A 453,488-nucleotide genomic window follows, 5' to 3' on the forward strand; every position below is an offset into this window, starting at 1 on the left:
TGGCGTCGATCTCCAGCGCGATGGCGCGGCCGTCGGCCAGGCGCAGCGCGGTCTCAAACGATTCCGCCAGGCGTTGCTTGATGTCCGGGCGCACCTTGACGCGATCCACCACCACGTCGATGGAATGCTTCTCGGTCTTTTTCAGCTTGGGCAGCGCGTCCACCTCGTAGACCACCGCCGGCGCCTCATGCGTGGTGCCGCCGCCGGAGCGGATGCGAAAGCGCACGAAACCCTGTGCCTGCATGGTGTCGAACAGGTCGGAGTGCTCGCCCTTGCGGTTGGCCACCACCGGCGCCAGGATCATCAGCTTGGTGTCTTCCGGCAGCGCCAGCGCGGCGTCGACCATCTGCGAGACGCTTTGCGCCTGCAGCGCCAGGTTGTGGTCGGGGCAGTAAGGCGTGCCGGCGCGCGCGAACAGCAGCCGCAGGTAGTCGTGGATCTCGGTGACCGTGCCCACGGTTGAGCGCGGGTTGTGGCTGGTTGCCTTCTGTTCGATGGCGATCGCGGGCGATAGTCCCTCGATCAGGTCGACGTCCGGCTTCTCCATCAGCTGCAGGAACTGGCGCGCGTAGGCCGACAGCGACTCCACGTAGCGGCGCTGGCCCTCCGCGTACAGGGTGTCGAAGGCGAGCGAGGACTTGCCCGATCCGGACAGCCCGGTAATCACGATCAGCTTGTTGCGCGGCAGATCGAGATTGATGTTCTTCAGGTTGTGGGTACGGGCACCACGGATTCTAATTTCTTCCATATACCGATTGTCTTCGCCAGGCGGGGCCGCCGGTCGGGACGACAGGCCGGGTCTCACGGAATTTCAAGAAAAAAGCATGCCAGCATGGCTGCAGCCGGCGTCAGGCCAGCCTCAGGCCGGGCTTTGCCAGCCCGCGCCGGGGCTTGCGGTGTCCGGTCCGGACCCGAAAGCGCAGCGGAGCAAACCTGTTAATATACCGAACTTCGGTTTCCGGGGGTTGCTTGGGCCATTAGACTGCGCCCTGCAGCAACGGTGGCAGAAGCGCCGCAACTTCCGCTCCGGCCATGGATCGAAGTTGTCGCCGCCCCGTCAGCATTGGGGTGATGCGGTGCGTGCGCGGTGCACGACCCGGCAATCCGTCATAGAAATTCCCCACGATCGCAATGTCGTCGATCCATAGCTCCTCCCAAGACGCGGCCAAGGCCGACGTTTCCAAGGTTCAGCCCGCTGCCGGGCGCGACCGCATGACCGGCATGGAAGTGCGGGCCAGCATTTCGCTCGCCAGTATTTTTGCCCTGCGCATGCTGGGCTTGTTCCTGATCCTGCCTGTGTTCGCCGAATATGCGCATGGCCTGCCCGACGGGCACGACGCCCAGCGCGTGGGCCTGGCCATGGGCATCTACGGCCTGATGCAAGCCTTCCTGCACATTCCTCTCGGCTGGCTGTCCGACCGCGTCGGCCGCAAGCCGGTGATGGTGGCGGGCCTGCTGCTGTTTGTCGCCGGCGGGCTGGTGGCGGCCAACTCCGACACGTTGTCCGGCATCATCATCGGCCGCTCGCTGCAAGGCATGGGCGCGATCTCCGCGGCCATCACCGCCTGCATCGCCGACCTGACCCGCGAGCAGCATCGCACCAAGGCCATGGCCATGGTGGGCGGAAGCATCGGCCTGACCTTCGCGCTGTCGCTGGTGATTGCCTCGCCGCTGCTGCACAGCATCGGCATGCCCGGGATCTTCACGCTGATGTCGGTGCTGGGCGTGGTCGCCATCCTGGTGACCCTGTTCCTGGTGCCCACGCCGCCGCCGCCGCATCCCGTGCGGCTGCCGTTTCGCAGCGTGCTGCTCAACCCCGACCTGATCCGCCTGAACGTGGGCGTGCTGGCACTGCACGCGTCGCAGGTGGCCATGTTCATGGTGGTGCCGGCCATGCTCAGCGATACCGGCATGCCGCTGGACCAGCACTGGAAGGTCTACCTGCCGGTGGTGCTGGTGTCCTTCGTGCTGATGCTCGGGCCGATGATGGCCGCCGAGCGCTATGGCAAGGTACGCCCCGTGCTGCTCGGCGCGGTCGGCCTGATGACCGCGGTGCAGCTGCTGTTTGCCGCTGTGCACGGCCTGTGGGGCATCGTGGGCGTGCTGCTGCTGTTCTTCGTGGCCTTCAACGTGCTGGAAGCCATGCAGCCCTCGCTGGTGTCGCGCTACGCCGCCGCCGCGCGCGGGGCGGCGCTTGGCGTCTACAACACGACGCAGGCGATGGGCCTGTTCCTGGGCGGTGCCGTGGGTGGCTGGCTGCTCAAGCACGAAGGCCGCAGCGCGGTCTTCATCGGCTGCGCCGTGGTGCTCCTCCTCTGGCTTATAATCGCCTGGAACATGAAGTCGCCGCCGGCCCGGAAAAGCAGTGCCCAGGCCGTCGCTGCCTGAAGTTGGCAGCCCGCGGTCATTGGTCCGCAAGGGCTGCCCGCATCACTTCGTATAGCTTTTTGCCGTAATTAGGCACTAGCATGACCGCGCGCCCGACTTCTTGGCCGGGGGCGCGTTATTCGTTTACGCATCAGTCAACAGTCAAGGCATCGCCACGCCGCTTGCAGCAGAGGGCGTGGCCCTGGGAGAACATTCACATGGCATCGATCAACAAAGTCATCCTCGTCGGCAACCTGGGCGCGGATCCGGAAACCCGCTACCTGCCCAGCGGCGACGCCGTGAGCAACATCCGCCTGGCGACCACCGATCGTTACAAGGACAAGACCAGCGGCGAGATGAAGGAAGCCACCGAGTGGCACCGCATCGCCTTCTTCGGCAAGCTGGCGGAGATCGCCGGCCAGTACCTGCGCAAGGGCTCGCAGGTCTACATCGAAGGGCGCATCCGCACCCGCAAGTGGACCGACCAGTCCGGCGCGGAAAAGTACAGCACCGAAATCGTGGCTGAGCAAATGCAGATGCTGGGCTCGCGCCAGGGCATGGGCGGCGGCGGTGGCGGTGGCGGTGGCGACGACATGGGCGGTGGCGGCGGTGGCTACGGTGGTGGCCGCGAATCGTCGGGCGGCGGCGGTGGTGGTTACGGCGGCGGTGCGCGCAGCGGTGGCGGCCAGGCTGCCGGTGGCCAGCAAGGTGCTGGCGGCGCGCGTCGCCAGCAGCAGGCTCCGTCGAATGGCTTTGAAGACATGGACGACGATATTCCGTTCTGAGGTTTCGTAGCCAAAAGGTGTAAAGATCAGCCCCGCCAAAAGCGGGGCTTTTTCGTTGTAATCAATGCCTTGGTAGGCATTGAGCGGCGCAAACTCTGCTGTGGATGATTCGCCGCTTCGGGAAATGCTCTGTTCGTTGGCTTATGGATCGGGGTGTGAGGGCCCGTTGGCCCCGTGCAAATCGCAAGCCCTATGTCTTCGTCAATCGGTTTGGCGACGCCATGGAGGGCCGTGGCTATCGATAGATTATCGAGACAAGTTACCAGCTTAGGCGCCGACAAGAGAAACCAATCGGCAAAGGAAGGTCGTATCCGCGCGCAGGGCGGAGCCTATATCAAAGACCGGAGTACCGGTGCATTGGCCCCTGTCCAAGAGATATCAAAAGTTGAGAGGATCGAATGATGGAAGTTGATTATGAAATCTGGAACATAGATGAACTGCTGAACGCATATGTAGACACCCCGGATATAGCGGAGAGCGTCAAAGTTGGTATGGAGCAACTATTTCTGTTTCTAGAAAATAACGGATTGTTGACCTGCTCTGTGAGCGATGGGCATGGACTGGTCGTCAAGCGAGTGCTCAGGAAGAACGACTTGACCGCCGAAGGAAAGCGTCTTGGCAGCGGGCCTAAGAATGCAGTACATCGCTGGCTTGGTTCCAAAGGAGGGCAAAAGAATCCACCGGACATGAGGATGCTGGAGAAGGCGTTGGCAGAAATTCGGGCAGAAGAGGGATGACTAGCCATGTTTGATGGAATCGTTGCCGTCGGCGACCTTAACCGTTCTGACCATTCGGAGCATCCCCGCCATCCCAGGCCGCGACTGTCGGTACGGCCTGCACTGGCAAACGAAAAACCCCGGGAGTCGTTGATTCCCGGGGTTTTTTGTTTCTTGGCCTTTCGACGGCCCCGTGTGTGCCGGGCGCGAGGAGGCGCCCATTCTTTATCGCGGCGCCGGTGACGGCGCCGTGCGTGCTCAGTGCGGCATGGCGGTGAAGTCCAGCGCGTTGGTCAGGTCGCCCATGGCCTTGCCCTTGTTGGCGAGCAGGGCGGCATCGCGTTGCTGCAGGCCCGGCAGGGTCGGCAGGACAAAGCGGCGGGTGATGAAGCGCAGCGCCGAGGCTGTGTCGTATTGCGTGTGGTCGACAAAGCCCTTCTTCACATACGGCGACACCAGGATCGCCGGGATGCGCGTGCCCGGGCCCCAGCGGTCGCCGGTGGGCACTTGCGCGTGGTCGTAGAAGCCGCCGTTTTCGTCGTAGGTGACGAGGATCAGCATGTTCTTCCACTGCGGGCTCTTCTGCAGCTGCGCGATCACGCTGGCGATATGGGTGTCGCCGTCGGTCACGCTTGCATAGCCGGGGTGCTGGTTCAGGTTGCCCTGCGGCTTGTAGAACGCGACCGCGGGCAGGTTGCCGGCGGCGGCATCTTGCAGGAACTGGCTGTCGAAGTCCTTCAGGTGCGCGCTGCGGTTGGCGGCCTGGGTGACCGGGTCGAAGCTGGCGTAGTAGTTGAACGGCTGGTGGTGCGGCTGGAAGTTGGGCACCGTGTTGTTGTAGATGGCGGTCGGGTCCTGCGTGGCCTTGGCCCAGGCACCGGCATACCAGGCCCAGCTTACGCCGCGCGCGTTGAGCAGGTCGCCGATGTTGGTCTGGGTCTGCGGCGGCAGCGTGCTCGCCTTGGTGGGGTCGGCGTAGAGGCCCGTGGCATCGGTGGTGGCGGGCTTGTTGCCGCTCGGCTGGTAGTCCGGCTGCATGGTGTTGACGGCGTAGAACATGCCGCTCTTATCCGCGGGCGTCAGCGTGCTGTCGTTCTGGTACACCGCCTTGCCAGAGAGGACCGAGGTGGGGTTGCCGGTGCCGGGGGTCAGGCGCACGAAGTTGCCGTTGGCGTCGAGATCGATGGCCGAGATCGAGTTCTTGGCCGGCGAAGTGGCCGCGTCGGCGTTCGGGTACTGCGGCGCGCAGGCGCAGATCAGGTACTGGTGGTTCAGGAACGAGCCACCAAAGGCACCCATGTAGAAGTTGTCGGCCAGCACGTACTGCTTGGCGAGTTGCCACATCTGCATCTGGCTGCCGTCGTAATAGCCCATCGACAGGCCGCCCGCATCCGAGAACGCGGCGTACTTGTCGTTCTTGCCGCCGTTGATCTGCATCTGGTTGTTATAGAAGCGGTGCACCAGGTCGCGTGTGGTGACGGATTGCGAGACCACGGTGCCGGTGCCGTTGACGCCGGCAGGATTGTCGATCTGGAACGGCTTGTTCGCCCAGTTGGCGGTGCTGGCCTGCGTCAACTCCGGTTTTTGCCCTGCCGCGTTGAACCCGCCCCAGGTCGGCGGCAGCACCGGCAGCACGGAGCCATCGAAGTCCTTCTGTTGCTCGACGGTGCCGCTCGAGGCGGGGTTCACGCCGGGGATGCCGTTGGCGCCCGGGAACAGGCCGTAGAGATTATCGAAGCCGCGGTTCTCTGCATAGATCACCACCACGGTCTTGATGTTGTCGAGGGCGACCCGCTTGCCGACGCCGTCGCGCAGCGCCTGGGCGATGTCGCCGCCGCCCGCGACCGAGTCGGCGATCAGGTCGATGGTCTGATCGATTTCCGCCTGCAGGGTCGCCTTGACGGTCTTGTCGGTTTCCTTGTTGTGGTCGGCCAGCAGCTTGTCCGCGGTCACGCCGATGCGGGCGGCCAGACGTGCCTTGGCCGCGGTGAGGTCGCCGCCGTTGGACTCCATGAGCGCGACCAGTTCGGTCGTGATGGCGCTGATCACGCCGTTGGCGCTGGCTGGTGCGCGGAACACCAGCGGGCGGGTCACGGCTGCGTGGCCGCCGGTGTCATCGTTGCGGAAGGCGTCGCTGCCGATCTCGGCGGCGATCGCGCCCTGGCCGGTGAGCGTAAAGGCGCCGTTCTTGTCGGTGTAGGTGCTGGTCTCCGTGCTTTCGCACTTGCCATTGTTGTTGGCATCGATGCAGACCTTGGCGTGCTCGAAATAGCTGCCGGTCACCACGCCCGAGGTGGTGAGGGCAGTACTGGAGTCGCTGCCGCCGCAGGCGGCCATGGCAGCGGCGGCCGCCGCTGCAAGGGGATAAAGTCGTAAGGCTCGGCGCATGGAATATCCTGTTTTCGTTTTTCGTTATGTGTAAGGCGGTTTTTTTTGGGACAGCCGCGCGATTCTCGCGCCGCTCCATGTCAGGTTGATGATGGTGCCGGGACGAGAAAAAGACATCCGGCCACGCATGACACGCCGCTGTCATGCGCGCGTGCTAGCGTGGCGGCGCATTCCTGAATCTCCTGTGCCTGGGCTGCCGCACCCATCCCGCCCTGGCCATTCCACTTCGCCGCACAGATGCCACCGCGCTTCGTTTTGCCGCCAGTTCCTTCCCCAAGCCGCCGCCTTGCCACCGGGGCCTTGCTGCTGGCTTTCGCCCTGACTCTGGCGGGCTGTGGCAAGTCCGCACAGGAGGGCGCGGCCGTGGCCGCGGCCACGGCCCCGGCATCCGCGCCGGCGGCCAGCCAGGCTGCCGCGCCTTCGCGACCCGCCTACGCCGATGCGTTCTACACCCTGATGGCAACGCGCCGGCCGCCGGTGCCGGCCATGGCCGCGCTTGGCAAGGCGCTGTTTTTTGATCCCGCGTTGTCGGCGTCCGGCCGGCTCGCGTGCGCAAGTTGCCATAGCCCGGAACACGCCTATGGGCCGGCCAATGACTTGTCGGTGCAACTGGGCGGCCCCGACATGCTGCGCACCGGCGCGCGCGCGGCGCCGTCGCTGCGCTACGTGCAGAACGTGCCGCCGTTCTCCGAGCATTTCCACGAGAACGACGGCAACGACAGCGAAGACCAGGGCCCCACGGGCGGCCACAACTGGGACGGGCGGGCGTCTTCCACGCACGAGCAGGCTGGCATTCCCCTGCTGTCCCCGCATGAGATGGCGAACGCGGACGCAGCGGCGGTGGCCGCCAGGCTGCGCGCCGGCAAGCATGCGCAGACCTTGCGCGAGGTGTTCGGCGCCGACATCCTGGAGCGCGACGAAGTCGCTTTCCAGGCCGCGCTGATGGCGCTCGAGGTGTTCCAGGAAACGCCGTCCGAGTTCTATCCCTACAGCAGCAAGTACGATGCGTTCCTGCGGCGGCAGGTCAAGCTGAGCGAGCAGGAAGCGCGCGGCCTGCGTCTGTTCAACGATCCCGCCAAGGGCAACTGCGCGGCCTGCCACCCCAGCGCGATCAGCGCCGATGGCGTCTTTCCCGCCTTCAGCGATTTTGGCTTCATCGCGCTGGGCGTGCCGCGCAACCGCAAACTGGCGGTCAATGCCGATCCGGCCTTCTTCGACATGGGCTTGTGCGGGCCGGATCGCACCGACCTGAAGGCGCGCGCAGAGTATTGTGGCCTGTTCCGCACGCCCGGCCTGCGCAACGTGGCGCAACGCAAGACCTTCTTCCACAACGGCGCCTTTCATTCGCTGGAAGACGTGTTGCGCTTCTACGTGCAACGGGACAGCAATCCCGGCAAGTGGTACCCGCGCAAGGCCGACGGCAGCATCGACAAGTTCGACGACCTGCCGGCGCGGTATCGTGACAACGTCAATATGGAGCCCCCGTTCGGCGGCGCGCCTGGCAGCAAGCCCGCCCTGTCGGAGGCGGAGATCCGCGACGTCGTCGCGTTCCTGAAGACCCTCAACGACGGCTACCGCTTGCCTGCAACCCATTGACGAGTCCCGGCGGCAGTGGCTGATTGCCGGTACTTACGGGCCAAATGCAGTGCATAGCACGCATTGATGGGTGGGCGCGGTGCCCTGTGTTACCCGGCCGCTGAGGGCGACCTCCTGAGCGGCACGCGCCCAGGCAACGTGCCGGGCGCCTCGCAGGCCTTCCCTTTTTTAAATCCGTCCCCATTTCCTCCTGACACCGTGCTGTCAGGAGATGTCAGCGCCACACTTCAGCGCGCGGCACGCTGCCGTCCTTCGGGATAGGATAGCGGCCTGACCGTACCAACACCGCGATTCGCGATGGCTTTCGCCGCGCTCCCGGGGCCCTATGCCCTGCCAGGCCTGTCTTCGCCAATCGCACGCCGCACGCAAGCCATCAGCTAGCCACTCGCAAGCCACGCCATAAAGGACGCATCCCATGTCATCCGGTGTCATCCGTATCCGCGGAGCCCGTCAGCACAATCTCAAGAATCTCGACCTCGATCTGCACACCGGCGAAATGACCGTGGTGACGGGGCCGTCGGGCTCGGGCAAATCGAGCCTGGTGTTCGATACGCTCTACGCCGAAGGGCAGCGGCGCTATGTCGAAACCTTCAGCGCCTATGCGCGCCAGTTCCTGGACCGCATGGACCGGCCGCAGGTAGACCGGGTGGACGGCGTGCCGCCGGCCATCGCCATCGACCAGACCAACCCGGTGCGCAGCTCGCGCTCCACGGTCGGCACGATGACGGAGCTCAACGATCACCTGAAGCTGCTGTACGCGCGCGCCGCCGAGCTGTTCGACCGCCAGACCGCGCAGCCCGTGCGGCATGACTCGCCGGAGACCATCTACGCGGAGCTGCAAGCACGTGCCGCCCAGGGCGATCCGCGCCTGGTCGTCACCTTCCCGGTGGAACTGCCGGAAACCACCACCGATGCCGAGATCGAGCAGTGGCTCTCCGTCAGCGGCTACACGCGCGTGCAGGCGCAGCGCGTGGTGGCGTCGCCCACCGGCCCGCGCAAGGTGCTGGACGTGGTGGCCGACCGCTTCCGCCTGGGCAATACCGAAAAGGTGCGGGTGCTGGAAGCCATCGAGGCCTCGCTCAAGCGCGGCAGCGGCCGGGTCAATGTTTATGTGATCGACGCAGCCGACGAGGGCGCGCAGGCACCCGTGTGGCGTTTCTCCACCGGCCTGCACAGCCCGGAAAGCGATATCCGCTATGCCGATCCGCAGCCCGCGCTGTTCTCCTTCAACTCCGCCTACGGCGCCTGCGAGACCTGCCGCGGCTTCGGCCGCGTGATCGGCGTCGACCTCGGCCTGGTGATCCCGGACGAGCGCAAGACACTGCGCGGCGGCGCCATCAAGCCAATGCAGACGCCGGCCTGGAAGGAGTGCCAGGACGACCTGATGCGCTACGCCGCCAAGGCGGGCATCCCGCGCGACGTGGCGTGGTCCAGCCTCACCCCGGCCGAGCGCGCCTGGGTCATCGACGGCTCGCCGGACTGGAACGGCAAGTGGAATACGCACTGGTATGGCGTCAAACGCTTCTTCGACTACCTGGAGTCGAAGGCGTACAAGATGCACATCCGTGTGCTGCTATCGAAGTACCGCAGCTATACGCCGTGCGAGACCTGCGGCGGCGCGCGGCTGAAGACCGAGGCGCTGTTGTGGCGCCTGGGCAGCAAGCCGGGGGCGGACGCCGTATGCGCGCCGGACAAGCGCTTCCTGCCGCGCGGCGTGGACTGGGACCGCACGCAGCTCGAAGCGCTGCCGGGCCTTACCGTGCACGACCTGATGCTGATGCCGATCGAGCGCATCCGCAAGTTTTTCGACGAGCTCACGCTGCCGAGCCTGATGCTCGACGACGCGCTCAAGCTGCTGCTGGCCGAAGTGCGCACGCGCCTGAAATACCTGTGCGACGTGGGCCTGGGCTACCTCACGCTGGACCGCCAGAGCCGCACGCTGTCCGGCGGCGAGGTGCAGCGGATCAACCTCACCACCGCACTCGGCACCTCGCTGGTCAAGACGCTGTTCGTGCTGGACGAGCCCAGCATCGGCCTGCACCCGCGCGACCTGAACCGCATCGTCGAGGCCATGCATCGCCTGCGTGACGCCGGCAATACGCTGGTGGTGGTGGAGCACGATCCTTCGGTGATGCTCGCGGCTGACCGGCTCATCGACATGGGCCCCGGCCCGGGCGAGCGCGGTGGCAACATCATCTTTGACGGCACGCCTGCCGATATCCGCGGCTCGGGCACGCTCACCGGCGAATATCTTGCCGGCCATCGCCAGGTGACCGATCTTTCCCGCTGGCAACCTCGCGCGGTTGACGCCGCGACGCCGCGCATCGTGCTGGAAGGTGCCTCCGAGCACAACCTGCGTGACGTCACCGTGGAGATCCCGCTGCAGCGCCTGGTGTGCGTGACCGGCGTTTCCGGCTCGGGCAAGTCCACCTTGCTGCAGGACGTGCTGTATCCCGCCATGGCGCGCCAGTTCGGCAAGTCCACGGATGCGCCGGGCGCTTTTCGCAGCCTCGCCGGCGCGGAACAGGTGGCCGATGTGGTGTTTGTCGACCAGTCGCCCATCGGCAAGACCGCGCGCTCCAACCCGGCCAGTTATGTGGGGGCCTTCGACGAGATCCGCAAGCTGTTCGCCAAGGCGCCCATGGCGCTGCAGCGCAGCTATACCGCCGGCATGTTCAGTTTCAACTCGGGCGACGGGCGCTGCCCCACCTGCGGCGGCTCTGGCTTCGAGCACGTCGAGATGCAGTTCCTCTCCGACGTCTACCTGCGCTGCCCGGATTGCGATGGACGGCGCTACCGCGCGGAAATCCTCGAAGTGAAGATCGAGCGCGCGCTGCCCGGCCAGCCGCCGCGCGCGCTCAGCGTGGCCGATGTGCTCGAGCTGACCGTGAGCGAGGCCGTGGCGTACTTTGCCGGCGACGCGGCGGTGCTGCGCGTGCTGCAGCCGATCGTCGACGTGGGCCTGGAATATGTGAAGCTGGGCCAGCCGGTGCCGACATTGTCGGGGGGCGAGGCCCAGCGGCTGAAGCTGGCCGGCTACCTGGCCGAGACCGCGCAGGCGAGCAATACGCGCGTCAAGCCGATGCCGTACGAGTGCAAGCTGTTCATGTTCGACGAGCCCACCACCGGGCTGCACTTCGACGACATCGCCAAGCTGATGCGCGCGTTCGGCAAGCTGCTGGATGGCGGCCACTCGCTGATCGTGATCGAGCACAACCTCGACGTGGTGCGCGCCGCCGACTGGATCATCGACCTCGGCCCCGAGGGCGGCGACGCCGGCGGTGAAGTGCTGTGCGTGGGCACGCCGGAAGACGTCAAGCGCTGCGCGCACTCGCATACCGGCAAGGCGCTGCTGCAATACGACCGCGCCGTCGGCCATGCCTTTGTCGCGGAGGACGCGGGCGTGCCCTTGCAGGCCGCCTTGCGCGCGGCGCGCGCGCGCCGCGCCATCGAGGGCGAGGACGTGGTGCGCATCGTCAACGCGCACGAGCACAACCTGAAGGCGCTCAACGTCGATATCCCGCACGGCAAGTTCAACGTCATCACCGGTGTGTCGGGATCGGGCAAATCCACGCTGGCTTTCGACATCCTGTTCCATGAAGGGCAGCGCCGCTATCTCGAATCCCTCAATGCCTACGCGCGCTCCATCGTGCAGCCCGCCGGGCGCCCGGAGGTGGATGCGGTGTACGGCATTCCGCCCACCGTGGCCATCGAGCAGCGCCTGTCGCGGGGCGGGCGCAAGAGCACGGTCGCGACCACTTCCGAGGTCTGGCACTTCCTGCGGCTGATGTATGTGAAGCTGGGCATCCAGCACTGCATCCACGACGGCACGCCGGTCACCTCGCAAAGCCCCGAGTCCATCGCCGCGCAGTTGCTGCGCGACTACAAGGGCCAGCACGTGGGCCTGCTGGCGCCGCTGGTGGTCAACCGCAAGGGGGTCTATACCGACCTGGCCAAATGGGCCAAGGCGCGCGGCAACACGCACCTGCGTGTCGACGGCGAATTCCTGCCGGTGGACCCGTGGCCACGCCTGGACCGTTTCCGCGAGCACACCATCGAGCTGCCGGTGGGTGACATCAACGTGTCGGCGGACAACGAAGCCGAGCTGCGCGCGCTGCTCGGGCAGGCGCTGGAAGCCGGCAAGGGCGTGATGCACCTGCTGGCGCCGCTCGATGGCCTGCAGCATGCCATGGGCAACGGCGGCACCGCCCGCGTCGGCACCACCACCGTGTTTTCGACCAAGCGCGCCTGCCCGGTGTGCAGCACCAGTTATCCGGAACTGGACCCGCGCCTGTTCTCCTACAACAGCAAGCACGGCTGGTGCACCAGTTGCGTGGGTACCGGCCTGACCCTCACGCGCGAGCAGCGCGCGGCCTACGACGATACCGTGATGGCCGACGACAACCGTGGGCGCGAGCAGACGTTGCCCTCGGAGCAGCAGGAGCCCGATGACGTGGCCGATACGCCGTGCGCGGACTGTGGCGGCACGCGGCTGAACCCGGTGGCGCGCGCGGTCACCTTCGACGCGCACCCCATCGTGGACGTGGCGCAGTGGACGGTGTCCGACACGCACCGCTGGGTGCAGGGCCTGGAGCTGGCCGGCCGCGAAGGCGAGATCGCGCGCGACGTGGTGAGCGAGATCCGCAGCCGCCTGCAGTTTCTGGAAGAGGTCGGCCTGGGCTACCTGAGCCTGGACCGCGCCGCGCCCAGCCTGTCCGGCGGCGAGGCGCAGCGCATCCGGCTGGCGGCGCAGCTTGGCAGCAACCTGCAGGGCGTGTGCTACGTGCTCGACGAGCCTACCATCGGCCTGCATCCGCGCGACAACCAGATCCTGCTCGACGCCCTGCGCAAGCTCGGCGAGAAGGGCAACACGCTGGTGGTGGTCGAGCACGACGAGGACACCATCCGTCGCGCCGACCATATCATCGACATCGGCCCCGGCGCCGGCAAGCGCGGCGGCACGCTGGTGGCGCAAGGCGGCGTGGCCGCGCTGTCGGCCAGTGCGGATTCGCTTACCGGGCAGTTCCTCGCCCATCCGATCCTGCATCCGTTGCAGCCGCGCCGTGTGGTCAAGCCGGCGGGCAAGAACAACGAGGCCGTACCCGAGCGCTGGTTGACCGTGCATAACGCCACGAAGCACAACCTGCGCAACGTGACCGCCAGCATTCCGCTGGCGCGGCTGGTCGCCATCACGGGCGTCAGCGGCTCCGGCAAGTCCACGCTGGCGCGCGATGTGCTGATGGCCAACCTGCTCGACGCGGTGGGCCGCTCGGTGATGTCGTCGCCGGCCACGCGGCGCGCGCGCAAGGCGGCTGGCAGCGAGGCGCCCGCGCGCTCGCAAGCCACGGCGCGCACCGAGCCGCGCCGCAAGCTGGAGGTCACGCACAACTGGCAGGGCTGCGAGTCGATCACCGGGTATGAGAGCATCGACCGCGTGCTGGAGGTCGACCAGACCCCGATCGGCAAGACGCCGCGCTCCTGCCCGGCCACGTATATCGGCGTGTGGGACACCATCCGCAAGCTGTTCGCGCAGACGCTGGAGGCCAAGGCGCGCGGCTATTCCGCCTCGCGCTTTTCCTTCAACACCGGCGACGGGCGCTGCCCGGCCTGCGAGGGGCAGGGCGTGCGCACCATCGGCATGAGCTTCCTGCCGGATGTGAAGGTGCATTGCGATGTCTGCCACGGCCAGCGCTTCAACCCGGAGACGCTGGCGGTCACCTGGCGCGGCAAGAATATCGGCGACGTGCTGACGATGGAGATCGACGAGGCGGTGGAGTTCTTCTCCGCCATGTCCAATATCGCGCACCCGCTGCAGCTGATGAAGGACGTGGGCCTGGGCTACCTGACGCTGGGCCAGCCGTCGCCCACGCTGTCCGGCGGCGAGGCGCAGCGCATCAAGCTGGTGACCGAGCTGTCCAAGGTGCGGGACGACATCACCCGCCGTGGGCAGCAGGCGCCGCACACCCTGTACGTGCTGGATGAGCCTACCGTGGGCCTGCACATGGCCGACGTGGCCAAGCTGATCCGCGTGCTGCACCGGCTGGCCGATGGCGGGCACAGCGTGGTGGTGATCGAGCATGATCTCGACGTGATCGCCGAGGCCGACTGGATCCTCGACCTGGGCCCGGAAGGCGGCGTGGCGGGCGGCGGCATTGTCGCCGCGACCGACCCCGAGGGGCTGGTGCGGGCCCGGGCCAGCCACACCGGCGCGGCGCTGGCACCGGTGCTGGCCCGCGGCAAGGCGGCCGGCAAGGAAGCGCCGGAGAGCGGCAACGACGCCAGGCGCCGCCTTGCGGCGGCGCAGTAAAGCCAGCGCGGCGGCCTCGCCCCTCCCCGGAGGGCGAGGCTGCAGGCCGATTTCACCTGGCGGCCCCGGTAGCTGACACAATGCTGGATTCAGCAACTGGCGGCCGCCGCTGGTCCAGCCGTGCGCCGCCGAGGTGGCGGCCGGGCAGGCCATGCGTAGCCGCCGCATGACAGCGTGATAGCAAAACCCCTTTTCTCCTTCCTCTGCCTGCCCTCCATCGTGACGGCGCTATGGCTCGCCCTGGCCAGCACGTCCGCGCTGGCGGCACCCGCCGCCGCATCGGACGCCAGCGGCGCACGCGCGCCTGCCAAGGCGGGCAAGCGCGCGGCCTCGGCGCCGACGCCAACCTCCCGGGCCGTTCAGCAAGCCACCACCGCGCCGCAGGTCAACCACGACCAATACGCGCTGCGCCCCGAGCGCGACGTGCAGCCGCGCAGCAGCTTTGGCCTGCGGATGAAACCCGGCTGGCCGCAGCAGGACGACTCCGCCGGGCCGGGGCGTTAGCCAGCCAGCCCGGCATGCTGCCGGGCACACCGGCGGCAGTGCCTTTGCGGTACGCTCTGTGGGTTCCGTCATCCGACCAGCAGTCCGACCCTTACACCGCAAGGAGCTCAGATGTCCACCAGCCCGTCCGGCTTTGCGTGCGCCCCGGCCGCAGCCCGCGCCACCGTTCATCACCTGCGCGCCTCGCGCATCCGCGAGGTGGCCAATGCCGGCATCGGCCTGCCCGACGTGCTGCCCTTCTGGTTCGGCGAGTCCGACCAGGTCACGCCCGCCTTTATCCGCGACGCCGCCAGCCGGGCACTGGCCGGCGGGGCGACGTTCTACACGCATAACCTGGGCATTGCCCCGCTGCGCAGCGCGCTGGCTGACTACGTCAGCGCGCTGCATGGCGCCACCGCCCTGGACAACGTGGTGGTGACCAGCGCCGGCGTCAATGCGCTGATGCTGGCTGCCCAGCTGGTGGCCGGGCCCGGCGACCGCGCGGTTGCCGTTACGCCGCTGTGGCCCAACCTGGTGGAAATTCCCAAGATCCTTGGCGCCGAGGTGGAAACCGTCTCGCTCGATTACGGCGCGCGCGGCTGGACCCTGGATCTCGACAAGCTGCTGGCCGCGCTGACGCCTGATACGCGCTTGCTCATGATCAACTCGCCGAACAACCCGACCGGCTGGGTGATGTCGCGCACGGACCAGCAAGCGGTGCTCGCGCACTGCCGGCGCCATGGCATCTGGATCATTGCCGATGAAGTGTACGAGCGGTTGTATTACGGCGAAGGCGATGCCGCCATCGCGCCGTCGTTCCTGGATATCGCCAGCCGCGACGAGCGGGTGATCTGCGTCAACTCGTTCTCCAAGGCCTGGCTGATGACCGGCTGGCGGCTGGGCTGGATGGTGCTGCCCGCGGCGCTCACCGACGACCTGGGCAAGCTGGTTGAGTACAACACGTCGTGCGCGCCGTCCTTCGTGCAGGAAGCCGGCATCGTGGCGGTGCGGGAAGGCGAGGCCTTTACCCGTGAACTGGTCGGCAGGCTGCGCGCGGCGCGCGACCACCTGGTGGGTGCGTTGGCTGTGGTGCCGGGCGTGGATGTGCATGCGCCCGAGGGGGCCATGTATGTGTTCTTCCGGCTGGCGGGCGCAAGCGACAGCCTGGCGCTGTGCAAGCAGCTGGTGCGCGAGGCACGGCTCGGGCTGGCGCCGGGGAGCGCGTTCGGGGACGAGGGGGAGGGCTTTGTGCGGTGGTGCTACGCGTGTGATCCGGCGAGGCTGGATGAAGGTGTGCGGCGGTTGCGCGGGTTTCTGGGGCGTTGAGCGCCGCGCCGTTCGCGGTGCGTCATCCGGCGCCTGGCGTTCACGGCGCAGCGGCCGCCTCTGCCTGCCACCAGCCGCCCCCCAGCGCCTGCAGCAGCGCCACGGAATCGGTAAAGCGGCTGGCGCTAGCCTGCGACAGCGAGAGCGCGGCCTGCCGGTACTGCCGCTCGGCATCGAGCACCGCAAGCTGGCTGACGCCGCCGAGACGATACTGGCCGGTCACGATCGACAGCGTCTCGGCGGCCTGCTTCGCACTCTCGGCGCGCGCCTGCAAGGTGTTGGCATCGGCCTCCAGCGCGCGCAGCGAATCCGCGACTTCACGCAGGCCCTGCAGCACCGTTTGCTGGTAGGCCGCGAGCGATTGCGCGTAGGCCGCTTGCGCCGCGCGCTTGCGCGCCACCAGCTCGCCGCCCCGGAACACCGGCTGCACCAGCCCCGCGGCCAGCGACCACACGTTGAGGCTGCCAAACAGATCGCGCGCGGAGAGCGCCTGCGTGCCGGCGTTGCCGGACAGCGTGAGCTGCGGATAGAGCTGCGCGGTGGCCACGCCGATATTGGCCGACGCCTGGTGCAGCAGCGCCTCGGCCGCACGGATATCCGGGCGCTGCCTTGCCATGGTGGAGGGCAGGCTCACCGGGAGCGTGGCGGGCAAGGTGAGATCTTCCAGCCGGAACTCGGGCAGCTCGGCGCTCGCGGGCGCCTGTCCCAGATACACGGCAAGCTGATGCCGCGTGGCCGCAAGCTGCTGCACCAGGCCCGGCAGCAAGGCCTGGCTCTGCGCCAGTTCATTGCGCTGGCGCAGCGCGTCCACCTGCGCCACGCCGCCGGCGCGCAAGCGTTGCTCGGTGATGGCGAGCTGGCGCTGCTGCGCCGCCACGATGGCCTCGGTGTCGGCAATCTGCGCGCGCAAGCCAGCCTCGCGGATGGCGGCCGTGGCCACGTTGCCAGCCAGCGTCAGGCGCGCGGCTTCCAGCTCGAAGCGTTGGTAGTCCACCGCCGCGCGCAGGCCTTCCAGTTCGCGGCGCTGGCCGCCGAACAGGTCGAGCGTGTAGGAGATTTCCACGCTGGCGCCATACAGCGTGAACGGCCCGGGGCTTGGGAAGGCGGTGATGCCGAGCGAGCTGAAGTCGACCTGCTGGCGCGTGGCGTTCAGCTTGGCGTCCACGCGCGGCAGCAGGCGCGCGCCGGTGGTGGCCACCAGTTCCTGGCGCGCCTGTTCGATGCGGGCCTGTGCCTGCGCCAGCGTCGGGCTGGCATCCAGCGCCGCGCGGATGGTGCGGTCCAGCGCGGGGCTGCGCAATAGCGCCCACCATTGGGCCGGCACGTCGGCGCCGCTCTCCAGCGTTTGCGCCTGGCCATGCGGTGCGTCGGCGGCGCTGGTGCGCGTTGGCTGCGTGCCGGCGGTATAGGACGGCGTGGCGGGCGCGGCTGGCGCGGTGAAGTCCGGGCCCACTGCGCAGCCCGAAAGCATGGCTGCCGCCAGTATGGCGAGGACCGTGCGGGATGTGGATATACCGTGTGGCGAGGCTTGCATGGCAGGCTCCTCAATCCAGCGTGCGGCGATAGAAGCGCACTGCAATGGTCATGACGACGACCGTGAACAGGGCCATCGGCCACACGTTCGGCCATAGCTCGGTCCAGCTGTTGCCCTTGAGCAGGATGCCGCGGATCAGGCGGTTGAAGTAGGTCATCGGCAGCAGGTTGCCAATGGCCTGCGCCCAGCGCGGCATCCCCTGGAAGGGAAACATGAAGCCGGACAGCAGGAGGTTCGGCAGGAAGTAGAAGAACGTCAGCTGCACCGCCTGCAACTGGTTTTGCGCAAGCGACGACAGCGTGATGCCCACGGTCAGGTTGGCGCCGATAAACAGCAGCGCCGCCAGGTAGACCGCAACCACCGAGCCGACAAAGGGCACGCCGAAGACCCAGCGCGCGGCCAGCAGGATGATGGTGGCCTGGATCAGGCCGATGAAGATGTAGGGGACGATCTTGCCGCTGATCACCTCCAGCGGCCTGACCGGCGTGGCGAGCAGGTTTTCCATGGTGCCGCGCTCGCGTTCGCGCGTCATCGCCAGGCCCGTCATCATGACCATGGTCATGGTCAGGATCACGCCCATCAGCCCGGGAATGATGTTGTACTGCGTGAGTCCCTCTGGGTTGTAAAGGCGCTGCACCTGCACGTCGAACGGCGGCTTGCCGCCCGCCAGGTGCGCCAGCGCGCCCTGCAGGTCCTTGTCCGCGACCGAGAACGGCAGCTGCGACAGCGCGGCGATGGCCGAGCCGGTGGCGGACGGGTCGGTGGCATCGGCCTCCACCAGCAGCGCCGGGCGTTCGCCACGCAGCAGCCGGCTGGTGAAGTCGGGCGGGATGCTGAGCACGAACTGCACCTCGCCCTTCATCAGCGCCTCGCGCCCGGCGGCTTCGTCGGGCAGGGTGCCGACCACGTTGAAGTAGGTGGTCGCCTGCATGCCGGCCACAAAGGAGCGGGTGAACTCGCTCTGGTCCGCGGCGATGACCGCGGTGGTGAGGTGGCGCGGATCGGTGTTGATGGCGAAGCCGAACAGCATCAGCTGCACGATGGGCAGGCCGACGATCATGCCGAAGGTGACGCGGTCCCGGCGCAGCTGCAGGAACTCCTTGAGCACGATGCTCCACCAGCGCTGCAAGGAGAGCGGGAAGCGTGCGCCGTTGGTGGCCTTGGCCGGTTCGCCTGCGTCGCGCGTCATGCCTGGGCCTCCTTGCCGTCCTGCCTGGTTTTTTGCTTTTGCTTTTGCTTGTCCGCGCGCATATTGTCATCGGCGCCGCTCATCATGTGGATGAAGACGTCTTCCAGGCTGGTCTCGATCGGCTCGATCCGGTGCTGCGGGCCGGCAACGCGGCGCAGCGTGGCTTCCAGCGCGGGCGCGTCGTGCCCGGTGACGTGCAGCGCGCTGCCGAACACCACGGTCTGTTCCACGCCCGGCGCGCCCTTGAGCTGATCCGACAGCGCGGAGAGCTGCTCGCCCTGCACGCTCCAGGTGACGAGCTTCTGGCTGGCCACCACTTCGCTTGCCGTGCCCTGCGCCAGCAGCTTGCCGTAGGCGATATAGGCGAGCTTGTGGCAACGCTCGGCTTCATCCATATAGTGCGTGCTGACCAGTACCGAGATGCCGCGCGCGGCTAGCTGGTGCAGTTGTTCCCAGAAATCGCGGCGCGCCTTCGGGTCGACCCCGGCGGTGGGCTCGTCCAGCAGCAACAGTTCTGGCTCATGCAGCAGGCAGGCGGCCAGCGCCAGGCGTTGCTTCCAGCCGCCCGAGAGCGCGCCGGCCAGTTGCTGCGCGCGGCTGGCCAGGCCGAGCTCCTCGAGCGCCTGGTCCACCGCCTCGCGCCGGCGCGGCATGCCGTACACGCGCGCCACGAAATCCAGGTTCTCGCGGATGGAGAGATCGTCCCAGTAGGAGAACTTCTGCGTCATGTACCCCACGCGCCGCTTGATCTCGGCGGTTTCGCGCAGGATGTCGTAGCCCAGGCAGGTGCCGGTGCCCGAGTCCGGTGTCAGCAGCCCGCACATCATGCGGATGGACGTGGTTTTGCCGCTGCCGTTCGGGCCGAGGAAGCCGAAGATCTCGCCGCGCGCGACTTGCATCGTCAGGTTGTTGACGACGTGCTTGTCACCGTAGTGCTTGTTGATGCCGTGCACGTCAATGGCCAGGGCGCTGGCTTTGCCGGGCCCGCCGTCCAGGGGCGCAACGGTCGCGGTCATGGCCTTGCCACCTCGACCGGCTGGCCCGGATGGAGCTTCGGCGCGTCGGCCGGTGCGGGCCGCGCTTCAATCAGGAACACCAGCTTGTTGCGCGTTTCATTGCTGTAGATCACCGGCGGCGTGTACTCGGCCTGGCTGGAGATGTAGGTGACCGTGGCCGCAATGGGCGCGGCGCAGCCATCGCAGCGCACGCGCACGGCCTCGCCATTCTTGAACGCGCCGAGCACGGCCTGCGGCACGTAGAAACGCACCTTGACGTTGCCCGGCGGCAGCAGCCGCACCACCGGGCTGCCGGCCGGCACCCAGTCGCCAAGACGGAAGGGCGTGTCGTAGACCAGGCCGGCCTGCGTGGCGGCCACGGTCTTGCGCGACAGCTTCCACTCGGCCTGCGCCAGCGCCGCGCGCGCGGCGGCTACCTGGGCTTGCTGGGCCGCCTGCTGCGCGGTGCGCCCCGGCAGCCGGGCCACGTCGATATCGCGCTGCAGCTCGCGCACGCGGGCGGCGTCGGAGGCGGCGGTGGCGCGGCTCTCTTCCAGCTGGGCCAGCGCGATCCCGCCGATGGCGTACTGGGCTTCGTCGCGCTTGCGTTGCGCGGCGCTGCGCACCGCGGCGGCTTGCGCCTGCGCCAGCTGGGCTCGGCTCACGTCGACTTCCGGCACGCGCTTGCCGGTCTGCAGGTCGGCAAGCTGAGACTCGGCCACGCGCACTTGTTCCGCTGCTTGCTGCCGGGCCGCGCGCTCGTCGTCGGCCTCCAGCGCGAACAGCGGCGCGCCGCTTGCCACCTGCTGCCCGCGCTGGACGGAGATCTGGTCCAGCCGGCCGGCAAAGGGGGAGGCCACGCTGACGAATTCACCCTCCACATAGCCTTGCCAGGAGGGTGGCGCAGGCTCGCCACAGGCAGACAGCAGCGCCGCGCCGATCAGGGCGGCCGATGGCCAGCCCGCACGCCGGTTCGGGACGGGGCGGGATGGATGAGGCTGAGCGTGGCGAGGCATGCGGGCTCCGTGGCGGGCAGGCTGGGTTCAGGCGGACGGCGGCGTGGCCGGCCCGGGCTGCGCTATCGGCGGTATCGGCGGTATCGGCGCGATCGGCGCGATCGGCGCGATCGGCGCGATCGGCGGTACTCCCAGGCCGTGCGCCAGCAGCGCGCTCACGTGGCGCACCAGCGCCTCGCTGTCGATGGTGCCGGCGCCGGGCAGGCGGCGCCAGATATGGGTGGTGGCCAGCGGCAGCAGCGTCAGGCCGATCAGCGACACCATCAGCAGCGCCGGCTCCAGGCTGGCGTTGATCTCGCCGCGCTCGCGCGCTGCCGCCAGCGGGCCGATCACCAGGCCGGCGCGCCGCAGCGCGATCGTCTGCAGCACGCGCTGATGCAGCTGGCCGTCCGCGCTAACGATCTCGCGGATCCACAGCCCGGGAAACCATGGCGTGGCGGCGGCGGTGCGGATCAGCCGCCCGGCAATGCCCACCAGCATGGCTGCGGCGTCCGCGCTGTCGGCCGAGGCCGGCGCGAACACCTGTTCCACCAGCGGCTGCAGGCGCTCGTCGACCACCGCGTCAAGCAACTGCTCGCGATCGCGGAAGTAGTAGTGCACGAGCGCCGGGGTGACGCCAGCATGGATGGCGATGGTCTTGATCGCCGTGGCGGCAACGCCGCGCTGGGCGAACAACTCGGTGGCGGCGTCCAGCAATTGCTCGCGCTGGCCCGCGCTACCCCCAAGCCCGGCGGCAGGGCGGCCCGGACGGCGGCCCGGGGGCGGGGTGGCAGTAGCAGGCGGCATGGCGGCTCCTGAGTCTGCAGATAATATTAATTTGTGAATTAATTAATTCAAGGTCGATTACAACGTGATCTTGCAGCCACTTGTCTTCCTGTTATGTTGCGTCGCAGCAATGCAAGGTAGACATGTCATAAACGCTTGGCTATGCTTCGTCCGCCCATCAGCCAGGCTTGCCCCTGAATCTGCCAGCTGCTGTTCCCCGGATTTTTCATGCTGCTTTGTCGCTTCCCCGCCGCCCCAGCGCGGCCACGCCTGTTTTTTGCCACTCGCCTGGCGGGCGTGGCCTTGTCGCTGGCCGGCCTTGCCGGCATGGCGGCCATGCCCGCCCAGGCGCAGGAAAAAGCCGAGGCAAGCAGCGGCGCGCCCGTGCAGGCCGATGCCCCCGAGGACTACGCCTTCCACGGCCAGACCACCTATATCTGGCAGCGCAAGCCATCCTTTGGCGCGGCCTATTCCGGCGCCAACAGCCTGACGGCGGACCGCGCCAAGAGCTACTCGTTCAGCACCACGCTCGATCTTGGCGTGCGCCTGTGGCGCGGCGCGGAGTTCCACTTCAATCCGGAGGTGACCCAGGGCGTGCCGTTCTCCGAGCTGCACGGCCTCGGCGGCCCGACTAACGGCGAGCTGGCCAAGGTATCGAGCACAAGTCCGGTGTTCTACCGGGCGCGCGCGTTTGTCCGCCAGACCTGGGGGCTGGGCGGTGGCAGCGAACAGGTGGACGCTGATTTCAACCAGCTGGCCGGCAGCGTCGACAAGCGCCGCGTGGTGCTGACCGCCGGCAACTTCGGCGTGCTGGACGTGTTCGACCAGAACGAGTACGGCTCCGACCCGCGCACCCAGTTCATGAACTGGTCGTTCATGGCGCACGGCTCCTTCGACTACCCGGCCGATGCGCGCGGCTACAACTGGGGCGTGGCGCTCGAGTACATTGGCGACATGTGGTCGGTGCGGCTTGGCCGCTTCCTGCAGCCGCTGGAGTCCAACGGGCTCGAACTCGATACGCGGATGTTCCAGCACTATGGCGACATCCTCGAGTTCGAGAAGCGCTACAACCTGGCCGGCCAGCCCGGCGTGGCGCGCCTGCTGCTCTGGCGCAACAAGGCGCGCATGGGCGCGTTCAGCGACGCGCTGCAACTCGGCGCCGCCACCGGCGCTGCGCCGGACGTGGCCAATGTGCGCGAGGAGCACGCCAAGATCGGCGCGGGACTGTCGCTGATGCAGCGGGTCAACGAATCGCTCGGCGTGTTCGCGCGCGCCAATATGTCGGACGACAAGACCGAGACCTATGCCTTTACGGAAATCGGCCGGCAGGTTGCCGCCGGCGGCGTGCTCAACGGCAATGCGTGGGGCCGGCCGCGCGATGTGGTTGGGTTGGCGATGTCGGTGAATATGCTGGGATCGCGGCACCAGGCTTACCTGGCTGCCGGCGGGCAGGGCGCTTTTCTTGGCGATGGCGCGCTGCGCTATGGTCCCGAGCAGATCGTTGAGCTGTTCTATAGCTTCCAGCCGGTCAAGTACCTGAGCATCAGCCCGGATTTCCAGTACATCCGCAATCCTGGCTACAACCGCGACCGCGGCCCGGCAAAGTTCTACGGCGTGCGCCTGCACGCGGAGTTCTGAGTCCCGGGGGCTGCGGCTTGCCGGTGGTTCAGTCGCCCAGCGCGCTCAACAATGCCCTGAGCTGTTTCGCCTTGGCGGGTCCAAGGCTGCGCACGATGCCGTCCTCATGCTGCTGCACCAGGCGATTGAGCCGCTTGGACAGCGCCAGTCCATCGTCGGTGGCGTAAAGCAGCACGCGGCGGTTGTCGTGCAGGTCGGGGCCGCGCATGGCCAGGCCATGGCCGATCATGCGGTCAACCAGCTTGGTCAGGGTGGGCGGATGCATCGCCAGTGCCTGGGCCACCTCGCCCATGGCGTGCCCTTGCTCGTCCGCCAGCACCCGCAGCACTTTCCAATGTTCGACCTGTACGCCTTCCGCCGCCAGCGCCTGTTCCAGCCGGGCGTGGACGGCGAGGTGGGCGCGTGACAGGAGTTGGGCTAGGTAGCTGTCGAAATCGCTCATGGGCAGGCCTGCGTGAAACACTGCGTTAGTATACGGGAAAACTTTCCCAGGAAAGCTTTCTGGCCTTGTCCTCGCTTGCTATTCTTGCGGACCGAGGCGCGCTGACAAGACGCGGCGTTACCGCCCTGCCCGGCAAGGAGACGAAGCCATGCAATGGAAACCACGGCAGCCCAGTTGCGCCCCGGCGCCGGACGACCCGGCTTTGACCTGCCTGGTCGATGCACAGCCGGCTGGCTACGGCGCGCGCCGCGCCGATTGCCTGAACGTCGGCTTGCTAGTGCCGGTGCGGGGCGCCGCGGGGATCTGGGGCCCGTCGGCACGCGCCTGCGCGCAGCTCGCGGCGGAAGAACTGAACCGGCAGGGTGGCATACGCGGGCGGGAGATCCGCCTCCAGGTGTTCAACGCCGTCGACGAGTGCCGCGATATCCCCGACTTGCTCGGCGGCCTGGTGTGCGAGGGCGAACTCGACGCCGTGGTCGGCATGCATACCAGCGCGGTGCGCTCACGCGTGCGCGCCGCCACGGGGGGACGGATTCCGTTTGTCTATACGCCGCTCTACGAAGGCGGCGAGTGCGCGCCCGGTGTCTACGCGATCGGTGAAACACCGGATCAGCAACTCTTGCCCGCGCTGGCGGCGATGTATCGCCAGTACCGCGCGCGCCGCTGGGTGTTCGTCGGCAATGACTGCGTCTGGCCGCGTGCCTCGCACGGGCTGGCCAGCGGCGCACTGAGGGCGCTGGGCGGGGAAGTGCTGGCCGATCGTTATGTGGAACACGGTTGCGCGTCCTATCGCAAGGTCCTGCAGGAGATCGAGAGGCTGCGGCCCGATGCGGTCCTGCTTTCGCTGATCGGGCAGGATGCCGTGCGTTTTAACCGCGAGTTCGGCGCATCGGGCCTGCAGCGGCGTGTGCGCCGGCTGTCGTGCGCCATCGAGGAAAACGGCTTGCTTGCCATCGGGGCCGCCAACACCGAGGGGCTGTTCGCGGCCGCTGGCTATTTCGCCGCCCTGCCCAGCGAGGCCAACATGGCCTTCAAGGAACGCTATCACGGCCGCTTTGGCGAACGGGCACCGGTGTTGAATGCGCTGGGGCAGTCCGTCTACGATGGCGTGCACTTCCTGGCGGCGCTGGCGGCTGCGCCGCAGCGCGCGCGGCGCACCGCGCCGCTGGTGTTCCGCAGCGTGCGCGGACTGTCCTGGCGCGGCAATGCACGGGTGCAGCAACCGGTCTTCCTGGCCGAGGCCAACGGCCACTTTTTCAACGTCGTCAGGCAACTCTGAGCCCACGGCCGTGTCGCCATGGTTTTCCCTAGCCGCTTAATATTTTCCTTGGAAATTATTTCTTTGGAAAATAATATGACGGCTGCCCCAGGATAGCGGGCCAGTCTTCTCATGCCTTCCCCACCTTCCCAGCCTTTCCCACCTTTCCCACCTTTTCCACCTTGCACAGGAGTACGCCATGACCGTGAAGCGCCCCACCCAGGCCCAGATGCGCGAGCTGATCGCCAGTCTGCACATGACGATGAGCGAGGCCGAATGCGCCGAGTACCTCGCCTTGATGGAGGGGAGCATCCAGGCCTACGACCGCGTCGACGAACTGCCTGACTTCCTGCCCGAGCCGAAGTACCCGCGCAGCGCGGGCTATCAGCCGCCGCCCCAGGAAAACCGCCTCAATGCCTGGTACGTCAAGACCGAAGTGAAGGGGGCCGCCGGTGGCGCGCTGGCAGGGCGCTCGGTCGTGCTCAAGGACAATATCTGCCTGGCCGGGGTGCCGATGATGAACGGCTCATCGACGCTGCAAGGCTACGTCCCCGATCTCGACGCCACCGTGGTGACGCGCATCCTCGATGCCGGCGGCACCATTGTCGGCAAGGCGCATTGCGAATGCTTCTGTCTGTCCGGCGGCAGCCATACCAACGCCACCGGCCCCGTGCACAACCCCTATCGGATGGGCTATATCGCGGGTGGGTCGTCCTCCGGCTGCGGCGCGCTGGTCGGGGCGGGCGAGGTGGAGATGGCGATCGGCGGCGACCAGGGCGGCTCGATCCGCATTCCGGCTGCGTTTTCCGGCTGCTATGGCATGAAGCCCACGCATGGGCTGGTTCCCTATACCGGCATCATGCCGATCGAATCCACCATCGACCACACCGGCCCGATGACCCGCACCGTGGCCGATAACGCCTTGCTGCTGGAAGTGATCGCCGGGGCGGATGGCCTGGACCCGCGCCAGTACGCGCCGAGGGTCGAGCGCTATACCGAGGCGCTCGGCAGGGGCGTGGCCGGCTTGCGCGTCGGCGTGGTGCGCGAAGGCTTTGGCCTGGCCAACAGTGAGGCCGATGTCGATGCCAAGGTACGCGAGGGTGCCCAGCGCCTGGCGCGGCTTGGCGCGGTGGTGGAGGAAGTCAGCATACCCATGCATCTGGACGGCGCCGCCATCTGGACGCCCATCGCGCTGGAAGGCTTGCAGGCGCAGATGATGCATGGCAACGGCATGGGCTTCAACTGGAAGGGCCTGTACACCACGAGCCTGCTGGAGCGCCATGCGGGCTGGCGCGAGCAGGCGGACCAGCTTTCGCCCTCGCTCAAGCTGTCGATGTTCATCGGCGAGTTCTTCATGCAGCAGTATGGCGGGCGCTTCTACGCCAAGGCGCAGAACCTCGCGCGTCAGCTGCGCCAGGCCTATGACGACACCTTGCAGCGCTATGACCTGCTGCTGATGCCGACCTTGCCGTTGAAGGCGCAGCCGATTCCCGCGCCCGGCGCGCCGCTGGCCGAAGTGATTCAGCGCGCCTTCGAGATGGTGGCCAATACGGCGCCGTTCGACGCCACCGGCCATCCGGCCATGAGCGTGCCCTGCGGGCTGGGCAACGGGCTGCCGATCGGCTTGATGCTGGTGGGCAAGCATTGGGATGAGGCGACCATCTACCGTGCCGCGCATGCCTTCGAGCAATCGGGAGACTGGCACAAGTTCTGATGGCGCAAAAAAAAGCCCGGCGCACGCGCCGGGCCTTCTCCCATCCCTTACGGCATCACTGCCGGGCGTTGCGCCGGTTGTCCGGCCACGGCGTGTTGAAGTTGGTGCGGAACGGATTGATATCCAGCCCGCCGCGCCGCGTATAGCGCGCATAAACCGCCAGCTTCACCGGCTTGCACTGCCGCATCACGTCGGTGAAGATCCGCTCCACGCATTGCTCATGGAACTCGTTGTGGTTGCGGAACGAGATCAGGTACTTGAGCAGTCCTTCCTGATTGATTGGCGCGCCCACGTAGCGGATCTGCACGCTGCCCCAGTCCGGCTGGCCGGTCACCAGGCAGTTGGACTTGAGCAGGTGCGAGACCAGCGTTTCTTCCACCGGCGGCTCGTCCTGGCTGGCATGCAGCAAGTGGGGTGCCGGCTCGTAGATGTCGGTCTCGATGTCGAGCCGGTCCAGCTGCACGCCGTCCAGCTCGGCCATCTTCTGCGTGCCGAGATCGGCCTCGGTCACCAGGCGCACCTGCACCGTGCCGCCGGTGGCCTCGGACAGGTCGTGGTGCAGCAGCTGCTGCAACGCTTCGGGCGAGGCGATCTTGCTCTGGTTGAATGAATTCAGGTAGAGCTTGAACGACTTGGACTCGACGATGTTGGGCGTGTCGGCCGGAATGATGAAGCTGGCCAGCGCCACCTGCGGCTTGCCCTTCATGTTCAGCCACGACAGCTCGTACGCGTTCCAGATGTCCACGCCGAAGAACGGCAGCGCGCGGCCTTGCGCCAGGCCGATCTCCGTGCGCTTGGGCTGGCGCGGGATCGGAAACAGCAACGTCGGGTCGTACTCGGTCTTGTAGGCCGAGGGTTTGCCTAGCGGCGATTGTTCGGGAAGGCTCATGGTTGCCTCGGATGATCAGGACAGGAACAGCTTGTACACGGGATTCTCGGTCTCTTCCCAGTGTACATAGCCCAGCGTGGCGAGGAAGGCGCGGAAGGCGCGCTTCTCGTTCTTGGGCACCTGGATGCCGACCAGGATGTTGGAGGTGTCGCCGCCCTGGTTGCGGTAGTGGAACAGGCTGATATTCCAGTTCGGGCTCATGCTCGACAGGAAGCGCATCAGCGCGCCCGGCCGCTCGGGGAACTCGAATCGGTACAGCAGTTCGTCATGCGCCAGCGGCGAGTGCCCGCCCACCATGTAGCGGATGTGCTGCTTGGCCAACTCATCGTTGGACAGGTCCAGCGTATCGAAGCCGTGGCGGCGGAATCCGGCGGCGATCTTCTCGTTCTCCGCGCGGCTCGCAATCTGCACGCCGACGAAGATATGCGCCATGCTGTTGTCGGCGATGCGGTAGTTGAACTCGGTCACATTGCGTGTGCCGAGCTGCTCGCAGAAGCGCTTGAAGCTGCCGCGTTCCTCGGGGATGCTGACCGCGAAGATTGCCTCGCGCGCCTCGCCCACCTCGGCACGCTCCGCCACGAAGCGCAGGCGGTCGAAGTTCATGTTCGCGCCGCAGGCAATGGCCACCAGATGCTGGCCCTTGAGCTTCTCGCGCTCGGCGTAGAGCTTCAGGCCGGCCACGGCCATGGCGCCGGCCGGCTCCAGGATGCTGCGGGTGTCCTGGAACACGTCCTTGAGCCCGGCGCAGATGGCGTCGGTGTCCACCAGGATGATCTCGTCGACCAGCTCGCGTGTGATGCGGAAGGTTTCCTTGCCGACCAGCTTCACGGCGGTGCCGTCCGAGAACAGGCCCACTTCCTTGAGTTCCACGCGCTTGCCTGCGTCCACCGAGCGCTTCATCGCGTCGGAGTCCACGGTCTGCACGCCGATCACCTTGATCTCCGGGCGCACGGCCTTGATGTACGACGCGATGCCGGAGATCAGGCCGCCACCGCCGATCGCCACGAACACCGCATGCAGCGGGCCCGGGTGCTGGCGCAGGATCTCCATGGCGATGGTGCCTTGGCCGGCGATGACTTCGGGATCGTCGAAGGGGTGGATGAAGGTCAGCTTGTGCTTTTTCTCCAGCACCGCGGCGTGGTTGTAGGCGTCGCTGTACGAATCGCCGTGCAGCACGATTTCCACCCACTCGCCGCCGCGCTCGCGTACCGCGTCGATCTTCACCTGCGGGGTGGTGACCGGCATCGCGATCAGCGCCTTGCACTTCAGGCGCGCGGCCGACAGCGCCACGCCCTGCGCATGATTGCCGGCCGAGGCTGCGATCACGCCGCGCTTGAGCTCTTCCGGCGACAGCGAGGCCATCTTGTTGTACGCGCCGCGCAGCTTGAACGAGAACACCGGCTGGGTGTCCTCGCGCTTGAACCACACCTTGTTGCCGGTGCGCGCGGAGAGCAGGTTTGCGTAGGTGAGATCGGTCTCCTGGGCCACGTCGTACACCTTGGCGGTCAGGATCTTTCTCAGGTAATCGGGTTTGCGGGTCATCGTGGACAGCCGGGGCGGGGATTGGCGGAAACCGGTAATGATAATGGATGGCGGGGGGCGGCGATGGCTGCACCTCCGCGCAGGCGGCCGCGAAGGGCAGGCAAGCTCACCTTCGTGCGCCGGGCGTGTTGTGCGCTGCAGCGGTGCCTGCACCGCCGTGGCGCGCCCAAGGGGCGCTTGCGCACCTTGTAGGACGAAGCCCGGTGGACGCTGCCGGAACACTCGTGATACGGTGTAACGCAATGCCTTCCCTACCTCTAATCGAACCGAACACCGCACTGTTCCTGGATTTCGACGGTACGCTGGCCGACCTTGCGCCGCGTCCTGACCTCGTGCAGGTCGAACCGGAACTGGTGGGGACGCTGCGCGCCCTGCATCTGCATCTGGGCGGCGCGGTAGCCCTGGTTTCCGGCAGGCCGATCGCCGAGCTGGATCATTTCCTGCAGCCGCTGAAACTGCCATGCGCCGGCGTGCACGGTGCGGAGCTGCGCGACGCGGGCGGCCACCGCCTGCGCCAGCCCGACCCCGGCGTGCCACTGCTGCTCCCGTCGCTGGAAGTCCTGGTCGGCGCGCATCCCGGCTTGCAGCTCGAGCGCAAGTCGGTCGCGGTGGCGGTGCACTACCGCGCTGCTCCCCATCTCGAAGGCATGGTGCGCAACTTCGCGGCCGAACTCGCCAGCGGCGTGCCCGGCATCGAAGTCCTGCACGGCAAGATGGTGGTGGAGCTCAAGCCGGCGGGCATCGACAAGGGTGGCGCCATCGATGCCTTTATGCGCAGCCCGCCATTTGCGCGGCGCACGCCGCTGTTTGCCGGCGACGATATTACCGACGAGGCCGGCTTTGCCGTGGTGCGCCGCCTCGGCGGCATCGGCCTGCTGGTTGGCGAGCGGCCCAGCGCCGCCACCGCCAGCGTGACCGGCCCGGCCGCGCTGCGCTGCTGGCTGCATCGCTCCGCCAAGGCGCTCGAAGCCATGGCCGCCGCGCAGGGCACACAGGTTTCCGGAGCTACATCCACAACGACGTCTTGAGGGGGATTCGCTGTGAGCAACCCATCCACCGAGGATAATCCGGCGCGCGCCGGAGGTGCCGGCCGCTACGCCGACCCTTCGCTATCGCTGGGCATGATCGGCAACTGCGCGATCTCCGCGCTGGTCGACGGGCGCGGGCGCATTGTTTGGTGCTGCCTGCCGCGCTTTGACGGCGACCCGGTCTTCAATGCCTTGCTCGATCCGGGCGAGAACGCAGGCCACTTCGCCATCGAAATCGAGGACTTCCAGGAAGCACACCAGTGGTACGAGCCCAATACCGCCGTGCTGCGGACCCGGCTGACCGACCGGCATGGCAACAGCCTTGAGATCACCGATTTCGCGCCGCGCTTTTTCCGCATCGGGCGTTACTTCCGTCCCACCTCGCTGATCCGCCGCATCCGGCCGGTTCAGGGCGCACCGCGTGTGCGCGTGACGTTAGCGCCGCGTTTCGACTGGGGGCGCATCAAGCCCGAGATCACGCGCGGCAGCAGCCACGTGCGCTATATCGGCGACGGCACCACGCTGCGCATGACCACCGACGCGCCGCTGACCTATGTGCTGTCGCAGACGCCTTTCCTGCTCACGCGCGACCTCAACTTCATCCTCGGTCCCGATGAAACCCTGCAGGGTGGCGTGGAGGAAATCGCACGCGACTTCGAGCAGGAAACCACGGCTTACTGGCGGATGTGGAGCCGCCGCCTCGCGGTGCCGCGCGAGTGGCAGGACGCGGTGATCCGCGCCGCCATCACGCTCAAGCTGTCGCTGTATGAAGAGACGGGCGCCATCGTCGCGGCCATGACCACCAGCATTCCCGAGGCGCCCGGCAGCGGGCGCAACTGGGATTACCGCTTCTGCTGGCTGCGCGATGCGTTTTTCGTGATCCGCGCGCTCAACAGCTTGTCCGAGGTCGGCACCATGGAGGACTACCTGCGCTGGTTGTCCAACGTGGTGATGCAATCCAAGAATGGCCATATCCAGCCGCTGTACGGCATCGGGCTGGAGCTCGAATTGCCGGAGAGCATGCTCGATCATTTGTCCGGCTACCGCGGCATGGGTCCGGTGCGCGTGGGCAACCAGGCACAGGAGCACTTCCAGCATGATGTCTACGGCAACGTGGTGCTGGGCGCGGCCCAGGCTTTCCACGACCATCGCCTGCTGCACCGCGGCGGGGCGGGCGAGTACCACGTGCTGGAAACCGTGGGCGAGCAGGCGGTACGCGTGTTCGGCACGCCCGATGCCGGCATGTGGGAGCTGCGCACGCGCGCGCGGGTGCATACCTCATCCGCGCTGATGAGCTGGGCCGCCTGCGACCGCCTCGCCAAGATCGGCGATGCGCTGCATTTGCCCGATCGCGCGGCTTATTGGCGCCAGCATGCCGACGGCATGAAGGTGCGCATCGTGCGCGAGTCCTGGAGCGAGGAACGCCAGGCGTTCGCCGAAAGCTTCGGCGGACGCGAGCTCGATGCCAGCGTGTTGCTGATGGCCGAAGTCGGCTTTATCGAGCCCAGGGATGAACGTTTCATGTCCACGCTCAAGGCGATGGAAGCGTCGCTGTGCGACGGGCCATACATGCGCCGCTACGAGGCGCCGGACGACTTCGGCAAGCCCGAGACCGCCTTCAATATCTGCACCTTCTGGCGTATCGATGCGCTCGCGCGCGTGGGTCGCCGCGAGGAAGCGCGCGAGATCTTCGAGGCCATGCTGGCGGCGCGCAATCCGCTTGGCCTGCTGTCCGAGGATACGCACCCCGTGACCGGCGAGATGTGGGGCAATTTTCCGCAGACCTACTCGATGGTGGGCCTGATCAACGGCGCCATGCGCCTGTCCGCGCCATGGGATTCCGTGATCTGAAGGCGCGCGCGGCAAGGCCAGCGCAAAGGAACGTATGGGCAGACTAGTAGCGGTATCCAACCGCGTGGCCGATCCGCGCAACATTGCCGCGGGCGGTCTCGCCGTGGCACTGGGCGAAGCGCTCAAGGCTACCGGCGGCATGTGGTTCGGCTGGAGCGGCAAGATCGTGGAAGCCGCGCAGGGCGGCACGCCGGGCGAGGGCGAGTTGCACATCCAGCAAGCCGGCAATGTCACGCTGGCGACGGTCGACCTGTGCCGCGAGGACCACGACGCGTACTACCAGGGCTACAGCAATGGCGTGCTGTGGCCGGTGTTCCACTATCGCATCGACCTGGCGGATTTCGACTCCGGTTATCTCAACATCTATCGCCGCGTCAACCAACTCTTTGCGCGCAAGCTCGCGCCGCTGCTGCGCCCGGACGATGTGATCTGGATCCACGACTATCACCTGATCCCGCTTGCGTCTGAGCTGCGCGCCATGGGCTGTGGCCAGCGCATGGGTTTTTTCCTGCATATCCCGCTGCCCCCGCCGCTGATCCTTGCCGCCATCCCGCAACACGAATGGCTGATGCGGGCGCTGTTCGCCTATGACCTGGTCGGCTTCCAGAGCCAGCTCGATCTCGAGCATTTCTCGCGCTACGTGCAAAGCGAAGCGCAGGCCGAGCCCATGGGCGAGTATCGCTTCCGGGCCTTCCACCGCACCGTGCGCGCGCAGGCGTTCCCGATCGGCATCGACGTCGACGAATTCATCGCGCTGGGCCATTGCGAGGAATCGCGCGAGACATACGAGATGATGCGCGGCCAGTATTCGACCCGCCGTCTGCTGCTAGGCATCGATCGCCTGGATTACTCCAAGGGGCTGCCGCAGCGGCTCAAGGCGGTCAGGACGCTGATGGCGCAGTATCCCGAGAACCGCCGCAGCGCCACGCTGATCCAGATCGCCGCGCCATCGCGGGAAACGGTAGATGCCTACGCGGATCTGCGGCGCGAGCTCGAAGGGTTGTCCGGGGCCATCAATGGCGAGTATGGCGAGCTGGACTGGATGCCGGTGCGCTATATCCATCGCACCACGGCACGGCGCCGTTTGCCGGGCCTTTGCCGCGCTTGCCGCGTGGCGCTGGTGACGCCGTTGCGCGATGGGATGAACCTGGTTGCGAAAGAGTTCGTTGCCGCGCAGGATCCGGACGATCCCGGAGTCCTGGTGCTATCGCGGTTTGCTGGTGCTGCCGAGCAGTTGCGCGAGGCGTTGCTGGTGAATCCCTACGATATCAATGCTACCGCGCAGGCGATTCAGCAGGCCTTGCATATGCCGCTGGCTGAGCGGCAGTCTCGGCATCAGAAGTTGCTGGAGCGGATTCGGGCACAGGATGTGCATTGGTGGAGGAGGGAGTATTTGAGGACTTTGGCGGAGACGGATGGGGGGTAAAGGGGGAGGGGGGTACGGGGGGTGTTTGCTGGCGGTGTTGGCTTTTGGACCCAAGGTGCCATACGACATCGTTCTGCGGGGTTGGTCGCTGTTTATTTCGTCGGCGATGGTTTTTGGACCCAAGAGCCATACGACATCCCCCTGCGGGGGCTGCCGGTCACTCTTCTTTGCGTCGGCAAAGAAGACTAACGAGAAGAAAGCCGAGGTACGACTCACTCACATAGGTGACACTTGAGTTCAAGCACATAGGTGACAGTTTTCTACCCTGCATGGGCGAGCCTGGAAGGAGACGCCCATGCCCTGGAGCGAGCTGAGACCCATGGACCAACGAATTCTGTTCATCGCCGATCATCTGCGGCAGCTCGAGAGCGTCAGCGCCCTGTGCGAGCGTTATGGCATTAGCCGGAAGACCGGCTATAAGTGGATAGAACGGTACGACAGCGAAGGGCTGGAAGGCCTCGCCGAGCGCGGGCGCAATCGGCATTGCCAGGAGCGGTTGCCGGATGGGATTCGCCAGGCGATTCTGGAGCTGCGCACGCAGGGCGGCCTGGAGCAGGGCCCGAAGAAGATCCAGAAGCTGCTGGAAGGGCGTTTTGGCGCCGAGGCCGTGCCGTCGCGCACGACCATCTACAACGTGCTGAAGCAGGCTGGACGAATTGTCTCGCGGCGCGTGCGCCGCCGGGTGATGCCGCACGGCGGGGTGCTGAGGTCGGCGCACGAGCCCAACGGGCTGTGGAGCGCGGACTTCAAGGGGCAGTTTCTGACCGGGGATGGGCAGTGGTGCTATCCGCTGACGGTGATGGATCATGCGAGCCGTTATCTGCTGAGCTGCCAGGGCCTGCGCGGTACGCAGCTGGTGCCGACGCAGGCGGTGTTCGAGCGGTTGTTTCGCCGCTATGGGTTACCGGACCGGCTGCGCACGGACAACGGCGTGCCCTTTGCGAGCATCGGCTGTGGCGGGCTGTCGCGGCTGTCGATCTGGTGGCTGAAGCTGGGGATCATGCCGGAGCGCATAGCCCGCGGGCATCCGGAGCAGAATGGGCGGCACGAGCGGATGCATGGCACGCTCAAGCGCGCCACGGCCCAACCGCCTGCCACTACGTTGCGGGCACAGCAGCGGCGGATGGACGAGTTCCAACGTTTCTACAACGAGCAAAGGCCGCATGAAGCGCTGAACCAGAGCACACCGCAGAGCCGCTATGTGGAGTCAGGCCGAGCGTATCCAAAGCGGCTGATGCCAATGGAGTATGCGAGCTACGTCGAGCCCCACAAGGTGACGAGTGGTGGTTTGATCTACAAGGCTGGCAAGATCATTTATGTGGGGCATTTGCTCTATGGCGAAACGGTCGGACTGGAAGCAATAGGCGAAGGATTGTGGCGTGTCTACTTCGGCCCAATGGCATTGGGCCAAGTCGATGAACGCCAGGCCAGAAAAGGCTATCTAACCCTCAAAGTGTTACCTATGTGAGTGAACTCGTTTGTTACCCATGTGGTTGACTCGTACACCGACCCTGCCGGGCGCAGAGCAATAAGGCTCTCGAATATCGGTGGTTGCGTCGTACGGCCCGGAGTGTTGGCTGGCGAATCCTACCGGCCCAGAGGGCATCGTTTCTGCATGACCCATGGGTTACGTCGTGAGGCCCCTGACCTCGTGTGCGGTGACCATTCCCACATCTGCCGTTCGCGGCGCGAGGGGCTGCGCCGTTTCGGGTGTGGCTGGTTTCGTGGTTTTGTCTCGGAGGACGAGCGCGGTGAGGTGCGAGCGCGGCCCTCGCGGACGGGCCACGGTGCCCACCACGAAACCAGAAGGGGTGACAGCAAGGTGCCGCTCGCGCCGGTACGGCAGGGCCGCAAATGGCCGGGCGGCCACCGTCAGAGACAAAACCACGAAACCACCAAGGCAGGTAGGGTCGTGGCGCTCCGCACCGCGAACGGCAGATGCCCGAACGCTCACCGAGCAAAGCGATGAGGGGCACCACCACGTGACCATTGGGTCATGCAGTAGCGATGTCCTTTGGGTCGGTAGAATCCGCCAGCCAACACTCCGGGCCGTACGACGCAACCACCGAGGCCCAAACAGCCTTATTGCTCTGCTCCCGGCAGGGCGGCTTTCTTTTCGTTAGTTTTCTTTGCCGGTCAAAGAAAAGTGACCGGCAGCCCCCGCAGGGGGATGTCGTATGGCACTTGGGTGCAAAAGCCATCGCCGACGAAATAAACAGCGACCAACCCAGCAGAGCGATGTCGTATGGCACCTTGGGTGCAAAAACCAACACCGCCAGCAAACACCCCAATATCCCCCCCTACACCCCCCCTTTCCCCCTACACCCCCCCTCCCCCTATATCCCCCTCAACATCCACATCCCGAAACGCCCCCTCATCCTCAGTAAGAATCCTCATCACCGGCTGCGTCTTCAACAACTCCCGTGCGCCTTCATCCCCATCAAGCTTCAGCAGGGCATCCCGCCACGCGGACCCGAATCCAACCGGATGCCCACGCCGTCCGTCGCGCCACGGCGCGGCAATCGCGTCACGCGTCGTGATCGTCAACGCCACCGCGCGCACCAGCTCGGCCGGCAGCCATGGCATGTCGGCCAGCGCCACTACCCAGCCACTGGCGCCGGGCGTGGCGGCCACCGCCGCGGCCAGCGCGGCGCCCATGCCGGCCTCGGCTGCTGCGGTCTCGAGTACCCGGCAGCCGGCAGCTTGCAATTCGGCGGCTAGCGCGGCATTGCCCGGGCGGATCACGGCTAGCGTGCCGGGCAGCACGGAGACTAGCGTGCGGGCGCTGCGGGCGGCTACGGTGTGGCCGTCGGGCAGCGTGGCCAGGAGCTTGTTGCGCTGGCCGGCGGGGTCGAAGCGGCGGCCGTAGCCGGCTGCCAGCAAGATGCCGGTGGGGGGCTCGGCGGTGTGGATGGCGCCGTTGATGGGGCCCGTCAGCGGGCTGGTCACGGGGCGGGGCTGCAGGTGCTGCCTTCGTTGGCGGCCAGTTCGCGCGCGGCCTTGGCGCCTTCTACCTGGAGGATGTCGGGCAGCGAGACGTGGTTCTTGGCGGCGACGACTTCGGCCAGGATCGAGATGGCGATCTCGGGAGGCGTGCGGCTGCCGATGTAGATGCCGACCGGGCCGTGCAGCCGCGCGAGCTGCAGGTCGTTGAGGTCGAACTCCTTGAGCCGCTCGCGGCGCGCCTGGTTGTTGCGGCGCGAGCCGAGGGCGCCGACATAGAAGGCGCGCGTGCGCAGGGCTTCCATCAGGGCCAGGTCGTCGAGCTTGGGGTCGTGCGTGACGGCGATCACCGCGCAGCGCTCGTCGAGCTTCATCTCGGTCACGGTGTCGTCCGGCATGGTGCGCACCATGGTGACGCCAGGGATGTCCCAGGTTTCGGTGTATTCCTCGCGCGGGTCGCACACGGTGACCTGGAAGCCCAGGCCAACCGCGATCTGGCTCAGGTACTTCGACAGCTGTCCCGCGCCAATCACCAGCATGCGGTAGCGCGGCCCGTGGATGGTGAGCAGCGTGGCGCCGTCGAAGGCAAGGCCGTCGGTGGCCTGGGCCGGGCCCAGGGTGGCGCGGCCACTAGCCATGTCGAGCGTGCGGGCTACCAGCTTGCCGTTTTCCACGGCGGCCAGCAGTTCGTCGAGGTGGCTGTCGGCGCTGAGCGGCTCGGTCACCAGTTCGATGGTGCCGCCGCAGGGCAGGCCGAAGCGGTGCGCTTCCTCGGCGCTGATGCCGTACTTGACGGCCTCGGGGTGCGCGCCGGCAATGCCTTCGCGCCGTACCCGGTCGATGATGTCATCTTCGATGCAGCCGCCCGAGACCGAGCCGACCACCAGGCCGTCGTCGCGCACGGCCAGCATGGCGCCTTCCGGCCGGGGCGAGGAGCCCCAGGTTCTGACTACCGTCACCAATAGCGTGCGATGGCCTTCGGCCTGCCACTTCACACTGCTTTTCAGGACTTCGAGATCCACGCTGTCCATGATCGTTTCCGCTTCGTTTCACCGTTTTGTTCATCGGGCGCGCTGCCTTCGGCGGCTGCCGCTCCGTCCTTGGCGACATTGTCATCCGTGCCTGGCTCGTCACCCTGCGCGCCGGACCCGCTCACTGCCGCCGTGAAGCGGTCGAAGAAGGTATCGGCCATCTTGCGCGCGGCGGCGTCGACCAGGCGCGAGCCGATCTGCGCGATCTTGCCGCCAACCTGGGCGTTGACCGTGTAGGTCAGCACTGTCGCATCGCCTTCGGGGGCCAGCGTGACGGCTGCGGTGCCTTTGCCGAAACCGGCGACCCCGCCTTGTCCGTCGAACTGGATGGTGTAGCTGTCGGGCGCCTGGATGTCCTGCAGGGCCATGCGCCCCTTGAAGCGCGCCTTGACCGGGCCTACCGCGGCGGTCAGCGCCACCAGGTAGGCGTTGTCGCCGTCAGGCTCGATGCTCTCACATCCTGGGATGCATTGCTTGAGCAGCGCCGTGTCGTTCAGGGCTTCCCAGGCGGTTTGCTGCGCTACCGGCAGTTGCCGCGTCTGTGTCATTTCCATGGTTGGGGCGTCTCCTTGGTGTCCTTCATGTTTTTCATGTCTCCCGGCCTCGGCGCCGCAGGGAACACGGGCATGGCCAGCGTCTCGCGCGCGGCCAGCAGGGATTCGAGCGCGAACAGGCTGTCCAGGTTGTGCGCCGAGCGCAGGGCGTCCACATGCGGCAGGATGGCTTGCACGCCACGCGCCTGCGGCACGAAGCCGGCATAGCGCAGCAGCGGGTTGAGCCAGACGATGCGATGAGCGAAGCGGCGCAAGCGCGCCATTTCGGCGCCTAGCAGGTCGATGTCTTCATGGTCGAGCCCGTCGGTGACCAGCAGCACCGTGGCGCGTCCGGACAGCGTGCGGCGCGCCCACTGGCGGTTGAAGGTGGCCAGCGCGGCGCCGATGCGGGTGCCGCCGGCCCAGTCGCGCACCTGGCCCGTGATGGCGCCAACCGCCTCGTCCGGGTCGCGCTCGCGCAGCCAGCGGGTGATGTTGGTCAGCCGGGTGCCGAACAGGAACACGGAGAGCCGCTCGCGCGATTGCATCAGCGCATGGCAGAAGTACAGCACCGCGCGCGAGTACTGGCTCATCGAGCCGGAGATGTCGAGCAGCAGCACCAGCGGTGGGCGGCGCTCGGCGCGGCGGCGGTATTTCCAGCGCAGCCATTCGCCTTGCTGGCGCACTGCAAGCCGGGCGCTGGCGCGCAGGTCGGCGTGCGGTCCGCTGGCGGCGGCGCGCAGGCGGCGCGTGCGCTCTGTGGCCAGGCGCGCGTGGCGGGCGCGGATCATATGCTGCAGCGCGCGCCATTCTTCGGCGCCGAGGGTTTCAAAGTCGCGTTGCGCCAGGCGCTCCTGCGCGGAGAAGGTGAGCGGCGCGGTGAAGCGCTCGACGTGGTCCTCGCCACGTCGGCCGGACTCGGGCGGGCGCTGGGCGGCGAGCGCGTCGGCCAGCCGGTTGTTGCGCGGCGGCGGCGGCGCGCCGGCATCCACGCGCGGCAGCAGCAGGGCGCGCAGCTTGCCCTCCCAGTCCGGGTCGCGCCAGAACAGGTCGAACGCGGCGTCGAACAACAGGCGCTGGTCGGGCCCGCTCACCATCAGGGCTGCCATGGCCGCGCGCACCTCGTCGCGCCTGCCGATGTCCACGTATTGCAGCGCCAGCAGCGTATCCACAGCCTGCGCGGGCGACAGCGCAAAGCCGGCATCGCGCAGCAGCCGCACGAAATGCGTGACGTTGCGCGCCAGCATGGGCAGCGTGCCAGCGGGTGGCACGGCGGCCAGCGGAGCGTCCGGATGGAGCCGGGGCATGGCTCAGGCTCCCGGCGCCCGGCTGGCGAGCAGCTCGGCCACGGTGGGGCCATCGACCCGGGCCAGGTCGTCCTGGTACTTGAGCAGCACGCCCAGCGTGTCGCGCACCGATTGCGGATCGAGCTCGCACACGCCCAGCGCGGCCAGCGCGCGGCACCAGTCGATGGCCTCGGCGATGCCGGGCGATTTGAACAGGTCGATGCCGCGCAGCCGGTGGATGAAGTCGATGGCCTGGTGCTGCAGCGCGGCGGCGGCCTCGGGGGCGCGCGCGGCCACGATCTGCAGTTCGCGCTCGCGCTGGGGATAGCCCATCCATTGGTACAGGCAGCGGCGCTTGAGCGCGTCATGCACCTCGCGGGTCCGGTTGGAGGTGACGATGATGAGCGGCGGCTGCTCGGCCCGGATCACGCCGATCTCGGGGATCGACACCTGGAACTCGGACAGCACCTCCAGCAGGAAGGCTTCGAAGGGTTCGTCGGCGCGGTCGATCTCGTCGATCAGCAGCACGCGCGGGATGCCGGGCGCGGCCGGGTCGGGCAGCAGGGATTCCAGCAAGGGGCGCTTGAGCAGGAAATCGTCGTGATACAGCGATTGCGTGTCGGGCCGCTCGCCGCGCGCTTCCGCCAGGCGCAGCGCCATGATCTGGCGCGGGTAATCCCATTCGTACAGCGCGCTGGAGGCATCGAGCCCCTCGTAGCATTGCAGGCGCAGCAAGCGCGTGCCGAGCGCGCCGGCCATGGCCCGCGCCAGCGCGGTCTTGCCCACCCCGGGCTCGCCTTCGAGGAAGAGCGGGCGCTGCATGCGCAGCGCCAGGTATAGCACGGTGGCGGTTTCGCGATCGGCGAAGTACTGCTGTGCCTCCAGCAGGGCGGCGGTCTGGTCGATGGACTGGGGAAGCATGGGCGCTAGCCGGTTGGCTCCCCTCTCCCGCGTAGTGGGAGAGGGGCTGGGGGAGAGGGCGGGCGTGAGCGCGAAGCGAACACGCCCGGCTTGGCGAGTGCGGGCGCTTCGCTCCGGCTTCCTCCCTTAGCTCTTCAACGCCTGCTCCACCGCGCGCGCCGCCAGCACCGGGATCAGGTGCGCGCGGTACTCGGCGGAGGCATGCAGGTCGGTGTTCAGCTTGCTTGCATCCACCACCACCGCGCGCGCTGCCGCTGGCGTGAAGCTGGCTGCCAGCGCCTGCTCCAGCGGTGCGCTGCGGAACACGCTGTCGGCCGCGCCGGTGACCGCGACCCGCACGACCTTGCCGAACTGCGCGACCATCACGCCCACCAGCGCGAAGCGCGATGCCGGGTTGCGAAACTTGATGTAGGCGGCTTTGTCCGGCGTGGGAAAGCGCACGGCGGTGATCAGCTCGTCGGGTTCCAGTGCGGTTTCGTAGAGGCTCTTGAAGAAGCTGTCGGCGGCGATATTGCGGCGGTCGGTGACCACCGTGGCGTTGAGCGCGAGCACGGCCGCTGGGTAGCAGGCGGCGGGATCGTCGTTGGCGAGCGAGCCGCCCAGCGTGCCCATCGCGCGCACCTGGCGGTCGCCGATGCCGTCGGCCAGCGCGGCCAGCGCGGGAATGCGCTTGCGCACGTCGGCGTTGGCCGCCACGTCGGCATGGCGTGCCGCCGCGCCGATCACCAGCTCATCGTTCTCGACACGGATATCCGCCATGCCGGGAATGCGGGCTACGTCGATCAGCGCGGATGGCGCGGCCAGGCGCAGCTTCATCGCGGCCAGCAGGCTCTGGCCGCCACCGAGGTACTTGGCGTCGGGGTCCGCCTTGAGTTTTTCCACGGCCGCCTTGGTATCGGCGGCGCGTTCGAAATGGAATGCGTACATGGTGTGCCTCCGATCTCAGTTAGGGGCCTGCGCGTGGCGGATGGCCTGCCACACGCGGTGCGGCGTGGCGGGCATCTGGATGTCGCGCACGCCAAGCGGCGAGAGCGCATCCACCAGCGCGTTGATGAAGGCCGGCGGCGAGCCGATCGCGCCGGCCTCGCCGCAGCCTTTCACGCCCAGCGGGTTATGCGTGCAGGGCGTGCCCTTGGCGGTTTCCACCGTGAAATCCGGCAGGTCGCCGGCGCGCGCCATGGCGTAGTCCATGTAGGAGCCGGTCAGCAACTGGCCGCTGTCGTCGTCGTACACGCACTGTTCCAGCATGGCCTGGCCGAGGCCCTGGCCGATGCCGCCGTGCACCTGGCCTTCGACGATCATCGGGTTGATGATGTTGCCGAAATCGTCCACCGCGGTGAACTTGATCACCTTGCTCTCGCCGGTGTCCGGATCGACTTCCACCTCGCAGATGTAGGCGCCCGACGGATAGGTGAAGTTGGTCGGGTCGTAGAAGGCGTTTTCGTTCAGGCCCGGCTCCAGCTTGTCGAGCGGGTAGTTGTGCGGCACGTAGGCGGTGAGCGCAACCTCGCCAAAGGTCTTGCTGCGGTCGGTGCCGGCCACGCTGAACGTGCCGTTCTTGAACTCGATGTCGGCGTCCGAGGCCTCCAGCAAGTGGGCTGCGATCTTCTTGGCCTTGGCTTCGATCTTGTCGAGCGCCTTCATGATGGCCGAGCCGCCTACCGACAGCGAGCGCGAGCCATAGGTGCCCATGCCGAACGGCACGCGGCCGGTGTCGCCGTGCACCACTTCCACGGCATCGAGCGCAATGCCGAGCCGGTCCGCCACGATCTGCGCGAAGGTGGTTTCATGCCCCTGGCCGTGGCTGTGCGAGCCGGTGAAGACGGTCACGGTGCCGGTCGGGTGGACACGGATCTCGCCGACTTCGAACAGGCCCGCGCGCGCGCCCAGCGCGCCGGCGATATTCGACGGCGCCAGCCCGCATGCCTCGATGTAGCAGGAATAGCCCAGGCCGCGCAGCTTGCCGCGCTGCTTCGCTTCTTCACGACGCGCGGGAAAGCCTTTGACGTCGGCGAGTTCCTGCGCGCGTGCCAGGCACGGCTCGTAGTCGCCGGTGTCGTAGGTCAGGCCGACCGGGGTGGCGTAGGGGAAGTCGTGGATGAAGTTCTTGCGGCGGATTTCCGCCGGGTCCATCTTCATTTCGCGCGCTGCGGCTTCCACCAGCCGCTCCACCACATAGGTGGCTTCCGGGCGGCCCGCGCCGCGGTAAGCGTCCACCGGCGCGGTGTTGGTGAACACGGCGCGCACTTCGGCATAGATCGCCGGCGTGCTGTACTGCCCGGCCAGCAGCGTGGCGTACAGGATGGTCGGCACGCTGGACGCGAAGGTCGACAGGTAGGCGCCCATATTGGCGGTGGTGTGCACCCGCATGGCCAGGAACTTGCCGTCGGCGTCCATCGCCAGCTCGGCCTTGGTGACGTGGTCGCGGCCGTGCGCATCGGTCAGGAAGGACTCCGAGCGCTCGGCGGTCCACTTGATCGGGCGCTTGATTTTCTTCGAGGCCCAGGTCAGCGCCACGTCTTCCGCGTACAGGAAGATCTTGGAGCCGAAGCCGCCACCCACATCCGGCGCGATGATGCGCAGGCGCGACTCGGGCAGGCCGAGCACGAAGGCGCCCATCAGCAGGCGCTCCACGTGGGGATTCTGGTTCGATACGTAGACCGTGTAGCTGTCGTCCTGCCGGGTGTAGCTGGCATTGACGGCGCGCGGCTCGATGGCGTTGGGGATCAGCCGGTTGTTGATGATTTCCAGCGTGGTCACGTGGGCGGCCTTGGCAAAGGCGGCGTCGGTGGCAGCGCGGTCGCCATGGCCCCAGACATAGCTGGTGTTCTCGGGCACGTCGTCATGTACCAGCGAGGCGGCCGAGGCAGCGTGGGCGGTGTTCACCACGGCGGGCAGTTCGTCGTATTGCACGTCGATCTTCTCGGCGGCGTCCTTGGCTTGCTGCAGCGTTTCGGCTATCACCAGCGCGACCTGGTCGCCCACGTGGCGGGCCTTGCCCTGCGCCAGCACGGGGTGCGGCGGCTCCTTCATCGGGCTGCCGTCGATGCTGTGGATCAGCCAGCCGCAGGGCAGGCCGCCGACCTTGTCGGCCGCCACGTCCTCGCCGGTGAAGATGGCGACCACGCCGGGCGAGGCGAGTGCCTCGGTCTTGTCGATGGAGACGATGCGGGCGTGCGCGTGCGGCGAGCGCAGGAAGTAGCCGTAGCTTTGCTGCGGCAGCACAATGTCGTCGGTGTACTGGCCGTTGCCGGTGAGAAAACGGTAGTCTTCCTTGCGCTTGACCGAGGCGCCGATCAGGTGCTGGTTGTCAGGTGCGTTCATGGCGGTCCCCTTATTCAGCGCTGACGCCATGCATCGCGGACTGGCCTTCCTGCACCGCGCGCACGATGTTGTGGTAGCCGGTACAGCGGCACAGGTTGCCTTCGAGCTGCTCGCGGATGGCGGTGGCGTCGGCATTGGGCTGCTGCCTGACCAGCGCGATGGCGCTCATCACCATGCCGGGCGTGCAGAAGCCGCACTGCAAGCCGTGGCAGTTGCGGAAGGCTTCCTGCATGGGGTGGAGCTGGCCCTCCGGGGCGAGTCCTTCGATGGTGGTGATGCTGGCGCCATCCGCCTGCAGCGCCAGCATGTTGCACGACTTGACCGCGCGGCCGTCCATGTGCACGGTGCAGGCGCCGCATTGGGCGGTGTCGCAGCCGACATGGGTGCCGGTCAGGCGGAGTTGTTCGCGCAGGAACTGGACGAGAAGGGTGTGGGGTTCTACCTGCGCGTCGACGGCGCGGCCGTTGACGGTCAGGCGGATAGGAATCGCCATGCTTGTCTCCATGTGGGTGGACACGTGCACGACCAATCCCTGAATCCCGAAAAAACTGCGCGGGACTGGCCACGACGCGTTGCTGCCGTTTGCTGGGTACGGCTATTTCGTGATGTTGGTACTGCGGTGCTGTCGGGCAATGCCTGACAATGGCCTAGCAATGCCGCGCCGCGAACGTTTGGCTGCGGCATGCTCTAACAGTTAATCACAAATCTCAGGCGCATGCCATGCGGGTTGCCCCTTCGCCACCTGGCGCTGCCAGAGGGCGCGCACGGCGTCGGTCGCGGGCGCGCAGGATAGCGCTGCTAGAATGGCCCGCCGCTCGGCCGCCACACCGCATTCACCTCGCTCCGGCACCAAATCTCTCTATATGGAAGGCTTCATCGACTGGCTGTTCGAAACCGTTGCCCTGCCCAAGGTGGGCTTGCCGGCTATCTTCGTGGTCAGCCTGGTGTCCGCCACCTTGCTGCCCCTGGGCTCGGAGCCGGCGGTCTTCGCGTATATCAAGCTCAATCCGCATCTGTTCTGGCCGGCCATCGTCGTTGCCACGCTCGGCAATACCGTGGGCGGCGCCATCGACTGGTGGCTTGGCTACGCGGCCAAGCTGGCCGTGGTGCGCTTGCGCAAGCGGCGCCAGCAGCGCGTGCACGAGGAGGAGCACGCCGAACACCGCCGCCATCCCCGCCAGCCGCGCAAGCCGCCGCTGGATGCGCGCTACTTCCGGTGGATGCGCCGGCTGGGGCCGCCGACCCTGCTGGTATCGTGGCTGCCCGGAATTGGTGATCCTTTGTGCACTTTGGCGGGCTGGCTCCGGCTGTCGTTCTGGCCCAGCCTGGTTTACATGGCGATTGGCAAGTTTCTGCGCTACCTTGCCATGACGATTGTCCTGCTCTGGATCCCGAATAGTTTCTGGCATGGCATCGCGGCCAGCCTCAAAAGCCTGTTCTAGCCAGCGCCTTTCGCGCCACGGCAAGGGTAAAGCAACCCTTGCCCAAGCAAGGTTCTGCCATGTTGCGGTGCGGCGAAAGCAGGCCTTGAAGTACAATTGCCCTTTAAAGACGATCCGGCGCACCGTCTCCGTGCGCTACAGGAAGCGGTCCCCTCCCCATGAACGCCCCACTCGTGCTCGATGCCAAACTCGCCGCGCAGGATGCGCCTGCGCGCCTGCGAGAGATCCCTTATAACTACACGTCATTCTCGGATCGCGAGATTGTCATCAGGCTGCTAGGCGAAGAAGCCTGGCGCATCCTGGCCGAGCTGCGCGGCGAACGCCGCACCGGCCGCTCCGCCCGCATGCTGTATGAAGTGCTGGGCGATATCTGGGTGGTGCGCCGCAATCCCTACCTGCAGGACGACCTGCTGGAGAACCCCAAGCGCCGCCAGATGCTGGTTACGGCACTGCACCACCGGCTCTCCGAGGTGGAAAAGCGCCGTGCCGCCGACCGTGCCGAGCACGCCGAGCCGGCCGCCGAGGACCGCTCCCACCGGGTCGAGCAGCTGGTCAGCTTTGCCAAGCAGGCGATCGAGGACTTCAAGCAGGAGTTCGCGGATGCCTATGACCTGCGCAAGCGCACCCAGCGCGTGCTAGGCCGCATCACGCAGAAGGACAACATCAAGTTCGACGGCCTGTCCCGCGTCTCGCATGTGACCGACGCGACCGACTGGCGCGTGGAATATCCCTTCGTGGTCCTCACCCCGGACACCGAGGAAGAGATCGCCGGCATGGTCAAGGGCTGCTTCGAGCTGGGCCTGACCATCATCCCGCGCGGAGGCGGCACCGGCTATACCGGCGGCGCCGTGCCGCTGACGCCGATGAGCGCGGTCATCAACACCGAGAAGCTGGAACAACTCGGGCCGGTCGAGCAGACCGACCTGCCGGGCGTGGCGCACAAAGTCGGCACCATCTTCTCCGGCGCTGGCGTGGTGACGCGCCGCGTGGCGGATGCGGCGGACAAGGCCGGGCTGGTGTTCGCAGTCGACCCGACCTCGATCGATGCCTCCTGCATCGGCGGCAACGTGGCCATGAACGCCGGCGGCAAGAAGGCCGTGCTGTGGGGCACCGCGCTGGACAACCTGGCCTGGTGGCGCATGGTGGACCCGGAAGGCAACTGGCTGGAAGTCACGCGCCTGGACCACAACCTGGGCAAGATCCATGACGTGGCGGTCGCCACCTTCGAGCTCAAGTGGTCGGACGGCAACCGCGCGCCCGGCGAAAAGCCGCTGCGCACGGAAACCCTGGCCATCGAAGGGCGCAAGTTCCGCAAGGAAGGCCTGGGCAAGGACGTCACCGACAAGTTCCTGGCGGGCCTGCCCGGCATCCAGAAGGAAGGCTGCGACGGCATCGTCACCAGCGCGCGCTGGATCCTGCACCGCATGCCGGCGCATGTGCGCACGGTCTGCCTGGAGTTCTTCGGCCAGGCGCGCGACGCCATTCCCAGCATCGTGGAAATCAAGGATTACCTCGACGCCGAATCGCGTACCCCCGGCGGCGCCATCCTGGCCGGCCTGGAGCACCTGGACGAGCGCTACCTGCGCGCGGTGGGATACGCCACCAAGAGCAAGCGCAACGCCTTCCCGAAGATGGTGCTGATCGGCGACATCGTCGGCGACGACCAGGACGCGGTCGCCCGCGCCACCTCGGAAGTCATCCGCATGGCCAACGGCAAGAGCGGCGAAGGCTTCGTCGCGGTCAGCCCGGAGGCCCGCAAGAAGTTCTGGCTGGACCGCTCCCGCACCGCTGCCATCGCCAAGCACACCAACGCCTTCAAGATCAATGAAGACGTGGTGATCCCGCTGCCGCGCATGGGCGAGTACACCGACGGCATCGAGCGCATCAATATCGAGCTGTCGATCAAGAACAAGCTCCAGCTGACCGATGCGCTGGAAGCCTTCTTCGCGCGCGGCAACCTGCCGCTGGGCCGCAGCGACGACGCCAACGAGATCCCCAGCGCCGAGCTGCTGGAAGACCGCGTGCAGCACGCGCTGCAGCTGCTGCGCGAGATCCGCTCGCGCTGGACCTACCTGCAGGACCACCTGGATACGCCGCTGGCCACCGCGCGCGCGTCGCTGATCGGCCACGGCCTGGGCCTGCTCGGCCAGGCTTTCGAGGCGCGCCTCGCGCTGCAGCCGGACGCCACCGTGTTCCACCTGCTGCAGGACCGTACCATCCGCGTGTCCTGGAAGAGCGAAGTGCGCGCCGAACTGCGCAATATCTTCAACGGCGGCGAGTTCAAGCCCATCCTCGACGAAGCGCAGAAGATCCACAAGCAGGTGCTGCGCAGCCGCGTCTTCGTGGCGCTGCACATGCACGCCGGCGACGGCAACGTGCACACCAATATCCCGGTCAACTCGGACGACTACGACATGCTGCAGGACGCCCACCGCGCGGTGGCCCGCATCATGGCGCTGGCGCGCTCGCTGGACGGCGTGATTTCCGGCGAGCACGGCATCGGCATCACCAAGCTGGAGTTCCTGACCGAGGACGAGATCGGCGAATTCCGCGAGTACAAGCAGCGGGTGGATCCGCAGGGCCGCTTCAACAAGGGCAAGCTGTTGCCCGGCGCTGACCTGCGCAATGCCTATACGCCATCGTTCGGGCTGATGGGGCATGAGTCCATCATCATGCAGCAGAGCGATATCGGCGCCATTGCCGACAGCGTCAAGGACTGCCTGCGCTGCGGCAAGTGCAAGCCGGTGTGCGCCACCCACGTGCCGCGCGCCAACCTGCTGTACAGCCCGCGCAACAAGATCCTGGCGACCTCGCTGCTGGTGGAGGCCTTCCTGTACGAGGAGCAGACCCGCCGCGGCATCTCGATCAAGCACTGGGACGAGTTCTCCGACGTGGCCGACCATTGCACGGTCTGCCACAAGTGCGTGACGCCGTGCCCGGTCAAGATCGACTTCGGCGACGTGTCGATGAACATGCGCAACCTGCTGCGCAAGATGGGGCAGAAGAAGTTCAATCCCGGCACCGCCGCGTCGATGTTCTTCCTCAACGCCACCAGCCCGCAGACCATCAACATGACCCGCAAGGTCATGATCGACTGGGGCTACAAGGCGCAGCGCCTGGGCAACGACGTACTCAAGAAGTTCGCCAGGAAGCAGACCGCGCATCCGCCCGCCACGGTGGGCCGCGCGCCGGTGCAAGAGCAGGTGATCCACTTCATCAACAAGAAGATGCCGGGCAACCTGCCCAAGAAGACCGCGCGCGCGCTGCTAGATATCGAGGACAACGAGATCGTGCCGATCATCCGCGACCCGAAGCGGACTTCGCCCGAGACCGAGGCGGTGTTCTACTTCCCGGGCTGCGGCTCGGAGCGGCTGTTCTCGCAGGTGGGCCTCGCCACGCAAGCCATGCTGTGGCATGTGGGCGTACAGACCGTGCTGCCGCCGGGCTATCTGTGCTGCGGCTATCCGCAACGCGGCAACGGCCAGTTCGACAAGGCCGAGAAGATGGTCACCGACAACCGGGTGTTGTTCCACCGGGTCGCCAACACGCTCAACTACCTCGATATCAAGACCGTGGTGGTGAGCTGCGGGACGTGCTACGACCAGCTTGCCGGGTATGAGTTCGACAAGATCTTCCCGGGCTGCCGCATCATCGACATCCACGAATACCTGCTGGAAAAGGGCGTCAAGCTGGAGGGCGTGACCGGTACGCGCTATATGTACCACGACCCCTGCCACACCCCGATCAAGACCATGGACCCGACCAAGCTCGTCAACGAGCTGATGGGCGGCAACGAAGGCGGCAGCAAGATCGAGAAGAACGAGCGTTGCTGCGGCGAGTCCGGCACGCTGGCGGTGTCGCGCCCCGACATCTCCACCCAGATCCGCTTCCGCAAGGAAGAGGAAATGACCAAGGGCGCGGACAAGCTGCGCACCGACGGCTTCGTGGGCGACGTCAAGATCCTGACCAGCTGCCCGTCCTGCCTGCAGGGTTTGTCGCGCTACAAGGAAGATGCCACGGTCACGGCGGACTACATCGTGGTGGAGATGGCCAAGCACCTGCTGGGCGAGAACTGGATGCCGGACTACGTGGCCAAGGCCAACTCGGGCGGCATCGAGCGGGTGCTGGTGTGATGGGGGAGGCGAGGGCGGTAAGCACGATGCGCTTCGACAAGCCTCTGGCTTGCTCCCCTCTCCCGCTTGCGGGAGAGGGGCCGGGGGAGAGGGCGGACGGTCGCCAGCCCGCAGGCTCTCACTTCGAGCTAGCTCCCGCCCTCTCCCCCAACCCCTCTCCCGCGAGGCGGGAGAGGGGAGCTGACTTTGGACGGCGGGTTGATGTCGCGGGAGCGATTGCATGAACCGTGTCCCCAACTGCCCCCTGTGCGAGACCGACGGCGGCGAACTGGCCTGGCGCGGCGAGCGCGCCCGCGTCATCCTGGTCGAGCACGAGCGCTTTCCCGGCTTCTGCCGGGTGGTGTGGAATGGCCACGTGGCCGAGCAGACCGACCTGCCCGAGGACGACCAGGCCTGGCTGATGCGGCTGGTGGCGCGGGTGGAGCGCACGGTGCGCGATGTCATGGCGCCCGACAAGGTCAACCTGGCCGCCTTCGGCAATATGGTGCCGCACCTGCACTGGCATATCATTCCACGCTACCGCTGGGATACCCATTTTCCGGAAGCCGTCTGGGCGGCCGCGCAGCGCGAGCCCGATGCCGCGCGCCTGGCCGGCCTTGCGCAGCGCCTGCCGGCCTTGCGCGCGGCCCTGGCGAAACTGGACGAAGCAGGCTGACACCTGGCGTAGCCGCAGCCGCACCCGTGCCGTGCTGGCATGGCTATCGGTTTTTTTGAATTTCCGGAACCAGCCGGGCAGCGCCGTCTTCTAACACCCGTTGTCTTCATTCCCACAAGAGCGGGGCCGGTGGATCAGCCCTGGCCCGCTTGCGCGAAAGGTGCCATGTCCACACCGACTTCCGTTACCGTTCCAGGCCCGGCCGTGCCGGCCCGTGCCCTCAAGATCCAGAGCCGCCTGCGCATGGGCGAGACCTGGAGCCTGATCAAGCCTTACTGGATATCCGAAGACCGCAAGGCCGGTCTCGGGCTGCTGGCCTTCGTGGTCGCGCTTAATCTTGGCATCGTCTATATCAATGTGCTGCTCAATGACTGGACCCGCGTGTTCTACAACGCGCTGGAGCAGCACGACTACGCCTCCTTCAAGACCCTGCTGATCCGCTTTTCCTGGATTGCCGGTTTCTTCATCGTGGCGGCCATCTCGCGCCAGTACTACACCATGATGCTGCAGATGCGCTGGCGTACGTGGATGACCGGGCGCTTCATGGACCACTGGCTCAGTCATCAAGCGTACTACCGCATCGAGCAGACCCGTACCACCGACAACCCCGACCAGCGGCTGGCCGACGACCTGCGCTCGTTTACCGACGGCGCCCTGACGCTGTCGCTCGGGCTGCTCAATTCGGTGGTAACGCTGCTGTCCTTCGTCGGCATCCTGTGGGCGGTGTCCGGGCCGATCAGCTTCATGCTCGGCGGCAATGAGATCGTTATTCCTGGCTATATGGTGTGGTTCGCCATCGCTTACGCGGTGATCGGGTCGCTGATCGCCCACCTGGTGGGCCGGCCGCTGATCGGGCTTAGCTACCAGCAGGAGCAGTACGAGGCGGATTTCCGCTTCACGCTGGTGCGCCTGCGCGAGAACAGCGAGCCGGTGGCGCTGTACCGGGGGGAGCCGACCGAGCAGGCCGGCCTGCGCTCGCGCTTCGACCGCATTCGCGCCAACTGGAACCAGTTGATGCGTTATACGCGGCGCCTGACCTTCGTCAATTCCGGCTATAGCCAGTTCGCCATCATCTTCCCGCTGATCGTGGCCGCTCCGCGGTACTTCGCCGGCAAGATGACGCTGGGCGGGTTGATGCAGGTGAGTTCGGCGTTCGGCCAGGTGCAGGGCGCCCTGTCCTGGTTCGTCGATAACTACGCGACGCTGGTTGGCTGGAAGGCCGCGGCCAACCGGCTGATCGACTTTCGCGACGCCATCCGCGTGGCCGAGCGCCAGGACCAGGAGCACACCGGTGTGCGCGATATCGAGGTGGTCAAGGCCGATGCCGGTGCCGATGCGGATAACGACGGCATCCGCATCGACACCCTCGCGCTCGCGCTGCCGGTGCGCACCGGCAACGGCGGCGAGATCCAGCAGCGGCCGCTGGTGGCGCCGTTCTCGCTGCAGATCGCGCCCGGCGAACGCTGGCTGGTCAGCGGCCCCTCGGGTTGCGGCAAGAGCGTGCTGTTCCGCGCGCTGGCCGGGATCTGGCCCTACGGCAGCGGCACGGTAGCCATGCCCGGCGCGGCTCGCATGCTGTTCCTGCCGCAGCGCAGCTACCTGCCGATCGGCTCGCTGGCCGATGCGCTGGCCTATCCCGACGCCGGCACCGCGCATAGCCGCGAAACCTTGCAGAAGGTGCTGCGCGAAGCCCGGCTCGGCGCCCTGGCCGAGCAGCTCGACGTGTTCGACAACTGGTCGCTGCGGCTGTCGCCGGGCGAGCAGCAACGCCTGGCCTTTGCGCGCGCGCTGCTGCAAAAGCCCGACTACCTGTTCCTGGACGAGGCCACCAGCGCGCTCGACGAGGAAACCGAAAGCGCGATGTACAGCCTGATGGTGGACGCCCTGCCCGGCGCGGCGATCATCAGCATTGCCCACCGCAGCACGGTTGCCGCCTTCCATGGCAAGCGCCTGCGCTATGTCGCGGCCGACGGAGCGCACTGGGAGGCGGAGCACGATGGGCAAGGCGAGGCGGCTGCGGTAAGCTATCGGGTCGTACACGAAGCGTAAAGGCCGGTGTGGCCGCAACTTGCGGCTCGCCCACAGCCGCGCGCCACCCATCATGGCAGGCCTTGAAAAAGATACTCCCCATCCCACCGCCCTTACCGTGCACACCCAGTCGCGCGTGCTGGAGGTGGGTTTTGACAACGGTTCCAGCTTCCGGCTGCCGTTCGAATACCTGAGGGTGAACTCACCCTCGGCCGAAGTGCAGGGCCACGGCCCGGGCCAGGAAGTGCTGCAGACCGGCAAGCGCGACGTCACCATCGCCGCGGTGGAGCCGGTCGGCAACTACGCCATCCTGATCCGTTTTTCCGACGGCCACGATACCGGCATCTATTCCTGGGAACTGCTTTACCGCCTGGGCGCCCAGCAGGACGCCATCTGGCAGTCCTACCTGGAGCGGCTGCAAGCGGCCGGTGTCGATCGCGACACCCCCATGGTGGCCCCCGGCGGCCATGCCTGCGGCAGCCATTGAGATTGCGTGCCCCCGCGGGCCATTACTGAGTTCTGGAGCGAGTTATGAGCGAGACCCACTTCGGGTTCGAGAAGGTCAAGGAAGAAGAGAAGGCCGGCAAGGTAGCCGAAGTCTTCCATTCGGTGGCCAACAAGTACGACGTCATGAACGACCTGATGTCCGGCGGCATGCACCGGCTGTGGAAGATGTTCACCATCGCCCAGGCCGGCGTGCGGCCTGGCTTCAAGGTGCTCGACATTGCCGGCGGCACCGGCGACCTGGCCAAGGCCTTCGCGCGCCAGGCCGGGCCCACCGGCGAGGTCTGGCTGACCGACATCAATGAGTCGATGCTCCGGGTTGGACGCGATCGCTTGTTGAATAAAGGCATCGTCATCCCCACCTGTCTCTGTGACGCCGAGCGGATTCCGTTCCCGGACAACCACTTCGACCTGGTCACCGTGTCCTTCGGGCTGCGCAACATGACGCACAAGGAGGTGGCACTGTCCGAGATGCGCCGGGTGATCAAGCCGGGCGGCAAAGTCATGGTGCTGGAGTTCTCCAAGGTGTGGAAGCCGCTGGAAAAGGCCTACGACATGTATTCCCTGAAGTTCTTGCCGTGGCTGGGACAGCGCGTGGTACAGGATTCCGATAGCTATCGCTATCTGGCTGAATCGATCAGAATGCATCCAGACCAGGCTTCACTTGTACGGCTGATGGAACATGCGGGCCTGGAGAATGTCGAATACTTCAACCTGACAGCGGGAGTGGTGGCACTCCACGTCGGGCGAAAGTACTAGACTGATATAGGCTCAAAGAAAAATGAGCGAACTTAACAGGGGAAGCACTGATATGTCGCTATTTCGCGCAAAATTCATGGTGGGTGTGCTGATTGGCACGCTCGCCCTCGGCATGGCGCTCGACGCCAATGCCAAACGCCTCGGCGGGTCGCGCAGCATTGGCAAGCAATCGTCCGGCGTGACGCAACGCCAGCAGGCACCGGCACAGCAATCGCCGAACCAGACGCCCGCGCAGCAGGCACCGGCCCAGCAAGCCGCGCCCGCCGCCGCCGGCGCGGGGGCAGCCGCTGCTGCCGCGCCCAAGCGTAACTGGGGTGGCATGCTTGGCGGCATCGCCGCCGGCCTGGGCATTGGCTGGCTGCTGTCGCACTTTGGCCTGGGCGGCGCCGCCATGGGCTTCCTGTCCAACCTGATCCTGATCGCCCTGGTGGCATTCGCCGCAATCTGGCTGATCCGCAAGTTCCGCGGTGGCGCCAAGGCGCCGCAACAACCGGCCTATGCAGGTGCGGCAGCCGGCAGCGGCTCGGGTAACGGGTTTGGCGGCAGCAACGAACCGGTTCTGCGCCAACAAGTGCCGGCTGGTGCACCCAATCCGGTGATGCCTGCGCCCGGTTCCGTCGCATCGATGCAGTCCGCCGCACCGGTGATGGCTGGCGCGGCAGCGGCAGCAGGCGCGGCCCAGCCCTGGGGCGTGCCGGCCGACTTCGACACCCAAGCCTTCCTGCGCAACGCCAAGGTCTACTACGTACGCCTGCAGGCAGCCTGGGACGCCGGCAATCTCGAGGACATCCGCGAGTTCACCACGCCGGAAATGTTCGCCGAGATCAAGATGGACCTGTCCGAGCGCGGCACCGAAGTCAACAAGACCGACGTGGTCACGCTGGAAGCCGAACTGCTCGGCATCGAAGACAGCCCGGCCCAGCATCTGGCCAGCGTGCGCTTCTCCGGCATGATCCGCGAAAAGGCCGGCGACCCCGCCCAGCCCTTCGCCGAAGTCTGGAACCTGGCCAAGCCGGTAAGCGGCCCCGGCGGCTGGCTGCTGGCAGGGATCCAACAAACTTCCTGAGTGCAGGGAGTGCCTCGCCGGCAGGTTCAAGGCCGGCAGGTGGCATAGAATGGAGGCCCACGTGAAAACGTGGGCTTTTTTTGTTTGCGGGGTGAGGGGGTCTGTTGCTTGGCTTGAAGATCAAAGTCAAAGGCAGTTTCACCCCCCCTGCGGGGGGCGACCTACTTTCTTGTCTCGCCAAGAAAGTAGGCAAAGAAGGCGACCCGGATGGGGCGAAAGCCTCCTCGTCGTCAGACAAAAAGAGCGGCCGGGGGCCAAACTCGCATCGCCTTAAGGCGATACTCAAACATGGCCCCCTCTGTTCCGCTCTTTTCGCCTGCCGACGAGGCGCCCCATAACGGGAGATGAAACCCTTGACGGCTCGCTTCGCATCGCGGGATTGTGTTTGCCACCCGACGGGCGGAAAACACGGCTGCAACCTGAAGGTTCGAGTCGACCAGTGGTTTGCTCCCCTCTCCCGCTTGCGGGAGAGGGGCCGGGGGAGAGGGCGTTTGCAAGAGCGGGTCCGCCAAGTAACGATTGGTAGCCGTTTGGCGCGCCCGAAGGGCGGACCACACCAGCCCGCGATGCGAAGCGAGCCGTCAAGGTGTACCAGGCCGTATGGGGCGCCTCGGGCTTCGGCGAAAAGAGCGGAAAAGAGGGACCCATGTCTGAGTATCGCCTTAAGGCGATGCGAGTTTGGGTCCCGGCCGCTCTTTTCGCCGAAGCCCGAGGAGGTAGTCGCCCCATCCGGCGCGCCTTCTTTGCCTACTTTCTTGGCAAGACAAGAAAGTAGGTCGCCGCCCCGCAGGGGTGGTGAAACTGCAGTTGCCTTTGAATTCAAGCAGTTGAAGTTGATTTTGACTTTAGAACCGATCAACCACTAACCAACCACTAACACCTCCTGAAAGGCCCGCCCCCAGCCCCACCCAATCCAATCATGACCACCCTCCCCACCCCCCTGGCCACCCCCCCGATCACCGCCCTGAACCACCTGCTGGAACAGGAGCCCTGGGCAACCACCATGCTCCAGCCCTTCGCTGGCCGCATCATCCGCTTTGACGCGGCCGCGTTCACGCTCGCATTGAAGGTGACGGGGCAGGGCCTGACGGAGCTGGCCCCGGTGGATGAAACCCCGGCGGTCACGCTGACCGTGCCGCTGCAGCAGTGGCCGCTGGTGGCTTCGGACGTGGCGGGCGGCGGCCAGGCGGCGGCGATGAAGCATGTGCGCATCGAGGGAGATGCCGAGCTGGCCAACACGGTCTCCACGCTGGCCCGCAGCCTGCGCTGGGATGCGGCCGAGGATCTGTCGCGCGCATTGCGCGGCATCCTGGGCGGCCCGGTGAGCGATAGCGTGGCGCAACGGGTGGTGGACGGCGTGCAGCAGGTGCATGCCCAGGCCACGCGGGTGGGTCGCGCGCTGGTCGATAACGTGACCGAATACCTGCTCGACGAGCAGCCGACCCTGGTGCGCCACGCGGCGCTCGACGAGTTCGGCGCCGGTGTGAGCGCGCTGCGCGACGACCTCGCCCGGCTGGAAAAGCGGTTGGAAAAGCTGGAGCAGCGCACCCGCTCCGAGCGTGGCGCCGGCACGTTGCCGTCCGCCCATCGCTGATCGCTCGCGGCCTGCCGCCGCCAGACCCCTGCTCAATTGCGCATCCACGGCTTTATCCATTGCCAGACCGGCCAAGCAGCACGGCCCCAACACTGAAGAACCTGCATGACCCGCTTCCTGCGCCTTTGCAAGATCGTTTTCGTCATCCTCTACTACGGCCTGGACGAGCTCGTGCTGTCTGGTTTCAAGAGCCGCCGCATCCGTTTCCTGGTGCGTGTCATTACCATTGGCCGCAAGCTCGACATGCCCCGGGGCGAACGCCTGCGCCTGGCGCTGACGCGCCTGGGGCCGATCTTCGTCAAGTTTGGCCAGGTGCTCTCCACCCGGCGCGACCTGATGCCCGAGGACATCGCCGACGAGCTCGCCAAGCTGCAGGACCAGGTGCCGCCGTTCGATTCGGTCGTGGCGGTCAAGATCATCGAGCGCTCGCTGGGCCGGAAGCTGGCGACGCTGTTCGAGAGCTTCGACCACAAGCCGGTGGCCAGCGCGTCCATCGCCCAGGTTCACTTCGCCATCCTGAAGGGCGGCCCCAACCACGGCCGCGAAGTCGCCGTGAAGGTCCTGCGCCCGGGCATGCTGCCGGTCATCGACAGCGACCTGGCGCTGATGCGGGATCTGGCCGCCTGGCTTGAGCGTTTCTGGGCTGACGGCAAGCGCCTGAAGCCGCGCGAGGTCGTCGCCGAGTTCGACAAATACCTGCACGACGAACTCGACCTGATGATCGAGGCCGCCAACGCCAGCCAGCTGCGTCGCAACTTTGCCGACACCAAGCTGCTGCTGGTGCCCGAGGTGTTCTGGGACTGGTGCAGCAGCGAGGTCTTCGTGATGGAGCGCATGCATGGGATCCCCATCTCGCGCACCGAGTCGCTCAGGGCGGCTGGCGTCGACATGCACCTGCTGGCGGAGGAGGGCGTGGAGATCTTCTTCACGCAGGTGTTCCGCGATGGGTTCTTCCACGCCGACATGCACCCGGGCAATATCCTGGTGTCGGTGGCGCCGCAGAGTTTTGGGCGTTACATCGCGCTGGACTTCGGCATCGTCGGCGCGCTGTCCGAGTTCGACAAGAACTACCTGGCGCAGAACTTCATCGCCTTCTTCCGCCGCGACTACCATCGCGTGGCGTTGCTGCACGTGGAGTCGGGCTGGGTGCCGGCCCATACGCGGGTGGAGGAATTGGAGAGCGCGGTACGGGCGTGCTGCGAACCCTATTTCGACAAGCCGCTCAAGGAGATCTCGCTGGGCATGGTGCTGATGCGCCTGTTCCAGACTTCGCGCCGCTTCAATGTCGAGATCCAGCCGCAACTGGTCCTCCTGCAGAAGACCTTGCTCAATATCGAAGGGCTGGGGCGCCAGCTCGATCCGGACCTGGACCTGTGGAAGACCGCCAAGCCCTTCCTCGAGAAATGGATGCACGAGCAGGTTGGCTGGAAGGGTGCCTGGGAGCGCATCCAGGTGGAGGCCCCCCAATGGGCCAAGATGCTGCCCGACTTCCCGCGCCTGGCGCACCAGTTTCTCGAGCGCCGCGCACTGGTCGACAATGGCCAGCAGGAGAAGCTGCTGGCCGCTCTGGTCGCCGAGCAGCGCCGCACCAATCGCCTGGTCGGCACGGCCTTGTTGCTGGTTGGCGGATTCATCGCCGGGGTGGTGCTGACCGAGTTGCTGGCCTGGGTTGGCTACTGGTAGCGCGCGGGATAGTGCCCAGGATAGTGCCCAGATTCGCCCAGGCGACGAATGCAAAGTTGATGGAATGCAACGCAGTGGAGGCTAGCTTGACCAAATCCGATAAGGCGCCGAACAAGGCCGCAGCCCCGCCAGCCTTTGCCACGCGCGACGCGGGGGATCCGGCTTTCTGGGATGAGCGCTTCGAGAAGGGCTTCATGCCCTGGGACCTGGGCGGCGTGCCGGCCGATTTCGAGGCCTTCGCCAGCGCGATGGCGCCGTGCCCAACGCTAATTCCTGGCTGTGGCAACGGCTGGGAAGCGGGGTGGCTCCATGCGCGCGGCTGGCCGGTGACCGCCATTGATTTCTCGCCCGAGGCCGTGGCCAGCGCGCGCCGCGCGCTGGGGCCGGCCGGGGCCGTCGTGCACGAGGCGGATTTCTTTGCCTTTGCGCCCGAGCCTGCCTGCCAGTGGATTTACGAACGGGCCTTCCTGTGCGCCTTGCCGCCAGCCATGCGGGCCGGCTACGCCACCCGCGTGGCGCAACTGCTGCCGCCGGGCGGCCTGCTGGCCGGCTACTTCTTCCTGGACGAGACGCGCGGCGGGCCGCCTTTCGCCATCCCCGAGGCCGAACTGCGCGCGCTGCTCGAGCCGGCCTTCGAACTGGTGGAGGCGCGGGCCGCCACTGGCTCGCTGCCGGTATTTGCCGGCCGCGAGCAGTGGCAGGTCTGGCGCCGCAGGGCTTAGGTTTCAGGCTTCAAGTCTTAGGCTTCAAGTCTTAGGGTTCAGCCGCAGGCGCCAGCCTTTGCCTCAGCCCCTCAGCCGCGCACGCGGGCGTTGTGCTTGTCGTGGTAGATCGCCCGGCTGTCGCGGTTTTCGGCGCGCTGGATGCCACGCTGCGCGCCCGCGCCGACATGGCCGTTGGCGCCGGCGCGCGCTTCGCGCCGATCCACGTGAGCCTGGCCGCGTTCGAGGCTGCCGGCCTCGCGGTTGGTGAGCGAGCCGTTGGCCACGCCGTTCTTGATGCGCTGCTCTTGGTTGATATTGCGCTGCACGTCGGCCTGCATGCGCTGCGACGAGGCACTGGCGGGGTTGCCGGTGATGCCGTTATGCGTGTCATGCGCGATGTCGCGGCTCACGTGGTTCTCGGCACGCTGGATCGACGCCTGCTCGCGCGGCGAGACCGAGCCGTTGGCCAGGGCGTGTGCTTCCATGTGGTCCACGCGTGCGGTCTGCTTTTCCAGGCTGGCCGCTTCGCGCGTGCTCAGGCTGCCGGATTTCAGGCCGTTCTCGATGCGCTGTTCCTGGTTGACGTTGCGCTGCACATCCTGCGAAACCGCCGCGGTCTGGGCGCTGGCCAGGCCGGCGCCGAGCAGGCCTGCGGCAATCATCAGGGTCTTGAGCATCTTGGTTTGGCGGTTCGACATGGTGTTCTCCTTTTCCTCGTTGGGTCGTGTGCGGCAGCGTGGCTCGCGGGCGCGGCGCCCGATGTTGCTGCCTTGGCTTCCTTAATGCGCGGCGGACATGGCGCGCTGACCCAGGGTTTGTAAGCTGTGTAACCGCGCGTAAGCCGCAAGGCTTGCGCACCATGGCGGGGCGCCGCGGCCGCGGCGGGCCTCCACGGCGCAGTCCACGTCACCTGTGGCGCCAGGGCTGCACCGTGCCGGCCAATTTCCGCGTGGCGGCGGGTTTTTTTCTCGCCGCGCGGCAGGCGTCGTTATAATCCGCGTTTTGGTGCGACACGCACTCTCGTGTCCGGGAAAAGAAGTAGCGCCCTAACGTAAGGGGCATCGACCTTGTTGGGACAGGGTAAGGGCTTGGGCCTGAGCCTTGAAACCCAACCTATCTCTTGCTTTGACGAACCTGGCCGGTAAAGCCAGGGGAGTCCAATGTGTTGAACGCTTGGCTCGCTAACGCCTGTCGAGTGTGTAGTACTTGCTATTGCTGGATAGCCTCCAGCCATATCGCCCAAAGGCGGGGACGCTCGCCTTTGGGCGAGTTCTCTGTAAACAGCCACTCGAAAGAGGGGGCTGGGTGTTCCATCGACTCATGTCGGGGAGCGCCACATAGCTTTTGTACCGGTCAGATTGAGACCGGCGCTACGTTCTTTGGGACGGATGGGGACGCCTTTGGGAGTTCACGTCGGTCAAGTATGCCCCTACGGGGGTCATATTGAGTTGAGAGGTCCCGGATGTAGAGCGAAAGCTCTGCACGTTATGGTTCGGTCGGACTCATCCGCAAGGGTGTTCCGATATAGAACCTGCTATGCGACTAGCAGTAGCCTAGGGAGACATGCGTCACTGGTAACGGTGGGGTGTGAAGCTCTCCTGACAATGTAGCCCCCGCAAGGGTGCCAGTTCGCCGTGAGGCGGACCGGTAGAGATTCCGAGTAGCAACGGGTCGAGGAGCTAGGCTGGCTGGTATGGGTAATGTAAGTGAACTGCTGATAAACGTCGTAAGGATTGCGGTGCCAAAGCTGCTGATAGGCACTAACCAAAATGGTATGTGGTCGGTTGTCCCGCTCAAAACTCGGGACACGTCGCTTCTGGACCACCGGCGAATAGGCAGACCCTAACCCGGTCTTGTAACGTGCAGGGAACGTGGTAAGCCCGTATGGCTGCCCGAGCGCAGTAAGGCTCAGGCAGGCGAACCGCAAGGAACGCTGTCGGCTGTGCGGGTATGGGAGGTTGGAAAAAGCGAATGCCGGGCTGTAATGGCTCGGATAGGGGTTGAAATATCATCCCACGCGAAAGCGGGCAGACTTCCAACTGGTCAATCGTCGCAGGACGGCTGACAGATCTCGCTTGATGTTCAATTTTCTTCCCTTGAGGGGCAATATGTCCCTCAAGGGGCATGTTGTCGCTCGATTTTGGGGAAGAGTCTCAAGATTCGGAGGACAGCATGGAAGCATTGATCCGTGAGGATGAATCTGCGCCCTCCGGCGTACCGCAAAGCTGGGGTGCCATCGATTGGCGCCGGGTGGAACGGAACGTCCGGGAAATGCAGATTCGAATTGCGAAGGCAACGCAGGAAGGGGACTGGCGCCGGGTGAAAGCCCTGCAACGATCCCTGACCCGCTCGTGGTCCGCCAAAGCATCGGCGGTAAAACGAGTGACGGAAAACCGTGGCAGGAAAACGGCAGGCGTGGATCGCGTGCTGTGGGACAAGCCTGAGACCCGGTGGGCAGCCATCGGGCAGTTGAAGCGTCGGGGGTATCGACCGCTGCCGTTAAGGCGGGTCTTTATTCCAAAGGCCAACGGGAAGGAACGCCCTCTGGGCATACCGACCATGTTGGACAGAGCCATGCAGGCGTTATACCTGCTGGCGCTGGAACCGGTGTCCGAAGGAATGAGCGATCCGAACTCTTACGGGTTCCGGATCAATCGTTCTACCGCGGATGCCATGTCTCAGCTATTCGTCTCACTATCCCAGAGAGCCTCGGCTCCATGGGTGCTGGAAGCGGATATCAAGGGCTGCTTTGACCATATCAGCCATGACTGGTTGGTGCGCCATGTCCCTATGGACAAGGCAATCCTGCGGAAGTGGTTGAAGGCTGGCGTGGTATTTCAAGGCCAGTTTCAGGCGACCGAAGCTGGAACGCCACAGGGAGGCATCATTTCCCCCACGTTGGCAAACGTGGCGCTGAACGGATTGGAACGACAACTAACTCAGCATCTCACCGCAAAGTTGGGGGTTACCCGATTCAAGAAGCTGAAGGTCAATGTAGTGCGGTATGCGGACGACTTCGTGATCACCGGCAGCACGCCGGAGATGCTAGAGAGCGAGGTGAAGCCGTGGGTCGAACAGTTCCTAGCAGTACGGGGGCTGGCACTGTCCATGGAGAAAACGCGGATCAGCAACATAGCCGAAGGCTTCGACTTTCTAGGGTGGAATTTCCGGAAGTATTCGGGAAAGCTGCTTATCAAGCCAAGCAAGAAGAATGTGCAAACGTTCTATCGCGCGGTGAAGGAGGTCATCGGCCGTCACAAGGGCGTTAAGCAGGAGGTGTTGATCCGAATGCTGAACCCCATGCTACGGGGCTGGGCGCAGTATCACAGCCCGGTGGTGGCAAAGGCGACGTTCACCAGATTGGAGCACGATTTATTTCGGGCTATATGGCGGTGGGCAAAACGGCGACATCCGAAGAAGAACACTGACTGGGTGCGGAAGAAGTATTTCGCGACGGTCGGCGGTCGAAATTGGGTGTTCGGAACCACGGTAACAAACGCGGAGGGTGAAACGGACTGGATGGCGCTTTATTCGCTTGAAGGTACGCCCATCCGACGCCACAAGAAAGTTCGAGGGGACTACCATCCTTTCGATCCGGCGCAGGAGAGGTACGGCGAGAGCTTGCGGCAGGTACGCATGTTGCATAACATGTCGCACCGAAAGCAGTGGGTCAAGTTGTACATGTCCCAGCGGGGCTTGTGTGCGGTGTGTCAGTGCAAGATTACCAAGGAGACCGGGTGGGAAGACCATCACATCGAGTACCGTGTACACGGAGGCTCTGATGCTCTAGGGAATCGAGTGCTGCTGCACCCAAACTGTCATATTCAAGTTCATCATCACGGTCGGCCCGTTGCGAAACCGGTACAAATTAACGTACTTTGAGCGGCTTGAGCCGTATGCGGGGAAACTCGCACGTACGGTTCTTAGGGGGGGACGGGGTCAGTAATGACCTTGTCCCTACCCTACATTCGGCTACGACCGCAGGCTAGCTCAGCCACCCATGCGGCCCCGACCGATGAATTGGACTCCGGGCAAGGCTGGCCGCAAATCCCGCCTCACCGGCAACCGGTTTCTCGCCGCAAGGGCACTTTGGGATAGGGCAGCAGCATGCTGATCTGGTTCGTCATCATCTATTGGGTAATCTCGGTCGGCATTGGCCTGTGGGCCGCGCTGCGCGTGCGCAACGCCACCGACTTCGCGGTCGCCGGCCGCAGCCTGCCGTTCTACATCGTCACCGCCACCGTGTTCGCGACATGGTTCGGCTCGGAGACGGTGCTGGGCATCCCCGCGGTCTTCCTCAAGGAGGGCCTGTCTGGGGTAGTGTCCGATCCCTTTGGTTCCTCGCTTTGCCTGATCCTGGTCGGCCTGTTCTTCGCGCGCCCGCTGTACCGGATGAACCTGCTCACCATCGGCGATTACTATCACAATCGCTACGGGCGGCTGGCCGAGGTGCTGACCACGCTGTGCATCGTGATGTCCTACCTGGGCTGGGTTGCGGCGCAGATCAAGGCGCTCGGGCTGGTGTTCTTCACCGTCTCGGACGGCGCGCTGTCACAGGAAGCCGGCATGATGATCGGGGCCGCCAGCGTGCTGGTGTACACCCTGTTCGGCGGCATGTGGGCCGTGGCGGTGACCGACTTCATCCAGATGATCATCATCGTGATCGGGATGCTGTATATCGGCTATGAAGTCAGCGGCCAGGCCGGCGGTGTGGCCGCGGTGGTGTCGCATGCGGCGGCGGCCGGCAAGTTCGAATTCCTGCCCTCGCTGGACCTGATCCAGATCATCGGCTTCGCGGCCGCGCTGTTCACCATGATGCTGGGGTCGATCCCGCAGCAGGATGTGTTCCAGCGCGTGACCTCGTCGCGCACCGAGAAGATTGCCGGGCGCGCTTCGGTGCTGGGCGGCGTGCTCTACTTCTGCTTTGCCTTCATCCCGATGTTCCTGGCCTATTCGGCCACCATGATCGACCCGGAGATGGTGCAGAAGTACATCAATACCGATTCGCAGCTGATCCTGCCCAAGCTGATCCTGACGCACGCGCCCATGTTCGCCCAGGTGATGTTCTTCGGCGCGCTGCTGTCCGCCATCAAGAGCTGCGCCTCGGCGACGCTGCTGGCCCCGTCGGTCACCTTTGCCGAGAACATCCTGCGGCCCTATTTCCGCCATCTCGACGATCGCCGCTTCCTGCGCGTGATGCAGGCCGTGGTGCTGGTGTTCGCCGTGCTGGTGTCGCTGTTCGCGCTGAACTCGCATCTGTCCATTTTCCATATGGTGGAAAATGCTTATAAGGTCACTCTGGTGTCGTCGTTCGTTCCGCTGGCCTTTGGCATGTTCTGGAAGCCGGCCACGCGCCAGGGTGGCCTTGCCGCGATCATCCTCGGGCTGGTTTCCTGGTTGTGCTGCGAGATCGCTTTCGCCGATGCGGCGGTGCCGCCGCAGATGGTCGGCCTGCTGTTCTCCATCGGCGGCATGGTGTTCGGCTCGCTGCTGCCGCAGTGGATCAACGACCATCCGCGTGTCAAGGAAGTCCATCTGGCCTGAGCGTTGCGGGCATCCGGCGGGCCACGCGTGGCTTCGAAGGCATTTCCAGCCCTTTTTCCGCCGGCCCGGCGTTCTCAGAACGGTTTATAATTCAAGGCTTTGCACCGCAAGGTGCGCGCACGGGAGTGGCAACTTCCCGCCCGGCGCGGCCATGCGGTTCCATCCAATTTCCGTTCCAGACTCCTTGCGGAGAGCCACTATGCCGATCTATGCCTATCGTTGCGACGCCTGCGGCCACGGGCGCGATGTGCTGCAGAAAATGAGCGATGCCCCGCTCACCGACTGCACATCCTGCGGCGCGAAGGGCACGTTCAAGAAACAACTGACCGCCGCGGGCTTCCAGCTCAAGGGGTCGGGCTGGTACGTCACCGATTTCCGCGGTGGCAACGGTGGCACGTCCGCTGCGCCCGCCACGGCGGCCGCAGGCAGCGCCACCGAGGGCAAGAGCGAAGCAGCGGCACCGGCCTCGTCCGGCGCAGCCACTGATTCCTCCAGCACCAGCACCGTCAGCACGGCGTCGACCAGCACTGCCGGCGGTTCCGGCAGCGCCGTCGCCAGCCATTGAAGGCAGAACGCATCGTGCCGGCGAAGAAGACTTCCGCCCTCAAGACCTGGTTCCTCACCGGGCTATTGGTGCTGGTGCCGCTGGGCATCACGCTGTGGGTGTTGAACCTGGTCATCAGCACCATGGACCAGAGCCTGGCGCTGCTGCCTGAAGCCTGGCAGCCGGTCCAGCTGTTCAAGGTGCGCATCCCGGGCCTGGGCGCCATCCTGACGGTGGTGTTCATCCTGCTGGTCGGCCTGCTGGCCCACAACTTCATCGGCCAGCGCCTGGTGCGCTGGTGGGAAGCGCTGCTGCGCCATATCCCGGTGGTCGGGCCGATCTACACCAGCGTCAAGCAGGTTTCGGATACGCTGCTTTCCTCGTCCGGCAATGCCTTTCGCAAGGCGCTGCTGGTGCAGTACCCGCGCGAGGGCTCGTGGACCATCGCATTCCTCACCGGCCGTCCCGGCGGCGATGTGCAGAATCATCTGCAGGGCGAGTATGTCAGCGTCTACGTGCCGACCACGCCTAATCCGACCTCGGGCTTCTTCCTGATGATGCCCAAGGCCGATACCATCGAACTCGACATGACCGTCGACGCCGCGCTGAAGTACATCGTCTCGATGGGCGTGGTGGCGCCGACCGAGCTGCCGCGCAAGAGCGGCTCGGTGCGCGCCGGCGAGGCGGAGGCAGAAGCCCTCGCCGAGTCCGCCGGCTCATCGCATTCAAATTGATCGCCGGCCGCATCGGCGGCCGCGTTATTCCGGGAATTCTCTTATGTCCTCCATGCGTACTCACTATTGCGGTCTCGTGACCGAACAACTCTCGGGCCAGGAAGTGGCTCTCACCGGCTGGGTGCAGCGTCGCCGCGATCACGGTGGCGTGATCTTCATCGACCTGCGCGACCGCGAAGGCCTGGTGCAGGTGGTGTGCGATCCCGATCGCCCCGAGATGTTCAAGGCAGCCGAAGAGATCCGCAACGAGTTCTGCGTGCGCATCACCGGCAAGGTGCGGCCGCGTCCGGCCGGCACCGAGAACGCCAACCTGACCTCGGGCAAGATCGAGGTGCTGTGCCATGAGCTGACCGTGCTCAACCCGTCGGTCACGCCCCCGTTCCAGCTCGATGACGACAACCTGTCCGAGACCACCCGCCTGACGCACCGCGTGCTGGACCTGCGCCGCCCGCAGATGCAGTACAACCTGCGCCTGCGCTACAAGGTGGCCATGGAAGTGCGCAAGTACCTGGACGCGCAAGGCTTCATCGACATCGAGACCCCGATGCTGGGCAAGAGCACGCCCGAGGGCGCGCGCGACTACCTGGTGCCGTCGCGGACCAACCCGGGCCACTTCTTCGCGCTGCCGCAGTCGCCGCAGATCTTCAAGCAGATGCTGATGGTGTCGGGCTTCGACCGCTACTACCAGATCACCAAGTGCTTCCGCGACGAGGACCTGCGTGCCGACCGCCAGCCCGAGTTCACGCAGATCGACTGCGAGACCTCGTTCCTGAACGAGCAGGAGATCCGCGACCTGTTCGAGGACATGATGCGCACGGTGTTCAAGAACGCCATCGACGTCGACCTGGACGCCAGCTTCCCCGTGATGGAATTCCGCGAAGCCATGGCTCGCTTTGGTTCGGACAAGCCTGACCTGCGCGTCAAGCTCGAGTTCACCGAGCTGACCGACGCCATGAAGGACGTCGACTTCAAGGTGTTCTCCGGCCCCGCCAATAGCGAGAACGGCCGCGTGGTAGGCCTGTGCGTGCCGGGCGGCGCCGCCATCTCGCGCAGCGAGATCGATGCCTACACCCAGTTTGTCGCCATCTACGGCGCCAAGGGCCTGGCCTGGATCAAGGTCAACGAAGTGGCCAAGGGCCGCGACGGCCTGCAATCGCCGATCGTCAAGAACCTGCACGACGCGGCCATCGCGGAGATCCTGAAGCGCACCGGCGCCAAGGACGGCGACATCATCTTCTTCGGCGCGGACAAGGCCAAGGTCGTCAACGACGCCATCGGCGGCCTGCGCCTGAAGATCGGCCACTCCGAGTTCGGCAAGACCCACGGCCTGTTCGAGGACGTGTGGAAACCGCTGTGGGTGATCGACTTCCCGATGTTCGAGTACGACGAGGACGATGCTCGCTGGGTCGCCATGCACCACCCGTTCACCAGCCCCAAGGACGAGCACATGCAATACCTGGAAACCGATCCGGGCAAGTGCATCGCCAAGGCCTACGACATGGTCCTGAACGGCTGGGAAATGGGCGGCGGCTCGGTGCGGATCTTCCGTGAGGACGTGCAGAGCAAGGTGTTCCGCGCCCTGAAGATCGGCGAGGAAGAAGCCCGTGCCAAGTTCGGCTACCTGCTGGACGCGCTGCAATATGGCGCGCCCCCGCACGGCGGCCTGGCCTTCGGCCTGGATCGCATCGTCACCATGATGGCCGGCGCCGATTCGATCCGCGACGTGATCGCCTTCCCCAAGACCCAGCGCGCGCAAGACTTGCTCACGCAAGCACCGAGCTCGGTCGACGAGAAGCAACTGCGCGAGCTGCATATCCGCCTGCGCGCCGCGGAGCCGAAGACGGCCTGAGCCGGGGTTCGGACTGCTTGAAAAGGCCGCGCGACAGCGCGGCCTTTTTGCATTGGTGGCCGCGATTCATGCCACGTGCCACAGCCAGCACCCAGTTGCTGGTTTCCAATTGTTACATCGCGGAACGAAGCCCCCTCCCGCCCAGTCTTCTCCCTTTATAGCGCCAAGCCGCAAGCCCAATTCGAAGGCACGACGGCCGCGCGGGAGGATTTTGCCGTGCACCTGGATGTAGAACTGATTCGCCAGTTTTTACTGGCCCATGCCGAGACCATCCTCACCTGGCTGGCGGCCGGGCTGGCGATGATGATGCTGGCGCGTTTCGAGCTGCGGCGCGCGGTGCGCCGCTCGGCGGTGGCCATGTCGGAGTCCGTGGCGACCACGGTGGCGGCTTGTGTGCCGGATATCGCGCATGCCGCGAAGACCGGCGGCGGCGGGGGCGTGCCGATGCTGGAGCCGGTGGAGACGCAGCGCGCCGAAGCCCTGCGCCGGGTGGCGCTGGATACGGTGGGCACCGTCATGGCGCGTGGGCGCTGGCTGGAGGACCTCGGCAACCTGAGGCTGCCCGATGACGCTTTGCTGCAGGGCAGCCGCGCGGGCGGCGCGGATCCGTTGCTGGTGGTGGCACCGCAGCCGGTGGTGCAGGCTTACCTGACGGCCCAGCGCAGCTTCGATGAGTACGTCGTGAAGCTGCGCGACGAGCGTCGCGAAGCGCTGCGGCTGCAGGACAGCTTGCAGGCGCTGGTCGCGGAGGCCGCGCATATCGAGCAGGAGACCGGCAGCATCGTGATGCGCTTCGAGCAGGCCAATGCACAGGCCGCCCAAGGTGTGGAAGCCGGTGACTACCAGCGCTTCCTGATCCAGAAGTACAACACGCTGGGCCTGCGTGAAAAAGAGATCGCGCACGAGCGCGCGCAGTTGCAGGCGCAGGTCCAGCAATGCGCGGACCGCCTGGCCGCGCATGCGCAGGTGGCTTCGCGCGAGTACACGCGCGCGTTGACCCCGTTGATGCAGCAACTGCGCGCCGCGTGGGGCCACGGCGACTCGCCAGGCGTATTCGAGACCTGGTTGCGCGAGACGCCGGTTCAGTCCAGCGTCCATGCTGCATGACTGGTCCTGAGCAGCAAGATCGCCATGTTCGTGATGCCCGCCATGTTTCCCACGGTGCCCGGGCGCATCTGCGGTAAGCTTGGGGACGCCGTTTGCCCTATCCCCATGTCCTACAAAATTCCTGAATCCGTCCTGGTTGTGATCCACACGCCAGACCTGCAAGTGCTGTTGATCGAGCGCGCCGACCGGCCGGGCTACTGGCAGTCGGTCACCGGCAGCCTGGACACGCCCGACGAGCCGCTCGGGCTGACGGCCGCGCGCGAGGTGGCCGAGGAAACCGGCCTGATCGCCGCCGAGCACCGGCTGGACGACTGGAACCACACCATCGAGTACGAAATCTACCCGCAGTGGCGCCACCGCTACGCGCCGGGTGTGACACGCAACACCGAGCACTGGTTTGGCTTGCGTGTCGCGCAGCCGGTGCCGGTGACGCTGGCGCCGCGCGAGCACCTGCAGTATCAGTGGTTGCCGTGGCGGGAGGCCGCCGCGCTCTGCTTCTCGACCAGCAATGCCGAGGCGGTGCTGCAGTTGGGCTGGCGGGTGCAGGGGCAGCGTGCGGCTTGCGGAGCGGACCTATGAGGCTGCGCGTCGTCACCTACAACATTCACAAGGGCGTGACCGGCATCAAGGGCAAGTCGCGTATCCATAACGTGCGCGATGGCCTGCATGTGGTGAATGCCGACATCGTCTTCCTGCAGGAGGTGCAGGATCGCAATGACCGCCTGGTGGCGGCAGCCTTGTTCGACCCGGATTACACCCAGCTCAACTATCTGGCGACCGACGCGTATCCGCATTCGGTCTACGGCCGCAATGCGGTGTACGACCACGGGCACCACGGCAATGCCATCCTGTCGCGCCATCCGATCCTGATGTCGGAAAACCTCGACATCTCCGACCATCGCTTCGAGCAGCGCGGCTTGCTGCACGCGGTAGCGGATATGAACGGGGTCGAGGCCCACCTGATCTGCGTGCATTTCGGCTTGTTCGCGCGCAGCCGCGCGCGCCAGGCGGAGGCGCTGGTCAAGCGCGTGCAGGACGTGGTGCCAGCCGAGGCGCCGCTGTTGATCGCGGGGGATTTCAATGACTGGAACCACCGGCTCGACAACCTGATCTGCACCACGCTTGGGGCGACGGAGGTGTCCTCCGCGGGTGGCGCGCGGCTGCACACCTTTCCCAGCCACATGCCCTGGTGGCAACTCGACCGCATCTATGTGCGCGGCTTCGAGATCGAGCACGCCAGCGCGCTGACCGGCCGCGACTGGGCCCAGCGCTCGGACCACGTGCCATTGATGGCGGAGCTTGCACGCATTGCCGTGCCGGAGCGGCCGGTTGTCCACAAGGCCAAGGCAGGCACGATTTCCTGAGGGCTATCCCCAGGCCCTCCTCAGGCCCTCCTTAGGCCCCCATTTTCTCCAGCATGACGTCAACAAAGCAGGCCTGCTTGGGCAGCGGCCGGGGGTCGCGCGGATAGAGCAGGTGGACCGGCCTTGGCGCTGGCATGGCGTCTTCCAGCAACGGGACCAGCAGCCCGGCGGCTATGTCCGCCGCCAGCAGCACTTCCGGCTGCATCACCACCCCACAGCCAGCCAGTGCCGCGCGCCGCAGCGCCTGGCCGTTGTTGGCCGCCAGCGGCACCGATGACTTGGGCGCCGCGCCATCCTCGGGGGCCGGCCACCCCATGCCTTGCGGCCACAACAGATGATTCAGGCAGCGGTGCCCTGCCAGGTCCGCCAGCGTGCGCGGATGGCCCGCTTGCGCGAGGTAGGCCGGCGCCGCGCAGATCGCCATGCGATACGGCCGCAACGGCCGTGCCACCAGATGGTCGGAGCTGGCCAGTGCGCCGATGCGCACCGCGGCGTCGAAACCATCGGCAATCAGGTCGGTGAAGGCGTCGTCGAGCACCAGTTCCACCGTGACCTCCGGGTAGCGCAGCAGGTAGGCCGAGACCGCCTCGGCTACCGCGGTCTCCCCCAACGTCACCGGCGCGGTCACGCGCAGGCGGCCGCGTGGCTGGCTGTGCAGGCGCTCGGCCACGGTCTCCGCTTTGCGCACGCGCTCCAGGATCTGACGGCATTCCTCCAGGAACAGGTGGCCGGCTTCGGTCAGGCTCTGGCGGCGCGTGCTGCGTTGCAGCAGACGCACGCCCAGATGCCGCTCCAGCTGGCCGACATGCTTGCCTACCATCACCGCCGACAGGCCCAGCGCATCGGCGCAGGCGCTGAAGCTGCCGGCTTCGGCGGCGGCGGCAAACACTTCCATGCTGCGCAGCTTGTCCATGGATTGCTAATCAAAAATTAGGGATGCGCGAAATCCTAGCCCATTTATCCCTCCTGAATCCACTTTCACAATGCATTCCTGATGGCGGCAGAAAGAATGCCGTCTTCCTGGACAACCAGAACCATGGGGAATGCAATGAAAATTGTTGTGATCGGAGCCAGCGGAACGCTCGGGCAGGCGGTAGTACAGAACTTGTCGGCTCGCCACGACGTGGTGCGGGTCGGCAAGTCGCGCGGCGATCATCAGGTCGACCTGACCCGGCCGGAATCCGTGCAGGCCTTGTTCGAAGCGACCGGCCGGGTGGACGCCATCGTCGCCACGACCGGAAGCCTGTTTTTCGGGCCGCTGGCGCAGATGCGGGCCGAAGACTTCGAAATCGGGCTGCAGGACAAGTTGCTCGGGCAGGTGCGGCTGGCACTGGTTGGCCAGCATTTCCTGAACGATGGCGGCTCGATCACACTCACCAGCGGCATCGTCGGCAGCGAGCCGATCCGCATGGGCGCCAATGCCGGCAGCGTCAATGCGGCGCTGGAGGGGTTCGTGCGTAGCGCAGCGCCCGAACTGGAGCGCGGCCTGCGCATCAATGTGGTCAGCCCGACGGTAGTGCAGGAGTCATGGCCCGCGTATGGCGATTTCTTCCCCGGCTTTGAGCCGGTGCCGGCGGCGCGCGTCGCGCTGGCCTTCCAGCGCAGCGTGGAAGGGCCGCGCAACGGGCATGTCTATCGGGTCTGGTGAGGCTGCGCCAAGGCGGCGGCCAGGGCGGGCGTGAGTTCGAGCGCGCTGTTGCCGATGATCTGGCAGATCGCGTCAAGGTCCGCCAGGTCCAGCACGGGCAGGGCGGTGAGCGCTGCCACCGCCTGCGGCTGGTCGCTGGCGACGGCCATGATGCTCGGCACTTCCGGCCAGAGCGGCGGCCTGCCCAGGTCGGGGCGGAACACTTCCAGCTTGGGGAAATCGCTGCGCTTGTAACCCTCCACCAGCACCAGGTCCGTGTTGGCGGGCAGCACGGCCAGCGCATCGGCCAGCTCAGGCGAGGCCTCGGCTTCGGGATAGTGGCGCATCAGCGTGAGGTGCCGCGCGCCCACCAGCACGACATTGGCGCAGCCGGCCTGGCGCATGCGCCAGGAGTCCTTGCCCGGGGTGTCCGGGTCAAAGCCATGGTGGGTGTGCTTGACGCCCGCCACGCGCAGGCCGGCGGCGGCGAACCGCGGGATCACTTGATCCAGCAACGTGGTCTTGCCGCTGCCGGACGCACCGGAGATGCCGAAAACCTTCACGATGTCGGGGGTTGCGAGGGATGAAGCGGCGACGATAGCAGAGAACGGCCGCCGCGGCGCGCATGGCCCCACACGCTGTGTGCGCCGCGCGCGCCGCCGGGCGCACGCACAGGACATCGGCGTGCCTGATAATGTGGCTCATGTCATCGATTCCGCCCCCACGCCCGTCCCGCGCGCCGCCTCCCGCGCTTGCCGCAAGCCGCGACGATGCCCCCGCACGCGCGCCGCGGCATGCCGGCCCACTGCGCTCCGAATGGCGCCGCGGCAGGCCTCTGGGCGGCAACGCGGTCCGTTTGCTGCGCGGCGGCAATGAGTTCTTCCCGGCCTTGGTTGCCGCGATCGATCAAGCTGTATTCTCGGTTTCGCTCGAGACCTACATTTATGCCGACGATGCGGTCGGCGCGGCGGTGAGCGACGCGCTGATCCGTGCCGCCGGGCGCGGCGTGGCCGTGCACCTGGTGGTGGACGGTTTCGGCGCTGGCGACATGCCGGCCGGGCTCGCCGAGCGCCTGCGCGAGGGCGGGGCGAGCCTCAAGATCTTCCGTCCGCTGCGCCGCTTTAGCCTGGCACGGCGCAACCTGCGCCGGCTGCACCGCAAGCTGGCCGTGATCGACCAGCAGATCGGCTTTGTTGGCGGCATCAACATCATCGACGACCACAACCATGGGCCCTTCGAGAGCGCCGGGCTCGGTCCCCGCTACGATTTCGCGGTGGAGGTGCGCGGCCCGCTGGTCAACCAGATCGCGCTGACCGCCGAGCGCCTGTGGTGGCAGCTATCGCTGCGCGGCGAAATGCGCAGCGTTGGCCTGGCGGGGGTGGCGGCGGAGTTTCCGCTGATCACCGACCTGCCGCTGCCGCGCCAGGACCAGGCCGGCGGCATGCGCGCCGTGCTGCTGCTGCGCGACAACCTGCGCAACCGCCGCGCCATCGAGCGCCAGTACCTGCAGGCGTTGGGCGGCGCGCGGCGGGAAGTGATCATTGCCAACGCCTACTTCCTGCCTGGGCACAAGATGCGCCGCGCCCTGCTGGCGTGCCGCAAGCGCGGCGTGCGCGTGCGGCTGCTGCTCCAGGGCAGGGTCGAGTACCGTTTGCAGCACTATGCAACCCATTCGCTCTATGCAACCTTGCTCGGCGCCGGCGTGGAGATCTACGAATACGCCGATAGTTTCCTGCACGCCAAGGTGGCCGTCGTCGACGATGCCTGGGCCACGGTGGGCTCCAGCAACATGGACCCGTTCAGCCTGCTGCTGGCCCGCGAGGCCAATGTCGCGGTCTATGACGGCGCGTTCTGCGCCGAGCTGCGCCAGGAGCTGGAGCACGCCATTGCCTCGCGCAGCATCGAGGTCAAGGCCGCCACGCATGCGCGCCGTTCGGCGGTGCGCCGGATGGCGAACTGGGCCGCCTATATGGTGCTGCGTGTCGGCGTGATCATCGCCGGCGTGACAGGGCGCTACTGATCGCGGGACAATACCCGGTGGGGCGATGCTGCTGTGCATCATTCGCGGCAACAAGGATCGCTATCTCGCTGCGTCGCGGCATGTTGCGGCGCAGGAGCGCGGCCGCTGCGTTTAGAAACCCCGATCTAATTAAAAGCTTGCTGCCAGCGGGCGCGATCACAATAATCTGAACGGTCGTTCTTTTTTGCCTTAGACTGCGTGCATTCGGGTCTGCCAGGCGGTGAAGCAGCCAGCCGGGCAGCGAAAAAAATGCATTACGTCAGGGTCATACGCGGCGCGATCCGTTTCGCGCCGCGAAGAACGGAGAAAAAATCATGCGACACCAGTCAGCTCGTCTCGAATCCGCCACTTCCGCGTCCCCCGCGCCCATGCGCAAGGGGGAAATGACGCGCGTGGCTATTCTGGATGCCGCGCTGGAATTGTCGTCCCGCGACGGGCTCGAAGGCTTGACCATCGGGCTGCTCGCGGAACGCATGCAGATGAGCAAAAGCGGCGTGTTCGCGCATTTCGGTTCGCGCGAGGACTTGCAGGTGGAGGTGGTGCGCGAGTATCACCGCCGGTTCGAGCAGGAGGTTTTCTATCCCTCGCTGCACGAGCCGCGCGGGCTGCCGCGCCTGCAGTCCATGGTGCGCCGCTGGATGGAAAAGCGCATCCAGGAAGTGACCACGGGATGCATCTACATCAGCGGGGCGGTGGAGTACGACGACCGCGCGGAAAGCCCGGTGCGTGACGAACTCGTCAAGAGCGTCACCATCTGGCGCGCCGCGCTGACGCGTGCCATCGACCAGGCACGGGAAGAGGGGCACCTGCGCGCGGATTGCGATCCGCGCCTGATGCTGTTTGAAATGTACAGCCTTGAACTAGGCTTGCATCATGACGCCCGCTTCCTGCGCTTGCCCGCGAGTGCCGAGCTTGCCATGGTCGCGCTCAATAAATTGATTCAGTCCTACCGTACCTGACGCCGCCGCGGCGTCCCGTGCCGGATCGTGCACGGGCGGCGTAGCGGCTTTGCAAACCTCCAAGGAGTCTTTGATGGGCCAGTACACCGCACCGTTGCGCGACATGCAGTTCGTGCTCCATGAATTGCTCGGCGTGGAAGCCGAACTCAAGGCGCTGCCGAAGCACGCCGACGTTGACGCGGACACCATCAACCAGGTGCTTGAGGAAGCCGGCAAGTTCTGCTCCGAGGTCGTGTTCCCGCTCAACCAGAGCGGCGACCGCGAAGGCTGTACCTACGTCGGCGACGGCGTGGTGACGGCGCCCAAGGGCTTCAAGGAAGCGTACAAGCAGTACGTGGAAGCCGGCTGGCCGGCACTGGGCTGCGACCCCGAATACGGCGGCCAGGGCCTGCCTATCCTGGTCAACAATGCCTTGTACGAGATGCTGAACTCGGCCAACCAGGCGTGGACCATGTACCCCGGCCTGTCGCACGGCGCGTACGAAGCGCTGCATGCGCACGGCACGCCCGAGCTGCAGAAGGTCTACCTGCCCAAGCTGGTCTCCGGCGAGTGGACCGGCACCATGTGCCTGACCGAGCCGCATTGCGGCACCGACCTGGGCATCCTGCGCAGCAAGGCCGAGCCGCAGGCCGATGGCTCCTACACCATTACCGGCACCAAGATCTTCATCTCGGCCGGCGAGCACGATCTCTCCGCCAACATCATTCACCTGGTGCTGGCACGGCTGCCGGATGCCCCGCAGGGCACCAAGGGCATCTCGCTGTTCGTGGTGCCTAAGTTCGTCCCCGATGCGAGCGGCAACCCGGGCGAGCGCAACGGCATCAAGTGCGGCTCGATCGAGCACAAGATGGGCATCCACGGCAACGCCACCTGCGTGATGAACCTGGACGGCGCGCGCGGCTGGCTGGTGGGCGAGCCCAACAAGGGCCTGAACGCCATGTTCGTGATGATGAACGCCGCCCGCCTGGGCGTGGGCATGCAGGGCCTCGGGCTGACCGAAGTGGCCTACCAGAACTCGCTGGCGTACGCCAAGGACCGCCTGCAGATGCGCGCGCTGACCGGTCCCAAGGCCCCGGACAAGCCGGCCGACCCGATCATCGTGCACCCGGACGTGCGCCGCATGCTGCTGACGCAGAAGGCCTTTGCCGAAGGCGGCCGCGCGTTCAGCTACTGGACCGCGCTGCAGATCGACCGCGAACTGTCGCACCCGGACGAGTCGGTGCGCAAGGAAGCGGGCGACCTGGTTGCGTTGCTCACGCCCGTGATCAAGGCCTTCCTGACCGACAACGCGTTCACCGCCACCAACGAAGGCATGCAGGTGTTCGGCGGCCACGGCTACATCGCCGAGTGGGGCATGGAGCAGTATGTGCGCGACGCGCGTATCAACATGATCTACGAAGGCACCAACACCATCCAGGCGCTGGACCTGCTGGGGCGCAAGATCCTGGGCGACATGGGCGCCAAGATGAAGGCCTTCGGCAAGATCGTGCAAGCGTTCGTCGAGGAAGAAGGCACCAACGAAGCCATGCAGGAGTTCGTCAACCCGCTGGCCGACCTGGGCGACAAGGTGCAGAAGCTCACCATGGAAATCGGCATGAAGGCCATGGGCAACCCCGACGAAGTCGGCGCGGCCGCCGTGCCTTACCTGCGCGTGGTGGGCCACCTGGTGTTCTCGTACTTCTGGGCCCGCATGGCCAAGATCGCGCTGGAGAAGGAAGCCAGCGGCGACAAGTTCTACACCACCAAGCTGGCGACCGCACGCTTCTACTTTGCCAAGCTGCTGCCGGAGACGGCATCGCAGATCCGCATGGCACGCGCTGGTTCGGCCACGCTGATGGCGCTGGACGCGGATCTGTTCTGACGGACTGTTTGTCCTGAATTAATGCGGTTGTCTTAGCGCGGGCGCAAGCTGTTTGCCACGGCGCTGCGGATGCCGATGGTGTGCTCCCCTCTCCCACGAAATGGGAGAGGGGGAGCACACCGGCAGCAGCAGGAACTGAAGCAACCCCAGCGCCACGCGCAGCCAGCCCACCTCATCTCAACGCTCACTTTCCTAGGAGCGCGCATGTCCAATTTCATCGTCAAGAAGGTCGCCGTGCTGGGTGCCGGCGTCATGGGGGCGCAGATCGCCGCCCATCTCGTCAACGCCCGCGTGCCCGTGGTGCTGTTCGACCTTCCGGCCAAGGAAGGCCCCAAGAACGCCATCTCGCTGCGCGCCATCGAGAACCTGAAGAAGCTCTCGCCGGCACCGCTGGGCATCAAGGACGAAGCCGGCCTGATCCAGGCTGCCAACTACGAGGACGACCTCGCGCTGCTCAAGGAGTGCGACGTGGTGATCGAGGCCATCGCCGAGCGCATGGACTGGAAGCATGACCTGTACAAGAAGGTCGCACCGCACCTGGCATCGCACACGATCTTCGCCACCAATACCTCGGGCCTGTCGATCACCGCGTTGTCCGACGGCTTCGGCGCGGACCTGAAGTCGCGCTTCTGCGGCGTGCACTTCTTCAACCCGCCGCGCTACATGCACCTGGTGGAGCTGATCCCGACCGCCACCACGCAGCCGGCGATCCTGGACCGCCTGGAAACCTTCCTGACTTCCACGCTCGGCAAGGGCGTGGTGCGCGCCAAGGACACGCCGAACTTCATCGCCAACCGCGTTGGCATCTTCTCGATCCTGGCGGTGTTCGCCGAGGCTGAGAAGTACGGCATCCCCTTCGACGTGGTCGACGACCTGACCGGCTCGAAGCTGGGCCGCGCCAAGTCCGCCACCTTCCGCACCGCCGACGTGGTGGGCCTGGACACCATGGCCCACGTGATCAAGACCATGCAGGACACCCTGCTGGACGATCCGTTCGCGCCGGTATACAAGACGCCCGCCGTGCTCAAGGGGCTGGTGGATGCGGGCGCATTGGGCCAGAAGACCGGCGCCGGCTTCTACAAGAAGGAAGGCAAGGCCATCAAGGTGCTGGATCCCAAGACGGGCCAATACGTCGACTCGGGCAAGAAGGCCGACGAGATCGTGGTGCGCATGCTGAAGAAGGAACCGGCCGAGCGCATCAAGCTGCTGCGCGAATCCACCAACCCGCAGGCGCAGTTCCTGTGGGCGGTGTTCCGCGATGTGTTCCACTACATCGGCGTCTACCTCGAGCAGATCGCCGGCTCCGCCGCCGATATCGACCTGGCGATCCGCTGGGGCTTCGGCTGGAACTCCGGTCCTTTCGAGGACTGGCAGTCGGCTGGCTGGAAGCAGGTGGCCCAGTGGGTGAAGGAAGACATCGAAGCCGGCAAGGGCCTGGCCAACGTGGCGCTGCCCGCATGGGTCTTCGAAGGGCCGGTGGCCGAGAACCAGGGCGTGCATGGCGCGCAGGGTTCGTGGTCGCCCGCCGCGCAAGCCTTCGTGCTGCGCAATGCGTTGCCGGTGTACGAGCGCCAAGTGTTCCGTGCCACGGTCAAGGGCACTGCCGCAACGGATCCGCGCAAGGCCGGCCGCACCGTGGAAGAAAACGATGCCGTGCGCATCTGGGTGAGCGAGGGCCAGGACGATGTGCTGGTGGTCTCGTTCAAGAGCAAGATGAACACCATCGGCCCCGACGTGATCGACGGCCTGACGCGCGCCATCGACCTGGCCGAAGCCGAGTACAAGGGCCTGGTGGTGTGGCAGCCCACGTCGCTGCAACTGGGCGCGCCGGGCGGCCCGTTCTCCGCGGGCGCCAACCTGGAAGCCGCGATGCCGGCCTTCATGATGGGCGGCGCCAAGGGCATCGAGCCCTTCGTCAAGAAGTTCCAGGACGGCATGATGCGGGTGAAGTATTCCGCCGTGCCGGTGGTGTCGGCGGCGTCCGGCATCGCGTTGGGCGGCGGCTGCGAGCTGATGCTGCATTCGGCCAAGCGCGTGGCCGCGCTGGAAACCTATATCGGCCTGGTGGAAGTCGGCGTGGGCCTGGTGCCGGCCGGTGGCGGCCTGAAGGAGGCCGCGCTGGCTGCCGCACGTGCTGCGCAAGCCGCCGGCAGCACCAACTACCTGCAGTTCCTCACCAACCGCTTCCAGGCAGCGGCCATGGCCAAGGTCTCCTCCTCGGCGCTGGACGCGCAGAAGCTGGGCTACCTGCAGCCATCGGACACCATCGTGTTCAACGTGCATGAGCTGCTCTACGTGGCGCAGAACGAAGTGCGCGCGCTGTCCAACGCCGGCTACCGCGCCCCGGTGCCGGGCACGCTGGTGCCGGTGGCAGGCCGCTCCGGCATTGCCACCATCAAGGCATCGCTGGCCAATATGCGCGACGGCGGCTTCATCTCCGCGCACGACTTCCTGATTGCCAGCCGCATCGCCGAGGCAGTGTGCGGCGGCGACGTGGAAGCCGGCTCGCTGGTCAGCGAGGAATGGCTGCTGGCGCTGGAACGCAAGGCCTTTGTCGACCTGCTCGGCACGGGCAAGACCCAGGAACGCATCATGGGCATGCTGCAGACCGGCAAGCCGGTGCGCAACTAAGGCAAGCGAGGAACCGACATCATGAAACAACTGCAAGACGCATACATCGTTGCCGCAACCCGCACGCCGATCGGCAAGGCTCCCAAGGGCGCGTTCAAGAACACCCGTCCGGACGACCTGCTGGCCACCATCCTGCGCGCGGCCGTGGCGCAGGTGCCTGACCTCGATCCCAGGCTGATCGAAGACGCCATCGTTGGCTGCGCCATCCCCGAGGCGCAGCAGGGCCTGAACGTCGCGCGCATCGGCGCGCTGCTGTCGGGCCTGCCGAACACCGTGGGCGGCATCACCGTCAACCGCTTCTGCGCCTCCGGCCTGTCGGCCGTGGCCATGGCCGCTGACCGCATCCGCGTGGGCGAGTCCGACGTGATGATCGCCGCTGGCGTGGAATCGATGAGCATGGTGCCGATGATGGGCAATTCGCCGTCGATGTCGCCGGCGATTTTCGAGCGCGACGAGAACATCGGCATCGCCTACGGCATGGGCCTGACCGCCGAGAAGGTCGCACAGCAATGGCAGGTCAGCCGCGAAGACCAGGATGCTTTCTCGCTCGCTTCGCACCAGAAGGCGATCCGCGCCCAGCAGGCCGGCGCGTTCAAGGACGAAATCACCCCGATCGAGATCGTCGAGAAATTCCCCAACCTGGCCAGCGGCCAGGTCGATGTGAAGACACGCACCATCTCGCTCGACGAAGGCCCGCGTCCGGAGACCTCGATCGAAGGCCTGGGCAAGCTGCGCCCGGTGTTTGCCAACAAGGGCAGCGTCACCGCCGGCAACAGCTCGCAGACTTCGGATGGCGCCGGCGCGCTGATCCTGGTTTCGGAGAAGATCCTCAAGCAGTTCAACCTGGTGCCGCTGGCGCGCTTTGTGTCGTTCGCGGTGCGCGGCGTGCCGCCCGAAATCATGGGCATCGGCCCCAAAGAAGCGATTCCCGCGGCGCTCAAGGCAGCCGGCCTCACGCAGGACCAGATGGACTGGATCGAGCTGAACGAGGCCTTCGCCGCGCAGTCGCTGGCGGTGATGCGCGACCTGCAGCTGGATCCGGCCAGGGTCAACCAGATGGGCGGCGCGATTGCACTGGGCCACCCGCTGGGCGCCACCGGTGCGATCCGTTCGGCCACCGTGGTGCATGCGCTGCGCCGTAACAACCTGAAGTACGGCATGGTCACCATGTGCGTCGGCACCGGCATGGGCGCGGCAGGTATCTTCGAGCGCGTCTAAACGCGCCGTGGGGCAGGCAGCCTGGGCGCCAGGTGCGTTCGTGCTGCCCGCCCCGACTCTCTATCAGGTGAAGAAAGCAGTGCCATAACAAGGAGACAGCTGCCGCCTCGATGCGGCCCACCTGACAGGGAGGAAACAACAAGATGCAGGAGACACTCATCCTTGCCGACGCCGCGTGCGACATGCCGCGCGCGCTGATGGCCGAGCTTGGCGTGCGCACGGTGCCGTTCCGCATTCGCGCGGGCGACCGCTTTGTGGCCGACGTGCGCGACGAGCCGGCCTTGCCGTCGCTTTACGCGCAGTATCTGGTCGGCAAGCAGGACCACTACGCCGAATCCGTCCCCTTGCTGGAACGCGAGATCGAAGACCACCTGCTCAAGCATGTGGTGACCTCATGCGACCGCGCGCTGCTGCTCACCATCGCCAGCAGCCGCAGCAAACTGTATGCGCATGCCTCGGGCGCCGTGGTTGGCACCGTGGCCAGGAGCTTCAAGGCACGCAAGGACGCGGGGCGCACGGGGTTGTTCGAGCTGAAGGTGATCGACACCGGCGCGATCGGCCCGGGCCAGGCGCTGATCGTGCGCGAGGCGGCGCGCTTGCTGGGCGGCGGCGCCAGCACGCAAACGGTGGTGGAGGCCGTGGAGACACGCCTGCGCTACGCCGCGCATATGTTCCTGGTGCCCGACGAGTTGCTCTACATGTACACGCGGGCCAAGCACAAGGGCGAGAACAGCATCACCTGGGGCCGCTACATGCTCGGCAGCGCGTTCAATATCCGCCCCGTCGTGCATATGCATCGCGGCCAGACCGAGCCGGTGGCCAAGGCGCGCGGCGCGGACGAAGGCATGCGCCGCGTGATGGCGCATGCGCAGCAGTGCATCCGCAGCGGCCGCTTGCTCAGCCCGGCGGTATCGCTGAGCTATGCCGGGCCACCCGGGGCGATTGAAGCGTTGCCTGCCTATCAGTCGCTCGCGCGCACCGCGCAGCAGCATGGCGTGGAGCTGATGCTGGCGCCGATGAGCCTGACGGTGGCGCTCAACGTCGGCGCAAAGGCGTTCGGGATGAGCTATCTTTGCGAGGATCCGCCGGCGTTCGAGTGAACGGGTTCCAGCATGGCGGGCAAGTCAACCAAGCAGTAAGGAGAAGACGATTTCATGAGCATCCTGACCACTATCGAGCAAGGCATCCTGACCCTTGAGTTCGATCGCCTCGACAAGAAGAACGCCATCACGGCGGCGATGTACCAGGCCATGGCCGATGCGCTGCGCGCCGCCGATGCCGACCCTGCCGTGCGCGTGATCGTGATCCGCGGCAAGCCGGAAGTGTTCACCGCCGGCAACGACCTGGAAGACTTCATGCAGCGCCCGCCCACCTCGGACGAGGGCGGCCAGCCGGCGCCGGTATTCCAGTTCCTGCAGCAGATCAGCCAGGCCAGCAAGCCGCTGGTGGCGGCGGTGAGCGGCCCGGCGGTGGGCGTGGGCACCACCATGCTGCTGCATTGCGACCTGGTCTATGTCTCCGAGACGGCCAAGCTGTCGCTGCCGTTCGTGCAGCTGGGCCTGTGTCCGGAGGCGGCATCGAGCATGCTGCTGCCGCGCCTGCTGGGTCACCAGCGCGCTGCCGAGAAACTGATGCTGGGTGAGGCGTTCAGCGCGCAGGAAGCGCTACAGATCGGCCTGGCCACGCGCGTGCTGCCGGTGGCGGAGCTCAACGAGTTCGTGCAGCAGCAGGCGCTCAAGCTGGCCGCGCTGCCGGCTTCTTCGCTGCGGGAAACCAAGCGGCTGATGAAGGGCAGCGACAAGGCTGCCGTGCAGGCCAGGATGGCGGAGGAGGGCGAGGTGTTCCGGCGCATGCTGCAGGCACCGGAAGCCAAGGAGGCGTTCAAGGCGTTCTTCGAGAAGCGCCGCCCGGATTTCTCGCAGTTTAGCTAAGGCGCATGGAAACCGCCGCTGCGCACTCAGGCCGGCGGCGTGTCCTTTGCCTTCGGCAGCACGCGCGGCTGGCGTGTATCGTCGGTGGCAACGTAGGTCAGGGTGGCTTCGGTCACTTTGACGATCTCGTTGCTGTGGCGCATGCGTTGCGCATAGACCTCCACCGATACGGTGATCGAGGTGCGGCCCGTCTTCTCGATATCGGCGTAGAAGCTCACCAGGTCGCCGACAAAGACTGGATGCTTGAACAGGAAGGAGTTCACCGCCACGGTGGCCACGCGGCCTTGGGCGCGTTCCACCGCCGGGATCGAGCCGGCGATGTCCACCTGGGCCATGATCCAGCCTCCGAAGACGTCGCCATGCACATTGGCATCCGCCGGCATGGGGACCACGCGCAGTGCGGGATTCTTGCCAGGGGGCAGGCAGGGGAGGACGTTGGCTTGATTCATGATGGCTGCTTGATGAGGCTGGATAGGGTTGGGGCGGGGTAGGGCGGACTGCGGCGGAGTGACCTTGCCGCCGCGCGGCCCGGGCGTCGCGGCGCTGCCGTGACGCGCGCTTGCGGCGTGGCGCCGGCTAATTATGTCGATCTCTGCCACAATCGCATATTCGCCCGAATTCTAACGTATGCGACGCTACTCTACGTCGGCCGAGCCGTCCCCCGCCCAGCCTTCTTCCCTCTTCGGCAAATCCAACGTTCCCCGCAGCGATTGGCAGACCGTGCGCAACCTGTTGCCCTATGTCTGGCACTACAAGTGGCGAGTGATCCTGGCGCTGGTGTGCCTGGTCGCGGCCAAGGTGGCCAACCTGGGCGTGCCGATCCTGATGAAGAAGCTGGTGGACAACATGAATGTTCCCGCCGGCAGCGCGAGCGCGCTGCTGGTGGTGCCGGTGGGGCTGATCGTCGCCTACGGGATACTGCGCTTGTCCGGCACGCTGTTTACCGAGTTGCGCGAGATCCTGTTCTCCAAGGTCACGCAGAGCGCGGTGCGCGAGATCGCGCTGCAGGTGTTTCGCCACCTGCACGCGCTGTCGCTGCGTTTTCACCTGGACCGCCAGACCGGCGGCATGAGCCGCGACATCGAGCGCGGCACGCGCGGCATCCAGTCGCTGATCTCCTACTCGCTCTACAGCATCCTGCCGACCCTGGTCGAGATGGGGCTGGTGATGGGCTTCTTCATCCTGCACTACGACATCTGGTTCGCTGCCATCACGGGCTGCGCGCTGGTGAGCTATATCGTGTTCACCATCGTGGTGACCGAGTGGCGCACGCACTTCCGGCGCAAGATGAACGAGCTGGATTCGCGCGCCAACCAGAAGGCGATCGATTCCCTGCTCAACTTCGAGACCGTCAAGTACTTCGGCAACGAGGAGTACGAGGCCGGCCGCTATGACGAGAACCTGCGCAAGTACCGCACCGCGGCGATCCGCTCGCAAAACTCGCTGTCGTTCCTCAACTTCGGCCAGCAGGCCATCATCGCCACCGGCCTGATCATGATCCTGTGGCGCGCCACCGTGGGCGTGGCGGCGGGCAAGCTCACGCTGGGCGATCTGGTGCTGGTCAATACGCTGATGATCCAGCTGTACATTCCGCTGAACTTCCTCGGCGTGATCTACCGCGAGATCAAGCAGGCCACCACCGACATGGACCGCATGTTCGTGCTGCTGGGCACCAACCGCGAAGTCGCCGATGCGCCGGACGCCGCGGCCTTGCGCGTGCAGGGCGCGGCGGTGCGTTTCAACCGTGTCGGCTTTGGCTACGAGAGCAACCGCGTGATCCTGGACGAGGTGGACTTCGCCATCGCCGCCGGCACCACTACCGCGGTGGTGGGCCACAGCGGCTCGGGCAAGTCCACGCTGGCGCGGCTGTTGTTCCGCTTCTATGACGTGAGCAGCGGCGGCATCGAGATCGACGGCCAGGATATCCGCGCGATCACGCAGGACAGCCTGCGCCGCGCCATCGGCATCGTGCCGCAGGACACCGTGCTGTTCAACGACAGCATCTACTACAACATCGCCTACGGCCGCCCCGACGCCAGCCGCGACGAAGTCATCGAGGCCGCGCGCGCGGCCCAGATCGACGGCTTTATCCGCGAGCTGCCGCAAGGCTACGACACGCCGGTGGGCGAGCGCGGCCTCAAGCTGTCGGGCGGGGAGAAGCAGCGTGTCGCCATTGCCCGCACGCTGCTGAAGAACCCGCCGATCCTGGTCTTCGATGAAGCCACCTCGGCGCTGGATTCCCGTACCGAGCAAGCCATCCAGGCCGAGCTGATGCGGCTGGCGCAGAACCGCACCACGCTGCTGATCGCGCACCGGCTCTCTACGGTGGTGCACGCCGACCAGATCCTGGTGATGGACCACGGCCGCATCGTCGAGCGCGGCACCCATGCCGAACTGATGCGGCTCGACGGCCGCTACGCCGAGATGTGGCACATCCAGGCGCGCAGCGCGGCAGAGAACGAGGCTCCCGTGGAGGATGTCGCGCTGGCGATCGAAGCCGGCGACGCAACCCAGGACGCCTGACACGGCAATCGCCAGGGCCACAATGAATTGTTGACAATCCATTGTGGCAAACCGGACCGAAACATCCGGTTGCACGAATTTGGTTCGACAATAGGTGGCGTATCAGCCCCATCGTGGTGCGTGTCCGCATGGCACGCGCCTTGCGGACGAACTCTCCAGGAAGACGACTAACTGGAGAGAATTCAATGCCGCTATTCCGTGCCGCCACCCCGTTCGAGGCCACTGCCGCTCATGCCGGCGCCCAGCCCGCCCATGCCGCGCCCGGCGCTGCCGTATCCACCGCGCGCCGCCGCTGGCTGCAGCTTGGCATGGCGCTGGGCACTGCCCTGGTGCTGTCGACACAATTTGCCGGCGAGGCGCACGCCCAGACCAAGGTCCGCTTCCAGCTCGACTGGCGCTTCGAAGGCCCGTCCGCGCTGTTCCTGCTGGGCGAGCAGAAGGGCTACTACAAGGCCGAGAAGCTCGATGTGTCGATCGACGCCGGCAACGGATCGGGCAACGTGGTCAACCGCGTGGCTTCCGGCACCTACGACATGGGCTTTGCCGACCTGGCCTCGGTGATGGAGTTCTACGGCAACAACCCGGATGCCAGGAACAAGCCGGTGGCCGTGATGATGGTCTACAACAACACGCCCGCCGCCGTGCTCGCGCTGAAGAAGTCCGGCATCAAGACCCCGCACGACCTGGCCGGCAAGAAGCTCGGCGCACCGGTATTCGACGCCGGCCGCCGCGCCTTCCCGATCTTCGCCAAGGCCAACGGCCTGCAGGCATCGAGCTTCAACTGGCAGGCGATGGACCCGACCCTGCGCGAGACCATGCTCACGCGCGGCGACCTCGACGCCATCACGGGCTTCTCCTTCACCTCCATCCTCAACCTGAATGCGCGTGGCGTGAAGGACGAGGACATCGTGGTGCTGCCTTACCCGCAATACGGCGTGAAGCTGTACGGCAACGCCGTGATCGCCTCGGAAGACTTCCTCAAGAAGAACCCGGAGGCGGTCAAGGCCTTCCTGCGCGCCTTCGCCAAATCGGCCAAGGACGTCATCGCCAAGCCGGAAGAGGGCATCAAGGCGGTCAAGGCGCGTGACGGCATCATCGACGAGAAGCTCGAGACCAAGCGCCTGAAGATGGCGCTGGACAGCGTGGTCAAGTCGCCCGACGCGCGCGCCGAGGGCTTTGGCCGCGTCAACAAGCCGCGCCTGTCGCTGATGGCTTCGCAAGTGGCCGACGCCTTCGGCACCAAGGGCCGCATCAACCCCGACAACCTGTGGACCGATGCCTACCTGCCGTCCGCTGCCGAACTGGATGTGCTGCGATGACGCTTGGCACCACTTCCCTGCGCACCGGGGCCGCGCTTGCTCCCGAACTGCCGGACGAGCCGGCGGCGCAACCCTTCGTCGAGTTCAACCGGGTCTGGCTCGCCTATAACGACGAGCTTGCCCGCCAGGGTGAGTTCGCCATCGAGGACATCTCGCTGCAGGTCGAGCCGGGCGAGTTCATCGCCATCGTCGGGCCTTCCGGCTGCGGCAAGTCCACCTTCATGAAGCTGGCGACCGGGCTCAAGCCGGCCACGCGCGGCGTGGTCAGGATCGCCGGCGAGAAGGTCACCGGCCCGCTCAAGATGGTTGGCATGGCCTTCCAGGCGCCGACGCTGCTGCCTTGGCGCACCACGTTGCAGAATGTCATGCTGCCGCTGGAAATCGTCGAGCCCTACCGCTCCACACTGCGCCAGCAGCGCGAGGAGTACACGGCGCGCGCACGCGAGCTGCTGCGCACCGTGGGCCTGGCCGGCTACGAGGACAAGTACCCGTGGCAGCTCTCCGGCGGCATGCAGCAGCGTGCCTCGATCTGCCGCGCGCTGATTCATGAGCCGCGCATGCTGCTGCTCGACGAGCCCTTCGGCGCGCTCGACGCTTTTACCCGCGAGGAGCTGTGGTGCGTGCTGCGCGACCTGTGGCAGGCCCAGCGCTTCAACGTGATCCTGGTCACCCACGACCTGCGCGAGGCTGTGTTCCTGGCCGACACCGTCTACGTGATGAGCCAGCGCCCTGGGCGCATCCTCACGCGCAAGGAGATCGACCTGCCGCGTCCGCGCGATCTCGACCTGACCTATACCGAACCCTTTGCCGACCTCGTGCATGCGCTGCGCGAGAAGATCGGCCACGTACGGCAGCACTGACCATGAGCACTTTCTCTTCCTCGATGAGCGCGGCTCAGCAACGCCGCGTGCAGCGCGTGGCGCCGTGGCTGCTGCTGGGCACCTTCCTGCTGCTGTGGCAGGGCGCGTGCCTTGTGTTCAATGTGTCGGACTTCATCCTGCCCAGCCCCAGCGCGATCGTCACGTCGCTGCTCGACTACTGGGATGTGATTGCCGGCCACGCCTGGCGTACCTTCTGGACCACCATGGTCGGCTTTGGCCTTGCCATCATCGTGGGCGTGGTGCTGGGTTTGCTGATGGGCTCGTCCAAGCTGGCGTACGCCGCCGGGTATCCGCTGATGACGGCGTTCAATGCGTTGCCGAAGGCGGCCTTCGTGCCGATCCTGGTGGTGTGGTTCGGGCTTGGCGCCGGCCCGGCGATCCTGACCGCCTTCCTGATCTCGTTCTTCCCGATCATGGTCAATATCGCTACAGGGCTGGCTACGCTGGAGCCGGAGCTGGAGGATGTGCTGCGCGTACTTGGTGCAAAGCGCACCGATGTGTTGCTCAAGGTCGGGCTGCCGCGGTCGATGCCTTACTTCTTTGCGTCGCTCAAGGTGGCGATCACGCTGGCTTTCGTCGGCACTACCGTGTCGGAGATGAGTGCTGCCAATGAGGGTATCGGCTATCTGCTGGTGTCCGCCGGATCGGCGATGAAGATGCCGCTGGCGTTTGCAGGGCTGGTGGTGATCGCCGTGATGGCGATGGTGATGTATGAGCTTTTTGCGGTGGTGGAGAGGCGGATGACGGGGTGGGCGCATCGGGGGTGAATTGAGGGCTAGAGGGGGTCGTTTGGGCGGCGTTGGTTTTTGTACCCAAGGTGCCATATGACATCGCTCTGCGGGGTTGGTCGCTGTTTCTCTTTGAGCGGTGTTGGTTTTTGGACCCAAGGGCCATACGACATCCCCCTGCGGGGGCTGCCGGTCACTCTTCTTTGCGTCGGCAAAGAAGACTAACGAGAAGAAAGCCGACCCTGCCGGGGGTACGACTCACTCACATAGGTGACACTTGAGTTCAAGCACATAGGTGACAGTTTTCTACCCTGCATGGGCGAGCCTGGAAGGAGACGCCCATGCCCTGGAGCGAGCTGAGACCCATGGACCAACGAATTCTGTTCATCGCCGATCATCTGCGGCAGCTCGAGAGCGTCAGCGCCCTGTGCGAGCGTTATGGCATTAGCCGGAAGACCGGCTATAAGTGGATAGAACGGTACGACAGCGAAGGGCTGGAAGGCCTCGCCGAGCGCGGGCGCAATCGGCATTGCCAGGAGCGGTTGCCGGATGGGATTCGCCAGGCGATTCTGGAGCTGCGCACGCAGGGCGGCCTGGAGCAGGGCCCGAAGAAGATCCAGAAGCTGCTGGAAGGGCGTTTTGGCGCCGAGGCCGTGCCGTCGCGCACGACCATCTACAACGTGCTGAAGCAGGCTGGACGAATTGTCTCGCGGCGCGTGCGCCGCCGGGTGATGCCGCACGGCGGGGTGCTGAGGTCGGCGCACGAGCCCAACGGGCTGTGGAGCGCGGACTTCAAGGGGCAGTTTCTGACCGGGGATGGGCAGTGGTGCTATCCGCTGACGGTGATGGATCATGCGAGCCGTTATCTGCTGAGCTGCCAGGGCCTGCGCGGTACGCAGCTGGTGCCGACGCAGGCGGTGTTCGAGCGGTTGTTTCGCCGCTATGGGTTACCGGACCGGCTGCGCACGGACAACGGCGTGCCCTTTGCGAGCATCGGCTGTGGCGGGCTGTCGCGGCTGTCGATCTGGTGGCTGAAGCTGGGGATCATGCCGGAGCGCATAGCCCGCGGGCATCCGGAGCAGAATGGGCGGCACGAGCGGATGCATGGCACGCTCAAGCGCGCCACGGCCCAACCGCCTGCCACTACGTTGCGGGCACAGCAGCGGCGGATGGACGAGTTCCAACGTTTCTACAACGAGCAAAGGCCGCATGAAGCGCTGAACCAGAGCACACCGCAGAGCCGCTATGTGGAGTCAGGCCGAGCGTATCCAAAGCGGCTGATGCCAATGGAGTATGCGAGCTACGTCGAGCCCCACAAGGTGACGAGTGGTGGTTTGATCTACAAGGCTGGCAAGATCATTTATGTGGGGCATTTGCTCTATGGCGAAACGGTCGGACTGGAAGCAATAGGCGAAGGATTGTGGCGTGTCTACTTCGGCCCAATGGCATTGGGCCAAGTCGATGAACGCCAGGCCAGAAAAGGCTATCTAACCCTCAAAGTGTTACCTATGTGAGTGAACTCGTTTGTTACCCATGTGGTTGACTCGTACAGGGCGCAGAGCAATCGGGCTTGTGGGCCTCGGTGGTTGCGTCGTATGGCCCGGAGTGTTGGCTGGCGAATCCTACCGGCCCAGAGGGCATCGTTTCTGCATGACCCATGGGTTACGTCGTGAGGCCCCTGACCTCGTGTGCGGTGACCATTCCCACATCTGCCGTTCGCGGCGCGAGGGGCTGCGCCGTTTCGGGTGTGGCTGGTTTCGTGGTTTTGTCTCGGAGGACGAGCGCGGTGAGGTGCGAGCGCGGCCCTCGCGAACCGGGCCACGGTGCCCACCACGAAACCAGAGGGGGGGGGATAGCAGGTGCCGCTCGCGCCGGTACGGCAGGGCATCAAATGGCCGGGCGGCCACCGTCAGAGACAAAACCACGAAACCACCAAGGCAGACAGGATCGTGGTGCCCCGTACCGCGAACGGCAGATGGCCGAACGCTCACCGAGCAAAGCGATCAGGGGCACCACCACGTGACCATAGGGTCATGCAGTAGCGATGTCCTCTGGGTCGGTAGGATTCGCCAGCCAACACTCCGGGCCGTACGACGAAATCACTGATATTCGAAGGCCTTATTGCTCTGCGCCCGGCAGGGTCGGCTTTCTTCTCGTTAGTCTTCTTTGCCGACGCAAAGAAGAGTGACCGGCAGCCCCCGCAGGGGGATGTCGTATGGCTCTTGGGTCCAAAAACCAACGCCGATGAAATAAACAGGACCAACCCCAATCACGCATAATCCAAAGGCAATGCCGTCGTATACTTGATCTGCTCCATAGCAAAACTAGAACTAACATCAGCCAGTTCAGCCCCCTGAATCAGCTTCTTGTAGACCCGGTCATAGGCCGCGATATCCGGGACCACAACGCGCAGCAGGTAATCGGTATCCCCAGCCATGCGGTAGAACTCGGTCACCTCGGGGATCGAGGCGACCAGGTCATGAAAGGTCGTGAGCCATTTGACGCTGTGCTGGCTGGTGCGGACCGAGACGAATACCGTCACGCCCACATTCAGCAGCGTGGGGTCCAGCAGCGCCACGCGCTTGCGGATTACGCCGCTCTCTTCCAGCTTCTGCACGCGCCGCCAGCACGGCGTGGAGGTGAGGCCCACCCGCTCGCCCAGCTCGGCCACCGGCACGGTGGCGTCTTCCTGGAGAGCGGCAAGTATCTGGCGGTCGTATCGGTCCATGGCAAATCCTGTTGGCGCGCAGCGTCGTTCGGGTGCCTGGCCGCTCGCCGGCCGCAAGACTCAGGCCGCGTCCACCAGCAGGTTCACACCGCTGCAGATGTGTTCCTGGTCCACCCCATAGATATGCAGGGACACGGCCACCGCGTCGCTGTCGTTGCCGAGCGCATGGATATGGCGCAGCCCAGCCGGCACGCTGAAGGTATCGCCCACCGTGCGCGTGATCTCGCCGCACGGATGCGCCTGCCGCTTTTGTGCGTCCCAGCGGTAGTGGCGCTCGTGCAGCGTGCCGCGCAGCACCCGGTAGGCGCACCAGGTCTGGTGTCCGTGCACCGGGCTGTGCTGCCCCGGCCGCCAGACAATCAGCATGGCGGAGAAGCGCGCCAGCGGATCGGCGTGCACCAGGTGGCGCACATAGCCCTCGGCCGAGCCTTCGCGCAGCGATTCCGGCAGCAGCGCCAGCAGCGTGGCGGCATCCGGCAGGCAGGCTTCGATGCCTTGCGCCACCATGCGCGCGCTGGCGGCAAAGGCGGACGACATGCCGTCGGACAGCGGGGCAAAGAGATCCGGCTGGCCGCTGGCCGCGTCGAGGGTGCCAAGGACGCCGGCGCTACGTGCGTGGCGGGCAATATCGGTAACGGCGGCTTGCTGGGTGGCCATGAAGGGCTCCTTGTTGGTTTGAGACCATCATAGCGTCCGTCCCGTAGCAAGCACGTGCGTCTTGTCGTGCAAATCTGGATGTAAGTGTAGTTACATTCTAATAAAAATAAAATGAATAGAATATTATTCCTGGTGGTGGCGAAACCGCAGGAAGCCGGTGGATAATGCCGCCTCATGGAAATCAAGTGGCTTGAAGACTTCGTCAGCCTGGCCGAGACGCACAGCTTCTCGCGCTCGGCCGAGCAGCGTCATGTGACGCAGCCCGCGTTCTCGCGCCGGATCCAGTCGCTGGAGTCCTGGGTGGGCACGGAGCTGATCGACCGCTCCAGCTATCCCACCAGCCTGACGCCGGCGGGCAAGGTGTTCTACGAGCAGGCCCTGGCCATGCTGGCGCAGGTCAGCGAGACCCGCGCGCTGATGCGGGGGCAGCGTTCGGCCAACGCCCAGGTGCTGGAATTCGCGGTGCCGCACACGCTGTCGCTGACGTTCTTCCCCGAATGGCTCAAGGCGGTGGAGCGCGAGATCGGCACGCTGCCGTGCCGGCTGCGTGCGCTCAACGTGCACGACGCCGTGCTGGCGCTGGTCGATGGCGGCTGCGACCTGGTGATGGTCTACCACCATGCGCGCCAGGCCATCCAGCTCGATCCCGCGCACTACGACATGATGGTGCTGGGCACCGAGCGGCTGTCGCCATACAGCGTGCCGGACGCCACCGGCAAGCCTCTGTACCGGCTGCCGGGCACGGACAAGAAGCCGGTGCCCTTCCTCAGCTACACGCCCAACGCCTTCCTTGGCCGCATGGTCGACATGCTGCTGTCGGAAACCACCGACGCGCTCAAGCTCGACAAATGCTACGAGACCGATATGGCCGAGGCGCTCAAGGTGATGGCGCTGTCCGGGCATGGCATGGCCTTCCTGCCGGAGAGCGCGGTGCGCGAGGAACTGGTCCAGCACCGGCTGGTGCGCGCGGAGGCCGCGCGCGGCGCGCCGTTGTCGATCGACATGGAAATCCGGCTTTACCGGGAGAAGCCGGGCGAACACGTCAACGAGCGGCGCAGCGCGCAGGTTCGCAACAAGCGCCAGCTGGTGGAACGCGTGTGGTCTTCGCTGGCGGCGCAGGCCTTGCCCGCACTGCCGAAACCCTGAAGGCGCGCAGCTGGTGCGCCGGGCACGCCGCCACATAGCGGGCAAGGCCGGCACAGGGCAGCACGGGGCCTTGGTCAAAGGTTATGCAAAGCATGCATAACGGGATAATCAAACGGCATTGGCTTCGGCGGGGCCGCCTCCCCTAAGCTGGCGGCACTTTCACACCGGAACCAAACGATGTCTTCCGCAGCGCCGTCCAATCCTGCCGTCAAGAACCACTCCTTGCCTTCCTACCTGAACGCCGATGCGCTCGGGCCCTGGGGCATCTACCTGCAGCAGGTCGATCGTGTCACGCCTTACCTGGGCTCGCTGGCCCGCTGGGTCGAGACCCTGAAGCGCCCCAAGCGCGCGCTGGTGGTGGACGTGCCGATCGAGATGGATAACGGCACCATTGCCCACTTCGAAGGCTATCGCGTGCAGCACAACATGTCGCGCGGCCCGGGCAAGGGCGGCGTGCGCTTCCACCAGGACGTGACCTTGTCGGAAGTGATGGCCCTGTCGGCCTGGATGTCGGTCAAGAACGCCGCGGTCAACGTGCCGTACGGCGGCGCCAAGGGCGGTATCCGCGTCGATCCGCGCACGCTCTCGCGCTCGGAGCTGGAGCGCGTCACGCGCCGCTATACCAGCGAAATCAACTTCATCATCGGACCCAACAAGGACATTCCGGCGCCCGACGTCAACACCAATGAACAGGTGATGGCATGGATGATGGACACCTATTCGATGAATTCCGGCAGCACCGCCACCGGCGTGGTGACCGGCAAGCCGATCTCGCTGGGCGGCTCGCTGGGCCGCCGCGAGGCAACCGGCCGCGGCGTGTTCGTGGTGGGTTCCGAGGCGGCGCGCAACCTTGGCCTTGAGATCAAGGGCGCACGCGTTGCCGTGCAGGGCTTCGGCAACGTCGGCGCCGTGGCCGCCAAGCTGTTCCATGAGGCAGGCGCCAAGGTGGTGGCGGTGCAGGACCACCGCACCGCGCTGTACAACCCGGCTGGCCTGGACGTGCCCGCCATGATGGAATATGCCTCGCACAGCGGCACCATCGAAGGTTTCCAGGGCGAGACCATCTCCGCCGAGCAATTCTGGCATGTGGATTGCGAAATCCTGATCCCGGCCGCGCTGGAAGGCCAGATCACAGCCCAGAACGCGCCCCACATCAAGGCACGCATGGTCATCGAAGGTGCGAACGGCCCGACCACGCCCGAGGCCGACGACATCCTGCGCGAGCGCAATATCCTGGTGGCGCCCGACGTCATCGCCAATGCTGGCGGCGTTACGGTCTCCTATTTCGAATGGGTACAGGATTTTTCCAGCTTCTTCTGGACCGAAGAGGAAATCAACCAGCGCCTGGTACGAATCATGCAAGAGGCATTCCGGGCGATCTGGCAGGTCGCTCAGGACAATAAGGTTACCTTGCGCACGGCCGCCTTCATCGTGGCGTGCACGCGGATTCTTCAGGCGCGCGAAATGCGTGGTCTCTATCCCTGATACCTGACGCGGCTTGGCGCCGCGGCGTTGCTACCTGGCGATGCTGCGGCGCAACAAGCCCATCCAGGATTGGTAACGCGGCTGCCGGGCTTCCCGGCAGCCGCGTTGTCGTATGCGCTCGCTGCCCCCACGCACGAGGGGGGCGTCCGTGCTGGCGAGGCCTTGCGGCAAGGCCGGCCCGACGCGTTGGCGCAACGGCTTCACGGCAGTGGAGGCATGCCTCATTTGCCTTGCAAACCATGCTTTAAATGGCGCTGTTAGGGGAAAAACCCGTTGTCTTGAGTGCTTGCCTGCGCAATACTATTTCGTCGGCGGGTGGTTTTTTGTTAGAGTCCCGCCTTTCTCTTCATGGTCAAGGAGATGTTATGAATGTTGCCAAGTTGGCTTCCCTGATGATTGCTGCTGGCGTGCTGTGCGGTACCGCGCAAGCTGCCGAGCAACTGACGGGCACGCTGCAGAAGATCAAAGACACCGGTGTGATTACGCTTGGCGTTCGTGAATCGTCGATTCCGTTCAACTACAACCTGGGCGGCGTGCGCCAGGTCGGTTATTCCTACGATGTCAATGTCAAGATCGTGGAAGCGATCAAGGACCAGCTGAAGCTGCCGAACCTGCAGGTCAAGGAAATCCCGATCACCTCGCAGAACCGCATCACGCTGCTGCAGAACGGCACCATCGACATCGAGTGCGGCTCCACCACCAACAACCTCGAGCGCCAGAAGCAAGCCTCGTTTACCACCAGCATCTTCATCATCGGCACCCGCATCATGGTGAAGAAGGATGGCGGCATCAAGGACTGGGCCGACCTCAAGGGCAAGAACGTGGTGACGACCGCCGGCACCACCTCGGAACGCCTGCTGCGCAAGATGAACGATGACCAGAAACTGGGCATGAACATCATCAGCACCAAGGACCATGGCCAGTCGTTCCTGACGCTGGAATCGGGCCGCGCCGTCGCCTTCATGATGGACGACGCACTGCTGTACGGTGAGCGCGCCAAGGCCAAGAACCCGGCCGACTGGATCGTGGTTGGCAAGGCGCAATCGCGCGAGTCGTATGGCTGCATGATCCGCAAGGACGATGCGCCGTTCAAGAAGCTGGCCGACCACGTCATCACCGGCATGATGAAGGATGGCTCGATCAATACGCTGTACACCAAGTGGTTCCAGCAGCCGGTCCCGCCCAAGGGCCTGAACCTGGACTTCCCGCTGTCGGAAGACATGAAGGCACTGTTCAAGACGCCGAACGACAAGGCACTCGACTGATACTGGGATTCCGGTTGTGTGAAACGGAAGGCATGTCCTTCCGTTTCTTTTTGAGGACACATCATGAACTACAGCTGGCATTGGGGTGTATTCCTCGAACAAGCGGCCCAGAACGAGACCTACCTGGACTGGATGATTTCCGGCCTGAAGGTCACCATTGCACTCGGGCTCTCGTCGTGGATCATCGCCCTCATCATCGGTTCCGTGCTCGGCGTACTGCGCACGGTGCCCAACAAGTGGCTGTCCGGCCTGGCTGCCACCTACGTCGAGATCTTCCGTAATATTCCGCTGCTGGTGCAGTTGTTCATCTGGTATTTCGTCATGCCCGAGCTGTTGCCCGGCGGCGAGACCATCAAGCAGATGAACCCCTTCGCCCAGCAGTTCCTGGCGGCCATGTTCTGCCTGGGCACCTTTACCGCGGCCCGGGTTTGCGAGCAGGTGCGCTCGGGGATCAACTCGCTGCCGCCCGGCCAGAGGAATGCCGGCCTGGCGATGGGCTTCACGCTCGCGCAGACTTACCGCTACGTGCTGTTGCCGATGTCGTTCCGCGTCATCGTGCCGCCGCTGACCTCCGAGTTCCTGAACATCTTCAAGAACTCCGCGGTGGCGTCGACCATCGGCTTGCTGGAACTGGCGGCGCAGGGGCGCCAGCTGGTGGACTACACGGCCCGCCCGTATGAGTCCTTCATCGCGGTGACGCTGATGTACGCGCTGATCAATATCGTCGTGATGCTGCTCATGCGCTGGGTTGAAGGACGCACCCGCGTGCCCGGCTTCATCGGCAGCAAGTAAGAGGACCCGTCATGGCATATACATTCGATTTCAGCTCGATCAACGCGACCACGCTGGACGTGCTGGGCGAGGGGATGCTGGTCTCGCTCAAGATCACCGTCACCGCGGTGGTGGTCGGCATCGTCTGGGGCACCATCCTGGCGATGATGCGGCTGTCCTCCGTCAAGCCGCTGAACTGGTTCGCGCAGGGCTACGTCACCATCTTCCGGTCGATTCCGCTGGTGATGGTGCTGTTGTGGTTCTTCCTGATCATCCCGCAGCTGCTGCAAAAGGCGTTCAACCTGTCGCAGGCATCCGACCTGCGCATGACCTCGGCGCTGATTGCCTTTGCCTTGTTCGAGGCGGCGTACTATTCCGAGATCATCCGCGCGGGTATCCAGAGCGTGTCGCGCGGGCAGATGTTCGCCGCGCAGGCCATGGGCATGACCTACGGGCAGTCGATGCGGCTGGTGATCCTGCCGCAGGCCTTCCGCAACATGGTGCCGCTGCTGCTCACCCAAGGCATCATCCTGTTCCAGGACACGTCGCTGGTCTACGTGAGCGCGCTGGCGGACTTCTTTGGCCAGGCCTACGGCATTGGCGAGCGTGACGGCCGCATCGTGGAGATGCTGCTGTTCGCCGGGCTGGTGTATTTCATTATCTGTTTCTCCGCATCGCTGCTGGTCAAGCGTTACCAGAAAAAGGTGGCCGTATGATTGAAATCAATAACGTCTCCAAGTGGTATGGCGCCTTCCAGGTGCTGACCGATTGCACCACCAAGGTCGCCAAGGGCGAAGTTGTGGTGGTGTGCGGCCCCTCGGGCTCGGGCAAGTCGACGCTGATCAAGACCGTCAACGCGCTGGAACCCTTCCAGAAGGGCGACATCACGGTGGACGGCACCTCGGTGGGCTCGCCCAAGACCAACCTGCCCAAGCTGCGTTCGCGCGTGGGCATGGTGTTCCAGAACTTCGAGCTGTTCCCCCACCTGTCGATCACCGAGAACCTGACCATCGCCCAGATGAAGGTGCTCGGCCGCTCGAAGGACGAGGCAACGGCGAAGGGCCTGAAGTACCTGGATCGCGTGGGCCTCAAAGCCCAGGCGGCCAAGTTCCCGGGCCAGCTGTCGGGCGGCCAGCAGCAGCGCGTGGCAATTGCCCGCGCGCTGTCGATGGACCCGATCTGCATGCTGTTCGACGAGCCGACCTCGGCGCTGGACCCGGAGATGGTCAACGAAGTGCTGGACGTGATGGTGCAGCTGGCGCAGGAAGGCATGACCATGATGTGCGTGACCCACGAAATGGGCTTCGCGCGCAAGGTCGCCAACCGCGTGATCTTCATGGACCAGGGCAAGATCGTCGAGGACTGCGCCAAGGAAGAGTTCTTCGGCAATATCGAAGCGCGCTCCGAGCGGGCCAGGCAGTTCCTGTCGAAGATCCTGCATCACTGATGCGGGCCGCCGCCCCGCCGCGCTGATGGGTGGCAGGCAGGATGCAAAAAGGGACGCCGAGGCGTCCCTTTTTGTTTGGCGCGTGGCGCTGCCGCAGGCTTGGAGGCCGCTTCAAAATGAAGCGAAGCGGTTCTGGCTAGGCGCGCGGCCGCAGACAGTACAAGTGGATCGGCCAAGGCCGCGCAACGACGCCAGCATCTTTTGGAAATGGCCTCTTAGGTGCAGGCGCTGTTGGCTGCGTTCTTGGCCTGGACTTCCGGCGGGATGGGCACCGTCAGCGTCATCACCGAGCGGCCTTCCTCGAACATCATCAGCTCGCCGGGCGCGAAGGCGGTCCAGGTTTCGTTGTCGGTCAGTGGCGCGGTGGCGATCACCGCCACGCGGTCGTCGGGCGTGGTGACCTGGGCGAAGTCGATCGACAGATCGGCATCGATCAGGTGGGCGGTGGAGAACGGCCACTGGCGCACGATGTAGTACAGGCGCGTGGAGCAGTGGGAGAACAACGCCTGTCCATTGGACAGCAGGTAGTTGAACACGCCGTGCTGCGTGATCTCGCGCGTGATGTCCGCCAGCGCGTGGCACAGCTCGTTGAGCGGCGGCTGCGAGCCGGGGAAGCGCTTGCGCAGCCCCTGCATCAGCGTGCAGAAGGCGAGCTCACTATCGGTGTCGCCGACCGGCTGGTAGACCCCCGAGAGGAACGGCGAGAAGTCCTTCAGGTCGCCGTTGTGGGCGAAGATCCAGTGCCGCCCCCACAGCTCGCGCATGAAGGGATGGCAGTTTTCCAGCCGCACCGTGCCCTGGGTCGCCTTGCGGATATGGGAAATGACGTTCTTGGACTTGATCGGGTAGCGCTTGACCAGCTCAGCCACGGGCGAGGTGCCGGCGGACTGGTTGTCGATGAACAGGCGGCAGGCCTTGTCCTCGAAGAACGCCACGCCAAAGCCATCGGCATGGTGATCCGTGACACCGCCGCGGGCGGCGAAGCCGGTAAAGGAGAACGTCACGTCGGTCGGCGTGGCGCAGTTCATGCCGAGCAGCTGGCACATGGCGGGCACCGGACCGGCAGCAGGCTGCCGGATTGCAATAGAATGTTCCATTATCCGGCCTGCCCGGGTTATCTGCCAAGCGCAGCGCGTTTTCCCCCGATTCCGATACCATTCAGCGGGCCCTCGAGACATGAGCAAATACAAGATCGCAGTCATCCCCGGCGATGGCATTGGCACCGAAGTGATGCCTGAGGGCCTGCGCGTGATGGACGCCGCGGCGCGCCGGTTCGGCATCGACATGCAGTTCGATCACTTCGACTTCTCCAGTTGCGACTACTACGCCCGCCACGGCAAGATGCTGCCGGACGACTGGTTCGACACCCTGGTCAAGTACGACGCCATCTACTTCGGCGCGGTGGGCTGGCCGGACGCCGTGCCCGACCACGTCTCGCTATGGGGCTCGCTGCTGCAGTTCCGGCGCTCCTTCGACCAATACGTCAACCTGCGCCCGGTGCGGCTGATGCCCGGTATCCGCAGCCCGCTGGTGGACCGCGACGGCAATGCGCGCAAGCCGGGCGACATCGATTTCTACGTAGTGCGCGAGAACACCGAGGGCGAGTACTCCAGCATCGGCGGGCGCATGTTCCCCGGCACCGACCGCGAGGTGGTGATCCAGGAAACGGTGATGACGCGCACGGGCGTGGACCGCATCCTCAAGTTCGCCTTCGAGTTGGCGCAAAAGCGTCCGGCCAGGCATCTGACCTCGGCCACCAAGTCCAACGGCATCTCCATCACCATGCCGTACTGGGACGAGCGGGTGGAGGCCATGGCTACCAACTACCCCGGCGTGAAGGTTGGCAAGTACCACATCGACATCCTCACCGCGCACTTCGTCCAGCATCCGGACTGGTTCGACGTGGTGGTCGCCAGCAACCTGTTCGGCGACATCCTGTCCGACCTGGGCCCGGCCTGCACCGGCACCATCGGCATCGCGCCCTCGGGCAATATCAATCCGGACCGCACCTTCCCCAGCCTGTTCGAGCCCGTGCACGGCTCCGCGCCGGACATCGCCGGGCGCGGCGTGGCCAACCCGATCGGCCAGATCTGGTGCGGTGCCATGATGCTGGAGCACCTGGGCCAGCCGGAAGCCGGCGCGGCCGTGCTGGGTGCCATCGAGAAGGTGCTGTCGGCCGGGCCGGAACATGCCCCGCTGACCCGCGACATTGGCGGCAAGGCCGGCACGGCGGACCTGGGCCAAGCCATCGCGCACGCGCTGTGAGCAAGGCCGCCCAACCTTTGCCGGCCACCGCGGCCGACGCGCGCGCCTTGCTGCTGGATAGCTTTCATGCCGCGGTGGCGGCAGCGGACCCACTGCGCATCGTGGCGGACCACCTGCCGCCGCCCCAGGCTGGCGGGCGTACCCTGGTGGTAGGCGCTGGCAAGGCTGCGGCCTCGATGGCGCTGGCCGTGGAGCGGGCGTATGCCAGCCGGAGCAGCACGGTGCAGCTCGACGGCCTGGTGGTGACGCGCTACGCCCACGGCCTGCCGACCGAACACGTGCGCGTGATAGAGGCCGGCCACCCGGTGCCGGACGAGGCTGGCGAGCGTGCCGCGGCCGAGATCCTGGCGCGGGCGGGCGAGCTCGGGCCGGATGACAGGCTGATCGTGCTGGTGTCCGGCGGCGGCTCCAGCCTGCTGTCGCTGCCGGCCGACGGCATCGCCATGGCGGACCTCAAGGCCACCACGCAGGCGCTGCTGCGCTGCGGCGCTCCCATCACGGACATGAATATCGTGCGCAAGCACTTGTCGCGCATCCAGGGCGGGCACCTCGCCCAGGCTTGCCGCGCACCGGTGACCACGCTGATCGTGTCGGACGTGGCCGGGGATGACCCCAGCGCCATCGCCTCCGGTCCCACCGTGCCCGACGCCAGTACCTACGCCGATGCCCTGGCGGTCCTGCACCGCTACGGTGCGGTGGTCCCGCCGGTGGTGCAGGCTTACCTGGAGCGCGGTGCGCGCGGCGAAGTGGCGGAAACGCCCAAGCCCGGCGATCCGCTGTTCGCGCGGGTTGAGAATCGTGTGATCGCTACCGCGCACGGCAGCCTGGTGGCAGCAGCGGATCACTTCCGCGCGCGCGGCATCCAGCCGGTGGTGCTGGGCGACACGGTGACTGGCGAGGCGCAGGAAGTTGCCCGGGTCTACGCGGCGCTGGTGCGCGAGATACGCGCGTACAATGCGCCATTCGCGGTGCCCGTGGTGCTGATTTCCGGTGGTGAATGCACCGTCACGTTGCCGCAGGGCGGTGGCGGGGCGGCTGGAAAGCCCCGTGGCGGACGGTGCTCGGAGTTCCTGCTGTCGCTCGCCCTGGAGCTGGATGGCGTTGATAATGTGTACGCCATCGCGGCGGACACCGACGGCATCGACGGCTCGGAGGACAATGCCGGCGCGTTGCTGGACCCGTCCACGCTCGCGCGTGCGCAGGCTGCCGGTGCGCCGGCGCGCGCCCGGCTCGACGCGCATGATGCCTGGGGCTTCTTCGATGCCGCCGGCGACCTCGTGGTGACGGGCCCCACGCGGACCAATGTGAATGACTACCGCGCCATCCTGATTCTGTAATCCCTGATAAGCGCCAGCCGTGACTGCCGGCCGGCCCACGAAAGCCATGACCCAGACTCTCACCATTACCCGCCCGGACGACTGGCACCTGCACCTGCGCGACGGCATCGCCCTCGCCGCCGTCCTGCCTGATACCGCCCGCCAGTTCGCCCGCGCCATCATCATGCCCAACCTGAAGCCGCCCGTGACCACGGTGGCGCAGGCCGCGGCCTACCGCGACCGCATCCTGGCCGCACTGCCGGCCGGCATGGCGTTCGAGCCGCTGATGACGCTGTACCTGACCGACAAGACCACCGCCGAGGAGATCGTTGCGGCCAAGGCCAGCGGCTTCGTGCACGGGGTCAAGCTGTATCCGGCCGGCGCCACTACCAACAGCGATGCCGGCGTGACCGACCTGCGTCACTGCGCGGCAGCCCTGGAAGCCATGCAGCGCGTGGGCCTGCCGCTGCTGGTGCACGGCGAAGTGACCGATCCGGCGATCGACATCTTCGACCGCGAAGCCGTCTTCATCGACAAGGTCATGACGCCGCTGCGCCGCGATTTCCCGGCGCTCAAGGTGGTGTTCGAGCACATCACCACGAAGGATGCGGCCGAGTACGTGCGCGACGCCGAAGGCCCGGTCGCCGCCACCATCACTGCGCATCACCTGCTGTACAACCGCAACGCCATCTTCACCGGCGGCATCCGCCCGCACTATTACTGCCTGCCGGTGCTCAAACGCGAGACCCACCGCGAAGCCCTGGTGGCCGCGGCCGTGTCTGGCAGCGAGCGCTTCTTCCTTGGCACTGACAGCGCGCCGCACGCGCGCGGGCTGAAGGAGCATGCCTGCGGTTGCGCCGGCTGCTATACCGGGCTGCACGCCATGGAGCTCTACGCCGAGGCTTTCGAAGCCGCCGGTGCGCTGGACAAGCTGGAAGCCTTCGCCAGCTTCAACGGCCCGGCGTTCTACAGCCTGCCGCGTAATAGCGGCACGCTCACCCTGGTCCGCGAGGCGTGGGAGCTGCCGGCCGAGCTGCCGTATGGCGATACCACGCTGGTGCCGCTGCGCGGCGGCGAGACGCTGCATTGGAAGGCCCGCTAAGCCGCGCTGGCGAAGCGGAGGCGGAAGCGGCAGTGCAAGCAGAAAGCCAGGTCCGGCCGGCTGCGGCGTCACGGGATGCCGACGCCGCAGCCGGGCTGGCGCTGGTCGCCGCGGTGGCGCAGATCGACTGGGCGCAGCCGTGGTTCCGGCCGTTTGCCACCATCGGCTCGGCGCTGGTCAGCGCGTTGCAAGCTGGCGCCGACCTGCGCGCCGTCCTCAGCGAAGTGGCCGCGCAGCGCGCGCTGCGCAATGCTCGCGGCGTGCCGCTGCGTTTCGTTGCGCAAGCCGAATTGCCCGCCGGCACGGCCTACGAGGCACATATTTATGCCACCGGCGCCGTGCCGACGCGCGACAACCTGCACGATTTCTTCAATGCGCTCATCTGGCTGCATTTTCCCCGTGCCAAACGCGTGCTGAACCGGCTGCAGGCCCACACCATCGCGGTGGCAGGCGTGCAGGGCCGCCGTGGCAGCCTGCGCGATGCCGCGACCTTGTTCGACGAGAACGCCATCCTGTTCCTGAGTGCCGACAGTGGCCTGGAGTCCGTTTTGCGCGGTTTTGGCTGGGAGCACCTGTTCGTGGCGCGGCGGGATGTCTGGGACGGTAGCGAGCATGCCGGCAGCCGTGACAGCACCGCCCGCTGTAGCGTGGTGCCCTTCGGCCACGCTCTGCTGGAGAAGCTGGTGCGGCCCTATAAGGCCCTGACCGCGCATGCGTGGCCACTGGCCGTCCCGCCGGCTGCAGGCGCTGCGCTGCCCGGCTCGCTCGACGATTCCGTGTGCGCCTCGCTCGAAGCGGCCGAATTGCACAGCGGCCGCTTTGCGCCGTTGCCGGTGCTGGGCATTCCCGGCTGGTGCGAAGCCAATCGCGATCCGGCCTACTACGCGGATACCACGGTGTTTCGTCGCGGGCGCCGCGCGCAGGCCGCATGAGGGTGGCCGGTTCGCGGCCAAACGGTGTTAGACTGCGGGCCGCAAAGCAGGCCAGACAATCGCTGCTTGCACCCTCGTGGTGCAAGGGGAGGAAAGTCCGGACTCCATAGGGCAGGGTGTTGGCTAATAGCCATCCACGGCAACGTGCGGAATAGGGCCACAGAGACGAGTCTTGCCATCGGGTTCGCCCGATGGGAAGGGTGAAACGCGGTAACCTCCACCTGGAGCAATCCCAAATAGGCAGGCATTGAGGCGGCCCGCTGAGCCTGCGGGTAGGGAGCTTGAGCCGGTCGGTAACGACCGGCCTAGAGGAATGATTGTCACGTGCCGGCAACCGCAAGGAAGCCGGCGCGCACAGAATCCGGCTTATCGGCCTGCTTTGCTTCTGATTCTTTCGTGTGGCGCGCACCCATCCCAATGGGGGCGCCACCGCCGGCTCCCCGGGCTGGCCAGGCGCCAGGCGCCAGGCGCCTACACCTCTACAATTTCCATCGTGTGCGTGATTTCCGCCGTCTTGGCCAGCATGATCGAGGCCGAGCAATACTTGTCGTGCGACAGGTGGATGGCACGCTCGACCGCGCCGGGGTTCAGGTTGCGCCCGCTCACCGTGAAATGGAAATTGATCTTGGTGAAGACCTTCGGGTCTTCGCTGGCGCGCTCCGCGTGCAGCTTCACGCTGCAGCCGCGCACATCCTGCCGGCTCTTCTTCAGGATCAGCACCACGTCATAGGCGGTGCAGCCGCCGGTGCCCAGCAGGACCATTTCCATCGGACGCGGGGCCAGGTTGTGGCCGCCGCCCTCGGGTGCACCGTCCATCGCCACGATATGGCCACTGCCCGTCTCGGCCACGAAGCTCATGCCGTCGGTGCCCATCCAAGTTACTTTGCATTCCATTTTGTTCGATCCTGCGTTCTAGTGAGTGCGTATTCGATCAAGAACACGCGATTTCAAAGCTTGCTTTTTGAGTATAGGCCACTTGTCTGGAAGCGCCGTAATTCGACATTTTTTCCGGAAACTGAAGCTTTCTTCTAAGATGACAGTGCCGTGACAGCGCGAGAAATTCTTAAGTTATTGATTTTATTGTATAAAAAATCGTCCTGTGCCTCTTGATGATTTTTTACAATGCGGAATGTCATTTCGCACTGCAAATTTCCTTGCGCTGAGAGGGCGCTCATGTATAATTTGAATCATTGAACGACGGCGCACAACACGGCGCAGAGTGCGAAAGCGAATCGGATGGTTTCAGCCACATTCGCCGGCCCGCACCACGATCCAGCCCCGTCGGTCTCCCAGTGTCTCCTCCACCCTCCTCCTTTGGTGGATTCAAACCCAAGCTCAATAGCTTGGGTTTTTTTTATTCTGCGCCCGCCAGGCCCGAAGCGCATCCCGCTATAAGTGCCTCATGGGTTGCTTCTATGCTGTTCGCTGGCATTCTGGATGGCGAACAGCCCACGGAGAGGCGCCATCTTGGCGTTCTTCCCTAACTTTCCTTGTGCTCGGGTCGCAGTCCGCAGTATACTCGTAGGCTTTTCCGTCATGCCCGCGGGAAGGAATTCAGGGAGAGCCTGCACATACAAGCAGGAAGGTCAGATCCTAAGGGTCGGCCGACGACGTAAAGTCAATGTTTCGGGCAGGTTCTACAAGTCTCAGGAAAAATCATGAAGACCTTTTCCGCAAAGCCTGCAGAGGTTAAGCGCGACTGGTACGTGATTGACGCGACGGACAAAGTCCTCGGCCGTGTTGCCAGCGAAGTGGCACGCCGACTGCGCGGCAAGCACAAGCCGGAATTTACTCCGCACGTCGACACGGGTGATTACATCATCATCGTCAACGCAGGCAAGCTGCGTGTCACGGGTACCAAAGAAACCGACAAGAAGTACTATCGTCACTCGGGTTACCCGGGCGGCATTTACGAAACGACGTTCGGTAAGATGCAGCAACGTTTCCCGGGCCGCGCCCTGGAAAAAGCTGTGAAGGGCATGTTGCCGAAGGGCCCGCTGGGCTATGCGATGATCAAGAAGCTGAAGGTTTACGCCGAAGCCGAGCATCCGCATGAAGCGCAGCAGCCTAAAGCGCTGGAAATCTAAGGGGGCCATCCATGATCGGAAATTGGAATTACGGTACTGGCCGCCGCAAGAGCGCAGTGGCTCGGGTCTTCATCAAGTCGGGCAAGGGCGATATCATCGTCAATGGCAAGCCCATCAATGAGTATTTCGCTCGCGAAACCTCGCTGATGATCGTGCGCCAGCCGCTCGAACTGACTGCCAACGCACAGACCTTCGACATCAAGGTCAACGTCACTGGCGGCGGTGAAACGGGTCAAGCCGGCGCAGTGCGCCACGGCATCACCCGTGCACTGATCGACTACGATGCCACCCTGAAGCCGTCGCTGTCCAAGGCCGGTTTCGTCACGCGCGATGCGCGTGAAGTGGAACGTAAGAAGGTCGGTTTCCACAAGGCGCGTCGTCGGAAGCAATTCTCGAAGCGTTAATGTGTGTTCGGCAGGTCCGGTTCAACCGGATCTGGCCGTTCAGAAAAAACCGCACGGTTCGCCGTGCGGTTTTTTTTTGCCGCGCGCTGGTGAAGGCGGGCGCAATGGCGTGCAACGGCAGGCTATCACCACGTTTTACAAATACTTTGCATCTCCCCGGATACAATCCCTGCTCTTGCCGCCCGGAGAACCCGACCATGATGCATTGGATGCGAAGGCCTGCCGACCCGCACTGCGCCCGCCTGCCGGTGCCGCGAGCCCGCAGCGCATGAAGTATCGTGTGCTGCGCCCGCGCCGGGGCTCGCTATCCGGGAGCCTGGCGGTGCGTTCGCATCTGCCGTGGCCGCTGCGTGTGCTGGGCGCCGCCGCGGCGCTCGTCGTCGTGCTCGTGGTGGTGGTGGTCGCTGCGCGTTGGGCGTACGACGCTGGCCGGCAGCTGGCTGGCGCGCCGGATATGACGGCGGAGAGCAAGGCGCTGCGCGAGCAGTTGGCGGCCGTGACGGCTCAGCACGAACGCTTGCAGGCGGTGGCCAACACCGCCGAGGCGCAGTTGCAGATGGCCCGCAGCGCCCAGGAGGTGCTGACCGGGCAGCTGAAGACGGCGGAAGGCGAGGTCGCCCAACTCAAGGAAGACCTGGCATTTTTTGAGGGCCTGCTCCCGGCCAGCGGTAATACGTCCGGCATCCATGTGCGGAGTTTTCGCGTGGGTCTTGATGAAGCCGACCCACTGAAGATGCACTATCGATTGCTGATAATGCAGGGTGGATCCAAGGCTTTTTCATCCTTGCCCGAGTTCCGCGGTGAGTTACAGTTGGTCGTTTCGCTGATGCGGGATGGCAAGCCGGTCACCTTGAGCCTGCCGGAGGATGGCGCCGGTTCGTTGCCTGGCCTGCGGGTCACGCACTACCAGCGGATCGAAAGTGCCTTTGCGCTGCCTGCCGGCGCCACGGTGCGGGCGGTCACGGTACGAATTTTGCAAAACGGTCAGTTGCGCGCGACCCAGACGGCCATGCCGTAAGGGTGCGCTGGGCCAGCAACGAAAAAAGGGACCTATGTTGTTTTCCAAGAAGAAAGGCTTGTCGATCGATACCCTGATCGGCCAGCACAGCGTGATCCAGGGCGACCTGACGTTTTCGGGTGGCCTGCGCCTGGATGGCCGGGTACGCGGCAACGTGACGGCGGCCGCCGACCAGGCGAGCATGCTGGTCATCAGCGAAAAAGGCGTGGTTGAGGGCGAAGTCCGGGTCGGGCACCTGATTCTCAACGGCACCGTTACCGGGCCAGTGTACGCGACCGAACTGCTGGAGCTGCAACCGCACGCCCGCGTGCAGGGCGAGGTGCACTACGCCGCGCTGGAAATGCACCAGGGGGCCTTGGTGGAAGGCCGCCTCGTGCCGCTCGGCAATGCGCAACCCAAGGCACTGCCCAACCTGGTTCTGGCATCCGGCGTGCAAGAATCCGCCTGATACGGCACCCGCGGCCTGGTTGCATCAACAGAACCCCTTGAATTCACGGGGTTTCGGCACGATCTTCCCGGAGCGCTTAAAATACAGGCGTATCTACATAGGAGAACCCCATGAACGCAGTCGCAGAGGCACCCGTTACCGAGGACATGCCGGCCCCGTTCGTCTTTACTGACAGCGCTGCCGACAAGGTCAAGCAGTTGATCGAGGAAGAGGGCAATGCCGATCTGAAACTGCGCGTGTTCGTGCAGGGCGGCGGCTGTTCCGGCTTCCAGTATGGCTTCACCTTCGACGAAGAGGTGAACGAGGACGACACCACGCTGGACAAGAATGGCGTCACGCTGTTGATCGACTCGATGAGCTACCAGTATCTGGTGGGCGCCGAGATCGATTACAAGGAAGACATCAACGGCGCACAGTTCGTGATCAAGAACCCCAACGCAAGCACCACCTGCGGTTGCGGCTCTTCGTTCTCGGTATAAGGCTCGCAAGAGCGCCGCGGCTTCCGACAGGTTTTCGCGGCAATAAAAAAGCGCACTTCGGTGCGCTTTTTTATTGTTTATGCCTCCCGGCGCCAGACCACCGGGAACCAGTCCTCGCGCATCCGTTCGCCGTTGGCCAGGCTGATTCCGGGGAAGGGCGGCGAGGTGCGGCCAGGCCGCTCCAGATAGCGCACGTCGTCGCCCAGGAAGCGTGCCGAGAAGGCGCGGCGCCGTCCCGTGCCGGTATTGCCTGCGGCACCATGTACCGTGCGGAAGTCGAACACCACGGCATCGCCCGGCTCCAGCTCCGGTATCAGGATTGTGTGGCTGCCGTCGTCCACATCCGGCATTTCCATGAACTGGTCGCTGCCAGCATAGAAATTCTCATTGCTGGCCCAGCGCTTGGGCCTGACCAGTTTGGGCCAGCGGTGCGAGCCGAGCACCACACGCAAGGTATTGGCGGTGGTGACCGGGTCCAGCGGGATCCAGTAGCTCGCGGTCTGCAAGCCATCCACGCAGTAGTAGGGCAGGTCCTGGTGCCACGGTGTGGGCTTTGCCGTGCCCGGTTCCTTGACCAGGATGTGCTCGTGGAACACCTGGACGGCCTCAGCCTGCATGATGTGGCCGGCGATGGCCGCGGCCGGTGAGCGCCGGATGAAGTCGGCGAACGGCTGAATGCGCTCCCAGTTGCAGTAGTCCTCGAAAAAGCGGCCACGCTCACCGCTGCCGACGTTTTCGATGGCAAACGGGCCCGGCTTCGCGAGATTCTGCTCGAATCCTTCGCGCAGCGGTGTCACCCAATCGGTGAAAGCGCCGCGCAATACCAGGGCGCCGTCGCGCTGGTAGGTCTCGATTTCGGCTGCGGTGATGTGCATGAGAGTCCCATGGGTGGCTGGCTTGGGACAAGTATCGGGGCAGGGTGGCAATAGGAAAAGAATATATTTCCTATGCTGTAGTATAGGAAATCATGATTGGATTCTCCTTCCGCCAGCTCGAGTACTTTGTCGCGGCCGCCGAGCACGGCAGCATCAGCGCGGCTGCCCGCGCGCGCCACGTATCGCAGCCTTCCGTGTCGCAGGCCGTGGCGCAGCTCGAGGAAACGCTGGGCGAGACCCTGTTTCGCCGCCAGGTCAGCCGCGGTCTGGAGCTGACGCCGGCTGGCCAGCGCCTGCTGGGCCGCGCCCGCGACATCCTGGCGCTGGCCGCCGGCCTGGCAACCGATGGCGTGGACCAGGCGCAGGCGCGCGGCCTTAGCGGGCAACTGTCGCTGACGTGTTTCCAGGATCTCGGCGCCTACTACGCACCGCGGCTGCTGGCCGGCTTCCGGCGCCTGCATCCGCATGTTGCTGTGACGCTGTTCGAGGCCGACCTGGCCACGGTCCATCGCACGCTCGCTGCCGGCAAGGCGGAGCTGGCGCTGACCTACGACCTCGGCTTCGACCAGCGCATTGCGCGCTGGGTACTTGCCCGGCTTGCACCCTACGCGCTGCTGCACGCCGGTCATGCGCTGGCCGTGCAGCCAAGCGTGAGCCTGCAAGACCTGGCTGGCGAACGGCTGATCCTGGAGGATATTGCGCAAACACGTGAGTACTTCCTCTCGCTGTTCTGGGCGCATGGCTTGCGCCCGCAACTGCACCAGTACACGCAGACCTTCGAGATGCAGCGCGGCCTGGTGGCGCACGGCTATGGCGTGGCGCTGTCATGCACGCGCCCGGCGGGCGATCACAGCTATGACGGGCAGCCCATCGTTTGCTTGCCGCTGCGCGAGGCCGTGACGCCGCAGCGCGTGGTGCTGGCGCGTTCGCCAGCCATGCGGCCTTCGCCCGTTGCGCAAGCGTTTATCCAGTGGGTTTGCGAGGCAGGCCACGCCGAGCCGGCGTGAGGGTGGCCCGGTGTTGCTATCTTGCTATCGGGGGTAGAGCGCGCCCAGGACACGCGGGCCGGCCGCGCCAGTGACGGTAGGCACATTGCCCGGCGCCCTGCGCAGCATCTGCCGCGCCAGCCAGGCAAAAGCGATGCCCTCCACCTGCGATACGGGAACGCCCAGTTCGTCCGAGCTTTGTACCGCGACAGCGGGCAGTGCCTGCGCCAGCAACGCCATCACCAGCCGGTTGCGGGCGCCGCCGCCGCACACGATCAGCCGCGCCGCGTCGGGCGCGTGCTGCTTGACATCGCGGGCGATGGCCCCGGCGGTCAGCGCGGCCAGCGTGGCCTGCACGTCGGCGGGATCGAGTGCCGTGCCGTGCTGGGAAAGATGATTCTCCAGCCAGGCGGGATGGAACAGGTCGCGGCCCGTGCTTTTGGGCGGGGCCACGCTGAAATAAGGCTCGGCCAGCAGGCGCGCCAGCAGCGCCTGGTCGACCTTGCCGCTGGCGCCCCAGGCGCCGTCGGCGTCGTAGGCCAGGCCGTGATGCCGGTCGATCCAGTAGTCGAGCAGCACGTTGCCCGGGCCGCAGTCGAAGCCGGTGACCGGCCGCGCCGCACCGCCTTCGCTGGCGGCGGGCAGCACGCTGATATTGGAGATCCCGCCGATATTGCAGGCCACCCGCGTCTGGGCGGCGTCGCCGAACAGCGCCAGGTGCACTGCCGGTACCAAGGGGGCGCCCTGGCCGCCAGCCGCCACGTCGCGGCTGCGGAAATCCGCCACCACGTCGATGCCCGTCAACTCTGCCAGCAGCGCGGGTTGCTGGCTCTGGCGGGTATAGCCGATGCCGTCGTACAAGCCGGGCCGATGGCGCACGGTCTGGCCGTGCGCACCGATCGCCGCGATGGCGTCCGGCGCCTGCCCGGCATCGCGCAGCAGGGTTGCCACGCAAGCCGCATAGACGCGCGCCAGCCCATTGGCGGCCAGCGCCTCGCGGTGGATTTCATCGTCGCCGGGCTGCTGCAGCGCGCTGAACGCGTCGCGCAGCTCGGCCGGGAAGGGCTGGAAAGCCGCCGCCAGCACCGCGGGCCGTGGCCCCGAGAAATCGACCAGCACGCCGTCCGCGCCGTCCATGCTGGTGCCGGACATGATGCCGATAAAGCAGTCTGGGGACGAGGTTGGCATGCTGGGCTGGCTCGATGGATCAATTGCTGGCCGAAGCCACGTTGTAGGTACGCAGCGCGTTGATGCGGCTGAGCATCTCGCTGGTATAGCTGAGGAACTGCTGGCGCGCCGGGCCGGACAGCGCAGGCGTGTCGAGCGCGGCGATGGCCAGCGGGTTCAGCGGCACATCGTTGACGCGGAACTCGTAGTGCAGGTGCGGGCCGGTGGCCCAGCCGGTCTGGCCGACGTAGCCAATGACCTCGCCTTGCGACACATGCTGCCCGCGCTTCATCGTGGCAAAGCCGGACAGGTGCGCGTAGTAGGTGGAGTAGCCGCTATGGTGCTTGAGGATGACGATGTTGCCGTAGCCGTTCTGCTGGCCGACAAACTCGACTTCGCCATCGCCGGTGGCCATCACCTTGGTGCCCGTAGGTGCGGCAAAGTCCACACCCTTGTGCTGTGCCCAGTGGTGGTGCAGCGGATGGTCACGTCCGCCGAAGCCCGACGACACGCGCGAGAACTCCACCGGCGAGCGCAGGAACGGCCGCTTCATGCTGCGCCCGTCAAAGGTGTAGTACGCGCCCTGCTTGCTGCCTTCCGGTGCGTACCAGAGTGCCTGGTGCAACTGGTTGTGGTTGATCAGCTCGACCGCCATCACGCGCCCGTTGCGCACGAACGCGCCATCGCGGAAGCCCGCTTCGTAGACGATGCGGAAGCGGTCGCCGCTGGTGATGTCATGGTGGAAATCGATCACGCCGGAGAAGATCGAGAGCATCTGCTGGACGATCTCGTCGGGCACATTGGCCGCGTCCATGGCCTTGAAGAAGCCACCCGAGGCAATGGCGCCGGACAGCATCTCATAGTGCAGCTCGTTCTTCACCGATTGCACGCGGGCCTTGTAGACCGGATCGGCAGAGTCGCCCGCGCGTTCGATCACCAGTTCGCGGGAGGCGTTTGCGTCACCGCCAAGGTTGGCTTGCAGCGACACCAGCAGGTTGTTCTCGTCGACCTCGGCCTGCACCGTCTGGCCGGGATTGAGGTCGAACAGGCCGCGCGCGGTGGTGTTGCGCCGGATAAAGTCCTGCGCATCGGGGTCGTCCACGCCAAGCCGCTTGAGCAGGCTGGAAATGGTGTCGCCGCGCTGCATGCGCTCTTCGCGCACAAAGGTGGCGTCGGTTTCGGTAAGCTGTTCGAGTTGCGTGCGCAGATCGGGCAGGCGTATCGCCTCCCGGACACGCGGAGCCTGGGGGTCGTCGAAGGCGCTACGGGGGGCCACGCCCATGGCGGCTGCCATGCCCAGCGTGAACACCGTACCCACCGCCGCTGTCAACTGCTTGCGCCGACGGGCGTGCAGGGCATTGGTAGGATCGACCAGAACCACCAGCTCCCGCGCGAAAACTTCGCGGAGTCTGGACCACATCACGTAAAATTCACTCTTTGTTTCGGGCTGCGTTGCCGCGACGATTTTTTGCCTCGTCTGCCTTCCTCCCCGGAGGTGCGGCGCCTGCCATATTGGTTTGCCGCCTAGAATGGCGGTTGGCCCACGGGAACATTCCCGTTTGCACAAGAAGCGCGGATTATACCAAAAGCGGCCGCAAGCCGTTTTGTGCCGCCGTCTGAATTCTCATGTTTTTCAAAGACTTACGTCATGACTGAAGTTTCCTCCGGCGTTGCCACTTCCTACCCCCTCACGCCCACCGTGATGCACGCCCTGGAGGTGTCCAAGCGCGGTTGCGACGAACTGCTGGTCGAATCCGAATGGCTGGCCAAGCTCGCGCGCAGCGAGGCCACCGGTGTGCCGCTGCGCATCAAGCTGGGGCTGGACCCCACCGCGCCCGATATCCATATCGGCCACACGGTGGTGCTCAACAAGATGCGTCAGTTGCAAGACCTGGGCCACCAGGTCATTTTCCTGATCGGCGATTTCACCTCCACCATCGGCGATCCGTCCGGGCGCAACGCCACCCGTCCCCCGCTCACGCGCGAGCAGATCGAGGCCAACGCCCAGACCTACTACAGCCAGGCGAGCCTGGTGCTGGATCCGGCCAAGACCGAGATCCGCTACAACAGCGAGTGGTGCGATCCGCTGGGCGCGCGCGGCATGATCCAGCTGGCGGCCAAGTACACCGTGGCGCGGATGATGGAGCGCGACGACTTCACCAAACGCTTCCGCACTGGGATTCCGATTTCGGTGCATGAGTTCCTTTACCCGCTCATGCAGGGCTACGACTCCGTCGCGCTCAAGGCCGACCTGGAGCTGGGCGGCACCGACCAGAAGTTCAACCTGCTGGTGGGCCGGGAGCTGCAGAAGGAATACGGCCAGGAGCAGCAGTGCATCCTGACCATGCCGCTGCTGGTGGGCCTGGATGGCGTGGAGAAGATGTCCAAGTCCAAGGGCAACTACATCGGCGTGACCGAAGCCCCGAGCGAGATGTTCGGCAAGCTGATGAGCATCTCGGACGATTTGATGTGGAAGTACTACGAGCTGCTGTCGTTCCGCCCCATGAGCGAGATCGACCTGATGAAGCAGGAGATCTCGCTGGGCCGTAATCCGCGCGACTGCAAGGTGATGCTCGGCCAGGAGATCGTCACGCGCTTCCACAGCGCAGCCGACGCCGACCGCGCGCTCGAGGATTTCAACCACCGCGCGCGCGGTGGCGTGCCCGACGAAATCCCCGAGGTCAGCCTTTCCGGCGCACCGCTGGGCATCGGCCAGTTGCTCAAGCAGGCCAACCTGGTGCCGTCCACGTCCGAAGCCAACCGCAATATCGAGCAGGGTGGCGTCAAGATCGACGGCACCATCGTCAGCGACAAGGGGCTGAAGGTCGAGGCCGGCAGCTACGTCGTGCAGGTGGGCAAGCGCCGCTTCGCACGCGTGACGCTGGCTTGAGGCCGGGCAGGAGCGGCTCATGATTGCGTTGATCCAGCGGGTCGCCCAGGCCCGCGTCACTGTCGACGGCCGCACCGCCGGCGAGATCGGCGCCGGGCTGCTGGCGCTGGTCTGCGCCGAGCGCGGCGACACCGAAGCGCAGGCCGAACGCCTGCTCGCCAAGCTGCTGGCCTACCGCGTGTTCTCCGATGAGGCCGGCAAGATGAACCTGCCCGTGCAGGACATCGATGGCCGCGGCACGCGCGGTGGCCTGCTGGTGGTGTCACAGTTCACGCTGGCCGCCGATACCAACAGCGGCACGCGGCCCAGCTTCACCCCCGCCGCGGCGCCCGCCGATGGCGAGCGCCTGTACAACCATTTCGTGGCGCGTGCGCGCGCCGCGCACGGCGAGGTGCAGACCGGCGAGTTCGGCGCCATGATGCAGGTCAGCCTGGTCAATGATGGTCCGGTCACCTTCTGGCTGCGCGTGCCGCCGTCCGCGCCGTCCGTCCACGCTCAGCCAGCCCAGGCCAGCCGCTGATGCGGCGGCGGCCTGACCGGACATGACCCAGACAGTCACCCTCTACATCGCCACCAGCCCCGACGGCATGATCGCTTCGCCGGATGGCGGCGTGGACTGGCAACTGGCGGCGCACCGCGCCTTCGACGACGGCCTGCCGCAGCTCAGCTACCGCCGCCGCACGTCACCGCCGGGACCGGCCTTGGCCTGATCCCGCATGCCGCGCAGTGCGCGGCGCAACCCAGCAAGGAGAGAAACATGAAGCTCTGGAGCAAGGCATTCAGCGACAACGGGCCGATTCCCATCGAGTTCGCTTTCGGTGCGATCGACCCCGCCACCCACGTGACGCTGTCGAGCAACCGCAATCCCGACCTGCACTGGGACGAGGCCCCGGCCGAAACGCGTTCCTTCGTGCTGATCTGCCACGATCCGGACGTGCCCAGCCGTGGCGACGACGTCAACCAGGAAGGCCGCGAAGTGCCCGCTTCGCTGCCGCGCGTGGACTTCTTTCACTGGGTGTTGGTGGATATTCCGATGGGGCTGCGCACCATCTCCGCGGGCACCCACAGCGATGGCGTGATCGCGCGCGGCAAGCCGGGCCCCGAGGCCACCGGCGGCACGGCCGCGGCAGGCGGGCTGCGCCACGGCCTGAACGACTACACCGGCTGGTTCGCCGGCGACCCGGACATGAAGGGCGACTACTACGGTTACGACGGCCCTTGCCCGCCGTGGAACGACAGCCTGGTGCACCACTACGTGTTCACCGTCTACGCGCTCGACCTGGACCGCCTGCCGCTAGAGGGCACCTTCACCGGGGCCCAGGTGCGCGAGGCCATCCAGGGCCACGTGCTGGCGCAGGCTGCCTGCACCGGCACCTATACCCTCAATCCGAAGCTCGCCGGCCAGCCGGCGCAGTAAGCACGGGCCGCGCGGCGCGCAAGCGCTGTGCGCCAGGGGCGCCACGACAGCACAGCGTAGCGCCGCCTAAATCGCCTAAAGGAAACGGCATGTCGCAATTGCCCGGGCCGCATTCGCTGGCCTTCACCCACCTGATCCTGATCCGCCACGGCGAGACCGCATGGAACCGCGAGCGGCGCCTGCAAGGCCAGCTCGACATCCCGCTCAACGCCACTGGCGTGGCGCAAGCGGATGCCCTGGCCCAGGCGCTGGCGGTCGAGCCGATCGATGCGGTCTACGCCAGCGACCTGTCGCGCGCAATGCAGACGGCGGCGCCGCTGGCCGAGGCGCTCGGCCTGGCGGTGCAGCCCGATCCCCGCTTGCGCGAGCGCTGCTACGGGTCGCTCGAAGGCATGACCTACGCGGAAGTGGCCGAGCAGCTGCCCGAGGATTTCGCCAGGTGGCAAGCGCGGGTTCCCGACTACGCGCCCGATGGCGGCGAGTCCTTGCTGGCGTTTCATGAGCGCGCGGTGGAAGCCGCGCTGGCGCTCGGGCGCCGCCATCCCGGCGAGCGCATTGCCCTGGTGGCCCACGGCGGCGTGCTGGACTGCCTGTACCGCGAAGCCAACGACATGACGCTGGAGGCGCCGCGCCGGCATGAGTTGCTCAATGCCAGCATCAACCGGCTGCGCTGCGACAGCGTGCGGCTCACGGTCATGCAATGGGCGGACGTGGGCCACCTGGAAGCGGTGACGCTGGACGAAGTCGACCGCAGGGTGCCCTGAGCCGCGCTGGCTGTGCCGGGCGCGTCTTACACCCGCAGGCGGAAGGGCGTGAAATCGGTATTGCGGTCGTAGTAGTCTTCGCGCTCGGCGCGCTTGAGGAAGTTCACCACCTTGTAGGTGACCGGCGTCATCACCACTTCCCACGTGGTCTTGAGGAAGTACTGGGCAATGGCGACCTGGATCACCTTTTCCAGCGGCCAGATGCCGTAGAAGGCGATCACGTAGAACAGCGAGGAATCGACCAGCTCGCCGGCCAGCGTGGAGCCGATGGTGCGGGTCCACAGCCAGCGGCCGTTGGTCCACAGCTTCATCTTGGCCAGCACATAGCTGTTGGTGAAGCTGCCGCAGCAGAAGGCGATCAGCGACCCCAGCGCGATGCGCCAGGTATTGCCGAAGACGTCTTCCAGGCTCTTCTGGTAATCGCTCATGAAGGGCGCCACCGGCATTCTCAGCACCACCAGGCTCATGAAGGTGGCGAACGCCAGCGCCGCGAATCCGGCCCAGACCACCCGGCGATCACGCCCGTAGCCGTAGACCTCGGTCAGCACGTCCCCAAAAATGTACGAAATCGGGAAGAACAGCACGCCCGCGCCGAAGGTCACCGGGCCGATCACCGGCAGCGTGACCTGGGCCGCCTTGGCCGCGCCGATCAGGTTGGAGCACAGCAGGACCGTGACGAAAGCCACCATCACGAGATCGTAGTAACGATAAACGCGCCCGCTATGGGCGGGCGTGGCGCTTGACATGGTCATCGGGGTGTTCCAGGGGCGATTTTTGGGCGATTATGCCAGCCGCGCCGCCACCTTGCCCCGCCATACTGTAGACGAGCGCGCGCCCTGGCCGGGTCGCCCCGCGCCAGGGCTGCCTGCGCGGGCTGCGGCTAGATGTTCAGCTTGCTGATCTTGGAGCCGTCCAGCGACACATCGAACATCAGCCCGACATTGGTCTGCACGAAGCCGATCACCGGCTGCTGGCCAGTGATCGTATCGAGTTTGCCGTTGGCACCGACCTTGGCGAGCGCCACGCCGGCATCCGCGCCGACGGTCCAGCCGCTGCTGTCGACGAACTTGTTGTAGGCATCGGGCGTCATGAACATCAGCACCACCGACTTGGACTGGCCGCCGGCGGTCGCGCCGACCGAGGCCGAGGTGGTGCGGTAATAGCTCACCGCGGCGCCCTTGGCGCGCAGCACGCCCTCGCCGTATTCGCCGCCGACCACCAGCCCTGCCGACAGCACACGCGGGAACACGAGGATGCCCTGGGCGCGTGAGGCCAGCTCGCGCGAGCTGTCGACCGTCGCGAACAGCCGGTTGAGCGCCCCGTCGGCACCCGCGTCGATCTCTTTCTTCTTGGCCGCAGCGTCGGTTGGCGCATAGGCGCCGGTGGTGGTGCAGCCAGCCGCGAACGCGGTGGCCACGACCAGGCTCGAGCCCGCCAGCCGGGTGACAAAGTGGCGTCGATTCATGTGCTCTCTCCTGTCTGGGATCAGTTAGCCGGCCGTCCGGCATCTGCCGGCAGTTGTCGCCTTGCCTTGGCGGTCGGGGCTAAGTCATTGTGGACAAGGAGGAAGCAGCCAGCAATGCACGACAAAAGAATTGTCTGCGGGCCTCGAAATGACTTAATGCGGGTTTCGATGCCGTTCAGGCTGGGGCCGAATCGCTCTCGCCGGGCGCCGCCAGCCCGAAGTGCCGGTAGGCGGCCGCCGTGGCCATGCGGCCCCGCGGCGTGCGCTGCAGGTAGCCCTGCTGGATCAGGAAGGGTTCGAGCACGTCCTCGATGGTGTCGCGCTCCTCGCCGATGGCGGCTGCCAGGTTATCCACGCCCACCGGGCCGCCGCTGAACTTGAGCAGGATGGCTTCCAGCAGCTTGCGGTCCATCAGGTCGAAGCCGACCGCGTCCACGTCGAGCATGGCGAGGGCGGCGTCCGCGATGGTGCGAGTGATATTTCCGTCTCCTTTGACCTCTGCAAAGTCGCGCACGCGGCGCAGCAGCCGGTTGGCGATCCGCGGCGTGCCGCGCGCGCGGCGTGCGATTTCCAGCGCGCCCAGCGGGTCGATGCGGGCACCCAGCAACTGGGCGGAGCGCGTGACGATGCGTGACAGCTCCTCGGCGGTGTAGAACTCCAGCCTTGCCACGATGCCGAAGCGATCGCGCAGCGGGTTGGTCAGCATGCCCGCGCGGGTGGTGGCGCCGACCAGCGTGAAGGGTTGCAGGTCCAGCTTGACCGAGCGTGCGGCCGGGCCTTCGCCGATCATGATGTCGATCTGGTAGTCCTCGAGCGCCGGGTACAGGATTTCCTCGACGACCGGGGACAGCCGGTGGATTTCGTCGATGAACAGGACGTCGTTGGCTTCCAGGTTGGTCAGCAGCGCCGCCAGGTCGCCCGGGCGCTCCAGCACCGGGCCGGAGGTCTGGCGCAGGTTGACGCCCATCTCGCGGGCGATGATGTGCGCCAGCGTGGTCTTGCCAAGCCCCGGCGGCCCGAACAGCAACACGTGATCGAGCGCTTCGCGCCGGTTGCGCGCGGCGTGCATGAAGATGTCGAGCTGGCCGCGCACTTTTTCCTGGCCAACGTATTCGTCGAGCAGCTTGGGACGCAGCGCCCGCTCGAAGGCCTCCTCGTTAGGGGAGACAGCGGTGGGGGCGATGACGCGATCGGCGCCCCGCTCGGTGGCTAGCTTGTCGGTTTCGATCATGTTACGGAGGCGGGCAAAGTGGTTGGATTGTAGCCCTTCCGGCTTGCTCAGCCCTTGGACAGGGACTTCAGCGCCATCTTGATGCCATCGGACACGCCGGTGCCGGCCGGCACCGGCTTGATCGCCAGCGCTGCCTCTTTCTCCGAGTAGCCGAGCGCAAGCAGCGCGTTGAGGATGTCGACGGCGTTATCGTGCACCGGCGTGCTGCCGGGCGCAGCCCCAAGCTCGGCGCCCAGCTTGCCTTTGAGTTCGAGCAGCAGGCGCTCGGCGGTCTTCTTGCCGATGCCCGGCACGCGCGTCAGCCGTCCGGCTTCCTGCAGCGTGATGGCCTGCGCCAGTTCGCTGACCGACATGCCGGAGAGCACCGCCAGCGCCATGCGCGCGCCGATGCCGGTGATCTTGATCAGCTCGCGGAAGGTGTTGCGCTCGGTGGCGCTGCCAAAGCCGTACAGCAGGTGCGCGTCCTCGCGCACGATCTGCTGGGTCAGCAGGGTGACGGGATGGCCGACGGCAGGCAGGTTGTAGAAGGTACTCATCGGCACGTCGATCTCGTAGCCGACGCCGTGGCAATCGACCAGCAGGTGCGGGGGATTCTTCTCGATGAGGGTGCCGGCGATGCGTCCGATCATGGTGTAGTGTCTGCAGCGAATTACGGCGCGTGCGCCGGGGTGGGAAGGGATTGCGGCGGCGGCCAGCGCGGGGGAAGGCCCGCCATCGCGAAGGCCGCCAGTGTAGCCCAGCGTGCGGCGTACCGGCGCGGCCGGGCCATATTGGCCATCGACTATCGGCTATCGGCTATCGGCTATCGGCTATCGGCTATCGGCCCAGCGTGTCCACCGCCTCGCGTCCCAGCGCGGGATCGTCGGTGAAAAAGCCGTCGATGCCGGCGGCGAGGAAGGCTTGCACTTCGCGCACCATGCCGCCTGGGCTGCGCGTGGCATCGTCGCCGCCGGTGCGCAGGTTGCGCGGCAGGAAGGTGTTCTCAGGACGGAAGGTATAGGGATGGACCAGCAAGCCTTGCGCGTGCGCGTTGCGCACCAGCGCGGTCGGCGTGCCGAGGTTGCCATTGGCGTCGCGGGGCACCACGCTGGACTTCTCCGGGCCGATGCCGTTGGCATAGCTGGCCACTTCGCGCAAGCCGATCGGCGTCATCATGTCGGCGTAGGTGCGGGTGTCTCCGGCCAGGCGCCAGTCGGCAGGCCGGTTCTTCGCGCCGCCCATCAATTGGATCAGCTTCACATTTGGCATGCCCTGGGCCAGGCGCTGGCGCATCTCGCGCAAGTTGCCGGTCTCGAAGGACTGCACGAACACCGGCGCGCTGCGCGTGTACGCATGGGCTTGCAGCGTGGCCACCAGCTTCTCCTCCAGCGGCAGGCCGATGCCGCGGAAATAGCTCGGGTGCTTGGTTTCCGGGTACAGGCCGATCACGCGCCCGCTGTGTTGCGATGCCTTGGCCACCAGCTCGATGATTTCGTCGAAGGTGGGGATCTCGAACTTGTCGTTGTACTGGGTATTGGCCTTGCGCACCTGCGCGATACGCTCGCGCGCGCGCAGCGTCTTGAGCTCGGCCAGCGTGAAGTCTTCAGTAAACCAGCCATTCAGGCGTTCGCCGTCGATCACCTTGATGCGCTTGCGGCTGGCGAACTGGGGCAGCTCCGCCACGTTGGTCGTGGTGCCGATTTCGTTCTCGTGCCGGGCCACCAGTACGCCGTCGCGCGTCATCACGAGATCGGGCTCCACCACGTCGGCACCGTCGTCGATGGCGCGTTGATAGGACGCCAGCGTGTGCTCAGGGCGCAGCGCACTCGCGCCGCGATGCCCGATCACCAGTGCCTTGGGCACGGCCGGGGCCGGGCCAGGGGCAGGGGCTGCCGGGACAGTGGCCACGGGCGGCAGCGCGGCGCAGCCGGCGAGAACCGCGGCGGCCAGCGCGGACAACAGCGCCGGCAGGCGAGCAGAGCGGGGCGGATTCAAGGCGCGGAACGCGCGAGGCGAGCGGAGCATGCGGCATCCTTTGACGGGCAATCGCTCGATTGTAAGAGACTTGACGGTGCAAGCGGCTGGCGGCTGCCTGGCCGCCTGGGCTCGCTCAGCCGATCAGGCGCCCACGCCGTACCCGCATGCCCTTGCGCACCAGGTCCGGGGCCAGCCCGGTCAGGGCGGTGAGCGTGTTGCTGCCATTGGCATGGCAGATTGCCATGCCCAGGGCATCCGCCGCGTCGGAACTGGGGCGTCCCGTCAGGCTCAGCAGGCGCATCACCATTTCCTGCACCTGCTCCTTGTTGGCGCGGCCGTAGCCGACCACCGCCACCTTCAACTGAAGCGCCGTGTACTCGAACACCGGCAGGCCATGCGTGACCAGCCCGCAGATCGCCGCGCCGCGGGCCTGGCCCAGCAACAGCGTGGATTGCGGGTTGACGTTGACGAATACCTTCTCGATCGCGGCGCAATCGGGCGCGTAGGTGCGGGTGACTTCGCTGATGCCGTCGAAGAGGGTTTTCAGCCTCGCAGGCAGGCCGCTGTCGCCGTCGCTCTTGATAGTGCCGGAGGCGATGTAGGTTAGCTTGTTGCCGTGCTTTTCCAGCACGCCGAAGCCGGTGGTACGGAGGCCGGGGTCGATGCCGAGGATACGCATGAGGGTCGGGCTCGGCTTTTAATGGGTGATGGGGGATTGTAACGTTGGGAGGGGAGGGGTGACTGCAACTGCTACTTCGACTGTAGCGGCCTGATGTCAAAAGCAACTTCAACTACAGTTTCACCTCCCCTGCGGGGCGGCGACCTACTTTTTTGTCTTGCCAAAAAAGTAGGCAAAAAAGGCGCGCCGGATGGGGCGACACCCCCCTCGGGCTTCGGCGAAAAGAGCGGCCGGGACCCAAACTCGCATCGCCTTAAGGCGATACTCAGACATGGGTCCCTCTTTTCCGCTCTTTTCGCCGAATCCCGAGGCGCCCCATACGGCCTTGGCACACCTTGACGGCTCGCTTCGCATCGCGTTGGGGTGTGGCCCGCCCTTCGGGCGCTTCACACGGCTACACCGATCGGTTGATCTTGCCGCTAGTTTGCTCCCCTCTCCCGCTTGCGGGAGAGGGGCCGGGGGAGAGGGCGGGCGCTCGCGATGCCGCGATGCGCTCAAATGCCCAGCCCGGACCTCAATGCCTGAAGTGACGCACGCCGGTCAACACCATTGCGATATTGCGCTCGTCGGCCGCGGCGATCACTTCGTCGTCGCGCATCGAGCCGCCCGGCTGGATGACGCAGGTGGCACCTGCGTCCACCACTACGTCCAGGCCGTCGCGGAACGGGAAGAAGGCGTCCGATGCCACGGCCGAGCCCGCCAGCGTGAGGCCGGCGTTCTGCGCCTTGATGCTGGCGATGCGGGCCGAGTCCACGCGGCTCATCTGGCCGGCGCCGACGCCCAGCGTCATGCCGCCGCCACAGAACACGATGGCGTTCGACTTGACGAACTTGGCCACGCGCCAGGCGAACATCAGGTCGTCCATTTCCTTGGGCGTGGGCTGGCGCTTGGTCACAACGCGCAGTTCGTCCCGCTGGACGTTCCTGGCGTCGGGGCCTTGCACCAGCAGGCCGCCGCCGACGCGCTTGAAGTCATACGGGTTGAGGCCGTTGCCCAGCGGAATTTCCAGCAGGCGCACGTTCTGCTTGGCAGCAAACACGGCGCGCGCGCCGGCGCTGAACGACGGGGCGATCAGCACTTCGACGAACTGCTTGGCCACGGCTTGGGCGGCGGCTTCGTCCAGCTCGACGTTGAAGGCGATGATGCCGCCGAAGGCCGAGGTCGAGTCGGTCTTGAGGGCTTTTTCGTAGGCTTCCAGCGCGTTGGCGCCAACTGCCACGCCGCACGGATTGGCGTGCTTGATGATCACGCAGGCCGCGCCGGTGGCGGCGCCGAAGGTCTTGACGCATTCCCATGCCGCATCGGCGTCGGCGATGTTGTTGTACGACAGTTCCTTGCCCTGCAGCTGCGTGTAGTTGGCCAGCGCGCCATCGGAGGCTTTCAGGTCGCGATAGAAGGCGGCCGACTGGTGCGGGTTCTCGCCATAGCGCATTTCCTGCACCTTCTCGAAGGCCAGGTTCAGCGTCTGCGGGTAGGCGCTGCGGGTCTGGTGCGACTTGTCCGCGCCGAGGCTGGTCAGGTAGTTGGTGATGGCGCCGTCGTACTGCGCGGTGTGGGCGAACACCTTGGTGGCCAGGCGGAAGTTGGTGTCGTAGCCGACGCTGTTGGCGTTGGCGCGCATTTCCTCCAGCACCGGCGCGTAGTCGGCCGGGTCCACGATGACGGTGACGTCGCGGTGGTTCTTGGCGGCCGAGCGCAGCATGGTGGGGCCGCCGATGTCGATGTTCTCGATGGCGTCCGGCAGCGAGCACTCATCCTTGGCCACGGTTTGCTGGAACGGGTACAGGTTCACGACCAGCAGGTCGATGGTGGGGATGTTGTGCTCTGCGAGAGCCGCCATGTGCTCGGGCAGGTCGCGGCGGGCCAGGATGCCGCCGTGCACCTTCGGGTGCAGGGTCTTGACGCGGCCATCGAGCATTTCGGGGAAACCGGTGTAGTCGGCCACCTCCGTGACGGGCAGGCCGGCATCGGCCAGCAGCTTGGCGGTGCCGCCGGTGGAGAGCAGCGCGACGCCGAGCGAGTTGAGCTCGCGGGCAAATTCGACGATGCCGGTCTTGTCGGATACGGAGAGGAGGGCTTGCTTGATCATGGCTATGGGGAGACGCTTCAAAGTAAACCGTGCTGCTGCAACTTCTTGCGCAGCGTATTGCGATTGATGCCCAGGTAGGCGGCCGCGAGCGACTGGTTGCGCTCGGCGCGCGCCATCACTGCTTCCAGCAGCGGCCGTTCCACGGCTTCGAGCACCATGTTGTACATATTCGACGGCTCTTCACCGTCCAGGTCGCGAAAGTAGGCACCCAGGCTGTCCCGGATGCACTGGTCGATAGCGTTGCGGCTCATGCGGCAAGCAACTCCCCGTTATTGTTGTTGTTCGACTTGTTGCGTTTCTCGTCGTCGGCATCATCCGTGCCGTCCGCGCCGTCTTCCACATAAACCAGGCGCTCGGACAGCAGCGCCTGCTCATCGAAGAATTCGTTGACCGCGGCGAGCTGGGCCGTGGTGCTGTCCAGCGTGTTCATGCGGTGGCGGAACAGGTTGGCGCCGGCCAGGCCGCGCGTGTACCAGGCAATGTGCTTGCGCGCGGTGCGCACGCCGGTGAACTCGCCGTAGAAGTCGTAGTGGTCTTCCAGGTGCGCGTTCATGATGGCGCGGATCTCGGCCACTTCCGGCGGCGGCAGCAGCTCGCCGGTGGCCAGGTAGTGCTCGATCTCGCGGAACAGCCAGGGCCGGCCCTGCGCCGCACGGCCGATCATGATGGCATCGGCGCCGGTCACGGCCAGCACATGCTTGGCTTTTTGCGGCGTGGTGACGTCGCCATTGGCGACCACGGGGATGGAGAGCGCGGCCTTGACCGCGGCAATGGTCTCGTACTCGGCTTCGCCCTTGTACAGGTCGGCGCGCGTGCGCCCGTGCACGGTGAGCATGCTGATGCCGGCGTCCTCCACCATGCGCGCGATGCGAAGCGCATTGCGGTTCTGGCGGTCCCAGCCGGTACGGATCTTGAGCGTGACGGGCACGCGCGGATCGACCTCGGCCACGGCGGCGACCACCGCCTGGACGATGCGCACCACCAGCGGCTCGTTTTGCAGCAGCGCCGAGCCGGCGGCCACATTGCACACCTTCTTGGCCGGGCAGCCCATATTGATGTCGATGATCTGCGCGCCGCGCTCCACGTTGTGGCGCGCGGCCTCCGCCATCATGGCCGGCTCGGCGCCGGCGATCTGCACCGCGATGGGCTCGACTTCGCCTGTGTGGTTGGCGCGCCGCATGGTCTTCTCGCTCTTCCACAGCTGTGCGTTGGAGGCGACCATTTCGGACACCGCATAGCCCGCCCCCAGCCGCTTGCACAGCTGGCGGAATGGCCGGTCCGTCACACCGGCCATGGGCGCGACGAACAGGTTGTTGCGGAGTTGGTGCGGTCCGATTTGCACGATAGCGACTGTAGCGACTGACGAGGGGCCGCAAGGCGGCCCGCAACTAGACAAAAATGAAAATGGCATGCCCTGCCGAAGCATTGCTCGGCGTCATTCAGTGGGCATGTGCGAGGGCAGGATTTTACCGCCAAACGGCCCGGGTTGCTCAAGATTTGAGCAAATATTGCACCGGGCCAGATTGCAAACAATGTTGACGACAGGGCCGCCGGCGGCCCTTGGCGGCCCTTGGCAGCCTTTAGCGGCGCATGCCGTACATCATCTGACGCGCCAGCGTGTCCTTGAGCGGCCCCAGGCAAGCAAGCGCCGCCAGGGTCGCCCCACGCGCGTGGGCAGCGAGCGGGTAGGAAACGCCGAACACGCGCGGCAGCAGGTCGGTCACGCCGATGGTGACGGCCCGATCCAGCTTTTGTTGCGCCGCAAACGCCTGCAAGGCCTGCGGGCTGCAGTCGGCGCGCAGCGCGAGCGCCAGGGCAAAGGCGTCGCGCAGGCCGAGGTTGAGCCCCTGGCCGGCCACCGGATGTAGCGTCTGCGCCGCATTGCCGACCGCCACCACGCGGCCCTGCACGGTGACGGGCGCCGCGTTCAGCCCAAGCGGGAAGGCATGGCGCTTGCCAATGCCGGTGAAGCGGCCCATGCGCGGGCCGAAGGCTTGTTCCAGTTCAGCCAGGAACTCCCCTTCGGACAGCACGAGCCGGCGCGCCGCTTGTTCCGGCGGGCAGCACCAGACCAGGGCGTAGCCGGGCGTGCCGTGCTCTTCATGCGGCAGCAGCGCCAGCGGCCCTTCCTCGGTAAAACGCTCCCAGGCCCAGCCGGGCTGCGGGCGCGAGCAGGCCACGTGGGCCACGATGGCGGTCTGCCCATAGTCGCGCCGGTATTTCTGTCCCTGCGCGCTACGCTCCGCGCGGGTGGACTGCTGGTGGAACAGGCCGCCTTCGGCCTGCACCACCAGGCGCGCGCCGAAGGCGGCCGGCTGCTGGTCATGGTCATGGCCGGAGAGCCGCACCGGGCTGGCAGCAGCCATATCGGGACCAGATTGCTCCAGATGATCGATGCGCGTCTCGTAGATCCGCCGCAGGCGTTCGCCAGCGGGGGCGGGCCTGGCCTGGACGGCCTGGGCCAGCGCCCGCTCGAGTGCCTCGCACAGCTCGCCGTAGCGCACCACATAGCCCAGCGCGGGTACGTCGTAGTCGTGGCTGTGGAGCTTGACGTGGCCGAACCGCCCGCGTTGCGACACATGGATATGCTCGATCGGGGTGACAGCGCGGGGCCACGCGCCGATCTGCTCGAGCAGCTGGCGGCTGCCGTACGACAGCGCGATGGCGCGCGGATCGCGGGACGCGCGCGCCGGCGTGGCGGCATCGATCAAGGTCAGGCGCCATGGGCTCTTGCGCAGCAGCAGGCAGGCTAGCGCGAGGCCTACCGGCCCTGCGCCGACGATGGCGATATCCCTGTCCGCAGAGGCTTCAGTGCTTGCCGTGCTCATGCTCGCTGCCTGGCTGGGCGACGGGGTTGCTGTCGTTGCTCGCATTGCCCATGGCGCCGGACTCCGCCGGCTGCGCGCCGCGCTTCCAGCAATTGGCATCGGTGCGGTGCTTGCCCGCCGCCGCGTCGCTCAGGGCGTTGTCCAGCTTCTGCTGGTTGAAGCCGGGAAACGCCTGCAGGCGTTCCACCAGCGCCGCATGATTGGCCGCGTCGAGCGGTACCACGCAGCCCCGGGGCGTGCCGTCGGCCTTGGGGTCTCCCACCAGGATCAGCCAGGCCTTCCCGGCCCATGGCTCGCGGTTCGAAACCCGCACCACCACGCGTTCGATCACGTCCCATTCGAGTTCTTCGCGCTGGCCATCGGGGCGATGCACGACCAGGCGGTCATCATAGAGGTTGATCACGAACGGTTGCGCGGGATCAACAGCGCGCGCGCGGCTGGCCTGCGTGCGCTCGCCGCTCGGAAGTAACTTGCGTAGCCAGCTGATCATCGTGCACCTCCCGCGTCGCGCATCAGCGCCTCGATTTCGTCCGCCTTGACCGGCACGCCGCGCGTCATCAGTTCGCAGCCGCCCTCGGTGACAACCGCATCGTCCTCGATGCGGATGCCGATATGCCAGAAGCGCTCCGGCACTTCCGGTGCCGGGCGCACGTAGATGCCGGGTTCCACCGTCAGCACCATGCCGGGCGCGAGCGGACGCCAGGCGCGTTCGCCCTCGGCCGGCGCCGCGCCGGGCACGCGGTACTCGCCCACGTCATGCACGTCCATGCCCAGCCAGTGGCCGGTGCGGTGCATGTAGAACTGGCGGTAGCTGCCGCTGGCGAGCACTTCGTCCAGGCCGCCGCAACGGTTCGCATCGAGCAGGCCGGTATCCAGCATGCCCTGCGCCAGCACCCGCGTGGCGGCGTCGTGCGGCACGTTGTAGGGCACGCCGGGGCGGGTCTCGGCGATGGCGGCTTCCTGCGCGGCCACCACCAGGTCGTACAGCTCGCGCTGGGCTGGCGAAAAGCGGCCAGAGACGGGGAAGGTGCGGGTGATGTCGGACGCGTAGCCATCGAGCTCGCAGCCGGCGTCGATCAGGCACAGGTCGCCGTCGCGCAGCTCGGCGGGGCCGGCGCGGTAGTGCAGCACGCAGGCATTGGGGCCGGTGGCGACGATCGAGTTGTAAGCGACGCTCTGCGCACCGTGGCGGCGGAATTCGTAGAGCAGCTCGGCTTCCAGGTGGTATTCGCGCAGGCCTTCGCGCGAAGCGCGCATGGCGCGCACATGGGCCTGGGCCGAGATCTCGGCGGCGCGGCGCATGGTGGCGATCTCGCCGGCGTCCTTGAACAAGCGCATCTCGTCGAGGATGGTGCGGATGTCGAGCGCCGTCGATGGCGGGGTCACGCCGGCACGGCCTTGCATGCGCACCGTTTCGAGCCAGCGCCGCACCTGCATGTCGGTGCGGGTGTTGGCGGCCAGCGGGTAGGCCACCACGGCGTGGTTGGCCAGCAGCGAGGGCAGCAGGGCGTCGATGTCCTCGACCGAATGTGCCTCGTCGAAGCCGAAGGCCGCCTGCGCGCCTTCCGGGCCATAGCGGAAGCCATCCCAGATCTCGCGTTCCTCGTGCTTGGGGCGGCAGAACAGGATGCTGCGCTCGGCGCCGCACGCCTGCGCCACCAGGACCAGCACCGCCTCCGGCTCGGTGAAGCCGGTCAGGTAATAGAAATAGCTGTCGTGGCGATAGGGATAGTCGCTATCGCGGTTGCGCATGGCTTCCGGCGCGGTGGGCAGGATCGCCACGCCGCCGCCGGCGGCGCGCAATTGCTGCAGCACGCGGGCGCGCCGGTCGCGACAGGCGAGAAGGAGGGCGGAGTCGGGTGCGGACATGTGTTGGGCCACGTGGATGGGGAATATGGCGATTCTAACGCCGCCGGATTGCCGGCGCGGGCCTGGACTGGCCGGACCCGCTCAGGGCAGGGGTGCGCAAGCGGTGCCGGCCCGCGCTAGCACCGTGGCATCGAGGGCCGCCAGCTGGGCCGGCGTGCCGACGTTCTCCCAGGTGCCGTCGAAGCGCTCTCCGCTGGCCAGCCCGGCCGTCACGGCGGCGCGGTAGTAGGGCGTCATGGCAACCTTCTGGCCGGGCTCGATGGCGGTGAACAGCCGGGTGTCGTACAGGCCGATATTGCCGAAGGTCAGGCTCGGCGCCGTCGCCGTGGGCGTGGGCAACAACAGGCCGTCGGAGCCGAGCGCAAAATCGCCGCCCGGATGGAACGGCGGATTGGGCACCATCACCAGGTGCATGCGCGGCTCGGGCGCACCGGCCATGGCGCGCGCGCGGGGCAGCAGGGCGCTGAAGTCGTAGTCGGTGAAGATGTCGCCGGACACCGCCAGGAAGATCTCGCCACGCTTGGGCGCGGCCGACAACAGCGGCAGCGCCTGGGCGATGCCGCCGGCGGTTTCCAGCGCGCTGGGCTCGGCCGAGTACGCCAGGCGCACGCCGAAGCGGTCGCCATCACCGAGCGCCTGCTCGATCTGCTCGCCAAGCCAGGCGTGGTTGATCACGATGTCCTTGAAGCCAGCGCGCGCCAGCGCCTCGATCTTCCAGACGATCAGCGGCTTGCCGCCCACCGGCAGCAGCGGCTTGGGATGGGCGTCGGTCAGCGGGCGCATGCGCTCGCCGCGCCCGGCTGCAAAAATCATGGCTTTCAATGCAGGGTCTCCGGCGCTTATTTCAGCGCATGGTTCAGCAGGTATGTCAGCGCGATCAGGGTACCCATGCCGCCGGCGATGGTCCAGCCGATGCTGCGCGTCCTGGCGGCAATGACAATGGCCACCAGCCCGGCTACCAGGCGCGCGTTGCCGGGACCGATGTCGACGTGGCCATCGCGCATCAGCAGGTCGGGCGCGATCAACGCCGACAGCATGGCGGCCGGCACGAACTGCAGCGCGGTGCGGAACCACGACGGCAGCCGCACCCGGCCTTCCACGGCAATGAAGGACAGGCGGATCAGGAAGGTGGCGAGGCCGGCGCCGATAAACACCAGCAGCAGGGTGAGCTGGCTCATGCGGCGGGCTCCGTCGCGGCCGGCTTGCGCTGCCTGCGGTCCTTGCCCAGCAGCAGCATGCCTGCGGCAATCCCGCCCAGCGCCGCGACCATCAGGCCAAGCTTGTGCGGCATGCCATGGCAGGCCACCGCCAGCGCCGTGGCCACCAGCGCCGCCGCGGCGTGCGAGCGGTGCTTGATGCCGGGCACGATGATGGCGATGAAGGTGAGCGGCAGGAAGAAATCGAGCGGCCAGTCGCGCGGGATCTGGGCGCCCACCAGCACACCCGCCAGCGTCGAGACCTGCCAGCTGGCCCACAGCGCGAAGCCGGCGCCAAAGAAGAACCAGTGGCGGTAGCGCTTGTGTTCGCTGTCGTCGCTGAGGCGCCGCGTCATGGCGGCGAAGGCCTCGTCGGTCAGCAGGTAGGAGATGAGTGCCTTCCAGCGGCCCGGCAGGTGCGCCAGCGCCGGGGCCATGGTGGCCGAGTACAGCGCATGGCGCAGGTTGACCATGGCGACCGTCACGGCGATCAGCACCGCCGGCGTGCCCGCCGCCCACAGTTGCGTCAGGATCATCTGCGAGGCGCCGCCGAACACGATTGCGCTCATGGCGCAGGCCAGCCACGCGGGCATGCCGGCGTTGACCGCCAGCACGCCATAGATCAGGCCGAATGGCGCCACGCCGAGCAACATCGGCGCTAGCGCCCGCACGCCAGCCCACCACTCGCCGCCGCGGGTGAGCGTGGCCGTGGGATCGCCGCCGGATGTCATGGCTGTGCGCCCGGTATGGCTTGCGCCGGCATCAGAACGTGTAGCTGACCGGGCGTTCGACGCCGTCGAGGGCGTCGAACAGCCGTACCAGCCTGCGCAGCTCGATGTAGCGGCCCGCCACCTGGCGCGCGTACTTGAGCACCAGCGGCAGGTTGGCCAGGTAGCCATCCTTGCCGTCGCGATGGTACAAGCGGGCAAAGATGCCGAGTACCTTGAGGTGGCGCTGCAGGCCCATCCACTCGAAATCCCGGTAGAAGTCGCCAAAATCGGACGCCACCGGCAGCCCGGCCTTGCGCGCGCGCTCCCAGTAGCGGATCAGCCAGTCGAGCTGCTCCTGCTCGTCCCATTCAATATAGGCATCGCGCCACAGCGACACCGCATCATAGGTAATGGGACCGATCACCGCGTCCTGGAAATCCAGGATGCCGGGATTGGCCTCGCCCTCAAGCACCATCAGGTTGCGCGAGTGATAGTCGCGATGCACATACACCTGCGGCTGGGCCAGGTTGTTGGCCAGGAGCGTCTGCATCACTTCGGCCAGCCCGGATTCCTGGTCGGGTGTGAGCGTCACGCCCAGGTGCCGGGCCACGTACCACTGCGGGAACAGGTCGACTTCGCGCTGCAGCAGCGCGTGGTCGTAGGCGGGCAAGGTGCCGGGGCGGGTCGCGAGCTGGATCTTCACGAGCGCGGCGGCGGCATCGCCATACAGGCCGCGCGCGCTGGCCGCGTCCAGCCGCGACAGATACGTGGTGTTGCCCAGGTCGCTGAGCAGCAGGAAGCCTTGCTCGAGGTTTTGCGCCAGTACCTTGGGCACGTTCACGCCGGCGGCGCTGAACAGTTCCGCGACATGGATGAAGGGGCGGCAGTCCTCCTGCGCGGGAGGCGCATCCATCACGATCACGCTCGGATGGTCGGGGTGGCTGGTGCTGGCCCGGAAGTACCTCCGGAAGCTGGCGTCGGCCGATGCGGGGGTACAGGAGTCGGGGTTAACGGACCAGGCCGGACCGAGTCCGGACACCCAGACTTTGAGCTGGTCGAGACGCGGGTCGAGAGGATGTGCTGCCATGCCGGAAAGGGAGAATAGGATGCCCCGTATAATACCCGACCAGACCCGGGCCCCGGGGCGGCTCCCAGGCGGGCCCCCTACAGCCCGACAGCCTGCTTCGGCGGTGGCTGGCGGTTGCTGGGCCGCCGCCGCCGCTCTGACTCATGACCCGCTCGCATGACCGAACTACGACGATCACCGAACCAGAAGGCTAGCAAGACACCGGCACGACTCCCCGGCAGCGCGTTGCGCCCGCTCGTGTTGGCCATGGCCGGCTGGTCGGTGGGTGCGCACGCGCAGGCCGTGAGCTCCACCATTCCCGACCTGCCGGTGGCCGAGCCGGCCGTCGAGGTGGTGCCCGAGGCCCCGCCGGTATCCGGCGAGCTGGTGCCGCGCCTGGCCGAGCCGGGCACGGCCAAGACCAAGACGGCCGAGCCGGGCGACAACCCGCCCACCTTTGTCTCGGGCGACCGCATGACCGGCTATAACCAGCGTGGCGTGGAGCTCGAGGGCAACGCCGAGCTGCGCCGCGATGGCGGCGTGGTCAAGGGCGACAAGCTTACCTACGACCAGGACAGTGACGAGGCTTTTGTCCACGGCAATGCCCGCATCTCCCGCGACGGCTCGCTCTCGGTTGGGCCGGAAGCCCGGCTGCGGGTCGAGGCCAACGAAGGCTACATGCTGTCGCCGGACTACTATTTCCATGAGACCGGCGGCTCCGGCAAGGCCGAGCGCATCGATTTCATCGACAAGAACCTCAGCACGATCAAGCGCGCCACCTACACGACCTGTTCGCCGGATAACGCGGACTGGTATTTCAGCGCGCGCGAGCTCGATATCGACAGCGACCGCCAGGTAGGCACCGCCTATGGCGGCGTGCTGCGCTTTTTCGACGTGCCGATCATGGCGGCGCCGGTGTTCAGTTTCCCGCTCAACAACGAGCGCCGCAGCGGTGTGCTGCCGCCGCTGTTCGGCTATGGCTCGAAATCGGGCGCGGACCTGACGGTGCCGTACTACTTCAATATCGCGCCGAACCGGGATCTGACCTTGTTTCCGCGCTATATGTCGTCACGTGGCTTTCAGCTCGGCAGCGACTTTCGTTACCTGGGGCAGGGCTATTCGGGGCGCATCGGAGGCACTTTCCTGCCCGACGACCAGAAGACCGGCACCAACCGCTGGTCCTATTCGGTCCAGCACTACCAGAACATCGCCCCCGGCCTGAATGCCTACCTTAATGTCAACAAGGTATCGGACGCGCAGTTTCCCAATGACCTGGGCCGCTCGGTAACGCAAGCGACGGTGCTGCAATTCAACCAAGAAGGCGGCGTCACCTACAACTGGCAGGATTTCACCTTACTGGCGCGGGTACAGAAGTTCCAGACTCTTGCACCAAACCAGCCGTCGTATGAGCGGGTGCCTCAGCTCAATGGCAAGTACATCCGCTACGACCTGGGTGGCTTCGATGTGCAGGTCGAGGCCGATTACTCACGCTTCCGCATTCCTCTGGGCACGACGGGTACGCAATTGCCACAGGGTGAACGTGTCTTCATCCAGCCCTCGATCAGCTATCCGATCATCCGGCCAGGCTGGTTCGTCACGCCCAAGGTGACGTTCAATGCCACGCAGTATCAGATGGAGTCGTCCACCAACACCGCCGGCACGCCCAATACGCTGAACCGAGCCCTGCCGACCATGAGCGTGGATTCGGGCATGACGTTCGAGCGCGAGGCACCGACCGTGAGCCGGCTGTTCGGCGTCAATTACGTGCAGACGCTGGAACCACGCCTTTTTTATGTCTACACACCGTTCCGCGACCAGAGCCAGTTCCCACTGTTCGATACGGTGCAGTCGGACTTCGGCTACGGGCAAATCTTCAGCGAGAACCCGTTCACCGGCTACGACCGTATTGCCGACAACAACAAAGTGACGGCCGGCGTGACCACGCGCCTGATCGAAGCGGCGAGTGGTATCGAGCGCTTCCGCGGCACGATCGCGCAGCGTTTCGACCTCACCGGCCAACGGGTGCAGCTCAATGGTACCGATCCGGCCAAGTCAGGCTATTCCGACCTGCTGGCGGCAACGACCATCCAGATGTTCAAGGGCTACTACCTCGACGCCGGGGTGCAGTACAACCCGGACAGCGATCGGGTGATCTACTCGAATATTGCCTTCTCGTGGCGGCCGGAGCAGCGCAAGACGCTGAATATCGGCTATCGGTACCGGCGCCCTACCTCGGTGACGGACAATACCGCTATCGACCAGTTCGAGATTTCGAGCCAGTGGCCGCTGACACAGCGCACCTACGGCATCGGCCGGGTCGCGTTCGACCTGAGTGCCAGCCAACTGGTGGACGCGCTGGCCGGCTTCGAATACGCAGCGGATTGCTGGGTTGGCCGTGTGGTCTACCAGCGCTTCCGCAATACCACGCAGGGCTACACCGGACGCATCTTCTTCCAGGTGGAGTTCCGCGGGTTGTCCAAGATCGGTTCCAATCCGCTGGATGTGCTGCGGCTGAACGTGCCGGGTTATGAGCCCGTCCTCGCCAGGCCTGTTATCCCATCCCAGCTCGACCACTATGAATGACGGACCATGATGAAACGTCAAGAATTCAACGCGCTCTCCTCGATGTCTTCCCGCCTGACCGGCTGGCAAAGCCTGCTGTTGACCGCACTGCTGGCCGCCTTCGCGCTGCCGGCTGCGGCGCAGCTGAAGGCGCCCGGGCAGAAAGCTACCGGCATCTTCATGCCCCAGGCCGGCGACAGCGCTGCCGCCTCGCCGAGCCAGCCGCGCCTGGGTGTGACGCCGCCGGGCACAAGCGCCCAGCGCTCGCAACTGGTGGACGAGGTGGTGGCGATCGTCAACAACAGCGTGATCACGCGGCGCGAGTTGCTGGACCGCGCCGACGAGATCGAATCGCAGCTGCGCCAGGCCAACCGGCCGGTGCCGGCGCGTGCCGAACTGCTGGGCGAAGTGCTCGAGCGGCTGGTGATGGAGCGGGTGCAGACGCAAGCGGCGCAGGATGCCGGCATCAAGGTGACCGACCAGGAAGTCGATCGCGCCATTGAGTCGGTCGCGCAGCAAAACCACATCAATGCGACCGACCTGCGCAGCCAGGTCGAGCGTAGCGGCATGACCTGGACCAAGTACCGCGACGAGCTGCGCAAGCAGGTCCAGGTGATCCGCCTGCGCGAGCGCGAAGTCGACTCCAAGATCCAGGTCTATGACGGCGAGATCGACAACTATCTCGCCGCCCGTGGCGGCCAGGGTGCCGCCGACAGCGGCCCCACCGAATACAACGTGGCCCAGATACTGGTGCGCGTGCCTGAGGATGCCTCCGAAGCGCAGAAGGCCACCTTGCGCGCCAAGGCCGAGGGCCTGCTCAAGCAGGCGCAGGGCGGCGCGGATTTCTCCCAGCTGGCACAGGGCTCCGACGGCCCCGAGGCTGCCCAGGGCGGCTCGCTCGGTTTCCGCGAAATCGGCCGGCTGCCGGCACTGTTTGCCAACGCCGTGCTTGACCTGCAGCCTGGTGGCGTGGCGCCCCAGGTCATCGAGAGCGCCAACGGTTTCCATGTGCTCAAGCTGGTGGCCAAGCGCACCGCGCCGCCGGCAGCGTCGAACCCGGCGGCCAGCAATCACATCACGCAGACCCAGGTGCGCCATATCCTGATCCGCACCGGCCCCAACATGCCGGAGGCCGAGGCACGCCGCCAGCTGGCCACGCTGCGCGACCGGATCACCCACGGCGGCGATTTCGCCGAGGCGGCCAAGCGCTTCTCCCAGGATGGGTCGGCGCAGAACGGCGGCGATCTCGGCTGGGTATCGCCGGGCGAGCTGGTGCCGGAGTTCGAGCAGGCCATGAGCCGCCTGCGCCCGGGCGAGGTGTCCGAGCCCATTGTCACGCAGTTCGGCGTGCATCTGATCCAGGTGCTCAATCGCCGCGAGACCGAGATCACGCCGGAGAAGCAGCGCGACTTTGCCCGCGCGGAGCTTCGCGAGCAGAAGGTGCGCGCGGCGTATGAAGACTGGCAGCGCCAGTTGCGCCAGGCCGCCTACGTGGAATACCGCGTCAACCGCCAGCGCTAACCAGAACGCGTCGCCACCATGTCCAAGCCGCTCACGCTAGCCATCACCACCGGGGAACCCGCCGGCATCGGGCCCGACATAACCGTTGGCGCCTTGCTGCAACTTGCCGGCGAGCATCCGCAGGTGCGTTTTCACGTGCTTGGCGACGCGGGACTGCTGGCGGCGCGCGCCGCCGCGCTGGGCGTCGCGCAAGCCTGGGCGCACCGGCTTGCGGATGGCAGCGTGGTGTGCGACGACATCCCTCTGGCCGTGCCTTGCGATGCTGGCCGGCTGGATGCGCGCAACGGCGGCTACGTGCTCGCCTTGCTCGATGCCGCCATCGATGGCTGCATGGGCGGGACCGACGGCACGCGGCGTTTTGCCGGCATGGTGACCGCGCCCGTGCAGAAGAGCACCATCAACGATGCCGGCGTGCCCTTTACCGGGCACACCGAATACCTGGCCGAGCGCGCTGGCGTGCCGCGCGTAGTGATGATGCTGGCCGGCCCGCAGCCCGCGCATGGCAATGCCATGCTGCGCGTGGCGCTGGCCACTACCCACCTGCCATTGCGCGCGGTGCCCGACGCGCTGACCGTGTCCATGCTGGAAGAAACGCTGGCCATCGTCGACCACGACCTGCGCCGGCATTTCGGCATCGCCCGGCCGCGTATCCTGGTCACCGGCCTGAACCCGCATGCCGGCGAAAGCGGCCATATGGGCCATGAGGAGATCGATGTGATCATTCCCGCGCTGGCCCATGCCGTGGACGCGGGCATCGATGCCCGCGGCCCGTACCCGGCCGACACGTTGTTCCAGCCCCGTCATCTCGATGGGGCCGACTGCGTGCTGGCGATGTACCACGACCAGGGCCTGGCCCCGCTCAAGTACGGCACATTTGGCCACGGCGTGAACATCACGCTGGGGCTGCCTTTTATCCGCACCTCGGTCGACCATGGCACCGCGCTCGACCTGGCCGCAAGTGGCCAGGCCGAGCACGGCAGCATGATCGAGGCGATCCGCAACGCCATCGCCATGGCCGGCCACGCCAACGGCCGGCCCCGCGCCGCGCCGCTGGTGGCAACACGCTGACGCCCGAGCGAGACCTAACTATGCGTTCCAACGTACACCAGGGCCATGTGGCCCGCAAACGATTCGGACAGAACTTCCTGGTCGATGACGGCATCATCCACGGCATCGTCAGTGCCATCGACCCGCAGCACGGCGACACCCTGGTCGAGATCGGCCCCGGCCTCGGCGCGCTGACCCAGCCTCTGCTGGAGCGCCTGCCGCAGATGCAGGTGGTCGAGCTTGACCGCGACCTGGTGGAGCGCTTGCGCCGCCGCTACGGTGAACGGCTGGTGATCCACGCCGGCGACGCGCTGGCCTTCGATTTCGGCAAGCTGTGCGAAGCCGGCAAGCCGCTGCGCATCGTCGGCAACCTGCCCTACAACATCTCCAGCCCGCTGTTGTTCCACCTGGCCGAGTTTGCCGACCAGGTGCGCGACCAGCACTTCATGCTGCAAAAGGAAGTGGTCGAGCGCATGGTGGCCGAGCCAGGCAGCAAGGCCTTCGGGCGGCTGTCGATCATGCTGCAGGTGCGCTATCACATGGAGCATGTGCTCGACGTGCCGCCGGCCTCGTTCAACCCGCCGCCCAAGGTCGACTCCGCCGTGGTGCGCATGATCCCCTGGCCGCGCCAGGCCGATGGCCAGTTGCGCTCTCCGTATCCCGCGTGCAACTTGACGGTGCTGGGCGACGTGGTGGCTGCGGCGTTCTCGCAGCGGCGCAAGGTTCTGCGCAATACACTATCGATGCTGCGCGACCAGGTTGATTTTGAGGCGCTTGGCTTCGACCTGGCGCGGCGCGCCGAGGAAGTCCCCGTGGCCGAGTACGTCGGCCTGGCGCGCCAGCTTGAAACCCCGGCTACATGATGCGCGCGACCGGCTCTCGTTCCCATTGGTGGCGCTGCTGAGCGCAGCGGCACGTCGTCATCCCCTGATTCCGACTCCAGCCGCCGCAGCCCGGTTGGCAGCACTCTGCCTGCGCTGACCGGCACCGCGGCGCTTCTCTTACCCAAGGAAATGCCATGACTAGCGAAACGCAGGCGCCCCAGCGCAAGGTCATCCTCACCGGCGACCGCCCCACCGGCCAGCTTCACCTGGGCCATTACGTTGGCTCGCTCAAGAGCCGCGTGGCGCTGCAGGATACCCACAAGCAGTATCTGTTGCTGGCCGACACCCAGGCCATGACCGACAACGCGCACGATCCGGACAAGGTGCGGCGCAACGTGCTGGAGGTGGCGCTCGACTACCTCGCGGTTGGCATCGACCCGGCCAAGACCACCATCACGGTGCAGTCGCACCTGCCCGCGCTGGCAGAGCTGACCCTGATGTACCTGAACTTCGTCACGGTCGCCCGGCTCGAGCGCAACCCGACCATCAAGGATGAGATCCAGGCGCGCGGCTTCGGCCGCGATATCCCGGCGGGCTTCCTGTGCTACCCGGCTTCGCAAGCAGCCGACATCACCGGCTTCAAGGCCACCGTGGTGCCGGTCGGCGAGGACCAGGCGCCCCTGATCGAGCAGACCAACGAGATCGCGCGCCGAATCAACCACCAGGTTGGCCGCGAAGTGCTGCCGGAAGCCGCCGCGCTGATCCCGCGCTTTGGCCGGCTGCCCGGCGTCGACGGCAAGGCCAAGATGAGCAAGTCGCAAGGCAACGCGATCTCGCTGGCGGCCTCGCCCGAGCAGGTCAAGGAAGCGGTCATGCGCATGTACACCGACGCCAACCACCTCAAGGTGTCCGATCCGGGCCAGGTGGAGGGCAATGTGGTGTTCACCTACCTCGACGCGTTCGACGAGGCGGTCGATGAAGTGGCCGAGTTGAAGGAACATTATCGGCGCGGCGGCTTAGGCGATATGGTGCTCAAGCGCAGGCTGGATGGGGTGCTGCAGGCGCTGCTGGCGCCGATTCGCGAGCGGCGGGAGGAGCTGGCGAAGGATCCGGCCTCTGTGTTTGATATCTTGAAGCAGGGGACGGAGCGGGCTCGCTTGGTGACGCAGGCTACGTTGGATGAAGTGCGTGAGGCGTTGGGAACGTTCCGGTTCTGAGTTTTTTTGAGGGGCGTGGGGTTGCAACTGCTTAGCTGCAACTGCTTAAGTTCGACTTCAAGGGCAAAAGCTTAAAGTCAAAGGCAGTTTCACCACCCCTGCGGGGCGGCGACCTACTTTCTTGTCTCGCCAAGAAAGTAGGCAAAGAAGCGACCCGGATGGGGCGAAAGCCTCCTCGTCGGAAGACAAAAAGAGCGGCCGGGGGCCAAACTCACATCGCCTTAAGGCGATGCTCAAACATGGCCCCCTCGTTTCCGCTCCTTTTGCCTTCCGACGAGGCGCCCCATAACGGGAGATGAAAACCCAGACGGCTCGCTGCGCATCGCGGGCGGGTGATTGCCGCCTGGGGGCGGAAATCACGGCTACACCAAATCGTGTTTTGACCCCCACTGGTTCGGCCGTGTTTCCCGCCTGTGGGCGGGAAACACCCGTGCGCGATGCGTAGCGAGCCGTGAAGGTGTGCCAAGGCCGTATGGGGCGCCTCGGGATTTCACGAAAAGAGCGGAAAAGAGGGACCCATGTCTGAGTATCGCCTTAAGGCGATGCGAGTTTGGGTCCCGGCCGCTCTTTTCGTGAAATCCCGAGGGGTTGTCGCCCCATCCGGCGCGCCTTTTTTGCCTACTTTTTTGGCAAGACAAAAAAGTAGGTCGCCGCCCCGCAGGGGAGGTGAAACTGCAGTTGAATTTGCAGTTAAGCCCTTGAATCTGAATCTGATTTTGCAGTTGCAGTTGCAGTTGCAGCTACATCCCAGCATTTACTCCCGCCGATTCACCAACACAATCCCCCCCAACACCAGCACCGCGGCAATCGCAAACCGCATGCCCACGGTGTCGTGCATCAGCACTACGCCAAACGCCACCCCGAACAGCGGTGTCAAAAACGAAAACACCGACAAGCGCGAAGCCAGGTACTGCCGCAGTAGCCAGAACCACGTCAGGTAGCTGGCGAACGCAATCAGCACGGACTGGTAGAACAGGCTGGCGATCACCATGCCGTCGACGCGCGCATGCAGATGCTGCCCGGCAGCAAGCGCCATGGTCAGCAGCATCACCGCGGACACCGCAAGTTGATAGAGCAGCGTCTTGCTGGGCGCTGCCGAAGCCAGCCGGCTGGCGCGCACCACCACCGTGGTAGCGGCCCAGAGGAAGCCGGCCAGGATCCCGAGCGCATCGCCCAGCAACGTGCTGCCCCCATGCGCGGCCGGCTTGGCGATGCCATCGGCGAAGGCCAGCGCCATGCCGCAGAAGGCCAGCCCGACGCCCAGCCATTGCCCGCGCCGCAGGCGTTCGCCGGCCACGCTCAGATGCAGGCCGAGCGCGGTGAAGATGGGTGCGGTGTAGAGGAACACGGCCATGCGCGAAGCCGTGGTGTGGCCAAGGCCGACAAAAATACAGAAGAATTCGGCGCCGAATAGCAAACCAGCCAGCAAGCCCGCGCCCAGCGTGCCATCGTGCTGCCACAGCGGCGTGCGGCGCCAGGCGGCAAAGCCGAACACCAGTACGGCTGCCACTGCCGAGCGCACGCCGGCCTGCAGCACCGCGCCCATCAGCGGCGCCGTCGCCTTGATGGCCACTTGCTGCAGTCCCCAGGCCAGGCACAGCATCACCATCAGCGTGACGGCCGTGCCGTCGAGCGGGCGCCGGCTTGGCAGTGGCGTGCTCACCTCAAGGACGGCTGGCGTCGCGCGTGGAATGGCGCTCGATCAGTTCGATCTTGTAGCCGTCCGGGTCTTCGACGAAAGCGATCACCGTGGTGCCGCCCTTGACCGGGCCGGCCTCGCGCACGACGTTGCCACCGGCGGCGCGGATGCGCTCGCAGGTGGCCGCCGCGTTATCGGTTTCCAGTGCGATATGGCCGTAGGCGGTGCCCATCTCGTACTTTTCCACGCCATAGTTGTAGGTCAGCTCGAGCACGGCGGTTTCGGATTCCGGGCCGTAGCCGACGAAGGCGAGGCGGTATTTGTATTCGGTGTTGTCGCTCTCGCGCAGCAGCTGCATGCCGAGGATGCGGGTGTAGAAGTCGATCGAGCGTTGCAGGTCGCCGACGCGGAGCATGGTGTGGAGGAGTCGCATTTTGGGAGAGGCCTGATATTGTTTTGGGATAGGTCGATTATTCTAAACGGGATGGAAGCAATCGGTTTGCCTTGGCACAGGTGTGCCATTTCCCCGTTTTAAATCAAAGGCCCAGCCTAGAACGTCGGCAGCAACTCGGGCGGGTGGGCCCGCAATTGCGCGCGGGCATCTCGGAACTCAGGAAAGATCGATGCCACCGTATCCCAGAACCGCGGGCTGTGGTTCATCTCTTTGAGATGCGCCAGCTCATGGGCGGCCACGTAGTCGATCATCGACAGCGGAAAATGCATCAAACGCCAGTTCAGGCGGATCTTGCCGTCGGCGGTGCAACTGCCCCAGCGCGTGGCGGCGGAGGTCAGCGCAAACGCGCTATGCCGCACGCCGAGCTTTTCCGCGTAGATATCGAGCCGCTGTGCCAGCAGGCGTCGTGCCTGGTGTTGCAGCCAGCCTTGCACGCGATCCTTGATCTGCTGCTCGTCGGCATGCACGGGCAGCGCGAGATGAAGAATGCGGGTCTCCGCATCGAACAGCAGCACGCCGGCGGGAGACTCCAGCTGCAGCTTGATGGGCTTGCCCAGGAAGGGCAGGCTGGCGCCGTCGCGCCATTGCACGGTGGGCAGCACGCGGCGGGCTTCGCGGTGCTGCCATTCGCCCAGCTTGTTGAAGATCCAGCGCTGTTTTTCCAGAATGGCCGACTCGATGTCGGCCAGCGTGACCCAGCGCGGCGCCGTGATGGACAGGCCGCGGTCGTCCACGGTGAAGCCGATGGTACGGCGCGACGAGCGTTTGAGCGTGTAGTGCACGGCGCGCTCGCCCACCAGCAGCCGTCGTGCATTGGGCTGCGGCTGGGGCCAGGGCTGCGCCGTCGGGGAGTCGGGCTGCGCCGGCGCCAACCCGCCTGGCACCATGCCGGGCGCCCTGTCTTCGCCTGCAAGGGCGTCGGACAGCGGCAGCTCCATCTGGGAACCGGGGGAGTCGGGGGTCGGGCGCAGCAATTTCATGCGGGCGTTCTGCTCCGGTAGCTCTCGGCGTCGATTCTACGCATATCTTGTTCGATCCACGCCTCAACCTCTTGATTGACCTGGTCGGCCGTCTTGTTGGCCGACGAAATCGGCGCGCCGACGGAGACCGTGATCAGGCCCGGGTACTTGAGGAACGAGTTGCGCGGCCACAGGCGGCCGGAGTTGACCGCCATCGGGATCACCCATGCGCCGGTCTCCACGGCAAGGCGGGCGCCGCCGCTCTTGTAGCGCGTTTTCTCCAGGCCCGACGGTGTGCGCGTGCCTTCCGGGAACATGATGATCCAGGCGCCTTCGGTCAGGCGCTCGCGGCCCTGGCGCACCGCCGAGGCGAAGGCACGGGTGCCTTCCTTGCGGTTGATGTGCACCATCTTGAGCATGCCCAGCGCCCAGCCGAAGAAGGGCACCATCAGCAGTTCGCGCTTGAACACGAAGCACATCGGCTTGGGCATGGTGGCCAGGTAGGCCACGGTTTCCCATGCCGACTGGTGCTTGGACAGCACCACCACCGGCTTGTCGAGCATGGCATCGAAATGCTCACGGCCCTCATAGCGGTAGCGGATGCCGCAGATCAGCGCGGCCGCACCGGTCACCAGCCGCGGCCAGCCGCGCACGAAGCGGTAGCGGCGGTCGGCGTTCATGAACGGAAAGACGATGAAGCACGCGCAGGCATAGGGCGGCGTCAGTACCAGGAGGAACAACGCGAACAGCAAGGAGCGGAGAAAAATCATCGGTACGGGAGTTGGGTTCAGGAGCCGGCCTGGCGCGGGGCGCCATCGCCGGTGAGCAGCCAGCGCGCAAAGGCGCGCAGGTCGTCGTGGATCAGCGTGCCGGGCGGCAGGCCGCCCTTTTTCTCGGTCTTGGGGCCTTTGCCGGTCAGCACCAGGTGCGGGGCGCAGCCTACCGCCAGCCCGGCTTCGAGGTCGCGCAGGGAGTCGCCCACCAGCGGCACGCCCTTGAGCTCGACGCCGAAGCGCTCCGCCAGTTGCTCAAGCATGCCGGGCTTGGGTTTGCGGCAATCGCAGCCGTCCGCCGCCGTATGCGGGCAGAAGAAGACCGCGTCGACGCGCCCGCCCAGGTTGGCCAGCGCCTTGTGCATCTTCTCGTGCATGGCGTTGAGCGCGCTCATCTCGAACAGGCCGCGGCCGATGCCGGACTGGTTGCTGACGATCACCACGCGATAGCCGGCCTGGTTGAGCGCTGCGATCGCTTCCAGGCTGCCATCGATGGGGATCCATTCGTCCGGTGTCTTGATGAACTGGTCGCTGTCGAGGTTGACGACCCCGTCGCGATCGAGCACGACAAGCTTGGGCGGTGTCTGCGGCATGATGGCTTCCCGTTGTGGTGCCGGGCCGCTTACGCGGCCAGCTTGGAGATGTCGGCCACGCGATTGGCCAGCACGTGCAGCGAGGCCAGCAGCGCGAGCCGGTTGGCGCGCAGCTGCGGGTCTTCGGCCATCACCATGACATCGTTGAAGAACTGGTCGACCGCTTCGCGCAGTTGCGCCAGGTCGCGCAGCGCGGTGGCGAAGTCGCCATTGGCGAAGGCGGCATCCACTTGCGGACGCACGCTTTCCACCGCCTTGTGCAGCGCGCTTTCGGCAGCTTCCTGGAGCAGGGCCGGCTGCACCGTGCCTACGGGCTCGGTGTTCTTGCGCAGGATGTTGGTGATGCGCTTGTTGGCCGCGGCCAGCGCCTCGGCCTGGGGCAGGGCGGCAAAGGTGCGCACCGCTTCCAGGCGGGCCAGGATGTCGTCCAGGCGCTGCGGGCGCAGGCTCACCACGGCTTCGACCTCATGGGCGGTGTAGCCCTTGTCCTTCAGGTAGCCGCGCAGGCGGTCGTAGAGGAAATCTGCAATCGCGGCTTGTGCGGGCTTGACCGCGGCAACACCGGCAAAGGCTTGCTGGGTGAGTTCCAGCAGCGCGTCGATCGACAGCGGCAGCGGGGTTTCGACCAGCATGCGCAGGATGCCCAGCGCGTGGCGGCGCAGCGCGAACGGGTCCTTCTCGCCGGTGGGCGACAGGCCGATGCCCCAGATGCCGACCAGCGTTTCCAGCTTGTCGGCCAGCGCCACGGCCAGGCTCACGGGGTTGCCCGGCAGTGCGTCGCCGGCAAAGCGCGGGCGGTAGTGCTCCGAGCAGGCCAGCGCCACGCTCTGCGCCTCGTCGTCGTGGCGCGCGTAGTACGTGCCCATGGTGCCTTGCAGTTCCGGGAATTCGCCCACCATGTCGGTCAGCAGGTCGGCCTTGGCGAGTTCGGCGCCACGCATGGCGGCTGCCTTTTCCACGGCAATGCCGGCTGCGGCCAGCGCGTCGGCGATGTGGCCGGCGATCTGCTGCAGGCGCTGCACGCGGTCGAGCTGCGTGCCGATCTTGTTGTGATAGACCACGTTGGCCAGTTGCGGCACGCGCGAGGCGAGGGTCTTCTTGCGGTCCTGGTCGAAGAAGAATTTGGCGTCCGCCAGGCGCGGGCGCACCACGCGCTCGTTGCCGCTGATGATGGACTCCGGCGTATCGGTGGCCAGGTTGGAAACCACCAGGAAGCGGTTGCGCAGGTGGCCGGCGGCATCGGTCAGCGCGAAGTATTTCTGGTTGGTCTGCATGGTCAGGATCAGGCATTCCTGCGGCACCTCGAGGAAGACCTCCTCGAAGTGGCAAGGATAGACCACCGGCCATTCCACCAGCGAGTTGACTTCGTCGAGCAGCGCATCGGGCATCACGACCTGGTCGGCGCCCGCCTGCTCCAGCAGCGCGGTGCGGATGCGCTCGCGGCGATCCGCGTAGCTGGCCAGCACGTGGCCTTGCGACGCCAGCACGGTGGCGTATTCGCCCGCATGCGCGATCTCGATCTCGCCGCTGGAGAGGAAGCGGTGGCCGCGCGTGGTCCGGCCCGCTTGCAGCCCCAGCACGCTGAGCGGCACCACCTCGGTGCCAAGCAGTGCGATCAAACCGTGCGCGGGGCGCACGAAATGCACCGTGCTGCCGTCCGGGCGCTGGTAGCTCATCACCTTGGGGATGGGCAGCTTGGCGATGGTGTCGTCCAGCGCCGCCTGCAGTCCGGCGCCCAGTTCGGCGCCGCGCGCGGTGTAGCAGTAGAAGAAGGCGTCGGCCTTGCCGTCGGAGGCGCGCTCCAGGGTTTGCCAGTCGATCGCCTCGACGCCCACCGATTTAGCCAGGGCGGCCAGTTTCTTGGCCAGCGGGGCGGTGGGCTGGCCGCTGGCGTCCAGCGCCACGGTCAGCGGCAGCACTTTTTCGCGCTGCTCGCGGTCGGGCGCGTTACGGCGCACTTTGGTGACCAGCGCTGCCAGCCGGCGCGGCGTGGCGAACGCGGTCACGGCGGCGCCGTCACCTACCAGGCCACGCTCGGAGAGGCCGGCGAAGAGGCCCTGCGCGAAGGCGTCGCCCAAGCGTGCCAGCGCCTTGGGCGGCAGCTCTTCGGTGAGCAGTTCGATCAGCAGCGTATCGTTCGAATCGGTCAGGAGTTGCGACATGAATCGTTTCCAACAAGTTGTGGCACGCGCTGCGTTTTAGCAGCGCGGTGCAATAGTAGGTTCTACGCCGGACAACAGCCACAGGCCGTTTTGCTGGCGGAATTGCAGCGTGGTTGCTACGCACTGCGTGTCTGCGCTGGTGCCATTGGTGCCGTTGCCCGCGCTGCTGCCACGGCCGCCGGGGGCGGGACGGGGCGCGAAGAAGCGGGCATCGAGGCGGCGCAGCCGCTTGTCGTAGCGGATCTCGTCGATGCGGCCGCTCACCCAGAAGTCGATCCTGGGCGGCAGCTGCGCGGCCGAGTAGTACGTTTTGATCTGCCTGCGCACCCGCCCGTTGACCGTCTCGGTCTCAATCCACGAGAGCGGGTAGCGGATCGCGCTTTCATAGGCGCGCAGCGGCACGCGGTGCCAGCCCAGGTCCTTGGAGCCCGAGAGATCGCACGAGAACGTGCGCACCAGCTGGGTCCATTGGTCCAGCGAGTTGTTCGGGCCGAAAGCGCCATGCCAGTGCCGGTCGATTGCCTGCTGCAGGGCCTGCGGATTGGCCTCGCACACATTGGACAGGTCGGCCGGCAGGTACAGCACCTGCGGGCTCGGCATCGGCGCGGTGGCCCGGGCGGCGCCATGCGCCCCCAAGGCCAGCAGCGCCAGGGCAGCGCCTCGGCATAGCGCGCTGCGCGCTGTGCGGGTCATGCGGTGGCCTCGCGGTCGCACATCGGGAAGCCGAGCGACTCGCGCGAGTCGTAGTAGGCCTGGGCCACCAGCCGCGACAGGTTGCGGATGCGGCCGATGTAGGCCGCGCGCTCGGTGACCGAGATCGCGCCGCGCGCATCCAGCAGGTTGAATGTGTGAGCGGCCTTGAGCAGTTGCTCGTAGGCCGGCAGCGCCAGGCGCTTGGCGACTTCGGCCGGTGCGTCCTGCTGCGTGGCTTCGACGGCACCCATCAGGCGCTTGGCCTCGGACTCGTACTCGGCGAAGTGGCGGAACAGGATCTCGGTGTTGCTCTGTTCGAAGTTGTAGGTGGATTGCTCCACTTCGTTCTGGTGATAGACGTCGCCGTAGGTCAGGCGGCGCGTCTTGCCGTTTTCTTCCCACTCGGTCCACACCAGGTCATAGATGTTCTCGACCTTCTGCAGGTACATCGCCAGGCGCTCGATGCCGTAGGTGATCTCGCCGGTGATGGGCTTGCAGTCGATGCCGCCAACCTGCTGGAAGTAGGTGAATTGCGTGACTTCCATGCCGTTGAGCCAGACTTCCCAGCCCAGGCCCCAGGCGCCGAGGGTGGGGTTCTCCCAGTCGTCCTCGACGAAGCGGATGTCGTTTTGCTTAAGGTCCAGGCCCAGCGCTTCCAGCGAGCCGAGGTACAGCTCCAGGATGTTCTCGGGGGCTGGCTTGAGCACCACCTGGTACTGGTAGTAGTGCTGCAGGCGGTTGGGGTTCTCGCCATAGCGCCCGTCCTTGGGGCGGCGCGACGGCTGCACATAGGCGGCTCGCCACGGTTCCGGGCCGATCGCGCGCAGGAAGGTGTGCACGTGCGAGGTGCCAGCGCCGACCTCCAGATCGATAGGTTGCAAGAGTGCACAACCCTGCCGGTCCCAGTAGGCCTGCAGGGTGAGGATCATTTGTTGGAAGGTCAGCATAGGCGAAGACTAGTAAGGGCCTGCACGCAGGCCAGCAAGCAAGGGTGGACCGCGCGGCGGCAAAGTTGCCGCGGCGCTTCACGAAGATCGTGCCAAACCCTGAATTCTATCGGTTTTTTTGCCGCCGCCAGCCATCGGCACGGCCCTTGCATAGGTCAGGGCGTCCAATCCCGCCCGCGGGGCTGGCATGTGGTGTCGGCGTTTTGCAACGAATCGGGTAAACACCGAAGGGTGCTAAAGGCCTGCCGGATACTGGCCGTTAGTGTTTTTGTATACAGTATTAGGCAGAGCTGTGCATAACAGCCGCAACCGTTTGAATCAATCCAGTTACGGGGACACCGGTCATGTCGCTACTTTCTCGCAAGCCTTATCTCGTCGCCATCGCAGTGATGATTGCCGCCGCCTTGGTCTCGGCCGTAGCGGCGTCGGCCTGACGACAGGCCTGGCAATGGGGCCGGCGCAAGCCGGCCCGGACTGCCGTCAGCCTTGCCGGCGGCGGCGCCAGGCCGCCAGTGCCAGCACCAGCAGGCATGCCGCCAGCGCCGGCACATTGCCCCAACGCACGTAGGGGGTGAAACCCTGCGTGCCCTGCACATTGGCGGTGAGCGTGCCGACGGTGAAGGTCGGCAGTTGTCCTGCCACCACGCCGTCCGGCGTTACCACGGCCGTCATGCCGGTATTGGTCGAGCGCAGCATCGGCCGGCGCGTTTCCAGCGCGCGCATGCGTGAGATCTGCAGATGCTGGTCCAGCGCGATGGTGTCGCCGAACCACGCCAGGTTGGTCACGTTGGCCAGGATATTGGCCGGCACCTTCTGGCTGCGCAGGGTCTCGGCGATTTCCTCGCCGAACAGATCCTCGTAGCAGATATTGGGTGCCACCAGGATGCCGCGCACGGGCAGCGGCGTCTGGTCCAGCCCGCCGCGGCGGAAATCCCCCAGCGGCATCTTCATCATGTCCACGAACCAATGGAAGCCGAAGGGAATGAACTCGCCGAACGGCACCAGGTGGTGCTTGTTGTAGCGGTACAGCCGTTCGGTCAGCGGGCCCAGGCCAAAGACGCTGTTGGTGAAATCGACCGGTGAATCCGCGCCGGCGGCGCCGAACAGCACGGTGGTGCCGCTAGCCACGGTGAAGTCGCGCACCGCGATGGCGATGTCCACCGGCAGGTCCTGCAAGATCACCGGGAACGCCGTCTCCGGCGTCACCACCAGATCCGCCGGGGCGGCGGTGATCAGGTCACGATAAAGCTCGAGCGAACGCTGCACGCCGACCGGCTCGAACTTGATGTCCTGCGCCACGTTGCCCTGCAGCAGCCGCACCGAAATGGGCTTGCCGGCAGGCGTGGTCCAGGCGATCGGCACCAGCGCGGCGCCGGCCAGCGGCAGCGCCACGGCGGCCGCCAGGGCGATCGCGCCGGCACGCATGCCGCGCGGGTTGGCGTGCTCATCCTGGCGACGGGCAAAGCCGCGCACGGCGGCCACCAGCAAGGCGGCCACGGTCGCTGCCAACGCGCCGATGCCATAGACGCCCACCAGCGGCGCGAAGCCGGCCAGCGGGCCATCGGTATGGGCGTAGCCGCTCGAGAGCCACGGAAAGCCGGTGAAGATCACGCCGCGCACCCATTCCGACAGTCCCCAGGCCGCCCCAAAGGCGAGTGGCGTGAGCAGTGCCAACGAGGTTGTCCGCGTACGGCGGGCAGTCAGCCAGTGCCACGTGGCTGCGGCCAGTGCCGGATAGAGCGAGAGGAAGGCGCCGAACAGCAGCACGGCAAGCATCGCCATCCACGCCGGCATCTCACCATAGACGTGCATGCTGATATAGAGCCACCAGATGCCGGAGAGGAACCAGCCGAGGCCGAAGGCGTAGCCGGTGGCGGCCGCGCCGCGAGTGCGCGGCGCGTCGGCGACCAGTGCCACCAGCCCCGCCAGCGACAGCAGTTGCAGCCACCACCAGGTGTGCGGCGCGTAGGCCTGGGTATGGGCCACGCCCAGCACGGCAGCCAGCAGCAGGCGCGGCAGGCTCACGCGGCGCGCGTCGTCGCGTCCGGCGCTTGCGGCGCCGGACCATGCCTGGACAACGCGCTTCATACGCCGTCCACGTCGGGCGGGGTGAGCGGGGCCTCGCGGCGCACCAGCATCAGGTGCGCCTGGCGGGCGTCGGCGCGCAAGACTTCGAAGCGCATCGGCGGCAACACCACCACTTCGCCACGATGCGGCACGTGACCCAGGTGGTTGCTCAGCAAGCCACCCACGGTATCGACGTCGTGATCCGAGAATTGCGTGCCGAAGGTTTCGTTGAACTGCTCGATTTCGGTCAGTCCATGCACGCGCCAGCTGCCATCGGGCAGCGGCACGATGTTGTCATGGTCTTCGTCGAGGTCGAATTCATCCTCGATGTCGCCCACGATCTGCTCCAGCACGTCCTCGATGGTGACCAGGCCGGCGACGCCGCCGTACTCGTCCACCACCATGGCGATGTGGTTGCGGTTGATGCGGAAGTCGCGCAACAGGATATTGAGGCGCTTGGACTCGGGAATGAACACAGCCGGGCGCAAGGTCTCGCGCAGGTCGAACTCTTCATCGGTGTAATACCGCAAGAGGTCCTTGGCGAGCAGGATGCCGATGATGTTGTCGCGGCTGCCTTCATAGACCGGAAAGCGCGAGTGCGCTGTCTGCCGCATGAAGGGGATGAAGCTCTCCGGCGCATCGGCGATATTGACGGTGTCCATCTGGCCACGGGGGACCATGATGTCGCGCGCGGTGAGTTCGGATACCTGGAACACGCCTTCGATCATGGAAAGCGAGTCGGCGTCGATCAGGTTGCGCGCATGCGCATCCTGGAGCACCTCGAGCAATTCGGCACGGGAGTCGGGCTCCGGAGAGATGAAATCCGAGAGCCGTTCGAGCAGGGATCGGGGACGGTCGGCTGACTTCGAACTGGGATAAGGGTCGTTCATGGCGCGACGAGCGCGGGGTGGATATCGGTTGAAGGATACACTAAATGGGTTTGGGGGCTGTGACTTGGGGGTGACGGGGGGAGGTTTGGCGGGGTTTTGGGGAGGTTTGAAACTGCAACTTCAGCTGCTTAACGTCAGGGGCAACTGCAACTGCAACTGCAACTGCAACTGCAACTGCAACTGCAGTTTCACCACCCCTGCGGGGCGGCGACCTACTTTTTTGTCTTGCCAAAAAAGTAGGCAAAAAAGGCGCGCCGGATGGGGCGACACCCCCTCGGGCTTCGGCGAAAAGAGCGGCCGGGACCCGAACTCGCATCGCCTTAAGGCGATACTCAGACATGGGTCCCTCTTTTCCGCTCTTTTCGCCGAAGCCCGAGGCGCCCCATACGGCCTGGGCACACCTTGACGGCTCGCTTCGCATCGCGCTGGGGTGATTCCCGCCTTTGGGCGGGAATCACGGCTACAGCTAGTCTTTGATTTTGGCGTTGCCGTTCGCCAGGTACGGATCCGGGAAGCCTAGGGCTTGCAGCGTTTCCGTCTCGATGGCTTCCATCTCTTCCGCTTCGCCGTCTTCCTCGTGCTCGTAGCCCTGTGCATGCAGGACGCCGTGCACGATCAGGTGGGCGTAGTGCGCTTCAAGCGACTTTTTCTGCTCGCGGGCTTCCTGCTCCACTACCGGGCAGCACAGCACGATGTCGCCGCTGACCGGGTCGGACTCGTGCTCGGCATAGGCGAAGGTCAGCACATTGGTCGCGTAGTCCTTGCCGCGGTAGCTGCGGTTCAGGCTGCGCCCTTCTTCTTCGCCGACAAAGCGGATGGTCAGCGTGGCATCGGCGTACAGCGCGGACTTGGCCCAGGTCTGGACCTTGCGCTGGGTCGGCAGGCCGCGCTGCCCCTTGATGCCTTCGCCATATTGCAGTGCCAGTTCCAGGGATGGCGGCGTGGCGGGTGTGCCGGTGGTGGTGACCGTCGGCGTGGCGGTAACGGCGACCGACAGGGCGTCGTGGTTGTCCGGGCGCACCAGCAGGCCAGCCTGCTGGCGGTCGTCGGTGTGCTCGGCCAGCAGCGCGACTACGCCGTCGGCGGCTTGCGACAGGTCCACGGTGATGCTGCGCCCGTCAGGCAGTTGCACGCGCAGGGCGTGCGCCTGGGTCTTGCGCGCGCGGCCTTCGGCGTCAAACAGGGTCAGGCTGGCGGGGGAGGAGGATTTTGCGTTCACGATTGGGCGTTGGATTAAGCGTCTCGGTGTTGAGCGTGATATTCGTCATAGGCATCGACGATGCGCGCCACCAGCGGGTGCCGCACCACGTCGGTGCTGGTAAAGCGGGTCATGGCCACGCCGCGCACTTCACGCAGCACGTGCTGCGCTTCCACCAGGCCGCTCTTCTGCCCGCGTGGCAGGTCGATCTGGGTGGTGTCGCCGGTGATGACCGCCTTGGAGCCAAAGCCGATCCGGGTCAGGAACATCTTCATCTGCTCGGGCGTGGTGTTTTGCGCCTCGTCCAGGATGATGAAGGCGTGGTTCAGCGTGCGCCCGCGCATGTAGGCCAGCGGCGCGACCTCGATCATCTGGCGCTCGAACATCTTCTGCGTGCGGTCGAAGCCGAGCAGGTCGTAGAGCGCGTCGTACAGCGGGCGCAGGTAGGGATCGATCTTCTGGGCCAGGTCGCCGGGCAGGAAGCCCAGGCGCTCGCCGGCTTCCACCGCCGGTCGCGTCAGCACGATGCGCTTGACCGAATCGCGCTCGAGCGCGTCCACGGCGCACGCCACCGCCAGGTAGGTCTTGCCGGTGCCGGCCGGGCCGATGCCCAGAGTGAGGTCGTGCGCCAGCACGTTGCGCAGGTAGTCGCGCTGCATGGGCGTGCGCCCGTGCAGGCCCGCGCGGCGCGTGTGCAGCACGGGGGATTCGTCATCCTCGCTCGCGGTATCCGCGCTCGCGCCGTCGGGCACATAGCCGCCGTGCGCGGCGACCTGGCGTGCCTCGACCAGGCCGAGCTGCACGTCGTCGATCGACAGGGCGGTGCGGGCGTTGTTATAGAAGCGCTCGAGGGCCGCCGCGGCGTCGCGGGCGTAGGTGCCGCGCACGGTCATGCGATGGCCGCGGCGCTGGATGGTGACGTCGAGCGCTTGCTCGATCTGGCGCAGGTTCTCGTCAAGCGGCCCGCACAGGTTCTGCAGGCGGGTGTTGTCGTCCTTGGGGGCGACGAATTCGGCTGAAGGGATTTTCATCTGGGTACGAGTGGCTGCATCGGGCGAGGGTTACTGGCGCACTACGATTTCCCCGCGCAGCGAATGCGGGAAGGCTTCGGTAATGGCCACGTCCACCATTTCGCCGACCATGCGGTCGCGGCTGGCCTGGGGCACGCCCGGCAGCGCGAAGTTCACCACGCGGTTGTTCTCGGTGCGGCCGTGCAGCTCGGTCGGATCCTTGCGGGCCGGGCCTTCCACCAGGATGCGCTGCACCGAGCCGACCATGCCGGCGCTGATGCGCTGCACGTTCTCCTCGATGGTGGCCTGCAGGCGCTGCAGGCGGCGCAGCTTGACCTCGTGTGGCGTGTCGTCGGCCAGGTTGGCCGCCGGCGTGCCGGGCCGCGGGCTGAAGATGAACGAGAACGACGTGTCGTAGCCGATCTCCTCGATCATCGCCATCAGCTTTTCAAAGTCCGCCTCGGTCTCGCCGGGAAAGCCGATGATGAAGTCGGATGACAGCGACATGTCCGGGCGCAGCGCGCGCAACTTGCGGATGATGCTCTTGTATTCCAGCACGCTGTAGCCGCGCTTCATCGCCATCAGGATGCGGTCTGAAGCGTGCTGCACCGGCAGGTGCAGGTGGTTGACCAGCTTCGGGCAGCGCTCGTACATCTCGATCAGGCGCGGGGTGAATTCCTTCGGGTGGCTGGTGGTGTAGCGGATGCGCTCGATGCCTGGGATCTCGGCCACGTATTCGATCAGCAGCGCGAAGTCGGCGATCTCGCTGGTGCCGCCCATGGCGCCGCGATACGCGTTGACGTTCTGGCCCAGCAACGTGACTTCGCGCACGCCTTGCTCGGCCAGCCCGGCGACTTCCGCCAGCACGTCCTCGAACGGACGTGAGACTTCCTCGCCACGGGTGTAGGGCACCACGCAGTAGCTGCAGTACTTGGAGCAGCCTTCCATGATGGAGACAAAGGCGCTCGGGCCTTCCACGCGCGCCGGCGGCAGGTGGTCGAACTTTTCGATCTCGGGAAAGGAGATGTCCACCTGCGAGTGGCCGGTCTGCTGGCGTCGATTGATCATGTCAGGCAGGCGGTGCAGCGTCTGCGGGCCGAACACCACGTCGACATAGGGCGCGCGCTTGACGATGGCGGCGCCTTCCTGGCTCGCCACGCAGCCGCCCACGCCGATCACCAGGTCCGGCTTGACGGCCTTGAGCGCCTTCAGGCGGCCCAGTTCGGAGAACACCTTCTCTTGCGCTTTCTCGCGCACGGAGCAGGTGTTGAAGAGGATGACGTCCGCTTCTTCCAGCGTGTCTGTCTTCTCCATGCCCTGGGCGGCATGGAGCATATCGACCATCTTGTCCGAGTCGTACTCGTTCATCTGACAGCCGTAGGTTTTGACGAAGACTTTTTTCATGGTGCCGATCTCAGTGGTTGACCTGGGGGCATCAGGGTTTTATGGGGACGAAAGATGTCCGGGCCTCGGCGCGCCGCCGCGCCCCGGACTACGACTATTGCGCTGCTTTTTGTTCCTGCTCGGTCAGCACCCAGGCCGTCAGCAACTGGCCGTAGAGGTCGAGCTTGAACCGCACCGGCAGCTTTTGGCCGGCCACCGCTCCGATGGGCAGCAACTGGTTGTCCGTGCCGAACAGCCGCAGGCCCGGCGCCACGCCAACGGTCTTGCCGTCCAGCGTGGCCGACTGCGGCGCGCTGGGCGACGGCGCGGCGAGCACCAGCTTGGCCTTGGCCGCGTCCGCTGGGATCACGCGCAACGCCTGCTGCGCATACGCCGTTGCCGGCAGCAGCGCAGCGGGCAAAGCAAGCGATGCAGCTAGCAAGGTGGCCCGGGCCAAAACGAAAAGGGCAGGGCGCGTGGCACGGTTGGCTGGCATGGAGGCTCCGGCAGAAACGGTTCGGAAAACGAAAACGAAAGCGAAAGCGGAAAACGAAAGCGATTCGGGTCTTCGCTTCGGCGGCGCGGACCGGGCAACCTAATATTCTACCCGGTCGCCCGCCGGCCGCGTGGGGCTAGAACAGCCCGGATGCTTCCTGCAGCACACGCTGCTTGGAGACCGTGCCCATCAGCTCGCGCCCGGCCGCGTCGCGGATCAGCGGGATCCGGTTGAGCGCGTGATGCGTGAATAGCCGCAGCGCGTCGGGCAGCCGCGACTCCGGCGTCAGGGTGGGGAAATCGCGCTCGCACAGCGCCAGCAGGCCCGCGCGCGGCCGCTCGCGCAGGGCACGTTGCACCGCATGGATCGACAGCGCGCCCAGCAGGCAGCCGTCCGGCCCAACCATATAAAGATAGCGCGTGCCGGTCTCGGCGAACTTGTCGCTGGCCTGCTCGAGCGTGGCCTCGGGGCCGATGACGGTGTCGGTGGTGTCGCATAGCCCGGCCAGCGTCAGCGCCCGCGCGCGCTCCGCGGCGGCGGATGCCTGGGTGCGCTCCGCCACCACGCTGTACAAGGACAAGGTCTGGCAGCGCGATGCGGTGTAGTAGGCCGCCGCCGCGCCGATCATGCCCGGCAGCAGCAGCGCCGGGGCCAGCGTCATCTCGAACACCATCAGCACCGACATCAGCGGCGCCTGGCTGGTGGCGGCCAGGAAGGCGGCCATGCCGACCAGCGGCAACAGCGGCGCGCCGCTGCCCCCCGGCACGGCGGGAGCCAGCAGTTGCCCGAGCGCCGCGCCGACGAACAGCGAAGGCGTGAACACGCCGCCCACCGCGCCCGAGCCCATGCTGAGCACGGTGGCCAGCAGCTTGGCCAGCAATACCGCCGCCAGCGATACGCTCAAGGGGTGCCCCTGCAAGATCGACTGGATGGTGTAGTAGCCGTTGCCGACCACCTCGGGCACCCAGATCGCCAACACGCCCACCATCGCACCGCCCAGCGCCAGGCGCGGCACCAGGCCGCCCGGCACCCGGGCAAAGGTGCCCTTGGCCAGGCTGGAGGCGCGCATGAAGAGGGCGCCGGACACGCCGGCCAGCACGCCGAGCAAGGCCGCCGCCAGCAGCATGGGCGGATGCAGCAGGTCGGCGGGCACGGTCAGGCCGGGATAGAGCGGCTGCAGGCCACCATGTAGCTGGCTGACCACCGTGCCCGCCACGGAAGCCAGGAACAGCGGCATCAGGCGCTGCACCGCCACCGCGCCAAAGACCACCTCGGCCACGAAGACCGCCGCCGACAGCGGCGTGTGGTACACCGAGGCCAGCCCGGCGGCCGCCGCGCAAGCCGTGAGCATGCGCCGCAGGTTGGTGTCGCCGTCCGGCCCGCTGCCGCCGCGCGCGGACGGAAACACCGATCCGCACAGGGCCGCGAGCTGGATCATCGCGCCTTCCTTGCCCACCGAGCTGCCGGTGACGATGGAGCAGAACGAAGACAGCGCGCGCAGCAAGGTGATGCGTACCGGCAGGCGCCCGGTGCCGCTGGCAACCGCTTCCATATAGTCGGAGACGCCTGGCTGCGCGGCGTTGAGCTTGGCTGCCGCCGTCAGCAGCAAGCCCGCGATCACGCCGCCAAGCGTCGGGATCGCCACCCGCCAGATCAGGGCGAGGCCCGCGAATACCGTGACGATATCGGCATGCGTGCCAAACATCACATAGCCGCTAGCGTCCAGCGCCTCCTTGAACAGGGTGGTGACAACGGCTGCGGCAATCCCTACCGGGATGGCGGTAAAGAGGGTGACTTCCTGGTCTTCGATGAACCTGAACCGCATCGTCTCGGCATCCGGGGGCTGGGATGGGCCGGGCCGGGCCGGCGCGAGCCCGCGCGGTGCGTGGGCGCGCCCAGGCAGGGGCCGGGCGGGGAATGGCCGCCATCATAGCGCAGCGGCGCGCGCGTCCCTCGGGGCGCAGCGCGCGCGTGAAAGCGCCAGGCTGGTACACTAGCGGTCTTTCCTCCTAAAGAAGCGGGGGCAGTCGCCTCGCTTCGCCGGTCGGTATTTCCGGTTTTCGGTTTTCTCACTCACGTCGCCCCCGCGATTGGCGCACCACATGCGCAAAGGGCGGCCGAAGCGTCAATTCATGTCTTTTTCCGAACTTGGCTTGTCCGACAAGCTTATGCGTGCCGTGGCCGAACAGGGCTATACCACGCCGACTCCGATTCAAGCGCAGGCGATTCCCGCCATCCTGAAAGGGGGCGACCTGCTTGCCGGCGCGCAGACCGGCACCGGCAAGACGGCCGGCTTCACGCTGCCGCTGCTGCAACTGCTGTCCGAATCCTCGGCCGGCCGCGAACCCGCACGTGGACAGCGCCTGCCGGTGCGCGCACTGGTCCTGACCCCGACCCGCGAACTGGCGGCGCAGGTGGAAGAAAGCGTCCGTAACTACGGCAAGTACCTCAAGCTGCGCTCCATGGTGATGTTCGGCGGCGTGGGCATCAACCCGCAGATCGAACAGCTCAAGCGCGGTGTCGATATCGTGGTGGCCACGCCCGGCCGCCTGCTTGATCACCTGTCCCAGCGCACCATCGACCTGTCGCACGTGGAAATGCTGGTGCTGGACGAAGCCGACCGCATGCTCGACATGGGCTTCATCCACGACATCCGCAAGATCCTCAATGTCTTGCCGCCGAAGCGCCAGAACCTGCTGTTCTCGGCCACCTTCTCCGATGAGATCCGTGGCCTGGCCGACCGCCTGCTGGACAACCCCGCCTCCATCGAAGTGGCGCGCCGCAATACCACGGCCGAAACCGTGGCGCAGCGCGTCTACCCGGTGGACCGCGAGCGCAAGCGCGAACTGCTGGCCCACCTGGTGCGCGAGAACGACTGGCACCAGGTGCTGGTCTTTACCCGCACCAAGCACGGCGCCAACCGCCTGGCCGAGCAGCTCGACAAGGACGGCCTGTCGGCATTGGCGATCCACGGCAACAAGAGCCAGTCGGCCCGCACGCGCGCGCTGACCGAGTTCAAGGCCGGCACGCTGCGCCTGCTGGTGGCTACCGATATCGCCGCGCGCGGCATCGACATCGATCAACTGCCCCACGTGGTCAACTACGACCTCCCCAACGTGCCCGAAGACTACGTGCACCGTATCGGCCGTACCGGCCGCGCCGGCGCCGAGGGCGAGGCGATCTCGCTGGTCTGCGTGGATGAAATCTCGCTGATGCGCGATATCGAACGGCTGATCAAGCGCCAGATCGAGCAAACCATCTTGCCGGGCTTCGAGGTCGATCCGAGCATTCCGGCCGAGCCGATCCAGAAGGGCCGGCAGGCACGCGGCCAGGGCCAGGGCAATGGTGGTGGTGGCCGTGGCCGCGGCCAGGCACCCGCCGGCGGCCAGCCGCGCGGCCGCGCACCGGCAGCGGAAGCTGGCGAGCGCCAGCAACGTCCGGCACGCGCGCCGCAAGGCCGCAGCCAGGCTCCCGCCGCCGCCGATGGGCAAGGCCAGCGCCGCGCGCCGCAGGCACAGGGCCAGCGCCCGGCGCAGGGCAGCGGACGACCGGCTTCGGCCGGGCAAGGCAGCCCGCGTAACGGTCAGGCCAATGGCAACCGCACTGGCGAGGCCAACGGCAACCGTGCCGCCGGCAATGGCAATGGCAACCGCGATCGCAATGGCGACGTCAACGGCAACCGCGCCGGTGCCGACACCCATGTCGCGCAGCCGCGCACCGGACAGGATCCGGCCGCACGCGGTCGCCGTCCGGCGCCGCAAGCCGCGTTGCTGGGCGGCCAGCGCGCCAAGCCCACGCGCTAATTCCACAACGTTCCTCAACGGCTGCCACGCGCAATGTCCAGTTCAGGGTTTGACCTTCAGGTGCCCGGCGACGGCGGCACGCTCACCAATGCCGATGGCGTGCCCTACGCCAGCCTCACGCCGGACCTGATGCTGGATGCGATGGAGGCCGCCGGTTTCGAGCCGGACGGCCGCCTGCTGGCGCTCAATAGTTATGAGAACCGGGTCTGGCAGGTGGGGATCGAAGGCAGCGCGCCGGTGGTGGTCAAGTTCTACCGCCCCGGCCGCTGGAGCGACGCGGCCATTCTGGAAGAGCACGCTTTCGTGCGGCAACTGGCCGACGCCGAGATTCCGGCGGTGCCGGCCATCGCGCGCGACGGCGCCACGCTGCTGGCGCACGCGGGTTTTCGTTTCGCGGTCTTTCCCCGCTGCGGGGGGCGCGAGCCGGAGCTGGATCGTGCGGACACGCTGACCTGGCTTGGCCGTTTCATCGGCCGCATCCATGCGCTCGGCGCCACGCATCCCTACCAGGCACGCCCCACCATCGACGTAGACACCTTCGGGGTGGCCCCGCGCGACTGGCTGCTGGCGCAAGACTGTATTCCCCTGGAACTGCGCCCGGCCTGGCAGGCGGTTGCCGATCTCGCCGTGGATGGCGCTCGCCGTTGCTTCGAGCGCGCGGGTGATGTAGCGCAATTGCGGCTGCACGGCGATTGCCATCGCGGCAATGTGCTGTGGATCGAGGAGTCCCATGTGGGTTCGCGCCCGCCCGGGCCGCACTTTGTCGACTTCGACGATAGCCGCATGGGGCCGGCGGTCCAGGATCTGTGGATGCTGCTGGAAGGCGACCGCGCCGCCCAGCAGGGCCAGATGGCCGACATCCTGGCCGGCTATGAGGATTTCGCGGAATTCCAGCCGCGTGAGCTTTACCTGATCGAGGCGCTGCGCACGCTGCGCCTGCTGCATTACAGCGCCTGGCTGGCCAGCCGCTGGCGCGATCCGGCCTTTCCGGCGGCATTCCCGTGGTTTGGGACTGCCCGCTACTGGCAGGACCGCATCCTCGAACTGCGCGAGCAGGTCGCGCTGATGGACGAGCCGCCGCTCTGGCCGGTCTGACCCGGCACCGGCCAGCCCAGGCCGGCTGCCTTACTTCTTGCCCGGGGCCTTGACCAGGACTACCGGGCACGGGGCGTGCGCCAGCACCCGTCCCGCCACCGAACCAATCACCGCATCGAAGAACGAGCCGCGGCCGTGCGTGCCCATGACGATGCCGCGTGCGTCGACGCTGGCGGCGTAGGCGACGATGCGTTCCGGCGCAAAGCCGTGCAGCGCGTGTTGCTCGAAGGCGATGCCCGCGGCGCCGAGGATGTCGGCCACGGACTGCATGGCCTTACCGCTTTCCTCCTGATGCCAGGCGTCGATGGTTTCCTTGCTGACGAAGGCGCGTACCTGTCCGGTGACATCGGGCGTCACATGGACCACATGCACGGTAAAGCCGCCTTGCAGCAGTTTGCCTTCGGCGATGAAGCGGGCGGCCGCGTCGGAAAAGGGCGAACCGTCGGTGGCGAGCACGATGTTGGTCATGGCGGCTATCTCCTGTAATGGCTGTGATCGTTGTCGGCATGGCGGCCCCCGCCGGGGTGGCTCGGGGGCGGTCACCAGGGTCATCATGGCACCCTGCGGGCAACCTTGCCTGGATCCAGATCAAGTCGGGCGCAATCGCCGGCGCCTTCCACGGGTCTTCCATTTTCCCGTTTTGACAGTTTCTTTGCACCGTGCCGTGGCATCTCAGCGCCTTTTTGATGTGTGGAAATCTACGCTGCAGATAGGACAACTCTGTCGGATGTTCCGGCTTGCCGCCATGTGGATCTACTATCGGTTGGCGATCGGCGCGCTGGCCATGCTCGCGCTGATCCTGCTTTTTGCCATGGAATTCGGGCTGGCCAGTGCCATTGCGCGCCGCGAGGAGGGCTTTTCGCAGTCACCCGACGAGCAGGGCCCCTGAGGGCGCCCGCGCGCTGCCTGGCCCGATGAAGGCGCGCCGCCAGGGGCACCGTGCGTGGACAAGTTGCATGTAGCGGTTCAGACTGCCGGTGCGGGCCGCGCGGCTGTCTTGCGGCCCGCCCGCCGTATCCGTCGCCATGCAATTTCCTATCCAACAAGAGCCATGAGACTACGTTCCCTTGCCCGCGCGCCTGGCGGCGCGCCGCATCGCGCCCCCCTGCATACCCGTTCCCGCATCTTCCGGTCCCCCTTGCACAGCGCCGTCCGCGCGACCGTGTGCGGCACCCTCGGCGCCATGCTGCTGGCAGCGGGCGCGCATGCCGCCACGCTCGACGGCGTGCAGCTGCAGCAGCAGGCCGACCAGGCCGCGGCGCGCAGTTACCGCGAATGGGTCGAATTGCTGGCCCTGCCCAACGACGCCACCGTGCCCGCGGATATCCAGAAGAACGCGGACTGGCTGGTCAAGGCCTTCGCCCGGCGTGGCTTCCAGGCGCGCGAGCTGCCCAATAACGGCAAGCCGATGGTCTACGCCGAATATCCCGCCAGCACGCGGCAAAGCGCTGGCCCGCGCAAGACCGTGCTGTTCTACATGCATTTCGATGGCCAGTCGGTGACGCCGTCGCAATGGGCGCAGCCCAGCCCGTGGGAGGCTACGCTCAAGGCGCGCAGCGCCGATGGCAAGTGGGAAACGCTGCCGCTGGACAAACTCTATGCCGGCCAGGTCGATCCCGAGTGGCGCGTGTTCGGGCGTTCGTCGTCCGACGACAAGGGTCCCATCGTGATGTTCCTGGCCGCCATGGATGCGCTCAAGGCCGCCGGGGTGGACCCTGCGGTCGATATCAAGGTGCTGCTGGATTCCGAAGAGGAGAAGGGATCGCCGTCGCTGGGCAAGGTGATCGCGGACAACCTGGCGCTGCTGCGCAATGACGGCATGGTGATCTTCGATGGCCCCATGCACCAGAGCAACCAGCCCACGCTGATCTTCGGCAACCGCGGCGTGCTGCTGGTGCAGCTCAAGGTGTTCGGCGCCAGCCAGGGCCTGCACAGCGGCCACTATGGCAACTATGCCGCCAACCCCGCGCAGCGGCTGGCGAACCTGCTCGCCACCATGAAGGACGATGACGGCCGCGTCACCATTGCCGGCTACTACAAGCAGGTAAAGATCGATGAACGCGCACGCCGCATCATGGCCGCCGTGCCCGACGACGAGGCCGCGCTGCGCCGCCGCCTGGGCATCGCGCGCGCCGAGCGCGTTGGTGCCAACTACCAGGAGGCCATGCAGTACCCCACGCTGAACGTGCGCGGCATGGCCGCCGGCGACGTGGGCGAGAAGGCCCGCACCGTCATTCCGGAAGTGGCGGTGGCCGATATCGATATCCGCACCGTGCCGGAGACCAGCCCGGAATCCCTGTTCGCCCTCGTCAGGCAGCACGTGGAAAAACAGGGCTACCACCTGGTCAAGGGCGAGCCCACCGACGACGAACGCGCGCGCTATCCCAAGCTTGCCTCGGTCACCGCGGGCGAGGTCTCGGCCTCCAGTTCCGCCGCGCGCACGGACCTGTCGGCGCCGATCAGCCGGTGGCTCACTCAGGCCATGCAGCAGTCCTACGGCAAGGCGCCGGTGCAGATCCGCATGATGGGCGGCACCGTGCCGACCGGCGCAGCGGTGAAGGCGCTGCAGTCGCCGTTCGTGATCGTGCCGCTGGTCAATGCGGACAATAACCAGCACAGCTACGACGAGAACATGCGGCTGGGCAACTACCGCGACGGCATCCGTACCGTGATGGGCATCCTGCAGACACCGTTCAAGTAAGGCGCAACGCCGCAGGCGCCGCGCATCCACCAGGACGCGGCGTGCCTGCCCGATGGCCCATGCAATCAGAGGAGATAGCAAGATGACGCAAGCCCAGCAAGACCCTGCCGCCTACACGCAAACGCCGGCCTTCGAAGCCGGCCGGCAGGTACGTTCGGAAGTCATGGGAGAACAATACGTGCAGCGCGCGTTCGACGCCGCGCAACAGCAGGGCGATGTCGGCCTGCAGCAACTGGTGACGGAGTTCGCCTGGGGCACGGTGTGGACGCGTGACGGCCTGGACCGCAAGCAGCGCAGCCTGGCCACGGTATCGATGCTGATCGCGCTCAACCGGCCGCAGGAACTGGCCGGCCATCTGCGCGGCGCCCTGGCCAATGGCGTGACGCCGCAGGAATTGCGTGAGCTGGTGGTGCACAGCGCAGTGTACTGTGGCTTTCCGGCGGCGCTGGACGCCGGGCGCAAACTGGCCGAAGTGCTGGAGGCTGCCAACGTGAAGGGCTGAGCGGGCGGTAGCAGGCGCGGCAGGCCTGGGGCAGGTGCACGGCCGTTTCGGACATCCGGAATCATGCCAAATGCGCGGTGCTTGCCTTGCCAGCGCTCAACCGCTCAGGCGCGCAAGTGTGTCATCCCTAACGCTGCAGCGCCTGCGCGGCGAAGGTCACGAGGTAGCCGCTGCCCAGGCAGGCGGCGATCCATCCGGCGAGGATCAGGGCGGTGTCTTTGACGGTCATGATGCGTTCCTGCTGTCTGTGCTTCCTGTGCAGCGCTTGCTTGCTCACACGGAGAAACCGAACGGATAGTCGTGCTTGACCGTGCGCGCGCCATCGGTGTAGGCGTCGGCCGAGCGGTGCACGTAGCCGTAGTTGTCGCCGGCGTGGGTGCCGCTGGTGTCCGCGGCAAAGGCGGAGTTCAGGGAGAGCAGGGCCGTGCCGGCAATGGCGGCAGCGAGGAACAGGCGCGCGGTGGTAATTCTCATGATCTATCTGCCTTGTTGAAATTGGGAGAATATGTTCCGTCTCCATGTGACAAAGGATAGATCTGGCACGGGATCGATAAGGGCCCTTGTATCGTATTTGATGTTCAAATTTTCTGATTAAACGTCCTGTGCAAGCCCCGGGGCCCGCCCCGAGGCCTGCCGTGCCGCGAAATCCTGCGCCGCCGCCAGCAGCCAGGTCCGCAGGCGCGACATCGCATCGCTCATCGGCCGCGAGTCCGGTGCCACCAGGTAGTAGGCGCGCTGCGAGCGCATGGCCTGTGCTACCGGCATCACCAGCAGGCCCAGCGCCAGGTACTCCTCCACCAGGAAGCGCGGCACCAGGCCTACGCCCAGCTTGGCGCGGGCGGCGCTGATCACCATGCTGTGGTGGTCATAGCGCGTGCCACGCATGGCGTTGACGTCGCCCACGCCGGCCGCTTCCATCCAGTTCTTCCAGTCCAGCCGGCGCGTCGACAGGTGCAGCAATGGCGCCTGCGCGATCCGCTGAGCGTTGACCGGCCCCTCGCCGGCAAACAGCTCCGGATGGCAGATCGGCACCGATTCTTCGTCGAACAGCGGGTCGGCGCGGCCGCCCGGATAGTTGGCTTCGCCATAGTGGATAGCGGCGTCGTACGGCGTGCCGTCGAACAGGAACACATCCGCTTGCGCGCTGAAGTTGACCACCACCTGCGGATGCTGTGCGTAGAACGCGGGCAAGCGGGGGATCAGCCATTCCACTGCCAGGGTCGGCACACAGGCCAGTTCCACGATGCCGCCCGCGCCCTCGTGCGCCATGATGTCCAGCGTGTCGCGCTGCAGCTTTTGCAGGCTTTCCCGTACCTGGTAGCCGTAGAGCGAGCCGGCCGGCGTCAGGCTGACGCGCTGGTTGGCGCGGTGGAACAGCGCCACGCCGAGCTGGCTTTCCAGCGTGGCGATCTGGCGCGAGACGGCGCTCTCGCTCAGGCAGAGCTCCGCCGCGGCCCGGCGCAGGTTCTGGTGGCGGGCCGCGGCTTCGAAGGCGCGCAGGCTGCTGAGGCTGGGAATGCGGGAGGCGCTCATGGGGCGAGTGGCAAGGGGCGGTTGACTTAGGCATCTCACCGGTACCCCAGCTTGATGCATGAAAGTCATCATCCTATGCGTAAATCTCGCTTGATGTAAAAAAGTTGATGACTAAAAATGCCGAACTCCCGGAATGTTGCCTATCGGCCCTTCCGGCGTTCCCCGCCCCCCAAGAGACAAGAGACGGGACATCACAACCAATAAGGAAACGAGGAGACCGGCATGAATCGACTGCTTCGCATCATCGGCCATTGCGGCATTTCAATGGGTTTGCTGGCCGTGACCGCGGCCACGGCTAGTGCGGATGACTTCCCTAACAAGCCGGTCCGCATCATCGTGCCGTACCCGGCGGGCGGCACCACCGACATGGTGGCGCGCATGATCGGCGACCAGCTCACCGTGATGTGGAAGCAGCCAGTGCTGGTGGACAACCGTCCCGGCGCCGGCGGCATTGTTGGCACCGGCGCGGCGGCCAAGTCGCCGGCGGATGGCTACACGCTGCTGATGGGCTCGGTCGGCGAGTTCGGCATCAATCCCACGCTGTACAAGAAGCTGCCCTATGACGCCGCCGCGGACTTCGTGCCCGTGTCGCTGGTGGCCAAGGTGCCCAACGTGGTGGTGATCTCGCCGGCGTTTGCGGAACGCGCCCGCGTGACCACGCTGGCGGAGTTCATCGCCTACCTCAAGGCCAATCCCGCCAAGGTCAACATGGCCTCGGCCGGCAACGGCACGTCGACCCATCTGGCGGGCGAGCTGTTCCAGCGCATGACCGGCACGCAGATGAGCCATGTCGCCTACAAGGGCAGCAGCCCGGCGCTGGCCGACCTGATGGGCGGCAGCGTCGACGTGATGTTCGACAACCTGCCCGCATCGATCCAGTTCGTCCGTGCCGGCAAGCTCAAGGCGCTGGCGGTCACCTCCGCAGCCCGGTCGGCGGCGCTGCCCAATGTGCCCACCGTGGCAGCGGCAGGGCCGGTCGAAGGCTTCGACGCCAGCCCGTGGTTCGGCCTGTTCGCACCCAAGGGCCTGCCCGCCGCGATCGCGCAGAAGATCAGCCGCGACCTGGCACGCGCCACCAGCGATCCCGCCATCCAGGCCAAGCTGCGCGAGCAGGGCGCCGAGCTGGCACCGAACTCGCCGGAAGCGTTCGCCGAACTGGTGCGCAACGATCGCCGCAAGTGGGGTGAGATCGTCAAGCTCTCCGGCGCCACCGTCGACTGATCGACCGATCGACCGATCGACTGATCCAATACCGAGCCTCTCATGAGCACGCCAGTCCATCCGTACGCGTTCGCGCCGGCCATGCGGGAGCCGCAAGGCTCGCCCATTCGCGAGCTGTTTCCCTACATGAGCCTGCCGGACATGATCTCGTTCGCGGGTGGCTACCCCTCGCCGGCCAGCTTCGATGCCACCGCGCTGCAGGATGCCGCGTCCAAGGCCATGGCCACCGTTCCCGCGCAATGCCTGCAGTACGGGCCGACCGAGGGCATGCCCGCGCTGCGCCAGGCATTGTCCGCGCTGATGGCGGAGCGTGGCGCGCCGTTGCCACCGGAGCAGGTCGTGGTGACGTCGGGCTCGCAGCAAGGCTTCGACCTGCTGGTGCAGGCCTTTGTCGCGCCGGGCACGCCGGTGTGGGTGGAAACGCCGACCTATCCCGCCGCCGTGCAGGCGCTGCGGCTGGCCGGCGCCGCCGTGCGCGCCATCCCTTCCGACCAGGACGGGCTGTGCGTGCAGGCCCTTGCCGCCATGCTGGCGGATTGCCCCGACGCCGAGCGGCCGCGCCTGCTCTACCTGGTGCCCACCTTCGCCAACCCGAGCGGGCGCACGCTGGCGCTGGCGCGCCGCCGCGCCGTGCTCGCGCTCGCCGCGCAGCACCGCATCGTGGTGGTGGAAGACGATCCCTACGGCAGCCTGCGCTTTGACGGCGAGCCGCTGCCCTCGCTGCTGTCGCTTGCCGCGCAGGATCCCGCGCTGACACCGTGGGTGATCTACCTTGGCAGCTTTTCCAAGACCATGGCGCCCGGGCTGCGCCTGGGCTGGATGGCCGGGCCCGCCGAAATCCTGCGGCGCGCGGTGATCGCCAAGCAAGTCTGCGATCTGTGCACCTCGCCGTGGCTGCAGCTTGCCATGGCAAGCTGCCTGGAGGATGGCCTGCTGCCCCGCCAGACCGCGCGCATCATCGACCTTTACCGCCACAAGCGCGACCTGATGGTGCAGGCCCTGGCCGATGCCTTCGGCCCTGCGCTGCGCTGCGAAACCCCGCAAGGCGGCATGTTCCTGTGGTGCGAAATCGACGGCGTTGCCGACGCGGCCAGCCTGTTGCCGCACGCCATCGCGGCGCGCGTGATGTATGTGCCGGGCGCCAGCTTTGGCGTGGACGGGCAGCGCTCGGCCGCGCTGCGGCTATCGTTCGCCACCGCGTCCGATGCGCAGATCGTGGAAGGCGTGGCGCGTTTGCGGCAGGCGGTAGCGGCTAGCCAGGGTGGCGCGGCGCAGGCGGCCCCAGCCGGCTGAAGCGGGCAACGGTATGGTTGCGCGGTTTTTGCCGTACCACTTGCACTGTCTGCGGCCGCACGCCTGGCCAGAACCGCTTCGCTTCATGTTGAAACGGCCTCTTAGCGGGATATTGCCACCTGCCGGTTCCTGGCATCCAGTTTGCGCAAGATGTGTTGAACCTGGGTCTTTACCGTCCACTCGCTCTTGTTGAGGATGCGTGCGATTTCCCAATTGGTCTTGCCCTGGCGGAGCCAATGGAAGACCGCTTGCTCCGCCTTGGTGAGGGATCGTACGGCCGCGCCCGCAGGATTGCCGCTCCCTCTGAGGTGATGGATCCCGGCGAGAGCCTCGTGGACCCTGAGGGCAACCGCCTCGGCATGGTGCTCGTGGTGAGCGCGGCGCGCCGTATCCACGCCGAACAGCGCGAAATAGGATGCCAGCCCGCGGTCTGCATCGACGTGTCCGTGGAGAAAAAGGTTGCCAAGCGCGTATTGCTTGAATAGCGACGCCAGTGCTACGTTCTCGCCAGCCACGTCCGGGCAGAAAAACTGAGGGGTGCGTGCCAGGATCCAGTGTGAAAAAACCGGGCAGCCTATGCCGGGGCTACGCGCAACCTGCTGCAGGTATGCCTCCGGCACACGAAAGGTGAACGTTTCGAGCGGCCTGACCCCCAAGGTATGTTTGGTGGTCAGGCCGAATGCGGACATCCGGTGCGGGATCAGTTCATTGAGCCCGGTTCGTGACCAGTGCAGGAAGCTATCCCGATCCGTAATCGCGGCGGACCACATGGACCGCTGAGTCTCCCGGCCGCGGCGGGAAGGTGCTTCCACATGAAGCGCAGACGCACGCATGTCCATCGTTGTCGCTCCTTAAGCACCTGCACCTGCGCACTGGATGCGCATGGTGGGTCGGATGGGTAGGGGCGGAGCGCGCGCCGGGTGAGCGATGTGTCGTGTCCGCCGATCGTCGTGGCGGCGCATGCCACCAACCGCTGGTGCCGGCGCCGAAGTACCCGGGAATCTTCTTCCGGGCATGTCCTCGGGTCAAGCAGACATTTCTCAATCTTGACCCCGCTCAGTCAGCGCGTGCCGTAGATGAACCGGGTGGCAACCTGGGCGACTTGCTTGCCCAATGCCTGAGCCGTATCGCGATCGCTTTGCGGCGGAGCGACATCGGGCGATTCGTCCGCATTGGCCTGGGCCATGGCGCCCAGGAAGCCGCCGACCCGGTTCAGGTCCCGCGCGGTTCCCTGGCTGGTGTGATAGCCGGGCATCGTACCCAGCGGCACCCAGATCATGGCGTGTTGCGCGGCAAAGATCGTCATCTGCATCAGGGTGTTCAACTTGTCCCCGCTCCAGCATGCCGAGCAGGTGAATCCGGCCGCAAGCTTGTTGCGCCAGCCCTGCGACGCCCAGACTACGGCGGAGTCATCCATGAATCGCTTGAAGTCGGCAGGGACGTTCCCCATGAACGTCGGGGCGCCAAAGATGATGGCGTCGGCCTGGTCGAGTTCGCTCCAGCGGTCCTTTGCCTCAGCGACAGGAATGAGGCTCGTGGTTGTGTTGGCGATCGACTGTGCGCCCACCTGGACAGCATGGGCGAGCACCGCGGTGTGGCCTGCGTTGCTTTGATAGACGATGGCAATCTTGGGCATTGGGAACTCCTTTTTGCGTTGTTGGAGGTGCGTTGTTGGCGGTGCAATGTTGGAAGGCAGAAGACTCGGCCCTCTAGGTGTTGTGAGCGCTTTACAAGGTGCTCAATCCGCGCGCCAGGCGATGGCGCCAGTCCATGCCTTCCCGGAACGACAGATGGCGGGCGTTGCTCTCCTGTTCGATGCGCGCCGCGTTGGCGCGGGCCATGGCGATGGCGTCGGGGATGCTGCATACGTGCGGCCATCCATAGAGCGCTGTAATTTGCGTGAGCCTCTGTTCGATCGATCCGCCCACTACGCGGCAGGGAATGCCGAGCGCCTGCAACCTTTCCAACAACATGCGCTCCGTCATGCGGCGAAACGCTTCCGAGACGGGGCGATGCCCGTCGTCGGTCATCGGGAACTCGATCGGCAGGTGGATCACCTCCTCATACGAGGCGCGAGCGTGCGCCTCCACCGCGTGCATGAGTCGCTCAAAGATGTGCTCATGCGTGGGGCGATAGCGCAAGCCCATCAGCTTGCGCAGGCTACGGGTGATTGGCCCATTGGCGGGATTGATCCCCGCGATCAGGCGGCCTCGGGCGTATATCCACTCGTGCAGGCAGGAGCCGTCCGAGATGTAGGTGTCTCCACACAGGTGTTCGGACACGACTCGTTCCTTGAATCGCCACAGGCAGAGTTCCATCAGTTCGGGAACGCTGCACTGCTCGAGCACCTTGCCCGGCAGCGCTTCCGGCATGATTTCGCGCATGGTGCGGGCATTGGTGCGAGGAATGCCGGTCAGGTAACCCAGGGCATCGGTCGTGGTTGACTTGCCGGTGGAGTAAGTACCGGAGATCACGATGCGCATGTCAGTCCCGACTCCTTGGCAGGGCATCGTCATCGGTCGCGGGAAGGTGGTGGGCGAACGTGAAGGTGGCGGTCATCGCGCCAAGCTGGCATAGGAACCGGAAGACGGACCAATTGCATCCATCCGCGCGCCTGCGCTTGTGGCTCAACGTGTATAGCTCGATCAGTTGCTGGCGGCGGACCTTGCAGGGCACAGCGGTGCTGATAATGAAATCCCGCATCCAGAGCGTATTGCTCCGGGTTCGTGAAATCCTGTCCTTCTGGTAGATGACGGCTTGCGCCATCTGCGCGCAGGCCAATACGAACTCCACATTGGAAAGCGTTCGGTAGACGGATGTGGGGGCACTGAAGATCGTCTCGGCGATGGCATGGCCGTCGGCGGGACTCAGCATGAGATGGTGCAAATCGATCCCATAAACGCCGCCGATGGCCAGCCTGCCGGCTACCGATTGCGGCGCATCCTGCTCGAGCATTCCGGTGTTGTCGATGTGTGCCGCATTGTTGCGCGGCTGCCCATTGTGGGTCAGGCTCACCGCCAACGCCATGCTGCCAAGCTGCAGTTCAATCTGCGTGGAAAACCGGTAGAGCGAGCGGCGGTTCTTGATAGGCTCGGTGACAATGCGATGAATGGCAAAGGGCAGGGAGTCGAGGTGTTCATCGGGTGCATTTCCACTGCGAATCTCACAGCGATTGATCAGCACTTCAGGCTCGGTCGGATTCGCCGTGAATCGCTGGGCTACCGCCCACTCGGAGAGCACCGCGCCCAGATGGGTTGCGTCCACTGTCGAGAGATGAGGCGGCAACGTGGTTCCGGTGGCCTTCCTGGACCAGTCCTGGGGATAGATGACCGCAAGTCTGCCTTGGGCTGGCAGCGCCGCGATGTCGGTGCAGGGCGCTATCACCCGATACTGGACGCGCTTGAATCCGGATCCGAAGTAGCGTTGCTCTCGCGGGCCCAGCAACTGGTCAATGTCGGCAAAGTGGCGTGATTGCCCGCGCTGGGGCGGGTGTTGCCGTGCGCGAGTGTCGTCAACCCTGGCGCTGAAGTGCATGGTTCGGACCCGTGAATTGTGCAAGAGGGAAAGTATCTCCGCGGGCGGTTTGCAGCGTACATACTCTGGGCGGAGTATTGCCCTCGGCAATCAAGTGCGGGCTGTGCGGGTTCTCCCAAGCGAGCGGCACAATGGCCGCGCGCCGGGACGTTGGATCCCTCCTGCCCAGGCGCAAGGGGTGTGCTGCGGCAGCCTGTGGGATACTGAGGTTCCCCTTGTTTGCTAGTCAACCATGGTTGAATCCACCCCCGCCCGTTGGCCCCATTCCGGCTTCGACCCTGCCGCGCGCGACAGCGACGGCCGGTTGCTGGCCAGCGACCACCTGCTGCGCACGTGGTGGTGGCGCCCCGAGGTAGCGCCGGTGGACGAATCTTGCGACGCCGAGCGAGCGCTGCATGCGGCGTTGATCGCCGAGCCACGGCGGCTTGTGCCGGCCAGCGAGCTCGCCGCCTTGCAAGACCCTGATGCCCGTGACAACTACGCCGTGGTGCTGGCCATGCGCGAGCGCCTGCTTGCCGCGCCGACCATCGAGGCGGCCTATCTGGATATCTTCCGCGAGGGCAATGTCAGGGTGCCGCCGGTCTTTATCGACCAGCTTGCGCACCTGATCGTGCACGGCATCCTGCATGACAGTGACAAGCCGGATCCGATGGAGTGGCGCGCCGCGGAGTTGTTCTCCCGCGCGCAGAAAGTGTCGCTGCAGGAAGGCGGGGTGATGCTGGCCGATGCCGACACCGTCGAGCTGCACGCGTCGGGCAGTGTCTACGGCGAGCTAGGCCGCATGCTGGCCGAAGCGCAGGTCCCGGCGCGCAAGGTGGAACTGGATGTGCTGGATCGCGATAACGCGCAGGCTTACTGGGGGCGCAGCGAACGCCACGACACGGTGATCCGCTTCGCCAGCGGCAGCGCGGCGCTGGCTGCGTTCAGCCGCGTGCTCGCGCGCTGGGTGCGGCATTTCTTCGGGGTGGAGGTGACGGTGATGCCGCTTTCCGCGATCGAGGACCGGCAGTGGGCCTGGCATATCGGGCTGGACGCGCAGGCCACGCTGTTGCTCAATGACCTGTATCGCGGCGTGGAACTGGAGCCGGAGCGGCAGCGGCGGATCTTGTCGCTGTTCCGGCTGGATTTTGCCGATCCATCCGTGGTGCGCCCGGATGTGGCTGGCCGGCCCGTCTACCTGGCGGCGGCGATAAACGAGGCAGGGATCCTCAAGGTGAAGCCGCAGAATCTGCTGCTGAACCTGCCTCTGGCCTCGATCTCGTAGCCGCTGGCCGCAGGAGCACCACGACCAGCAGGAAGAGCCACGTCCGTGCCATCAACGGCGCCATTCGCGGTCGCGGTCATGATCGTGTTCGTGCCAATCACGGTCGCGCCGATCGCGTTCACGCCACTGCCGCTCGCGCCATTCGCGTTCGCGCCAGGCGCGCTCGCGCATACCGGGGCCGTAGTAGCCGGGGCCATAGTAACCAGGGCCCGCCACTACCACCGGCTGGGGCTGCACATACACCGGGGCCGGTTCATAGATCGGCGCGGCCCGGTACACGGGGGCCGGCTGGTAGACGGGAGCCGGCGCGACAAACACCGGACCGGGCATGCCGATGCCGATGTCCACATCCACGCGCGCGAATGCGGCGCTGGAAGCAAGGCCTGCAACAGCAGCAATGGCGCAAAGGGTGGCGAATTTCCGCACGGGTGGCTCCGGTTAGTGATTGGCTCCACTGTAAGCCGGCGCGCCCATGTCAGGTATTAGCGGGGTAATACAACTGTGTCTTCTTGTAACGTTTGATGCTTAATTGCCAAAGCATCCTTGCGTGTGGCACGGCAAAAAGCATCAGGCGCCGCGCCACTGCAGCCGCCGTCCCAGCCACGGCGCCAGCGCCGACGTTGCCACACCCAGGGCGATCAGCGCCAGCCCGGCCGACAGATCCGCCGAGATCCGCTCCTGGAACGCCACCGCCGAGACCACCAGCCCGATCAGCGGCACGCACAGCATGGCGATCGAGGTGGCCGCTGGCGGCAAGGCCTGCGTCATGTTCAGCACCACGATAAAGGTCAGCGCGGTGGCCAGCGGCCCGGTGTAGAACAGCAGCGGCCAGATCTCCGGCACCGAGAGGAAGTGGGGCGCGCCGTCGCGCAGCAGTGCCAGCACCACCAGCGGCACCGAGGCCACGGCGGTTTCCCACGGGATCATGTCCGCGCCCAGGCGCACCGTGCGGTTGGCGCGCAGCTGGATGATGCTGAGCGACCAGGCCAGCGACGCGCCGAGCAGCATCACCAGGCCCACGGCGGTATGCAACTGCCAGTCCCGCACGGCCGGCGCGATCATCAGCGCGATGCCGGCATAGCTCAGCCCGGTGGCGATCCACTGCGGGCGCGACAGCCGCTCCTTGAGCACCAGCGACGACAGCGGAATCACCCACACCGAGGTCGCGTAGGCGATCACCGAGGCCCGCCCCGGCGGCACGTACTGCAGCGCCCACAGCGCCAGCGCGGTGAAGGCCGCCATTTGCAGCAGGCCCACACCGATCACCAACGGCCATTCCTGCCGCGTGGGCAGGCGCAGCCGGCGAAACGCACCCAGCACCAGGAAGCTGATGGCGGCCGCGGAGGTGAAGCGCGCGGCGGCAAACCAGAGCGGGCTGACGTGGGTCAGGCCCAGCTTCATGACCGGCCAGTTGCCGCCCCAGATCGCCACGGCGCAGGCGAGGGGAATAAACCGGCGCCATCCTTGTTGTGCTTGCATGCTTCGACTCGACTCTTTGACCAGGTTGTCCCGCCGCCACGAGATGGGAGGGGGATGCTGGGAAGTCTACGGTTTATTGCGCCGCAGCAAAGACCGAAGGTCGCTGCAAATGCGTTCCGTTACGGCATAGAATGCTGCCATATGAAAAAACAGGAGCGCAATGTGCTGGACATCGACCTGGACGCCACGGATATCCGGATTCTCAACGAGCTGCAGCGAGACGCCAGCCTGACCAACGTGGAACTGGCCAGCCGCGTCAGCCTGTCGCCCTCGCCCTGCCTGGCGCGGGTCAAGCAGCTGGAAAAACAAGGCGTGATCTCGCGCCGCGTCACGCTGCTGGATGCGCGCCGGCTTGGGCTGAAGGTGGTGGTGTTTATCCAGATCTCGCTGGACAAGCAGCGCCGCGAAACCTTGGATGCCTTCGAGCGGCGCATCACCACCCTGCCGCAAGTGATGGAGTGCTACCTGATGTCGGGCGATGCCGACTACCTGCTGCGCGTGGTGGTGGCCGACGTGGAAGCGCTGGAGCGGCTGATCATCGACCAGATCACGCGCATTCCGGGCGTGTCCAGCATCCGCTCCAGTTTTGCGCTCAAGCAGGTCCTGTACAGCACGGCGTTGCCGCTGGGGTAATGCCCTGGTTCAGGACGACGCCCGCAGCGCTTCGCGCACCGTGAGCGCGACCACGCTGTCGACGCGCGTGTCGGCGCAGGCCACGGCGATGCCGTCTGGCAGCAGCGGTGCGGCCAGCCGCGTCAGCACATTGCCGGGCGGCATTTCCACCGCCAGGCGCACGCCGCATTCGCGCGCCAGCAGCATGGCCTCATGCCAGCGCACCGGCACGGCAAGGTTGCGCGCCAGGTCGGCGGCGATGCGTGCCGGATCGCGCAGCTCGCGTGCCGCGCTAGCGCTGAAGTAGCGCAGGCGCGGCCGGTCGATGCGCACCCCCTCGAACGCGCGAGCGAGCTCGCTTGCCGCGCTGTCGAGCAAAGCGCAGTGCGAGGGCACGCTGATGGCAATGGGTTTGGCCGCGTGCGCGCCGCTGTCCAGCGCCAGTTCCGCAACGCGTGCCAAGGCCGTCGCGGCGCCCGCAATCACGAACTGGGCGGGCGCATTGAGATTGGCCAGGTAGACCGGCGACGCCGGTCCGTGCACCTGCGCGATGAGGCGCTCCAGCGGGCCCAGCTCCATGCCGAGGATCGCCGTCATCCCATAGCCGCTCGGATACGCCTGCTCCATCAGCTTTGCGCGCTGCGCCACCAGCCTGACCGCATCGGCATGGTCCAGCACGCTTGCGCAGACCGCCGCCGGGAAGGCGCCGATCGACAAGCCGGCCACGGCGTCGGGCTTGGCGCCTTCGGCAAGCAGGCAGCGCGCCATCGCGACGCCAGCGGTCAACAGGCACAACTGCACGGCCACGGTGGACGCGAGTTCGGCCTCGCTGTCCAGTGCCAGCACATCGCGCCCCAACACTTCGCTGGTCTCGCTCACGGTGGCGCGCACGGCAGGGTGGTCGGGCAGTGCGCGGAGCATGCCGGGACGCTGGGCGCCTTGGCCGGGGAAGGTGAAGAGCGTACTCACGATGGCGGCTGCCAAGGATCCTGGCACATGACCGGGCCGTTCGCTGTCTTGAGCAACACGCGGCCGCCGGTGCGCACGCGCTCGCGCAGCGCGAACGCGCCAAACGGCGTGGCCACCTGGATGTCGATGGGCGCTTGCGCATCGTCGAGCAAGGCGGCGAGGGTGCGGGCCAGGCTGGCCGCCAGCGGCGTGGCCGCCGTGACCAGCAGGTCCAGGTCGCTACCCGCATGCAGCACGTCGATGCCGCTGGCCAGCGTAAAGCCGACACCGCCCGTCACGCCCCAGTCCACCTGCGCAGCATCCAGCCGTGGCGCGATGCGCGCCAGCGCGGCAAGCGCGGGCAATGCGGCGCGGCGCGGATGATCCCGCCAGCGTGCCTGCCGCGCGAGCATGCCCGGCGTGACCACGCGCGCCACCTGCGCGGCGGGCAGCCATGCCGCGTGGCGCTGCGCGCGCGTGGTGCCGCGCAGCCCGACCGGGATGCGGCCTTCGATGGCGCCATCGCGCCGCACCACCAGCGGGGCCTGCGCGAGCCAGTCGGCACTTGCCCACGCGGGCAGCGCATTGGCACGGGCGAAGCCGGGTGCGTCCGCGATCCACAGCAGGTCATGCGGCAGGAGCGTGCTTGTGGTCATCTCATGCGCCGGTCGTGCCATGGCAATGGCTCAGTCCTGCCACTGCTGCGCGAGCACTTCGCGCACACGGCTGGAGGCCTGGCGGTTTTCTCCACCCAGGCGGCTGCGCAGATCCCGTTGCGGATCTGCCTGGATATCGGCCAGCGCGGCTTGCAGCGCGCCATGCACGGTATCGAGATCGGCCTCGTCGGGCAGCGCCGCATGGTTGACGCCGACCAGCTTCCATAGCAGGCCCAGCGTGGCGTAGTTGCTAATGTCATACGCCATCGGCGGCACGGTGGCGGCAAAGCTCTCCAGGTCCTCCACGCTGCGCATGGTGATGCGCGCGGCGGCCTGCTTGCCCATGGCGTGTACCTGCACGCCGGCATCACGCAGCGCGATCAGGCGGTTGGCCTGGTATCCGTGCGCGAGGAAGGCGCCCGACATGGCACGCCCGACCAGCAGTGCGATCACCGGATGCCCTTGCAGCCGCGCCGTGGCATACGCGCCGGCCGCGCCGGCCAGCGACTGATGAATGCCGAAGGCTTCCTCGCGCCGTCCGTAGGCCTGGCTGGGCGTATCGACGATGGCCACGATGGGCCGCTTGATGGCGGCGTCGCGGTCGGCCAGCACGATCTCGTGCACGGCTCGCGCCAGCGACCAGCCTTCGAGCAGGCCGACTTCGCCGTCGCGCACGCGCGGATAGGCGTTGCCGGCGTCGGGCACCACGGCGATAAAGCGCGCGGGCTGGCCGGCCAGCTCGGCGTCGGCCACCTGCACGGTGGCGGGATAGCCGGGGCGGCGCGGGGCGTTGCGCGTCAGTGCCGCGAGCCAGGCCTCGCCGCGGCCCTGCGTGTTAGCTGAACTCATGGCTTTGCTCCGTGTGCGTAGATGGTGCGGACGGTTTGCGGCTCGGGCTGGCATGCCGGATCGTATTCGGCCAGGCGTTGCAGGTAATGCGCGTAGCGCTCGCTGCGGTGCACGGCCGGCACGCCCTGCGCCAAGGCCTCGCGCACCGTGGCGCGGATGGCTTCGGTGTCGTCCTCCACGTACCGGTCGGCCAGGCCGGTGGCAAGGCGTTGCTCGCCGCCGGTAAAGCTCCAGATAAAGGGCCGGTCACGCGAATCGTATTCGGCAACGCCCGCCTCCTGCTCGATCACTGCTGGCCCGTTCAGGCCGAGGCGAGCTTCGCGCGTCACCACCAGGCAGCTGCACAGCCCCGCCGCGATGGACATGCCGCCGAAGCAGCCCACTGTCCCGGCGATCACGCCCACCACCGGCTGGTAGCGGCGCAGGTCGACAATGCCCGCGTGGATGTCTGCGATGGCCGCCAGTCCCAGGTTGGCCTCCTGCAGCCGCACGCCGCCGGTCTCGAACAGGATCACCGCGCGCGTGGGTACGCCGCGCCGGTTGTCCTGCGCCGCCAGCTCCAGCGCGCCGGCGATCTTGGCGCCGCCCACTTCGCCCAGGCTGCCGCCCTGGAACGCGCCTTCGATGGCGAGGACCACGGCAGGATGGCCGTCGATGCGGCCCTTGGCCACCACCACGCCGTCATCCGCCTGCGGCACCACGCCCTGGCGTTCCAGCCACGGCGAGACCAGCTGGTCGAAGGGGCCGGCGAGTTCGCGCAAGGTGCCGGGATCGAGCAGCGCATGCACGCGGGCGCGCGCGCCGAGCTCGACAAAGCTCTCTCGGTTCAGCAGCGATGCGTGGTTCATGCTTGCTCCTTGCCGTCGCCATTGCCATTGCCGCCGAGCGCCTCGAACGCTTCCGCCAGCCGCATGCCCACCACGCCCGGCGTGGCGCCGAAATCATGGATGCGGATGCGCATGGCCGCGCGCGGCTCGGCGCTGAACACGCGCGAGAGCTGCGCGTCCCAGACCTTGCCGTAGCCATCCACCGACGTGGTGACATGAACCAGCGTGGTGCCTGGCGTGCCGGGCTCCACCATGACTTCGAGATCGCCGGAGCCGACCACGCCAACCAGCACGCGCTGGCTTGCCGGCGCGCCGGCGGGATATTCGAACTGGAGCTGTTCCATTATTTGTCTCCTTGCACGGGGGCTTTGGCCGGCTGCGCCGCAGGCGGCAGCCGGTCCAGGAAAAACGTGGCGGCGAGCAGGTCCGCAGCGCCGCCGGGAGAGGCATTGCAGGCCAGCATGCCGCCTTCGAGCTGGCGCAGCAGGCGGCGGCCGGCCAGCGTGCCGATGCCGCCGGCGGCCAGCACCCGGCTCGCGCCTTGCTGCATCAGCGCCAGCCCTTCGCGGCCGGCGCGGGCCAGCACGCAGGTGTCGTCGAGCCGCTGCATGATGGCCAGCAAGGCGTTGACGCGCGCGCTGGGCTCGGCGTCGCCGCGTGCCCGGCTGCGAATCAGCTCTGGCAGGCCAGCGCGCAGCACATGCGGGAAGCCCGCCTGCGCCTGGCCGCGCGCGCCGGCGACGCCGTAGTCGATGCAGGCGCGTTCGCCCTTGTTGCCCGTGCGCGCAGGACGGTGCCGGTCGGGCAAGCGTGCGATGGCGCCGGCGGTGCGGGCTATGCCATGCGCGCCATGTCCATGCCGGTGCAAGCCCGCCGCGCCAACCAGCAGCCCCAGGCTCCAGATCGCGCCGCGATGCGTGTTGATGCCGCCGGTGGCGCGCATCATCGCGGCCTCCGCTTCGCGGCCCAGCGCGCCCAGCCGCTCGCGCAGCGCCACGCTGGGCTGCGCCGCGCGCATGCCCGCCGCCGCCATCTCGGCAAAGGCGGGATGCAGCGCGCGCGCGGAGACGCGCATCAGGTCCAGGTTGAGGTCGGCGTGGGCGCCATTGCCGCGGCCATCCACCAGCCCGGGCTTGGGCGACAACGCGGCCTCGTCGATCAGCGCGCCGACGGCGAGGTCGGCCAGCGCGATGGCAGCGGGGTTGCAGGCATCGGCATGGTGCCCGGCGGGTAACGCGAGTAACGCGGGTAAGGCGGGTAACGCGAGGCTTGCCATCACCAGCTCCGGAAGCGTGCCGGCGGCTCGTACAGCCCGCCGGACCAGTCGACCAGGTCGGCCATGCTCTTGGCCGCCAGCAGCGAGCGCGTAGCCTGGCTGCGTTGCACGCCAAGGTCTTCGGGCAGCGCGATCAGGCCGTCGCTGCGCATGCGGCGCGTGGTGCTGGTGTCGTGGCGCAGGCCGATCGGCGTCACCCCGGCCACGGCCGCCAGCATGGCGCGGCGCTCCTCCAGCGAGCGTGCCTTGTAGAGATAGGCGATGCCTTCCTCGGTCAGCACGTGCGTGACGTCGTCGCCGTAGATCATCACCGGCGCCAGCGGCATGCCGCTGTCCTTGGCCACCTGCACCGCATCGAGCGATTCGACAAAGGTTGGCTTGCCGCCGGCCTGGAAGGTCTCCACCATCTGCACCACCAGCTTGCGGCCACGCGCGAGCGGGTCGTCGGTCTCGATCAGGTCGAGCCACGCCGGTGTGGGATGGCGCCGGCCGCCCGGGTTGTGGCCCATGTTGGGCGCGCCGCCAAAGCCGGACAAGCGCCCGCGCGTGACCGTGGAGGAGTGGCCGTCGCCGTCGATCTGCAGCGTGGAGCCGATGAACAGGTCCACCGCGTACTGGCCGGCAAGCTGGCAGAAGGCGCGGTTGGAGCGCATCGATCCATCCGCGCCGGTGAAAAACACATCCGGGCGCGCGGCCACATAGTTCTCCATGCCGAGCTCGCTGCCAAAGCTGTGCACGCTCTCCACCCAGCCCGACTCGATGGCCGGGATCAGCGTGGGGTGGGGGTTCAGCGTCCAATACTTGCAGATCTTGCCCTTGAGGCCGAGCGACTCGCCATAGGTCGGCAGGATCAGTTCGATGGCGGCGGTGTTGAAGCCGATGCCATGGTTGAGCGACTGCACCTGGTGGCGCTCGTACACGCCGCGGATTGCCATCATGGCCATCAGCACATGCACCGACTTGATCAGGCGCGGGTCGCGCGTGAACAGCGGCTCGCAGAAGAAGGGCTTGTCGGCCTGCACCACGTAGTCGATCCAGGAGCCGGGGATATCCACGCGCGGCAGCCCGGCGGGGTCGTCCACGATCTCGTTGACCTGGGCCACCACGATGCCGTCGCGGAAGGTGGCGGCTTCCACCAGCGCGGGCGTGTCCTCGGTGCTGGCGCCGGTGTAGAGGTTGCCGTCGCGGTCGGCCTTGTAGCCGGCGATCAGCACGATGTTGGGCGTCAGGTCCACATAGAGCCGCGCGTACAGCTCGATGTAGGTGTGGATGGCGCCAACCTCAAGCTGGCCGTCTTCCAGGAACTGCGAGATGCGCAGGCTCTGTGCGCCGGCATAGGCAAAGTCCAGTTTCCTGGCGATGCCGCGCTCGAACAGGTCGAGATGTTCCACCCGGCTCACGCTCGGGATGATCATGTGCAGGCCATGCACCTTGGCCGGGTCCACCTCGGCCAGCGAGCGCGAGAGGAAGTCGGCCTGCTTCTGGTTGTTGCCCTCCAGCACCACGCGGTCGCCCGGCGCGGTGATGGCTTCGAGGAATGGGACGATGTCGGCGGTGGGCACGACCCGGCCGCTGGCAAAGGCGGCGCCGCGTGCCATGCGGCGGCGCTTTTCGCTGCGGCGGGTGTCCCACTGTCGGTCCGTGGCTGGGTTCGGCATCGCGTCTCCGGTGTGCTTGATGCAAGGAATGGCACCAAGATACGCAGCGCGCGCGGCGCAAGCAATGACGCCCGGCGCGGCATCGTTACTCTAGGTGTAAGTGTTGGCGGCCCAGATGCGCAGGGCGTGTCGTCCCGGTTTGGGGCGCACTGGGGCGCACAGTAAGCCGCCACACCCGCCGCGTGGGAGCCGGCCAGGTCACTAATGCGCCGAATGGCGGCTTCCCGCCGTTAATCCCACGCTAACGATTCTCCCGCCGGGTTGATTGATGCAGCGCGATGGCTCGCCTAGATTGCATCCATCAAACCTAGAACCAGCCCACGCGCAACCTTGCCGATGGGCCAACAGGAGACGGCACCATGATCATCTACGGAACCGCCTTGCTGGCGCTTTGCCACCTCATCGGCCTGTTCCTTGGCGAACTGCTGGGCATTGCGATCGGCGTCAAGGCCAATGTGGGCGGGGTCGGCATCGCCATGCTGCTGCTGATCTCGATACGGCTCTTCCTGCACGGGCGCGGCCTCCTGCCCAAGGAGACCGAGGCCGGCGTTGGCTTCTGGGGCGCGATGTACATCCCGGTGGTGGTGGCAATGGCGGCGCAGCAGAACGTGGTCGCCGCGTTGCGCGGCGGGCCGGTAGCCCTGATCGCGGCAGTCGGCGCGGTGCTGGTCTCGGCTTGCTGCATCGCGGTGCTCAGCCGCACCGGCGACCACGCGCCCTTGCCGCCGCTGCCCTCGCCGGAAGCCACCCCCAGCCACGCCTCGCGCTAAGGACGCCGCCATGCCGCATTCCATCTCGCACATTATCGAGAACATCCTGCTGCAGAATGCCCTGGTCACCGCGTTTGCCGCGGTTGGCATCACGATGTGGCTGTCGTCAAGGCTGTCGCGCTGGCTGACCTTCGGACGCGTCCACGCCTCCGCCATCGCCATCGTGATCGGCCTGCTGCTGGCCTACTATGGCGGCGTTGTCACCGGCAAGGAAAAAGGCCTGGCCGATCTCTCGCTGTTCTCCGGTATCGGCCTGATGGGCGGCGCCATGCTGCGCGACTTCGCCATCGTCGCCACCGCCTTCGAGGTGCAGGTGACCGAGGCGCGCAAGGCCGGGCTGGTCGGCGCGGTGTCGCTGCTGCTCGGCACCATCCTGCCCTTTATCGTGGGTGCTGCCGTGGCGCGCGCCTTCGGCTACAGCGATGCGGTCAGCATGACCACCATCGGCGCCGGGGCGGTGACCTATATCGTGGGGCCGGTGACCGGCGCGGCGCTGGGCGCCAGCTCCGACGTGATCGCGCTGAGCATCGCCACCGGGCTGATCAAGGCCATCATCGTGATGGTCGGCACGCCCATGGCGGCAGGCTTCCTCGGCCTGAACAACCCGCGTGCCGCGATGGTGTTCGGCGGGTTGGCGGGTACCGTCAGCGGGGTATCGGCGGGGCTGGCGGCGACGGACCGCCGGCTGGTGCCGTATGGTGCGCTGGTGGCGACGTTCCACACGGGGTTGGGGTGCCTGCTGGGGCCGTCGTTGTTGTTTCTGGCGACCAAGGCGGTGGTGGGTTAGTCAACACCGTCCAGAGATGAGAGGCGCTCGCTGCAGCGGTTGGCAAGCTCGTTTGCGGGATTTCCGATTTGCTCGCTGCAGCGATTGCGTCGATGTGCCCCCAAATTCGGATCTCGTCGCGCTGCGCAATTGGGAGGGTTCACGGATGGTTGTCCCCTTGCATGATGGTGATGAGATTCCTCGCGTCTTCCGCACTTAGCCATCCCATCCCTGCGCGGCACTGAATCTCGATCCGCCTCGGTGGGAGGCTCTCTTGGCGCCCAATCGCGCACCGCTCCCACCTCGGCGCACGGAACAGCGTTGGTAAGTCGTCAGCCTCGGAACTGGCAAGCACGGATACTTCCTTCTTCAGGATCACCAACGTAGGGAAATCGCTGCTGCGCTGCACTTCGCGGATGCTGTGCAGGTATTCGTTCTCGACCTGGAGCTTGCGGACATAGCTTGTCGCTGATGCACCGCCAACGAGCAGCGCAAGTACGAAGAACCGGAGGAGCCAGTTGGTCCAATGGGAAGCAGGGCTCCGAAACCAGAAAATACTGGCAAGCAGGAAGAGGACTGCAGCGCCAATCGACCAGGACGCAGTTTGCGCAAGTCGCTGCCCTGAACAATCTTCTCCGCAAATCGGGATAAATCGAGCGAGCGGTAAAGCCGCCAGGAACCCAATCACGGCCCCGATGGTACTCAACAAGACAACGGAAGCCACGCGTCTCACTTGATCTCCCAAAATAGAATCTCGCTTGCGTTGCCCAGATCGGAGTAGAAGGGCGTGGAATTGACGCCTACCGCAAAGCGCAGGAAGTTGGTTACTGCACCCTGAGCACTGCTTGACGTCATCCTGGAGCCATTCCAGAGGTCAATATGACCGCCAGTTGCGTTGGACTGGCCTGAGCGCCTCCAGTAGTCTCTGAATGCAACGATGCCAGTACGGCCCTTGATTTTCCTCTGCCATTCAGCACCGGTGATATTTTCCGGTACACCAATGCCGGCGAACGGCTTTAGCCGAAGCCAGTCCGACATCTCTGAAGCAAGGACTGCTGTCCGCCTGCCTTCCAGGCGAATCTGGCCTTTGCCGCGGAAGGACTTCATTTCGATGCCCATCTTATGAAGGGTCACGCTTAGGCGTATCGCGCATTGATTCTCGAAACCCGGAGGTACATCCCCCGTTTTGGCATCAACATACGGCGTTCCATCCGGAAAGGCTGCCCACAACTCAGCAAAGGTAACAACTTTCACCTGCGCCTTCAACTCGGAGTCTCTTGTCGTATTGGTTGTAACTCTCGTTTTCTTGTTAGGCATCTACGTCTCCGATGTGCATCGCAAGAGCCTCGTCTCCCCAATAAACGATGTAACTATTGCCTGCTGGCGTAGTAACACGTGGCAGGTGTCCAGATTCATTCGTGTATCCAAACAGACTACGTCCGTCAGTCGTCTCGATAAAGTACGGATAGCCGGCCACCGCCTTGTCCTGATTTTGCGCGACCACCATCTCGTCGAGTTGCTCGCTTTGACCGGCGGATCCCACGCTCCCCCAAGCTGCGCTCGCCGGCGACCTGCCTAGTCCGGATGCCGCCTGCGCGGTGAAACGCATTGAGTGTGACCTGGTCGACGCGATGAGCCGCGGTGGCGTCGGGCATTTGCAAATGCATAAGTCACCGTCCAGGTTGGCTTGCCGTCCGTCCGGGCCCGTCCATGGTCGATATGGCGGTATGCACTTGGTATGGCCCATCGAGTTGCAAACCGGGCACCAGACGGGATCACCCTCGAAGGTGACGGGTAGAGGCGGGCTCCCCATGCGTATTGTGGGTGTGCCACCCTCCACCCTTCCTCCAGTCGTGGTCACATCGCCGTGTCGAACAAAGTACCGCATCAGGATGATCACTTTCTCAGCCTCCCGGTGCGTTTTTCAAGGAATGGCTTGTTCGCTCCCATGACTTCCCCATTGTGGATCCACCCAATTGGTGTCGCCGTGGCAGCGTAACGTAGTAGGCGAGTGGAAAGGTCTGCATTTGCATGCGGAAAATTCTGCTTTCAGGGGTAGGGAATGCTTATATGCAACTGCGTCGACGTTGGTCGTGGCGTGGCCAAACTGGTGGCTCTTCGACGGCTAAAGTACGAAACGCTGTGAGCTTACGCGGTCCGTTCTGCATCCGTAGACATGCAACCGGGTGATTGCCGCAAGGATCGGGCTTGGCCGAGGATTCGGTGCAACTGCAGTTCTTCGCCAGGTGTGCGCGGCAAAGTACAGAGAGGCTATTGCATAGACCTGCTCACAGGTTCGCACTGAGTGCGAGTGCAGAACCCGTTCGAATGGATGCCAGGTGGACGCGCCTGTGTGGCGTCCTAGGGGACGCCAGAGGCGTCACCAATAGCGCGTACCCCACAAGCGTCGGCGCAGATTCCGTTGTCGGGAATTACTTAGCTCGGCACCCGCATCGCCAACCGGCAAACCGCCGCCAGCGCCAGCAAGTTCGGATCGCGCTCACGCCGGCGCAGAAAGCTCAGCCCAATGGTCTGGCGCAGCCGGTACTGCGAGGACAGCGGAACCAGCGCCACCTTGTGCGCAAACACGTCGCGCACGCGGCCGGGCAGCAGCGCGTAGCCCACGCCACCGCTGACCAGGTTCATCAATGAGAAGATGTCGCCGACTTTCATCACCACATTGGGCGTGAAGTCGGCGATGCGAAAGGCGTCCATGAAGCCCTGGTAGGTGATGAAGCCTTCGCTGAGCGTGACGAAGGGCTCGTCCCGGCATTGCCGCAGGTCGATGGAGGCTTGCCGCGCATAAGGCGAATCCGCCGGCGCCGCGAAGTAGATTTCGTCTTCGAACAGCGCAATGGATTCGATCTCGGGGTCCGGCTCGGGCATGGCCATCAGCGCTGCGTCGATGGCGCCTTGCTTAAGCTTGAAGAGCAGGTCGGCGTTGGAGCCGAGCACCAGTTCCGCCTGCAGTTCCGGCCGCCTGACCTTGATGCCGATCACCACGTCGGGCACCGTGCGGATGGTCAGCGAATAGAGCGAGCCGATCTTCATGTGATCGGCCGAATACCCGGCGGCCTGGCGCGTGGCGCGGATGCCGTCGGCCATGGCCTTGAGGACATCGGTGGCCACATCCGCCAGCACGTGCGCGGCTTCGGTCGGCAGCAGGTTGCGCCCTTCGTGGCGGAACAACGCGCAGCGCATGCCTTCTTCCAGCGAGTGCAGTGCGCGGTGCACGCTGACCGTGCTCACGTCCAGCGCCTCGGCAGCCTTGGCGAGGTTGCCGGTCTCCATATAGGCGAGCAGGACTTCGAGCTTGCGCAAGGTGATTTCTTCGTTGATCCGGTTTCGCATAGGAGGCGCGTCGCGCAGGCTGGCGGTGATGGTGACCGGAGCATGATAACCAGATTTGATAGCCAGATTCGAAACCGGATGGCCCGGGGAGAACCCCCGGGGCCTTGCGCGAGCGGCGCCAGCTCAGCGCGGCGCCATGCGGATCGCGCCATCGAGCCGGATGGTCTCCCCGTTGAGCATGGCGTTCTCCAGGATATGCAGCGCCGTCGAGGCGAATTCATCCGGCGTGCCGAGCCTCGCCGGATGCGGCACCGAGGCGCCCAGCGAGGCGCGCACATTCTCCGGCAGGCGTGCCAGCAGCGGCGTATCGAACAGCCCGGGCGCAATGGTGCACACGCGGATCATGCGCTGGGCCAGGTCGCGCGCCGCCACCAGCGTCATGCCGACGATGCCGGCCTTGGCCGACGCATAGGGGATCTGCCCGATCTGTCCTTCATAGGCCGCCACCGACGCCGTCAGCACGCACGCGCCGCGCTCGCCGTCGACCAGCTCGTTGCGGGCCATGCGCGCGGCGGCCAGGCGCAGCGTGTTGAAGGTGCCGACGAGATTGATGCGCACGATCGATTCGTATTTTTCCAGCGAGCCGGGCTGGCCGTCCTTCTCCACCAGGCGCACCGGGCCGCCCACGCCGGCGCAATGGATCAGCGCGCGCATGGTGCCGAGCGTGTCGGCGGTGTCGAACACGCGGGTCATCTGCGCGGTGTCGCAGACATCGGCCTGGACAAAGCGGGCGAGCGCGCCGAGCGCTTGCACGGCGGCTGCACCGTTCTCTTCGGACAGGTCGGCGATCACCACGGCAACGCCGCGTTCAGTGAGGCGGCGGGCACAGGCGAGGCCCAGCCCGGAGGCGCCCCCGGTGACGACGGCGGACATGTTGGCAAGCTTCATCTGGTATCTCCTCGTTCTGGATATAGGTACGTGCCGGCTCAGAGCCGTTCGATGATGGTGGCGTTGGCCATGCCACCGGCTTCGCACATCGATTGCAGGCCGTAGCGCTCGCCGCTGTCTTCCAGCGCGTGCAGCATGGTGGTCATCAGCCGCGCGCCCGACGCGCCCAGCGGGTGGCCAAGCGCGATCGCGCCGCCACGCGGGTTCAGGCGGGCCGGGTCGGCGCCCAGCGCGCGCTGCCACGCCAGCGGCACGCAGGCAAAGGCTTCGTTGATCTCGTAGTGTGCAATCGCATCGAGTGCAAGGCCGCTTTTTTCCAGCGCGCGCTTGCTCGACGGGATCGGCGCGGTCAGCATGGTCAGGGGGCTGTCGCCGCACGCATCGAACGCCACGAAGCGTGCGCGGGCGTTCAGGCCCAGGCGGGAGGCGGCGCGCTCGCTCATCAGCAAGATGGCGGCGGCGCCGTCGCTGATCTGCGAGGCATTGCCGGCGGTCACATGCCAGCCGATCTGCGGGAAGCGCTGGCCGAGCGCCTCGTCGCGGAACGACGGCGCCAGCGTGGCCAGGCGCTCGGCGGTGGTGGCGGGGCGGATGGTTTCATCGTGCGCGACGAGGCCCGCGGCGGTGCGGATCGGCAGGATCTCGCGGCGGAAGGCGCCGGCCTCGCGCGCCTGGTGCGCACGCTGGTGCGATTGCGCGGCGTACTGGTCGAGATCGCCGCGCGACAATTCCCACTGCGCCGCGACCAGCTCCGCCGCGACGCCTTGCGACACCAGCCCGGGCGCGTAGCGCGCCTCGAACGACGGACCGTACGGATTCTGCCCGAGGCGCCCCGAGCCCATTGGCACGCGGCTCATGGATTCGATGCCGCAGGCAATCACGATGTCGTAGGCGCCCGCCATGATGCCTTGCGCGGCAAAGTGCACGGCCTGCTGGCTGGAGCCGCATTTGCGGTCGATGGTGGTGGAGGGCACATGCTCGGGGAATCCCGCCGCCAGCCAGGCCACGCGGCCGGGCGTGGCGGATTGCTCGCCCACCTGGCTCACGCATCCGGTGATGACGTCTTCCACCAGCCCGGGGTCCAGCTTGTTGCGCTCGACCAGCCCGGCCAGCACCTGTGCCAGCAGCTCCGTGGGATGGAGTTCGGTGAAGGCCGAGCCGGGCTTGGAGCGGCCCATGGGCGAACGGATGGCGTCGACGATGACGGCTTGCTGCATGGCGGGTCTCCGATGTGTCTTGATGGAAATGGAAATGGGAATGACGCTGGATCAGCCGCCGGTGAACTCGGGCTTGCGCTTGTCCAGGAAGGCCGACACCGCCTCACGGTGATCCGAGGTCTGGTGCGACAGTGCCTGGAAGCCGGCCGACAATTCCAGCAGCGTATCCAGCCGGGTATGCATGGCCTCGCGCAGCAGGCGCTTGGCCAGCCGCACCGCATGCGGCGGATTGGCGGCAATGCGTTCGGCCAGCTCATTGGCCGTGGGCAGCAGCTGATCCGGCGGCACTACGCGGGAGACCAGGTTCCACTCCAGCGCCTGGCGCGCATCGATGACCTGCCCGGTGAAGGTCAGCTCGGCAGCGCGCGCAAGGCCGATCACGCGCGGCAGCAGCCATGCGCCGCCATCGCCCGGAATGATCCCCAGCTTGACGAAGCTCTCGGCAAACTGCGCCTGCTCGGACGCAATGCGCATGTCGCACATGCAGGCCAGGTCCAGGCCCGCACCCATGGCGGCGCCATTGACGGCGGCGATCACCGGCACCTCCAGGTTGAACAGCGCCAGCGGCAGCCGCTGGATGCCCAGGCGATAGTCCTGGCGAATCTCCATGCCGGGCACCAGGCCCGAAGCCTGGCGTTCCATGTCGCGGATATTTCCACCTGAGGAAAACGCGGTGCCGGCGCCGGTGATGATCACCGCGCGCACGCTGGTGTCGCGGTGGATGCGGTCGATGGCCTCCAGGAAGTCGGCCACAGCGGTGTTGCCGGTGAGGGGGTTGCGCCGCTCCGGCTCGTTCATGGTCAGGGTCACGATGTGGCCCTGCTGCGCATAGCGCAGGAAGCTTGTCATGCTGGTCTCCGGTCGTTCTTCGTTCTGGTCGTTGTAGCCGTCGCCCTGGCTCGGGACGGCCGGCGCGGCGCGGCGCCGACGGCATTGGCCTATCCCAAAAGGCTAAGGGACCGTGCCCTCGGGTGTCCAATATTCATTTCGGCGATGCCGATATCCCGCGGATATCGGCGCCGGCGCCGTTTGGCATCGGCGCGAGCGCTGGATGCGCAAGGCAGGTTCAACAGGCGATGCGATTTTCATGTGCTTCCTACGTCTCTCTACATCGTTCTGTACTCTCTATTAACCGAGATTGCTTTGTAGTGTGATAATTTGCATCCTAACTATATGGCTGCTATCATTCCGTCCATGCCTTCCATCGACGCCCTCCGTTTCGCCTTTACCGGCCAGCTCATGCTGGCCGGGCGCCAATGGCGCCACATTTCGCAGGGCGCCGTTACCGCCTACGGGATTTCCGCGGCGGCGGCGGGGCCCCTGCTGTTTATCCGCCGCCTTGGCGGCGGCGTGCGCCAGGTCACCCTGGCCGACTACGTCGGGCTGGAAGGCGCATCGCTGGTGCGTCTGGTTGACCAGCTCTCCGCCGCCGGCCTGGTGCGCCGGGAAGTGGACGCGAACGATCGCCGGGCCAATGCGCTCTGGCTCACCGATGCCGGCGAGGCGCTCGCCGAAAAAATCGAGGTCGAGCTCAAGCAACTCCGCGCCAGCGTCTTCGCTGGTGTCAGCGAACAGGACTTCGAGGGCGCCATGCGCGTGCTCGACGCGCTCGCCCAAGCCGCCGAGTCCGCGACCACCACTGCTTTCGGGTCGTAAGAACATGGTCAGCTGGCCTACCGGACGGGACTGGATCTTCTCCCTCAAAGCCTTTGCCGCGGCCATGCTGGCGCTGTTCATCGCGCTGTACCTCGGCCTGCCGCGCCCGTACTGGGCCATGGCCTCCGTGTATATCGTGGCGCATCCGCTCACCGGCGCGACGCGCTCCAAGGCGCTGTATCGCGTGCTTGGCACGCTGCTTGGCGCGGCCGCATCCGTCGCCATCGTGCCGCCGCTGGTCAATGCGCCGGCGCTGCTGATGGCAGCGGTGGCGCTATGGACCGGCATCCTGCTCTATGTCGCGCTGCTGCACCGCACGCCGCGCAGCTATGTGTTCATGCTGGCGGCCTATACGCTGCCGATGGTGGCCTTGCCCTCGGTGAGCGATCCTTCAGGCGTGTTCGACATCGCCGTGGCGCGGGCCGAGGAAATCTGCCTGGGCATCCTGTGCGCGAGCATCGTCGGCTCGACCATCTTCCCCGCCAAGGTGGCCACGGTGCTCGGCCAGAAATCCGCCCAGTGGCTGGCGGATGCCGCGCTGTGGGCCACCGATATGCTCTCGGCGCATCCGGCCGCTAAGGTGTCGCGCCATCACAGCCGCCATCGCCTGGCCGCCGACATCCTCGCGCTCGACCAGTTGATCAGCCATCTCTCCTACGACGCCGAAAGCGCCGCGCGCGTGAAGCACGCGCAGGAGTTGCGTGGCCGCATGACCATGCTGCTGCCCGTGCTGTCGTCGCTGGCTTCCGTGGTGGACGCCTTGCACCAGCACGCCGCGGGCATTCCGCAACGCCTGTCGCACAACATGGCGCTGGTGTCGGCATGGATCAGCGCGGGCGCGCAGGCGCCGCTGCCGGCGTTGCAGCTATCCCAGGACGCGCCGATCGACGACGCCGGCCTGGAGCCGGGCAGTGCCGGGCCTGACTGGCACGCGGCGCTGGCCGCCACGGCCGAGGGCCGTCTGCGCGAGCTGATGGAGTTGTGGCAGGACTGCGTGTCGCTGCAGCGCCGTATCGGCGAGGCGGCACCGCAGGGCGACTGGGCGCCGGTGTTCCGGCGCTGGGGCGTGGGCGCCGCCCGCCATTACGATCACGGCATGCTGCTGTTCTCCACCGCGACGACCGCGCTGGCGATCTTCAGCATGGGCATGGTGTGGATCTGGACGGGCTGGGCGGATGGCGCCGGCGCGGTCGCGCTGGGCGCGGTGTCGTGCTGCTTCTTTGCCGCGATGGACGAGCCGGCGCCCATGATCCGCTCGTTCTTCCGCTGGAACGTGGTCTGCCTGGTGCTCGCCACCATCTACCTGTTCGTGGTCCTGCCGAACGCGCACGATTTCGAGATGCTGGTGCTGATGTTCGCGGTGCCCTACCTGATCATCGGCGTGATGATGGCGCAGCCCCGGCTCGCGCTGATCGCCATGCCGCTGGCCGTGGTCACGGCCAACGATATCGGCATCCAGGGCGCCTACAACGCCGACTTCAACGCCTTCTTCAACGGCAACGTGGCCGGCATCGCGGGCATCCTGTTCGCGCTGGTGTGGACCCTGGTGGCCCGCCCCTTCGGCACCAAGGCCGCGGTACGCAGGCTGGTGCGCGCCAGCTGGGGCGATATCGCCCGCAACGCCACCGGGCGCGAGCCGGGCGAGCACGCGCACCTGCGTGCCCGCATGCTGGACCGCCTGGCGCAACTGGTGCCGCGGCTGGCGGCCAGCGAGGATGAAACCACCGGCGACGGCTTTACCGAAGTACGCGTGGAGCTCAGCACGCTGGCGCTGCAGCGCGAGCTGTCCGCGCTGGCGCCGGAGCACCAGCACTCGGTACGGCGCGTGCTGCAGGGCGTTGCCAGCTACTACCAGGCACGCCTGGACGCCCGTGCCGACACGCCGCCGCAAGTGCTGCGCGACCGGCTGGCCAAGGCGATCCGCAAGGTTGCCTCGCGCGCCGACCAGGCTTCGCGCGAGGCCTTTGCCGCGCTGGTGGAGATGCACGTCGCGCTGTTTTCGGCGGCACCCGTGGCAATGAGCGCGGCTGGTGCGTTGCCCGATGGCCAGGCGGCAGACCCAATGAGCAAGCAAGCGAGCAACAAGCAATGAGCGGTGAAGTCGACGTCTATGGTGTGTTTGTCCCGAGCCTGCTGGCGTGGATGCTGGTGGCGTTCCTGATCACCGCGTGCGCGCGTGCCGTGCTGGCGCGCGTGGGTTTTTATCGGCTGGTCTGGCACCGGTCCCTGTTCAATCTGGCGTTATATGTGATCGTCCTGGGTGGCATCGTCTACCTGGCCTATCGGCTGCAGTCATGAAACTGAATCTTCGTACGCTTGGACCCATCGTCCTTACCCTCGTCGTCACCGCGGTCGCGGTCGTCGTCGTCAAGCACCTGTGGGATTACTACACGGTGGCGCCATGGACCCGCGACGGCCATATCCGCGCAGACGTGGTGCAGATCGCGCCGGACGTGTCCGGGCTGGTGACCAAGGTTCTCGTCAAGGACAACCAGCGCGTGCAGCGCGGACAGCCGTTGTTCGAGATCGACCGCGATCGCTTTGCGCTGGCCTTGCAGCAGGCGCAGGCCACGGCGGCGGCGCAAAGCGCCATGCTCGCGCAGGCGCGCCGTGAAGCCCGGCGCAGCCAGACCTTGTCCGAGGTCGTCTCCAAGGAAGTGGTGGAAGAAGGCCTGGCCAAGGTCCAGCAAGGCGAAGCGGCGCTGGCGCAGGCGCAGGCCGCGATCAACCTCGCCAAGCTCAACCTGGAGCGCACCAGCGTGCTCAGCCCGGTCGATGGCTATCTGAACGACCGGCTGCCGCGCCTGGGCGACTACGTCAACACCGGCCGCCCGGTGCTGTCGATGGTGGATGCGAATTCCTTCCATGTGGAAGGCTACTTCGAAGAAACCAAGCTGCAAGGCATCCATATCGGCAATCCGGTGGACATCCGCATCATGGGCGAATCCCGCGTGCTGCATGGCCACGTGCAGAGCATTGCCGCCGGCATCGAGGACCGGGACCGCAGCAACGGCTCCAACCTGCTGCCGAACGTGAACCCGACGTTTAACTGGGTCCGCCTCGCGCAACGCATCCCGGTGCGCATCGCACTGGACGAGCCGCCCGCCGACTTGCGCATGGTCGCAGGCCGTACCGCGACCGTGTCGGTGCGTGAGCCCTCGGCCCGGGACAAGGCGCAGGCCGTGCCGGAAGGCCAGAAGGACAAGCTCGCGCTGGCCGCCAAGGGAGCCGCCAGCCAGGGAGGCGCGCGGTGAACACGTTGCGCAGAGCCCTGCTGCCGGCACTGGTGCCGCTGCTGTTTGCCGCCTGCACCACGGTCGGGCCCGACTACCATGTGCCGGACAACGCCGCTGTGAAGGCGCAAGCGGCCAACGGCCCGCTGCTCGGCACGAACAATCCCGCCGTATCGATTGCCGAGGTGCCCGATGGCTGGTGGCGCCTGTATGACGATCCGAGGCTCGACCAGCTGGTGCAGCAGGCGCTTGTTGCCAATACCGATTTGCGCGTGGCCGCGGCCAACCTGAAGCGCGCCATCGCGGTCTACCACGAGGTGGAGGCAGAGAACCTGCCGGGAGCCGGGCTCTCCGCCAGCGCGGAACGCGGGCAGATCGCCGGCGAGCCGCTGCTCAAGGAAGAGAAGATCCCGGTGATGAACTTTGGCGATGTCGGCTTCAGGGTTTCCTACCTGATCGACTTCTTCGGCAAGCTGGCGCGCGCGGATGAAGCGGCGCTGGCCGGCGCGCAAGCCAGCCAGGCGGCACTCGACCAGGCCCGTGTTGGCGTGGTGGCCGAGACCGTGCGTGCCTATGTGCAGGGCTGCGCCGCCACGCATGAACTGACCGTGGCCGAGCATCAGCTGGAGTTGCAGCGCCGCGGCGTCGAGCTGGCCCGCAAGATGGTCGATGCCGGGCGCGGGCAGCCGGTGGACCTGCTGCGCTCACAGGCGCAGGCCGACGTGCTGCGCGCGGCTTTGCCGCGCTTCAAGGCCGAGCAGGAGGGCGCGGCGTACCGGCTGGCGGTGATGCTGGGCAAGCCGCCTAGTGCCACTTCGCAGGCGGAGTACGCCTGCCACGAAGAACCCAGGCTGCGCCAGGCGCTGCCCGTGGGCGACGGCGCCGCGCTGCTCAAGCGCCGGCCCGACGTGCGCCAGGCCGAGCGCGAACTCGCTTCGGCCACGGCCAAGATCGGCGTTGCCACGGCCGATCTGTACCCGTCCATCAGCATTGGCGCCTCCGCTGGCTTTACCGGCATCCTCGACCACCTTGGCCAGGCGCCGACCGCGCACTGGGGCTATGGCCCGCTGATCACCTGGAACATCCCGACCAGCGGCACGCGCGCCCGCATCCACGGCACCGAAGCCGGCGCCGAAGCGGCGCTTGCCCACTTCGACGGCGTGGTGCTCAAGGCGCTGCGCGAAACGCAGTCGGCGCTGAGCAGCTATACGCGGGAGCTGGAGCGCACCCAGGCGCTGCGCGATGCCCGCGACAAGGCCAGCGAAGTCGCGCGGCAGAACCGCCAGCTCTACCAGGCCGGCCGTTCGCCGTACCTGTCGAGCCTGGATGCCGACCGTACGCTGGCCAGCACCGAAGCGTCCCTGGCGGCGTCGGAAAGCCAGGTTGCGCTGGACCAGATCAATCTCTTCCTTGCGCTGGGCGGCGGATGGCAAAATGCGCCCAAGGTCGAGTCGCGCACGATGAGCGAGCACGCGCACTGAACGTGCATCGAACGCGCGCTGGGCTGTCATCATGGTTAGAGCCATGCAAGCTGGCTTGCATGGCGGAAAGGAACACAAGCAACATGTCCAACTTCTCTGGTTTTTCGAGTTTTTCTAGTTTTTCTGGTTTCTCTTATCCCTCCCTGCGTCGAGCGCTGTCCGTCGCGGTCGCTGCGCTCGGCATCGTGGCCTCGGGCGCTGCGATGGCGCAGGAGCAGACCCTGCGCGTGGGCACCGTCAGCGGCCCGGACGCGCAGGTCTGGCAGGTAGTGCAGAAGGTCGCCAAGCGCGAAGGGCTCAATATCAAGGTCGTCGAGTTCAACGACTACGTGCAGCCCAACGCCGCGCTCGACGCTGGCGACCTCGATGCCAATAGCTTCCAGCATCAGCCTTACCTGGACAGCCAGGTGAAGCAGCGCGGCTACAAGATGGTCAGCGCGGGCTACACGTATATCTCTCCGCTGGGCATCTACTCGCAGAAGCTGAAGTCCCCCAAGGACCTGCCGCAAGGCGCCAAGGTCGCCGTGCCCAACGACCCCTCCAACGAGAACCGCGCGCTGCTCCTGCTGGCCGCGCAGGGCGTGATCAAGCTCAAGAGCGGTGTCGGTGCCAACGGCGTCAACGCCACGCCGCTGGATGTGAGCGACAACCCGAAGAAGCTGAAGCTCGTCGAGCTCGACGCCGCGCAACTGGCGCGCTCGCTGCCCGACGTGGCCGCGGCGGTGATCAACACCAACTACGCCCTCGCCGCCGGCCTGCAGCCGACCCGCAACGCCATCGCGCTGGAAGACATCCACAGCCCGTACGCCAACATCATCGCCGTGCGCACGCAGGACAAGGACAAGCCGTGGGTGAAGAAACTGGTCGCCGCTTACCAGTCGGAAGAGGTACGGCAGTTCATGAAGAACGAGTTCAAGGGTGCAATGGTGCCGTCGTTCTGATCGGGCAGGTGGCCGTGGACATTTAGCCGTCCCGGTTGCGCAGGCCTGACAGTCAAGCCCTTTCGGATTGCAAGGTCCGAAGGGGCTTCTTGTTTGTGGCCGGCGGCTACTCCCTGGGCATGAACGTGATGTTGACGCCGGGGGGCGCCACGCCGTTCTCGTCGCGCGGCAGCGGGTCGGATCGCTCCACCGCGCGCAGCACGGCGTTGTCCCAGCCGGCATTGCCGCTGGACTTGGTGAGCCGCACCGACAGCAGCGAGCCATCCGGCGCCATGCGCACCGCGACCACCGCGGCCGGGTTGCCGGCGATCTCTTCGCTAAAGATGATGTTCGGCTTCACGCGGCGCCGCACGCGGTCCGCGTAGCCGGGCGAGGCGTTGCCGCCAGCACCGGCGCCGGTGCCCGCGCGGTTGCCTACGCCACCTGTAGTGGGAGCGCCGTTGGCCATGGCCTGCAGGCGCGCTAGTTCGCTCTGGCGCTGCTGCTTCAAGGCCGCCTGGCGCTCCGCCTCCCGCGCTTTGCGCTCGCGCTGGTCGGCCTGCCTGGCTTCCTCGGCCGCGGCCGCCTGCTTGCGCTTCTGAACCTGCAAGGCGATGTCGGCGTTCTCATCCGGCTCCGGCTTCAACACGGGTTGCGGCTGCACGGGCGTCGGCTGGACCACCGGCTGGGGCTGCGCAATCTCGGGCACGGTGTCCCACAGCTCCGCCTCCACGCCGGCCGGGGTCCGGCTCTGCCAATGCACCCCGTAGTAAAGCATGATGCCCAGCAGCAGATGCATGAACAGAGCCAGCAGGAAACACTTCAGCGTTCCTCGCTCCTGCACCAGTTGATACGGATGGGCGGTGGTCATCATGACGCGCGGCAGGCCACGGGCGGGCGATGCATAGTCAATGCTGTGTCACTCTAGAATCACTCTCGCATCCCTGCGAAAGGAGACGGTGTCATGCTTTGTGCGCGAACCCGCGCACGGCATCCACTCTATGCAGCTTAGGTCGGCATCGTTGCGGTAGGCAAGCGGGATTCTCTGCGGCGGGATGCTCTGAAGGTGGAGCGGTCGAGCGCAGATCCGGCGAGGGGTGCGAAAGTGCATGTACCAAGCCCGTACCAAATCGCAGGAGAGCGATCATGGCCAAAGAGGCTGTTCTCACGATGCCGCTTGAGCCTGAATTGCGTGCAGCGGCCCGCGGTGCTTGCTGATTGTCTGTGATCGGGTGCGATAGAAATCGATCGCGAGAACAGCGAGAAAACAGAATCCCCAAAAGCAAAACCCCTCCCGATCTTGCGATCGGGAGGGGTTTTTGTTGTAGCCCGTTTCCAGGCCTCAACGAATATGGTGGCGAATCAGGGACTCGAACCCCGGACCTGCGGATTATGATTCCGTCGCTCTAACCAACTGAGCTAATTCGCCGAACAAGACCGAGATTATACATGGCATTTTGAGGCTGTCAACACCACTTCTTCAAAAAGTTTTGAGGGCGTCGACTGGCACGGCATGCGGCCTGCCGCCTGCAAAAAAACGGCGGACCTTGCGGCCCGCCGGTGGAGCGACTGACTACCGGATCAGTCGTGCATGAGTCTGGTGCCCTGGACGACGGGCCGGCTCACGCGCCTTCAGTCGTTGGCGTAGATATCCACGTCCTTGGTTTCGCGGATGAACAGCGAGCCGATGACCAGGGTGACGCCCGCGATGATGATCGGGTACCAGAGGCCGTAGTAGATGTTGCCGTTCTGCGCCACCAGCGCGAAGGAGATGGTGGGCAGCAGGCCGCCGAACCAGCCATTGCCGATGTGATATGGCAGCGACATGGACGTGTAGCGGATCCGGGTCGGGAACATCTCCACCAGCATGGCCGCGATCGGGCCGTACACCATGGTCACGTAGATCACCAGGATGACGAGGACCACCAGCACCATGATGGTGTTCATCTGCGCGGGGTCCGCCTTGGTCGGGTAGCCGGCCGAGGCCATCGACTCGCCCACCTGCTTCTTGAACGCAGCGATCTGCTTCTTGCTCGCATCGTCGAAGCTGTGGCCTGCCGGTACCAGCGAGGCGTTGAAGGAAGCAATCTCCTTGTCGCCGATCTTCACCGAGGCCACCGTGCCGGCCGGGGCTTCCACGACTTCATAGCTGGCCGAAGCTTGTGCCAGGGTCCGCTTGACGATGTCGCAGGAGCTGCGGAAATCGATCTCGCGGGCAATCGGGCTGCCCTGGAAGGAGCATTGCTTCGGGTCCGCGGTCACCACGATCTGGGCGCTTTGCTGCGCGCGTTCCAGGGCCGGGTTGGCGTAGTGGGTCATGGCCTTGAAGAGCGGGAAGTAGGTCAGCATCGCCAGCGCGCAGCCGGCCATGATGATCCACTTGCGGCCGATCTTGTCCGACAGCGAGCCAAAGAAGATAAAGAACGGCGTGCCGATCACCAGGGCGCCCGCGATCAGCAGGTTGGCGGTGGTGGCGTCGACCTTGAGCACCTGGGTCAGGAAGAACAGCGAGTAGAACTGGCCGGTGTACCAGACCACGGCCTGGCCGGCAGTCAGGCCTACCAGCGCCAGGATCACGATCTTCAGGTTGCGCCATTGGCCGAATGACTCGGTCAGCGGGGCCTTGGAGGTCTTGCCTTCGGCCTTCATTTTCTGGAAGGCGGGCGATTCGCTCATCGACAGGCGGATGTAGACCGACACGCCGAGCAGCAGGATCGAGACCAGGAACGGAATGCGCCAGCCCCAGACGTCGAAGTTCGGACCGGTCAGGTTGCGGCACAGCAGGATCACGATCAGCGACAGGAACAGGCCGAGCGTGGCAGTGGTCTGGATCCACGCGGTATAGGCGCCGCGCTTGCCGTGCGGCGCGTGCTCGGCCACATAGGTGGCGGCACCGCCGTACTCGCCGCCGAGGGCCAGGCCCTGCAGCATGCGCAGTGCGATCAGGATGATCGGGGCGGCCCAGCCGATGCTGGCATATCCCGGCAGCAGGCCCACGATGAAGGTCGACGCCCCCATGATCAGGATGGTCACCAGGAAGGTGTACTTGCGCCCGATCATGTCGCCCAGGCGGCCGAACACCAGCGCGCCGAACGGCCGCACGATAAAGCCCGCGGCGAAGGCCAGCAGCGCGAAGATGAAGGCGGCGGTTGGATCGAGCCCGGAAAAGAACTGCTTGGCGATGATGGCCGCCAGCGAACCGTAAAGATAAAAGTCGTACCACTCGAACACCGTCCCGAGCGAGGAGGCAAAGATCACCTTTCTCTCTTCGGGCGTCATCGCCGAGCCCTGCGCTGTGCCTCCGGGCATTGCCACGTTCTGTGCGTTAGCCATTGTCTCCTCCGTTTGTGATCGGAATCTTTCGGGTTGGCAGGCGGCGCGCACGCGTACTCTGGCGCACGCACGACAACCTCCGAAGTTGCAATGGATTGTGGGAGGCGAAACTTACTGCGTTCTGACAATTTCGGCCGAATTCGCCACTAAACGCTCGGGGTATACGCTAGGCAAAACGCTGGCTTGGTGGTGCTGCGCTGCGGTGCGAAGGGCCTCCGGAGAGCCTTGTGACAATCAGCTTCGAGCGGCAGGGCCGGGCTTCTTGCTATGCAGCATCGTCATGCCGGCGGGCGGGCACGGGCAGCTCGCCGGCGTCATCGTCTTCATCGCGGTTCATGCGCCAGGCATAGATTGCCGCCATCAGGACGTAGACGATCAGCGCGCCCTGCGCGCCGACCCAGAACGAGAAGGGCCAGCCGAAGAAATCGAAGCGCAGCTCGCGCGCATACCAGGCGACCACGAAGGTGACGACGAACCAGATCGACAGCAGCACGGCAATCCAGCGCAGGTTGCGATGCCACGCGCGGCGCTCGGACTGATCGGCCTGGTCGCGCCCGCCGCGCGCGTGGTCGGGATTGGTCATGCAGGCTCCAGGGGAGATGGCCGGCGCAGCGTGATGCGAAAGCATGCGCCGGCCAGGCGCGGCTCCGTCTGGTAGACATGGTCGAGGATGCTGACATCGCCGCCGTGCTGCTGCACGATCTCGCGCACGATGGCCAGGCCCAGGCCGCTGCCCTGGGTCTGGGTGCCGAGCACGCGGTAGAACCGTTCCATCACGCGCTCGCGCTCTGCCACCGGGATGCCGGGGCCGGTGTCTTCCACTTCGAGGTACGCGAAGGGCTCGAACGCATCCGCGCTGACGCGCACGGTGGCGTGGCCATCGGACGGCGTGTAGCGGATGGCGTTGTCGATCAGGTTGTTGAGCATCTCGGTCAGCATCAGGCGATTGCCTTGCACCATCACCGGGTGATCGTCGGCATCCACGCCGAGGTCGATGCGGCGCGCCCACGCCTGCGGCAGCCAGTCCTTGACCACCTCGCGCGCGAGCGCGGCCAGGTCCAGCGGTGCCATGCTGCCGGCGCCGGCCAGGTTCTCCATGCGCGCCAGCGACAGCAGCTGCGTCACCAGGTGAGCCGCGCGCTCCGAGCTGCCGGCGATCTGCGCCAGCGACTTGCGCAGCTCCTCGGGCGATTGCTCGCGCTGCGCCAGTTCCGCCTGCATGCGCAGCCCGGCCAGCGGTGTCTTCATCTGGTGGGCGGCATCTGCGATAAAGCGCTTCTGCGTCTGCACGGACATGTCGAGCCGCGCGAGCAGGTCGTTGAACGAGGCCACCAGCGGTGTGATTTCCTGCGGCGCGGCGCGCTCGTCGATGGGGCTGGTGTCGCCAGGGTTGCGCGCGCGGATGCGCTGCTGGATCGAGGTCAGCGGGGCCAGCCCGCGTGTGAGGCCAAACCACACCAGCACCACCGCCAGCGGCAGGATCACGAACTGCGGCAGGATCACGCCCTTGATGATTTCATTGGCCAGCCGCGCGCGCTTGTCGAGCGTCTCGCCAACCTGCACCAGCACCGGCTGCGCGTCGCCCGCCTGCTTCAGGTCGACATAGGTGTAGGCCACGCGCACGTCGTTGCCCGCGATGCGGTCGTCGCGCAGCGAGACCAGCCCGGCGTGGCCGCGATCGTCCTCGCCGGGCAGCGGCATGTCGTTGTCCCCGGCGACGAACTCGCCGTGCGTGCCCACCACCTGGTAGTAAATGTTGTCGGTTTCATCGGCCCGCAGGATTTCGCGCGCGGACAGTGGCAACTGCAGCGTGACGCGCCCGTTGACCTCGCGCACCTGCTGCGACAGCACGATGGCGCTGGCCTCCAGCGAGCGGTCGAAGGGCCCGTTGGCGATGGACTTCGCCACCAGGTAGGTCACGGCAATGCTCATCGGCCACAACAGCAGCAGCGGCGCCAGCATCCAGTCCAGTATTTCGCCGAACAGCGAGCGCGGCGACGGATGGCCCGCGCTGTCTTCAAGGTGCGGCAGGGCGCCGGCCAGCGTTTCGTCGCTGACGATCTCATCGGGCGGGGAGGGCGCGCGCGCGGGCCGTGCGGCCCGTGCGCGCCGCCGGGGCAGTCGCAGCAGGCTCATGGGGAGGGGGTGTCGGGCAGGTCTTGGCGGTGTCGCCGGCATGCCGTCAAAGGGAAAGGGAAACGGTGCCCAAGCCGATTCTGATTCTGATGATTCTAATGGCGCATTCTAGTCGTGCGCCACGGCGGCCTGGAATTTCTCCAGGCAGTAGCCCAGCCCGCGTACCGTGGCAATGCGGATCCCGCCCACCTCGATCTTCTTGCGCAGCCGGTGCACATAGACTTCGATGGCATTGTTGCTGACCTCTTCGCCCCATTCGCACAGGTGGTCGACCAGCTGCTCCTTGGATACCAGCCGCCCGGTGCGGGTGAGCAGGATCTCCAGCAGTCCGACTTCGCGCGCGGAGAGATCCAGCATCTGCTCGTTCAGGTAGGCGATGCGGCCAACCTGGTCGAAGGCCAGCGGGCCGTGGCGCGTGAGCGTGGCGCCGCCGCCGGCGCCGCGCCGCACCAGCGCGCGCACGCGGGCTTCCAGCTCGGACAGGGCGAAGGGCTTGGCCATGTAGTCGTCGGCGCCCAGGTCCAGGCCCTTGACGCGCTCATCGACGCCGTCGGCCGCGGTCAGGATCAGCACCGGCAGCATGGCGCCGCGCGTGCGCAGGCGCTTGAGCACTTCCAGCCCGGGCATGCGGGGCAGGCCGAGATCGAGGATCAGGAGGTCGAAGGTCTGGGTCGAGAGCGCCGAGTCGGCTTCAACCCCACTGGCGACATGGTCGACGGCATAGCCGGAGTGACGTAATGAGCGTGTCAGGCCATCTGCCAGCACATCGTCATCTTCGGCGATCAGAATACGCATGGTTGTCTCCACCCTGGCCGGCTTAGTCGTCGCTTTACATCAAATGACGCGTGCGGGACTTGCCAAGCATACTGTTTTTTTATACAGTACTCGCTTGATCCGGTCGCGCAGTGAGCGGGCCGGATCGTACTGAATTTAGCAACGAACGAATTACCGACGTTTGCCCAATGTTTGCCCCTGCTGCCAGGTACATTGTCATCAGGAGTTCGCGGCGCGGCGCGGGTCGGGCGGTTACCCGCAAAAGCAGGCGGCGCGCCACATGCGGCCTATTTATACACCATTGACGGAAGGACGACCATGGATGACGGCAAGAAGGCGGGTGCTGGCGTAAGCGCCGAAAAGCAGAAGGCGCTGGCGGCCGCGCTGGCCCAGATCGAGAAGCAGTTCGGCAAGGGCTCGATCATGAAACTGGGCGAGGCCGACATCGACCAGGATATCCAGGTCGTGTCCACCGGCTCGCTGGGCCTGGACATCGCGCTGGGCGTCGGCGGCCTGCCGCGCGGCCGCGTGGTGGAAATCTACGGTCCGGAATCCTCGGGCAAGACCACGCTGACGCTGCAGGTCGTGGCCGAAATGCAAAAGCTGGGCGGCACCTGCGCCTTTATCGATGCCGAGCACGCGCTCGACGTCAACTATGCCGGCAAGCTCGGCGTGTCCGTGGGCGACCTGCTGATCTCCCAGCCCGACACCGGCGAGCAGGCACTGGAAATCACCGACGCGCTGGTGCGCTCGGGCTCGGTCGACCTGATCGTGATCGACTCGGTGGCGGCCCTGGTGCCCAAGGCCGAAATCGAAGGCGAGATGGGCGATTCGCTGCCGGGCCTGCAGGCCCGCCTGATGAGCCAGGCGCTGCGCAAGCTGACCGGCACCATCAAGCGCACCAACTGCCTGGTGATCTTCATCAACCAGATCCGCATGAAGATCGGCGTGATGTTCGGCTCGCCCGAAACCACCACCGGCGGCAATGCGCTGAAGTTCTACGCCTCGGTGCGCCTGGACATCCGCCGCATCGGCTCGATCAAGAAGGGCGATGAGGTGATCGGCAACGAAACCAAGGTCAAGGTGGTCAAGAACAAGGTATCGCCGCCGTTCCGCGAAGCCTTCTTCGACATCCTCTATGGCCAGGGCATCTCGCGCCAGGGCGAAATCATCGACCTCGGCGTGGACGCCAAGGTCGTCGAGAAGTCGGGCGCGTGGTACAGCTACAAGGGCGAGAAGATCGGCCAGGGCAAGGACAACGCGCGTGAATACCTGCGCGAAAATCCGGACATCGCCGACGAGATCGAGAACAAGGTGCGCGAGTCGCTGGGCGTGGTCCTGATGAACGGCACGCCGGCCACCGCCGGCGCCGTGGTCACCGCCGAAGACTGAGCTTCGCTGGCCGGGGCATTTCCGGCCGCGATCCCCACCCCGGGGCGGCACGCGCAGCGACGCGCGCCGCCCCGGTTTGCATTTTTAAAGCGCATCTATAAAACGCATTGATAAAGCGCATTGACAATGCGCGGTGTTCAAGCGCGCCTTCCCCCATGGCTACCCGTCCTCCTCTCTCCCTGAAAGCCCGCGCCGTCGGCTACCTGTCGCGGCGCGAGCACAGCCGGGCGGAGCTGGCGCGCAAGCTGGCCCCGCACGCCGAGTCTCCCGAGGCCCTCGAGCAACTGCTGGATGCGCTGGAGCGCGAGAACTGGCTGTCCAACGCGCGCTTTGTCGACAGCCTGGTGCATCGGCGCGCGGCCCGCTATGGCGCCGCCCGCGTGATGCAGGAAGCCCGCACCCATCAGCTCGGCGGCGATCAGCTTGCCGACCTGCAGGATCGCCTGCGCGGGTCGGAGCTGGAGCGCGGCCGCGCGGTCTGGCAAAAGCGTTTTGGCACGCCGCCCGCCACGCCGGAAGACAAGGCCAAGCAGATCCGCTTTATGGTCGCCCGCGGTTTTTCCCGCTCGGTGGTGAGCCAGGTGATCAAAGGGGCGGATGAATGGCTGGACGGCAGTGACTGACGTCCGCCGGCGCGGCAGCCACAAGTTCAAGTGATGCCGCGGTGATGTCACGGTCCTGTCCTGCACCGGTTTCGGGCACATACCTGCTTTGCCAGTAGGCGTATTCCGAATCTTCACGCCTTGTTCACGGCTTGATGCCTTAGGCCGTTTCCCCCGCAATGCCGCGATTTTTCCGTATGCGCGGGGCTTGGCCGTCGCTCGACAATCCCGGACAACAGCGCCGCGCGCAGTTTGTTCCCGGCCAAGGTTGTCCGGCATGTTAAAATCCTGCGGTTTTCCGGCCCAGCCGTCCATTTCTCCCGCTCCTGCCTGGTGTTATGCCGCTTTCCCCGCCCGTCAATCGCGCCCTGCGTCACCGTCGTGCCATCACGGCGGAGGCTTATCTTAGGGACGACGGCCTATGGGACATCGAAGCGCGCCTGACTGACACCAAGCCGCGCGAGATTCCGCTGGCCGGCGGCGGCGTGCGCCCGGTGGGCGAGCCGCTGCACGATTTGTGGCTGCGCGTCACCATTGACCTGCGCATGAACGTCGTGGACGCCGATGCCTGTTCCGACTGGGTGCCTTATCCCGGCCAGTGCGACACCATCGGCCCGGCCTACCGCAAGCTGATCGGCCTGAACCTGATGAAGGGTTTCCGCAAGTCGGTGAAAGAGCGCCTGTCGGGTGTGGCCGGATGCACGCATTTGACCGAGCTGGCCGGCATACTGCCGACCACCGCGATCCAGGCATTCGCCGGCGATGTGTTCAACATTCGCGACGGCGGTGCCGAAGACACCAGTACCGAACCGCCTTACCAGTTGCATGGCTGCCATGCCCTGCATTTCGAAGGCGAAGTCGTACGCCAGTTTTACCCCCGCTGGTATGGTCACCAGCCAAAACCGAGGACCAAGACCGAAGGGTCTTCGACCCCGGCGGCGCAGCCAGCGGAGGCGCTCGCCGCCCCCGCCGACGGCGCCATGTCGCGCAGGTCAACCGGTACTTCTGGCTAAGCCAGGCCGGCCTGCAGTCCGCCGAGATTTCATCTCCACACTTTTACGCCTACCCGAAAGGAAACACGCATGAATATCCATGAGTACCAAGGCAAGGAAATCCTGCGCAAATACAATGTGCCGGTTCCGCGCGGCATCCCCGCGTTCTCGGTCGAAGAGGCCCTGAAGGCTGCTGAACAACTGGGCGGCCCGGTATGGGTCGTCAAGGCGCAGATCCACGCGGGCGGCCGCGGCAAGGGCGGCGGCGTGAAGGTGGCCAAGAGCATCGACGAGGTCAAGACCTACGCCACCAACATCCTCGGCATGACCCTGGTCACGCACCAGACCGGCCCGGAAGGCAAGAAGGTCAACCGCCTGCTGATCGAAGAAGGCGCTGACATCAAGAAGGAACTGTACGTCAGCCTGGTGGTTGACCGTGTTTCGCAAAAGGTCGCCCTGATGGCCTCCAGCGAAGGCGGCATGGACATCGAAGAAGTCGCTGCCCACAGCCCGGAAAAGATCCACACGCTGATCATCGATCCGTCGGCCGGCCTGCTCGACGCGGACGCTGACGACATCGCCCGCAAGATCGGCGTGCCCGACGCAAGCGTGGCGCAAGCCCGCCAGGCCCTGCAAGGCCTGTACAAGGCATTCTGGGACACCGATGCTTCGCTGGCTGAAATCAACCCGCTGATCCTGACCGGCGACGGCAAGGTGATCGCACTGGACGCCAAGTTCAACTTCGACTCCAACGCCCTGTTCCGTCACCCGGAAATCGTCGCTTACCGCGACCTGGACGAAGAAGATCCGGCTGAAATCGAAGCGTCGAAGTTCGACCTGGCCTACATCTCGCTGGACGGCAACATCGGCTGCCTGGTGAACGGCGCTGGCCTGGCCATGGCCACCATGGACACCATCAAGCTGTTCGGCGGCGAGCCGGCCAACTTCCTCGACGTGGGCGGCGGTGCCACCACCGAGAAGGTGACTGAAGCCTTCAAGCTGATGCTGAAGAACCCGAACCTGAAGGCCATCCTGGTCAACATCTTCGGCGGCATCATGCGTTGCGACGTGATCGCCGAAGGCGTGATCGCTGCATCCAAGGCCGTGTCGCTGTCCGTGCCGCTGGTCGTGCGCATGAAGGGTACCAACGAAGAGATCGGCAAGAAGATGCTGGCCGACTCGGGCCTGCCCATCATCGCCGCCGATACCATGGAAGAAGCTGCCCAGAAGGTCGTGGCTGCTGCCGCGGGCAAGTAAGCCAGACGCGAACACGAACGCCAGCAGCGCGCCGGGGCCAGGCCTTCGCGCGCTGCTTTGAGCCAAGCAAAGGATTACAGCATGTCGATTCTGATTAATAAAGACACCAAGGTCATCACCCAGGGCATCACCGGCAAGACCGGCCAGTTCCACACCCGTGGCTGCCGCGACTATGCCAACGGCAAGAACTGCTTCGTTGCCGGCGTGAACCCGAAGAAAGCGGGCGAAGACTTCGAAGGCATTCCCATCTACGCAAGCGTCAAGGATGCCAAGGCATCGACCGGCGCCACCGTGTCCGTGATCTACGTGCCGCCCGCAGGCGCCGCTGCCGCCATCTGGGAAGCCGTTGACGCCGACCTGGACCTGGTGGTCTGCATCACCGAAGGCATCCCCGTGCGCGACATGATGGAGCTCAAGGACAAGATGGCCAAAGGCAACAAGAAGACCCTATTGCTGGGACCGAACTGCCCGGGCCTGATCACGCCTGACGAAATCAAGATCGGCATCATGCCGGGCCACATCCACCGCAAGGGCCGCATCGGCGTGGTGTCGCGCTCGGGCACGCTGACCTATGAAGCAGTCGGTCAGCTGACCGCGCTGGGCATGGGCCAGTCGTCGGCAGTGGGCATTGGTGGCGACCCCATCAACGGCCTGAAGCACATCGACATCATGAAGATGTTCAACGACGATCCCGAAACGGACGCCGTGGTCATGATCGGCGAAATCGGTGGTCCGGACGAAGCCAACGCGGCTTACTGGATCAAGGAAAACATGAAGAAGCCGGTGGTTGGCTTCATCGCTGGCGTGACCGCGCCTCCGGGCAAGCGCATGGGCCACGCCGGCGCGCTGATCTCGGGCGGTGCCGACACGGCGCAAGCCAAGCTGGAAATCATGGAAGCCTGCGGTATCAAGGTCACCAAGAACCCGTCGGAAATGGCTCGCCTGCTCAAGTCGATCCTGTAAATACCGATCTGCAGCCTCCCGCCTCCGGGCGGGAAAGCTTGCCGGAGCCAGAGCGCTCGCATGACTGCGGCCGCACACCGGCTCTCCATGCCCCCGCCTTCGTGCGGGGGCATGTCATTCTGGAGTACCGTTACCTAGGGTATCTCCCAAGGTGCGCGACATGCCGATTGAAACCGAATCGAAAGCTTGATACGGTAAATCTTCATGTCTGAAGACTCAGACATCCGAAATTCCGCAGGCGCCGCAGTTTTTGGCGGTGCCATGTGGCGTTAGAATCATAATTTAAGAAACTCGAGGAGCTTTACCGTGGAACTGCTGTCCTCCACCGCTTTCTGGATCGCGTTGGGATCCATTATCCTGACCAACATCGTGCTATCCGGCGACAACGCCGTGGTGATCGCGCTGGCCTCCCGCAACCTCCCGCCCGCCCAGCAGAAGAAGGCCATCTTCTGGGGCAGCGCCGCCGCCATCATCATGCGGGTGGTGCTGACGGTAGCCGCGGTCAAGCTGCTGAGCCTGCCGTACCTGAAGATCGTCGGCGCCATCCTGCTGGTCTACATCGGCGTGCAGCTGCTCACCGGCGATGACGACGAAGAAGGCCACTCGGCCAAGGACAACATCTGGGCCGCGATCCGCACCATCCTGATCGCTGACCTGGTGATGTCGCTCGACAACGTGGTGGCCGTGGCCGCCGCGGCGCAGAAGGGACCGGAAGGCAGCCAGCTGATGCTGCTGATCCTGGGCCTGGGCCTGTCGATTCCCCTGATCGTGTTCGGCAGCACCATTCTGCTCAAGGTCATGGACCGCTTTCCCATCATCATCGTGCTGGGCGCCGCGCTGCTGGGCTACCTGGCCGGTGAAATGCTGGTCAGCGACCCGGTGGACGCCGCATGGTTCGAGATGCACGTGCCGCATGCCCACCTGGTGTTCGGCGTGATCGGCGCCGCGCTGGTGGTGGTGGTTGGCAAGCTGCTGAATAAGCGAGCGCCACAGACGGCCTGATGGGCTGATAGGCTTTGGCCCGTCTTGGGACGGGCTTGTAGATTGGGTGGTGCCCCGCTGGGGCACTGCCGGACAGACGGGTGGCCCGGGAGCCGCCCGTTTTGTTTTTGGGCCGTAGCGCAGGCCACTCGGCGGATTCGGCGGTGATTTCAGTGCGGTTTCAGACTGACTTGAGCCAAAACGTAGGCTTACTGACCCGCCGCGTCATACTTAGTGACAAAATTTGCGCGGGATCAACACCCGGAAGAGCCTGAAGTGGCGAAAATTGTCACTCGCCGACGAGACATCAAGACTTGGCGGCGCTGGCACGCTAAGTGCTAAGAACTGACGGCATCACATGAAACAGAATGTTTCGATTTGTATCTAAAATTCCTTCGAGGGGTCAATCATGCAACAACGGGTGCAACAAATGAAAAAACTGGGCCGCCGAGCCCAGAAGGGCTTCACGCTGATCGAACTGATGATCGTGGTTGCGATTATCGGTATCTTGGCGGCAATCGCAATTCCGCAGTATGGCGACTACACTTCCCGGACTCGCGCAGCCGGAGCGGCGTCCGAACTAGCAGCGTTCAAGACCGGCGTCGCCATGTGTGCTCAAGAGACTGGCGCGCTGGCGAACTGTACTACCGGCAACGCCAATGGTTATATCCCGGCCTTCGTCGCTACTCAAAATCTGACGGCGGTTGCAGTCGCTGCTGGCGTTATCACCGCAACAACAGGAGCTACCGACGGCGCCACGCCTCCGGTTAAATTGACTATCGTCGACACGCCGACCATCACGCCGGGCAATGCAAATATGACATGGTTGAACAATGGTACGAGCTGTGACGCCAAGCGCGGCTTCAAACCGGGTCAAGGCGATTGCTAATTAGCTAGCATTGTCCAATGAGCGCCTTCGGGCGCTTTTTCTTTACCCACTCCCCAAGCTATCATCCGCCTTCTGCCCGCAAGGGATAACAAGGCGCCCCACATGCTGCCCTCCCGGTCAGCCATTCCTCTCAGCTTCCTGGCCGTAGCCGTCACGCTACCGCTGCTGGTCTCCCGGCACACGCTCCCCCTCGCCACCTTCTACGGCGAATGGACCTCGGCATTGCTGTTTGCGCTCGCCGTCATCGTGCTGGCGGCCTCGGCACAGCGGCAAGCCAGGGACACGGCCTATCAGGCCGCTCCCGCCCAATTCCCCTGGATCGTCCTCTTCCCGCTCTGGCTGATCGCCACCGGCATCACGCAAACGCTGACCGGCATGGCCGATGTGTCGGGCAGCCGGTTGCTGACTGAGCTCTCGCTGGCACTGGGCGCGGCGGTGATGTGGGCAGCCTGGCGCCAGGGCCGTGCTGCGTCGTCCGTGGAGCGGCAAGCGATGGTGGATGCGCTGGCCATCGCCTGGCTGGTGGCGGGGTTGCTGGGCACGCTGGCGCAATGGGTGCAGGTGTTTGGCCTGGAGCCGGACACGCTGGGGATGGTGTCCACTTATTTTTACGATGACAACCGCCGCTTGTGGGGCAATCTGAACCAGCCTAACCATCAGGCGACTGTTGCGGGCATTGCGCTGGCGGCGGCGGTCTGGCTGGCGGCGCGCGGGTGGTTGCGGGTGCCGGCCTGGCTGGCGGCGGCGGCGGTGCTGGTGAGCGGCATCGTGCTGTCCGGCTCGCGCACGGGTGTGCTGCACTTGGGGCTGGCCGCGGTTTATGCGCTGGTGGCTGCCTGGATGGCGCGGGGCGGGGCGGCGTTTGGCAGCACCGGTGAGCTTGGCGGATTCGCAGGCGCCATGCAGCGCGCCGGCCACGCCGGGCGCAACCCCATGCGGCGTCCCGCTGGGCTGGCGTTTGCCGCGGTGGCCATGGTGGTTTTGCTGCTGGTCTTGCAGCCGGCGATCAAGAGCGCCGGGCAGGCAATGGGCTGGCGCCTCTTCGATACCGTGGCGCAGATGCAGGGGGGCGACCAGCTTTCGTGGCGCGCCGCGATGTGGACGCACGCGTGGGCGATGTTCCGCGCCCATCCGTGGCTTGGGGTGGGCTGGGGTGAGTATGGCTGGGCGCAGTTCCAGCAGCTCGCGCAGGTGGGCGTGAAAGTCGAGATGTCGCTGCATGCGCACAATGCCGTGCTGGATATGCTGGCCAAGATGGGCGTGATTGGCGCGGCGGGTGTGTTCCTGAGCCTGCTGGCGTGGCTATGGCGCGTGGCGCGCCAGCGCTTGTGGCGCGGGGATGCGCGCGAGCGCGCGCAGACGGGGCTGGTGCTGACCTGGCTGGCGATGCTGTGCGCGCATTCGATGCTGGAGTACCCGCTGCACTACCTGTATTTTGTGCTGCCGTTCTGCTTCATGCTGGGCTGGCTGGAGCCATCGGGGTTCGGCCGCCTGCGCACGCCGCGCGGGTTTGCCGTGCTGGCAGGCCTGGCATTCGCCGGCGTGGCGGCGGCGATCCTGACGACAATGTGGCAGGACTACCGCCGTGCGGAGGCGCGCGAGTACGCCCGCGCCGAGCGCCGGGTCGCATTGCCGATGCCGAACTTCTGGTTCCGGCAGGCTGCCGCGTCGGACGCGATCGAGGAGGCTAAGATCACGCCGGAGAATGCCGCGCAGTTGCTTGGGGCCCATATCGCCGCCGTGCACCTGCTGCCGACCCCGACGCTGATCTCGCGCACCGCCTGGCTGATGGCGCTGACCGGCGACCCGGTACAGGCCCGGGCGTGGCTGGAGCGGCTGCGCTTCTACTTTGCGGGGGATGAGGCTAACCAGTTCGCGGCGCTCGCCCGCGCCTGCGCCGAAGTCGACGCGGCGGCGCAGCCGCGGGATTTCTGCGACTGGGTGCAGCTGCGCGCCAAACGCAAACCGGCGTGAGCCTTCCTAAGCTGCGCCGCGCCGGGTTATTGCGGGGCGTAGCCCGGGGGCGGCGGAGGCGGATAGTAATACGTTGGCGCAGCAACCGGACGCGGGACCGAGGCCATGCGCCCGTAGACCGGCACCCGGTTGCCGCTTGCATACATGCATTGCACGTACGCCGCGTCGTACTGGCGCTGGCTGCCATAGCCGGCATACTGGGCATTGCCTGCCCCTACCGCCGCGCCGGTGAGCAGGCCGACACCCGCGCCCACCGCCGCGCCCGTGCCGCCATTGAAGGCCGCGCCGGCCGCCGCGCCCAACGCGGTGCCCACCACGGCGCTGCCTACCGCGCTATTGGTGGCCGCCTGGTTGGCGGTGACGCCACCCACCTGCCCAAAGGCGAACTGGCGGCAGTTGTTGTCGTCGGCCCGGAACTGGTCGAAGTTCTTGCCGGTGCCCGGCAGCACCATCACGCTTGGCCCGCTGGGCATCACTGCGCATCCGGCCAGCACCATCGCCGCGAGCGGCAGGCTCAGCAGGATTGGCAGGCTGGGGCGGTTGAAGTGGTTTAGGACTTTCATCTCGGCACCTCGGTACCTCGGTCATCGATCATGGTCCGCGCGCGCCGGCGCAGCGCGCCGTGAGCGCTTCGGGCATTCAGCTTGCCCGTCTGTCAGGCGCAGGTGGAGATCAGGCGGGCATCAGTCACACAGCAGGCGCTAGGCGGGTGGCTGTGCCGGCACCTTCTGCCAGCCGCCGGGGCAGGCCTTGATATACGGGTAGTAGCCGTCAGGCCGCGCGCAGTGATACCAGTACGCCTGCTGTTGGGGCGCGGGTGCCGCGACACCGCCGCTGTCCATTTCCATCGTGCCGTCCTGGTCCTGCTCGATGTACTGCGCCGGCGCCGCAGGTACCCCGACGACCGCGGGCCCATAGGCGTAGCCGGGCGGGTAGTAGTACGGGTAGGGGTAGCCCCACCCGTAGCCGTAGCCGAATCCAGGGCCGATATAGACGCCTACGCTGCCGTGCCAGCCGCCATGCCAGCCACCGCCGCCGTGCCATCCACCACCACCGTGCCAGCCACCGCCGCCTCTTCCCGCCAGCGCGGTACCGCTCGCGCCCAGCGCCGCCAACACCAGCAAAAGCTGGCCAACCCTACGCCCGTTCATGTTGTCCACCTTGGATCGACGCGGAACGTGGTTCCGCCGGCAGCGCAGCTTGCGCCCCCTAAACTGCATTGAATACCAATTTGCCGCAAGCCGCGATGCGCCGCGCTCTGGCGAAATGCGGCGTTACGCTTGTTACAGCGGAAGCGGCCCTGGCGCTGGACTGTGTCAGGATTGGTAAGAAAGGTGGCGCGTATTGGCGATGCGGATCAGGCACATGTGGCGGGTGCTGGGCATCCTGCTCAGGTGCCCGCCACCCAATCCCCCGACTTCCCGCCATGCTTCTCCAGCAGCTTCACGTCGCCCATCACCATGCCGCGGTCGACCGCCTTGCACATGTCGTAGATGGTCAGCAGCGCCGCCTGCACGCCGGTCAGCGCTTCCATTTCCACGCCGGTCTGGCCGCGGGTCTCGGTGCGCACGGTGCAGCGGATGGTGGCGCTGGCCTCGTCCATTGCGTAGTCCACCGCCACCTTGGTGAGCGAGATCGGGTGGCATAGCGGGATCAGGTCAGAGGTGCGCTTGGTGGCCATGATGGCGGCCACGCGCGCAATGCCTGGCACGTCGCCTTCGGAAGCGATGCCGCGAACTGCATCGCTGATCGCCGTGGATTCTTCCACTTTCCGCTTGGCCCGCAACATTCGCTTGGGCAGGCCGGAAGCAGGGAGATTTCGACACGCCTCCCGTTGCTCACATCGCCCGGCCTGTACACACCAAAGTGTTCTTGCACAGGCACCTGATTGAAATTCGTCTCTTTCAAGGTACGCGCGACCGCGCGGAGACGTTCCGCCGCCAGAGATTTGGGGCTGCTCTCGCCTTCCTCGGCATAGCCCCCGACCGTGATGGCCTTTTGCCTCGGGTACTTGATGCGCTGATCGACCATCCAGTTTGCCAGGCGGAGCATTTCGGATGCGGTCACGACACTTGAGTTGGACGCGAAGTAAACGTCGATATTCTTGCCCGGCATGCACGCATGCGCGCACTGCATCGACAAAAATGCTGACAGCGCAAGAACGATGTTAGCCGCGCTCATAGATCACATACCCCGCAATGCTGTCAGCGTTCTGAAGTGTCAGTTCGGGCCGAGTTTTAGCGAACTTCAAACACTCGCTCATGAAATACTCAATATCTCGCGCACCAAAGGTATCGGCAAAGTGCGAGACTTCGTGAATCAGCGTTGAAACCTGAGAATCCGCTGTATAGGAATAATCCCGCAACTCACAGAATTCCAGATGGATCGCGATGGTGTGGGTTCGCGTGTCCGGCGCGCAAACTTCGGCTACGACTCCGACTTTCTTCTTGGAATTTGAGGTGCAGCCGACATGCGCCATCGCGCTTTCGGAATATCGAACGAAATTGTCGGGCGTTAGCATAGCTAGAACACCGCGTAGGCGACCAAGTCCTGCCGTCAAGCTTGTTCGGGTAGGCGCATCATCAGACCCGAACCATTCCGAGACGCGGAATTTGTCGGCTGACGACCATCTCTTTAGTTCGGTTAGTCGCTTATCGACTAGGGATACGGCTTTGTTGCGCCGCTCCATCACGAGCCGAGCAAATTCCTCGTTCGTCATGTTCGGGCAAATCCGGTCCGAATCGTCAGCAAGCTTACTGCCTTGCATGTTTTCCACAAGCTTATTCCGTGCCTCAGATGACAGCGTGCTGGTGGTATCGGCGGGCATGCGAATACCGTTGCCGCGGGTCACCTCGATGGTGAAGTCGTTCTGTGAGGCGATGACGATTGGTTTCACCGGGCATTTGCAATTGACGCGGGCACCTTCCACAAGAATTTGCTGCCCCATAAGGTCGAACGACGGATAGCAATCATTGGTCACTATGCCGCCACTTTTGCACGCCGGGCAGGTTGCGAAGTCGCCTTCGATTGCCACGTTGACGCCGTGATGGGACATCGTGCCGGTGCCCACTAACACGCCGTTTGTGCTAGTCCGGTCACCGTTGCGCAGTGCGTTTCGCATATCGTTCATCGTTCAATCTCCCTATTCATCGCCTGGCTCGGTGTGCGGGACATGCCCACACGCACGCGAGGATAAAGATGGTCTGTCCAATCCATCTCCCTCTGTTGTTGCACGGCAATCTGTGCCGTTAGCCAGATATACAGAAAAGACTAGTTCTATGAAATCAGACGAATCCGAAAAAATGTGAATCTCTGTCAACAACCATCAATCGGCCGCTGGCTTATTGTTCCCAGACAAGTTGCGGGGTGCCCAGAAAAACCAATGGGTTACAGGTTTCCACTGCGAGCGTGATAGCTGGGGATGGCTGGGGATAGCCAAGGATTGTGCCGACCTACTGGCTGGGCCGCTTCGAGCAATGCCTGTTCCTCAAGGGTGCTGAGAACTCGGGTTCTCGCCGAGGCGGGGAAGGCCTTGGTAGCGGGGAGACCTACTCAATGTATTGCCCAATGACCTCCGCCAAGGTGGTCCTCTCGGCCTCCTGTCGGCTAACGTGCACACCTCGGTCCGTTTCGGACTCTACGGCACGTGCCCAGCGCTCAGCCTCGGCTTTGCTGTCAAAGGTTCGGACTTCCGCTGGGAATCCCTTCTGCGAAACACGGGCTTGCCACGTGTTCCCCCTACGTCTTACTGATGCCATCGCTTGCCTCACTTGGACAAACGTTGGCCAAACCGAAGGATTTGCGACTGTTGGTGCACCCAAACGGCTAGAGTGAACCTATCGGGAGCCCGCATGGAAAGCAGTGGGGGGCGTAAGGGCGGGCTGAAGATGGCCTAATGAAATCAAATACTTAGGTCTTTTCCGCCACCCAGTCCCCCGACTTCCCGCCATGCTTCTCCAGCAACTTCACATCGCCAATCACCATGCCGCGGTCGACCGCCTTGCACATGTCGTAGATGGTCAGCAGCGCCACCTGCACGCCGGTCAGCGCTTCCATTTCCACGCCGGTCTGGCCGTGGGTCTCGGTGCGCACGGTGCAGCGGATGGTGGCGCTGGCCTCGTCCATCGCGTAGTCCACCGCCACCTTGGTGAGCGAGATCGGGTGGCATAGCGGGATCAGGTCAGAGGTGCGCTTGGTGGCCATGATGGCGGCCACGCGCGCAATGCCTAGCACGTCGCCCTTCTTGGCGGTGCCGTCGCGCACCAGTGCAAAGGTGGCGGGCAGCATGGTGATGGTGCCGGTGGCGACGGCCACGCGGTGGCTGTGCGCCTTGGCGCCGACGTCGACCATATGGGCTTGTCCGGCGGAATCGAAATGGGTGAGCTGGCTCATGGCGTGGACCTGGCGGATGCGGGGGAATGAATGCGTGACGGATGCGCTTGCCGCGCATGCCGGGGCAGGGCGTGGCAAGACCGGGCGACGCCCGATGGGAATGGCTTCCGGAGGCCGCTATCATAGCAACATGCGCAAGAACCAAATGCTCGCCGGAGCGCTCTCCTCGCCCGCCCGACAGGCGTGCCTCATGCCTTCCAGGATTCCCGTGGGCCTTGCCCGCCGCTCGCTGGCGGCGCTGGTGGCGCTGACGATCGCGCTGCCCGCCTGGCCCCAGCAGCGCCCGCTGCTGAACGATCCCACGCGTACCGCAGCCGCCGCAGCAGCAGCGGGGAGCGATAGCCGCGACGGCAGCGACCAAGTCTATGACAACCTGAACCGCAGTGTGAAAGCAGGGCAGAAATCCGATTTTGGCCTGCGCAGCAACAACACCGTGGTGGAGACCTCCGGCGTGCAGCTGCCCGACCTGGGCGATCCGTCCACCGCGTCGCTCACGCCCGACATGGAGCGGCGCCTGGGCGACCGCATCATGCGCGACATCCGGCGCGACCCGGACTACGTGTCCGATCCGCTGCTGTCCGATTACCTGAACGCGCTTGGCTATCGCCTGGTGCAGGCGGCGCGGCGGCAGAACATCTCGGGCTCCACCGGCGCCGGTACCTTTGCCACGGGGTTCGAGCTGTTCGCGGTGCGCGACCGCAGCATCAATGCCTTTGCGCTGCCCGGCGGGTATATCGGTGTGCACACCGGCCTGCTGGTGCAGTCCGACACCGAGTCCGAGCTGGCCTCGGTGCTGGGCCACGAAATCGGCCACGTGATGCAGCGGCATATCGCGCGCGGCATCACCACGCAGGACCAGTCGATGTGGATCGCGCTGGCCTCGATGGTGCTGGCCGGGCTGGCCGCCACCAAGAGCGGCGACGCGGCCGCGGCGCTGGCCATGGGCGGACAGGCGGCGGCGGTGTCCAACCAGCTGTCCTTCTCGCGCGGCGCCGAGCGCGAGGCCGACCGGGTCGGCTTCCAGATCATGACGGCTGCCGGGTTTGACCCGCAGGGCATGCCTGACTTCTTCAAGCGGCTGCAGCGCGTAGTGGGGATTTCGGAAAGCTCGGTGCCGTCGTACGTACGCACCCACCCGCTTACCTCCGAGCGGATCGCCGACATGCAGGACCGCGTGAGCCATGTGGCGGTGCGCCGCGTGGCAAGCACGCCCGAGTACGAGTTCGCGCGGATGCGCGCCCGCATCCTGCAGGAAATCTCGCCCAGCGATCTGCAGAACGCGCGCGCAGCGCTGCAAACGCAACTGGCGTCAGCCTCGCCGGCGCGCCTGCCTGCGCTCCACTACGGCATCGCGTTCGCCGAGCAGCGGCTGGGCCGCAACGCCGCGGCCGAGCAGTCGCTGGCCGAAGCCCGCCGCTTGTATGGCACGATCCCGGGCGCTACCTCCGGCAGCCCCATGCTGGATGTGATGGCGGTCGAGCTGGCGCGCGCCCAGGGCCGGCAGCAGGACGCGCTGAACCAGGTGGTGGCGTCGATGAAAGCGTTCCCGTTGTCGCACGCGGTGGCGCTGAGCTATGCCGCGACCTTGCTTGGCGCAGGCCGCACCGACCAGGCGGTGACCTTCCTGCGCGAGCGCACGCGCGAGGAAATCGCCCGCTCCGAGTGGTGGGACATGCTGGCGCGGGCCTATGCCGCGCAGGGCCGGCGCGTGCAGCAGCACCAGGCGCTGGCGGAGAAATACGCCGTGGATGGCGCCTACCAGGCCGCCATCGAGCAGTTGCAGATCGCACGCAAGGCGGGCGACGGCGATTTCTACACGCTGTCGGAAGTCGATGCGCGGCTGCACCAGCTGGAGCGCCAGTACCGCGAGGAAAAGCAGGACAACAAGGGCATGCCTAACTGACGCTCATGCTCAGGCCGCCTGTTCTCCCGCAGGCGGCCGGGGCTGGCGCACAAAGGCGTAGCGCGCCGGCACTTCGTCCTCGGCGATCGGCTCGATCTGCACGTCGGCGCCGCTGAAATGAAACACGCCGAGATTGCCGCCGCAGGCCTCGCCGTGCCAGGTGCAGGCGCTGCTAAAGCCATCCAGGTCATGGTCGTGCAGCAGCGCGGCTTGCGGGCCGCCGCCGCTTTCACCCGCCACCGTGCCCACCAGCACCACGTTGCCGTGCTCGTCCGCATGGCAGCCGTGCAGCGTGAAGGCGCGCTGCGAGGTGGTGTGCAGCTTGCCCTGGTGCAGCCGCACGATCCAAGGCGCATAGGCCAGCGATACGAACACGCGCTGCGGGCCGTTCTGAAAATACCAGCCACCGCGTTCGTCGCGCTGGTAGTTGCGCTCGATAAAGGCGATCAGCGCCTCGTGGCGGATCGGGTCGCCGGACAGGCCATGCTGCTGGGCGTACTCGTTGCGCATGCGCCATTGCCCGCGCCGGTCCAGCGCCAGCCACCCGTAGCAGTTGGGGACGTTGGGCCAGCGGGCCATGGCTTGCTTGACGGTCTCATCCATCTTCAGTGCCTCCTTGCGGGACCGCCCGTGTCCGGGCATCCCGCTCGCATTCGTTCTGGTGACGCTGGGCCGCGGGTGCGGCCCGTAATCAACACCACTGCGCAACGCCACTGCGCAACGCCACTGCGCAACGCCGCGGCGCTAAGCCACGGCGCTAAGCCACGGCGTCGAAAAACCGCAGGATGCGCGCTGGCAGCCACTCGATATGCCCCGCAAAGGGCAGCACCGGCAGCGCGCGCAGCCAATCTTCGCGCGGTGTCATGAAACCGACGTGACCGCCGTGCTCGGGCTGCTCCAGCCAGACCTGCGGGCTGACATCAGCGGGGCCCGGCAGGTGGCGCGCCGGCAGGAAGGGATCGTTGCGCGCGTTGAGCACCAGCGTGGGCACCTTGATCTCGCCAAGCACCGGCTTGCTGGACGCGCGCGCCCAGTAGTCATCGGTATCGCGAAAGCCATGCAGCGGCGCTGTCACGATATTGTCGAAGGCGTGCAGGTCACGGCTGGCGAGCATGGCCTCGCGGTCGAACAGCCGGGGGTATTGGCTCAGCTTGGCCAGCGACTTGCGTTTCAGGGTTTGCAGGAACATGCGCGTGTACAGCATGTTGAAGCCTTGCGACAGCGCCGCGCCGCCGCCGGCCAGGTCCAGCGGCGCCGAGACCGATGCCGCCGCGCTGATATGGCCCGCGGCGCTGCCTTGTTCGCCCAGCAAGCGCAGCAGGGCATTGCCGCCGAGCGAAATGCCTACCACCAGTAGCTTGCGCCCGTGGCCGCAATACTGCCGGTGCAGCCGCGCCAGGATCCACTGGAGCTCCTCGGCATCGCCCGAGTGATAGAAGCGCGGCGCCAGGTTCAGCTCGCCCGAGCAGCCACGAAAGTGCGGGATCACGCCCTGCCAGCCGCGCGCCGCCAGCGCATGCATCATGGCCTGCGCGTAATGGCTGCCGGAGTCGCCTTCCAGGCCATGGAACATCACCAGCAGCGGGGTATCGGGCGTGACCGGGTGCGTGGTCCAGTCCAGGTCGACGAAGTCGTCGTCCGGGGCGGTCCAGCGCTCGCGCTTGAAAGCCACGCGCGGCGGGCGCGGCGTGAAGCGCGCCGGAATGATGGTCTGCGCGTGGCCGCCGGCGAGCCACCAGGGCATGCGGCGGCCGCCGCCGAACGAGTCGGTGGCGCGGAAGTCGCCCGGAGCGGGGCGGTGGTGCGAAGGCGGAAGCTGGCTCATGCCTGCAAGGCGATAGGCGGTCAAGCGACGCGCGTGACGGGCTGGCCGGCCCGCCGCGCCGCGTCCAATCCTAGTGGAGTGCCTGGCCTGGCGCCGTGCTCACGGTCGCGACCTGAGCGGCGTTGGCCGGGCTGCAATGGATGTGCGCCAGGCGCCAGCCCTCGTGGTTCTGCATCAGCACATAGGTGGTGTGCACATAGAGGTCGGCTTCGACGCGGTCGTCGCCAAAGCGCAGGGCTTCGGTCACGTCGAAGATGGCGACGCCCATCGAGGTATGGCTGCTGGTCTCGATCACGTCGATCAGCACCGGCTGTACGTCCAGCAACTGCGCAAAGGCCTGGCGCAGGTGCTCGTGGCCGATCAGGCGCTGGCCGTCCGGCATCACGCAGGTAACCGAGTCCTCATCCAGCCACAGGCGCAGCGCGCCGTCGGCATCGCGTAGCTTCATGGCCTCGCGAAAGGCTTCTACGATGTCTTCGGCGGAATCGAACAGGCGGGCAAAACGAGGCATGGTGGACTGGGCTCAGGGATTCGTTGGCCGGATAAACACGAACGGCGGGTCAGCGCTTCAGGCCCGGTGCAGGAGCTTGCGCAGCTCCACAAACACCATTTCGGGCTCGATGTCCTTCAGGCAGCGCAGGTGTCCAAGCGGGCACTCGCGCTTGAAGCACGGACTGCATTCGAGCTGCAGCCACATGATACTCGCAGCCTGCGACAGCGGGGGTGTATGGCGCGGGTCACTGGAGCCGAACACCGCCACCTGTGGCCGGTTCAGCGCCGCGGTGACGTGCATCAGGCCGGAGTCGTTGCACACGGCGGCCTCAGACATCGCCAGCAGGTCGACGGCATCGTCCAGCGAGGTCTGGCCGCACAGGTTGCGCACGAAGGGCGCGGCCTTGACGATCTCGTCGGCGATCTCGGCGTCCTTGGGCGAGCCCAGTGTGACCATTTGCGCATACGGGAACGAGCGCTTGAGCATCTGCGCCAGCTCGGCGAAATGCGCGGCCGGCCAGCGCTTGGCCGGGCCGAACTCCGCGCCCGGGCAGAACGCGATCAGGCGCGTCTGCGGCGCGATGCCAAAACGCTCCGCAGTCTTGGCCATGCGCACCGGGTCGGTTCGCAGGCGCGGCTCGGGCAGGTTCTCCGGCAGGCGGGCGCCGGGCTTGAGCGCCAGCCGCGCGTAGTGCTCCACCATGGGCGGGCGCTGGTCGCGGGGCGGATTGCCATGGCGGATATTGAGCAGGCCGAAGCGGGCTTCGCCGCGATAGCCGACACGCAGCGGGATAGCAGCCAGCCAGGGGATCAGCGCGGACTTGAGCGAATTCGGCAGCACATAGGCCGCGTCGTAGCCTTCGTTCTTGAGCTGCTGGGCGAACATCAGGCGGGCCGAGAGCTGCAGCTTGCCGTGCGCCAGTTCGCTGGGGAAGACCTGGTGGATCTCGGGCATGCGGGCCAGCACCGGCGCCACCCATTTAGGGGCGAGGGCGTCGATCTGCAGGCGCGGATGGCGCGCTTTCATGAGGGTGAAGAGCGGCTGCGCCATCAGGGCGTCGCCGATCCAGTTGGGGGCGATGACGAGGGCTTTTTTCATGAATGGGGCGCTGCCGGAAGGGTGGGCGTGGCGCAAGCTGCGCGCGCCACGCACGCCGACGCTCCGGCGCGCCGCAGGGCGGGCCGGAGCATCGGGGTGGTGCGGTCAGGCGTGGGCCGTGTCAGTGGTGACCCTTGATCACGGTGCCAGGCTTGAGCTTGTAGACGGTACCGCAGTACGGGCACTTCACTTCGCCGGTGTCGGTCACGTCGAGGAAGACGCGCGGATGGTAGTTCCAGGTCGGCGTGTTGCCGGTGGGGCAGTGCAGCGGAAGGTCTTCCGCGCCGATTTCGATCAGGGAGGCGGTTTGCGTCATGGTGTTGCGGGGATGGTTTTAGTCTTTAGTCTTTGGTATGGACTGAAGTATGACTGGTTAAACGGTTCGTGATTGCCTAGTGCGCTTTCGGGTCCCGGGGTGGTGTCAGACCACGGTCAGCCAGTGCTTGTATTGTTCATTGGTGCCGCCGACCGCGGCGAAGAAGGCGTCCTGCACGCGCTTGGTCACCGGGCCGCGGCGGCCTTCGCCGATCACGCGGTCGTCGAGCTCGCGGATCGGCGTGACTTCGGCCGCGGTGCCGGTGAAGAAGGCTTCGTCCGAGCAGTACACCTCGTCGCGCGTGATGCGCTTCTCGCGCACCTCGATGCCCAGGTCGCGGGCGATGGTGAGGATGGCGTCGCGGGTGATGCCGTCCAGGCACGAGGCCAGGTCAGGCGTATAGATCACGCCGTCGCGCACCACGAACACGTTTTCGCCCGAGCCTTCGCTGACGTAGCCTTCGGTATCCAGCAGCAGGGCTTCGTCGTAGCCCATGCTGGTGGCTTCCTGGTTGGCGAGGATCGAGTTGATGTAATAGCCGCTGGCCTTGGCCCGCACCAGCGATACATTGACATGGTGGCGGGTGAAGGACGATGTCTTGACGCGGATGCCGCGCTCCAGGCCTTCCTCGCCCAGGTAGGCGCCCCACGGCCACGCGGCAATCGCCACGTGGATGGTGTTGCCCCTGGCCGAGACCCCCATTTTTTCCGAGCCGATCCAGACCAGCGGGCGGATGTAGCAGGACGCGAGCTGGTTGGCTTTCACCACCTCGCGTTGCGCGGCCTCCAGCGTGGCCGCGTCGAACGGCATCTGCATCTGGAAGATCTTGGCCGAGTTGAACAGGCGGCGGGTGTGCTCCTTGAGACGGAAGATCGCGGTACCGGCCGGCGTCTTGTAGGCACGTACGCCTTCAAACACCCCCATGCCGTAATGCAGGGTATGGGTCAGCACATGGATCTTGGCGTCGCGCCATTCGATCAGCTTGCCGTCCATCCAGATTTTACCGTCGCGATCCGCCATCGACATGGTTCTCTCCCAGAGCGCCATCAGTCACGCAAAAGCGACATTGTAAACCCCGGGACCCCCTGTGCCAACGCGGGCGCGGGCGCGCCGGGGTCTAAAATCGTCACATTGTGTATGCCGCCACTGCCACCCGTGACCCTGCCGCCGCCGTCTGGACCCTCCGCCTCCCATCGTGAATCGCCGGGCCGCATGCACGTCAGGCGGCTGCGCGAGATGTTGTTCTCTGGAGCCTCGGAGGCGGCCATCGGCGAAATGCTGGCGCCATGGGGGGACGGAGCCGACCGCGCCGAAATGCTGGTGGAAGCGGCGTTGGCCAGCGGCGACGCCGCGCTGCTGGACCGGGTGGTGCCACCCTGGCGCTGGCGCATCTTGCTGGCGATCCTGGACTGTCTCTATTTCGACTGGGATCCCCGCTTGCAGCCCTACCTGGATTACGGACTGGCCTGCCACGCCGACGATCCGCAGGCGCTGCCGGTCCCCATTCGCACCGCGCTGGCCGAGGGCCAGCTGTACGCCGGCGAGCGCCCGGCGGCCCTTGCCTTGCTATCCACGATGGGCGACGCCGGCGGCGGCGATGGCGACGCCCTGCGCGCTTTTGCCCGCATGCAGGAAGGCGACTGGCCAGCCGCCCAGGCGGGCTTCGAGGCGGCGCTCAAGCGGCTACGGACCGAAAGCCGCCAGCGAACCGGCTTGTTGCCGCCCTCACTGGCGCCTTGCTATCCGCTGTCCTTGCTGGCCCAGCGCACGCCGGCCCATCTCGAACAAGCCCGCAAGTTCTGCCAGGCGGAAGCGGGCACGCGCAGCCCGGCGCTGACCGAGCGCTGGGGGCTGTGGTGCCACGTGCTGGCTGTGCACAAGGGTGATGCGCGGCTGGACGAGGCCGCGTTCGCATTGCGCCCCGAGGTGCCACCGCTCGCGCAGTTCTGGCGCGTGCTGCTGCGCGCCTGGCTCGGCGACGTGAAGCAAGCCAGCGGACGGCGCCAGCCGGCGGCTGCCCGCGCCGAGGCCGTTGCGGCCCTGCGTGCGCGCCTGCAAGGCTGCGGCCTGCACTGGTTCGCGCAGCAACTGGACGCCGCGCTGGCGCTGGATGCGGGCGAGCCGGTGCCGCCAGCTTTCTTTGCCGGCCAGCGCCAGGAAAGCTGGCGGCTCGCGCTCGAAGCGTTGCAGGCCCTGGCGGGCGAGACGCGCGCGCCCGACGGCGCCAGCGCCAGCCGCCTGTTGTGGGCGTTGACCATCGACGCCGACGGCGCGGTCGGCACCATCGAGCCGCTGGAGCAGCAGCGCGGCCCGCGCGGCTGGAACAAGCCGCGTCCCGTGCCGCTGGCCCGCCTTGCCGAAGACGACCGGCTGGAGCCGTGGGACGCCCGCGTCGCCCGCGCGGTCCGCCGCGACCAGTCCTATCACCGCCGCTACGTGCTCGATCGCGCCGCCGCCATGCTGGCGCTGGTCGGGCATCCGGGCGTGGTGCTGGCGCAGGCGCCCGAGCAGACGCTGGAAGTGCTGGAGGGCGCCCCCACGCTGGAAGTGGTGCGCCAGGGTGGCCGCTACACCTTGCGGGTCTCACCCCCGGTGCGTGAGGCCCCGGCGATGGACAGCTTCCTGCCTGCCGGCAGCCGCGCGGACGCCGAGGCCTTGCGCCAGATCACCGTGCTGCGCGAAGGCTCGCAGCGCCTGCGCGTGATCCGCCTGACACCCGCACAGCAGGGCGCGGCGCAACTGATCGCCGACGGGCTGGCGGTGCCGGCCGAAGCCCATGCGCAGCTTGACGCCACGCTGCGCGCGCTGTCCGGTCACTTCCAGGTGCACTCCGACCACGACGGCAGCGCCCGCGAGCTCGAGACCGAGAGCCGGCTGCGCGCCGAGCTGTCGCCGCTGGGCGAAGGCCTTTCGCTGCGCCTGGTGGTGACGCCGCTGGGCCCGCTTGGGCCACGGCTGGCCCCGGGCAGCGGGCGCGAGCGGCTGATGGCGGCGGTCAAAGGGGAGAGCCTGGCCACGGTGCGCGACCTCAAGGCCGAATTGGCAAGCGTGGCCGAAGTGTTCGACGCGCTGCCCTTCCTGGTGCCGCGCTCGCCCGAAAGCGGTGAATACGACTGGACCCTGGCCGACCCGGAGGAGGCGTTGTCGGTGGTCGAGCAATTGCCCGGGCTGCCCGCCGTGCTGGCGGTGGAGTGGCCCCGGGGCAAGGAAATCCGCGTGGTGGGCGCCGATATCCCGCAACTGGCGGTGCATATCGAGACCGAGAGCGAATGGTTCAAGCTGGTTGGCGAGCTGGGCGTGGCCGAGGGGCTGGTGCTGCAGCTTGGCCAGTTGCTGGCCTGGGCCGGCAGCCATGCCGGGCGCTTCATGCCGATGGGGCAGGGCGTGTATGTGGCGCTCACGCGCAGCCTGCGCGCCAGGCTGCGCGACCTGGCCAGCGTGGCGCACAACGTGCCCGACGGTATCAAGGTGCCGCTGATGGCGGCGCCCTGGCTGGACGACGTGCTGGCCGGCGCCGGCATCGACCCCGACCAGCATTTCCGCCAGCGCGTGGCGCGGCTGCGCCGGGCGCGCGACAGCGACGCCGCGCTGCCGGCCAACCTGGCCGCGCAACTGCGGCCCTACCAGGAAGACGGCTACCGCTGGGCCATGTCGCTCGCCGAGGCCGGCTTCGGCGCCTGCCTGGCCGACGACATGGGGCTGGGCAAGACGCTGCAGGCGCTCGCCGTGATGCTGGCGCGCGCCGGCGGCGGCGCTGCGCTGGTGATCGCGCCAACCTCCGTGTGCGGCAACTGGGCCGAAGAGGCAAGGCGCTTCGCGCCGACGCTGCGCGTGCACATCTATGCCGAGGGCGAGCGCACGGCCTTGCTGGAACAAGCCGGCCCGCATGACGTGGTGATTGTTTCGTACACGCTGCTGCTGCAGGCGCGCGACGCCTTCTGCCAGCGCGAGTGGCACACGGTGGTGGCCGACGAAGCGCAGGCGTTCAAGAACGCCGCCACCAAGCGCTCGCAGGCGGTGTTCGAGCTGCGGGCCGATTTTCGCATGGCGCTGTCGGGCACGCCGGTGGAAAACCGGCTGGCCGAGCTGTGGTCGATCATGCGCTTTTGCAACCCCGGCCTGCTCGGCTCGCTGGTCCGCTTCAACGAGCACTTCGCCGTGCCGATCGAGCGCAATGGCGTGCGCGAGGCGGCCCAGCGGCTGCGCCGCATGATCGCGCCGTTCGTGCTGCGCCGGACCAAGGCCCAGGTGCTGGACGAATTGCCGCCGCGCACCGAACTGGTGTTGCGCATCGAGCAGGACCCGATCGAGGCGGCCCACTACGAAGCGCTGCGCCGCCAGGCGCTCGCCGAAGCCGAGGCCGTGGTCAAAGGCCCGAAGTCCCGCAAGACCGCCGCCGGCCAGCCCGCCGCCGAGGCGCGCATCCATGTGCTGGCGCAGCTCATGCGGATGCGGCGCGCCGCCTGCGACGCGCGCCTGGTCACGCCCGAGCTGCAACTGGAACTCGGGCAGGCGGGCGCCAAGGTGCGCGCCTTCGTGCAACTGGCGGGCGAGCTGGCCGCCAACGGGCACAAGACGCTGGTCTTCAGCCAGTTCGTCGACTTCCTGCAACTGCTGCGCCAGGGGCTGGACGAGGCCGGCCTGGCCTGGCAGTACCTCGACGGCGCCACGCCAGCGGCCGAGCGCACGCGGCGCGTGGCGGCGTTCCAGGCCGGCGAGGGCGATGTCTTCCTGATCAGCCTGAAGGCCGGCGGCTTCGGCCTCAACCTGACGGCCGCCGACTACGTGATCATCGCCGACCCCTGGTGGAACCCGGCGGCGGAGGACCAGGCCATGGGCCGCGCCCATCGCATCGGACAGCAACGCCCGGTGACCGTCTACCGGCTGATCAGCGCGGGCACCATCGAGGAGCGCATCCTCACGCTGCATCACGGCAAGCGCGCGCTGGCCGATGGCATCCTGGAGGCGGGCGAGGACGGCGGTGCCGGCTTTGTCGGCACGGCGGCGGCGCTGCCGGACATCGACGAACTGGTGGGGCTGTTGCGCAGCTAGGGGCGAAAGGCGCGCTTTCGCCGGTGCGGGCGGCGGCGGGAATCCAATCCATGTCTGCTTATACCAACATGGCATACCTTCAAGCGAACTCCGTCGTTGGTAATGCGGCGGATCGTTGGTATCTTGCTGTTTTGGCCCGGGGCGGCAGACCCCGGCCGGCAGCCCCGACCCGCATTCCCTTTTTCGACGGTACCCCCATGTTCCGCACTGCTACCCGCCGCATCTCGTCCGCTTTCCATTCGTCCCGCGCTGCCCGCGCTGCCCGCGCTGCCCGCGCTTCCCGTGCCGCCGGCCTTGGCCTGCTGGCCGCGCTGGGCACGCTGGCTGCCCCGGCCCGCGCGCAGGACCCGGCCTGGCCGACCCAGCCAATCACCATCCTGATGGGCTTTACCGCCGGCTCCGGCGTGGACATGGTGGGACGCACGCTGCAGGAATCGCTGCAGAAGTCGCTCAAGGCCACCATCATCTATGACTACCGCCCCGGCGCCGGTGGCAATGTGGCCTCCGAAGTGGTGGCCCATGCCAAGCCCGACGGCTACACGCTGCTGCTCGGCACCGCCGCCACCCACGGCATCAACCCGGCCCTGTACAAGAGCCTGCCGTTCGACGCCGAAGCCGATTTCACGCCTGTCGCGCCGCTGGTGGAAGTCTCCAACGTGCTGACGGTGAACCCCGCCGTGATCGATGTGAAGTCGGTCAAGGAGTTCATCGAGAAGGTCAAGGCCAACCCCGGCAAGTACAACTACGCGTCGACCGGCAACGGCACCGGCACGCACCTGGCCTTCGCCGAATTCAACGCGCGCGCCGGCCTGGATATGGTCCATGTGCCCTACAAGGGCGGCCCCGATGCGCTGCAAGCCGTGCTCAAGGGCGAGGTCTGCTGCATTTTTAATCAGGTGCAGAGCGTGTTGCCGCAGTATCGCGCCGGCAAGGTGCGGCTGCTTGGCGTGACCACCAAAAACCATGTAGCGGTGATTCCCGAAGTGCCGACGATAGCCGAGAGCGGGTTGCCCGGCTTCAACAGCACCATCTGGTTTGGCTTCTTCGGCCCCAAGGGGCTGGATCCCAAGATCAGCAAGAAGATCAACGATGCGGTCAAGGTCGCTCTTGAAACGCCGGCGATCCGGCAGAAGTTGATCGAGGCGGGGAATTCGCCGCGGATTGAGACGGTTGAGCAGTTTCGGACTACGGTGAAGGCGGATCGGCAGAAGTGGGCGGGGGTTGTTAGGAGTGTTGGGGCGTCTATTGATTGATGTTGGGTTGGTTGTTGATTGTTGGTTGTTGGGTGCAAGGGCAGAACCGTTGGTTTTTGCTGTTTGATTTGGTTTTGATTTGGTATGGCGTTGGCATTTGCACCCAAGGGCCATACGACATCCCCCTGCGGGGGCTGCCGGTCACTTTTCTTTGACCGGCAAAGAAAACTAACGAAAAGAAAGCCGCCCTGCCGGGGGCAGAGCAATAAGGCTGTTTTTGCCTCGGTGGTTGCGTCGTACGGCCCTGAGTGTTGGCTGGCGTGTCCAACCGGCCCGAAGGACATCGCTACTGCATGACCCAATGGTCACGTGGTGGTGCCCCTCATCGCTTTGCTCGGTGAGTGTTCGGGCATCTGCCGTTCGCGGTGCGGAGCGCCACGATCCTGCCTGACTTGGTGGTTTCGTGGTTTTGTCTCTGGCGGTGGCCGCCCGGCCATTTGATGCCCTGCCGTACCGGCGCGAGCGGCACCTGGCTACCAACTCCCCCGGTTTCGTGGTGGGCACCGTGGCCCGGTTCGCGAGGGCCGTGCTCGCACCTCACGGCGCTCGTCCTCCGAGACAAAACCACGAAACCAGTCACGCCTGAAATGGCGCAGCCCTCCGCGCCGCGAACGGCAGATGTGGGAACGGTCACCGCGCACGAGGTCAGGGGCCGCACGACGTAACCCATGGGTCATGTAGTTGAGATGTCCTTTGGGTCGGTAGAATCCGCCAGCCAACACTCCGGGCCGTACGACGCAACCACCGATATTCGAGAGCCTTATTGCTCTGCGCCCGGCAGGGTCGGCTTTCTTCTCGTTAGTCTTCTTTGCCGACGCAAAGAAGAGTGACCGGCAGCCCCCGCAGGGGGATGTCGTATGGCCCTTGGGTGCAAAAGCCAACGCCGCAGCAAATCAAACCAAAAACGCCAGCCAACCAGCCCAGCCCCCCCAACAGTTAAGCAACCACTTACCACCCCCTCCCACTCCCCCTATAATGCCCAATTCCCCCTAAGGGCTCGCCGCCCCCCGGCGGCTGCCATCCCCCCAGCTTTCAGCTATGACCTTCCGACCGCCCCAGGCCCTGCTGCGTCCCTGGCATCGTTTTGCCCCGGCCGAGCGGGCTGGCTTTATCGAGGGGGCGCGCTATTTCGCGCCGTCCCTGCCTGCCGTGTTCTCCTGGGGCCTGGTGACGGGCGTGGCCATGAGCAAGTCGGTGATGAACGTGCCCGAGGCGATCGGCATGTCCTTGCTGGTCTATGCGGGCTCGGCACAGTTGTCCGTGCTGCCGCTGTTTGCGGCGGGCCTGCCGTTGTGGACGGTGTGGCTGACCGCCGCCATCGTCAACCTGCGCTTCGTGATCTTCAGCGCGGGGCTGCAGCCGCATTTCAGCTATCTGCCGCTGTGGCGCCGCACGCTGCTGGGGTCGTTCAACGGCGACCTGCATTTCGTCTACTTCATGCAGCGCTATGCCACGCCAGGCCATGAACCGGGCAAGGAAGGGTACTTCTGGGGCATGGCGCTGACCAATTTCGCCATGTGGCAGGTATCGTCAATCATCGGCATCGTGCTGGCCAGCGCGTTCCCGGACAACTGGGGCCTGGGGCTGGCCGGCACGCTGGCGCTGATTCCCGTGATGGTCACGACCATCCGCTCGCGCTCCACGCTGCTGGCGGTGGCTGTGGCTTCCGCGCTGGCGCTGCTGTGCTTCGACCTGCCTTACCGGCTCGGCCTGGTGGCGGCGGTGGTGGGGGCGATCGCGGCTGGCATGGCCAGCGACGAACTGGCCGCCCGCGCGACCTTGCGTGGCATCCGCCGCCGCAAGGCCGGGCATGCGCCCGCGCAGGCAGCGGCTCCGGCGGCTCCGGTGGCAGAGGACCGGGCATGAGCCATCTCGAGATCTGGATCGCGCTGGTCGGCATGGCGCTGGTGACCATCGTCACGCGTGCGCTGTTCCTGATGGCGGGCGAGCGCGTGACGGTGCCAGACCGCATCCAGCGCGCGCTGCGCTACGCGCCGGCGGCGGCGCTGGCGGCCATCATCCTGCCCGACCTGATGACCTGGCAGGGCCATTTCACGCTGGCCCCGAGCAACTACAAGCTGGTGGCCGGCGCGGTGGCGCTGGTGTTCTACCTGGCGACGCGGCGCATGGTGGGCATGATCGTGGCGGGCATGGCGGTCTATACCGCCATGCGGCTGCTTGGCTGAGCCGGGGCCGAGCGAACGCCGGGCCCCGAAGGCATGATCCGCTAGGCCGTGTCGCCAGCGTCGCCCGGCCCCTGCGGCCCGGGGCCGAGCGCCGTGCCCAGCTGGGTCAGCATCCGCGTCAGGCGGGCCTGCGTGCTGGCGCCGGTCTTGAGGAATACCGCTTTGAGCTGGCTGCGCGCGGTTTCGTGGCGCACGTGCAGGCGCTCGCTGGCTTCGGGCAGGCCCATGCCGGTGGCCAGCAGGCTTGCCAGGCGGATCTCGGCGGGCGTCAGTCCATAGACTTCGCGCAGCAGTTGCGGCAGTGCCGCCGGCGCCTGCGCGTCTTCATGGATCACCACCAGCGCGGCGGGTTGCTGCCAGGGCAGCGCAAAGAGGTGGGATGGCGGCAGCGGCAGCACGATCAGCTGCGCGCAGGCGCCGTTGCCGTGGCGGGCGATTGCCGCCTGCGCCGGTACCGTGCTGCGCGGCGCGCAGGCGGCAGTCACCATGTCGGCCAGCGAGCGCGACAATTGCCACTCGCCGGTCTTGCCGGCGGGGTCCAGCCGCCGCACCCAGCGCTCGCCGATGCCATTGCTCAGCAGCACGCGCCGTTCGGGCGAGAAAGCGATCACGCCGAACGACAGGCGCTCCAGTATCCGCCCTGACAGCTGCGCCAGCGTCGACAACCCGATGGTGCGGTCGCGCATGGCGATGGCGCTGCGCATGTGAGGCAGCGCCCAGTCCAGCGCGCTGACATCCGCCGGCGTGAAATTGCCTTGGGAGAACGAGCGCTGCAGCGCGAAATACACTTCGTAGTGGGGCTTTCGCTCGACCAGGCAGGCTGCGTAGGAGCACAGGTCGAAACGGTGAAGGAACTCCCGGTAGAAGGGGTTGCGCCGCATCGCGCCTTCGCCGAAATCGCGCGCGTCGATGTACCACTCCCCGGGGGAGAGCTTGTGGGCAAACAGCTTGCCCGGATCCAGCGTGTGGAATTCCTTCTCGTAGGCGCTGAACAGCTCCTGCACCGGGCGCACGACCTCGTTGACCGTCATCAGGTCGCGATCGGTGTCGCGCACGATCATTGATGCGTGCGCGCTGCCTACGATGTTGCTCAAGGTGTGCAGGCTTTGCTGCCAGGCCTGCGCGTCAAGAATCCCTTCATACAAGCCACGGATTGCCCGGTGCATGTCTTCGTTCATGGTTACCCCTGCCTTCGCGACAACGGCGCTAGCCGCGTGGCGCCGACGCCGCTTCCCGTAAGCGCGTCCGGCACCAGTGCCTTGGGTCCCGTCTGAGGCGGGCCTCTGGCTATGTTTTTGCGTGCTTATCTTGTGCCAACTTATGCATATGTTGCGCGCTTTGGCAGCAGCGTACGAGACGCAATGCAATTGTCGCACCCCACATTCAGGGGGTACGTTGCAAGGATGCGGCACGCTGCTCGCCGCATGTGGCGAATGGGGCACCCGTTGGCGGGTGCATCCGGGGCGCAATCCCGCAAAATGGCCCTTGCGATCAGGTAAAATGCCGATTTTCCCCGATTTTCGCTCTCCAGCCACCGCCATGACCTCTGTCCTGCGTCTTTCCGATCTCATCTCCCAAGGCAAAATTGCCGGCAAGCGGGTTTTTATCCGCGCCGACCTGAACGTGCCGCAGGATGACGCCGGCCAAATCACCGAAGATACCCGCATCCGCGCCTCCGTGCCCGCCATCGAGGCCTGCCTGCAGGCAGGCGCCGCCGTGATGGTGACGTCGCACCTGGGCCGCCCGACCGAAGGCGAGTTCAAGCCCGAGGATTCGCTGGCGCCCGTGGCCACGCGCCTGGCCGAGTTGCTCGGCAAGCCGGTCAAGCTGGTGCAGAACTGGGTCGACGGCAACGGCGAAGTGAGCACGGTCAAGCCCGGCGAAGTGGTGCTGCTGGAAAACTGCCGCGTCAACAAGGGCGAAAAGAAGAACAGCGACGAACTGGCGCAGAAGATGGCCAAGCTGTGCGACGTCTACGTGAACGATGCCTTCGGCACCGCGCACCGCGCCGAAGCCACCACCCACGGCATCGCCAAGTACGCCCCCATCGCCTGCGCCGGCCCGCTGCTGGCCGCCGAGATCGATGCGCTGGGCAAGGCCCTGGGCCAGCCGGCGCGTCCGCTGGTGGCAATCGTTGCCGGCTCCAAGGTGTCCACCAAGCTGACCATCCTCAAGACGCTGGCCGGCAAGGTCGACAACCTGATCGTCGGCGGCGGCATCGCCAATACCTTCATGCTGGCTGCCGGCCTGAAGATCGGCAAGTCGCTGGCCGAGGCTGACCTGGTGGCCGATGCGCGCACCATCATCGATCTCATGGCCGCGCGCGGCGCCTCGGTGCCCATCCCCGTGGACGTGGTGTGCGCCAAGGCATTCAGCGCCACCGCCGTTGCCACCGTCAAGGACGCGAAGGACGTGGCCGACGACGACATGATCCTCGACATCGGCCCCAAGACCGCGCAGATGCTGGCGGACCAGCTCAAGCTGGCCGGCACCATCGTGTGGAACGGCCCGGTCGGCGTGTTCGAGTTCGACCAGTTCAGCAATGGCACCAAGGTGCTGGCGCAAGCCATCGCCGAGTCCAAGGCGTTCTCGATCGCCGGTGGCGGCGACACGCTGGCGGCCATCGCCAAATACGGCATCGCCGACCAGGTGGGCTACATCTCCACCGGCGGCGGCGCCTTCCTGGAATTCCTGGAGGGCAAGACGCTGCCCGCGTTCGAGGTGCTGGAACAGCGCGCCGCGGGCTGAGGGTGACAGGTTTGCGTGGGTTTGGCGCGGGCATGGCCGGCAAGCGTGCGCTGGCGGCGTTGCTGCTGGCCGCCTCGGTGCTGGCCCTGTCCGCGTGCGGCCGCCCGGGCGGCGCGCCCGAGGGACGCCCCATGGCTGCCGCCGCGGCCGGCGGGATGGCCGCTGGCGAACTGGCTCGGGGCGGCCAGAGCGAGCAGCAGGAGGCGGAGCGCCGCTATCTTGCGTTGAAGTACGCGCTGACGGTAGAAAACTCCGCCGACTTGCTGGAGGCTGGCTGGAAGAGCGTGGTGCAACGCTGCCAGGCGCTCGGCTGCGAGTTGCTGGAGGCGGGCTTCACCCGCAGCCGCGACGGCGCGCTGCCGCGCGGCGAGCTGCGCGCGCGCATCGCGCCCAAGGCCTTGCCGGATTTGCTCAAGGCGGCCGAGCAGGGCGGCACGGTGGTGTCCAACGCGGTGTCGAGCGAGGACAAGACCGACCAGGTGATCGATGCCGAAGCCCGCATCAAGAACACCACCGAGCTGCGTGACCGCCTGCGCGCCATGCTGCAGAACGCGCGTGGCCCGCTGCGCGACGTGATCGAGCTGGAGCGCGAGCTGGCGCGCGTGCAGGGTGAGCTGGACACGATTAACGGCGTGCGCAAGATGCTGGCGGCGCAAACCGATCGCAATGAGGTCCGCATCGACTTTGTCGCGCGCGAGACCTTCGTCAGCCAGCGCAAGGTGTCGCCACTGCGCGCTGCCGTCAACGATATCGCCGAGTTGTTCCTCGGCAGCCTGGCCATGCTGATCCGCGTGGCCGCCGGCGCGCTGCCGTGGCTGCTGGTTGGTGTGCCGCTGCTGTGGCTTGCGCTGGCCTGGCGCCGGCGCCGCGTGGCACGCAGGAAGCAAGCCGTGCCGGCGTCGCCGGGCGGCGCTGGCCCTCGATAAGGAAAATCAGTTCATGACCCGTTCCACCAAGATCGTCGCTACCATCGGCCCCGCTTCCAGCACGCTGGAAATCCTGACGCGCATGATCGCGGCCGGGGTCGACGTGGTGCGCCTGAACTTCTCCCACGGCAAGGCCGAAGACCACATCGAGCGCGCCCGCCTGGTGCGCGAGGCGGCCAAGGCGTGCGGCCGCGAAGTCGCCATCATGGCCGACCTGCAAGGCCCGAAGATCCGCGTGGGCAAGTTCGAGCACGGCAAGATCACGCTGAAGGTGGGTGAGCCCTTCATCCTCGACGCCACCTGCACCCTGGGCAACCAGGAGCGCGCCGGCCTCGATTACGAGGACCTGCCGCGCGACGTCGGCCCGGGCGACCTGCTGCTGCTCAACGACGGCTTGATCGTGCTGGTGGTGGAACGCGTGATCGGCCACGAGATCTTCACCAAGGTGAAGATCGGCGGCGAGCTGTCCAACAACAAGGGCATCAACCGCCAGGGCGGCGGGCTGTCGGCGCCGGCGCTGACCGCCAAGGACATGGACGACATCAAGACCGCCATGGCGCTGGGCGCGGACTATGTCGCGGTGAGCTTCCCGAAGAACGCCACCGACATGGAAATGGCCCGCCAGCTTGCCGCGGTGGCCGGCCAGCCGCACCAGCACAAGGCCCGCATGATCGCCAAGATCGAGCGCGCCGAGGCCATCCGCCCGGGCGTGCTCGAGGAAATCCTGCAAGCCTCCGACGGCATCATGGTGGCCCGCGGCGACCTGGCCGTGGAGGTGGGCAACGCGGCCGTGCCGGCGCTGCAAAAGCGCATGATCCGGCTGGCGCGGGAAGCCAACAAGCTGACCATCACCGCCACCCAGATGATGGAGAGCATGATCGTCAACCCGGTGCCCACGCGCGCCGAGGTGTCGGACGTGGCCAACGCCGTGCTGGATGGCACCGACGCCGTGATGCTGTCGGCCGAGACCGCCGCCGGCAGCTACCCGGTGGAGACCGTGGAAACCGTGGCCGTGGTATGCGTGGAGGCCGAGAAATCCGAGGTGGTCCAGCTCGACACCGATTTCCTCAACCAGACCTTTGGCCGCATCGACCAGTCGATCGCCATGGGCGCACTGTTCACCGCCTATCATTTGCAGGTAAAGGCCATTGCCGCGCTGACCGATTCCGGCGCCACCGCGCTGTGGATGAGCCGGCATCGCATCCATGTGCCGATCTACGCGATGACGCCCAACCTGGCCTCGCAGCGCAAGATGCAGCTGTACCGCAATGTGGTGCCGCTGCCGCTGGAAGCCAGCGCCGACCGCGACACCGCGCTGGAACAGGCTGAAGAGCTGCTGCTGTCGCAAGGCGTGGTGCAGCGCGGCGACTTCATCGTGCTGACCATTGGCGAGCCGATGGGCCAGCCGGGTGGCACGAATACGCTGAAGATTGTCCGGGTGGGCGCCTGATAGGCGCCGCGCCGGACAGACAGCCGGCGCTTGAGCGCACAGGATCACCCAGGATGAATCGCGTTGAGACGGTGTCTCACGCGAACAGCAAAGAAAGCAAAGAACGACCAGATCGACCAGATCGACTAGATCAAACAGATCAATCAATCATTAAACGAGACACCCCATTCTTTCTTTAGGAGTTTGACATGCCACTCGTATCGATGCGCCAGCTGCTCGACCACGCAGCCGAAAACGGCTACGCGCTGCCCGCCTTCAACGTGAACAACCTGGAACAGGTTCAGGCCATCATGCAGGCCGCCGACGAAGTCAATGCGCCGGTGATCATGCAAGCCTCCGCAGGCGCACGCAAGTACGCCGGCGAGCACTTCCTGCGCCACCTGATCGAAGCCGCGGTGGAAGCCTATCCGCATATCCCGGTGGTGATGCACCAGGATCACGGCCAGTCGCCGGCGATCTGCCAGGCCGCGATCGACCTGGGCTTCTCCTCGGTGATGATGGACGGCTCGCTGCGTGAAGACGGCAAGACCCCGTCCGACTACGAGTACAACATCGAAGTGACCCGCAAGGTGGTGCAGCTCTCGCACGCCATCGGCGTGACCGTGGAAGGCGAGCTTGGCTGCCTGGGCTCGCTCGAGACCGGCGAAGCCGGCGAGGAAGACGGCATCGGCGCCGAAGGCAAGCTGGACCATTCCATGCTGCTGACCGACCCGGAGCAGGCTGCCGACTTCGTCAAGGCCACCCAGCTGGACGCCCTGGCAATCGCCATCGGCACCTCGCACGGCGCTTACAAGTTCACCCGCAAGCCCACTGGCGATATCCTGGCGATCAACCGCATCAAGGAAATCCACGCCCGCATCCCCAACACCCACCTGGTGATGCACGGCTCGTCGTCGGTCCCGCAGGAACTGCTCGCGGAAATCCGCCAGTTCGGCGGCGACATGAAGGAAACCTACGGCGTGCCGGTCGAGGAAATCCAGGAAGCCATCAAGTACGGCGTGCGCAAGATCAATATCGACACCGATATCCGCCTTGCCATGACCGGCGCGATCCGCCGCTTCTTTGCCGAGAACCCGAGCAAGTTCGACCCGCGCGAATACCTGAAGCCGGCCCGCGAAGCCGCCAAGCTGGTTTGCAAGGCACGCTACGTCGCCTTCGGCTGCGAAGGCCAGGCCGCCAAGATCAAGCCGGTCTCGCTCGACGCCATCGCGCAGAAGTACAAGTCGGGCGAACTCGCCCAGGTCGTGCAATAAGCAGGACCCCGTGCCGTCCCCGCCCCGATCCCGTCAAACGGGCAGGCGCGGGGACGACGCTTTTCAGGCCCCGGCGCCGGGGCGCTGAAAAGCGCTAACAAAATGAAGCGAAGCAGTTGTTCTGGCCCGGCGCCAGAATCATTCTGTTAGTGCCTCCCATCGGAACCACCGAACCACCGAACCGCCATGTCGAACGCTCTCTACCAGTCCTCCATCACTTCGCTGCCGCTGCTCGGCCACGGCAAGGTCCGCGACAACTACGCCGTCGGCGACGACAAGCTGCTGATCGTCACCACCGACCGCCTGTCGGCCTTCGACGTCATCCTGGGCGAGCCGATCCCGGCCAAGGGCCGCGTGCTCAACCAGATGGCCAACTTCTGGTTCAAGAAGCTGGCTCACATCGTGCCGAACCACGAAACCGGCGTTGCCGCCGAGACTGTGGTGAGCCCGGCCGAAGTCGAGCAGGTGCAAGGCCGCGCCGTGGTGGTCAAGCGCCTCAAGCCGATCCTGGTGGAAGCCGTGGTGCGCGGCTACCTGGCCGGCAGCGGCTGGAAGGACTACCAGGCCACCGGCAGCGTGTGCGGCATCGCGTTGCCCGCCGGCCTGCAGAACGCGCAGAAGCTGCCCGAGCCGATCTTCACCCCGGCCGCCAAGGCCGAGATGGGCGAGCACGACGAGAACATCTCCTTCGCGGAAACGGAAGAGCGCATCGGTGCCGACCTGGCCCGCCAGATGCGCGACATCTCGATCCGCCTGTACAAGGAAGCAGCCGACTACGCCGCCACCCGCGGCATCATCATCGCCGACACCAAGTTCGAGTTCGGCCTGGACGAGAACGGCACGCTGACGCTGATGGACGAAGTGCTGACCGCCGATTCCTCGCGCTTCTGGCCCGCGGATTCGTACGAAGTCGGCACCAACCCGCCGTCCTTTGACAAGCAGTTCGTGCGCGACTGGCTGGAAGCCGTGCGCATCGACGGCAAGCCCTGGCCCAAGACCGCTCCGGCGCCCGCGCTGCCCGCCGACGTGATCGAGAAGACCGCCGCCAAGTACCGCGAGGCGCTGACGCGCCTGACCGGCGAGGAACTGCAGTAATTGTCAGGGTGGCGCAGGTGCCGGCCGAAGCCGGCAGGTGCGCCAATGCCGTCTGCAATGACGACGGCTGTCACTCCCTCTCCCCTCAGGGGGAGAGGGGAGCGAACCAACGCAGGACGAAGGTTGGCGCGGTCCCCAAGCGCCAGACAGATTTTTAAGGACTTAACGTGAGCAATACAGCCAAGCCGCTGGTCGGCGTTGTGATGGGCAGCAGTTCCGACTGGGACGTGATGCAGAACGCGGTCGCCATGCTGAAGGATTTCGGCGTGGCCTTCGAGGCGCGCGTGGTCTCCGCCCACCGCATGGCCGACGACATGTTCGAGTACGCCGCCACCGCGCGCGAGCGCGGCCTGCGCGCCATCATCGCCGGTGCCGGCGGTGCCGCGCACCTGCCCGGCATGATCGCCGCCAAGACCATCGTGCCGGTGTTCGGCGTGCCGGTGCCGTCGCGCTACCTGCGTGGCGAGGACTCGCTGCTGTCGATTGTGCAGATGCCCAAGGGCGTGCCGGTCGCCACCTTCGCCATCGGCGAAGCGGGCGCCGCCAATGCCGCGCTGCACGCCATCGCCACGCTCGCCACCACCGACGACGCGCTGGCCGCCGCGCTGGAAGCGTTCCGCGCCAAGCAGACCGAAGCTGCCCGCGCCATGACGCTGCCGGTGTAATACGCACATTCGCACGCACACCGACTAGCCCCAAGCCCCCGAATCCGGAAAGACGCGTAATGCCAACCGATATCCATCCCCACCTGGTCGAAGCCCACACGCCGGAGTCGCGTGCCGAGTTCGGCATCGACAATCCCAGCGCGCCGGTGCTGCCCGGCGCCTGGCTAGGCATGCTGGGCGGCGGCCAGCTCGGCCGCATGTTCACCCATGCCGCGCAGTCGATGGGCTACAAGGTTTGCGTGCTCGATCCGGACCAGGACAGCCCGGCCGGCACGATCGCCGAGAAGCACATCTGCGCGGCCTATACGGATGAAGCCGCGCTGGCCGAAATGGCCAAGCTGTGCCCGGCGGTGACTACCGAGTTCGAGAACGTGCCCTCGCTCTCGCTCGACCGGCTGGAGCAGCTCGGCGCCTTCGTCGCGCCGCGCGGCTATTGCGTGTCGATCGCGCAGAACCGCATCGGCGAGAAGAAGTTCTTCGCTTCCTGCGCCGAGCGCACCGGCGTGCCCACCGCGCCGCACTGGGTGATCCAGCACGACGCGGATGTCGACCAGGTGCCCGAGGACCTGCTGCCCGGCATCCTCAAGACCGCGCGCATGGGGTATGACGGCAAGGGCCAGGCCCGCGTCAGGACCCGCGAAGACGTGCGTGCTGCGTGGCGCGCCATGCAGCACGTGCCGTGTGTGCTGGAAAAGATGTTGCCGCTGGCCTACGAGGTTTCGGTACTGGCCGCGCGCGCTGCCGACGGTACCACCGCCACCTGGCCGCTCGCTGAAAACGTGCACCGCGACGGCATCCTGTTCTCCACCGTGATGCCGTCCACCAGCGTCTCCGACGAGATCGCCGCGCGCGCCCGCGCCGCGGCCGCCACCATCACCACCGAGATGGGCTATGTGGGCGTGCTGTGCATCGAGTTCTTCGTGCTGACCGATGGCTCGCTGGTCGCCAACGAAATGGCGCCGCGCCCGCACAACTCCGGCCACATCACCATGGACGCCTGCGAGACCAGCCAGTTCGAGCAGCAGGTGCGCGCCATGGCGCGCCTGCCGCTGGGCAGCACGCGCCAGCATTCGGCCGGCAAGATGCTCAACCTGCTGGGCGACGTGTGGTTCGAATTCGGCCTGGAGCGCACGCCGGCCTGGGACGAAGTCGTGGCCCAACCCGGCGCCAAGCTGCACTTGTACGGCAAGAACGATGCGCGCCCGTCGCGCAAGATGGGCCACGTGAATTGCGTGGGCGGCGCGGCAACCGATGCCGAGCGCGCCTTCGACGCGGCCCTGACGGCATTGCACATTGCGCCTTGATGGCTTGCCCGGCGCATGCGCCGGGCTTTTCCGTTTTCCTGCTTTCGTCACCCCGTCGTTCCGTCGCTCCGTAGCTTCGTCGTAACGCCACCCCAGAGATTCCCGATGTCGCGCATGCCCACGCCCGCCGAACTTGACCAAGCGGTCCAACTGCTGGAGGCCGGCGAGCTGGTCGCCTTTCCGACCGAGACGGTCTACGGCCTGGGCGCCGACGCGGAAAACCCCGAGGCCATCGCCCGCATCTACGCGGCCAAGGGGCGCCCGTCCAATCACCCGATCATCGTGCACGTGGTGGATGGCGGCGACATCAGCTACTGGGTGGACGATGTGCCACCGGCCGCGCAAGACCTGATCGACGCCTTCTGGCCCGGCCCGCTCACGCTGATCCTCAAGCGCGCCGCGCATATCCCGGCGGCGGTTGCCGGCGGCCAGGACAACATTGGCCTGCGCTGCCCGTCGCATCCGGTTGCGCAGGCGCTGCTGAGCCGCTTCAAGCGTGGGCGCGGCGGCATTGCCGCGCCGTCCGCGAACAAGTTTGGGCAGGTCAGCCCGACCACGGCGCAGCACGTGCGCGACGAGTTTGGCGACGCGGTCTTCGTGCTTGAGGGCGATGACGTTGAGGTTGGCATCGAATCGACCATCGTGGATCTGTCGCGGCTGGAGCAGGGCATTGGCCCGGTGCTGCTGCGCCCGGGCGCCATCACGCCGGCCATGATGGCGCAGGTGCTGGGCGTCACGCCATTGCCGCCGGATGCTGCCGCGCCGCGCGCGTCAGGTACGCTGAAGGCGCACTATGCGCCGCATACGCCGTTGGGTTTGTGCGCTGCTGCGGATTTGCCTGCGCAACTGGTCGAATTGCCCGCCGACGCACGAGTGGCGTGGGTTGGTGTTCAGGCGGCTGCCGATCCGCGCTGTGTGTGGGTGCAAGCGCCTGCCGATGCCGAGGGTTATGCGCGTGCGCTTTATAGCTTGTTGCGTCGGCTGGATGGGGAGGGGTTTGCGCGGCTGGTGTTTGAGGCCTTGCCGGCTGGGCATGAGTGGGATGGGGTTCGGGATCGGTTGCAGCGGGCTGCAGCGGCGTTTGGGGGGTAAAGGGGGGGGGGGGTTGGTGGTTGGCTGTAACTGCAACTGCAACTGCAACATCAGCTTCAACTGCTTAACTTCAAGGTCAAGGGCAACTGCAGTTTCACCACCCCTGCGGGGCGGCGACCTACTTTTTTGTCTTGCCAAAAAAGTAGGCAAAAAAGGCGCGCCGGATGGGGCGACTACCCCCTCGGGCTTCGACGAAAAGAGCGGCCGGGACCCAAACTCGCATCGCCTTAAGGCGATACTCAGACATGGGTCCCTCTTTTCCGCTCTTTTCGCCGAAGCCCGAGGCGCCCCATACGGCCTCGGCACACCTTGACGGCTCGCTTCGCATCGCGTTGGGGTGTGGCCCGCCCTTCGGGCGCTTCACACGGCTACCACAATGGGTTTATCTTGCCGCTGGTTTTCTCCCCTCTCCCACTTGTGGGAGAGGGGCCGGGGGAGAGGGCGGGCGCTCGCTAGGACGCTAGCTCACCTTATTCCGTACCGGCTGCCAGTATCACGCCACTCAGGGTGCGCCCTGATATACCCATTGCAACAGGGCGTCGTGGGCTTCGCGGGCTTGTGCTGCGTTGGCGTGGTTGATGTAGCTGACCACCACATAGCGGTCGCCGTTCAGCGCATCGACATAGCCGGCCAGCGCGCGGACATCGTTCAACGTTCCCGTTTTCATGTAGGCATTGCCGGCCGCGCCGGCGCGCGTCAGGCGGTTGCGCAGCGTGCCGTCCACGCCGAGGATCGGCAGCGAATCGATCAGCACCGGGCCGACTTCACTGGCCAGCGCTTGCTGCAGCAGCCGCGACATATCGTAGGCACTGATGCGTTCTTCGCGCGATAGCCCGGAGCCGTTGTCCAGTACCAGGCCGGGCATGTCCAGCCCTTGGCGCGCCAGCCAGCGCTGCACCACCTTGGCCGAGCGGGTGGTGCTGGCCGGGCCGCTGCGATCCATCTCCGCGCCGATGGTCAGGTAAAGCTGGCGGGCCATCACATTGTTCGAGAACTTGTTGATGTCGCGCACGATCTCCGACAGGGGCTGGCCGTAGTGGCGTGCCAGCAGGAAGGCGTTGCGCGGGGCGCGGCCCATGCGCAGGGCTGGCTGGTGGGTGAAGCGGCCGCCGGCCAGTTGCCATTCGGCGACGAAGCCGCCCCAGGTGAATTCGTTGTGCGAGAGCGTGGCGATGTTGACCACGTGTTCGCCGCAGTCGGCGGCGTAGCTGCCGTCGAAGGAGGCCAGCACGGTGCCGTCGGGCTGGGGCGTGACGGCGGGGCGCGCGCGCGCCGACCAGTCGCCGCACTTGCCGTGGGACAGCGCCAGGCGGTTGTCGAGCTTGAGCTGCGCCAGCGCGGGCGTGACCGATACCGCGACCGACTGGTTGGCCGGGTCGGGCGTGATGGTAAACGACAGCGTCTTGAAGGCGTAGAGCAGCGCGTCGGGGCTGACGTTGTAGGCGCGCTGGGTTTCGCCATCGATGGTGGCGCCCTTGTCGAGGGCGGAATCGAAGTAGCTGCGGTCCAGCACCAGGTCGCCGTTGATGGTGGTGGCGCCCGCGGTGCGGGCGCTGTTGACCAGCTTGGCCATTTCTTCCGGCACCAGCTTGGGGTCGCCATAGCCGCGCAGGTAGACGTTGCCGTTGACGGTGCCGTCGGCGCCTGGCTGGTTGTCGGCGTACAGCGCGGTCTGCCAGCGGTAGCCGGGGCCAAGCAGCTGGAGCCCGGCGAAGGTGGTGACCAGCTTCATGGTGGAAGCCGGGTTCATCGGCGCTTGCGCGTTCCAGCTTGCGCGGGGCGCTGGCGCGCCGACCTTGATCACGTAGAAGCTGGTGGCCGAGGCGGGCACATGCGCGCGCTTGAGCGCGGCCGTTACGCTGCCCGGCAGGCCTGAGCGCGGCTCGGCGGACTCGGTCGCGGCGTGGGTGGCCTTGGTCTTGTGAGCGGGGGTCTTGGCGGCGGCGGTGCTCACGCCGCTGATGCACAACAGCCCGGCGGCGCAAAGCGGCAGCAGGCAGTGAAGAATTGGGGAAGGGCGATTCGGCATGGTGCCCATGTTAACGCATGGGCCTGGGCGCGGATGACGCCGCCATGCGATTTCCGCAGGTTTTTCCGCAGGAACTCCGTCTAGTCTTCCGCGGCGTTTGTGGGATCTTCCAAACGGGCCGCGCCGATCGCCTGCGGCGGCGCGAGCTTTCCGAGCAGCGTGCGCAGCGTATCTTGTTCCTGCGCTGACAATGCGCCCGCGACGCGCGCATCGTGCGCGCATACCGCGGCGGTGGCGGCTTCCAGCGTGCGCCGTCCCGCCGGGGTCAGCACCAGGCTGTAGGCGCGGCGGTCGTGCGGGGCCGGGTGGCGCGCCACCAGCTTCATGTCTTCCAGCGCGTCGACCAGCAGCACCGCGCCCGAGCGCGCGATGCCCAGGATGCTGGCCAGCTCGGTCAGCTTGAGCAGCGGATTGCGCGAGACGATCACGAGCGCGGAGAAACGCGGCGGCGTGATGTGCCACTGCGCCAGCGATTGCACGAAGTCTTCGTAGATACGGATCTGCGCGCGGCGGATGGCGTAGCCGACCAGGCCGTCCAGCACGCCGTAGTCGACGTTGGCGATATGCGGGTCGAATCCGCCGGGCGCATCGGCTGCCTGGCTGGCGCCGGCGGGATCGGGGGCGAGGGCGTCGCGGCTGCGGCGCGCTCGCGCCTTTGCTGTGGTCATGAGGCCTTGGCGTCGGTCGATGGATGTTGGGGAGGGCGTTGGGCTGCCTGAAAAACCGGGCTGCCTATACGACGCGAAAATACCGCATTTCCACCCGGTCCGGATAGCGGGCGCCGGTGGCGACAAACAGGTGCTGCATGAGCCAGTCGTAGCCGGGCGCCGCCGTCTCGAAGCGGGGCGTGGTGCGGAAATAGATCAGGCGCGGGTCGACGATCTCGCCGCCGGCCAGGCGCGCGATCAGCTCGGCGGGGCCGCTGCGCACGCCGGCGTTGACGATGTAGATGCGCGCGCCGTCGTCGGTCTCCAGCACGTAGCGGGCCTCGATGTCGGCCACGACGATGCCGTTGCCGGTATCGTGGCGCACCAGCTGGAAGTCCGCGCCGCCGGGCAGGATGCGCCCTTGCAGGCGGGGCCCGGAAACGACGCCGTCGAGAATGGGGATGACCCGCCGGTTGCCCAGCGCGCTCGCACCCACCTCGGTGACCGGCGCCAGCCGGAAGCGGAAGTCCGCCACGTGCTCCAGCGTGGGCGTGGGCAGGCCAGCGATGGCAAAGGGCGCGGCGGGCGCGGTCATTTCAGCAGCTTCCAGTTGCCATTGTCGATGGTCAGCATCACGCGGCCGCGGGTGTCAAAGCCGAAGTGATCCTGCGCGGTGTAGTTCAGCACGCCGTGCGACACCACGATATTGCGCTCGCTCTCCAGCGCGGTCTTGAGCGCGCGGCGGAATGCCGGCGTGCCCGGCTTGGCCTGCTTGAGCGCCACCGGCACGATGCGCTGCAGCACCAGGCCCGCATCGTAGGGGTGGGCGCCGAACTGGGTGCGGGTGTCGGGCCCGTACTGCTTCTCGTAGCGGCCCACGTAGTCCAGCCCCGGCTTCTTGGTGGCGGCGCTGTCCGGCAGCTGCTCGGCCACGATCACCGGCCCGGCGGGCAGGATGGAGCCGTTGACGGCTTTGCCGCCGATGCGGATCAGGTCCTTGGTGGCCGCCCCGTGCGTGTGGTAGACCGGGCCCGCGTAGCCGCGCTCGCGCAGCGTGGTGTGCGGCAGGGCCGCGCCGGTGCCGGCGCCGGCGATCAGCACCGCGTCGGGGCGGGCGGCGATCAGCTTGAGCGTTTGCGCTGTCACGCTGGTGTCCGAGCGCGCATAGCGTTCGGTGGCCACCAGGCGCATGCCGCGCGCCGTGGCGGCGGCGGTGAACTCCTTGAGCCAGGTCTCGCCGTAGGCGTCGGCAAAGCCGATGAAGGCGATGGTCTTGACGCCTTTGGCGTGCGCCGCATCCGCCACGGCCTCGGCCATCAGCTTGACTGGCTGGGCCAGCCGATACGTCCATTCGCCGCGCCCGGGCTTGAGCTCGATCGGCGAGAAGGCCAGCTGCACGGTCTGGCTCTCGTCGGCGACTTCGGCAATCGCGATCGACGGCGCCACCGCCGACGAGCCGAGGATGATGTCGACCTTGTCCTCGCTGACGAAGCGGCGCGCTACCTTGGTGGCCTGGGTGGGATCGGAGCCGTCGTCCAGCACGATGTAGCGGATTTTCTCGCCGGCGATGGTCTCCGGCAGGAAGGGCATGCTGTTCTTCTGCGGGATGCCGAGCGAGGCCGACGGGCCGGTCGACGCGATGCTGACGCCGACCGTCACTTCGGCAAGCGCGGGCGCGGCGCCGAGCGCGGCGGCAAGGCTGGCGGTGACGGCGAGCGCAAGGCGGCTGGCGGGCGTGGCAAGGCGTCCAACGTGTCTAAGGCGTGTAGGGCGTGTAGGGCTGGGGCGCGGCACGATGTCTCCTATTCTTCGAATGACGCCGGCTTCTCAGGGCCGGTCGGGGGGCATGATACGACGGACTGGCGCAATCACAGCGCGCGACCCGCTTAGCGCGGCGGCACCTGCAGCGATTGCCGGTCGAAGCCGGCGAGCTGCTTGTAGCGCAGCGCGATCGCTTCGAGCTCGGTGCGCGGGATCACGGTTTCGATATCGCTGAAGCCCTGCGGCGCGCGCTGCTCGGCCAGCTGCATGACCTGCTCGGGCCCGTTCATGCGGTTGCGCAGCACGATGGCCGCGGTGCGCGGCAGCCGTTCCGCTTCGTACTCGCGCAGCGCATGGCCGGTGCCGGAGGCGTCGCGCGGCGCGCCGTTGGCCAGGAGGCTGTCCATCAGGTAGCGCGCATCGAGGATGGCCTGCGCGCTGCCGTTGGAGCCGATCGGGTACATCGGGTGGGCGGCGTCGCCCAGCAGCGTCACGCGGTCGAAGGTCCAGCGCGGCAGCGTGTCCTTGTCGACCATGGGGAATTCGTAGATGGCCTGCGCGCCGTCGATCAGCGCGGGGATGTCGATCCAGTCCCAGCGCCAGTCCGCAAAGGCTTCGCGGAACACGGACTTGTCGACCTGCTTGTTCCAGTCGCTGCGCGGCGGGGTATCCGGCGCGCTGTCGGGCACGCGCAGCTCGGCGATCCAGTTGACCAGCGAGCGCCCCTGGCGGCGCAGCGGCTCGGAGATCGGGTAGGCCACGAACTTCTGGTCCTGGTGGCCCGCCATGAACATCGAGCTGCCATCCAGGTACGGCGGCGCCTCGGTGACGGCGCGCCACAGCGTGCGGCGCGAGAAGCGCGGCGCGTCGCCCTGCGGATAGAAGTGGCGGCGCACGGCGGAGTGGATGCCGTCGGCGCCCACCAGCACATCGGCCCGCGCCGTGACTTGCGCGTTGTCGCTGCGCCGGCGCAGCGTGAACTCCACGGGATCGCCCGCGCGCGCGCCGGTGCTCGTGACTGCTTCAAACGTATGGCCGGCATGCACGCGCTCAGCGCCCAGGCGCTCCACCACGGTGCGGTAGAGCAGCATCTGGAATTCGCCGCGATGGATGGAGAACTGCGGCTGGCCGTAGCCCGCCGCGCGCCCGCGCGGCTCGTGCCAGATGCGCTGGCCGAGCTTGTTGTAGTAGGACAGGGACGAGGTCTGCACCGCCAGCTCGGCCAGTGCATCGTGCAATCCCAGCTCGGACAGCTCGCGCACCGCGTGCGGCAGCAGGTTGATGCCCACGCCGAGCGGGCGCAGCGTCTCGCTGGCTTCCCAGACCTCGGCCTCGATGCCGTGCCGGTGGCACAGCAGTGCCAGCGTCAGGCCGCCGATGCCGCCACCGGCGATCGCGATCTTCATGGTGTTGTCTCCTCGGCTTGTTAGAGGCCGTTTCAAAAAGATTCTGGCGTCGTTGCGCGGCCTTGGCCGATCCACTTGTACGGTCTGCGGCCGGCAGCCATATTGTTATGTAGTATAACTAAATGCGCGAAGGCTTCAAGCCGGGCGGCGTGCGGGGAAACCCGCAATCGAGCGGCGCCGACATGGCACGCGCACGGGATTTGTGGGAATCCGCTGACACGATGTTCGGCCATAGCCCCGTCACGCAAAGCGACGCCGCCCGCCATACTGAAAACACCTGCCGCAAATGTGGACCATGCGGTAACACGCAATAGCGCGGCCTGGGTGCATTGCCAGGCGCAAAGCCAATTCCACAAGGAGCCTCATCATGCGTACCGTCACCCTGTCTATCCTGCTTGCCACGCTGCTGAGCGTGGCGGGCTGCGCCGATCTGACGCCCAGGCAGCGCAATACCGCCATCGGTGCGGGTGTTGGCGGTGTGGCCGGTGCGGCACTGATCGGCGGCCCGGCGGCCACTGTCGGTGGCGCGGCGCTGGGCGGTGTGGTTGGCAACGTGATCACGCCCGGACGCCGGTAAGGCACAAGCTAGCCACGCGCAGCAATGCGAAGTGGCCGGCCAAAATGCAAAAAGCGGATGCCGTCGGCATCCGCTTTTTGCTTCCTGATCGCTGGGTCAGCAGGCTGACTTCGCGACCGCCTTTGTGGCATTCCCGCTGTTCCCCGCGGCGCCGGCCACCGGGAACACGGCATCGTAGGTCCAGTTGTAGATGAACGCATAGACCACGTAGAAGGCCGCCAGGGCGATGTCCATGATGAATGCATCGAAGAGACTCATGTCGAGGTACCACGCCACCATCGGCAGGAACACCACCAGCAGGCCCAGTTCGAACAGGATGGCGTGGAGCACCCGCACGGCCACCGGCTTGCGCAACTGCCCGGTGAACCGCAGCATGGCCTTGTCGAACAGCACGTTGTAGGCGTAGTTCCAGCCGGCGGCGATCAACGATGCCACCACGGCGAGGATGCCGATCTGGTGCAGGGCGAAGCCAAAGACCCAGCTGCCCACGGGCGCGACAATCAGCAAACCGATCACTTCAAAGCCGATGGTGTGACGAATTCTGTCCTTGGTGCTGCGCATGATACTTCCTGTCTGGCGTGTGAATAGAGGGCATTCTATCGAGTATTCTGGGATGGTAAAGTTGGGTTCTATCGCTTAAAACGATGGATGGGCAGCCGCCCGTCCCAAGGAATCGACATGAGCCTCTCGCTCGAGCAATTGCAGGCCTTTGCCGCGGCCGCGGAATGTGGCTCTTTCTCCGCTGCCGCGCGCCGGCTGGGCAAGGCCCAGTCGGTTGTCAGCGCGGCCGTGTCCAATCTCGAGATCGACCTGGGCAACCAGCTGTTCGACCGCGGCGGGCGCTATCCCACCCTGACCGCCGCGGGCGAACGGCTGCTGGCCGAGGCGCGCGTGATCCTGGAGCGTTGCGAGCATTTCCGCGGCGTGGCCAAGAGCCTGGGCGAGGGCGTGGAGAGCCGCCTGGTACTGGCGGTGGACGAACTCTATCCGGAGGAAACCCTGGGCGTGATGCTGGAAGAGTTCTCCGAGCGCTTCCCGGCGGTGGAACTGGAGCTGCTGTTTCCGTTGATGGAAGACGTCAGCCGGCTGGTGCTGGAGCGTTGCGCCGATCTGGGCATCATGTGGCGCCAGGAAGTGCTTCCGCCGGAGCTGGGCTTCCGCGCGCTGGGCTGGGTGCCGATGCGGATCATCTGCGCCCCCGACCATCCGCTTGCGGACCAGCGCGTGGGCTGGGAGGAACTGAAGCGCTACCGGCAGCTGATGGTGGCCACCCGCACCGATAGCGAGGAAAAAATGCGGCTGCGCGTGGCCGCCGAAGTCTGGTGGGTGGAAAGCCAGTGGGTCATCGTTGAGCTGGTCAAGCGCCGGCTGGGCTGGGCCTTCGTGCCCTGGCACGTGGCGGCCAACTCGCCGGCGGGCACGCAACTGGTGTCGCCCGCGCTGGAGTTCGACGACCAGGACTGGCCGGTGGCGATGGAGCTGGTGTGGCATAAGCAGCGGCCGCTCGGCAAGGCCGCCACCTGGCTCAAGGAGCGGGTGAGCAAGCAGCCGCTGCCGCGTCCGGAGGCGCCTGCCCGGCCGTAGCCGATGCCGGCAGCTATCGGAGCTATCGGGTCAGCCCGAATTCCTTGGCCAGCGTGCCATAGCGCTGCACCGTTCGCTGCACATAGGTATCCAGGTCGGCGCCGCCCAGGTCGGCCGGGAACAGGCCTTGCTCCGCGCGCAGCCGGGCGAATGCCGGGCTGGCCTGCAGGCGTTCGAAGCGGCTGGCCCAGCGCTGGTAGTCGGCCTGCGCAACCTTGGGGCCCATGTAGAAGCCGCGCAGGATGGGCCAGACGATGTCGAAGCCCTGCTCGCGCGCGGTGGGCACGCCGGCCAGCCTGCCGGGCAGGCGCTGCGCCGCCAGCACGGCCAGGATGCGGATGCCGCCCGCGCCGAGCTGCATGGCGGCCTCCGACGCGTCGCCGGACACCGCCTGGACGTGCCCGCCCTGCAGTGCCGTGAAGGCCTCGCCGCCACCCTCGAAACCCACGAAGCGCATGCGCTTGTAGCCCACGCCGGCCTGCCGCGCCACCAGCGCGGCCTTCATCCAGTCCTGGTTGCCGATGGTGCCGCCGGCCCCGAACAGTACCTGGTCCGGATCCGACCTCAGCGCGGCCACCAGGTCCTTCAGGGTCTTGAAGGGCGAGTCGGCGCGCACCGCTATCACGCCATAATCGGTGCCGAGCGCGCCGACCCAGCGCACATCCGCCGCGCCGTACTTGCCGAACTTGCCTTGGGCCAGCGCCAGAAGGGAGCCGTCTGAAAAGGCGACGATGGTGTCGGGCTCGGCGGGGCGTTGCGCCACGATGCTGTTGTAGGCCACCGCGCCGATGCCGCCCGGCACGTAGGCCAGCCGCATCGGCTGCTCGGTGAACCCGGCTTCGAGCAGCGCGCGCTGCGCCAGCTTGCAGGTCAGGTCAAAGCCGCCGCCGGGCTTGGCGGGCACAATGCATTCCGGCGCGGCCGCCGCCGGCCGCGCGCAGGCAGCGGCGAGGGCGAGCGCCGCGCAGGCAAAGCGCAGGGCGGCCAGAACGTGGCGCATCGATTCTCCTCCGGAGCAAATTGGACGGCAGACAGCTTACAAGGAAATCCCAAACAAATCCGCTGGCTGCCAATGCGAAAATCAGGCATAACTGAGCGCGCCCCGAAGCACTGGACGAAGCCGCCGAACAGGCCAAAGCCGCGCGCCATGACGACGGCTGTCTCCCCCTCTCCCGCCATGCGGGAGAGGGGAGCAAACCATGCGCATGACATAGCGTGACGCCAGCTGGAAACAAGCAGGAGAACACCTTCCCATGAGAGTACTGCTGGTCGAGGACCACGATGAACTGGCCACCTGGGTGATGCAGGCGCTGCGCGCGCTGCATTTCACCGTGGAGCGCGCGGCAGACGCGGCCAGTGCGGAATCCTTGCTGTTCAGCACCCACGCCGGCAGCGCGGGCGGGGCCGGCAGCGACTACGCGCTGGTGTTGCTGGACCTGACCTTGCCCGACCGCGACGGCCTGGACCTGCTCGCGCGCCTGCGCGCTCGCGGCTGCCGCGTGCCGGTGATGATCCTGACCGCGCGCGGCGAAGTGGGCGACCGGGTCAAGGGCCTGGACCTGGGCGCCGACGACTATATGGCCAAGCCCTTCGACCTGGCCGAGTTCGAGGCGCGCGTGAAGGCGCTGCTGCGCCGCGCGCGCCAGACCGAGGCGCCGCTGGTGGTGTGCGGCGGCCTGGGGTTCGATACGGTGTCGCGCCATTTCCAGGTGGGCGGCGTGCCGCTGGCGCTGACGCCGCGCGAGCATGCGGTGCTGGAGATCCTGATGACGCCACCCGGCAAGACCGTCAGCAAGGACCGCATCTACGCCAGCATCTTCACCCTGGCCGACGACACCCAGCCGGATGTGATCGAGGTCTACGTGCATCGCCTGCGCCGCAAGCTCGAAGGCTCGGGCGCCGCCATCGTGACCTTGCGCGGGCTGGGCTACGTGCTGGAGCCCAGCGTTGGCTGAGCCGCGCAAGCGCGCCGCCAGCCTGCGCGCACGCCTGCTGTGGTGGCTGATCCCGCCCATGCTGGCGCTGCAGGCCGCGTACGGCGTGGTGGCTTACTCCAACGCGCTGGAATCCGCCGACCAGGCCTATGACCGCACCTTGCTGGCATCGGCGCGCAATATTTCCGAGCGCATCACGCTGACCCCCGAAGGCGTGCGTGTGGACGTGCCGTATATCTCGCTCGATACCTTCGAGGTGGGGATGAACGCCACCATGTTCTACCGCGTCAGCGGCGTGCATGGCGAGTTCGTCTCGGGCTACGACGACCTGCCGCCATTCGATGCCAGCCAGCCGCGCACCAAGCTGTATCCCGCGCTGGTGAGCTTCTATGACCGTACTTACCGTGGCCAGCCGATCCGCATCGCCGCGCTGCGCCAGCCGGTGATGGACGCCAGCGGCACGCGCGGCGGCATGGCCCTGATCGAGGTGGGCGAGACGCTGGACTCACGCCAGGCGCTGACGCGCAACATCCTGTTCGATGTGCTGTGGGGCCAGCTGATGCTGGTGCTGGCCGCGGTGCTGGTGATCTGGCTATTCACGCGGCGCGCGCTGGCGCCGCTCGATGCGCTGCGCGAAGCGGTGGCGCAACGCCAGCCCGGCGCCACCACGCCGCTGCCGCTCGACAGCGCCCCGCGCGAGACCGCGCCGCTGGTGGAAGCCATGAACGGCTACATGGCACGGCTGGAACAGGTGCTCGCCGCGCAGCGCCGCTTTATCGCCGACGCGGCGCACCAGTTGCGCACGCCGCTGGCCGTGCTGCACACGCAGGCCCAGCTGGCCGCGCGCGAGCGCGATCCCAACGAGCAGCGGCGCATCGCGCAGGGCCTGGCCGACAGTACCGCGCGCATGGCCGCGCTGGCCGACCGCCTGCTGTCGATGGCGCGCGCGGCGCACGGCGGGGCCGAGGCGCCGCGCGCGCTGGACCTCGCGGCGCTGGTGAAAGAGGTTTGCCTCGAGCTCACGCCCGCTGCGCGTGCGCGCCGCATCGACCTGGGCTTCGAAGGCGGGGGCGCGCAGCCAGTGCTCGGCACCGATCTGCTGCACGAGCTGGTGACCAACCTGGTCGACAATGCCCTGCGCTATACGCCGTCGGGCGGCATGGTCACGGCGCGGGTCTTGCGCGCGGGCGAGGCGGTGGTGCTGGAAGTGGAGGACGACGGTCCCGGCATTCCCGCCGCGGAACGCGCGGCGGTGCTAGAGCCGTTCTACCGCGGCAAGGCGGCGGGTTTGAAGGTGCCGGGTGAGGCGGCTCCCGCTGGCTCGGGGCTTGGCCTGACCATCGTGCGCGACATCGCCATGGCGCATGGCGCGTCGCTGGTGCTGCTGGATGGCGCGCAGGGCAGGGGCCTGCTGGTGCGGGTGCGCTTCCCGCCGGCATAGGGCGGCGGGGAGGCTCCCACCGCTATTTGTCATTTGCTATTGCGTTGCCGAGCCGCCGGGCGCTGTGCCGGCCGGCGCCGTATTCGATGCGCTATCCGTCTCGATATGCCAGCCGCCGCCCAGCGCCTTGATCAACACCGCGCTGGTCGTGTACTGGCGGCCCACGATGGTCAAGTAGGTGCGCTCCGCCGTGTAGGCGGTGGTCTGCGCGGTCAGTACGTCCAGCAGGCTGGCGGTGCCAGCGCGGTAACGGTTGTTGACGAGGGCAAGCGCATCGCGCGCCGAGCGCAGCGCGTCGTTCTGCACCACGCCTTCTTGCTCCAGCAGGCGCGCGCCGGCCAGGTTGTCCTCGACTTCCTGGAACGCGGCGAGCACCGTCTGGCGGTAGTTGGCCACGGTCTGGTCGTAGGCCGCCACCGCCTGCGCCTTGGCCGCGCTGCGCAGGCCACCGTCGAACAGCGTGCCGGCCAGCGCCGGGCCGATCGACCACACGCGGTCCGGCAGCGACAGCCAGCGCGCCAGCGTGCTGGCGGAAAGGCCGCCGGTGGCCGATAGCGACAGCGTCGGGTAATACGCCGCCTGGGCCACGCCGATCTGGGCATTGGCCGCGGCCATGCGGCGCTCGGCCGCGCCGATATCGGGCCGGCGTTCCAGCAGCGCCGACGGCACCGCGACAGGCACGCGCGGCACGGCGGCGGCATAGTCCTGCGGCGTGATGGAGAGGTCGGCCGGCGGCTTGCCGGTCAGGATGGCGATGGCGTGCTCGAGTTGCGCGCGCGTGATCTGGATATCGATCTGCTGCGCCTGCGCGGACTTGAGCTGGGTCTCGGATTGCAGCACGTCCGAGCGCTGGGCGGTGCCGGCTGCGTACTGGTTGCGCACCAGCTGCAGGGATTTCTCGTAGTCGACTACCGTGCGGTCAAGCAAGGCCTTCTGCTGGTCGGCGATGCGCAGCAGGAAATAGCTCTGCGCCAGCGTGGACTGGGTCGACAGCAAGGTCGAAGCCAGGTCGGACTGGCTGGCCTGCGCGCTGGCTTCGCTGCTTTCCACCTGCCTGCGCACGCGGCCCCACACATCGATTTCCCAGCTGGCCGACAGCGTGGCGTTCTGGCTGTTGCCGATCAGGCCGCTGCTGCCCCTCGAGCGGTTCAGCCCGGCCGATGCGCCGACCGTGGGGAAGTAGCCGGCGCGCGCCGATTGCAGCGCGGCCAGCGCTTGCCGGTACTGCGCCTCGGCCGCCTTGATGTTCTGGTTGGATACCTGCACCTGCGCCATCAGCGTGTCGAGTGCCGGATCGCTGAACACCGCCCACCAGTTGCTGCGCGCGCTGGCATCCTGCGGCTCGGCCGGCTTCCATTCGCCCCACTGGGAGGTGTCGGCGGGTGCTTCCTTGAAGGCCGGGGTGGTGGGCGCGTCCGGCCGCTTGTAGTCGGGACCCACGGCGCAGCCGCTCAGCAGCAGGGCACAGGCTGCCGTCAGCACGGTCGCGGGGACGCAGAGGGCGGGGAGGCGAAGAAAAGCGTTCATGGATCGCATTCAGGGTTCGAGGCTGGCCGTGGCCGGACGCACGGCGGAGCGGCGCTGGCGCCAGGCTTTCACCTTCAGGCGCCAGCGGTCCAGCGTCAGGTAGACCACGGGCGTCGTGTAGAGCGTCAGCAACTGGCTGACCACCAGCCCGCCGACGATGGAGATGCCCAGCGGCGCGCGCAGCTCGGCGCCGTCGCCGTGGCCGATCGCCAGGGGTATCGCGCCGAGCAGGGCGGCCATGGTGGTCATCAGGATCGGGCGGAAACGCAGCAGGCAGGCGCGGTAGATGGCGTCATGCGGCGACAGGCCCTCGCGCCGCTCGGCGTCGATGGCGAAGTCGATCATCATGATGGCGTTCTTCTTGACGATGCCGATCAGCAGGATCACGCCGATCAGCGCGATGATGCTGAAATCCGTGCCCGAGGCCAGCAGCGCCAGCAGCGCACCCACGCCGGCCGACGGCAGCGTGGACAGGATGGTGAGCGGATGCACATAGCTCTCGTACAGCATGCCGAGCACGATATAGATGGTGATCAGCGCGGCCAGGATCAGCAGCGGCTGGCTCTTGAGCGAATCCTGGAAGGCCTTGGCGCTGCCCTGGAAGTTGGCCTGCAGCGTCTCCGGCACGCCAATGCGCGCCATCGCATCCTTGACCAACTCCGTGGCCTGCGATAGCGAGACGCCCTCGGCCAGGTTGAAGGAGATGGTGGAGGCCGCGAACTGGCCCTGGTGATTGACGCCCAGCGGCGTGCTGGTGGGCGTGAATCGCGCGAAGGCCGACAGCGGCACCCGCCTGCCGCCGCCAGTGACCACATAGATATCCTGGAGCGCATGCGGGCCTTCCAGGTACTCGGGGCTGAGCTCCATCACCACCCGGTACTGGTTGAGCGGATTGTAGATGGTGGACACCAGGCGCTGGCCGAAGGCATCGTTGAGCACCGCATCGATCTGCTGCGCGGAAACACCGAGCTTGGACGCGGTGTCGCGGTCGATGATCACCGAGGTCTGCAAGCCCTTGTCGTTGGTGTCGGTGTCGACGTCTTCCAGCCCCTTGAGGTTGGAGATGGCCGCGCGCACCTTGGGCTCCCACTCGCGCAATACGTCGAGATCGTCCGACTGCAGCGTGAACTGGTAGGCCGAGCTGCTTTGGCGCCCGCCAATGCGGATGTCCTGCACCGAGGTCAGGAACAGGCTGGCGCCGGGCTCCTTGGCCAGCTTGACACGCAGCCGGGCCACGATGGCGTCGGCCGACTCGCGCTCTGAAATCGGCTTGAGCGTGACGAACATCTGGCCGGTATTGCGTTGCGAGCCGCCGGTGAAGCCCGTCACATTGACCACCGCCGGATCGGACTGCACGATCTTGATGAAGTTATCGAGCTTGGGCCGCATGGCCTGGAACGAGGTGGCCTGGTCGGCGCGGATAAAGCCGATCAGGCGCCCCGTGTCCTGCTGCGGGAAGAAGCCCTTGGGCACGATGATGTAGAGCCAGACATTAAGGCCGATGGTGGCCAGCAGCACCAGCCACACCAGCCCGCTGTGGCGCAGCGCCACAGCCAGCGTGCGTGCGTACCCATCGTGCATCCAGGTGAACACCCGCTCGCTGGCGCGGTAGAAGCGGCCCTGGCGCTCGGGGCGCACCGGCTTGAGCAGGCGCGCGCACATCATCGGCGTGGCCGTCAGCGAGACCACCAGCGATACCAGGATCGCCACCGACAAGGTGATGGCGAACTCCTGGAACAGGCGCCCGACGATGCCGCCCATCATCAGCAGCGGGATAAACACCGCGATCAGCGACAAGCTCATCGACAGCACCGTGAAGCCGACTTCGCGCGAGCCCCTGAGCGCGGCTTCGAGCGGTTTCATGCCTTCCTCGATGTGCCGCGAGATGTTCTCCAGCACCACGATGGCGTCATCCACCACGAAGCCGGTGGCGACCGTGAGCGCCATCAGCGACAGGTTGTTGAGCGAGAAACCGGCCAGGTACATCACCGAGAAGGTGCCGATCAGCGACACCGGCACCGCCACGCTAGGGATCAGCGTGGCGCGCACATTGCGCAGGAACAGGAACACCACCATGATCACCAGCGCCACCGAGATCATCAGGGTGTGCTCCACCTCGCGCAGCGAACCGCGGATGGTGGGGGTGCGGTCCATCATCACTTCCATCTTGATGGCGGACGGGATCATCTGCTGCAGCGACGGCAGCATCTCGGTGACGCGGTCCACCGTCTCGATGATGTTGGCGCCGGGCGAGCGGTTGAGCACCAGCAGCACCGAGGGCTGGCCGTTGGCGGAGCCGGCGTTGCGGATGTCCTGCACCGAGTCGGTCACCTTGGCCACATCCGACAGCCGCACCGGCACGGCGAAGGAGTTCGGGCCGCCGCTGCTGGTGTTGCCGCCGGTGGCGCCGGTGCTGATGGTGGTGGTGCCGCTGCTGGTGGTCAGCGTGGTGGTGGTGACGCCGTTGACGGTCTTGGTGCTCACGCCGCCGCCCGCGGTGGCGTTGGCCGTGCTGGCGATCAGCGCACCGGCCGAGGCCGACGAGTAGGTGCCCGGCGTGGCGTAGCGGATGATCAGCGGCATGTAGTCCGCCGCCTTCATGGCCTGGTCGTTGGCGTAGACCTGCCAGTTGGTGGTGGTGTTTTCGAGCGAGCCGAGCGGACGGTTGGCGTTGGTGGCGCTGATGGTGTTGCGCACATCCTCCAGCGAGACACCGTACTTGCTGAGCGCCGTGGGGTTGAGCTCCACCCGCACCGCCGGCAGCGACGAGCCGCCGATGGTGACCTGGCCCACGCCCTCGATCTGCGACAGCTTCTGCGCCAGGATGGTCGAGGCCGCATCGTAGAGCTGGCCGCGCGTCATGGTGGGCGAGGTCAGCGCGATGATCATGATCGGCGCGTCGGCCGGGTTGACCTTGCGGTACGTCGGGTTGCTCGGCAGGCTGGTGGGCAGCGTGGCGCGCGAGGCGTTGATGGCGGCCTGCACGTCGCGCGCGGCGCCGTCGATGTCGCGCGAGAGCTCGAACTGCATCGTGATGCGGGTCGAGCCCAGCGAACTGCTGGAGGTGATCTCGGTGACGCCGGCAATGGCGCCCAGGGCACGTTCCAGCGGCGTGGCCACGGTGGCGGCCATGGTCTCGGGGCTGGCGCCGGGCAGCGAGGCGGATACCGAGATGGTGGGGAAATCCACCTGCGGCAGCGGCGACACCGGCAGCAGCCGCAGCGCCGCCAGCCCCGCCAGCAGGATGCCGATGGTCAGCAGCGCGGTGGCGACCGGGCGATGGATGAAGGTGGCCGACAGGTTCATTACGGCCTCGGCTCCGGAGCGTGCCCGGCTTCGCTGCCACCTGCGCTACCACCGGCGCCGCCACTCGTGTCGTCGCCAAACCGGCGCTGGCGCCAGGCTTTCAGGCGCGTTGCCACGCTGTCGAACGCCAGGTAGATCACCGGCGTGGTGAACAGCGTCAGCACCTGGCTGACCAGCAGGCCGCCCACCATGGTGATACCCAGCGGACGGCGCAGCTCCGAGCCGATGCCGGTGCCCAGCATCAGCGGCAGCGCCGCCAGCAGGGCCGCCATGGTGGTCATCAGGATGGGGCGCAAGCGCAGCAGGCAGGCCTGGAAGATCGCCTCGCGCGGCGCCATGCCGCCCTCGCGCTCGGCCTCGAGCGCGAAGTCGATCATCATGATGGCGTTCTTCTTGACGATACCGATCAGCAGGATGATGCCGATGATCGCGATGATGCCCAGGTCCTGGCCCGAGACCAGCAGCGCCAGCAGCGCGCCCACGCCGGCCGAGGGCAGGGTGGAGAGGATGGTCACGGGATGGATGGTGCTCTCATAGAGCACGCCCAGCACGATGTACATCGTGATCACCGCGGCCAGGATCAGCCACAGCGTGTTGGCCAGCGAAGCGCGGAAGGCCAGCGCGGCGCCCTGGAAGTCGGTCTGCATCGAGATCGGCAGGCCGATTTCCTGCTCCACCTTGGCGATCTTGTCGACCGCGGCGCCGAGCGATTCGCCCGGTGCCAGGTTGAACGAGATGGTGGCCGAAGGGAACTGGCCCTGGTGGTTGATCACCAGCGGCCCGGTGCGCTCGCTGATGCGCGCGAACGCGCCCAGCGGCACCTGCCCGCCGGAGGAGGAGGGCAGGCGCAGCTCCGCCAGCGACTGCGGATCGGTGCGGAACTGCGGCATGGCCTCCAGTACCACGCGGTACTGGCTCGCCTGGGTGAAGATGGTCGACACCAGGCGCTGGCCGAAGGCGCTGTACAGCGCGCTGTCGATCACCGCGGTGGTGATGCCAAAGCGCGCCGCGGCGTCGCGGTCGATATCCACATAGGCGCGCAGGCCGTTGTTCTGCTGGTCGCTGGCCACGTCGCGCAGCTCCGGCTCCTGCTTCAGGCGCTCGACCAGTCTTGGCACCCAGGTGGCCAGTGTGGTGGGGTCCGGGTCCTGCACGGTGAACTGGTACTGCGTGCGTGCCACGCGGTCCTCGATGGTCAGGTCCTGCACCGGCTGGGTGTAGAGCGAAACACCGCCGAGCTTGTCGACCGCGGCCTGCAGGCGGCGCGTCACGTCCTCGATGGAGTCGCTGCGCTGGTCCTTGGGCTTCAGGTTGATCAGGAGGCGCCCGGCGTTGAGCGTGGTGTTGGTGCCGTCCACGCCAATGAAGGAGGACAGGCTTTCCACCGCCGGGTCTTCCAGCACCACCTTGGCCACTGCCTGCTGCTTGAGTGCCATGGCGGGGAACGAGGTGGTCTGGGACGCTTCGGTAATGCCCTGGATCACGCCGGTGTCCTGCACCGGGAAGAAGCCCTTGGGCACCAGCATGTACAGCAGCACGGTCAGCACCATGGTGCCGATGGCGACCAGCAGGGTGAGCTTCTGGCGGTCCAGCACCCATTCCAGCGCGCGGCCGTAGCGGTCGATCACGTTGTCGAAGAAGCGGCCGCTGGCGCGGTGAAAGCGCGAGAGCTTCTCATCGGGCACATGGTGCAGCAGGCGCGCGCACATCATTGGCGTGAGCGTCAGCGAGACCACCGCCGAGATCAGGATCGACACCGCCAGCGTGATGGCGAACTCGCGGAACAGGCGCCCGACCACATCGCCCATGAACAGCAGGGGGATCAGCACGGCCACCAGCGAGAACGTCAGCGAGATGATGGTGAAGCCAATCTGCTTGGACCCCTTGAGCGCCGCCTCCATGGGCGAATCGCCCTTCTCGATGTAGCGCATGATGTTCTCGATCATCACGATCGCATCGTCCACCACGAAGCCGGTGGCAATGGTCAGCGCCATCAGCGTCAGGTTGTTGATCGAGAAGCCCGCCAGGTACATCACGCCGAAGGTGCCCACCAGCGACAGCGGCACCGCCACGCCCGGGATGATGGTGGCGGGCACATTGCGCAGGAAGACGAAGATCACCATCACCACCAGCGCGACCGCCAGCAGCAGCTCGAACTCCACGTCGCGCACCGAGGCGCGGATGGTGGTGGTGCGGTCGGTCAGCAACTGCACCTTGACCGAGGCCGGCAGCGCGTTCTGCAATTGCGGCAGCAGGGCCTTGATGCGGTCCACCACCTCGATCACATTGGCGCCGGGCTGGCGCTGGATGCTCAGCACGATGGCCGGCTTGTCATTGGCCCAGGCCGCCAGGCGGCTGTTCTCGGGGCCGTCGACGATGTTGGCCACATCGGTGATGCGGATCGGCGCGCCGTTCTGGTAGCCGACGATGATCTGGCGGTACTCGTCGGCGGACTTGAGCTGGTCGTTGGCGTCGATGGTGGAGGCGCGCGCGGGGCCGTCGAAGCTGCCCTTGGCGCCGTTGACGTTGGCGCTGCCGATCGCCGTGCGCAGGTCGTCGATCGACATGCCGAGCGCGGCCAGCGCGGTCGGGTTGGCCTGGATGCGCACTGCCGGGCGCTGCCCGCCGCTGATGCTCACCAGCCCCACGCCCTGCAGTTGCGAGATCTTCTGCGCCACGCGGGTGTCCACCATGTCCTGCAGCTTGGGCAGCGGCATGGTGTCGGACGTCATGGCCAGCGTCATGATCGGCGCGTCGGCCGGGTTGACCTTGCTGTAGACCGGCGGCATCGGCAGGTCCGCCGGCAGCAGGTTGCCGCCGGCGTTGATGGCGGCCTGCACCTCTTGCTCGGCCACGTCCAGCGACAGCGTGAGCTCGAACTGCAGCGTGATCACCGAGGCGCCGCCCGAGGATGACGACGACATCTGCTTGAGGCCCGGCATCTGGCCGAACTGGCGCTCCAGTGGCGCCGTGATGGACGAGGTCATCACATCCGGGCTGGCGCCCGGATACAGCGTGGTGACCTGGATGGTCGGGTAATCGACCTCCGGCAGCGCCGACAGCGGCAGCAGCTTGAAGGCCACCAGGCCCGACAGCAGGATGGCGACCATCAGCAGCGCGGTGGCGACCGGCCGCTCGATGAACAGGCGTGAGGGATTCATGCTGGGTCCTTACTGCGGCCGCTGGGGCGCCGCGCCCGCCGGGGCGCCAGCGCTGCCGCCGCCATCCGTTGCTGCCGCGCTCGCGCCGTCGCGGTGACGCCGCCCTTCACCGTGCACACCCGAGGCGCCCGGTACGCCCGGTACGCCCGAGGCGCCGGCCGCGCCGCTGGCGCCACCATCGCGGCGCCGTCCGCGCCCGCGCGGCGCGCTGGCCGGTACCAGCGCGGCGGCGCGCGCCGCCGGGTCCACGGTTTCCACCGTCATGCCTTCCTTGAGCCGGTCGGCGCCGTCGATCACCACGCGCTGGCCGGGCTGCAGGCCCTTGGTCACCACGGTGCGCTCGCCGTCGCTCGGGCCGAGCGCGACGACCTGGACCTTGACCTTGCTGCCGTCGTCGACCACATAGACAAAAGTGCCTTGCTGGCCGCGCTGGATCGCCGCCACCGGTACCACGGTGGCGTCCTCGATCGTGTCCACCTTGGTGCGCATGTTGACGAACTGGTTCGGGAACAGCAGCCCGTCCTGGTTCTGGAAGATCGCCTTGAGCTTGACCGTGCCGGTGGTGGTGTCGATCTGGTTGTCGGTGGTCAGCAGCGTGCCATCGGCCAGGCGGTTGCGGGCCTGGCGGTCCCAGGCCTGGACGGGAATGGTCTCGCCCGCGTGCAGCCGCTTGAGCACCGACGGCAGGTTGTCTTCAGGGATGGTGTAGAGCACCGCGATCGGCTGGATCTGGGTGATCAGGGCGATACCGCTGGTGTCGCTGGTGCTGATGATATTGCCCGGGTCGACCTGGCGCAGGCCGATGCGGCCGGAGGCCGGCGCCATGATGCGGGTGTAGCCCAGTTGCAGGCGGGCGCTGTCCACGTTGGCCTGGTCGGTCTTGACCACGCCTTCATACTGGCGCACCAGCGCGTCCTGGGTGTCTACCTGCTGGCTGGAGATGGAGTCCTGGCCGAGCAGCGTGCGGTAGCGCTTCTGGTCCAGGCGGGCGTTTTCCAGCAAGGCGCGGTCGCGCGCCAGCGTGCCCACGGCCTGGTCCAGCGTGGCCTGGAACGGGCGTGGGTCGATCTCGGCAAGCACGTCGCCGGCCTTGACCATCTGGCCCTCCTTGAACAGGACCTTGAGCAGAGGACCCGACACCTGGGCCCGCACGGTCACATTGGCCACTGGCGTGACATTGCCCAGGCCGTTGAGGATGACGTCCATATTACGCTTGGCCACGGTGCTGACCACCACCGGCGAGCGCTGGCCGCCGGGACCCCCAGGGCCGCCGGGTCCACCGGGTCCACCGGGGCCACCACGGCTGCCGTTAGTGCCGCCGGGCGCGCCCGCGGCGCCGGCGGCGGGCGTACGATGCTTGTACCAATACCAGCCACCGCCGGCCAGCAGCAGGATCAGCGCGGCGGCGATCAGTTTGCGGCGGCGCGAGGCAGCCTTGGGCGGCGGTGGCAGCTTAGCCGGTTGATGTTCTTCGGGGTTGGCCATGACCGGATCCTGGGAGCGACGCGTCAACAAACACGCGTTTGAACGATTTTCGGGGTTTGAGAGGCAGAAGTATGCCGCAACGCCGTCGGCAGGTGCCGCTCGCTGCACGCGGCTTCATGCGCGATGACGCGCTGGCCGGGCGGCGTCGGGCGGGGCCGTCCTGACCGGCGACCGCCGGCAACGGCAACATAAGCGAAGCATAATGCGCCTTGGCGGCACCCATGTTTCAGCGCGGGCGGCCAATCTTACAGATCATTACCAGCAGCCCGGGTGTAATGCCTTGAAACAATTCGCCCGGATTGCCGCGCCCAGCCTAGCTATCATCTGCCTATGCGAGCCAATCAGCCTACCCAAATCCTCGTCGTGGACGACGATCCCGAACTCCGCGACCTGCTGCGCGAATACCTCACCCAGCAGGGCTTTGCCGTGTCCGTGCTGCACGATGGCGAAGGCTTGCAGGGACGCCTGGAGCGCGAGCGCCCCGCCCTGATCGTGCTCGACCTGATGATGCCCAAGGTGGATGGGCTGACCGCATTGCGCAACCTGCGTGCCAAGAACGACGACATTCCCGTGATCCTGCTGACCGCGCGCAGCGACGAGATCGACCGCATCGTGGGGCTGGAGATCGGCGCGGATGATTATCTCGGCAAGCCATTCTCGCCGCGCGAGCTGCTGGCGCGGATCAATGCCGTGCTGCGCCGCAAGCTGGCCCGCCCCGCGGCCGCGCCGGAAGACCGCGAGGGCATGGCCTTCGGGCCGTTCCGCGTCAACTTCCGCCAGCGCTCGCTGGTGCGCAGCGGCGACCCGGTGGCGATCAGCGATACCGAGTTCGCGCTGCTCAAGCTGCTGTTGATGCACCCGCTTGAGGTGCTGTCGCGCGAGCGCATCGTGGAGCTGATGTACGGCACCGCGAGCGGCATCAGCGACCGCGGCATCGATGTCCAGATCTGGCGCCTGCGCCGCTTGCTCGACGAAGACGCCCAGCGTCCCCGCTACATCCAGACGGTACGGGGGCGCGGTTATACCTTCGTGCCCGACGAAGCCGAAGACATCGCCCAATGAAGCTGCGCATCGATACGCTGTTCGGACGCATCGCGCTGCTGATCGCAGCGGTGCTGGTGCTGAGCCATTTCTCCTGGCTTGCGATCCTGCGCATGGATCGCCGCCAGCAGCAGGTGGATTACTCCGTCGAGCAGATGATGTTCCAGTTCGACAGCATCCAGCGCGCGCTTGCCGCCCAGCCGCCCATCAAGCTGCCAAGCCTGGTGGAAGTGGCCAGCGAGGCCAGCGCGGCCGAGCACACCGTGGCGGCCAAGGGCCGGGCGCGACGGCTGGTCGAACAGTTCTCTCAGCGCATGCCGCCTGGGACCCAGGTACGGCTCGAGGAAGACCAGACCACGCGCATCTGGGTCAAGCTGCCACACCGGCAGGACTGGATCGCCATGCCTGCGCTATGGGTGGTCAACCCGCCGCCCGACAACCGCCTGCTGCCTGGCGTGATCCTGGTGGTCGGCGTCGCCATGGCGGTGGCCTTGCTGATTGCCTGGCAGATCCAGCGCCCGGTGCGCGACATGGCCGCCGCGGCCGAGCAGCTGTCGCGCCAGCACACCGTCAAGCCGCTGCGTGAGCGCGGCCCGCACGAGCTGCGCCAGCTGATCGTGCGCTTCAACCGCATGATGGCTGACCTGACCCGCATCGACCAGGAGCGCAACACGATGCTTGCGGGCATCGCCCACGATCTCAAGACGCCGCTGGCGCGGTTGCGGTTGCGCGCCGAGATGCTGGCCGACCCGAAGGCCGCGGCCGGTGTCACGCGCGATGTCGAGTCCATGTCCGCCATCGTCGAGCAGTTCCTGACCTTTGCCCAAAGCGGCGAACCCGCGGCGCGGCCGGTGCCGGTCGATCGCCGCATCGGCGAGCTGGCCGCCTCGCTGGCCGAGCAGGACAAGTCGGTGGAGGTCTCGCTGATGGCAGGCGAGGGCTTCCGCATGATCGCCACCCAGCTCGACCGTATCGTCGGCAACCTGGTCGACAACGCCTATGCCTACGGGGCAGCGCCGGTGCTGCTCAGCACCTCGCGCCAGGCCGATGGCTGGCACATGGTGGTGGAGGACCATGGCGAAGGCATTCCGCCAGATGCCATGGAAAAGGTCACCCTGCCGTTCGTGCGGCTGGACCCGGCGCGCGGCGGCAACGCGCACTCGGGCCTGGGCCTGGCCATCGTCGACCGGCTGGTGCGCCAGGCGGGCGGCCGCCTGGCGCTGGCAAACCGGGACGAGGGCGGCCTGCGGGTGGAAATGGTGTTTCCATTCGCGGCGCTGGCACAAGCGGCCTGAGCGCCGCCCGCCGGACGGCGGCGTCCCGGCTCGTATCAGATCTGGAACACAATCAGGTGGTTTTCCCCTGCGCGGGGGCTGCCTGCTGACGCCATGCCCACGCCGGCCATATGCTGGCTTGCGTGGTACGCAGCTTGCTGCGAGTAGTTGCTCTGTGCGCTTTGGCACCGCGTAGTGCCAATCCAGTTGATCAGGAGATGCATCATGGCAACTTTCGTCACGCTTCTAAACTTCACCGACCAGGGAATCCGTACCGTCAAGGACACAACCAAGCGCGCCGCGGCTGTTCGCGAAATGGCGAAGGCAAGCGGCATCGAAATGAAAGATATCTTCTGGACGCTCGGTCAATATGACCTGGTAGCGACCTTTACCGCGCCTGACGATGCCACCATGACCGCATTCGGCCTGGCCCTGGGCATGGCGGGCAACGTCCGCAGCCAGACGCTGCGTGCCTTCTCCGCTGACGAGATGAGCAGCATCCTCAGCAAGCTGCCGTAGCCACTTGCCAGCCGGCATGAAAAAGCCCGCATCACTGTGCGGGCTTTTTACTGTCTGACTCAGCGTTCAGGCGCCGGGCGCCTTTTTCTTCTCGCCGATGCGGCTTTCCTTGCCGGCCAGCAGCTTTTCGATGTTGGCGCGATGCCGCACCACCAGCAGCACGCTGATCGCGAATACCGCGCCGGCGATCACGTCCACCCCCGACATCAGGACGTAGAAGAAGGGCGCAAAGATCGCCGACACCAGCGCCGCCAGCGACGAGTAGCGGAAGAAGAAGGCCACGATCAGCCAGGTCGCCATCGTGCCCGCGCCCAGCAGCGGGTCGATGGCAAACAGGATGCCCGCCGCGGTGGCCACGCCCTTGCCGCCCGCAAAGCGGAAGAACACTGGGAACAGGTGGCCCAGGAACACCGCTGCCGCCACCAGCGCGATGCCCGTGTCGTCGACGCCGTACGCAGGGCCGAAGCGCTGCGCCAGCCAGACCGCCAGCCAGCCCTTCAAGGCATCGCCGATCAACGTCAGGATGGCGGCCTTCTTGTTGCCGCTGCGCAGCACGTTGGTAGCGCCGGGGTTGCCGGAGCCATAAGTGTGCGGATCGGGCAGGCGCATGGCCTTGCTGACCACGACGGCAAAGGAAATGGAGCCGATCAGGTAGGCGGCTAGTGCGAAGATCAGATTGGCCATGTGGGGATTGGGGGTTTGAGGCTGGCGGGATTGTAGCGTGGAAGGGGGGTAGGGGGGATGGGGGGTTTTGGGGGTGGTCGTGATTTTGTCGGCGGCGTTGGCTTTTGGACCCAAGGGCCATACGACGTCCCCCTGCCGGGTTGGTCGCTGTTTCTTTGATCGGCGTTGGTTTTTGGACCCAAGAGCCATACGACATCCCCCTGCGGGGGCTGCCGGTCACTCTTCTTTGCGTCGGCAAAGAAGACTAACGAGAAGAAAGCCGACCCTGCCGGGCGCAGAGCAATAAGGCTTTCAAGTGTCGGTGATTTCGTCGTACGGCCCGGAGTGTTGGCTAGCGAATCCTACCGGCCCGAAGGACATTGCTTCTGCATGACCTATGGGTTACGTGGTGCAGCCCCTGACCTCGTGTGCGGTGACCATTCCCACATCTGCCGTTCGCGGGGCGAGGGGCTGCGCCGTTTCGGGTGTGGCTGGTTTCGTGGTTTTGTCTCGGAGGACGAGCGCCGTGAGGTGCGAGCGCGGCCCTCGCGGACGGGCCACGGTGCCCACCACGAAACCGGAGGGGGCGATAGCAAGGCGCCGCCCGCGCCGGTACGGCAGGGCATCAATTGGCCGGGCGACCACCGTCAGAGACAAAACCACGAAACCAGCAAGTTAGGCAAGATCGTGGCCCTGCGCACTGCGAACGGCAGATGCCCGAACGCTCACCGAGCAAAGCGATCAGGGGCACCACCACGTGACCATTGGGTCATGCAATTGCGATGCCCTTCAAGCAGGTATGGCAAAGGCCAGCCAACACTCCGGGCCATACGACGCAACCACCGAGGCCCAGATAGCCTGATTGCTCTGCGCCCGGCAGGGTCGGCTTTCTTCTCGTTAGTCTTCTTTGCCGACGCAAAGAAGAGTGACCGGCAGCCCCCGCAGGGGGATGTCGTATGGCTTTTGGGTCCAAAAACCATCGCCGCCTAAAGAAACAGCGACCAACCCCGCAGGGCAACGCCGTATAGCCCTTGGGTTCAAAAACCAACACCGCTCAAAGAAACAGCAACCACCAACAGCGACCACCAACAACGCCCCCCTTACCCCCCTTATCCCCCCTCATTCCCTCAACGCACACTCCACCACCTCCGCCCCCACCAACGTCTTCAAAACCTGCGGATCAATACTAACCAGATACCCCCTGCGGCCCCCATTGATATAGATCCGCTCCAGCGCCAACACACCAGCCTCAACAAAAACCGGCATCCGCTTGCGCGTCCCGAACGGCGACGTTCCCCCCACCAAATATCCACTGTGCCGCTGCGCCACCTCCGGCTTGCACGGCTGCACGCTCTTGTGCCCGGTTTGCCGCGCCAGGTTCTTGGTAGACACCGAACAGTCTCCATGCATCAGCACAATCAGCGGCTGCGCACGCTCGTCTTCCATGACCAGGGTCTTGATGACCGCGTGCTCCTCCACGCCAAGCTGGCGCGCGGATTCCCCCGTGCCGCCATGCTCGACGTAGGCATAGGCATGCTCGCCAAAGGCGACCCCATGCTGCTTGAGGAACTGGGTGGCGGGGGTTTCTGAAACGTGTTTGGTCTTGCTCATGATGGATGACGGATCGCAATGACCGCGCGGGCAACCTAGCCGCGCGGATGGTGGTGCTGGTGCAGCTCGCGCAGGCGCTCGCGCGCCACGTGCGTGTAGATCTGCGTGGTGGAAATATCGGCGTGCCCCAGCAGCAACTGCACCACGCGCAGGTCCGCGCCGTGGTTGAGCAGATGGGTGGCAAAGGCATGCCGCAAGGTGTGTGGTGACAGCGGCGCGTAGATCTCGGCTTCGCGCGCGTGGCGCTTGATCAGGTGCCAGAAGGCCTGGCGCGTCATGCCGTCGCCGCGCTGGGTGACGAACAGCGCTTCGCAGGCACGCTCGCCCAATAGCGCAGGTCGGCCTTCGGCCAGGTAGCGGCGCAGCCAGTCGCCGGCCTCGGTGCCAAACGGCACCAGGCGCTCCTTGTTGCCCTTGCCGCCCACCACGCGCGCCACGCCCTCGTTCAGGCTGATCTCGATGGTCTTCATCTGCGTCAGCTCGGACACACGCAGGCCGCTGGCATACATCAGTTCCAGCATGGTGCGGTCGCGCAGGCCAAGCGGCGTGGCGGTGTCGGGTGTCTCCAGCAGCGCCTCGACCTGGGCTTCGGTCAGCGTCTTGGGAAAGCGCGGGGGTTGCTTGGCCGGGCGCAGCAGCAGGCAGGGATCGGCCGTGATCATGTGCTCGCGCAGCGCCCACTGGAAGAAGCGCTTGAACACCGTCAGACGCCGGTTGGCGGACGAGGCGCGGGTTTCCAGGTGGCGCGAGGCGAAGTAGCCGTTGAGGGCGCTGTCGTCCACCGCCAGCAGCGCGCAGGTGCCCGAGGCATGCAGCCAGCGCGACAGCAGCGCCAGGTCGCGCCGGTAGGCGTCGATGGTGTTCTGCGCGAGGCCGTCTTCGAGCCACAGGGCGTCGCAGAAGCGGTCGACCAGGGCCAGGTCGGCGAGCAGGGCGGGGCTGTCGTCGGTGTCGACGGCGTCGATGGCGGCTTTGCCGCTTTCGATGCCGTCTTCGATGTCGTCTTCGATGCCGTCGATATGGCCGCTGTCGTCGCTGTCGTCCTCGCCGTCAATCTGCGCAATGTCGTTCATGCCAGCATCACCCCTTCATGGCGCAGCAGCCAGCGTTTGATGTCAAGGAAGAAGCCGTCGCCGTCATGGTTGGCAAAGCCGCCGATGCCGCTGGCGCCAACCACGCGATGGCAGGGAATCACCAGCGGGAAGAAATTTGCCCCGCACGCCTGCCCGACCGCGCGCGGCGCGCTGGCGATCTGCCGCGCCACCGCGCCATAGGTAGTGACCTTGCCACGCGGCACGTTCGAGATCGCTTGCCAGACCCGGCGCTGGAACGCGCTGCCGACCGGCGCCAGCGGAATATCGAAGCGTGCATCCGGATCGGCGTAGTAGGCCTCCAGCTGCCGCGCCAGGCGCTGCGTGACCGCGTTGGCCGGCTCGACGAGCCGCATGCTCGCGGGCAGGTAGACGATCTCGCGGACGAATTCGCCGTCGGTGCGCACGCCGATCTTGCCGAAAGGGGCTGGGAGGATGGCGTCGAAGATGGAGTCCATGGCAGGGGTGGGAAGCGCGATCCTGGATTTTAGAGCATGGCGGCGGCGCCGGGATGCGCGGTGGCGTGCGGGGCGCACCGCGGAGGGCCATGCAACCAGTTTGACTGGGGTTTCCCCTTCCTTGAGTTCTGGCCTGGCTTATTATTTAATTCAAACTGAATTAATTAATGCCGCAGCCAGATGCAACGCCGCCGCCAACCAGCGCGTAACGTGATGCAGGCGGCACTCATAACAGGTTTCGGAGACGACATGAACAGTGCCAAGGCCGGCCGCGGCGTGAATTCCGCCAGTTTGCGGCTGTACAACGAGCGCGCGCTGCTGCTGGCGCTGCGGCATGCCGGGGAGGCGTCCAAGGCGGACCTCGCCCGCATCGCGCAGCTCACCAACACGGCGGTGGGCAGCATCGTGCAGACGCTCACCGAGGATGGCCTGATCCATGTGGCCGGCCGCCGCCAGGATGGGCAGCGCGGCCAGCCGGCCAGCCTGATCCGCCTGCAGCCCAAGGGCGCGTTCGGCATCGGGGTCCGGCTGGACCGCGGCAGCATCGAGTGCGTGATGGTGGACTTTGGTGGCGAGATCCTCGCTGGCCGCGCCCACCAGATGGTCCTGCCTCACCCGGAGCAAGCGCTGGCGCTGGTGCGCGACGACGTGGCCGAACTGCGTGCGCTGCTCACGCCGGACGAGCGCAAGCGCCTGCTTGGCATCGGCGTGGCCCAGCCCTATAACCTCGGTGCCTGGCTGCGCGAGCTGGACCTGCAGGACGAGGCGTCGCAGGCCACCTTCCGCGCCTGGGATGCCGTGGACTTCGCCGCAGCGCTGTCGGACGCCACCGGCCTGCCGGTGTTCGGCGAGAACGACGGCACTGCCGCCGCGGTGGCCGAGCTGTTCTACGGCAGCCACCATGCGCAGAGTTTCCTCTATGTCTTCGTCGGCCCGGCGATCGGCGGCGGCGTGGCGCTCAACGGCGACTGCGTGCGCGGCGTGTCGGGCAATGCCGGCGACATCGGCATGATGCCGGTGCAGCCCAGCAGCCTGGCCTCCGCGCCGCGCACCGGCAAGCGGCGCGACATCCTGCTGGCGCGCGCCTCGCTCAATGCGCTGACGCGCCACCTGCGCCACCACGGCGTGGCCATCGACGGCCACGCCGACCTGGAAGCGCAGGTGCGCGGCCAGCACCCGGCGGTGGCGGAGTGGCTGGACGACTGCATCGATGCGCTGGCGCCTGCCATGCAATCCGCGCTGGCGGTGCTCGACGTGCCGCTGATCATCCTTGACGCCGATATCGACGGCGGCCTGGTGCAGGCGCTGATCGAGCGCCTGCAAGGCGAGCTGGACGACGGCGCGCCCGAGGCACGGCGAGCGCCACGCGTGGTGCGTGGCTGCTTTGGTGCCAACGCCGGCGCGGTCGGTGCCGCGTCGCTGCCGATGTTCATGAATTTCTCGCCGCGGGCCGACATGCTCAAAGGCGCATCCGCCATGATTCCGGAGGCCAACCATGCCATCGTCTGATCTGTCCGTTTCGGCTGTTTCGCCTGTTTCGGCTGCTTCATCCGATACGTCCACCAAGGCGCCGCTGCTGGCGCTGCGCAATATCTGCAAGACCTTCCCCGGCGTGCGCGCGCTGCGCAATGTCGAGCTCACGGCCTACGCCGGCGAGGTCCACGCCCTGATGGGCGAGAACGGCGCCGGCAAGTCGACGCTGATGAAGATCCTGTCCGGCGCCTACACCGCGGACCCCGGCGGCGAATGCCATATCGACGGGCAACGGGTGCAGATCGATGGGCCGCAATCCGCGCGCGACCTTGGCGTGGCGGTGATCTACCAGGAGCTCAGCCTGGCGCCTAACCTCAGCGTGGCCGAGAACATCTACCTGGGCCGCGCCCTGCAGCGGCGCGGGCTGGTGGCGCGCGGCGACATGGTGCGCGCCTGCGCGCCCACGCTGGCCAGGCTCGGCGCGGATTTCTCGCCCGCGGCGAACGTGGCGAGCCTGTCGATCGCGCAGCGCCAACTGGTGGAAATCGCGCGGGCCGTGCACTTCGAGGCGCGCATCCTGGTGATGGACGAGCCCACCACGCCGCTGTCCACGCACGAGACGGATCGCCTGTTCGCGCTGATCCGCCAGTTGCGCGGCGAAGGCATGGCGATTCTCTATATCAGCCACCGCATGGCCGAGATCGACGAGCTGGCCGATCGCGTGACCGTGTTGCGAGACGGCTGCTTCGTCGGCACGCTGGACCGCGCGCACCTGTCGCAGGCGGCGCTGGTCAAGATGATGGTGGGGCGCGACCTGTCGGGCTTCTACACCAAGACGCACGGCCAGCCGGTCGCGCGTGAGGTGATGCTGTCCGTGCGCGACGTGGCCGATGGCAGGCGCGTCAAGGGCTGCAGCTTCGACCTGCGCGCCGGCGAGGTGCTGGGGCTGGCTGGCCTGGTCGGCGCGGGCCGCACGGAACTGGCGCGGCTGGTGTTCGGCGCCGACGTGCGCACGCGCGGCGAGGTCCGGATTGCCAGCCCGGCCAGCCCCGGCGGGCTGGTCACGCTGCCGGCCGGCGGCCCGCGCCAGGCCATCGATGCCGGCATTGCCTACCTGACCGAGGACCGCAAGCTGCAGGGCCTGTTCCTGGACCAGAGCGTGCACGAGAACATCAACCTGATCGTGGCCGCGCGCGACGCACTCGGCCTCGGCCGCCTGAACCGGCCGGCCGCGCGCCGCCGCACGACCGAGGCCATCGACACGCTGGGCATCCGTGTGGCGCATGCGCAGGTCAACGTGGGCGCGCTGTCCGGCGGCAACCAGCAGAAGGTGATGCTGTCGCGGCTGCTGGAGATCCAGCCGCGCGTGCTGATCCTGGATGAGCCCACGCGTGGCGTGGACATTGGCGCCAAGTCGGAGATCTACCGGCTGATCAACGCGCTGGCCCAGAGCGGCGTGGCGATCCTGATGATCTCCAGCGAGCTGCCCGAAGTGGTGGGCCTGTGCGACCGCGTGCTGGTCATGCGCGAGGGCGCGCTGGCCGGCGAGGTGCGCCCCGCCAGCAGCGCGGCCGAAACCCAGGAACGCATCATCGCGCTGGCCACCGGCGCGGCCGCGCAGCCGGCGCCCGCATGGGCGGACGTGCCGCTCGCTGCCGCTGGCAGCGCAACCGGCATCACGCTGCATTGAGGCAGGGCGCAGCCTGTGCGCCGCCCACAAGAGACAGAACCATCGACGCCGGCGCAGCAACGCTGCGCAGCCGCCGGCGCAGGAGACAACCATGCATGAATCCATCACACGTCCCGCCGCTTCCGCTGGCGCTTCATTGCCCGCGGCCACCCTCGGCCGCCTCACCACCCAGGAGCGCCTGCGCGCGCTTGGCATGCTGCCCGTGCTGGTGCTGCTGTGCATCGGCTTCTCGGTGCTGACCGAGAACTTCGCGGGCTGGCAGAACCTGTCGATCATCGCGCAGCAAGCCTCGATCAATATGGTGCTGGCCGCAGGCATGACCTTCGTGATCCTGACCGGCGGCATCGATTTGTCGGTGGGCTCTATCCTGTCGATCTCGGCGGTGGTGGCGATGCTGGTGTCGCTGATGCCGCAGCTCGGCATGCTGAGCGTGCCGGCCGCGCTCTTGTGCGGCCTGCTGTTTGGCATCGTCAACGGCGCGTTGGTCGCTTTCATGAAACTGCCGCCGTTCATTGTCACACTGGGCACGCTGACGGCGGTGCGCGGGCTGGCGCGGCTGGTCGGCAACGACAGCACGATCTACAACCCGGATATCGGCTTTGCCTTTATCGGCAACGGCGAAGTGCTGGGCGTGCCCTGGCTGGTGATCATCGCCTTCGCCGTGGTGGCGGTGTCGTGGTTCGTGCTGCGCCGTACCGTGCTGGGACTGCAGATCTACGCGGTGGGTGGCAATGCGGAAGCGGCGCGGCTGTCCGGCATCAAGGTGTGGGTCGTGCTGCTGTTTGTCTATGCAGTCTCGGGTTTGCTGTCCGGCCTCGGCGGCGTGATGTCCGCCTCGCGGCTGTATGCCGCCAACGGGCTGCAACTGGGTCAGTCGTATGAGCTCGACGCGATCGCGGCGGTCATCCTTGGCGGCACCAGCTTCGTCGGTGGCACGGGCTCGATCGTCGGGACGCTGGTGGGGGCGCTGATCATCGCGGTGCTGTCCAACGGGCTGGTGCTGCTGGGGGTGTCCGATATCTGGCAGTACATCATCAAGGGCCTGGTGATCATCGGCGCGGTGGCGCTCGACCGCTACCGCCGCAAGGGCTCGGCACGCACCTGATGCGCTTGCGCTGAACACACCGGCTACTGGAGACACGACATGTCCAAGCATTACCTGGCGGCACTCGCGCTGGCGGCAACGAGCGTACTGTGCACCGGCGCGGCGGCACAGGGCGCGCCGGACCCGGCGCCGGCGCCCGCAGCCGCGCAAAAGCAACTGAAGAAAGTCGGCGTTACCCTCGGCTCGCTTGGCAACCCGTATTTCGTCGCGCTGGCGCACGGCGCCGAAGCCGCGGCCAAAAAGATCAACCCGGACGTCAAGGTCACGGTGCTGTCCGCCGACTACGACCTCAACAAGCAGTTCTCGCATATCGACAGTTTCATCGTGTCGAAGGTGGACCTGATCCTGATCAACGCGGCCGATGCGCGCGCCATCGAGCCCGCGGTGAAGAAGGCCCGCAAGGCCGGCATCGTGGTGGTGGCGGTGGACGTGGCGGCGGCGGGTGCCGACGCCACGGTGCAGACCGACAACACCCAGGCCGGCGAGCTTGCCTGCGGCTTCCTCGCCGAGCGGCTGGGCGGGCGCGGTAACCTCATCATCCAGAATGGCCCGCCGGTGTCTGCCGTGCTGGATCGCGTGAAGGGCTGCAAGACGGTGCTGGGCCAGCACCCCGGCATCCACGTGCTCTCCGATGACCAGGACGGCAAGGGCTCGCGCGAGGGCGGCCTCAACGTCATGCAGCTTTACCTGACCCGCTTCCCCAAGATCGATGCGGTTTTCACCATCAACGACCCGCAGGCTGTCGGCGCCGACCTGGCCGCGCGTCAGCTGAACCGCCGTGGCATCCTGATCGCGTCCGTCGACGGCGCGCCCGATATCGAGGCAGCGCTCAAGGCCAACACGCTGGTGCAGGCCTCGGCCAGCCAGGACCCGTGGGCCATCGCCCGCACCGCGGTGGAGATCGGCGTGGGGCTGATGCATGGCCAGGCGCCCGCAAACCGCACCGTGTTGCTGCCGCCCACATTGGTGACGCGAGCGAATGTGAACGCGTACAAGGGCTGGGCCGCGCCGCGCTAGCTGGGCAGCGCTCCGCGCTCAACCGACAACCGCATCCCCCATAACCGATCAACCGATCAACCAACCCACCGATCAACCGATCAACCGACTGGTGAAACCATGCCAAACAATGCTGTAGGCGCAGTCCCCGAATTCGACTTCGTGCTGTTCGGCGGCACCGGCGACCTGGCCACGCGCAAGCTGCTGCCGGCGCTGTTCGACGCGCATTGCGTGGGCTCGTTGCACGCGCGCGGGCGTATCCTCGCACTCGGCAGCCAGCCGCTCGGCCAGGATGCCTACCTGGCCATGCTGGAGTCCAAGGTGCGTCCGGCGCTGCCCGCTGCCGCCGCGGCCGAAGTCTGGCAGGCCTTTGTCGCGCGCATCCTCTACCTGCAGGTGGACGCCAACGTGCCGGAGGGCTTCGATGCACTCGCCGAACTGGTGCGCGCTCGCGCCGCGCCGGTGGTGGTGTTCTACCTGGCCACCGGCCCGCAGCTGTTCGTGCCGATCTGCGAGCAACTGGCCCGCACCGGCCTTAACCACGCAGGCGTGCGCATCGTGCTGGAAAAGCCGCTGGGCCACGACCTGGCGTCCTCCGATGCGATCAACTCCGCGGTGGCGCAACACTTTGCCGAAGACCAGATCTACCGCATCGACCATTACCTGGGCAAGGAGTCGGTGCAGAACCTGATGGCAATGCGCTTTGGCAACGTACTGTTCGAACCGCTGTGGCGGCGCGAATGGGTGCGCGATGTGCAGATCACCATCGCCGAGGAAATCGGCGTGGAAAAGCGCGGCGCGTTCTACGATGGCATCGGCGCGCTGCGCGACATGGTGCAGAACCACCTGCTGCAACTGTTGTGCATGGTGGCGATGGAGCCGCCGGCCAGCTTGTCGGAGGACGCGATCCGCGACGAGAAGCTGAAGATCCTCAAGGCGCTCAAGCCCATCGAGTTGAACGAGGTCGCCGAGAAGGTGGTGCGCGGGCAATATTGCCGTGGCGCGGCGGCCGGCGACGCCGTGCCGGGCTATGTGAACGAGCCCGCTGTCGCGCCCGGCAGCCAGACCGAGACCTTCGTCGCCATCAAGGCGGAGATCGCCAACTGGCGCTGGGCCGGCGTGCCGTTCTACCTGCGTACCGGCAAGCGCATGCAGTCGCGCCTGGCCGAGATCGTGATCCAGTTCCGCGACGTGCCGTACTCGCTGTTCCCGCGTCCGCTGGACCACGAGCCTGGCAACCGGCTGGTGATCACGCTGCAGCCGGAGGAAAGCATCCGCCTGCATTTCCTGGTCAAGCATCCCGGCGACACGCAGGCGCTGCAGCCTGCCACGCTGGACCTGCAACGCATGCTGCCGCGCGGGCAGGGCAATCGCCACGAGCGCAAGACCGGCGCTTACGAGCGGCTGCTGCTCGACGTGATCCGCGGGCGGCTCGGGCTGTTCGTGCGGCGCGACGAGCAGGCGCAGGCCTGGCGCTGGGTCGCGCCGATCCAGCAGGCCTGGGCGCAGAGCAATCTCGCGCCCAAGCTCTACACCGCCGGCACCTGGGGGCCGGCGGCGTCGAGCGCGCTGCCCTCGCGCGATGGCGCGGTGTGGCACGAGGAGCTGTGAGGCGCTGTGAGACGCGTTGTGAAGCCAGTCTGAAGCATGCCGCCGCGCCGGCGGTTGCCGGCGCGGCGGCGAGTACAGGAGTTGATTCGATGTTCCCGATGCCCCCGATGTCCCCGATGTCCCCGATGTCAGAAAGGTCTCGTTCCCTGCCGACCTGGCAGCGGCTGCAAGCGCATGCGCACACCATCCGCCATGCCCACCTGCGCGACTGGTTCGACGGCCAGCAGGGCGAAGCCCGTGGCGCCGGCTTCGTGGCCGAGGCGGCTGGCCTGACGCTGGACTACGCCAAGAACCGCGTCACCGACACCACCATGGCGCTGCTCTTCGCGCTGGCCGACGAGGCCGGCGTGAGTGCGCGGCGCGATGCCATGTACCGCGGCGAAGCAGTCAACACCACCGAGCGCCGCGCCGCGCTGCATATGGCGCTGCGCGCGTGGCCGGAGGACGGCTTTCACGCGCAGGGCGTGGCGGTGGCCGGCGACGTGGCTGCGGTGCTCTCTCAGATGGAGCGCTTTGCCGACGCGGTGCGCGGCGGCACGTGGCGCGGCTGGAATGGCCGCCGGATCACCGACGTCATCAATATCGGCATCGGCGGCTCGGACCTCGGCCCGCGCATGGTTTGCCGCGCGCTCGCGCACCTGGACACCGAAGGGCCGCGCCTGCATTTCGTCGCCAACGTGGATGGCAGCGATCTTGCCGCGGTGCTCGCGCGGCTGGACGCCGCCAGCACGCTGGTGGTGGTTTGCTCCAAGACCTTCAGCACGCTGGAAACCATGGCCAACGCGCACACCGCGCGCACCTGGTTCCTGCGCCATGGCGTGCCGCAGGCACAGTTGGCCAGCCACTTCGTCGCGGTCTCCACCAACCGGCAAGCGGTGGCTGCGTTCGGCATCGACCCCGCCAATATGTTCCCGTTCTGGGACTGGGTGGGCGGGCGCTTTTCGCTGTGGTCCGCGGTGGGGTTGTCGATTGCGCTGGCCGTTGGCTTTGCGCGCTTTCGCCAGTTGCTCGATGGCGCCCGCGCCATGGACCGGCATTTCGCCGAGGCCGACGCGCCGCAGAACATGCCGATGATCCTCGGCCTGCTCGATGTCTGGTATCGCAGCTTCCTGGGCACCGGCAGCCGCTGCGTGGCGCCGTATTGCGAGCCGCTCGAATTGCTGCCGGCCTTCTTGCAGCAACTCGAGATGGAGAGCAACGGCAAGTCCGTGCAGCTCGACGGCGCGGCCGCCGCGCAAGGCACCGCGCCGGTGGTGTGGGGCACCACGGGCACCAACGGACAACACGCCTACTTCCAGATGGTGCACCAGGGCTCGCACTGGATGCCGGTGGATTTCATCGCCGCGCTGGAGCCGGTGCACCCGATGCCGGGCCACCACGGCAAGCTGCTCGCCAACTGTTTTGCCCAGGGCGAGGCCTTGCTGCGCGGCCGCACCGCCGAGGAGGTCAGGGCGCTGGGCGTGCAGGACGAGGCGCTGGTGCCGCACATGGTGTTCGAAGGCAACCGCCCCAGCAACACGCTGCTGCTGCAGCGGCTCGATCCGTATCACCTGGGCGCATTGATCGCGCTCTCGGAGCACCGCACTTTCGTGCAGGGCGTGCTGTGGAATATCAACTCGTTCGACCAGTGGGGCGTGGAGCTCGGCAAGCAGCTTGCCGCGCCGATCGCCAGCGAGCTCGACGGCGGGCCGGCCCGCCCGCATGATGCTTCCACCGCCGGCCTGATCCGGCGCGCATTGGCTGCTGCATCGGCCTGGCAAGGCTGACGCGCGGCAGTGCGCGCATGCGGAAAACCGAGAAAGAGGATGCAATGACAACGACATCATGGCCAGCCTACGTCGTCTTCGGCGAGGCATTGACCGATATGGTCCACCAGGGCGGGCAGGACTGGCTCGGCCTGCCCGGCGGCTCGTGCTGGAACGTGGCCCGCGTGGGCGCGCGGCTGGGCGTGCCTACCGCCTTCGCCGGCGCGATCAGCGCCGACACGCTGGGCGACCAGCTTGCCGAGGCCAGTGCCGAAGCTGGCCTGGACCTGCGCTTCCTGCAGCGCGTGGAGCGCTCGCCGTTGCTGGCGTTTGTCGGCGCGCAGCACCCGCCGCAGTATTTCTTCGTCGGCGACGACAGCGCCGATCTCTACTTCGATCCCGAGCGCTTGCCGCCGGGCTGGCGCCAGGCCGCGCGCACCGTGCACTTCGGCTCGCTCAGCCTCGCGCGCCAGCCGCTCGCCGCGCGCCTGTGCACGGAAGCCACGCAGGCCAGGGCCGCGGGCAAGCGCATCGCCTTCGATCCCAACTTCCGCACGCCCATGCGCGCGCCGGAGTATCAGGCCGTCTTTGCGCATATGGCTGGCCTGGCGGACTACATCAAGGTATCGGACGAAGACCTGCGCGGCCTGTACCCCGCGCTGGACGAACACACCGCGCTCGCCGCGCTCCGGGCACTGGCTCCGCAGGCGCGCGTGCTGCTGACGCGCGGCGCGGATGGCATGACGCTGCTGCACGGGGATGGCGCTTGCGAGCAGCCGGTCTTCGCCGTCGATGTGGTGGATACCGTTGGCTGCGGCGACGCTGCGATGGGCGGATGGATGGCGGGATTGCTGCTGGACCCCGAGGCGACGCTGGCGCGGCAGGCGCGATGGGCTGCCGCTACCGCGGCGGTGGCGGCCACGCGTGCCGGAGCGTATTCGCCGACCGTGGCCGAGGTGAACGTGCTACTGGGCGAGGCGGCGGTTCTGGCCTGACAAAGCCGGATCTGCGTTGCCGTGCTCCCCTCTCCCCGGCCCTCTCCCCCTGAGGGGAGAGGGAGAGACAGCCGTCGTCATGGCGCGCGGCGTTGGCCTGTTCGACGGCTTCGGCTAGTGCTGCGGGCTTGCCGCCAACATCATTGCTCCAGCTTGATGTTCTGCACCTTCACCAGCGTCTTCATCTTCTCGAACTCCTTCTTGATCTCCGCCGCATGCTCCGCCGGGGTGTTGCCCGAAGGTTCCGCGCCGGCAGTACGCAGGCGCTGCTGGAAGTCCTTGTCCTGCAGTGCCTTGACCGCGGCTTCGTTCAGCTTCTTGATGACTTCGTCAGGCGTGCCGGCCGGGGCCACCAGGCCGTACCAGGCCGGGTCGTTCGGCTCCTTCAGGCCGAGCTCGCCGAAGGTCGGCACGTTCGGCAGGGAGTCGATGCGCTTGTTCCAGGCCACCACGATCGGGCGCAGCTTGCCGGCCTTGATGTAGGGCATCGAGGAGGGCAGGTTGTCGACCATGATCGGCACCTGGCCGGCCAGCACGTCGTTCAGCGCCGGGCCCGCGCCGCGGTAGGGGATATGGACCATGAAAGTCTTGGTCGAGACCTTGAACTGCTCGCCCAGCATGTGGCCGAAGGCGCAGGTGCCGGAGGTCGCGTACGAGTACTTGCCCGGATTGGCCTTGAGCACAGCCAGGAACTCCTTGTAGTCCTTGGCCGGGAAGTTCGGGTTGACCGCGATGACGTTGGCCACGTTGGCCAGGTTGGTGACGGGCTTGAAGTCCTTGATCGGGTCGTACGACAGCTTGGGGTTGCAGGCCGGGTTGACCGCCATGGTGGAGACCGTGGAGATGCCGATGGTGTAGCCGTCGGGCGCGGCCTTGGCGATGGCGTCGGCGCCGATCGAGCCGCCCCCGCCGGCGCGGTTTTCCACTACCACGGGCTGGCCCAGGATACGGCTCATCTGGTCGGCCGCGCCGCGGCCCACGATGTCCGTCGTGCCGCCGGGCGCAAACGGGATGATCAGCCGGATCGGCTTGGTCGGGAAGCTTTGCGCCTGCGCCACGGAGGCCGCTGCTGCCAGGCCAAGGGCCAGGGCGATTTTGCTGGTTTGCATGAGATCGTGTCTCCCGTCAAAGGACCGGGCGGGGATATCCGCCCAAGGTAAAGAACGCCGGCGACGCTGCCGCGGTGGCGGGGCTTTGAAGCCGGCGGCGTGAGTTCTGGCGGGCGGGCCTGGAGGCCGCCCGGGGGCTAACCGCCCAGGAGCCCGCGCTTGAGATCCCGGTCGACCGGATGGTCGCCAAGAAAGATGCGCAGCACGGCCTGGTAGAAATCTTCGCCCGGGATCGGCTTGCCGCGCGGCGTGCCGTTGATGGCGACCACGGTGCCGCCATCGGGCGAAAAATCAAAATTGATCACATCGCCCTTGCGGGCGGTGCCCATCTGCTCCATGGTCTGGCGCAGCTGGAGCAGGCGCTCGGACAGCCTCTGGAACTGGATCTCGCTGTGGTTTTCGCGGATCCCTTCGTTCAGGGCCTTGATAAAGGCATCGGATGGCACCTCGCGCAGCGGCCGGATCTGCAGGCGCTTGGGGCCGTGGGCGCCCAGCACCACGGTCGCGTTGCGCGCCTTCTCCGGCAGGTAAAGGGCGGCCACATAGCCCTTGATGATGAACATCGAGCGCAGGCCGGTGCCGTTGAGCTGCAGTTCCTTGCCGCCGACCCGGGTGGCGTCGTCGATCCGCATGCCCTCGATTTCATTGGCGCGCGCGGGCTCCGGCGCCATAGCCAGGGCGGCGCCCACGCAGAGGGTGAGCGCCAGCAGGCTTGCGCGGCGGACGAGCGGTTCGCACGCGAACAGGGTACGACGGGAAAACATAAAGGCTGGACGGTACGACGGAACGTGCCATAGTCCGCGATTTCTGAAACAATACCAATTGGTATCTGCCCTAGGCTGCACTTGGCGTGCGCGGCGGCCATCACAATAACTAAAACCACCGATGTCTTCTGCTCTCCTGTTGGTGCCGGATTTCAGCCTGATCCTGATCGGCTGGCTGCTGGTGCGCTATTCCCCGTTCGACCGCGCATTCTGGGCTGGGGTGGAGCGCCTGGTGTATTTCGTGCTCTTCCCCGCGCTGCTGTTGCAGTCCACCAACAGCGCCAGGTTCGATTTTTCCTCCACATCGGCCATGCTCGGCCTGGCGCTGTTGACCACCGCCTTTGGCATGGTTGGCGGCTACGCCGTCAAATGGGCAATGCGGCTGGCGCCGCTCGATTTCGCTTCCGGCCTGCAGACCGCATTCCGCTTCAATTCCTATATCGGGCTGGCGTTGGCCGCGCGCCTGGGCGGTAGCGAGGGCCTGGCCATGATGGCGGTGATCGTCGGCTGCACGGTGCCGCTGTGCAATGTGGCCGCGGTATGGGCGCTGGCCCGTCACGGCGAGACCCGCCTTTGGCGCGAGCTGGCACGCAACCCGCTGATCCTGGCCACCGCGGGAGGCTTGCTGACCAACCTGGCGGGCCTGCACCCGCCGGAGGTGGTGGGCATGACGCTGGCCCGGCTGGGCTCCGCGTCCACCGCGCTGGGGCTGATGACGGTCGGCGCGGGCCTGCAGATGAGCGGGGTGACGGGGGCGATCGGGCCGGTGGCGTGGTGGAGCGGCGTCAAGCTGGTGGCCATGCCCTGCTTTGCCTGGGCGGTGGGGCGCCTGCTGCCGCTGACCGAGCTGCAGTCGCAGATCGCGGTGCTGTTCGCCTCGCTGCCGACCGCGTCGAGCGCCTACATCCTGGCCGTGCGCATGGGCGGCAACGGCCCGATGGTAGCGGCGACGATCTCGGTCATGACCGTGGCGGCCATCGTCACCACACCGTTCTGGCTGTCTCTCGTCAGTTAGCCCGTCAGTTAGCTCGTCAGTTAGCGGGCGCTTGGGCCAGCGCCCAGTCGATATGCTCGCGCACCAGCGGGCTGGCCTCGGCCTGGCGCGCGACGAGCGCCGCGCGGATGCGCGCGCACAGCGCCGTGTCGCCGCTGGCGAAGGCCGCGCGCAGGCTGTTGCCCAGCCCCACCGCCAGGTTGCGCAGCCAGCGTTCATGGCCGATGCGGCGGATCGGGCTGCCTTCCAGCCGCTGGTTGAATTCCGCCTCCGTCCACCCGAACAGCTCGGCCATGTCGGGCGCGTCGAAGCCATTGCGCACGTCGAAGTCCGGCAGCGTGGCGCGGTGGGCGAACTTGTTCCACGGGCAAGCCAGCTGGCAGTCGTCGCAGCCATACACGCGGTTGCCCATCGGCGCGCGCAGTGCCTCGGGGATGGCGCCCTTGTGCTCGATGGTCAGGTAGGAGATGCAGCGGCGCGCGTCGATCCGGTAGGGCTCCAGGATGGCCTGGGTCGGGCAGATATCGATGCAGCGGCGGCAATGGCCGCAGTGGCCAGATTCCGGCGCGTCGGCGGGGAAGGGCACATCGACCAGGATTTCGCCAAGGAAGAACATCGAGCCGCCATCGCGGTCGAGCAGCAGCGTGTGCTTGCCGCGCCAGCCCAGCCCGCCCTGGGCGGCCAGCGCCACCTCCATCACCGGCGCCGAGTCGGTGAAGACGCGATAGCCGAACGGGCCGATGGCGGCTTCTATGCGGCTGGCGAGCTGCTGCAGCCGGTTGCGCAGCACTTTGTGATAATCGCGGCCCCGCGCGTAAAGCGAGACCACGGCGGTGGCGGGGTCGTCGAGCCGGGCAAGTTCATGGGCGCGCCAGTCGTGCGGGCTCGCGGCGGGCAGGTACGGCATGCGTGCCACGATGGCGCGCACCGTGCCGGGCACGAGTTCGGCGGGACGGGCGCGCCGCAAGCCGTGGTTCGCCATATAATCCATGTCGCCGTGGTAGCCCTGCGCCAGCCACGCCAACAATCCTGCTTCAGCCCGGCTCAGATCCACGTCGGCAATGCTGATCGCATCGAAGCCGAGCTCCGTGCCCCAGGCCCGGATCGAGCCCACCAGCGCCTCCAGCCCGGCGGCGTCCGTGCCTGCATGCACAACGGACGAAGCCAGGGGCGGCGCAAGGCCAGGCGCTGCCCCGTGGGCGGCGCTGCTGGCAGGAGGGGGCGAGGCGGTTGGCGCCTGGGCTGCTCGGTCGATCATTCCCGAATTGTACGCAATGCCCCTGCTCCAAGAACGCACACTCAATCTGCCCGACGAAGCGGCCACCGCCCGGCTGGGCGCGGCGCTGGCCGAGGCCGTGCGCAAGCTGCCGCCCCAGACCGTGCACCTGCAGCTCTCGGGTGACCTTGGCGCCGGCAAGACCACGCTGTCGCGCGCCATCCTGCGTGCGCTAGGCCACGCGGGCAAGGTGCGCAGCCCCACCTACACATTGTGCGAGCCGTATTCGGTCACGCGCGCCGATGGCTCGCCGCTGACCGCCTACCACTTTGACCTGTACCGCTTCGCCGATCCGGAGGAGTGGGCCGATGCCGGTTTTCGTGATTGTTTTGCCGAACCGGCCGTGAGCCTGGTGGAGTGGCCGGAGAAAGCCGGGCGTTTGCTTGGGGAACCGGACCTTCACTTGTTGCTCCAATCGGACATCAGCGATGCCGACGACGCGGCCGAACGCCGTATCGTCACGCTTCGTGCCTATACTCAGACTGGACTTATCCTGCTTTGCGCATGCTGATCAAGCGACTCGCCACCGACCGACCCGACGATATCCAGCTGGCCCGCCGCAAATGGCTGGCGCAGTGCCTCAAGGCCGGCGCCGGCAGCGTGGTGCTCACGCTGGCCGGGCCGCAGATCGCCTTTGGCGCCGGCATCGTCGCGGTGCGGGTCTGGCCCGCCGAGGAATACACCCGCGTCACCATCGAATCCGATGAGCCGCTAGCCGCCGTCCACCAGATGATCCACGGCCCCGACCGGCTGGTGGTGGACATCGATGGCCTCGATCTCTCGCCCACCCTGCGCGAGCTGGTGGCCAAGATCACCTCCAACGATCCCTATATCCAGACCGTGCGCGTGGGCCAGAACCGGCCGCGCGTGGTGCGGCTGGTGTTCGACCTGAAGGAAAACGTCTCGCCGCAGGTGTTCACGCTGGCGCCGATCGGCAGCTACCGCAACCGCCTGGTGTTTGACCTGTACCCCGTCAACCCGCCGGATCCGTTGTGGACGCTGGTGCGCGACACCGAGGACAAGCAGCGCAGGTTTGCCGCCACGCAGCCCCCGGCCGGCGCGGACGGCGTGTCCGGCGCGCCTGCCTCCGGCGAGGAAGACGCCATTGGCGCACTGGTGCGCAAGTTCGAGGACAAGGGCGCCAACCCGGTGCCAGCCCTGCCGCCGATGGCAGCCGTCAAGCCCAGGCCGCCCGCGCCATCCTCACCATCGGCACCGCCGCTGGCACAGAACAACCCGCCTGCGGCCCTGCCTGCCAACAACCCACCGGCGGACCGTTCCTTCAAGATGCGCCGCCTGCTGACCGTCGCGATCGATCCCGGCCATGGCGGCGAGGATCCCGGCGCCACCGGCGCGTCCGGCTCGCGCGAGAAAGACGTGGTGCTGCAGATCGCGCAGCGGCTGCGCGCCAAGATCGATTCCCAGCCCAATATGCGCGCCATGATGACGCGCGACGCGGACTTCTTCGTGCCGCTCAACGTACGCGTGCAGAAGGCGCGCCGGGTGCAGGCCGACCTGTTCGTGTCCATCCATGCCGATGCCTTCCTCTCGCCGGAAGCCAAGGGCGCCTCGGTGTTCGCCTTGTCGGAGCGCGGCGCGTCCAGCACCGCGGCGCGCTGGATGGCCAACAAGGAGAACGCCTCCGACCTGATCGGCGGCGCCAACATGGGCAACAAGGATGCCCAGGTGGCGCGGGTGCTGCTGGACTTGTCCACTACCGCGCAGATCAACGACAGCTTGCAGGTGGGCAAGGCCGTGCTGGCGGAGATCGGCGGCGTCAACCGGCTGCACAAGGGCAGCGTGGAGCAGGCGGGCTTTGCCGTGCTGAAGGCGCCGGACATCCCGTCGATCCTGGTCGAGACCGCTTTCATCAGCAATCCCGAGGAAGAGCGCAAGCTCAACGACGAGAGCCACCAGGAGCAACTGGCCAACGCCATCCTGCGTGGCATCAAGAACTACTTCGCGCGCAATCCGCCGCTGGCGAAGAATCCGTCGGTGTAAGAGACGGCGCCTGAAAACAAAACGGCCGGCAACATCGTTGCCGGCCGTTTGCCATGCAGCGCGCTGACGCGCTGACACTCAGGCGCGGGCGGTCGCCCCGTCGGGCAGCGCGTCGCGGCTGGCGTAACGCGAGGCAATCACCGAGCACACGATCAGTTGCAACTGGTGGTAGACCATCAGCGGCAGCACCAGCAGGCCCAGCGCCGGGTGGCCGGCAAACAGGATCTTGGCCATCGGGATGCCGTTGGCCAGGCTCTTCTTGGAGCCGCAGAACACCGCGGTGATCTCGTCTTCCACCGAGAAGCCGAGGCGGCGCGCGGTGAAGGTGGTGGTGGCCAGGATCACCACCAGCAGCACGGCGGCGAGCGCCATCACGGCACCGATGGTTTCCCAGCTGTACTTGTGCCACAGGCCGGCGGCGGTGGCGTCGCAGAACGACGAGTACACGATCAGCACGATCACGCCGCGGTCGATCTTGTTGGTGATCTGCTTCTTCTTGGCCAGCCAGCTGCCGATCAGCGGGCGGGCCAGCTGGCCGAGCGCGAACGGCAGCAGCAGTTGCAGCGCCACGCCGGTCAGCGCCTTGCCCAGCGGCATCGAGGCGCCGCTGGCGCTGATCACCAGCCCCATCAGCAGTGGCGTGACGGCCATGCCGATCAGGCCCGAGATGGTGGCATTGAAGATCGCGCCGGGCACGTTGCCGCGCGCCATCGAGGTCATCGCCACGGACGACGACACGGTGGACGGCAACGCGCACAGGTAGAACACGCCCAGCAGCAGCTCGGCGGGCAGCATGTTGCGCAGGCCGAACATCAACGCCAGCCCGACCACCGGGAAGACGATGTAGGTGAAGCTCTGCACGAAGGCATGCAGGCGCCAGTGGCGCGCGCCGGCCACCAGCTTGTCGCGCGACAGCGCGGCGCCGTGCAGGAAGAACACCAGGGCCACGCCCAGGTTTGTGACCATGCCCAGGTGCAGCGGGCCATCGCCGGCGCCGATTTGCGGGGCCAGCAGCGCGATGCCGATGGCGCTCAGCATGATGAGCACGAACCCGTCGATCAGGTCGTAGATTTTCTTGAAGGGTGAGAGGATGGCGGACATGACGGCAAGGTTGGATTAGGGTTTCGCCTAGTATTGGACGTCAGTGACGCCTAGAATGCAAATTCATTTATCGCATCCATTCATCTCATAGACGCATGAATTACACATTGCGCCAGTTGCGGGTCTTCCTCGCTGTGGTCGGGCATGGCAGTTTCAGCCGTGCCGCGGATGCTGTTGGCCTGACGCAGCCCGCGGTCAGCCGGGGCGTTGCCGAGCTGGAAGAGGCACTTGGCGTGCGCTTGCTCGACCGCACCACGCGGGAGGTGGTGGTGACCGACGCGGGGCAGGCCCTGGCGCCTGCAATCGAGCGCCTGCTTGGCCAGCTGGACGATACGCTGGAAGAAACGCGCCAGCTTGGCGAGCGCTATCGTGGCCGCGTTGTGATTGCCAGTGCACCCACGATATCCGCGCGGCTGATGCCGCTGTATGTGTCGACTTGCGCGCGCCAGTATCCGGATATTCGCCTCAGCGTGCGCGACAACGTGCAGGCCGATGGCCTTGAGCAGATCCGCGCGGGGGCCGTGGACTTTGGCGTGTTGATCGATCCTTTGGCGCCTGAAGGCTTGACCATCGCGCCGCTGGCGACCGATCCGTTTTGCTTCGTGTGCCGGCGTGATCACCCGCTGGCCAATGCCGACTCGGTGCCGTGGTCCGCGCTGGACGGCATGCCGCTGGTGCTGCTGGATTTTGCCTCGGGCAGCCGGCCCTTGATCGACCGCATTTTCGCCAGCCATGGCGTGGCGCCCAGCGTGGTGCAGGAACTGGGGCATTCGGCCAGCGTGTTCGGCATGGTCGAGGCCGGCATCGGCGCTTCGGTCCTGCCCTCGTTCTCGCTGCCGTTGCCCGCGGCATCCCCTCTGGTCTGGCGGCCGCTCACGCCGCGCGAGGAGCGGCGCATCGTCATGGTCTGCCGGGAAGACCGCTCCTTATCGCCCTCGGCCGCCGCCGTGTGGCAAATGGTGCAGAGCCTGCCATTGCCGGCCGAGCCGGCCATGCCGCAGTGACGCGCGCTCGCCCAGCTTAGCTGCTTAACTGCTTAACCGCTTAACTGCGCGTTGCCGTGACCATCACCGCTTCCAGCGCAAAGCTGCCGTCGGCCTTGACCAGGTAGTGGTCGCGTACTTCCGCCGGCGCCAGTTGCCACAGGTGCTGGATGGCGGCCACCGCCACGGGCGGCGTGCGCATGCGCTGTACCCAGGTGGCGAACTCCAGCTCGATGTGCCAGGCGGGCGACACGCTGGCCGTGAAGCCCGCAGCCTCCAGCATCGCTTTCCACTCGGTACCGGTGTAGTCGCGGATATGCGACGGGTCGCGCAGCAACTCCACCGATTGCAGCCAGGTGTCGGGCAGCGGGTCGTCCGAGCCGGCGATATCGATCAGCACGACCTTGCCGCCCGGCTTGAGCACCCGGTGCATTTCCGCCAGCGCCGCCGGCACGTTGCGCCAGTGGTGCGCGCTCATGCGCGAGATCACCGCGTCGAAGCTGGCGTCGTCGAAGGGCAGCGATTCCGCGGCGCCCTGGCGGGTGCGGATATTCGCCAGCCCCTTGTCGCGCGCCGCGCCTTCCACTACCGCCAGCATTTCCGCCGACAGATCGTAAGCCGTCACTTGCTCCGCAACCCCCGCTGCGGCAAAGCTGGCGTGGCCCGCGCCGCAACCCAGGTCGAGCACCCGCGCCGCCGGCAGCGCCGCCAGTTCCTGTGCAAGCTGCTGCAAGTCCGCGCCCTGGGCGTGGACCGCGCTGGTGAGGTAGGCGCTGGCGGTGGCGCCGAACTGGGCGGCAACGAGTTCTTGTTGTTGCATGAGGCTCTCCTGGCGGCAATGGCCGCTGGTGGGTTCTGGTGACCGGGGACCGGGGGATGAGTGACGCGGGGACTTGCTCGCGTAGCGGGTTCGACGTACTGTAGCAGCCTGTTTTCCCGGTACAAGTCAGGGTTTTATCCTGGTATAAAACGCACCAGCTTTTGCCTGGCTACCTGCATCGCCTGCTCAGCCCTCCATGACAGAATACGCGCCAACCGATCCCGCCAAGCCACACGAACTCACGCGCGAAGCCGTGCTGGGCCGCTTCCTGCGGGCGCACCGCGAGCGCTTGGCCCCGGCCGAAGTTGGCCTGGCCCCCGGCCGGCGGCGGCGCACGCCGGGCTTGCGGCGCGAGGAGCTGGCGCAGCTCGCGGGCCTGAGCGCTACCTGGGTGACGTGGCTGGAGCAGGGCAGGCCGGTGGCGCTGTCGGCCCGCGCGCTGGCCAGCCTGGCTGGCGCGCTGCGGCTGTCGCGCGCGGAACGGGCCTACCTGTTCGAGCTGGCTGGCCGGCGCGACCCTATGCAGGCGCAGGACGAACACGCGCCCGCAGCCGTCCTCGCCAGCGTGGAAGCCATCAACGGCCCGGCCTATCTGCTGGACCGGCAATGGAGCGCGCTGGCTTGGAATGCCGCCGCCGCCGACCTGTTCGTGGGCTGGCTCGATCCCGCCAGCGAAGACCGCAACCTGCTGCGCAGCATGTTCTTGTCGCCGGGTTTGCAGGCATTGGTGGAGGACTGGCCGCACCGGGCGGCACGGCTGGTGTCGGAGTTTCGCGCGCACAGCATCCGCCATGCCGACGATCCGCCGATGCGCGCGCTGGTGGAGGGGCTGATTGCCCAGAGCCCGGTGTTCCGCGCCGACTGGCTCTCGCAGGATGTCGAAGAGCGGCAGGGCGGGCGGCGCGGCTTTCGGCATCCGTTGCGCGGGCTGCTGCATTTCGAGCAGCTCACGCTGGTGCCGGCCGCCGCGCCGGGCCTGACGCTGGTGATGCTGATGCCGGCGTGAAGGGCGGCCGGCAACGGCCGGGACGGCGTTACTTCGGCTGCATGCGGATGGCGCCGTCGAGCCGGATCACTTCGCCGTTGAGCATGGGGTTGGCAATGATGGATCCCACCAGCTTCGCATACTCGGCCGGGCGGCCCAGGCGCGGCGGGAACGGCACCATTTTGCCCAGCGCGTCCTGCACCTCCTGCGGCATGCCCAGCAGCATCGGCGTCTCGAACAGCCCCGGCGCAATCGTCATGCAGCGCACGCCGTCGCGCGACAGGTCGCGCGCGATGGCCAGCGTCATGGCGACCACGCCACCCTTGGAGGCCGCGTAGGCGGCCTGCCCGATCTGGCCGTCGAAGGCCGCCACCGATGCCGTATTGACGATCACGCCACGCTCGCCTTCCGCGTCGGGTGTGTTCTGCACCATGGCTGCGGCAGCCAGCCGGATCATGTTGAAGGTGCCGATCAGGTTGACGCGGATGGTCTTGTCAAAGGCGTCGAGCGGGTGCGGGCCGTTCTTGCCCACCGTCTTGTTGGCGGTGGCGATGCCGGCGCAATTGACCAGGCCTGCCAGGCGGCCCAGCGCGGTGGCGGCCGCCACGGTGGCCTGCCCGTCGGCTTCGCTGCTGACGTCGCAGCGCACGAACTTCCCGCCCAGCTCGGCGGCCAGCGCGGTGCCGGCGGCTTCGTTGAGGTCGGCGATCACAACCTTGCCGCCTGCGGCGGCGAGCATGCGGGCGCTGCCCTCGCCGAGCCCGGAGGCGCCGCCGGTGACGATAAATACGTTGTCGCGGATTTCCATCGTTGTCTTCCTCGCTTGGATGTGTGGTCTTTTGGTTTTCTGGCGCTGCAGATACGGCATGTTGGCATAACGTTTACGTAAACGTCAATTCAGCGTCAATTCGGCGATGCAATCTCCGCGGATGGCGGCGGCAATAAAAAAGGCGACCCGAGGGTCGCCTTTTTCACCTGCAGCGCCGGATGCGCGCGGCTTACTTCAGTGCTTCGAACACACGCGAAGTGATATCTTCCACGCTGCCAACGCCCGCGATCTTGCGGTACTGCGGCGGTGCCACCTTGGCGGCGGCGTCGCCATTGGCGGCCCACTTGGAGTAGTAATCCACCAGCGGACGGGTCTGTTGGGAGTAGACGTCGAGGCGCTTCTTGACGGTCTCTTCCTTGTCGTCGTCGCGCTGGATCAGCGCCTCGCCGGTGGTGTCGTCCACGCCTTCCACCTTGGGCGGGTTGTACTTGACGTGATAGGTGCGGCCCGATGCCACGTGCACGCGGCGCCCGCTCATGCGCTCGATGATGGCATCGAACGGCACGTCGATTTCCAGCACGTAGTCGATCGCCACGCCTGCTTCCTTCATGGCCTCGGCCTGCGGAATGGTGCGCGGGAAGCCATCGAACAGATAGCCGTCCTTGCAATCGGCCGCCTGCAGGCGGTCCTTGACCAGGCCGATGATGATGTCATCCGACACCAGGCCACCTGCGTCCATCACCTTCTTGGCGGCCACGCCTAGCGGCGTGCCAGCCTTCACCGCGGCGCGCAGCATGTCGCCAGTGGAGATTTGGGGGATGCCGAACTTCTCGCAGATGAACTGGGCTTGCGTGCCTTTGCCGGCGCCAGGCGCGCCCAACAGGATCAAACGCATTACGGGTCCTCAGAGTTTTAAATCTTGTATGGCAGGGGGAATGGAAGGAGGGTAACGCCGAAACTTGACGCGAGGCTTACCAACGCCGTCGGGACGGCGCGCCTCAGGTCGGAGTCTGGTCTGTTGACGGCCGGCACGCTGACGCCTCTGCCGCTGGCGGCGGGCTGGTACCGATCGGGCTCACTTTTCATCTCCCCACCGAGCCTTGGCCGGGCGCCCGGGCGCCCGACGGCTCTGTATCGTCAAGCATTATGCCATGATGCGGCGCGAAATCGGCTTGCCGCTACGGTGACATCTGTCATGACTTATGTCGTAAGTCATGCGACGACCACCGCAGCCGGCGGCCATCGCCAAGTGCGCTCAGGGGCCTTCCTGTGCCATGGCCTGCGCCCACAGCGCACGCACACGATCCAGGTCGGCCTGCGTGTCGACGCCCGGCGCGGGCACTGCTGCTGTTTCCAGCACGCCGATGCGCTCGCCATGCCACATCGCACGCAGCTGCTCCAGGGCTTCCGTCTGCTCCACCGGCGACAGCGCCAGCGTGGGAAAGCGCCGCAGGAATCCGGCGCGGTAAGCATACAGGCCAATGTGGCGCAATACCGGCATGGCTGGCAAGGCCACCTGGGCATTGGCTGCCGCCGCGGCCGGCACGCCGGCCCAGGCGTCGCGGGCCCAGGGGATCGGCGCGCGGGAGAAATACAGCGCGCGGCCGGCGGCATCGCACACGACTTTCACCACATTGGGGTTGAACACCTCGGCAATCTCGCTGATCGGATGCGCGGCGGTGGCGATGGCGCAATCGGCATGGTGCGCCAGGTGCAGCGCCACTTCGTCGATCAGGCTGGGCTCGATCAGCGGCTCATCGCCCTGCACATTGACCACGATGGCGTCGTCCGGCAGGCCCAGCAATGTGGCCACTTCGGCCAGGCGGTCGGTGCCCGAGGGGTGGTCGGCACGCGTGATCACGGCTTCGATGCCATGCGCCGCGCAGGCTGCCGCCACTTCGGGCGCGTCGGTGGCGACCACCGTGCGCTGCGCCGACGAGGCATGGGCGCGCTCGGCCACGCGCACGATCATGGGCTTGCCGCCGATATCGGCCAGCGGCTTGTTGGGCAGCCGGGTGGAGGCCAGGCGCGCCGGAATGACGACGGTAAAAGCGGGCAGCGACATGGTGCGAGCCGCTTATTCCGGCGAGACCAGCCGGCCCGGCACGGTCTGGCGCGCCTCATCGGCCAGCATGATGGGAATGCCATCGCGGATCGGATAGGCCAGTTTGTCGACCTGGCAGATCAGTTCCTGGGCGGCGCGGTCATGTTCCAGCTTGCTCTTGCACAGCGGGCAGACCAGGATTTCAAGCAGCCGGTTGTCCATCTTGCGTTTCCTTGGTGTGGCCGGCGGCGGTCGCGGCGCCCGGCGCTGTGGGAGCGGCCTGGGCATGCGCGGCGACGGCGCGGCGAATTTTTTCGATCAGGCCCGCGTCGATCACGGGCGTGGTGGGGACGACCCAGATCCGCGGGTCCAGCGGGTCACTGAGGCGCTCGCATTTTACGGCATCCTTCTCGGTGATCAGGATCGCATCGGCCGCTTGCGCGGCAGGGTCGCCGGCGAACGGGTTTTCGGCGAAGTCGTAGTGGTCCGGCAGGGGCATGGTCTGCGGCGCGAGGCCGGCTGCGCGCAGGCTGGCGAAGAAGCGCTCGGGGTTGCCGATGCCGGCGGCGGCCAGCACGCGCTGCCCGGCAAACGCCGACAGCGGCTTGGCCATGGTCGGGTCGGCCAGTTGCCAGGCGTCGTCCAGCACCAGGCGCATGCCGTAGACATCCGGCTGGCCCGGGCTGGGGCGGAAGTCCGGGTCGTTGATCAGGGTGGCGTCGCGATGCCGCGAGAGCGATTCGCGCAGCGGGCCCGCCGGCAGCAGCAGGCCGTTGCCGCCCATGCGCGAATCGAACATCACGATCTCGAAGTCGCGTTGCAGCTTGTAGTGCTGCAGGCCATCGTCGAGCAGCAGCACGTTGACGCCGGGATGCGAGACCAGCATGGTCTGCGCGCACAGCGCCCGGTCGGGGAAGACCCAGACCGGCACGTCGGTGGCGCGCGCGATCAAGAGCGGCTCGTCGCCCACGTCCTTGGCCTGCGAGGTGGGCTTGACCCGGCGCGGATGCTTGAGCTTGACGCCGTAACCGCGCGAGACCACGCCCGGGCGCAGGCCGGACTCCGCCAGTGCATGGGCCAGCGCGATCACCGCGGGGGTTTTGCCGGTGCCGCCCACGGTCACGTTGCCGACCACCACCACCGGCATCGGCAAGCGCGTCGAGTGGTACCAGCCGCGCCGGTATGCCAGGCGCCGCCAGCCGCTGACCAGGCCGAACACCCACGACAGCGGCAGCATCAGCCAGGCGAACCAGCCGCGGCGCTGCCACTGGGCGGTCACGAAGTCGGCAAGGGCGTTGCGGGGAGCGGGCATGGGCGTGGTAGGCAGGGCTGGGCGGTAATGCTGCGTTGAAAAGGGCAGGGGTGGGGCCGGGGACGGTAGCACGGCACGCCGGCACGATCGCTTCATTGCGTCATTGCGTCATTGCGTCATCGCGGGGCAGCGCAGGCGAGCCACCCAGTCATTATGGGCACCTTGCGGCGCCCGCCGCAAGGTGCGGCTCGCAAGCGCGGGATTGCGTCCCCGCGCCGGGCCGCTCAGCGCGCCTGCGAGCTCTGCGTGGCGAAGGTCAGGCGGGGCAGCCCGGCCAGGCGGGCGGCTTCCATGACGTTGATCACGGACTGATGCGTGGCTTGCGCATCCGCATTGACGATCAGCACGGGCGGCTGGCCATCGGCCGGGCCGGCTACCTCGCGCAGGCGCTGGGCCAGGCTGGTCACGTCCTGCTGGTCCATGACCTGCTTGTTGATCGAATAGACGCCCTTGGCGGATACGGATACCACGATCTCGCCGGGGCGCTGCTGCGCCTTTTCGGCGTCGGCGGTCGGCAGCTGGATCTGCAGCTCGGTATAGCGCGAGTACGTGGTCGTGATCATCAGGAAGATCAGGATCACGAGCAGGACGTCGATCAACGGGATGAGGTTGATCTCCGGTTCTTCACGCCGCTGGCGGGATCGGAAGTGCATGGCGTATCAGGCGCGGCGCTGCGGCAGGATGGCGTCCAGGAAGGCGGTGGCGCGGAATTCCAGCTCGGCCACGTAGTCGTCCACGCGCCGGCGGAAGTAGCGCCAGAAGATCAGTGCCGGAATCGCGATGATCAGGCCGAAGGCGGTGTTATAGAGCGCCACCGAGATGCCATGTGCCAGCTGCTCGGGGCTGGCGCCGGCGCCACCCTGGCTGCCGAAGATCTCGATCATGCCGATCACGGTGCCCAGGAGGCCCATCAGCGGCGCTACCGAGGCGATCGTGCCCAGTGCATTCAGGTAGCGCTCCAGCTCGTGCGCCACGGCGCGCCCGGCTTCCTCGACCACTTCCTTGGCGGCATCGCGGGATGTATGCGGCTGCAGCACCACATGGCGCAGGCCAGCGGCCAGCACGCGGCCCAGCGGGGAGTTCTGCTCCAGCGTGTTGACCACCTCCGGCGTGGCGCGGCGCTGGTGCGCCACCGACAGGGCTTCGTCGTAGAGCTTGGGCGGCAGCACCTTGCTGCGCTTCAGGCTGAGGAAACGCTCGACGATCAGCGCCAGGGCGATGACCGAGGCGAGCAACAACGGCCAGATCGGCCAGCCGGCAGCTTGAATGATGGAAAACACGTGGAACCCCGAGTCAACGGCTTGTGTGCTCATGCCAGGCGCCGCGGCCGTGCGCGCGCTGGCTATGTTCGAAAATGTTCGAAAAAATCAGGCGCCACTCTAACCCGCAGCACCGGGCGGGGCAAGACGCAGCATCGCGGTGTGTCTGCCGCGCATCGTGCGCGCGAGGCGCTGGAGGCGGCGACTGCCGGGATGTCCACATGGAACAGGGACAGCGCTGTGGATGAATTGTGGACAGAGGGCTGACAAGGCGGTCAAGTCACTGATTGATAAGGAAAAATTGTGAGTCGCCTAAAAAGCGGGCAGGCGGCGAGTGGCGCAGGCATCCTTCGGGCACGCGCGAACCGCGCAAAACCGGGGTCCGCTCTATCCACATTAAAACAGGACAGTGCTGTGGACCGTTTGTGGACAGACGCCTGAAAAGAAGGCTAAGTCATTGATTGGAAAGGTGAGTATACATAGTGCCTAAATAATGTGCAGGGCACGCCAGATGGGCTTCTCGAGGGCCTCCAACGCCCCGTGAAGGAAAAAATCCCGGCATGTCTCTCACTTTCCACATTCCGCCGGGACAGTCTTGTGGACGGGTTGTGGAAAACTATCTGAGAAGCCACTTAAGTCATTGATTGAACAGCGTTTCATACATGCTGATTAAAAAATGGGCAATAGCCATTTGCACGGTGTTTTCCAGTCCCCGTGCTCAGGCTCGGGACATCGCCCTGCCATGCCATGCTAAGGAGGCCTCGCGATCTCTTTTGCCCGCCGGATGAGCACCTCCGGCGGGCAGGAAATAGTTTTCCACAGGCAGCGCGTTCTATCCAAGGTTGTCCAGAGTTCCTGTGGATAACTTTGTGAACAAGCCTGGGGTGCAGCCGGTAAGTGTTTGACGCATAAGGGGTTTGCTTACATTGCCTAAAAAATAAGACAGCTGAAAGCGCATAAGAATCAAAGGCTTGTGTCAAGTCACGCGGCTTTGCGGGGTTATTGCCTCCCCCACTCCAAGAGACTTGACAGACCAGTTATGCTGTGGACATGTCAATTCCACGCCGCTTGCCCGGCCGTGCGCCATGTCAGAACCGTTGAACTTTTCGCGTGAAACCCAGCCGATGGCCCCTCCCGGGGCGCGTGAGGCGATTCCCGTCGGAGAGCTGAACCACGCGATCGCCCAGGTACTGGAACGTAGTTTCCCGCTGACCTGGGTCCGGGGCGAAATCTCAAATTTCACACGCGCCGCCAGCGGCCACTGGTATTTCTCGCTCAAGGACGCGCGCGCCCAGATTCGCTGCGTGATGTTCCGCGGGCGCAACCAGCATGTCGACTTCACGCCGCGCGAGGGCGAGGCGGTCGAGGTACGGGCGCTCGTATCCATGTATGAGGCGCGCGGCGAGTTGCAACTGGGCGTGGAAGGCATGCGCCGCGCCGGCCTTGGCAATCTGTACGAGGCATTCCTGCGCCTGAAGGAAAAGCTCTCGCAGGCCGGGCTGTTCGCGCCGGAGCGCAAGCGGCCGCTGCCGGTTCACGCCCGCACCATCGGCGTGATCACCTCGCTGCAGGCGGCGGCCTTGCGCGACGTGATCAGCACCCTGCGCCGGCGCGCGCCGCATGTGCCCGTCGTGGTTTACCCGGTGCCGGTACAGGGCGCCGGCGCCTCGGCGAAGATCGCCGCCATGATCGACACCGCCAGCGAGCGCAACGAATGCGATGTGCTGATCCTGTGCCGCGGCGGCGGCAGCATCGAGGACCTGTGGTCGTTCAATGAGGAGAGTGTGGCGCAGGCCATTGCGCGCTGCGCCGTGCCGGTGGTTTCCGGCGTGGGCCACGAGACCGATTTCACCATCGCCGACTTCGTCGCCGACGTGCGCGCGCCCACGCCCACCGGCGCCGCCGAGCTGGTCAGCCCGGACCGCAGCCATATGCTGCTGCAAGCCAGCCGCGCGCGCGACGCGCTGGCCCAGTGCATGCAGCGCCAGCTCGACCGGCGCGCCCAGAACCTTGACTGGCTGGCGCGCCGCCTGCGCAGCCCGCAAGCGCAGCTGCAGGAGCGCCGCCTGCAGGTCGACAACCTCATGCGTCACCTGCGCGCCGCGTTGCGCGATACCGTGGCCGGCCAACGGCACCGCCAGCAGGTGCTGGCCATGCGCTGGGCTGCCGGCCGTCCCGACCTGGCCCAGGCCCAGGCCGAGTTGCGCCGCACCGCGCTGCGCCTGCGCGACGCCTCGCAGCGCCAGGTTGAGCGCGCCGGGCAGCGCTGGCAGCGCGCCGCCGGCACGCTCGAGGTGCTGGCGCCGCAGCGCACCCTGGAGCGCGGCTACGCGGTGCTGCTGGACCAGCGCGGACACGCCCTGCGCTCGCCGTTGGAGCTGCGCGCGGGCGCCGTGATCGAAGTCCACCTGGCCGAAGGCGTGGCCGATGCCAGCCTCGCCAGCGTCCAGCCCCGGCTGGCGGAACTCTAAGCCCGGCGCGCGTCGGCGGGCCGCCGACAGCGCTTGCATATCGATCAAACTAATATGGTCGAAGGGGCTTTGTCTGCCGCGTTTGCGCGGGTATGGCAAGTCCCCTACAATCGACAATTCCTGATCTTCAACCCCACAGAAAGAGACAGAACAATGGAACATACTCTCCCCCCGCTGCCTTACACTCATGATGCGCTCGCTCCGCACATCTCCAAGGAGACCCTGGAGTTCCACCACGACAAGCATCACCAGACCTACGTCACTAACCTGAACAACCTGATCAAGGGCACCGAGTTCGAAAACTCGACGCTCGAAGACATCGTCAAGAAGTCCTCCGGCGGGATCTTCAACAACGCTGCCCAGGTGTGGAACCACACCTTCTACTGGGACTCGCTCAAGCCCAACGGCGGCGGCCAACCGACCGGCGCGCTGGCGGATGCCATCAACGCCAAGTTCGGCTCCTTCGACAAGTTCAAGGAAGAATTCACCAAGACCGCGGTCGGCACCTTCGGCTCGGGCTGGGCCTGGCTGGTGAAGAAGGCCGACGGTTCGCTGGACCTGGTCTCGACCTCCAACGCCGCTACCCCGCTGACCACCGATGCCAAGCCGCTGCTGACCTGCGACGTGTGGGAACACGCTTACTACATCGACTACCGCAATGCCCGCCCGAAGTATGTCGAGGCATTCTGGAACGTCGTGAACTGGGACTTCGCCAGCAAGAACTTCGCTGGTTGATTCAGCGGTTGCTTCGGCACAAGACGTTGAAAAATGGCCCCTGGATTCAGGGGCTTTTTTTGTCTCGATGGCGGACCCGCGCCAGCGATGGCGGCGCTACCCACGCCGGCGACCGCGGCAGTCGCTCGAGACAATACGTTCTGGTGTCTCCGAGCTTACTTAAAAATGCATGGGACGATGCGCTCCCCGAACGCTTGGAAGATCACGAATTGTCCTGCGCCCAGCGCTCCACCAGCTCGGCGGGGATTGCCTGGAACACTTCATCGAAGCGCTTGCCAGTCAGCCGCTCGGCTTGCCTGAGCAGTAGCGCTACGGGGCTGCTGGGTTCATGTAGTTCGAACCATTGACGAGCGGTGCGGACGCCGGCCAAGGCGGCATCGCGGTCCCGCGGCATGTCGGCGCCTGCATGCTCGGTGGTCGCTACAGGGGAAAGACCACCTGCGGCACCGTCGCCTGTCGAGGCCGCGATGCTCAAATCGGGCCGCGGTGCGGCGGTGGCCGCGACATTACCCGTCATCGTGCCGAGTAGCTTGAGCAGCGGGCTCAGGTCAGGGCGGTCGTTCTGGAGGTGGGCTTTCGCCCAGCCGTCGATGGCAGCGGCATATCCTGCGGCTTCGTCCACTGCGAGGAGGGCGGGGCTGTGCTGCTGGCGCAAATCCTGCAATTGCAGGCGCACCGATTCCGGCGCCGGGGCGTCCACGGGCCGTGGCACACCGAGCGAACGCTCGACGTCCCGGACCTGCAGCCGAAGCGCGGCATTGCCCGTGATCGTCAACGCCCGCACGTCCCGCATCAGCCCTTCCGGGTCGGCCAGTGCGGCCAGTGCGTTGGCGCGCATGGCAGGATCGGCTTCGCCATCGACCATCAACTGCGGATGGATCGCATCCGGCCATTTCGTCAGCAGTTGCGCCAGCGCATCGAGGCCGTCTCTCAGCCCGGCCGTCTGGGCTAGCCGAATACGGCACCGCAGCAGCAGCACCAAAATGCGGATGTCGCGCGTTCGCAAGAGCAGGCGCCGGCAGTCGCGCTCCAGCTCGGCCCAGTTGCAGGCTTCCGGCTCACTGACGAAGTCGCCGTACTGTGCGTCCGCCCTCGGAGCGGCCTTGGCCAGAAGCATGACGAATTCAGGGTCGTACTCCAGGTCATCGCCGCATGGCCTGTCGGGAGAGACCGGTTCCAGCAGCTCCGGGAAGGGAAATTCAGGTCTTGGCGCCGGTACGGGCTTGGTTTTGGCTTTCATGGTCAATGTGTCGCGTAGTGTTCGGGCTCGAACACCATGCCGGTGATGGCGCGGCTGCGATCCGGTTCGCCCAGCCATGTAGACCAGCCCAGGCGTTCCTGTGAGCCCAGGATGGCAGGTGGCGCAGAGTCAGGGATCACCTGCAGCTCGGCTTCCCAAACGAATTCATAGCCGACGAAGGCGCGCACCCATTCAATGAGCGTCGGAAGGTCCCGGCCGTTGGGCGTAAAGTTCAGGTACTGCTGCAGCCCGAGCGGACCGATTACCAGGCGGAACTTGTGCTGCCGGTCCGGTACCATCTCGCCAAGCATGGCGCCTTGCCCCATGACGCTTGGGGCGCCCGGCCGCCCCAGGCGGCTGTGTTCGGCCGGATCGATGGCGATCCAGTGCAGCACATATTCTTCCAGCCTGACGGACACCCCGAAGAAGTGCGAGAGCGTGGCCGCAATGCCATCGGGATTGCGTGCTTCGCGCACCTGATGCGCACCGGCGGCGAGCCGCGCGTGCGGGGGCAGGGGACTGTGCGCGATCTCTTCGGCTTCGTTGCCCGTCAGCCAACCGATATAGCGGGAGAACACCTCGTCGTCGCGCCGATCGAGGCCCGCTGCGGCTTGCGAGCCTGCCCAGGCACGGTAGAACTGCGTGAAAGCGCGATGGTGGAACAGATCCAGAAAATCGGCGGTGGTGCTGTCCCGGTGTGTTTCACTGCGCTCCCGTACGATCTCCGTCAGGTGGATCGGCAGTGCCCCATTCGGCCCCAGCATGCCCAGACCAAACAACTGCACCTTGAGCCGGCCAGGCAGCGGCTGCACCTGAGCGATCTCGCGGGGCGCGAAGGTGAGCGCGGCCTGCTGGCCAGCCCGGAATGGCTCGTCGCGCGGCCGGCTGGCTTGCCCGATCGGGGGCAAGTCAGGGTGCCGGGCAGACAGATGCCGCAGGAGCCCAAGAAAGCTCAGCTTCCACGGCGCCTGGCCGGCGTAGCTTCCCGGCGGCGCCGCGGCCGTTAGCGCTGGCGGCGCATTGTCGTCGTGTCCTTTGAACATGGCTACACGGCGCTACGGCCGCCCATGCGCACGGGCCAACGATGCACCAGGCCGCGTTGCATCGAGTGCAGTTCGGTCTGCGTGAAGACGTTGACCGACACGTGACGCGCCAGGAAATGCTCCAGCACCACGCCAAACAGGTATGGGCTGATGCCGGAGAAGCCGCCTTCGTCCACGGTAAGCTGGCACTGGATACCACGGCCGTAGATCAAAGGGCCGTTGCCCGGCAGCCGTCGCATGACCGGCTCCACCTTCGAGCCGATCAGGCTCTGGATCTGCGCCTGGTGCGCCAGATCGTCGCTCGCCACGAAAAGCCGCAGCATGTCACGCAGACCCTGGCCGCCTGAGCGATGTTCCAGGTCGGTCAGCGACAGGTAGTTGAAGCCCAATAGCCGAATCAGCCGCCAGGCCATTTCGCCGTCCGCATAAGGTGGCCGAGGTGCCGACGGCGCGCGGATCAGGCCGATCCCGTCCACGGGGATGGATGCCGCCGGGGTCAGGTCGTGCAGGCCATTGCGCGGTACCAGATTGGGCAAGTCGCGATTGGTGACCAGTGACTCCACCGACAGGTAGCGCAAGGTGTCCGGGTAAGGGGCCTCGTGCTGGTCCACCAGCGACACGAACAGTTCGGTACCGACGTATGCGGTGCGAGTGCCGTACTTGCGAGCCTGCTCCGAGATCAGCCGGCGCTCGCGCCGCAGGGAAAAGTAGCGGCCGTGATTGCCCTCGTCACTGTTCAGCGTGGCAAAGAGCGGCTGAAAGGCGATGCTGGCACTGTGCTGGGACTTCTGCCCGGAGAGCTGCTTGACGGCGTAGATTTCGTAGTCGAGCGGATGCTGTCGGTCGGCGACCAAATGGAAGTCGGTGCGGCCGGGTGTGATCTCGATGCGATCGGTGCGTTTCGGGAACAGATTGACCACCGGTGTGCAAAAGAGCGCGAACTGGTCCCGGTCGACCTGGCTGATCAGATTGCCAGGCGGCGTTGACAGCAACACGACGATCTCGGCTTCCTTGCCGTGCATCTGGCCGAACCCTTGTGCCAGCTTGTTGAGACCGAAGAAGTAGAAGCGTTGCGGGCACGCGAAATACTCATGCAACAGGTTGTGCCCAAAGAAGTTGTTCCACGGCAACGGCAGCGCACCCTCGCCCGGACCCATGCCCACATAGCTGACGGCATCCTCTGTCACAGCGTAGGGGCGTTCGCTCATGGCGCCGGGTTGTCCAATCAGCGTGGCGACGCCGGCGCTGTGCAAGAGCTCGAACAGGTGCGAGGCGATTTGGTCGTCCCCGCACAGATAGACTGGCAGCTGGTCCAGGCCGGGCAATTGATCGAAGGTGGCATCGCGCGTGCAGCGCAGGCGTAGGCGCAGCGCTCCCTGTACCGTCAGGTGGGCAGGCACATAGCGCTCCAGCCCGCGAATGTCCGGTGGAATGCCGGTGAGCCGGGCTTCGGTGATTTCGAGCGGCCACAGCGTTAGCGGTTGCGTGGTCCTGAATTGGCAGGCCGTCTTCTCGCCCGGCGCCGGCGCGGCATCGACCTGCGCGCCGCGCGGCACCTCCACGCCACGGGCAAAATCGCCCTCGATCCGGCTGGGGCGGAACTGTGCGACAGCAATCGACGGCGTCGGCGCCACGTAGTTCGGGTAGACCACCTCCAGCAGCCGCTGCGTAAAGCGCGGAAACTCCGCATCGAGCTTGATCTGGGTGCGCGCCGACAGAAAGCAGAACGCCTCGATCAGGCGTTCCACATAGGGGTCGGCCACCTCGGTGCCATGCATGCCCAGGCGCCTCGCCACCTTCGGGTGCTGATTGGCGAATTCCCCGGCCAGCTCGCGCATGTAGACGAGCTCGCGGTTGTAATAGTCGAGCAGTTGCGGATCCATGGCGTCAGGTGGTGTGAATCGATTGGACGCTCATCCGGCTGGTTTCCAGGTCGAGCGAGCTTTGGGCAGTGAATGCCATCGGGTACGGGTCCATATGGATCAGGCCCTTGATCTCGAACACCAGGGTGTTGTAGCGCTGCGGCGCGTCTTCTTTCAAAAGCGGCTTCACGTCCAGCGAGCCGGGAATGAGCCGGGGCTCGAAGTCCAGGATGGCGCGCCTGACGATGTTGACGATGTCGTTCCACTTACGCTCGGACAGGTAACTGCCGGCGACCGGTGGTACCCCGTAGTTGATCGTCGATGCAGCGGCAGCGCGATAGCGCTTGCGATCGATTTCATCCTCGCGGTTGGTGGTATTGAGCAGATAGGTGAGATCGCGCTGGATGATCTCGCGCATCTGGGCGCGCGTGACGGTGTATTCGTTCGCGCTTTCGGTCTGCCGTTGGGGCGCGTCGTCGCGCAGCCGGTCAAAGAGCGTCGGCAGCAGTTGCGTATTCGGGCGGCGTGGTACCCGCGGTGGGCGGTGGTCAGTCATGCCCGGTTACCAGAGTGAGGGTCGCCACATCGAGCATGGCCACATCGCCCGCATCCGTCATCCAGGTCTTCTGGCCGAATCCGATGACACCGGTTTCGCCGACTTCAGCCCAGTTGGTTTCGCGAGCGAGCCGGATGGCGTCGCTACCCTGTGCAGAGTCAGGGTAGCGCACCGGCATGAAGCCACGGCTGACTACACCGTCGGCGAGCGTCACGGTGGCCGGGCGCCACAGCAGATCGAGCAAGCCGGCAGGCTCGGCCAGCTCAAGCTTGTGCATCTGGGAAAAAGGCAGCCAGGCGTAGCGGCCCGCAGCCACGATTTCGCAGGTCGGGCCCAGGCGCGTGTCGGTGTCGGTGATCCACGCGAAGCGCACACCGTCGTGCATGCCGGGCGAGGCCGGGACCTCCGACAGTGCCCGGTTGCGGCTGCTATCGGCGGCGGCGATTTCACCGGCTTGGGTTTGTGCGAGCGCGACGTGCAGCCCGGACATCCAGGCCGGGGCCGGCAGCAGGGAGCCGGGCGCGCGCCGGCCTGCGAAGACCTCGCACCGGAACACCTCCGCGCGGATCAAGTCGCGGTAGACATGCGCGGTTTGCGCAAAGTCGGGTGCGAGCTGCGTGGCCACCTGCAGTTGCCGGAGCGCGCGCGTCCAGTCGCCAACCACGCACAGCCACTGGAATAGCTGCCAACGGAAGTCAAATGAGCCGGGCTGCAGGCGCACCCGGCCTTCCGCTGCGGCGAGCGCGCCGGTGGCCGAACCGGTTTGGCGCAGGACCGACGATAGCCCGGTGTCGAGTGTGCTTTCGGGGGTTTGCGTATCAAGCGCCATGATCGGGCTCCGGCGTTTGTGCTTGTGCTTGTGCTTGTGCAGGGCGGTAGGCGCTATCCATCGAGATGAGGTGGTGTTCGCGGCGGGTAAGGGGAGCGGCGACGTCACGGCGCCTGGTGGGCACGATGTCCCCTGCGAAGAGCCAGAGCACGTCCGGCGCGGGCGGGATCACAAAGAGCGGGTGGTCATCCAGGGGCTGCGGGGAGTCAATCAGGGCGTTGATGTGGCCGGCGGTGGCAAGCATGTCCATCAAGCTGTGGGCATCGTCGGCCTCGCGTGCGAGCGTCTGCAGCGGGTTCCGAGCGATCTCCGCCGGTACACCCGATGCCGCCCCAGTGGTGGCCTCCAGGTGGGCGCTCACGTAGTCGGGATCGCGCAGCGCCGCCTCGGCCTCGCGTTTGAGCTGCTCGATCACGTCAGTCCTATCGGGGGCAGCAGCTTGCGCTGTGCGCTCGCCAGCGGCTGGTCTCAGCACCGAGAACGGATCGGCCGTGCCTGGGTGCATCCCGCCGAGCGCATCCCAAGGCCAGGGCGTATCGCTATCGCGGTCGAATCCGGGGGTGGTGGCGCCGGTCCCTGCCGGGAGGGTCTGCGAGTCGCTCATGACCTTGCCTCGCTAGTGATAGGTTCAGGAATGGACCCGATGATAATCGAAAATCACGGCTAGACAAAATGCAAACGGAAGTCATTAATTTCGGTCTGCGCGACGGCTTTGAATTAGGGATCTTTTGTCCTAATTGTTTTAGGACGTTTCCTATAAAAACGCCGATATGTCCTGCAAAACGCCGAGATTTTTCGCAATTCATATTGGGAAATTTCCGAATTTGTCATGCCTCTGTTGGCGATCGTCGCAAGTGATTGCGCCTCCATGCTGGACGTGATAAACGCGCACGTATTGGTATTTGGCTACCTTTTTGACTACCAAGGATCCACGGCGATCAGGCGTCCTATCCAGGCCAAGGCAGGTCAAGGAAGTCGCTCTGTGATGATTCGCGCAAGGGGTTTACGCATCGAATGCTTTTGCCATATCCTAAAAAAGAGTTAATCAAGAACTCCATCGGGAAAGCGCCGTCGATCATTCAAAAAACAGAGCAAGGCACCAAATGGACATTTCGCGTCAGGCGCTGTTCGGCCGACTCAATCCCACCCTGTTCAAGGCGATCGAAAGCGCGACCGCCTTCTGCAAACTCCGCGGCAACCCGTACGTGGAGCTTGTGCATTGGCTGCACCAGTTGCTGCAGGCCCCCGATGGCGACCTGCAGCGGATCCTGCGCCATGCCGGCGCCGACCTGCCCGCCCTGGAAGCCGACCTGACGTGCGCGCTGGGGTTGCTGCCAGCCGGCGCCACGTCGATCAGCGACTTCTCGTTCCAGATCGAGTCCGCCATGGAGAGGGCGTGGGTCTACGCGACACTTGCCTTCGCCGATGACCGCGTGCGCGGCGCCTATCTGCTGACCGCACTGCTCAAGACGCCGGAATTGCGCCGTACGGTGCTGGGCATCTCGAATCAGTTCGCGAAGGTACGTGCCGATGACTTGGTCGAAGCCGTGTCCGCGTTGGTCGCGCAGTCGCCCGAAAGTCGGGAAGGGGCCTACGACGGTAGTGGCCTCGCACCGGCCACGCCTGGCGAGGCCAGCGGCGCCATGGCGCCCACGGGTTCCGGCAAGTCTGCCCTTGGCCAGTACTGCCGCGACCTGACCGAGGAGGCCCGCGCCGGCCGGCTGGATCCGGTGATTGGCCGCGAGCACGAGATCCGCACCATGACGGACATCCTGCTGCGCCGCCGCCAGAACAATCCGCTCTTGACGGGAGAGGCTGGGGTTGGCAAGACCGCCGTTATCGAGGGGCTCGCCCAGGCCATCGCTGCGGGCACGGTGCCACCGAGCTTGAAGGACATCCGGCTCCTGAGTCTCGACGTCGGGGCGCTGCTGGCCGGCGCCAGCATGAAAGGTGAATTCGAGGCGCGGCTCAAAGGCGTGCTGGAGGAAGCCGCCAGGTCCCAGACGCCGGTGATCCTGTTTGTGGATGAAGTCCACACGCTGGTCGGCGCCGGCGGCCAGGCCGGCACGGGCGACGCTGCCAATCTGCTCAAGCCGGCGCTGGCGCGAGGCGCGCTGCGCACGATTGGTGCTACCACCTGGAGCGAATACAAGCGCCACATCGAGAAAGATCCGGCGCTCACGCGCCGGTTCCAGGTCCTGCAGGTGATGGAGCCAGAAGAAGCCAAGGCTGTCGCCATGGTGCGGGGGCTGGTCGCCACCTTCGAGGCGCACCACCGGGTGTTCATCCGCGACGAAGCGGTGCGTGCCGCCGTCAAGCTCTCCCATCGTTATATCCCCTCCCGGCAGTTGCCGGACAAGGCCATCAGCCTGCTCGACACCGCTTGCGCCCGAGTGGCGCTGTCACTGCACGCCCCACCGGCGGAAGTCGAACACCTGCGCCAGCAACTGGCCGCTGCCGGCGCCGAATGTGCGCTGCTCGCCAAGGAAGCCGGCTTCGGCAAAGCCGATGTCACGCGGATGGCCGACGTACATGCCCGGCGCGAGCAGATCGATGCCGGCCTGGCGCAGGCCGAAGCGCGCTGGGAGCGCGAACGAAGCCTGGCGAGCGACCTGGTTGCACGCCGGCAGGCGCTGGTCCAAAGCCCGGCGATCGAGCCGGCGATCACGGCGCAGGCTCAGCAGTCTCTGGCTGAGCTCGAAGCCGACCTTCGTGCGGCGCAAGGGCATGCGCCGCTTGTGTACACGGAAGTGGACGAAGCCGTGGTCGCAGCCATTGTCGCCGACTGGACGGGCATCCCGGTTGGGCGCATGGTCGCGGACGAGGTGGCCACGGTCATGCGGTTGCCACAGACCCTTGGCACTCGCGTCGTCGGCCAGGACCACGCGCTGGCCCAGCTCGGCGAGCGTGTCCAGACCGCCCGCGCGCAATTGAGCGATCCCGGCAAGCCGGTCGGCGTGTTCCTGCTGGTGGGCCCTTCCGGCGTCGGCAAGACCGAGACCGCCCTGGCGCTGGCCGATGCCCTCTATGGCGGCGAGCAGAACCTCATCACCATCAACCTCTCCGAATTCCAGGAGCCGCACACCATTTCGACCCTCAAGGGCGCACCGCCGGGCTATGTCGGTTACGGCGAAGGCGGCGTGCTGACCGAAGCGGTGCGCCGCAGGCCCTGCAGCGTGGTGCTGCTTGACGAGGTCGAGAAGGCGCATTCCGACGTCCACGAAGTCTTCTATCAGGTGTTCGACAAGGGCTACATGGAAGACGGCGAAGGGCGCCACATCGACTTCAAGAACACCATCCTGCTGCTGACCAGCAACGCTGGCTCGGATCTCCTGGCGAATCTCTGCGAAGACCCGGCGCTGATGCCGGAGCCCGCGGCGCTGCGCGACGCGCTGATGCCGGAGCTGCGCAAAGTCTTTCCGGCGGCGTTCCTCGGCCGCCTGGTGATCGTGCCCTACCTGCCGCTTGCCGCCGAACACCTCGGCCGCATCGTGCGCTTGCACCTGGGCCGCGTCGTGGCACGCATGCACGACCAGCACGGCATTGCGCTCACCTATGGCGACGCCGTGGTCGAGTTCATCGTGGCGCGCTGCCCGGTTGGCGAAACCGGAGCTCGCCGCTTGATCAGCTTTATCGAGCAGGTCGTCCAGCCGCAACTGGCTCGCCTGTGGCTGTCGGCGGTATCGGAGAAGCGCCAGGTGGCTGCGATCGACATCCGGCTGGCGGCAGAGCAGCCAGATGCGCCCGTACTGACCTATCACACCGAATACCGTGCCGGCCACGACGCTGTTGGGCCGGAATATCCCGAAGCCGAAGCGGCCTGACGCCGTGCGGCACGTCCTTGTAACCCCTCTTGTCACCCGTTGAGGAGACCTATGTCTGTTGTGAACAGTTCGCAGAAATTCATCGCGCGCAATCGTGCGCCGCGCGTGCAGATCGAGTACGACGTCGAGGTCTATGGCTCGGAGAAGCGCATCGAGTTGCCCTTCGTGATGGGCGTCCTGGCCGATCTGTCGGGCAAGCCCGCGGAGCCGCTGCCGCCGGTCGCCGACCGCAAGTTTCTCGAGATCGATATCGACAACTTCGACGAGCGCATGAAGGCGATGAAGCCTCGTGTTGCGTTCGCGGTTCCCAATACGCTGGCCGGCGGCGGCCAACTGATGGTCGACATGACGTTCGAGAGCATCGAGGACTTCTCGCCAGCGGCGGTGGCCGGCAAGGTCGATGCGCTGCGGCAATTGCTGGAAGCCCGCACGCAACTCGCGAACCTGCAGACCTACATGGATGGCAAGTCGGGCGCCGAATCGCTGATCAATCAACTGCTGCAAGACCCCGCGCTGCTGCAGTCGCTCGCCAAGGCGCCCAAGCCCCAGGCTACGGATGGCGACGCCCAGGCGCCCCAGTCCTGACCGGAACGGCTTCTTGCCAACCTGAACAACCTCATCAAGCAAGGACTCCATGGCATCCGCCCAACAAAAGCAACAGCAAGCCCTCGCGACCGTAGAGCATTCGGACTTCGCCGCACTGATCGGGCGCGAGTTTTCGCCCAAGACGGACCAGGCCCGCGAAGCCGTCGATCTCGCCGTCAAGACCCTGGCCGAGCAGGCGCTCGCCAGTTCGTTCACCATGAGCGACGATGCGTACAAGAGCATCGAAGCCATCATCGGCGCCATCGACACGAAGCTCTCCGAGCAGATCAACCTGATCCTGCACCACCAGGACTTCCAGAAACTGGAGTCGGCCTGGCGCGGCCTGCATCACCTGGTCTCGAACACCGAGACCGACGACAAGCTGCGCATCCGCGTGATGGATGTGTCCAAGGAGGACCTGCGTCGCACGCTGCGCCGGTACAAGGGTATCGGCTGGGACCAGAGCCCGTTCTTCAAGCGCATCTACGAGGAGGAATACGGCCAGCTCGGCGGCGAACCGTACGGCTGCCTGGTCGCCGACTACTACTTCGACCACACCCCGCCCGACGTGGAACTGCTGGGTTCGCTCGCCAAGATTTCGGCGGCCGCCCATGCGCCGTTCATCGCCGGCGCATCGCCGTCCGTGCTGCAGATGGACTCGTGGCAGGAGCTGGCCAACCCGCGCGACCTGTCCAAGATCTTCCAGAACCTGGAATACGCGCCGTGGAACAGCCTGCGCAACTCGGAAGACGCACGCTACGTGGGGCTGGCCATGCCGCGCTTCCTGTCGCGCTTGCCATACGGCATCAAGACCAACCCGGTTGATGAATTCGACTTCGAGGAAGACACCGACGGCGCCGACCACCGCAAGTATGTGTGGAGCAACGCCGCCTACGCCATGGCGGTGAACATCAACCGCTCGTTCAAGCTGTACGGCTGGTGCACGCTGATTCGCGGCGTGGAGAGCGGTGGTGTGGTGGAGAACCTGCCGTGCCACACCTTCCCGACCGACGATGGCGGCCTCGACATGAAGTGCCCGACCGAAATCGCCATCTCCGATCGCCGTGAAGCCGAGTTATCGAAGAACGGCTTTATCTCGCTGGTCCACCGCAAGAACACCGACTATGCGGCCTTCATCGGCGCGCAGTCGATGCAAAAGCCAGCCGAGTACTACGACGCCGACGCGACGGCCAACGCCAACCTGTCGGCACGGCTGCCGTACCTGTTTGCCTGCTCACGCTTCGCCCACTACCTGAAGTGCATCGTGCGCGACAAGATCGGGGCCTTCAAGGAGCGCGAGGACATGCAGCGCTGGCTCAACGAATGGATCATGAACTACGTTGACGCCGACCCGGCCAACTCCTCGCAGGAGACCAAGGCCCGCCGTCCGCTCGCGGCCGCCGAAGTGGTCGTCGAAGAAATGGAAGGCAACCCCGGCTACTACAGCGCCAAGTTCTTCCTGCGCCCGCACTTCCAGCTCGAAGGCCTGACGGTGTCGCTGCGACTGGTGGCGCGCCTGCCATCGGTCAAGGACGCCGCCTGAGCGTCGTCCGAGGCCTGAAACCTACCGGTAGTCCCACATCAGGCACCCCCGCCCCTGATCCCATTGGGGCGGGGGCCTTGTTGTGGCTCTTGTCTGCAGTACCTGTCTTAACGTGAAGGAGTTTCTCAATGGCACAGGACATTTTCCTGAAGATCAATGGCATCGACGGCGAGTCGCAGGACACCTCGCACAAGAACGAAATCGAAGTGCTGGCCTGGGACTGGAGCATCGAGCAGCAGTCCACCATGCACGCGGGTAGCGGCGGCGGCGCCGGCAAGGCGACCGTGTCGGACCTGTCCTTCGACCACTTCATCGATCGCGCTTCGCCCAACCTGATGAAGTACTGCCTGACCGGCAAGCACATCAACGAAGCGGTGCTGGTCGTGCGCAAGGCCGGCGGCAATCCGCTCGAATACCTGAAGCTCACCATGACGGACGTGGTCGTTACCAAGGTGAGCCCGAAGGGTTCGGTGGATGACGAGTTGCGCATGCGCGAGAAGGTCTCCCTGTCGTTCTCCAAGATCAAGCAGGAGTACGTGGTGCAGAACGCCCAGGGCGGCAGCGGCGGCGCCGTGACCGCGGGCTATGACATCAAGGGCAACAAGGAAGCCTGATTGTCATGACCGTGCCCGCCGGCCACGCTTGACGTAGCCGGCGGGATCGCTGACCCAATCTGACCACCCACGGACATGGCTCTCTCACTGCGCTTCGATGACCTCTGGCATGCCTATCCGAAGCCCGAGCTCGGGGACGAGGCCGCCCCGCGCCGGTCCCGGCTGGCTTTGTTCCGCCAGATTGGCTGGGAAAGCCGCGTTGACGATCCGGCCTGTGAGAACGCCTGCGCGATCCGAATGAGCCTTGCGCTGATTGAGTGCGGCGTCCATGTGGACGGCAGCGATCCGATTCTGTTCGGTCGCTACAAGGGCATGAAGATCGAGACCAGCCGGGCACGCCTGGCCCAGCAGCTTAGCGGCCCGGCCTACCTGGGTGCCCCTCGTCGGCTTGATGTCACGAACCTGCGGGGTCTGATGACATGGGCCGAGCAGGGGATCATTTCCTTTGACGAGACGCCGGGCTACGACGGCGGGCACGTTGACTTGCTGCGAAATGCCTGGCTGGCCTCGGCATTCGAGTCGCGTGACCTGAATCGTGTGGTGGAAGCTTCGACGCGTCGCATGACGTGGCGTGGCAACAAGCTCGGCGACGAGGACATGGGCTACGCCGGCATGGCCGATGCGGATAGCAGCGACGGGTTCCGCTCAACGCTTTACTTCTGGCCAATGGCCTGAGAGATGACTCATGCGCACGCGAAATGACGTGGAGAACCTCATGGCAAGACGGCGCCGGACAGTCAGCGTCTCCAGTGCAGCCATCCCCGATCTGCTCGGGCAGCCGCAGCTGGAATTTGTGCGGCTCTCCGGCCATGAAGGTTTGAGCGAACTGTTTACCTACAAGGTGGATCTGCGGCCGGTCTCGCCAGCGGCCGAGCAGTTCCTCGCCGAGGCGGACCCCGATGACATGATCGGGCGCGAGATGACGGTGACGATCCAGCTCGATGGCATGGGCACGGGCCTGCTGGGCGGCATTGGTGCCGGGCATCGGGAGATCACGGGTGTCATCTCGGAGCTCGAACAGGTTGGCGGCGCTGCGGAGAATCGCCTGTACCGGTTCACGCTGCGCCCCTGGTTGTGGCTCGCCACACAGACTTCGGATTTCAAGCCCTTCCAGAAGAAGACAGTCATCGAGATCCTGGATGAGGTCCTGGCGGACTATCCGTTCTCGGTCGAGAAGCGTCTTGACGTATCGATTTACCCCAAGCTGGTCTGGGAAGTGCAGAGCGGGGAAACCGATGCCCATTTCATCCAGCGCCTGACCGAAGAATATGGCATCACGTACTTCTTCGAGCATGACGGCGGGCACCATCGGCTGATCCTGGCTGCCGAAACGGGAGCGTATCGCACTTTCCCCAGTGAGGCCTATCACACGCTGCCCATCTATCCGCAAGGATTCAAGGTGGATCAGGAACACCTGGTGCGCCTCGATCCGGTCAACCGCTTGCGCACGGGCAAGGTCACGCTGAATGACTATGACTTCCGCAAGCCGCGGGCGGACCTGACCACCGACAACAGCCAGCCACGCGAAACCGGCTTTGCCGACTTTGAGCGGTACGAGTACCCGGGCGACTATGTCGAGCCGGCGGTAGGCGAGATGCGGGCGAGGATTCGCATGGAGGAGCGCCGTGCCCGGGGCCGGCGCGTGCGCGGTGTCGGTGCCTTGCGTGGCGTGGCGCCGGGCTGCACCTACATGGTGAGCAATCACGGCAATCCCGCGTTGAACCGGGAGTTCCTCGTCACCAGCACGACGTTCGACCTGGAGGACGTCGGCGGCGAGTCCGGCAGCCGGCAGCGGTTTGCCTGCCGCGTGGCTTTTGAAGGCCATCCCACCGACGAAGTCTTCCGTCCGCCGCGTACGGTCGGCAAGCCGCGCGTCGCCGGCCTGCAGCGGGCGGTCGTGACCGGGCCGAAGAACCAGGAAATCTGGTGCAATGAGCACGGGAGCGTGAACATTCAGTTTGAATGGGACCGCTATGGGAAGCACGACGAGAACTCTTCACCGTGGATTCGTGTCGTCAACGGCTGGTCTGGCGATCAGTTTGGCGCCATGCATATTCCGCGTATCGGCCAGGAGGTCATTGTTGCCTTCCTCAACGGCGATCCGGATTGCCCGCTGATCGTCGGGCGGGTGCCGAACCAGTTCAATATGTCGCCGTGGGCACTGCCGGGGCAGCACGCGCTGTCGGGGATTCGAAGCAAGGAGTTGTTTGGAGAGCGTCACAATCACCTGTTGATGGACGATACGAAGGACCAGATACAGAGTCAGCTCTCATCGGATCATCGGCTCTCCCAACTCAACCTGGGTTATCTGACGAGCGTACCCGATCACGCCGGTCGCAAGGACCGCCGAGGAGAAGGCGCAGAGCTGCGGACCGACGGCCATATGGCGCTCCGATCAGGCGCGGGGACATTGGTCTCCAGTGAACTGCGCACGCATGGGCAGGGTGCCGCGCTAGACCTGTCCGAGGCAATGGATCGCCTGCGCGGAGCGCTTTCGCTTGCCGAGCAGCTTCAGCAAGCCTCTGTTCAGGCTCAGGCGCAGCACGATGAGCAAAATGGTGTTGCCAAGGCCATTGCGCGCCAGAACGATGCGATCAAAGGAGACGAAAGCCCGTCCGGTATGCTGGCAGAGCCTCACATTGTTGTCGCCAGCGCGGCGGGTATCGTTGCTACAGCCACTACCGATACCCACTTGCACAGCAGCAGGCACGCGACGATCACAACGGGAGAGCATCTGTCTCTGAATACTGGCAAAGGATTCTTCGCGAGTGTTCGCGGCATGTTCTCATTGTGCGCGCATCTGCTAGGCATCCGGCTGTTCGCTGCAAAGGGGCCGATCACCTTGCAAGCGCAGAACGATGTCATGCAGTTCTTCGCGAAGCTTGGCATCGACATCATCAGCACCGACGACAACATCCGCATTCTGGCCAAGAAGGAACTGCTGATTGGCGGCGGTAGCAGTCATACACGCTACAACGACGGCGGAATCACGCACCTCACGCGCGGAACAAATACCGCCCATGCCGCGGGGCATAGCTTCACCGGCCCTTCGACAGAGACCGTGGCGTGGCCAAAGCTGGCCAAGAGCTCAGTCTGTGAGTTCGGGATGCGCGACGCCGCAAGTAGTGGACAGGCCGTTGTGCCTGTGAGCTGAGGCAAATCATGATTCTCGAACACCTGGATAGGCATGACTGTCTGTTGCTCGACCCGCTGAACCTGGATAGCGACAGCGACTTGCATGGCCTGCCTCACAGTTCACTGGTGCTGGAACCGATGGGCGAGCAGAGGCACCTGTTTCCATGGCTGATAGATCTGCGAGGCCTGAGCGATGCGCAACGCAAGGTGCTGGCAGACCGCCATAGCTATGAGGCGTCGTCGGGTGTGGCACCCGCGATATCGGGGCTGATCTCAACCAGCGCGACATTCGGTGAGACCCAGGGCCATCTTGGTCGCAGACTCCTCCTTCATGTCGAAGGAGAACCGAAGGCGCTGTTCCGCTACTACGATCCGAGAGTGTTTCAGCATCTGTTGCGTATTCTCGGCCCTCGCAAACAACGCTCGCTCTACGGACCGATCACGAAATGGACTTACTGCTCCCTCGGCAAGGGATGGGTGACCGAAGCCGCTCCGCAGATCGACGACGAACGAAGTGAGACCTTCTCAAGGGAAGAAGCCTTGGCGTTGGGCCGCATCGTTCTTGTGAATGCCGTTCACGACGAGCTGGCGCGTGCCGGCGGCTTCACGGCATCCATGGACGCTATGCGCAGGATCAATGTCCTGCTGCAGCGTGGACAGGACCGGCACAAGCTTGATGGCGTCGACCTGATTGCGTACGTGCAGCACAGCATGACAATCCATCCCGATCTGGAAGCCTATCCCGAGGTGGACGACCTGATCAAACGAAGTGCTGACGAACGTGGACTGTTTGCCGCGATGGCGAACCAATGGGACTTTGAAAAGCGCGCGCAGATCTCGAGCCATCTCGGCCTGCGCAATCCGGCATCGGAGAGGGGATATCAATGAAGGGCTGTAAGTTCTGCGACAAGAGCGGACTGGCGATCTATCCGGTGCGCTACGGCATTGCGCCGGAGACGAGCAGGGTACCAGAGCCGACCGGGCCGTTTGCACAATGGATCACCGCGGTGCCGGTGGCGCCCGCGAAGTACGTGCTGCGCCGCCTGCGAGCCAGCTATCTGTACTGTTGGAATGAAGCGGACAAGGCGCAGCCATTGAAGGGCTATATGGTGCTTCCTGAGGGGTACCTGTATGAATTTGACCCCAGGAAGCCCGCGCCATCCGCCGAGGAGGCGAAGTTCACTTGTGAGCAGGCGGGGCACGCCGCCATCGCCATGTGTGTCACGGTTCCGCGCGCGGAGCAGGCGACCAAAGTCTGGCTGGGGGTCTCGGACACCGAGTGGACGGCGGCAACCATCGAGCGGCACCGCGATGCCGCATACCGCGACAAGCACATGCGTGTGCTTGACGTGCAGAAATGGTTGGCCACGCAGAATCACCAGCACGCCGAGAGGATCGCGCAACTGGACAAGCAGGTTGCCGACTTCTATCTGACCAACCGTACCAAGCCAGCCTCCTTTGACTTTGCGCCGTGGCCCTGGCACCCGGTCAATGATCAGTACGCGGCGTTGTGCGAAAGGACGGCCGCGCTTGAAGGCGTGAAGCCGGCACAGAGTAAAGCCTTGTTCCTTGCCCTGCCAGACCCGGCTGGCATTGCCCAGGAGCTCTCCTTCCTGATGCAGTACGAACTGCAGCGCTTCAACAGCCGACCCGACTGGGCTCGTGAGGTGACGGTCAATGCCGCCATTCTGGGAATGAAGGATGCAGTCGAGCATAACGCGGAGCTTGCCGAGCTGACCGCTGCGGAGAATCTGAAGGCACAGGCATACGGCAACGAAAGCAGTGCGATGGCGCTGGAAAGTGCCATTGACTACGTCCGCGGGACCCAGCTTGCCCAACGCCATGCCGAGCGAATCGAAAAGGGATACGAGGTCACCGCCGAAGGCCTGAAGAAGGTAAAGGACCAGGCGTGGGGACCCTACCTTGGCAAATACAGCGAGCCGGCGCGCGCCAGTTTTGACAAGCGCTACAAGGAAGAGCTGGGGAAATTCGACCAGCGCATGATCCTGCCGCTGGCCAAGGCACATGCAGCCTGGTTGAAGAGTAGCCGAACGACGCACTACTTCACCTGCAACTTCGATACCGCAGATCTGGCCAGCGGCTTCGACTACGAAAGCGTCCTGACCCGGATGATCATGGGTACAGAGGACAAGCAACCGTGCAGCCTGCTCTATCAGGAATGGCTGGATGGCGACATCTCCGACCCGAAGAATCACCTGTTGCGAGCCCTGGGCATCAATAGCGACGCCCTCATCAACAAGCTGAAGGAGGGGGTTGCCGGCAGCCTGGATCTGGCGGCGCTGCCTTGGGACAGCCTGATGGATAGCTACAAGCGTCTGGTGGAGGGGGCGGAGAAGCTGTTTGGCCAGACGATGGAACAAAAGGCAAGCGCCGACAATCTGGCGCGCCTGGTCATGTACATCGCCGGCTCCGGCGCCGCGTTTCTGGGTCGCGGATTGGACAAGGCTGCAGGCAAGTCATGGATGACCCTGGTTGCAACGGTTGGCGTGCGCATCGGCAAGCCGATCGTGGTGGTCAATGTGGTGGGCACCAAGAAGAAGTTCCGCGAACAGCTTCTGCGGACCATGCTGCGCCTGCAAACCGATGCCGGAGGCAAGCCAGCCTATTCCGAAAACCAGATCAAGAAGGCTGTGGCAGACGAGATGCGCCTGCTGCAGATCAAGGGCGAAGTACAGGAGGGAACCTTCAAGGGCCGGTTCCTGGTGGTGGTGGAGGGGGCGCATCTCGAGCGCATGCCGGCAGGTCTCAAACCGGCGGAGCAGGCGAAGTGGGCGGCAAAGTCCATCCGCACGCTGGAACAGTACGAGAGCAGCCTGGCCGCGCGCTTCCGGTCGGCCGTCACCAGCGGCATACGCCTGGGTGCGGTCATGGCGTTGATACAAGTCGCGGGCTTGTCGAAGGCCATCGGTGACGAAGAGAAGGCGTCTGGATGGGAAAAGTCGGAGAAGGGCTGGCGGATGCGCGCGGCGGGTGCAGCGCTTGCAGCGACGATCGTCGACGTGACGGAGAAGGTTCTGGAAAAGACGCCTTGGGGAAGGACGCCGCTTGGGCGGTTGCTGCTTAAGCAGCCACTGGCGAACATCACTTGGCTCGGCTTGGCTGGGCGTGCTTTTGGCGGGGGCGCGGGGGTGATCGTAGCCGTCTGGGACGGCATAAATGCATCGAATGAGTATCGTCGGGGGAACTTTGGTCTGTTCATTCTCTATTCTGCGTCCGCAACTCTTGGTGGTTTCCTTTCTGCTGCTGCGCTACTCGCTTTGTCGGGACCACTTGTCATCCTCGCACTTCTGGCCTTCTTCGCCTTGCAGATAATTATTGCGCTGCTAGTCGACAACAAGCTGCAGGAGTGGTTAAAGCGCTGCGTTTGGGGAAAGTTCCAAAGCGAGAGCCCAAACGAAGCCTTCAAGACCGGTCCTCAGGAAATGCAGGAACTGCAGCAAGCATTGGGATAAAGACGTATGTCAATGGACTATACCGGGCAGACGCCAAAGTACAAGCTCAATCGACCGTTGACTGAGGAGGAGCGAAACAGCCGGCTGTTCCAGAAGCGGCGAGCGGCCGTAAACAAGGCCGAGGACGTACAGGATTGGGACGCGCTGATCATGCTGAACTCTACCTTCATGGAGGTGGTGGACAAGTTCTATGCGTGGAAAGGATTCATGTTTGCCTTGATGGTCTTTATGGGAAATGGCTGTTTGCTATTTTTGTTGAATATTACATGGATGGGCATTTTTGAAATGCCAAGTAGATTTCCGGAGAAATTGGTTGAGCTAACATTATCGATAATTGCTGTTTGGATGATGGCAATACCGTTGATGATTCTATTTGTTTGGGCGGCTCATTTCGAATCCTTCACATGTAGTCATTGGCCGGTCCGCCTGAACCGGAGAAATCGAATGGTCTATGTATTCCGCCGAAAAAGCGCTGGAGGAACGCTGGCGCTCAAGTGGGATGATATCTATTTCTGTATGGGGCCTGGCCAGCCTTATGCAGGGCGGCCTTCGCTAGTCTGGGATATTCGCGGCCATGTGCTGGCGCCAGACAAGAAGACGGTGCTCGATACCTTCTCGGTGGGGATTCACTGCACCAAGGACCTGCTGCCTGCTCACTGGGAATACTTGCGCCGCTATATGGAAGAGGGACCGCAGAGTATTCCGATGCCGCGCCGGTACCTGCCGATTGCGGAGAAGCGCGAGTCTTTCCTGTTCGCTGCCAAGGTGGCCTTCAGCAACTTCAGCTATGGCTATGCGTTCCTGCTGTTTGGCACGCCATTCGCGCTGGTTACGTTGTTGGGGCGTTTGCTCTGCATGCCGACGAACAAGGTGCCGGTTTGGTCGGGGGAAGTGGAGGAGGCGTGCCGGATCGAGCCTGGCGACCCGTATGAGCAGTGCGTTTCAGGAGAGTGACAAATCAGAAGTGGGTCAATCTCGAGCCGAGGCAGCAAGGGCTGGCAGATGGTCGCGGTTTGAACGGTACTTGTGCGTGGGACGGATTCCAGCAACGCAACACTGGTCTGGCGGCTCCCTATCGCATCGGTGGCTACCTGGCGTTCGCCGCGCTGTTTGTTTGGTCAGGATCAATTGTCGTCCTGGCGCTGGTGGCCCTCTTCGCGCTGCAAGTGATCATTGGGGTGCTGGTCGACAACAAGCTGCAAGAGTGGCTAAAGCGCTGCGTTTAGGGGAAATTCCAAGGGGAGAAACCCGATGAGGCTTTCCGGACCGGTCATCAGGAAATACAGGAATTGCAGAAAGCATTGGGATAAAAAATATGACAATGGACTATACCGGGTACTCGCCAAAGTACAAGGTAAACCGGACTCTGACCGAGCAGGAACGCGAGGACCGGCTATTTCAGAAGCGAAAGACAATGGTGAGCAAGAGCGAGGACGTACAGGATTGGGATGCGCTGATCAGATTGAACTCGACTTTCATCGAAGTGGTGGACAAATTCTATGCCTGGAAGGGACTCTCTTTTGCTTTCGTTTTTGTAATGGGTTGCGGATGGAGCCTAGTGGTCATATGGATGACGTGGTACGGATTGTCCGTGAATTTGAGAAAAAGCCCGGATAAGGTTGGAGAATTAATATCATTCCTTGTTTTTATGTGGATTCTCTCAATTGCACTTCTTACATTCCTGGGCTGGTTTGGTCACTTCGAGGCCTTTACCTTTACGCACTGGCCCGTTCGCTTGAATAGACACAACCGCATGGTTTACGTTTTCCGCCGCAAAAGTGCCGGGGGAATGCTGGCACTCAAATGGGATGATATCTATTTCTGTATGGGGCCTGGCCAGCCTAATGCAGGGCGGCCTCCGCTAGTCTGGGATATTCGCGGCCACGTGCTTGCGCCGGACAAGAAGACGGTGCTCGATACCTTCTCGATGGGGATTCACTGCAGCAAGGACCTGCTGCCCACTCACTGGGAATACTTGCGCCGCTATATGGAAGAGGGCCCGCAGAGTATTCCAATGCCGCGCCGGTACCTGCCGATTGCGGAGAAGCGCGAGTCTTTCCTGTTTGCTGCCAAGGTGGCCTTCAGCAACTTCAGCTATGGCTATGCGTTCCTGCTGTTTGGCACGCCGTTTGCACTGATTACCTTGTTTGGGCGTTTGCTTTGCATGCCGACGAACAAGGTGCCGGTTTGGTCCCGGGAGGTGGAGGAGGCGTGCCGGATCGAGCCTGGCGATCCGTATGAGCAGCGCGTTTCAGGAGATTGAAAAATCAGAAGTGGGTCAATCCCGAGCTGAGGCGGCAAGGGCCGGCAGATAGTCGCGAGTTGAAGTTTGGTCAAAACCAATTGTCATCCTGACGCTGGCGGCCTCTATCGTGCGGCAAGTGGTTATCGCACAGGTGGTCGATAGCCTACTGCAGGAGTAGCTCGGGCGTTGAGTATGGGCGAAATTCCAAGACAAGAAATCTGATAAGGCTTTCAAGATCGGTCATCAGGAAATGCAGAAATTGCAGCAGGCATGAGGTAAGAGACGTATGTCGATAGACTATACCGGGCAGATACCAAAGTACAAGATCAACCGTCCTTTGACAGAGCAGGAACGCACAGACCACCTATCACAGAAGCGGCCAGCGATGGTGAGCAAGGGCGAAGACGTGCAGGATTGGGATGCGCTAATCAGGTTGAACTCGACCTTCATTGAGGTGGTTGATAAGTACTATGCCTGGAAGGGATTCGCATTTGCCATTTTATTTCTTCTGGGATGTGGATCGTTGGTCTTGGTGCTCAGCATAACTTGGTTTGAGCTGTTTGAAGAGCTTGGAAAAGTACAGGAAGAAACAGGGGAAATAATATTATTCCTGGTAGCCTTCTGGTCGATAACCATATTTGCCATCATATCTATTGGGTGGTTTGTTCGATTTGAAGCATTTTCCGTTACTCACTGGCCGGTCCGCCTGAACCGGCGAAACCGAATGGTCTATGTATTTCGCCGAAAAAGTGCTGGGGGAATTCTGGCGCTCAAGTGGGAAGACATCTATTTCTGTATGGGGCCTGGCCAGCCTAATGCAGGGCGGCCTTCGCTAGTCTGGGATATTCGCGGCCATGTGCTGGCGCCGGACAAGAAGACGGTGCTCGATACCTTCTCGATGGGGATTCACTGCACCAAGGACCTGCTGCCCACTCACTGGGAATACTTGCGCCGCTATATGGAAGAGGGCCCACAGAGTATTCCGATGCCGCGCCGGTACCTGCCGATTGCGGAGAAGCGCGAGTCTTTCCTGTTTGCTGCCAAGGTGGCCTTCAGCAACTTCAACTATGGCTATGCGTTCCTGCTGTTTGGCACGCCGTTCGCACTGATTACCTTGTTGGGGCGTTTGCTTTGCATGCCGACGAACAAGGTGCCGGTTTGGCCCGGGGAAGTGGAGGAGGCGTGCCGGATCGAGCCTGGCGACCCGTATGCGCAGCGCGTTTCAGGAGAGTGAAAAATCAGAAGTGGGTCGATTTCGAACTGAGGCAGGAAATGCCGGCAGATACCGCGACCGGCTTAGGTCATTTTGGAGTGAGAACATGAACTTGCCAATTATCACTGTGGGTGACACTACCACGCACGGCGGACGCGTCATTACGGGTTCCGCATCCCATCTCTTGCAAGGCCGGCCTATCGCCAGGCAGGGGGACCTGGTTGATTGCCCGGCGCACTACTCGGATGGGCGTCCACACGGTGTCAACGCCATCACCGAAGGGGACCCAGCCTTTCTCGTGGAAGGGCGGCCAGTTGCGCTGCACGGACATCGCTGCGAATGCGGTTGCGAGCTGATCGGCTCGCAGCTTGCCGCGGTCGGAGGCTGAGCATGCGTCAGTTGTACCGCTATTGGCCGATGGCGATTGCCTTGCTTGCTGGTTGCGCGGCCAGTCCCGTGCAGAATGAACAGATGAAGCTGGTTCTCCGTGCGGAAGCCAAGCCAACTGTCAATCCAGATGCAAGGGGGCGGGCGAGTCCTGTTCTGGTGCGCATGTATGAGCTGAAGTCCGATGGGACATTCGCAAACGCAGACTACTTCACGCTACAAAGCTCAGACAAGACGCTGCTTCTTGAAGACCTCCTCTCTCGTGACGAGTTCATCCTTCGGCCGAACGAAACCCGCGATCTCGAAAGAAAGCTGAATCCGGCAACCACGGCACTGGGCTTTCTTGTTGGTTACAACGATCTTGGGAAGGCTACCTGGCGAACGGTCTACAAGCTGCCGCCAGCACAGGAAGCCGCGTGGTACAGGGCGGTAGTGCCGGCACGCAAGATCAAGCTGCAGGTGTTGCTTGATCAGTTGACCGTCAACATTACAAAAATTGAGTGATTCAATGAGTTGGTATAACAAAGTCGTCTGGAGCGAAGGCCTCTTTTTGCGTCCACAGCTGTTCCAGCAACAAGAACGCTATCTTGAGCACTACGCCCATAAGCGTAGCGCGGCGCTTGGCCCGTTCTTCTGGGGTTTCAACCAGGTTGACATCGATACCGAAGCGCTCGCGGTCGGGAAGCTCGTTGTCTCCGCTGCCGCTGGCATCTTTCCGGACGGCACGCCATTCGATGCGCCGGGGCAGGTTTCATCGCCAGCGCCGTTGGCGCTTCGGCATGAGCATGTCGGCCAGATGGTCTGTCTGGCCGTGCCGATCCGCACGCCGAACGCGCAGGAGACCGACTTTGACGATGCCGCAGATTCGTTGGCGCGATTCCGGACATTTGAGGAGGATCTGCTCGACGCCAACTCGATCTCGCAGGGTCCGAAGCTGATTCAGCTGGCCGACCTGCGCCTGCGCTTGCTCACGGAGAAGGAGTTGACCAGCGCCTGGCTCGGCATGCCGCTGGCACGAGTCAGCGAGGTTCGCGCCGATGGTAGCGCCAGGCTTGACGGGACATTGATTCCGCCGGTCAGCACCTTTGCTGCCAGCCCATTGCTGTACAGCTGGCTCACCGAAATCCACGGCCTGCTGCGCATGCGTGCTACTGCCATGGCCGAGCGCCTTTGCGCCGCGAGTATGCGGGGCGGGGATGCAGCGGAAGTCAGCGAGTATCTGATTCTGCAGCTGCTGAACCGTTATGAGCCAATTTTGACGCATCTGCTGGCCGCCAAGGCTGCCTCGCCGGAACTTCTCTATGTCCATTTGGCAGCGCTGTCTGGTGAGCTATCGACATTCGTGCGCACGCACAGCCGTCGACCTGTGGCGCATGCCGCTTACCGACACGATGCCCCACATAGTTGCCTGAAGCCGTTGTTCGACGACCTGCGCTTCCTGCTCAATGTGGTTCTTGAGCGTGCCGCCCAGAGGATTCAGCTTGAACTTCAGCCGCACGGCATCCGGCTGGCTGTGCTGGACCCTGCGGAGATCCAGCGCTTCACGACATTCGTGCTGGCTGTCGCGGCGCGAATGCCTGTGGATACGCTGCAGCAGCAATTTCCGGCTCAGGCAAAGGCGGGCCCGTCCGAGCGCCTGGTCGACTTGATACGGTCTCATTTGCCGGGGATTCCACTCCAGGCGCTTCCGGTACCGCCGCGGCAGATTCCGTTCAATGCGGGCTATGTCTATTTCGAGCTTGCCCGAGAGAATCCTCTCTGGAAGCAAGTTGAGAAATTTGGTGGGCTGGCGCTACATGTTGCCGGCGATTTTCCCGATCTGCAGGTTGACCTTTGGGGAGTTCGTAGCTGATGACTGCAAGGAACATGCACAATCCGGACGCATCGACGGAGTCAGGGGCCGGGCCTTACCAGGATGCTTCCGGCATCGGCATCGGCATCGGCATCGAAAACGCCAAGTTCGCCCCTGAGAAGGGGGCTGCGCCAGCGGGCGGAAGGTCCGCCTTGCTAGACGCTGCCCGCCCACTTCTGCGAGCACTTGCCGACGTCCCGGAGGGGTTGGACGAGGAGGATGTGCCACGGCTCCAGGCCTTGTTGACACGTGAAGTGCAACGCTTTCAAAGTCTGTGCGAAAGGGCCAATCTGCGCCGCGAGCATATCCTGGCAGCGAGCTATGCCTTGTGCACGGCGCTGGACGAGGCTGCACAGAAGCAGGCATGGGGCATACACAGTTGGCCGCAGCAAGGGTTGCTTGTCAGCTTGCACGGGGACACCGAGGGCGGCACCAAATGCTTTCATCTGCTCGGTCGGCTGGTGAACAGTCCCCACGAACATATGCCGGTCATTGAGGTGTTCTATCACGTTCTATCGCTGGGATTCGAAGGGCACTATGTCGGGCAGACCGATGGTCACCGGCAATTGGACGCGATCCGCCAGCGCCTCTTCCACCTGATCAGTGGCGCACGCGAGAGCGTGCCGCGCGAGCTTTCGCCCAACTGGCGTGGCGTGGACGCAGGACGACTCAGCGTGCTACGCACGGTGCCGGTATGGGTCACGGCGTTGGTGCTGGCCCTTGCGGTCTTTGGCTTGTTCGCCTGGTACAAATACCATCTGTTGCTCCGCACGCACGATCTCGAGCAGCAGATTCTCGCCATCGGCAAGACAATGCCGCCGGAGCCGCCCAAGGCGCTGCGCCTTGCCGAGTTGCTCAAGGACGAGATCGCCCGTGGGGTCGTCAGCGTGCAGGAGGACGCCACGCGCAGCGCTGTCACCTTCCGTGGCGACGACATGTTCGGCGGCGGGCGGGCCGAGGTAAGCGGCAAGATCTTGCCGCTGCTGGACAAGGTCGCGGGGGAGATCAACAAGGTCTCCGGCAAGGTGACCGTAATCGGCCACAGCGACAACGCACCCATCAAGACGGCCAGGTTCCCCTCGAATCAGGCGTTGTCCGAGGAGCGTGCCGCGACCGTGACGGAGTACCTGGCCAGCAAGGGCGTGGCCAAGGGGCGCCTCGAAGCGATTGGCAAGGGCGATACCGAGCCACTTACCGACAACAAGACGCCAGCCGCCCGAGCGAAGAATCGCCGGGTTGAGATCGTCGTCACGCAGTAATCGGGGTCAAGGCATGGATTTTCTGAAACGTATTGGGGCGGTGTTGTGTTCCCGGCAGATGCTCGCACTCATCGGCGTGCTCGTGGTCGCGGCAGCCATCTGGTTTATCGGACCGCTGCTTGGATTCAATGGCACGCATCCGCTGGCGGGCCTTGGCGCGCGCGCCACGGTCATCGTGCTGTTGCTGGCGCTGGCGCTTTTCTGGCTGCTTGGCTGGCCGGTCTCCACCATCGGGGGCGTCGCGCTGTGCCTGCTGATCTGGCACGCGGGGCCGTTGCTTGCCGTTGGGACCAGCCATCCGCTGGCGCCGGGTTCGGTCCGCATCCTGCTGATCTCGGCGATCGTCCTCGTGTTCGTTGCGTATCTGCTGTACCTGCTTTGGCGGCGTGCACGTACGAATGAGACATTGGTCACGAGCCTGCTGAACTTTGGCGGGAAGCGCGAGGAGGTGGTCGCCGGGGATGAAGTGGCGGCGCTGAACACCGCCATCCAGACTGCGCTGCGCCAGCTGAAGGGCATGCGCGCCGGCAGCCGGATCGGTCGACTGTTCGAGGGACGGCGCTACCTCTACGAACTGCCGTGGTACATGATGGTCGGCGTGCCAAGGGCTGGCAAGACAACAGCCTTGTTGAACGCCGGGCTGCAATTTCCTATTGCCGAGCAGATGAGCGCGGCGGCTCGCGCACGGCAAGACACCGAGCAGACGAACTGGTGGCTCACCAACGAGGCGGTCCTGATCGACACGGCAGGCCGCTACACGGCGCAGGTGTCGGGTTCGGCGATCGAGCTGGCCGAATGGAAGGGCTTTCTTGGCCTGCTGCGAAAACACCGTGCCCGCGCCCCGATCAACGGTGCGCTGGTGACGATCAGCGTGGCGGACCTGCTTCGGCATTCCGCTGAGGAGCGGGTTGCCGAAGCGGCCAGGATTCGGGCGCGCCTGGCCGAACTGCGTGAGGAACTGGGCATCCAGTTCCCCATCTACGTGCTGGTGACCAAGCTCGATCAGCTTGCCGGCTTCACTGACTACTTCCAATGCCTGACCAGCGAGGGGCGGGCCCAGCCCTTGGGGTTCACCTTGCCGGTTGCGGGCAAGCGGTGGCTGCGACAGCCGGCTGTTGATGCCGCTGCGCAGTGCCGCAAGGAGATGCAGTCATTGGTGGCGCGGTTGAAGGCGGGGCTGGAGGGCCGACTGTCCGAGGAGTTCGATCTGGGCCGGCGCAAGGCGCTCTACGCCTTGGAGGATGAACTCGGGAGCCTGACGGAACCGCTTGTCGCGATGCTGGAGCAGATGTTCCTGGACTCGCGGTACGACGACACCGAGCGCAATGCCATGCTGCGCGGCGTGTATTTCACCAGTGCCGCGCAAACAGAGGGGGAAGTGGTCGCAGATGCAAGCACCGTCTTCCGGGAACTGCGTGGCATTGGAAAGGCAGGCGCCCAAGCTGCCGGCGCCACCGCAGACAAGGCCACCGGCAACCGCAGCTACTTCCTGCAGGATGTTCTCCAGCGCATCATCGTGCCCGAGGCGAACCTGGTGAAGCCGAACCTGCGCTGGGAATTCCGCTTCCGCCTGCTGCGCGTGCTCGGCCACGCGCTGCTATTGGTGATCTTCCTGTGGATGGTCGGGGCGCTCCATAACAGCTTCGGCCATAACGATAGCTATCACGACGTGGTGCAGGAGAAAGCCAAGGGGCTGGCAGCGACGGTGACGGCGTTCTACAAGAAGCCGCAGCCGGATACGATGCCCGAGGTGCTGGCTACGGCCCGCGACCTGCCCGCCTACACTGGCCTGAATCTGGCCGATCCGTCTGTCGACTGGCGGTATGGCCTCTACAGCGTGCCGCCGCTGCTGGGCGCTGCGACCCAGACCCATACGAGATTGCAGGACAACCTGCTGGTGCCATACCTGGTACGCCGGGTCGAATCCGTGCTGTCCACCGCCGTCAGCCAGCGTGACGCCAAGCAGACCTACGATACGCTGCGGGTCTACCTGATGCTCCACGACAAGGACAAGTTCAACGCGTCCGACGTGCGTAGCTGGCTGCAAAGCGACTGGGCAGTCGGCAACGGGGCGGACGCCTTCGGCGGCCGGGTGGCGGTGATCGGGCACCTGGACAGCCTGCTGGACGGCAGCCGTGCGGTGCAGTCGCCTTATGCCAGGAACGAGGCGCTGATCCGCTCGGCGCGGGAGTTCCTGGATGGAAATACTTCCGTCGAACGCCTCTACGACCGCGCCAAGGCGGCCATGATGGAGGAGGCGCCGCAGGATTTCACGCTGGTGCGCGCGGTCGGGCCGCAGGCTGGCACGGTCTTCACCCGAGCCAGTGGTGAGCCGCTGGAGCGGGGCATCCCTGGGCTCTTCACCTACGCCGGCTATCACGACCTGTTCAATGCGCGCCTGCCGGAATTCGTCGGCAAGGCACAGGCGGTTGACAGCTGGGTCATGGGAAGGGGCACGGGGCTCGGCGCTCAAAAAAAAACGCTTGAGAGCGCCGCGGGCAAGCTGACCGGCACCGATCCCCTGACGCGCGAGATTCGACGCCTGTACCTGAGCGAGTATGCACGGCACTGGGAGGAATTCCTGGGCGATATCCGGACGGTGACCGGCAACAACCTGGCCTTTGACCTGGAGATCCTGCGCAATTTCGCCGCGCCGGACTCCCCGCTGGCCCGGCTGGGCCGGGCAGCGGTGCAGGAAACCACGCTGAGCCGTCCGGTGGATCCCGAGGACAAGTCCCTGGCGGAGAAGGCGCTGTCCGCGCTGGACAAGAAATCCGACAAGGTCAACGCACTGACCGCCCGCGCCGAGGCTCGCCAGGAGCGCGAGGTGGTCGATAACCGCTTCGCCGCGCTGCGCGAAGTGGTGACTGGCCAGGCCGATGCCGCCAACCCGGGCGCGCAGGCTGCCGCCGGGAAGCCGCAACTGGATGCGATAGCCGGCATGGTTAACGCCTATTACACCAGTTTGGTCGTGGCCAACAATGCGCTGAACACCCGGAACCTGCCGCCCCAGTCAGATGCCGGGGCGCAATTGCGCATGGAGGCGGCCAAGCTGCCGGTGCCCTTCAAGGCGGTGCTGGCCGATCTGGTAGTGCAGGGCACCCGCGATGTCAACAAGGGCGTCGGCGACATCCTGATCGCCCAGATGGACGCTGTGATCGGCGAAAGTTGCCGAAGTGCCGTCGACGGCAAGTATCCGTTCACGCCGACGTCGATGCAGGACGTGGATCCCGATGATCTTGCACGCGTCTTTGCTACTGGCGGTGTGCTGGACGACTTCTTCCAGAAGGTACTGGCTCCACACGTGGATACCACCATCTCGCCGTGGCGCTACAAGTTGACCGCCCCCGACGTGCCACCGGTGGCCGGCCCGAGCCTGGTGCCGTTCCAGCGCGCCAAGGAGATCCGGGAGGTGTTCTTCCGTGATCCGGGCGCAAAGAAGATGGCCTGGAAGGTCGACCTGAAGGTCATCGAGCTCGATCCCGAAATCGTCGAGCTGAACATGGATTTCGATGGGCAGAGCCAGCGCTACGTGCACGGCCCGGTGATCCCGCTCAAGGTGACCTGGCCAGGCCCGCGCGGCGGGCAGGGTGCCGAAATCACCGCCAGCCCGCGCATCCGCCCCGACACCTCGACGTTGACCGCCAACGGCCCGTGGGCCCTGATGCGCGTGATTGCCAAGGGTAAGCTGGCCGGCTCGGCGACAGCCAGCCACTTCATGGCCGAGTATGACTTTGACGGCCGCAAGGCGAAGCTCGACATCAACACCGGCAGTCTCGCGAATCCATGGACCACCGCCCTGCTGCAGGGCTTCCAGTGTCCGGGGAGGTCGGGGTGATTACGGCACCGTCGATTTTCGGCAAGCTGCCAGCCCAAGGGGACTTTGTTCGCCACAATGCGCCCCTGGCCCAGGTGGCGATGTGACGGAACTGGTTCGACCCCGGGCAGCCCGAAGCCCCTGTCCGGGCGCCAGTGCTTTCCATCGTCGGCCATGCGCCGCATTGGTTGCATCTGACGCCACCCGGCCTCGTGGGCCAATCCCGATTGCGCGCGGCCGAGCCGTGTCATTTCATCCTGCGCACGCGCGGCCTGAAGTTCCCCAGCGAGGGCAGCTACCTGATTGGTGTCATGGCCGCGTCCCGGGACCGGGTGGGGCGCCGCTACCCGCTGGTGGTATGGCAGAGCGTCAGCGCCCAATGGGCCGAGCAGCTCCTCGGCGCACCGGCGCACTGGCTCACCGATCTGGTGCAGTTGGTGCATGAGCACACCCGCCTGCCGGACCGAACGGGCCTGGCCGCGGCAGTCGATGCCTTGTGGGCCAACCATCGACCCGGCTGGCGGGATCGCATCCAGGTGTCGTTCAAGCGCCTGGCCGGCGCACGGAATCAGGCTGCCTCGGGGAATTTGCTCAGCGACAGCTTCACTGGGCCCGAAGCCATCCGTGACGACTGGCCGCTGCACCTGTTGCGCAGTGGCAGCCTTGGCAGCGTCTGGCAGGCCGGTACTGGCTGCGCCATTGAAATCGACGGCGTCCCGGCCATTCGCGACATTGTGGCCGGGCTTTAATTTCATTCCCCGACCTGGAGCATCAGCAGCGGTATGAAACGGCCCGCAGCGGCGGCACCTTGTTGATATTGCTTATCCTGCTGGCGGCCAGTTCCGGCCACGGCTCACGCAAACAAATCCATGCCCTGCACCAGGCGCTTCGCCAGCCGCGGCTGGCGAAACTGGTCCAGCCACCATTCCAGCGCGCGGCCCTCATGGTCGCCCCGCCACGCCACATACAGCGTATTGGGCTCGCGCGGATCGGCCGTGCGCTTTTCCACCAGTTCCCCTCGCTTGAGCAGCGAAGCCACGCGGTGCCGCGGCAGCCAGCCGACGCCCAGCCCCTCGCGCTGCGCCAGGATCTTCGCGCGCATGCTCGGCACGGCCAGCGAGGCTTGCCCGCCCACCAGGCCGTAGGCCCGCCCTGCGGTACCGCGCGATGAATCGGCCACGGCCACGCCCCGGTGCGCCGAGATGCGCTGGCGCGTGAGCGGCTCGGCTACGCTGGCAAGCGGGTGGCGCGGCGCCACGGCAAAGACCCATTCGACCACGCCGAGCTCGAACCAGCGCAGTCCGGGAATGGCCGGCGGCTCGTTGGTCGCGCCGACGATCACATCGGCGCGGCCGTCGCGCAGCGCTTCCCAGGTGCCGCTGAGGACTTCATGGGTCAGGCGCAGCGCCACGCCGGATTTGAGCGCGTCGAAGCTGCGGATCACCGGCATCAGCAATTCGAACTCGAGCACTTCGTCCGTGACGATCCACAGACGATCCTCCCAGCCGCTCGCCACCTGCCGCACGCGCTGTGTCATGCGCGATACGTCCTGCATCAGCCGTGCGGCCTCTTCGGCCAGCAGGTGGCCGGCAGGGGTGAGTTGCAGGCGGTAGCGGCGGCGGTCGAACAGCAGCGCGTCAAAGCGGCCTTCGAGCTGCCGCGCGGCATGGGAGACAGTCGATGGCGCCTTGCCCAGGCGCGCCGCCGCGCGCGAGAGGCTGCCACTGTCCCGGATGGCTTCCAGCAAGGCCAGTTCGTCTTCTGACAACATGTTCAACTCCGTCGAACGAGTTCATCGGGAAAATCGTACGGCAAAACCCATATGCCGGCGCAATATTCGTCACAGTGCTTCACCCGATTCCCGAAACCCCTTTGTTTGCAAGCGCCGTCGGCCAGGAGAGTGCGTCCAGCCATGGCACAGTCACCGGAGAAAAGTCATGACCCTCATGCATCGCATCGCAAGGCTCGCCGGCGCCGCATTGCTGGCGTTCGGCGCGCTCGCTGCACCGCGCGCCGAAGCCGCTGCCGCCGCCGCCGTTGTCTCTCATACGATCAAGGCGAACGGCGTCGCCTTGCACTACCTGCAAACCGGGCACGGCAGCGCCACGCCGGTCGTGCTGCTGCACGGCTACGCGGAATCCAGCCATATGTGGCTGCCGCTGATGGCCAAGCTTGGTGACAAGCGTACCGTGATCGCGCCGGACCTGCGCGGTGCGGGCGACTCGGCGATGACTGAGTCGGGCTACGAGAAAAAGAACATGGCGCAGGACATTCACGCCATGGTCCAGGCTCTTGGCTATCGCAAGATCCACATCGTCGGCCACGATATCGGCCTGATGGTGGCCTACGCCTACGCCGCGCAGTACCCGGACGAAGTGGAAAGCATTACGCTGATGGACGCGTTCCTGCCCGGCGTGGGCGACTGGCAAAAGGTCTGGCTGCTGCGCGACAAGTGGCACTTCAACTTCTATGGCGACACGCCGGAGAAGCTGGTGAAGGGCCGCGAGCGTACCTACTTTGAACACTTCTGGAACGATTTCGCCGCTGACCCGAAGCACTCCGTGTCGGAGGCAAATCGCCGGATCTATGCTGCCAATTACGCCAGGCCGGGCCGGATGCGCGCGGGATTCGAGTTCTTCCGTGCGTTCCCGCAGGATGCCGAAGACTTCGCGGCGCTGGCAAAGCACCCGCTGCCAATGCCCATGCTGGTGTTGGCGGGCGAGAAGGCATCGGGCAGTTTCCTGATCGACCAGGCGCGCCTCGTCGCCACCCATGTGCAAGGCGTGATCGTCAAGGGCTCGGGGCACTGGCTGATGGAAGAAGCGCCAGGGCAGACCATTTCGGCTATCGTGCAGTTCATCGACGCGCCGTCGCAACCCGTTAGCGCCGACTAAAGACGCCTAACTCACCGCATCAAAAGGAGTATCGACATGGGACTGCTCGTCAACGGCAAATGGCAAGACCGCTGGTACGACACGGCATCCACCGGCGGCCGCTTCGTTCGCAAGGACGCTGCCTTTCGCAACTGGGTGACGCCCGATGGCACCGCCGGCCAGAGCGGCGCCGGTGGCTTCAAGGCCGAGGCCGGGCGCTATCACCTGTACGTGAGCCTGGCCTGCCCGTGGGCGCACCGCACGCTGATCATGCGCACGCTCAAGGGGCTGGAGGGGATGATCAGCGTCTCCACGGTGCACTGGCTGATGCTCGGCGAGGGATGGACGTTCGCCGAGGGGGCGGGCGTGGTGCCGGACACGGTCAACGGCGCGCGGCTCCTGCACCAGGTCTACACTGGCGCCGATCCCGACTACACCGGGCGCGTCACCGTGCCCGTGCTGTGGGACAAGCAGCGGGGAACCATCGTCAGCAACGAGTCGTCGGAGATCATCCGCATGTTCAACACCGCCTTCGATGGCATTGGCGCCAAGGCGGGCGACTACTATCCGGCTGCGCTGCGCACGGAAATCGACGAGGTCAACGCACGGGTGTACGACACGCTCAACAACGGCGTCTACAAATCCGGCTTTGCCACCACGCAAGGCGCGTATGAAGAGGCGGTGACGCCGTTGTTCGATACGCTCGACTGGCTCGAGGCGCGGCTCGCTACGCGCCGCTTCCTGCTAGGCGACCAGCTCACCGAGGCCGACATCCGCCTGTTCACGACGCTGGTACGCTTTGACGCGGTCTATGTGGGGCACTTCAAGTGCAACCTGCGGCGCATCGCGGATTATCCGAACCTGTCTGGCTTCACGCGCGACATCTACCAGCTGCCGGGGATCGCGGCGACGGTCAATTTCGACCATATCAAGCGGCACTATTATGAAAGCCACCGCTCAATCAATCCGAGCGGCGTGGTGCCTGCGGGACCGGTGCTGGACTTTGCCGCGCCGCCGGAGCGCGCGCGGCTGGCGGCGTAAGGCCGTCGTCCGTCTTGTCCGCTTTGTTCGCTCTTTTCTTCGTTAGCCGAGACCACGCTCATGACGTTTCATCGCCAGTTCCTGCTTGCCTTGCTCACATTGGCAGCCGTTGCCACCGCGCCCTTCGGGCTGGCTGCCGCCGACGACGGGCCCGCATATGGCCCTGAGCTGGAAGGCTTCGACTATCCGGCGCCGGTGCAGCAGTTCGCGTTCACCTCGCAAGGCGCGGCGATGCAGATGGCTTACATGGATATCAAGCCGGAGCGCGCCAACGGCCGTACCGCGGTCTTGCTGCATGGAAAGAACTTCTGCGCGGCGACCTGGGGGGACACCATCAAGGTGCTCAGCGCGGCCGGTTATCGCGTCATTGCGCCGGACCAGATCGGCTTTTGCAAATCCAGCAAGCCGGCGCACTATCAGTACAGTTTCCAGCAGCTGGCGCGCAACACCCACGCCTTGCTGGAATCCATTGGGATCCGGCAGGCGACGGTGATCGGGCATTCCACGGGCGGCATGCTGGCGATGCGCTATGCGCTGATGTACCCGCAACAGACGGAGCAACTGGCGCTCGTCAACCCGATCGGCCTGGAAGACTGGAAGGCGTTGGGCGTGCCTTCCCTGTCGGTGGATCAATGGTATGCCCGCGAGCTCGCCACCAACGCTGACAAGATCCGCAGCTACGAACAGGCTACCTACTATGTCGGCACGTGGCGCCCCGAGTACGAACCTTGGGTGCAGATGCTGGCCGGCATGAACCGCGGCCCGGGCAAGCAGCAGGTGGCCTGGAACTCCGCGCTGATCTACGACATGATCTTCACGCAGCCGGTCGTATACGAGCTGGGCGCGCTGAAGACGCCAACCTTGCTGCTGATCGGTGACAAGGACACGACGGCCATCGCCAAGGACGCGGCACCGCCGGAGGTGCGCGCGAAGGTCGGCAACTATCCGGTGCTGGCGCAGCGCACCTTGAAGGCGCTGCCGAACGCCAGGCTGGTGGAGTTTCCCGAGTTGGGCCACGCGCCGCAGATGCAGGATCCCATGGCGTTCCACAAGGCGCTGCTGGATGGTCTGGCGGCGCTGCCGGCAAGCCGCTGATATCCGCGTGCGCAGCGCCAACCGAGGCGACGATTGCGACACGCTTCGCTGGAAGTGAATCGCCGCCTACGCGCCTTGCCGCCAAAGCGCTGACAGGGTGCGCCGTGGTGCTACCATGCGCGCAGCTTGCTAGCCTGGGCATCAGGCCCGGGCGGCAGAGTTCGACTTTTGCAGGGGAATCTGGATGGATCCGACAGTAGTGATCAGCACCTTCGAGCGCATCGCCAACGACGACACGGTGGAGCTATCGGTGGACGATGCCGTGGCCGGCCTGGCCGCGCTGCTTGCCAGTGAGCCGCTTTCCGACGCAGCGCGTGCGCTGCTGGAGACGGTGGGCGCCACGCTCTATCGCGTGGGCCTGGACGGCTACGAAGGCTGAAGGGAGAGTGGGCGGCGCGCGTGCGCCGCTCCAGGCATCTCAGTAGACAGGCGCCTCGCCCTCGGGGCGGTGCTTGAAGCGGCGATGCACCCAGTAGTATTGCTCCGGCATGGCGCGGACCTGCTGCTCCAGGAACGCGTTCATGCGCAGCGCATCGACCTTCTCGTCGCCGGAGGGGTAGCCCGCCAGCGCATCGAATATCTTCAGCTTGTAGCCGCGGTAGCCAGGCAGGACAGAGGTCGTGAAGGGCACGACGCGCGCGCCGCTGAGCGCGGCGAGGCGCGACACCGAGGTGAGCGTGCAAGCGGGGACGTTGAAAAACGGCACGAATACCGAATCGCGCAAGCCAAAATCCATGTCCGCGGCGAGCATCAGCGGCGTGCCCGACTTGAGCGCGCGCAAGGCCTGGCGCACGCTGCCATTGCGCGGGATCATCTCTGTGCCGAACCTGCCGCGCTGCTGCTTGGCGAGCTGCTCCAGCAACGGGTTCGACATCTTCGAGTAGAGCGAGGCCACCGGATGCTTGATCGAGTAGAACATGCAGCCGGCCTCGATCGCCACGAAATGGAATCCCAGGAAGATGGTCGGGCCGGCCCCGGTGTTGCCGAGCTCGATGGCGGACTCCAGCTCGACCAGGTCATTCAGCTTGCCGGCACAGCCATACCATTGCACGCCGCGTTCCAGGTAGCTTCGAATCACGTGGCTGAAATGCGCTTGCCCCAGGGCGTGTCGATGCGCTTCGCTTTGGTCGGGAAAGCAAAGCCGCAGGTTGGTCTGCACGACGCTGCGGCGCCGGCTTGGAATGCGATAGAGCAGGGCGCCCAGGCTCATGCCGACGCGGGCGCACACGCTATAGGGCAAGGCGGCGAGCAAACGCAGCAGGCTGACGGTGAAAAATAGTCCGATACGCTGGATCATCCTGTTCCTGAAAGGTTGCCGCGCGGCGTGAAGCGCGCCGCCGCGGCCAGGTGGCGCGGGCGTGCGGCGCTGTCACGCGTGAAAGACGCGGCAGTGGTGGTGATTGCCAGCTACTGGGCTTGCGGGGCTTGTTAGGCCCGTCTTGGTGGTGTGGTGCTATGGCGCCGCGCCGATGCGGGCGCGTGCCTGGATCATTGAAGGTCCGGGACCGGCGCCTGCGCCTGCTGCGGCGCTAGCTGCCAGCCCTGCGCATCGACGTTCTTGCCGTCGCGGTAGATCCAGCCGGTGCCGCAGGCCTGGCACACAAAGGTACTGACTGTCATCGCAGGGCGGCGTGGCACCTTGATGCGCTGCGTGTCGGTGATCCTGAGCAACGCATGGCCTGGCGAGCCACCACGGTTGGTGTCGATGGCGAGGCAGGCTGGGCAAGGCGACATGCGGAATCCGACGGCGGAAGGTGGGTGACTGTAGCACGTTCATGCTGCAATAAACCGCCGCCGCGAGCTTGTGCCTGTTCACGCACGCGGGCGCGCGGCAGGCGCGGAAAAGAACCTTACCCGCAACCAATGAGGCACTTTTCTCTTCGGTAAGTTGACATGCTTATCCCAGCCCTGTATAAACGTTGGTGCAGGATCTTTCAAGCGGTTACTCAGATGTTATGGATCGTCCCCTCCAAGCGGCGATTCGTTTGCTCCATGTTCCTTCCTTGATCGTCATGCCTGGTGAGCATCAGGCTCATCCAGAACTTTTAAGGTTTAAAGGATATCCAGCATGGAAACCGGTACCGTCAAGTGGTTCAACGACTCCAAGGGCTTCGGCTTCATCACCCCTGACGCAGGCGGCAACGACCTGTTCGCGCATTTCTCGGAAATTCAAGGCGGCGGTTTCAAGTCGCTGCAAGAAGGCCAGAAAGTGCGTTACGTCGCAGGCGTTGGCCAAAAGGGCCCCGCAGCGACCAAGATCGAGCCGATCTAATCGAGCCGATTCGAATCGCCTAGAAAGAAGCCCCGCGTAGCGGGGCTTTTTTTTTACCGACCGGGAATCATCGAGGTGCGCAAGCGCATAAGACATCATGCCTATGGTCGAATCCATCCTTCTAGCCGCCGTCCGGGTCTCGTCCTTCGAGGGCCAGCAGCCGCTGACCAACGCGAGCGGATTCTTCTTCGAGCGCGATGGCCGGCTCTTCGTGGTGACCAGCCGCCATGTGGTGTTCGACGAGCCAAGCAAGCACCACCCGGACCGTATCGAGATCGAGCTGCACAGCCAGCCGGAAAACATGGCCGACTCGATCGGCTTTTCGATTCCGCTGTACCGTGACGGGCTTGCCGTCTGGCGCGAGGGCGAGGATGGTGGCGGCCCGGTCGATGTCGCGGTGGTGGAGATCGAGCGCAAGGCGTTGCCGCCCAAGCTGCTCTACCGGGCCTTCACGCCGGAGCATCTGGCGCAGCCTTCCGATCGCGTCGAGGTGGGCGACTCCCTGTTGATCGTTGGATTTCCCCTGGGTTTTCATGACGCGCTCCATCATCTGCCGGTTGCGCGCCAGGCCGTGGTCGCGTCCGCGTACGGATTGCGTTTCCAGGGCCAGGGTTTTTTCCTGACCGATGCCAGGACTCACCGCGGCACCAGCGGCGCGCTCGTGGTTTCGCGCATGCGCGACGGCCGGGGCGACAAGCTGGACCTGCCGTGGCTGCTGCTCGGCATCCACTCGGCTCGCTTCGACGTCGGCTCGCGCGACCTGGCGGAGGACGAAGTGCTTGGGCTGAACTCTGCCTGGTATGCGGACATGCTGCTGACCCTGACCGAGCCGGTGGCGGCAAAGCCCGCGCGGACCGCGCCTGGCGCTGCCGCTACTCCCGCCGCCGCTGCGCCCCCCGTTGCCGCCGCCGCGGCTGCTGGCAATGCGCAAGCCACGCCGTCGGCTGCCCCGGCGGCTGCTTACGCGCCAGCCGCGCCTGCTCGGCCAAAATAAAGGTCATGGAGCGGCTCCCAATAGGAGTAGAGTGGGGTTCAGTGGAACTGTGGAGTGCATCATGGACGTCAATCCGATTGCCAGCTACAAAGGGTTCGACTTATACCCTCTCGTGTACAAGCACGCCGTGGTGCGCACCTGGCCGGAACGCAGGCCGGACCGGACCTTCGATGCCGCTGTCGTGATCTGCCGCGAAGGTGGCGAGCCCGAGGGAACGCAGGCCCGTACGTTCCGCCTCGACACCGTGCCGTGGGACAACGTCGGCGCTGCGCGCCGTGGTGTCGTTCGTTACGCCGAGGACATCATCAACGGCGCGATTCCCGGGCAATCCGTCGTCTCGCTCTGACGCCTGGAGCGATATGCGGCAATGTCCGTCGTTGCACGAGGATGACGCAGGCGCGCCTGTCATGTCCTCGCCTGTCCATGGCTTGGCCGAGCTGCCAGCCACCGCTGCATCGTCGCCAGTTGACGAGATCCCCGGAGTGTCCTGCTTGTCCGTCGGAACGACGGCGCGCCAATCGTTCGTCGGTGCATCGTCATGCTAGATCTCGTTGCCTTCGTGAAGCCCGTCCTTGACGAGATCACCGGGCAAGACGTCAGGATCTGGTCGGCAGGGCAACGCGCGGTGACGGCAAACTGGCAGATCCCTGATGCCAGGAGCTTTACCTGGTCAGCCAGGGCGCTTGAAATCGAGATGGCGCAGGACGTCGCGGAGCAATTGAGCAACGCGGACCAGGACGCCTTATATCAACTACAACGCAGCCTTGACCGGTATCTGCGCGCACGCCTTGGCGTCCATTGCAAGCAGGACAAGCCAGGGAACGCGATCGTGATTGTCGTCGATCGCCTGTTGGCTCCCTAGCTTGCCCGCGTGCTGGCGCATTGGGCCTCGGCATTGGCCATTGCGAGCGAACCGGCACAAGGCCAGTTGCGGCATCCAGCCGCCTGGAGCACTACATGAACAATACGCCTTCCGCCTGCTACAAAGGTTTCGACCTCTATCCGCTGGTGTACAAGATCCAGCCCGCGCAATCCTGGCCGAGGACCAAGCCGGATCGCAGCTTCAACGCGTCCGTGGTGATCTGCCGCGAAGGCCATCGGCCCGGCAGTGAGCGCACGCGCGTGTTCCGCCTGGAAAGCACCCCTTGGGAGAATATCGGCACGGCGCGCAGGGGTGCCGTGAAGTTCGGTGAAGATATTATCAACGGGCTGATCCCCGGGGAGTCTGTCGCTACGCTGTAACGCGGCGCCGGCAGAATCTGGCCGAGCCGCGCGGCGTCGCCCGTGCCTGCCCTTATGCCGGCGTTGCCAGCTGGTATCGTAGGGCTGGCCCGGCTGCCGCCAGGCAATGGAAAAATGGGAAGCAAGAGGAAACGGGACCGTGCCGTGCAATGCCCGCTCTGCCGGTCCACCTGTCAAAACCTGCCGTGCGCAGTTGCGCCGGCCCGCGAGCGCATACGTCATGAACAAGGTTGCCACACCATCCAACTTCCTTTGCACGCTGCCGGGGCAAGGCAAGGGCATCGCCTACCATGTAGCCGTCAGCTTTCTCGACTCCAGTCATCCGACGGGTGTGCGCTTCACCAGTTTCGTCGGTGAGGGCAGGCGTTCATTCGGGGTTCAGGCCAACGAGGCGGCCTTGCGGGGCGAAATGGTCGACAGCTTCGAGGCATTGTGCCGGCTGGCGATCGGGCAAGCGATTCGTGACAATCTCTATGACAAGGCCGGCGAAGGAGACTACGTGCTGGACCTGGGGGCGCAGCCTTTCGAGGGCGAGTTGCGCCCGGTTGGTTCACGCGTTGGTGTCAGCATGCCGCGCATGCGGTTTCCCGGCTGAGCCAGCGCGTCGCCTGGCGCTGGCACGGGCGCGCAGAGCGCCCGGAAGATCGTGCTGGTCCGGACTGCCCGGCTAGACGCCGAATGCCGGGCTGCCGAAGCGGTTCAGCAGCGATTCAATCAAGGCCATGTCTTCGGTCTGCGGCGTCCTGTCTTCCGTGGCGCGCGACGGGCCGCAATAGGTTGCGGATACATGTCTGCGCACGGTTAGCACTTCATCCGCGGGGCGCTCCACCGTGACTTCCGGTCCCGGCACGTGGCGATAGCTTCCGCCTACCCAGCCACCTGGCGTCAGGTGCATCTCTTCCCATTCTTCGCTGATCGACATGTTTCTTCCTTTCGTTAGAGGGTGGGAGGGGCCGCGGGCCAACAGCTTGACGGCGCGGCAGCGTATCCGGCCAAGCAGTATCAGTACTTGTGGCGGTAGTTGATCCGGCCCTTGGTCAGGTCGTAGGGCGACATTTCCAGCGTGACGCGATCGCCGGCCAGGATACGAATGCGGTTCTTCTTCAGGCGGCCGGACGAATAGGCCCACACCTGGAAACCATTTTCCAGGATGACGCGAAAACGGTTGTCCGGCAGTACTTCCGATACTTGTCCACCAAATTCCACTAGTTCTTCTTTAGCCAAGGATGATCCTTTTGCAGCAAGACCTGCTGCACAGTAGGTTGAGACGCATGCGGGTTGCTTTTCGTGCGACCGGCTCTATTGCAGGCGCATATCGGCAGCGACGCTCTCGGCCGCGCGTCGGGCGGCCTGTTTAGCCTGGGCTTCGGTGCCATGCGTGGCATGGCGCATCGAGACGTTGGCGACGATGCATTCGGAGCCGTTCTTGTATTCGGCGATCAGATAGGTCGCAAACCACACGCCGGGCTCTTGTTGTATCGGGTAGACCGACACGGTGAACGGATTGGCGCGGGTGGTGCGGGTGGTGCTATTGATGCGATTGATGCTTTGATTCAAGGTGTTGCCCTTAAGCGGGCGGACGATCTGAGGCAACGTTGAGCGCATCTCGTGGTGCGCCGCGTGCTCTCTTCTGGCGATCGGTCGCCGTGTTTGCGTTGTCCAGCAACGTCAGGTCTCGCGCATTAGCGCGAGAAAGGCAGCTGGTGATGAGTGGACCGTGCTTGCGCAGGCTGATGCGCCAGGTACATGCGCACAGGTTACGGAGCGGACATGCCGCCGGGTCGGGAGTGTGATGGGCGGTTGTCGCCCTGAACGAATCGGGTGTACGCCCGACAGGCTGCCGTTAATATTTTGATGATGTCTGGCAGCCGGCACGTTTGGGCCGACGAGAAGAGGTCGGCGAACGGCCAAGACTGTGAATCATACCATTTTCCGTCAATCGGCGCTCGCCCGCGGATTTCGCGTACGATAGGCACGGCGCCCCTCGTGGCGCTGGTGTGGCCCGGCGTTACCTGTCGTATCCCCGGGAAGCCGGCGCCCGAAGCCGGGCAGGCCGTAACTGAACGAGGTGATCGATGCCTGAGAGTTTTTTCTATCTGGGCCACTACGTCAACCTGGAGTTGACGCAGCGCACCTTCGGCCAATGGAACTGGGTCTACACGCTGGATACGCACGGCCGTTTTGAAAACCAGGGCGATGCGTTCAGCTCACGCGAGCTTGCCATGGCGGATGCCCTGGAGAACGCCAAGGCCCGGATCGAGCGCCTGGGGCACTAGTTAAGTAGCACCAGGCGCCTGGCCGCTTACTTCCCCTCGTCGGGAATGTTGTATTGCGCCTGCAGCGTGGCCGTGAACGGCCGGATCTTCTCGATGCAGGCCGCGCTGTCGCCGCCTTCCATGGTGGACAGATTCCAGTTGCAGCCGCCCGCGTCCGGCGCATGCCAGCAAACGTCGCCGAAGCAGGCGCCGCTGCATTCCGCGAATTTCTGCTGCTCGGCGCGAATCATGGCGCGCAGTTCCGCCTTGTTCTTGATCTGTCGGTCCATTGTCGTCTCCTGTCGTTTCGTGGGGAAGTCTTGCTGGGCGTAGCTGCGGCCGGGCCGGTCAGGGCGGCCGCGCGATGGACTGCAATTCCGGGCGAATCGAGGGGGCGGGACTACTTGCGCTTGACGAAGGTGGACATGTCGTCGATGACGGTCCTGGCATAGGACACGGCCAGGTCGATGGCATCGTGCGGCGTGTGCGCGACATGCTCGAGCAGAGGTGGCACCAGCCTTAGCGAGCCGCTGTCGCCGCTGACCTGCGTGATGGTCACGGTGGCGAGAAAGCTCGCCCGTGCGAGTTCGGCATTGGCGCTTTCGTCGAACGACCGACGTACATTGGCCGAAACCTTGAACCCCTTGTAGATCGCATGATTTTGAGACATGTTGATCTCCTTTCTTCAACGAGCATACGCTGTTTGCCTGGTGGCGTCCGATTTACTTGGCCGGGCGAGGGCACGCGGCTATGAGCCGGCGGCCGAAGGCGATTCTCCTGCTTGCGTCATGCGCAGGCGCCTCGCGCGCGATATTTCCCTGAACGCTGGAGTAAGCGGGTATGCTGGATCTGCCGCCTGGCACGCAATGCAGCAACCCACTCGTGGAGACACACCATGGCCAAAGGTCAACTACGCGGCAATCGCGAAACCAAGAAGCCCAAGCAACCCAAGAAGCCGGTCGCACCCGCAGCACCGTTCGGTGCCGTCCAGTCGCGCGTCGGCAATGATGGCGCAGCAGGCAAGAAGAAGTAATCAAGGCAAGGCGCGAATAAAGCGCGAACAAAGCGCAAATAATGCGCAACTGAGACGGAACGTCAGGCTGGACCGTGCTATCTTGCGTTGCAGCAAGAAGCCCGGGGCGCCGCCGCTGCCGGCGTGCTCCCGTTCAGCACCTGACGCTCACCCGAGGCGGTGGCGGTGGCAGGCTGCCGCCGGGGCGTTCGAGACACCGGGAGTGCAAGATGAGGCGTGACATGTCCTTCGCGGACCGCGTGCTGACGGCACTGCGCGCTGACAGCCAGGCGATGATGACGGATCTCCAGCTCGCCAAGGCGCTGGGCAATGCCGATGCATCCAAGCTCAGCCACCATTTATTGCTGCTTCAGGATTCGGGCCTGGTCGCCAAGACCGCTACCTCCGGGTGGCGCCTGACCTGGGCCGGCCACGACCGCGCGGAAGCGCGCAGCGTAGCCTAGCCTAGGCTAGCAAACAAACCACACGCCTTAACGAACAAAGCCCGTGGCCATATGGCGGCACGGGCTTTGTCACGCTATTTCTTGTCGGCGGGCTGCACGGCTTGCGGATCGAACTGGCCGGGCTGGGAGGGTTGGCGTTTCTCGCCGGGTTGCTGGAAGTGCGTCTTCCAGGGTGTGGTCGGCGCTCTTTGCTGACCAGGCTGCCTGGGACTGTAATGCATTCAATACCCCCATCGATGTCCTTCCGTGCCGGACCGGCACTCTCCCAGTGTAGGCGGATGCCGGTCCTTTCCCTAAGAGGCCATTTCCAAAAGATGCTGGCGTCGTTGCGCGGCCTTGGCCGTACCACTTGTACTGCCCGCGGCGGCGTCGCCATACCGGCGTCATTCCTCCTGGAATGCTTCCTCGCGCTTGGCCTTGATCGACGGCAGGGCAACGATGCAGACCAGCAGCCCGGCAGCGATCAGCAGGCCGAGCGACAACGGACGGGTCAGGAACACGGTGAACGTCCCCCGCGACAGCAAGAGCGCGCGGCGGAAGTTCTCTTCCATCATCGGCCCCAGCACAAAGCCCAGCAGCAGCGGCGCCGGCTCGCACTTGAGCTTGATGAACAGGTAGCCGATCACACCGAAGCCAGCCGCGGTGAAAACGTCGAAGGTCTGGTTGTTGACCGAGAACACGCCGATGCAGCAGAACACCAGGATGGCCGGGTACAGGTAGCGGTAGGGCACCTGCAGCAGCTTGACCCAGATCCCGATCAGCGGCAGGTTCAGGATGATCAGCATCAGGTTGCCGATCCACATCGAGGCGATCAGGCCCCAGAACAGCGCGGGGTTGCTGGTCATGACCTGTGGGCCCGGCTGGATGTTGTGGATGGTCATCGCGCCCACCATCAGCGCCATCACGGCGTTGGGCGGAATGCCCAGCGTCAGCAGCGGGATGAAGGAGGTCTGCGCCGCGGCGTTGTTGGCCGATTCCGGACCTGCCACGCCTTCGATGGCGCCCTTGCCGAACTCATGCGAATACTTGGAAGTCTTCTTCTCCAGCGAGTAGGCCGCGAAGGAAGCGAGCGCCGCGCCGCCGCCGGGCAGGATCCCGAGGACGGAGCCGAGCGCGGTACCGCGCAGCACCGCTGGCGCCATGCGCTTGAAGTCCGCCTTGGAGGGCCACAGGTTGCTAACGTGATCGGTAAAGGTTTCGCGGTTTTCCTTCTGCTCCAGGTTGGCGATGATTTCGGCAAAGCCGAACATCCCCATGGCCAGCGCGACGAAGTCGACACCGTCGGTCAACTCCGGCACGTCGAACGAGAAGCGTGCGGCGCCCGAGTTCACGTCGGTGCCGACCAGGCCCAGCAGCAGCCCCAGCACGATCATGGCAACCGCCTTGGGCAGCGAGCCCGAAGCCAGCACCACAGCGCCGATCAGGCCCAGGCACATCAGCGAGAAATACTCTGCGGGCCCAAACTTGAATGCCAGTTCCGACAGCGGCGTAGCAAACGCGGCCAGGATCAGCGTCGCCACGCAGCCGGCAAAGAAGGAGCCCAGGCCTGCGGTGGCCAGCGCCACCCCCGCTCGCCCTCGCCTGGCCATCTGGTAGCCGTCGATGGTGGTCACCACCGATGACGATTCACCCGGCAGGTTGACCAGGATCGCGGTGGTGGAACCACCGTACTGGGCGCCGTAGTAAATACCGGCCAGCATGATGAGTGCGGCCACCGGCGGCAGCGTGTAGGTCACCGGCAGCAGCATGGCGATGGTCGCCAGTGGCCCGATGCCGGGCAGCACGCCAATCAGCGTTCCCAGCACGCAGCCGAGAAAGCAGTATCCAACGTTCTGCAGTGTCAGCGCCGTGGAGAATCCAAGGGCCAGGTGTTCGAATAGTTCCATGAGGCTGTCTCCCTCGCCTGCAGTGAAACCCGGGCCGCGCATCTGCGGCAAGGCAGGCACGGCGGACCAGGCTACGCGCGGCATTCTTGCGGAATGGCGCGCGAATCGGAGGAAGCTGGCGCGGCGCGAGGCTACGCTGGTTTCCGCCACAGATCGTCATCGACAGCAAGCGCGCGCGCTCAGGCGCACCCCAATGGCTTACCAGGCACAGTAGGCGCGAGTGCTTTCATCCGCCTTTCAGTGACGGCCGCTGCGGGTATGTCCCGATACGCCGGAGTGACGCCTGAGATTCCTCGCGCCCGAAAAGCAACGCCCCGGACGAAAGCCGGGGCGTTGTCACAAGGTCTGCCGCTCGCCTGGCAGGCAAGCGGGCGCACTGCTTACGCCTTACTGCTTCGGCGCGTCTTTGCCCATGGCATCCTTGCCCATCGAGTCCTTGCTCATGGCGTCTTTGCTCATGCTGTCCTTGCCCATCTTGTCCTTGCTCATCTTGGCGTGGCTCTTGCCCATCTTGTCCTTGCTCATCGAGTCCTTGCCCATGGTGTCCTTGCCCATGGTGTCCTTGGCCATGCTGCTGTCATTGCTCATGGCATCCTTCTTCATGGCGTCCTGGGCAAAGGCATGACCCGCAAACAGCATCGTAGTCGAGAGCAGGGTAGCGGCGAAAAGTTTGTTCATGAAGATCTCCTTGGGTTGGTCAGTGTGCAAGCCGGCATCATGCCGGCCAATTTCAAGCGGATCAGGATCCGCCGAACCAGTTGTATCCCTGGTCTTCCCAGTAACCGCCGGGATACGTGTTGGTGACGTACAGCGCCATGATGTGCTTGGGGTTCTTGTAGCCAAGCTTGGTCGGCATGCGCAGTTTCATGGGGAAGCCATACTTGGGCGGCAGCTTCTCCCCGTCGTAGGTAAAGGTCAGCAGCGTCTGCGGATGCAGCGCGGTGGGCATGTCGATGCTGGTGAAATAGTCGTCGGCGCAGCGAAAGCCCACGTACTTCGCGCTGGTGTCGGCACCCACGCGATGCAGGAATTCCGAGAAGGGCGTGCCCCCCCACTTGCCGATGGCGCTCCAGCCTTCCACGCAGATATGGCGCGTGACCTGCGAGGTCTGCGGCAGCGCATAGAGCTGCTCGAGCGTCCACGGATCCTTGCGCGCCACCATGCCGCCGACTTCCAGCCGGAAGTCGGCACCGTCGACCTCGGGTACTTCGTCCTCGCCGTAGAAGGCATTGAACGGGAACGGCCGCGTGATCATGGACTCCGCATAGGTGGGCGCGAGCCGCTTGGGGTCGAACAGCCAGCCTTGCACGCGATCGTTGAAGCGCGATACCGCGGTGAGAAAGCGCTCCACCGAGGCGTCGTCGCTCAGGCTGCAACCCGTCAGCATCGACAGCCCGCCCAGCGTGATGGCGCGCTTGGCGAACAGGCGGCGCGACGGCATATCGAGTTCGCGCACGGCGTCTCGCAGGATCAGGCGCCGGTCAAGCGTGACGATGGGTTTGGATTTGTTCATGGCGGTTCTCCGCGATGCGGCTCTGTGGATTCGGTGCTGTGGATGCGTTTTGCGCGAACACGGCCGGCGATCAGCGGCCACGCAGCATGATCAGCAGCGTGCGCGGCACCAGCGCCACCATGGCCACATGCACCACGATGAACAGCACGATGGCGCTCATGCATACGAAGTGGACCCAGCGCGCCGCGTCATAGCCGCCCATCAGCTCGCGCAGCAGCGGGAATTGCACCGACTTCCAGATCGCCAGGCCGGACAGCACCGTGACCACGATGACCACCACCACGCCCAGGTACATGGCCTTCTGGGCCGCGTTGTATTCGGCCAGGTCCGGGTGTGCCAGCCGGCCGCGCAGCGCCGCGGCGATATCGCGCAGCGCCGCGGGCACCGACAGCGGCAGGAAGCGGCGGCGGAACCGTCCGGTGAGGGCGTTCATCAGCAAGTAGAACAGCCCGTTGGCGACCAGCAGCCACATGGCGGCGAAGTGCCACTGCAGCGCGCCGCCCAGCCATCCGCCGAGCGTGATGCCATTGGGGAAATGCAGGCCGAACAGTGGCGACGCGTTATAGATGCGCCAGCCGCTCATCACCATGATGATGACGGCGATGGCGTTGATCCAATGGGTGATGCGCACCCACGCCGGCTGGATGGAGGCGGACGTTTGTCCGCGGCGGCCGTGTGCGGGCCGCGATAGCTGGGAGGCTGTGTCCACCGTCTTTCTCCAATGTTCCATGTTCCGTGGCGCTCGCAGGTGCGGCTGCATCGGGTTATGTGCCTTTGTCGACAGTGGCGGCACGAACTTACACGCGGGACGGATTTTTTTTCTGGCACGCGGGCACGTCGGCAACGGGTATCCCCGGAGTCACTCAGCGAGCTCGGCGAAAGAACGTACGGACTGTTGGGCGACGCATGGACGGCTACCCGCACTCTTCACATTAGCACTCCGCCCGCGAGACGCCAAAGGCGATCGATGCCCGCCTCCCACGGCCCGCTACAATGCTGGCGGGCCGCGCGGCCAGCGCTGTCCCACCGCGCGCGCAGCCCGGCCTGCCCGGAGTCGCATGCCGCCGCCCCGACACCATTCACGGACCCCAGGATCTCCGCATGCCTTTGACCGCCGAGCAGCTTATCGAATACATGGACTTCGCCGCAGACCTCGCGCAGGCCGCCGGCAACGCCAGCCTGCCGTACTTCCGCAGCGCCCCGGCGGTAGAGGACAAAGGTGGCCGGCGCTTCGACCCGGTCACCGCGGCCGACAAGGCAGCCGAGCGCGCCATGCGCGACCTGATCCTGGCGACATACCCGGAGCACGGCATCCTGGGCGAGGAAGAAGACCGCGTGGCCGGCAGCTCGCCGCTGACCTGGGTACTCGATCCCATCGACGGCACCCGTGCGTTCATTACCGGGCTGCCGCTCTGGGGCACGCTGATCGCGCTCAACGACGGCCAGCGGCCGGTGATCGGCATCATGGACCAGCCGTTCACGCGCGAGCGGTTCAGCGGCGATGGCAGCCAGGCATGGCTCAACGGCCAGCCCCTGCGTACCCGGCCGTGCGCCGACCTGGCGCAGGCCAAGCTGATGTGCACCACGCCGGAGATGTTCGAGGACGCGGCGCAGTTCGCCGCCTTTCGCCGCGTGGCGGACGCCGCCCGCATGCAGCGCTACGGCGGCGATTGCTACGCCTACTGCATGGTCGCGGCGGGCCATGTGGATGCGGTGGTCGAGGCTGGCCTGAAGGCCTACGACGTGCAGGCGCTGATTCCCATCGTGGAGGGAGCGGGCGGCGTTATCACCAGTTGGACCGGCGGGGATGCGCAGCAGGGCGGCACCGTGGTGGCCTGCGGCGACCCGCGGCTGCACCAGCAGATACTCGCGCTGCTGAATGCGCCTGCTTGAGCACTCGCGTGGCCCGGTGGCATCGGCCGGGCTTGCTATCATGCTGGCCGCAACGTCCGGCGCGGAAAAAAACGGCCCAGCCAGCACGGCCATCCCGGCCCGGACTTAACCATGCAGTAGGGAAGAAACCAGAAACATGATGTCAAACGCTTGCGGCCTAGATTTCGGCACGTCCAATTCCACGGTGGGCTGGTGCCGGCCGGGACAACCCACGCTGTTGCCGCTGGAAGATGGCAAGCTGACGCTACCCTCCGTGATCTTTTTCCATTCCGAGGATCCGCTGGTCAGCTACGGCCGCGCCGCGCTTGGCGACTACCTGGCGGGCTATGAAGGGCGGCTGATGCGCTCGCTCAAGAGCCTGCTCGGCACCTCGATGATGGAGGACAGCACCGAGGTCATGGGGCAGGCCATGCCGTTTCGCAAGCTGCTCTCGCACTTCATCGGCGAACTCAAGCAGCGCGCCGAGACCTCGGCCGGCGCCAGCTTCGACAAGGTCGTGCTGGGCCGCCCGGTGTTCTTCATCGACGAAGACCCCAAGGCCGACCAGCTCGCCGAGCAGACGCTGCGCGAGATCGCGGCCGATGCCGGCTTCAAGGACATCGAGTTCCAGTATGAGCCGATCGCCGCGGCCTTCGATTATGAAGCCACGATCGCGCGCGAGGAACTGGTGCTGGTGGCCGACATCGGCGGCGGCACCTCCGACTTCTCGCTGGTGCGCCTGTCGCCCGAGCGGGCCGGCAAGGTCGACCGGCGCGGCGACATCCTGGCCAACGGCGGCGTGCACATTGGCGGCACGGACTTCGACAAGAGCCTGAGCCTGGCGAGCGTGATGCCGTTCCTGGGCCTGGGCAGCGAGCTGCGCAACGGCAAGGCGATGCCTTCGGGCCAGTACTTCGACCTGGCGAGCTGGCACACCATCAACCTGGTCTACACCCGCAAGGCGTGGTCGCACGTGATGGACAACTATCGCGATGCCGCCGACAAGATAAAGCTGGACCGCCTGATCAGCCTGATCAAGCAGCGCGCCGGCCACTGGCTCGCGATCCAGGTGGAAGCCGCCAAGATCGCCTTGTCGGGCGAGCCGCAGACGCAGCTCGACCTGGGGCGCATCGCCCCGGGCGAGACCATGGCGATCAGCCGCGCTGACTTTGACCAGTCCATTGCGAAGCTGGTTGGCAAGACCGAGGTGACGGTGCAGGCGTTGTTGCGGGATGCGGGCGTACAGGCGGATGCGATCGATACCGTATTGTTTACCGGCGGATCCAGCAGCGTGCCTTTGCTGCGTGAGCGATTGTCCGAGCTGATCCCGGGGGCACAGCGGATCGAGGGCGATCTGTTTGGCGGCATTGGTTCCGGGCTGGCGCTGGATGCCCGGCGCAAGTTCGGGTGAGGGGAATGGGGGGTAGGTTATTGGGTGGGGTAGGTTGACTGCAACTTCAACTGCAACGTCAAAAGCTTAAAGTCAAAAGCAGTTTCACCACCCCTGCGGGGCGGCGACCTACTTTTTTGTCTTGCCAAAAAAGTAGGCAAAAAAGGCGCGCCGGATGGGGCGACTACCCCCTCGGGATTTCACGAAAAGAGCGGCCGGGACCCAAACTCGCATCGCCTTAAGGCGATACTCAGACACGGGTCCCTCTTTTCCGCTCTTTTCGTGAAATCCCGAGGCGCCCCATACGGCCTAGGTAAACCTTGACGGCTCGCTTCGCATCGCGCTTGGGTGTTTCCCGCCCCTTCGGGCGGGAAACACGGCTACCACAATGGGTTGATCTTGCCGCTGGTTGGCTCCCCTCTCCCGCTTGCGGGAGAGGGGCCGGGGGAGAGGGCGGGCGCTGGCAAGAGCGAGATACCCTGAACGACCTTGTGCCCCTGGCCGGGTGCCGTCCGTCATCCCCGCATGCTAATGTCCCATCTCCGCGAATTCGCGTTTTCGAAGAGGCATCACATGCATGCGGCTATCGTCGAAGCCAGCTACGGCTCCGATCCGGTTGGTCTGGTCAGCGGCTTTCGCTTCCTGCCCGGCGAGCCGGGCCAGCCCATCGATTCCGCCGCGGCGGCCGCGTGGCTCGGGCAGCCTGCGTCGGGCGACGAGTTTCTTTGGCTGCACTTCAATCTGTCGCATAGCGCGTGCGAGCGCTGGCTCAAGGGCCAGCTCGACCTGCCCGAGGGTTTCTTCGAGGCGCTGCGCGAGGGTTCGCGCTCCACGCGCATCGAGCGCCTGGATACGGCGCTGCTTGCGGTGGTCAATGACGTGATCTACAACTTCGGCGTGGCCACCACCGATATCTCCACGCTGTGGGCCTGTGCCGACCGCCGCATCCTGGTGACTGCGCGCATGAAGCCGTTGCGCTCGGTTGACCAGCTGCGCGCCTCGGTGCGCCAGGGCGAGTTGTTCCACACGCCGCTGGCGCTGCTGGTGCATTTGCTGCGCGACCAGGCCGATGTGCTGGTGCGCATCGTGCGCGAGACCAGCGTGACCGTGGACCAGGTCGAGGATCGGCTGCTCTCGCATCGTCTGCATGGCAACCGCGCGGAGCTTGGCTCCATGCGCCGCGGCCTGGTGCGCTTGCAGCGGCTGCTCGCGCCCGAGCCTGGCGCGCTGTTTCGCTTGCTCAACCGGCCTCCAGCCTGGCTGCAGGACCAGGACATCCAGGATCTGCGCTCCTCCACCGAGGAGTTTTCGCTGGTGCTGAGCGACCTGGCCGCGCTGGTCGAGCGCATCAAGCTGCTGCAGGAAGAGATCGCGGCCAAGCTCAACGAGCAGACCAACCGCACGCTGTTCACGCTGACGCTGGTCACCGTGCTGGCGTTGCCGATCAACATTGTCGCCGGCTTCTTCGGCATGAATGTGGGCGGGATTCCGCTGGCGGACCATCCGCACGGTTTCTGGGTGCTGGTGGTGCTGGTGGCCAGCTTCACCGTGCTGGCGGGGCGCTGGGCCTTCCGCAAGCAGGGCGGTTACTGAGCGCGCGGGCATTGAGTCACGGGCGCGTCACATCTCGCGGTTAGCCTGCCAGTCACCACGTTGTTGCGAACAGGAGTTAGCGATGAGACCAGACGAGAACGAGCTGATTCGGCGTATCCACCGCGAGGTGGCCGATCACTATGACGAAGAACTCGAGCTGGAGTTGGAAGACCACCACGTCGATACGCTGTTCGGCGAAGCCGGCGGCGGCCTGGACGACGACGAGCGGGCTGCGCGGCGGCTGTACTTCCGCGAGCTGTTCCGCCTGCAGGGCGAGCTGGTCAAGCTCCAAAGCTGGGTGGTGGAGACCGGCCACAAGGTCGTGATCCTGTTTGAAGGGCGCGACGCGGCCGGCAAAGGCGGCGTGATCAAGCGCATCACCCAGCGGCTCAACCCGCGCGTGGCCCGGGTGGCGGCGCTGCCGGCGCCCAACGACCGCGAACGCACCCAGTGGTATTTCCAGCGCTATGTCTCGCACCTGCCGGCGGCGGGCGAGATCGTGCTGTTCGACCGCAGCTGGTACAACCGCGCCGGCGTGGAGCGCGTGATGGGCTTTTGCACCGACGACCAGTACGAAGAGTTTTTCCGCTCGGTGCCGGAGTTCGAGCGCATGCTGGTGCGCTCCGGCATCCAGGTGATCAAGTACTGGTTCTCGATCTCGGACGAAGAGCAGCACCTGCGCTTCCTCTCCCGCATCCACGATCCGCTCAAGCAGTGGAAGCTCAGCCCGATGGATCTCGAATCCCGCCGGCGCTGGGAGGACTACACCCGCGCCAAGGAAATCATGCTGGAGCGCACGCATATCGACGAGGCGCGGTGGTGGGTGGTGCAGGCGGTCGACAAGAAAAAGGCGCGCCTCAATTGCATCCATCACCTGCTGCAGCAGATGCCTTATGAAGAGCGCGCGCAGCCGCCCGTGGTGCTGCCGCAGCGCGAGCGGCACGACGACTACTCGCGCCAGCCGGTGCCCGACAACATGATCGTGCCGGAAGTCTACTGAACCTTCTTGTTCGCGCGCCGCCAGCCCTTGCGCTAGCGCGGCCCTGCCTGGCTCGGGCTATTCTCAGTGAAGGCTCGCTACAGGAGGTGATCCTTGTTCGGCACCTGGGCTTGGGTTATCGGCGCGTTGCTCATCACCATGGGCTTGATCAGTTCGCAGGTGAAGCGGCTGCCGCTGTCGGCGTCGGCACTTTACCTGCTGTTCGGCATCGGGCTCGGGCCATGGGGGCTTGGCCTGATCCGGGGCGATGTGACGGATCGCGATCATGCGGCTGCGCTGGAGATCGTGACGGAGATTGCCCTGCTGGTATCGCTGTTCGCGGTGGGGCTGCGGCTGCGTGTGCATCCGCGCGATCGCCTCTGGCGCATCGCGCTGCGGCTGGCCACGGTGGGCATGCTGCTGACCATCGCCATGCTGTTTGCGATTGGCTTCTGGGTCATGGGCTTGCCCGCGGGCGTGGCCTTGCTGCTCGCGGCCATCCTGGCGCCAACGGATCCGGTGCTGGCCTCCGACGTGCAGGTCGAGGATACGCAGGACCGCGACCGGATGCGCTTTAGCCTGACCGGGGAGGGCGGGCTCAACGACGGCGCCGCGTTTCCCTTCGTCATCCTCGCGCTTGGCCTGATGGGCGCGCAGGATGCCGGCATTGGCTGGCAGCGCTGGCTGTGGGTCGACCTGCTGTGGGCCTCCCTGGCCGGCCTGGCCCTGGGCTGGGGCATGGGCTGGCTGTGCAGCCGCGTGGTGCTGGCCCTGCGCAAGCGCCGGCATGGCGCGGCCGGCATGGAGAGCTTCTTCGCCGTCGGCCTGATCGGGCTGGCTTACGGCGCCGCGCTGGCCGTGCACAGCTATGGCTTCCTGGCGGTGTTTGCCGCGGGCATGGCCATGCGCCACGTCGAGCACCAGGAGAACCAGGACGTCGAGGCCGACGAAGTGCTGAGCGCGACCGTGTTCTCGGAGCAGGAGAGCACGGCCGTGCAGCACGACAAGGCTGCCGCCTACCTGGCGCACACCGTCAGCGAGTTCTCGCTGGACCTCGAGCGGCTAGCCGAGCTGAGCGTGATGGTGGCGGTGGGCGCGCTGCTCTCCGTACGGATGCTGCGCTGGGAGTACCTTGGCCTGGGGCTGGCGCTGATCCTGGTGGTGCGCCCGCTGGCCGTGGCGATCTCCACCATCGGAGCGGCGCTGCAGCCGCCGCAGCGCCGGCTCATTGCCTGGTTTGGTGTGCGCGGCATCGGCTCGGTCTACTACCTGGCCTATGCGCTTGCGCATGGCGCGGATTTCCGCCACGGCGCCATGCTGGCCGACGCCACGCTCTACGTGGTGGTGCTTTCGGTGGTGCTGCATGGCTCATCGGCCACGCCCCTGATGGCGATGTACCGGCGCTGGCGCGGCGCCGCCAAGGCCTGAATCCGCTGGCTTGCGCATCGGCTCGGGCACTCGCCGGCGGCATTTCCCCTCGTTAAAGCTCTTGTCCCGGATGCCGTTATTTGTGTGGCTTAGGCTTCGTGCGCCCAGGCCGGCATCCACATAACAAGAATCGGAGCTTTAGAACATGAGGGGTCCTCTCTTCCGCCAACGCGCAAGCCAGCTCGCTGCCCTGCTGGTCGCCATGTCCGTCGCCGCCTGCGGTGGCGGTGGCGGCGATGCGCCAGCTCCCGCCCAGACAAGCGCGAGTCCTTCCGTGCCGGTCGCCAGCGCGCCGGTGCCACCCACGCTGGCGCCGGCATGCGGCGGCTGCAGTGCCGTGGACGCCAGCAATTACTCGGGTTCCGGCGTCGGCGTCTGGTCGGCCTCCAACACCACCGGCGCGCCGGCCGATGTGCCCGTTGCCATCGGCGGCGTGAACGGCAAGGCCGTGACGCTGCTCTACACCAACGGCGCCACGGCGCAGGCCATGCCGGCCGGCCTGTCGCTGTCGGTGATCCAGTCCGTGCTGGGCAACCTCTCGATTCAGTCGGTCTCCACCGGGCAGGACGAACAAACGCTGCGCGACATTGGCGAGTTCAATCGCACCGGCTGGGCAGCACTGGCCGGCGGCAAGCAGGTGGCCAGCCTTTCCGAGATCGCGCCGCCACCGCCGCTCGCTTCCGTGCTCAACGATACCAAGAGCTGGTATCACACCGACGGCACGCGCCGCGCGGCCACGCTGGTCAAGCAAGTGAGCACGGGCGACGCCACCACCGTCAACATCTGGGTGGAGACCACCGAGTCGGCGCCTGGCAAGGTCACCGGCACCCTCGTCGACACGCTGGCTGCCGCCTTCGCCAGCGGCGGCGGCATCTACGACATGCTGACCTCGGTCGGCGGCCCGTTGTGGGGCGCGCACACCTACAACAACCTCATCGCCGGCAGCGGCCAGCCGGTGGATATCGTCGTGCTCAACTTCGACAACAACGGCAAGCCATTCGGCACCGTGGGCTATTTCTGGGGCCTGCACAACCTGAAGGCCACCTCGGATTCGCGCAGCAACGAGTCGCTGTCGCTCTATCTCGATTCCGAGACCCTGTACCTGGGCGGCGCCGAAGGCCTGAAGTCGATGAAGATGACGATGGCGCACGAAGGGATGCATATGCAGAACTTCTACCGCCGCGGTGTCAAGGCCGGCCAGCAGTACGCATTCGATAGTTGGCTGGAAGAAATGTCCGCGATGATGATGGAGGACTTCGCCAGCCAGACCATCGACCCCACCTACAACGCGATCCGCGACGTGCGCTTCAGGGACTACGTGAGCTACGGCAATGGCAACTTCAACTGCAATATGCTGAATTTCACCGGTTTCGGCACCACCTGCGAGAGCTATTCGGTGTCGGGCAGCTTCGGCGGCTTCCTGGACCGGCAACTCGGCCTGGCCTTTTACAAGGACCTGCTGGGCCGGACTTCCAGCGCGGACTCCAAGACCGTGCTCGACCAGGCCATCAAGGCCGCACGCCCGGACTCCGGCTTTAGCCAGGAACTGTTGCGCTGGAGCGTCACCAGCAATTCGCTGATGCCAGCCGCGACGTCGCCGGCGCGCTACGGCTACCCGGCCCGTGTCGATGGCGGCTTTACGCTCCCGCTGATCGATCCGGACCTGTTCCGCGCCTCGCGCAAGCTGCCGGTGGCCGTGCCCGCCACGTTGCAGCCGTACGGTAGTTTCCCGGTGGTTCGCAGCAATGCGGGCGCCACGTTCAACGAGACCGTGCGCGTGCCTGCGGGCGCTACGCTATCTGTAGTGGTGTACTGAACGCGCTAAGCGCAGGCTCGCCGGAGCTTGCTCCGGCGGCTCCCGGGCGGCGATGTTCGCCGCCCGGACTTGTCGATCCAATCAACCTCATGCGTCGAATCCTGCTCCTGATTGCTGCCCTGTCCGTCGTGCTGGCTGCGTGCGTGCACGCGGTGCCGGCCGGACGGTCCATCGCCTTGACGGGCACGGTGATGGTCAAGGGCAGCGCCCTGTTCCAGCAGCCGGTGCTGGTCACCGCCGATGGCGAGGCATGGGTGCTGGAGAAATTCCCTGTCGGCGAGGCCGAGGCGTTGCGCGGCCAGAAGGTGGGCGTGACCGGCACCGTGCTGCGCGCAAACCAGCCTGGCACGTGGGCGCCGGCCATCCGCGTCGAGCGGATCGAGGCCCTGCCGGACGGCGCGCCTGCGCGCTAGATCCCGCTTGCTCCAGCTGGGTAGCCTGGTCAGTCGCTCGGGCCGGCGCGGTCGGGGAATGCCTCTTCCAGTGTCAATACCGTGCCCGTCAGGCTGCCATCATAGCCGGGCAGGGCATCCACCACCTGCCGGAAGCCGGCGCTCCTGAGTGCCGCCACGGCGCCGGCCAGCGCTGGGCTCTGCAGGCGCTCCCGCTCGATCACGAAGAAATACCGTTCCTTGAGCACCGGCACGAAATCCAGCCCGAAGCGGCGCGCCGCCGTCTCCACGCCGAATCCCGCATCCGCCATGCCGCTGCCGATATAGGCGGCCACCGCGGCGTGGGTGAACTCGCCATTGCTGTAACCCTCGATGCGCCCGCTGTCGATGCCGCGTGCCTTGAGCATCAGGTCCAGCAGGAGCCGCGTGCCGGAACCGGTCTGGCGGTTGACGAAGCGCACGTCGGCGCGGCAGAGATCTTGCAGCGTGGTGACCTGCTTTGGGTTGCCGGGGCGCACGAAGAGGCCTTGCGAGCGAACCGCCAGCTGGATCAGGCAATGGGTCTCGGGGCGAATCCATGTGGCAAAGCTCGCCAGCATGTCCCGCTCGAATTCGCCGATCGGCACATGGAATCCGGCAATGTCGCAGGCACCTTGCGCAAGTGCCGCAACCGCCTCAAGGCTGCCGCAGTACTTCAGGTCGTGGCGCACCCCGTGCGCGTCCAGGAAATCATGCAGCGCCGCCACCGCGAAGCCATGGCTGGCGTGCAGGCGCAGCGTGGGGCCGGGTTGGTCCACCAGCTTCTTCAGTTCGATTTCCAGTTCCGAGGCCAGGCTCTCCAGCGTGGGGGACAGCCGCGCGGCAATGCGCTTGCTGGCCCACACCAGTTGCTGCGCCAGCGGCGACAGCGCGCTGCCGCGCCCGCGGGTCTTGGCGATCAGCGCGCCGCCGAACAGGGTTTGCGCGTCGCGCAGGATGCCCCAGGCATAGCGGTAGGACAGGCCGGTCGCCTGCGCCGACTGGCTGATGCTGCCGGTGCTTTCGATATGCCCGAGCAAGGTGACCAGGCGGGACACGTCAAGCGGGGCGCTGGCGGCGTCGCTGTCGTCGCGGATTTGGAGGTGGGGCAGGATCGAGATGCGAATCATATGAGAAAAATAGCATATTGCTCGAACGTGGCCAACTGCCTATAGTCCGCTCGAAGAGGCATAGCACCCGATAAAAGCCCGCTTAACCGGCCAGGCGAGATGGGGAATGCCCGTTCAGAGCCCCCAATATATGAAAAAAATAGCATATAACGCGGCCGCCGCAACACGGTGTGCCGCGCCCCGCAGCAAATCCTGGCAAGACGCGCAAGCCAATGCGCCACACCGTCTGCCGCTGGCGTTGCGCTTCAGCGCCTGCGCCGGCCCGAGCTGCGTCACCAGGAGACTCGATGTCTGATTCCGCTGCCAAGCCAGCCGATACACCAGCCGCTAAGCCAACCGCTAAGCCAGCCGCCAACGCCGTGCGCGACCCGGTCGCCCGCATCGTGGCCGCGCGCCGCGACATGCCGGGTGCCTTGCTGCCCATCCTCCACGAGATCCAGGACACGGTGGGCTACGTGCCCGCCGACGCCCTGCCCGAGATTGCCCGCGCGCTCAACCTGTCGCGCGCCGAGGTGCATGGCGTGGTCACCTTCTATCACCACTTTCGCGACAGCAAGCCGGGCCGGCACGTGGTCCAGGTCTGCCGCGCGGAAGCGTGCCAGTCGGTTGGCAGCGAGGCCCTTGCCGCGCACGCCGAGCGTGCGCTGGGCTGCGGATTCCATGAAACCACCGCCGATGGCGAGTTCACGCTGGAGCCGGTGTATTGCCTCGGCCAGTGCGCCTGTGGCCCGGCCGTGATGATCGACGGGGAACTGGCCGGCCGCGTCACGCCGCAGCGCTTCGATGCGCTGATCCAAGCCTGCACGGGCGTGGTCGAAGACCAGGAGGTGCCAGCATGAGCATCACCGTTTTCGTACCCCGCGATTCCAGCGCGCTGGCCATGGGCGCCGATGCGGTGGCCCGCGCCATCGCGCGTGAGGCCACGGCGCGTGGCGCCAGCATCGAACTGGTGCGCAACGGCTCGCGCGGCATGTTCTGGCTTGAGCCGCTGGTTGAAGTGCAGACCCCCGCCGGGCGCGTGGCCTATGGGCCGGTTACCCCCGAAGATGTCGCCGCGCTGTTCGATGCCGATTTCCTGGCCGGTGGCGCGCATGCGCTGGCGCTTGGGCTCACCGAGGAAATCCCGTTCCTCAAGGGGCAGGAGCGTTTGACCTTTGCCCGCATGGGCATCACCGATCCGCTCTCGCTCGCTGACTACATCGCGCACGATGGCTATGCCGGCCTGACCCGCGCGCTGGGGCTGGACGGCGCGCGGATCGTGCAGGAAGTGACCGATTCCGGCCTGCGCGGACGCGGGGGCGCGGCGTTTCCCACGGGCATCAAGTGGCAGACGGTGCGCAACGCGCCGTCGCCCACCAAGTACGTGGTCTGCAATGCCGATGAAGGCGACTCCGGCACCTTCTCCGACCGCATGGTGATGGAAGGCGACCCGTTCATGCTGATCGAAGGCATGACCATCGCCGGCCTCGCCGTCGGCGCGGAGCATGGCTACATCTACGTGCGCTCGGAATACCCGCACGCCATCGCCGTGCTGGAATCCGCCGTCGGCATCGCGCAGGCGGCCGGCTGGCTGGGCGACGATATCCGCGGCAGCGGCCGGCGCTTCCGGCTCGAAGTGCGCAAGGGCGCCGGGGCCTATGTCTGCGGCGAGGAAACCGCGCTGCTGGAAAGCCTGGAGGGCAAGCGCGGCGTGGTGCGCGCCAAGCCGCCGCTGCCGGCCATCGAAGGGCTGTTCGGCAAGCCCACCATCATCAACAACGTGATCTCGCTGGCCACCGTGCCGGTGATCCTCGCGCGCGGCGCACAGTTTTATCGCGACTTTGGCATGGGCCGCTCGCGCGGCACGCTGCCGTTCCAGATCGCCGGCAATGTGCGCCAGGGTGGGCTGGTGGAGAAGGCCTTCGGCGTGACCCTGCGCGAACTGCTTGAGGACTACGGCCAGGGCACGCGCAGCGCACGGCCCATCCGCGCGGTGCAGGTGGGCGGCCCGCTGGGTGCGTACCTGCCGGTGTCGCGGCTGGATACGCCGATGGACTACGAAGCCTTCGCCGCGTTCGGCGCGGTGCTGGGGCACGGCGGCATCGTGGTGTTCGACGACACCGTCGACATGGCCAGGCAAGCCCGCTACGCGATGGCATTCTGCGCCATCGAATCCTGCGGCAAGTGCACGCCGTGCCGGATCGGCTCCACGCGCGGCGTCGAGGTGATCGACAAGATCATCGCGGGCGACCAGCCGGTGAAGCACGTCAAGCTGGTGCGCGACCTATGCGACACCATGCTGGGCGGATCGCTGTGCGCCATGGGCGGCATGACGCCGTACCCGGTGCTGTCGGCGCTAGACGCATTCCCGGAAGACTTTGGCGTGGCAGTGCCAGCCAAAGCAGCCTGAGCGCAGCGCCACAGCCTATCGAACCGGCGCTGCCACTGCGCCACTCTGAATCACCAGTACGCGGCCCAGGCCGCAGCGGGAGCCCGCCTTGAACACACGCAACGAAATCGACTTCGGCACGCCGGCCAGCGATTCGCAACAGCAGGTCACCCTTGAGATCGACGGCGTCGACGTGACCGTGCCCGCCGGCACTTCGCTGATGCGCGCCGCCGTGCAAGCCGGCGTGAACGTGCCCAAGCTGTGCGCCACCGATAGCCTCAAGTCCTTCGGCTCCTGCCGCCTGTGCCTGGTCGAGATCGAAGGGCGGCGGGGCTTCCCGGCCTCGTGCACCACGCCGGCCGAAGCCGGCATGAAGGTGAAGACGCAAACCGACAAGCTGGCCGATCTGCGCCGCGGCGTGATGGAGCTGTACATCTCCGACCATCCGCTGGACTGCCTGACCTGCCCCACCAACGGCAACTGCGAGTTGCAGGATATGGCCGGCGTGGTCGGCCTGCGCGAAGTGCGCTATGGGTACGACGGCGCCAACCACCGCGCCGAGGCCAAGGACGAGTCCAATCCGTATTTCACCTACGATCCTTCCAAGTGCATCGTGTGCAACCGCTGCGTGCGTGCGTGCGAGGAAACCCAGGGCACCTTCGCGCTCACCATCAGCGGCCGCGGCTTCGATTCGCGCGTGACGGCGGGGCAGGGCGACAGCTTCATGGATTCCGACTGCGTGTCGTGCGGCGCCTGCGTGCAGGCGTGCCCCACCGCCACGCTGGCCGAGACCTCCATCATCCGCATGGGGCAGCCGGAGCACAGCAAGGTCACCACGTGCGCTTACTGTGGCGTGGGCTGCGCCTTCAAGGCGGAGATGAAGGGCAATGAAGTGGTGCGCATGGTGCCGTACAAGAACGGCCAGGCCAACGAAGGCCACTCGTGCGTGAAGGGCCGCTTCGCCTTTGGCTATGCGACCCACAAGGACCGCATCCTGAACCCGATGATCCGCGCCAGGATCACGGATCCGTGGCGCGAAGTGTCGTGGGAAGAAGCGATCAGCCACGCGGCCTCCGAGTTCAAGCGCATCCAGGCCAAGCATGGCCGCGACGCCATCGGCGGCATCGTGTCCTCGCGCTGCACCAACGAGGAAGGCTACCTGGTGCAGAAGCTGGTGCGCGCCGCCTTCGGCAACAACAACGTCGATACCTGCGCGCGGGTTTGCCACTCGCCCACCGGCTACGGCCTCAAGCAGACGCTGGGCGAATCCGCCGGCACGCAGACCTTCCGCTCGGTGGAGAAGGCGGACGTCATCATGGTGATGGGCGCCAACCCAACCGACGGCCACCCCGTGTTTGCCTCGCGCATGAAAAAGCGCCTGCGCGCCGGCGCCAAGCTGATCGTGATCGATCCGCGCCGCATCGACCTGGTCGATTCGCCGCACGTGCGCGCCGACTTCCACCTGCAATTGCGTCCCGGCACCAATGTGGCGGTGGTGACGTCGATGGCCCACGTGATCGTCAGCGAAGGCCTGATGGCCGAATCGTTTATCGCCGAGCGTTGCGAGGACCGCGCGTTCCAGCAATGGCGCGACTTCGTCATGCTGCCGGAGAACTCGCCGGAAGCCATGGCCGAGATCACCGGCATTCCCGCCGGGCAACTGCGCGGCGCGGCGCGCCTGTATGCCACCGGCGGCAATGCCGCGATCTATTACGGCCTGGGCGTGACCGAACATGCGCAGGGCTCGACCACCGTGATGGGCATCGCCAACCTCGCCATGTGCACGGGCAATATCGGCCGCGAAGGCGTGGGCGTGAACCCGCTGCGCGGACAGAACAACGTGCAGGGCTCGTGCGACATCGGCTCGTTCCCGCATGAACTGCCGGGCTACCGCCATGTGTCGGATTCCACCACGCGCGGGCTGTTCGAATCCGCGTGGAATGTGGAGATCAGCCCGGAGCCGGGCCTGCGCATTCCCAATATGTTCGAGGCCGCGCTGTCCGGCAGCTTCATGGGCCTGTACTGCCAGGGCGAAGACATCGTGCAGTCCGACCCGAACACGCAGCACGTGTCGGCGGCGCTGTCGGCCATGGAGTGCATCGTGGTGCAGGACATCTTCCTCAACGAGACCGCCAAGTACGCGCACGTATTCCTGCCGGGCTCGTCCTTCCTGGAGAAGGACGGCACCTTCACCAATGCCGAGCGCCGTATCTCGCGTGTGCGCAAAGTAATGCCACCCAAGGCCCGCTATGCCGACTGGGAAGCCACCGTGCTGCTGTCCAACGCGCTGGGCTATCCGATGAACTACAAGCATCCTTCCGAGATCATGGACGAGATCGCGCGGCTCACGCCCACCTTCAGCGGTGTCAGCTACCAGCGCCTGGAAGAACTCGGCAGCATCCAGTGGCCGTGCAACGACGCCGCGCCCGAGGGCACGCCGACCATGCACATCGACGCATTCGTGCGCGGCAAGGGCAAGTTCATCATCACCCGCTACGTACCCACCAACGAGCGCGTGAACCGCAAGTTCCCGCTGATCCTCACCACGGGCCGCATCCTGTCGCAGTACAACGTGGGCGCGCAGACACGCCGCACCGAGAACGTGATGTGGCATGACGAGGACCGCCTGGAGATCCATCCGCACGACGCGGAGGAACGCGGCATCAAGGACGGCGACTGGGTTGGCGTGCAAAGCCGCGCGGGCGAAACCGTGCTGCGCGCCATCGTCAGCGAGCGCATGCAGCCGGGCGTGGTGTACACCACCTTCCACTTCCCGGAGTCCGGCGCCAATGTGATCACCACGGACAACTCGGACTGGGCGACCAACTGCCCCGAGTACAAGGTCACCGCGGTGCAGGTCATGCCGGTGGCGCAGCCGTCCGAATGGCAGCGCCAGTACCGCGATTTCCACGATCAGCAGATGCAGTTGCTGCAGGCGGCCAGCGCCGAGGCAGGGTCGGCATGACACTCTGCGAGCTCGCCATGGCCGACGCCGAACCGGTCACCCACAGCACCTTCGCGGTCAGCCGCAGCCGCCTGGGCGAGCTGGCGCTGGAGGACGACGAGATTGCCGAGGAAGTGCCGGTTGCGCTCGAATACAACGGCATCTCGCATGCGGTCATGCTGGCCTCGCCGGCCGATCTCGAAGACTTCGCGTTGGGCTTCAGCCTGAGCGAAGGGCTGGTGGCCAGCCCGCGCGACGTTTATGAGATGGAGACTGAGGTTCGCCCCGAGGGTATCGCGGTGCGGTTGCGCATCGCGGCGCAAGCCTTCTCCGCGCTCAAGGATCGGCGCCGCGCCATGGCGGGCCGTACCGGCTGCGGCCTGTGCGGCACCGAATCGCTGCAGGAAGTCATGCGCGCCCCGGCACCCGTCAGCAGCGGCGCCAGCTTCAGCGACGAGGCGATGTACGCCGCATTCGCGCAGTTGCAGACCCGGCAGGAACTGCTGCGCCACACCGGCGCCACGCACGCCGCCGCCTGGCTGCGCGCCGACGGCCAGGTCGCGCTGGTCCGCGAAGACGTGGGCCGCCACAACGCGCTCGACAAACTGATCGGCGCGCTGGCCCGCACCGGCGAGGACCGCTCGCGCGGCGCCGTGCTGGTGACCAGCCGCGCCAGCTACGAAATGGTGCTGAAGACCGCCAGCGCCGGCGTCGGCGTGCTGGCCGCCGTATCAGGCCCGACCGCGCTCGCGGTACGCCTGGCGGTCGATGCCGGCATCACGCTGGCCGGCTTTGTACGCGCCGGCCGGCACGTGGTTTACTCCCACCCCCAACGTTTGCACAGCAGGACGGAACAGGCATGAACTCCGACAACCTCGTCAAGATGGCGAACCAGATCGGCACCTTCTTCGAAGCCATGCCGGACCGCGAAGAAGCAGTGGCGGATATCGCCAGCCATATCAAGCGCTTTTGGGAACCACGCATGCGGCGTGCTTTGCTGGCGCGGCTGGATGGTAGTGAAGATGCTGGGCTGGATGAGATTGTTCTGTTGGCGGTGACTAGGCATCGGGGGGTGTTGGAGTAAGGGGGTAGGTTGCTGTTGCTTTGAGCGGCGATGGCTTTTGCGCCCAAGGGCCATACGACGTTGCTCTGCGGGGGTGGTCGCTGCTTCTTTGATCGGCGATGGCTTTTGCACCCAAGTGCCATACGACATCCCCCTGCGGGGGCTGCCGGTCACTCTTCTTTGCGTCGGCAAAGAAGACTAACGAGAAGAAAGCCGACCCTGCCGGGCGCAGAGCAATAAGGCTCTCGAATATCGGTGGTTGCGTCGTACGGCCCGGAGTGTTGGCTGGCGGATCCTACCGGCCCAGAGGACATCGCAACTGCATGACCCAATGGTTACGTGGTGCGGCCCCTGACCTCGCTTGCGGTGACCATTCCCACATCTGCCGTTCGCGGGGCGAAGTGCTGCGCCGTTTCGGGTGTGGCTGGTTTCGTGGTTTTGTCTCGGAGGGCAAGCACCGTGAGGTGCGAGCACGGCCCTCGCGAACCGGGCCACGGTGCCCACCACGAAACCAGAGGGGGCGATAGCAAGGTGCCGCTCGCGCCGGTACGGCAGGGCATCAAATACCCCGGTACTAGCCGCCAGAGACAAAACCACGAAACCACCAAGGCAGGCAGGATCGTGGCGCTGAGCACCGCGAACGGCAGATGCCCGAACGCTCACCGAGCAAAGCGATCAGGGGCACCACCACGTGACCATTGGGTCATGCTATAGCGATGCCCTTCGGGCCGGTAGGATTCGCTAGCCAACACTCCGGGCCGTACGACGCAACCACCGAGGCCCAAATAGCCTTATTGCTCTGCGCCCGGCAGGGTCGGCTTTCTTCTCGTTAGTCTTCTTTGCCGACGCAAAGAAGAGTGACCGGCAGCCCCCGCAGGGGGATGTCGTATGGCTCTTGGGTCCAAAAACCATCGCCGCCCAAAGAAACAGCAATCAACCCCGCAGGACGATGTCATACGGCTCTTGGGCGCAAAAACCAACACCGCTCAATCAACCTACTTCAACCTCAACGGCTCCAACAACGCCGCATCATATTCCCCCCTCCCAATCCTCCCCAACTCCAGCATCCGCAGCAAAATGTAAGCCTGCCGCTGCCGGGCGCGCCGGGGATTCACCACCGGGTTATTCGCCGAAGGCGCCTTAGGCAATCCGGCCAGCATCGCGCATTCCGCTAAAGTCAGCTCGCCCACCGGCTTGCCAAAATAAGTCTCGGCGGCCTCCGCGAAGCCATAGGCTCCCTGCCCAAGATAGACCTTGTTCATGTAGATCTCGAGGATCTCGTCCTTGCTCATCGCATGTTCGATCCGGTAAGCCAGCAGCACCTCATACAGCTTGCGGGTATAGGTCTTCTGGCGCGAGAGGAAGAAGTTCCGCGCCACCTGCATGGTGATGGTGGAGGCGCCCTGCGACAGCTCATCGGACAGGTTGGCCACGCCGGCGCGGATCACGCCGACATAGTCGATGCCGTCATGCAGGTAGAAGCGGTCGTCCTCGATGGCTACCACCGCCTGGGTCAGCTTGGGCGGTATCTCGCCGATGGGCACGTAGCCGGGCGACTGGCGGAAAGTGGTGAGCGCATCCAGCGTGGGCAGCTGGCGCTGAGCGACGAGCACGGCGAGCGTGCCGAGCAGGGCCGCGCCTAGGATGAGCAGCAGCACCAGCTTGAGAAAATTCGACCAGAGACGTTCCATGGGCCGTATTGTGCCAGCACTGGCCATGCCCCTGCCCAAGCCGCCCCGCCGGTTCAGCCCGCCGGCAGCGCCACGCCAAGTTCCTTTGCCAGCGTTTCCAGGTTGCGCCAGATCGCCGCGTTTACCTCCAGGTGGGTGGTGCTAAGCGCGCGGTTGGCGGCTTCGAACTCGCCCGGGTATTGCACACTGTCAAAGCCCGGGGCGGGCGGGGTGTCGTGCAGGTAGTTGACAAAGGCTTCCACCTCCGCGCTCTGCCAGCTCAGGCCCTGGTCGAGCTCCGGGTTCATCAGCACCGCGAACATATTGTTGGTGGCGACACCGCCGCGCGGGTTGTCCGGCTGGATGGTGCCGCCGCCGGACAGCACGCCCGCCAGCAGCTCCGCCACCACGCCGAGCGCATAGCCCTTGTGGCCGCCGAAGGGCAGCAGCGCACCCGGGTGTTCGCTGAACATGGCCCCGGCATCGGTGGTGGGGTTGCCGCCGCTGTCGATGATGCTGTTCTCCGGCGCGGGCTCGCCTTTCTCGGCCAGCACGCGGGCCTTGTTGATGGCGATGGCGCTGGTGGCGATATCCACCACCAGCGGCGGCCGGCCGTTAGGCATCGGCCCGGCGAAGCACAGCGGGTTGGTGGTCAGCCGCGCGGTGCGGCCGCCGTAGGGGGCCACCACCGGGGAGCGGTTGATCACATTGGTAAAGCTCAGCAGCACGAAGCGCTCCTTGGCCACCATCTCGCCGTAGTGGCCCATGCGGCCCAGGTGGTGCGAGCGGCGCAGCGTGACGATGCAGTGGCCGTGCTGGCGCACGCGCTCGATGGCGGTTTCGATGACGCGCTTGCCCACGTGCTGGCCGAAGCCGCCGTTGCCGTCGAACACCAGCAGGCTGTCGCGGTCGAGCACGCATTCGGCGCGGCCCGCCGGGTTGACGTTGCCGGTTGCGAGCGAACGCTGGTAGTTAGGCAGGATCGACAGGCCATGGCTGGTGTAGCCGCAGCGATCGGCCTCGACCAGGTGCTCGGCCACGTCGTTGGCGATGTCGGCCGGCACGCCTTGCGCGGCGAGCAGGTCGCGGGCGAGCTGGGTGGCGGATTGCAGTGTGATTTTCATATTTGGTCCTTGTCCCGGTGTGCGCTCAGATCCAGCCCAGCCAGCGCCAGTAGGTGGCGGCAAACAGCAGCATCAGGGCGTAGCCGATCACCGTCACGGGGATGCCGACCTTGGCGAACTGCTTGCCGTTGAACGTGTCCGTGCCCAGGCAAACCATGTTTTGCGGTGCATTGATCGGCAGGATGAAGCCGAAGCTCACGGTGAAGCCGAGCAGCATCGTCAGGCCGATCTGGTTGATATCGCCCGGCAGCGTTTGCAGCACCGAGATCAGGATCGGCAGCAGCGCCGCGGTGAGCGCGGTGGCGCTGGCAAAGCCGAGGTGGATCAGGATCAGGAAGGCGGCCAGGATGGCGAACACCAGGATCGGGCCTTGCGTGGCGAGCCCGGAGTTGGCCACCACGAACTTGCCCAGCCACTGGCCGGCCTGCGTGGTGAGCAGCGCGGTGCCCAGGCTGATGCCCACCCCGAACACGATCAGCGTGCCCCACGGCGTGCGTTGCTGCATGGTCTTCCAGTCCATCACGCCAATGCGCGGCATCATCAGGATCACCAGGCCGACGAAGGTCACGGTGGCGGTGTCGAACTGGTGCAGCTTGCCCTCGGTCGCCCAGAACAGCAGCAGCCCGATGGACACGGCGGCAAGCCGCTTCTGCGGGCCGCTCATCGGGCCCAGCCCGGCGAGTTCCTTTTGCACGGCTTCCTTGCCGCCGGGAATGGCCTCGGTCTCGGCGGGCAACAGGAAGCGCACCAGGAAATACAGCACGACCGACATCACGATGGCCCACGGCGCGCCGGCGATCAGCCATTGCAGCCAGGTGATGCGCTCACCCAGCAGCTTGTCCATGAAGCCCACCGTCAGCAGGTTCTGCGCGGCGGCGGTCTGGATGCCGACGTTCCAGATGCTGGTGGCCATGGCCACGGTGATCATGATGCCGGCGGCGATATTGGATTTCTTGTCGACCCCGAAGGCGGCGATCACACCCATCATGATCGGCACCACGCAGGCGCTGCGCGCGGTGGCGCTCGGCACCACCAGCGATAGTGCGATGGTCACCACGATGCTGCCGATCAGGATGCGCCGCGTGCTGGTGCCGATGGCCGACAGCGTGACCAGCGCGATGCGCCGGTCGAGCCCGGTCACCGTCATCGCCGCCGAGATAAAGAGGGCGGCGGCAACCAGCGCCAGCGCGGTGTTGGAGAACCCTGCCAGCGCCATGCCGAGCGCGCGGGAGGTGCCGTATTGCGTGGCCGGGTCGGCCACCGTGGGCGCAAAGCCGATCAGCGCGGCCATCAGCGACGTGATCATGATGGCGCTGGCCTCGTAGGAGACCGCCTCGGTGATCCACACCACAATGGCAAAGGCGAGGATGGCCAGCATGCGATGTCCCGCCACCGGCAGGTCCGGGGGCAGGGGCAGGGCGAGTATGCCGATCAGTACCAGGACGGCGGCGTAGAGCCCCCATGGCGTGGATTTGCCGGGCGCGGCCTGCGGCACGGCGGCAGCCACACCGATGGAGGCGGGGGCGGCTGCGCGGACGGCTTGGGTTGGAGTGTGCGGGTCTGTCATCGCTTTCCCTTTTCTTGTCTTGTTGATCTTGGTTCGACACGGGAAGGTGGACGTCACGCGCGGGCAAATGGCTAGCCTGTGACTGGCAGGGTGGCGGCGTCGTTCGGCGGTTTTCCGTGAAGACCTGGCGGAGGCGGGAGACCGGCTTGCGGCCGGACTGCCGCGCTCGACATGGGGAAATTATCGTGCCGGCCAACGGTGCGTGTCGAGGGTGGATCCGGGCGCATATGACGCGGATCAAAGAACCGGCTCGCGCAGGGAAATTTCGATGCGCCATGCGGTCAGACTTTCAGATCATTGATGATCATTGCGCGACAAGGCCTTGTGGGCGTTGCGCAGCGAGCGCCACCACCGGTGGCCCCGCACGCTGGCTAGCCGCGCGCATGCGGCGCGCATGTGATCTGAAAACATTGGAGTGCATGATGAAGGTTTTAGTGAGAGGACTACGTGCCGAAGTCGACGCATCCGCGCTGCGCACGGCGCTGGCCGCCTACGTGCGGATCAAGGACATCGAGCTGATCCGCGAGGGCGACTGTGCGCATCCCTGGGCCTGGGTCGACCTGGATCTCGACGATGTGGACCCGATGAGTGTGTGGAAACTGGTGGCAAAGCTCGATCGCCGTTATATTGCTGGCTGCCATACGCGCTGGCATGTGCCGGCCTATCGCGCGCGCTGAGCCGCCACCACGTGCGGTGCGGCGCGCGCGCCACCGAACGACAAAGACAGGGCAGGGACACACGATGCAGGAAAACATGGCCGATGCGCTATCACAAGGTGCCGGCGTGCCGGGCAACGCGGCGCTGGCGCTGGACAATGTGGTCAATCTGCGCGACCTCGGCGGCCTCGCCACGCGCGACGGCCGCCGCGTGCGTGCCGGCAAGCTGTTTCGCAGCGGCAACCCGGGCCTGGCCAGCGCGGCGGATATGGAACGGCTGCGCGCATTGCAGCTGGACATGGTGATCGACTTCCGCTCGGCCGGTGAGAAGACCGCCGCGGAAAGCCCCTTTGGCGAGGCCTTCCGCTGGGTCGCCACGCCGGTGCTCGAAGGCAGCATGTCGATGGCCGCGCTGATGCCGCGTTTGCGCGACGGCAGCGCGGCGCAGATGGAGGCCTTCATGCTGGAGGTCTATGCTGACTTTCCGCGCAAGTACCAGGCCGCTTTCGGCGGCTTCCTGAAGACCGCGGAGCAGGGCGGCAACCTGCTGTACCACTGCACGGCGGGCAAGGACCGCACCGGCTTTGCCTCGCTGCTGCTGCTGGCCGGCCTGGGCGTGGAGCGCGACATCATCATGGCCAACTACCTGGAATCGAATCACTGGAACCAGGGCTTCAACCAGAAGATGAGCGCCGGCGCGGCACAGTTCGGCGTCGATCCCGCGGTGATGTGGCCGTTGCTGGCGGTGAAGGCCTCTTACCTGGAAGCCTCGATGCACGCCATCGAGCAGGACTACGGCGGCATCGATGCCTACCTGGGCGATGTGCTCAAGGTGGATGCCGAGCGCTTGCGCCAGGCCTATCTCGTACGCGCCTAGCGATCCTTGCCGCCAAGGTGCTTTGCGAGCGCGTCATCCCCCAACGGACCGTTAGCGCACCGCCGGCCATCGTAGCCATGCGAGGCACGGCCGGCAGGACTATAGCCCAGCCGTAGCTGCTATTTGGCGCCTCTTTCGCCAATGTCAGGACTTGTCAGCTTTGCCGGCTGGCCGTTGGATAGAGTCGGAGCCTATATCAAAGTCTCCGGTCCCACTCTCCAATGCGTAGTCCAATTCTCTGTTCTTACGGCCGGGTGCCTGCTGCTGGCGTGCGGCAACTGGTGGGTCTGTGGCTGGCCGCCCTGGCGGCAGGTCCGGTCCTTGCACAGACGCCGCCTGACGCCGGCGCGTTGCGCCAGCAGATCGAGCCGGAGCTGCCGCCGGCCTTGCCAAAGCCCGTGGCGCCGGATCGCTCGGCGGCGCCGCCACCCATGCGGCCGCGCGGCGAGGTCACCGTTACGGTCAAGGCCTTCCGCTTTGCCGGCAACAAGCAGATGAGCGAGGCGCAGCTCGCGCCCGTGGTGGCCGGCTTCCTGAACCGGCCGCTGGACTTCAGCGAGCTGCAGGCCGCCGCCGCCGCGGTGGCCGAGGCCTACCGCGCGGCGGGCTGGGTGGTGCGGGCCTACCTGCCCGCGCAGGACGTGCGCGAGGGAGCGGTGACCATCCAGGTGGTGGAAGGCGTGTTCGGCGGCGTGCGCATCGAGGGCGAGGGCCCGCGGCGCGTGAGCCGCGAGCGCATCATCGCCGGCTTTGCCGCACACCAGCCCGTGGGCCAGCCGTTGAATACGGAGACGCTGGACCGCGCGTTGCTGCTGGCGAATGATCTGCCGGGCGTGTCGCTGGTGGGGCGTCTGCAGCCGGGCGCGCAGGAGCAGGAAACCGACCTGGCGCTGAACTTCGTGGAGACGCCGCTGGCGACCGGCAATGTGGCCATGGACAACCAGGGCGCGCGCTCCACCGGCGCGGCGCGGCTGGTGGGCAACGCCAGCGTGAACAGCCTGGCGGGCCTCGGCGACCAGCTGCTGGCCAACGGCTTGCTGAGCGAGGGCTACCGCTACCTGCGGCTAGGCTACACGGTGCCGGTGGGCTATGACGGCTGGCGCGTCGGCGCCAACGCCTCGCGGCTGGACTACCGGCTGGTGGCGGATGACTTCAAGGCGCTGAACGCGCGCGGCAACTCCAACACGGTAGGCCTGGAGGCCAGCTATCCGCTGATCCGCGCGCGCCAGCGCAACCTGTACTTCGTGGCCAATTACGACCACAAGACCTACGACAACGAGGCCAGCCAGGTCACCACCAGCCGCTATTTCGACAACACGCTAAGCCTGGGCCTGAGCGGCAACCTGTTCGACAACCTGGGCCGGGGCGGCGCCAACACCGCCAGCGCGATTTTCACCGGAGGCAGCCTGAACCTGGGCCAGTCGCCCACGCAGGCCGCCGACGCCATGACGGCGCGCACTGCCGGCCAGTTCCTGAAGATGCGCTACGGCATGTCGCGCCAGCAGGTGCTGACCGATGCGCTGTCGGCCACGGCCATGCTGTCCGGGCAGATGGCCAGCAAGAACCTGGATTCGTCGGAGAAGTTCTACCTGGGCGGCCCGGGCGGCGTGCGCGCTTACCCGATCGGCGAGGGCGGCGGCAGCGAGGGGCAACTGGTCAACCTGGAGCTGCGCTGGCGCTTGCCGTACGGGGTGTCGCTGTCGGGGTTCTATGACTGGGGTCACGTCACGGTCAATCGGGACAACAACTTCCCCGGCGCGCCGCTGGTCAACAGCTACCACCTGCAAGGGGCGGGGCTGGCCGTGCAGTGGCAGCCCGGGCGCGGGGTGAACCTGGGCGCGACCTGGGCGCACCGCATCGGCGGCAATCCGAACGCCACGCCGTCCGGCAAGGACCAGGACGGCTCCCTGATCAAAAACCGAGTTTGGCTGACCGCCAGCCTGTCGTTCTAAGTTTCCCGGAAGCCTGTCTATGAACAAGATCTATCGCCTGATCTGGAGCGAACTCGTGCGTGCCTGGGTCGTCGTGGCAGAGACCGCGCGCAGTCAAGGCAAGGCCAGCCGCAGCGTGAGCGGCGTCGCAACGCGCGCGCGCCTTGCCATCAAGCCGCTGGTGGCGGCGCTGGCCGGCATCGGCCTGGCACATGCCGCGCCGCCTGCGCCGAACCAGCTGCCCACCGGCGGGCAGGTGGCGGCGGGGCAGGCCAGCATCAGCACCAGCGGCAATACGACGAATGTCACGCAGACCTCGCAGAACGCGGTGGTCAACTGGCAGAGCTTCAACGTAGGCCGCGCGGCCACGGTCAACTTCCAGCAGCCCTCGGCAGGCGCGGCCATCCTCAACCGCGTGCTGGACGGCAACCCCAGCCAGATCTACGGCAGCATCAACGCGCCGGGGCAGGTGTTCTTCGTCAACCCGGCGGGCATGTACTTCGGGCCGACCGCCAGCGTCAACGTGGGCAGCCTGGTGGCGACCACGCACGGCATCAGCGACGCGAACTTCATGGCGGGCAACTACCGCTTCACGCGCAACGGCGCGACCGGCAGCATCGTCAACGACGGGCAGATCACGGCCGCGCTGGGCGGGTACATCGCACTGCTGGCACCGGAGGTGCGCAACCGCGGCGTCATCGTCGCGCAACTGGGCACCGTGGCACTGGCCGCGGGAGAGGCGTACGAGTTGCAGTTCAGCGGCAACCACACGCTGGCCAACCTGCTGGTGACGCCGGCCACCATCCAGGCGCTGGTGGAGAACGGCAACGCCGTGCGCGCGCCGGGCGGCCTGATCATCCTGTCGGCGCAGGCCGCCGACCGCTTGCAGGGCGGCGTGGTGCGCAACACCGGCACGCTGGAGGCCACCGGCCTGACCCGCGACGGTGGCACGGTGCGCCTGCTGGCCAGCGACACCATCCAGCAAAGCGGCATCATCAATGCGGACGCCGCCGCGCAGAGCGCGGGCAAGGGCGGCAGCGTGATCGCCATCGCTGACTTGAGCAACGCAAACAGCTTGACCACGGTGGATGGCGCCATCAGCGCGCGCGGCGGCAACCTGGGTGGGGATGGCGGCTTCGTGGAGACGTCGGGCTCGCACGTGAAGATCGCGGATAGTGCGACAGTGGATACGCGCGCGCCGCAGGGCCGGACCGGGAACTGGCTGGTCGATCCGAACAACTACACCATTGCCGCGTCGGGCGGCGACATCACCGGCGCGGCGCTGAGCGCGAGGCTGGCTACCAGCAATGTCACGATCAGCTCCACCGATGGCGCCACGGCGGGGACCAGCACCACCGACAACGGCAGCATCCACGTCAACGATGCGGTGACGTGGAACGCCAACACGCTGACGTTGAACGCGCAGAACAATATCAACTTCAATGCCGTGGCCAGCGTGAGCGGGCAGGGCTCGCTGGCGATGAACACCGGGTTGGCACACCAAGGTGGCAATCCGGCGGTGGATGGCACCGTGCGGATGGGAGTCAGCCTGAATGGTGGTGGCTTCACCGGGCGTGTCGATTTCAGTTCGAGCGGCAGCCTGGCCATCAACGGCAACGCCTACACGCAGATCAAGTCGCAGTCGGACTTGCAGAACCTGTCGCTTAACGGATACTACTTCCTGGGCAGCGACGTGGCGCTGAGCGGCGCCTTCACGCCGATTGGCATGGCGGGTGCCAACCTCGGGGCCTTTACCGGGGCATTTGACGGACTGGGGCACCGGATCACCGGGCTGGAGATCAACCTGCCGACGACGGACAAGGTAGGCTTGTTCTCGCAGAACAGCGGAGCCATCCGCAATGTCGGCCTTGTACTCGGCCCTGGTGGCGTGACCGGGAAGGGAGAGGTCGGGGCCTTGGTCGGCTATGAATTCCAAGGCACGGTCGGCAATAGCTACGTCAGCGGTAGCGGGAAAGTCTCGGGCTCGGCCGATGATGTCGGCGGGTTGATCGGGCATATCATGCTGGGCGGCGTGGCGCATAGTTATGCCACGGTTGACGTGACGGCTCCAAACTCGGCCAACGTAGGTGGTCTCGTCGGTTTTGTCGAGAACACCGCGGACGCCCAGATGATCTACGGCAACTACTTGCCTTGGGGGCTGTACTGGGATTACGCAACCGGATCGGTGACCGGCAAGTTCGCGGTCGGCGGGCTGTTCGGGCAATACGTCAATGCCTTCTCAGACTATCTGTCGGCCTCTTTTGCCACGGGAGCGGTCAGTGGGGGCGACGCTGTTGGTGGCCTGATCGGGATCGCTTTGGGGCACATCGAGCAAAGCTATGCCACGGGATCCGTATCGGCCACCGGTGTCAAGTACTCTTCTGTCAGCCTTGCCAGTGCAGGTGGCCTGGTCGGCTATTCAAGCTCAACGCTGATCCTTAACAGCTATGCCACGGGAAACGTCACTGCCACGATTTCCGGCAAGGGCCAGGTCTATGCAGGTGGATTGGTTGGGCAATTGGAGTCTGCCAACCTACCCTTGCAAGAGATCAATACGAGCTACGCGAGCGGGCTGGTAAACAATGGCAGTGGAGGCGGCCTGATCGGCGGGGCGAGCGGCGGCCTTCCTCCCTCCAATACCGTGTGGGGAGTCTGGAACAATCAAAACACGCAAGCCGTTGCACAGGTAGGAGGGATCGCGTTAACTCCAGCGCAGATGAAGGATCCCACCAATGCGGCATGGACAAAGCTCCTCCAGCAGACCCAGACCGTCACCCAAACTTCCACGTCCGCAAGAGATACCACCGCCAAGGCACCGATCTGGGGGGCGGCTGCGTCAGGGACCAGCACGCCTGTCCTTTGCGTTTTCGGCGGGTGTGCCACCAGCTCCAGTTCGGGTTCGTCGAGTGGCTCCGGTTCGTCTAGCGGCTCGGGCTCGTCGAGTGGTTCGGGTTCGTCGAGTGGTTCGGGTTCGTCTAGCGGCTCGGGCTCGTCGAGTAGCTCGGGCTCGTCGAGTAGCTCGGGTTCATCGAGTGGTTCGGGTTCGTCGAGTGGCTCCGGTTCGTCTAGCGGCTCGGGCTCGTCGAGTAGCTCGGGTTCATCGAGCGGTTCGGGTTCGTCGAGTGGCTCGGGCTCCTCCAGCGGATCGGGCTCATCTAGCGGTAGCGGATCATCCGGCAGCTCGTCGGGAGGCCCTGGATCGTCGGGTGGATTCCCGGTGCCGATTCCGCCGCCTCCGGCGCCGGCGCCCGTTCCCGTGCCGATGCCGTCGCCGCCACCACTGGATCCGTCCTCCGGCAGTTCGAGCGGCAGCGGCGGTTCGTCGAGTGGCAGCTCCAGCGGCGGCAAGCCCGATGACGCGGGCTCGTCGAGCGGCAGTGGCTCGTCGGGTAGCGGTTCTTCGTCGGGCAACAGTGGCTCGTCCAGCGGTAGCTCCAGCGGCAACACGACCGATGGCGCGGGCTCATCGAGCGGCAGCGGCTCGTCGGGCAGCGGTTCTTCGTCCGGCAGCAGTGGTTCGTCCGGTGGTAGCTCCGGCGGCAACACGACCGACGGCACGGGCTCATCGAGCGGCAGCGGCTCGTCGGGTAGCGGTTCTTCGTCCGGCAGCAGTGGTTCGTCCAGCGGTAGCTCCAGCGGCAACACGACCGACGGCACTGGTTCATCGAGCGGCAGTGGCTCATCGTCGTCCAGCGGCTCCGGTTCGTCGAGCGGTGGCAGCTCGTTGTCGGGTGGCGGCGGATCGTCTGGTGCCAGCTCATCGAGCGGTGGCTCGTCGTCCGGCGGCAGCTCCAGCGGTAGTGATACATCGAGCGGTGGATCGGGTTCGTCGAGCGGGAGCTCTTCGTCCGGTGGTAGCTCCAGCAGCGGTTCCGGCTCGTCGTCGGGCGGTAGCGGCTCGTCCGGCGGTAGCTCCAGCGGTAGTGATACATCGAGCGGTGGATCGGGTTCGTCGAGCGGTAGCTCTTCGTCCGGTGGTAGCTCCAGCAGCGGTTCCCGCTCGTCGTCGGGTGGCGGCGGCTCGTCTGGCGGTAGCTCCAGCGGAAGCGATACATCGAGCGGTGGATCGAGCTCGTCTAGCGGCTCGTCGTCGGGCGGCAGCGGATCGTCTGGCGCCAGCTCGTCGAGCGGTGGCTCTTCTTCGTCGTCGAGCGGCAGCTCCTCGTCGTCGAGTGGTGGCGGCTCGTCTGGCGCCAGCTCATCGGGCAGTGGCTCATCTTCGGGCGGTAGCGGTTCGTCCGGCGGTAGCTCCAGCGGTAGTGATACGTCGAGCGGTGGATCGGGTTCGTCGAGCGGCAGTGGCTCGTCCGGCGGTAGCTCCGGTGGTAGTGATACGTCGAGCAGTGGTTCGAGCTCGTCGAGCGGTGGATCTTCGTCGTCGAGTGGTAGCGGCTCGTCCGGTGGTAGCTCCAGCGGTAGTGATACATCGAGCGGTGGATCGAGTTCGTCGAGCGGTAGCTCCTCATCTTCGGGCGGCAGCGGATCGTCTGGCGCCAGTTCATCGAGCGGGGGCTCCTCGTCGTCGAGTGGCAGCGGCTCGTCCGGCGGTAGCTCTAGTGGTAGTGATACGTCGAGTGGCAGCTCTTCGTCGTCGAGCGGCAGCGGATCGTCTGGCGCTAGCTCGTCGTCGGGTGGCAGCGGCTCGTCCGGCGGTAGCTCCAGTGGTAGTGATACGTCGAGCAGTGGTTCGAGCTCGTCGAGCGGTGGCTCTTCGCCGTCGAGTGGTAGCGGTTCGTCCGGTGGTAGCTCCAGCGGTAGTGATACATCGAGCGGTGGATCGAGCTCGTCGAGCGGTAGCTCCTCGTCGTCGAGCGGCAGTGGCTCGTCCGGCGGTAGCTCCAGTGGTAGTGATACGTCGAGCAGTGGTTCGAGCTCGTCGAGCGGTGGATCTTCGTCGTCGAGTGGTAGCGGCTCGTCCGGTGGTAGCTCCAGCGGTAGTGATACATCGAGCGGTGGATCGAGTTCGTCGAGCGGGGGCTCCTCGTCGTCGAGTGACAGCGGCTCGTCTGGCGCTAGCTCGTCGTCGGGTGGCAGCGGCTCGTCCGGCGGTAGCTCCAGTGGTAGTGATACGTCGAGCGGGGGATCGAGTTCGTCTGGCGGCTCTTCGTCGTCGAGCGGCAGCTCGTCGTCGTCGAGTGGTAGCGGTTCGTCCGGCGGTAGCTCCAGTGGTAGTGATACGTCGAGCGGTGGCTCCTCGTCGTCGGGTGGCAGCGGTTCGTCCGGTGGTAGTTCCAGCGGCGGCACCTCGTCGTCAGGCAGCAGCGGCTCATCCGGCGGCAATGCCAGCGGTGGTGACGCATCGACTGCCGCCGCAGGTTCGAAGGCGCCTGCCGACGATCCGCATGGCATCACAGTCACGGTGAGCCTGAAGGCATCCGGCAATCCGTCTGACCTCATCGCCGTGTCGGTGCCGAAGGACATGGCCAGGCCGGGCAGTCATTTCCGCTTCGCGTTGCCCGCGCAGGCAGTTCCTGGTGCAGCGAATGGTGCTGAGGTGAAGGTGACGCAAATGGACGGAACGGCCTTGCCGGCATGGCTGCGCTTCGCGTCGCCATCGCGCGCATTCACTGCCACGTCATTGCCGGCTTCGGCTCTGCCGCTGCGGGCGGTCATGACGGTTGGCGAAGTGCGCATCCCGCTCGTCATCACCGAGAGGAATCAGTAAATGACGTCGACGGAGGGGCGGAGCAATGCGGGAGCGCTACGCTAGCGCGTTCTGCTCCATCATGATGCGCGCGGTATTCAGCGCGATCATGCCTTCCTCGTCGGTAGGCAATACCAGGACCGGCACGCGGCTGTTGTCGCGGCTGATGCGCTGGCGGTTCTCGTTGTTGGCGCTGGTGTCCAGGCTGATGCCGAACAGCTCCGCCAGCCGCGCGCAGATCTTCTCGCGCACCGGCGGCGAGTTGGCGCCGATGCCGGCGGTGAACACCAGCGCATCCAGGCCGCCCAGCGTGGCCGCCAGCTTGCCGATTTCCTGCGCCGCGCGGTAGGCGTAGAAATCGATCGCCAGGCGCGCGCGAGGCGCGTCGCTGGCCAGCAGGGCGCGCATGTCGCTGCTGACGCCCGACAGTCCCTTCAACCCTGACTCCTGGTACAGCATCGTTTCGATGTCCTTGGTGCTCATACCTTGCTGCGACAGCCACAGGATGGCGCCGGCATCGATGGCGCCGCAGCGCGTGCCCATCGGCAGGCCGTCGAGCGCGGTCAGGCCCATGGTGGATTCCACGCTGCGCCCCTCGCGCATGGCGCACAGGCTGGCGCCGTTGCCCAGGTGCGCCACGATCACGCGGCCCTGCGCCAGATCGGGCGCGATCTGCTGCAGGCGGCGCGCGATGTACTCGTAGGACAGGCCGTGAAAGCCGTAGCGGCGGATGCCGCGTTCGAAGTATTCGTAGGGCAGCGCCAGCAGCTGTGCCAGCGGGTCGTGCCCGGCGTGAAAGGCGGTGTCGAAGCAGGCGACCTGCAGCAGCGCCGGCGCGGCGGCGCGCACCGCGCGGATCGCCGTGAGGTTGTGCGGCTGGTGCAGCGGTGCCAGCGGGATCAATGCTTCCAGCTTGGCAATGACGTCGTCGTCGATCTTCACGGCCGCGGAGAAATCCGCGCCGCCGTGCACCACGCGATGGCCGATTGCCACCGGCGGCGCATCGCGCAGCCCGATGCTGAGCACCAGCCGGATCAGGCGGAATGCGGCGTCGTGATCGGCCACCTGCGCCACCGGAAAGCGCTCGTCCGCGACCACGCGGCCGTCCGCCATGCTGGCGGTGAGGCGCGGCGATACGCCGATGCCTTCGATCTGCCCGTGCGCGCTGAGCACCGGGTTGATGTCGGCATTGGCGTGCGCGGCCTCGGGCACGGCGTACACCGAGACCTTGACGCTGGAGGAGCCGGCATTGACAACGAGGATGGTGGGATGGGTGGCGCTCACGCTGGCAAGCCTCCTTGTGGCGGTGACGTTGGCTGTGACTGAGACGGTGGCCGAGACGGTGAAAAAAACGCTGGCCGAGGCGGTGGAGCGTTCAGATCTTGCCGGGCGCCTGGCCGGTGCGGCGTGCATGCGCCAGCAGCACGGCAATCGCGCAGCTGCCGATGCGCGCGCGCACGCTGTCCGCGCGGCTGGTGAGGATGATGGGCACGCGCGCGCCCAGCACAATGCCGGCGGCTTCGGCGCCGGCCAGGAAGGTGAGCTGCTTGGCCAGCATGTTGCCGGCCTCCAGGTCGGGCACGAGCAAGATGTCGGGGTCGCCCGCGACCTCGGAGACGATGCCCTTTGTCACCGCGGCCTCATGGCTGATCGCGTTGTCGAACGCGAGCGGGCCGTCGAGGATGCCGCCCTCGATCTGGCCGCGCCGGCTCATCATGCACAGCGCGGCCGCGTCGATGGTGGATGGGATCTTGTCGGTCACGGTTTCCACTGCCGAGAGGATGGCCACCTTGGGGCACTCGATGCCCAGCACGCGCAGCAGATCGATCGCGTTGCGGCAGATATCGGCCTTGTCGTTGAGCGTGGGAAAGATATTGACCGCGGCGTCGGTGATGAACAGCGGCTTGTGGTAGCTCGGCACGTCCATCGCAAACACATGCGAAAGGCGCCGCCCCGTGCGCAAGCCGGTGGCGGGCGCGGTGATTTCGTGCAGCAGCTCATCGGTGTGCAGGCTGCCCTTCATCAGCAGCTCGGCCTCGCCCGCGCGGATTGCCGCGACGGCGCGCGCGGCGGCGGCATGGCTGTGCGGCGCGTCGATCAGCACGCTGTCGCCAAGGTCGAGCGCGTTGGCGTCGGCCACCTGGCGGATGCGCGCCTCGGGCCCGATCAGCAGCGGCACGATCAGGCCGAGGCTGGCCGCCTGCAGCGCGCCGCCGAGCGAGGAAGCATCGCAGGGATGCGCCACCGCGGTGGGAATGGCGGGCAAATCTTGGCAGCGTGCCAGCAGGACGGAGTACTTGTCGAGCGTGTGGGTCATCGGCGTTCCGGTGCGTCGGGGTTGCGGTGCGACCGCGCGGGCATGCTGCGTCGCGCAAAAAAACAAAGGCCAGTATAGGCGATGTTTCCTGCGGCACGATGACATTGGCGCGTACCTTGCGCCAGGTCATGCCTGCCACCGATCCGCCCATGCCGCGGGTTGTCAAGCACGATGCAGGCTGGTAGATTGTGCTGTGCTGCAGGGCAGCAATTCCGTGCGATTGCCTGGAAACGACTGCCTTCGGCGCCACACCGTAGAACGTAGAAGGGGAAGCCGAGTGAACGCACGTGATCCCGTCATCCATGCCGGCAGCGCCGCCGGCGTGCCACCGATTTTGTCCGATGCGTGGTCCTACGCGCATGACGCCTGGCAGCGCGCCGTCCTGTTGCTCGACATCCTGCGCGAGCGCGGCAACCAGACCTTCGAGCACGAGCGCGAGGGCATGCCGCCGGTGCTGGTCTTCGAGCACGAGGTGGTGATCGACGCGCGCACGCTGGCGCAACCCGCCAACTACGCACTGCTGCGCATCCTGCCGCCGCCAGGCATCGTCACCGACGACACCAAGCGGCCCTTCGTGGTGATCGATCCGCGCGCCGGGCATGGCCCGGGCATCGGCGGCTTCAAGATCGACAGCGAGATCGGCATCGCGCTGCGCAGCGGCCATCCCTGCTACTTCGTCACCTTTTTCCCGGTGCCTTGCCCGGGCCAGACCATCGAGTGCGTGGCGCGCGCCGAAGCGCTGTTCCTGCTCACCGTGGCCGAGCGCCATCCGCACGCGCAGGGCAAGCCGTTCGTGATCGGCAACTGCCAGGGCGGCTGGGCGCTGATGATGCTGGCGGCCGCCGCGCCGGAACTGGTCGGCCCCATCCTGCTGGCCGGTTCGCCGCTGGCCTACTGGTCGGGCGTGCGCGGGCGCAACCCGATGCGCTACAGCGGCGGGCTGCTGGGCGGCTCGTGGCTGTCGTCCTTTGCGGCCGATCTCGGCAATGGCCGCTTTGACGGGGCCTGGCTGGTGCAGAATTTCGAGCAGCTCAATCCGTCCAACACGTACTGGAAAAAGCTCTACGACGTCTATGCGCAGGTGGATACGGAGCGCGAGCGCTTCCTCGCGTTCGAGCGCTGGTGGGGCGGGCACTTCCTGCTCAACCGCGCCGAGATCGACTGGATCGTGCAGAACCTCTTCGTTGGCAACCACCTGACCGCCGGCGAGGTGCGCAGCGCGGATGGCAGCGTCGCGGTGGACCTGCGCAATGTGCGCTCGCCGATCGTGGTCTTTGCTTCCTGGGGCGACAACATCACGCCGCCGCAGCAGGCGCTGAACTGGATTCCCGATCTCTACGCCAGCGTCGACGAGATCGTCGCCAACGACCAGGTCATCGTCTACTGCCTGCATGAAAAGGTCGGGCACCTTGGCATCTTCGTCTCGGCCGGCGTGGCCAATCGCGAGCATACCGAGCTGTTCTCGGCGCTGGACCTGATCGACGTGCTGCCGCCCGGGCTGTACGAGGCGCGCATCGAAGACATCGCGCCGGGCACTTCGCACCTGGAGCTGATCGAAGGCCGCTACCTGATGCGCTTCGAGCGCAGAACCATCGACGACATCCTCGCGCTGGACGATGGCCGCGACGACGAGCGCGCGTTTGAGGTGGTGCGCCGCGTGGCCGAAGTCAACCAGCGCCTGTACGACACCTTCGCCTCGCCGGCGGTGCAGGCCGCATCCAACGAACTGGGCGCCTACGCGATGCGGCAGATGCACCCGGCCCGGCTGGAGCGCTCGCTGGCGTCGGACGCGAATCCGTGGATGGCATGGATCGCCGCGCTGGCGCCGTCGGTGCGCGAGGCGCGCCAGCCGGTGGCGCCGGACAATCCGTTCGTCACGCTGGAGGGCGCGGTGTCCGACACCATCGTGCGCACGCTCGACGCGTGGCGCGACCAGCGCGATGCCTTCCAGGAGCAGCTCTTCGAGGCGTTGTACCAGTCGCCATGGCTGTCCGCGCTGATGGGTTTCGCGCCTGGCGCCGAAAAGCGCGGCCCGCCGCCACTGAGCGTTGCGCTGCGCCAGGAGCTGGCCGAGCGGCGCATTCATGAGGCCGAAGCGGGGATCGAGCAGGGCACGCCGCTCGATGCCTTCATGCGCATCCTTTGCTATGTGGCGGACGAGAACACCAGCATCGAGGAGCGGCCCTTCAACCTGATGCGGCAGATGGCGCGCGAGCACCTGGAGCAGCAGCCGGACATCGCCACGGTCAAGGCCGCGGTCAGGCGGCAGAGCATGATCGTGGGGCTGGACGCCGGGCGGGCCGTGGCCGCGCTGCCGCTGCTGGTGCCGGACAGCGCGCAGCGCCATCGCATCATGATGGCGATCCATCGCATCGTGACCGTGGTGGGGCCGCTCGAAGGCGCCCGCCTGGCGCGCTATCGCGAGGTGGCGCGCGTACTGGGCACCGACCACACGGCGCGGCAAACCGCGCAGCCCGCCACCGCGGCGCCCCCGGCGCCTGCACCCGTGGAAACGCCGCGCACGGCGCGCAAAGCCGCTTCACCGGAAGCCAGCGCACGCGTTCGCAAAGCCGGCACGGCCAAGCCGGGCAAGGTGGCCAAGCCGCTCAAGACGGTCAAGCCGTCAGCGCGGCGCAACGTCAAGACAGGCACCTGAACCAGGCGGGCCTGATCGGCTGTTTCAACCTGAAGCGAAGCGGCTCTGGCTGGGCGCGCATTCATTAAGCGAGGGACATCATGGTGCAAGTACCCAATCCCCCATTGCTGGGCGCGCGCGTGCTGGTGGTCGGCGTGGCCAACGCGGAGTCCATCGCGTGGGGTTGCGCGCGGGCCTTCCGCGAGCTTGGCGCCGAACTGGCGATCACCTATCTCAACGACAAGGCCTACCCGCATGTGGCGCCGCTGGCCGAATCGGTGGGCGCGACGATCCTGATGCCGCTCGACGTGGAGGACGCGGGCCAGGAGCAGGCGCTGTTCGAGCGGATCACGCGGCAATGGGGCCAGCTTGACGTGCTGGTGCACTCGGTGGCCTTCGCGCCCAAGGACGACCTGCAGGGCGGGCTGCTCAATGCATCGGCAGCCGGCTTCGCGCGGGCCATGGACGTGTCCTGTCATTCCTTCGTGCGGCTGGCGCGGCGCGCGGTGCCGCTGATGCGCGCGGGCGGCAGCCTGTTCGCCATGAGCTACGAGGGCGCCAGCCGCGTGGTGCCGAACTACAACCTGATGGGCCCGGTCAAGGCGGCGCTGGAGGCGTCATGCCGCTACCTGGCGCACGAACTCGGCCCGAGCGGCATCCGCGTGCACGCCATTTCGCCGGGGCCGCTCAAGACCCGCGCGGCGTCCGGACTCAAGGATTTCGAGCAATTGCTGGCGGATGCCGCGGGCCGCGCCCCGCTGGGCGAGCTGGTCGACATCATGGACGTGGGCTTTGCCACCGCCTACCTGGCGACGCCCTACGCGCGGCGGATTTCCGGCAACACCGTGTACGTGGACGGCGGCGCGCACATCATGGGCTGACTGCCGCCAAGGGCGCGATGCGTGGCCCACGGACCGCGTCGGGCCACCTACAATGAGCTAGGCAACGGAGACACGTGCTGCCCGCCGCGTGCGCGCTGCCTCATATCGGGAGCAAGACATGAAGGTACTCATCCGGGGCCTGCACCGCGATGTGACCGAACAGATGCTGCGCGACAAGCTGGCGACCTACGCCCCGGTGACGTCCGTGGAACTGGTGCGCGAGGGCGATCCGAACCACCCTTGGGCCTGGGTCAACCTGGATATCGATCCTTTCACCGCGTGGCGCCTGCTGCGCCAGCTGGATCGCCAGTACTTCGCCGGCAGCATGATGCGCTGGTATATCCCGGCGCACCAGGGGTGAGGCGTTGGCAGGTTGAGGGAGGCGAGGGAGGTGGAGGGCGGGCGGCTGCCGCGCGCCGCCACGCTTTGGCATTAAGATACGCGGCTTCTGCCACTTTGCTGCGCTGCCACGCGGTAGCGCCATTCCCGCATGCTAGAACTCGACGGCGCGATCTGGTTTCGCTCAGGCTCCCAGGACTGGGGCGGGCGCGAGCGCATCGCCCTGCTGGCCGCGATCGGCGAGCACGGCTCGATCACGGCTGCGGCCAAGGCGGTCGGGCTGAGCTACAAGGGCGCCTGGGATGCCATCGACGCCATGAACAACAGCGCGGGCGAGCCGCTGGTGGTGCGCGCCGCCGGCGGCAAGGGCGGCGGCGGCACCGTGCTGACCGAGCGCGCCGCCAGCCTGATCCGCACCTACCGCGCGCTGGAGCACGAGCACCGGCTCTTTATCGAACACCTCGCCAGCCTGGGCAACGTCAGCGAGACGGCGCAGGACGACCTTCACCTGATGCGGCGTTTCATGATCAAGACCAGTGCGCGCAACAAGCTCTTTGGCAAGGTGGCTGCGATCCGCGGCGGCGCCGTCAACGACGAGGTCACGCTGTCGCTCGCCGGCGGCCAGCACGTGGTCGCCACCATCACCCACGAAAGCGTGGAGACGCTGGGCCTCGCACCCGGCGCCGAAGCCTTCGCGCTGATCAAGGCTTCCTCGGTCCTGCTGGGGCTGCCCGATCCCGGGCTGCGGCTCTCGGCGCGCAACCAGCTGCCTGGCAAGGTCACCCGCGTGCTGCCGGGCGCGGTCAATGCCGAGGTGGCGCTGGAGCTGGATGGCGGCGGCACCGTGGTGGCCATTGTCACCAACGACAGCGTGAGCGCGCTCGGGCTTGCCGAGGGCAGCCGCGCGCTGGCGATCTTCAAGGCGTCGAGCGTGATCCTGGGCACCATGGGCTGAGCCTGGCGCGCGTCAGGCAGGCACCAGCGGCTTGCTCAGCAGTACCGTGGTGAAGCCGCTGTGCCAGCTTTCGTCGGGGTAGAATTCCACCTTGGCATAGCCGTGGCGCTGATAGAAGGCGCGGCTCTTCACGTTGAAGGTGTCGGTTTCGAGCCGGGCCTGCCGATGGCCTGCCGCTGCCATCGCGGCTTCGGCGTGCGCTAGCAGCGCGCTGCCCAGTCCGCGCGCCTGCCAGCATGGCGACACATGCAGCGCCCAGATGAAATCGTTTTCCCAGTCCACCATGCCGGCCACCGTGCCGTCCACGCAGGCCACGTGGAACTGCGCCAGCCGGCTACGGACATAATCGTCGACCTTGTCCTCTTGCTCGAAGCGCAAGGCCGCCTCGGCCGTGAGCTGTGGCTTCCAGGTGGCGAGATAGGTTTCGGTGAGGAGGGTGGCGACGGTCAGGGCATCGGATGGCCCGGCGCGCCGGATCTGCGGGCTTGGGGATGGTGTTTGCATGCGCGCAAGGATAACCGAGCCGCAGACAGAAATCACGGCCAGGCAGCCGGCGCAAGAAAACCAAGAAGACCCAAAAAACCAAAAAAACCAGGAAAATCAAGATCAAACCGACGATGCACAGGAATCTGCACGAAGCCAACCGGTGCCTTGCTCAGGCCGGTGTTCGCCGGGCCATCGGCAGCACCATGTGGGTGATTGCCGCCAAGCTGCTGTCTGCCTGATTCTCTGAATACCCGACGACCATGCCAAGCAATATAGAAATCAAGGCGCGTATCGCCAGCGTGGACGCGCTGTTGCCACGGGTCGCGCCGCTGGCCGACCATGGCCCCGAGCTGATCCTGCAGGACGACACCTTCTTTGCCTGTCCCAACGGGCGGCTCAAGTTACGCGTCTTTCCATCCGGCGAAGGCCAGTTGATCTTCTACGCGCGCGCCGACCAGGCCGGACCCAAGGAGAGCCACTACATCCTCTCGCCCACGGCCGAGCCCGATTCGCTGCGCGCCGCACTGGCGGCGGCCTGGGGCGAGAGCGGGCGCGTGCGCAAGGCGCGCACCTTGTTCCTGGTGGGCCGCACGCGCGTGCATCTGGACCGCGTGGAGGGGCTGGGGGATTTCCTGGAGCTGGAGGTGGTGCTGGCCGAAGGCGAGCCGGGCCAGGTCGGTATTGCCGAGGCGCATGCGCTGCTGGGCAAGCTAGGCATAACGCGAGGGCAACTAATCGAAACCGCTTACGTTGACCTGCTGCGTTCGGCCGGGGCTTGAGTTGGCCTCATTGAGCTGACCTCACTGAACGGGCCTCACCGAACGAGCCTCACTGAGCCGGCCCCACAGAGCCGGCCTCAGACTGCACGCGCCGAGACGGGCGCGTACACCTGTGGATGCCCCTTCACTGGCGCGGCGCCAAAGATGCGGCCTTCGCGCACTTCCAGCACGTGGTCGCCGAGGGCTTCCACGTCGTCGGGGTCGTGCGAGATCACCAGCATGGGCACTTCCAGGCTGGCTTGCAGCGCGCGCAGCTCGGCGCGCATGCGCACGCGCAGCGCCGGGTCCAGCGCGGAGAACGGCTCGTCCAGCAGCACGATATCGGGCCGCGCCGCCAGCGCGCGCGCCAGCGCGGCGCGTTGCTTCTGGCCGCCGGAGATCTCGCCGGGATAGTTGCCGGTGATCGCGCCAAGGCCAAACGCATCGATCCAGCGCTGCGCTTCCGGGTGGTGCGTGTTGCGGCGCGGGTTGCGCCAGCCCCGCTCCAGCCCGAAGGCGATGTTCTGCGCGACCGTCAAATGCGGGAACAGGGCGTAGTCCTGGAACAGGTAGGCCACGCGCCGCTCCTGCGGGCGCACATTGACGTGTGTCTCGCTGTCGAACAGGGTGCGGCCGTTGAGCACGATGCGGCCGCTGTCCGGCGTGAGCAATCCGGCGATGGCGCGCAGCGTCAGGCTCTTGCCCGCGCCGGAGGGGCCAAACAGTGCAATGCGCTTGCTTTCCGAATCGAAGGCGATATCCAGCCCGAAATGGCGGTGGGCGGAACCGAGCTGCTTGCGTATGGTGACGTGCATGGTCATGGCGCGCTACCGGTACATTTTGCGGGTGGGCGGCACCAGCCGCCCGGCGGCCACCAGCAGCACCACGCAGGTGAGGGAGGTGACCAGCACCAGCAGGTTGGCGGTGTTGTCGTCGCCGGCCTGCACGGCTTCGTAGATGGCGACCGACAGCGTTTGCGTGCGCCCGGGCAGGTTGCCCGCCACCATCAGCGTGGCGCCGAACTCGCCCAGCGCGCGGGCAAAGGCCAGCAGCACGCCGGCGATGATGCCGCGCGACGCCAGCGGCAGCGTGACGCGAAAGAAGATGCCGGTGTCGGACGTGCCGAGCACGCGCGCGGCGTCCTCAAGCTGCGAGTCCACGCCTTCGAAGGCGGCGCGGGCCGACTTCAGCACCAGCGGGAAGGCCACGATGGTGGAGGCCAGCACCGCGCCTTGCCAGGTAAAGACCAGTTCGATGCCAAGCTGGCCGAGCCACTCGCCGAACACGCCGCGGCGCCCGACCAGCACCAGCAGGTAGTAGCCGAGCACGGTGGGCGGCAGCACCAGCGGCAGCGTGAGCAGGGCGTCGACCACGTCGCGCGCGGCCGATTGCCAGCGCGACAGTGCAAAGGCCGCGCCCACGCCCAGCACGGCATTGAGCACGGTGGCCCAGCCCGCGACTTTGAGCGACAGCGACAGCGGGACCCAGACAGCTTCCAGGGAGGTCATCAGCATAAACGCCTGCCGGCGGGGAGCCAGGCAGGCGGCAAGGTAGGTGGATTCAGGTTGGCGGCGCGCCCGGGCGCCGGGGCCGCGGGCAAGGACCAGCGATTATGGCCTACGGCTTGCGGCTTACGGTTTGAGAAAACCATACTTGGCCAGCACCGCTTGGCCTTCCGGCGACGTCACATAGCCGAGGAATGCCGCGGCTTGCTCGGGCTGCCTGGAGTGCGAGGTGATGGCGATCGGATACGTGACCGGCTGGCGCGTCGGTACCCGCAGCGCTACCTTGACCTTGTCCGGCATGATCGCCGCATCGGTGGCGAACACGAAGCCGGCATCGACTTCGCCACGCGCCACGTAATCCAGGCTCTGGCGCACGTTTTGCGCCATCACGCCCTTGGCCGAGACCGCATCCCATACGCCCGCCGCTTCCAGCGCGCCCTTGGTGTAGCGGCCCACCGGCACCGACCCCGGGTTGCCGAAGGCCACGCGCTTGAATTCGGGGCGGGTCAGGTCCTGCAGCTTGCCCACTTCCAGCTTGCTGTCAGCCGGCAGGATCAGCGCGAGCTGGTTGGCGGCGAAATCGCGGCGCGACGCAGGCTGCACCACGCGCTCGGCCACGGCCTTGTTCATGGCGTCCTGGTCGGCCGAGGCAAACACGTCGGCCGGCGCGCCGTTGACGATCTGCTGCATCAGCACGTCGGAGGCGCCGAAGTTGAGGATCACCTTGGTCTGGGGGTGCGCGCGTTCGTAGGATTCGGCGAGCGACTTGAAGGCATTGGTCAGGCTGGCCGCGGCGGAGACCACCAGGTCTGCGCCGAAGGCGGCCGGGGCCGACAGTGCCAGCGTGGCGGACAGCAGCAGGCCGGCCGCCAGCGAGGCGGCGCGTCGGGCGCCGCGCGGCTGGCGGGACTGGGCAGGCAACGAAGCGGAGATCGGGAGCATGGGCATGGCGGCGGTGGCCGGAAGCGGGTTGGATAGCAGGCGAGCCAGGCCGGAATGTGCCCGCCAGATATGCCCGCCAAATGCGCAATATATGACGGTATATAACGCGGCGTCAATGGCACATTTGGTCAGGACAGGGCATATCGGCGGGCCGTCCGGGTGTGCCTGCTGCCAGTGGCCCGTCGTCACAGTGGTGTAACGCGAGCGTCACTCTGCTGCCATTTGCGCTCGGGACAATGTCCGGCTCCAGGCACAACAATAAAGAAGGGAGCCACAAATGCACCGCAGTCCGACCGACGTTCTACCCGCGCGCGCCGCGCCCGCTTCGTCCCCCATCCTTGCGGTGCCCACCGTGGCCGCGCTGGGTGCCGCCATCGTGGCCACCGCGCTGCTGGCTGCCTGCGGCTCCGATGACAGCCCCGCCAGCCCCGGCACGGGCACGAGTGTCACGCCGCAGGCCGACAGCGTCTCGGCCGGTACCAAGGCCACGCTGGCCTTGCTGGAAACCACCGACCTGCACACCAACGTGCGCAGCTACGATTACTTCAAGCTGGCCGAGGACAAATCCTTCGGCTTCGAGCGCGTGGCAACCCTGATCAAGCAGGCGCGCGCCGAGTTTCCCAACACGCTGCTGCTGGACAACGGCGACACCATCCAGGGCACGGCGCTGGCCGACTACCAGGCCCAGGTCAACCCGCTCAAGTGCGGCGAGACCCTGGCCATGTACAAGGTGATGAACGCGGCCAAGTTCGACGGTGGCGGCATCGGCAACCACGAGTTCAACTACGGCCTGGGTTATCTGAACCAGGTCACGGGCAACCGCTTCAACGTGGATGGCCTGCCCGACCCGACCGTGCAGACGCCGTGCGCCGGGCCGGCCTTCCCGCAAGTGCTGGCCAACGTGTATAGCGTGCGCACGCGCGCGCCGCTGTTCCAGCCGTACACCATCATCACCCGCCAGATCTCCGCCACGGGACCCGACGGCAAGGCCGTCACGGTGCCGGTCAAGGTCGGCATCATCGGATTCACCCCGCCCGCGATCATGAGCTGGGACAAGCGCTGGCTCGACGGCAAGGTCTACACCGAGGGCGTGAAGGAAACCGCCGAGAAGTTCGTGCCGGAGATGCGCGCCAAGGGCGCCGACCTGGTGGTGGTGATCTCGCACGGCGGGCTCGATGCCTCCGCCTACTCGCCCACCATGGAGAACGGCAGCTGGCACCTGTCCAAGGTGGCCGGCGTGGACGCCATGCTGATCGGCCACTCGCACCAGGTCTTCCCTGATGCCACCAGCACGGTAGCGCAGTTCAACCTGCCAGGCGTGGACAAGGTGCGCGGCACGGTCAACGGCGTGCCTACCGTGATGGCCGACTACTGGGGCCGCCGCCTCGGCGTGATCAAGCTGCAGCTCGCGCATGACGGCAACCGCTGGGTGGTCGACAAGAGCGCAACCACGGTGCAGGCGCGCTCGATCCAGAATGCCGACAAGAGCTATGTGGCGGCCGATGCCAGCGTGGCGGCCGCGGTCGATGCGGAGCACCAGGCCACCATCGCCTACGTGAAGACGCCGATCGGCACCACCGACTACCGCATGAGCACTTACTTCGCCGACGTGGGCGATCCCGGCGCGATCCAGATCGTCAACCAGGCGCAGGCGGCCTACGTGAAGGACTATATCGCCGCCAACCTGCCGGCGCTGGCCGCGCTGCCGGTGCTCTCCGTCTCCGCGCCGTTCAAGAGCGGCTTTGGCGGCGGCAACGACTACACCGACGTGCAGTCCGGCAACCTCGCCATCAACAATGCGGCCGATCTCTACCTCTACCCCAACACCATCTACGCGGTGAAGGTGAGCGGCAGCGACGTCAAGGCCTGGCTGGAGACCGCCGCCAAGCGCTTCAACCTGATCGACCCGGCCAAGACCGCCGACCAGCCGCTCATCAGCAGCTTCCCTGGCTACAACTTCGACATGTTCACTTCACCCGACCTGCAGTACGAGATCGACGTGACGCAGCCGGAGGGCAGCCGCATCAAGAACCTCGCGTACAAGGGCGTGCCGCTCGACGCCAGCCAGCAGTTCATCGTGGCCACCAACAACTACCGCGCCAGCGGCGGCGGCAATTTCCCCGGCCTGGACGGCAGCAAGACGGTCTACGCTTCGCCGGACGCCAGCCGCGATGTGCTGATCGCCTACATCAAGAAGGCCGGCGCCATCACGCGCGCCACCAACGGCGGCGCGCGCAGCTGGCGCTTCACCAAGGTGGCCACGGCCGGCAAGGTGGTGTTTGCTTCCGCGCCAGGCCAGCTGGCGCAGGCACAAGCCGCCGGCCTCGCCAATATCGCGCTGGAGCAGGCAAGCTACGACACCACCAAGAACCTGTCGCTGTACAGCGTCGACCTCAACCAGTAAGGCGGCAATGAGCACGGCAACGAATACGCCAATGAAGGGAACGACGGCACCGGCATGCAGTGCGCCTGTGCGCCGCCAAGGCCGTCAGCGCCGCCTGCATCCGGTCATCGCTGCCGCGCTGGTGGCGGTCGCGGTGGCGGCAGGCTGCGTAGGCGGGGCATCGGCATGGCGCGAGCATGCCAGCGCGCGCCACGCGCAGCTTGCCCAGTGGCAGACGCTGGCCGGCTCGGCCGGCGACGAAGACGCGCTCGCGGCGCTGCGCCAGGCGGCGCGGGCGGGGGAGGGCGCGGCCCAGGCCGCGCTTGGCGAGGCGTTATGGGCAAGCGGGGATGCGGCGGCGCATGCCGAAGGCCGGGACTGGCTGAAGCAGGCCGCCGGGGCGGGCGATGCGCGCGCGCATTTCGTGCTGGGCAAGGCGGCTTTCCTCGGCGATGCGCAGCGCGCGCCCGACGCGGCGGCGGCCTGGCACCACTTCGAGCTGGCCGCCGCCGCTGGCAATACCGGGGCTGCCTACTACCTCGGCTTGCTGCACCGTAGCGGCTATGGGCGCGCGCCGGACCCGGCCGCGGCCGCGCGCTGGTTCGAGCTGGCCGCCGATGCCGGCGTGCCCCAGGCGATGTTCATGCTGGCCAACGCCTATCGCGAAGGGGCAGGCGTGCCGCGCGACGAGGCCCGCGCGGTGGCGTGGTACGAGGCCGCGGCCGAGCGCGAGCATCCGGAGTCGATCCAGGCGCTAGCGATGGCCTATCGGTATGGCGAGCTAGGGTTGAAGCGGGATGAAGGGAGTTTTCGTGCGCATCTGGCGGAGACAGCGCATGCGTTGAAGCATCCGGCTTTGAGTCCTTGAATCAGGGGGACGGGGCGTTGGGGGGGCATGCGTGCGTGTAGCCCGCTGACGCGGGGGTGCCTCTTATGGGTGGGGTTTTACTGCTTCTAGCTGCTGGCGCGGCTGTGCGGCGTTGGCCGTTTTGGAACGTGTGAGATGTCACTTTTCTTTACTCGCGGCGTGTGTCAAGGTAGTTGTCGCCTCAGCCGTTACGCTGCTTGCTTGTAATTCTCTCCGTTCTGCTGCGCTCGCTCTGGATTCAGGTACACAGCATCTGGGAGTTCCCAGTTGCGGATGCCCGCAGTCCAGCGCTGCGGATTCCGGGCGCGCGCGGCTTCATACAGCACAGTTCTCTGCGCCAACAGTGCGGTGGCTGTACCCTGATGCCGCTGGTTTGGCGTCACGTATTTCAGACTGCTGTGTCGGTGCTCGTTGTTGTACCAACGCACGAAGCGCAGCACCCAGTCACGCGCTTGCTCCAGGCTCTCGAACGGGCGCTCCGGCCACATCGGGCAGTACTTCGCCGTACGGAACAACGCTTCGGCATAGGCATTGTCGTTGCTTACCCTAGGCCGGCTATAGGACGGCATCACGCCTAGGTCATACATTGCTGCCAGCATGGTGGCCCCTTTCATGGCCTTGCCGTTGTCCGAATGCAGTACCAGCGGACGACCTGCTGTTTGCTCCCGCAAGCAACCGTGCATCAGCAAGCGGCTGGCGTGCTCAGCCGTCTGGCTCTCGTGCACCTCGTTGGCTACCAGCTTGCGGCTGTAGATGTCCTTCATCATGTACCAGTAGAAGAACTTGCCCTTGACCGTGGTCGGCAACCAGGTAATGTCCCAACACCACACCTGGTTCGGACCCGTGGCCCGGTGCGTTGTCGGTGGGCGCGCGCACGGGGCCTTGCTGCGGCCACGCCGCCGGCTTTGTCCCGCTTCATGCAGCACCCGGTAGATCGTCGATACCGATCCCACGTAGATTCCCTCATCCGCCAGCTTTGGCACGATCTGGTGCGGCGTCAGGCTCGCGTAACCCGGATGGTTCGCCGCCCTCAGCACCGCCCGCCGTTCTGCTTCGCTGAACTTGTTGGCCGGTGCCTCGCGACGCGCTTCAAGCCGCCCGTCGGCGGGGGCATGCCGCCAGCGCTGCAAGGTCCGCTCGGTCACACCGAGCGCCTCGCAGGCCTTCTCCTGCCGGGCCCCCGCGCTTACAGCGTCTTCGATCAACTCTATGGCTTCCAAGCGATCCGGGGTGCTGATCAGTCTTCCTCGTCCCGTCCCCAGATCGCTGCGGCTTTTTTTTGCAAGACCAGCAGTGCCGCCGTCTCCGCCAGCGCTGCATTCTTGCGCTTGAGTTCGCGTTCCAGCTCACGCACTCGCCTGCGCGCCGCTTCGTCTTCCCGCCGCTGCGCCAGCGTTCGCTTGACGGGGGTAGCCGCATTGGCCTGCTCGCACGCCTCACGCCATTGCTGAATCTGCTCCGGCTGGATGCCCTTTGCGCGGCAGTACTCCGACAACTCCGCTTCGCTTAGCGGCGCTGTCTCCAACACAACGCGAAACTTGTCCGCGCTGGACCATTGATCACTCTGCTTTCCGTCACCCGGCACAATTCTTCCTGCTTCTCTCGCCATCCTGCGCCAAGTCCGCAAGGTCACTGTCGTGATCCCTGTGGCCTTGGCCAACTCCACTACCGACCGGTTCAGCGGCGGCATCATCTGCTCCACCACCCATTCCCGATGCTCGGTTGCATATCGTGTCATCACCTATTCGCACACCGCCCTCCATTTTGCTTCACCAAGGAGACGGAGGCGACAAGTATCCTGACATGGAGGGCTCGTAAAGAAAAGTAACCAAAAGAAAGCGATTCTTGCAGGAGGCTGGCTTGTCGGGGTTGCGCAGCCCGGTGGTTTCGTCGTCAGGCCCCGGGTTTTAATGGCCTCGTGCCGTTACCGGTTTGAATGGCCACGATCCTGCGGATGGCGCTGGTTTCGTGGTGAGGCTGCTCGGTAGCGGCATCCCTGCTCATTCATCCATCTGCCGGTACCGGTGCAAAGTGTCACGATATATCACGCCGTGATGGTTTCGTGGTGGGGTGGGCGCGGTGACGAGATTCATCCGGCCAATCAATCCGGTGCCACCGCGCCCACGACGGAAACGGGACGCTTGCAACTTCGTGGCCGGCCACCCCGCGAGCGACAGACGGCTTGAAATTCGTGGTGGCCGCTACCGGGGGGGCCACCACGAATCCCTGGGCATTGGCTGGTTCGTGGTGCTCTGAACCGGTAACGGCACGAGGCCATTAGAACCCGGGGCCGTACGACGAAATCATTGGGGTACCCAATGACGTCACGCCAGCCTCCTGCAAGGATCGCTTTCTTTTGGTTACTTATATGAACGCGCCCCGGTTTGCCAGGTAAATCATCTCATGATGCTCGGCGAGGATTTGGTTGCAGCCTTATATCCGGCCTCATGCAGGTCAAGCCTGCGGGCCCCTATGGAATTCGCCAAGAGCGGCCCTCGTCTTTTCAGCGTGCTCGAAGCACTTGTAACCGATCAGGGTCTCGTTCTTGCGGTCCAACCTGCCTTGCCATCACTTCACGTCTACCCGCGCAACCTGCTAGTCGAATTCAATTAACCTGCTTCATAGCCGCAGCTAGGGCTGCTGTGCCTACGGTTTTGGTAGGCGCAGATGCCCTAGCGCGGAATCCGCCATTTGCCTGGCCCTCGCCGCTTTCTTCAATTCGTGGTCTCTTTCATACGGCTCCTTGCCCCTCAGCACCGCCCAGGCAATTCTCGCCGCCTTGTTCGCCATCGCCACCACCGTCACGTTGGTCGGGCGTCGGCGCGCCAGCTGGTCGCACCAAGTCCCTTTGTCCTTGGCCCGGAACAGGACTGCCCTGGCACCGTGGATCAGCAGCATGCGCAGGTAACGGTCTCCGCGTTTGCTAATCGCCCCCAGTTGCACCTTGCCCCCAGTGCCACGCTGGCGCGGCACCAGCCCCAAGTAGGCCGACAGTTGCCGCCCCGATTCGAAGCCCTGCGCATCGCCAATCGTCGCTAGCATCGCCGTGGCCGTGAGCATGCCAATCCCCGGAATCGCCATCAGTTGCTCGCACGCTGGCTGCGTTTGGGACCAGGCCTTGATCTGTCCTTCCAACTGCTCAATGCCTTTGTCTAGCCGACCGATCAGCTCGAACTGTTCGCGCAACGCCTCGAAGACCCTCGCCGGCACGTCTTCCTCCACTTCGGCCAGTCTCTCGTTCATCTCCGCCAGACCTGCCTGACGCCCCCTCTTGAAGCTCAAGCCAAACTCATAGAGCGCGCCGCGCAAAGCGTTGATCATCATGGTGCGCATCTTGATGTGCTGCTCTCGCATCCGATGCAACACCAGCGTGGCCTGCTGCTCCACTGTCTTCGGCGTCACTGTCGGCATGCCCGGCTGTTGCGCCGCCGTCCAGATTGCGCGCGCATCCGCGGCGTCAGTCTTGTTGGTTTGCACGAACGGGCGGACGTATTTCGCATGCAACAGCTTCACCTCATAGCCCATCTCTAGGAGCTTGCGGGCCCACCAGTGCCCGCTGCCGCACGCCTCCAGCGCCACGCGTCCTTTGTGCTGAGCTAGAAACTCGATCAGCTTTTGACGCTGAAATCGCCGGTTGTGAATCTCGCCAGTCTCAGGGTCAACCCAGTACAGCTGGAACACATGCTTTGCAATATCCAGCCCAAATGTCATAGCATTCATTTCGGGTCCCTCCGTTCCTGTAGTGGTGGTGACATCTTCCACTCTGGCACATTGCGATGCCGTTCGGTCTGGAGGGACCCCCTCTCATCAGACTCTTTTCTGCCTGACCCACACTACCGTCTCGCTACCTCGCGCTCCACTGCGGGGACGGGGCGCGTTCATACCATCTTTTCTTTACGAGTAAAGAAAAGTGACATCTCACACGTTCCAAAACGGCCAACCCCGCACAGCCGCGCCAGCAGCTAGAAGCAGTAAAACCCCGCCCACAAGAGACACCCCCGCGTCAGCGGGCCACTCCGCTACCAGTTCAATCAATCCTGATATCCGCCGCCTTCACCACCCTCGCCCACTTCACGATCTCGCTGCGCTGGAACTCGGCAAACTCCCCGGGCGACATCCCCGATGGCTCCATGCCCAGCTTCTCCAGCCGCGCCTGCATATCCGGCGTCTTGATGATCGCCGAGATCTCCTTGTACAAGCGGTCCACGATCGGCTTGGGCGTATTTGCCGGCGCGAAGATGGCTTGCCAGGATTCCAGCTCGTAGCCGCTGACGCCGGCCTCGGCCATCGTTGGTACATTCGGCATGCTCTTGATGCGCCTGGCGGAAGTTACCGCCAGCGCCCGCAGCTTGCCCGAGTCGATATGCTGGGCCGCCACCACGGTGGTGTCGAACATCATCGGCACCTGCCCCGCCATCACGTCCTGGATCGCCGGGCCGCTGCCCTTGTAGGGAATGTGCGTGATCTTGATGCCGGCCAGGCTCTTGAACAATTCACCGGCCAGGTGCTGCGAGGTGCCGTTGCCGGCAGAGGCGAAGGCGAGCGTATCCGGCTTGGCCTTGGCTTCGGCCACGATGTCCTTCACGGTCTTGAACGGGCTGCCGGCGCTGACTACCAGCACATTGGCATTGGTGCCGATCAGCGTGATGGGGGCGAAGGACTTGACCACGTCATACGGCATCTTCGGGTACAGGCTGGCATTGATCGCGTGCGAGCTGATGGTGCCGCCGAGGATGGTGTAGCCATCGGGCGCGGCCTTGGAGGCGTAGTCGGAGCCGATATTGCCGCCGGCGCCGGGGCGGTTCTCCACCACCACGGTGGTGCCGAGCGCCTGGCCCAGGCGCTGGCCGATCAGGCGCGCCAGGGTGTCGGTGGTGCCGCCGGGGGGGAACGGCACCACGTAGGTGATCGGCTTGCTGGGCCAGCTGGCCTGGGCGGATGCGCTCAGCGGGAGGGCGGCGGCAGCCAGGGTCGCCGCGGCGGCCAGCAGCGCAAGGGCTTGGCGTTTCATGGGGTTGGGTCTCCTCGGTTCTTATTGGGATGGTGGAACGATGGTGCGGCGATGGTGCGGCGATGTTGGGACGCTGGTTAAGCGCTAGTGGATCTCCGGCTCGCCGTCCTCCGGGGCATCGACCGGTTCCAGGAAATCAAAGTCGCAGCCCTTGTCCGCCTGGCTGACATGGCGCAGGTAGAGCTTGCCGTAGCCGCGCTCGAACTTGGGCACGGGCGCGACCCAGGCGGCGCGGCGGCGCGCCATCTCTTCGTCGCTTATCAGCAGGTTGAGCTTGCGGGCCGGCACGTCCAGCTCGATCAGGTCGCCGTCGCGCACGAAGGCGAGCGGCCCGCCCACGTACGATTCCGGCGCCACGTGCAGCACGCACGCGCCGTAGCTGGTGCCGCTCATGCGCGCATCCGAGATGCGCACCATGTCGCGCACGCCTTGCTTGAGCAGCTTCTGCGGAATCGGCAACTGGCCCCATTCCGGCATGCCGGGCGCGCCTTGCGGGCCGGCGTTCTGCAGCACGATCACGCAGCTGGCATCGATATCCAGCTCTGGGTCGTCGATGCGGGCCGCCATGTCGTTGTAGTCGCGGAACACCACGGCGCGGCCGGTGTGGCGCAGCAGGTCCTGCTGCGCGGCCGGGGGCTTGATCACGGCGCCGTCCGGGGCGAGGTTGCCGCGCAGCACGGCCAGCCCGTCGCTGGCCACCAGCGGCTTGTCGCGCGGGCGGATCACGTCGTCATTGAATACGCGGGCGCCCTCCAGGTTCTCGCCGAGCGTGCGGCCATCGACGGTGAGCGTGCCGGTATCGAGCAGGTCGCCCATCTGCGCGAGCATCGCGCGCAGGCCGCCGGCGTAGTAAAAGTCTTCCATGAGGTACTGGCCCGACGGACGGATATTGGCCAGCACCGGCGTGCTGCGCGCCAGTTCGTCGTAGCGATCCAGCGATAGCGCGTGGCCGGCGCGGCGCGCCAGCGCGATCAGGTGGACGATGGCATTGGTGGAGCCGGACAGTGCCAGCGCGGTGCGCACGCCGTTATCGATGGCGGCGGGCGTGACGATCTCCGACGGCTTCAGGTCCTGCCACACCATCTCGACGATGCGCCGGCCCGACAGCGAGGCCATTTGCGCATGGCGCGAATCCGGCGCGGGAATCGACGAGGCGCCGGACAGGCACATGCCGATGGCCTCCACCACGGCCGTCATGGTCGATGCCGTGCCCATCGTCATGCAATGCCCCGGCGAGCGCGCGATGCCGTCTTCGATGCCCTGCCAGTCCTGCTCGGTGATATTGCCGGCGCGCAGCTCGGCCCAGTACTTCCACGTATCCGAGCCGGAGCCCAGCGTCACGCCGTTCCAGTTGCCGCGCAGCATCGGCCCGGCCGGCACGAAGAGGGTGGGCAGGTCCATCGCCAGCGCGCCCATCAGCAAGGCGGGCGTGGTCTTGTCGCAGCCGCCCAGCAGCACGCAGCCGTCCGCTGGGTAGGAGCGCAGCAGTTCCTCCGTCTCCATTGCCAGCAGGTTGCGGTAGAGCATGGTGGTGGGCTTCTGGAACGGCTCGGACAGGCTCATCGCCGGCATCTCCACCGGGAAGCCGCCCGCTTGCCAGATGCCACGCTTGACCTCTTCGGCGCGCTGGCGGAAGTGGCTGTGGCAGGGGTTGATGTCGCTCCAGGTGTTGATGATGGCGACAACCGGCTTGCCGGCGTAGTCGGCGCGGCTGTAGCCCATCTGCGCCGTGCGCGAGCGGTGGCCGAAGGCGCGCAGGTCGTTGGCGCCGTACCAGCGGTGGCTGCGCAGTTCCTCGGGCTGCTTGCGGGGCCGGTCTTGCGGCTTCTTGCCTGCGGGGTTTGTGGGCATGGGCTGTCTCCTCTGATCGGTAGCGTCGTGGCGACGTCTGTTCTTTTTTTGTCTGGCCCCGGCGGGCGGCCGTCCTGCGTCTCCCGCGCCGAAGACAGCAGATGATAGCGCTGTCATTTGTCACCCACAACGCATGCGTGCTCGGGGTTAACCCGTCGCGCGCCCCGGCATCGCAGCCCGTGGCGCGGCGCGGGCGCTATCATGGCGCCCATGCCGGCCCTGCGCGCATCCGGCTTTCTTTGCTTCTTTCACCACATTCATGGCCTCATCCCGCAAGCCGACCGCTCCTCGTTCTGCTCCTAGTTCTGCCCCTTCCACCGCGCCCACGCCAGCCCCTGCCGGCCGCGCCACTGGCAGCGTCACGCTGGCTGACGTGGCCAAGATCGCAGGCGTTTCGCCGATCACCGTGTCGCGCGTGGTCAACCAGCCCGGGCTGGTCTCGGCGGGCACCGTGGCGCGCGTGCAGGAGGCCATCCAGCGCACCGGCTACGTGCCCAACCTGCTGGCCGGCGGCCTGGCCTCGCGGCGCAGCAGGCTGATCGCGGCCATCGTGCCGACCATTGCCAACTCGATCTTTGCGGACACCATCCAGGCGCTGACCGATCGCTTTTCGCAAGCGGGCTACCAGATGATGCTGGGCTTGTCCGGCTATGCCGCCACGCGCGAGCAGGACCTGCTGGCCGCCATCCTTTCGCGCCGCCCGGACGGCATCGTGCTGACCGGCATCGCGCACACCGCCGACACGCGCCGGCGCCTGCTGGCCGCGCGCGTGCCGGTGGTGGAGACCTGGGACATCACGCCCACGCCGATCGACATGCTGGTGGGCTTCTCGCACGAGAAGGTGGGCCAGACGGTGGCCGAGTTCCTGTATGCGCGCGGCTATCGCAGGCCCGCCATCCTGTCGGCCAGCGACCAGCGCGCCGAGTCGCGCCGCCTGGGCTTTCTCGACGCGTTCGGCCGCCACGGCATCACGGAAGTGCCGAGCAGCATCGTGCCCGCGCCGTCCAGCCTGGGACTTGGCCGCGAGGGGCTGGCGCGGCTGCTCGATGGCGGCGCGCAGCCGGACGTGGTGTTCTGCAGCTCGGACACGCTGGCGCAGGGCGCGCTCTCGGAAGCCCGCGCGCGCGGGCTGACGGTGCCGGAGCAGCTCGCGGTGATGGGCTTTGGCGATCTCAACTTTGCCGCGCATACCTATCCGGCGTTGTCGACGGTGCGCATCGACGGCCCGGCCATCGGCCGCACCGCCGCCGAATGCCTGCTGGCCCGCATCGACGGGCGCGAAGTGGGGGAGCGCATCATCGACCTGGGATTCGAGGTCATCCAGCGCGAGAGCGCCTGACGCCTGAGCCTGGGTGCTGCCCTGCGGCGCGGCGCCGGACGCGTTATGATTGCGCTACCATCCAACGCTGTCTTTTTCCCTCGCCTCGCATCCATGTCCCAAGCCACGCTTATCCAGATCGGCCCGCTCGCGCCGCAGATCAATTCCCGCCTGCGCGAGCAGTACCAGGCTGTGCCGCTGTGGGAGCAGCCCGAGCCGCTGGCGTGGCTGCGCGAGCACGCGCAGCAGGCGCGCGTGGTGGTCACATCGGCGCGCCACGGCATCACTGCCGAGGCCATCGCGGCCATACCCAGGCTCGCAGCCATCGTGAGCTTTGGCGTCGGCTATGACGCGATCGCGCTGGACGCGGCCCGCGCGCGCGGCATCCAGGTCAGCAACACGCCCGACGTGCTCAACGATTGCGTGGCCGACCTCGCCTTCGGCCTGCTGCTCGACGCCGCTCGCGGCATTGCCCATGGCGACCGCTTCGTGCGCGCCGGCAAGTGGGGCAAGGACAACTTTCCGCTGACCACCCGCGTCTCCGGCAAGAAGCTCGGCATCCTGGGCCTGGGCCGCATCGGCGAGAAAGTGGCGCAGCGCGCCACTGGCTTCGGCATGGACATCGCGTACCACAACCGCCGGGCGCGCGCCGGCGCGCCGTGGCGCCACGAGCCGGACCTGAAGGCGCTGGCAGGCTGGGCGGATTTCCTGGCCGTGACCTGCGTGGGCGGCCCCGAGACCGAAGGGCTGGTATCGGCCGAAATCATCGAGGCGCTGGGCCCCAAGGGCATCCTGGTCAATGTGTCGCGCGGCAGCGTGGTGGACGAAGACGCGCTGGTGGCGGCCTTGCGCGACGGCCGCTTGGGCGGGGCCGGGCTGGACGTGTTCCGCGCCGAGCCGGAAGTGCCCGAGGCGCTGTTCGCGCTGGACAACGCGGTACTGGCCCCGCACGTGGCCAGCGGCACGCATGAAACCCGCGCGGCCATGGCCGGGCTGGTGTTCGACAACCTCGATGCGTTCCTTGGCACCGGCAAGGTGATCACGCCGGTACTCTGACGCGCTGGCAGGCCTCGCCCGCGCACGGCGCCAGTCCTATACTGGATCAGGCGGTGGATCAGGCGCCCGCCGCCCCGGCGGCGCCATCTCACCCTCGCGCGTGAGGAGGCAATGATGGGACGCAAATATATCGATTGCCGCGAGTTTCCGAGCGAGTCGAAGTGCACGGTGGCATTGAGCGCCGACACCGAAGACGAACTGCTCGAAGTCGCGGTCCAGCATGCGGTGCAGGTGCACCAGCACCAGGATGGCCCCGAACTGCGGCAGATGCTCAAGGGGGCATTCAAGGATGGCTCGCCGCCCGCGTGAGCACGGGAACGCCGGAACGCCGGAACGCAGGCCGCCGCCTGGCGAGGGCGGTGACCTGCCGTCCAGGTTCAGGTTGACGTTCAGGTTGACGTTGGATTTGAAGTGGCCGCTGTAGCCATCACGTCAAACACATGCGCTATCCTCACCAGCGTCAACGTCCGCCACCCAGCCACGCTCAATGAAAACCATCTACCTCGCCGGCTTCGACGTATTCCGCAAAGATGCCATCGCCTACGGCGAGACCCTCAAGGCACGCTGTGCCCATTACGGCTTCCTTGGCCTCTATCCCCTCGACAAAGCCGCCCCGGCCGGCCTTTGCGGCCCTGACACCGCGCGCTGGATCTACGAGGCGAACATCAACCTGCTGCGCCGCGCCGACATGGTGATGGCCAACCTGGACGATTTCCGCGGTCCGGGCGAGCCGGACTCGGGCACGGCATTCGAAGTGGGATTCGCGATTGCACTGCAAAAGCCGGTGTGGGGCTACAGCAGCGACCGCGGCACGTTGCTGGACCGCGTGGCCGTCGCCGCCGATGAAACGCACGGCAAGGGCCAACGGCTCGATGCGCGCGGCTTCGTGGTGGAGGACTTCGGCCTGGGCAAGAACCTGATGCTGGCCTGCTCGGCCAAGCTGGTGGCGGGCGACGCCGAGGCTTGCCTGGCGGCCATGGCCGAGTCGGAGCGGCGGCGCAGTTGCCGGGGCGCGTCGGCGCCGGCGGAGGATTGATTCCGCCGCGCCGCTACTTCGTCGCTATTTCGCCGTGCTTCGGCGCAGTGTCTCCACGCCGGCCGCGATATCGTCCGCGGTGCTTGCCACGATCTGGCGGTAAGCCGCCACGACACCGTCCACCGCGCCCGGCGCGGGCAGCTCGGCCTGCGTGCGGCCGGCCTTGACCTTGCCGTCGGGCAGGCGGCGCACGGTCCAGTTGATGACGGCGCCGGCCCGCTGGCCCACGTCGGCGTCCAGCCGCACCACTTCGGTGGTGATGCGGAACACGGGCGCCACTTCCGACAAGCCTTGCTGGTAGGTGTCGACCGCACCTAGCCTGGCCTGCAGCTGCTGCGACAGCGCGTCGCGCAGCTCGTCCGGCAGCGGCGCGGACCAGCGCGACAGGTCCAGCAGCTTGAGTTCGTTGCCATCCTTGCCGTCACGCACCACCAGCTGTGGCCGGTTGAGGCGTTCAGGCACGCGCACCGGCGCAACCTCGATCCACACCGGCTGCGCCTGCGGCGCCCGCGCTGGCGCGGCGGCCTGTCCTTCGGCGCCGGCGGCGGCAGCGGGACCCTGGGCCAGCGTGTAGTAGCGCGGATCGGGCGAGGCGCAGCCCGCCAGCAGCGCGGCGCCGAGCGCGAGGGGCAGCAACAGGCGGTGGCGGGTCATCTCTATGCGGGTCATCATCATTTCTCCGGCTTGCCGCGCACCAGCGCTTCAGGGTGGCGTTCCAGGTATTCGGTCAGCGTGCGCAGCGACACCGCGGTGCGCGTGAGCTCCTGCATCATGCGGCGCGTGTCTTGCTGCAGCGGGGCATCCGAGGCGAGCGTGCCGTTGGCCGCGCTCAACGTCTTGCGCGCGTCCTGCAGCGCGGCCAGCGCCTGGGGCGCCACGTCGCCGTTGAGCTGGGCGACCAGTTTGTCGGCACTGGTCATCATGGTGTTGAGCGTGGCCATCGACGTGCGCAGGTCCTGGCCGATCTGCTCGAACGGCACCTTGTCGATCTTGTTGACGATATCGCCCAGCTTGGCCTGCAGCTCGTCGAACGCGCCCGGCGTGGTGGCCAGTTCAGGCATGGTGCCATCCAGGTTGACGTTGGCCGGCGGCGCCTTGGGGAAGAAATCCAGCGCGACGTAGAGCTGGCCGGTCAGCAGGTTGCCGGTGCGCAACTGGGCGCGCATGCCGCGCTTGATCAGCGTCTGGACGATATTGCGGGCACGGTTGACGTCCTCCACGTCACGTGCCCGGAAGCCCATGCGCGAGGGGTACAGTTCCACCACCACCGGCAGGCGGAAAGCCTTCTTCTCGACCTGGTACTCGATGCCGATCGAGCGCACCTGACCCACGACCACGCCGCGGAAATCCACCGGCGCGCCGGGCGAGAGCCCGCGCACGGACTGGTCGAAGTTCAGCACGGCGAGAGAAGGCGCAATTTCTTCCGGCTCCTTCATCGCCTCGGTCTGGTCGCTGGCCAGCAGGAACTGGGTGTTCTCGTTGGCGGCATCCGTCGCCTTGGAGTCATCCGGGGCCTGGAAGGCCACGCCGCCGAGCAGCACCGTCACCAGCGATTGGGTGTTGAGCTTGAAGCCACCGGCATCGAGCTTGATGTCCACGCCGCTGGCGTGCCAGAAGCGCGAGTCGGCCGTGACCAGCTTGTCGTAGGGCTTGTTGATGAACACGCGCAGCGACAGGTCGCGCCCGTTGGGCTCCAGCTGGTAAGCCACCACCTGGCCGACCTGCACGCGGCGGTAGTAGACCGGCGAGCCGATGTCGAGCGAGCCGAGATCGGTGGCGCGTAGCAAGAACTGCTTGCCGGAGGCATCGGTGGTGACGGCGGGCGGCACTTCCAGCCCGGTGAAGTCGCGCACGCGCTCCTCCGACTTGCCGGCGTCGACGCCGATATAGGCGCCGGACAGCAGGGTGCTCAGCCCGGAGATGCCGCTGGTGGCAAAGCGCGGTCGCACCACCCAGAAGCGCGTGTCCTTGGTGGAGAAGCTTTCCGCATCCTGGGTCAGGTCGATCTTGGCGATCACGTGCGAGTGGTCGCCGGCCAGCCGCACGGACTTGACCAGGCCGATGTCCACGTCCTTGTAGCGTACCGGCGTCTTGCCCGGGACCAGGCCCTCGGCGGTGCGGAACGTGACCGTGATCTCGGGGCCGCGCTCGGTGAGCGTATGGATCAGCAGCGACAAGCCAACCACCGCCGCCACGATCGGGATCAGCCAGACCAGCGAGGGCAGCCAGCGCGCGCGGCGGCGGCGCTCCGGCGCCGGCGGCTGCGAGGAAGGAGAGGGAGGGGACTGGTCTAGGTCAGGCATCGTTTGTATCCATCGAATCCCACAGCAGGCGCGGGTCGAAACTGAGTGAAGCCAGCATGGTGAGCACCACCACGGAGCCGAACGCCATGGCGCCGGCGCCCGGGATGATGGTGGCCAGCGCCCCGGCCCGCACCAGCGAAGCCAGCAGCGCCACCACGAAAATATCCAGCATCGACCAGCGGCCGATGATTTCCACCAGCCCGTACAGCCTGGTCTGCTGGCGAATCCGCCAGCGCGAGCGGAAGTGCACGGACAGCAGCAGCAGCGCGAGGATGATCATCTTCAACAGCGGCACCACGATGCTGGCGATCAGCACCACGATGGCCAGCATGTTGGAGCCCGACAACCATAGGTAGACCACGCCGGAAAAGATGGTGTCGCGCTGCGTGCCCAGGATGGACTGCGTCACCATGACCGGCAGCAGGTTGGCGGGAATGTAAAGGATGAGGGCGGACAACAGGAACGCCCAGGTGCGCGCGAGGCTGTTCGGCTTGCGGCGATGCAGCGTGGCGCCGCAGCGCGGGCAAGGCTCGTCTTGCATCGCGAGCGGGCTGAGCGCGTCGCAGGCGTGGCAGGACACCAGGCCCATCGACGTGGCGGTAGGCACCTGCGGCAGCGGCTTGGTTTCGTCGTCGTCGGTCAGCTCTGCCACCACGTTGGCGGCCAGGCGGCGCGAGCGCGCCAGCGCGGCGGCGCCTGGCGGGAGCTTGGGGGCCGGGGCGCTCATCGGGGCGCCTCCTCGTCCAGGTGCTGCCACAGGTCGCGCGGATCGAACGACAGCATCGCGGCCAGCACGATCACCAGCACGGCGAACGACCACAGGGCCACGCCCGGCAACACCTGCGCCATGGTCGAGAGCTTGACCAGCGTGACCAGCACGCCAATCATGAAGACTTCGATCATGCCCCACGGCCGGGTTTGCTGGATGCCGCGCACGATGCGCTCGAAGCCCGGCGGCATCCGGTGGCGCGCCATCGGCACCAGCAGGTAAAGCATCATCAGCAGCTCGGACAAGGGAAACAGGATGGTGGTGGCGAACACCAGCACGGCCACCAGCGTCATGTTGTCCGCGTAGAGCGCCTGCACCGCGCCCCATAGCGTGGTTTCGGTGCGCACGCCCTTGAGATCCATCTCGACGATGGGATAGGCGTTGGACACCAGGAACAGGATCAGCGCGGCAATGACCAGCGGCAGCAGCCGCGCATAGGCCCGCGAGCTATCGCGGTAGAGCTGGCCGCCGCAGCGCAGGCACAGCGCGCGCTCGCCTGGCTCCAGCTCGGCGCGCTGGTAGACCGCATCGCAGTACTCACAGGCCACCAGCCGGGCCAGCTCGGCCTGGGTGGGCGGCGGTGCCAATGGCTGGGGTTCGGGACGGCTGGTTTCGCTCATGCCTTGCCGGAACCCGCCACGTCCTCGGCGGTGGTGATGGGCTTGCCTTGCGCCAGCGTGGGCGGCGGGTCGGCCAGGTGCTGCGAGCCGATGGTCCAGTCGCGCAGCAGCGCGTAGGCCACCGCCAGCAGGGTCGGGCCGATAAACACGCCGAGGAAGCCGAAGGCCAGCGCGCCGCCGAACACGCCCAGCATGACCCAGATCAGCGGCATGTCGGTGCCCTTGCTGATGAGCAGCGGCTTGATGACGTTGTCGGCCATGCTGACCACGCCCACGCCCCACACCACCATGAAGATGGCCCAGCCGAGCGAGCCGGTGTGGTAGAGCCAGAGCGCGGCGGGAATCCACACCAGCGGCGGGCCGACCGGGATCACGGACAGGAAGAAGGTGATGAAGCCGAGGATGGCGGCGCCGGGCACGCCGGCGATCCAGAAGCCGATGCCGGCCAGCAAGGCCTGCACGAAGGCGGTGCCCAGCACGCCGTAGACCACGCCCTTGACGGTGTTGCCGGCCAGCGCCAGCAGGTGGTCGGCGCGCTCGCCGGCAATGCGGCGCATGCCAGCGCGCAGCCACGCCACCGCAAACTCGCCGCCGGTATAGAAAAAGAACGCCAGCACGATCGACAGCGCCAGCTGGCCCAGCCCGGCGCCGATAGACAGCCCGGCGCCCAGCACCACATGGCCCACGGGCGCGATCAGCTTGCGCAGGTTGGCGACCATCTCCGAGTCGGCATGGATCACCTTGTCCCAGGAGCTTTGCAGGTAGTCGCCCACATACGGCAGGCCGGTCAGCCACCCGGGCAGCGCGGGCGCGCCGTGATCGAAGAACTGGTCGACCAGGCCGGACAGCTCGTCGATGTGCGCGGAGATGCTGGCGCCGGCATAGACAAAGGGGCCGAGCACGATGACCGCGGCCAGCAGCACGCAGATCAGGGCCGCCAGGCTGCGCCGGTTGCCCAGCCAGCGCGAGAGCACCGTATAGGGGTACCACGAGCTGAAGGCGAGGATGGCGCCCCACAACAGCGCGGTGGTAAAGGGCGCGAGCACCAGCAGCGAGCCGCCGATCAGCACGATCAGTGCAAGGATGGCGGCGAGTTTTTCAATCAGTTGGCCGGAATTCATCGGGTGCTTCTCCTGGACTGCCGGTGTGACGTGAACGGCGACAATATATAGGAAAACCCGTAGCCCGCCGGAGGCAGGCGGCATTGCGGGGGCGGCAATGTTGCATTGCGGGACGCCGGGCGCACTATGTGCTGCGCAGGCCTTCCCCGAACGTCTCACGATGCCATACCTCGGTGACATCTTCCAGCAGCGTGAGAAAGCGGTCCAGCGCGGGCAGGCCGTGGTCGCGCCGCACGGTGGCATAAAGGTCGGCGGCCAGCCCCGGTTCGTCCAGCGTGAGGAAGGCGACATCTTCCCGCGGCGCGCCCGACAGCGAGCGCGGCAGCGCGCTCACCCCCACGCCTGCGCCCACCAGGCTCAGCACCGTCTGCGGATCCACCGACTCGTGCAGCACGCGCGGGTGGAAGCCATTGCGCACGCAGGCGGCCAGCAAGCTGCGGATCACCGGGCTTTGCGTATTCAGCAGCACAAATGGCTCGGCCGCCAGCGCTTTTAGCCGGATCCGGCCGCTGGCCGCCAGCGGATGGCCGGCCGGCAACGCGGCCATCAGCGGCTGCGGATAGACGCGGATCGAGCGCAGTTCCTCCCGCCCGGTAGCGCTGGAGGCAAAGCCGACGTCGATCTGGCCACGCACCAGCGCCTCGCCCTGCTGGTCGGGGAGCATCTCGTGCAGGGTCCACTCCACCGCCGGGTTGCGCTCCTGGAACAGCCGCATGGTGCGGGGCAGGGGGCCGTACATCACCGAATTGATGATGCCGATGCGCAGGTAGCCCTCCAGCCCGTCGGCCACGCGCAGCACCATTTTCCGGGTCGAGTCCAGGTCGGCCACGATGTCGCGCGCCCGCGTCAGCAGCGCCTCGCCCGCCCTGGTCAGGCGCGCGCCCAGGCGGCCGCGCTCGAACAGGATGACCCCAAGAGACGCCTCCAGCGACTTGATCTGCTGGCTCAGCGGCGGCTGGGAAATATGCAGGCGCTCGGCGGCACGGCTGAAGTTGCCCGCCTCGGCGACGGCGATGAAATAGCGGAGTTGGCGGATATCCATATGAATCTCGTATGGAAAAGATTCTCAAATCATATTTCACATATGGATTTGGCGCAGCTAGTCTTTGCTTCAACGCAGCCCGCCAGCCCCCGAAGACCGTGGAGCAAGGAGAAAAAACCATGACCCCCATCAAAGTCAACGGCGCCCTGCGCGCCGTGCAAGCCCCCGGCGACACCCCCTTGCTGTGGGTGCTGCGCGACGAGCTCGATCTCACCGGCACCAAGTACGGCTGCGGCATGGGCCTGTGCGGCGCCTGCACGGTGCATGTGGATGGCGCCCCGGTGCGGGCCTGCCAGACGCCGGTTTCCACCGTGGCCGGCAAGCGGGTCACCACCATCGAGGGCCTGGGCCAGCCCGATGCGCTGCACGCGGTGCAGAAAGCCTGGCAAGCCGAGGACGTGCCGCAATGCGGCTACTGCCAGTCCGGCCAGCTGATGTCGGCCGCCGCGCTGCTGGCCAGCAAGCGCAACCCCACCGATAGCGATATCGACGCCGCCATGGCCGGCAACATCTGCCGCTGCGGCACCTACGACCGCATCCGCCGCGCGATCCACCGCGCCGCCGCCGAACTGCGTGGAGGCAAGCCAGCATGAAGCGCGACCTCAACCCAATCGATGCCACCCCGGCCAATGGCGGGCGCCGCCGCTTCCTGCAAGCCGGCGCGGCGCTCGCCGGCGGCCTGCTGCTGGAGATCGGCAGCGGCGGCCAGCTCATCCGCAACGCGGCCGCCGCGCCCGTCACCGACAGCGCGGCCGGCAATTTCGCCCCCAATGCCTGGGTGCGCGTCACCCCCGACAACCGCGTGCTGCTGGTGGTCCACAAGTACGACAGCGGCACCGGCGTGAAGAACGCGCTGGGCCTGATGCTGGCCGAGGAGCTGGATGCCGACTGGGCCACCGTGCAGGTAATCCAGCCCGACGATCCCCTTGCCAAGGCCTACCTGCATCCGCTGTGGGGCATGCACGCGACCGGCGGCAGCACCAGCGTGCCGCTGGAGTGGAACACGCTGCGCCGCGCGGGCGCCACCGCGCGCGCCATGCTGGTAGCGCAGGCGGCGCAGCGCTGGGCGGTCGAGCCAGCGGCCTGCAAGACGGCCGCTGGCACCGTGATCCACGTGGCCAGCGGCCAGCGCCTCACCTACGGCGAGCTGGCCGAAGGCGCGGCACGCCTGCCGGTGCCGGCCGAGGTCACGCTCAAGCGGCCAGACGAGTTCGTGCTGATCGGCAAGGAGCGCAGCAGCTACCGCGTGGCCGACAAGCTCACCGGCCGCGCGCGCTACGCCATCGACATCAAGCTGCCGGACATGCTGACCGCCATCGTGGTGCACGCGCCGGTGGTCAACGCGCGGGTGGTGTCATTCAACGCCGCCGAGGTCAAGGCGTTGCCCGGCGTGCGCGATGTGTTCGCCACCGAGATCCCGGACGTGATCGCGCATTTCCGTCCCGACGCGCCGGCCGCGCGCCCCATCAACGGCGCCAGCCAGCCCGGCGTGGCCATCGTGGCCGATCATTTCTGGGCCGCGCAGCGCGCGCGCCAGGCGCTCAAGGTGGCGTGGGGCGACAGCGAGATGAAGGACTTCAGCGCCGAGGCCGCCATCCGCGCCATGGCCGCGCGCGTGGACGAGCCTGGCAAGAAATCCAAGGTCAAGGGCGATGCCGATACCGCCTTCCAGGGCGCCGCCAAGGTGGTGGAAGCGGTCTACACCATGCCCTACAAGGCGCATGCGCAGATGGAGCCGCTCAGCATCGTGGCGTGGGTCCGGCCCGACGCGGTGGAGTACTGGGGCGGCGTGCAGGTGCCATCGCGCTGCGCGCAGGCGGCCGAGACCATTGCCGGCATCTCGCGCGACAAGGTGAAGATCCATCTGACCGAAGCCGGCGGCAGCTTCGGCGCCCGCGAAGGGCTGCACATCATCCTGGAAGCGACCTATATCGCCAAGCGCATGGGCCGCCCCGTCAAGCTGCTCTACAGCCGCGAAGACGACATGCACGCGTTCTATTACCAGAGCGCCAGCGTGCACAAGGCGCGCGCCGCGCTGGACGCGGCCGGCAATGTGCAGGCCTTCAGCCTGCGCGCCGTGGTGCCATCGATCAAGGAGCCCGACGATCCCGGCTTCCTGGCCAAGGTGCCGGTCGACCCGAGTTGCACCGAGGGCATGCGCGACGATTTCTATTACCAGGTGCCCGCGCTCGACCTCGCCTGGGTGCGCCACGAGCCGGGCTTCCCGGTGTGGTGGTGGCGCGCGGTGAGCTATGTGCCGAATATCTTCGCCATCGAAAGCCTGATCGACGAAGCCGCGCATGCCAGCGCGCAGGACCCGGTGGCGTTGCGCCGCAAGCTGCTGCAAGGCAAGCCCGAGCATGTGGCGGTGCTCGACCGCGCCGCCGCGCTGGCGGGCTGGAAGGCCGGCGCGAAGCCGGGCAAGGGCGGCGAGGGCCGTGGCCTGGGCGTGGCCACCTACGAAGGCTACAAGAGCTATATCGCCATCGTGGCCGATGTCAGCGTCAGGAACGGCGCCATCACCGTGCACAAGATCACCTGCGTGGTGGACTGCGGCCTTGCCGTCGATCCCAGCTCGGTGCGCCAGCAACTGGCTGGCGGCATCTATTGGGGCGTGTCCACCGCGTTGATGAACGCGGTGCATATCGAGAACGGCGGCGTGAAGCAAAGCAACTTCCACGACTACCCGGTGGTGCGCATGAGCGACGCCCCGGCGCTGGAGATCGTGGTGATGCCGCCCTCCGGCAGGCAGCCCGGTGGCGTCGGCGAACTGTCCAACCCGCCGGTGGTGCCGGCGATCGGCAACGCCATTTTTGCGGCCACCGGCAAGCGCTTGCGCGCCACGCCATTTGCGCTGGCATAGGCCAGCCATCCGAGCGGCACGCAAACACGTAACAACCCGAACCTGACGAGAGGCTTCGCAATGACCACAGTGACCACAATGACGACAGCGACGAAATGGAAATGCCTGGTATGCGGCTTTGAATACGACGAAGCGCTCGGCATGCCCGAACACGGCTTTCCCGCTGGCACCCGCTGGGAGGAAATCCCCGACGAATGGCTGTGCCCGGACTGCGGCGTGAGCAAGGCCGAGTTCGAGATGGAAGTGGTGGCCTGAGCCATGGCGAACGACACCAACGACACCAACGACGGCATCACCGCGAAAACGCAGCAAGCCCTGCCGCTGGTCATCCTCGGCACCGGCCTGGCCGGCTACACGCTGGCGCGCGAGTTCCGCAAGCTCGACAGCGCGACGCCGCTGGTCATCGTCACGCGCGACGGCGGTGAGTCGTACTCCAAGCCGATGCTGTCCAATGCGCTGGCCGGCAACAAGGCGCCCGCCGCACTAGCCATCGCCAGCGCGCAGAAGATGGCCGCGCAGCTCAACGCACGGGTGATGACGCATGCCGATGCATCGGCCATCGATACGGCCGCCGGCACCGTGCTGGTCGCCGGGCAACCGCTGCGCTACGGACAACTGGTGCTGGCGCTGGGCGCGCAAGCGCGCGCGCCGGGCTTGCAAGGCGATGGCGCCGATGCCGTGCAGACCGTCAACGATCTCGCCGACTACACGCGCTTCCACGCCTCGCTGCAAGGCAAGACGCGCGTGGCCATCCTCGGCGCGGGCCTGATCGGCTGCGAGTTCGCCAACGACCTGCACGCGGGTGGCTTCGGCGTCGAGCTGGTCGATCCCGCCGCATGGCCGCTCGGCCGGCTGCTGCCGGGCGAAGCGGGCGAGCTGATGGCCGGCGCGCTGCGCGGCCTCGGCGTGCGGCTGCACCTTGGCGAGATGCCGGTCGCGGTGCATCGCCGCGATGGCGCGCTCGCGGTGCAACTGGCCAGCGGCGCGGAGATCGCCGCCGACGTGGTGCTGTCCGCCACCGGGCTGTTGCCGCGCGTGGCGCTGGCGCAAGACGGCGGCATTGCCACCGCGCGCGGCATCGTGGTGGACCGCCTGCTGCGCACCAGCGCACCGTCGGTCTACGCGCTGGGCGACTGCGCCGAGGTCGATGGCCTGGTGCTGCCTTACGTGATGCCGCTGATGCAGGCTGCGCGCGCACTGGCCCGCACGCTAGCCGGCACGCCTGCGCCGCTGAGCTATCCCGCCATGCCGGTGGTGGTGAAAACGCCTGTGCTGCCGGCCGTGGTGTCGCCCGCGCTGGCCGGTGCGGGCAACTGGGAGATCGAGTCCCAGGCGGCCGGGGAAGCCGGCGCGGGCCTGCGCGCGTTGTTCCGCGATACGCAAGGCGGCCTGGCCGGATTCGCGCTGCTGGGCAAGGCCGTGGCGGAGAAGGGCGCGCTTGCCAAACAGATCAGCGACTGGCTGCCGGTGCCAGCCGCGCCAGCCGCACCCGCCTGAAACAAGAACACGACGCGCTGCATTCCCGCATTCCTGCACGCCTGCACAACCCACACTCGACAATACGAGAGGAGACCTCCCAATGCTTGTCACTCAACAACCGGTCCTGCGGCGCTTCTGGTACGCGGTCATTCCCGAATCCAGGCTCGACCTTGGCCCGCAGCCGTTCACGCTGCTGGGCGAGGACATCGTGATCTGGCGCGGCGCCGATGGCACGCCCGCAGCCGTGCGCGACCGCTGCTGCCATCGCACCGCCAAGCTCTCCAAGGGCTATGTGGATGCGGACGGCCTGCTGTGCTGCGGCTATCACGGCTGGTCCTACGATTGCAGCGGCAAGTGCGTGCGCATCCCGCAGATGCCGCAGAACATGATCCCCGCCAACGCGCGCGTGGCCAACTACCACTGCAAGCTGCGCTACGGCTACGTGTGGGTGGCACTGGACGACCCGCTGACCGATATCCCGGATATCCCGGAAGGCAACGATCCTTCGCTGCGCCGCATCCCGCAGTTCTACGAGCGTTGGGCATGCAGCGGCCTGCGCTTCATGGAAAATTCGTTCGACAACGCGCACTTCAGCTTCGTGCACAAGAACACCTTCGGCAAATTCGCCAGCCCGAAGCCGGCAGACATCGAGATCATCGAGAACGCGTGGGGTTTCGAGTCGCGCCGCTCGGTGCCGATCATGAACCCGCCAGATAGCTGGCTGCTCACCGGCAGCAAGGAACCGGAGACCATCCGCCACCTGCACGACAACTGGTACATGCCGTTTTCGCGCCGCTTCGGCTGCACCTATCCGAATGGCCTGGTGCACACCATCGTCAACTGCGCCACGCCCATCGACGACAAGAACACGATGATGGTCCAGTGGCTATACCGCAACGACACGGAGCAGCAGGCGCCGGCCGAGGAACTGGTCAAGTTCGACCATGCGGTCACGCGCGAGGACAAGGAGATCCTGGAAGCCACGGATTACGACGCGCCCATCGATACCACGCGGCGCATGGAGTTCCACATGCCGTCCGACAAGCCCGGGCTGGTGATGCGCAAGAAGCTGATGGCGCTGCTGCAGGCGCACGGCGAGAAGGAGGTGCACCTGTAATGCTTGCTTGATCTTGCCCCGGCGCCTGCTGGGCGCTAGCCAGGTGCCGGGGTTTTCTTTTTTGGGTTCATCGGACTTGCGTGGGTCGATCAGTGCGATGCGATACGCTGGTTTGCTCCCCTCTCCCATGAAATGGGAGAGGGGCCGGGGGAGAGGGCGGGCGCTCGCTCAACGTGATGCGCCTCGCTCTTGCGCAGGCCCGCCCTCTCCCCCAACCCCTCTCCCGCCATGCGGGAGAGGGGAGCTACGGCAGTGCTGGATTTGGCTCATCGACGAATCGACCCACACGACAGTCGGATGTATTTTTTGCGCGCCCGTATTCCCAGAGATGTCGCGTCATCGCACGTAACGGCACAAGAGGAGACAACCCCATGAACACCCAAGACCTGACCGGCGACAGGCCGGCCGCAGTGGACCAGGTGCCCGCCCCCGGGCCGCTGGTGATGCTGGGCTTCCAGCACGTGCTGGTGATGTATGTTGGCGCCATCGCGGTGCCGATGATCATCGCCAGCGCGCTCAAGCTGCCAAAGGAGGCGGTGGCGGTCCTGATCAATGCCGACCTCTTCACCTGTGGCGTCGCCACCATCCTGCAGGCCGCGGGCTTCTGGCGCTTCGGCGTGCGCATGCCGGTGATGCAGGGCGTGGCCTTCAGCGCCATCCCGCCGATCCTTGTCATCGCCACCAATCCTGCGCTTGGCTTGCCGGCCGTCATCGGTGCGGTGATGGCGGGCGGCGTCATCACCATGCTGCTGGCGCCGGTGTTCGGCAAGCTGCTGCGCTTCTTTCCGCCCATCGTTGGCGGGTCCATCGTGATGGTGGTGGGGCTGTCGCTGTTTCCGGTCGGCGTGAACTGGGTTGGCGGCGGGCGCGGCGCGCCGGATTTCGGCGCGCCGCACAACCTGGCGCTGGCGGGCTTCGTGTTCGCGCTGATCCTGGTCATCAACAAGTGGCTCAAGGGCTTCTGGTCCAACGTCTCCGTGCTGCTGGCGCTGGCGGCCGGCATGCTGGTGGCGATCCCCTTTGGCATGGTGGATTTCCATGGCGTGGCCGAGGCGCCGATGGTCGACGTGATCCACCCCTTCTATTTCGGCTGGCCGGTGTTCGATGTGGTGGCCACGCTGACGATTGTGGTGGTGATGATCATCATCATGATCGAGTCGATGGGCTTGTTCCTGGCGATCGGCGACGTCGTGAACAAGCCGCTGAGCGCGGGCGAGATGACGGATGGCCTGCGGGCCAACGGGCTGGCCAGCGTGATCGGCGGGGCGCTCAATGGCTTCCCCTACACCATCTACAGCCAGAACATCGGCCTGCTGGTGGTGACGGGCGTCAAGAGCCGCTGGGTCGTGGTGGCGGCGGGCGTGATCCTGTGCGCGCTGGGCTTGTTTCCCAAGCTGGCCACGGTCGTGGCTTCCATCCCTCTGCCGGCGCTGGGCGGGGCAGGGCTGTTCATGTTCGGGGTGGTGACCTCGGCGGGCGTGCGCACGCTGGCGCGGGTGGATTTCGAGGGCACGCGGCACAACGTGTATATCGTTGCCGCCACCCTGGCCATCTCGCTGCTGCCGACGTTCTCGGGCACGCTGTTCAACCAGTTGCCGGGCTGGCTGCAGCCCATCATGCACAGCAGCATCCTGCTGGCTTGCGTGATGTCGGTGGCATTGAACCTGTTGTTCAACGGCATGGCGCGTGCCGATGCACACGCCATGCCGGCGGCGGGCGGGTTGCAGGCGAGCCGCTAGCGCCCGCGCGGGTCAGCTTGCCGGCTGCGCGTCCGGTTCCACTTTTGCCGGCGGGCCTTGTTCGAGCAGCGCGGCGATCAGGTCCGATTGCGTGACGATGCCCAGCAGCCGCTGCCGGGCATCCACCACCGGCACCTGATGCAGGCCGCCATCGGAAAACGCCCGCGCCAGCTCCACCATGGGCTGCTCCGCCCGGGCCGTAGCCATGCCGGTGTGCATCAGGTCCTTGGCCGTTCCCGCACGGACCTGCCCCTCGGCGCCACTGCGCGCGGCGAGAAGATCCGCCAACCCAAGCATGCCAAGCAGGCGCCGCTGCGCATCCACCACCGGCAGCGCCTGGATCCCATGCTTGAACAACAGGGCGCGCGCCTCCAGGCCACTCTGCCCGGGCTGCACCGTCACCACGTCCCGCGACATGATGTCCCCACACCGCACATCGCCAAAGTGCCGGCGATACGCCCGTAGCTGCGCGGCCACCAGGATGTCTTCCAGGTCGTCTTCCTCGATGTCCAGGAACTCGCCGCGCGCCTTGAGCACTTCGTCCAGATCGCTGCGGTTGAATCCCACCCGCTCGCTCGGCAGCGGATCGGCGGTGCGGTGCGGGTTGGCGTGTTCGACGGGACGGTGCGGATAGCGCCGGCGCATCAGGTTGTTGAACAACAGCGCCACCAGCAGCAGCAACATCGAGTTGACGGCGACCGGCATCACCACGAAGCCAAAGCCAAGCTGGGTCACAGCGTGGCCGCCGAACACCGCGGTAATCGCCACCGCGCCGCTGGGCGGGTGCACGCAGCGCAACTGGAACATGGCGACGATGGCCAGCGCCACGGCCACCGAGGCGGCCAGCCCGGGCTCGGGGATCCAGCGCGCGCAGGCCACGCCGATCAGCGCCGCCACCAGGTTGCCGCCGATGATGGACCAAGGCTGCGCCAGCGGGCTCGCCGGCACGGCGAACAGCAGCACCGCGGAGGCGCCCATCGGGGCGATGAACCAGGGGTTGAAGCCGCCCAGCAGGTGACGGCTGATCCATTCGGTGAGCAGCAGGCCGACCAGCGCGCCCAAGCAGCTCTTGACGCGCTCGCGGCGGCCGGCGGCGATGGGGGTGGGGGCAAACGCGCGCAGCCACGCACGTGCCCGGCCTGGCGGGAAGTCGGCTAAGGAGGGGGCCTGGGATGGCGGCATGGGGGCTTTTTTCTTTGGGTTGTGCGGGCGAATGCGCGCAATAGCTCACCTGGATCCCCTTGGCATCGTGCTCCGGAAATCCAGCGCGCAAATATATCATGACGTGATACATTTCGCTTTAGCGCAGCGGGATCAGCCCGCCATGCCGCATCCCGTCCTCCGCCTACTTTCCCGATCCTGGCCATGCACTTCGAAAAACGCGACTACGCCGTCGACCGCCGGCTGCTCCTGCTGGCGGCGCTGGCGCCCCTCATCGGGGCCATCAGCACGGCGGCTGCCGTGCTGCTGCTGAACCTGATCCGGTTCTTCACCAATCTCTTCTTCTATCAGACCCTGTCGCTGGCGGATCGCTCGCCGGCGCAGCATGCGCTGGGGGCATGGGTCATCGTGGTGCCGGCAGTCGGCGGCCTGCTGGTGGGCCTGATGGCGCGCTATGGCAGCGACAAGATCCGTGGCCACGGCATCCCGGAAGCCATCGAGGCGGTGCTGTTCGGCAAGAGCAAGATGTCGCCCCGGGTGGCCGTGCTCAAGCCGCTGTCATCCGGCATCGTGATCGGCAGCGGCGGGCCGTTTGGCGCGGAGGGCCCGATCATCATGACCGGCGGCTCGATCGCCTCGCTGCTCGCGCAGTACCTGCATCTCACCGCGGCCGAGCGCAAGACGCTGCTGGTAGCGGGCGCCTGCGCGGGCATGACGGCGATCTTCGGCACGCCGGTGGCGGCGGTGCTGCTGGCCGTGGAGCTGTTGCTGTTCGAGCTGCGCCCGCGCAGCCTGCTGCCGGTGGCGCTGGCTTGCGCGGTAGCCGGCTTCCTGCGCACGATGGTGTTCGAGCCCGGCCCCTTGTTTGCGCTGCAGACTGCGTCGGCAAGCACCATGGCGCTGGGCTCGTGCATCGTTGCCGGGCTGCTTTGCGGCGTGCTGGGCGCCGCGCTGACGCTGGCGCTCTATCGCACCGAGGACCAGTTCTCCAAGCTCAAGCTGCACTGGATGTGGTGGCCGGCAATCGGCGGGCTGGTGGTGGGCATCGGCGGGTACTTCGAGCCGCGCGCGCTGGGCGTGGGCTATGACGTGATCGCGGACCTGTTGCACAACCGCATGGCGATCGGCGTGGTAGTGGCGCTGCTGACGGTCAAGGCCATCATCTGGGTGGCAGCGCTGGGGTCCGGCACGTCGGGTGGCGTGCTGGCCCCGCTGCTGATGCTGGGCGCGGGCCTTGGCGTGGCGCTGGCGCCGTGGCTGCCCGGTGCCTCGCCGCAGTTGTGGGCGCTGGTGTGCATGGCGGGTGTGCTGGGCAGCGTGCTTGGCGCGCCGCTGACCGCCATCGTCTTCGCTTTTGGCCTGACGCACGACAGCAACGCCTTGCTGCCGCTGCTGCTGACCGTGGCGGTGGCGCACGGCTTCACGGTGCTGACCATGAAGCGCTCGATCATGACCGAGAAGATCGCGCGCCGGGGCCTGCATATCTATCGCGAGTATGGCGTGGATCCGCTCGAGCGCCAGCACGTGGCGGATCTGATGACCACGGCCGTGGTCAGCGTGGATGGCGAGCAACCGGTCCACGTCTTGTGGGCCAGCCACTTTGGCGAGCACGCACCGCATCGCGGCTATCCGGTCGTGTGCGCGGCGCGTGTGGTCGGCATGCTGGAGCGCAACGCGCTGCGCGGGCGGGAGGCATCGATCGAGAGCGGCCGCGCGCTGATGGCGCCGCTGCAGCCGCACCAGGTGCTGCTGCCGGCGCAGACCGCGCGCATCGCCGCGGGCCGCATGGCGGAGCTCGGCGTCAGCCGGCTGCCGGTGGTGGCCGACCTGGATTCCATGCGGCTGGTCGGCGTGGTCTCGCTGCGCGACCTGCTGCGCCCTAGCGGCCAGGTGCTGCACGAGGAAACCCGGCGCGAACGGCTGCGCGGCGCCGCCGCGGCCTAAGCGCGCCTCGCGCTGCTCAAAGCTTGTAGCTGGACAGCAGGATGCTGGTCTCCGTGGCGGCAATGCCATCGATCAGCCGGATGCGGTCCAGCGTGCGGTCGAATGCTTCCAGCGAATCCGCGCGCAGCTCGGCAATGATGTCCCAGCGCCCGTTGGTGGTGTGCATGGCCTGCACATTGGGCTCGCCGCGCAGCGCCTGCAGCACCGCGCGCGCCTTGTTGCCTTCGACCGCGATGGTCATCCAGGCACGGATGCGGTGCGCTTCGGCTTCGGGCTTCAGCCGCACCGTGTAGCCCACGATCAGTCCTTCCTTTTCCAGCTTGTCGATGCGGTTCTGCACGGTGGCGCGCGAGACGCGCAGCGCCTTGGCCAGGGCGGTGGCCGGCATGCGCGCGTTGTCGCGCAGCAGGGCCAGCAACTGGCGGTCGGTGTCGTCCATGGTGGTTCCTGTGGGGGGCGAGAGGTGCTTTTTCCTGCATGATCGCTGCGACTGGCGATGTGCCAATTCTAGCTGGCGTTTTGCCATACGGCGCAGGCAAATTGCGCAATTTGCTGGCTTTTAGTTAGCGCGGCAGTGCACCAGAATGCAGGCATTCCAAGGCATTGACTGACCCCCGTCGCCCATCACCCAAAGGAGCCAGCGTGATCCACCAGCCCACCATCTTGCTTGTCGAGCCCACCCACTATGACGTGTCGTACAGCATCAACCCGTGGATGGACCCCGGCCTCTGGGCTAGCGACCCGCGCGGCATGCACCGCAATGCGGTGGCGTCCTTCGAATCCCTGCATGCGGCCCTGCAGGCGGCCGGCTTCACGGTGGAAACCGCGCCCGGCGCGCCCGGCCTGCCCGACATGGTGTTCCCCGCCAATGCCGCCGTGGTGCTGGACGGCCACGCCGTGCTGGCGCGCTTTCGCTATCCGCAACGGGCCGGCGAGGAAGCGCCTTTTGCGCGGATCTTCGAGGGCTTGCGCGCGCGCGGCCTGATCGACTCCGTCAGCCTGCTGCCCGAAGGCTGCTATCAGGAGGGCGCTGGCGATTGCATCTGGGATGCCGTGCGCGGCCATTTCTGGGCCGGCTTCGGCCCGCGCTCCTCGCGCGCCGCGGCCGACGCCATGGCGAGCCATTTCGGCCGCGAGGTCGTCGCGCTGGAGCTCGCCACGGCGCAGAGCTATCACCTCGACGTGTGCTTCTGCCCGCTGTCCGGCGGCGAGATCCTCTACTACCCGCCCGCCTTTACGCAGGACGCCCTGCGCACCTTGCGCGAGCGCGTGCCGGCCAGCCTGCGCATCGAAGCGAGCGAGGACGACCTGCGCCACTTCAGCGTCAATGCGGTCAACCTGCATGACCAGGTGGTGATGACGCGCACCACGCCGCACCTGCGCGCCGAACTGGGCCAGCGCGGCTACCAGTTGCGCGAGGTGGACCTGTCGCCGTACATGCTGTCCGGCGGCGGCGCCTACTGCATGACGCTGCGCCTGGACCGCGCCAGCGGGCCGGCCCGGGCGAGCGCCGCGGCCGGTGGCGCCGCGGTGGCGGCATGAGCGCGAAGCGCGAGCAAAAACCGATACCGAGCCAGCAAGGGAGAACATCATGAAGGAGATCGCCATGACCCGCTTTCTGGACGCCGCCGATGTGGCGGCGCTGGTGCGCGCCACGGGCGTCGTCAACGCCATTGCGCAGATGGCGCATCACATTCGCCAGGATTTTGTGCGCTGGGACGCATTCGATAAATCCGCGCGGCTGGCGACGCACTCCGTCGACGGGGTGATCGAGCTGATGCCGGTGAGCGACGCCGTGCAATACGCGTTCAAGTACGTCAACGGCCATCCGCGCAATGCGCAGAACGCCATGCCGACGGTGATGGCTTTTGGCGTGCTGGCGGAAGTGGCGACCGGCTTCCCGCTGCTGCTGTGCGACCTCACGCTGGCCACCGCGTTGCGCACCGCCGCCACGTCGGCGCTAGCCGCGCAGGCGATGGCGCGGCCCGGCGCCGCCACGCTGGCGCTGATCGGCAACGGCGCGCAGGCGGAGTTCCAGGCGCTGGCCTTCCACGCCATGGTGGGCATCCGGGAGATCCGCGCCTACGACATCGATCCCGCTGCAACGGCGCGGCTCGCGCGCAACCTGCAAGGCGTGCAGGGGCTGAAGGTGGTGGCGGTGGACTCCGTGCGCGCAGCCGTGCAGGGCGCCGACATCATCAGCACCGTCACCGCCGACAAGACGCGGGCCACCATCCTCACGCCTGACCTGGCCGCGCCCGGCGTGCATATCAACGCGGTAGGCGGCGATTGCCCGGGCAAGACCGAACTGCACCCGCAGATCCTGCGCCAGGCGCGCGTTGTGGTCGAGTACGCGCCGCAGACCCGCATCGAAGGCGAGATGCAGCAATTGCCACCGGATACGCCGGTGACGGAGTTGTGGGAGGTTTTATCCGGCCGGGTGGCCGGGCGCACCGAAACGGGGCAGGTGACGGTGTTCGACTCGGTGGGGTTTGCGCTGGAGGATTACTCCGCGCTGCGCTGGCTCCATGCCGCGGCCCACGCGCAGCATCGCGGCAGCCACGTGGAGCTGGTGGCGACGCCGCCGGATCCCCGCAATCTCTATGGCTGGATGATGGACGCCGGGGTGCCGCAGCCCGTGCGCGAGCCACTGGCGGCGCTGGCCTGAAGCGGCGGCTCATGTCACAACGCCGCAGTCGTGCGGGTCACGAGACTGCGGCGTTGTGGTGTGCGGTATATAGCGAGTGCCACGCCCACGGGTAACGGGCAAGGCAAGCCGGGCGGCCGGGTGACGGCCGGGCAGATAGCTGCCGGTGAAACGTCCTGGACAGGGTCTTGGCGATGTGCCTGCCGATCAGCCGGCTGCGCCCCGGGTCATCATCAGTTGCGCGCGCAGGAAGCCTTTGACTTCTTCCAGCGAGGGCGTCTTCAGGAACACCATGATGCCCCATTGCTGTAGCGCATCGGCCACGCCGTCATAGGCCTGGCGGTTGGTGATCACGGCGAAGATGACGTTCTGGCGCGCAAAGAAGTTCTGCAGCTTCTCGATGGTGGCCGACTCGGCGTCAGTGAGTTCTTCCACGTAGTACAGCACCACTCGCGGATGCGAGCTGACCGAAGTAATGATGGTATCCACCACGTCCTCCACCACCACGCTTTTCAGGGGCAAGCCCCATTTGCCCAGTTGCGCGTGGATACGTTGGGCTTCCTGGTGGTTCGGGTGGAACACTACCAGGTCGAGTTCATGCACGGACGGAAGTTCCTGCCCCACGCGCGTGGCCAGCAGACGATGCACGGTCTCCTTATGTATGCGCCGGTGGCCACCGTTGGTTTTCCAGGCCCCGAGTTCGCCACGTTCCACCATCTTCTGCACCGTGCCCAATGACACATTGAGCAGCTTCGCGGCGGTACGCGTACTGTAGTAAGGCTTTTCAGCCAGTTCTGAATCCAGTTTCATCCGTTCACCCGTTAACTAAATACACCGCACTGCGAGAGGATCAGCAGTGACAGCGCGAGCTTTCCGCGCTGGTTTGGGGCTTGGCAATGCAAGGCAACGCGAGCAATGAGGACGGTTGCGTGCTGGCACCATTATTAGGCCTCTTGCGTAACCTGCCCTCGCATCGGGGGCGGCGGGAGCGAAGGTGCTCCCACGGTTGTGCAACGGCATGATCTATGTCACTGGTGCCTGATTCTCCCAACGGAAGAATGCCAGCCTCGAATCATATGCGGTATCGAACATAAGCAACCAGACGGCGTGTCAAATATTTCGAAATCGCATTGAACGCTCCCACTTCTGGGTTTAAACGCATATTGCCGCGTTTTGGCAGACACGGGCGAGCGGGAATTTATCGCAAACATTGCATACATCCGAAGTGCTTCTGCCGGGCGCTCCCAGCGTCGGAACGTATAGCGCACATGGCCGCGTGGCCACTCGCCGCGGGCATGACAAATAGGGCGTGGGCAGCGATGTCGCTTGCCGTCAGGGATTTCGCCCGCCAGCCACCACCGCGGTGTGCCGGGTCGCTGTGACTGGAGTGACTGGAGTGACTGGCCGATTGCTGAATTCACCTTCCCCATCCGCTGCCATACCCGGCATCGGGAGGGACTGGCGCACGGGTGCCGGCGCGCCTTGCGGGCACACGGACTCGGGATCTGGCGCGGGCAGCGCCATGGACCTTTCCAGTTCGCGCGTCTTGAGCACGATGAAGTATTCGTAGATCGACTGCAGCATGGCGTAGGTGAGCCCGGCCCGTCCATCGAGAAAGCCGCGCTTGCCCAGATACAGGATCGCGAACTTGACGAGGGGGCGCATCGGCAGGCGGAAGAACAGTTCCTTCTGGTGCGCGCGGCGCCGGTGGAAATCCTTCGCGAACAGGGCTTCGGCCAGGCTGAACGCCACCTCGCCGCGCCGGTTCTCGATGATCTGCATCGCTTCCAGCCCGCTGTAATTGTTGTGGCGGGTGATCCAGTGGGTCACGCCTTTGCTGAACGGGTAGTGATCGAGGTAGCCCGTCAGCTCGCCGGCCGGGCCGTCGGGAATCGACACCGGGTTTACCAGGCGCTCGTAGCGCATCCGCTCCGGCCGGAACAAACGCAGGTAGAAGGGAGATGTCTGTACATGGCGCAACCACGTGCCGAGGAAAAAGTCGCGCCGTTGCACCCGGAACGCGACCTCGTCGCGCGCCGCGCGCACCGCGGCCCGGGCTTGCGCCACAAGCTCGGGCGTCATGCGCTCGTCGGCGTCGATGTAGAACACCCAGGGATGGCGGAAGCCGATGTGCTGCAGGCCCCAGTTCTGGTGGCTGGCCCAGTTGTCGAAGACGCGCTGCGTGACATGCGCGCCAAAGCGCTGCGCGATCGCCACCGTGGCGTCGGTGCTCATCGAGTCGTACACGTGAATGTCGTCCGACCAGGCCACGCTTTGCAGGCAGCCCGGCAGGTCCTGCTCCTCGTTGCGGGTCAGGATCAGCACGGAGATGCCCGGCGCTTGCAAGGGCTGGTCAGGCTGGGGGCTTGGCATGTCTGACTCTCGTGCTGATGGCGCGGGCCGGGATGCCCCCGTAGACGGTCCACGGCGTGCGCAGGCTCTTGCTCACCACCGCGCGCGGCGCGATCACCGCGCCCTCGGCCAGCGTCACCCCGGGCGAGACAAAGGCTTCGGCGCAGATCCACACGTGCGCCGCAAGCACGATGGGATGGGCTACCAGCTGGAAGTTGGCGCTGTTGTAGTCGTGCGTGCCGGTGCACAGGTGCGCGCCCTGCGAGACCACGCAGAAATCGCCGATGACGATCGGCGCCATGTTGTACAGCGTGACGCCATCGGCCACGCCGACATGGCTGCCCACGCGCAGGTTCCACGGCGCCCAGATCTTCGCGCCCGGATAGATATGCACATGCGCTCCCAGTTGCGCCCCGAACAACCTCAGCAGCGCCGCGCGCCACGCATGCAGCGGGCGCGGGCTTGGCCGGAACAGGCACAACCAGGCCCAGTGCCAGAGCTGGCGCTGAATCCGGTTGCCCAGCGAGAACGAAGCGCCGGTAGTCGGGTCGTTTCCTTGAAGGATCATCGTCGGTCCGCTCCTGCTTGTTGGCGGCTTCGCAATACGCGGCAAAGCCCGGCAGCCAAGGAGGCGACCACGGTGCGGGCCAGCACCGCGATCGCCGAACCCGGCCGAAGCCAGGCTTTGTCCCGCACCGGCCGCGCCAGGCACGGCAAGGTGCAAGGCACGCGGGAAGGGGTGAAACCATAGTGGCGCGGCGTGCGCGCCGCTTCGGTGCGGCACCTCACACAAGGAAAGACGAAAAGACGAAGCGGAAGGAAGCAGGAGGGAGGCGGAAGGAAGCGGGAGGGAAGCGAGAAAGCCGCAACGCAAGCCGTTGCGGTTCAGCCGGTGGCAGCTAGCGCCGCCACCCGGACAATCTCAGCGCCTGGAATCTTAAAGCCGGTATTTCCTGACCTTATCGAACAAGGTCGTCTTGGCAATGCCCAGCGCCTCGCTGGCGCGGCTGAGGTTCCCCTCGTGCCTGCGCATGGCGTCGGCAATCATGGCCCGCTCGAACTGTTCCACGGCCTGCGCCAGCGGCAGCGCCGCCGGCTCGGCGGTGCCTTGTCCCGGATTGCACCCCAGCCCCAGCACATGGCGCTCAGCCAGGTTGCGCAGTTCGCGCACATTGCCCGGCCACGGATAAGCCATCAGCGCAGCGAGCTCCGCCGGCGTGGCAGGCTGCGCCTCGCGCTCGAAGCGCAGCGCCGCCTGCGCGACAAAATGCTCGAACAGCGGCGGCACGTCTTCGCGCCGCTCGCGCAGCGGCGGCAGTTCCAGCGTCACCACGTTGAGCCGGTAGTACAGGTCGGCGCGGAACTGGCCGGCCGCTGAGAGTGCCTTCAGGTCTGCCTTGGTGGCCGCGACCACACGGGTGTTGACCGGCACCGGCGTATTGGAGCCAAGCCGCTCCACCACGCGCTCCTGCAGCACCCGCAGCAGCTTGATCTGCATCTGCATCGGCATGCTCTCGATCTCGTCGAGGAACAGCGTGCCGCCCTCGGCGTGCTCGATCTTGCCGATGCGCCGCCGCGCCGCGCCGGTAAACGAGCCGGCCTCGTGGCCGAAGATCTCGCTTTCGAACAGCTGCTCGGGCAGGCCGCCGCAATTGATCGGCACGAAGTGCCGCGCGCGGCGCGAGCTTGCTTCGTGCAGGCAGCGGGCGACCAGTTCCTTGCCGGTGCCGGTCTCGCCGTGGATGAGCACGTTGGCGGCGGTATCGGCCAGGTCGGCGATCAGCTTGCGCAGCCTTTCGATGGATGGCGAATGGCCAATCAGGCGCGCCTGCAAGGTGTCGCGCCCGGCCAGCTTCCTGCGCAGCTCGGCCACTTCCAGCACCAGCCGGCGCTTTTCCAGCGCGCGCTGCGTGACCTCGACCAGGCGCTCCGGCGAAAACGGTTTTTCCAGGAAGTGGTAGGCGCCGGCCTTCATGGCCTGCACGGCCAGGCTGACGTCGCCGTGGCCCGTGACCATCACCACCGGCAGCGCGTCGTCGCGCGAGCGCAGCTCATGCAGCAGCGCCATGCCGTCGATGCCGGGCAGGCGGATGTCGCTCACCACCACGCCGGGGAAATGGCTGCCGACCTCGCGCAGGGCGGCTTCGGCGCTCGCCACGGCACGCGTGGCGATGCCTTCGAGCCGCAGCGCTTGCTCGCAGCCCAGGCGCACGTCGGGGTCGTCTTCGACGATCAGCACGGTCAGCGGCGCGGGGGCGATCGCGCCGGAGGAATCGGCGTTGTTCAGGTCAGTTGCCATGGCGGCTCTCCGGGTCAAGCCTGGCCAGCGGCAGCACCAGCGTGAAGCACGCGCCGCCGTCGGGGTGATTGCTGGCCTCCAGGCTGCCGCCGACCTCGTCCAGGATGCCGGCCGACAGCGTCAGGCCCAGGCCCAGCCCCTGTCCTGCCGGCTTGGTGGTGAAGAACGGCTCGAACAGCCGCGCGAAGGCTTCCTCGGACAGCCCGGGGCCGTTGTCGCGGATGGTCAGGCGCAGCTTGCTGCCCGCCAGGTGGCTGCGCAGCTCCAGCTGGGGCGCGGGACTGCCGGCCAGCGCGTCGAGCGCATTGCCGATCAGGTTGACCAGCACCTGTTCCAGCCGGTTGGGGTCGCACGTCACCATCAGGTCCGGCTCGATCTGCCGGACCAGCGCCGGGCGTACCGCCTGCAGGCGTGTATCGAGCAGGAACAGGGCGTTGTCCACCGCATCGTCCAGCGGCGCCAGGCGGCCGGCGGTGCCGCCATTGCCAGGCTTGCGCGCGAATGACTTGAGCGCGCCGGTGATGCGCCCCATGCGCTCCACCAAGCCGATGATGGTGCCGAGGTTGGCTTGCGCGGTGGCGTTGTCGCCGCGTTCGAGGAATTTCTGGGTATTGCCCGAGAGCGTGCGCAGGGCCGCCAGGGGCTGGTTGAGCTCGTGCGCGATGCCGGTGGACATCTGGCCGACGGCGGCCAGCTTGCCGGCCTGCAGCAGGCCATCCTGGGCCTGGCGCAAGGTGGTCTCGGTGCGGATGCGTTCGGCGACTTCCGCCTGCAGATGCTGGTTGGCGGCGGACAGGTCCGCGGTGCGCTCCGCCACCTTGCGCTCCAGTTCGCCGTTGGCGGCCTCCAGCGCGGCGCGCGCGGCCATGCGCTCGCTGGCGATGCGCCGGCGCACGTTCCAGGCCGCCGCCAACAGCAACAGGAAGGCGGTCACCACGCCGGCCAGCGCGGCGGTGATGAGCGCGGCCACGCGGGCCTGCGAGGTATTGGTGAGCAGCGTCAGGTGCCAGTCGGTGCCAACCAGTTCGGCGTTCTGCGCCAGCATGGGCGGGCCGCTGCGCAGGCGGACCAGGGTGTCGCTGTCGGACAGCTTGCGCACCGGCGTGAGTTCCAGCTGCGGGAGCGCGGCGCGGTTGTATTGCAGGTTGCGTTGCAGCCGCTCGCGCAGCTCGGGGGCCAGCGGCTTGAGCGCGCCCAGCTTCAGGGACGGGTCGGAGGCCAGGATCACCACGCCGTTCTCGTCCGTCAGCAGCATCTGGGCATCGGCGCCTTGCCAGCGGTTCTCCAGGGGTTCCAGCCCCACCTTGACGACCGCTACGCCGCTTGGCTTGTGGCGATCGCCCAGCGGCGCCGAGAGGTAGTAGCCGGCCTCGCTGCGGGTGGTGCCCACGCCATAGAAGCGGCCCAGCTGGCCGTCCGCGGCGTCGCTGAAGTAGGGGCGGAAGCTCAGGTCTTCGCCCAGGTAGCTGTCGGGGCGCTGCCAGTTGCTGGTGGCGAGCACGTGGCCGCGGGCATCGAGCACGAACACCACGCGGGTGCCGGCGCGGGCATTGACCGCGGCCAGGTACTGGTTGGCGGCCTCGACGCGTGCCGGGTCGTTCGGGTGCGCCAGCAGGGTAGCGATCTTGTCGTCCAGCGAGAGCAGGCTGGGCACATAGTCATAGCGCGCCAGCTCGCTCGACAGGGCCTGTCCGTACAGGCGCAGCTGCACCTGGCCGCGCTCGCCCTGGCGCGCCAGGGCGTTGTCGTAGCTGTACCGGTAGCCCATGGCGCCAGCCAGCCCGATCAGCATCGCCAGCGCCAGCATGGCCATGAGGGGCACCCATGGGCGCAGGCGTCTGGCACGAGCGGAGGTATCGTGCGGGGCGCCTTGCGGGGTAGCGTGTGAAGGGAGCGGGCCGGTCATGGGAGCGGGCGGAATGCGCAGGAAGCGAAGGCGATGGAACTCGGTCGCGGGCAGCGAGCCCGACGGGTTAAGACTGCAGGTGCCAGCAAAAGTGCATCGTGCAAAGGGGTAAGAGTAGGGGTAGGAGCGCCAATGCGCACATTGTGCGATGGCGGCACCGCGGCGACCCCGTCTTTTACCACATCACGGTTTTCCGGCCCCCGGAAACAAAAAAAGGCCCGGCCACCTGATCGGTGGCCGGGCCTTGGCGCGCTGGCAGTGTTACTTGCCGGCCAGGACCTGAACGGGTGTCAGGCCGCGGTTGCCGTCGGCAGCGGGGTCATCCGCTTCTTCGGGCACCGGCGCGCCGATGGCGCCTTCGCTTTTGGCGACGACGGTTGTGGCAATGGCGTTGCCAAGCACATTGGTTACGGTACGGCCCATGTCCAGCACGTGGTCGATGCCCAGCACCAGCAGGATGCCGGCCTCGGGCAGGCCAAACATCGGCAGCACTGCGGCCACCACCACCAGCGAGGCGCGCGGCACGCCGGCAATGCCCTTGCTGGTGACCAGCAGCACCAGCAGCATGGTCACCTGCTGCGTGAGCGACAGGTGGATGCCGTACACCTGCGCCACGAACAGCGCGGCGAAGGACGTGTACATGATCGAGCCGTCCAGGTTGAACGAGTAGCCCAGCGGCAGCACGAAGCCCGTGATGCGCTCCTTGACGCCAAAGCGGCCGAGCTGCTCGATCACCTTGGGGTATGCCGATTCGCTGCTGGCGGTGGCGAAGCCGATCATCAGCGGGGCGCGCACCATCTTGAGCAGGCGGAACACATCGCGGCCGAGGAAGAAGTAGCCACCGGCGATCAGCGCCACCCACAGCAGCGCCAGCGACAGGTAGACAGCGCCCAGCAGCTTGGCGTACACCACCAGCACGCCCAGGCCTTCGGCGGTGATCACCGCGGCGACCGCGCCGAACACGCCGACCGGCGCGAAAGCCATCACATAGTTGGTGATCTTCAGCATCACGTGCGACAGGCCTTCGATGCCGGCCAGCACGGGTTTGCCGATGCCGTCCTTGAGCGTGCCCAGCGCAAAGCCGAAGAACAGCGAGAACACCACGATCTGCAGGATCTCATTGGTGGCCATGGCTTCGACGAAGCTCTTGGGGAACATGTGCGCGATGAAGTCCCGCAGGTTCAGCGCCCCGGTCTTCAGGTTGGAGGCAGCGTCCGCCGCCGGCAGCGCCAGGTTCATGCCTTCGCCCGGGCGCAGCAGGTTGGCCATCACCAGGCCCAGCAGCAGCGAGGTGATGGACGCGGCGATGAACCATGCCATCGCCTTCATGCCGATGCGGCCAACGGCCTTGCCGTCGCCCATGCTGGCGATGCCGCCAACCAGGGTGGCGAACACCAGCGGCCCGATGATCATCTTGATCATGCGCAGGAACACATCGGTCAGGATGGACAGGTGGTCGGCGATGGACTTGGCGGTGGCGGGGTCCGGCGCGTAATGGTGGGCGGCCGTGCCGGCCAGCACGCCAAGCAGCATCGCAATGAAAATCAGGGTGGGCAGTCGGTTCAGTTTCATCAGAAGTCGGGCCGATGCGCCCGGCCAATGGCCGGACGGCTGTTTTGCGGGGGGCTGGCAGCCTTCTGGCATGGCGTTGCCGTCGTCGGGACAGCGCCATGCGGCCTCAGCCGGGAAGATCAGTGCCTGTTCAATTTCGGAATCGTTCCGGAATCAATCCAGATCAATGCCAGATCAATGCCGAACGGGCATGGGCAGCGTGTGTCCGGCGCCCACTGGTGTGGTGGGCAAGGTCAGCAAGGCGGGGTCGATCATTGTTTCCTCCATTGTTTTGGGTCCGGGCCGGCACGGGGGGCCAACCGTCGACCTGTATGGCCGCTTGGGGCCGCGCATACATTGCACGAGGCGTGCCAGGCCAAAGGCCAAGCCGAAGCTACCTAAGCCACTGAAAAACAAGGAGAAATTAATGTGCGCCAGGCGCACGGTTCGGATTTCCGTGCGGGCAGGGCGATAGCGCGTTCGGTTTTCCGAACGGGTGGCGGGGCGGAAAGCGGAACTGTCGCCCGTACGGGCGACAGCGTGTGATGCAAGGGGCATGGCACGGCCGGCGCGCGCCGCCGCCAGCCATGCACGCCAGGTGACTCAGGCGTTGTCCACCGGCAGGGTCGGGCAACTCTCCAGGAACAGTTCCAGCGGCATCGGCCGCCCGATCACATACCCCTGGGCATAGTCCACGCCAAGCGAGCGCAAGGCCTGCAGCGTTTCCTCGTCTTCCACGGATTCGGCCACGGTCAGCATGCCCAGGCGATGGCCGATATCGTTGATCGAGCTGACGATCTCGCGGTCCACCGCGCTGCAGGCCAGGTGGCGGATAAAGCTCCCGTCGATCTTGAGATAGTCCACCGGAAACTGCTTGAGATAGGAGAACGACGACAAGCCCGCCCCAAAATCGTCGAGCGCCACGGTGCAGCCAGCGCTGCGCATTTCGGTCACCAGGCGATTGGCCGCCGCCATGTTGTTGATCAGCGCGGTCTCGGTGATCTCCAGCTGGATGCGGCTGGCGGGCAGCACGGAGTCGTACAGCTCGGCGTGCAGGAACGGCAGCAGGAACGGCTCGCCCAGCGAATTGGCCGACAGGTTGATGGCGACCGTGAGCCTGGGCACCGCGGCCAGCCGCTCGCCGAATTCGTGCAGCACGTGGTGGATCACCCAGCGGTCCACATGGCCCATCAGGTCATAGCGCTCGGCGGCTGGGATGAACGCGCCCGGCATCACCAGCTTGCCTTGCTCGTCGACCATGCGCACCAGGATCTCGATATGGCGGTCGGCCTGGTTGTGCTCCTGCAGCGCGCGGATCTCCTGCGCGAACAGGCGGAAGCGGTTCGCATCCAGCGCCGAGTGGATGCCGGCGGCAACCTGCAGTTCCTGGTGGTGGCGCTGCGCATCGCTTTCGTCGCGCCGGTACACCGAGACGCGGCTGCGCCCGGCCGCCTTGGCGGCGTAGCAGGCTACGTCGGCGCGGCTCATCAGTTCGCCCATCGGCGGTGTTTCGTGGTCGATCGCGGTAATGCCGATGCTCGCGCCCACATCGTAGACCCGCCCTTCCCACGGGAAACGCTGGCTGCGGATGGCATCGATGATCTTCTGGCACACGCGCTCGGCCTGGTCCACCGTGCAGTCCATGAGCAGCAGCGCGAATTCGTCGCCGCCCAGGCGGGCGAGCAGGTCGTCCGGACGCACGTGGTAGCGGATCACGTGGCCGAGCTCGCGCAGCAGTACGTCGCCCGCGGCATGCCCGGCCGTGTCGTTGACGATCTTGAAGCGGTCCAGGTCGATGAAGCACAGCGCGTGATGCTGTTGCTGCATGCGCGCAGCGTCGCAGGCTTCGCGCAGCCGCTTCTCGAACCAGATGCGGTTAGGCAGGCCGGTGAGCGCATCGTGCGAAGCCGAATGGGCCAGCTCGCGCTGCAGCGCGCGGGCGCCGGTGATGTCCTGGAACACCAGCACCGCGCCGATGACCTCGCCGGTAGCCGTGCGCACCGGGGCGGCGGAGTCCTGCACGTCATGGCGGTCGCCGGTCAGGCTTTGCAGCACCGCGCCGTCCTGCAGGTAGACCGGGCGCAAGGTCAGCAGGCACTGTTCCACCGGGCTGGGGATGGGCGCGTTGGTATGCTCGTCGACGATGCGGAAGATGGATTCTAGCGGCTGGCCGGCAGCCGCCTGCATGGTCCAGCCGGTGAGCTGCTCGGCGATCGGGTTCATGAAGGTGACGCCCATGGTGGCGTCGGTGCAGATCACCGCATCGCCGATCGAGCGCAGTGTGATATGCAGGCGTTCCTTCTCTTCGAACAGCGCCTCGGTGAGGCGCCGCTGTTCGGTGATGTCCCAGTTGGTGCCGATCATGGACACCGCGGTGTCATCGTCCTGGCGCAGCACCATGGCCATGGCGCGGATGTGGCGCACCGCGCCGTCGGGGCGCTGGATGCGGTATTCGGTATCGAAGGTGCGCGTGCCGCGCACCGCCTCGCGCATCTCGGTGCTTGCCTGCTCGACATCGTCCGGATGCACCATGGCCGTCCAGCGCTTGATGTCCGGCGCGCCCAGGGCAGGATCGACGCCGTGCAGCGCATGCATGCGCGCGTCCCACTCGATCGCGCCGCTGGCAACGTCCCATTCCCAGATGCCTACGCCGCCGGCTTCCACCGCCAGCTGGGTGCGGCGCGACAGCGCCTCGAGCTTTTCCAGCGCGGCCTTGCGCTCGTCGATGTCTTCCACCTGCGAGATGAAATGCAGCGGCTTGCCGGTGTTCTCGTCGTGCACCAGGGAGACGGCCAGCAAGGTCCAGCGATAGTGGCCGTCCTTGTGGCGGAAGCGCTTTTCTATCCGGTACGACTCGATCTCGCCGGCCAGCAGGCGCTCGACCTGGTGCAGGTCGGGGGCGAGATCGTCCGGGTGGGTGATGGTCGGGAAGGGCAGCTCCGCCAGCTCGGCGGCATCATAGCCAAACAGGTCGCAGATGGCGCGGTTGACCTGCAGCCAGCGGCCGTCCAGCCCTACCAGCGCCATGCCGACGGCCGAATGCTCCATGGCCTGGCGAAAGCGCCGCTCGCTGCCGCGCAGCTCGCTGCGGTCACGCCGGTTCTGCTCCAGCAGGAAGGCGATGCAGATCGGGAACACCATGACCAGCGTGGTCGACAGCTGCACCGACTGCAGCAGGAACGGCTCGTTCGCGCCCACGCCGAGCGATGCGGTGACCAGCCCCAGCGCCACCGTGCCGCAGATGGCCAGCAACGTCAGCAGGGCAGTGGCAAAGGGATTGGTCAGCAGCGCCGCCAGCACCAGCGGCAGCGCCATCACCACGAACGGCTCGTTGCTCTTATATAGCGCCACGCCGCCCACCGTCAGGCTCAGCAGGAGCAGGCCGGCAAAACGGGGCAGCTGCGCGCGGCGGAAGGTGTCGGCGAAACGCTCGCGGGTGATCGATACCATCAGCGGCAGCAGCATGACGATGCCCATCGAGTCTGCCGTCCACCAGGTCCACCAGACCGCGCCAAAGCCGCTGTGGTAGGCGGTGCTGATGGTGGCGGCGCCGATGGTGGCGCCCACCGCCGGGCCCAGCGTGCTGGCCGCGCCCAGCGTCAGCGCGAAACGCGCCAGCGGTCCCGGGCGGGATAGCGTGGCGCCGCTGGTCATGGCGCGCACCAGCCACGCCGAGAAGGCGATCTCGACGACGTTGCCCAGCGCCAGCGCCAGCGCAATGGCAGGGCTATCGCCCATGGCCGCGTTGGCCGCCAAGCCCGCCACCAGCATCCCCGCCAGCTGCCAGGGCACATCGCCGCTGCGCTGGTGCAGCAAGACGCCGAGGCCGAACGCGTTGGCCAGCCAGAGCATGGCCACGTTTCCGGGGTAGCGCGACACGGCCAGCCCGGCCAGGGCCAGCAGGAAGAAGGCGATGGCCGATAGCGACACGCGTTGCCAGCGCGGGTAGGTGGTGGGCAAGGGGCGGACATCCAAATCTGGCGTCATATGGCGTCAGCCTGAAGCTGCGTTCTCGAAATTGAGGCGATGGGCGGGCGTCGGGCAGGTTGCACGCACGGCCCAGCTTAATGGATCAATATAGCGGCGATACGCCGGAATCACGAGGCGATAAGCCCCGGTGTGTTACCGCTGTTCGGACTAGCGCCGGACGCCGTTTTGCGGTAGGAGCCTGGCCCGCGGCGAGCTGGAACCGGCCCCGGCGGCCAGTCTGCTGCCATGGCGGACAGGCGCGCTGCCGTTCCCGTCATACAGGCGTTTCAGGCATTGCCCCGCCGAGGAGGGGTATTGGCGCCTGCGGGTGCGGCAGCCGTGGTGGTCGGCACCGACTTCGCGACGGTGGCGGCGGACGGCCGGCTGCAAAGCATGACGGGCTTTATCGACCGCGCGCCGGAAGGCATGGCCTGAGGGCGCCCGGGTGCAGTGCACGGTACCGAACGCGACTTCCCGTTTTGCACTATCCTCACAAGGTTTTACGGCGTGCGCACCGCGGCTGGGGCACACGCTGCTGACCGGCCGCCGGCGGCGCGGCGTGGCGGATCGAACCGCCGCGACGCGCCGGGGGCGGACCAGGGCAAACAGACCCAAGGAGCTCCCCCCATGACCACGCTAGATATCAACGGCAAGCCGTTGCAGGTAGACGTTGATCCTTCCACGCCCCTGCTGTGGGCGTTACGCGACAGCCTTGGCATGACCGGCACCAAGTTCGGCTGCGGCATGGCCGCATGCGGCGCGTGCACCGTGCACGTGAACGGCCAGGCCACGCGCAGTTGCGTGACGCCGGTCTCGGCGGCGCAAGGCGCGCGCATCACCACCATCGAGGGCGTCACCGGCGACAAGGTTGGCCGCGCGGTGCTCGACGCCTGGATCAAGCACGACGTGGCGCAGTGCGGCTATTGCCAGAACGGCCAGGTGATGAGCGCCGTCGGGCTGTTGCGCAGCAAGAAGCACCCAAGCGATGCCGACATCGACCAGGCCATGGCCGGCAACCTGTGCCGCTGCGGCACCTACCAGCGCATCCGCGCGGCGATCAAGGACGCGGCGCGCGCGCTGGCTTAAGGGGACGACACCATGCGAATCAGATACCTCGAAGCGCTGGCCGGCGGCAATCGCAGGCACGCGGACGCTGGCGGCGTCGCCGCGCTGGACCGCCGCAGTTTTCTCAAGCTGACCGGCTTTGCCGGTGGCGGCCTGGCGCTCGGCATCCTGCCGGTCCAGGCCGCGCTGGCGCAGGAAGGCGCGGCGCCCAAGGCCCCGCCTTCACCGCCGCAGGCGTTCCTGCTGATCGCGCCGGACAACATCGTCACGGTGGCGGTCAACCGGCTCGAATTCGGCCAGGGCGTGCATACGGCGCTGCCCATGGCGCTGGCCGAAGAGCTCGACGTGGACTGGCGCAATGTGCGCGCCACGCTGGCGCCCGCCGGCGATGCGTACAAGGATCCCGCCTTCGGCATGCAGATCACCGGCGGCTCCACCGCGCTCAACCATTCCTTCCAGCAGTACCGCGAGCTGGGCGCGCGCGCCCGCGCCATGCTGGTTTCCGCCGCGGCCACGCAGTGGCAGGTCGATCCGGCGAGCTGCCAGGTGGCGCTGGGCGTGGTCACCTCCGGCAGCCATCGCGCTACCTTTGGCGAGTTGGCGCAGGCTGCCATGGCGCTGCCGGTGCCGCAGCAGGTAACGCTCAAGAACCCGGCGCAGTTCAAGCTCATCGGCAAGCCCACGCGCCGGCTGGACGCGCGCGGCAAGCTGGAGGCCACCACCGCCTTCGGCATCGACGTGCATCTCAAGAACATGGTGGTGGCCGTGGTGGCACGCCCGCCGCGCTTTGGCGGCAAGGTGAAATCCTTCAACGCCGACAAGGCGCGCGCGATCAAGGGCGTGGCCGACGTGATGCTGGTGCCGGTGGATCGCGGCGGCACCGGCGTGGCGGTGGTGGCCAATGGCTACTGGCCGGCCAAGCAGGCGCGCGATGCGCTGGAGATCGTGTGGGAAGACAGCGGCTCCAGTGTTTCCACCAAGGACCTGTTCGCGCAGTACAGGACGCTGGCCGCGCAACCCGGCACGGTGGCGCTGCAGGCCGACCTGGGCGCCATGTCCGGCGCCGCGCGCACCATCTCGGCGGATTACGAGTTTCCCTACCTGGCGCATGCGCCGATGGAGCCGCTGAACTGCACCTTGCAGGCCGAGGTGTCGGGCAAGGCGGTGCAGAGCGTGAAGGTATGGGTGGGCTCGCAGTTCCAGACCGTGGACCAGGCCGCCATCGGGCGCGTGCTCGGGCTGCCGCCGGCCAAGGTCACGCTCAACACCATGATGGCGGGCGGCGGGTTCGGCCGGCGTGCCGTGCCCACCTCCGACTACCTGGTCGAAGCGGCCAATGTGCTGCTGGCCTGGGTCAAGAACGGGCATGACGAACCGCTCAAGGTGATGTGGAGCCGCGAGGACGATATCCGCGGCGGCTACTACCGGCCGCTGCATGTGCACCGCGCGCGCATCGGCACCGATGCGCAGGGGCAGGTGCTCGGCTGGCAGCACACCGTGGTCGGGCAGTCCATCCTCTCCGGCACGCCGTTCGAGGCGTTCATGGTCAAGGGCGGCGTGGACTCGACCATGGTCGAAGGCCTGGTTGAGAACGACTACGGCTTCCCGCTGCAGCTATCGGTGCATCACCCGCAGGTGGCGGTGCCGGTGCTGTGGTGGCGCTCGGTGGGCAACACGCACACCGCCTTCGTCAAGGAAACGCTGGTCGACGAAGTGGCCGTCAATGCCAGGCAGGATCCGGTGGCTTACCGCCTTGCGCGGCTGGACGCGGGCAAGCACGCGCGCCATCGCGCGGCGCTGCAGCTGGCGGTGGACAAGTCCGGCTACGGCAAGCGCAAGCTGCCCAAGGGCCAGGCCTGGGGCGTGGCGGTGCACGAGTCATTCGGCACGGTGGTGGCCTATGTGGTGGAGGTGTCGCTGGTGAAAAACGAGCCACATGTGCATCGCGTGACGGCCGGGGTGCATGCCAACCGCGTGGTCAATCCCATGTCGGCCGAGGCGCAGGTGCAGGGCGCATGCGTGTTCGGGCTGGCGATGACGCGGCCGGGCTTTGCCATCGAGATCGAAAATGGCGCGGTGAAGAACAGCAACTTCCCCGACTATCCGCCGCCGCGCATCTCCGATGCGCCAGTGGTGGACGTGTTCTTCGTGCCCTCCGAGGATCCGCCCACCGGGCTGGGCGAGCCGGGCGTGCCAGCCATTGCGCCAGCGGTGGCCAACGCGCTGTTCACGCTCACCGGCAAGCGCCAGCGGCAGTTGCCGTTCGTGTTGGCCTGAGCTGGCCTGAGCCCAGGCGCCGGGCTCAGGGCGCGCGGTTGTCGCCGGCCGCGCGCCAGGCCTGCGTGAAGCGCAGCAGGTCGTCGGCCGAGGCATCGGTGATGGCCGCGTAGCGCATGCCGCCCGACTCCCAGAGCGCCAGCTGGTAGCCTTGGCGCGACTCGATCTGCGCCGGCGCCTGGCTGCGGCCGGGGTTGAGGGCAGGCTTGCTGCCCGGCTTGTCCGCCGTGCGCGCTGGCAGCACGAACACATCGATGGGGTGCTGGTTGCGGCGGTAGACCAGCACCGCCACCGGCCGCCCGTGCACATAGTCGAGCCGTCCCCCGACCAGCGGGAAACCTTGCGCAGCGAGTTCCCGTACCGACGGCGCGTAGTCGATCCGGCCATTGAACCAGGGCTTGACGGTGTGGCGGTCCGATGAGGCGACATCGATCGTGTGCCCCGAGATCAGTGCGCGCACGTGGCTGCTTACCATCTCGCCTTCCACCGTCGGCCCGGAGCCATCGCTCAGCGCGTACTGGGCCATGCCGATGCCTAGCGTCGCCACCGTCAGCGCGGCCATGGCGGCATTGGCGGCCGGGCCCCATTCGAAATAGCGCCGCATCCGTTGCCACCATGCACCACCGTTGCCGGAGGGCGCCGCCGCATCGCGCGAGCCGGCCGCGGCCTGGGCTGCGTCCAGCGCCGTGCTCAGCCGCGCGCGCAGGGTCGGCCCGGCGCGGTGGTAGGGCGCATGCGCGCGCAATACGGTGCGCAGTTCGCGCAGGTGCGCGAGCTGCGCGGTGCAGGCCGCACATTGCGCCAGGTGCCGCTCAAGGCGCAAGGCATCGCCTGCGCCGAGCTCCCCGTCGGCACTGGCTTGCAGCAGCAGGCGGGCGTCATTGCAGTTCATGGCCTGTCTCCCCTGCAGGTTGCGGCGGTGTGGCGTGGATGGCGGTTGCCGCGGCGGCCCTGCCCGTGGCCGGTGCGCTGGACAGGGTGCCTGCCGCGCTAAGGTCGGCGCCGCTCTGGGTGCCGGTGCCGCGCGTGCCCTCCGCGCGCATGGCGAGCACCGCCGCCGCCAGCAGTTTGCGCGCGCGTGCCAGCCGCGACATCACGGTACCCAGCGGGATGTCCGCGACGGTGGCGATGTCGCGATAAGGCAGGTCCTCCAGCTCACGCAGCACCAGGACTTCCCGAAAGGCCAGCGGCAGTCGCTCCAGCGCCACATGCAGCAGCCGGATATCCTCGGCGCGCAACAGCCATTGCTCAGGGCTGTCGCCGTGGCCATCCTGCCAGCCGGGCAGCGGCTCGCCATCGAAATGCGCATCGTCGTAGTCAGCGCTCTCGGCCTGGCCCGGCGGGTGCCGCTTGCGCCAGGCGGTGAACCACGTGTTGCGCACTATCGCCAGCAGCCACGCGCGTGGCTGGTCGCCCCGGAAGCTGTCAAAAAAGCAGAAAGCCCGCAGGCAGGCTTCCTGCACCACGTCATCGGCCTCCATGGGGCTGCCCGACAGCCAGCGGGCCAGGTTGTAGGCGGCGTCGAGGTGCGGAAGCACCAGATCGTCGAAACGGCGGCGCTGGTCGGCAGCGTTCACGTCACTCCTTTGGCTCGGTGCCCGGGTTGGACGCATCGCGCGCGCTTCCCCGTTCATTCCGTTTCTGCCGCGTATACCGGGAACGCATTGAGTTTATTCCCGATTCTCACCACCACCACGTAAAAAAAATATCGCCGGCAACGGGAATAAACACGCCTGCGCGCCGGTATGACAGGCAGGTCCCCAGCAACCAGATCGATTCGACCGATCCGATCAATCCGGTCGATCCGATCAACCGATGGAGCTCAATATGCAGCGAGCATGGAAACGGCGCGATTTTCTCGGGCTTGCCGCGTGCGCCGGCGGTGCGGTGTTTGTGTCGGCATTGCCCGGATGGGCCGCCGGCCGCGACGAATCGTTCTACTTTGTCCAACTCTCGGACGCGCACTGGGGCTTCCAGGGCCCGCCCAATCCCGACGCGCGCGGGACCTTGCCCAAGGCGGTGGCAGCGGTCAACGCACTGGCGGAGCCGCCGGATTTCCTGATGTTCACCGGCGACCTCACCCACACCACCGATGACCCCGCCGAGCGCCGCCGGCGCATGCGCGAGTTCCAGTCGATCATCGCCGGGCTCAAGGTGCCGGTCGTGCACCTGATGCCGGGTGAGCACGACGCCAGCCTGGACCAGGGCGCTGCCTACCGCGAACTGTTCGGGCCCACGCACTATGTGTTCGACCACAAGGGCGTGCACTTCATCGTGCTGGACAACGTGTCCGATCCTGCCGGGCGGGTGGGCGCGGCGCAGCTCGACTGGCTCGCCGCGGATCTTGCGAAGCAGCCGCAGTCGGCGCGCATCGTGGTGTTCACGCACCGTCCGCTGTTCGACCTGTATCCGCAGTGGGACTGGGCCACCCGGGACGGCGCGCAGGTCATCGAGCGGCTGATGCCGCATCCCAATGTGACGGTGTTCTATGGGCACATCCACCAGGAGCACCACCACATGACCGGGCATATCGCGCACCACGCGGCGCGTTCGCTGATCTACCCGTTGCCGGTGGCGGGGTCGCAGCCGCAGCGCTCGCCGGTGCCGTGGGATCCGGCGCAGCCTTATCGGGGATTGGGCTGGCGGGAAGTGGAGGCGGGCAGGGCTGCGGGGGATTTCGGGGTCGAGGAGAAGCCTGTCAATGCTTGAGCGGATCGTGCCGCGTTGCTTTGATCGGCTTGGAACCGCTTTGAACTCGCTATCAGGAGTTGCTCATGTCAGAAACCGGGCGGGAAGGAATCAGCCGCAGGCGGGCGCTGTGCTGCTTGCTGGCGCTGGCGGGCGGGACGCCACTGTTGCAAAGCGCTGCCGCTGCGCCGCGGGTGATCAAGGTGCATGCGCGCAAGTTTGTCTTCACGCCAAACCGGATTGCGCTGCGGGTCGGCGAGCCGGTGGTGTTCGAGCTGACCGCGCAGGATGTGATCATGGGGTTTAGCGTGCCGGATCTCGGCATTCGGGAGGATTTGCCGCCCGGCAAGGTCGTGCGGGTTTCGGCCTTGCCCAAGGTGGCTGGCAGCTTTGTGTTCCTGTGCGATATTTTTTGTGGATCGGGGCACGAGACGATGAATGGGGTGATTGAGGTTAGTTAGGTTGTTGCGGTTGCGGTTGCGGTTGCGGCTGCGGCTGCGGCTGATTGACGTCAAGGTCAAAGGCAACTTCAACTGCAGTTTCACCTCCCCTGCGGGGCGGCGACCTACTTTTTTGTCTTGCCAAAAAAGTAGGCAAAAAAGGCGCGCCGGATGGGGCGACTACCCCGAGGCGCCCCATACGGCCTTGGTGAACCTTGACGGCTCGCTTCGCATCGCGCTGGGGTGTTTCCCGCCCTTCGGGCGCTTCACACGGCTACACAGTTGGTTGATCTTGCTGATGGTTGGCTCCCCTCTCCCACTTGTGGGAGAGGGGCCGGGGGAGAGGGCGGGTGCTCGCAAGAGCGAGAGATCTCATTGGCCGTGCCTCAATCCCCTTCTCCGGACGTCAGCACGCGCTGGCTCTCGCGTTCGGCTTGCGCGCTGCGCGCGTGCTCACGTGCCTCGCGCCGTGCCTGCCGCCGTTCCTTGCGCTTCATATACCAATAGTGCGCGCGATCCAGGTAGAGATAAACCACGGGCGTAGTAAACAGCGTCAGCGCTTGCGACAGCACCAGTCCCCCCACCATCGCAAAGCCCAGTGGCCGCCGCAGCTCCGAGCCGGCGCCATGCCCGAGCATCAACGGCAGTCCGGACAACAGCGCGCACATGGTGGTCATCATGATCGGCCTGAAGCGCAGCAGGCACGCCTGGTAGATGGCTTCCTCCGGTTTCATGCCGTGGTCGCGCTCGGCGGTGAGCGCGAAGTCGACCATCATGATGCCGTTCTTCTTGACGATGCCGATCAGCAGGATGATGCCGATCAGCGCGATCACGCTGAGGTCATAGCCACCGGCCAGCAGGATCAGCAGCGCGCCCACGCCGGCGGAGGGCAGGGTGGAGAGGATGGTGAGCGGATGGATATAGCTTTCGTACAGCAGCCCCAGCACGATATACACGGCGACCAGCGCGGCGGCGATCAGGTAAGGCTGCGAGGCAAGCGAGGCGCCAAAAGCCTGTGCCGTGCCCTGGAACGAGCCGGAGAGTGTCTGCGGGCGGCCCATGCCGGACAACGTGCTGTTGATCGCCTTGACGGCATCGCCCAGCGCCACGCCCTTGGCCAGGTTGAATGAGATCGTGACGGCGGGGAACTGCCCCTGGTGGCTGATCGACAGGTAGGCGGTGCTGTCGGTGTCGATCTTGACGAACGTGGACAGCGGCACTTGCTCGCCGGTCAGCGGCGAGGTCACGTACAGCTTGCTGAACAAGCGCGGATCGTCCTGCAGCGCGGGCGTGGCTTCCAGGATCACGTGGTAGCTGTTGATCTGGGTGAAGTACTGCGCGACCTGGCGCTGCCCGATCGCGTCATAGAGCGTGGAGTCGATCAGCGCGGGCGTGATGCCAAAGCTCGAGGCGCGCGCGCGGTCGATGGTCAGGCGCGCTGCTGCCGCGGCGTTCTGCTGGTCGGACGCCACGTCGGCGAGCTGGGGCAGGGCGCGCAGGCGCTCCAGGATGCGCGGGGCCCACTGGTTGAGCTCGTCCAGGTTGGAGTCCATCAGCGTGTACTGGTATTGCGTGCGCGACAGCCGCCCGCCCACGTTGATGTCCTGACCGGCCTGCAGGAACAGGTTGGCGCCCTGCACCTGCGCCAGCTTGGGCCGCAGCCGGGCGATCACTTCGTCGGCACTGGCGGTGCGGCCCTGGTCCTTGGGTTTCAGGCTGATGAAGAAGTTGCCGGTGTTGAGCGTATTCTGCCCGCCGGTCATGCCAACCGCGGCGACATCGGGGTCGGCGCGCACGATATCCGCGAGCTGCACCATGCGCGCGTTCATCGACTTGAACGACGCGTCCTGCGCGGACTCCGCGATGCCGAACATGAAGCCGGTGTCCTGCTGCGGGAAGAAGCCCTTGGGTATGTAGATGAACAACGCCACCGTGGTGGCGACCGTGGCGATAAACACGCACAGGGTGAAGAACTGGTGGCGCATCACCACGTCCAGCCAGCGCCTGTAGCCCGACAGCATGGCGTCGAAGCCATGCTCGAACCACCGGTAGATGCGGCCGTGATGATGGCCGCGCGGCGGGGTCAGGTAGCGTGAACACAGCATCGGCGTGAGCGTCAGCGAGACCAGCACCGATACCACGATGGTGAGCGTGACGGTCACGGCGAACTCGCGGAACAGCCGCCCCACGATGCCGCCCATCAGCAGCAGCGGGATGAACACCGCCACCAGCGAGACCGAGATCGACACGATGGTGAAGCTGATTTCGGCGGCGCCCTTGAGCGCGGCTTCCATGGGCTCCATGCCGTCTTCCACGTGGCGGTAGATGTTCTCCAGCATCACGATGGCATCGTCCACCACGAACCCCACCGCAATGGTGAGCGCCATCAGCGACAGGTTGTCGCGGCTGTAGCCCAGCAGGTACATGCCGCCGGCGGTGCCCATCAGCGCCAGCGGCACGGTCACGCTGGGAATCACCGTGGCGGCCACGTTGCGCAGGAACACGAAGATGATCATCACCACCAGCGCGATGGTGAGCACCAGCGTGAACTCCACATCGGCCACCGAGGCGCGGATGGTCTGGGTGCGGTCGGCCAGCGTGTTGACGTTGACGGTGGGCGGGATCGCGGCCTGCAGGCGCGGCAGCGCGGCGCGGATGCGGTCCACGGTCTCGATCACGTTGGCGCCCGGCTGCTTGGTGATGGCCAGGATGATGGCGCGCCCGTTGTGGAAGGTGTTGTCCGCCGGCGCGGCGGCGCCGGCAAAGCCCCAGCCCGCCAGCTTGGCGTTCTCGGGCCCGTCCACGGCCACGCCGACATCGCGCACGCGCACCGGCGCGCCGCTGCGGTAGGCCAGCACCATGTCGTTCCACGCCGCCGCCTTGGTGACCTGGTCATTGGTGTAGACGTTGAAGGCCTTGGTGGCGCCATCGGTGCTGCCGGTGGGCTGGTTGACCGTGGTGGCGGCAATCACGCCGCGCAGGTCTTCCAGGCTCATGCCCATGGCCGAGAGCTTCTGCGGATCCACCTGGATGCGCACCGACGGCTTTTGCTGGCCGCCGATGTTGACCAGCCCGACGCCGGAGATCTGCGAGATCTGCTGCGCCAGCACGTTGTCGGCGAAGTCGTTGACCTCGGTCAGCGGCAGCGTGTCGGACTGCACCGCCAGCACCAGGATCGGCGAGTCGGCCGGGTTGATCTTGCGGAAGGTGGGGGGCGTGGGCAGGTTGCTGGGCAACTGGCCGCTGGCGGCATTGACGGCGGCCTGCACGTCCACGGCGGCGGCATCGATGCTGCGGTTGAGGTCGAACTGCAGCGTGATCTGGGCGTTGCCCTGCGCGCTGGTCGACGTCATCTGCGTGAGCCCGGCGATCAGCGAGAACTGCCGCTCCAGCGGCTGCGCCACGTTCGACGCCATGGTCTCCGGGCTGGCGCCGGGCAAGTTCGCCGACACCTGGATGGTGGGGAAATCCACCTGCGGCAGCGGCGCGATAGGCAGCAGTGGCCACGCGGCCACGCCGACCAGCAGCACGGCCAGCGCCAGCAGCGAGGTGCCGATCGGGCGCTTGATGAAGGTCGCGGAAATGCTCATGGCCGTGCGTTCCCGGCGCGGTTTGCCGGGGCACCGGCGGCCGGCGCGGAGGCAGGCGCTGCGCCGGCATCCGCGATGGTGGTGGCCGCGGTCGTCTCGTTCACGCGGGTGCCGGGCTTGAGCTTGTACTGCCCGTCCACCACGACCCGCTCGTCGACCGCCAGCCCCTTGGCCACGACGGCCTTGGCGTCCTGGGTCTCCGCCACCTCGATGGCGCGGGATGCAACCGTATGGTCCGCCTGCACCACATAGACATAGGTGCCGGTCTGGCCGCGTTGCACGGCGGCGGCCGGGATGGTCAGCGCCTGGTCGCGCTCGCCGAGCACCAGCCGCGCATTGACGTACTGGCCGGGCCACAGCGTGTGCGAGGGATTGGGGAAGCGCCCTTTCAGCTGGATGGTGCCGGAGGTGGTGTCGATGGTGTTGTTGAGCAGGATCAGCTTGCCTTGTCCCAGCAACTGGCCGCTGGCGCGCTCGCTGGCCTCCACCGCGAGCGGTGTGCCGCTGGCCTGCATGGCGCGGTTGATGCGCTGGAATTCGCCGTCGGGCAGCGTGAATACCACGTCGATCGGGTCGATCTGGCGGATCACCACCAGGCCGTTGGCGTCGGCCGCGTGGACGATATTGCCCGGGTCGACCAGGCGCGCGCCAACGCGCCCGGATAGCGGCGCGGTGATGGTGGTGTAGTCGAGCTGCACGCGGGCGACGTTGACCAGTGCTTCGTCGGTCTTCACCGCGGCGGCCAGCTGCGCCACCAGCGCGCGCTGGGTATCCAGCGTCTGCTGCGTGGTGGCGTTTTCCTTGATGAGGCCCTCGTAGCGCTGCAGGTCGAGGCGCGCATTGGCTAGCTGCGCCTCGTCACGCGACTTCTGCGCCATGGCTTGTTGCAGCTGCGCCTGGAACGTGCGCGGGTCGATCTGCGCCAGCAACTGCCCGGCCTTGACGTCCTCGCCCTCGACAAAGCCGACGCGGTCGAGCTGGCCGTCCACGCGCGGCTTGACCGTCACCGTGGCCATGGCCTGCACCGTGCCGACGCCCGCCACGCCAATCGGCACGTTCTCGCGCTTGACCTGTGCGCTGGTCACGGTTACCGCCGGCACCGGCGGCGCTGCCCCGCGTGGCGCCGCCATGCGCTTGAGCGGGCCGGCGGCGAACCACGCCACGGCTGCCAGCACGAGCACGGCCAGGCCGATCAGGACGGGGTTGCGGCGGGAGAACTGGGTCGCCATGGATTGCCTTGGAAGTGGTCTGCCGATGTGGATCAGGGAATCAGGGAATCAGGGAATCAAGAGATCAGGGTTGCGCCAGCGCATCGCTTTGCCAGCCGCCGCCGATCGCCTTGACCAGCGCCACGCTGGCTGCAAGCTCCCGGCCACGCAACTGGATCGCGGTCCGTTCGTTAGACAAGGAAAGGGCCTGTGCCGTTACCACCGAGAGGTAGGACGCCGTGCCAGCGCGGTATTGCGCCAGGCTCACGCGTTCCGCCACGCGGGCAGCATCCACCGCATGGTCCTGCACCACCACCTCCTGGTCGAGCACGCGCAGCGCCGAGAGGTTGTCTTCCACCTCCTGCATGCCGCTGAGCACGGTTTGCCGGTACGCCGCCACCGCCCCGTCGTAGGCCGCCACCGCCTGGTCGTTTTGCGCGTTGCGCAGCCCGCCGTCGAAGATGGTGCCGGCCAGCGCCGCGCCCAGCGACCACACCCGGCCGGGCGGCCCGAACCAGTTGGCCAGGCTGCCGCTGCTGGCGCCGCCCACCGCGGAGAGCACCAGCGACGGGAAGTACGCAGCGCGCGCCACGCCGATATTGGCATTGGCAGCCGCCATGCGGCGCTCAGCCGCCGAGATGTCGGGGCGGCGCTCGAGCAGCGCGGAGGGCAGCCCCGGCGGCACCGCCAGCGGGCGCATCGAAAACGCCTCTGGCGCCAGCGTGAACTCGGCTGGGGCGCGCCCCAGCAGCACGGCGATCGCATGCTCAAGCTGGTTGCGCTGCACGTCGAGGTCGATCGCCTGCGCTTGCGCCGCGTTCAGCGTGACTTGCGCCAGCGCCACGTCGCCCGCGGTGGCCACCCCCGCGCGGAACTGGCTCTGGGTCAGCTTGAGGGAGTCCTCGTAGGCGGCCAGCGTGCGCGCATAGAGCGTCTTGAGCACATCGGTGACGCGCAACTGGATATAGTCCTGCACCAGCTCGCCCTGGATCGTCAAGCGCGCGGCGGCGAGGTCGGCGGCACTGGCCTGCGCGTTGTCGCGGGCCGCTTCGATGCTGCGCCGCACCTGGCCCCACAGGTCGATTTCCCAGCTGGCATCGAGGTTGGCCGAATGCGTGTTGGACACCGTCTGGATGCCCAGCGTGTTGGTGCGCGCGCGCCCCACGCCCACGCTCGCGCCGAGCGTGGGATACAAGCCGGCCCGCGCCGCCTGTGCCAGCGCGCGAGATTGCCGGTATTGGGCCTCGGCCTGGCGCAGGCTCTGGTTGGCTGCGTTGGCTTGCCCCACCAGTTCATTCAGGTGGGCATCGCCGAAGCCCGCCCACCACGCCTGCGTCAGGTCCACCGGACGGGGCTCGGCAACCTTCCATTGGTGATCGTCCGGCACGGCTTCGCGATACGCGGCGGGGGTCTCGACCGGGGGGCGCCGATAGTCCGGCCCGACCGCGCAGCCGCCCACCCAGGCAGACGCCAGGGCGATGCAGAGCAGGCGCGGCGAGAGCAAACGCGCGGCGCTCATGAAGGCGAGAAGCAAGCGATAGTCATGACGGGCTTTCGTGAGGCGATGCCGTTGTTTGTCGTTTCCTGCTCGGGCTGGCGGGTTGGTTTCCGCGCGCGCGCACGCCGCCTGCGCGGCGTCGCGCAGGCGGGTCTTATGGCAAGCATAGTGCGGCGCGGGAATGTGTGAAACGCGCTGCGCATTACTGAATATTTCACTCGCTTACGCCGATGTGCCGGGCTGCGCCACGGCTTGCGCCGCCAAGTGAAGCGCGAAATACACCCACGGATGCGGCACGCGGCGGGCGCGCGTGCCTGTTACGGTATCTTGGTATCTTGCCGCGGGTGGATGCCGGGTGGATGCCGGCTGGTGCAGCGCGGTAAAAGGCGAGCCGGCACCCGCGCCGCGCAGGACGCCCCGGCGCCGCGCAAGCGGCCACGGGCGGGCCGCCGCAGCCTGTTGTAATCTTGTGTAATTGTGCGCCAGCGAGCCCCCGCGGGTTGCATTTGCTGCGCCTGCCGCGTAGAAAGTAGGTGTCAGGCGGGCGCGGCGGAAGGGCTACGGCAATCCACACGGCCGGCCGACGCATATAACTACATGACATCTGGACGACGAGCGGGAAGGCGTGGCCATGGAGACCGATCAAGAAAGCACACTGACGTACGCGCTGCTGACAGTGCCAGCGCGTGCCGCCATCTGCCGCGCGCTGCTGGAGGCGGGCGAAGCTGGCATGCCGGCGTACGAGCTGGCCGGCGTCGCCGGGCTGAGCCTGCCGCGCGCCAGCCACCATTTCAATGAACTGATGCAGGCCGATGTGCTGGGCCTGGTCGTGCGCGACCGGCAGGTGATCTATGTGCTCAAGGCCCGCCGCGCGGTGAGCCTGGCGCTGGAGTATCTCGACAGCAGCGGGTTGTAGCAGGCCGGGGGCCGGCATGGCTGCAGCCCTGGGCTGTTAAACTGCGCGCCTGCGCGCCAAGGGCCTCCTGTTGTCCAGGTGGCCCTTTTTGTTTTGATTCTTGACGTTTCCCCAGCACGAAATCTCCCGCCCATGTCAGCCCTGGAACGTTTGTTTGTTGCCCTGGAAGAGCACGGCTGGGCCGTGTCCGACGACCTCATCGACACCACGCTGGCGGCGCGGCTGCATGCCGAGAGCCGCGCGGCGTGGGAGGCCGGCCTGTTCCATCCGGCCCGCATCGGGCGGGGCGATGCCGCCGCGCGCGACGCGGGCATTCGCGGCGATTCGATCCTGTGGCTCGACGACGCGCCCGCCGGCGTGGCCAGGGCGGATTTCCAGGCCTGGGCTGCGGGTTTGCGCGAGGCCTTGAACGAGCGCTACTTCCTGGGCTTGAAGCGCGAGGAATTCCACTTCTCGCACTATCCGGTCGGCACTGCCTACAAGAAGCACCTGGACCAGCATCGCGCGACCCTGCATCGCAAGATCTCGCTGGTGCTCTACCTCAATCCTGAATGGAGCGAGCGCGATGGCGGCGAACTCGCGCTCTACGGGCAGGACGACGGCGCCACCGAGTTGCACCGCGTGCTGCCGCAGCGCGCGCGGCTGGTCGTGTTTCGCAGCGACCTGGTCCCGCATGAAGTATTGCCTTGCCACAAGACGCGCTGGGCACTTACCGGCTGGTTCCGTACCGATGAGGCCTGAACCGCCTGAATCACCTGAGCGGCATCAGCAGCGTAACCAGCAACCCGGGGCAAAGGCATGAACACACGACCGCAGCCGCACGAAGATGACACCGCCGCCGGACAGTTTTCGGCCGAGCTCGAAGCACTGCTCCGGTCGCATGCCATGCGGCGGCAACTGGTCAAGGGCGAGGTGCTGTTTACCTACGGCTCCAACCCGGACGCGCTCTTCTGCGTCGAGCGCGGCGCCATCAAGGTCAGCAGCACGGCGCAGAACGGGCGCGAGGCCGTGGTCAGCCTGCTGGAGCCCGGGCAGTGGTTCGGGGAGGTCTCGCTCTTCATCGATGCGCACCGCGTGTACGACACGCGCGCTGCGGAGGCTAGCGAGCTGTTGGTGATTCCCGCCGCCACCTTCCATACGCTCATTGCGCGCGAGCCGCGTTGGCTGATGGAGTTCACGCAACTGATCTGCCGGCGCTACCGCAGCGCACTGGAGTGGATTGACGAGGTGATCCTGATGCCGTTTCCGGTACGGCTGGCGCGGCGCCTGCTTGCCGTCGAGCATGCGCACGCGCTGTCCACCCTCGGCACGCCGGGCGTGCGGACATCCGGCGCCCCCGCCGCGCTCAGGCTCTCCCAGGAAGACCTGGGCCATATGCTTGGCGTGTCCCGCCAGAGCGTCAACCGGCAGCTCAAGGACTGGGAGAAGCAGGGCGTGCTGCACCTGGAATACGGACGCCTGACGTTATCCGACAAGGCGGCGCTGCAGGCCATCGCCAGCGAGTCCGGGCCGGGCACGTAGCGTTGGCGGCTGCGCTTCGTCGCAAGAATGAAATAACCGGCAGCTAAGATCATGGCGGGGCCGGTGGATACTTTTCCCTTCGCGGGGATGGCAGGTTTTTTGACGAAATCCGTGTCTGCACGGCCCCGTCCCGATTGACGGCGATGGCTGTTGCCTCCCTTTCCTCCCTTTCCTCCTTTTCCTCCTTTTCTCCCCTTCGCGCCGCTTGCGAAAATAAACGATATATACTGTTTTGATACCACTGCGATCAACACAGGAGGATGCATGGCAACGGTTTCGAATGGGCGCACGCGTGCGCCCGCGCCCGCCGCGGCGCAGAAAAAGGCAGCCACCGCAGTGAAGCGGCCGGTCAAGCGCGCCAGCAAGGCGGAGATGGCAGGCAAGGCTGCCAAGGTTGAAGCGGGTAAGTCCGTGGCTGCCGCACCGAAGGCCGAGAAAGCAGAGAGGGTTGAGAAGGTTGAGAAGGCGCAGAAGCCTGTCAAGGCCAAGGTCGTGCGCGACAGCTTCACCATGCCGGAGTGGGACTATGCCAAGCTGGCGGAGCTCAAGCGGCGCTGTCTGAACGGCGGCGCGCACGTGAAGAAGAGCGAGTTGCTGCGGGCTGGGCTCAAGATGCTGGAGTCGCTGCCGGAGCGGCAATTGCTGGCCGTCGTGGCCCAGGTCGAGACCGTCAAGACGGGCCGGCCCGCCAAGCGCAAGGCGCGCGACGCGGCTTCCGGGCAATAAAGCTGCGGCGCGCATTGCGTGGCACCTGGATGGTTTCCGTCCAGGTGCGCGTCGTATCTTGCGGGTTTCATGAATAGTTGATGACAGCCTCAACCATCTGCCGATTCGGTCGTTAAGATGGGCAGGGCTTACCAATCCTGAAGCCGGACCGGCTGGGCGCTGCCTTGCCGGTCCTTCGCTTTTCAGAGCCTTCACCTTTTCTTGCCGGCGCCATCGTCATCCGCAGAATGAGTCTCTTCAGGCCGTCTTTCTGGTGCCCGTTTTCCGTGTTCGCCGTCGTCACGGTGCCGCTGGCCGAGCCACCGCGGGAGCGGCCTCCGGGCGATGTGTCGGCACAAGCCGGATCGAACCCGGACGCGCGGCGAGACCTCCTCACGGCGCCCGCGCTCCCTGCCCGCTAGCCTGGCAGCAGCGCTCATGCCGAGGCATCGTTTCGTTGCACCGCACGGCGACTCATCGCTCTCTATATATCTGGAAAGGAGTCGCAAAGCGCCTATAATTATGGTGCATTGCACCAATTCGCCCGCTGCGATCCGACTGTACAAGATGGAACCATGCTCCCTAACAACCTGAGGTAAATCCATGTTGCCGTGTGAGCGATGCAAGCGCCAGGCCGGCAGGCCAGGACACCTGCCGCCGCACGAGGACCTCGAGGCCGCGCGCGCCGATGCGCAGGCCCAGGACGGCGCCGCCTATGCCTACCGCTGCCGCCGGTGCGGCTACACGCTGGTGCTGCGCAGTCCCAGCCGGGAGGTGCCTGACTACTGGGCCCTGGAAGGCCGGGCGCCCTCCACCAGAAGCTGACGGGATGCCGGCCCGAGCCCGGCGTGCCCGCCATTGTTCCCGCCACGCCGCCGTGCCATCATCGCGCTGCCGCCCGCGACTTGCCTGGCCGCGCTGAATCCGGCACCTCCCAAACATAACTTCAGTAACGTCAGCAAATACTTCAGCAAATTCCCCGGATGGATTGGAGCGATATCAAGATCTTCCTGGCGATCGCCCGTGCCGGCACCCTGGGCGGCGCCGCGCGCGCGATCGGGCAGACTCAGCCGACCATGGGGCGCAGGCTGAAGGCGCTGGAGGATGCCGTCGGGCATGCCTTGTTCCAGCGCACCAGCGACGGCTACGTGCTGACCGATGAAGGGGCCGCCGTGCTCGCCCACGCGGAGCGTATCGAGGCAGAGGCGATGGCTTTCGAGCGCCAGCTGTCCGGCCAGGCGCGGGAGCTGGACGGCCTGCTGCGGATCTCGTCGTCCGACTGGTTTGGCGTGCATATGCTGACCCCGGTGATCGCGGACTTTATCCGCGCCCATCCGCGCGTCGCGGTGGAACTGGTCACCGATGCGCGCTTGCTCAGCCTGGCACGCCGCGAGGCGGACCTGGTCTTTCGCATCCGCGCCTTCGACGAGGCCGATATCGTGCAGCGCAAGCTGATGCACATGGACTACGCGCTTTACTCGGCGCCCGGCATGGCACCGCCGCGCGCGGGCGATGGCGAGGGGCATGCCCTGCTGACGCTGGATGCGGGCTTCGCGGGCCTGCCCGACGTGGCCTGGATGCGCAAGCAGCTGCCGAACGCCCGGGTAGTATTCGGCAGCAACAGCCGCGAGGCGCAGGCCAAGCTGTGCGCGGCGGGCGCGGGGCTGGCTGTCCTGCCCTGCGAGCTGGCCGAGCGCATCGGCGGCCTGCAGGCCATCGAATTGGGCGAGGCGCCGCCGGGGCGCGACGTCTGGGTGGGCTATCACCGCGACCTGCGCCGCCTGGGGCGGCTGCGCGCCTTCCTGGATGCGACCATCGAGCGCCTGGGCAGTAGCGCAGGCGCTTAGTCCCCGGCAATCTCCACCACCAGCTTGCCCTTGGCCGTGCCGGTCTCGATGGCGCGATGCGCATCGATGGCGCTGTCGAGCGTGAAGTGCCGCGCATCGAGCCGCACGCAGAGCTTGCCCGCATCGGCCAGCCGCGCCGCTTCGCGCAGGATCTCGCCGTGGTGCGCGCGGCCCTTGCCGGTGAGCATCGGCATCAGCGTGAACACGCCTGAATACGTGGCCGCGCGAAACGACAGCGGCGCCAGCGCGTGCGTGCCCCAGCCCAGGCAGCTCACCACATGACCGCCATAGGTTCGCGCCGCCAGAAAAGAATTGTCCAGCACCGCGCCGCCCACGGTGTCGTAGACCACGTCGAAGCCCTCGCCCGCAGTGTATTGCTCGACATACTGCGCGACGGATGTCGCGGCGTGGTCGATCGCGGTGGCGCCATAGCCCTCGATGATCGCCTTCTGCGCGGCCGAGCCCGTGGCGTAGACCTGCGCCCCGAGCGCGCGGGCGATCTGCACCGCGATATGCCCCACGCCGCCGGCGCCGCCATGCACCAGCACCTTCTGGCCGGGCTGCACGCGAGCCCGGTCGACCAGGCCTTCCCACGCGGTGATGAACACCAGCGGCAATGCGGCGGCTTCGCGCATCGACAGCGCGGCGGGCTTGCGCGCGAGCAGGTCGGCATCGACCGCCGCGTACTGCGCGAGCGAGCCTTGCAGGCCGCCCACGCCACCGGTCATGCCATAGACCTCGTCGCCGGGCGCGAAAGCCGTCACGCCCGCGCCCACGGCTTCGGCCACGCCGGCCAGGTCCAGGCCCAGCACGGCGGGCAAGGGCTGGCGGGCGTGCTCCGCCTGGCCGGCGCGGATCTTGGTGTCGAGCGGATTGACGCCGCTGGCCAGGATGCGCACCAGCACCTGGCCGGGGCCGGCCACTGGCTTGGGAAGCTGGACCGCCGTGAACGGCGCGCCGGCGGATTCGACGATGAGGGCCTGCATGGTGGGGTGGGGCATGATGCGCTCCGGGTAGATTGGCGATGAACCAGCGATGGGTTTGAGCCGGGTTGGTGTGACCATTCTTGGCCAGGCCGGCGCGCTCGTAAATCAACGCTTCTGTACTCTTGCCATGCAGTTTTGAATGGGGTGGCTTCTTGTCACATCGTGTCACGTCGCCGTGGAGGTGGGTGACGTTGAGCATTGCGCAGCGGGCGAAAGTGCCGCAGGCAACACCACGGGTGGCATGCGATGATCCGGCCCGGAGACATTGGGCTGGTGATCCATGGATAACTTTTATTTCGACGAAATCCGTCCGGATTCCATCAGGACGCGAATAAAGATTTCGCCGCGCGGCCAGGCCCCGTAACGATTTTCACAATTCCAGGGTAAACACGTATCAAGTCGTCGACTTGAAAACGCTACCCCCCGTCCCTATAATTAGCACTCGTTGGGCATGAGTGCTAACAGACCTCTCCCGACGTACTAATTCTGCTGGCCGTCAGTGCTGGCGGTCATTTTTTGTGAACCAAAAATCACTTTTTGTACCAAGGAGTCCGTATGAATCTGCGTCCTTTGCACGACCGCGTGATCGTGAAGCGTCTGGACAATGAAACCAAGACCGCTTCCGGCATCGTGATTCCCGACAACGCTGCCGAAAAGCCTGATCAAGGTGAAGTGCTCGCCGTGGGCCCCGGCAAGAAGGACGACAAGGGCGCTTCGATCGTCCTCGACGTCAAGGTGGGTGACCGCGTGCTGTTCGGCAAGTATGCCGGCCAGGCCGTGAAGGTGGATGGCCAGGAACTGCTGGTCATGCGCGAAGAAGACATCATGGCTGTGGTGAACAAGTAATCCACGCACCCCATTCGTACAGATTTAGGAGATTCAGAACATGGCAGCTAAAGACGTAGTATTCGGCGACGCCGCCCGTGCCAAGATGGTCGAAGGCGTGAACATTCTCGCCAACGCAGTCAAGGTTACCCTGGGCCCGAAGGGTCGCAACGTGGTGCTGGAGCGCAGCTTCGGCGGCCCGACCGTGACCAAGGACGGCGTGTCCGTGGCCAAGGAAATCGAGCTGAAGGACAAGCTGCAGAACATGGGCGCGCAAATGGTCAAGGAAGTGGCTTCCAAGACCAGCGACAACGCCGGTGACGGTACCACCACCGCAACCGTGCTGGCCCAGTCGATCGTGCGCGAAGGCATGAAGTACGTTGCCGCCGGCATGAACCCGATGGACCTGAAGCGCGGCATCGACAAGGCTGTGGTGAACGCGGTTGAAGAGCTGAAGAAGCTGACCAAGACCACCACCACCAGCAAGGAAATCGCGCAAGTTGGCTCGATCTCCGCCAACAGCGACGAAGTGATCGGCAAGCTGATCGCTGAAGCGATGGACAAGGTCGGCAAGGAAGGCGTGATCACCGTGGAAGACGGCAAGTCGCTGGCCGACGAGCTGGAAGTCGTGGAAGGCATGCAGTTCGACCGCGGCTACCTGTCGCCGTACTTCATCAACAACCCGGAAAAGCAAGTTGTCGCCCTCGACAACCCGTTCGTCCTGCTGTTCGACAAGAAGATCTCGAACATCCGTGACCTGCTGCCGGTGCTGGAACAAGTGGCAAAGTCGGGCCGCCCGCTGCTGATCATCGCTGAAGACGTCGAAGGCGAAGCCCTGGCGACCCTGGTGGTGAACAACATCCGTGGCATCCTGAAGACCGCCGCCGTCAAGGCTCCGGGCTTCGGCGACCGCCGCAAGGCCATGCTGGAAGACATCGCCATCCTGACCGGCGGCGCAGTGATCGCTGAAGAAATCGGCCTGACGCTGGAAAAGGCAACCCTGCAAGAACTGGGTCAAGCCAAGCGCATCGAAATCGGCAAGGAAAACACCATCATCATCGACGGCGCCGGCGACGCAGCCTCGATCGAAGCACGCGTGAAGCAAATCCGTGCCCAGATCGAAGAAGCGACCTCGGACTACGACCGTGAAAAGCTGCAAGAACGCGTGGCCAAGCTGGCCGGCGGCGTTGCAGTGATCAAGGTTGGTGCAGCCACCGAAGTCGAAATGAAGGAAAAGAAGGCACGCGTGGAAGATGCACTGCACGCAACCCGTGCAGCCGTGGAAGAAGGCATTGTCCCCGGCGGCGGTGTGGCCCTGCTGCGCGCTCGCGCTGCCATCGCTAACCTGACCGGCGACAACGCTGACCAGAACGCTGGCATCAAGATCGTGCTGCGCGCCATGGAAGAGCCGCTGCGTCAGATCGTGCTGAACGCTGGCGAAGAAGCTTCGGTCGTCGTGGCCAAGGTCATCGAAGGCAAGGGCAACTACGGCTACAACGCCGCCACCGGCGAGTACGGTGACCTGGTGGAAATGGGCGTGCTGGACCCGACCAAGGTGACCCGCACCGCGCTGCAGAACGCTGCTTCGGTCGCATCGCTGATGCTGACCACCGACTGCGCAGTTGCCGAAACGCCGAAGGATGAATCGGCTCCGGCAATGCCGGGCGGCATGGGCGGCATGGGCGGCATGGACGGCATGATGTAAATCTGCCGGCCTGCCAAACGGCAGCCTGCTGTACCCGCATCACCCGTAGTAGCAAAAACCCCCGCTGGCGCGAGCCGGCGGGGGTTTTTGTTTTTGGGGCGACAGTACCGGCCGAAGGCGCGCCGTCGCGGGAAAGGCTCAGAGCTCCACCGTGTAGCACCAGTCAAAGGCCGGGTTCTCCGGCTCACCGGTTTTGCGGCGGATATAGCCGCGCGGGTTGCACACCACGCGCGCATCTTCCAGGCGGTAATCGAAGCCGGTATGCGTATGGCCGTGCACCCACAGGTCGGCCTGCGCAACCAGGTCCGGCCTGCGCGAAATAAAGCCGGCGGAGACCAGGTCATGGGAGAAGCGCGGGTCGAGGCTGCCGAGATCCGGCGCATGGTGGGTTACCACCACCGTCTTGCCGGCAAAGGGCGCGGCGAGCTGCGCCGCCAGCCAGGCGCTGGCCGCTTCGTGCCGCGCCAGGGCGTCGGCGGTGGTGAAGCGGCGCCGCTGGCCGTCGCCATCCGCCACCTCGATCAGGCGGTGGTCCACCATCACGCCAGCGCAGGCGAGCATCGACTCATCGCGCCGGCCAGCGCCAAACAGCGCGTAGTCGGTCCACCAGGTGGTGCCGATCACGCGCACCGGCTCGCCTGCCAGGTTGTCGAAACAAGCCACCGCGTCATTGAGTACGCGCACATGTGGCGCCGCCCCGGCGGCCTGCGCCATCTCCGCGTCCACTTGCTCGAAGGCGCTCTCGTAGTACTCGTGATTGCCGGGCACATAGACCACCGGCCCCGAAAAGGTGCGCGCGGCCCAGTCGACACCGGCGCGGCCATTGGCGATATCGCCGGCCAGCACCACCAGGTCGGCGGGGCAGTCGGGCACCGCTGCTGGTGTGTCGTGTTCGAGGTGCAGATCGCTGAGGATGCGGATCTTCATGCTGGCTCCATGCGGTCCGTGCGCTGGCCCCAGGCGCGGATATGCATGGATTCTACATCGCGAACGTCAAAAACCCGGTTGGCTCAGAAGATGCCCGGCAGCACGCGAAAGCGTACCTTGTCCCGATATGCCACATACTCGGGATCGTCAGACAGAAGCTTCTCTTCGCGTGCGATACGAACACCCTGTAGTACGAACTGCCCAGCATAGACGAGCACGTTTTGCAGCCCAAAATTCGCGAGCAGGAAGCCGATGTCGGCGATGAGGTAGCCGAGATATATCGGATGCCGCACGACCCGGTATGCGCCGCTCGACACAATCCCGCGATTGGCCGGCAATAGTCCGAACGAGCATCGCAGCGACACCTTCGCGAAGATCTGCCATACAAGCCCCGCAATCTGCAGACCGGCGCCGATCGCCTCGGGCAAGATCCGCACACCGGGTGCGAGCTGAATCGCAAGGAAATAGTAAGTGCCAAAGAGCGAGCAGAGCACGGCGAGGGGGCTCCAATCGCGCCGGGCCGGTACCCGTACTATCAGCGACAGACCAACTGTCAGGCACTCCGTCGCGACAATGAGCAGCAACGTGATGCGCGTTGGGTCAGCGAGCCAGTGCTTGATCGCCGCATAGGCGAAGGCAGCGAACAGAAATGCGGTGGCGCTTCGTAGACATACTTCCATCGCCATTTCGCGAAGACGCGTCATCGTCGGAACCGGTTCCTTTACAAGCTGCGCAGACTGAATGTCAAACATAGGGCCCCCTGATTGTCTTATTAGTGGATTTCTATCCCAAAGCCTCTCGTTCTTCTTAGGTGGTGTGCCCCAATCCCCATGACCCGCCTCGAGGGGAAGCTTGACGGCAGTCGCAGCGTGCGCAGGCTAAGGATTGCGGCAATTAACGGCTATTTGCATTTGCAAACTGGTTTGTCCCAACCGCCTCCGTCGCGGATCGTGTTCAAGTACGACACGAGCCACCGATGGTTGCCTTGTCTTCTAAACTCGTCGATGCTTCGCTGACACGGCTTCGGCCGTCAGGGAGGGGCGCGCACTCTTCCAGCTCTTCCCTTAGCGCCCGAATCTCTCTTGCCAACAAAATGTTCACGAGCTTGAGGCGACGGTTTTCGCCTTCCCGCTTTTTCAGCGCCTTTCGCATCTCCGCCAGCTGCCGATGCAGAACCGAGATTTCGGTATTTTGCTCAGTCATGATGGCTTCGCGACCATCTTTCAGGATTCCGCGGATCTGCGCCGCCACCGCGGGATAGCGCTTGTGGATGGTGGCGTTGGAAACACCCGCTTCTTCGGCAACGGCAGCGATACTTAGTCGCCGCGCACGGCCAATTCGCGTCGGAATGCCTTGAAGAATGCGGGCGATGGCGCTTTCAATCTCCTGCTTTGTGAATTCAGAGCCCACGGTGCGCCTCCACTAGTTCAATAGAGAATGCCGCCTGCCAAGTGTCAAAGAAACATGGCGCTCCCCTGATTATCTTTCTCATGCCTTGCCTCTGCGGGTTTCGGTCGTGGATGGGGTAAATGGAATCCGGTACTCTCTTCCTCCCTCCTCAATCAGTTCTACCCGGCCAGGCGCGGCGGCACGTAAGCGCCGTAGTACGGCCCAACGCCGCCGCCGCTGTTGGGTATCTTGTAGTTGCCAACGAAAGACCCAGAAATATATTTTGGAGTTCCGGTCCTGCTCACTGCCGTGATCTTGAACGCAGCAAAAGCAACGATGGGTTCCGATTGCCCGGGTACGACCTGACTCACCACTGGGATCGCCACGATCTGGCCGATCAGCGGCTGAACAGCCTTATATACGCTGTCAGCAACCCCGTTATTCAGAAAAATAATATTTTGATTAATTGAGAGCGTGCTGGTATTGCCGGTTGATATCAGGCTGGTAACCGTGGACGCGCCAACCTGTCCGGTAGCATTGAAGGCAGTCCATTGTCCGTTATCGCAGGGGCCGTCCGTCGCGGAGCTGTAACTGTCATTGATATTGAATACATAAGGCTGGTTGGTGGTGGGATCGATCTTGGGTTGTCCTTTGGTGGAGTCCCAGTACTTCTGGTACTGGCATAGGCCGATCGCCAGCGGGAGAAGCGTTCCTGGCCCCACGGCACCTGGCGCGGCAATCACCGCCACCGCCGTGGCCCGGGCCGGCTCGGAGGCGATGCCAAAGAACGAACCCAATAGCATGCTGACCGGGCTATTGCTGGTGCCGGTGGTGCGGCTGACGGTAACCTGGATGGCAGCCGCATCGTTCGGCCCAGGCGTGCCCGGGGTGCCGGGCGATTGCAGGCCTTTGGCACGGCTCAGGTCCCAGTAGCCGGATTGCACCTGACCCTGGGCGCTAACCAGCTTGACGCCTTCGGTGGCATTTAACGTGATCGCCTGGGTGCCTTGCGTTATGCCGTTTGCCCAGTTGGGCGAGGTGGGACTGGCTGGGTCGGGCGGATAGAGGCCACCGGCTCCCGCCAAGGCCGCCGCATCCGCCGCATTCTGTAGTTCGTTGCGCACGATCATCAAACGGGCCACATCAATTGCCAATGCGGTAAACGCGAGCATGAAGGTCAGCAGAAAAGGGGTCATCAAGCCGACCGCACCGCGCTGGCGGCGGGTACGATTTCCATGGGGTCTCATTGCGCACCTCGTTGCGTGACTGTTGGAATTGGTTTTATTCGTACTTCATGATGCTTGCTGCGTTGATCTGTAGCGGACCGTTAAGGGGGGCAAGGAGCGGGCCGAGCAGCAAGCCGTTAAACGTATAGGACACGAGCACTTGCAAGCGACTTCCAGTGTTAGTGTTGCCGTCAAGATTGGTGACGGTGACAGTGGGAGTTGTGGCGGTGCCGAAGTTCACGAGGTTGTTTTGGCTATAGTTCAGCGCTACCGTGCGAATTGCACTAGTGGTCATCGGGGTTGTCTGGAGCATTACCCCCGCCCTCGCTGCCTCGCGGCTGGCATTGGTGATGATGGCCCGGTCATAGAGTGCCGTCCCGAACTCGATGGTCCCGAACACGACCAACAGGAGCAGGGGAAACACAAGGGCGAATTCGACCCCAGCGGCGCCGGACATGCTCGACGCGCCACGCCGATGCAGTGGCTTCATAGCTCTTGCGTAAGTGGGCATGGTAGTAATCTCCGTCAAAATACGCGTTACTGATTTGCAACCGACCCCAGCGCTGCGGATATCTGGATGGCGGCAGGACCAAGCAGCACGACGAATAGCGAAGGGAAAATGCAGAAGATCAACGGGAACATCAGCTTGGTTCCGATCTTGGTGGCACGCTCCTCTGCCAGCATCTGGCGCTTGGTACGCAGCATGTCGGCATGCACACGTAACGAGTCGGCCACGCTGGTGCCGAAGCGATCGGCCTGGATCAGCATGCTGACCAGCATGTCGACATCGCTCACCCCCGTGCGCATGGCCAGGTTGCGCAGAGCCCTCTCCCGAGGCAATCCCGCGCGAAGTTCCAGCGTCAGCAGTTCATATTCATCGGCCATCGCGCGGCGGCCGCCGCGCATTTCCTCGACGACGCGCAGGATTGCGGCATCCAGTCCGAGGCCGGCTTCGACGCAGACCATGATCAGGTCCAGGCTATCGGGGAACGCTTCGAAGATGTCACGCTTGCGCCGGTCAATCTTGATCCGAAGGATGAGGTTGGGGAGGTAGAACCCCAGAACTGCCGAACCAAGCAGCAGATACAGGACTGATGTTTGATGGCTGTGGTCAAAGCGCCCGATCAAGAACGCAGACAAGATCAGCGGGAGGCCGAAAGCCAGCAGGGTCTTGGCACCAAAATAGAAAGGGATTGCCTCGGGTGCACGCCAGCCGGCATTCATAAAGCGAGTGCGCAGGGACGAGGATTCCCAGCCCTCTTTGGGGATCGACAGCCGGGCAAGCGGCGTTGTGACCTGCTCGATTTTCTTCAGCCAGCCTGCTTGTTTGTTGTCCAGCCAGGACGGCGGATTTTCCTGGTTGATCTGGCTCACGCGCCGCTGCACCACATTCTGGCGAAGTACAGACATCGCGATCCAGGCGGCGCCGAACACGATCAAAAAGGTTCCCGCCATTAATACGATTTGCGCGATCAGCATGCTTTTCCGGGTTGGTCCCGCCTCCGATGTAAAGGGCTGGTTGTCAGACGTGGATGCGAATGATGCGCCGCATCCATATCACGCCGAAGATCGTCATTGCCGTCGAAACCCAGAGCAGACGAATGCCAGTCGGATCCGTCCACAGCGAGACAATGAGGCTTGGATTGATCGTATACAGGACCCCTCCCACCGCCGGCGGCAACATGGTCAGAATCCAGGCGCCCAGCCGACCTTCCGCGGAAAGCACGCGAACCTTGTCCATCAACTGCAGGCGCTTGCGAATGATGGCGCCGACGTTGTCCAGAATCTCGGTCAGGTTGCCGCCAGACTCACGCTGAATTAGCACCGCGATAACCAGGTAGCGCAAATCCTCGATGGGCACGCGATCGGTCAGGCCGGTCAGGGCATCGTTCATCGGCACGCCGTAATTGATCTCGCTGAAGACGATGCCAAGTTCGGTGCCGATGGGGCCCGGCAGTTCATCTCCGGCCATGCTAAGCGCACTGGGCAACGAGTGTCCGGCGCGCAAGGCACGGCTGATCATGTCGGCCGCCTCGGGCAATTGTTGCTCGAGCTTAAGCAGCCGTTTGCCGCGGCAGCGACGAACGTACAGCAGCGGCAGCGCGGCGATGCCTGCGGCAAGCATGAGCAGGGCCGGCAAAGGCATCAAGAGCAGTTGTCCCAGGCCGGCCATGATCGCTGGCAGCGTGACGGTGAACAAGATAAGGCGCCCCACCGACCAGTCCAGGCCGGACTGCAGCAGCATCCGATCGAGTGCGGCGGAGTGTGGCAACCGCTGCAGCAGCCGTGCCAACTCCGGCGACTCACTCAGCACGCGCTGTTTCAGGATACTGCCATCCTTGCCGTGACCAGCGCTGTTCAGCAGGGCGGCCTGCAGGCGCTGGCTGAGTCGCCGCGCGGTCTGGCTATGGCGACCATGCCACCACTGGTATGTCCCCATCACCAGAAGCACGATGGCGACAAAGAGCGAGAGTGCGAAGCCCAGCATCGTGGTGTCCATGATCCGTCCTCCCTTAGACTTCGTGTTGCACGGTGGGGTCGTACAGTGTTTCCGGCAGCTGAATGCCGAAGGCTTGCAGGCGTTCCGAGAACTTTGGCCGGACGCCTGTGGCACAGAAATGGCCCTTGATGCGGCCATCACGGTCCACGCCCTTGCGCTTGAAGGTAAAGATCTCTTGCATATTGATGATCTCGCCCTCCATGCCTGTGATCTCCTGCACGCTCATCAGCTTGCGGTTGCCATCGGTCAAGCGCGAGACCTGTACCACCACTGTCAGCGCGGAGGTGATCTGCTGACGCATGGTCTTGGTCGGCAGCGACAGTCCCGCCATGCTCACCATGTTCTCGAGCCGAGTCAGGGCATCGCGTGGGGTGTTGGCGTGAATGGTGGCGAGCGACCCTTCATGGCCGGTGTTCATCGCATGCAGCATGTCCAGCGCCTCGCCGGCACGCACTTCGCCAAGGATGATCCGGTCGGGGCGCATGCGTAGCGCGTTCTTGACCAGCGCGCGCTGCGTGATTTCTCCGCGCCCCTCGATATTGGGCGGCCGCGTTTCCAGCCGCAGCACGTGGTTCTGCCGCATCTGCAACTCGGCTGCGTCCTCGATGGTGACAATGCGCTCGTCGGCGGGAATGAAGCCGGACAGGATATTGAGTAGCGTGGTCTTGCCGCTGCCGGTGCCGCCCGAGATCAGGATATTGAGCTTGGCCTTCACCATGGCCTCCAGCAGTTGCGCTACCTGCGGGGTGAAGGTCTGTCGCCCAATCAGGTCTTCGACGGTGAGCGGTTTGACCGCGAAGCGCCGGATAGATAGCAGCGGGCCGTCGATCGCCGAAGGTGGGATGATGGCGTTGACGCGTGAACCGTCCGGCAGGCGGGCGTCTACCATGGGGCTGGATTCGTCGATGCGACGCCCCACGCGCGATACCATTTTCTCGATTACCCGCATAAGATGCGCATTGTCGAGAAAGGTGATATCGGTCAGCTCCAGCTTGCCGCAGCGTTCCACATAGACCTGTTTCGCCGTGTTGACCAGGATGTCGGAGACGGTCGGGTCAGCGAGCAATGGCTCAAGCGGGCCATAGCCCAGCATCTCGTCCTGCACGTCCGACACCAGACTGCGGCGTTCGGCCTCGTTGACGGGATGATTGCCTTCCTCAATGATGCGTTCCACCAGTTGCGCCAGCTCACGCTTGACCTGCTCCGGCGCCAGTTGCTGCAGCTTTCCCAGTTCCACGCGCTCGATGATGGTCTGGTGGATTTCCTTGGCTAGCTGCTGGTAGGCCGCACTGGCGGTGCCATTGGCATGGGCGATACGCTGGGGCAGGGCTTCGCCCGCCTGCTGGTAGAGTTGTTCTCGCAGTGACATGATGCGCTCCGCTCAAAAGATTTGGATCAGGCCTGCCGCTCTAGACGCATGGCGGGTGCCACCCGGTTGCCTTGACCGAACAGCTTGCTCAAAATTCCCTCGCTCCGGGGTGCGCTCTCCGGGCAAATCTGACTTGCCATCTTCACCAGAGCGCGGGCAATCTGGCTGCCTTCAGCCAGTTGCTGCACCGGTACCCCCTGGCTGATGGCGTCGCGCACTGGCACCGGATCGTTCGGCAGCGAGTGGGATGTCGGCATACCGAACGTCTCTTCCAACAGGCGCAGGCTAATTGGCGCATGTTTGTCGTATCGATTGACAATCAGCCGCAGTCGGTCGGCGTGATAGCCAAGCGACTGGCATATATCGAGCAATCGGCGGCCGGCACGCAGGTAGGTCAGATTGAGTTGCAGTACGGGATAAATCAGGTTGCTATGGTCCAGCACCTGAATGGATGCGGGATTGATGTCCTGGCCAACGTCGAAGATCACCACATCGTATTGCGGGACGACCAATGCCAGGATGCGCTCCAGGTGCGCGGCTTTGATCTCGCCCGCCTTGACCGGATCGCCAGCTCCAGGCAATACATCGAAGTCCTTGCCGATATGGGTGACGCAGGCATCCAGCAGGGACGTGTCCAGCCGGTCGATTTGCCTGCAGACGTCGGTCAGCGTGGCTGGTGGGACCTGATCGGTTACCAGGAACGCAGCATCGCCATATTGCTGGCTCAGGTCTACCAGCAGCACGCGCTTGTTGTGCTTTTCCGCCAACACGTGGCCGAGGTTGGCGGCGATGAAGCTGGTGCCGCTGCCCCCCTTGCACGAGAGGAACGACAGTACTTGGCCCTCGCTCCGGCTGCTGCCGATGGCGTGGCTGGTACAGCGCTGCAACTCGTCACGAAACTCCTGCGCATCGGGTGGCCACGGCAGCACGCATTGCACGCCGGCGCGCATGGCCTGCATCAGAAGGTCGGCCGAGGGGCTCTCGGTCACCAGCATGCAGAGCGTGTCTTGCTGATTGGCCAGGCGACGGCGCAACTGGCTGAGGTCGTCGGCTGAAAAGCTGCGCGCCTCCAGGATCAGCAGGTCGCTCCCCTGCGTCAATCCCGGTTGGGAAAGGGCGCGCGTCGGCGTAGTGTGCACCTGTTGCACCACGTGGTTGGCGGCCTGCGCAATCAGCGCGGCGATTTGTTGCCGGCGTGTCTCATCGGCGGAAACCACTGCGATCTTTGCCATTTTCTGTTGCTCCCCGAAGCGGTGTGCTTGCCTGTCGTGCGGTTTTCCTGCCCTACCGGCCCATGGAGCTAAGCGATGATCCGCCGGAACTGCCGACGCCAACCGCGTAGCCATTGGGGTCGGACTGGGGCGCACTAAACGATGTGTTATAGCGGTCCATCGCGGCCGTGGCAGCGCGGCCGTCGATCCCGTCGACGGGGTCGTTGTTGAGCGAAGCCACTGGATTGAGGGTCTGCATGGAACGCACGGTACGCACGGCGT

403 protein-coding genes, 1 tRNA gene, 1 other RNA gene and 3 pseudogenes (2 of these 408 only partly in view) are annotated in these 453,488 nt (G+C 66.1%); 211 read left to right on the forward strand and 197 right to left on the reverse strand.

All coding sequences use genetic code 11. The features are described 5' to 3' along the window. Positions 1–748, reverse strand: partial view of an excinuclease ABC subunit UvrA gene (gene uvrA, locus ACX12D_RS02335; protein ID WP_459372775.1) — the 5' end (the start) only. Its footprint begins 2,117 nt before the window's first position; 748 of the gene's 2,865 nt are visible here — the first part of the coding sequence; it begins with the start codon at positions 746–748; its stop codon lies beyond the left edge, outside the window. Between the two features lie 383 nt (positions 749–1,131). On the opposite strand from uvrA (ACX12D_RS02335), the gene ACX12D_RS02340 reads away from it, so the two are divergent. From ACX12D_RS02340 to ACX12D_RS02350, 3 genes are all read left to right on the forward strand, one after another. Further along, a complete protein-coding gene (locus ACX12D_RS02340; protein WP_459372776.1) occupies positions 1,132–2,388 on the forward strand; it encodes an MFS transporter in 1,257 nt (418 codons plus the stop codon). A 197-nt stretch (positions 2,389–2,585) separates the two neighbouring features. Further along, on the forward strand, positions 2,586–3,152 hold the full coding sequence (gene ssb, locus ACX12D_RS02345; protein WP_459372777.1) for a single-stranded DNA-binding protein: 567 nt from the start codon (positions 2,586–2,588) through the stop codon (positions 3,150–3,152). Positions 3,153–3,550: 398 nt separating this feature from the next. Beyond that, a complete protein-coding gene (locus ACX12D_RS02350; RefSeq protein WP_459372778.1) occupies positions 3,551–3,889 on the forward strand; it encodes a hypothetical protein in 339 nt (112 codons plus the stop codon). A gap of 237 nt (positions 3,890–4,126) precedes the next feature. Here the strand turns inward: ACX12D_RS02350 and acpA are convergent, their stop codons facing one another. Next, positions 4,127–6,256, reverse strand: a complete 2,130-nt coding sequence (gene acpA / locus ACX12D_RS02355) for an acid phosphatase (protein ID WP_459372779.1) — start codon at positions 6,254–6,256, stop codon at positions 4,127–4,129. Between the two features lie 237 nt (positions 6,257–6,493). Here acpA and ACX12D_RS02360 point away from each other — a divergent pair, with 237 nt between their 5' ends. From ACX12D_RS02360 to ACX12D_RS02375, 4 genes are all read left to right on the forward strand, one after another. Then, positions 6,494–7,852, forward strand: a complete 1,359-nt coding sequence (locus ACX12D_RS02360) for a cytochrome-c peroxidase (protein WP_459372780.1) — start codon at positions 6,494–6,496, stop codon at positions 7,850–7,852. Between the two features lie 415 nt (positions 7,853–8,267). Beyond that, entirely contained in the window at positions 8,268–14,159 is a 5,892-nt protein-coding gene (uvrA, locus tag ACX12D_RS02365; protein WP_459372781.1) for an excinuclease ABC subunit UvrA, read from the forward strand. A 174-nt stretch (positions 14,160–14,333) separates the two neighbouring features. Then, a complete protein-coding gene (locus ACX12D_RS02370; RefSeq protein WP_459372782.1) occupies positions 14,334–14,663 on the forward strand; it encodes a hypothetical protein in 330 nt (109 codons plus the stop codon). Between the two features lie 111 nt (positions 14,664–14,774). Further along, positions 14,775–15,968, forward strand: coding sequence for a pyridoxal phosphate-dependent aminotransferase (locus ACX12D_RS02375; protein ID WP_459372783.1), 1,194 nt, complete (start codon positions 14,775–14,777; stop codon positions 15,966–15,968). Positions 15,969–16,008: 40 nt separating this feature from the next. On the opposite strand, the gene ACX12D_RS02380 is transcribed toward ACX12D_RS02375, so the two are convergent. The 5 genes from ACX12D_RS02380 to ACX12D_RS02400 all read right to left on the reverse strand — a co-directional run bounded on the left by ACX12D_RS02380 (position 16,009) and on the right by ACX12D_RS02400 (position 21,488). Then, complete coding sequence (locus ACX12D_RS02380; protein WP_459372784.1) at positions 16,009–17,439, reverse strand: efflux transporter outer membrane subunit; 1,431 nt, start codon at positions 17,437–17,439, stop codon at positions 16,009–16,011. A gap of 73 nt (positions 17,440–17,512) precedes the next feature. Continuing rightward, positions 17,513–18,691 carry an ABC transporter permease gene (locus ACX12D_RS02385; protein WP_459372785.1) on the reverse strand — a complete coding sequence of 393 codons (1,179 nt, stop codon included), beginning with the start codon at positions 18,689–18,691 and terminating at the stop codon, positions 17,513–17,515. After that, positions 18,688–19,707, reverse strand: coding sequence for an ABC transporter ATP-binding protein (locus ACX12D_RS02390; RefSeq protein ID WP_459372786.1), 1,020 nt, complete (start codon positions 19,705–19,707; stop codon positions 18,688–18,690). Before ACX12D_RS02390 ends, ACX12D_RS02385 begins: the two co-directional genes overlap by 4 nt. Continuing rightward, positions 19,704–20,702, reverse strand: a complete 999-nt coding sequence (locus tag ACX12D_RS02395; RefSeq protein ID WP_459372787.1) for an HlyD family secretion protein — start codon at positions 20,700–20,702, stop codon at positions 19,704–19,706. The genes ACX12D_RS02390 and ACX12D_RS02395 overlap by 4 nt, the downstream gene beginning before the upstream one ends. A gap of 27 nt (positions 20,703–20,729) precedes the next feature. Next, positions 20,730–21,488: a TetR/AcrR family transcriptional regulator gene (locus ACX12D_RS02400; RefSeq protein WP_459372788.1), complete on the reverse strand. Its 759-nt coding sequence runs from the start codon at positions 21,486–21,488 to the stop codon at positions 20,730–20,732. 207 nt (positions 21,489–21,695) lie between these two features. Here ACX12D_RS02400 and ACX12D_RS02405 point away from each other — a divergent pair, with 207 nt between their 5' ends. Continuing rightward, complete coding sequence (locus ACX12D_RS02405) at positions 21,696–23,105, forward strand: carbohydrate porin (RefSeq protein ID WP_459372789.1); 1,410 nt, start codon at positions 21,696–21,698, stop codon at positions 23,103–23,105. A 28-nt stretch (positions 23,106–23,133) separates the two neighbouring features. Here the strand turns inward: ACX12D_RS02405 and ACX12D_RS02410 are convergent, their stop codons facing one another. Continuing rightward, entirely contained in the window at positions 23,134–23,547 is a 414-nt protein-coding gene (locus tag ACX12D_RS02410; RefSeq protein WP_459372790.1) for a MarR family winged helix-turn-helix transcriptional regulator, read from the reverse strand. Positions 23,548–23,695: 148 nt separating this feature from the next. On the opposite strand from ACX12D_RS02410, the gene ACX12D_RS02415 reads away from it, so the two are divergent. Next, positions 23,696–24,826 carry a substrate-binding domain-containing protein gene (locus ACX12D_RS02415; protein ID WP_459372791.1) on the forward strand — a complete coding sequence of 377 codons (1,131 nt, stop codon included), beginning with the start codon at positions 23,696–23,698 and terminating at the stop codon, positions 24,824–24,826. A gap of 178 nt (positions 24,827–25,004) precedes the next feature. After that, positions 25,005–26,519, forward strand: coding sequence for an amidase (locus ACX12D_RS02420; protein ID WP_459372792.1), 1,515 nt, complete (start codon positions 25,005–25,007; stop codon positions 26,517–26,519). Positions 26,520–26,574: 55 nt separating this feature from the next. Here ACX12D_RS02420 and queF read toward each other — a convergent pair whose 3' ends face one another. After that, positions 26,575–27,408 carry an NADPH-dependent 7-cyano-7-deazaguanine reductase QueF gene (gene queF, locus ACX12D_RS02425; RefSeq protein WP_441632386.1) on the reverse strand — a complete coding sequence of 278 codons (834 nt, stop codon included), beginning with the start codon at positions 27,406–27,408 and terminating at the stop codon, positions 26,575–26,577. Between the two features lie 15 nt (positions 27,409–27,423). After that, a complete protein-coding gene (gene ilvA, locus ACX12D_RS02430; RefSeq protein ID WP_441632388.1) occupies positions 27,424–28,950 on the reverse strand; it encodes a threonine ammonia-lyase, biosynthetic in 1,527 nt (508 codons plus the stop codon). A 242-nt stretch (positions 28,951–29,192) separates the two neighbouring features. Between ilvA and otsB the strand changes: the two genes are divergently transcribed. The 4 genes from otsB to ACX12D_RS02450 all read left to right on the forward strand — a co-directional run bounded on the left by otsB (position 29,193) and on the right by ACX12D_RS02450 (position 34,723). Continuing rightward, on the forward strand, positions 29,193–29,978 hold the full coding sequence (otsB, locus tag ACX12D_RS02435; RefSeq protein ID WP_459372793.1) for a trehalose-phosphatase: 786 nt from the start codon (positions 29,193–29,195) through the stop codon (positions 29,976–29,978). A gap of 93 nt (positions 29,979–30,071) precedes the next feature. Beyond that, a complete protein-coding gene (locus tag ACX12D_RS02440; protein ID WP_459373906.1) occupies positions 30,072–31,829 on the forward strand; it encodes a glycoside hydrolase family 15 protein in 1,758 nt (585 codons plus the stop codon). Between the two features lie 34 nt (positions 31,830–31,863). Continuing rightward, a complete protein-coding gene (locus ACX12D_RS02445) occupies positions 31,864–33,255 on the forward strand; it encodes an alpha,alpha-trehalose-phosphate synthase (UDP-forming) (RefSeq protein ID WP_459372794.1) in 1,392 nt (463 codons plus the stop codon). Positions 33,256–33,550: 295 nt separating this feature from the next. Beyond that, the gene (locus tag ACX12D_RS02450) at positions 33,551–34,723 is read left to right on the forward strand and encodes an integrase core domain-containing protein (RefSeq protein WP_459372795.1); all 1,173 of its coding nucleotides are present in this window, start codon (positions 33,551–33,553) and stop codon (positions 34,721–34,723) included. Between the two features lie 851 nt (positions 34,724–35,574). On the opposite strand, the gene ACX12D_RS02455 is transcribed toward ACX12D_RS02450, so the two are convergent. From ACX12D_RS02455 to ACX12D_RS02490, 8 genes are all read right to left on the reverse strand, one after another. After that, positions 35,575–36,204, reverse strand: a complete 630-nt coding sequence (locus ACX12D_RS02455) for a nucleotidyltransferase family protein (protein WP_459372796.1) — start codon at positions 36,202–36,204, stop codon at positions 35,575–35,577. Then, entirely contained in the window at positions 36,201–37,229 is a 1,029-nt protein-coding gene (locus ACX12D_RS02460) for an XdhC family protein (protein ID WP_441640200.1), read from the reverse strand. The genes ACX12D_RS02455 and ACX12D_RS02460 overlap by 4 nt, the downstream gene beginning before the upstream one ends. Next, positions 37,202–37,783 (reverse strand): CoxG family protein, encoded by a 582-nt coding sequence (locus ACX12D_RS02465; RefSeq protein WP_441640201.1) that lies wholly within the window; start codon positions 37,781–37,783, stop codon positions 37,202–37,204. The genes ACX12D_RS02460 and ACX12D_RS02465 overlap by 28 nt, the downstream gene beginning before the upstream one ends. Further along, on the reverse strand, positions 37,774–39,069 hold the full coding sequence (locus tag ACX12D_RS02470) for a vWA domain-containing protein (RefSeq protein WP_459372797.1): 1,296 nt from the start codon (positions 39,067–39,069) through the stop codon (positions 37,774–37,776). The genes ACX12D_RS02465 and ACX12D_RS02470 overlap by 10 nt, the downstream gene beginning before the upstream one ends. Positions 39,070–39,072: 3 nt before the next feature. Further along, a complete protein-coding gene (locus tag ACX12D_RS02475; RefSeq protein WP_459372798.1) occupies positions 39,073–39,969 on the reverse strand; it encodes an AAA family ATPase in 897 nt (298 codons plus the stop codon). A 126-nt stretch (positions 39,970–40,095) separates the two neighbouring features. Next, positions 40,096–40,896, reverse strand: coding sequence for an FAD binding domain-containing protein (locus ACX12D_RS02480; protein WP_459372799.1), 801 nt, complete (start codon positions 40,894–40,896; stop codon positions 40,096–40,098). A gap of 15 nt (positions 40,897–40,911) precedes the next feature. Further along, entirely contained in the window at positions 40,912–43,293 is a 2,382-nt protein-coding gene (locus ACX12D_RS02485; RefSeq protein ID WP_459372800.1) for a xanthine dehydrogenase family protein molybdopterin-binding subunit, read from the reverse strand. Positions 43,294–43,303: 10 nt separating this feature from the next. Beyond that, positions 43,304–43,786, reverse strand: a complete 483-nt coding sequence (locus ACX12D_RS02490) for a (2Fe-2S)-binding protein (protein ID WP_459372801.1) — start codon at positions 43,784–43,786, stop codon at positions 43,304–43,306. 370 nt (positions 43,787–44,156) lie between these two features. On the opposite strand from ACX12D_RS02490, the gene ACX12D_RS02495 reads away from it, so the two are divergent. The 10 genes from ACX12D_RS02495 to ACX12D_RS02540 all read left to right on the forward strand — a co-directional run bounded on the left by ACX12D_RS02495 (position 44,157) and on the right by ACX12D_RS02540 (position 57,879). Further along, positions 44,157–44,735: a YqaA family protein gene (locus ACX12D_RS02495; RefSeq protein WP_459373907.1), complete on the forward strand. Its 579-nt coding sequence runs from the start codon at positions 44,157–44,159 to the stop codon at positions 44,733–44,735. A gap of 158 nt (positions 44,736–44,893) precedes the next feature. After that, on the forward strand, positions 44,894–48,868 hold the full coding sequence (locus tag ACX12D_RS02500) for a DUF3683 domain-containing protein (protein ID WP_459372802.1): 3,975 nt from the start codon (positions 44,894–44,896) through the stop codon (positions 48,866–48,868). Positions 48,869–49,088: 220 nt separating this feature from the next. Continuing rightward, positions 49,089–49,523 (forward strand): HIT family protein, encoded by a 435-nt coding sequence (locus ACX12D_RS02505; protein WP_459372803.1) that lies wholly within the window; start codon positions 49,089–49,091, stop codon positions 49,521–49,523. 165 nt (positions 49,524–49,688) lie between these two features. After that, the gene (locus ACX12D_RS02510) at positions 49,689–51,572 is read left to right on the forward strand and encodes an ABC transporter ATP-binding protein/permease (protein ID WP_459372804.1); all 1,884 of its coding nucleotides are present in this window, start codon (positions 49,689–49,691) and stop codon (positions 51,570–51,572) included. A 52-nt stretch (positions 51,573–51,624) separates the two neighbouring features. Next, on the forward strand, positions 51,625–52,038 hold the full coding sequence (locus tag ACX12D_RS02515; protein ID WP_441640210.1) for a gamma-butyrobetaine hydroxylase family protein: 414 nt from the start codon (positions 51,625–51,627) through the stop codon (positions 52,036–52,038). Between the two features lie 44 nt (positions 52,039–52,082). Further along, complete coding sequence (gene ubiE, locus ACX12D_RS02520) at positions 52,083–52,814, forward strand: bifunctional demethylmenaquinone methyltransferase/2-methoxy-6-polyprenyl-1,4-benzoquinol methylase UbiE (RefSeq protein ID WP_150987860.1); 732 nt, start codon at positions 52,083–52,085, stop codon at positions 52,812–52,814. Between the two features lie 52 nt (positions 52,815–52,866). Beyond that, on the forward strand, positions 52,867–53,880 hold the full coding sequence (locus tag ACX12D_RS02525) for a Tim44 domain-containing protein (protein WP_459372805.1): 1,014 nt from the start codon (positions 52,867–52,869) through the stop codon (positions 53,878–53,880). A gap of 919 nt (positions 53,881–54,799) precedes the next feature. Further along, positions 54,800–55,474, forward strand: coding sequence for a ubiquinone biosynthesis accessory factor UbiJ (locus ACX12D_RS02530; RefSeq protein ID WP_441640212.1), 675 nt, complete (start codon positions 54,800–54,802; stop codon positions 55,472–55,474). A gap of 105 nt (positions 55,475–55,579) precedes the next feature. After that, on the forward strand, positions 55,580–57,157 hold the full coding sequence (ubiB, locus tag ACX12D_RS02535; RefSeq protein WP_416047571.1) for a ubiquinone biosynthesis regulatory protein kinase UbiB: 1,578 nt from the start codon (positions 55,580–55,582) through the stop codon (positions 57,155–57,157). Positions 57,158–57,216: 59 nt separating this feature from the next. Beyond that, complete coding sequence (locus ACX12D_RS02540; RefSeq protein ID WP_459372806.1) at positions 57,217–57,879, forward strand: methyltransferase domain-containing protein; 663 nt, start codon at positions 57,217–57,219, stop codon at positions 57,877–57,879. Between the two features lie 71 nt (positions 57,880–57,950). Here the strand turns inward: ACX12D_RS02540 and ACX12D_RS02545 are convergent, their stop codons facing one another. Beyond that, positions 57,951–58,559 carry a hypothetical protein gene (locus ACX12D_RS02545; RefSeq protein WP_441640214.1) on the reverse strand — a complete coding sequence of 203 codons (609 nt, stop codon included), beginning with the start codon at positions 58,557–58,559 and terminating at the stop codon, positions 57,951–57,953. Positions 58,560–60,033: 1,474 nt separating this feature from the next. Between ACX12D_RS02545 and ltrA the strand changes: the two genes are divergently transcribed. The 8 genes from ltrA to ACX12D_RS02585 all read left to right on the forward strand — a co-directional run bounded on the left by ltrA (position 60,034) and on the right by ACX12D_RS02585 (position 69,003). After that, positions 60,034–61,743 carry a group II intron reverse transcriptase/maturase gene (gene ltrA, locus ACX12D_RS02550; protein ID WP_035867110.1) on the forward strand — a complete coding sequence of 570 codons (1,710 nt, stop codon included), beginning with the start codon at positions 60,034–60,036 and terminating at the stop codon, positions 61,741–61,743. Between the two features lie 225 nt (positions 61,744–61,968). Further along, the gene (locus ACX12D_RS02555) at positions 61,969–63,405 is read left to right on the forward strand and encodes a high affinity choline transporter 1 (protein ID WP_459372807.1); all 1,437 of its coding nucleotides are present in this window, start codon (positions 61,969–61,971) and stop codon (positions 63,403–63,405) included. A 199-nt stretch (positions 63,406–63,604) separates the two neighbouring features. After that, complete coding sequence (locus tag ACX12D_RS02560) at positions 63,605–63,970, forward strand: FmdB family zinc ribbon protein (RefSeq protein WP_459372808.1); 366 nt, start codon at positions 63,605–63,607, stop codon at positions 63,968–63,970. 14 nt (positions 63,971–63,984) lie between these two features. Continuing rightward, a complete protein-coding gene (locus ACX12D_RS02565) occupies positions 63,985–64,683 on the forward strand; it encodes a DUF502 domain-containing protein (protein WP_459373908.1) in 699 nt (232 codons plus the stop codon). Between the two features lie 43 nt (positions 64,684–64,726). After that, on the forward strand, positions 64,727–66,532 hold the full coding sequence (gene aspS, locus ACX12D_RS02570) for an aspartate--tRNA ligase (RefSeq protein ID WP_459372809.1): 1,806 nt from the start codon (positions 64,727–64,729) through the stop codon (positions 66,530–66,532). Between the two features lie 216 nt (positions 66,533–66,748). Then, entirely contained in the window at positions 66,749–67,639 is an 891-nt protein-coding gene (locus ACX12D_RS02575; protein WP_459372810.1) for a hypothetical protein, read from the forward strand. Between the two features lie 105 nt (positions 67,640–67,744). Continuing rightward, a complete protein-coding gene (gene nudB, locus ACX12D_RS02580; protein ID WP_459372811.1) occupies positions 67,745–68,218 on the forward strand; it encodes a dihydroneopterin triphosphate diphosphatase in 474 nt (157 codons plus the stop codon). Continuing rightward, a complete protein-coding gene (locus ACX12D_RS02585) occupies positions 68,215–69,003 on the forward strand; it encodes an endonuclease/exonuclease/phosphatase family protein (protein WP_459372812.1) in 789 nt (262 codons plus the stop codon). Before nudB ends, ACX12D_RS02585 begins: the two co-directional genes overlap by 4 nt. A gap of 31 nt (positions 69,004–69,034) precedes the next feature. Here ACX12D_RS02585 and ACX12D_RS02590 read toward each other — a convergent pair whose 3' ends face one another. Continuing rightward, on the reverse strand, positions 69,035–69,916 hold the full coding sequence (locus tag ACX12D_RS02590; RefSeq protein ID WP_459372813.1) for a LysR family transcriptional regulator: 882 nt from the start codon (positions 69,914–69,916) through the stop codon (positions 69,035–69,037). Between the two features lie 135 nt (positions 69,917–70,051). Between ACX12D_RS02590 and ACX12D_RS02595 the strand changes: the two genes are divergently transcribed. Further along, the gene (locus ACX12D_RS02595) at positions 70,052–70,651 is read left to right on the forward strand and encodes a short chain dehydrogenase (protein WP_459372814.1); all 600 of its coding nucleotides are present in this window, start codon (positions 70,052–70,054) and stop codon (positions 70,649–70,651) included. On the opposite strand, the gene mobB is transcribed toward ACX12D_RS02595, so the two are convergent. Further along, on the reverse strand, positions 70,636–71,193 hold the full coding sequence (mobB, locus tag ACX12D_RS02600) for a molybdopterin-guanine dinucleotide biosynthesis protein B (RefSeq protein ID WP_459372815.1): 558 nt from the start codon (positions 71,191–71,193) through the stop codon (positions 70,636–70,638). The genes ACX12D_RS02595 and mobB overlap by 16 nt on opposite strands. Positions 71,194–71,333: 140 nt before the next feature. On the opposite strand from mobB, the gene clsB reads away from it, so the two are divergent. The 7 genes from clsB to ACX12D_RS02635 all read left to right on the forward strand — a co-directional run bounded on the left by clsB (position 71,334) and on the right by ACX12D_RS02635 (position 81,250). After that, positions 71,334–72,650, forward strand: coding sequence for a cardiolipin synthase ClsB (gene clsB / locus ACX12D_RS02605; protein ID WP_459372816.1), 1,317 nt, complete (start codon positions 71,334–71,336; stop codon positions 72,648–72,650). Positions 72,651–73,018: 368 nt separating this feature from the next. After that, complete coding sequence (locus tag ACX12D_RS02610) at positions 73,019–73,609, forward strand: TetR/AcrR family transcriptional regulator (RefSeq protein ID WP_043343612.1); 591 nt, start codon at positions 73,019–73,021, stop codon at positions 73,607–73,609. A gap of 73 nt (positions 73,610–73,682) precedes the next feature. After that, positions 73,683–75,470 (forward strand): acyl-CoA dehydrogenase C-terminal domain-containing protein, encoded by a 1,788-nt coding sequence (locus ACX12D_RS02615; protein WP_183035550.1) that lies wholly within the window; start codon positions 73,683–73,685, stop codon positions 75,468–75,470. 204 nt (positions 75,471–75,674) lie between these two features. Beyond that, positions 75,675–78,101 (forward strand): 3-hydroxyacyl-CoA dehydrogenase/enoyl-CoA hydratase family protein, encoded by a 2,427-nt coding sequence (locus ACX12D_RS02620; RefSeq protein WP_459372817.1) that lies wholly within the window; start codon positions 75,675–75,677, stop codon positions 78,099–78,101. 18 nt (positions 78,102–78,119) lie between these two features. Beyond that, complete coding sequence (locus ACX12D_RS02625) at positions 78,120–79,319, forward strand: acetyl-CoA C-acyltransferase (protein ID WP_459373909.1); 1,200 nt, start codon at positions 78,120–78,122, stop codon at positions 79,317–79,319. A 143-nt stretch (positions 79,320–79,462) separates the two neighbouring features. Beyond that, the gene (locus ACX12D_RS02630) at positions 79,463–80,419 is read left to right on the forward strand and encodes a DegV family protein (RefSeq protein ID WP_459372818.1); all 957 of its coding nucleotides are present in this window, start codon (positions 79,463–79,465) and stop codon (positions 80,417–80,419) included. Between the two features lie 54 nt (positions 80,420–80,473). After that, the gene (locus ACX12D_RS02635; protein WP_459372819.1) at positions 80,474–81,250 is read left to right on the forward strand and encodes an enoyl-CoA hydratase; all 777 of its coding nucleotides are present in this window, start codon (positions 80,474–80,476) and stop codon (positions 81,248–81,250) included. A gap of 26 nt (positions 81,251–81,276) precedes the next feature. Here ACX12D_RS02635 and ACX12D_RS02640 read toward each other — a convergent pair whose 3' ends face one another. Beyond that, the gene (locus ACX12D_RS02640) at positions 81,277–81,699 is read right to left on the reverse strand and encodes an acyl-CoA thioesterase (protein WP_459372820.1); all 423 of its coding nucleotides are present in this window, start codon (positions 81,697–81,699) and stop codon (positions 81,277–81,279) included. A 178-nt stretch (positions 81,700–81,877) separates the two neighbouring features. Here ACX12D_RS02640 and ACX12D_RS02645 point away from each other — a divergent pair, with 178 nt between their 5' ends. From ACX12D_RS02645 to ACX12D_RS02665, 5 genes are all read left to right on the forward strand, one after another. After that, positions 81,878–83,773 carry an ABCB family ABC transporter ATP-binding protein/permease gene (locus tag ACX12D_RS02645; RefSeq protein ID WP_459372821.1) on the forward strand — a complete coding sequence of 632 codons (1,896 nt, stop codon included), beginning with the start codon at positions 81,878–81,880 and terminating at the stop codon, positions 83,771–83,773. A gap of 308 nt (positions 83,774–84,081) precedes the next feature. Beyond that, a complete protein-coding gene (locus tag ACX12D_RS02650; protein ID WP_459373910.1) occupies positions 84,082–85,092 on the forward strand; it encodes an ABC transporter substrate-binding protein in 1,011 nt (336 codons plus the stop codon). Then, positions 85,089–85,952 carry an ABC transporter ATP-binding protein gene (locus ACX12D_RS02655; protein WP_459372822.1) on the forward strand — a complete coding sequence of 288 codons (864 nt, stop codon included), beginning with the start codon at positions 85,089–85,091 and terminating at the stop codon, positions 85,950–85,952. The genes ACX12D_RS02650 and ACX12D_RS02655 overlap by 4 nt, the downstream gene beginning before the upstream one ends. Before the next feature lie 2 nt (positions 85,953–85,954). Further along, complete coding sequence (locus tag ACX12D_RS02660) at positions 85,955–86,740, forward strand: ABC transporter permease (protein ID WP_459372823.1); 786 nt, start codon at positions 85,955–85,957, stop codon at positions 86,738–86,740. Positions 86,741–87,042: 302 nt separating this feature from the next. Next, entirely contained in the window at positions 87,043–88,215 is a 1,173-nt protein-coding gene (locus ACX12D_RS02665; protein WP_459372795.1) for an integrase core domain-containing protein, read from the forward strand. A 755-nt stretch (positions 88,216–88,970) separates the two neighbouring features. Here ACX12D_RS02665 and ACX12D_RS02670 read toward each other — a convergent pair. Together ACX12D_RS02670 and ACX12D_RS02675 are read right to left on the reverse strand one after the other, a co-directional pair. Continuing rightward, a complete protein-coding gene (locus tag ACX12D_RS02670) occupies positions 88,971–89,429 on the reverse strand; it encodes an Lrp/AsnC family transcriptional regulator (RefSeq protein WP_459372824.1) in 459 nt (152 codons plus the stop codon). A 60-nt stretch (positions 89,430–89,489) separates the two neighbouring features. Next, positions 89,490–90,086 carry a cysteine dioxygenase family protein gene (locus tag ACX12D_RS02675; RefSeq protein ID WP_459372825.1) on the reverse strand — a complete coding sequence of 199 codons (597 nt, stop codon included), beginning with the start codon at positions 90,084–90,086 and terminating at the stop codon, positions 89,490–89,492. 174 nt (positions 90,087–90,260) lie between these two features. Between ACX12D_RS02675 and ACX12D_RS02680 the strand changes: the two genes are divergently transcribed. The 6 genes from ACX12D_RS02680 to ACX12D_RS02705 all read left to right on the forward strand — a co-directional run bounded on the left by ACX12D_RS02680 (position 90,261) and on the right by ACX12D_RS02705 (position 96,200). Beyond that, entirely contained in the window at positions 90,261–91,232 is a 972-nt protein-coding gene (locus ACX12D_RS02680; RefSeq protein ID WP_150987952.1) for a LysR family transcriptional regulator, read from the forward strand. A gap of 177 nt (positions 91,233–91,409) precedes the next feature. After that, positions 91,410–92,717: a Glu/Leu/Phe/Val family dehydrogenase gene (locus tag ACX12D_RS02685; RefSeq protein ID WP_459372826.1), complete on the forward strand. Its 1,308-nt coding sequence runs from the start codon at positions 91,410–91,412 to the stop codon at positions 92,715–92,717. Between the two features lie 365 nt (positions 92,718–93,082). Then, a complete protein-coding gene (locus tag ACX12D_RS02690) occupies positions 93,083–93,982 on the forward strand; it encodes a glutamate/aspartate ABC transporter substrate-binding protein (RefSeq protein ID WP_459372827.1) in 900 nt (299 codons plus the stop codon). Between the two features lie 63 nt (positions 93,983–94,045). Continuing rightward, positions 94,046–94,774, forward strand: coding sequence for an amino acid ABC transporter permease (locus ACX12D_RS02695; protein WP_459372828.1), 729 nt, complete (start codon positions 94,046–94,048; stop codon positions 94,772–94,774). 11 nt (positions 94,775–94,785) lie between these two features. Continuing rightward, positions 94,786–95,469: a glutamate/aspartate ABC transporter permease GltK gene (gene gltK / locus ACX12D_RS02700; RefSeq protein ID WP_441640554.1), complete on the forward strand. Its 684-nt coding sequence runs from the start codon at positions 94,786–94,788 to the stop codon at positions 95,467–95,469. Then, positions 95,466–96,200: an amino acid ABC transporter ATP-binding protein gene (locus ACX12D_RS02705; RefSeq protein ID WP_459372829.1), complete on the forward strand. Its 735-nt coding sequence runs from the start codon at positions 95,466–95,468 to the stop codon at positions 96,198–96,200. Before gltK ends, ACX12D_RS02705 begins: the two co-directional genes overlap by 4 nt. A 215-nt stretch (positions 96,201–96,415) precedes the next feature. Here ACX12D_RS02705 and ACX12D_RS02710 read toward each other — a convergent pair whose 3' ends face one another. Further along, on the reverse strand, positions 96,416–97,246 hold the full coding sequence (locus ACX12D_RS02710) for a class II glutamine amidotransferase (protein ID WP_043343649.1): 831 nt from the start codon (positions 97,244–97,246) through the stop codon (positions 96,416–96,418). Positions 97,247–97,376: 130 nt separating this feature from the next. Here ACX12D_RS02710 and ACX12D_RS02715 point away from each other — a divergent pair, with 130 nt between their 5' ends. The 5 genes from ACX12D_RS02715 (at position 97,377) to rnpB (ending at position 102,200) form a co-directional block, all read left to right on the forward strand. Further along, complete coding sequence (locus ACX12D_RS02715) at positions 97,377–98,465, forward strand: tartrate dehydrogenase (RefSeq protein ID WP_459372830.1); 1,089 nt, start codon at positions 97,377–97,379, stop codon at positions 98,463–98,465. Further along, complete coding sequence (locus tag ACX12D_RS02720; protein ID WP_459372831.1) at positions 98,462–99,802, forward strand: glycerate kinase type-2 family protein; 1,341 nt, start codon at positions 98,462–98,464, stop codon at positions 99,800–99,802. The genes ACX12D_RS02715 and ACX12D_RS02720 overlap by 4 nt, the downstream gene beginning before the upstream one ends. A gap of 46 nt (positions 99,803–99,848) precedes the next feature. After that, positions 99,849–100,883: a dihydroorotase gene (gene pyrC, locus ACX12D_RS02725; protein ID WP_441640550.1), complete on the forward strand. Its 1,035-nt coding sequence runs from the start codon at positions 99,849–99,851 to the stop codon at positions 100,881–100,883. Positions 100,884–100,978: 95 nt separating this feature from the next. Further along, positions 100,979–101,815, forward strand: coding sequence for a DUF3025 domain-containing protein (locus ACX12D_RS02730; protein ID WP_459373911.1), 837 nt, complete (start codon positions 100,979–100,981; stop codon positions 101,813–101,815). Between the two features lie 43 nt (positions 101,816–101,858). Next, positions 101,859–102,200: RNase P RNA component class A (rnpB, locus tag ACX12D_RS02735), an RNA gene on the forward strand. Positions 102,201–102,286: 86 nt separating this feature from the next. On the opposite strand, the gene ACX12D_RS02740 is transcribed toward rnpB, so the two are convergent. After that, positions 102,287–102,709, reverse strand: coding sequence for an OsmC family protein (locus ACX12D_RS02740; RefSeq protein WP_441640549.1), 423 nt, complete (start codon positions 102,707–102,709; stop codon positions 102,287–102,289). A gap of 764 nt (positions 102,710–103,473) precedes the next feature. Here ACX12D_RS02740 and rplM point away from each other — a divergent pair. The 5 genes from rplM to erpA all read left to right on the forward strand — a co-directional run bounded on the left by rplM (position 103,474) and on the right by erpA (position 106,251). Continuing rightward, a complete protein-coding gene (rplM, locus tag ACX12D_RS02745) occupies positions 103,474–103,902 on the forward strand; it encodes a 50S ribosomal protein L13 (RefSeq protein ID WP_006156415.1) in 429 nt (142 codons plus the stop codon). A gap of 11 nt (positions 103,903–103,913) precedes the next feature. Continuing rightward, positions 103,914–104,306, forward strand: a complete 393-nt coding sequence (rpsI, locus tag ACX12D_RS02750) for a 30S ribosomal protein S9 (protein ID WP_006156414.1) — start codon at positions 103,914–103,916, stop codon at positions 104,304–104,306. A 268-nt stretch (positions 104,307–104,574) separates the two neighbouring features. After that, positions 104,575–105,324: a DUF6776 family protein gene (locus ACX12D_RS02755; RefSeq protein WP_459372833.1), complete on the forward strand. Its 750-nt coding sequence runs from the start codon at positions 104,575–104,577 to the stop codon at positions 105,322–105,324. Positions 105,325–105,358: 34 nt separating this feature from the next. After that, entirely contained in the window at positions 105,359–105,772 is a 414-nt protein-coding gene (locus tag ACX12D_RS02760; RefSeq protein ID WP_459372834.1) for a bactofilin family protein, read from the forward strand. A 110-nt stretch (positions 105,773–105,882) separates the two neighbouring features. Next, entirely contained in the window at positions 105,883–106,251 is a 369-nt protein-coding gene (gene erpA, locus ACX12D_RS02765) for an iron-sulfur cluster insertion protein ErpA (protein WP_017225530.1), read from the forward strand. A gap of 77 nt (positions 106,252–106,328) precedes the next feature. Here erpA and ACX12D_RS02770 read toward each other — a convergent pair whose 3' ends face one another. Next, a complete protein-coding gene (locus ACX12D_RS02770) occupies positions 106,329–107,126 on the reverse strand; it encodes a phytanoyl-CoA dioxygenase family protein (RefSeq protein ID WP_459372835.1) in 798 nt (265 codons plus the stop codon). Positions 107,127–107,218: 92 nt separating this feature from the next. On the opposite strand from ACX12D_RS02770, the gene ACX12D_RS02775 reads away from it, so the two are divergent. Beyond that, on the forward strand, positions 107,219–108,133 hold the full coding sequence (locus ACX12D_RS02775) for a LysR substrate-binding domain-containing protein (RefSeq protein WP_459372836.1): 915 nt from the start codon (positions 107,219–107,221) through the stop codon (positions 108,131–108,133). A 24-nt stretch (positions 108,134–108,157) separates the two neighbouring features. Here the strand turns inward: ACX12D_RS02775 and ACX12D_RS02780 are convergent, their stop codons facing one another. Beyond that, the gene (locus ACX12D_RS02780; protein ID WP_459372837.1) at positions 108,158–109,300 is read right to left on the reverse strand and encodes an anhydro-N-acetylmuramic acid kinase; all 1,143 of its coding nucleotides are present in this window, start codon (positions 109,298–109,300) and stop codon (positions 108,158–108,160) included. Positions 109,301–109,319: 19 nt separating this feature from the next. Continuing rightward, positions 109,320–110,699, reverse strand: coding sequence for a peptidoglycan DD-metalloendopeptidase family protein (locus tag ACX12D_RS02785; protein WP_459372838.1), 1,380 nt, complete (start codon positions 110,697–110,699; stop codon positions 109,320–109,322). A 228-nt stretch (positions 110,700–110,927) separates the two neighbouring features. Here ACX12D_RS02785 and tyrS point away from each other — a divergent pair, with 228 nt between their 5' ends. The 5 genes from tyrS (at position 110,928) to ACX12D_RS02810 (ending at position 114,350) form a co-directional block, all read left to right on the forward strand. Next, the gene (tyrS, locus tag ACX12D_RS02790) at positions 110,928–112,169 is read left to right on the forward strand and encodes a tyrosine--tRNA ligase (protein ID WP_459372839.1); all 1,242 of its coding nucleotides are present in this window, start codon (positions 110,928–110,930) and stop codon (positions 112,167–112,169) included. A gap of 19 nt (positions 112,170–112,188) precedes the next feature. Beyond that, positions 112,189–112,689 carry a D-aminoacyl-tRNA deacylase gene (gene dtd / locus ACX12D_RS02795; protein WP_459372840.1) on the forward strand — a complete coding sequence of 167 codons (501 nt, stop codon included), beginning with the start codon at positions 112,189–112,191 and terminating at the stop codon, positions 112,687–112,689. Between the two features lie 22 nt (positions 112,690–112,711). Further along, positions 112,712–112,879: a hypothetical protein gene (locus ACX12D_RS02800; RefSeq protein WP_459372841.1), complete on the forward strand. Its 168-nt coding sequence runs from the start codon at positions 112,712–112,714 to the stop codon at positions 112,877–112,879. Positions 112,880–112,926: 47 nt separating this feature from the next. Then, positions 112,927–113,586, forward strand: coding sequence for a YbhB/YbcL family Raf kinase inhibitor-like protein (locus tag ACX12D_RS02805; protein WP_459372842.1), 660 nt, complete (start codon positions 112,927–112,929; stop codon positions 113,584–113,586). Positions 113,587–113,675: 89 nt separating this feature from the next. Further along, complete coding sequence (locus ACX12D_RS02810) at positions 113,676–114,350, forward strand: histidine phosphatase family protein (RefSeq protein ID WP_459372843.1); 675 nt, start codon at positions 113,676–113,678, stop codon at positions 114,348–114,350. A gap of 26 nt (positions 114,351–114,376) precedes the next feature. Here ACX12D_RS02810 and ACX12D_RS02815 read toward each other — a convergent pair whose 3' ends face one another. The 16 genes from ACX12D_RS02815 to ACX12D_RS02890 all read right to left on the reverse strand — a co-directional run bounded on the left by ACX12D_RS02815 (position 114,377) and on the right by ACX12D_RS02890 (position 129,460). Then, positions 114,377–115,102: a queuosine precursor transporter gene (locus ACX12D_RS02815; RefSeq protein ID WP_459372844.1), complete on the reverse strand. Its 726-nt coding sequence runs from the start codon at positions 115,100–115,102 to the stop codon at positions 114,377–114,379. A gap of 128 nt (positions 115,103–115,230) precedes the next feature. Then, complete coding sequence (locus tag ACX12D_RS02820) at positions 115,231–115,815, reverse strand: BPSL1445 family SYLF domain-containing lipoprotein (protein ID WP_459372845.1); 585 nt, start codon at positions 115,813–115,815, stop codon at positions 115,231–115,233. 175 nt (positions 115,816–115,990) lie between these two features. Beyond that, positions 115,991–117,046 (reverse strand): Holliday junction branch migration DNA helicase RuvB, encoded by a 1,056-nt coding sequence (gene ruvB, locus ACX12D_RS02825; RefSeq protein WP_043343714.1) that lies wholly within the window; start codon positions 117,044–117,046, stop codon positions 115,991–115,993. Positions 117,047–117,093: 47 nt separating this feature from the next. Continuing rightward, positions 117,094–117,675, reverse strand: coding sequence for a Holliday junction branch migration protein RuvA (gene ruvA, locus ACX12D_RS02830; RefSeq protein ID WP_006156399.1), 582 nt, complete (start codon positions 117,673–117,675; stop codon positions 117,094–117,096). Between the two features lie 187 nt (positions 117,676–117,862). Beyond that, on the reverse strand, positions 117,863–119,050 hold the full coding sequence (locus ACX12D_RS02835; protein WP_459372846.1) for a glycerophosphodiester phosphodiesterase: 1,188 nt from the start codon (positions 119,048–119,050) through the stop codon (positions 117,863–117,865). A gap of 85 nt (positions 119,051–119,135) precedes the next feature. After that, positions 119,136–119,681 (reverse strand): crossover junction endodeoxyribonuclease RuvC, encoded by a 546-nt coding sequence (ruvC, locus tag ACX12D_RS02840; protein WP_174427462.1) that lies wholly within the window; start codon positions 119,679–119,681, stop codon positions 119,136–119,138. A gap of 514 nt (positions 119,682–120,195) precedes the next feature. Beyond that, positions 120,196–121,770: a bifunctional phosphoribosylaminoimidazolecarboxamide formyltransferase/IMP cyclohydrolase gene (purH, locus tag ACX12D_RS02845; protein ID WP_459372847.1), complete on the reverse strand. Its 1,575-nt coding sequence runs from the start codon at positions 121,768–121,770 to the stop codon at positions 120,196–120,198. A gap of 17 nt (positions 121,771–121,787) precedes the next feature. Further along, a complete protein-coding gene (locus tag ACX12D_RS02850) occupies positions 121,788–122,021 on the reverse strand; it encodes a Fis family transcriptional regulator (protein WP_006156396.1) in 234 nt (77 codons plus the stop codon). After that, the gene (dusB, locus tag ACX12D_RS02855) at positions 122,018–123,112 is read right to left on the reverse strand and encodes a tRNA dihydrouridine synthase DusB (RefSeq protein WP_459372848.1); all 1,095 of its coding nucleotides are present in this window, start codon (positions 123,110–123,112) and stop codon (positions 122,018–122,020) included. Before dusB ends, ACX12D_RS02850 begins: the two co-directional genes overlap by 4 nt. A gap of 238 nt (positions 123,113–123,350) precedes the next feature. Next, positions 123,351–124,598, reverse strand: a complete 1,248-nt coding sequence (locus ACX12D_RS02860) for a UbiH/UbiF/VisC/COQ6 family ubiquinone biosynthesis hydroxylase (protein ID WP_459372849.1) — start codon at positions 124,596–124,598, stop codon at positions 123,351–123,353. Beyond that, positions 124,579–125,088, reverse strand: coding sequence for a hypothetical protein (locus ACX12D_RS02865; protein ID WP_459372850.1), 510 nt, complete (start codon positions 125,086–125,088; stop codon positions 124,579–124,581). The genes ACX12D_RS02860 and ACX12D_RS02865 overlap by 20 nt, the downstream gene beginning before the upstream one ends. Beyond that, positions 125,085–126,467 (reverse strand): aminopeptidase P N-terminal domain-containing protein, encoded by a 1,383-nt coding sequence (locus ACX12D_RS02870; protein WP_459372851.1) that lies wholly within the window; start codon positions 126,465–126,467, stop codon positions 125,085–125,087. Before ACX12D_RS02870 ends, ACX12D_RS02865 begins: the two co-directional genes overlap by 4 nt. A gap of 81 nt (positions 126,468–126,548) precedes the next feature. Beyond that, positions 126,549–127,289 carry an N-acetylmuramate alpha-1-phosphate uridylyltransferase MurU gene (gene murU, locus ACX12D_RS02875; protein WP_459372852.1) on the reverse strand — a complete coding sequence of 247 codons (741 nt, stop codon included), beginning with the start codon at positions 127,287–127,289 and terminating at the stop codon, positions 126,549–126,551. 17 nt (positions 127,290–127,306) lie between these two features. Beyond that, a complete protein-coding gene (locus ACX12D_RS02880) occupies positions 127,307–127,645 on the reverse strand; it encodes an AzlD domain-containing protein (RefSeq protein ID WP_043343742.1) in 339 nt (112 codons plus the stop codon). Continuing rightward, positions 127,642–128,394 (reverse strand): AzlC family ABC transporter permease, encoded by a 753-nt coding sequence (locus tag ACX12D_RS02885; RefSeq protein ID WP_459372853.1) that lies wholly within the window; start codon positions 128,392–128,394, stop codon positions 127,642–127,644. Before ACX12D_RS02885 ends, ACX12D_RS02880 begins: the two co-directional genes overlap by 4 nt. Before the next feature lie 31 nt (positions 128,395–128,425). After that, positions 128,426–129,460: an aminoglycoside phosphotransferase family protein gene (locus ACX12D_RS02890; protein WP_459372854.1), complete on the reverse strand. Its 1,035-nt coding sequence runs from the start codon at positions 129,458–129,460 to the stop codon at positions 128,426–128,428. A gap of 156 nt (positions 129,461–129,616) precedes the next feature. Between ACX12D_RS02890 and ACX12D_RS02895 the strand changes: the two genes are divergently transcribed. The 5 genes from ACX12D_RS02895 to trpS all read left to right on the forward strand — a co-directional run bounded on the left by ACX12D_RS02895 (position 129,617) and on the right by trpS (position 136,610). Next, a complete protein-coding gene (locus ACX12D_RS02895; protein ID WP_459372855.1) occupies positions 129,617–132,022 on the forward strand; it encodes an LPS-assembly protein LptD in 2,406 nt (801 codons plus the stop codon). 9 nt (positions 132,023–132,031) lie between these two features. Then, positions 132,032–133,522, forward strand: a complete 1,491-nt coding sequence (locus ACX12D_RS02900; RefSeq protein WP_459373912.1) for a peptidylprolyl isomerase — start codon at positions 132,032–132,034, stop codon at positions 133,520–133,522. Positions 133,523–133,540: 18 nt separating this feature from the next. Beyond that, positions 133,541–134,590, forward strand: coding sequence for a 4-hydroxythreonine-4-phosphate dehydrogenase PdxA (gene pdxA / locus ACX12D_RS02905; RefSeq protein ID WP_459372856.1), 1,050 nt, complete (start codon positions 133,541–133,543; stop codon positions 134,588–134,590). A gap of 20 nt (positions 134,591–134,610) precedes the next feature. After that, the gene (gene rsmA, locus ACX12D_RS02910; protein WP_441640522.1) at positions 134,611–135,432 is read left to right on the forward strand and encodes a 16S rRNA (adenine(1518)-N(6)/adenine(1519)-N(6))-dimethyltransferase RsmA; all 822 of its coding nucleotides are present in this window, start codon (positions 134,611–134,613) and stop codon (positions 135,430–135,432) included. 155 nt (positions 135,433–135,587) lie between these two features. After that, positions 135,588–136,610, forward strand: a complete 1,023-nt coding sequence (trpS, locus tag ACX12D_RS02915; protein WP_459372857.1) for a tryptophan--tRNA ligase — start codon at positions 135,588–135,590, stop codon at positions 136,608–136,610. 754 nt (positions 136,611–137,364) lie between these two features. On the opposite strand, the gene ACX12D_RS02920 is transcribed toward trpS, so the two are convergent. The 15 genes from ACX12D_RS02920 to ACX12D_RS02990 all read right to left on the reverse strand — a co-directional run bounded on the left by ACX12D_RS02920 (position 137,365) and on the right by ACX12D_RS02990 (position 153,699). Beyond that, entirely contained in the window at positions 137,365–138,219 is an 855-nt protein-coding gene (locus ACX12D_RS02920; protein ID WP_459373913.1) for a DMT family transporter, read from the reverse strand. Between the two features lie 55 nt (positions 138,220–138,274). Next, positions 138,275–138,682, reverse strand: a complete 408-nt coding sequence (gene gloA, locus ACX12D_RS02925) for a lactoylglutathione lyase (protein ID WP_459372858.1) — start codon at positions 138,680–138,682, stop codon at positions 138,275–138,277. A gap of 116 nt (positions 138,683–138,798) precedes the next feature. Beyond that, positions 138,799–139,683 (reverse strand): M48 family metallopeptidase, encoded by an 885-nt coding sequence (locus ACX12D_RS02930; protein WP_459372859.1) that lies wholly within the window; start codon positions 139,681–139,683, stop codon positions 138,799–138,801. After that, entirely contained in the window at positions 139,680–140,432 is a 753-nt protein-coding gene (locus ACX12D_RS02935; RefSeq protein WP_459372860.1) for a lysophospholipid acyltransferase family protein, read from the reverse strand. The genes ACX12D_RS02930 and ACX12D_RS02935 overlap by 4 nt, the downstream gene beginning before the upstream one ends. Positions 140,433–140,449: 17 nt before the next feature. Continuing rightward, positions 140,450–141,028, reverse strand: a complete 579-nt coding sequence (gene gmhB, locus ACX12D_RS02940; RefSeq protein ID WP_043343769.1) for a D-glycero-beta-D-manno-heptose 1,7-bisphosphate 7-phosphatase — start codon at positions 141,026–141,028, stop codon at positions 140,450–140,452. A gap of 29 nt (positions 141,029–141,057) precedes the next feature. Next, positions 141,058–143,190 (reverse strand): glycine--tRNA ligase subunit beta, encoded by a 2,133-nt coding sequence (gene glyS / locus ACX12D_RS02945; protein WP_459372861.1) that lies wholly within the window; start codon positions 143,188–143,190, stop codon positions 141,058–141,060. Between the two features lie 36 nt (positions 143,191–143,226). Beyond that, positions 143,227–143,883: a hypothetical protein gene (locus ACX12D_RS02950; RefSeq protein WP_441637950.1), complete on the reverse strand. Its 657-nt coding sequence runs from the start codon at positions 143,881–143,883 to the stop codon at positions 143,227–143,229. Beyond that, positions 143,880–144,830, reverse strand: a complete 951-nt coding sequence (gene glyQ / locus ACX12D_RS02955) for a glycine--tRNA ligase subunit alpha (RefSeq protein ID WP_441637952.1) — start codon at positions 144,828–144,830, stop codon at positions 143,880–143,882. Before glyQ ends, ACX12D_RS02950 begins: the two co-directional genes overlap by 4 nt. Before the next feature lie 480 nt (positions 144,831–145,310). Then, a complete protein-coding gene (gene lnt, locus ACX12D_RS02960) occupies positions 145,311–146,918 on the reverse strand; it encodes an apolipoprotein N-acyltransferase (protein ID WP_459372863.1) in 1,608 nt (535 codons plus the stop codon). After that, entirely contained in the window at positions 146,915–147,787 is an 873-nt protein-coding gene (locus ACX12D_RS02965; protein ID WP_459372864.1) for an HlyC/CorC family transporter, read from the reverse strand. Before ACX12D_RS02965 ends, lnt begins: the two co-directional genes overlap by 4 nt. A 466-nt stretch (positions 147,788–148,253) precedes the next feature. Next, positions 148,254–149,006, reverse strand: coding sequence for an rRNA maturation RNase YbeY (gene ybeY, locus ACX12D_RS02970; RefSeq protein ID WP_459372865.1), 753 nt, complete (start codon positions 149,004–149,006; stop codon positions 148,254–148,256). A 14-nt stretch (positions 149,007–149,020) separates the two neighbouring features. Further along, positions 149,021–150,016 (reverse strand): PhoH family protein, encoded by a 996-nt coding sequence (locus ACX12D_RS02975; RefSeq protein WP_459372866.1) that lies wholly within the window; start codon positions 150,014–150,016, stop codon positions 149,021–149,023. A 30-nt stretch (positions 150,017–150,046) separates the two neighbouring features. Further along, a complete protein-coding gene (gene miaB, locus ACX12D_RS02980) occupies positions 150,047–151,399 on the reverse strand; it encodes a tRNA (N6-isopentenyl adenosine(37)-C2)-methylthiotransferase MiaB (protein WP_459372867.1) in 1,353 nt (450 codons plus the stop codon). Positions 151,400–151,493: 94 nt separating this feature from the next. Continuing rightward, entirely contained in the window at positions 151,494–151,874 is a 381-nt protein-coding gene (locus ACX12D_RS02985) for a hypothetical protein (protein ID WP_459372869.1), read from the reverse strand. 136 nt (positions 151,875–152,010) lie between these two features. After that, a complete protein-coding gene (locus ACX12D_RS02990) occupies positions 152,011–153,699 on the reverse strand; it encodes a ClcB-like voltage-gated chloride channel protein (protein ID WP_459372870.1) in 1,689 nt (562 codons plus the stop codon). 307 nt (positions 153,700–154,006) lie between these two features. On the opposite strand from ACX12D_RS02990, the gene ACX12D_RS02995 reads away from it, so the two are divergent. Continuing rightward, entirely contained in the window at positions 154,007–155,677 is a 1,671-nt protein-coding gene (locus ACX12D_RS02995) for a DEAD/DEAH box helicase (RefSeq protein ID WP_459372871.1), read from the forward strand. A 33-nt stretch (positions 155,678–155,710) separates the two neighbouring features. Then, positions 155,711–156,772, forward strand: a complete 1,062-nt coding sequence (locus ACX12D_RS03000; RefSeq protein ID WP_459372872.1) for a serine/threonine protein kinase — start codon at positions 155,711–155,713, stop codon at positions 156,770–156,772. A 30-nt stretch (positions 156,773–156,802) separates the two neighbouring features. On the opposite strand, the gene ACX12D_RS03005 is transcribed toward ACX12D_RS03000, so the two are convergent. Further along, positions 156,803–157,240: a universal stress protein gene (locus ACX12D_RS03005; protein ID WP_441637972.1), complete on the reverse strand. Its 438-nt coding sequence runs from the start codon at positions 157,238–157,240 to the stop codon at positions 156,803–156,805. A 259-nt stretch (positions 157,241–157,499) separates the two neighbouring features. Between ACX12D_RS03005 and ACX12D_RS03010 the strand changes: the two genes are divergently transcribed. The 3 genes from ACX12D_RS03010 (at position 157,500) to ACX12D_RS03020 (ending at position 159,975) form a co-directional block, all read left to right on the forward strand. After that, complete coding sequence (locus tag ACX12D_RS03010; RefSeq protein ID WP_183034477.1) at positions 157,500–157,661, forward strand: hypothetical protein; 162 nt, start codon at positions 157,500–157,502, stop codon at positions 157,659–157,661. A gap of 294 nt (positions 157,662–157,955) precedes the next feature. Then, positions 157,956–159,473: a M20/M25/M40 family metallo-hydrolase gene (locus ACX12D_RS03015; protein ID WP_459373914.1), complete on the forward strand. Its 1,518-nt coding sequence runs from the start codon at positions 157,956–157,958 to the stop codon at positions 159,471–159,473. 82 nt (positions 159,474–159,555) lie between these two features. Further along, positions 159,556–159,975, forward strand: a complete 420-nt coding sequence (locus tag ACX12D_RS03020; protein ID WP_459372873.1) for a carboxymuconolactone decarboxylase family protein — start codon at positions 159,556–159,558, stop codon at positions 159,973–159,975. A gap of 273 nt (positions 159,976–160,248) precedes the next feature. Here ACX12D_RS03020 and ACX12D_RS03025 read toward each other — a convergent pair whose 3' ends face one another. Both ACX12D_RS03025 and ACX12D_RS03030 read right to left on the reverse strand, forming a co-directional pair. Further along, positions 160,249–160,449, reverse strand: coding sequence for a hypothetical protein (locus tag ACX12D_RS03025; protein WP_459372874.1), 201 nt, complete (start codon positions 160,447–160,449; stop codon positions 160,249–160,251). A gap of 117 nt (positions 160,450–160,566) precedes the next feature. After that, positions 160,567–161,508 carry a LysR substrate-binding domain-containing protein gene (locus ACX12D_RS03030; RefSeq protein WP_459372875.1) on the reverse strand — a complete coding sequence of 314 codons (942 nt, stop codon included), beginning with the start codon at positions 161,506–161,508 and terminating at the stop codon, positions 160,567–160,569. A gap of 264 nt (positions 161,509–161,772) precedes the next feature. Between ACX12D_RS03030 and ACX12D_RS03035 the strand changes: the two genes are divergently transcribed. Next, on the forward strand, positions 161,773–162,729 hold the full coding sequence (locus ACX12D_RS03035) for a Bug family tripartite tricarboxylate transporter substrate binding protein (RefSeq protein WP_459373915.1): 957 nt from the start codon (positions 161,773–161,775) through the stop codon (positions 162,727–162,729). Between the two features lie 42 nt (positions 162,730–162,771). Further along, positions 162,772–164,022, forward strand: a complete 1,251-nt coding sequence (locus ACX12D_RS03040) for an aminotransferase-like domain-containing protein (RefSeq protein WP_459372876.1) — start codon at positions 162,772–162,774, stop codon at positions 164,020–164,022. 101 nt (positions 164,023–164,123) lie between these two features. On the opposite strand, the gene ACX12D_RS03045 is transcribed toward ACX12D_RS03040, so the two are convergent. From ACX12D_RS03045 to ACX12D_RS03060, 4 genes are all read right to left on the reverse strand, one after another. Beyond that, on the reverse strand, positions 164,124–164,792 hold the full coding sequence (locus ACX12D_RS03045) for a helix-turn-helix transcriptional regulator (protein ID WP_459372877.1): 669 nt from the start codon (positions 164,790–164,792) through the stop codon (positions 164,124–164,126). 290 nt (positions 164,793–165,082) lie between these two features. Then, positions 165,083–165,658, reverse strand: a complete 576-nt coding sequence (locus ACX12D_RS03050) for a flavodoxin family protein (protein WP_459372879.1) — start codon at positions 165,656–165,658, stop codon at positions 165,083–165,085. Between the two features lie 91 nt (positions 165,659–165,749). Further along, positions 165,750–166,505 (reverse strand): ATP/GTP-binding protein, encoded by a 756-nt coding sequence (locus tag ACX12D_RS03055; RefSeq protein WP_459372880.1) that lies wholly within the window; start codon positions 166,503–166,505, stop codon positions 165,750–165,752. Position 166,506: 1 nt separating this feature from the next. Continuing rightward, positions 166,507–167,556: an AvrD family protein gene (locus ACX12D_RS03060; protein ID WP_459372881.1), complete on the reverse strand. Its 1,050-nt coding sequence runs from the start codon at positions 167,554–167,556 to the stop codon at positions 166,507–166,509. Positions 167,557–167,788: 232 nt separating this feature from the next. On the opposite strand from ACX12D_RS03060, the gene ACX12D_RS03065 reads away from it, so the two are divergent. Continuing rightward, a complete protein-coding gene (locus ACX12D_RS03065) occupies positions 167,789–168,820 on the forward strand; it encodes a DUF6352 family protein (protein ID WP_459372882.1) in 1,032 nt (343 codons plus the stop codon). A gap of 51 nt (positions 168,821–168,871) precedes the next feature. Here ACX12D_RS03065 and ACX12D_RS03070 read toward each other — a convergent pair whose 3' ends face one another. Together ACX12D_RS03070 and ACX12D_RS03075 are read right to left on the reverse strand one after the other, a co-directional pair. Continuing rightward, positions 168,872–169,246 carry a hypothetical protein gene (locus ACX12D_RS03070; protein ID WP_459372883.1) on the reverse strand — a complete coding sequence of 125 codons (375 nt, stop codon included), beginning with the start codon at positions 169,244–169,246 and terminating at the stop codon, positions 168,872–168,874. A 141-nt stretch (positions 169,247–169,387) separates the two neighbouring features. Further along, the gene (locus tag ACX12D_RS03075; protein ID WP_459372884.1) at positions 169,388–170,299 is read right to left on the reverse strand and encodes a DMT family transporter; all 912 of its coding nucleotides are present in this window, start codon (positions 170,297–170,299) and stop codon (positions 169,388–169,390) included. A 162-nt stretch (positions 170,300–170,461) separates the two neighbouring features. Here ACX12D_RS03075 and ACX12D_RS03080 point away from each other — a divergent pair, with 162 nt between their 5' ends. Continuing rightward, entirely contained in the window at positions 170,462–170,932 is a 471-nt protein-coding gene (locus ACX12D_RS03080; RefSeq protein WP_006158020.1) for an Lrp/AsnC family transcriptional regulator, read from the forward strand. A gap of 9 nt (positions 170,933–170,941) precedes the next feature. Here ACX12D_RS03080 and mdcH read toward each other — a convergent pair whose 3' ends face one another. From mdcH to mdcA, 7 genes are read right to left on the reverse strand one after another with little or no spacing between them, the layout of a single operon-like run. Beyond that, complete coding sequence (gene mdcH, locus ACX12D_RS03085) at positions 170,942–171,880, reverse strand: malonate decarboxylase subunit epsilon (RefSeq protein ID WP_459372885.1); 939 nt, start codon at positions 171,878–171,880, stop codon at positions 170,942–170,944. Beyond that, a complete protein-coding gene (locus ACX12D_RS03090) occupies positions 171,877–172,515 on the reverse strand; it encodes a malonate decarboxylase holo-ACP synthase (RefSeq protein WP_459372886.1) in 639 nt (212 codons plus the stop codon). The genes mdcH and ACX12D_RS03090 overlap by 4 nt, the downstream gene beginning before the upstream one ends. A gap of 30 nt (positions 172,516–172,545) precedes the next feature. Continuing rightward, a complete protein-coding gene (gene mdcE / locus ACX12D_RS03095) occupies positions 172,546–173,364 on the reverse strand; it encodes a biotin-independent malonate decarboxylase subunit gamma (RefSeq protein WP_459372887.1) in 819 nt (272 codons plus the stop codon). Next, on the reverse strand, positions 173,361–174,212 hold the full coding sequence (locus ACX12D_RS03100) for a biotin-independent malonate decarboxylase subunit beta (protein WP_459372888.1): 852 nt from the start codon (positions 174,210–174,212) through the stop codon (positions 173,361–173,363). The genes mdcE and ACX12D_RS03100 overlap by 4 nt, the downstream gene beginning before the upstream one ends. Continuing rightward, positions 174,209–174,535, reverse strand: a complete 327-nt coding sequence (locus tag ACX12D_RS03105) for a malonate decarboxylase subunit delta (RefSeq protein WP_459372889.1) — start codon at positions 174,533–174,535, stop codon at positions 174,209–174,211. The genes ACX12D_RS03100 and ACX12D_RS03105 overlap by 4 nt, the downstream gene beginning before the upstream one ends. After that, entirely contained in the window at positions 174,535–175,467 is a 933-nt protein-coding gene (locus ACX12D_RS03110) for a triphosphoribosyl-dephospho-CoA synthase (protein ID WP_459372890.1), read from the reverse strand. The genes ACX12D_RS03105 and ACX12D_RS03110 overlap by 1 nt, the downstream gene beginning before the upstream one ends. Continuing rightward, positions 175,467–177,125 carry a malonate decarboxylase subunit alpha gene (gene mdcA, locus ACX12D_RS03115; protein WP_459372891.1) on the reverse strand — a complete coding sequence of 553 codons (1,659 nt, stop codon included), beginning with the start codon at positions 177,123–177,125 and terminating at the stop codon, positions 175,467–175,469. The genes ACX12D_RS03110 and mdcA overlap by 1 nt, the downstream gene beginning before the upstream one ends. A gap of 359 nt (positions 177,126–177,484) precedes the next feature. Here mdcA and madL point away from each other — a divergent pair, with 359 nt between their 5' ends. Further along, the gene (madL, locus tag ACX12D_RS03120; protein WP_174427787.1) at positions 177,485–177,895 is read left to right on the forward strand and encodes a malonate transporter subunit MadL; all 411 of its coding nucleotides are present in this window, start codon (positions 177,485–177,487) and stop codon (positions 177,893–177,895) included. 10 nt (positions 177,896–177,905) lie between these two features. Further along, positions 177,906–178,682 carry a malonate transporter subunit MadM gene (gene madM / locus ACX12D_RS03125; protein ID WP_459372892.1) on the forward strand — a complete coding sequence of 259 codons (777 nt, stop codon included), beginning with the start codon at positions 177,906–177,908 and terminating at the stop codon, positions 178,680–178,682. 139 nt (positions 178,683–178,821) lie between these two features. On the opposite strand, the gene ACX12D_RS03130 is transcribed toward madM, so the two are convergent. The 8 genes and pseudogenes from ACX12D_RS03130 to ACX12D_RS03165 form a co-directional block, all read right to left on the reverse strand. Beyond that, positions 178,822–179,385 (reverse strand): hypothetical protein, encoded by a 564-nt coding sequence (locus ACX12D_RS03130; RefSeq protein ID WP_459372893.1) that lies wholly within the window; start codon positions 179,383–179,385, stop codon positions 178,822–178,824. Between the two features lie 5 nt (positions 179,386–179,390). Next, positions 179,391–179,978 (reverse strand): type VI secretion system amidase effector protein Tae4, encoded by a 588-nt coding sequence (locus tag ACX12D_RS03135; RefSeq protein ID WP_459372894.1) that lies wholly within the window; start codon positions 179,976–179,978, stop codon positions 179,391–179,393. Beyond that, on the reverse strand, positions 179,971–180,270 hold the full coding sequence (locus tag ACX12D_RS03140) for a hypothetical protein (RefSeq protein WP_459374073.1): 300 nt from the start codon (positions 180,268–180,270) through the stop codon (positions 179,971–179,973). Before ACX12D_RS03140 ends, ACX12D_RS03135 begins: the two co-directional genes overlap by 8 nt. A 99-nt stretch (positions 180,271–180,369) precedes the next feature. Beyond that, positions 180,370–180,549, reverse strand: a pseudogene (locus ACX12D_RS03145) (PAAR domain-containing protein); the annotation flags it as partial. A 548-nt stretch (positions 180,550–181,097) separates the two neighbouring features. Further along, a complete protein-coding gene (locus ACX12D_RS03150) occupies positions 181,098–182,012 on the reverse strand; it encodes a LysR family transcriptional regulator (RefSeq protein ID WP_459372895.1) in 915 nt (304 codons plus the stop codon). A gap of 123 nt (positions 182,013–182,135) precedes the next feature. Next, positions 182,136–182,900 (reverse strand): SDR family NAD(P)-dependent oxidoreductase, encoded by a 765-nt coding sequence (locus ACX12D_RS03155; RefSeq protein WP_441638014.1) that lies wholly within the window; start codon positions 182,898–182,900, stop codon positions 182,136–182,138. 38 nt (positions 182,901–182,938) lie between these two features. After that, positions 182,939–184,117: a thiolase family protein gene (locus ACX12D_RS03160; protein ID WP_459372896.1), complete on the reverse strand. Its 1,179-nt coding sequence runs from the start codon at positions 184,115–184,117 to the stop codon at positions 182,939–182,941. A 51-nt stretch (positions 184,118–184,168) separates the two neighbouring features. Continuing rightward, the gene (locus ACX12D_RS03165; RefSeq protein ID WP_459372897.1) at positions 184,169–184,966 is read right to left on the reverse strand and encodes a crotonase/enoyl-CoA hydratase family protein; all 798 of its coding nucleotides are present in this window, start codon (positions 184,964–184,966) and stop codon (positions 184,169–184,171) included. A gap of 345 nt (positions 184,967–185,311) precedes the next feature. Here ACX12D_RS03165 and ACX12D_RS03170 point away from each other — a divergent pair, with 345 nt between their 5' ends. The 6 genes from ACX12D_RS03170 to ACX12D_RS03195 all read left to right on the forward strand — a co-directional run bounded on the left by ACX12D_RS03170 (position 185,312) and on the right by ACX12D_RS03195 (position 191,428). Continuing rightward, positions 185,312–185,773, forward strand: a complete 462-nt coding sequence (locus ACX12D_RS03170; protein ID WP_459372898.1) for a MarR family winged helix-turn-helix transcriptional regulator — start codon at positions 185,312–185,314, stop codon at positions 185,771–185,773. A 4-nt stretch (positions 185,774–185,777) separates the two neighbouring features. Then, the gene (locus ACX12D_RS03175; protein WP_459372899.1) at positions 185,778–187,865 is read left to right on the forward strand and encodes an FUSC family protein; all 2,088 of its coding nucleotides are present in this window, start codon (positions 185,778–185,780) and stop codon (positions 187,863–187,865) included. Beyond that, complete coding sequence (locus ACX12D_RS03180) at positions 187,862–188,071, forward strand: DUF1656 domain-containing protein (protein ID WP_150991902.1); 210 nt, start codon at positions 187,862–187,864, stop codon at positions 188,069–188,071. The genes ACX12D_RS03175 and ACX12D_RS03180 overlap by 4 nt, the downstream gene beginning before the upstream one ends. Continuing rightward, complete coding sequence (locus ACX12D_RS03185; RefSeq protein WP_459372900.1) at positions 188,068–189,027, forward strand: efflux RND transporter periplasmic adaptor subunit; 960 nt, start codon at positions 188,068–188,070, stop codon at positions 189,025–189,027. Before ACX12D_RS03180 ends, ACX12D_RS03185 begins: the two co-directional genes overlap by 4 nt. Then, positions 189,024–190,487 carry an efflux transporter outer membrane subunit gene (locus tag ACX12D_RS03190; protein WP_459372901.1) on the forward strand — a complete coding sequence of 488 codons (1,464 nt, stop codon included), beginning with the start codon at positions 189,024–189,026 and terminating at the stop codon, positions 190,485–190,487. Before ACX12D_RS03185 ends, ACX12D_RS03190 begins: the two co-directional genes overlap by 4 nt. Before the next feature lie 83 nt (positions 190,488–190,570). Then, entirely contained in the window at positions 190,571–191,428 is an 858-nt protein-coding gene (locus ACX12D_RS03195; protein WP_459372902.1) for a MetQ/NlpA family ABC transporter substrate-binding protein, read from the forward strand. 106 nt (positions 191,429–191,534) lie between these two features. Here ACX12D_RS03195 and tolA read toward each other — a convergent pair whose 3' ends face one another. The 6 genes from tolA to ACX12D_RS03225 form a co-directional block, all read right to left on the reverse strand. After that, positions 191,535–192,281 (reverse strand): cell envelope integrity protein TolA, encoded by a 747-nt coding sequence (gene tolA / locus ACX12D_RS03200; protein WP_459372903.1) that lies wholly within the window; start codon positions 192,279–192,281, stop codon positions 191,535–191,537. Positions 192,282–192,759: 478 nt separating this feature from the next. Then, positions 192,760–192,836, reverse strand: a tRNA-Met gene (locus tag ACX12D_RS03205). 203 nt (positions 192,837–193,039) lie between these two features. Beyond that, a complete protein-coding gene (locus ACX12D_RS03210) occupies positions 193,040–194,740 on the reverse strand; it encodes an MFS transporter (RefSeq protein ID WP_459372904.1) in 1,701 nt (566 codons plus the stop codon). 265 nt (positions 194,741–195,005) lie between these two features. Then, a complete protein-coding gene (locus tag ACX12D_RS03215; RefSeq protein ID WP_459372905.1) occupies positions 195,006–195,323 on the reverse strand; it encodes a DUF4212 domain-containing protein in 318 nt (105 codons plus the stop codon). Further along, a complete protein-coding gene (locus ACX12D_RS03220) occupies positions 195,320–196,876 on the reverse strand; it encodes a sensor histidine kinase N-terminal domain-containing protein (protein ID WP_459372906.1) in 1,557 nt (518 codons plus the stop codon). The genes ACX12D_RS03215 and ACX12D_RS03220 overlap by 4 nt, the downstream gene beginning before the upstream one ends. 108 nt (positions 196,877–196,984) lie before the next feature. Continuing rightward, the gene (locus tag ACX12D_RS03225) at positions 196,985–197,671 is read right to left on the reverse strand and encodes a response regulator (RefSeq protein ID WP_459372907.1); all 687 of its coding nucleotides are present in this window, start codon (positions 197,669–197,671) and stop codon (positions 196,985–196,987) included. A 297-nt stretch (positions 197,672–197,968) separates the two neighbouring features. Between ACX12D_RS03225 and recA the strand changes: the two genes are divergently transcribed. From recA to ACX12D_RS03265, 8 genes are all read left to right on the forward strand, one after another. After that, positions 197,969–199,042: a recombinase RecA gene (gene recA, locus ACX12D_RS03230; protein ID WP_174428686.1), complete on the forward strand. Its 1,074-nt coding sequence runs from the start codon at positions 197,969–197,971 to the stop codon at positions 199,040–199,042. A 155-nt stretch (positions 199,043–199,197) separates the two neighbouring features. Further along, entirely contained in the window at positions 199,198–199,665 is a 468-nt protein-coding gene (gene recX / locus ACX12D_RS03235) for a recombination regulator RecX (protein WP_183034509.1), read from the forward strand. Between the two features lie 317 nt (positions 199,666–199,982). Next, positions 199,983–200,657 carry a DUF2889 domain-containing protein gene (locus tag ACX12D_RS03240; RefSeq protein ID WP_459372908.1) on the forward strand — a complete coding sequence of 225 codons (675 nt, stop codon included), beginning with the start codon at positions 199,983–199,985 and terminating at the stop codon, positions 200,655–200,657. A 69-nt stretch (positions 200,658–200,726) separates the two neighbouring features. Continuing rightward, positions 200,727–201,893 (forward strand): ADP-forming succinate--CoA ligase subunit beta, encoded by a 1,167-nt coding sequence (gene sucC, locus ACX12D_RS03245; protein WP_043343899.1) that lies wholly within the window; start codon positions 200,727–200,729, stop codon positions 201,891–201,893. A gap of 81 nt (positions 201,894–201,974) precedes the next feature. Beyond that, positions 201,975–202,856, forward strand: a complete 882-nt coding sequence (gene sucD, locus ACX12D_RS03250; protein WP_043343904.1) for a succinate--CoA ligase subunit alpha — start codon at positions 201,975–201,977, stop codon at positions 202,854–202,856. A 306-nt stretch (positions 202,857–203,162) separates the two neighbouring features. After that, entirely contained in the window at positions 203,163–203,858 is a 696-nt protein-coding gene (locus tag ACX12D_RS03255; protein WP_441638045.1) for a TerC family protein, read from the forward strand. A gap of 388 nt (positions 203,859–204,246) precedes the next feature. Then, positions 204,247–204,726: a pilin gene (locus ACX12D_RS03260; protein ID WP_459372909.1), complete on the forward strand. Its 480-nt coding sequence runs from the start codon at positions 204,247–204,249 to the stop codon at positions 204,724–204,726. 102 nt (positions 204,727–204,828) lie between these two features. After that, positions 204,829–206,700, forward strand: coding sequence for a PglL family O-oligosaccharyltransferase (locus ACX12D_RS03265; RefSeq protein WP_459372910.1), 1,872 nt, complete (start codon positions 204,829–204,831; stop codon positions 206,698–206,700). Positions 206,701–206,726: 26 nt separating this feature from the next. On the opposite strand, the gene ACX12D_RS03270 is transcribed toward ACX12D_RS03265, so the two are convergent. The 5 genes and pseudogenes from ACX12D_RS03270 to moaC (ACX12D_RS03290) all read right to left on the reverse strand — a co-directional run bounded on the left by ACX12D_RS03270 (position 206,727) and on the right by moaC (ACX12D_RS03290) (position 211,092). After that, a complete protein-coding gene (locus tag ACX12D_RS03270; RefSeq protein WP_459373916.1) occupies positions 206,727–207,197 on the reverse strand; it encodes a YMGG-like glycine zipper-containing protein in 471 nt (156 codons plus the stop codon). A 204-nt stretch (positions 207,198–207,401) separates the two neighbouring features. After that, positions 207,402–207,851, reverse strand: coding sequence for a hypothetical protein (locus ACX12D_RS03275; RefSeq protein ID WP_459372911.1), 450 nt, complete (start codon positions 207,849–207,851; stop codon positions 207,402–207,404). A 239-nt stretch (positions 207,852–208,090) separates the two neighbouring features. Further along, positions 208,091–208,432: pseudogene (moaC, locus tag ACX12D_RS03280) on the reverse strand (cyclic pyranopterin monophosphate synthase); the annotation flags it as partial. 435 nt (positions 208,433–208,867) lie between these two features. Beyond that, positions 208,868–209,830, reverse strand: coding sequence for a M35 family metallo-endopeptidase (locus ACX12D_RS03285; RefSeq protein WP_459372912.1), 963 nt, complete (start codon positions 209,828–209,830; stop codon positions 208,868–208,870). 779 nt (positions 209,831–210,609) lie between these two features. Then, a complete protein-coding gene (gene moaC / locus ACX12D_RS03290) occupies positions 210,610–211,092 on the reverse strand; it encodes a cyclic pyranopterin monophosphate synthase MoaC (RefSeq protein ID WP_043343914.1) in 483 nt (160 codons plus the stop codon). 190 nt (positions 211,093–211,282) lie between these two features. Between moaC (ACX12D_RS03290) and ACX12D_RS03295 the strand changes: the two genes are divergently transcribed. Continuing rightward, a complete protein-coding gene (locus ACX12D_RS03295) occupies positions 211,283–212,995 on the forward strand; it encodes a M48 family metallopeptidase (protein WP_459372913.1) in 1,713 nt (570 codons plus the stop codon). Positions 212,996–213,004: 9 nt separating this feature from the next. Here the strand turns inward: ACX12D_RS03295 and ACX12D_RS03300 are convergent, their stop codons facing one another. The 6 genes from ACX12D_RS03300 to ACX12D_RS03325 all read right to left on the reverse strand — a co-directional run bounded on the left by ACX12D_RS03300 (position 213,005) and on the right by ACX12D_RS03325 (position 217,753). Further along, positions 213,005–213,598, reverse strand: a complete 594-nt coding sequence (locus tag ACX12D_RS03300; RefSeq protein ID WP_459372914.1) for a DUF2946 family protein — start codon at positions 213,596–213,598, stop codon at positions 213,005–213,007. 154 nt (positions 213,599–213,752) lie between these two features. Then, on the reverse strand, positions 213,753–214,820 hold the full coding sequence (locus tag ACX12D_RS03305; RefSeq protein ID WP_459373917.1) for a YheT family hydrolase: 1,068 nt from the start codon (positions 214,818–214,820) through the stop codon (positions 213,753–213,755). A 70-nt stretch (positions 214,821–214,890) separates the two neighbouring features. After that, complete coding sequence (locus ACX12D_RS03310) at positions 214,891–215,331, reverse strand: YybH family protein (protein WP_150991864.1); 441 nt, start codon at positions 215,329–215,331, stop codon at positions 214,891–214,893. A 57-nt stretch (positions 215,332–215,388) separates the two neighbouring features. Beyond that, positions 215,389–216,411 (reverse strand): lipopolysaccharide heptosyltransferase II, encoded by a 1,023-nt coding sequence (gene waaF, locus ACX12D_RS03315; RefSeq protein WP_183034520.1) that lies wholly within the window; start codon positions 216,409–216,411, stop codon positions 215,389–215,391. Between the two features lie 121 nt (positions 216,412–216,532). Further along, on the reverse strand, positions 216,533–216,727 hold the full coding sequence (locus tag ACX12D_RS03320; RefSeq protein WP_006158072.1) for a zinc-finger domain-containing protein: 195 nt from the start codon (positions 216,725–216,727) through the stop codon (positions 216,533–216,535). Between the two features lie 105 nt (positions 216,728–216,832). Continuing rightward, positions 216,833–217,753 carry a branched-chain amino acid transaminase gene (locus ACX12D_RS03325; protein ID WP_459372915.1) on the reverse strand — a complete coding sequence of 307 codons (921 nt, stop codon included), beginning with the start codon at positions 217,751–217,753 and terminating at the stop codon, positions 216,833–216,835. A gap of 1,098 nt (positions 217,754–218,851) precedes the next feature. Between ACX12D_RS03325 and ACX12D_RS03330 the strand changes: the two genes are divergently transcribed. The 4 genes from ACX12D_RS03330 to ACX12D_RS03345 all read left to right on the forward strand — a co-directional run bounded on the left by ACX12D_RS03330 (position 218,852) and on the right by ACX12D_RS03345 (position 225,218). Further along, the gene (locus ACX12D_RS03330) at positions 218,852–221,779 is read left to right on the forward strand and encodes a DEAD/DEAH box helicase (RefSeq protein ID WP_459373918.1); all 2,928 of its coding nucleotides are present in this window, start codon (positions 218,852–218,854) and stop codon (positions 221,777–221,779) included. 197 nt (positions 221,780–221,976) lie between these two features. Further along, entirely contained in the window at positions 221,977–223,032 is a 1,056-nt protein-coding gene (locus ACX12D_RS03335; protein WP_459372916.1) for a Bug family tripartite tricarboxylate transporter substrate binding protein, read from the forward strand. A 1,038-nt stretch (positions 223,033–224,070) separates the two neighbouring features. Beyond that, on the forward strand, positions 224,071–224,898 hold the full coding sequence (locus tag ACX12D_RS03340; protein WP_459372917.1) for an AzlC family ABC transporter permease: 828 nt from the start codon (positions 224,071–224,073) through the stop codon (positions 224,896–224,898). Then, positions 224,895–225,218 (forward strand): AzlD domain-containing protein, encoded by a 324-nt coding sequence (locus ACX12D_RS03345; protein ID WP_441641395.1) that lies wholly within the window; start codon positions 224,895–224,897, stop codon positions 225,216–225,218. The genes ACX12D_RS03340 and ACX12D_RS03345 overlap by 4 nt, the downstream gene beginning before the upstream one ends. A gap of 41 nt (positions 225,219–225,259) precedes the next feature. Here the strand turns inward: ACX12D_RS03345 and ACX12D_RS03350 are convergent, their stop codons facing one another. Then, a complete protein-coding gene (locus ACX12D_RS03350) occupies positions 225,260–226,396 on the reverse strand; it encodes a helix-turn-helix transcriptional regulator (RefSeq protein ID WP_459372918.1) in 1,137 nt (378 codons plus the stop codon). 361 nt (positions 226,397–226,757) lie between these two features. Here ACX12D_RS03350 and ACX12D_RS03355 point away from each other — a divergent pair, with 361 nt between their 5' ends. The 8 genes from ACX12D_RS03355 to ACX12D_RS03390 all read left to right on the forward strand — a co-directional run bounded on the left by ACX12D_RS03355 (position 226,758) and on the right by ACX12D_RS03390 (position 235,751). Then, the gene (locus ACX12D_RS03355; RefSeq protein WP_441641393.1) at positions 226,758–227,966 is read left to right on the forward strand and encodes a phosphoglycerate kinase; all 1,209 of its coding nucleotides are present in this window, start codon (positions 226,758–226,760) and stop codon (positions 227,964–227,966) included. Between the two features lie 32 nt (positions 227,967–227,998). Beyond that, positions 227,999–228,892 carry a DUF4349 domain-containing protein gene (locus ACX12D_RS03360; RefSeq protein ID WP_459372919.1) on the forward strand — a complete coding sequence of 298 codons (894 nt, stop codon included), beginning with the start codon at positions 227,999–228,001 and terminating at the stop codon, positions 228,890–228,892. 13 nt (positions 228,893–228,905) lie between these two features. Beyond that, positions 228,906–230,342: a pyruvate kinase gene (gene pyk / locus ACX12D_RS03365; protein ID WP_459372920.1), complete on the forward strand. Its 1,437-nt coding sequence runs from the start codon at positions 228,906–228,908 to the stop codon at positions 230,340–230,342. Positions 230,343–230,530: 188 nt separating this feature from the next. Next, positions 230,531–231,595 carry a class II fructose-bisphosphate aldolase gene (fba, locus tag ACX12D_RS03370; RefSeq protein WP_150992695.1) on the forward strand — a complete coding sequence of 355 codons (1,065 nt, stop codon included), beginning with the start codon at positions 230,531–230,533 and terminating at the stop codon, positions 231,593–231,595. Positions 231,596–231,781: 186 nt separating this feature from the next. After that, positions 231,782–232,690, forward strand: coding sequence for a phosphoribosylaminoimidazolesuccinocarboxamide synthase (locus tag ACX12D_RS03375; RefSeq protein WP_441641391.1), 909 nt, complete (start codon positions 231,782–231,784; stop codon positions 232,688–232,690). A 167-nt stretch (positions 232,691–232,857) separates the two neighbouring features. Continuing rightward, positions 232,858–233,355 (forward strand): 5-(carboxyamino)imidazole ribonucleotide mutase, encoded by a 498-nt coding sequence (gene purE / locus ACX12D_RS03380; protein WP_006158083.1) that lies wholly within the window; start codon positions 232,858–232,860, stop codon positions 233,353–233,355. A 59-nt stretch (positions 233,356–233,414) separates the two neighbouring features. Continuing rightward, positions 233,415–234,659, forward strand: coding sequence for a 5-(carboxyamino)imidazole ribonucleotide synthase (locus tag ACX12D_RS03385; RefSeq protein ID WP_459372921.1), 1,245 nt, complete (start codon positions 233,415–233,417; stop codon positions 234,657–234,659). 105 nt (positions 234,660–234,764) lie between these two features. Beyond that, a complete protein-coding gene (locus ACX12D_RS03390) occupies positions 234,765–235,751 on the forward strand; it encodes an L-threonylcarbamoyladenylate synthase (RefSeq protein ID WP_459372922.1) in 987 nt (328 codons plus the stop codon). 502 nt (positions 235,752–236,253) lie between these two features. Here ACX12D_RS03390 and dacB read toward each other — a convergent pair. The 5 genes from dacB to ACX12D_RS03415 all read right to left on the reverse strand — a co-directional run bounded on the left by dacB (position 236,254) and on the right by ACX12D_RS03415 (position 241,594). Beyond that, positions 236,254–237,789 (reverse strand): D-alanyl-D-alanine carboxypeptidase/D-alanyl-D-alanine endopeptidase, encoded by a 1,536-nt coding sequence (dacB, locus tag ACX12D_RS03395; RefSeq protein ID WP_459372923.1) that lies wholly within the window; start codon positions 237,787–237,789, stop codon positions 236,254–236,256. Between the two features lie 71 nt (positions 237,790–237,860). Further along, a complete protein-coding gene (locus ACX12D_RS03400) occupies positions 237,861–238,448 on the reverse strand; it encodes a MarR family winged helix-turn-helix transcriptional regulator (protein WP_459372924.1) in 588 nt (195 codons plus the stop codon). A 64-nt stretch (positions 238,449–238,512) separates the two neighbouring features. Then, positions 238,513–239,022 carry a DUF3237 domain-containing protein gene (locus tag ACX12D_RS03405; RefSeq protein WP_459372925.1) on the reverse strand — a complete coding sequence of 170 codons (510 nt, stop codon included), beginning with the start codon at positions 239,020–239,022 and terminating at the stop codon, positions 238,513–238,515. Further along, the gene (locus tag ACX12D_RS03410; protein ID WP_459372926.1) at positions 239,019–240,221 is read right to left on the reverse strand and encodes an ABC transporter substrate-binding protein; all 1,203 of its coding nucleotides are present in this window, start codon (positions 240,219–240,221) and stop codon (positions 239,019–239,021) included. The genes ACX12D_RS03405 and ACX12D_RS03410 overlap by 4 nt, the downstream gene beginning before the upstream one ends. A 92-nt stretch (positions 240,222–240,313) precedes the next feature. Further along, the gene (locus tag ACX12D_RS03415; protein WP_459372927.1) at positions 240,314–241,594 is read right to left on the reverse strand and encodes a flavin-dependent oxidoreductase; all 1,281 of its coding nucleotides are present in this window, start codon (positions 241,592–241,594) and stop codon (positions 240,314–240,316) included. A gap of 367 nt (positions 241,595–241,961) precedes the next feature. Here ACX12D_RS03415 and ACX12D_RS03420 point away from each other — a divergent pair, with 367 nt between their 5' ends. Next, the gene (locus ACX12D_RS03420) at positions 241,962–242,171 is read left to right on the forward strand and encodes a hypothetical protein (RefSeq protein WP_459372928.1); all 210 of its coding nucleotides are present in this window, start codon (positions 241,962–241,964) and stop codon (positions 242,169–242,171) included. A gap of 96 nt (positions 242,172–242,267) precedes the next feature. On the opposite strand, the gene ACX12D_RS03425 is transcribed toward ACX12D_RS03420, so the two are convergent. Continuing rightward, on the reverse strand, positions 242,268–242,732 hold the full coding sequence (locus tag ACX12D_RS03425) for a PACE efflux transporter (protein WP_459372929.1): 465 nt from the start codon (positions 242,730–242,732) through the stop codon (positions 242,268–242,270). A gap of 117 nt (positions 242,733–242,849) precedes the next feature. On the opposite strand from ACX12D_RS03425, the gene ACX12D_RS03430 reads away from it, so the two are divergent. Further along, a complete protein-coding gene (locus ACX12D_RS03430) occupies positions 242,850–243,755 on the forward strand; it encodes a LysR family transcriptional regulator (RefSeq protein WP_459372930.1) in 906 nt (301 codons plus the stop codon). Positions 243,756–243,777: 22 nt separating this feature from the next. Here the strand turns inward: ACX12D_RS03430 and ACX12D_RS03435 are convergent, their stop codons facing one another. Further along, complete coding sequence (locus tag ACX12D_RS03435) at positions 243,778–244,755, reverse strand: tripartite tricarboxylate transporter substrate binding protein (protein ID WP_459372931.1); 978 nt, start codon at positions 244,753–244,755, stop codon at positions 243,778–243,780. A gap of 253 nt (positions 244,756–245,008) precedes the next feature. Between ACX12D_RS03435 and ACX12D_RS03440 the strand changes: the two genes are divergently transcribed. Together ACX12D_RS03440 and ACX12D_RS03445 are read left to right on the forward strand one after the other, a co-directional pair. Beyond that, positions 245,009–245,710 carry a response regulator gene (locus ACX12D_RS03440; protein ID WP_183033479.1) on the forward strand — a complete coding sequence of 234 codons (702 nt, stop codon included), beginning with the start codon at positions 245,009–245,011 and terminating at the stop codon, positions 245,708–245,710. After that, positions 245,703–247,130, forward strand: a complete 1,428-nt coding sequence (locus tag ACX12D_RS03445; RefSeq protein ID WP_459372932.1) for a sensor histidine kinase — start codon at positions 245,703–245,705, stop codon at positions 247,128–247,130. The genes ACX12D_RS03440 and ACX12D_RS03445 overlap by 8 nt, the downstream gene beginning before the upstream one ends. Positions 247,131–247,166: 36 nt before the next feature. Here ACX12D_RS03445 and ACX12D_RS03450 read toward each other — a convergent pair whose 3' ends face one another. From ACX12D_RS03450 to ACX12D_RS03465, 4 genes are read right to left on the reverse strand one after another with little or no spacing between them, the layout of a single operon-like run. After that, on the reverse strand, positions 247,167–248,657 hold the full coding sequence (locus ACX12D_RS03450) for an efflux transporter outer membrane subunit (RefSeq protein ID WP_459372933.1): 1,491 nt from the start codon (positions 248,655–248,657) through the stop codon (positions 247,167–247,169). A gap of 9 nt (positions 248,658–248,666) precedes the next feature. Then, a complete protein-coding gene (locus tag ACX12D_RS03455; RefSeq protein WP_459372934.1) occupies positions 248,667–251,963 on the reverse strand; it encodes an efflux RND transporter permease subunit in 3,297 nt (1,098 codons plus the stop codon). Beyond that, positions 251,963–255,124, reverse strand: coding sequence for an MdtB/MuxB family multidrug efflux RND transporter permease subunit (locus tag ACX12D_RS03460; protein WP_459372935.1), 3,162 nt, complete (start codon positions 255,122–255,124; stop codon positions 251,963–251,965). The genes ACX12D_RS03455 and ACX12D_RS03460 overlap by 1 nt, the downstream gene beginning before the upstream one ends. A gap of 9 nt (positions 255,125–255,133) precedes the next feature. Beyond that, entirely contained in the window at positions 255,134–256,609 is a 1,476-nt protein-coding gene (locus tag ACX12D_RS03465) for an MdtA/MuxA family multidrug efflux RND transporter periplasmic adaptor subunit (RefSeq protein WP_459372936.1), read from the reverse strand. A gap of 330 nt (positions 256,610–256,939) precedes the next feature. Between ACX12D_RS03465 and ACX12D_RS03470 the strand changes: the two genes are divergently transcribed. Next, positions 256,940–257,671: a response regulator gene (locus ACX12D_RS03470; protein ID WP_459372937.1), complete on the forward strand. Its 732-nt coding sequence runs from the start codon at positions 256,940–256,942 to the stop codon at positions 257,669–257,671. After that, positions 257,668–258,945, forward strand: coding sequence for an ATP-binding protein (locus ACX12D_RS03475; protein WP_459372938.1), 1,278 nt, complete (start codon positions 257,668–257,670; stop codon positions 258,943–258,945). Before ACX12D_RS03470 ends, ACX12D_RS03475 begins: the two co-directional genes overlap by 4 nt. Before the next feature lie 35 nt (positions 258,946–258,980). Here the strand turns inward: ACX12D_RS03475 and ACX12D_RS03480 are convergent, their stop codons facing one another. Continuing rightward, positions 258,981–259,151, reverse strand: coding sequence for a hypothetical protein (locus ACX12D_RS03480; RefSeq protein WP_459372939.1), 171 nt, complete (start codon positions 259,149–259,151; stop codon positions 258,981–258,983). Here ACX12D_RS03480 and ACX12D_RS03485 point away from each other — a divergent pair. Continuing rightward, entirely contained in the window at positions 259,150–259,443 is a 294-nt protein-coding gene (locus tag ACX12D_RS03485; protein WP_459372940.1) for a GYD domain-containing protein, read from the forward strand. The genes ACX12D_RS03480 and ACX12D_RS03485 overlap by 2 nt on opposite strands. Positions 259,444–259,509: 66 nt before the next feature. Here ACX12D_RS03485 and plsY read toward each other — a convergent pair whose 3' ends face one another. The 4 genes from plsY to ACX12D_RS03505 form a co-directional block, all read right to left on the reverse strand. Continuing rightward, a complete protein-coding gene (gene plsY, locus ACX12D_RS03490; RefSeq protein WP_459372941.1) occupies positions 259,510–260,127 on the reverse strand; it encodes a glycerol-3-phosphate 1-O-acyltransferase PlsY in 618 nt (205 codons plus the stop codon). Positions 260,128–261,225: 1,098 nt separating this feature from the next. Next, positions 261,226–261,717, reverse strand: coding sequence for an aminoacyl-tRNA deacylase (locus ACX12D_RS03495; protein ID WP_441639574.1), 492 nt, complete (start codon positions 261,715–261,717; stop codon positions 261,226–261,228). Positions 261,718–261,752: 35 nt separating this feature from the next. Continuing rightward, positions 261,753–262,790 (reverse strand): site-specific tyrosine recombinase XerD, encoded by a 1,038-nt coding sequence (gene xerD, locus ACX12D_RS03500; protein WP_459372942.1) that lies wholly within the window; start codon positions 262,788–262,790, stop codon positions 261,753–261,755. After that, positions 262,787–263,266: a methylated-DNA--[protein]-cysteine S-methyltransferase gene (locus ACX12D_RS03505; RefSeq protein ID WP_174425989.1), complete on the reverse strand. Its 480-nt coding sequence runs from the start codon at positions 263,264–263,266 to the stop codon at positions 262,787–262,789. The genes xerD and ACX12D_RS03505 overlap by 4 nt, the downstream gene beginning before the upstream one ends. A gap of 249 nt (positions 263,267–263,515) precedes the next feature. Between ACX12D_RS03505 and ACX12D_RS03510 the strand changes: the two genes are divergently transcribed. The 7 genes from ACX12D_RS03510 (at position 263,516) to ACX12D_RS03540 (ending at position 272,881) form a co-directional block, all read left to right on the forward strand. Next, positions 263,516–264,775, forward strand: coding sequence for an ROK family transcriptional regulator (locus tag ACX12D_RS03510; RefSeq protein ID WP_441639577.1), 1,260 nt, complete (start codon positions 263,516–263,518; stop codon positions 264,773–264,775). Further along, positions 264,762–266,429 (forward strand): sugar ABC transporter ATP-binding protein, encoded by a 1,668-nt coding sequence (locus ACX12D_RS03515; RefSeq protein ID WP_459372943.1) that lies wholly within the window; start codon positions 264,762–264,764, stop codon positions 266,427–266,429. The genes ACX12D_RS03510 and ACX12D_RS03515 overlap by 14 nt, the downstream gene beginning before the upstream one ends. A gap of 91 nt (positions 266,430–266,520) precedes the next feature. Continuing rightward, positions 266,521–267,534, forward strand: a complete 1,014-nt coding sequence (locus ACX12D_RS03520) for an ABC transporter permease subunit (RefSeq protein ID WP_459372944.1) — start codon at positions 266,521–266,523, stop codon at positions 267,532–267,534. 39 nt (positions 267,535–267,573) lie between these two features. Next, a complete protein-coding gene (locus tag ACX12D_RS03525; protein WP_459372945.1) occupies positions 267,574–268,551 on the forward strand; it encodes an ABC transporter substrate-binding protein in 978 nt (325 codons plus the stop codon). A gap of 99 nt (positions 268,552–268,650) precedes the next feature. Continuing rightward, positions 268,651–270,141 (forward strand): glucose-6-phosphate dehydrogenase, encoded by a 1,491-nt coding sequence (zwf, locus tag ACX12D_RS03530; protein ID WP_459372946.1) that lies wholly within the window; start codon positions 268,651–268,653, stop codon positions 270,139–270,141. Positions 270,142–270,266: 125 nt separating this feature from the next. Then, positions 270,267–271,907, forward strand: a complete 1,641-nt coding sequence (gene pgi / locus ACX12D_RS03535; RefSeq protein WP_459372947.1) for a glucose-6-phosphate isomerase — start codon at positions 270,267–270,269, stop codon at positions 271,905–271,907. A 44-nt stretch (positions 271,908–271,951) separates the two neighbouring features. Next, positions 271,952–272,881 carry a carbohydrate kinase family protein gene (locus ACX12D_RS03540; RefSeq protein ID WP_459372949.1) on the forward strand — a complete coding sequence of 310 codons (930 nt, stop codon included), beginning with the start codon at positions 271,952–271,954 and terminating at the stop codon, positions 272,879–272,881. 140 nt (positions 272,882–273,021) lie between these two features. Here the strand turns inward: ACX12D_RS03540 and ACX12D_RS03545 are convergent, their stop codons facing one another. Then, complete coding sequence (locus tag ACX12D_RS03545) at positions 273,022–273,990, reverse strand: tripartite tricarboxylate transporter substrate binding protein BugE (RefSeq protein ID WP_253930730.1); 969 nt, start codon at positions 273,988–273,990, stop codon at positions 273,022–273,024. Positions 273,991–274,127: 137 nt separating this feature from the next. After that, positions 274,128–274,754 carry a chalcone isomerase family protein gene (locus ACX12D_RS03550; RefSeq protein WP_459372950.1) on the reverse strand — a complete coding sequence of 209 codons (627 nt, stop codon included), beginning with the start codon at positions 274,752–274,754 and terminating at the stop codon, positions 274,128–274,130. 121 nt (positions 274,755–274,875) lie between these two features. Here ACX12D_RS03550 and ACX12D_RS03555 point away from each other — a divergent pair, with 121 nt between their 5' ends. Further along, on the forward strand, positions 274,876–275,769 hold the full coding sequence (locus ACX12D_RS03555; RefSeq protein WP_459372951.1) for an AEC family transporter: 894 nt from the start codon (positions 274,876–274,878) through the stop codon (positions 275,767–275,769). 16 nt (positions 275,770–275,785) lie between these two features. Here ACX12D_RS03555 and queG read toward each other — a convergent pair whose 3' ends face one another. Further along, positions 275,786–277,006: a tRNA epoxyqueuosine(34) reductase QueG gene (queG, locus tag ACX12D_RS03560; protein WP_459372952.1), complete on the reverse strand. Its 1,221-nt coding sequence runs from the start codon at positions 277,004–277,006 to the stop codon at positions 275,786–275,788. Between the two features lie 16 nt (positions 277,007–277,022). Here queG and tsaE point away from each other — a divergent pair, with 16 nt between their 5' ends. Together tsaE and ACX12D_RS03570 are read left to right on the forward strand one after the other, a co-directional pair. After that, positions 277,023–277,535: a tRNA (adenosine(37)-N6)-threonylcarbamoyltransferase complex ATPase subunit type 1 TsaE gene (gene tsaE, locus ACX12D_RS03565; RefSeq protein WP_441639587.1), complete on the forward strand. Its 513-nt coding sequence runs from the start codon at positions 277,023–277,025 to the stop codon at positions 277,533–277,535. Beyond that, the gene (locus tag ACX12D_RS03570) at positions 277,529–279,025 is read left to right on the forward strand and encodes an N-acetylmuramoyl-L-alanine amidase (protein ID WP_459372953.1); all 1,497 of its coding nucleotides are present in this window, start codon (positions 277,529–277,531) and stop codon (positions 279,023–279,025) included. The genes tsaE and ACX12D_RS03570 overlap by 7 nt, the downstream gene beginning before the upstream one ends. A 78-nt stretch (positions 279,026–279,103) precedes the next feature. Here the strand turns inward: ACX12D_RS03570 and ACX12D_RS03575 are convergent, their stop codons facing one another. Continuing rightward, a complete protein-coding gene (locus tag ACX12D_RS03575) occupies positions 279,104–280,126 on the reverse strand; it encodes a bile acid:sodium symporter family protein (RefSeq protein ID WP_043344030.1) in 1,023 nt (340 codons plus the stop codon). Between the two features lie 95 nt (positions 280,127–280,221). On the opposite strand from ACX12D_RS03575, the gene ACX12D_RS03580 reads away from it, so the two are divergent. Then, positions 280,222–281,130, forward strand: a complete 909-nt coding sequence (locus ACX12D_RS03580; RefSeq protein ID WP_441639590.1) for a LysR family transcriptional regulator — start codon at positions 280,222–280,224, stop codon at positions 281,128–281,130. A 40-nt stretch (positions 281,131–281,170) separates the two neighbouring features. Here ACX12D_RS03580 and ACX12D_RS03585 read toward each other — a convergent pair whose 3' ends face one another. Continuing rightward, a complete protein-coding gene (locus ACX12D_RS03585) occupies positions 281,171–281,929 on the reverse strand; it encodes a class I SAM-dependent methyltransferase (RefSeq protein ID WP_459372955.1) in 759 nt (252 codons plus the stop codon). 196 nt (positions 281,930–282,125) lie between these two features. Here ACX12D_RS03585 and ACX12D_RS03590 point away from each other — a divergent pair, with 196 nt between their 5' ends. Next, the gene (locus tag ACX12D_RS03590) at positions 282,126–282,935 is read left to right on the forward strand and encodes a helix-turn-helix transcriptional regulator (RefSeq protein WP_441639592.1); all 810 of its coding nucleotides are present in this window, start codon (positions 282,126–282,128) and stop codon (positions 282,933–282,935) included. 28 nt (positions 282,936–282,963) lie between these two features. Here the strand turns inward: ACX12D_RS03590 and ACX12D_RS03595 are convergent, their stop codons facing one another. The 7 genes from ACX12D_RS03595 to ACX12D_RS03625 form a co-directional block, all read right to left on the reverse strand. Continuing rightward, positions 282,964–283,722, reverse strand: a complete 759-nt coding sequence (locus ACX12D_RS03595; protein ID WP_459372956.1) for a 3-hydroxyacyl-CoA dehydrogenase — start codon at positions 283,720–283,722, stop codon at positions 282,964–282,966. A 190-nt stretch (positions 283,723–283,912) separates the two neighbouring features. Then, positions 283,913–284,578 (reverse strand): adenylate kinase, encoded by a 666-nt coding sequence (adk, locus tag ACX12D_RS03600; protein WP_043344041.1) that lies wholly within the window; start codon positions 284,576–284,578, stop codon positions 283,913–283,915. A 360-nt stretch (positions 284,579–284,938) separates the two neighbouring features. Continuing rightward, positions 284,939–285,748 (reverse strand): 3-deoxy-manno-octulosonate cytidylyltransferase, encoded by an 810-nt coding sequence (gene kdsB / locus ACX12D_RS03605; protein ID WP_441639595.1) that lies wholly within the window; start codon positions 285,746–285,748, stop codon positions 284,939–284,941. 12 nt (positions 285,749–285,760) lie between these two features. Further along, positions 285,761–285,949: a Trm112 family protein gene (locus tag ACX12D_RS03610; RefSeq protein ID WP_043344047.1), complete on the reverse strand. Its 189-nt coding sequence runs from the start codon at positions 285,947–285,949 to the stop codon at positions 285,761–285,763. Further along, positions 285,930–287,039, reverse strand: coding sequence for a tetraacyldisaccharide 4'-kinase (gene lpxK / locus ACX12D_RS03615; RefSeq protein WP_441639597.1), 1,110 nt, complete (start codon positions 287,037–287,039; stop codon positions 285,930–285,932). The genes ACX12D_RS03610 and lpxK overlap by 20 nt, the downstream gene beginning before the upstream one ends. Positions 287,040–287,263: 224 nt before the next feature. Beyond that, positions 287,264–287,692, reverse strand: coding sequence for an ExbD/TolR family protein (locus ACX12D_RS03620; RefSeq protein ID WP_043344052.1), 429 nt, complete (start codon positions 287,690–287,692; stop codon positions 287,264–287,266). Positions 287,693–287,698: 6 nt separating this feature from the next. Further along, positions 287,699–288,319, reverse strand: a complete 621-nt coding sequence (locus tag ACX12D_RS03625; protein ID WP_006157938.1) for a MotA/TolQ/ExbB proton channel family protein — start codon at positions 288,317–288,319, stop codon at positions 287,699–287,701. Between the two features lie 1,064 nt (positions 288,320–289,383). On the opposite strand from ACX12D_RS03625, the gene xseA reads away from it, so the two are divergent. Together xseA and sodB are read left to right on the forward strand one after the other, a co-directional pair. Further along, positions 289,384–290,769, forward strand: a complete 1,386-nt coding sequence (gene xseA / locus ACX12D_RS03630) for an exodeoxyribonuclease VII large subunit (RefSeq protein ID WP_459372957.1) — start codon at positions 289,384–289,386, stop codon at positions 290,767–290,769. 153 nt (positions 290,770–290,922) lie between these two features. Then, positions 290,923–291,504 (forward strand): superoxide dismutase [Fe], encoded by a 582-nt coding sequence (gene sodB, locus ACX12D_RS03635; RefSeq protein ID WP_459372958.1) that lies wholly within the window; start codon positions 290,923–290,925, stop codon positions 291,502–291,504. A 202-nt stretch (positions 291,505–291,706) separates the two neighbouring features. On the opposite strand, the gene ACX12D_RS03640 is transcribed toward sodB, so the two are convergent. The 6 genes from ACX12D_RS03640 to ACX12D_RS03665 are packed head-to-tail and all read right to left on the reverse strand — an operon-like array spanning position 291,707 to position 297,638. Then, entirely contained in the window at positions 291,707–292,744 is a 1,038-nt protein-coding gene (locus ACX12D_RS03640; protein WP_459372959.1) for a type VI secretion system protein TssA, read from the reverse strand. Positions 292,745–292,746: 2 nt separating this feature from the next. Beyond that, positions 292,747–293,787 (reverse strand): type VI secretion system baseplate subunit TssG, encoded by a 1,041-nt coding sequence (gene tssG / locus ACX12D_RS03645; RefSeq protein ID WP_459372960.1) that lies wholly within the window; start codon positions 293,785–293,787, stop codon positions 292,747–292,749. 2 nt (positions 293,788–293,789) lie between these two features. After that, positions 293,790–295,670, reverse strand: coding sequence for a type VI secretion system baseplate subunit TssF (tssF, locus tag ACX12D_RS03650; protein WP_459372961.1), 1,881 nt, complete (start codon positions 295,668–295,670; stop codon positions 293,790–293,792). A 4-nt stretch (positions 295,671–295,674) separates the two neighbouring features. Continuing rightward, entirely contained in the window at positions 295,675–296,205 is a 531-nt protein-coding gene (tssE, locus tag ACX12D_RS03655) for a type VI secretion system baseplate subunit TssE (RefSeq protein ID WP_459372962.1), read from the reverse strand. Continuing rightward, positions 296,198–297,034 (reverse strand): type VI secretion system accessory protein TagJ, encoded by an 837-nt coding sequence (locus ACX12D_RS03660; protein ID WP_459372963.1) that lies wholly within the window; start codon positions 297,032–297,034, stop codon positions 296,198–296,200. The genes tssE and ACX12D_RS03660 overlap by 8 nt, the downstream gene beginning before the upstream one ends. Beyond that, positions 297,024–297,638: a TagK domain-containing protein gene (locus ACX12D_RS03665; protein ID WP_459372964.1), complete on the reverse strand. Its 615-nt coding sequence runs from the start codon at positions 297,636–297,638 to the stop codon at positions 297,024–297,026. The genes ACX12D_RS03660 and ACX12D_RS03665 overlap by 11 nt, the downstream gene beginning before the upstream one ends. A 499-nt stretch (positions 297,639–298,137) precedes the next feature. On the opposite strand from ACX12D_RS03665, the gene tssH reads away from it, so the two are divergent. The 18 genes from tssH (at position 298,138) to ACX12D_RS03755 (ending at position 321,730) form a co-directional block, all read left to right on the forward strand. Further along, positions 298,138–300,858 (forward strand): type VI secretion system ATPase TssH, encoded by a 2,721-nt coding sequence (gene tssH / locus ACX12D_RS03670; protein ID WP_459372965.1) that lies wholly within the window; start codon positions 298,138–298,140, stop codon positions 300,856–300,858. A gap of 51 nt (positions 300,859–300,909) precedes the next feature. Next, the gene (tssB, locus tag ACX12D_RS03675) at positions 300,910–301,443 is read left to right on the forward strand and encodes a type VI secretion system contractile sheath small subunit (protein WP_441639607.1); all 534 of its coding nucleotides are present in this window, start codon (positions 300,910–300,912) and stop codon (positions 301,441–301,443) included. A gap of 49 nt (positions 301,444–301,492) precedes the next feature. Further along, entirely contained in the window at positions 301,493–302,986 is a 1,494-nt protein-coding gene (gene tssC, locus ACX12D_RS03680; RefSeq protein WP_459372966.1) for a type VI secretion system contractile sheath large subunit, read from the forward strand. Between the two features lie 128 nt (positions 302,987–303,114). After that, entirely contained in the window at positions 303,115–303,600 is a 486-nt protein-coding gene (locus tag ACX12D_RS03685) for an Hcp family type VI secretion system effector (protein WP_043344077.1), read from the forward strand. 75 nt (positions 303,601–303,675) lie between these two features. After that, on the forward strand, positions 303,676–304,275 hold the full coding sequence (locus ACX12D_RS03690; RefSeq protein ID WP_459372967.1) for a T6SS effector amidase Tae4 family protein: 600 nt from the start codon (positions 303,676–303,678) through the stop codon (positions 304,273–304,275). A 10-nt stretch (positions 304,276–304,285) separates the two neighbouring features. Then, positions 304,286–306,754 carry a type VI secretion system Vgr family protein gene (locus tag ACX12D_RS03695; protein ID WP_459372968.1) on the forward strand — a complete coding sequence of 823 codons (2,469 nt, stop codon included), beginning with the start codon at positions 304,286–304,288 and terminating at the stop codon, positions 306,752–306,754. Between the two features lie 8 nt (positions 306,755–306,762). Further along, a complete protein-coding gene (locus tag ACX12D_RS03700) occupies positions 306,763–307,623 on the forward strand; it encodes a DUF4123 domain-containing protein (protein ID WP_459372969.1) in 861 nt (286 codons plus the stop codon). Continuing rightward, on the forward strand, positions 307,620–310,208 hold the full coding sequence (locus tag ACX12D_RS03705; RefSeq protein ID WP_459372970.1) for a T6SS effector BTH_I2691 family protein: 2,589 nt from the start codon (positions 307,620–307,622) through the stop codon (positions 310,206–310,208). The genes ACX12D_RS03700 and ACX12D_RS03705 overlap by 4 nt, the downstream gene beginning before the upstream one ends. 6 nt (positions 310,209–310,214) lie before the next feature. After that, entirely contained in the window at positions 310,215–311,162 is a 948-nt protein-coding gene (locus ACX12D_RS03710; RefSeq protein ID WP_459372971.1) for a DUF6708 domain-containing protein, read from the forward strand. Further along, entirely contained in the window at positions 311,159–311,434 is a 276-nt protein-coding gene (locus ACX12D_RS03715) for a hypothetical protein (RefSeq protein WP_459372972.1), read from the forward strand. Before ACX12D_RS03710 ends, ACX12D_RS03715 begins: the two co-directional genes overlap by 4 nt. An 89-nt stretch (positions 311,435–311,523) precedes the next feature. Continuing rightward, positions 311,524–312,471, forward strand: coding sequence for a DUF6708 domain-containing protein (locus ACX12D_RS03720; protein WP_459372973.1), 948 nt, complete (start codon positions 311,524–311,526; stop codon positions 312,469–312,471). 268 nt (positions 312,472–312,739) lie between these two features. Next, a complete protein-coding gene (locus tag ACX12D_RS03725) occupies positions 312,740–313,687 on the forward strand; it encodes a DUF6708 domain-containing protein (RefSeq protein WP_459372974.1) in 948 nt (315 codons plus the stop codon). An 85-nt stretch (positions 313,688–313,772) separates the two neighbouring features. Next, the gene (locus ACX12D_RS03730) at positions 313,773–314,054 is read left to right on the forward strand and encodes a PAAR domain-containing protein (protein ID WP_459372975.1); all 282 of its coding nucleotides are present in this window, start codon (positions 313,773–313,775) and stop codon (positions 314,052–314,054) included. Between the two features lie 2 nt (positions 314,055–314,056). After that, a complete protein-coding gene (gene tssJ / locus ACX12D_RS03735; protein WP_459372976.1) occupies positions 314,057–314,557 on the forward strand; it encodes a type VI secretion system lipoprotein TssJ in 501 nt (166 codons plus the stop codon). A 4-nt stretch (positions 314,558–314,561) separates the two neighbouring features. Continuing rightward, the gene (gene tssK / locus ACX12D_RS03740; protein WP_441639621.1) at positions 314,562–315,905 is read left to right on the forward strand and encodes a type VI secretion system baseplate subunit TssK; all 1,344 of its coding nucleotides are present in this window, start codon (positions 314,562–314,564) and stop codon (positions 315,903–315,905) included. Between the two features lie 14 nt (positions 315,906–315,919). Beyond that, complete coding sequence (gene tssL / locus ACX12D_RS03745) at positions 315,920–317,164, forward strand: type VI secretion system protein TssL, long form (protein WP_459372977.1); 1,245 nt, start codon at positions 315,920–315,922, stop codon at positions 317,162–317,164. A gap of 13 nt (positions 317,165–317,177) precedes the next feature. Beyond that, positions 317,178–321,002 carry a type VI secretion system membrane subunit TssM gene (tssM, locus tag ACX12D_RS03750; RefSeq protein ID WP_459372978.1) on the forward strand — a complete coding sequence of 1,275 codons (3,825 nt, stop codon included), beginning with the start codon at positions 317,178–317,180 and terminating at the stop codon, positions 321,000–321,002. Positions 321,003–321,136: 134 nt separating this feature from the next. Further along, positions 321,137–321,730 carry a TagF domain-containing protein gene (locus tag ACX12D_RS03755; protein ID WP_459372979.1) on the forward strand — a complete coding sequence of 198 codons (594 nt, stop codon included), beginning with the start codon at positions 321,137–321,139 and terminating at the stop codon, positions 321,728–321,730. A 104-nt stretch (positions 321,731–321,834) separates the two neighbouring features. Here ACX12D_RS03755 and ACX12D_RS03760 read toward each other — a convergent pair whose 3' ends face one another. Beyond that, positions 321,835–322,752: a LysR family transcriptional regulator gene (locus ACX12D_RS03760; protein WP_174427085.1), complete on the reverse strand. Its 918-nt coding sequence runs from the start codon at positions 322,750–322,752 to the stop codon at positions 321,835–321,837. Positions 322,753–322,918: 166 nt separating this feature from the next. On the opposite strand from ACX12D_RS03760, the gene ACX12D_RS03765 reads away from it, so the two are divergent. The 4 genes from ACX12D_RS03765 to ACX12D_RS03780 all read left to right on the forward strand — a co-directional run bounded on the left by ACX12D_RS03765 (position 322,919) and on the right by ACX12D_RS03780 (position 326,369). Further along, positions 322,919–323,875 carry an alpha/beta fold hydrolase gene (locus ACX12D_RS03765; RefSeq protein WP_459372980.1) on the forward strand — a complete coding sequence of 319 codons (957 nt, stop codon included), beginning with the start codon at positions 322,919–322,921 and terminating at the stop codon, positions 323,873–323,875. A gap of 36 nt (positions 323,876–323,911) precedes the next feature. After that, the gene (locus tag ACX12D_RS03770; protein WP_459372981.1) at positions 323,912–324,895 is read left to right on the forward strand and encodes a glutathione S-transferase family protein; all 984 of its coding nucleotides are present in this window, start codon (positions 323,912–323,914) and stop codon (positions 324,893–324,895) included. A 60-nt stretch (positions 324,896–324,955) separates the two neighbouring features. Further along, positions 324,956–325,990: an alpha/beta fold hydrolase gene (locus tag ACX12D_RS03775; protein WP_459372982.1), complete on the forward strand. Its 1,035-nt coding sequence runs from the start codon at positions 324,956–324,958 to the stop codon at positions 325,988–325,990. A 184-nt stretch (positions 325,991–326,174) separates the two neighbouring features. Then, positions 326,175–326,369, forward strand: coding sequence for a hypothetical protein (locus ACX12D_RS03780; protein ID WP_459372983.1), 195 nt, complete (start codon positions 326,175–326,177; stop codon positions 326,367–326,369). Positions 326,370–326,408: 39 nt separating this feature from the next. Here ACX12D_RS03780 and ACX12D_RS03785 read toward each other — a convergent pair whose 3' ends face one another. Both ACX12D_RS03785 and ACX12D_RS03790 read right to left on the reverse strand, forming a co-directional pair. Continuing rightward, positions 326,409–327,287 carry a lipid A biosynthesis lauroyl acyltransferase gene (locus ACX12D_RS03785; RefSeq protein ID WP_459372984.1) on the reverse strand — a complete coding sequence of 293 codons (879 nt, stop codon included), beginning with the start codon at positions 327,285–327,287 and terminating at the stop codon, positions 326,409–326,411. A gap of 191 nt (positions 327,288–327,478) precedes the next feature. Then, positions 327,479–327,724: a hypothetical protein gene (locus ACX12D_RS03790; RefSeq protein WP_459372985.1), complete on the reverse strand. Its 246-nt coding sequence runs from the start codon at positions 327,722–327,724 to the stop codon at positions 327,479–327,481. 334 nt (positions 327,725–328,058) lie between these two features. Between ACX12D_RS03790 and ACX12D_RS03795 the strand changes: the two genes are divergently transcribed. The 6 genes from ACX12D_RS03795 to ACX12D_RS03820 all read left to right on the forward strand — a co-directional run bounded on the left by ACX12D_RS03795 (position 328,059) and on the right by ACX12D_RS03820 (position 331,093). After that, the gene (locus tag ACX12D_RS03795) at positions 328,059–328,262 is read left to right on the forward strand and encodes a cold-shock protein (RefSeq protein ID WP_006157950.1); all 204 of its coding nucleotides are present in this window, start codon (positions 328,059–328,061) and stop codon (positions 328,260–328,262) included. 97 nt (positions 328,263–328,359) lie between these two features. Continuing rightward, entirely contained in the window at positions 328,360–329,256 is an 897-nt protein-coding gene (locus ACX12D_RS03800) for a trypsin-like peptidase domain-containing protein (protein ID WP_459372986.1), read from the forward strand. Between the two features lie 61 nt (positions 329,257–329,317). Continuing rightward, complete coding sequence (locus ACX12D_RS03805) at positions 329,318–329,602, forward strand: hypothetical protein (RefSeq protein ID WP_043344135.1); 285 nt, start codon at positions 329,318–329,320, stop codon at positions 329,600–329,602. Positions 329,603–329,794: 192 nt separating this feature from the next. Next, positions 329,795–330,118, forward strand: a complete 324-nt coding sequence (locus ACX12D_RS03810; RefSeq protein ID WP_441639632.1) for a hypothetical protein — start codon at positions 329,795–329,797, stop codon at positions 330,116–330,118. Positions 330,119–330,213: 95 nt separating this feature from the next. After that, positions 330,214–330,498, forward strand: a complete 285-nt coding sequence (locus ACX12D_RS03815) for a hypothetical protein (RefSeq protein ID WP_150988690.1) — start codon at positions 330,214–330,216, stop codon at positions 330,496–330,498. 220 nt (positions 330,499–330,718) lie between these two features. Continuing rightward, positions 330,719–331,093 carry a hypothetical protein gene (locus ACX12D_RS03820; protein WP_441639633.1) on the forward strand — a complete coding sequence of 125 codons (375 nt, stop codon included), beginning with the start codon at positions 330,719–330,721 and terminating at the stop codon, positions 331,091–331,093. A 72-nt stretch (positions 331,094–331,165) separates the two neighbouring features. On the opposite strand, the gene ACX12D_RS03825 is transcribed toward ACX12D_RS03820, so the two are convergent. The 3 genes from ACX12D_RS03825 to ACX12D_RS03835 all read right to left on the reverse strand — a co-directional run bounded on the left by ACX12D_RS03825 (position 331,166) and on the right by ACX12D_RS03835 (position 332,091). Next, a complete protein-coding gene (locus ACX12D_RS03825) occupies positions 331,166–331,420 on the reverse strand; it encodes a translation initiation factor 1 (RefSeq protein WP_459372987.1) in 255 nt (84 codons plus the stop codon). Between the two features lie 80 nt (positions 331,421–331,500). Then, positions 331,501–331,722 carry a translation initiation factor IF-1 gene (infA, locus tag ACX12D_RS03830; protein WP_006157957.1) on the reverse strand — a complete coding sequence of 74 codons (222 nt, stop codon included), beginning with the start codon at positions 331,720–331,722 and terminating at the stop codon, positions 331,501–331,503. Positions 331,723–331,797: 75 nt separating this feature from the next. Beyond that, the gene (locus tag ACX12D_RS03835; RefSeq protein ID WP_459372988.1) at positions 331,798–332,091 is read right to left on the reverse strand and encodes an isochorismatase; all 294 of its coding nucleotides are present in this window, start codon (positions 332,089–332,091) and stop codon (positions 331,798–331,800) included. Between the two features lie 482 nt (positions 332,092–332,573). On the opposite strand from ACX12D_RS03835, the gene ACX12D_RS03840 reads away from it, so the two are divergent. Continuing rightward, the gene (locus ACX12D_RS03840) at positions 332,574–332,774 is read left to right on the forward strand and encodes a hypothetical protein (RefSeq protein ID WP_441639636.1); all 201 of its coding nucleotides are present in this window, start codon (positions 332,574–332,576) and stop codon (positions 332,772–332,774) included. A gap of 26 nt (positions 332,775–332,800) precedes the next feature. Here the strand turns inward: ACX12D_RS03840 and ACX12D_RS03845 are convergent, their stop codons facing one another. Together ACX12D_RS03845 and ACX12D_RS03850 are read right to left on the reverse strand one after the other, a co-directional pair. Then, entirely contained in the window at positions 332,801–333,043 is a 243-nt protein-coding gene (locus ACX12D_RS03845) for a hypothetical protein (protein ID WP_043344153.1), read from the reverse strand. Between the two features lie 110 nt (positions 333,044–333,153). Continuing rightward, complete coding sequence (locus ACX12D_RS03850; RefSeq protein WP_006157961.1) at positions 333,154–333,423, reverse strand: hypothetical protein; 270 nt, start codon at positions 333,421–333,423, stop codon at positions 333,154–333,156. Positions 333,424–333,648: 225 nt separating this feature from the next. Here ACX12D_RS03850 and ACX12D_RS03855 point away from each other — a divergent pair, with 225 nt between their 5' ends. Both ACX12D_RS03855 and ACX12D_RS03860 read left to right on the forward strand, forming a co-directional pair. Next, positions 333,649–333,786: a hypothetical protein gene (locus ACX12D_RS03855; RefSeq protein ID WP_006157962.1), complete on the forward strand. Its 138-nt coding sequence runs from the start codon at positions 333,649–333,651 to the stop codon at positions 333,784–333,786. 221 nt (positions 333,787–334,007) lie between these two features. Next, positions 334,008–334,229 carry a hypothetical protein gene (locus tag ACX12D_RS03860; protein ID WP_043344159.1) on the forward strand — a complete coding sequence of 74 codons (222 nt, stop codon included), beginning with the start codon at positions 334,008–334,010 and terminating at the stop codon, positions 334,227–334,229. A gap of 383 nt (positions 334,230–334,612) precedes the next feature. Here ACX12D_RS03860 and ACX12D_RS03865 read toward each other — a convergent pair whose 3' ends face one another. From ACX12D_RS03865 to ACX12D_RS03880, 4 genes are all read right to left on the reverse strand, one after another. Continuing rightward, entirely contained in the window at positions 334,613–336,115 is a 1,503-nt protein-coding gene (locus tag ACX12D_RS03865; protein WP_459372989.1) for a tripartite tricarboxylate transporter permease, read from the reverse strand. A 387-nt stretch (positions 336,116–336,502) separates the two neighbouring features. Next, a complete protein-coding gene (locus ACX12D_RS03870; protein ID WP_459372990.1) occupies positions 336,503–336,793 on the reverse strand; it encodes a pentapeptide MXKDX repeat protein in 291 nt (96 codons plus the stop codon). Between the two features lie 61 nt (positions 336,794–336,854). Further along, complete coding sequence (locus ACX12D_RS03875; RefSeq protein ID WP_459372991.1) at positions 336,855–337,628, reverse strand: molybdopterin-dependent oxidoreductase; 774 nt, start codon at positions 337,626–337,628, stop codon at positions 336,855–336,857. Positions 337,629–337,698: 70 nt separating this feature from the next. Next, on the reverse strand, positions 337,699–338,337 hold the full coding sequence (locus ACX12D_RS03880) for a cytochrome b/b6 domain-containing protein (protein WP_459372992.1): 639 nt from the start codon (positions 338,335–338,337) through the stop codon (positions 337,699–337,701). A gap of 392 nt (positions 338,338–338,729) precedes the next feature. On the opposite strand from ACX12D_RS03880, the gene hisN reads away from it, so the two are divergent. The 7 genes from hisN to ACX12D_RS03915 all read left to right on the forward strand — a co-directional run bounded on the left by hisN (position 338,730) and on the right by ACX12D_RS03915 (position 347,119). Further along, a complete protein-coding gene (gene hisN, locus ACX12D_RS03885; RefSeq protein WP_441641318.1) occupies positions 338,730–339,521 on the forward strand; it encodes a histidinol-phosphatase in 792 nt (263 codons plus the stop codon). Between the two features lie 136 nt (positions 339,522–339,657). Further along, positions 339,658–340,911 carry an Hsp70 family protein gene (locus ACX12D_RS03890; RefSeq protein WP_459372993.1) on the forward strand — a complete coding sequence of 418 codons (1,254 nt, stop codon included), beginning with the start codon at positions 339,658–339,660 and terminating at the stop codon, positions 340,909–340,911. Between the two features lie 552 nt (positions 340,912–341,463). Next, positions 341,464–342,483 (forward strand): transporter, encoded by a 1,020-nt coding sequence (locus ACX12D_RS03895; protein ID WP_459372994.1) that lies wholly within the window; start codon positions 341,464–341,466, stop codon positions 342,481–342,483. 82 nt (positions 342,484–342,565) lie between these two features. Beyond that, positions 342,566–343,483 (forward strand): polyphosphate kinase 2, encoded by a 918-nt coding sequence (gene ppk2 / locus ACX12D_RS03900; protein WP_459372995.1) that lies wholly within the window; start codon positions 342,566–342,568, stop codon positions 343,481–343,483. A 93-nt stretch (positions 343,484–343,576) separates the two neighbouring features. Continuing rightward, entirely contained in the window at positions 343,577–344,890 is a 1,314-nt protein-coding gene (locus ACX12D_RS03905) for a cation:proton antiporter (protein WP_459372996.1), read from the forward strand. A gap of 145 nt (positions 344,891–345,035) precedes the next feature. Further along, the gene (locus ACX12D_RS03910) at positions 345,036–346,706 is read left to right on the forward strand and encodes a M30 family zinc metallopeptidase (RefSeq protein WP_459372997.1); all 1,671 of its coding nucleotides are present in this window, start codon (positions 345,036–345,038) and stop codon (positions 346,704–346,706) included. 89 nt (positions 346,707–346,795) lie between these two features. Continuing rightward, positions 346,796–347,119 carry a hypothetical protein gene (locus ACX12D_RS03915; protein ID WP_441641312.1) on the forward strand — a complete coding sequence of 108 codons (324 nt, stop codon included), beginning with the start codon at positions 346,796–346,798 and terminating at the stop codon, positions 347,117–347,119. A gap of 29 nt (positions 347,120–347,148) precedes the next feature. Here ACX12D_RS03915 and ACX12D_RS03920 read toward each other — a convergent pair whose 3' ends face one another. Then, on the reverse strand, positions 347,149–348,246 hold the full coding sequence (locus ACX12D_RS03920; RefSeq protein WP_459372998.1) for a substrate-binding domain-containing protein: 1,098 nt from the start codon (positions 348,244–348,246) through the stop codon (positions 347,149–347,151). A 287-nt stretch (positions 348,247–348,533) separates the two neighbouring features. Here ACX12D_RS03920 and ACX12D_RS03925 point away from each other — a divergent pair, with 287 nt between their 5' ends. The 5 genes from ACX12D_RS03925 to ACX12D_RS03945 all read left to right on the forward strand — a co-directional run bounded on the left by ACX12D_RS03925 (position 348,534) and on the right by ACX12D_RS03945 (position 354,642). Then, entirely contained in the window at positions 348,534–349,085 is a 552-nt protein-coding gene (locus tag ACX12D_RS03925; RefSeq protein WP_459372999.1) for a formate dehydrogenase subunit gamma, read from the forward strand. Then, positions 349,082–350,635, forward strand: a complete 1,554-nt coding sequence (locus ACX12D_RS03930; RefSeq protein ID WP_459373000.1) for a formate dehydrogenase beta subunit — start codon at positions 349,082–349,084, stop codon at positions 350,633–350,635. The genes ACX12D_RS03925 and ACX12D_RS03930 overlap by 4 nt, the downstream gene beginning before the upstream one ends. Before the next feature lie 88 nt (positions 350,636–350,723). Next, a complete protein-coding gene (gene fdhF, locus ACX12D_RS03935; RefSeq protein ID WP_459373001.1) occupies positions 350,724–353,579 on the forward strand; it encodes a formate dehydrogenase subunit alpha in 2,856 nt (951 codons plus the stop codon). Beyond that, positions 353,576–354,421: a formate dehydrogenase accessory sulfurtransferase FdhD gene (gene fdhD, locus ACX12D_RS03940; RefSeq protein WP_459373002.1), complete on the forward strand. Its 846-nt coding sequence runs from the start codon at positions 353,576–353,578 to the stop codon at positions 354,419–354,421. The genes fdhF and fdhD overlap by 4 nt, the downstream gene beginning before the upstream one ends. Next, positions 354,418–354,642, forward strand: coding sequence for a formate dehydrogenase subunit delta (locus ACX12D_RS03945; RefSeq protein ID WP_416047736.1), 225 nt, complete (start codon positions 354,418–354,420; stop codon positions 354,640–354,642). The genes fdhD and ACX12D_RS03945 overlap by 4 nt, the downstream gene beginning before the upstream one ends. Positions 354,643–355,616: 974 nt before the next feature. Here the strand turns inward: ACX12D_RS03945 and ACX12D_RS03950 are convergent. From ACX12D_RS03950 to ACX12D_RS03960, 3 genes are read right to left on the reverse strand one after another with little or no spacing between them, the layout of a single operon-like run. Continuing rightward, a complete protein-coding gene (locus ACX12D_RS03950; RefSeq protein WP_459373003.1) occupies positions 355,617–356,312 on the reverse strand; it encodes a transglycosylase domain-containing protein in 696 nt (231 codons plus the stop codon). 53 nt (positions 356,313–356,365) lie between these two features. Further along, a complete protein-coding gene (locus tag ACX12D_RS03955) occupies positions 356,366–357,415 on the reverse strand; it encodes an Ldh family oxidoreductase (protein ID WP_459373004.1) in 1,050 nt (349 codons plus the stop codon). Positions 357,416–357,440: 25 nt separating this feature from the next. Continuing rightward, positions 357,441–358,982 (reverse strand): DASS family sodium-coupled anion symporter, encoded by a 1,542-nt coding sequence (locus ACX12D_RS03960; RefSeq protein ID WP_441641371.1) that lies wholly within the window; start codon positions 358,980–358,982, stop codon positions 357,441–357,443. Between the two features lie 422 nt (positions 358,983–359,404). On the opposite strand from ACX12D_RS03960, the gene ACX12D_RS03965 reads away from it, so the two are divergent. The 4 genes and pseudogenes from ACX12D_RS03965 to ACX12D_RS03980 form a co-directional block, all read left to right on the forward strand. Further along, entirely contained in the window at positions 359,405–359,659 is a 255-nt protein-coding gene (locus ACX12D_RS03965; protein WP_459373919.1) for an RNA-binding protein, read from the forward strand. A 64-nt stretch (positions 359,660–359,723) separates the two neighbouring features. Then, positions 359,724–360,515 carry a tyrosine-protein phosphatase gene (locus tag ACX12D_RS03970; protein ID WP_459373005.1) on the forward strand — a complete coding sequence of 264 codons (792 nt, stop codon included), beginning with the start codon at positions 359,724–359,726 and terminating at the stop codon, positions 360,513–360,515. 221 nt (positions 360,516–360,736) lie between these two features. Further along, the gene (locus ACX12D_RS03975; RefSeq protein WP_459373006.1) at positions 360,737–362,467 is read left to right on the forward strand and encodes a ShlB/FhaC/HecB family hemolysin secretion/activation protein; all 1,731 of its coding nucleotides are present in this window, start codon (positions 360,737–360,739) and stop codon (positions 362,465–362,467) included. Between the two features lie 19 nt (positions 362,468–362,486). Further along, positions 362,487–362,942: pseudogene (locus tag ACX12D_RS03980) on the forward strand (two-partner secretion domain-containing protein); the annotation flags it as partial. On the opposite strand, the gene ACX12D_RS03985 reads toward ACX12D_RS03980, so the two are convergent. The 4 genes from ACX12D_RS03985 to ACX12D_RS04000 form a co-directional block, all read right to left on the reverse strand. Continuing rightward, on the reverse strand, positions 362,888–363,019 hold the full coding sequence (locus tag ACX12D_RS03985; protein WP_459374074.1) for a hypothetical protein: 132 nt from the start codon (positions 363,017–363,019) through the stop codon (positions 362,888–362,890). The pseudogene ACX12D_RS03980 and the gene ACX12D_RS03985 sit on opposite strands and share 55 nt — an antisense overlap. Positions 363,020–363,028: 9 nt before the next feature. Then, the gene (locus ACX12D_RS03990; RefSeq protein WP_459374075.1) at positions 363,029–363,544 is read right to left on the reverse strand and encodes a hypothetical protein; all 516 of its coding nucleotides are present in this window, start codon (positions 363,542–363,544) and stop codon (positions 363,029–363,031) included. Positions 363,545–363,685: 141 nt separating this feature from the next. Then, the gene (locus ACX12D_RS03995) at positions 363,686–364,015 is read right to left on the reverse strand and encodes a hypothetical protein (protein ID WP_459374076.1); all 330 of its coding nucleotides are present in this window, start codon (positions 364,013–364,015) and stop codon (positions 363,686–363,688) included. A 1,092-nt stretch (positions 364,016–365,107) separates the two neighbouring features. After that, complete coding sequence (locus ACX12D_RS04000; RefSeq protein ID WP_459374077.1) at positions 365,108–367,828, reverse strand: hypothetical protein; 2,721 nt, start codon at positions 367,826–367,828, stop codon at positions 365,108–365,110. Here ACX12D_RS04000 and ACX12D_RS04005 point away from each other — a divergent pair. After that, positions 367,806–368,111, forward strand: coding sequence for a hypothetical protein (locus ACX12D_RS04005; protein ID WP_459374078.1), 306 nt, complete (start codon positions 367,806–367,808; stop codon positions 368,109–368,111). The genes ACX12D_RS04000 and ACX12D_RS04005 overlap by 23 nt on opposite strands. 36 nt (positions 368,112–368,147) lie before the next feature. Here ACX12D_RS04005 and ACX12D_RS04010 read toward each other — a convergent pair whose 3' ends face one another. Next, a complete protein-coding gene (locus ACX12D_RS04010; RefSeq protein WP_459373007.1) occupies positions 368,148–369,374 on the reverse strand; it encodes an acetate/propionate family kinase in 1,227 nt (408 codons plus the stop codon). A gap of 91 nt (positions 369,375–369,465) precedes the next feature. Next, positions 369,466–370,407: a phosphate acetyltransferase gene (locus tag ACX12D_RS04015; protein WP_459373008.1), complete on the reverse strand. Its 942-nt coding sequence runs from the start codon at positions 370,405–370,407 to the stop codon at positions 369,466–369,468. Positions 370,408–370,684: 277 nt separating this feature from the next. Here ACX12D_RS04015 and ACX12D_RS04020 point away from each other — a divergent pair, with 277 nt between their 5' ends. The 4 genes from ACX12D_RS04020 to ACX12D_RS04035 all read left to right on the forward strand — a co-directional run bounded on the left by ACX12D_RS04020 (position 370,685) and on the right by ACX12D_RS04035 (position 375,217). Further along, entirely contained in the window at positions 370,685–373,063 is a 2,379-nt protein-coding gene (locus ACX12D_RS04020; RefSeq protein ID WP_459373009.1) for a DUF3141 domain-containing protein, read from the forward strand. 80 nt (positions 373,064–373,143) lie between these two features. Continuing rightward, positions 373,144–373,923 (forward strand): enoyl-ACP reductase FabI, encoded by a 780-nt coding sequence (fabI, locus tag ACX12D_RS04025; RefSeq protein WP_459373010.1) that lies wholly within the window; start codon positions 373,144–373,146, stop codon positions 373,921–373,923. A 118-nt stretch (positions 373,924–374,041) separates the two neighbouring features. Continuing rightward, positions 374,042–374,284, forward strand: coding sequence for an RNA recognition motif domain-containing protein (locus ACX12D_RS04030; RefSeq protein WP_441641365.1), 243 nt, complete (start codon positions 374,042–374,044; stop codon positions 374,282–374,284). A gap of 129 nt (positions 374,285–374,413) precedes the next feature. Further along, positions 374,414–375,217, forward strand: a complete 804-nt coding sequence (locus ACX12D_RS04035) for a TOBE domain-containing protein (protein WP_441641364.1) — start codon at positions 374,414–374,416, stop codon at positions 375,215–375,217. 12 nt (positions 375,218–375,229) lie between these two features. Here ACX12D_RS04035 and ACX12D_RS04040 read toward each other — a convergent pair whose 3' ends face one another. Then, the gene (locus ACX12D_RS04040; protein ID WP_459373011.1) at positions 375,230–375,721 is read right to left on the reverse strand and encodes a GNAT family N-acetyltransferase; all 492 of its coding nucleotides are present in this window, start codon (positions 375,719–375,721) and stop codon (positions 375,230–375,232) included. 242 nt (positions 375,722–375,963) lie between these two features. Here ACX12D_RS04040 and ACX12D_RS04045 point away from each other — a divergent pair, with 242 nt between their 5' ends. Beyond that, positions 375,964–376,482: a class IV adenylate cyclase gene (locus tag ACX12D_RS04045; RefSeq protein WP_459373012.1), complete on the forward strand. Its 519-nt coding sequence runs from the start codon at positions 375,964–375,966 to the stop codon at positions 376,480–376,482. A gap of 77 nt (positions 376,483–376,559) precedes the next feature. On the opposite strand, the gene ACX12D_RS04050 is transcribed toward ACX12D_RS04045, so the two are convergent. From ACX12D_RS04050 to modA, 3 genes are all read right to left on the reverse strand, one after another. Further along, entirely contained in the window at positions 376,560–377,282 is a 723-nt protein-coding gene (locus ACX12D_RS04050; RefSeq protein WP_459373013.1) for an ATP-binding cassette domain-containing protein, read from the reverse strand. Between the two features lie 6 nt (positions 377,283–377,288). Further along, positions 377,289–377,960: a molybdate ABC transporter permease subunit gene (gene modB, locus ACX12D_RS04055; protein WP_459373920.1), complete on the reverse strand. Its 672-nt coding sequence runs from the start codon at positions 377,958–377,960 to the stop codon at positions 377,289–377,291. Positions 377,961–378,092: 132 nt separating this feature from the next. After that, positions 378,093–378,908 (reverse strand): molybdate ABC transporter substrate-binding protein, encoded by an 816-nt coding sequence (gene modA / locus ACX12D_RS04060; protein WP_459373921.1) that lies wholly within the window; start codon positions 378,906–378,908, stop codon positions 378,093–378,095. A 277-nt stretch (positions 378,909–379,185) separates the two neighbouring features. On the opposite strand from modA, the gene ACX12D_RS04065 reads away from it, so the two are divergent. Both ACX12D_RS04065 and ACX12D_RS04070 read left to right on the forward strand, forming a co-directional pair. Beyond that, positions 379,186–381,312: a bifunctional 2',3'-cyclic-nucleotide 2'-phosphodiesterase/3'-nucleotidase gene (locus ACX12D_RS04065; RefSeq protein WP_459373014.1), complete on the forward strand. Its 2,127-nt coding sequence runs from the start codon at positions 379,186–379,188 to the stop codon at positions 381,310–381,312. A 31-nt stretch (positions 381,313–381,343) separates the two neighbouring features. Continuing rightward, entirely contained in the window at positions 381,344–382,159 is an 816-nt protein-coding gene (locus ACX12D_RS04070; RefSeq protein WP_459373015.1) for a tetratricopeptide repeat protein, read from the forward strand. A 188-nt stretch (positions 382,160–382,347) separates the two neighbouring features. Here ACX12D_RS04070 and ACX12D_RS04075 read toward each other — a convergent pair. The 4 genes from ACX12D_RS04075 to araD all read right to left on the reverse strand — a co-directional run bounded on the left by ACX12D_RS04075 (position 382,348) and on the right by araD (position 389,021). Next, a protein-coding gene (locus tag ACX12D_RS04075) for an IS3 family transposase (RefSeq protein ID WP_459373016.1) occupies positions 382,348–383,897 on the reverse strand; the annotation gives its coding sequence in 2 pieces (ribosomal slippage) (positions 382,348–383,411 and positions 383,411–383,897; 1,551 coding nt in all). Between the two features lie 908 nt (positions 383,898–384,805). Next, positions 384,806–385,879, reverse strand: coding sequence for an IS110 family RNA-guided transposase (locus ACX12D_RS04080; RefSeq protein WP_459373922.1), 1,074 nt, complete (start codon positions 385,877–385,879; stop codon positions 384,806–384,808). Positions 385,880–386,186: 307 nt separating this feature from the next. Then, positions 386,187–387,170 carry a tripartite tricarboxylate transporter substrate binding protein gene (locus ACX12D_RS04085; RefSeq protein ID WP_459373017.1) on the reverse strand — a complete coding sequence of 328 codons (984 nt, stop codon included), beginning with the start codon at positions 387,168–387,170 and terminating at the stop codon, positions 386,187–386,189. Between the two features lie 84 nt (positions 387,171–387,254). Then, positions 387,255–389,021: an L-arabinonate dehydratase gene (araD, locus tag ACX12D_RS04090; protein WP_459373018.1), complete on the reverse strand. Its 1,767-nt coding sequence runs from the start codon at positions 389,019–389,021 to the stop codon at positions 387,255–387,257. Between the two features lie 373 nt (positions 389,022–389,394). On the opposite strand from araD, the gene ACX12D_RS04095 reads away from it, so the two are divergent. The 4 genes from ACX12D_RS04095 to ACX12D_RS04110 all read left to right on the forward strand — a co-directional run bounded on the left by ACX12D_RS04095 (position 389,395) and on the right by ACX12D_RS04110 (position 392,431). Continuing rightward, a complete protein-coding gene (locus tag ACX12D_RS04095; protein ID WP_459373019.1) occupies positions 389,395–390,360 on the forward strand; it encodes a LacI family DNA-binding transcriptional regulator in 966 nt (321 codons plus the stop codon). Positions 390,361–390,453: 93 nt separating this feature from the next. After that, positions 390,454–391,395 (forward strand): 2-hydroxyacid dehydrogenase, encoded by a 942-nt coding sequence (locus ACX12D_RS04100; RefSeq protein WP_459373020.1) that lies wholly within the window; start codon positions 390,454–390,456, stop codon positions 391,393–391,395. 114 nt (positions 391,396–391,509) lie between these two features. Beyond that, complete coding sequence (locus ACX12D_RS04105) at positions 391,510–391,704, forward strand: DUF1059 domain-containing protein (RefSeq protein ID WP_006160277.1); 195 nt, start codon at positions 391,510–391,512, stop codon at positions 391,702–391,704. Between the two features lie 178 nt (positions 391,705–391,882). Then, positions 391,883–392,431 carry a nucleoside 2-deoxyribosyltransferase gene (locus ACX12D_RS04110; RefSeq protein WP_459373021.1) on the forward strand — a complete coding sequence of 183 codons (549 nt, stop codon included), beginning with the start codon at positions 391,883–391,885 and terminating at the stop codon, positions 392,429–392,431. Positions 392,432–392,455: 24 nt separating this feature from the next. Here ACX12D_RS04110 and ACX12D_RS04115 read toward each other — a convergent pair whose 3' ends face one another. From ACX12D_RS04115 to ACX12D_RS04140, 6 genes are all read right to left on the reverse strand, one after another. After that, a complete protein-coding gene (locus ACX12D_RS04115) occupies positions 392,456–393,103 on the reverse strand; it encodes a PqiC family protein (protein WP_459373924.1) in 648 nt (215 codons plus the stop codon). Then, complete coding sequence (locus tag ACX12D_RS04120) at positions 393,103–394,734, reverse strand: PqiB family protein (RefSeq protein WP_459373022.1); 1,632 nt, start codon at positions 394,732–394,734, stop codon at positions 393,103–393,105. Before ACX12D_RS04120 ends, ACX12D_RS04115 begins: the two co-directional genes overlap by 1 nt. Further along, positions 394,727–395,461 (reverse strand): paraquat-inducible protein A, encoded by a 735-nt coding sequence (locus ACX12D_RS04125; RefSeq protein ID WP_459373023.1) that lies wholly within the window; start codon positions 395,459–395,461, stop codon positions 394,727–394,729. The genes ACX12D_RS04120 and ACX12D_RS04125 overlap by 8 nt, the downstream gene beginning before the upstream one ends. Then, a complete protein-coding gene (locus ACX12D_RS04130; RefSeq protein WP_459373024.1) occupies positions 395,458–396,123 on the reverse strand; it encodes a paraquat-inducible protein A in 666 nt (221 codons plus the stop codon). The genes ACX12D_RS04125 and ACX12D_RS04130 overlap by 4 nt, the downstream gene beginning before the upstream one ends. Further along, entirely contained in the window at positions 396,120–397,244 is a 1,125-nt protein-coding gene (locus ACX12D_RS04135) for an AI-2E family transporter (protein ID WP_459373025.1), read from the reverse strand. The genes ACX12D_RS04130 and ACX12D_RS04135 overlap by 4 nt, the downstream gene beginning before the upstream one ends. 124 nt (positions 397,245–397,368) lie before the next feature. Beyond that, entirely contained in the window at positions 397,369–398,286 is a 918-nt protein-coding gene (locus ACX12D_RS04140) for a LysR substrate-binding domain-containing protein (RefSeq protein ID WP_459373026.1), read from the reverse strand. A 119-nt stretch (positions 398,287–398,405) separates the two neighbouring features. Here ACX12D_RS04140 and ACX12D_RS04145 point away from each other — a divergent pair, with 119 nt between their 5' ends. From ACX12D_RS04145 to ACX12D_RS04170, 6 genes are all read left to right on the forward strand, one after another. Next, positions 398,406–398,879 carry a (2Fe-2S)-binding protein gene (locus ACX12D_RS04145; RefSeq protein ID WP_150988391.1) on the forward strand — a complete coding sequence of 158 codons (474 nt, stop codon included), beginning with the start codon at positions 398,406–398,408 and terminating at the stop codon, positions 398,877–398,879. After that, complete coding sequence (locus ACX12D_RS04150; protein WP_459373027.1) at positions 398,876–401,149, forward strand: xanthine dehydrogenase family protein molybdopterin-binding subunit; 2,274 nt, start codon at positions 398,876–398,878, stop codon at positions 401,147–401,149. The genes ACX12D_RS04145 and ACX12D_RS04150 overlap by 4 nt, the downstream gene beginning before the upstream one ends. Positions 401,150–401,209: 60 nt before the next feature. Continuing rightward, positions 401,210–401,404 carry a rubredoxin gene (locus ACX12D_RS04155; protein WP_459373028.1) on the forward strand — a complete coding sequence of 65 codons (195 nt, stop codon included), beginning with the start codon at positions 401,210–401,212 and terminating at the stop codon, positions 401,402–401,404. A gap of 3 nt (positions 401,405–401,407) precedes the next feature. After that, positions 401,408–402,646 (forward strand): NAD(P)/FAD-dependent oxidoreductase, encoded by a 1,239-nt coding sequence (locus tag ACX12D_RS04160; protein WP_459373029.1) that lies wholly within the window; start codon positions 401,408–401,410, stop codon positions 402,644–402,646. An 82-nt stretch (positions 402,647–402,728) separates the two neighbouring features. Beyond that, complete coding sequence (locus tag ACX12D_RS04165; RefSeq protein WP_459373030.1) at positions 402,729–403,745, forward strand: aromatic ring-hydroxylating dioxygenase subunit alpha; 1,017 nt, start codon at positions 402,729–402,731, stop codon at positions 403,743–403,745. Between the two features lie 371 nt (positions 403,746–404,116). Continuing rightward, positions 404,117–405,484 (forward strand): nucleobase:cation symporter-2 family protein, encoded by a 1,368-nt coding sequence (locus ACX12D_RS04170; protein ID WP_459373031.1) that lies wholly within the window; start codon positions 404,117–404,119, stop codon positions 405,482–405,484. 12 nt (positions 405,485–405,496) lie between these two features. On the opposite strand, the gene ACX12D_RS04175 is transcribed toward ACX12D_RS04170, so the two are convergent. Continuing rightward, the gene (locus tag ACX12D_RS04175; RefSeq protein ID WP_459373032.1) at positions 405,497–406,666 is read right to left on the reverse strand and encodes an HPP family protein; all 1,170 of its coding nucleotides are present in this window, start codon (positions 406,664–406,666) and stop codon (positions 405,497–405,499) included. 183 nt (positions 406,667–406,849) lie between these two features. Between ACX12D_RS04175 and ACX12D_RS04180 the strand changes: the two genes are divergently transcribed. Next, positions 406,850–408,589 (forward strand): chloride channel protein, encoded by a 1,740-nt coding sequence (locus ACX12D_RS04180; protein WP_459373034.1) that lies wholly within the window; start codon positions 406,850–406,852, stop codon positions 408,587–408,589. A 16-nt stretch (positions 408,590–408,605) separates the two neighbouring features. On the opposite strand, the gene ACX12D_RS04185 is transcribed toward ACX12D_RS04180, so the two are convergent. Further along, a complete protein-coding gene (locus ACX12D_RS04185) occupies positions 408,606–409,028 on the reverse strand; it encodes an Lrp/AsnC family transcriptional regulator (protein WP_174426231.1) in 423 nt (140 codons plus the stop codon). A gap of 203 nt (positions 409,029–409,231) precedes the next feature. Here ACX12D_RS04185 and ACX12D_RS04190 point away from each other — a divergent pair, with 203 nt between their 5' ends. Both ACX12D_RS04190 and ACX12D_RS04195 read left to right on the forward strand, forming a co-directional pair. Continuing rightward, the gene (locus ACX12D_RS04190) at positions 409,232–410,131 is read left to right on the forward strand and encodes a dimethylarginine dimethylaminohydrolase family protein (RefSeq protein WP_459373035.1); all 900 of its coding nucleotides are present in this window, start codon (positions 409,232–409,234) and stop codon (positions 410,129–410,131) included. A gap of 49 nt (positions 410,132–410,180) precedes the next feature. Continuing rightward, complete coding sequence (locus ACX12D_RS04195) at positions 410,181–411,257, forward strand: ornithine cyclodeaminase (RefSeq protein WP_459373036.1); 1,077 nt, start codon at positions 410,181–410,183, stop codon at positions 411,255–411,257. A 186-nt stretch (positions 411,258–411,443) separates the two neighbouring features. Here ACX12D_RS04195 and ACX12D_RS04200 read toward each other — a convergent pair whose 3' ends face one another. The 7 genes from ACX12D_RS04200 to ACX12D_RS04230 all read right to left on the reverse strand — a co-directional run bounded on the left by ACX12D_RS04200 (position 411,444) and on the right by ACX12D_RS04230 (position 423,331). Further along, a complete protein-coding gene (locus ACX12D_RS04200) occupies positions 411,444–412,046 on the reverse strand; it encodes a helix-turn-helix domain-containing protein (protein ID WP_006160260.1) in 603 nt (200 codons plus the stop codon). Between the two features lie 522 nt (positions 412,047–412,568). Beyond that, entirely contained in the window at positions 412,569–413,609 is a 1,041-nt protein-coding gene (locus ACX12D_RS04205; RefSeq protein WP_459373037.1) for a glycosyltransferase family 2 protein, read from the reverse strand. Further along, positions 413,590–414,156 carry an LbetaH domain-containing protein gene (locus ACX12D_RS04210; RefSeq protein ID WP_459373038.1) on the reverse strand — a complete coding sequence of 189 codons (567 nt, stop codon included), beginning with the start codon at positions 414,154–414,156 and terminating at the stop codon, positions 413,590–413,592. Before ACX12D_RS04210 ends, ACX12D_RS04205 begins: the two co-directional genes overlap by 20 nt. A 369-nt stretch (positions 414,157–414,525) precedes the next feature. Then, positions 414,526–415,887 carry a sigma-54-dependent transcriptional regulator gene (locus ACX12D_RS04215; protein ID WP_459373039.1) on the reverse strand — a complete coding sequence of 454 codons (1,362 nt, stop codon included), beginning with the start codon at positions 415,885–415,887 and terminating at the stop codon, positions 414,526–414,528. Beyond that, on the reverse strand, positions 415,877–417,793 hold the full coding sequence (locus ACX12D_RS04220; protein ID WP_459373040.1) for a sensor histidine kinase: 1,917 nt from the start codon (positions 417,791–417,793) through the stop codon (positions 415,877–415,879). Before ACX12D_RS04220 ends, ACX12D_RS04215 begins: the two co-directional genes overlap by 11 nt. A gap of 261 nt (positions 417,794–418,054) precedes the next feature. Then, complete coding sequence (locus ACX12D_RS04225) at positions 418,055–419,365, reverse strand: dicarboxylate/amino acid:cation symporter (RefSeq protein WP_459373041.1); 1,311 nt, start codon at positions 419,363–419,365, stop codon at positions 418,055–418,057. Between the two features lie 582 nt (positions 419,366–419,947). Beyond that, positions 419,948–423,331, reverse strand: coding sequence for a diguanylate cyclase (locus tag ACX12D_RS04230; protein WP_459373042.1), 3,384 nt, complete (start codon positions 423,329–423,331; stop codon positions 419,948–419,950). 609 nt (positions 423,332–423,940) lie between these two features. Between ACX12D_RS04230 and ACX12D_RS04235 the strand changes: the two genes are divergently transcribed. Both ACX12D_RS04235 and ACX12D_RS04240 read left to right on the forward strand, forming a co-directional pair. Then, on the forward strand, positions 423,941–424,399 hold the full coding sequence (locus ACX12D_RS04235) for a (2Fe-2S)-binding protein (protein WP_150988428.1): 459 nt from the start codon (positions 423,941–423,943) through the stop codon (positions 424,397–424,399). A gap of 12 nt (positions 424,400–424,411) precedes the next feature. Then, positions 424,412–426,655 (forward strand): xanthine dehydrogenase family protein molybdopterin-binding subunit, encoded by a 2,244-nt coding sequence (locus tag ACX12D_RS04240; RefSeq protein ID WP_459373043.1) that lies wholly within the window; start codon positions 424,412–424,414, stop codon positions 426,653–426,655. A 25-nt stretch (positions 426,656–426,680) separates the two neighbouring features. Here ACX12D_RS04240 and ACX12D_RS04245 read toward each other — a convergent pair whose 3' ends face one another. After that, the gene (locus ACX12D_RS04245; protein ID WP_459373044.1) at positions 426,681–427,547 is read right to left on the reverse strand and encodes an anti-sigma factor family protein; all 867 of its coding nucleotides are present in this window, start codon (positions 427,545–427,547) and stop codon (positions 426,681–426,683) included. Further along, positions 427,534–428,232, reverse strand: coding sequence for an RNA polymerase sigma factor (locus ACX12D_RS04250; RefSeq protein ID WP_459373045.1), 699 nt, complete (start codon positions 428,230–428,232; stop codon positions 427,534–427,536). The genes ACX12D_RS04245 and ACX12D_RS04250 overlap by 14 nt, the downstream gene beginning before the upstream one ends. Before the next feature lie 250 nt (positions 428,233–428,482). Here ACX12D_RS04250 and ACX12D_RS04255 point away from each other — a divergent pair, with 250 nt between their 5' ends. Further along, positions 428,483–429,364, forward strand: coding sequence for a metallophosphoesterase family protein (locus tag ACX12D_RS04255; protein WP_459373046.1), 882 nt, complete (start codon positions 428,483–428,485; stop codon positions 429,362–429,364). 65 nt (positions 429,365–429,429) lie between these two features. Next, positions 429,430–429,804 (forward strand): cupredoxin domain-containing protein, encoded by a 375-nt coding sequence (locus ACX12D_RS04260; protein WP_459373047.1) that lies wholly within the window; start codon positions 429,430–429,432, stop codon positions 429,802–429,804. A 365-nt stretch (positions 429,805–430,169) separates the two neighbouring features. On the opposite strand, the gene ACX12D_RS04265 is transcribed toward ACX12D_RS04260, so the two are convergent. The 3 genes from ACX12D_RS04265 to ACX12D_RS04275 all read right to left on the reverse strand — a co-directional run bounded on the left by ACX12D_RS04265 (position 430,170) and on the right by ACX12D_RS04275 (position 436,100). Continuing rightward, positions 430,170–433,373, reverse strand: a complete 3,204-nt coding sequence (locus tag ACX12D_RS04265; RefSeq protein ID WP_459373048.1) for an efflux RND transporter permease subunit — start codon at positions 433,371–433,373, stop codon at positions 430,170–430,172. Beyond that, positions 433,370–434,602 (reverse strand): efflux RND transporter periplasmic adaptor subunit, encoded by a 1,233-nt coding sequence (locus tag ACX12D_RS04270; protein ID WP_459373049.1) that lies wholly within the window; start codon positions 434,600–434,602, stop codon positions 433,370–433,372. The genes ACX12D_RS04265 and ACX12D_RS04270 overlap by 4 nt, the downstream gene beginning before the upstream one ends. 64 nt (positions 434,603–434,666) lie before the next feature. After that, entirely contained in the window at positions 434,667–436,100 is a 1,434-nt protein-coding gene (locus ACX12D_RS04275) for an efflux transporter outer membrane subunit (RefSeq protein WP_459373925.1), read from the reverse strand. 610 nt (positions 436,101–436,710) lie between these two features. Here ACX12D_RS04275 and ACX12D_RS04280 point away from each other — a divergent pair. The 6 genes from ACX12D_RS04280 to ACX12D_RS04305 all read left to right on the forward strand — a co-directional run bounded on the left by ACX12D_RS04280 (position 436,711) and on the right by ACX12D_RS04305 (position 441,068). After that, positions 436,711–436,995: a helix-turn-helix domain-containing protein gene (locus ACX12D_RS04280; RefSeq protein ID WP_459373050.1), complete on the forward strand. Its 285-nt coding sequence runs from the start codon at positions 436,711–436,713 to the stop codon at positions 436,993–436,995. 132 nt (positions 436,996–437,127) lie between these two features. Then, positions 437,128–437,736 carry a 2OG-Fe(II) oxygenase gene (locus ACX12D_RS04285; protein ID WP_459373051.1) on the forward strand — a complete coding sequence of 203 codons (609 nt, stop codon included), beginning with the start codon at positions 437,128–437,130 and terminating at the stop codon, positions 437,734–437,736. A gap of 57 nt (positions 437,737–437,793) precedes the next feature. Next, positions 437,794–438,516: a Crp/Fnr family transcriptional regulator gene (locus ACX12D_RS04290; RefSeq protein WP_459373052.1), complete on the forward strand. Its 723-nt coding sequence runs from the start codon at positions 437,794–437,796 to the stop codon at positions 438,514–438,516. A gap of 264 nt (positions 438,517–438,780) precedes the next feature. Beyond that, the gene (locus ACX12D_RS04295; RefSeq protein WP_459373053.1) at positions 438,781–439,242 is read left to right on the forward strand and encodes a hypothetical protein; all 462 of its coding nucleotides are present in this window, start codon (positions 438,781–438,783) and stop codon (positions 439,240–439,242) included. 582 nt (positions 439,243–439,824) lie between these two features. Further along, positions 439,825–440,046 (forward strand): hypothetical protein, encoded by a 222-nt coding sequence (locus ACX12D_RS04300; protein WP_459373054.1) that lies wholly within the window; start codon positions 439,825–439,827, stop codon positions 440,044–440,046. Between the two features lie 158 nt (positions 440,047–440,204). Next, positions 440,205–441,068 carry a LysR family transcriptional regulator gene (locus ACX12D_RS04305; protein WP_459373055.1) on the forward strand — a complete coding sequence of 288 codons (864 nt, stop codon included), beginning with the start codon at positions 440,205–440,207 and terminating at the stop codon, positions 441,066–441,068. Here ACX12D_RS04305 and ACX12D_RS04310 read toward each other — a convergent pair. Next, positions 441,065–442,069, reverse strand: a complete 1,005-nt coding sequence (locus ACX12D_RS04310) for a zinc-dependent alcohol dehydrogenase family protein (RefSeq protein ID WP_459373056.1) — start codon at positions 442,067–442,069, stop codon at positions 441,065–441,067. The genes ACX12D_RS04305 and ACX12D_RS04310 overlap by 4 nt on opposite strands. A 540-nt stretch (positions 442,070–442,609) precedes the next feature. Here ACX12D_RS04310 and groES point away from each other — a divergent pair. Next, positions 442,610–442,900: a co-chaperone GroES gene (gene groES, locus ACX12D_RS04315; RefSeq protein ID WP_006160236.1), complete on the forward strand. Its 291-nt coding sequence runs from the start codon at positions 442,610–442,612 to the stop codon at positions 442,898–442,900. A 40-nt stretch (positions 442,901–442,940) separates the two neighbouring features. Next, positions 442,941–444,584, forward strand: coding sequence for a chaperonin GroEL (groL, locus tag ACX12D_RS04320; protein ID WP_459373057.1), 1,644 nt, complete (start codon positions 442,941–442,943; stop codon positions 444,582–444,584). 138 nt (positions 444,585–444,722) lie between these two features. Here groL and ACX12D_RS04325 read toward each other — a convergent pair whose 3' ends face one another. The 10 genes from ACX12D_RS04325 to ACX12D_RS04370 all read right to left on the reverse strand — a co-directional run. Then, positions 444,723–445,511: a metallophosphoesterase gene (locus ACX12D_RS04325; RefSeq protein ID WP_441640591.1), complete on the reverse strand. Its 789-nt coding sequence runs from the start codon at positions 445,509–445,511 to the stop codon at positions 444,723–444,725. Between the two features lie 83 nt (positions 445,512–445,594). Further along, positions 445,595–446,263, reverse strand: coding sequence for a methyltransferase family protein (locus ACX12D_RS04330; RefSeq protein WP_459373058.1), 669 nt, complete (start codon positions 446,261–446,263; stop codon positions 445,595–445,597). A gap of 202 nt (positions 446,264–446,465) precedes the next feature. Further along, entirely contained in the window at positions 446,466–446,921 is a 456-nt protein-coding gene (locus ACX12D_RS04335; RefSeq protein WP_459373059.1) for a hypothetical protein, read from the reverse strand. A gap of 158 nt (positions 446,922–447,079) precedes the next feature. Next, positions 447,080–448,147, reverse strand: coding sequence for a pilus assembly protein TadG-related protein (locus tag ACX12D_RS04340; protein WP_459373060.1), 1,068 nt, complete (start codon positions 448,145–448,147; stop codon positions 447,080–447,082). Between the two features lie 34 nt (positions 448,148–448,181). Then, positions 448,182–448,637: a TadE/TadG family type IV pilus assembly protein gene (locus tag ACX12D_RS04345; protein WP_459373061.1), complete on the reverse strand. Its 456-nt coding sequence runs from the start codon at positions 448,635–448,637 to the stop codon at positions 448,182–448,184. 26 nt (positions 448,638–448,663) lie between these two features. Further along, the gene (locus ACX12D_RS04350) at positions 448,664–449,605 is read right to left on the reverse strand and encodes a type II secretion system F family protein (RefSeq protein ID WP_459373062.1); all 942 of its coding nucleotides are present in this window, start codon (positions 449,603–449,605) and stop codon (positions 448,664–448,666) included. 43 nt (positions 449,606–449,648) lie between these two features. Then, entirely contained in the window at positions 449,649–450,626 is a 978-nt protein-coding gene (locus ACX12D_RS04355; RefSeq protein ID WP_459373063.1) for a type II secretion system F family protein, read from the reverse strand. Between the two features lie 13 nt (positions 450,627–450,639). Next, positions 450,640–451,995, reverse strand: coding sequence for a CpaF family protein (locus tag ACX12D_RS04360; protein WP_459373064.1), 1,356 nt, complete (start codon positions 451,993–451,995; stop codon positions 450,640–450,642). Positions 451,996–452,021: 26 nt separating this feature from the next. Then, entirely contained in the window at positions 452,022–453,227 is a 1,206-nt protein-coding gene (locus ACX12D_RS04365; RefSeq protein ID WP_459373065.1) for an AAA family ATPase, read from the reverse strand. A gap of 52 nt (positions 453,228–453,279) precedes the next feature. Next, a protein-coding gene (locus tag ACX12D_RS04370; protein WP_459373066.1) for a hypothetical protein crosses the window boundary here: on the reverse strand, positions 453,280–453,488 show its 3' portion. 106 nt of this gene lie beyond the right edge of the window; 209 of the gene's 315 nt are visible here — the last part of the coding sequence; its start codon lies off the right edge, out of view — the gene reads right to left on this strand; it ends in the stop codon at positions 453,280–453,282.

The sequence above is a fragment of the Cupriavidus sp. PET2-C1 genome (genome assembly GCF_054515855.1).

What these genes read in the sequence shown, in the direction of transcription:
- ACX12D_RS02340 (WP_459372776.1), top strand. Translation starts at nt 1,132, where the DNA reads ATGTCGTCGATCCATAGCTCCTCCCAAGACGCGGCCAAGGCCGACGTT.
- ssb (WP_459372777.1), top strand. Translation starts at nt 2,586, where the DNA reads ATGGCATCGATCAACAAAGTCATCCTCGTCGGCAACCTGGGCGCGGAT.
- ACX12D_RS02350 (WP_459372778.1), top strand. Translation starts at nt 3,551, where the DNA reads ATGATGGAAGTTGATTATGAAATCTGGAACATAGATGAACTGCTGAAC.
- acpA (WP_459372779.1), bottom strand. Translation starts at nt 6,256, where the DNA reads ATGCGCCGAGCCTTACGACTTTATCCCCTTGCAGCGGCGGCCGCCGCT.
- ACX12D_RS02360 (WP_459372780.1), top strand. Translation starts at nt 6,494, where the DNA reads ATGCCACCGCGCTTCGTTTTGCCGCCAGTTCCTTCCCCAAGCCGCCGC.
- uvrA (WP_459372781.1), top strand. Translation starts at nt 8,268, where the DNA reads ATGTCATCCGGTGTCATCCGTATCCGCGGAGCCCGTCAGCACAATCTC.
- ACX12D_RS02375 (WP_459372783.1), top strand. Translation starts at nt 14,775, where the DNA reads ATGTCCACCAGCCCGTCCGGCTTTGCGTGCGCCCCGGCCGCAGCCCGC.
- ACX12D_RS02380 (WP_459372784.1), bottom strand. Translation starts at nt 17,439, where the DNA reads ATGCTTTCGGGCTGCGCAGTGGGCCCGGACTTCACCGCGCCAGCCGCG.
- ACX12D_RS02385 (WP_459372785.1), bottom strand. Translation starts at nt 18,691, where the DNA reads ATGACGCGCGACGCAGGCGAACCGGCCAAGGCCACCAACGGCGCACGC.
- ACX12D_RS02390 (WP_459372786.1), bottom strand. Translation starts at nt 19,707, where the DNA reads ATGACCGCGACCGTTGCGCCCCTGGACGGCGGGCCCGGCAAAGCCAGC.
- ACX12D_RS02395 (WP_459372787.1), bottom strand. Translation starts at nt 20,702, where the DNA reads ATGCCTCGCCACGCTCAGCCTCATCCATCCCGCCCCGTCCCGAACCGG.
- ACX12D_RS02400 (WP_459372788.1), bottom strand. Translation starts at nt 21,488, where the DNA reads ATGCCGCCTGCTACTGCCACCCCGCCCCCGGGCCGCCGTCCGGGCCGC.
- ACX12D_RS02405 (WP_459372789.1), top strand. Translation starts at nt 21,696, where the DNA reads ATGCTGCTTTGTCGCTTCCCCGCCGCCCCAGCGCGGCCACGCCTGTTT.
- ACX12D_RS02410 (WP_459372790.1), bottom strand. Translation starts at nt 23,547, where the DNA reads ATGAGCGATTTCGACAGCTACCTAGCCCAACTCCTGTCACGCGCCCAC.
- ACX12D_RS02415 (WP_459372791.1), top strand. Translation starts at nt 23,696, where the DNA reads ATGCAATGGAAACCACGGCAGCCCAGTTGCGCCCCGGCGCCGGACGAC.
- ACX12D_RS02420 (WP_459372792.1), top strand. Translation starts at nt 25,005, where the DNA reads ATGACCGTGAAGCGCCCCACCCAGGCCCAGATGCGCGAGCTGATCGCC.
- queF (WP_441632386.1), bottom strand. Translation starts at nt 27,408, where the DNA reads ATGAGCCTTCCCGAACAATCGCCGCTAGGCAAACCCTCGGCCTACAAG.
- ilvA (WP_441632388.1), bottom strand. Translation starts at nt 28,950, where the DNA reads ATGACCCGCAAACCCGATTACCTGAGAAAGATCCTGACCGCCAAGGTG.
- otsB (WP_459372793.1), top strand. Translation starts at nt 29,193, where the DNA reads ATGCCTTCCCTACCTCTAATCGAACCGAACACCGCACTGTTCCTGGAT.
- ACX12D_RS02440 (WP_459373906.1), top strand. Translation starts at nt 30,072, where the DNA reads ATGATCGGCAACTGCGCGATCTCCGCGCTGGTCGACGGGCGCGGGCGC.
- ACX12D_RS02445 (WP_459372794.1), top strand. Translation starts at nt 31,864, where the DNA reads ATGGGCAGACTAGTAGCGGTATCCAACCGCGTGGCCGATCCGCGCAAC.
- ACX12D_RS02450 (WP_459372795.1), top strand. Translation starts at nt 33,551, where the DNA reads ATGCCCTGGAGCGAGCTGAGACCCATGGACCAACGAATTCTGTTCATC.
- ACX12D_RS02460 (WP_441640200.1), bottom strand. Translation starts at nt 37,229, where the DNA reads ATGGACAGCGTGGATCTCGAAGTCCTGAAAAGCAGTGTGAAGTGGCAG.
- ACX12D_RS02465 (WP_441640201.1), bottom strand. Translation starts at nt 37,783, where the DNA reads ATGGAAATGACACAGACGCGGCAACTGCCGGTAGCGCAGCAAACCGCC.
- ACX12D_RS02470 (WP_459372797.1), bottom strand. Translation starts at nt 39,069, where the DNA reads ATGCCCCGGCTCCATCCGGACGCTCCGCTGGCCGCCGTGCCACCCGCT.
- ACX12D_RS02475 (WP_459372798.1), bottom strand. Translation starts at nt 39,969, where the DNA reads ATGCTTCCCCAGTCCATCGACCAGACCGCCGCCCTGCTGGAGGCACAG.
- ACX12D_RS02480 (WP_459372799.1), bottom strand. Translation starts at nt 40,896, where the DNA reads ATGTACGCATTCCATTTCGAACGCGCCGCCGATACCAAGGCGGCCGTG.
- ACX12D_RS02485 (WP_459372800.1), bottom strand. Translation starts at nt 43,293, where the DNA reads ATGAACGCACCTGACAACCAGCACCTGATCGGCGCCTCGGTCAAGCGC.
- ACX12D_RS02490 (WP_459372801.1), bottom strand. Translation starts at nt 43,786, where the DNA reads ATGGCGATTCCTATCCGCCTGACCGTCAACGGCCGCGCCGTCGACGCG.
- ACX12D_RS02495 (WP_459373907.1), top strand. Translation starts at nt 44,157, where the DNA reads ATGGAAGGCTTCATCGACTGGCTGTTCGAAACCGTTGCCCTGCCCAAG.
- ACX12D_RS02500 (WP_459372802.1), top strand. Translation starts at nt 44,894, where the DNA reads ATGAACGCCCCACTCGTGCTCGATGCCAAACTCGCCGCGCAGGATGCG.
- ACX12D_RS02505 (WP_459372803.1), top strand. Translation starts at nt 49,089, where the DNA reads ATGAACCGTGTCCCCAACTGCCCCCTGTGCGAGACCGACGGCGGCGAA.
- ACX12D_RS02510 (WP_459372804.1), top strand. Translation starts at nt 49,689, where the DNA reads ATGTCCACACCGACTTCCGTTACCGTTCCAGGCCCGGCCGTGCCGGCC.
- ACX12D_RS02515 (WP_441640210.1), top strand. Translation starts at nt 51,625, where the DNA reads ATGGCAGGCCTTGAAAAAGATACTCCCCATCCCACCGCCCTTACCGTG.
- ubiE (WP_150987860.1), top strand. Translation starts at nt 52,083, where the DNA reads ATGAGCGAGACCCACTTCGGGTTCGAGAAGGTCAAGGAAGAAGAGAAG.
- ACX12D_RS02525 (WP_459372805.1), top strand. Translation starts at nt 52,867, where the DNA reads ATGTCGCTATTTCGCGCAAAATTCATGGTGGGTGTGCTGATTGGCACG.
- ACX12D_RS02530 (WP_441640212.1), top strand. Translation starts at nt 54,800, where the DNA reads ATGACCACCCTCCCCACCCCCCTGGCCACCCCCCCGATCACCGCCCTG.
- ubiB (WP_416047571.1), top strand. Translation starts at nt 55,580, where the DNA reads ATGACCCGCTTCCTGCGCCTTTGCAAGATCGTTTTCGTCATCCTCTAC.
- ACX12D_RS02540 (WP_459372806.1), top strand. Translation starts at nt 57,217, where the DNA reads ATGGAATGCAACGCAGTGGAGGCTAGCTTGACCAAATCCGATAAGGCG.
- ACX12D_RS02545 (WP_441640214.1), bottom strand. Translation starts at nt 58,559, where the DNA reads ATGTCGAACCGCCAAACCAAGATGCTCAAGACCCTGATGATTGCCGCA.
- ltrA (WP_035867110.1), top strand. Translation starts at nt 60,034, where the DNA reads ATGGAAGCATTGATCCGTGAGGATGAATCTGCGCCCTCCGGCGTACCG.
- ACX12D_RS02555 (WP_459372807.1), top strand. Translation starts at nt 61,969, where the DNA reads ATGCTGATCTGGTTCGTCATCATCTATTGGGTAATCTCGGTCGGCATT.
- ACX12D_RS02560 (WP_459372808.1), top strand. Translation starts at nt 63,605, where the DNA reads ATGCCGATCTATGCCTATCGTTGCGACGCCTGCGGCCACGGGCGCGAT.
- aspS (WP_459372809.1), top strand. Translation starts at nt 64,727, where the DNA reads ATGTCCTCCATGCGTACTCACTATTGCGGTCTCGTGACCGAACAACTC.
- nudB (WP_459372811.1), top strand. Translation starts at nt 67,745, where the DNA reads ATGTCCTACAAAATTCCTGAATCCGTCCTGGTTGTGATCCACACGCCA.
- ACX12D_RS02585 (WP_459372812.1), top strand. Translation starts at nt 68,215, where the DNA reads ATGAGGCTGCGCGTCGTCACCTACAACATTCACAAGGGCGTGACCGGC.
- ACX12D_RS02590 (WP_459372813.1), bottom strand. Translation starts at nt 69,916, where the DNA reads ATGGACAAGCTGCGCAGCATGGAAGTGTTTGCCGCCGCCGCCGAAGCC.
- ACX12D_RS02595 (WP_459372814.1), top strand. Translation starts at nt 70,052, where the DNA reads ATGAAAATTGTTGTGATCGGAGCCAGCGGAACGCTCGGGCAGGCGGTA.
- clsB (WP_459372816.1), top strand. Translation starts at nt 71,334, where the DNA reads ATGTCATCGATTCCGCCCCCACGCCCGTCCCGCGCGCCGCCTCCCGCG.
- ACX12D_RS02610 (WP_043343612.1), top strand. Translation starts at nt 73,019, where the DNA reads ATGCGCAAGGGGGAAATGACGCGCGTGGCTATTCTGGATGCCGCGCTG.
- ACX12D_RS02615 (WP_183035550.1), top strand. Translation starts at nt 73,683, where the DNA reads ATGGGCCAGTACACCGCACCGTTGCGCGACATGCAGTTCGTGCTCCAT.
- ACX12D_RS02620 (WP_459372817.1), top strand. Translation starts at nt 75,675, where the DNA reads ATGTCCAATTTCATCGTCAAGAAGGTCGCCGTGCTGGGTGCCGGCGTC.
- ACX12D_RS02630 (WP_459372818.1), top strand. Translation starts at nt 79,463, where the DNA reads ATGCAGGAGACACTCATCCTTGCCGACGCCGCGTGCGACATGCCGCGC.
- ACX12D_RS02635 (WP_459372819.1), top strand. Translation starts at nt 80,474, where the DNA reads ATGAGCATCCTGACCACTATCGAGCAAGGCATCCTGACCCTTGAGTTC.
- ACX12D_RS02640 (WP_459372820.1), bottom strand. Translation starts at nt 81,699, where the DNA reads ATGAATCAAGCCAACGTCCTCCCCTGCCTGCCCCCTGGCAAGAATCCC.
- ACX12D_RS02645 (WP_459372821.1), top strand. Translation starts at nt 81,878, where the DNA reads ATGCGACGCTACTCTACGTCGGCCGAGCCGTCCCCCGCCCAGCCTTCT.
- ACX12D_RS02650 (WP_459373910.1), top strand. Translation starts at nt 84,082, where the DNA reads ATGGCGCTGGGCACTGCCCTGGTGCTGTCGACACAATTTGCCGGCGAG.
- ACX12D_RS02655 (WP_459372822.1), top strand. Translation starts at nt 85,089, where the DNA reads ATGACGCTTGGCACCACTTCCCTGCGCACCGGGGCCGCGCTTGCTCCC.
- ACX12D_RS02660 (WP_459372823.1), top strand. Translation starts at nt 85,955, where the DNA reads ATGAGCACTTTCTCTTCCTCGATGAGCGCGGCTCAGCAACGCCGCGTG.
- ACX12D_RS02665 (WP_459372795.1), top strand. Translation starts at nt 87,043, where the DNA reads ATGCCCTGGAGCGAGCTGAGACCCATGGACCAACGAATTCTGTTCATC.
- ACX12D_RS02670 (WP_459372824.1), bottom strand. Translation starts at nt 89,429, where the DNA reads ATGGACCGATACGACCGCCAGATACTTGCCGCTCTCCAGGAAGACGCC.
- ACX12D_RS02675 (WP_459372825.1), bottom strand. Translation starts at nt 90,086, where the DNA reads ATGGCCACCCAGCAAGCCGCCGTTACCGATATTGCCCGCCACGCACGT.
- ACX12D_RS02680 (WP_150987952.1), top strand. Translation starts at nt 90,261, where the DNA reads ATGGAAATCAAGTGGCTTGAAGACTTCGTCAGCCTGGCCGAGACGCAC.
- ACX12D_RS02685 (WP_459372826.1), top strand. Translation starts at nt 91,410, where the DNA reads ATGTCTTCCGCAGCGCCGTCCAATCCTGCCGTCAAGAACCACTCCTTG.
- ACX12D_RS02690 (WP_459372827.1), top strand. Translation starts at nt 93,083, where the DNA reads ATGAATGTTGCCAAGTTGGCTTCCCTGATGATTGCTGCTGGCGTGCTG.
- ACX12D_RS02695 (WP_459372828.1), top strand. Translation starts at nt 94,046, where the DNA reads ATGAACTACAGCTGGCATTGGGGTGTATTCCTCGAACAAGCGGCCCAG.
- gltK (WP_441640554.1), top strand. Translation starts at nt 94,786, where the DNA reads ATGGCATATACATTCGATTTCAGCTCGATCAACGCGACCACGCTGGAC.
- ACX12D_RS02705 (WP_459372829.1), top strand. Translation starts at nt 95,466, where the DNA reads ATGATTGAAATCAATAACGTCTCCAAGTGGTATGGCGCCTTCCAGGTG.
- ACX12D_RS02710 (WP_043343649.1), bottom strand. Translation starts at nt 97,246, where the DNA reads ATGTGCCAGCTGCTCGGCATGAACTGCGCCACGCCGACCGACGTGACG.
- ACX12D_RS02715 (WP_459372830.1), top strand. Translation starts at nt 97,377, where the DNA reads ATGAGCAAATACAAGATCGCAGTCATCCCCGGCGATGGCATTGGCACC.
- pyrC (WP_441640550.1), top strand. Translation starts at nt 99,849, where the DNA reads ATGACCCAGACTCTCACCATTACCCGCCCGGACGACTGGCACCTGCAC.
- ACX12D_RS02740 (WP_441640549.1), bottom strand. Translation starts at nt 102,709, where the DNA reads ATGGAATGCAAAGTAACTTGGATGGGCACCGACGGCATGAGCTTCGTG.
- rplM (WP_006156415.1), top strand. Translation starts at nt 103,474, where the DNA reads ATGAAGACCTTTTCCGCAAAGCCTGCAGAGGTTAAGCGCGACTGGTAC.
- rpsI (WP_006156414.1), top strand. Translation starts at nt 103,914, where the DNA reads ATGATCGGAAATTGGAATTACGGTACTGGCCGCCGCAAGAGCGCAGTG.
- ACX12D_RS02755 (WP_459372833.1), top strand. Translation starts at nt 104,575, where the DNA reads ATGAAGTATCGTGTGCTGCGCCCGCGCCGGGGCTCGCTATCCGGGAGC.
- ACX12D_RS02760 (WP_459372834.1), top strand. Translation starts at nt 105,359, where the DNA reads ATGTTGTTTTCCAAGAAGAAAGGCTTGTCGATCGATACCCTGATCGGC.
- erpA (WP_017225530.1), top strand. Translation starts at nt 105,883, where the DNA reads ATGAACGCAGTCGCAGAGGCACCCGTTACCGAGGACATGCCGGCCCCG.
- ACX12D_RS02770 (WP_459372835.1), bottom strand. Translation starts at nt 107,126, where the DNA reads ATGCACATCACCGCAGCCGAAATCGAGACCTACCAGCGCGACGGCGCC.
- ACX12D_RS02775 (WP_459372836.1), top strand. Translation starts at nt 107,219, where the DNA reads ATGATTGGATTCTCCTTCCGCCAGCTCGAGTACTTTGTCGCGGCCGCC.
- ACX12D_RS02780 (WP_459372837.1), bottom strand. Translation starts at nt 109,300, where the DNA reads ATGCCAACCTCGTCCCCAGACTGCTTTATCGGCATCATGTCCGGCACC.
- ACX12D_RS02785 (WP_459372838.1), bottom strand. Translation starts at nt 110,699, where the DNA reads ATGTGGTCCAGACTCCGCGAAGTTTTCGCGCGGGAGCTGGTGGTTCTG.
- tyrS (WP_459372839.1), top strand. Translation starts at nt 110,928, where the DNA reads ATGACTGAAGTTTCCTCCGGCGTTGCCACTTCCTACCCCCTCACGCCC.
- dtd (WP_459372840.1), top strand. Translation starts at nt 112,189, where the DNA reads ATGATTGCGTTGATCCAGCGGGTCGCCCAGGCCCGCGTCACTGTCGAC.
- ACX12D_RS02800 (WP_459372841.1), top strand. Translation starts at nt 112,712, where the DNA reads ATGACCCAGACAGTCACCCTCTACATCGCCACCAGCCCCGACGGCATG.
- ACX12D_RS02805 (WP_459372842.1), top strand. Translation starts at nt 112,927, where the DNA reads ATGAAGCTCTGGAGCAAGGCATTCAGCGACAACGGGCCGATTCCCATC.
- ACX12D_RS02810 (WP_459372843.1), top strand. Translation starts at nt 113,676, where the DNA reads ATGTCGCAATTGCCCGGGCCGCATTCGCTGGCCTTCACCCACCTGATC.
- ACX12D_RS02815 (WP_459372844.1), bottom strand. Translation starts at nt 115,102, where the DNA reads ATGACCATGTCAAGCGCCACGCCCGCCCATAGCGGGCGCGTTTATCGT.
- ACX12D_RS02820 (WP_459372845.1), bottom strand. Translation starts at nt 115,815, where the DNA reads ATGAATCGACGCCACTTTGTCACCCGGCTGGCGGGCTCGAGCCTGGTC.
- ruvB (WP_043343714.1), bottom strand. Translation starts at nt 117,046, where the DNA reads ATGATCGAAACCGACAAGCTAGCCACCGAGCGGGGCGCCGATCGCGTC.
- ruvA (WP_006156399.1), bottom strand. Translation starts at nt 117,675, where the DNA reads ATGATCGGACGCATCGCCGGCACCCTCATCGAGAAGAATCCCCCGCAC.
- ACX12D_RS02835 (WP_459372846.1), bottom strand. Translation starts at nt 119,050, where the DNA reads ATGCTCCGCTCGCCTCGCGCGTTCCGCGCCTTGAATCCGCCCCGCTCT.
- ruvC (WP_174427462.1), bottom strand. Translation starts at nt 119,681, where the DNA reads ATGCGTATCCTCGGCATCGACCCCGGCCTCCGTACCACCGGCTTCGGC.
- purH (WP_459372847.1), bottom strand. Translation starts at nt 121,770, where the DNA reads ATGATCAAGCAAGCCCTCCTCTCCGTATCCGACAAGACCGGCATCGTC.
- ACX12D_RS02850 (WP_006156396.1), bottom strand. Translation starts at nt 122,021, where the DNA reads ATGAGCCGCAACGCTATCGACCAGTGCATCCGGGACAGCCTGGGTGCC.
- ACX12D_RS02860 (WP_459372849.1), bottom strand. Translation starts at nt 124,598, where the DNA reads ATGAGCACGGCAAGCACTGAAGCCTCTGCGGACAGGGATATCGCCATC.
- ACX12D_RS02865 (WP_459372850.1), bottom strand. Translation starts at nt 125,088, where the DNA reads ATGATCAGCTGGCTACGCAAGTTACTTCCGAGCGGCGAGCGCACGCAG.
- ACX12D_RS02870 (WP_459372851.1), bottom strand. Translation starts at nt 126,467, where the DNA reads ATGTCCGCACCCGACTCCGCCCTCCTTCTCGCCTGTCGCGACCGGCGC.
- ACX12D_RS02880 (WP_043343742.1), bottom strand. Translation starts at nt 127,645, where the DNA reads ATGAGCCAGCTCACCCTGCTGCTGGTGTTTATCGGCGCCGGCCTCGCC.
- ACX12D_RS02885 (WP_459372853.1), bottom strand. Translation starts at nt 128,394, where the DNA reads ATGACATCCGGCGGCGATCCCACGGCCACGCTCACCCGCGGCGGCGAG.
- ACX12D_RS02890 (WP_459372854.1), bottom strand. Translation starts at nt 129,460, where the DNA reads ATGGCAGCACATCCTCTCGACCCGCGTCTCGACCAGCTCAAAGTCTGG.
- ACX12D_RS02895 (WP_459372855.1), top strand. Translation starts at nt 129,617, where the DNA reads ATGACCGAACTACGACGATCACCGAACCAGAAGGCTAGCAAGACACCG.
- ACX12D_RS02900 (WP_459373912.1), top strand. Translation starts at nt 132,032, where the DNA reads ATGAAACGTCAAGAATTCAACGCGCTCTCCTCGATGTCTTCCCGCCTG.
- pdxA (WP_459372856.1), top strand. Translation starts at nt 133,541, where the DNA reads ATGTCCAAGCCGCTCACGCTAGCCATCACCACCGGGGAACCCGCCGGC.
- rsmA (WP_441640522.1), top strand. Translation starts at nt 134,611, where the DNA reads ATGCGTTCCAACGTACACCAGGGCCATGTGGCCCGCAAACGATTCGGA.
- trpS (WP_459372857.1), top strand. Translation starts at nt 135,588, where the DNA reads ATGACTAGCGAAACGCAGGCGCCCCAGCGCAAGGTCATCCTCACCGGC.
- ACX12D_RS02920 (WP_459373913.1), bottom strand. Translation starts at nt 138,219, where the DNA reads ATGGTGATGCTGTGCCTGGCCTGGGGACTGCAGCAAGTGGCCATCAAG.
- gloA (WP_459372858.1), bottom strand. Translation starts at nt 138,682, where the DNA reads ATGCGACTCCTCCACACCATGCTCCGCGTCGGCGACCTGCAACGCTCG.
- ACX12D_RS02930 (WP_459372859.1), bottom strand. Translation starts at nt 139,683, where the DNA reads ATGAAATTGCTGCGCCCGACCCCCGACTCCCCCGGTTCCCAGATGGAG.
- ACX12D_RS02935 (WP_459372860.1), bottom strand. Translation starts at nt 140,432, where the DNA reads ATGATTTTTCTCCGCTCCTTGCTGTTCGCGTTGTTCCTCCTGGTACTG.
- gmhB (WP_043343769.1), bottom strand. Translation starts at nt 141,028, where the DNA reads ATGCCGCAGACACCGCCCAAGCTTGTCGTGCTCGATCGCGACGGGGTC.
- glyS (WP_459372861.1), bottom strand. Translation starts at nt 143,190, where the DNA reads ATGTCGCAACTCCTGACCGATTCGAACGATACGCTGCTGATCGAACTG.
- ACX12D_RS02950 (WP_441637950.1), bottom strand. Translation starts at nt 143,883, where the DNA reads ATGACCCGCACAGCGCGCAGCGCGCTATGCCGAGGCGCTGCCCTGGCG.
- glyQ (WP_441637952.1), bottom strand. Translation starts at nt 144,830, where the DNA reads ATGCTGACCTTCCAACAAATGATCCTCACCCTGCAGGCCTACTGGGAC.
- lnt (WP_459372863.1), bottom strand. Translation starts at nt 146,918, where the DNA reads ATGAAGCGCGTTGTCCAGGCATGGTCCGGCGCCGCAAGCGCCGGACGC.
- ACX12D_RS02965 (WP_459372864.1), bottom strand. Translation starts at nt 147,787, where the DNA reads ATGAACGACCCTTATCCCAGTTCGAAGTCAGCCGACCGTCCCCGATCC.
- ACX12D_RS02975 (WP_459372866.1), bottom strand. Translation starts at nt 150,016, where the DNA reads ATGAAAATCCCTTCAGCCGAATTCGTCGCCCCCAAGGACGACAACACC.
- miaB (WP_459372867.1), bottom strand. Translation starts at nt 151,399, where the DNA reads ATGAAAAAAGTCTTCGTCAAAACCTACGGCTGTCAGATGAACGAGTAC.
- ACX12D_RS02985 (WP_459372869.1), bottom strand. Translation starts at nt 151,874, where the DNA reads ATGCCAGCCAACCGTGCCACGCGCCCTGCCCTTTTCGTTTTGGCCCGG.
- ACX12D_RS02990 (WP_459372870.1), bottom strand. Translation starts at nt 153,699, where the DNA reads ATGCGGTTCAGGTTCATCGAAGACCAGGAAGTCACCCTCTTTACCGCC.
- ACX12D_RS02995 (WP_459372871.1), top strand. Translation starts at nt 154,007, where the DNA reads ATGTCTTTTTCCGAACTTGGCTTGTCCGACAAGCTTATGCGTGCCGTG.
- ACX12D_RS03000 (WP_459372872.1), top strand. Translation starts at nt 155,711, where the DNA reads ATGTCCAGTTCAGGGTTTGACCTTCAGGTGCCCGGCGACGGCGGCACG.
- ACX12D_RS03005 (WP_441637972.1), bottom strand. Translation starts at nt 157,240, where the DNA reads ATGACCAACATCGTGCTCGCCACCGACGGTTCGCCCTTTTCCGACGCG.
- ACX12D_RS03010 (WP_183034477.1), top strand. Translation starts at nt 157,500, where the DNA reads ATGTTCCGGCTTGCCGCCATGTGGATCTACTATCGGTTGGCGATCGGC.
- ACX12D_RS03015 (WP_459373914.1), top strand. Translation starts at nt 157,956, where the DNA reads ATGCTGCTGGCAGCGGGCGCGCATGCCGCCACGCTCGACGGCGTGCAG.
- ACX12D_RS03020 (WP_459372873.1), top strand. Translation starts at nt 159,556, where the DNA reads ATGACGCAAGCCCAGCAAGACCCTGCCGCCTACACGCAAACGCCGGCC.
- ACX12D_RS03025 (WP_459372874.1), bottom strand. Translation starts at nt 160,449, where the DNA reads ATGAGAATTACCACCGCGCGCCTGTTCCTCGCTGCCGCCATTGCCGGC.
- ACX12D_RS03030 (WP_459372875.1), bottom strand. Translation starts at nt 161,508, where the DNA reads ATGAGCGCCTCCCGCATTCCCAGCCTCAGCAGCCTGCGCGCCTTCGAA.
- ACX12D_RS03035 (WP_459373915.1), top strand. Translation starts at nt 161,773, where the DNA reads ATGGGTTTGCTGGCCGTGACCGCGGCCACGGCTAGTGCGGATGACTTC.
- ACX12D_RS03040 (WP_459372876.1), top strand. Translation starts at nt 162,772, where the DNA reads ATGAGCACGCCAGTCCATCCGTACGCGTTCGCGCCGGCCATGCGGGAG.
- ACX12D_RS03045 (WP_459372877.1), bottom strand. Translation starts at nt 164,792, where the DNA reads ATGTGGTCCGCCGCGATTACGGATCGGGATAGCTTCCTGCACTGGTCA.
- ACX12D_RS03050 (WP_459372879.1), bottom strand. Translation starts at nt 165,658, where the DNA reads ATGCCCAAGATTGCCATCGTCTATCAAAGCAACGCAGGCCACACCGCG.
- ACX12D_RS03055 (WP_459372880.1), bottom strand. Translation starts at nt 166,505, where the DNA reads ATGCGCATCGTGATCTCCGGTACTTACTCCACCGGCAAGTCAACCACG.
- ACX12D_RS03060 (WP_459372881.1), bottom strand. Translation starts at nt 167,556, where the DNA reads ATGCACTTCAGCGCCAGGGTTGACGACACTCGCGCACGGCAACACCCG.
- ACX12D_RS03065 (WP_459372882.1), top strand. Translation starts at nt 167,789, where the DNA reads ATGGTTGAATCCACCCCCGCCCGTTGGCCCCATTCCGGCTTCGACCCT.
- ACX12D_RS03075 (WP_459372884.1), bottom strand. Translation starts at nt 170,299, where the DNA reads ATGCAAGCACAACAAGGATGGCGCCGGTTTATTCCCCTCGCCTGCGCC.
- ACX12D_RS03090 (WP_459372886.1), bottom strand. Translation starts at nt 172,515, where the DNA reads ATGACCACAAGCACGCTCCTGCCGCATGACCTGCTGTGGATCGCGGAC.
- mdcE (WP_459372887.1), bottom strand. Translation starts at nt 173,364, where the DNA reads ATGAGTTCAGCTAACACGCAGGGCCGCGGCGAGGCCTGGCTCGCGGCA.
- ACX12D_RS03100 (WP_459372888.1), bottom strand. Translation starts at nt 174,212, where the DNA reads ATGAACCACGCATCGCTGCTGAACCGAGAGAGCTTTGTCGAGCTCGGC.
- ACX12D_RS03105 (WP_459372889.1), bottom strand. Translation starts at nt 174,535, where the DNA reads ATGGAACAGCTCCAGTTCGAATATCCCGCCGGCGCGCCGGCAAGCCAG.
- ACX12D_RS03110 (WP_459372890.1), bottom strand. Translation starts at nt 175,467, where the DNA reads ATGGCAAGCCTCGCGTTACCCGCCTTACCCGCGTTACTCGCGTTACCC.
- mdcA (WP_459372891.1), bottom strand. Translation starts at nt 177,125, where the DNA reads ATGCCGAACCCAGCCACGGACCGACAGTGGGACACCCGCCGCAGCGAA.
- madL (WP_174427787.1), top strand. Translation starts at nt 177,485, where the DNA reads ATGATCATCTACGGAACCGCCTTGCTGGCGCTTTGCCACCTCATCGGC.
- madM (WP_459372892.1), top strand. Translation starts at nt 177,906, where the DNA reads ATGCCGCATTCCATCTCGCACATTATCGAGAACATCCTGCTGCAGAAT.
- ACX12D_RS03135 (WP_459372894.1), bottom strand. Translation starts at nt 179,978, where the DNA reads ATGCCTAACAAGAAAACGAGAGTTACAACCAATACGACAAGAGACTCC.
- ACX12D_RS03140 (WP_459374073.1), bottom strand. Translation starts at nt 180,270, where the DNA reads ATGCGTTTCACCGCGCAGGCGGCATCCGGACTAGGCAGGTCGCCGGCG.
- ACX12D_RS03150 (WP_459372895.1), bottom strand. Translation starts at nt 182,012, where the DNA reads ATGCGAAACCGGATCAACGAAGAAATCACCTTGCGCAAGCTCGAAGTC.
- ACX12D_RS03155 (WP_441638014.1), bottom strand. Translation starts at nt 182,900, where the DNA reads ATGAAGCTTGCCAACATGTCCGCCGTCGTCACCGGGGGCGCCTCCGGG.
- ACX12D_RS03160 (WP_459372896.1), bottom strand. Translation starts at nt 184,117, where the DNA reads ATGCAGCAAGCCGTCATCGTCGACGCCATCCGTTCGCCCATGGGCCGC.
- ACX12D_RS03165 (WP_459372897.1), bottom strand. Translation starts at nt 184,966, where the DNA reads ATGACAAGCTTCCTGCGCTATGCGCAGCAGGGCCACATCGTGACCCTG.
- ACX12D_RS03170 (WP_459372898.1), top strand. Translation starts at nt 185,312, where the DNA reads ATGCCTTCCATCGACGCCCTCCGTTTCGCCTTTACCGGCCAGCTCATG.
- ACX12D_RS03175 (WP_459372899.1), top strand. Translation starts at nt 185,778, where the DNA reads ATGGTCAGCTGGCCTACCGGACGGGACTGGATCTTCTCCCTCAAAGCC.
- ACX12D_RS03180 (WP_150991902.1), top strand. Translation starts at nt 187,862, where the DNA reads ATGAGCGGTGAAGTCGACGTCTATGGTGTGTTTGTCCCGAGCCTGCTG.
- ACX12D_RS03185 (WP_459372900.1), top strand. Translation starts at nt 188,068, where the DNA reads ATGAAACTGAATCTTCGTACGCTTGGACCCATCGTCCTTACCCTCGTC.
- ACX12D_RS03195 (WP_459372902.1), top strand. Translation starts at nt 190,571, where the DNA reads ATGTCCAACTTCTCTGGTTTTTCGAGTTTTTCTAGTTTTTCTGGTTTC.
- tolA (WP_459372903.1), bottom strand. Translation starts at nt 192,281, where the DNA reads ATGATGACCACCGCCCATCCGTATCAACTGGTGCAGGAGCGAGGAACG.
- ACX12D_RS03210 (WP_459372904.1), bottom strand. Translation starts at nt 194,740, where the DNA reads ATGGCTAACGCACAGAACGTGGCAATGCCCGGAGGCACAGCGCAGGGC.
- ACX12D_RS03215 (WP_459372905.1), bottom strand. Translation starts at nt 195,323, where the DNA reads ATGACCAATCCCGACCACGCGCGCGGCGGGCGCGACCAGGCCGATCAG.
- ACX12D_RS03220 (WP_459372906.1), bottom strand. Translation starts at nt 196,876, where the DNA reads ATGAGCCTGCTGCGACTGCCCCGGCGGCGCGCACGGGCCGCACGGCCC.
- ACX12D_RS03225 (WP_459372907.1), bottom strand. Translation starts at nt 197,671, where the DNA reads ATGCGTATTCTGATCGCCGAAGATGACGATGTGCTGGCAGATGGCCTG.
- recA (WP_174428686.1), top strand. Translation starts at nt 197,969, where the DNA reads ATGGATGACGGCAAGAAGGCGGGTGCTGGCGTAAGCGCCGAAAAGCAG.
- recX (WP_183034509.1), top strand. Translation starts at nt 199,198, where the DNA reads ATGGCTACCCGTCCTCCTCTCTCCCTGAAAGCCCGCGCCGTCGGCTAC.
- ACX12D_RS03240 (WP_459372908.1), top strand. Translation starts at nt 199,983, where the DNA reads ATGCCGCTTTCCCCGCCCGTCAATCGCGCCCTGCGTCACCGTCGTGCC.
- sucC (WP_043343899.1), top strand. Translation starts at nt 200,727, where the DNA reads ATGAATATCCATGAGTACCAAGGCAAGGAAATCCTGCGCAAATACAAT.
- sucD (WP_043343904.1), top strand. Translation starts at nt 201,975, where the DNA reads ATGTCGATTCTGATTAATAAAGACACCAAGGTCATCACCCAGGGCATC.
- ACX12D_RS03260 (WP_459372909.1), top strand. Translation starts at nt 204,247, where the DNA reads ATGCAACAACGGGTGCAACAAATGAAAAAACTGGGCCGCCGAGCCCAG.
- ACX12D_RS03265 (WP_459372910.1), top strand. Translation starts at nt 204,829, where the DNA reads ATGCTGCCCTCCCGGTCAGCCATTCCTCTCAGCTTCCTGGCCGTAGCC.
- ACX12D_RS03270 (WP_459373916.1), bottom strand. Translation starts at nt 207,197, where the DNA reads ATGGTGCTGGCCGGATGCGCAGTGATGCCCAGCGGGCCAAGCGTGATG.
- ACX12D_RS03275 (WP_459372911.1), bottom strand. Translation starts at nt 207,851, where the DNA reads ATGAACGGGCGTAGGGTTGGCCAGCTTTTGCTGGTGTTGGCGGCGCTG.
- ACX12D_RS03285 (WP_459372912.1), bottom strand. Translation starts at nt 209,830, where the DNA reads ATGAACGATATGCGAAACGCACTGCGCAACGGTGACCGGACTAGCACA.
- moaC (WP_043343914.1), bottom strand. Translation starts at nt 211,092, where the DNA reads ATGAGCCAGCTCACCCATTTCGATTCCGCCGGACAAGCCCATATGGTC.
- ACX12D_RS03295 (WP_459372913.1), top strand. Translation starts at nt 211,283, where the DNA reads ATGCCTTCCAGGATTCCCGTGGGCCTTGCCCGCCGCTCGCTGGCGGCG.
- ACX12D_RS03300 (WP_459372914.1), bottom strand. Translation starts at nt 213,598, where the DNA reads ATGGATGAGACCGTCAAGCAAGCCATGGCCCGCTGGCCCAACGTCCCC.
- ACX12D_RS03305 (WP_459373917.1), bottom strand. Translation starts at nt 214,820, where the DNA reads ATGAGCCAGCTTCCGCCTTCGCACCACCGCCCCGCTCCGGGCGACTTC.
- ACX12D_RS03310 (WP_150991864.1), bottom strand. Translation starts at nt 215,331, where the DNA reads ATGCCTCGTTTTGCCCGCCTGTTCGATTCCGCCGAAGACATCGTAGAA.
- waaF (WP_183034520.1), bottom strand. Translation starts at nt 216,411, where the DNA reads ATGAAAAAAGCCCTCGTCATCGCCCCCAACTGGATCGGCGACGCCCTG.
- ACX12D_RS03320 (WP_006158072.1), bottom strand. Translation starts at nt 216,727, where the DNA reads ATGACGCAAACCGCCTCCCTGATCGAAATCGGCGCGGAAGACCTTCCG.
- ACX12D_RS03325 (WP_459372915.1), bottom strand. Translation starts at nt 217,753, where the DNA reads ATGTCGATGGCGGATCGCGACGGTAAAATCTGGATGGACGGCAAGCTG.
- ACX12D_RS03335 (WP_459372916.1), top strand. Translation starts at nt 221,977, where the DNA reads ATGTTCCGCACTGCTACCCGCCGCATCTCGTCCGCTTTCCATTCGTCC.
- ACX12D_RS03340 (WP_459372917.1), top strand. Translation starts at nt 224,071, where the DNA reads ATGACCTTCCGACCGCCCCAGGCCCTGCTGCGTCCCTGGCATCGTTTT.
- ACX12D_RS03345 (WP_441641395.1), top strand. Translation starts at nt 224,895, where the DNA reads ATGAGCCATCTCGAGATCTGGATCGCGCTGGTCGGCATGGCGCTGGTG.
- ACX12D_RS03350 (WP_459372918.1), bottom strand. Translation starts at nt 226,396, where the DNA reads ATGAACGAAGACATGCACCGGGCAATCCGTGGCTTGTATGAAGGGATT.
- ACX12D_RS03355 (WP_441641393.1), top strand. Translation starts at nt 226,758, where the DNA reads ATGACCTCTGTCCTGCGTCTTTCCGATCTCATCTCCCAAGGCAAAATT.
- ACX12D_RS03360 (WP_459372919.1), top strand. Translation starts at nt 227,999, where the DNA reads ATGGCCGGCAAGCGTGCGCTGGCGGCGTTGCTGCTGGCCGCCTCGGTG.
- pyk (WP_459372920.1), top strand. Translation starts at nt 228,906, where the DNA reads ATGACCCGTTCCACCAAGATCGTCGCTACCATCGGCCCCGCTTCCAGC.
- fba (WP_150992695.1), top strand. Translation starts at nt 230,531, where the DNA reads ATGCCACTCGTATCGATGCGCCAGCTGCTCGACCACGCAGCCGAAAAC.
- ACX12D_RS03375 (WP_441641391.1), top strand. Translation starts at nt 231,782, where the DNA reads ATGTCGAACGCTCTCTACCAGTCCTCCATCACTTCGCTGCCGCTGCTC.
- ACX12D_RS03385 (WP_459372921.1), top strand. Translation starts at nt 233,415, where the DNA reads ATGCCAACCGATATCCATCCCCACCTGGTCGAAGCCCACACGCCGGAG.
- ACX12D_RS03390 (WP_459372922.1), top strand. Translation starts at nt 234,765, where the DNA reads ATGTCGCGCATGCCCACGCCCGCCGAACTTGACCAAGCGGTCCAACTG.
- dacB (WP_459372923.1), bottom strand. Translation starts at nt 237,789, where the DNA reads ATGGGCACCATGCCGAATCGCCCTTCCCCAATTCTTCACTGCCTGCTG.
- ACX12D_RS03400 (WP_459372924.1), bottom strand. Translation starts at nt 238,448, where the DNA reads ATGACCACAGCAAAGGCGCGAGCGCGCCGCAGCCGCGACGCCCTCGCC.
- ACX12D_RS03405 (WP_459372925.1), bottom strand. Translation starts at nt 239,022, where the DNA reads ATGACCGCGCCCGCCGCGCCCTTTGCCATCGCTGGCCTGCCCACGCCC.
- ACX12D_RS03415 (WP_459372927.1), bottom strand. Translation starts at nt 241,594, where the DNA reads ATGAAGATCGCGATCGCCGGTGGCGGCATCGGCGGCCTGACGCTGGCA.
- ACX12D_RS03420 (WP_459372928.1), top strand. Translation starts at nt 241,962, where the DNA reads ATGCGTACCGTCACCCTGTCTATCCTGCTTGCCACGCTGCTGAGCGTG.
- ACX12D_RS03425 (WP_459372929.1), bottom strand. Translation starts at nt 242,732, where the DNA reads ATGCGCAGCACCAAGGACAGAATTCGTCACACCATCGGCTTTGAAGTG.
- ACX12D_RS03430 (WP_459372930.1), top strand. Translation starts at nt 242,850, where the DNA reads ATGAGCCTCTCGCTCGAGCAATTGCAGGCCTTTGCCGCGGCCGCGGAA.
- ACX12D_RS03435 (WP_459372931.1), bottom strand. Translation starts at nt 244,755, where the DNA reads ATGCGCCACGTTCTGGCCGCCCTGCGCTTTGCCTGCGCGGCGCTCGCC.
- ACX12D_RS03440 (WP_183033479.1), top strand. Translation starts at nt 245,009, where the DNA reads ATGAGAGTACTGCTGGTCGAGGACCACGATGAACTGGCCACCTGGGTG.
- ACX12D_RS03450 (WP_459372933.1), bottom strand. Translation starts at nt 248,657, where the DNA reads ATGAACGCTTTTCTTCGCCTCCCCGCCCTCTGCGTCCCCGCGACCGTG.
- ACX12D_RS03455 (WP_459372934.1), bottom strand. Translation starts at nt 251,963, where the DNA reads ATGAACCTGTCGGCCACCTTCATCCATCGCCCGGTCGCCACCGCGCTG.
- ACX12D_RS03460 (WP_459372935.1), bottom strand. Translation starts at nt 255,124, where the DNA reads ATGAATCCCTCACGCCTGTTCATCGAGCGGCCGGTCGCCACCGCGCTG.
- ACX12D_RS03465 (WP_459372936.1), bottom strand. Translation starts at nt 256,609, where the DNA reads ATGGCCAACCCCGAAGAACATCAACCGGCTAAGCTGCCACCGCCGCCC.
- ACX12D_RS03470 (WP_459372937.1), top strand. Translation starts at nt 256,940, where the DNA reads ATGCGAGCCAATCAGCCTACCCAAATCCTCGTCGTGGACGACGATCCC.
- ACX12D_RS03475 (WP_459372938.1), top strand. Translation starts at nt 257,668, where the DNA reads ATGAAGCTGCGCATCGATACGCTGTTCGGACGCATCGCGCTGCTGATC.
- ACX12D_RS03485 (WP_459372940.1), top strand. Translation starts at nt 259,150, where the DNA reads ATGGCAACTTTCGTCACGCTTCTAAACTTCACCGACCAGGGAATCCGT.
- ACX12D_RS03480 (WP_459372939.1), bottom strand. Translation starts at nt 259,151, where the DNA reads ATGATGCATCTCCTGATCAACTGGATTGGCACTACGCGGTGCCAAAGC.
- plsY (WP_459372941.1), bottom strand. Translation starts at nt 260,127, where the DNA reads ATGGCCAATCTGATCTTCGCACTAGCCGCCTACCTGATCGGCTCCATT.
- ACX12D_RS03495 (WP_441639574.1), bottom strand. Translation starts at nt 261,717, where the DNA reads ATGAGCAAGACCAAACACGTTTCAGAAACCCCCGCCACCCAGTTCCTC.
- xerD (WP_459372942.1), bottom strand. Translation starts at nt 262,790, where the DNA reads ATGAACGACATTGCGCAGATTGACGGCGAGGACGACAGCGACGACAGC.
- ACX12D_RS03505 (WP_174425989.1), bottom strand. Translation starts at nt 263,266, where the DNA reads ATGGACTCCATCTTCGACGCCATCCTCCCAGCCCCTTTCGGCAAGATC.
- ACX12D_RS03510 (WP_441639577.1), top strand. Translation starts at nt 263,516, where the DNA reads ATGAACAGTGCCAAGGCCGGCCGCGGCGTGAATTCCGCCAGTTTGCGG.
- ACX12D_RS03515 (WP_459372943.1), top strand. Translation starts at nt 264,762, where the DNA reads ATGCCATCGTCTGATCTGTCCGTTTCGGCTGTTTCGCCTGTTTCGGCT.
- ACX12D_RS03520 (WP_459372944.1), top strand. Translation starts at nt 266,521, where the DNA reads ATGCATGAATCCATCACACGTCCCGCCGCTTCCGCTGGCGCTTCATTG.
- ACX12D_RS03525 (WP_459372945.1), top strand. Translation starts at nt 267,574, where the DNA reads ATGTCCAAGCATTACCTGGCGGCACTCGCGCTGGCGGCAACGAGCGTA.
- zwf (WP_459372946.1), top strand. Translation starts at nt 268,651, where the DNA reads ATGCCAAACAATGCTGTAGGCGCAGTCCCCGAATTCGACTTCGTGCTG.
- pgi (WP_459372947.1), top strand. Translation starts at nt 270,267, where the DNA reads ATGTCAGAAAGGTCTCGTTCCCTGCCGACCTGGCAGCGGCTGCAAGCG.
- ACX12D_RS03540 (WP_459372949.1), top strand. Translation starts at nt 271,952, where the DNA reads ATGACAACGACATCATGGCCAGCCTACGTCGTCTTCGGCGAGGCATTG.
- ACX12D_RS03545 (WP_253930730.1), bottom strand. Translation starts at nt 273,990, where the DNA reads ATGCAAACCAGCAAAATCGCCCTGGCCCTTGGCCTGGCAGCAGCGGCC.
- ACX12D_RS03550 (WP_459372950.1), bottom strand. Translation starts at nt 274,754, where the DNA reads ATGTTTTCCCGTCGTACCCTGTTCGCGTGCGAACCGCTCGTCCGCCGC.
- ACX12D_RS03555 (WP_459372951.1), top strand. Translation starts at nt 274,876, where the DNA reads ATGTCTTCTGCTCTCCTGTTGGTGCCGGATTTCAGCCTGATCCTGATC.
- queG (WP_459372952.1), bottom strand. Translation starts at nt 277,006, where the DNA reads ATGATCGACCGAGCAGCCCAGGCGCCAACCGCCTCGCCCCCTCCTGCC.
- tsaE (WP_441639587.1), top strand. Translation starts at nt 277,023, where the DNA reads ATGCCCCTGCTCCAAGAACGCACACTCAATCTGCCCGACGAAGCGGCC.
- ACX12D_RS03570 (WP_459372953.1), top strand. Translation starts at nt 277,529, where the DNA reads ATGCTGATCAAGCGACTCGCCACCGACCGACCCGACGATATCCAGCTG.
- ACX12D_RS03575 (WP_043344030.1), bottom strand. Translation starts at nt 280,126, where the DNA reads ATGTCCGCCATCCTCTCACCCTTCAAGAAAATCTACGACCTGATCGAC.
- ACX12D_RS03580 (WP_441639590.1), top strand. Translation starts at nt 280,222, where the DNA reads ATGAATTACACATTGCGCCAGTTGCGGGTCTTCCTCGCTGTGGTCGGG.
- ACX12D_RS03585 (WP_459372955.1), bottom strand. Translation starts at nt 281,929, where the DNA reads ATGCAACAACAAGAACTCGTTGCCGCCCAGTTCGGCGCCACCGCCAGC.
- ACX12D_RS03590 (WP_441639592.1), top strand. Translation starts at nt 282,126, where the DNA reads ATGACAGAATACGCGCCAACCGATCCCGCCAAGCCACACGAACTCACG.
- ACX12D_RS03595 (WP_459372956.1), bottom strand. Translation starts at nt 283,722, where the DNA reads ATGGAAATCCGCGACAACGTATTTATCGTCACCGGCGGCGCCTCCGGG.
- adk (WP_043344041.1), bottom strand. Translation starts at nt 284,578, where the DNA reads ATGCGTTTGATCCTGTTGGGCGCGCCTGGCGCCGGCAAAGGCACGCAA.
- kdsB (WP_441639595.1), bottom strand. Translation starts at nt 285,748, where the DNA reads ATGTCGCTGCCCGCTTTTACCGTCGTCATTCCGGCGCGCCTGGCCTCC.
- ACX12D_RS03610 (WP_043344047.1), bottom strand. Translation starts at nt 285,949, where the DNA reads ATGGACAACCGGCTGCTTGAAATCCTGGTCTGCCCGCTGTGCAAGAGC.
- lpxK (WP_441639597.1), bottom strand. Translation starts at nt 287,039, where the DNA reads ATGCCCGCTCCCCGCAACGCCCTTGCCGACTTCGTGACCGCCCAGTGG.
- ACX12D_RS03620 (WP_043344052.1), bottom strand. Translation starts at nt 287,692, where the DNA reads ATGCACTTCCGATCCCGCCAGCGGCGTGAAGAACCGGAGATCAACCTC.
- xseA (WP_459372957.1), top strand. Translation starts at nt 289,384, where the DNA reads ATGTCAGAACCGTTGAACTTTTCGCGTGAAACCCAGCCGATGGCCCCT.
- sodB (WP_459372958.1), top strand. Translation starts at nt 290,923, where the DNA reads ATGGAACATACTCTCCCCCCGCTGCCTTACACTCATGATGCGCTCGCT.
- ACX12D_RS03640 (WP_459372959.1), bottom strand. Translation starts at nt 292,744, where the DNA reads ATGAAAGCCAAAACCAAGCCCGTACCGGCGCCAAGACCTGAATTTCCC.
- tssG (WP_459372960.1), bottom strand. Translation starts at nt 293,787, where the DNA reads ATGTTCAAAGGACACGACGACAATGCGCCGCCAGCGCTAACGGCCGCG.
- tssF (WP_459372961.1), bottom strand. Translation starts at nt 295,670, where the DNA reads ATGGATCCGCAACTGCTCGACTATTACAACCGCGAGCTCGTCTACATG.
- tssE (WP_459372962.1), bottom strand. Translation starts at nt 296,205, where the DNA reads ATGACTGACCACCGCCCACCGCGGGTACCACGCCGCCCGAATACGCAA.
- ACX12D_RS03660 (WP_459372963.1), bottom strand. Translation starts at nt 297,034, where the DNA reads ATGGCGCTTGATACGCAAACCCCCGAAAGCACACTCGACACCGGGCTA.
- ACX12D_RS03665 (WP_459372964.1), bottom strand. Translation starts at nt 297,638, where the DNA reads ATGAGCGACTCGCAGACCCTCCCGGCAGGGACCGGCGCCACCACCCCC.
- tssH (WP_459372965.1), top strand. Translation starts at nt 298,138, where the DNA reads ATGGACATTTCGCGTCAGGCGCTGTTCGGCCGACTCAATCCCACCCTG.
- tssB (WP_441639607.1), top strand. Translation starts at nt 300,910, where the DNA reads ATGTCTGTTGTGAACAGTTCGCAGAAATTCATCGCGCGCAATCGTGCG.
- tssC (WP_459372966.1), top strand. Translation starts at nt 301,493, where the DNA reads ATGGCATCCGCCCAACAAAAGCAACAGCAAGCCCTCGCGACCGTAGAG.
- ACX12D_RS03685 (WP_043344077.1), top strand. Translation starts at nt 303,115, where the DNA reads ATGGCACAGGACATTTTCCTGAAGATCAATGGCATCGACGGCGAGTCG.
- ACX12D_RS03690 (WP_459372967.1), top strand. Translation starts at nt 303,676, where the DNA reads ATGGCTCTCTCACTGCGCTTCGATGACCTCTGGCATGCCTATCCGAAG.
- ACX12D_RS03695 (WP_459372968.1), top strand. Translation starts at nt 304,286, where the DNA reads ATGCGCACGCGAAATGACGTGGAGAACCTCATGGCAAGACGGCGCCGG.
- ACX12D_RS03700 (WP_459372969.1), top strand. Translation starts at nt 306,763, where the DNA reads ATGATTCTCGAACACCTGGATAGGCATGACTGTCTGTTGCTCGACCCG.
- ACX12D_RS03705 (WP_459372970.1), top strand. Translation starts at nt 307,620, where the DNA reads ATGAAGGGCTGTAAGTTCTGCGACAAGAGCGGACTGGCGATCTATCCG.
- ACX12D_RS03710 (WP_459372971.1), top strand. Translation starts at nt 310,215, where the DNA reads ATGTCAATGGACTATACCGGGCAGACGCCAAAGTACAAGCTCAATCGA.
- ACX12D_RS03720 (WP_459372973.1), top strand. Translation starts at nt 311,524, where the DNA reads ATGACAATGGACTATACCGGGTACTCGCCAAAGTACAAGGTAAACCGG.
- ACX12D_RS03725 (WP_459372974.1), top strand. Translation starts at nt 312,740, where the DNA reads ATGTCGATAGACTATACCGGGCAGATACCAAAGTACAAGATCAACCGT.
- ACX12D_RS03730 (WP_459372975.1), top strand. Translation starts at nt 313,773, where the DNA reads ATGAACTTGCCAATTATCACTGTGGGTGACACTACCACGCACGGCGGA.
- tssJ (WP_459372976.1), top strand. Translation starts at nt 314,057, where the DNA reads ATGCGTCAGTTGTACCGCTATTGGCCGATGGCGATTGCCTTGCTTGCT.
- tssK (WP_441639621.1), top strand. Translation starts at nt 314,562, where the DNA reads ATGAGTTGGTATAACAAAGTCGTCTGGAGCGAAGGCCTCTTTTTGCGT.
- tssL (WP_459372977.1), top strand. Translation starts at nt 315,920, where the DNA reads ATGCACAATCCGGACGCATCGACGGAGTCAGGGGCCGGGCCTTACCAG.
- tssM (WP_459372978.1), top strand. Translation starts at nt 317,178, where the DNA reads ATGGATTTTCTGAAACGTATTGGGGCGGTGTTGTGTTCCCGGCAGATG.
- ACX12D_RS03760 (WP_174427085.1), bottom strand. Translation starts at nt 322,752, where the DNA reads ATGTTGTCAGAAGACGAACTGGCCTTGCTGGAAGCCATCCGGGACAGT.
- ACX12D_RS03765 (WP_459372980.1), top strand. Translation starts at nt 322,919, where the DNA reads ATGACCCTCATGCATCGCATCGCAAGGCTCGCCGGCGCCGCATTGCTG.
- ACX12D_RS03770 (WP_459372981.1), top strand. Translation starts at nt 323,912, where the DNA reads ATGGGACTGCTCGTCAACGGCAAATGGCAAGACCGCTGGTACGACACG.
- ACX12D_RS03775 (WP_459372982.1), top strand. Translation starts at nt 324,956, where the DNA reads ATGACGTTTCATCGCCAGTTCCTGCTTGCCTTGCTCACATTGGCAGCC.
- ACX12D_RS03780 (WP_459372983.1), top strand. Translation starts at nt 326,175, where the DNA reads ATGGATCCGACAGTAGTGATCAGCACCTTCGAGCGCATCGCCAACGAC.
- ACX12D_RS03785 (WP_459372984.1), bottom strand. Translation starts at nt 327,287, where the DNA reads ATGATCCAGCGTATCGGACTATTTTTCACCGTCAGCCTGCTGCGTTTG.
- ACX12D_RS03790 (WP_459372985.1), bottom strand. Translation starts at nt 327,724, where the DNA reads ATGTCGCCTTGCCCAGCCTGCCTCGCCATCGACACCAACCGTGGTGGC.
- ACX12D_RS03795 (WP_006157950.1), top strand. Translation starts at nt 328,059, where the DNA reads ATGGAAACCGGTACCGTCAAGTGGTTCAACGACTCCAAGGGCTTCGGC.
- ACX12D_RS03800 (WP_459372986.1), top strand. Translation starts at nt 328,360, where the DNA reads ATGCCTATGGTCGAATCCATCCTTCTAGCCGCCGTCCGGGTCTCGTCC.
- ACX12D_RS03805 (WP_043344135.1), top strand. Translation starts at nt 329,318, where the DNA reads ATGGACGTCAATCCGATTGCCAGCTACAAAGGGTTCGACTTATACCCT.
- ACX12D_RS03810 (WP_441639632.1), top strand. Translation starts at nt 329,795, where the DNA reads ATGCTAGATCTCGTTGCCTTCGTGAAGCCCGTCCTTGACGAGATCACC.
- ACX12D_RS03815 (WP_150988690.1), top strand. Translation starts at nt 330,214, where the DNA reads ATGAACAATACGCCTTCCGCCTGCTACAAAGGTTTCGACCTCTATCCG.
- ACX12D_RS03820 (WP_441639633.1), top strand. Translation starts at nt 330,719, where the DNA reads ATGAACAAGGTTGCCACACCATCCAACTTCCTTTGCACGCTGCCGGGG.
- ACX12D_RS03825 (WP_459372987.1), bottom strand. Translation starts at nt 331,420, where the DNA reads ATGTCGATCAGCGAAGAATGGGAAGAGATGCACCTGACGCCAGGTGGC.
- ACX12D_RS03840 (WP_441639636.1), top strand. Translation starts at nt 332,574, where the DNA reads ATGCCTGAGAGTTTTTTCTATCTGGGCCACTACGTCAACCTGGAGTTG.
- ACX12D_RS03845 (WP_043344153.1), bottom strand. Translation starts at nt 333,043, where the DNA reads ATGGACCGACAGATCAAGAACAAGGCGGAACTGCGCGCCATGATTCGC.
- ACX12D_RS03850 (WP_006157961.1), bottom strand. Translation starts at nt 333,423, where the DNA reads ATGTCTCAAAATCATGCGATCTACAAGGGGTTCAAGGTTTCGGCCAAT.
- ACX12D_RS03855 (WP_006157962.1), top strand. Translation starts at nt 333,649, where the DNA reads ATGGCCAAAGGTCAACTACGCGGCAATCGCGAAACCAAGAAGCCCAAG.
- ACX12D_RS03860 (WP_043344159.1), top strand. Translation starts at nt 334,008, where the DNA reads ATGTCCTTCGCGGACCGCGTGCTGACGGCACTGCGCGCTGACAGCCAG.
- ACX12D_RS03865 (WP_459372989.1), bottom strand. Translation starts at nt 336,115, where the DNA reads ATGGAACTATTCGAACACCTGGCCCTTGGATTCTCCACGGCGCTGACA.
- ACX12D_RS03870 (WP_459372990.1), bottom strand. Translation starts at nt 336,793, where the DNA reads ATGAACAAACTTTTCGCCGCTACCCTGCTCTCGACTACGATGCTGTTT.
- ACX12D_RS03875 (WP_459372991.1), bottom strand. Translation starts at nt 337,628, where the DNA reads ATGAACAAATCCAAACCCATCGTCACGCTTGACCGGCGCCTGATCCTG.
- hisN (WP_441641318.1), top strand. Translation starts at nt 338,730, where the DNA reads ATGCCTTTGACCGCCGAGCAGCTTATCGAATACATGGACTTCGCCGCA.
- ACX12D_RS03890 (WP_459372993.1), top strand. Translation starts at nt 339,658, where the DNA reads ATGATGTCAAACGCTTGCGGCCTAGATTTCGGCACGTCCAATTCCACG.
- ACX12D_RS03895 (WP_459372994.1), top strand. Translation starts at nt 341,464, where the DNA reads ATGCATGCGGCTATCGTCGAAGCCAGCTACGGCTCCGATCCGGTTGGT.
- ppk2 (WP_459372995.1), top strand. Translation starts at nt 342,566, where the DNA reads ATGAGACCAGACGAGAACGAGCTGATTCGGCGTATCCACCGCGAGGTG.
- ACX12D_RS03910 (WP_459372997.1), top strand. Translation starts at nt 345,036, where the DNA reads ATGAGGGGTCCTCTCTTCCGCCAACGCGCAAGCCAGCTCGCTGCCCTG.
- ACX12D_RS03915 (WP_441641312.1), top strand. Translation starts at nt 346,796, where the DNA reads ATGCGTCGAATCCTGCTCCTGATTGCTGCCCTGTCCGTCGTGCTGGCT.
- ACX12D_RS03920 (WP_459372998.1), bottom strand. Translation starts at nt 348,246, where the DNA reads ATGATTCGCATCTCGATCCTGCCCCACCTCCAAATCCGCGACGACAGC.
- ACX12D_RS03925 (WP_459372999.1), top strand. Translation starts at nt 348,534, where the DNA reads ATGTCTGATTCCGCTGCCAAGCCAGCCGATACACCAGCCGCTAAGCCA.
- ACX12D_RS03930 (WP_459373000.1), top strand. Translation starts at nt 349,082, where the DNA reads ATGAGCATCACCGTTTTCGTACCCCGCGATTCCAGCGCGCTGGCCATG.
- fdhD (WP_459373002.1), top strand. Translation starts at nt 353,576, where the DNA reads ATGACACTCTGCGAGCTCGCCATGGCCGACGCCGAACCGGTCACCCAC.
- ACX12D_RS03945 (WP_416047736.1), top strand. Translation starts at nt 354,418, where the DNA reads ATGAACTCCGACAACCTCGTCAAGATGGCGAACCAGATCGGCACCTTC.
- ACX12D_RS03950 (WP_459373003.1), bottom strand. Translation starts at nt 356,312, where the DNA reads ATGGAACGTCTCTGGTCGAATTTTCTCAAGCTGGTGCTGCTGCTCATC.
- ACX12D_RS03955 (WP_459373004.1), bottom strand. Translation starts at nt 357,415, where the DNA reads ATGAAAATCACACTGCAATCCGCCACCCAGCTCGCCCGCGACCTGCTC.
- ACX12D_RS03960 (WP_441641371.1), bottom strand. Translation starts at nt 358,982, where the DNA reads ATGACAGACCCGCACACTCCAACCCAAGCCGTCCGCGCAGCCGCCCCC.
- ACX12D_RS03965 (WP_459373919.1), top strand. Translation starts at nt 359,405, where the DNA reads ATGAAGGTTTTAGTGAGAGGACTACGTGCCGAAGTCGACGCATCCGCG.
- ACX12D_RS03970 (WP_459373005.1), top strand. Translation starts at nt 359,724, where the DNA reads ATGCAGGAAAACATGGCCGATGCGCTATCACAAGGTGCCGGCGTGCCG.
- ACX12D_RS03975 (WP_459373006.1), top strand. Translation starts at nt 360,737, where the DNA reads ATGCGTAGTCCAATTCTCTGTTCTTACGGCCGGGTGCCTGCTGCTGGC.
- ACX12D_RS03985 (WP_459374074.1), bottom strand. Translation starts at nt 363,019, where the DNA reads ATGAAGTTCGCGTCGCTGATGCCGTGCGTGGTCGCCACCAGGCTGCCC.
- ACX12D_RS03990 (WP_459374075.1), bottom strand. Translation starts at nt 363,544, where the DNA reads ATGGCGCCATCCACCGTGGTCAAGCTGTTTGCGTTGCTCAAGTCAGCG.
- ACX12D_RS04015 (WP_459373008.1), bottom strand. Translation starts at nt 370,407, where the DNA reads ATGACCCACACGCTCGACAAGTACTCCGTCCTGCTGGCACGCTGCCAA.
- fabI (WP_459373010.1), top strand. Translation starts at nt 373,144, where the DNA reads ATGGTGCAAGTACCCAATCCCCCATTGCTGGGCGCGCGCGTGCTGGTG.
- ACX12D_RS04030 (WP_441641365.1), top strand. Translation starts at nt 374,042, where the DNA reads ATGAAGGTACTCATCCGGGGCCTGCACCGCGATGTGACCGAACAGATG.
- ACX12D_RS04035 (WP_441641364.1), top strand. Translation starts at nt 374,414, where the DNA reads ATGCTAGAACTCGACGGCGCGATCTGGTTTCGCTCAGGCTCCCAGGAC.
- ACX12D_RS04040 (WP_459373011.1), bottom strand. Translation starts at nt 375,721, where the DNA reads ATGCAAACACCATCCCCAAGCCCGCAGATCCGGCGCGCCGGGCCATCC.
- ACX12D_RS04045 (WP_459373012.1), top strand. Translation starts at nt 375,964, where the DNA reads ATGCCAAGCAATATAGAAATCAAGGCGCGTATCGCCAGCGTGGACGCG.
- ACX12D_RS04050 (WP_459373013.1), bottom strand. Translation starts at nt 377,282, where the DNA reads ATGACCATGCACGTCACCATACGCAAGCAGCTCGGTTCCGCCCACCGC.
- modA (WP_459373921.1), bottom strand. Translation starts at nt 378,908, where the DNA reads ATGCTCCCGATCTCCGCTTCGTTGCCTGCCCAGTCCCGCCAGCCGCGC.
- ACX12D_RS04065 (WP_459373014.1), top strand. Translation starts at nt 379,186, where the DNA reads ATGCACCGCAGTCCGACCGACGTTCTACCCGCGCGCGCCGCGCCCGCT.
- ACX12D_RS04070 (WP_459373015.1), top strand. Translation starts at nt 381,344, where the DNA reads ATGAAGGGAACGACGGCACCGGCATGCAGTGCGCCTGTGCGCCGCCAA.
- ACX12D_RS04080 (WP_459373922.1), bottom strand. Translation starts at nt 385,879, where the DNA reads ATGAATGCTATGACATTTGGGCTGGATATTGCAAAGCATGTGTTCCAG.
- ACX12D_RS04085 (WP_459373017.1), bottom strand. Translation starts at nt 387,170, where the DNA reads ATGAAACGCCAAGCCCTTGCGCTGCTGGCCGCCGCGGCGACCCTGGCT.
- araD (WP_459373018.1), bottom strand. Translation starts at nt 389,021, where the DNA reads ATGCCCACAAACCCCGCAGGCAAGAAGCCGCAAGACCGGCCCCGCAAG.
- ACX12D_RS04100 (WP_459373020.1), top strand. Translation starts at nt 390,454, where the DNA reads ATGTCCCAAGCCACGCTTATCCAGATCGGCCCGCTCGCGCCGCAGATC.
- ACX12D_RS04105 (WP_006160277.1), top strand. Translation starts at nt 391,510, where the DNA reads ATGGGACGCAAATATATCGATTGCCGCGAGTTTCCGAGCGAGTCGAAG.
- ACX12D_RS04110 (WP_459373021.1), top strand. Translation starts at nt 391,883, where the DNA reads ATGAAAACCATCTACCTCGCCGGCTTCGACGTATTCCGCAAAGATGCC.
- ACX12D_RS04115 (WP_459373924.1), bottom strand. Translation starts at nt 393,103, where the DNA reads ATGATGACCCGCATAGAGATGACCCGCCACCGCCTGTTGCTGCCCCTC.
- ACX12D_RS04120 (WP_459373022.1), bottom strand. Translation starts at nt 394,734, where the DNA reads ATGCCTGACCTAGACCAGTCCCCTCCCTCTCCTTCCTCGCAGCCGCCG.
- ACX12D_RS04125 (WP_459373023.1), bottom strand. Translation starts at nt 395,461, where the DNA reads ATGAGCGCCCCGGCCCCCAAGCTCCCGCCAGGCGCCGCCGCGCTGGCG.
- ACX12D_RS04130 (WP_459373024.1), bottom strand. Translation starts at nt 396,123, where the DNA reads ATGAGCGAAACCAGCCGTCCCGAACCCCAGCCATTGGCACCGCCGCCC.
- ACX12D_RS04135 (WP_459373025.1), bottom strand. Translation starts at nt 397,244, where the DNA reads ATGAATTCCGGCCAACTGATTGAAAAACTCGCCGCCATCCTTGCACTG.
- ACX12D_RS04140 (WP_459373026.1), bottom strand. Translation starts at nt 398,286, where the DNA reads ATGGATATCCGCCAACTCCGCTATTTCATCGCCGTCGCCGAGGCGGGC.
- ACX12D_RS04145 (WP_150988391.1), top strand. Translation starts at nt 398,406, where the DNA reads ATGACCCCCATCAAAGTCAACGGCGCCCTGCGCGCCGTGCAAGCCCCC.
- ACX12D_RS04150 (WP_459373027.1), top strand. Translation starts at nt 398,876, where the DNA reads ATGAAGCGCGACCTCAACCCAATCGATGCCACCCCGGCCAATGGCGGG.
- ACX12D_RS04155 (WP_459373028.1), top strand. Translation starts at nt 401,210, where the DNA reads ATGACCACAGTGACCACAATGACGACAGCGACGAAATGGAAATGCCTG.
- ACX12D_RS04160 (WP_459373029.1), top strand. Translation starts at nt 401,408, where the DNA reads ATGGCGAACGACACCAACGACACCAACGACGGCATCACCGCGAAAACG.
- ACX12D_RS04165 (WP_459373030.1), top strand. Translation starts at nt 402,729, where the DNA reads ATGCTTGTCACTCAACAACCGGTCCTGCGGCGCTTCTGGTACGCGGTC.
- ACX12D_RS04170 (WP_459373031.1), top strand. Translation starts at nt 404,117, where the DNA reads ATGAACACCCAAGACCTGACCGGCGACAGGCCGGCCGCAGTGGACCAG.
- ACX12D_RS04175 (WP_459373032.1), bottom strand. Translation starts at nt 406,666, where the DNA reads ATGCCGCCATCCCAGGCCCCCTCCTTAGCCGACTTCCCGCCAGGCCGG.
- ACX12D_RS04180 (WP_459373034.1), top strand. Translation starts at nt 406,850, where the DNA reads ATGCACTTCGAAAAACGCGACTACGCCGTCGACCGCCGGCTGCTCCTG.
- ACX12D_RS04185 (WP_174426231.1), bottom strand. Translation starts at nt 409,028, where the DNA reads ATGGACGACACCGACCGCCAGTTGCTGGCCCTGCTGCGCGACAACGCG.
- ACX12D_RS04195 (WP_459373036.1), top strand. Translation starts at nt 410,181, where the DNA reads ATGAAGGAGATCGCCATGACCCGCTTTCTGGACGCCGCCGATGTGGCG.
- ACX12D_RS04200 (WP_006160260.1), bottom strand. Translation starts at nt 412,046, where the DNA reads ATGAAACTGGATTCAGAACTGGCTGAAAAGCCTTACTACAGTACGCGT.
- ACX12D_RS04205 (WP_459373037.1), bottom strand. Translation starts at nt 413,609, where the DNA reads ATGCCAAGCCCCCAGCCTGACCAGCCCTTGCAAGCGCCGGGCATCTCC.
- ACX12D_RS04210 (WP_459373038.1), bottom strand. Translation starts at nt 414,156, where the DNA reads ATGATCCTTCAAGGAAACGACCCGACTACCGGCGCTTCGTTCTCGCTG.
- ACX12D_RS04215 (WP_459373039.1), bottom strand. Translation starts at nt 415,887, where the DNA reads ATGGCAACTGACCTGAACAACGCCGATTCCTCCGGCGCGATCGCCCCC.
- ACX12D_RS04220 (WP_459373040.1), bottom strand. Translation starts at nt 417,793, where the DNA reads ATGACCGGCCCGCTCCCTTCACACGCTACCCCGCAAGGCGCCCCGCAC.
- ACX12D_RS04225 (WP_459373041.1), bottom strand. Translation starts at nt 419,365, where the DNA reads ATGAAACTGAACCGACTGCCCACCCTGATTTTCATTGCGATGCTGCTT.
- ACX12D_RS04230 (WP_459373042.1), bottom strand. Translation starts at nt 423,331, where the DNA reads ATGACGCCAGATTTGGATGTCCGCCCCTTGCCCACCACCTACCCGCGC.
- ACX12D_RS04235 (WP_150988428.1), top strand. Translation starts at nt 423,941, where the DNA reads ATGACCACGCTAGATATCAACGGCAAGCCGTTGCAGGTAGACGTTGAT.
- ACX12D_RS04240 (WP_459373043.1), top strand. Translation starts at nt 424,412, where the DNA reads ATGCGAATCAGATACCTCGAAGCGCTGGCCGGCGGCAATCGCAGGCAC.
- ACX12D_RS04245 (WP_459373044.1), bottom strand. Translation starts at nt 427,547, where the DNA reads ATGAACTGCAATGACGCCCGCCTGCTGCTGCAAGCCAGTGCCGACGGG.
- ACX12D_RS04255 (WP_459373046.1), top strand. Translation starts at nt 428,483, where the DNA reads ATGCAGCGAGCATGGAAACGGCGCGATTTTCTCGGGCTTGCCGCGTGC.
- ACX12D_RS04260 (WP_459373047.1), top strand. Translation starts at nt 429,430, where the DNA reads ATGTCAGAAACCGGGCGGGAAGGAATCAGCCGCAGGCGGGCGCTGTGC.
- ACX12D_RS04265 (WP_459373048.1), bottom strand. Translation starts at nt 433,373, where the DNA reads ATGAGCATTTCCGCGACCTTCATCAAGCGCCCGATCGGCACCTCGCTG.
- ACX12D_RS04270 (WP_459373049.1), bottom strand. Translation starts at nt 434,602, where the DNA reads ATGGCGACCCAGTTCTCCCGCCGCAACCCCGTCCTGATCGGCCTGGCC.
- ACX12D_RS04275 (WP_459373925.1), bottom strand. Translation starts at nt 436,100, where the DNA reads ATGAGCGCCGCGCGTTTGCTCTCGCCGCGCCTGCTCTGCATCGCCCTG.
- ACX12D_RS04280 (WP_459373050.1), top strand. Translation starts at nt 436,711, where the DNA reads ATGGAGACCGATCAAGAAAGCACACTGACGTACGCGCTGCTGACAGTG.
- ACX12D_RS04285 (WP_459373051.1), top strand. Translation starts at nt 437,128, where the DNA reads ATGTCAGCCCTGGAACGTTTGTTTGTTGCCCTGGAAGAGCACGGCTGG.
- ACX12D_RS04290 (WP_459373052.1), top strand. Translation starts at nt 437,794, where the DNA reads ATGAACACACGACCGCAGCCGCACGAAGATGACACCGCCGCCGGACAG.
- ACX12D_RS04295 (WP_459373053.1), top strand. Translation starts at nt 438,781, where the DNA reads ATGGCAACGGTTTCGAATGGGCGCACGCGTGCGCCCGCGCCCGCCGCG.
- ACX12D_RS04300 (WP_459373054.1), top strand. Translation starts at nt 439,825, where the DNA reads ATGTTGCCGTGTGAGCGATGCAAGCGCCAGGCCGGCAGGCCAGGACAC.
- ACX12D_RS04305 (WP_459373055.1), top strand. Translation starts at nt 440,205, where the DNA reads ATGGATTGGAGCGATATCAAGATCTTCCTGGCGATCGCCCGTGCCGGC.
- ACX12D_RS04310 (WP_459373056.1), bottom strand. Translation starts at nt 442,069, where the DNA reads ATGCCCCACCCCACCATGCAGGCCCTCATCGTCGAATCCGCCGGCGCG.
- groES (WP_006160236.1), top strand. Translation starts at nt 442,610, where the DNA reads ATGAATCTGCGTCCTTTGCACGACCGCGTGATCGTGAAGCGTCTGGAC.
- groL (WP_459373057.1), top strand. Translation starts at nt 442,941, where the DNA reads ATGGCAGCTAAAGACGTAGTATTCGGCGACGCCGCCCGTGCCAAGATG.
- ACX12D_RS04325 (WP_441640591.1), bottom strand. Translation starts at nt 445,511, where the DNA reads ATGAAGATCCGCATCCTCAGCGATCTGCACCTCGAACACGACACACCA.
- ACX12D_RS04330 (WP_459373058.1), bottom strand. Translation starts at nt 446,263, where the DNA reads ATGTTTGACATTCAGTCTGCGCAGCTTGTAAAGGAACCGGTTCCGACG.
- ACX12D_RS04340 (WP_459373060.1), bottom strand. Translation starts at nt 448,147, where the DNA reads ATGAGACCCCATGGAAATCGTACCCGCCGCCAGCGCGGTGCGGTCGGC.
- ACX12D_RS04345 (WP_459373061.1), bottom strand. Translation starts at nt 448,637, where the DNA reads ATGCCCACTTACGCAAGAGCTATGAAGCCACTGCATCGGCGTGGCGCG.
- ACX12D_RS04350 (WP_459373062.1), bottom strand. Translation starts at nt 449,605, where the DNA reads ATGCTGATCGCGCAAATCGTATTAATGGCGGGAACCTTTTTGATCGTG.
- ACX12D_RS04355 (WP_459373063.1), bottom strand. Translation starts at nt 450,626, where the DNA reads ATGGACACCACGATGCTGGGCTTCGCACTCTCGCTCTTTGTCGCCATC.
- ACX12D_RS04360 (WP_459373064.1), bottom strand. Translation starts at nt 451,995, where the DNA reads ATGTCACTGCGAGAACAACTCTACCAGCAGGCGGGCGAAGCCCTGCCC.
- ACX12D_RS04365 (WP_459373065.1), bottom strand. Translation starts at nt 453,227, where the DNA reads ATGGCAAAGATCGCAGTGGTTTCCGCCGATGAGACACGCCGGCAACAA.